We start from the raw sequence: 455,916 nt of genomic DNA on the forward strand, positions 1-455,916 counted from the left end.
CGTCGCTGCCTATGGCCGATTGTGCCGCGCGCCGCTTTGCAACCCTTCGCCCCAACAGCACCAACAGTGCGATCGCAGGCACCAGATTGGCGACCAGCAGGAGCGCAACGATGGGTGGTGTGAGCAGCGTATAGGATTGCCCCTGCCCGGAAAGAAGATGATATGTCAGCCCCGCCACGGCAAGGAAAAGCAAAAGCGTAGTAATTTCCACAAGGGAAATAAGGCGACCATTACGCGCAAACCGGCGAAGATATTTCTTCACCGTCGAAGCCCCGGCGGGCATATTTCTCGCGCTGTCCATAGTGGCTTTGTTACAACAATAATGTGCCCGATCAAACACAGGATTCGACTGCCGAGCCGCCGCTTGTCGAACGCTATCCTCAGTTCATCCTATGCGATCAGTCGTTCAAGCGTAGTTGCAACGGGTCCAGACCATAATCCGTTAGCTTCTTGCGCAATGTGTTGCGATTTATACCCAGAAGACCCGCTGCACGGAGTTGATTTCCATCCACCCGCGCCAGCGTTTCCTGAAAAAGAATGGGTTCCACCACTGACAGCAGATCATCGTGAAGATTGCGGTTGGGTTCGGACAGCCCGATGCTGAGCTGGCGCTTTGCCCATTCCCTTACCGACTGCGCGAGTTGCTCGGTCGGCGCTGTAAAATCGATGGGCACAGCATCCAGCGGCAGTGCATTCCTCAATATATCCGCGGCGATCACATTTTCCCGGCTCAGTACCGCCAGCCGTTGCATGAGATTCTGCAATTCACGGACATTGCCGGGCCAATGATAGAGCATCAGCAACTGTGCAGCTTCATCGGACAGCGATTTGCGGGGAAGCCCCTCCAGCGCGGCCTGGTCCAGAAAATGCCGGGCCAATAGCATCACATCCTCTCTGCGTTCGCGCAAAGGCGGCAACGAGATGGGCACGACATTCAGCCTGTAATAGAGATCCTGTCGAAAACGGTTCTCCTCAATCAATTCCGGCAAATCCTTATTGGTCGCGGCGATGATCCGGACATCGACACGCACAGGCTTCGACCCGCCAACCGTCGTGACCTCGCCCGACTGCAACACTCGCAGCAATCGCGTCTGCGCTTCCATCGGCATGTCGCCGATTTCGTCGAGAAACAATGTGCCGCCCTGTGCCTGCTCGAATTTGCCAGCTGTCCGGCTATGGGCTCCTGTAAAGGCCCCTTTTTCATAACCAAACAGTTCCGCTTCTATCAGTTCGCGCGGAATGGCGGCCATGTTGATGGCCACAAACGGCTTTGTCCGCCGCTGACCCAGGCTATGTATGGCTTCGGCAACCAATTCCTTGCCCGTTCCAGATTCGCCCAGGACAAGAATAGTGAGATCATTGGAAAGCACGCGCGCTATGGTGCGGTAAACCTCCTGCATGGCCGGCGACCGACCCACAAGCGGCAATCCGTCATGCGGAAGATGGGATTCTCCAGCGTCCGCGCTTCCATCCTCCTTCATCCGCAGTGCATCGGAAACCGCGCGAGTCAATTCGTTTAGATCGAAAGGCTTGGGCAAATATTCGAACGCGCCTTTTTCGGTCGCCCGGATTGCCGTGTTCAACGTATTTTGTGCAGACAGGATGATGACATGCAGTTCGGGCCAACGGCCAAGGATGCCGGCGACATCCTCCAGCCCATCACCGTCCGGTAACATGACGTCCGTTATCAGCACATCGGGGGCAAAGCTTTCCAGCAATTCTGTCCGCTGGCGAATGGACGAGACGGTCTTCACCTTGTGCCCCTGCCTGCGGAGGGCCTCCCCGACCACGACACAGATTGCCGGATCGTCATCGACCACCAATACCGATCCCGTTTTCCGCATCATGCCACTCCCATGGGCAGCAGGATACGGAAGGTGGATTCGCCAGCCTCCCGATTTCGCGCATATTGGACGATGCCGTTCATGTCGCGCACCAACTTGTCGACCAGAGCAAGGCCAAGCCCCTGCCCGTCTCGCTTTCCCGTGACGAAAGGATTGAAAAGATGATCCAGAATATGATCGGGGACGCCAGGACCATTATCCACCACCAGAATTTCGATGGGAAGCGCCGCGCTCCCCTTCCCCCCCTCTACGACGACCGAAACTCCATGCCGGAACGCCGTTTCCACCCTGATCCAGGGCTGATCTACCTGCTCCAGCGCTTCCGCGGCGTTCTTCAGAAGATTAAGCATAACCTGAACCAGAGCGTCGTCGTTCATATTGGCAAAAGGCAATGACGGGTCGTAACGCTTTATAATATCTATGTTTCTTGCAAATCCCGCACGGGATATCTGCGTCGCGCGGTCAATGAGTGGGTAGATGTTCCCTGGCCGACATTCCAAGAGGCGATCTGACGTAAAATCCTGCATCCGGTCAATCAGTGCCGCGATGCGATCGACCTCATTGCAGATCAATTGAGTCAGCGCAGAATCCCGGCCATCATTGCCGGACTCTATCAATTGCGCTGCCCCCCTGATGCCCGAAAGGGGGTTCTTGATCTCATGTGCAAGGATGGCGGCTGCGCCCATGGCGGAACGCGCTCCGCCGGACGTTGCATGACGACCGATTTTTCGGGCCTGGCTCTGGCTGTGAAGAGAGACGATCCGCCAACCTTCGTGATCGACAATGGGAGCGATCATCAGGTCGACCTCCATTTCGGCGGTTCGCCCGGCATGGACCTTCACATCATAGGCCGCGATGGGCTTGTTGCTATGCCATATATCAAAAGGCGCGCCCGTTCCCGCCATACGGACCGTCCTTGCAATATCGCTGCCCACAATCGCCGCCCGCGCCATGTTGAACAAGGTTTCGGCGCGCACATTGGCGTCGGCGATACTGTTATCCGGACGCACCACCAAGGTAGCGACAGGAAGCGCTGTCATCAGTTCGGAAAGGGCCGGACCGTCCTGCTGCGTCCATTGCGGCGGGATAGACGCAGCGGCCATGGTCATGCAGCCTTGCGCGCCTCGCCAGCTTGTTCGGCAGCCATCAGTGGCTCATAAAAGCGAGCGAGCATATCTAGCACCTTATCACCGTCCGGTTCCTGGTTCACCGCGTTGCGGAACTCTGCCGAACCAGGAAGGCCCTTGGTATACCACCCGATATGCTTGCGGGCCATATTGACCCCCGTCATCCTGTCGTAATGCTTGAGCATTGCAACATAATGCTCTGTAATAATTTGATATTGTTCGCAGATGGATGGATCGGGCCGCCGCTGTCCGGTAGCAAAGAAGTGCATCACCTGCCCGATCAGCCAAGGACGACCATAAGCCCCGCGGCCGATCATGACTCCGTCAGCGCCACTTTGTTCAAGGGCCGTTTCCGCATCCTCTATCGAACAGATGTCGCCATTCACTATGACAGGCAGGGAAACGGCTTCCTTCACCTTGCGTACAAAGGCCCAATCCGCCGAGCCCTTATACATTTGGCATCGAGTGCGTCCATGGACGGTGATCATGCGCGCGCCCAGATCCTCCGCGATGCGGGCCAGCTCCGGGGCATTGAGGCTGGCATGATCCCATCCCATCCGCATCTTGACGGTCACGGGTACGTCGACTGCCTTCACCGTGGCTTCGATCAGCGCCGCCGCCAGTGGCAGATCCCGCATAAGCGCGCTCCCTGCATCGCCATTCACGACTTTCTTCACCGGACATCCCATGTTGATATCGATGATGGCCGCGCCGCGATCTTCATTCAGCTTGGCTGCCTCCGCCATTTCGACCGGCGAGCATCCCGCAAGCTGCATGGATACCGGCTCTTCCACCGGGTGCCATGCCGCCTTTTGCAAGGATTGGCGCGTTTCGCGAATCATCGCCGCCGATGCGATCATTTCCGTCACATTCAGCCCTGATCCATAGCGACGGACAAGCGTGCGGAACGGCATGTCAGTCACGCCCGTCATTGGGGCGAGAACGACAGGCATATCGATCGTTACCGGACCGATCACGATAGGAGAAAGTCTGCACATGATGATATTGCCTAAAAAACAGGCAAAGCCCCTACCCCAAAATGCCATCCGCGGCAAGCAATGGGGCTAGGCGTCCTTCCCCTGCTCGACTATGCGCGCATCAATGACAAGGGACATGCTAAATAGGGTGGCGCTGCTCGTCGCTGCAGGGCAAGGCAGTCGTGCAGGCGGAGGCGTCCCCAAGCAATTGCGCGCCATAAGAGGCAAAGCCGTTCTGCAGCATGCGTTCGATGCCTTGGCGATGTGCGAGGGAATCAATGCGATATTCGTTGTTGTCGGCCCGGACCAAGAACAGGGAGCGCGCGACCTCCTGAACGCGCGTGCGGTTGCCGCATTCATACATGGAGCCAGCAGCCGCAGAGGGTCCGTCCATGCGGGACTGGAGCATATCGCGGCCATTGGCGGCGCAAAGGAGATATTGATCCACGACGCCGCGCGGCCTTTCCTCCCTTCCATCGTCGCTGGACGATTGATCAAAGCGTTGAAAATGGCGGCGGGCGCCATACCCGTGCTGCCCGTTACTGATACACTTGTAATAGATGATGCAGGCGTTGCCGGGCAAAGCGTTGACCGGTCCTCCCTTCGCCATGTGCAGACGCCCCAGGCTTTTCATTTCAACGCCATATTATCGGCCCATCGGGTATGGGACAACATGCTGGAGCCAACCGACGATGCACAGATGCTCAGGGCTTGCGGTCATGACGTCATGCTGGTCCAGGGCGATGAAAGGCTATTCAAATTGACCTATCCGGAAGATTTCCAGAAAGCCGATGCATTGCTCGCAAGCGAGCGGAGAACATGCGTCGGCATGGGCTATGACGTGCATCGTCTCTCAAGGGGCGAAGAGTTGTGGCTCGGCGGCGTGAATATCCCCCATGAATCCGGGCTGGCCGGACATAGCGACGCTGACGTCGCGCTGCATGCTATCGTGGATGCGATCCTCGGGGCGCTGGCGGAAGGCGATATAGGCAGCCATTTCCCGCCATCCGATTCTCAATGGAAAGACGCTTCTTCCGACCGATTTCTTGCCTATGCGCGCGACCGTGTTGCTGCACGCGGCGGCATGATCGAACATATCGACCTTACGATCATTTGCGAGGCGCCGAAAATCGGCCCTCACAGAGACGCCATGCGTCGACGGATCGCAGAAATTGCCAGCGTCGCTTTTGAACGCATTAGCGTAAAGGCCACCACCACCGAAAGACTGGGGCCTACCGGACGCGGCGAGGGTATTGCCGCGCAGGCTGTTGCAACGCTTTCCCTTCCCGCGCTATTCTGAACGCCATGCCTGATCATATCCTCCCCGCCCCCTTGGTCGAATTGGCCGAGAGAGTCATATTGGCGAACCGGCGCGCGGGTCGAACCGTCGCTGTGGCGGAAAGCTGCACGGGAGGATTAGTATCGGCGGCATTGACTGAAATTGCGGGTTCATCGGACGTCTTTGAAGCAGGATTTATCACCTATTCCAATGAAATGAAGGCCGAACTTCTCAAGGTATCGCATGATGTGCTCGACACCTTTGGGGCGGTTTCCATCGCGACGGCATGGGCAATGGCGCAGGGCGCGCTGAACAAAAGCCATGCCCATGTCGCGGTCGCCATTACAGGCGTGGCCGGGCCTGGCGGCGGGTCGGAACAAAAGCCTGTGGGCACGGTGGTTTTCGCCCGAGCCGAACGGAGCGGCAGTCCGGACAAGGTCGTGGCCGATATGCACCATTTCGAGGATAATGGCCGCGGCGGCGTTCGCCTTCAGGCGGCGCTCTGTGCGCTTGAGCTTCTGCTCCCCGACTCGTCCGATCCATAAAGCGTAGCCGCTCGCGCTTCGAAAGCGCCGATCATTTTGCGTAGTGCCTTGTCGAACATCTGCCCGGCAAGCATTTCGAACAGCCTGTTCTTGAACTCAAATTCGACTTCGAAATCCACCAGCACCCCGCCCTTCCCGTCGTCGCGGAAATTCCACTGGTTGTGGAGATGCTTGAGCGGGCCATCAAGATAGTCGACTCGCACGGCGTCAGGCCGGTGCTTCTCCACGCGGGACGTGAAGCTTTCCTTGATCCCCTTGAACCCGACAATCATGTCCGCGACCATTTCCGTATCACTGTCGGACCGGACGCGTATGGCGCTCACCCAGGGAAGGAATTCGGGGTAAACCGCCACGTTCACCACCAGATCGAACATCTGCTCGCGCGTATAGGGAAGCGACCGCGTTTCATTATGTTTCGGCATCGCTTACTTGCTCGCCTTTGCCAGTTGCGCCTCCCGCGTGGCTTTCATTTCCGCAAAATCCTTGCCAGCATGGTAGCTTGAACGGGTGAGCGGGCTGGACGCAACCTGAAGGAAGCCTTTCGCTCTCGCGATTGCTGCATAGGCGTTGAAGGCCGCCGGCGTCACGAATTCCATGACCTTTGCATGTTTGGGCGTAGGCTGAAGATATTGCCCCATCGTCAGGAAATCGATGTCGGCCGAACGCATGTCGTCCATCACCTGATGGACCTCCAGCCGCTCCTCACCAAGGCCCAACATGATCCCGGATTTGGTGAAGATGGACGGATCGAGCTTCTTTACCGATTCCAGCAACCGCAGCGAAGCATAATAGCGCGCGCCGGGCCGGATGGTCGGATAGAGCCGGGGCACGGTTTCCAAATTGTGATTATAGACATCGGGCCGCGCCGTAACGATCACCTCGACCGCTCGCTCATGCTTGTTGCGGAAATCGGGCGTCAAGATCTCGATCGTCGTATCTGGAGTCGTGCGGCGCAGCGCCTCTATCACCTTCACGAATTGGGAGGCTCCGCCATCGGGCAGGTCATCGCGATCGACCGATGTGATGACGATATGCTCCAATCCCATTTCCGCGCAGGCGTCAGCCAGATTTTGCGGCTCATGGGGATCGACCTTACGGGGCATCCCGGTCTTCACGTTGCAGAAAGCGCAGGCTCGCGTGCATACGTCGCCCAGGATCATGACAGTCGCGTGCTTCTTGGTCCAGCATTCCCCAATGTTGGGACACGCCGCCTCCTCGCAAACCGTCGCCAGCCCTTTGTCGCGCATCAGCTTGCGGGTTTCGTGATAACCGGGACTGGTCGGCGCCTTCACACGAATCCAGTCAGGCTTGCGGACCCGCCCGGAAAGAGCAGACGAGGGATTAGGAGCCATGTCGTTCATCCGCATCAGATAGCGATGCACGCGCGGACTTGCCAGCCCTCAACTTGTTCGGCACAGACCAGATCATGACTGACTTTGCCGACATGCTCGATGGCTATCGCCGCTTTCGCAACACCGGTTGGACACAGCAGCGGGAACGATGGGACGAACTGGCCGAGGGGCAAAGCCCCGGGGTGATGGTCATCGCCTGCTCAGACAGCCGAGTCGATCCCGCCCAGATTTTCGATACTAGCCCAGGCCAGATCTTCGTGGTCCGTAACGTGGCCGCTCTTGTCCCCCCTTTTGAGACGAGCCCTGGTCATCACGGCGTTTCCGCCGCGTTGGAATTTGCGGTGCAGGTGTTGAAAGTCGGTGAAATCGTCGTGATGGGCCATGGCAAATGCGGAGGCTGCAAGGCTGCGCTCAGCCAGGAACTGAAGGATGCGCCGCCCGGTGAAGGCGGCTTCATCGCCAACTGGATCGACATGCTGGACGAAGCGCGAGACAATGTCGTCGCGCGTTTCGGCGAGGATCGCGGTCGTGATGCCCACCGCGCAATGGAGCAGGAAGGCGTGAAGGTCAGCCTTGCGAATCTTCGCACGTTTCCGTGTGTTCGCGCCAAGGAGCGGTCTGGCGAACTGAAGTTGATCGGATCGTTTTTCGCGATTGCCGATGGACAATTGCACCTTCTTGACGAAAGCACGGGCGAATTCCGCCCCGCCCCGCTGGACATGGGCTGATGTCATCGGAAGTGCGCGCTGGCAATGTGGCGTTGTTGATCGACGCTGACAATGTTTCCGCCGCTTATTTCGACCCGGTGCTGACTGTCCTGGCTGAGCTTGGGACGGTCAATATCCGCCGAGCCTATGGTAATTGGAGCAAGCCAGCGTTGAAAGGGTGGGCATCCCAGGCTGTAGCCCAGGCAATCGAAACACAGCAGCAATTCGATCTGACCAAGGGCAAGAATGCGACCGACATGAAGATGACGATCGATGCCATGGACCTGATGGCAAGCGGTCGGGTCACTGGTTTCGGCCTGATGTCCAGCGATAGCGATTTCACACCGCTCGTCACGCGTATCCGGCAGGAGGGCATCCCCGTCTACGGCTTTGGCTCAGAAAAGACGACGCAAGCGTTTCGAAGTGCCTGCACACGCTTCATAGATGTCGAGGCTCTGGGCAGCAGCCGCGATGTCGCCATGTCTTCGGTTCCGTTCTCGGAAGAAGATACCCCCATTGCTGACAAAGAGCTGGAGGAGCATTCTGCGGTTTCCGAAGATGTGTTGAAATTGCTTATCGACGCCTATGGCGCGGTCAAACGGGATGAGCAGGGATTCGCCCGATTGAGCGAAGTGGGGCAGCTCGCTGGAAACCGGTCCAGCTTCGATGTTCGCAACTATGGCTTCAAGCGCCTGACGGATCTGGTGAAGTCCGTGAGCAATTTCAGGGTTGAAACGCGCGACGGCCAGACATGGATCAAGCGGGTCCGATGACGGTTGTCGCTCGCCATCTCATCATTCATGGTCGGGTGCAGGGCGTATTTTATCGCAATTGGATGGTAGCCGCAGCCCACGACCTTGGGATTGCCGGTTGGGTCCGCAATCGGATGAATGGCACAGTTGAAGCCTTTGTGGAAGGCTCGCCCGAGGCAGTGGAGCAAATGCTCCAACTAGCGCATCAGGGCCCTGCTGCGGCAAAAGTCGATCGCATCGTGGTGCAGGACGTCAGAGAAGAGGGCCTTTCCAATTTTCAGAAGCGGCCCACGACATAGCAACTGCCATAAACGCCCGATAGAAAAGGGGTGTTGGCGGCTTTGTCCTGTGTCGGTCGGGGAGCAGGCGATGACCGAGCAGCTTCAATGTCGTCCGGCACAGGCACCTGTCGGACCACTATTATTAACCGTCTTTCGAGACGGTTTTACGAACCTCCCAACCGCAAAGGGCCAGCCCCGATCAAGCTGGCCCCCAAAATTTACGCCAGAAAGGAACCCCTGAAGCATTTTCTTTCGTGGGGTGATGGCGCTTGCAGCCTAAGCAATTCGGGCGCCGCCTTCCCTCAACGCGTCAGCTTCTTGTAGGCCAGACGCGTCGGACGGTCAGCCGCATCGCCAAGGCGACGGCGCTTATCTTCCTCATACATCTCGAAATTGCCTTCGAACCATTCGACATGGCTGTCGCCTTCAAAGGCCAGGATATGCGTCGCGAGACGATCAAGGAAAAAGCGATCGTGACTGATGACCACGGCGCATCCCGCGAAATTCTCCAGAGCATCTTCCAGTGCACGCAGGGTTTCGACGTCAAGGTCATTGGTCGGTTCGTCAAGCAGCAGGACGTTGCCCCCCTCCTTCAACATCTTGGCCATGTGGACACGATTTCGCTCACCGCCGGAGAGCTGCCCGACCTTCTTCTGCTGGTCCGATCCTTTGAAGTTGAACGCCCCGACATAGGCCCGCGTCTGGATTTCATGTTTGCCGATGGTCATCAGGTCATGACCGCCGGATATTTCTTCCCAGACATTATGATTCGGATTCAAAGCATCGCGACTCTGGTCGACATAGCCGAGCTTCACGGTTGGCCCAACGTCGAGGGAACCAGAATCGGGCTGTTCCTGCCCTGTGATTAGGCGAAACAGCGTGGACTTGCCCGCGCCGTTCGGTCCGATGACGCCAACGATGCCGCCCGGCGGCAGAATGAAGTCCAAATTTTCAAACAACAATTTATCGCCATAGGATTTGGTCAGCCCTTTGGCCTCGATCACCTTGCCGCCTAGGCGTTCGGGCGTCTGAATGACGATCTGAGCCTTGCCGGGGGCCCGCTCATTCTGTTTTTCCACCAGTTCGTCGAAAGCGCGGATACGGGCCTTTGATTTGGTCTGTCGCGCCTTGGGCGATTGTCGAATCCATTCCAGTTCTTCCTTGATGGCCTTTTGCCGGCCGGCTTCCTCGCGGTCTTCCTGCTCCATCCGTTTGGCCTTGGCTTCCAGCCAGTTGGAATAATTGCCTTCGAAAGGAATTCCACGACCACGGTCCAGTTCCAGCACCCAACCGACCACATTATCGAGAAAATAACGGTCGTGGGTAACCAGGATAACGTTGCCGGTATAGTTTATGAGGTGCTGCTCCAGCCATTGCACGCTTTCGGCATCGAGATGGTTGGTGGGTTCGTCGAGCAGCAGAATGTCTGGCTTTTCCAGCAGCAGGCGACAAAGCGCAATGCGCCGCTTCTCACCGCCGGAGAGATTTTCGACCGCCCAGTCGCCGGGCGGGCAACGAAGTGCCTCCATGGCGATTTCAAGCTGATTATCCAGCGTCCAGCCATCGACCGCGTCGATCTTTTCCTGAAGCTCACCCATCTCGGTCATAAGAGCGTCGAAATCGGCATCCTCCGGAGGATCGCCCATAATCATGCTGATTTCATTGAAGCGATCGATCATGTCGGCCACGCCGCGGACGCCGTCCTTGACGTTTTCAATGACGTTCTTGCTGTTGTCGAGCTGGGGTTCCTGAGCCAGATAACCCACATTGATGCCTTCAGCGGCCCAGGCCTCCCCCTGAAAATCAGTATCCATACCGGCCATCACCTTCATCAAGGTGGATTTGCCCGCGCCGTTCACACCGATAATCGCGATCTTCGTGCCGGGGAGAAACTGCAGGTGGATGTTATTGAACACCGGCTTGTTCGCGCCGGGGAAGGTTTTGGTAAGGCCCTTCATGACGAAGCTGTACTGGACGGCCATCAGGTCAATCTCTTTCAATGTGCTACGCTGGGATATTTCTGCACGCGGTTAGCGAACACGGCGGCTATTGGCAAATGCGCTCCTCTTGCAGCATGAAGAAAGTGCGGGTTGCCGGTTCGATCCACCCAAGCGCACAGCCTTTGGGCTCTCTGAATTTCCGAGTGTTCGGCATAGGCAATTCCCTTTTCGCAAAACTTATAAAAGATGAGAATTATGTGAACTTTTATAGTAGACAACGCTCCGTCGCGTGATTCAGCCGCTTCACCGACGCAGAAAAGCATTGATTTGTGCAGCGCACACGTTAATGCGGGTCGCTCGCGTAGGGCCACTCTGTAACGTGCCTGACGCGGCATATTGCTATGGGAGCCGTACACAATGAAGAAGATCGCTGTTGTTTTCGCTTCGGCCGGCCTGATGGCCCTCGCCGCTTGCGGTGAAAAGCCGGCCAACGAGACCGCGAACGCTTCGAACGCCGTTGTCGAAAACGTTGTTGAGAACGCGGTGAACGCTGCCGACAACGCTGCGAATGCTGCCGACAACGCTGCGAACGCCGCAAACAACGCTGCGAACGCGATGTAATTTTCGCTTTGGCGAAAACAGGAAGGGCGGCCCGCGAATGCGGTCCGCCCTTTTTTATTCTCTAGCCAACGAGCTTCACGGCCCCAATGCTGTCACATCTCAGCGATAAAGTGCGATTGACGGGATATGGACTTGGAAGCTAAGGCGCTCCACATCGGGGAGTAGCGCAGTCTGGTAGCGCATCTGCTTTGGGAGCAGAGGGTCGCAGGTTCGAATCCTGTCTCCCCGACCATTTCCAGAAAAAGAAGTTAAGGGCCCGAACATCAAACGGCGACCACGATGCGTGGAGCGAAGATGGATCTTCCTTCCCGTCGACGTTTGAAGCTTCCACTGTGCGATAAAAGGAGGCTGGTGGGCCCGGCAGGACTCGAACCCGCAACCTAGCCGTTATGAGCGGCCAGCTCTAACCATTGAGCTACAGGCCCCACCTGATGCGGGCGATAAGGGGCATCAGGCCGCTTTGCAAGCCCGTCCATTTGGCAAAATGCTCTGCACGAACTCGTCCAGATTTGCCGGGTTAACGCCACGTCGCGCCAGATGATTGAGGATAATGTCCCACCATCTGTAGAAGCCGTTCATATCCTCCGCATTCCGGACATAAGGCGTGTGACCTGGCTCCAGTGTCGGCGAGTGAAAGCTGAAATTCAAAACCGGCACAGCTTCGTCGATCAAGGCGTCGATCGCCATAATCGCTGCAGCGACAGGTACGCCTTCCGGTGTCAACGGAACCCGGCTCAACAATCCTCCGCGCGCCAATGCTCCGGCAAACAGGCCGACGGTCTGCGATGCTCTATAGAGGCCCTCCCCTCCCCGTTTCAGCAATCCAACAAAAGCTGTCGACAGCGGCAGCTCGATCAATGTCCGGTCAGGCCCAGCCCAATAGGGTTGCAGCGGGAAGCCACGAAAATCAGGACCATATTGAGCGCTATAATCGAAGCGGCTCCGCACGGAACTGTCGACGATAAACCCTGCATCTTCCAGCAGTCGAGCGCTGTTGGGCCCCACGCCGTAACGCCCTGCCCGATAAGCGACTGGCCTTTGCCCGAAGCGCTCCGCAATCCTTTGGCATAAGGCTTCCAGCTTCGCCTGCTCCACTGCCTTTGGCAAGTACCCGGCATAGCTGTTCGCCGCCGACACTTCTTCCACATGCGGCGGATTAACCCAGGGGTGCAGATGAGCGCCAATATCCGCCATTCGGTCGCTCACCCATTGGCCCATCATCGCGGCCGCGTGATCACTGTCGATCACTGGATAATCCGTAACATAGATCGGTCTGATGCCGGCTGCCGCGAAATAGGCCTGTCCGCGTGCCATGCCGCTCAATGCCGAAACACTGTGGCCGGTTCGAGTGAAGGGCGCCGTCCAGTCGAATTCCTCTTCTGTATCGACGAACAGCATGAAGCGTGTGCCGAAATCCGGATCGAGCGAAATCAAATCTTCCGGCCGGGGCGGAAGCAGCAGATTGCCGTCATTGGAAGCCATGGTCATGCCAGCTTATCTATCGTATAATGGTTGCGATAGAGTTTCCTGAACCTAGGCCTGCCCCAGTTGATCTTCCGGCCGGGCCAGCGCGGGCACGGACAGGAGCAGCCGCTCCTCTTCGATTTCCAGCGTGGCGCCACAACCTGTCGCAAGGCTGCGAATCAACCGGAGCGAAAAGCCAAGGCCAAGCAACGGACCATCCGCCCAATCCCCCTCCGCCGTATAGCCGGGGTCCAGCAACTCCTTCTCTTCCATCCCTTTAAGCGAGGATGGTCGATCAAAGGCGAGCATCACCTGCCCCGCCGCGCCGTCCGGCTTAAACCAACAGGCGCCTGTCACATTCTCTCCGGGTGGGGTGACGGAAATCAACGTCCGCAGCAGATGCTGCACCATCCTTTCCCCCTGAGCCGGATCAATCCGTACCGAGGGAAGATCAGGGGACAGTTGAATGTCGACGCGAGAATCCGTCCCATGGGATTGATCGCAAAAGCGCCCCACCACCTGCGAGATTAAAAGCGCGGGATCAATGACATGCGGCGTGTTCACCCCGTCATTTCGGTGCGTCCTTGCAGCCAGATCCAATTCATCGAATGCAGTGAGCAAATGCCGCGCGTCGACGGCAATCTTGCCAGCCATATCGCGATAATTCGGTCCTGCGGCGCCGAAAAGTTCTTGTTCGATGATTTCTGCAAATCCCAGGATCGCGTTGAGCGGCGTCCTCAACTCATGAACCAGTTGACGCAGGGAATCTGCCGGAAATCCGGCGACCGAAGCCAATGCCGTGTCAGATGGGATCGCGACCTCATGAATATAGGGACGGCGTGCCTGACCCCGATATCCTTGGAATCGGCCCGATCTGGGATCGAAGAAGGGCGTTGCCGACAGTCGCCATTCCCCGGCCAGAGTTCCTCCGACAATCTGGTATCGGCCATGACGAAAACCGCTACGCCGCGCAAAAGCGCCCGCTACATGCCCATCGGGGCCACTCCCGCCGTCCAACGCTGCCTCATTCAGGGCAAGGCCGATAAGCGCAGTACGCGGCCTTTGATCGACCCAGATGATCGTACCGTTGGCATCGGTTTCAAAGGCGAACGACCGTGTCGCTGTTTCGGGATCCGAAGTCTCCGAAGGGACGGATTGCCGTTTCGTCCTCGTGAAACGCTGGATTCGATCCACCAGATTGCGAATCTGACTTTTCCCGTCGGGGCGAATTACGTCCGTGTCGGGCGCGTCCACCTCGGCTGCGCGGATCGCCATTTCCGGTGTCAGCAACATGGCCTGAGCCGGAAAGGCATCATCACGCTCAGTCGTCAGCACCAGATCGGCCGCGCCAAAGGATTCCAGCGCGCGTCGGGTTTCGGGGCCAATGTCACGCCGTCCACGAAGAACACCGCGCGCCGTAGGAGTCAGGCGAGGCAGCAAGGAAGCCCAGCCATCATCGGCCAGCCGGGCGCGAGCCATGGCTGCGGCGGCAATAGAAGGCCGGTCATTGGAGAAAAACTCCACCAATGTCGGAGAGGACAGCCGGGATCCCAATTCCACGACCGTCGCAATCCTTTGGGCCTCGGTCAATTGGAAGCGCAGATTCGTCAAGCGCCCCAGCAGGGCTTCCCGGTCATCCGCAGGCATGGGGCGTTCGCTTCTATCATGCTGAGCGAGCAGGTCCACGCACTGGCGCCAGAGGGTTACCGCCCCCGGGCCGGTTCTGCTTTCAGCGGACAGCACCGTTTGCATGAGATCGTTGAAACGCACCCCGAACCCTTTGTTGTGCGACCGCCGCCGAAATGCGCGGCCCAATATTTCGCTTATGGATAGGCTCTCGCAGCGCCAAACGAAAGGGGGCTCAGGGCCTTATCGCATCATCGTAGCATTGTGGGACAATTGCATTGTCCTGAAACATTATTATGATAACACGCAACAACCATGTAAGGAAATAATCAGGATAATGGCGAGCCCGAATATCGACGACATCGATCTGCAAATTCTGGGGGAGTTGCAGAATGATGGCAGGATGACCAATGTGGAACTCGCCCGGAAAGTGGGATTAACGGCGCCCCCGTGCCTGCGTCGTGTTCGCGCGCTGGAGGAAGCCGGGGCCATTACATCTTATCATGCTGTGGTCGACCCGGCGATGCTGGGCTATATGATTACGGTATTCGCCATGGTGAGCCTTCGCAGCCAGGCAGAGGCCGATCTGAAAGCTTTTGAGGACCATATCGCGACCCTGCCCGAAGTGCGTGAATGTCATATGCTGAATGGTGAAATAGACTTTATTTTGAAGGTCGTGGCGAAGGATCTTCAGAGTTTTCAGCAGTTCCTTACATCAAAGCTGACTCCTGCGCCGAATGTGGTGAGCGTGAAAACCTCGCTCACCATTCGGACCGCCAAGAATCGGCCGGGCGTTCCCCTGCGCGTCTAAGGAAGAAATTCAGCTACTGGTCTGAGAAACAGACGGCGCACGCTGCGCCGTCTTCTGGCTTTGCTCTTCGATCCAGATCGACCAGAAACCCGCCACATTGCTCCAGTTGCCCTTCACATTCGCAAGGACTGTTTTCGCACCGGCAAGATCACCTGACCGGGCCAGCGAAATGCCCAGCCGTGCATTGGCCTGATCGTCATTAATTCCACCCTTCGTCAGGGCCAGGCGATATAATTCGGCAGCTTTGGGATATTGGGCCAGCGAGAAATAAGTATCTGCCGCGATAAGAGCCGGCTCACCACTGCTTGCCGATGCCGCTTTCTTCGTAACGGCAGGCAGCGCAGCCATTTCTTTCGTCGCCTTGGGCGTCACAGCCTTCAGCAACTGCGAGGTGACGTTCTGGGACGATGTCAGCTTACCCGTCGAACGCCCCGCCTCGATGATCGCTTTGGTTTCGGCGGGATAACCGGCCTTTTCGGCCAGTTGGGCATAGGATTGATAATCACGCTCGCTTGCCATGGCACCGCTGGCCGCTTGCAAACGATATAAATCCAGCTGAATCTGAGGATCAAGCGCTGCAGCGGGCAGGTAATTGCTCAATGCCGAGCGCCAGTCCCGCGTGGTGCGATAGAGGCTCAGCCTTTCCCGATAGAGCGCGCCTAGGTCCGCCCAGTTTCCTGCCTGATAGGTCAGCGAGATAGCGCGATCAAACCATGCTGCGGGGATCTTTTCTCCTGCCGCCCGCTTGCGCGCCATCGCTTCCTGCACAAAGGGCCATGCTTCTTTCGGCTTGTTCTTGCGTAGATAGATGTCCGCCCGTAAAAGGCTGGCGTCGATATTGTCATAGCCAAGGGTTCGCGCATAATCGAGTTGCGCGAAGGCGTCATCATAATTGCCGACGACATAAGACAGGTAGCCAGCCACATAACGCAACCGGGGAGCGTCCGTCTTGGGAACGGAGCCGGTCTTGAACATATCTGTCAACGCAAGCCGCTCGGCCTGAATATTCTGCCGCTGGACAGCCAGCTCAAACCGCAGGCCTGCTGCAGCATAGGCTTCGAAATCCGTGGCAGGATTCAATGCTGAGATGCGCGCGCTGGCCGTGGACACATCCCCCGCCCGCAGCGCAGCTTGAGCCGCTTGCACATTCGTGCGGAAGTCGTCCGACATCTGAATGACCGGACCATTGTCCTTCTTTTTGGCTGCGGAAGGTGATGCAAGCATGACCACGCTCATTGCGGCAGCCAACATATATCCCAATTTCATATTTCTACGCATGGCCGATCCGGCCCCCCCAAAAACAGTCAGCATCGCAATCGGCGAGGGTTGAACCATCAACCCTCGCCGTCGATATTTCAAGCGCCTTTGCTGGTCAGATAGGACAGCCACAGCCCAGCGATGGATTTGCGAGCGCCGCCCTGCACCGATTGGAATGCCGCCTTGGCGGAAGCCGTATCGCCTGCCAGCGTCTTGGCAATGCCAAGCCTTGTATTCACTTCGTCCGCGTCCACGCCGCCCTTTTGCTTGGCGAGTTCGAACATGGCCGCGGCCTTGGCATAATCACCATAGCCCAGATAGGCGTCGGCGGTCGCTGCCGCAATTTTGCCATTGGCCGCTTTGCGTGCATCCGCTTCGGCCGCACCTAGCGAGCTTTTATCCCCCGCAATCTTTGCAACGGCCGATTGATAAAGATCGCCGCCCTGCGATGCGTTCAGCACACCCTTGGCGCGGCCAGCATCGATCGACGACTTCACTTCGCCATAAATGCCGGTCTTCGAAGCCATTTCCGCATATTCGGTGAAGTCGCCCGCGACAACCAGGCCGCCAGAGGCAGCCATCAGGCGCAGCACATCGAGATTTTCGCGGTTGGTGATGTTGGGGTTGGCTTGCTGGAACAGACGGACCAGCGTGCGGAGATTCTCGCCATTAGGTGCAGCTTCATAAGCCTGTCGGGCCCAATCCGTGACTTCCGGCAGTTTTGCGGCCGCGGCGCGGCTTACGCCGATCTGATACCATTGAGCCGGTGCGGGTTGTCCGCTTGCCTTGCTGGCATCAATTGCAGCCTTGAGTGCCGCCAGCCCCTGCTGGTTAAGCCCTCGGGCTGGCTCGACCGACGGACTGGCGGTGCCTGCCTTGCCGAAATAGGCTTGCGCCAGCGTCACGTTGACCGCCTCGGGCTTGTAGCCTGCCTGAACAGCCGCCTGCCCACGCTGGATCGCCAGGTCATAGTTCTTCGCGGCCAACGCCTGTTCGGCCGCTATGGCGTTGAACTGGCCGGCCTGATCCGTCGGCGTGAGGCCACTGTCGAGCATCTGCGTCAGGGCTTCGCTCTGCAGCGCGGCGTCCTTGGCAGCGATAGACGTATTCAGCTTGATCGCGCCGATCTGATATTTGTCGTCGTTTGACTTGGCCTTGCCGTCCGCATCGGCCAGCGCAGCCTTCGCCGCTGCGAAATCCTGCTTGCCTGCGGCTTCCTGCGCGGTCTGAAGCGCCTTGATCACGTCAGGCGATACATTGAGCTTAGGAGCGCTCGCCTTCTTGTCCTTGGCCAAGGCAGGGGCCGAAACGGCGCCGCCAGTCAACGCCAGTGCGAGCGCAAGCGCCACCGGGGTTACAAAACGCATGATCCTCATCTCCTTTTCGCCTGAAGGGGGCCAGGCGACCTTCCATGTTATGCGCCGAATTAGGGGTCGACGCGTGAACGGCCTTTGAACAAGCCTATAACCACGGATTTTGCAACTGTCATGCGCCGGGCTTCGTTCCATATTTCCGTAACCGCGAAAAATCACACGCCGGGCGGAACGTGTATGAAGCTGCCCGAGGGGTGACAGATTTGTTTCGCTCGGCTAGTGCGGATACGACCATAACCATCCGCAAAAAAGAGAGTCGCCTTGACCGACGAGACCGCCCTCGCCGACCCCTCCGATATCAGCCCCATCAGTATCGTCGAGGAGATGAAGTCGAGCTATCTCGACTATGCCATGTCGGTCATTGTGGCGCGCGCGCTGCCGGATGTGCGCGACGGCCTGAAACCCGTGCATCGCCGTATCCTTTTCTCGGCGCATGAAAGCGGCTTTTACCATAACAAGCCTTATCGAAAGTCGGCCCGCATCGTCGGTGACGTGATCGGTAAATATCACCCGCACGGCGACAGCGCGATCTATGACGCATTGGCGCGCATGACGCAGGACTGGTCGATGCGCGTTCCCCTGATCGACGGTCAGGGGAACTTCGGTTCGATGGACCCCGACCCGCCGGCCGCCATGCGTTACACCGAAGCGCGCCTCGCCAAGGTGACGACCGCGCTGCTGGATGATCTCGACAAAGACACTGTCGATTTTCAGCCGAACTATGACGCGTCGGAAAGCGAGCCGCAGGTCCTTCCCGCGCGCTTTCCCAACCTGCTGGTCAACGGCGCGGGCGGCATCGCGGTCGGCATGGCGACCAACATCCCGCCACATAATCTGGGCGAAGTGATCCGTGCCTGCCTCGCCTATATCGACAATCCTGGCGTCACGGTGGACGAACTGATCCAGATCGTCCCGGGTCCCGATTTCCCGACAGCTCCGCTCATCCTGGGCCAGTCGGGCGCGCGCAGCGCTTATCATACCGGGCGCGGTTCCATCATGATGCGCTCGCGTCATGAGATCGAAGAAGGGCGTGGAGATCGCCGCTCCATTGTTCTCACCGCCATTCCCTATCAGGTCGGCAAGAACGGCCTCGTCGAAAAGATCGCCGAAGCCGCCAAGGACAAGCGGATCGAGGGGATTAGCGACATCCGCGACGAATCGAACCGCGAAGGCGTGCGGATCGTCATGGACCTGAAGCGCGACGCCACGCCCGAAGTCGTGCTCAACCAGCTTTGGCGCAACACACCCGCCCAGTCGAGCTTCCCGGCCAATATGCTCGCCATTCGCGGCGGTCGCCCAGAAGTCCTGAACCTGCGCGACATCATCGAAGCCTTCGTCCGCTTCCGGGAAGAGGTCATCACCCGCCGCACCAAGTACGAACTCAACAAGGCCCGCGACCGCGCGCATATCTTGTTGGGCCTGGTCATCGCGGTAACGAATCTCGACGAGGTGGTCCGTATCATTCGCGGTTCGGCCAGTCCGGCCGAAGCACGCGAATCTCTCCTTTCACGCGAATGGCCGGTGGAGCAAATCGCGCCCTATCTACGCCTTGTCGAAGCCATCGAAACCGAAGCGACAGGCGATACATATCGCCTGTCCGACATACAGGTGCGCGCCATCCTCGACCTGCGCTTGCATCGGCTGACGGCACTGGGCCGCGATGAGATCGGCAGCGAACTGGCGGAACTGGCCGCCGCGATCACCGAATATCTGGCAATCCTCGGCGACCGCGTGAAACTCTATGCCGTCATGCGTGAAGAATTTGAGGTGATCGAACGCGATTTCGCTACGCCGCGCATCTCTGAAATCACCGCAGCCGCAGACGGGATCGAGGACGAAGACCTTATCGAACGTGAGGATATGGTCGTCACCGTGACCATGCAGGGCTATATCAAGCGCACCCCGCTCGAGAGCTTCCGAGCGCAAGCGCGCGGAGGCAAAGGCCGGTCCGGAATGGCGACCAAGGATGAGGACGCCATCACCGAATTGTTCGTGACTTCCACGCACACGCCGGTCCTGTTCTTCTCCACCATCGGCAAGGTCTATCGCCTGAAAGTCTGGCGCCTTCCCGAAGGCGGTCCCGCGACCCGTGGCCGCCCGATGGTGAACCTACTTCCACTTTCGCCAGGCGAAACCATTTCCACCGTCCTTCCCTTGCCGGAAGATGAAGCGGAATGGGCCAATCTCCACGTCATGTTCGCAACGGCCAAGGGATCGGTCCGACGCAACAGCATGGATGCCTTCACCAATATCCCGTCGAACGGCAAGATCGCCATGAAGTTCGAGGGCGAGGATATGGACGACCGCCTGATCGGCGTCGCTCTGCTGGAGGAAAGCGATGACGTGCTGTTGGCGACTCGCCAGGGCAAGGCGATCCGTTTCCCCGGCGACGATGTGCGTGAATTCCAGAGTCGGAATTCAACCGGCGTCCGTGGCATCCGCCTCGGCAAAGGAGACGAGGTCATGTCGCTCTCCATTCTCCACCGCGCCGGGATTACCGATCAGGAGGAGCGCGACGATTATCTCCGCTTTGCGCCGTGGAAGGCCGAGAAGGAAGGCGCGCCGCAAATGAGCGCCGAGCGCTATGAGGCATTGCAGACGCGCGAGCAGTTCATCCTGACGGTATGCGCCAATGGCTATGGCAAGCTGTCATCGGCCTATGAATATCGCCGCACGGGCCGGGGTGGTCAGGGCATCACCAATATCGACAATATCGGGCGCAATGGTCCGGTCGTTGCCAGCTTCCCGGCGACGCGGCAGGATCAACTCATGCTCGTCACGGACCAGGCGAAGCTGATCCGTATGGGCCTCGACAGTTTGCGCGTCATCGGCCGCAATTCGGCGGGGGTGCGCCTCTTCAACGTGGCGGATGACGAGCATGTCGTCAGCGCGGCCCGCATTGAGGAAAGCGATGAGGACGTCGTCGTCAACGGCGACGAAGCGCAGGAAGCCACCGAAGCGTGACGGAGCTTTTCGCTTACAAGATATTGACACGTCCGCAATTCGATCAACTCAAGGCCGACGGCGTTTTCCACGGCGCGCCGGTCGACCTTGAGGATGGCTATATCCACCTCTCCACTCGCGAGCAGGCAGCTGAAACCGCGGCCAGACATTTCGCGGGGCAGGACAATCTGGTGATGGTCATGGTCGACCTCGCCCCTTTTAGCGATGCTCTGAAATGGGAGCCCTCGCGCGGCGGTAAACTATTTCCGCATCTCTATGCGCCACTCCCGATGAAGGCGGTCGCGGGCAAGGTCACGCTGCGCCTTGACGATCAGGGCAGGCATCTATTCCCGGCGGGCTTTTAAACCGATCTCGTGTGGATTTTCTCTAGTGGATTTTCTCTATTCGCACGACCTTGCCCTGCTTCACCCAATAATCATAGCCGCCCCAGCGAATCCGGCGAGACAGCGCGCCAACGACCTGAATCGTCAGATGCGTCCATGTCACGATAAAGGGCGCAACGGCATCCCAGATCAGCGATCGCCGCGCTTTTCGCGCCTGATCCGGCTCGATCACGCTGGCGATGATCCGCATGCGGATCATCACACGGCACCAGGCCGCGCCATAACCGACGCCCATTGCGCTCCAGCCGCCCCAGCCCAACGCCCACAGCCACCCCAAAGACTGAACGGACACGACCAATGCGGCGATTCGCCACATGCCCGGGCTGCTGGTGATGACATGTCGATATTGGCGTATCGCGAAGCTTAGCGCCGTCCGCCCGCTTCCTTCCAAGGGGCTCGCCACCAGTAGATCGCGCACCGGACGAAGGCGCAATTTTTCATGCCAGCCCGCCAGTCCGATAGTCATGTCGTCGGATAATCTTCCTGCCAACACACGGTCCAGTTCCAGTTGCTCCGCCATGGGCCGGGTCATCGCCATCGCCCCACCCCAGGGCATGGTGGAACTGGCCGCACGGGGCAAAGTCGCCAATTGCATCTCCACCGCGCCGACGAGCGTCAGCAGCGGTCTAGCGTCCGGCAAAAGCAGGCGATAGCCGGTCACGATATCCGCCTTGTCCCGCACCAAGGGAAAGAGCAGCCGTCCGATCAGCCGCGCGGGCGGCTCAATATCCGCATCAATGAAAACCAGATAGCGGTCGTCCGGTTTCAACGCCCTGAGCGCGGCGCGGAGCTTGTGCACCTTCTGCCCTTCATCGTGCGCGACACCAGCGCGCACGATCTGCACGTCACGAAAATCCAGCTTCTCCGCCGCTGGACATGCTCCCGAAGTCGCCACGATCAGCCGAAAGGGCACGTTCTGCGCCGCCAGCCGTTTCATCAGGTCCGGCCCGCCATCCCAATCATCCTTGACGCAGAGCAGCACTGCCACACCATCAGGCGCTTCCTCCTGCCGATCCGCAGGCACATGCCGCAGATAGTGCGCGACGCCCAGCACCGTCGCCCCCTGCAACACCAACCACAGCCCCAAGGCCCAACTCATAGCGTTTCCGGCCCTTTACCGCCTCAACCGCTGCTGTATGACGAAAGGGCGATGCTCTCAAACCCCTTTCTCTTCACGCTACTGCGTTTGCTACCCGCCGCGATGGCCTCATGGATCGGCGGATGGCTGTCGGCCAATGTCGCGCGCAGAAGCATGAAGCTGCGCGACCAGCGCGCCCGAACGAACCTCGCCCTGCTGCGCCCCGACCTCAATGACGCGGAAAGGGAGGATATCCTTACCCGCCGCTGGTTCAACCTTGGCCGCACCATGGCCGAACTCACCAATGTCGACCGGCTGGTCAACCCCCGCCGGGTCGCCATCCAGGATGAAGCCGCCTATCGGGAAACGCTGGACTCCCCGCGCCCGATGATCTTCCTGACAGTCCATGTCGGCAATTGGGATCTGCTGGCCGCGCATCTCAAAGCATCCTGCGACCGCGCCCCGCTGGGTGTCTACGACCCGCCCGCCGATCCGGTGCAGGCGAAAATGCTCCAGCGCGCCCGCCGAAGCTATATGGGGGAGGCGATCACCGGCGGCGGGGCGGCCCGCGCCATCGTGCGGCACCTGTCGGACAGCGACCGCGCCATGCTCTATATCCTGATCGACGAGCGCCGTGACATGCAGGTGGCATTTCCGCGTTTTGGCCGCGACATTGGGGTGAGCGGCAATCTCTCCATCGCCCTGCGCCTTGCACGACGTAGCAACGCGCGCTTCCTGCCCTTCTATCTCGCAAGGGAAAAGGGCGCGCATTTCCACCTGCGCTGGCATCCTCCCCTCGATCCAGCCGAACTCGACGACGCAGATCTTCTCGACCGCATAGATAATTTCCTCGGACAGGCCTGCATTGATCATGCTGATCAATGGCTCGCCTTGCACGACATGGACCTGACCCGGCCTATCGCGGCAGCCATGTGACTTGCGTGCCTATCAGGTCTAAAGCCCCTCCCATGTCCCGACTCGCGATCAAGATTTGCGGCCTTTCGACACCTGAAACGGTGGGTGCGGCGGTGCGAGCAGGAGCCACCCATCTGGGCCTCGTCCACTTTCCCAAAAGCCCCCGCCATGTGGAAGCGGACCAGATTCGCACCCTGACAGCCGCCGTGCCGCCACATGTCGGCAAGGTAGCCGTCATCGTCGATCCGACTGATGACATTATCGCTTCCCTTGCCGCGACAGGCGCGCTCACGGCACTGCAACTCCATGGCAAGGAAACGCCAGAACGCGCCGCCAACATCCGCGCGCGCTTTGGCCTGCCCGTCTGGAAAGCCATTTCGGTCAAAGCGCAGGCCGACATCGCCGCTGCCACAGCCTATGCGGGCGCTGTTGACCTGCTCCTGTTCGACGCCAAAACGCCCGATAGCGCCGCTCTCCCCGGTGGCATGGGACTGCGCTTTGACTGGACGCTGCTCCGCGGAGCCTCCATCGCAACGCCATGGGGCCTGTCAGGCGGACTTTCCGTCGACAATGTGGCGCAAGCTATCGCCATCACAAATGCCCCTCTTGTCGACATTTCTTCCGGCGTCGAAAGCGCGCCAGGCATCAAGGATGTGGACAAGATCATCGCCTTCTGCAAAGCGGCTGAGCCATCATGACTATTCAGAACTCCCTTCGTTCCCAGCCTGACGCCAGCGGCCATTTCGGTTCCTTTGGAGGCCGCTATGTCGCTGAAACGTTGATGCCGCTGATTCTTGAGCTGGAAAAGGTCTACAAGGCAGCGCGGCAAGACCCGGCGTTCGAGAAGGAATTTGCCGACCTCCTCAAATATTATGTAGGACGGCCCAGTCCACTTTATTATGCCGAGCGCCTGACCGAAGCGCTGCGCGCTGAAGCGCCGCTGGGCAAGGGCGCGAAAATCTACCTGAAGCGCGAGGAACTCAATCACACAGGCGCGCACAAGATCAACAACTGCATTGGCCAGGTGCTGCTCGCCCGCCGCATGGGCAAGCCCCGCGTGATCGCGGAAACCGGCGCGGGCCAGCATGGTGTGGCGACCGCGACCGTGGCGGCGCGCTTCGGCCTCCAATGCACCATCTTCATGGGCGCGAAGGACGTGGCGCGGCAGCAGCCCAATGTGTTCCGCATGAAGCTGCTGGGCGCGGAGGTGATCCCGGTGACGTCCGGCGCGCAGACGCTCAAGGACGCGATGAACGAAGCGCTGCGCCACTGGGTCGCGAACGTCCACGACACCTTCTACATCATCGGCACGGCGGCGGGACCGCATCCTTATCCGGAACTGGTCCGCGACTTCCAGTCGATCATCGGCCGGGAAACCCGCGAGCAGATCATGGAAGCCGAAGGTCGCCTGCCCGACATGCTGATCGCGCCGGTGGGCGGCGGTTCCAACGCCATCGGCCTGTTCCATCCCTTCCTCGATGACGCGGATGTCGCCATGATTGGCGTCGAAGCGGCAGGCGAAGGGTTGGACGGCAAGCATGCCGCCAGCCTGACAGGCGGCTCCTCCGGTATCCTGCATGGCAACCGCACTTATCTGCTTCAGGACGAGGATGGGCAAATCACCGAAGCGCACAGCATTTCGGCGGGCCTTGACTATCCAGGCATCGGGCCGGAGCATAGCTGGCTCCATGAAATCGGCCGGGTCAAATATATGCCCGTCACCGATGACGAAGCCCTCGCCTCTTTCCAGCGCCTTTCCGCACTCGAAGGCATCATTCCCGCGTTGGAATCCGCGCACGCCGTCGCTGCCGCCGAACAGGTCGCACCGACGCTGGACGCGGACAAGCTGCTTGTCGTCAACCTCTCCGGTCGGGGAGACAAGGACATCTTCACCGTCGCACAGGCATTGGGAGTCGAAATATGACGACTGACCGCATGGCCACCCGCTTCGCCGCCTGCAAGGCGGAAGGACGCGCGGCGCTCGTGACTTTCGTGACGGCAGGCGATCCGACCGTGATCGATGCCGCCGCTATACTCGACGCATTGGTCGCAGGCGGCGCGGATGTCATCGAATTGGGAATGCCCTTTACCGATCCGATGGCCGATGGCCCCGCAATTGAACTTGCCAACTTGCGTAGTCTTGGTTCGGGTACGAAGACCAAGGATATCTTCGCCATCGCCGCCGCTTTCCGCGCGCGCCATGCCGACGTGCCGGTCGTCCTCATGGGGTATGCCAACCCGATGTTGGTGCGTGGTCCGGACTGGTTCGCAGCCCAGTGCAAAATTGCGGGCGTGGATGGCGTGATCTGCGTCGACGTGCCCCCAGAGGAGGATGCCGAAATCGGCCCGGCCCTGCGGGCGGCAGGCGTCCACCTCATCCGCCTCGCAACTCCGACCACCGATGCCAAACGCCTGCCCGCCGTCCTCGATGGTGCCAGCGGCTTCCTCTATTATGTGTCCGTCGCTGGCGTAACCGGCAAGCAGCAGGCCGCCCAAGCCGCCGTCGAGCAGGCCCTCGCTCGCCTCAAAGCCGCAACCGATCTGCCCGTTTCCGTGGGTTTTGGAGTGCGGACGCCGGAGCAGGCCACCGCCATCGGCCGCGTTGCGGACGGCGTAGTTGTTGGATCCGCCATTGTCGATATCATAGGATCCCATGGCGACGCCGCCGCGCCATTCGTTCAGGAATTCGTCGCCACGCTGCGCGACGCACTTACCACCAGGTCCCGGGAGACCGCCGCATGAGCTGGATCAACCGCGTTCGCAACGCCATTCCCTTCATCGCAAAGAAGGAAACCACGGCGGAGACGCTGTGGCACAAATGCCCTTCCTGCGCCGACATGGTGTTCATCAAGGAGTGGGAGGAGAACCTCTCCGTCTGTCCGCGCTGCGATCATCATGGCCGCATCGGCCCGTCCGAGCGGTTCGAGCAGATTTTGGACGCGGGCTTCATCCTTTTGCCCACCCCGCCGGTGCAGGAAGACCCTCTCAAGTTCCGCGATTCCAAGCGCTATCCCGATCGCATCAAGGCCGCGCGCCATTCAACGGGTGATCAGGAAGCGCTCATCAATGCACGGGGCGCGATCGAAGACATTCCCGTTGTCATGGGCGTTCAGAACTTCGCCTTCATGGGCGGTTCCATGGGCATGGGTGTCGGGGCTGCCTTCATTCAGGGCATCAACGAAGCCATCGGCCATAAATGCCCTTATGTGATCTTTACGGCAGCCGGCGGTGCGCGAATGCAGGAGGGCATCTTGTCCCTCATGCAAATGCCGCGCTCCACCGTCGCCATCCGGAAACTGCACGCAGCGGGCCTGCCTTATATCGTCGTGCTGACCGATCCGACGACCGGTGGCGTCACTGCCAGCTACGCGATGCTGGGGGATATTCAGATCGCCGAGCCGAATGCGCTGATAGGCTTCGCGGGCCAGCGCGTCATCGAAAGCACCATCCGCGAAAAGCTGCCCGAAGGATTTCAGCGCGCGGAATATCTGCTCGACCATGGGATGCTCGACATGGTCGTGCACCGTCGCGATCTGCGCGATACACTGACGCGGGCCATCACCTATCTGACGCCGCGCGCTGCGGCCTGAGCTTCAACCGCGCGACGGGGGAAACGCGCCATGGCCGACTACGCCGTTTCCGATGATCCGGGAGTTCAGGCCCAATTGAACCGGCTGGCGGCCTTGTCGCCTGGCGCCGACATATTGGGCCTCGACCGGATAACCCAGCTGCTCGCTCGCCTCGGCAACCCGCACGAGGCATTGCCACCTGTCTTTCATGTGGCCGGCACGAATGGCAAGGGTTCGACCTGCGCCTTCCTCCGCGCCGCGCTGGAGGCCGACGGCAAGAGCGTTCACGTCTTCACTTCCCCACATCTTGTCCGTTTCAACGAGCGGATTCGCATTTCGGGCCAGTTGATCGACGATCCCACGCTCGCCCATTATCTGGAGCGCGTGCTGGATGTCGCTGAAGGGGTCGACGCCAGCTTCTTCGAAGTCACCACGGCTGCTGCTTTCCTCGCTTTTGCCGAACATCCAGCCGACGCAGCTATCATCGAAGTGGGGCTAGGCGGACGGCTCGATGCAACCAATGTGATTTCCAATCCTGTTTCCTGTGGCATTGCCCAGCTTGGCCTCGATCATCAGGCGTTTCTGGGCAACAGCCTGAAGGAGATTGCAGCGGAAAAAGCGGCCATCGCCAAATCCTCCGCACCGCTTGTCACGCAACGCTACGCCGAAATGCTCTTTCCCGTAATGATCGATGCCGCGATGGCCGCCCGCACGACCTGGTTCGCCATGGGCACTGACTGGGATGCCGCGGTCTATCGCGACCGGCTCCATTATCGCGACGACAAGGGACGAATCGAAGCGCCCCTCCCTCGCCTTCCTGGCGCGCATCAGGTGGAAAACGCCGCTCTCGCTTTTGCCATGCTGCGGAATCAACGAGCGGTCGCGGTCAGCGAAGCCGCGTTAAAGGCGGCTCCGCTCTGGGCGAACTGGCCTGCGCGACTCCAGCGGCTCGATCGAGGACCGTTGCTCACCCCGCTGCCCAATGACGCGACGGTCTGGCTGGACGGCGGCCATAATGCAGGCGCGGGAGAAGCCATTAGCGCCTATTTCACGCCCGATCGCCTGGAGGGGCAGCAGCTTCACCTCATCATCGGGATGCTCGCCAACAAGGATCCGGAGGCTTATCTTGCGCCATTTGCAGGACAGATCGCACATATCCATGTCCTGCCAGTAAATGGACATGAGCATCATTCCGCCGAGCGATTCTCTGCCGTGGCGGCCCGTTGGGGCATCGGCTGTGCGGCGCATGACACGCCGGCGGAAGCGATCGCTGCGGTCGCCGCCCAGCGGGAAGCCGCGCCCAAGCTGCTCATTGCAGGCTCCCTTTATCTCGCTGGAGAAATTTTAAGGGCCAATGGGCAATTTCCCGACTGATTTATAGTTGCGATTCATTCGCAATAGCGTAACATGCGCCTTACCAAGTGAGAAAGGCGCACAATATGGCATATGGAGAGTCCCCGTCCCTCGATTTGGCGCGCCCCCTGCCGGGAGGATATGGCAACCGCCTGTTCCTCTTCGTCGTGCGGCGAATGGCGAGCGCGGGGGTCAATGATGCTCACGCCGCCAATGCCATGTTGGGAGCATTCGGACGCAGCTATCGCCGACCACTGATCCTGATGCGTGCGATGATGCTGGAACTCGCTCGCGCATCGAGCCGGAAGATTCTGGTCGCGCCTTGCTGCTGCGCCCGCATGACGGCAGACGAGGCTCTGACGATGGACGCGATCAGCAATGCCCTGCGCGCGCCTCAAGAAGCCTATGAGCAGGTTGCCTCCCTACTCGGCAGCGACGACGCCCTTGGAGCGCTCACCTGCCTTCAGGCCGTAGCGCAGGCTCATGCCGATCTCGGCCGCCCGCTCGACCTCTACGCCGCAGGCTGATCGCCTTCATCCGTCGCCGCGCTGCCAACGCTCGCATCGACGAGTCCAGCGCGCATCATCAACCAGAATAGCAGGATGCCCGGCAGCGCCAGCGCCGTCGTCAGCAGGTAGAAGTCGACATAGCCGAACCGCTCGATCATCGCGCCAGCGGTCGTCCCGGTCAGGAACCGACCGACGATGCTCGCCGCAGCGGAGATCATCGCATATTGCGCCGCGGTAAAACGCAGGTCGCACAACGCGGAGAAATAAGCGACGACCGCCACGCCCCCAATGCCGCTCGCGAAATTTTCGAAACCGATGGCGCCCGCCATGCCGATATTGCTCTTCCCCGCCGCAGCCAACGCTGCGAAGCTGAAATTGGAAACGGCCATCAGCATTAGACTGATGAGCACCGATCGCTTCAGCCCCAACCGGGCATAGAGCACACCGCCTACGAAAATCCCCGCCAGCAACGCCCAGAAACCGACTCCCACATCGTAGATCGCGATCTCGTCATTGCTATAGCCGAGGTCATTGAACAACAGCCGGAAAGTGAGGTTCGCCAGCGTATCGCCGATCTTGTGCACCAGGATGAACAGCAGAACCAGCAATGCGCCCTTGCGCCGGAAGAAATCCACGAACGGCCCGATAATCGCCTGGATCAGTTCGCCCCCGCTCTTGCGCGCCGCTATGACCTTATGCCTTTCCGGCTCTCCCACGATCAGCGCCGTCAGCATCGCCGGCAAGGCAAAGAGCGCACAAACGATATAGGCGATAGTCCAGTCCCAATGCTGCGCCACCACCAGCCCCAACGCGCCCGCCGCCGCCGCGCCGATGCGCCATCCATATTGCGACATGCCCGCGCCGATGCCGAGCTGTTCGGGTTTCAATATCTCGATCCGATAACCGTCGATGATGATGTCGAAGGTCGCACCGGCAATCCCCAGAAGAATAGCTGCCCGCACGGTCGCCATCAGGTCCGCGCCCGGATCGACCAGCGCCAGATTGACGACCGCCGCTATCACCAGCACACCCGCCAGCAGCATCCACGACACGCGCTGTCCCAGCCGGTGCAGCATGGGCAGCTTCACGCCCTCGATCACCCAGGCCCACAGCCATTTGAGATTGTAGGCCAGCAACACGAGACTGAACGCCGTCACGCTTTTCTTGTCGATCCCCTCCTGCGCCAGACGGGACGCCAGATTGGCGCCTATCATCGCAAAGGGAAAACCGGATGAAATGCCAAGGAAAAGAGCAGCCAGCGGCGCCTTCTCTGCATAGGGCTTTACGGCATCCAGCCAGCTTCCGGCGCCTTGCGCGATGTCCGTCATTAATCCCCCGATGTTGCGCGTGTCCGGGGCACCATATGAGCAAAAATATGGGAAACAAGCGGCTTGCGGTCAGATCGCCTCGGCAAAGAGGCTCAACCCCGCTGGCAAACGCGTGACGCTACCTCCGCGTAACACCCTGTCCAACACGGCGATCGATGCGATCAGGTCGCGCGGATCATAGGGTTTTGCCAGGCAGCCAATTGCCAGATGACGCGACGGAGGCGGGCATCGCCCCGTCACGAACAGGACCGGCAGCCCTCTTTGCTGCGCGTGATGAGCAACGTCGATGCCGCTTCGTTCACCCTGCAACGCGACGTCCGTAATGACCAGGTCAACATTTTCCTCGTCCATGGCGCGGACTGCGTGGTCATAATCGTCGACGGTGGCGGCTATACGATAACCGGCAAGGGACAAGCTATGTTCATTGTCAAAAGCTACCAGCGGCTCATCCTCGACCACCAGTATCGTGCGGATCGCACGTCCCCGGCCTGGCGCTGTCTTTTCCCCTTTGATCAGCCCGAAAAACATTTGCCGACCCGCCCTGTTTCCGCCATGTGCCAATAATGCCGCGCCCATGCGCTTGGTTTTCGGCGCGAAAGGCTCCAACCCTCGCGCAAGCGCCTGCTCGGCACCGTTCGTCACACATGCCGATGTTCTCCCCATATGGGGAGAGCCAGTTGCCGCGAAAAGGAATGAGCCGTGGAACCGCCAAAAAAATCAGGACCGCGCCGCCCTGCTCGCCCTGGCGCCCCTGGAAAGCCCGGTGTTGGAAAACCCGTTGACAGCCGTGCACGCAGTGGCTCGCGCCCACCCCGTCCCGCTCCCGGCAAAGCCGGGAAGCCCGCATCGCATCCAGCCAATCCGCATCCGGCGCGCGCTGCCGCCAATGCCGGCGGCAAGACGGAACCACAGCGGATCGCGAAGCTTCTCGCCCGCGCCGGTGTCGCATCCCGCCGCGAAATCGAGCGGATGATTGTCGAAGGCCGCATCGCCCTGAATGGTGAGGTTGTCCTGACGCCCGCCACCCTGCTCGCTTCTTTGCATGGCGTGACGGTCGATAGCATCCCGGTGAACCAGCCCGCCCCCGCCCGCCTGTTCCTGTTCCATAAGCCATCAGGTTTCCTGACGACCGAGCACGACCCCAAGGGCCGGCCAATCATTTATGACAAACTGCCCGCCGACCTGCCCCGCGTCATGCCGATCGGACGGCTCGACATGACCACCGAGGGCCTGCTGCTTCTCACCACCGATGGCGAATTCAAGCGTCAGATGGAGTTGCCCTCCACCGGCGTGCCTCGGACTTATCGCGCGCGCGCCTTCGGTGAAGTCAGCCAGAACCAGCTCGAAGACCTGTTCGATGGCATTGAGATCGACGGCATCCGCTATGGCCGGATCGAGGCCAATCTGGAGCGGCGCACCGGACGCAACCAATGGATCGAAATGACCCTGACGGAAGGCAAAAATCGGGAAGTCCGCCGCGTGCTGGAACATCTGGGACTTCAGGTGAGCCGTCTGATCCGTACCAGCTATGGTCCTTTCCATTTGGGCGAGTTGGCCTCCGGCGCGGTTGAGGAAGTGCGGCAGCATGACCTCATCCTCTTTCGCAAGAGTCTGAAAGGAACGAAGGGGTGAGCTGGTCGGAGCTATCCACTGCGCCTTCGGCAGCTTCTGCGAATGGGATAGGGAAAAGACCAGCTCCCACCCATAATGGCCTTCCCGCCTAAGCCCCGACGAATTACATAACCCATCCCGGACCACCCGAACCTTCAAACAGCGTCACCAGACGGAAATTCGATCATGAGAATCATCGCAGGCCAATGGCGTGGCCGTCCCCTCACTGCTCCAAAGGGTGATGCGACCCGCCCCACTGCGGATCGCACTCGCGAAACACTCTTCTCGATGCTGCTTAGCCGCCTCGGTTCCTTCGAGGGTCTTGCGGTCGGTGATTTCTTCGCGGGCTCCGGCGCGCTGGGATTCGAATCCCTTTCGCGCGGCGCGGCAAGCTGCCTCTTCGTTGAGCAGGAACGGGCCGCCCTCGATGTGATCCGCGCCAATGGCGACCGCCTGGGCATCCGTCCTGACATCCGGCAGAGCAGCGTTCTCTCTCTTGGTCCGGCGCCCCGGCCGCTGGACCTGATTTTCATGGACCCGCCCTATAATACCGGCGCAGGCGCAGTGGCGCTCGACAAACTCAGCCGCCTCGGATGGACCGGTCCTGCTACCTGGATCAGTATCGAAACGGACCGACGTGAGGATGTGGAGGTCGGTGGCTTTACGGTCGATGTTACCCGCGACGTCGGCAAGGCCCGCCTGACGCTATTGCGCGCCGACATCTGAGCGGCCTGTCAGATCGCAGAAAAACTGCATCCCGATATGGGATGAAATCCATGCCCAAAATCGCGCCGGGAGCACGGAGTGACAGTATCCTTTCCTTCCCGGCGCGGATTCCTTCGGTCAACCGGGCTTGCGGTTCGCCTTTCTAGCTTTTCGTGCCTCACCCGGATTGATGCAGCTGTCCTGTACCGCCTTGCTGCACACGGGATAGTCCTTGGCCTCGGTTGGTGGAGGCGTCATATTACCGCCCATGGTCACGGGATTTGACGAAGAGCCAACCGGCGCGGTGGGATCATTCGGCACGTCTGAAGGAGCCGGTTGCATATCGCTGGTCGGAGGCACCGCTCCCTCCGGCTGCGCCGCATTGGGATCGGCCTGAGCCGGCGCCTGTCCTGCGGAAGGGGCCGTCGGCGAGGGTATCTCACTCCCGGCTGGCGGCGCGTCCGTTGTCGGCATCTCCTGTGCAAAAGCGCCAGGGATGGCGGTCGTGAAACACATCATGGCGGCACCCGCCAAAATGATCGATCTCATCGGGATTTTCCTTCCTTATTTCTCACCCCGTTCTGCCGCTTGGGCTGATGAAGAACCGGAATCGTGACGTGTGCGTTCCAGCCGTGGCGACAAGCCGTTGCTATTGCGCCGTCAAGCGACGCCCCGATTCAGGCTTCGGGATATCGATCGAATTTAGGAAGGTTGTGTACATTTTCCATCCACGGCGCAGCCTCCACATATTGCACATGAATGACGGGCGGAAAAAGCGATTGATCGTCGAATGTCGCGGTTTGAATATCGACCATGCCGGGAAAAGTGACGGGGTTGGTGTAAAAAAGTCCCGTTCCGCATTTCCCGCAAAAATGCCGCGTTGCATTTTCAGATGACGGGTAGAGCACCGGCGCTGCGCTTATGGTCAGATCCTCTTGGGCGAACAACGCCCACCCTACCATCGGCGCGCCCGCGCTCCGGCGACAGTCGGCGCAATGGCACAATGCGCTATAGACCGGTTCACCCCGCGCTTCATACCGGATTGCCCCACATTGGCATCGTCCCGTAGCCATAGCCTTTCTCCTTGCATCATTCTCCTTTTGTTCTCATACTTCCCGCATCACTGCAAGACTGCAGCCCTTGTTCTGTTACCCCGCCCATCCTAGTTGCTTCACATATGACGACCGTCGCTCCCTCCCCCGATGATCCACCCTATCTTCAGGGCCTCAATACGCCCCAGCGGGAGGCCGTGCTGACGACCGAAGGGCCAGTCCTCGTTCTCGCGGGGGCAGGCACCGGCAAGACTGCGGCGCTAACGGCTCGCCTTGCCCATCTTATCGCTACACGGCGCGCTTATCCCTCGGAAATCCTCGCCGTCACCTTCACCAACAAGGCCGCGCGGGAAATGCGCGAGCGTGTCGGCCGCATGATCGGCCCGGCTGTGGAAGGCATGCCATGGCTCGGAACCTTTCACGCCATTGCCGCGAAGATGCTGCGGCGCCATGCCGAACTGGTCGGCCTGCAATCCAATTTCACCATCCTCGACACCGACGATCAGTTGCGCCTGATGAAACAACTCATCCAGGCGGAGGGCATCGACGAAAAACGCTGGCCCGCGCGCCAGCTTGGCGGCCTGATCGACCAATGGAAGAACAAGGGCCTCACACCCGAGGAAATCGGTGCGGGCGAAAGCGAAGCCTATGCCAACGGGCGCGGCCAGAAGCTCTATGCCGCCTATCAGGCCCGGCTGCGCGACGTTAACGCCTGCGATTTCGGCGACCTGCTGCTGCATGTTCTGACGATCCTCAAGCGCCACCGCGATGTGCTCGAAAGCTATCAACAGCGGTTCCGCTATATCATGGTGGACGAATATCAGGACACTAACAGCAGCCAGTATCTCTGGCTCCGCCTGCTTGCCCAGCAGCGCAAGAACATCTGCTGCGTGGGCGATGATGACCAGTCGATCTATTCATGGCGCGGCGCGGAAGTTGCCAACATCCTACGCTTCGAAAAGGATTTTCCCGGCGCGAAGATTGTCCGCCTCGAACAGAATTACCGGTCGACGCCTCATATATTGGGCGCAGCTTCCGGTGTGATCGCGGAAAATGGCAATCGCCTTGGCAAGACGCTCTGGACCGATATCGATGTGGGCGAGAAGGTCCATGTCATCGGCGTCTGGGACGGCCCGGAAGAAGCGCGCCGCGTCGGGGACGAGATCGAATCGATCGAGCGTAGCGGCCGATCGCTGGACGAGGTCGCCATCCTCGTCCGCGCCCAGCACCAGACGCGAGAGTTCGAGGACCGTTTCATCCAGATCGGCCTGCCCTATCGCATCGTGGGGGGATTCCGCTTTTATGAACGCGCCGAAATCCGCGATGCGCTCGCTTATCTGCGGCTGGTCAACCAGCCTGCGGACGACCTCGCCTTCGAACGGATCGTCAACGTCCCCAAGCGCGGGCTAGGCGACAAGGCGGTCGAAAAACTTCATCGGCTTGCGCGGGCCGAGGCTATTCCCCTTGCGCTGGCGGCTGCCCGTATCCTCGATACGGATGAACTGACCCCACAGGCGCGGCGATCATTGGGCGCGTTCATCGGCGATCTTGCACGCTGGCGCGACCGGGCGGCGCAACTGCCGCATGCAGAGCTTGCCCGGCAGATTCTTGACGAAAGCGGCTACACCGCCATGCTTCAAGCCGAACGCACGGCGGAAAGCGCGGGCCGTCTCGAAAACCTGAACGAACTTGCCCGCGCTATGGAGGAATATGAGACGCTCGGCGCGTTCCTTGAGCATGTCAGTCTCGTCATGGACAATGAGGCGCAGGCGGAGGAGCGCAAGGTCACCATCATGACCATTCACGCCGCCAAGGGGCTGGAATTCGACACCGTATTCCTCGCCGGCTGGGAAGAAGGGATTTTCCCCTCGCAGCGCGCCCTGGATGAAGGAGGGCTGTCCGCCTTGGAGGAGGAGCGCCGCCTGGCCTATGTCGCGCTTACCCGGGCGCGGAAGTCATGCACCGTCCTCCACGCCGCGAACCGCCGCATCTATGGTCAGTGGACCAGTTCCATCCCGTCCCGCTTCGTGAGCGAACTTCCCCCCGGACATGTGGAAGAAGAAAGCAGCATGGCAGGCGGCGCTTCCCTCTGGCGTGCCAACTGGTCGGAGCGCGCCGATCCTTTCGCCGATGTCGGGCGCGGCACCGGACGAGGCCCCGGCTGGCAACGCGCCCAACAGGGTGGACAATTCAGCCGCGAGCCCGTTCGAATTGTGGAGGCCCGCGCTTCCGCCATTTCACTGGGGAACAAGGGGCGTGATGACATGGCTGTGGGGCTGCGCGTCTTTCATCAGAAATTCGGTTACGGCACAGTGGCCGAGATTGAAGGCAACAAGCTGGAGATCGACTTCGAAACAGCCGGGCGCAAGCGGGTGATGGACAGTTTCGTCAATCTCGCCTGACGAGTGGCTACGAGAGAGCGAGAGAGGCGTGCATGGCCTGCCAAGCGTCGCTGTGCGGGAGCAGCGGCGACCTGATGCAGCAAGATGAAGGCTGTCGACAGCGGCCGCTCCAATGCGGCGCAGTTTACATGGCCGCCGACAGATGTCGTTCAATCATGTTTGCGACTATTTCAGCGTGCGTTTGTGCAAGATCGTGGTCCGCGCCGGGGATGACACACAACTGTGCGTTTGGGAAAAGCGCGGATAGCCGTTCTCCCACTGCAATCGGGCTGATCGGATCGTTATCGCCCCAGATTAGCAGCGCAGCGGCGTCGATTGACGGGATCCTGTCCGATAAGTCTTCTGTGGGATGGGCGATCCATGACGCAGCGCCGGGATAAGCGGCAAAATAGTCCGCCCGCCAATCCGAGCCACCAAGGTCTGCGACAGGCACCCCACCGGAGGTGACAACAAGAACAAGGCGTTTGACCATCATTGGCCTCGCGAGCGCGAGCCCGATTGCGATCAGGCCGCCCATCGATTGTGCGACGATGTTGACTGGCTCTCTGACATGATCCAGCACCATGTCCACGAGGTCATCCAACCCGTTTACTTGGGGATTTGCTGGTTCGTCACCAAGACCGGGCCAGCCGAAGAATACGCCATCCAGCCCGGCAAGGTCAGCAACCGGCTTCCAGAACGAAGCGCTCCCGCCAGCGCCGGGAAGGAAGAGGGTCTGTGTAGCGCAACTCGTCATCATGTCGATAAATAGGCTGGGCTGCACAAAGCCTGCAATCGGGATTGCAACGATCGCATAGTCCGTCCCTTGCTGGTCGTCGATCGACAATGTTTCACAGCCTGCGCCCCAAGCCGTCGAAAGTCCGCACTTCAACGAATTCAGCGCCAACGGCTCATACAGCCTGGCTGCCATAATATTACGGGAATTTGGTGGAGCCTAGCGGGATCGAACCGCTGACCTCCTGCATGCCATGCAGGCGCTCTCCCAGCTGAGCTAAGGCCCCGTCTCCAGCGAACAGAGAAAATCTCTCATCCGCTGACTTTCAGAAATGTCGGAAAGATGGTGGAGCCTAGCGGGATCGAACCGCTGACCTCCTGCATGCCATGCAGGCGCTCTCCCAGCTGAGCTAAGGCCCCGTCTCCATCTTGCTGCGCCGCTTGGGGCACGGCGCCTTGGGAGCGCTGCCTCTAAATGGCAGCGATCCCATTGGCAAGTGCAAAAATCAGTTGGAGCATTTTCCCTTTGAGCGAAAACGCTCCGTAGCTTTTTATACCGCATTTTCCATGCCGTTGACTGTCAAAGATCAACGCGAAAATGCTCTAGTTATCGTCGTCGCCACTATCCTTGGCGGCTTCAACGCCCAGGTCATCATCGCCGCCCAGATCGACGTCATTATCCGGCGAATCGCCATCGTCATCAACGTCCAGATCCAGGTCCAGATCGTCGTCCGCCGTCTCCCGTTCACCATCGGCGGTTTCGATGACTTTCTTGGGCGCCTCCTCGTAAGGCAGCGGCTGCTTCGACTTCAGCACCGGCTCGGGTTCCCAGGCGGTGCCGCAGTTGATGCAGGTGACCGGGTCATCTTTGCCCAGGTCATAGAAGCGCGTGGCGCATTTCGGGCAAGTACGCTTCGTACCCCATTCAGCCTTGACCATGTCCGGCCTTGTCCTTCTCGAAAGTGCTCAAACAGAAATCACGCGGCACGACATCGTCGTCCGCGAAGCGTCGCGCGCCTTGCCATAGCGAAACCGCGCTGTCAAAAGCCGGGCGCATTTTTTTCCCATTCCTTGTAACGGATCGCATGTGACCGCTTCCTCCGATCAGCCCACCCCCATGACCTTCACCGCCGCGCCGCCGCTGGCGGGCGTCATCACCGTGCCGGGGGACAAGAGCATTTCCCATCGCGCCCTCATGCTGTCGGCCCTTGCTGTCGGTGAAAGCCGGATAGAGGGGCTGCTGGAGGGGGAAGACGTACTTGCCACGGCCGCCGCCATGCGCGCAATGGGTGCCGCCATCCAACGCGATGATGACGGCATATGGCACGTCCATGGCGTTGGCGTAGGCGGATTGCTCCAGCCGCCGACGGCTCTCGACATGGGCAATAGCGGCACGTCCACCCGTTTGCTCATGGGGCTGATCGCCAGCCATGCCATCACCGTGACTTTCACCGGGGACGCCTCGCTCAGCAAGCGCCCCATGGCGCGAGTCACCGATCCGCTTTCCCGCATGGGCGCCAGCTTCGCGGCGAGCCCCGGTGAACGCTTGCCCCTGACCATGCGTGGCCTGTGCCCCGCCATTCCGCTCGACTACCGCCTTCCCGTTGCATCAGCACAGGTGAAGTCGGCCATTTTGTTAGCGGGCCTCAATGCACCTGGCGTCACGCGCATCGTCGAGCCTATCCCGACTCGCGATCACAGCGAGCGGATGCTCAAGGGTTTCGGCGCGGAACTGGATGTCGAAATCGAAAGCGACGGAACGCGCATCATCACCCTGCGGGGAGAGGTGGAGCTTCAGCCCCTGTCAATCATGGTTCCCGGCGATCCATCCTCTGCCGCCTTCCCGATGGTGGCGGCACTGCTGGTTCCCGGCTCCCGCGTCACAATCACGAATGTGGGGCTCAATGCGACTCGTGCGGGATTGATTGAACTACTCCGCGCCATGGGCGGCGACATCCTGATCGAAAATCCTCGCGAAGTCGGCGGGGAGCCTGTCGGCGACCTGATCGTCAGCGCTTCCAGCCTCAAGGGTATCGAGCCAGATTCGGCCCTCGCCCCCTCCATGATCGACGAATATCCGGTGGCGTTCATTGCCGCGGCGCTGGCAGAGGGACGCAGCGTTTTTCGGGGTCTTGAAGAATTGCGCGTCAAGGAATCGGATCGCATCGCCACCATGGCCGAGGGCCTGCGCGCCATCGGCGTCGCGGTGGAGGAGCTGGAGGATGGCATCGTCATCGAAGGGAGCGGGGGCAAACCACTGACAGGCGGTGGGCCAATCGCTACCCGGCTGGACCACCGCATCGCCATGAGCTTCGCCATAGCCGGCCTCATTTCGGCCAACGGTGTCACTATCGACGATATGCGGCCGGTGGCGACGAGCTTTCCCGGCTTCACCGCCCTGCTGCGCGCATTGGGAGCGCCTGCATGACCATTATCGCTGTCGATGGCCCTGCCGCTTCGGGCAAAGGCACGATCGCCAGAGCGCTGGCCTGTCATTATGGCCTGCCCTGCCTCGATACCGGGCTTCTTTACCGGGCGGTCGGACTTTCCGTATTGAAGGCAAGCGGCGATCCCGACGAAGAAGCTGACGCGCTGGCGGCCTGCGACTTCGACGACGCCCTGCTCGACGATCCTGCGCTGCGGAGCGAAGCCGTTGGCTCCCTCGCCTCCCGCGTTTCCGTTCACCCAAGCGTCCGGCAGGCACTGATCAAGCGTCAACGCGATTTCGCCTTGCAACCGGGGGGCGCCATCCTCGACGGACGGGACATCGGTACCGTCATCGCACCTGGCGCCGACGCCAAGATCTTTGTGACCGCCAGCGTCCATGTGCGCGCCCAGCGCCGCTACAATGACGCACAGGCACGGGGCGGTCATCCCGACATGGACAGCCTGATAGCCGATATCCAGGCACGCGACACGCGAGACATGAGCCGCGATCATGCGCCGCTCCGCATGGCGGAGGGAGCGGACTTGCTAGATACCAGCGATTTGACTATAGAAGCCGCCATCCAACAGGCGATCGCGCTTGTGGATGCCCAGCTTGAAGGTCGCCGAAAGGTCTGACCCGTCAAGGCGTGCGGTTTTTCCGCGCGCCCTTTTCGCTTTTCTTGCCGGCGCGTCCCACGCCTTGCCTTGGGGATGCCTGTGCCGCGTTCGGCGGCATGGGCGGTTTGGCCAAAGACCATCGGATACAACCGATTGGCCAGCAATGATGAGTGAAGGACCGACTTAATGGCCTCTGTGGCATTCCCCTCGCGCGACGATTTCGCCGCGCTTCTCAATGATTCTCTCGGTGGTGAGGATGGCGGCTTTGAAGGCCGTGTCGTCAAGGGCACCGTTACCGGCATCGAAAACGACCTCGCTGTCATCGACGTAGGCCTCAAGAGCGAAGGCCGCGTGCCGCTGCGCGAATTTGCCGCGCCGGGCCAGAAGGCTGACCTGAAGGTTGGCGACGAAGTCGAAGTCTATGTTGACCGCGTCGAAAACGCCCATGGCGAAGCGATGCTGTCGCGTGACCGCGCCCGCCGCGAAGCCGCCTGGGACAAGCTCGAAGCAGAATTCACCGAAAGCGCCCGCGTCGAAGGCGTCATCTTCGGCCGCGTCAAGGGTGGCTTCACCGTCGATCTCGACGGCGCCGTGGCGTTTCTGCCCGGCTCACAGGTCGACATTCGTCCGGTTCGCGACGTTACCCCGCTGATGGACATTCCGCAGCCCTTCCAGATCCTGAAGATGGATCGCCGCCGCGGCAACATCGTCGTGTCGCGCCGCGCCATCCTGGAAGAAACCCGCGCCGAACAGCGCAGCGGTCTCATTCAGACGCTGGCGGAAGGCCAGATCATCGAGGGCGTGGTCAAGAACATCACCGATTACGGTGCGTTCGTCGATCTGGGCGGTATTGACGGCCTGCTGCACGTCACCGACCTCAGCTACAAGCGGATCAATCATCCGAGCGAAATGATCAACATCGGCGACACCGTCCGCGTCCAGATCATCCGCATCAACCGCGATACGCAGCGCATCAGCCTGGGCATGAAGCAGCTCGAAAGCGATCCGTGGGAAGGCGCCGCTGCCAAGTACCCGGTCGGTGCGAAGCTGTCGGGCCGCGTCACCAACATCACCGAATATGGTGCGTTCGTGGAGCTGGAACCGGGCATCGAAGGTCTGGTCCACGTCTCCGAAATGTCCTGGACCAAGAAGAACGTCCACCCCGGCAAGATCGTTTCGACCAGCCAGGAAGTGGAAGTCATCGTCCTCGAAGTCGATCCGGAAAAGCGCCGCATCTCGCTCGGCCTCAAGCAGGCTCAGTCGAACCCGTGGGACAGCTTCGCCGACAAGCACCCGGTTGGCTCGACCGTCGAAGGCGAAGTCAAGAACGCAACCGAGTTCGGCTTGTTCATCGGCCTCGACGGCGATGTGGACGGCATGGTCCACATGTCCGACATCGCGTGGGGCATTTCGGGCGAAGACGCGCTGGCGCTGCACCGCAAGGGTGAGATGGTTCAGGCCGTGGTCCTCGACATCGATGTCGAAAAGGAACGCATCAGCCTGGGCATGAAGCAGCTTGAGCGTGGTGGTCCGGCCGCTGGCGGCACTTCGGCAGCTGCAGCAGGCCTGTCGAAGAACCAGACCGTTACCGTGACTGTGCTTGAAGTGCGCGATGGCGGCCTGGAAGTCCAGGCTGGCGAAGATGGCGCCACTGGCTTCATCAAGCGCAGCGACCTGGGTCGCGATCGCGACGAGCAGCGTTCGGAACGCTTCCAGATCGGTCAGAAGTTCGACGCGATGGTAACCGGCTTCGACCGGGCCAAGAAGCCGACCTTCTCCGTCAAGGCGCTTCAGATCGCCGAAGAAAAGCAGGCCGTCGCACAATATGGCTCGTCGGACAGCGGCGCATCGCTGGGCGATATCCTTGGCGAAGCGCTCAAGGCGAAAAGCGAAGGCTGAACCTTATACTTTTGATATATTGAAAAAAATGCTCGCCGGGCCGAATGTCCGGTGAGCATTTTTTGTATCGTTTTCGGACCGCAACGAATAAAATGAATCAATTGTCAACAATTTGCCGATTCTCTATAAAATAAACGGTGAAACCAAAAGGATGCGGGAGGGCCAAATGATCCGCTCTGAACTGATCCAGAAGTTGACAGACGAAAATCCGGAGCTCGGCCTTCAGGAGGTGGAGAGGATTGTCGATCTCTTTTTCAAGGAGATTGTCGATCGCCTGTCGACCGGCGGAAGGGTGGAATTGCGCGGCTTCGGCGCGTTCACGACACGAGCGCGAGAAGCACGAACGGGCCGGAATCCCCGCACGGGTGAAAAGGTTCCCGTTTCTGCCAAGCGGGTGCCCTATTTCAAACCGGGCAAGGAAATGCGGGAACGTCTTAACAAGGCGCATGTCTGAACGCATTGCTTGACGTCCTGCCATCGAAGCCGCAGGGAAGCAGCGCGCGGACGTGGCGAAACCGGTAGACGCAGCGGACTTAAAATCCGCTTTCCCCTGGAAGTGCGGGTTCGAGTCCCGCCGTCCGCACCAATAATTCAATGAGCGAGTAGTAAGGGTATCCGCGCATCCCGAAGCATGCGGCGCGTAACCCCGCCGAAAACCAGTTCACGCAGGCGGCTGTGACCAAAGGCCCCCATGACTACCCAGTCCGCCGCCAATGCGCTGATGGCGCCCAGCAGAGCCGTCTCCACCGCTTCTCCATCACGCGACCAACTGTGCATCTGCGCGGGGATGGCGTGACGGGAAAGATATTCCGGCACCTCCGTCGATGGAAATGCCCGTTTATCGGTTTCTTCCACCGTCACCACATGAACATCCTGTGTCCGCTGCAATAGGGGAATCGCGGCCTTGATGGCTGACGCGGCCTCATGCGATCCATCCCATGCCACAAGGGCGCGTCCCGGCATCTTAAAGCATTTCGCCGATTGCGGCATAGCCAGAACTGGCGTGCGGCCACCCAGCGCGAGGTCGGAAACGATCGGCAGGGGATCCTTGAAATCCTTGCGCGGCCCTTCCGGCAAGGTCGCAACGATGATGTCGGACAGCTTTGCCGCCCGCAACAGCGCGCCGACGGTTTCACCATCGACCTGCCTCCAGTCCCAACTCACCCCTTCCCGCCTTAACCGATCTTCCACCTGCACGCGTAGCCTGTCATCGATCTCCCGCAATTCTTCGGTAATGACGGGAGCAAAAGCGCCGCCGCCATACATATCAGCCGCCACAAGATCCGGCGCCGATCGAACCTGTACGCATTGAATATGCGCCTTACAGCCGCGGGCGAGATCACAAGCCGCCTGAAGACGGCTTTCCGCTCCCTGATCGTCGTGGATATGCAGCAGAACCGATTTCATCGCTCCTCTCCTGGCTCAAATCCTCATTTTCTCCGTTCTCATGAATGAGGCATGCCGCCATTCATCAGCGGACTGTTCCCCTGTATAGCATATCAGCGCGAGACAGCGTGAGGTATCGCCATGCCTTCCTGACATGCTCGTGCGAAATATCCGCTTAATTCGGCATGTTTCGCGGGCATGAGGTCAATGCGAAGGTGCATTTCCATCTCCGCTTCTGCCATCCGCCTGCGATAAAGGCGCAAAACACCTTTGGAACACATCTGCCTTATCAGCGCGAAGAGGCGCTCCCCCTTCAACCCAGAAATGTCGGAGGCGTCGGCCACGGTATAAGGTACACGGTGCGAAGCGTGAACATAGATATCGGTCAGAATACTGAGTTGAGGGTCGGGAAGCGATTGTGCGGCAAGGCGCGCCGAAACGGCCAAGGCTCCGAAATAGGCCGCGCGGGCAAATTCCCCACGCAAAGCCCGTGGCGGGTTGCTGTCCAGCGGCTCCCTGTCCCAGCGGAAATCCGTTCGGTTGCCCAATCCCGCTCCCTTGCTTGCTTCGTTAAGCGGCTTCGCGAATCTCGGTTGATTCATGACCCAGTCTCATCTGATGGTTGGTGCTCCACCAGAAATTGGCATCAAAATTCAAACCTCCGATTAGGTCTAGGCTCACCATATTATACGCAATTCATGCATTCCCCGGGTGGTTACAAACCGCGCAAGGAAAGCCATAATATACCGAAAAGGCGATCTTTTATTTGTAGTTAAATTGAGCGCATTTATGACACACGGCCACCCGCGTAAAATTCGGCAAACCTATTCTGCGTCGCTGCAACGACGCTCCAGATTCAGCAAATAAGTCTTTGCGCCAAGCCCGCCGGCAAAACCGGTCAAGGCGCCGTTCTTGCCCAACACGCGGTGACAAGGCACGATGATGGAAATCGGATTGCGACCATTTGCCGCGCCCACCGCCCGATGAGCGGTCGGCTTGCCAATCCTATGGGCGAGATTCTCATAGCTGCATGTCTCGCCGTAGCGAATATCGAGCAAAGCGCGCCACACAATCTGTTGAAAGACCGTCCCCGCAAAATCGAGCGGCAGTTGAAAATCGTGTCGCTCGCCCGCGAAATACTGGCCAAGCTGAATTTCCGCCTGCGCCAGAAAGGGATGGCTGCCGGATTCGCGCGATGCATCCAGAGGTACGCGCGCCGGATTGTCCTCTTCCCACAGAACCGCTCTCAGGCCCCGGTCGCTCGCCACCAGCTTGAGCTGTCCAACCGGAGACGCAATGACCTTATGTACCAACATGGTTTGCGATCAAAAATGCATGTTCATGGGAGCTTCTACTTCAAACCTCCGCCCATGGCCCGGTAAAGCTCAATCATATTGGCCGTCCGCGCCAATCGGGTGGCCAACAGGCTTTGTTCCGCGGCATAGAGCGCGCGCTGGGAATCCAGCGTTGTCAAAAAGCTGTCGATTCCTGCCCGGAATCGCGCCTCCGACAATGTGTAGGCAACACGAGCAGAATCTCTGAGCGATGTCTGGGCAGCCAGTTGATCCGTCATGGTGCCACGCCGGGCTAAAGCATCGGCTACTTCACGGAAGCCTGTCTGCACGCTCTTTTCATATGTGGCGAGCATCGCGTCATAGGTGGCCCGCGCATATCGCAAATTACCCTGATTCCGGCCAAAATCGAAAATGGGCACGCTTGCCGACGGCGCAACCGACCAATAGTCGCTGCCGGACTTGAACAGGTTGGATAGCCCCAGGCTCATCGTCCCGAACGCCGCGGTAAGAGAGATATTGGGGAAAAAGGCCGCTCTCGCCGCGCCGATATTCGCATTGGCGCCGCGCAACTGATGTTCCGCCGCCGCGATATCGGGCCGTTTCAGCAAAAGTGAAGATGGCAAATTGTCGGGCAGGTTGCCCAGCACCACGTCGCCTTGTGGCATCGCCTCCGGCAAATCCTCCGCACCGATCGTCGTGCCAGCCAGAAGATTAAGGGCGTTTTGATCCTGCGCCACCAGCGTTGTCGCCTGCGCTATGTCGGATCGCGCCTGATCATAACTGGTCTGCGCCTGTCGTACTTCCAGTTCCGACGCGATGCCCTTTGCAAAACGAGATTTCGTCAGCTCAAGCGTCTTGCCGAATGCCGATTCCAGATCGCGGGCGATCCGCAATCGTTCCTGATCGGTCGCCATGGTCATCCATGTCGACGCCACTTCCGCGATCAGCGCCGTCTGCGCGGCGTTACGGTTTTCGATGGATGCGAAATATTGCTCCTGCGCGGCTTTTGTGAGGTTCCTCACTCGTCCGAACAGATCGATCTCCCACGCGGACACGCCCACCGAAGCGGAATAGATATCGGTTCGGCCGGAATTGGCCGCGCCTGCCCCCCCCTGCTGAGCGAAAGGCGTGTCCTGATAGGTCGCGCTGCCATTAAGACCCACGGTCGGCAGGATATCGGCGCGCCGCACTTTGAACTGCGCGCGGGCCTGCTCCACATTGGCGAGCGCGACGCGAAGATCGCGGTTGTTCGCCAGTGTCGTGCCGATGACACGGGTCAGGCGCGGATCGACGAAGAAATCCTTCCAGGCCGTGTCGGCCGGAACAATTGCTTCTTGCGCGCCCGCGTCAGCATAGGCCGCGCCCTCCGGGCTGGCGACGGGGACCGGCAGTTCGGGACGCACATATTTAGGCGCCATGTCGCAAGCCGACAGTGTCACCGCCAAGCCCATCGCCAAGAACGCTTTTCGCTTGAGACCGTTCATCTTCTATCAGCTTTCCTGAGGCCGCGTCGCGGCTTCGTTCTGAGAATTTTCCGACGGAGCATTATGCTGGCGGAACAGCCGCTTCACGACGGTGAAGAACACTGGCACAAAGAAGATCGCCAGCACGGTAGCGGACAGCATACCCCCGACAACGGACAGACCGATTGCGTTCTGACCACCCGCGCCCGCGCCTGTGGACAAGGCCAGCGGCATGACACCGAAAATGAAGGCGAAGCTGGTCATCAAAATCGGCCGCAGGCGCAGCTTGCCTGCCTCCAGCGCCGCGCGAGCGGGAGGAAGCCCCTGCTGCATCTTCTCTTCTGCAAACTCCACAATCAGGATGGCGTTCTTCGCCGATACGCCGATTGTCGTGATGAGGCCGACCTGAAGGTAAATGCCATTATCCAGTCCTGACAGCCCCGCCATGAGAACCGCCCCGATCACGCCGAGCGGAACGACCATCATCACCGCCAACGGCACCGACCAGCTTTCATACAGCGCGGCAAGGCAGAGGAACACGATCAACATCGAGAGGGCGTAAAGCGCAGGCGCCTGACCACCCGAGGTCTTCTCCTCATAGGAAATGCCGCCCCATTCGTAGCCGACCCCTGCCGGCAACTTCGCGGCGTATTCCTCCATGGCCTTCATCGCCTCGCCGCTGCTGACGCCGGGTGCCGGCGCGCCCATGATCTCCATGGAAGGAACGCCGTTGAAACGTTCCAGACGGGCCGGACCATAAATCCACTCCGTTGTACTGAAGGCTGACAGCGGAGCCATGGTTCCACTCGCCCCACGAACATGCAGGGCGCCGATGGAATCGGGCGTCGTGCGAAACGGCGCATCGGCCTGAAGGTAGACCCGCTTCACGCGATTGCGGTCGATGAAGTCATTGACATAGGAACTGCCCAGCGCCGTGCTGATCGTGTCATTGACATCGGCCTGCGCCATTCCGAGCGCGCCGGCCGCCGCCTGATCGACATTCAGCTTCAACTGCGCCGTATCTTCCAGCCCATTGGGCCTTACCTGAACCAGCCGCTTGTCGGCCGCGGCCATGCTGAGCAATTGGTTGCGCGCTTCCAGCAGCTTTTCATGACCTATGCCACCCACATCCTTCAACTGGAAATCAAAGCCCGACGCGTTGCCAAGTTCCTGCACGGCAGGCGGCACCAGGGCAATGACCTTGCCCGCTGAAATCTTCCTAAACGCGGCATTTGCGCGCTGCGCGATGGCATCCGCGCTATGCTCCTTGCCCTTGCGTTCAGACCAGTCGCGCAGCTTTACGAATGCAATGCCCACATTTTGGCCCTGTCCTCCAAAACCGAAGCCCGAAATGCTGAAGACCGCCCACGCATTCTGCTTTTCATCCTTCAGATAAAAATCGCGCAACTTCCCCATTGTGCGTTCCGTTTCCTCAAGCGTGGCACCGGCCGGCAGCGAAACCTGGTTGATGATGCGCCCCTGGTCCTCTCCCGGAAGGAAGCCCGAAGGCAGACGCAGGAACAGGAAACCCATGCCGATGATGATCACGGCGTAGATCAGCATGGTCTTGCCCCAGTTCCGCTCGCATTTCTCGACGCCCGCTCCATAGTGGACGACACTGCGGTCGAAGGTTCTGTTGAACCAGCCGAAAAATCCCTTTTGCGCGCCATGGCCTTCGCGTTGGGGGCGCAGGATCGTGGCGCACAAGGCCGGCGTCAAAATCAACGCGACAAGAACGGAGAGGACCATCGATGACACGATGGTGATGGAGAATTGCCGGAAGATAACCCCGGTCGATCCGCCGAAAAACGCCATCGGAAGGAACACGGCCGACAATACCAGGCCGATGCCGATCAGCGCGCCGCTGATTTCGTCCATCGATTTCTTGGCGGCTTCCTTGGGGCTCAACCCCTCTTCCTGGATGATGCGCTCGACATTCTCGACCACGACGATGGCATCATCGACCAACAGGCCGATTGCGAGGACCATGCCGAACAGCGTCAGCGTATTGATGGTGAAGCCGGCGGCATATAATATGGCCAGCGATCCCAGCAAAACGATCGGCACGGCAATGGTTGGAATAAGGGTCGCACGCCAGTTCTGCAGAAATACAAACATGACGACGAAGACCAGCAGAACCGCTTCGACAAGGGTGTGGATGACCTGTTCGACCGACAGCCTGACGAATGTCGAATTGTCCACCGGGAAGTCATATTTCACCCAGGCGGGGAAGTTCTTCGAAAGCTCCGCGACCTTCGCCTTAACGGCTTCCACCGTGTCGAGCGCATTCGCGCCGGGCGCAAGCTTGATACCAAATCCCGCAGATGGATAACCGTTGAACTTGGCTCTGAAACTGTAATTCTCCGCGCCCAGTTCTATTCGTGCAACGTCGGAGAGATTGACCACCGACCCGTCACCGTTGCTGCGCAGCCTGATTTGCCGGAACTCTTCGGGTGTGCGAAGCCGCGACTGCGCCGTCACCGTGGCATTGAGGGCCTGACCGTCCGGCGAAGGGGTGCCCCCGATCTGTCCTGCGGAAATCTGCGCGTTCTGGGCCCTGATGGCATTTTTCACATCGCCTGTGGTAATCCCCAGATTCGCCATCTTATAGGGATCGAGCCAGATCCGCATGGCATATTGGGCGCCCAGCAACTGCGTGTCGCCTACCCCCTCCACGCGGCTCAATGGGTCCTGAAGGGTCGACGCGACCAAATCCGCCGCATCCATCTGATCATGGATGCCATCATCGGCATAGAGGGCCATGATCATCAGGAAGGTCGAACTGGACTTCGTAACCCGCAATCCCTGCTGCTGCACTTCCTGGGGCAGCAAGGGCGTGGCCTGCGCGAGTTTATTCTGAACTTGAACCTGCGCGATATCGGCGTTGGTCCCCTGTTCAAAGGTCAATGTAATGGCAAGATTACCCGCCGAATCGCTCGTCGACGAGAAATAGCGCAGATTGTCGATGCCCTTGAGCTGCTGCTCGATAAGTTGCGTTGTCGTGCTTTCCAGCGTTTCCGCGTTGGCGCCGGGATAAGTGGTGTTGATCGCAACTGTCGGCGGCGCAATTTCAGGAAACTGCGCCACGGCCAGCCGCTGGATGGAAAGCAGTCCGGCCAGCATGATGACGATGGCAATGACCCATGCAAAAATGGGCCTGTCGATAAAATAGCGTGCCATTATTTATCGCGCTCCGTTCGCAGGCCGCGTGACCTGTTGGGGCGCGCCCGGGCGAACGTCCGCGCCGGGGCGAAGATTGAGCAACCCTTCCACGATCAGGCGGTCGCCGGCCTTCAGACCACTGGTCACGATCCACTTGTCCCCCACGGCACGATCGACCTGCACGTCACGCGCTTCCACCTTGTTCTTGGCGTTCACGATCAATGCGGTGGCACGACCGCGCGCATCGCGCGTTATACCCTGTTGCGGCGCCAGGATCGCGTCACGCCGTTGCCCTTCGACAAGTTTGGCGCGAACATACATGCCCGGCAGCAACAGGCCGTCGGGATTGGCGAAGGTCGCCCGCAATGTGACGGCGCCGGAACTTGGGTCGACGGTCACCTCTGAAAACTGCAGCCTCCCCTCAATCGGATAAACGCTGCCATTGGGGAGCAGAAGTTGCACGCGCGCGCCATCGGCTTCATTGACTCCGCCGCGCTGCATCGCCTGCTTGAGGTTGATGATGTCGGCGGCGGACTGCGTCACGTCGACATACACCATGTCGGTCCGCTGGATGGTGGCGAGCGGGTCCGCCTGACCTGTCTGCACAAGCGCACCCGGCGTGAACAGGGAGCGACCGATCCGGCCGGAGATCGGCGCCGTGATACGAGTGAAATTCTGGCTCACTTGTGCCGCCTGAACGGCTGCACGCTGTGCGGCGACGTCAGCGCGCGCCTGTTGCGCCGCCGCCATGGCGTTATCGGCCTCCTGACGGCTGACGGCGTTGATCCCGACAAGTTCCCGGTAGCGCTGGGCCTGCAGGCCCGTAGCGGTGATCGAGGCTTGCGCCCGGGCGAGATTGCCCTGCGCCTGCGCGAGCGCGGCGCGATATGGCGCGTCGTCGATCTCATAGAGGACTTGCCCCGCCTTTACATAGCCACCTTCGGTAAAAAGGCGACGGCGGATCACGCCGCTGATCTGTGGTCGCACCTCGGCCGTTTCCATGGCCGCAATTCGTCCCGGCAGCTCAGTCGTCAACGGAGCGGTTTCGGCTTTCAACGTCACCACGCCGACGGCTGGCGGCGGCGGAGCCGGCGGCGCTTCCTTACCACAACCGGTAAGGGCCAGAGCCGACGCACAAGCCACCAGTCCGATGAGTGTCCCCTTTTGCATCGTTGCCTATCCGTTTCGATGGAGTTTGTCATATCTGGAATGAACATTCATTCCGCTTGCCCGACAGGTAAGAAACTGGCATTATCAATTCAAGGGTAAAAGCGGGGTCAAGAAGAAAAATGGTTGCAGTGCAGCAGGAACGGAGCGGCCGGGAGCATATTCTGAATACCGCGCGTGATCTGTTTTCCACGCATGGCTTTCATCAAACCTCCATGGCCGAACTTGCTACCGCCGCAAAAGTTTCGGTCGGACAAATCTATCGGCTGTTCAAGGGCAAGGAAGATATCATAGAAGCCCTGATCGGCATGGATATGAATGACCGTATCGAGAAAATTGATATTCTCCGCCTCCGCCTCAAAGCAGGTGAGATCGATATCGAACAGACATTTGAGCACCTCTTTCTGCTGAGTCTTCGCGACAAGGATGAGGCCCTGTCATTCGATATTCTGGCCGAAGCGCTACGAAACCGGCCTGTAGGGGAAACCGTGAGCGCCATGTGCCAACAGTTTCGTCGTTTTCTACGCGATTTTGCATGTATAGCCAACCCGCACCTGTCAGGAGAAGCGCTTGACGGAGCGGAAGAGGTCATCCTCGCCTCCATCTTCGGCATGGGGCATCGAAGCCTGTCTTTGCCGAATTTATCCAACGAATGCACGGCCCGTCGCGCGGCACAGATGATCGTCGCGGCGCTGAAGGCTACTCGCTAGCTTTTTTCGCCATTGTCGACACCCCTTTTTGCTGCGTCGCAACAATGCGCCCCTGTTGTTCCCTCCCTATCGGCCGGCCCTTGCCGATAGGGATGTCTTTTTCGCCTCGCGACTCACTTTGGCTAACTATTGGGCAGCGACACCTTCCGGCAATACCACCGCGGACCAGCTCTTCGCGGGCACAAGATATTTTGCGGCCAGCTTTTGAATGTCGCCCGGCGTGACGGTCAGCATATCCTGCGCCATGGTCCGCATCGCCTCGACATAGCGGGGATCATGGGTCGCGCCTTCCATCTGGTTCATCCAAAAGGCATTCCCCGTCCCCGCCCGCATCAATAACTGCTGCATAGGGGCCACCGCACGCTGCAATTCGTCCTGCGTCACCGCCGTCTTGGCAAGATCGGTGGCTGTTTCCTTCACGACATCGTAGAAATAATTGACCCGATCGGGCCGCACCTGGCTCGACACCAGGATGTAACCGCCGCTTTCATAGGAAAATGGCCAGTTGTTCTGAACGGTGGGCGAATAGGCCGAACCCTCCGTGGAACGCAGTTTGTCGAACAGCCGGTCATTGAAGATCTGGGTCAATATCTCAAGCTGTCGCGCCTCTTTGGTAAGGGCAAAGCCGCCAGAGGTCGGCCACGCCATGACAGCGGCGGCTTGTTCCTTATCCCCTTCGTGACGCAGAATGATCGGCTTTTCTACATGGGCGGGAAAGCGCATGACACGGTTCGCGGCGGGAACGGGCTTATCGGGGCGGGCGGGCAGAGCGCCGAATGTCGCGCCAATCGCCTTGATCGCGTCCTCGGCATTCACCTGCCCGAACAATTGCACTTCAATCGGACCGGAGGCCAGGATCGGCTCCCACGTCGCACGGAAGTTTTGGGGAGAGAGCTTTTCGATCTCCTCGCGTGATGGCGTGCGGAAACGCACATCCTTGTCATGCAGCAGCCAGTTGAGATCGCGGCCCAGCACTGAGTCAGGGGATCGCGACATCGCATCATAGGCGACCATCGCGCCGGTCTTGACGCGCGCTATGGGGGCTGGATCCCAACCGGGCGCCCCCAATTTCGTCGCGAACAGGCGCAGTTGGTCTTTATAGTCGGCGGGTCGGGTCACCGCCTGAAATTCAAAAGCATCATCGTCGATGGAGAACTGCATCCCCATCCGGCGACCATTGGTCAGGTCGTCCAGTTCACGCTGACCCAGCTTGCCGATCCCGCTCGCCACCAGAGCATAGTCGGCGGCCCAGCTCGGCACCGGCTTCGTCGGAGAGAAGGCCTGCTGGCCATGACCGAAGCGGACGTTGATCCGCACTTTTTCGGTTTCCGCGTCATTGGCGAACAGCGTCAGCTTGACCCCATTGGAGTAAGTGATGCTCTCCATTCCCTTAAGGCCGATGGGTGTGCGTGACACGACTGTGCCCGGAGGCCCCAGTGGCGGCAGGTCGTCCATCGTCACGAGCTTGTCGGCCAACCGCGCATTGGCCGCCGCCTGAACCGGCGCCGCCACTGCGGAGGCCAGTTCCGCATCCAACCCCGGCTGCGCCTTCCCCGTCACCAGCAGAGCACGAAACACGCCTGCTGAAAACAGCCTGCGGGTGGAATCGAGAATCTTCTCCGGCGTCATGGCAGGCTTGCCGGAACGGAATATGTCCAGCGCAGCCTGCGGACTGACCGTCGTTTCGCGGATGTCGACCGCACTCACCAAATCGCTCGCCTGTTTCGCACCCGCTTCGGTATCGGCGTTCTCGACCTGAATCGCTAACGCTGTGTCCATCTGGGCATATTCGCGGTCGATTTCCTGCTGGCTGGGCGGCGTTGCCTTCGCATCTTCTATGATGGCACGGACATCCTGCAATGCCTTCTGCCAATTTTCGCCGGAAGGCAGGATGGTGACGAAGGTGCCATCGGCGGAACGGCTGACATCCTGTTGATCCGCGCTAGCCTGAAGAAAGCTGCCACCGCTCCGCGCTGCTGCTTCAAGGCGGCGGCTGACGATCTGAAGCGCCAGCATGTCGGTCAGCTTGTCCTGGTTGTAGAGGATCGTGTCAGCGCGCGGCTTCCATGGCCGCAACCATGCCATGGTGACGCCCATCGGAATGCCCGGCTCCACGGCGACGGCGGTGGCTGGCGCCTTGGGATCAGGCGCGCCGAAATCAGGGATCGGAGCGCCCTTCCCCGCCATGGCCCAGGTGCCAAAATTATCCTTGATAAGCTGTTCGGCAAGCGCGGGATCAATGTCTCCTGCAATGGCTATCACGGCGTTTTCCGGGCGATACCAACGCTGGTGGAAAGCTTCCATCTTCGCGGCGGTCACGGCATTGAGCGTCGCCACTGTTCCGATGGGGCTATGTTCGGCAAGCGGCTGGCCGGCAAAGAAATGCTTTCGGCTGGCATCGGAAATCCGCATCTGCGGGCCGTCGCTTTCGCGGCGTTCGGCAAGGACGACTGCGCGTTCCGCATTGACGGCGCTGTCCACTATATTGGGATCGATCATCATGCCTGCGAGGATCTTGAGGCTTTCGCTAAGACTCGCCTGTGTCGCCTGTGGCAGGTCGAGCGCATAGGTGGTGCCGGTAGGCGTCGTCTGAGCATTGCTGTCGCTGCCGAAGGTGACGCCAAGACGCTGCCAGATGCGCTTGGATTCGCCGTCCGGCACATGGCGCGATCCCCGGAAGGTCAGATGCTCCATGAAATGCGCGTAACCAAGCTCGTCGGCATGTTCCATCAGCGACCCGGCGTCCATCCGCAGGCGAACGGAGACCTGCCCCGGCGGGACGCCATTGCGGCGGATGGCGTAGCGCAGACCGTTGGAAAGCGTGCCGAAGCGCCATGCCGTGTCGATCGGCACATCGCTGTTTTCATAGAGCCAGGGGCGGGTTTCGGTCGTTGTGGAACCTGCCGTGGCGGGCGCGGAGGGCGTTTCCGTTCGAGCCGCCAATGGCGCGGGCGCGCCGGCGAGCAGAAGAGCGAGGACGGATAGCGAAGCGGCTGAACGCCGAAAGGAAAAAGTCATAGGCCCGGGAGCCTAACGACATTTTCCTGAATGACCACTGACAAAGCGCCGCGACGAACGGGAAGCGCGGCGCCTGGCCTCGCATATCCCTTTCAGGATGCGCCTTTTCCTTGCGGGGTGCTGATCCTGCATAACGGTGAACAGGAACGAACAGACCGCAGAGCGGCTATTAATTGTGCTCCCACTTCCGCAGGAGCACCCGGACAGGGCGCAGCCCTTAACGCTGCCCCGTCCGCTGCACCGCGCCCTTATGCGCGCCCACGCCGCTGCGGCGGCGACGGAAAGGCTTTTTCTTCGCGGGCGCCGCATCGCCATCGGGACGATGGGCGCGGTCGGGCGTGCCGCGCTGTTGCTTCTGCTGATCCTGATAGCGGCGCTGGCCATCGGCGCGCTTCGCCTGCTGTTCGGAAGTCTGCGGCTTGCCCTTGCGCGGGGGCGCGGGCTTGGGGAGGTTGCGAACCGCTTCCATGAAATTTTCAGGCAACGGCACGATCTCCAGCTTGACTTTGGCGGTCCGCTCGATGGCCTTGAGATATGGCCGCTCATCATCCGCCACGAAGCTGATCGCGATGCCTTCCGCGCCCGCGCGGGCCGTCCGGCCGATGCGGTGGACATATTGCTCCGGCACGTTGGGCAGCTCGAAATTGATGACATGGCTCACGCCCGACACATCGATGCCACGCGCGGCGATGTCGGTCGCGACAAGCAGTTTCACATGACCGTGGCGGAAAGCCTGAAGCGCGGTCGTGCGCTGAGCCTGGCTCTTATTGCCGTGGATGGCGACCGCCTGGATGCCCGCCCCTTCCAGGAAACGCACGACGCGATCCGCGCCATGCTTGGTGCGGGTGAAGATGAGGGCGCGGTCGATCGGCTCGTTCTTGACCGTCAGGGTCAATAATGCCTGTTTTTCCGCCTGATTGACGAAGCTTGCCCGCTGGAGGACGCGTTCGGCCGTCGTGGATTGTGGCGCGACGCTGACCTTCACCGGATCGTTCAGGAACTGCGCGGCGAGCGCCTCGATCTCCTTGGGCATGGTCGCGGAGAAGAACAGGTTCTGCCGTTCCTTCGGCAGCAGCTTGGCGATACGCCGCAGCGGGTGGATGAAACCCATGTCCATCATCTGGTCGGCTTCATCGAGGACGAAGATTTCTGTATCTTTGATGGTGAAGGCCCGCTGGTCGAGCAGGTCGAGCAGGCGGCCCGGCGTCGCAACGACGATGTCCACGCCACGGCTCAGCGCCTTGATTTGCCGATTGATGGGCACGCCGCCGAAGACGACTTCGACCGAAAGTTTCAGAAAACGGCCATAGTCGCGGAAACTCTGCGCGATCTGCGCGGCAAGTTCGCGGGTGGGCGAAAGCACCAGCATCCTGCAGCCATTGAGCGGCGTCTGCTTCGGATTGCGGGCGAAATGGTCCAGGCTGGGCAGCGCAAAGGCCGCCGTCTTGCCGGTGCCGGTTTGGGCAATGCCGCACAGGTCGCGGCCTTCCAGCAGGACCGGGATCGCCTTTTGCTGGATCGGCGTGGGGGTCGCGTAATTTTTGGCGGCCAGCGCCTTTAGAATCGGTTCGGCAAGGCCAAGTTCGGTGAATTGCATCAAGATGACTTCCATTACAAAGCCCGCGCCTTCGCAATATGCGGGCACGGGGCGGGTGGCGAAACGACCCGCGTGAAAAGGGAAGCCTCAAAACGAAAATATAAGGACTGCTCTGGCGCTGTCCCTGCGCCGCATTCATTCATGCGCGGGGACGTTCACGCCGCCAGAGGCGGGAGCCATCGGCTCCTCGGTCGAGCGCATATGATGTAAATATAAGGAAAAAGCAAGCAGCCACCGCAATCGGGGCGGTGGTCACTCAATGGATTGGACGATTCAGAGCGAAACCTCTGCGTGTTTTTCTTGCATCCCTCTGCGCGCATCGCCGCCGAACAACTTGCGGAAAAGACCGCCGGCGCCGCTGTCCGCCCGCCAGATTTCCGCCGTGCCCAGATCGAAACGCAACATCAGCAGATCGGGATCGTCCCGTCCGCCCGAATACCATGCGGCGACATCGTTCGACCAATAACGGTCGATGATGGCAGGATCGCTTTCCGGCGTCAGGATTCCATCAATGCAGGCGAAAAGATCATGGTCCTTCGCCGCGAACTGGGCCATGGCCCGTCCGCCCGACGCCAGCCGGTTTCCCTTGCTGGAATAGAACCAGAAACAGTGATGGGCGTTGGCGTCCAGTTGCGCCGTCATCGGCATGGCGTGATCCTGCGTTCCTTGCAGAGTCACCATCAGAAAAGGACTGTGGGACAACTCTTTCCAGAAACGTTCCCGAATTTCGGCCTCGGTGCTCATGCGCCTTCTCCTCTCCATGGGGTCTTGTCGTCAATGTCCGCGATGGGGGGAAGTTCCACCGGCGCTTGATCTTCGGCCCTTCCGACGCCACATAGCACGCATGTTGATCGAGACTGAAAACACGCCCAATCCGGCAACCGTGAAATTCCTGCCCGGCCGCGCCGTCATGGGCACCGGCACGCGCGACTTCGCCAGCCCGGAGGAAGCCGAGGCATCTCCGCTAGCCGACGCCCTGTTCGGGCTGGGCGACGTGACCGGCGTCTTTTTCGGAAGCGACTTCATTTCCGTCACCATCGCGCCGGGCGCGGAATGGAACGACGTTAAGCCTGAAATACTGTCCATCCTGCTCGATCATTTTTCAGCGAACATGCCGCTGTTCGCACCCGGCAGCGCGGCAGGCATCGCCGTTCCTGCCGAAGAGGATGATTTTTCCGACGATCCCGAAGATGCCGAGATCGTCGCGCAGATCCGCGAGTTGATCGACACGCGCGTCCGCCCGGCGGTTGCCAATGACGGCGGCGACATCGTCTATCGCGGCTTTGACAAGGGCACGGTCTATCTGCGGATGCATGGTGCCTGTTCGGGCTGCCCCTCCTCCACCGCGACGCTGAAGAACGGCATCGAGCAGCTTTTGAAGCATTATGTGCCCGAAGTGACTGAAGTCCGCGCCATCTGAGGCATTGCGCCGACGCTATTATCACGGCATTTGGCAAATCGATATGGATCGATTAACCGCAGGTGATGCCGACGGTCGGCGGCGGCTCCAGGGAGTTTTGTTTGCGACTGCTTGTCATTGACACCGCGACACAGGCGCTGTCCGTCGCGCTGCTGGATGACGGGGTTGCCGTGGGACGCTTCCATGAGATTGTCGGGCGCGGCCATGCCGAAGCGTTGCTCCCCGTTATCGCCGCCCTGCCCGATGGCGGGCGCGCCGATGCGATCGCGGTGGATGTGGGACCGGGCAGCTTCACCGGCGTCCGCATCGGGATTGCGGCGGCCAAGGCGCTGTCGCTTGCCTGGCGGATTCCGATTCATGGCTATAGCGCGCTGGCGCTGACCGCGGCAAAGGCCGCGCAAACGCATGAGGGAGGACTGCTGACGGTCACCCTCACCGGCGGTCACGGCGAACTATTCTGGCAATGCTTCGCCGCGGATGGACTGACACCCCTTACGCAGCCTGCTTCCACTCCGATTACCGCGCTGGCGGAACAGACCGGCGATTCCATCTTTTACGGGCCAGGCGCGGATGCGCTGGTCACGGCGAAGGGCATCGGAACCGCCGTCACCCTATATCCCGATGCTGCCGATTATCCTCTGATCGCGCAGCTTCCACCTTTGCCGCCCACGCCGGTATATGGTCGCGAGGCGGACGCGCGCCCGATGGCGCAGGGGACGGCGTCATGATGCCCGACATCGTCTTCGACACCTATGATGAAGGCGAGCGCAACGCGCTGGCTGACGCCATGGAGATCATGGTCCGCGCTTTCGACCCGGTCTATGGCGAAGCCTGGACGCTGCCGCAGATCTCCGGCGTCATGCTCATGCCGGGAACCTGGCTTACCATCGCCCGGCTGGACGCCATACCGCTGGGGTTCGCGCTGGTCCGGTCCGTGCTCGACGAATGCGAGTTGTTGCTGCTGGCCGTCGATCCCGTGTGGAGAGGCCGGGGCATTGGCGATGCCCTGCTCGCCAGCAGCCTGTCCACGGCGCGCCGTAGGGGAATCGCTTCCATGAATCTGGAAGTGCGCGCCAGCAACAGCGCAATCAAACTTTACGAAAAGTTCGGATTCGAATATGTACATCGCCGCCCTGGTTATTATCGCGGCAATGATGGCCAACTTCATGACGCGTTGAGTCTACGGCTGGACATGATGATTTGACCTGCCCCCTTGCCAGATTAGGCAGGAAAGTATAGCGGACGGTCGCCGCTCATCCATCAGCTTCCGGCAGGGCGGGTCGCATCTAGTTCAAGCCTTTTCAGGAAAAAGAAAATGGAAAACGAATCCGCCCAGAAAGAACTGCTGATTACTTTGACGTCGGATATTGTCGCCGCGCATGTTTCCAATAACAGCGTTGCCGTTTCGGACGTCGCGGTGCTTATTCAGAATGTCCACGCGGCCCTGACCAATTTGTCGACCCCCGTCCCCGCTCCGGAAGTAAAGCCCGAGCCTGCGGTTTCGGTGCGCTCTTCCATCAAGCCGGATTATATCATCTGCCTGGAGGACGGGAAAAAGCTCAAGATGCTCAAGCGCCACCTGATGACTCATTATCAGATGACGCCGGACGATTATCGCGCCAAATGGGGCCTGCCTGCCGATTATCCGATGGTCGCGCCCAACTATGCCGAACAGCGCCGCACATTGGCGAAAAAGATTGGTCTTGGCACGAAACGCCGCCGCCCCCGCGGTAAATAACGGACGACCTGACGCCGCAATTGAAAAGCGATGTCGAAAGAAATGAGCGTTTCCATCCCATATGGAACCGCTTCGGGGGAGAGGCATGGCCGCTCCCCCTTTTACCTAACGGCAAAAGGCGTTAGGCTTGAATCTATCCTATCCCATTCAGCCGGCGAACAAAGATGAACCGCAAGATCGACGTAGAAGCCCTATGCCATGAAAAGGGCCTTCGCATCACTGAACAACGCCGGGTAATCGCTCAGGTCCTGAGCGAAGCGGAGGACCATCCCGATGTCGAGGAATTGCATCGGCGCTCCGCCGCAGTCGACCCCGGCATTTCCATCGCCACGGTTTACCGCACCGTCCGTCTGTTCGAGGAGGCCGGCATCCTCGACCGGCATGATTTCGGCGACGGTCGCGCCCGCTATGAAGCGGCGCCCGAATCCCACCACGACCATCTGATCGACGTGGAAACCGGTAATGTGATCGAATTCGTCGATCCTGAACTGGAACAGCTTCAAAAGCAGATTGCCGAAAAGCTGGGTTTCCGCCTGGTCGATCACCGCATGGAACTCTATGGGGTGGTGATCGACCGCAAGAGCTGATCGCTTGGCCCGGATACGCCGTTTCTTGCGCCTGGGCGCGTTGACGGCCAGCCTCTTTCTTTGCCTTGCGCCCCATTTATTGTGGCGGCTTTTCCGGCGGCCGTCGCCCTGGCCTCGCCGCTTCCTTACCCTGGCCGCCCGATCCGTCGGCGCGCGGGTGCAGGTGGCGGGAAAGCCGGTTTCCAGCGACCTGTTCCTGATCGCCAATCATGTGAGCTGGGTCGACATATTGGCGCTGGGCGGCGCGACCGGCACCGCCTTCGTCTCGCATGACGGCGTTGCCCGTTGGCCTGTGATCGGCTGGCTGGCCGCCCAGAATAATACGCTGTTCGTCTCGCGCGAAAAGCGTGGTGGGCTGGCGGGACAGATCGAAGCGTTGCGGGCGGCGATGATCGGGCATCAACCCGTGGCGATTTTCCCCGAGGGGACGACAGGTGACGGCCGCTCCCTTCTGCCCTTCAAGCCCACTCTGCTGGCAGTCCTGTTGCCGCCGCCCCGCGAAGTGATGATCCAGCCTGTGCATATCGACTATGGCCGCGCCGCGCCCGACATTGCGTGGCATGGCAATGAATCGGCGGGAAGCAACGTGAAACGGTTGCTGGAACGCCCGGGAAGCCTGGACGTAACGCTGCGTTTCCTTGAACCTTTCGATCCCACCGGATGCGGCGACCGCAAGGTCATCGCCGCCATGGCGCGCGAACATATTGTCGCGAGCATCGCGATGCACCTGCCGCCTTCCGCTGATGGCCATGGCACTGTATAGCTGGATCGCATGAATCGTAACGACACGCCCCCAAAGCCAGACAAAGCCCCGGCCACCTTCCACGTCAAATCCTTCGGCTGCCAGATGAACGTCTATGATGGCGAGCGCATGGCCGAGATGCTGGGCGAGCGCGGCATGACCCCCGCAGCCGAGGGCACGGAGGCGGACCTCGTTATCCTTAACACCTGCCACATTCGCGAAAAGGCGGTGGACAAGGTCTATTCCGATATCGGCCGCCTGCGCCGGGAGGACGGCACGCGACCGATGATCGCGGTCGCGGGCTGCGTCGCGCAGGCCGAGGGCAGCGAGATCAGCCGCCGCGCGAAGAGCGTCGACATCGTCGTCGGCCCGCAAGCCTATCACCGCCTGCCGGACCTGATCGACAAGGCGGGTCGCGGCGAGGAAGCGGTGGACACCGACATGCCGCTCGCATCCAAATTCGGCGCCCTGCCCGCTCGGACCAAGCAGGCGCGGCCCACCGCTTTCCTTACCATTATGGAAGGGTGCGACAAATTCTGCACATACTGCGTGGTGCCCTATACGCGCGGCGCGGAGATCAGCCGGTCATGGGACGCAATCCTCGAAGAGGCACAGGCGCTGGTCGACGGCGGCGCGCGCGAAATCACGCTGCTGGGCCAGAACGTCAATGCCTGGACGGGCGAGGACAGCAAAGGCCGGATGCAGGGGATGGACGGCCTTGTCCGCGAACTGGCGAAGATCAACGACCTTAAACGCATCCGCTACACCACCAGCCATCCCAACGACATGAGCGACGGCCTGATCGCCGCCCATGGCGAGGTGGAAAAGCTGATGCCCTTTCTCCATCTGCCGGTGCAGTCGGGCAATGACCGCATCCTGAAAGCCATGAACCGCAGCCACAGCGCGGACAGTTATTTGCGGATCATCGAGCGGGTGCGGGAAGCGCGGCCCGACATCGCCCTGTCGGGCGACTTCATCGTCGGCTTCCCCGGCGAGACGGACGCGGAGTTCGAAGATACTCTGAAGATCGTCGAGCAAGTGCGCTATGCACAATGCTATTCCTTCAAATACAGCTCCCGCCCCGGCACGCCCGCCGCCGACATGGACGGCCAGATTCCGGCCGAGGTGATGGACGAGCGGCTGGCGCGGCTTCAGGCGCTCATCAACCAGCATCAAGTGGCGTTCAACACCGCCACCATAGGCCGCCGCACGGACATATTGCTGGAGCGCAAAGGCCGTTATCCCGGCCAGCTCATCGGTAAGACGCCGTGGCTTCAGTCGGTCCATGTCACCGCGCCGGACCTTGCCATCGGCGACATGGTGGAAGTCGATATCGTCAGCGCCGGTCCCAACAGTCTGGCCGGTGAACCCAGCAGGAGGAAAGCCGCTTGAACCAAAGCCTCGTCAATCCCGCACCGGCGGGAAACCATCTCCCCCGACCATGGCGATGCGCCCTGACACAGAGATGGAAGATGAGCGAGGGAGGCTGCTGACATGAGTAAGAAACCGCATCAACGGGCCGAAGCGGGCGAACGCGCGCGGCTCGAAGTCACCTTTGAGCGCCCGCACCTTCTGGGCGCACTGTTCGGGCAATATGACCAGAACCTCGTGGCCATTGAAAACCGGCTGGGCGTCTATATCGCCGCGCGCGGCAACAAGCTCCAGATCGAGGGCGACGCCGAAGCCGCCGCCCGCGCCCGCGACGTGCTGACCGGCCTCTACAACCGCATCGCCGCGGGGCAGGAGATCGACGGCGGCGCGGTGGAGGCCGTCATCGCCATGTCCGCCGAACCGACGCTGGACGGCATCATCCGCCATGACGTCGCCGAACCGCCCAAGGTGATGATCCGCACCCGCAAGAAGACCATCGTGCCGCGCTCCGCCACGCAGGTCACTTATATGGAGGCGCTGACGCGCAACGACATCATCTTCGCGCTGGGTCCGGCAGGCACGGGCAAGACCTACCTCGCCGTCGCGCAGGCGGTGAGCCAGCTTATCTCCGGCTCGGTCGACCGCCTCATCCTCTCCCGCCCCGCCGTGGAAGCGGGCGAGCGGCTGGGCTTCCTGCCCGGCGACATGAAGGAGAAGGTCGATCCCTATCTGCGCCCGATCTACGACGCGCTTTACGACACGCTGCCCGCCGAACAGGTGGAACGGCGCATCGCATCGGGTGAGATAGAGATCGCGCCGCTCGCCTTCATGCGCGGGCGGACGCTCTCCAACGCCTTCATCGTGCTCGACGAAGCGCAGAATACCACCGTCGCGCAGATGAAGATGTTCCTCACCCGCTTCGGCGAGAACAGCCGCATGGTGATCTGCGGCGACCCGCGTCAGGTCGACCTGCCTCAGCCAGGCATTTCCGGCTTGGCCGACGCCGTGTCACGATTGCAGGGCGTGGAGGGAATCGCGGTCGTGCCCTTCAATGTCGGCGATGTCGTACGTCACCCGGTCGTCGGGCGCATTGTCCAGGCTTATGAGGGGCCCGATGCTTGATATTGCCATAGTGCTGGAAGATGGCTGGCCGGGCATCGATTGGGAGGAACTGGCCGAACGCGCCGTGACCTCGGCCATCGTGCACAGCCCTTATGCCGAATTTGTGCAAAGCCCCGTTACATATGAGATCGCGGTCAAGCTGACCTCTGACGAGGAGGTGCATCAACTGAACCGCAACTATCGGGACAAGGACAAGCCGACCAACGTGCTGTCTTTCCCCATGGTGCAACGCGACCTGTTGGAGGGCACCGCGAATACCGACGATGGCGAGGTGCTGCTGGGCGATATCGTGTTGGCCGAAGGCGTCTGCGCCCATGAAGCGCAGGGCAAGGGCATCTCCATCGCCGATCATGCCGCGCATTTGATCGTGCATGGGACTTTTCATTTGCTGGGATATGACCATATGGTCGATGCCGAAGCCGAGGCGATGGAAGCGCTGGAAATCCGTGCGCTCGCCAGCCTTGGCCTGCCTGATCCCTATGGGGATCGCGAAACAGGGGTTTAGGAAGATTATGGCTGAGGGCAGCCCGAAGGACGGCAATGGCAACGGCTCCAAGGAACCGGACAGTAGTAGCCATGAGGGCGGTTTATGGAGCGGCCTGAAGGCGCTGCTCTTCGGGGAGGATGAGGGGCACAGCCTCCGGCGCGAGTTGGAGGAGGCGCTCGACGAATATGACGAGGATGAGGAGCACGGCGCGCCCTCCCCCTCCAAAGGCGACCTGTCGGCAATCGAACGCCAGATGGTCCGCAACCTTCTCCATTTCTCCGAACATACGGTCGATGACGTCGCCGTCCCGCGCGCGGACATCATCGCCATTGAGGAAAAGGCGAGCTTTGCGGAACTGTCGGCGCTGTTTGCGGAAGCCGGGCACAGCCGCATCCCGGTCTATCGGGAAACGCTCGACACCATCGTCGGCATGATCCACATCCGCGACGCCTTCGCCATAATGGCGGGCAAGTCACCGATGCCCGATACGCTGGAACCTCTGATCCGGCAGCCACTCTATGTGCCTGAAAGCATGGGGGCGCTGGATCTGCTCGCCGAAATGCGGGCGAAGCGGACCCATCTTGCCATCGTGCTGGACGAATATTCGGGGACCGAGGGACTACTGACCTTCGAAGATCTGGTCGAAGAAATCGTCGGCGAGGTCGAGGATGAGCATGACGAGGAGCCCGAAGCGATGCTGGTGCCGCTGGAAGGTGGCCTGTGGGAAGCGGACGCTCGCGCCGAGTTGGAGGATGTGGCCGAGGAAATCGACGATAAACTGGGCGACGTCGAGGAAGATGTCGACACGCTGGGCGGCCTTGCCTTCGTGCTGGCGGGCCATGTGCCGGAACCGGGCGAAATCGTGGAGCATCAGCAAAGCGGCTGGAAGCTGGAGGTGCTGGCCAGCGACGGACGCCGGGTGACGCGTCTGCGGCTGCACCCGCCGGTCGAGAAAGTGGAAGAGGAAGAAGCTTAGGCGACTATCGGCCTCGACCCGCGCGCTGCTGCGAGGCGCGCGGCATCCAGCAGGCGCACAGGGCTAGCCAGCCGATACCCTCGATCCATCCGGCCAGCACATCGCTCGGCCAATGCACGCCCAGCCACACACGGCTGACGCCGATCAGCGCAATGACCACTCCGGCGGCGGCATAAGCGGGCCAGCGCCCTGCCAGCATCGCAAGCGCGCCGAAGAACATCATATTCCCCGCCGCATGGCCGCTGGGAAAGCTATAGCTGTGCACAATATCCAGATGTGGCAGCAGATCGGGACGTGGCGCTGAAAATATCTGTTTGAGCAACAGGTTAAGCAGCGTTCCTCCCGCCATCGTGGCCGCGAGCCACACCGCCGCGCGCCGTCGCCCGGACCAGAGCAGCAGGGCAAGCGCGCCCCCCAGGAGTAGCAACCGTCCGCCTGTGCCTCCCACCGTCGAAGCGAATTGCATGATAGTGGTGAAATGTTGCCCGCCTCCGCTGTCACGCAAACGGCCGGCTTCCATCATCAGCCCCTCATTCAGCCCGTCGAGCACACCTTGCCGATGGACCAACGCGACGATGACGATACAAAGAAGCGCGAAGGCCAAAGCCCCCGCGCCTCTTTTCCATGATCGCCCGTCAGATATGGAGCGCGCGTCCATAGGCCGCCAGCACGCTTTCATGCATGGCTTCGGAAATGGTCGGGTGCGGGAACACCGTTTCCATCAGTTCCGCTTCGGTCGTCTCCATCGTCTTACCAATGGTATAGCCCTGAATCATCTCGGTCACTTCCGCGCCGATCATGTGCGCGCCCAGCAGTTCGCCGGTCCTGGCATCAAACACGGTTTTCACGAACCCTTCCGCTTCGCCCAGCGCAATCGCCTTGCCATTACCGATGAAGGGGAAGTTTCCGACCTTGACTTCATAGCCCGCTTCCTTCGCCTTGGCTTCGGTAAGCCCGACGGAGGCGATCTGCGGATGACAATAGGTGCAGCCGGGAATGTTGCGGACATCCATGGCATGCGGATGCACATCCTTGTTACCCAGCGCCTGCGCGATCGCTTCGGCAACGATCACGCCTTCATGGCTTGCCTTATGCGCCAGCCATGGCGGCGCGGTGACATCGCCAATGGCCCAGATGCCGTCGACATTGGTGCGGCCAAAATCGTCGGTCTTGATGTGGGAACGCTGATCCGGCTCCACGCCGACATCTTCCAGACCCAGATCCTCGACATTGGGGACGATGCCGATGGCGACGATCACATGGCTGTATTCGCCAGCGACTTCCTTGCCCGCCTTGTCCTTGATCGTCGCTGTCACGCTCTTATCGCCGGTCGCGATCTTCTCGATCTTCGCGCCGGTCAGGATCTTCATGCCCTGCTTGGTCAGCGCCTTTTTGAGGAAGGCGGACACGTCCGCGTCCTCCACCGGCACGATCCGGTCCATCATCTCGACCACGGTCACGTCCGCGCCCATGTCATTGTAGAAGCTCGCAAACTCGATGCCGATCGCGCCCGAACCGATGACCAGCAGCTTGCCCGGCATTTCCGGGGGCGTCATGGCATGGCGATAGGTCCACACCCGCTTGCCGTCCGCCTTAAGCTGCGGCAAGTCGCGCGCGCGCGCGCCGGTGGCGACGATGATGTGCTTCGCGTTAAGCTCCTCGGTCTTGCCATCCTTCGTAACGGACAGCTTTCCTTTGCCGGTCAGCTTGCCGTCGCCCATGTGCACGGCGATCTTGTTCTTCTTCATCAGGTGCGTGACGCCCTGATTGAGCTGCTTGGCAACGCCACGCGAACGCTTGACCACCGCTTCGATATCGGCGCTGATCTTCTCGGCCGCCAACCCGTAATCCTTGGCATGTTGCATATAATGGAAGATTTCGGCGGAACGCAGCAGCGCCTTGGTCGGGATGCAGCCCCAGTTAAGGCAGATGCCGCCCAGATTTTCGCGCTCGACGATCGCCGTCTTCAGGCCCAATTGGGCACAGCGGATCGCGGCGACATAGCCGCCGGGGCCGGAACCCAGAACGATGACATCGTAATTCTCAGCCATGTGTCACACTCGTTTCTTGAAGGATAGAATCATCATGCAATCGCTAGCGGCGCCACCGTGCGCGGCTGACGATCCTCGCCAATCGCGACGAAGGTGAAGGTGGCCTGGGTCACCCGATAGGAACGGTCGTCATGCCGCGTGCGTCGCCATGCCTCGACCGCGATGTGCATCGACGTTCGACCAACGCTCACAAGCTTGGCATAGACCGACACCTCGTCACCGACGACCACGGGCCGCAGGAAAGTCATGCCCTCCACGGCGATGGTCACGGCGCGCCCCTTCGAATGGCGGGCGGCGACCGATCCCGCCGCGGAGTCCATCAGGCTCATCAGCCAGCCACCGAAAATATCTCCATAGGGATTGGTGTCGGCGGGCATGGCGATAACGCGGACGGCGGGACTGCCGGCAGGCGGCTGTTCCTCGGCCTGCACCATCAGGCAAGCATTCCCAGCGGATTTTCAACCAGTTGCTTGAACACCTGCATCAGCCGCGCGCCATCCGCCCCGTCAATGGCCCGATGATCGAAGCTGCCGGTCGCGGACATGACGGTCGCAATCTGAAGGCTGTCGTCGATGACATAGGGCCGCTTTTCGCCTGCGCCGATGGCCATGATCATGCCCTGGGGCGGATTGATGACAGCTTCGAACTGCTTGATGCCGAACATGCCCATATTGGATAGGGATGCGGTGCCGCCCTGATATTCCTCCGGCTTGAGCTTCCCTTCCTTGGCGCGCCCGGCCAGATCCTTCATCGCGGTGGAGATGGCGGCGACGCCCCGGCTGTCCGCTTCGGTGATGATCGGCGTGATGAGGCCGCCCGGGATCGACACGGCAACGGAAATATCGGCGCGCTGGAACTTCAACATCTGGTCGCCCGCAAACTGGACATTGCATTCGGGCACCTGGATCAGCGCGACGCCCAGCGCCTTGATGAGCAGGTCGTTGACCGAAAGCTTCACGCCTCGCCCCGACAGTCCATCATTCAGGTCTGCCCGCAGCTTAAGCAGCCTGTCGAGCTGAATGTCGACGGTCAGGTAGATGTGGGGCACCTGCTGTTTGGATTCGGTGAGGCGGCGCGCGATCGTCTTTCGCATGCTCGACAGCTTGACGACCTCATGCGGGATACCGAAATCCTGTACGGGAGCAGACGCGCCCACCGGCGACGGCGCAGCGGCGGGAACTGCACCAGCGGCAGGCACAACCGCGCCGGGCTTCACGCCTTCCAGATCGGCCTTCACGATGCGGCCGTTGGGGCCGGAACCCGAGACACTGGCCAGATCGAGACCCTTTTCCTGCGCCAGACGACGGGCAAGCGGGCTGGCCTTGATCCGGTCGCCATCCTGTTTCGCCAGAGCGGGACCGGCCTTCGGCGCGACGGCTTCCGTCGGCGCGGCATCCGCTTTTGCGGTCTCTGCCTTGGGTGCCGGCGCGGCTTCGGCGCTAGCCGCTGGAGCCGCCTCCGCCTTGCCGCCGCCCTTCGCGGCTTCCGCCACATCTTCGCCCTCTTCGGCCAAAATGGCGATGACGGTGCCGACCTTCACGCCTTCGCTGCCTTCCGCGACAGTGATCTTTGCGATGATGCCCTCATCGACGGCCTCGAACTCCATCGTGGCCTTGTCCGTCTCGATCTCCGCCAGAAGGTCGCCCGACGAAACGGAGTCCCCCTCCTTTACCAGCCACTTGGCCAGCGTTCCTTCCTCCATGGTCGGTGACAGGGCAGGCATCTGGATCGTCTTGCTCATCGGTGGGCCTTTTCTTATCGCATATCCGTTGGCAGAAAGCCTTTTCAGGCCCGTTTCGGCGCTTTGAGGGAAGCGGTCAAGGGCGCGCCTTGCGCTGGGCCCGATTATGCATCACATTTCACCCAGTTGGTTCATGGAACCGACAAAGACGGATATTTGGGCCGTCGGACATATGCGGGGGCATGCGAAGTGCGGACATATCTGGTTGTCGTGGACGAATCGCCCGAAGCGGAAACCGCGCTGCGTTTCGCTGCCCGGCGCGCGGCCAAGACCAATGGCGCGGTGCGTATCCTGGCGCTCATTCCGCCCGCCGAATTCGTGCAATGGAGCGGCGTGCAGGCGACGATGGAGGATGAGGCGCATCAACGCGCCGAAGCGCTGGTGATGAGCGCGGCGGGCACGCTGACCAACGAATCCGGCATCCGCCCCAGCATCACCGTCAAGCAGGGCGATCCGGTGGCGGTGGTTCGCAACACATTGGACGAAATGGATGATGTCGCCGCTCTCGTGCTGGGCGCGGCGGCCAGCGGCCCGCCCGGAAAGCTCGTTTCCCATTTCGCGGGCGCGGATGCGGGCAAATTGCCCTGCCCCATCATGATCATCCCCGGCGGTTTGGATGCCGAGGCGATCGACCGCCTGAGTTGATCCTCACCGTTTCCTGTGCTTGCCCCGCGTGCTGCCGATATGACGGATATTGGCGGGACGGCCACGCTTGATCCCCGGCCGCGCGCGATCTTTCCTGAAGCTCGGCCGCTGCGGCAGCGCATCGGGCAGTTCGAAGCGTAGCGCGCCGTTGATCGGGTCCGCCTCCGCCAGCCGCAGTTGCAGCCGCTGGCCCACCGTGTAGCGATCGCCACTCTCCACGCCCTGCAAGGCGCGGGCGGCTTCATCATAATAGAAGCGTTCGTCGCCCAGCGTCGATACCGGCACCAGCCCGTCGCCGCCCAGCCCTTCGACCGTGGCGAAGAAGCCGAAATTCTGAACGCCGGTGATCCGCGCTTCGACCAGTTCGCCGACATGCGCCGCCAGGAAGGCCGCGACATAGCGGTCGACGGTTTCCCGCTCCGCCTCCATCGCGCGGCGTTCATGCTGGCTGATCATCTCGCCCACGCGGCCCATATTCTCATAATCATCGCCGCTGAGCGCGGTCCGGTCGGGCAGTGCCCCACCCTTGGGCGCGGGCAGTTCCAGCCCATAGGCTCCCACCAATGCCCGATGCACCAGCAGGTCGGCATAGCGCCGGATGGGCGAGGTGAAATGCGCGTAGCTGCCCAGCGCCAGCCCGAAATGCCCCATATTCTGCGGGCTGTAATAGGCCTGTGTCTGGCTGCGGAGGATCTGTTCCATGATCTGCGGTTTTTCCTCCGCCTCGCCGACGCGTTCGATCAGGCGATTGAAGGTCGACGGCTTGATGACCTGCCCCAGTGCGAAGTCGATGTCGAAGGTCGCGAGATAATCCTTGAGCGCCACCAGCTTGTCGCGGCTGGGCGGTTCATGGTCGCGATACATGACCGGCGCCTTCTTCGCCTCCAGCGCTTTGGCGGCGGCAACATTGGCGGCGATCATATAATCCTCGATCAGCATATGCGCGTCGAGCCTTTCGCGCACGGCAACGCTCACGATTTTGCCCCATTCGTCCAGCACCACGCGCCGTTCGGGCAGGTCCAGCGCCAGCGGATCGCGCTTCTCCCGCGCTCTGCGAAGCAGCGCCCAGCAGGCCCACAATGGCCTCAACGCCGGTTCCAGCAGCGCATGATCCTTCGCGCCGTCAATGGCCGCCTGCGCGTCCTCATAAGCCAGCACTGCCGCCACCCGGATCACAGAACGGGAAAAGCGCCATGACGTCACCTTGCCCGCCGCGTTGACGATGAGATGACAGGCCATGGCCGCCCGGTCCTCACCGGCGCGAAGGGAACACATGTCGGATGAAAGCTGGTGTGGCAGCATCGGCACGACCAGGTCAGGAAAATAGACGCTGTTCCCACGCTTGCGCGCCTCCCGGTCCAGCGCGCTGCCGGGACGGACATAATAGCTGACGTCCGCGATGGCGACGATGGCGCGATAGCCTCCGGGATTGGCGGGATCGTCGTCCGGCGCGGCCCAGACGGCGTCGTCATGATCGCGCGCATCCACCGGGTCGATGGCGACGATGGGCAAATGCCGCAAATCCTCGCGCTTATCCTCATGCAAAGGCAATCCGGATGCCGTGACGGCCTCCTCCTCCACCTGCTCGGAAAAGACATGGGGAATGCCGTGCTTGTGAATCGCGATCAGGCTGAAGCTGCGCGGCGCGAAGGGATCGCCTAGAATATCCGTGACACGCGCGGTGATGCGGGGCGGGCGCCCGACCGGCTCGGCCAGCACCAGATCGCCGGGCTTGGCCGTGCCCGCGTCGGAAATGGGCGTATCCCGGCGGATGCGCTTGTCGACGGGGCGCAGCCACAGCTTGCCGACGCCATTTTGTTCTTTCGGCCCTTCCTCCACCACGCCCAGCAATTCCTCGCTGGCCTTGGCGAGCTTCTTCATCGGGTGGGCGACCCAGCCGCGCCCGGCTTCCTCCGTCCGCGCCAATATCCGATCGCCGATGGTCAAAGCGCCGCGCTTGCCCCGCTCGACCACGCGCAGGCGGGGCGCGGGCTGGCCTTCCGCTTCCCAGCGTTCGGGCGTGGCGATCAGCGTGGTGTCGTCCACATCGACGATCCGCAACACCGTCACCTTGGGCACGCCGCCCATCTTGTGAAAGGCGCGCGCGGGACCGATGTCGATCAGCCCTTCGTCCGCCATGTCCTTCAGCAGTGCCTTGAGCGCGATCTTCTCCTGCCCCTTGAGGCCGAACGCTTTGGCAATTTCACGCTTGCCCGCGGGCTGGTCGGAGGATGTGATGAACTCCATCACCTGATCGCGGGTTGGAAAACCGGCAGGCCGCACCTTGGCGCGAGGTGTGGTCGATTTCTTCTGCTTTTCGGTAGATGCCATGGCCCTGCTATAGGGAGCGCCCGGCCCCCGCGCCAGTGCGACGGGGAATAAAGACGGACAGCGCCAGGCTATTTGAAGATGGTGCCGGATGAGGGGATCGAACCCCCGACCTTCGGTTTACAAAACCGCTGCACTACCGCTGTGCTAATCCGGCCTCGCTGTCCGGGGACGCCCATACTATCAGATGACGCCGAACGTCCAGCCCTCAGTCGCGGCGATTTGCATATCGAGCGTCAGCGGCGTCCACAGCTCCGTTCTGCCCGCCGCGCCGCGCATCCATGCAGCCGTGAGCAGCGCGTCCGTGGAATGATCGTCAGGCACCGCTTTGCCATAGGGCGCGCAGTCCAGCATCGACAACGCATCGTTCAGCGCCGCGAGGCCGCGCATCTTCGTCCGCCCCTTGGGCCGTCCAGCGGCGCGGGCGGCGATGCTGGTATAGATTTCCACCACCAGCGAGCCCTGCGTCGGCAGGGAATCGAAAGGCCACACGGGCACATGGGGGCGGACCCGATGCAGCAATCGCATCCCCGCGAAGCTGGCCTTCGCCACCTGCGCCGCGCCGATGGCGTCGTAAACGGTGGAGGGTTTTCCCCCGCCCCCCGCATTATAATGCGCTTCGCAGACGCGGTTGTGCATGAAGTCGGCCTTCACCCCATCCGCCTTGCCGAAATAGAAATGGCGGCGATGCGCGCTTTCCAGCAGGCTGGCCGCGCCCAGGTCAGCGTCATCACAGATGCGCTCGACATAGGCCCAGAAATCCGGCCCCGTTTCCGGCACCGCATCGCCCGGCAGATAGCCGCCCCGTGCCATGAAGGGCGGCGCAAAGCTGAAATCGAAGCCGAAAAGCGTCAGCTTTTCCTTGGCGGCACAGATCAGCCAATCGGCCACCTCCGTGCGCGACCAGATGCCATCCGGCGCCATCACGAGAGCGGGAGCATCATCGCCCACCTCGCAGGCCGCGACCGCAATCCCCTTATGCCGCGCGCCCTTCGCCCCGGACCAGTCGATCGCAACGAACCGCTCGAAACGGGGCGTCACGCCTCTCCCCGCTCCTGCCGCAGCTTGTCCCAATAGGCGATGCGCTCCGCCACCCGCGCCTCGAAACCGCGATCCGTCGGTGCGTAGAAGGTCTGCGGTTCCATTTCTTCGGGCCAATAGTTCGCGCCTGAAAAGCCCTCCTGCGCCTCATGATCATATTCATATCCCTTGCCATAGCCGATCTGCTTCATCAGCTTGGTCGGCGCGTTCAGGATATTTTGCGGCGGCATCAGCGATCCGGTGTCCCGCGCCGATTTCCACGCGGACTTCATCGCCATATAGGCCGCATTGGATTTGGGCGCGGTGGAGCAATAAAGACAAGCCTGCACGATGGCCAGTTCGCCTTCGGGGCTGCCCAGAAACTCATAGGCATCTTTGGCCGCAAGGCACTGCACCAGCGCCTGCGGATCGGCCAGGCCGATGTCCTCGCTCGCAAAGCGCACCAGCCGCCGCAGCACATAGAGCGGCTCCTCCCCCGCCATCAGCATCCGGGCGAGATAGTAAAGCGCGGCCTGCGGATCGGATCCGCGCAAGGATTTATGCAGCGCGGAGATGAGGTTGTAATGCCCCTCCCGATCCTTGTCATAGACGGCGACGCGCCGGTGGAGCAGCGCCGATAATCCCGCCGGATCGAGCGCATCTGGCAAATCTATGGAATAAAGCGTCTCCACCTGATTGAGCAGGAAGCGCCCATCTCCGTCCGCGCTCGCGATCAACGCCTCCCGCGCAGCGGCGTCCAGCGGCAAAGGGCGCTCCATCAACGCTTCGGCCCGGTCCAGCAGCAGCTCCAGCGCCGCCGTGTCCAGCCGCCGCAGGATCAGCACCTGTGCGCGGGACAGAAGCGCGGCGTTCAGTTCAAAGCTCGGATTTTCGGTTGTCGCGCCGACCAGCGTGACGGTGCCGTCCTCGACAAAGGGAAGAAAGCTGTCCTGTTGCGCCCGGTTGAAGCGGTGGATTTCATCCACGAAGAGCAGCGTGCGCTGTCCCATTCGCGCATGTTCCTTGGCGGCGGCAAAAACCTTCTTGAGATCGGCCACGCCGGAAAAGACAGCCGAAATCGGCTCGAACCGCATACCGACCGCATCGGCCAGCAGCCGCGAAATGGTGGTCTTGCCCGTTCCCGGCGGCCCCCAAAAGATGATGGAGGATAACCGCCCCGCCGCGACCATCCGCCCGATCGCTCCGTCCGGGCCGGTCAGATGGTCCTGACCCACTACATCGGTCAGGGAGCGCGGACGCAGCCGGTCGGCCAGCGGGCCGCCCACCATCTCCACGGAAACATCATCCTGTGCGAAAAGATCTGCCATCGCTCCCGATATAGGGAGGCTTTGCCGTTCAGGGAACCGGGCTGGCCTTCATCATCGCACCTTGGGCGCGCTGGCGGATGACGCGCACATAGGTATCGACCAGCGCCTGATTGACCTGATCCCAGCCATAGCGTTCCGCCTCCGCCATGGCGGCCTGCCCCGCCTGTCCTCGCACCGCCGCATCGGAGCAATAGGTCTGCAGCGCATCGGCAAAAGCGCCAATCGCGCCGGGACGAATCAGCCGCCCGGTCACTCCGTCCGTCACCAGGCTCTCGCTGCCGGTCGCGCGGGCCGCCACGGTCGGCAGGCCACACGCCATCGCCTCCAGCGTCACATTGCCGAAGGTTTCCGTGACAGAAGGATTGAACAGCATGTCCATGCTCGCCACCGCGCGTCCCAGATCGGCGCCCTTCTGAAACCCCGTAAATACGGCGTCTGGCAACCGGTTCTGAAACCATTCGCGCGCTGGCCCTTCGCCGACCACCAACACCTTGTGACGCACCTGCCGCGCAACCAGCTGATCAATGCTGTCGGAAAAGACATCCAGCCCCTTTTCCATCACCAGCCGACCGATAAAGCCGATGACCGGTACATCGTCCCCGATCCCGACGGACCGCCGCCATTCGGTATCGCGGCGGCCTGGGTGGAAAATTTCGCGGTCGATGCCACGGGTCCAGATGCCCACATCATAGCTCATCCGCTGTTCGCGCAGCAGTTGCGCCATCGATTCGGACGGCGCCACGATGGCGTCGCAACGGCGATAGAAGCGCCGCAGCATCGATTCGATCACCGGCTCCAGAAAGGCCAGCCCATAATAGCGCGGATAGGTTTCGAAACGCGTATGGACGGACGCCACGGCGGGCAGCCCGTTGTTTCGCGCCCAGCTCACCGCGCGGTGCCCCAGGGGATCGGGGCTGGACACATGGACCAGATTGGGGGCGAAGGCCCGCAGATCGCGCCGCACCGCGCCAGACATGCGATAGGGAATCCGATATTCCGTGCGCCCCGGCACCGGAATGGAAGGCGCGCTCACCAGATCGCCGGTCGGTTCGAAGGCGGGTGGATCTATGGTCGGGGAATAGACGCGTACCGCCGCGCCCTGCCGCAGCAGATAGCCGACAAAACGATTGAGCGCCTGATTCGCGCCGTCTCGCACATAATTGTAATTGCCGCTGAAAAGCGCCACGCGCAGCCCGGTTGCATCCATCCCGGCCCCTTAACCCAGCCCGCGCCAAAACCCAAGGGAACCCGCGCCCGCTTTGGACATTTTGCTATCGCGGGGACCAACGCCCCGCAACAGGAACGGAGACCCCGCCATGCCCGATCGCCTTCACAAGGGAATGCGCGTCAGATGGAACTGGGGTCAGGGCGTGGGCCGCGGGCGGATCGCAGCCTGTTTCGACCATCAGGTCGAATACCGGATCGAAGGCATGCAGGTTCGCCGCAACGGTTCCCGGCAGAACCCCGCCTGCCTCGTCATCACGGATACGGGCAGCGAAGTGCTGAAGCTGTGGTCGGAACTCAGCGCCAGTTGATTGCCTCTTTCTCTCCACTGGCCCTCCCCGTCGGCTTTTTCCCGTGCCATGGGGAGACATGAACAATTCCGGCATGACGATCAGCGCGCTGCTGGTGGGATCGCCCCGCCCTTTCCGGGGAGACGATCACAGCGCGATCGCCAAGCAGCCCCTATCCGGGCCGGTCCATATCGGCTGGGAAGGACTGGATGGCGATAGCGTCGCCGACCGCGTGCATCATGGCGGTTTGGACAAGGCGATCCATCTTTATCCGCAGGATCATTACGACTGGTGGAAGGAACGCAAGCCCGGCCATCCGTTGCTCGACGCGCCCGGTGCGTTCGGGGAGAATATCGCGGCGCATGGAATGACGGAAGCCGACATCCGCCTTGGCGACCGATATAGTCTGGGCAGCGCGATCGTAGAAGTGAGCCATGGCCGTCAGCCCTGTTGGAAACTGGATCATCGCTTCGGCGCCCGCGACGTCATGACGACGATTGTCAAAACGGCGCGTTGCGGCATCTATCTCCGCGTCATTCGCCAGGGCAAGGCAGAGGCGGGCATGTCGATGGACCTGCTTGATCGCCCCCTGCCCGAATGGCCAGTCGAACGCGTGTTCCGCCTGCTGATCGGTGGAGGGCACAGGACGGATATTGAAGGCGTCCGCATGCTAGCCAATATGCCGGTGCTGGCCAGCACATGGAGAGAACGCGCCCGAAAACTGGCGGGCGATTGAGCGCAGGCCGCATGGCGGTGTCACAGTGAATATCCTCCACCACGCCTGACCTTAATTTGTTCGATAAGACCTCATATTTCCCCTGAGTTGAGGATGGCCATTAATAGTTACCCCAGGACGCCGCTCCACAAGCTCTGCGCGCCCAAAACAAAATGGGGGCCGGCATCGCTGCCGGTCCCCACTTCCGTCGGGGTGCATGATGTCATTTCCTGTCGGAAATGCGATCATCAACCTCGGCGTGACCGATGTTTTCGCTTTTTGAAGGCGTCCACATCGCTATTGGCGAGGGCTTTGGACTGACGTCCTGTTCCGTCACCGAACTTCCTGTATGGCCATGCCCGGCGTTCACTTTCGCGCGCACTTGGCATTTCTTTCCAGAAAGCCGCCCGCCTTCCACGCGATCCTTACGGATCATGTTTCAGAACGAACTACCAAAACAGTTCGCAAACTACTGATTTCTCAGGCCTTGCTGGTCGGGATTTCTCCTTTCCTTCCTGTCTCGGCAAAGCAATGCTCTCATGGCTGACGAGTCGAACAAAGCGAATTTTGACGATCATGGGGCCGCGCCATTCAAAAGCTGTGGATAGATGTGGATAAGTCGGTTTATACAAGTAATAACAGTTACTTGAATGACATATCCACACCGGATAAAGGCCGAATTCCGTGATCGGAAATAGCGATAAGTGTCGGAATGTTTTTTTCCGTTCATCGCAGCCGCTTTCCCATTCGTCGGAAAATTATCCGCAGGGATAACAGCGCCTTCCACCGTTGCCGCACGTTCATGCAACCTTGCTATGAGTTACCGGGTTGAACCGACAAACGCTATCGGAGGAGATAATAATGCGTAAAGCCATTCTAGCCCTGGCCGCAGTGTCGCTGGCCGTGCCCGTTTCCATGGCTTTTCCGACGGACGGCGCGCAGGCTCGCAAGCATCACCGTTACAAGGAATGGCGTGGTCGCGACGGCCGCACCTATTGCCGCAAGTCCAACGGCACCACCGGCCTGATCGTCGGCGGTGTAGGCGGTGCACTGGTGGGACGGGCCATCGACACCGATGGTGACCGGGCGACCGGCACGATCCTGGGTGCCGCGGGCGGCGCGCTGCTCGGCAAGGAAATCGACAGCAAGCGTCGCTGCCGCTGACAGCCAATCGCACATAGGCATAAGGAAAAGGGCGGCTCCCCATCGGGAACCGCCCCTTTTTTTATATTGCCAGCGGGGGCTTATTGCGAAGTCGCGCCTTTCGCATCGGCCACCTTGAAGGCCACGGATTGTCCCCCGGTTACGCCTGAAACGCGGCCGTTCCTGACCGACAGGTTAAAGGCTACGGCATCCGGAAAACGGCGGCCGTTGATGACCTGGCCCGTCTTGGTGTCCTTCACTTCATATACATAGGTATAGCCTTCATGCGTAAAACGCTGTTTGGGCGCATCTTCGGCATGGGCGACTGTGGACGTGGCAAGAACGCCAAGAACGGCGGCAACAGCAGATTTGGACAGCATTCGCATAGGTTATCTCCTTGTGAATGCCGATCAAACACCTCTATCAATTTCTTGTTTTTTCAAGGATTAATGTCGCCGACGCGCACCCCCGCTGCAATCGCAAATCATGCCGGAACGATTGCGCGCCACGCAATCATATCGGTTGGCAGATCAAGCCTTTGACATGGCAAGGATATGCTGGAACTCCGCCTTGCTGAGCGGGGACACCGACAGGCGCGATTGACGCAACATCACCATGTCGGACAGCGCCGAATCGGTTTTCATGGCCTTGAGCGTCACCGGCTTGGCCAGCTTTTCCTTGGGGGCCACATGGACGGCGACCCATTTCCCCGTCTCGTCCGTGCTGTCGGGCGCGGCCTCCTCCACAATCTCCATCACCCCGACGGCTTCGACGCCGATATTGCTGTGATAGAAGAAGGCCAGATCCCCCTTCTTCATCGCCATCATGTGCAGCTTTGCCGCATGGTTACGCACGCCGTCCCATTCCGCTTTCCCTTTTTCGACCAGGTCATCGTAGGAAAAGACATCGGGTTCGGATTTCATCAGCCAATAATTCATGCTCCCTCCTTGCATGAGCGGCAAAGGACGATCAAGGACCGGATGACATTCGGGCAAGCGAGGTGATGGCGTGACTCAATCCGTGCTGGATCAAATGCCTTTGCTCTCGATGACGGCCATGGACAAACCCGCCTTTGCCATGGCTTTTGGCGCGTCCTTCCAGCAGTTCGGCTTTGCGATGATAGGCGATCATGGCATGGACCCGGCGCTGATCGAGAGGGGTTGGATGCTGACCCGCCAGTTCTTCGCGATGCCGGATGCGGCAAAGTCCCGTTACGATGCGCGCGCCAATGGCGGGCAGCGCGGCTATACCGCGTTCGGGCGGGAAATCGCCAAGGATGCGCGCGAAAACGACCTTAAGGAATTCTGGCATGTCGGGCGCGACCTGCCGGCGGGCGACCCGCTCGGACGAACCATGCCGCCCAACATCTGGCCTGACGAACTGCCCGGTTTCCGCCCCATATTCACGCAGCTTTTCGCGGAGTTCGACCGTGTGGGCGCCGAACTGCTATCGGCCATCGCCCTGTATCTGGGATTGGAGGCAGGCTGGTTCGACGGCGCCATCCGAAACGGCAATTCGATCCTGCGCTTGCTCCATTATCCCCCCGTTTCCCCGCAAGCCCCCGGCATTCGCGCGGGCGCGCATGAGGACATCAACCTCATCACCCTGTTGCTCGGCGCGGAAGAAGGCGGGCTGGAGTTGAAGGATCGCGACGGGAACTGGCTGCCTGTGGTGCCGCCACCCGGCGCGCTGGTCATCAATGTGGGCGATATGCTGCAAAGGCTGACCAATCACGTCCTGCCTTCGACCAGCCACCGCGTGGTCAATCCACCGCCGGATCGGCGCGGTTATCCGCGCTATTCCATGCCTTTCTTCCTGCACCTGCGGCCTGATTTCATCATCGACGCGCTGCCACAATGCGTCAGCGAGAACAATCCTCGCCGCGATCCGCCGATCAGCGCAAATGCTTATCTGACGGAACGGCTGATGGAGATCGGCTTGATAGAGAAATAGGCTCTCGCCTATTTGCGACCGCGGCCTAGCGTGATGCCGATTTCCTCGCCCCGCTCGCTCAGCGCCAGCTTCACGATCTTCACCTGGACATGGCTGACCCTGTCGTCCTGAAGGAAGATGGTGTCGACGATATGGTCCGCCACCGCTTCGATCAGCGTGAAATGCTGGCCTTCGGGCAGAGCCGCGGTTGCCGCATGTTTAAGGTCCATATAGTTTTTCGACCGGCTCAGCGGCGTATCCGGCTCATAATGGTCCGCGATCTTGAGCTGGGCACGGATGGAAATCCGCAACGGCTGAGGCAGGTGCGTCTCTTCCGAATAGATGCCGGTCAGCACGTCGACGTGCAGATTATTGACCTCCAGCGTCAGAAAATCGTCAAATGGGGTATCCATAGCTCGCCATATCGGGCCGCACCGGACCTGCCGGCACGAACCAGTTTACACTTTCAATTTACGCGGCAGGCGCTAAAGCCCGCCGCTTCCCGGCGCGGTCCATGCGCCATTGACGGCGGATCGGCAAGACGTGTCATCACTGGTGCCCCTGAATCTTGTGCCCGAACACGCGATCGAGCGCTTGCTGGACGCGGCGTTCGGCACTGACCGGCACGGACGCACCGCCTATTTGATCCGGGACGGGATGCCATGGCTCCCGGCCTTGTCTTTCGGCATGGTGGATGAAGAAGGCACGCTGATCGGATCGCTGCAAAGCTGGCCGGTGGCCCTCACCCATGGAGACGGCACGCAAACGCCGCTCATCATGGTGGGGCCGGTGGCGGTCGCCCCTTCCATCCAGCGCACCGGTCATGGCCAGACGATGATGGACGCGGCGGTGGCCGCTGCCCGCGCCCATGCGACCGAACCGCTGATGATGATCGGCGACCCGGAATATTATGGCCGCTTCTGGGGTTTTTCCGCGGAATGCACCGGGGAATGGGACGCACCTGGCCCGTTCGAGCCACGGCGGTTGCTCGCATTGTCCGTCGATGGACGAACGATTGGCGGCAAGGGGATGCTCAGCCCTCGAATTGCGGTGGCGGGCTGATTTCCCTTTTGCCTTCGGGCGCGGCTCACCCTATCTCGGCCCCATGCCGATGGAACCGCCGCCCGATCTTGCCAGCCTGTCACTGACCGAAATCGCCCGGCTGCTGGCCGCAAAGCGCCTGCCGCCGGTCGAGCAATGGAATCCGGGCCATTGCGGCGACAGCGACATGCGGATCGCGCGCGACGGCACCTGGTTTCATCAGGGATCGCCTATCGGCCGCGAAGCCATGGTGCGTCTTTTCTCCACCATCCTGCGCCGTGAGCCGGACGGCTCCTATGTCCTGGTGACGCCGGTGGAAAAGCTTTCCATCGAAGTGGAGGATGCGCCCTTCGTCGCGATGGAACTGAAAAGCGAAGGCGAAGGGCAGGACCGCGCCCTCGCCTTCCGCCTCAACACCGGGGATCTGGTGACGGCCGGGCCGGACAATGCCCTGACCGTGCGGAATGGCGACAATGGCCCTCATCCCTATCTCCATGTTCGTGGCGGCATGGAGGCGCTGGTCGCGCGCAGCGTCTATTATGAACTGGCGAACATGGCCCTCGATGAAGGCGGCGAGCAGATCGGCCTGTGGAGCAACGGCACATTCTTCCCGCTGGAGGATGCGGCATGACATTGTCCGAACGCCTGCGCGCAGCCCTGATCGAAGGGCATAGGGAAGGAAACGCCCTACTGCCCGCCGATACGCACGACCCACGCATCGACAGCGACATCGTGCTGGCCCCCGCCGCCGTGCTGGTGGCGATCACCGAGCGCCCGGAACCGGGCCTCATCCTGACGCAACGATCATCTTCGCTCCGCAAGCATCCGGGGCAGGTCGCTTTTCCCGGCGGTCGGGTGGACGAAAGCGATCCGGACGAAATCGCCGGCGCCCTGCGGGAAGCCCGGGAGGAAATCGGCCTGCCGCCTGACCGGGTCCAGATCATCGGCATTTCCGACCGTTATCACACCTTCACCGGCTTCGACATCGTGCCGGTGCTGGGCGTCATTCCCCCCGACCTGCCGCTCGTCCCGCAACAAAGCGAGGTGGACGACTGGTTCGAACTTCCGCTCGCCTTCGCCCTCGACCCGACAAATCGCGTTCATAAATCCATGATTTTTGAAGGTGTTGAACGGCATTATTATGAAATATTCTGGCAAGATCGCCGCATCTGGGGCGTCACGGCCGCGATCCTTGCCAATCTTTCGCGCAGGTTGGGTTATGACCGCATCGCTGCCTGACGCGCCATGGCGTCATCGACAGGGCCTCCACGGCCTGCTTGCCGCGCTCGAAGCGGATCGGGGTCACGCCCGCTTCGTCGGCGGGGCAGTGCGCGACAGCCTGCTCGGCCTGCCGGTGAACGATCTGGACATTGCGACGACGCTTTCCCCGCAGGAGGTCATGGACCGGCTGAAAGCGGCGGGGATCAAAGGCGTGCCGACCGGCATCGACCATGGCACCGTCACGGCGGTAACGGCAGGCGGCCCGGTCGAGATCACGACATTGCGCCATGACGTCAGCACGGACGGCCGCCGCGCCACCATCGCCTATACCGACGACTGGCGCGAGGATGCAGCCCGGCGCGACTTCACGATCAACGCTCTTTACGCTGATCCGCTGACCGGCGAGATCAGCGACTTTTTCGGCGGTGTCTCCGATCTGGAGGCGCGGCGGGTGCGCTTCATCGGCGATGCCTCCGCGCGCATCGCGGAAGACCATCTCCGTATCCTGCGCTATTTTCGTTTTCTGGCCCGCTTCGGTCAGGAAACGCCCGATGCGGAGGCCTATGCCGCATGCAAGGCGGCTGCCAACAGCCTGATGGCCCTGTCGCGCGAACGCATAGCCGATGAGTTATTGAAGCTGCTGGCGGTGGATGCGCCCATCCATGCCCTGCGCCTGATGGTGGAGGGCGGCATATTGCATCCTGTCCTGCCGGAAATCGACGTGGCGGGGGTGGAACGGCTCGCAACCCTCATTGAACGGGAAGCGGCTTCGGCAATCGATCCCGCATCGTTGCGCCGACTGGCCGCATTGCTGCCCGCCAATGCCTCAACGGCCAATGCCGTGGGCGCGCGGCTCAAGCTCTCCAACAAGGCGCGCAAGCGGCTCGTCACCGCGCTGGAGGCCATGCCGGGCGACCTGCCCCCACGCACACTTGCCTGGCGCATCGGGGTGGAAGGCGCGACGGATCGCATCCTCCTCGATTGTTCCGCGCCATTGTCCGGCCTTTCCACGCTCGACGCATGGACGCCGCCCCGCTTGCCCATCGGCGGCGGCGCATTGATCGCGCGTGGCCTCACGCCGGGGCCGGACGTGGCGAAAGCTTTGGGTGAAGTGCAGGAAATCTGGGTGGCGGAAGGCTTTCCCGACGCCGCCCGCGTCGCGGAGATCGCGGATCAGACCGTTTCGAAGTTCCAGCGCGCGCGCCAATAATCGAAAGCATCGGCCTCGTTCATCGGCCTGGCGAAATAATAGCCCTGCCCCTGCCAGCATCCCATGCGTTGCAGTTCCAGCGCCAGTTCCTGCGTTTCGATCCCCTCGGCCGTCACATGCAGGCCCAGCGATTCGGCCAGCGACAGGATTGTCCGCACGATTACCGCCTTGTCGCGATCCTCCAGCATCGAAAAGACGAAGCTGCGGTCGATCTTCAATATGTCGATCGGCAGGCTGTGCAGGCTTGCCAGGTTGGAATAGCCGGTGCCGAAATCGTCCATGGCGATCGGCATTTGCAAATCCTTGAGCGCAAACAGGAGCTTGCGAGCCTTGTCCGGGTCCGCCACGATTGCGCTCTCGGTGATTTCGGCGGTCAGCCGCTTGCCCTCCACCCCCGAATAGCGCAGCGCCTCCTCGAACATGGATGCCACGTCATCGCGCGCCATATGGATCGGCGAGAGGTTCACGTTCACGCCGACCGGCAAGGGTCCGCCGAATTTGGCGTCCCAGCGGCTCAGCGTCTGGGTTGCCTCGTAGGTCGCCCAGCGCCCCAGCGGCGCGATCAGCCCGCTTTCTTCGGCCACCGCGATGAACTCGACCGGCGAAACATGGCCCAGTTCCGGGTCATGCCAGCGCGCCAGGGCCTCAAAGCCGGTGATCTCTCCCGTTTGCAAATGAATGAGCGGCTGGAACGCCAGCGTGAGCCCGCCCTGCGCCAGCGCATCGCGCAACTTGCTTTCCAGCGTGAAGCGCCGCTGCGCTTCCTTGAGCACGCCATTGCGGTAGATTTCGACCTTGCCGCTTCGCTTGGCGATCTTGACCGCAGCCTGAGCCTTGCGGATGACATCGTCGGGGTCTTCGTCCAGCCCTGCGGAAATGGCGCAGCCGATCGCGCAATCCACCCGTATCTGCAACCCGCTGAGGCGGATGGGGGCGCTGAGTGCGTCGTTTATCCGTTGAACGATCTGAAGAGCATCAGACAATCCATTGTTAAGTCGGGCAAAGATTGCAAAGTCATTGCCGCCGATCCGTGCCAGCACATCGCCCTGTCGCAGGCAGGATTTGAACCGCTTGGCGACCGTGATGAGCAATTCGTCGCCTGCCATCGGGCCCAGCGATTCATTGACGCGGCTGAACCGGGCAAGGTCGATCGCGATGATCCCGAACTGCGCGTTTTCAGGCCAGGTCGAATGACAGATGCGATCGTCGATTTCCTCGCCGAATCCCGCGCGGTTCGGCAGCGCCGTCAATCCGTCGGACAACAGTTCGCGGCGCAGGCTTTTCTCGACGCTGCGTTCGCGCGTGCAATCCACCGCCGTAAAGAGATATTGCGGCGCGCCATCGCTCGCGCATGGCAGGTTCCCGATCATGCACAGGAAATATTCCGGACCCAATGATCCGTCCCGGCGCAACTCGAAACTCTCGACATCGCGTTTCGATGTTATGAAGCGCATGACCTTTTTGGCCCATTCGCCGGACACTTTCTTGCCCTGGCTGTCTTGTGGCGTTGCGAGGGGAAATGCCTCGGCAAAGGTCTTGTTCGTGCGAACGACGGTCAATTCGCCGTCCACATGAGTCAAAATGGCGGCATGGTGGGCAAGGGCGGCCAGCCATTGCCCCGTGTCGATGATCTGTTCAGCTTGCGACGCATCACGCGCACGCACAGGTGCGTTTCCGGACTTGTCTGAAAGGCCGCTTCGAACCGACATGATTTGCGGCGTAAGACGAAACGGTAAATTTTCTGGAAACGCGTTTAGCTTTTCAGGTCAAAATCGATTGTCACGGGGAAAGCCGGTGGGCGGCATCCGCCCGGCGGCGCCTCTGGCTACGCGCCATGGCGTCATGTCCGCTTCGGTGCGGGTGCGCCCGGTATCGCCGCCCATGGCCCAGCTGAGGCCATCGGTGAAGCGGAATGCAATGGCGTCGGAAAGCCCTCCATCGCGATAGCGTTGCATCTGCACGCCCTGTCCACGCGCCATGCGCGGCATTTCGGTCAGCGAATAGACCAGCAGTTTGCGATTTTCGCCGATCACCGCCACGCTGTCCGCTTCCGGCGAAATCGGATGGACGACCGCCAGCTTCGCTTCGGCGCGAACGTTCACCACCTGCTTGCCCTTGCGCGTTTCCGCGATCACGTCGCCCATCGCCGCGACGAAGCCGCGCCCGTCCGACGCGGCCAGCAGCAATTCGCCGCCCGTCCGCGCAGGCAACAGGGCGACGATGCCGCCTTCATTGTCCATGTCGACCATCATCCGCACCGGATCGCCGAAACCGCGCCCGCCCGGCAGCTTGTCCGCGCCCAGCGTGTAGATGCGCCCCGTCTCCGTCGCCAACAGCAGCTTATCGGTCGTGTGGGCGTGAAAGGCGATCATCGGACCGTCGCCTTCCTTGAACTTCAGCGTATCGGCCGAAGCCAGGTCGCGATGCCCGCTCATCGCCCTGATCCAGCCGCGTTCGGACAGGATGACCGTGATCGGCTCGCGTTCGATCATCGCCTCTAGCGGGATTTCGCGCGCCGGGGCGGCTTCCTCGACCAGACTGCGCCGCCTGCCGATCTCGCTGTCGGGCGAATAGCGTTTCCGCAGATCCGCCAGATCCTTTTTCAGGCGCGTGCGCTGCCGCGCCGGACTTTCGACCAGCTTCGTCAGCTCCTCGCGCTCTTTCAGCAATTCGCCATGCTCGCGCCGCAGTTCCATCTCCTCCAGCTTCCGCAGGGAGCGCAGCCGCATGTTGAGGATCGCTTCCGCCTGCCGGTCGGTAAGCTGGAACTCCTCCATCATCACCGCTTTGGGCTCATCCTCGGTGCGGATGATCTCGATCACCCGGTCGAGGTTGAGATAGGCGATGATATAGCCATCGACCAGTTCCAGCCGCGCCGCGATCTTGTCCAGCCGGTGCTGCGCGCGCTTCACCAGCACGTCGATCTGGTGCCGCAGCCATTCGACCATCACCTCGCGCAGGCCCATGACGCGCGGGGTTCGGCTGGCGTCCAGCACATTAAGGTTCAGGCTGAAACGGTTCTCAAGGTCGGTCAGCCGGAACAGGCTGTCCATCAGCACATCGGGATCGACCGTGCGGGCGCGCGGTTCGATGACGATGCGGATTTCCGTGTCGCTCTCGTCCCGCACATCGGCCAGGATCGGCAGCTTCCTGTCATTGATGAGCGCCGCGATCTGCTCGATCAGCTTGGATTTCTGCACCTGGAAAGGGATTTGCGTGACGATGGCGATCCATGTGCCGCGCCCGCCCTCTTCCTTGTGCCAGCGCGCCCTTGTGCGGAACGCACCGCGCCCCGTCGCATAGGCCTCTGATATGATGGAGGGGTTGTCCACCAGCACGCCGCCGGTCGGGAAGTCCGGTCCCTTCACGATCTCCATCAGGGCGGCATGATCGGCCTCCGGATTGTCGATCAGCAGCGTGGCGGCGTCGATCAGTTCCGCGACATTATGCGGGGGGATGCTGGTCGCCATGCCGACCGCGATGCCGCTCGCGCCATTGGCGAGCAGGTTGGGGAACAGGCCGGGAAAGACCTCGGGCTCCTCATCCTCGCCATTATAGGTTGGGCGGAACTCGACCGTGCCTTCGTCCAGGCCCGCCATCAGATCGGCGGCCGCCTGTGTCAGCCGCGCCTCGGTATAGCGCATCGCCGCGGCATTATCGCCATCGATATTGCCGAAATTCCCCTGCCCGTCGACCAGCGGCGTGCGGAGCGAAAAGTCCTGCGCCAGACGCACCATCGCATCATAGACCGACGCGTCGCCATGCGGGTGATATTTGCCGATGACGTCGCCCACGACGCGGGCGCATTTCTTGTATCCGGTCGTGTTGCGCGCCGGATTGGCCATCAGCACCTCGGGCGAAGCGCCCCCCGGCTCCATCTTGAGCAGCCGCATCGCCCAGAGCAGCCGCCGATGCACCGGCTTCAACCCGTCGCGCAGGTCCGGCAGCGACCGCGCGGTGATCGTGGAAAGGGCATAGACCAGATAGCGCTGCGACAGCGCATCGTCGAAAGGATGGTCCTTGATGGCGTCGAACGGATCGCGAAAGTCAGTCATTATGAAGCCGAATAGCAAGCCGGGAAGCGATGGGGAACGCTTTTCCGCATGACGCCCGACATGCCCGTCCCGACGCATGAATTGTGCAGTTGCAGCAAATGAGGGGTTGCGAAATCCGGCCAATGCGTCACGTTCAGGGGGTGCCTCATTCCGCTCTTTCCGCCCATCCGCTTCCTTCGCCTCCATCCGCTCTGCTGGATGGCGCGTCCCTCTTTCTCGATTTCGACGGGACACTGGCGCCGATCGCGGATACGCCCGATGGCGTGGTGGTCGATAAGGATCTGCTCCACCTGCTCGGCCAGCTGCGCGACAGGCTCGACGGCCGCCTTGCCATCGTGAGCGGCCGATCGGTCGCCACCTTGCGCGAGCTTGGCTTTTCCGCATTCCTGCTCGCAGGAACGCACGGCCTGGAGTTCGCGCAGCCTGACGCTCCGGTGGATGCCCCGCCCCGCCCCGCCGCCGTCGATGCGGCGGAAGCAGCCTTTCACGCCTTTGCCGACGACAAGCCCGGCCTGCTGGTCGAACGCAAGTCGATCAGCGTCGGGCTCCATTTCCGGGGCGCGCCGCAATGGGGGCGGCAAGCGGGCGATCTGGCGACCGTTCTGGCGGAACGGCACGGGCTTCAGCTTCAGCCCGGCAAAATGCTGTTCGAACTGCGCCCCGGCGGCGCGGACAAGGGCAGCGCCGTCCATGTCCTCATGTCCCGCACCCCGATGCAGGGCGGCAAGCCCCTCTTCATCGGCGACGATGTGACCGATGAGGAAGGCTTCGCCGCCGCCGTCGCGCTGGGCGGCCATGGCATATTGGTGGGAACGCCGCGCGAAACGCAGGCGGGCTTTTCCCTGGAACAGGTAGCGGCCGTCAGGCATTATCTGGCCCAAGGGGTGTCGGCCTGAACCGACCACCCCTTTTTCGTGCAGGAAACAGGATAAGGGGGCAGACCGATCGTCGAGCATAACGACACTCTTCTGGGCGGAAACGGGCGGACGCTCGACCTGTGGCCTATCGGAAATTGTCAGGCATCCGCCCTGATCGATCGGGCTGGCCGCATGGTCTGGGCCTGCGTTCCGCGCGTGGACGGCGATCCCGTCTTTTCCGCCCTGCTGGACGACAAGCCATGGGATAGCCCGGAAGCGCGCGGCTTCTGGGCTATCGAGCTGGAAGGCTGCATCCAGGTCGAACAGCGTTATGTCCGCAACACCCCGATATTGGTGACGCGGCAAAGCGACGCGCAGGGCAATGCCGTCGAAACCTATGATTTCTGCCCGCGCTACCGGCATCAGGGGCGCATGTATCGGCCCGTCGCCTTCGCCCGCGTGGTGCGGCCTGTGGCCGGATCGCCCCGTATTCGCGTGCGCCTGCGCCCGACGACAAGCTGGCATTCGGAAGCCGTGCCGATCAGCTATGGCTCGAACCATATCCGCGTCGTGCTGTCCTATATGGCGATGCGTATATCGACCAACGCGCCCATCGGCCTCATCAGCCAGGAAAGCTGGTTCCGGCTCGAACATGACATGCATTTCTTCATGGGACCGGATGAAAGCTTTTCCGATGCCCTGCGTCCCGCCCTTGAACGGATGCTCGACGATACGGTGCATGAATGGCAGGTCTGGGTGCGCGGCCTCGCGATTCCCGCCGAATGGCAGGAAGCCGTCATCCGTTCCGCCATCACATTGAAACTCTGCCAGCATGAAGAAACCGGCGCGATCGTGGCGGCGCTGACCACCAGCATCCCCGAACATGCCGATTCCGGCCGCAACTGGGATTATCGCTACTGCTGGATCAGGGACGCCTATTATACGGTTGAGGCGCTCAATCGGCTGGGCGCGCTCGACGTGTTGGAAAGCTATCTCGTCTATCTCCGCAACATCGTGGACAATGCGCGCGGCGGGCATATTCAACCGCTCTACGACGTGCGCGGCAACGCCACGCTGACGGAATGGGAGGCCGCCAATCTGCCCGGCTATCGGGGCATGGGTCCGGTCCGCGTCGGCAACGCCGCCTATGCACAGATCCAGCATGATGCCTATGGCCAGATCGTGTTGTCATCGGTCCAGGGGTTCATCGACCAGCGCCTGCTTCGCATGGCGGGTCATTCCGATTTCGAATCGCTGGAGGCGGTGGGCGAACGCGCCTGGCAGGTTTATGATCAGCCTGACGCGGGTTTGTGGGAGTTACGCACCCGCAGCCATGTCCATAGTTACAGCGCGGTCATGTGCTGGGCGGCCTGCGACCGGCTGGCCCATGCCGCCGACGCGCTCGGCCTGCCGCTGCGCGCCGTGCATTGGCGAACCCGGGCCGAAGCCATGAAGGAGCGTATCCTCGAAGCGGCATGGCGCCCGGAAAGCAAGGCCATCTCCGCCAATTTCGAAGATGACGCGCGCGACGCATCGCTGCTCCAGCTTCTCGACCTGCGTTTCCTGAAAGCGGACGATCCCCATTTCCTCGGCACGCTCGCCGCGCTGGAAGCGGACCTGCGGCGCGGCAACAACATGTTGCGCTACAGCGCGCCCGACGATTTCGGGGAGCCCGTCACCGCCTTCAACGTCTGCACCTTCTGGCTGATCGAGGCGCTGCACCACGCCGGCCGTGTCGAGGAAGCCCGCGAGCTGTTTGAAGAAATGCTGTCCCGCCGCACCGCCGCCGGGCTGCTGTCCGAAGATATCGACCCCGCGACCGGGGAATTGTGGGGCAATTATCCCCAAACATACTCATTGGTCGGCATCATCAACTGCGCCGTGCTGCTGAGCAAACCATGGAGTGTGATGCGATGAGACGCCTGCAATGAGCCGTTTGATCGTCATATCCAACCGGGTGAGCCGTCCTGGCAAGTCGGGCAATCAGGGCGGGCTTGCCGTCGCTTTGTCGCAAGCCCTGCGGGAAAGCCGCGGCATCTGGTTCGGATGGTCGGGCGAGGTGACGGACCATTTTTCCGGCCAGATCGGCTTTGCGGAATATGACGGCGTCAAGACCGCGACCATCGACCTCGAAGAGCAGGATGTCGACGAATATTATAATGGATACGCCAACCGGACGCTGTGGCCGCTATTCCACTTCCGCATCGACCTCGCCGAGTATGAGCGCGATTTCGAAGGGGGTTATAACCGCGTCAATCAACGCTTCGCCGACTGCGCCAATCCGCTTATAGAGCCGGAGGATGTCGTCTGGGTGCAGGATTATCACCTCATCCCGCTGGGCCAGATGTTCCGCGACCGGGGCCTTCGGAACCGGATGGGCTTCTTCCTCCACATCCCCTGGCCGCCCACGCGCCTGCTCGTTTCCCTTCCCCATCACAGCAAACTGGTAAGCAGCCTGTTCGCCTATGACGTGATCGGCTTTCATACCGAGGAATGGCTCGAATCCTTCCGCCACTATGTCGAAAAGGAAATGGGCGGCACGGTGAAGGGGGATTATGTCACGCTGGGCGACCGCACCATTCAGGCCGTCGCCTGTCCCATCGGCATCAACGCGCAGGCCTTCGCGCAGGCCGCCGCCAGCGAAGCGGCGCAGCGGATGCACAAGCAGGTTCGCGCCTCCCTGCAAGACCGCGCCCTGATCGTCGGCGTCGACCGGCTCGACTATAGCAAGGGGTTGGAGGAACGCTTCAACGGCTATGCCCGCTTCCTCAAGGATCATCCCGAACATCACCGCAAGGTCGTGCTGGCCCAGATTGCCCCGCCCTCACGCGGGGAGGTGGAAAGCTATCAGCAGATCCGCGCCACGCTGGATGCGCTGGCAGGGCGGATCAACGGGGAATATAGCGATGTCGACTGGACCCCGATCCGCTATGTGAACCAGGGTTATCCGCGCGACCAGCTTGCGGGCATCTACCGCGCCGCCCGGATCGGCCTGGTGACGCCGCTGCGCGATGGCATGAACCTTGTCGCCAAGGAATATGTGGCCGCGCAGGATCCGGACGATCCCGGCGTCCTCATCCTCTCCCGCTTTGCCGGCGCCGCGCTGCAACTCAAAAGCGCGCTGCTCGTCAACCCCTACAGCCCGGAGGAGATGTCCGACGCCATCACCCGCGCGCTCGACATGTCGCTCGAAAAGCGGAAGGCACGCTGGCGCGCGATGATGGACAGCGTGGAAAAGCAGGACATAAGCTGGTGGCGGGAAACCTTCACCGGCTTGCTGATGGACGCGCAGGGCCATGTCGAAACATCCGAAGCGGAACCCGCCAGCTAGATGGAGGACGAACCCACCGGCCTGATCGCCGCGCTCCGTGCGCGTTCGGGCGTCCTGCTTGGCGTCATCGGCCTCGCCGCATGGATCGCGCTGCTCTGGTTCATGTTCGGCGACGTGCTGTAGGGGCTGACGGCACGCCGATTGCACCCCTGCCTGCTTTGGTCTATGGGCGGCCCAAGCAGCCCCGGCACCCGCTGATCCCCTTCGATTCGCGTTTGCCGGGGCGGATTCTTTTTCAGGAAAGACAGGAGCGCGCATGGCTCGTCGCCGCCAGATCTACGAAGGCAAGGCCAAGATCCTTTACGAAGGGCCGGAGCCCGGCACGATCATCCAATATTTCAAGGATGACGCGACCGCCTTCAACGCGCAGAAAAAGGGCACGATCACCGGCAAGGGCGTGCTCAACAACCGCATTTCCGAGCATATCTTCACCCTGCTCGGCCAGATCGGCGTGCCCACGCACTTCATCCGCCGCCTCAATATGCGCGAACAGCTGGTGCGGCAGGTGGAAATCGTGCCGATCGAAGTCGTGGTCCGCAACGTCGCCGCCGGATCGCTCAGCAAGAAGCTGGGGATCGAGGAAGGCACCCAGCTTCCCCGCACCCTGATCGAATATTGCTACAAGGACGACGCGCTCGGCGATCCGCTGGTGTCGGAAGAACATATCGCCTGCTTCGGCTGGGCCACGCAGGAAGAAATGCACGACATCGCCGACATGGCGATCCGCATCAACGATTTCATGTGCGGCCTGTTCGCCGCCATCGGCATCCGCCTGATCGACTTCAAGCTGGAATTCGGCCGTCTGTGGGACGGCGACTTCAGCCGGATCATCCTGGCCGATGAAATCAGCCCGGACGGCTGCCGCCTGTGGGACATGGCCACGGGCGAGAAGCTGGACAAGGATCGTTTCCGCCGCGACCTGGGCGGCGAAGTCGAAGCCTATCAGGAAGTCGCCCGCCGTCTGGGCCTGCTGCCCGAAGGCGCGGATACGACCGTGCTCGACCTCGACACCCACCGCAAGAAGCGCAGCAAGGACTGATCATTCCGGCGGGCGCGCTTTCCTCAAGCAAGGATCGCGTCCGCCATCAGCTTGAAGCCCAGCAGCACCATCAGCACATAGATCAGCGTGTAGAAACGCGCCGGGTCGACCTTCTTCACAAGCACCACGCCCGCGAAAGTCGCCGCGATGGCAATCGGCGCCAGCATCGCCGTCGCCAGCAGATTCGCTCGCGTGAACTCGCCCAGCGCGGCATAAGCGGGCACCTTCATCCAGTTCATCACGGCAAAGGCGATGGCGGTCGTCCCCACCAGCACATCGCGCGGCAGGCGCTTGGGCAGCACCCACATCTGAAAGGGCGGCGCGCCCGCATGCGCGATCTGGCTGGTGAAGCCCGTCGCCACGCCGAACAGCACCCCCACCCAGGCGGGAGAGTTGGACGGCAGCACGATGGCCCTGCCCCGCTCGACCCACAGCCTTTGCAGCCCGAACAGAACGGAAATCGCGCCCAACACGCCCAGAACGGCGGTTTCGGGCACCTTCGCCGCGAACAGATAGCCCAGCAACACGCCTATCGCCATGCCCGGCAGCATGACGGTCAGCACATGCCGGTCCCAGCTATGCCGGAACGCCCAGACGCTGACCGCGTCCTGCAATATCAGGATCGGCAACAGGATCGCGGCTGCCCGCACCGGATCAATCGCCAGCGCCATGATCGGCATCGCCAACGATCCGATCCCCGCGAACCCGCCCTTGGCGAGTCCGGAAATGATGACAGCGATGATGGCGCAGGCATAATAAAGCAGGGAGGAATCCATGCGCTCGCCTAAAGCAGGTCGGCAGGCGGGTGAAAAGCCCCCGCACCCTTTCGCGCGCAGCGGGAACGGCATATCCTCTTGCCTGCGCGGCCTCTCGCGCCTAGGGGGATCGCGAAAGCCATCCACGGAGTTTCCTGTCTCATGAAAGCCCGCATCTTCGTCACCCTCAAGGGCGGTGTCCTCGATCCGCAGGGCAGGGCGATCCATCATGCGCTCGAAGGGCTCGGCTTTGCCGGCGTCAATGAAGTGCGCGCCGGCAAGCTGATCGAACTGGACCTGGCCGATGGCACCAGCGATGAGGATATCGACGCCATGTGCCGCAAGTTGCTCGCCAATACGGTGATCGAAAACTACCGCATCGAAAAGGTGGCCTGAGCCATGAAAAGCGCCGTCATCGTCTTCCCCGGCAGCAACTGCGACCGTGATCTGGCGGTGGCGTTCGAGGCAGCTACGGGCGCGAAGCCCGCAATGGTGTGGCACCGCGACACCGAATTGCCCGCCGACATCGACCTGATCGGCGTGCCCGGCGGCTTTTCCTATGGCGACTATCTGCGCTCCGGCGCGATGGCCGCGCGCTCGCCGGTCATGCAGGCGGTGGCGAAGGCGGCGGACCGCGGCGCCTATGTGCTGGGCATCTGCAACGGCTTTCAGGTGTTGACCGAAAGCGGCCTGCTCCCCGGCGCGCTGCTCCGCAATGCGGGCGGCCATTTCGTCTGCCGCGACGTGGCGCTGACCGTCGAAAACGCCCAGAGCGCCTTCACCAGCCGCTATGATGCGGGCGAAACGGTGACGTATCCGGTCGCTCATCATGACGGCAATTATTTCGCGGACGCCGCAACGCTCGATCGCCTTGAAGGCGAAGGCCGCGTGGCGCTGCGCTATGCGGAAAGCGTCAACGGCTCGGCCCGCAACATCGCGGGCATCCTCAACGAAGGCGGCAATGTGCTGGGCATGATGCCCCACCCCGAACGCGTCATTGAAGCCGCTCACGGCAAGACTGACGGCCGCCGCCTGTTCGAGGGCTTGGTGGAAGGCCTGATGACCCGCGCCTGAAAGGGAGCGGTCGAACGTTATTCAGACGAACGGCCGGTTTCGGCCATTCCCGACACTCGTTCGCCCTGAGCAGGGGCTGAGCTTGTCGAAGACCCGTATCGAAGGGTTCTGCACGACATCAGTCCTTCGATACGCCACTTCGACTTCGCTCAGTGGCTATTCAGGGCGAATGGATTTGAGTGTCCGCAAATCACCCGATCACCCATTCTGAACGCAGCCACTATCCGCCCCGATGATAGTCATAATCATAGGCGCGGCCCTGCTGCTTGGTCAGGATGCCGCCGATGATGCTCCCTCCCGCCCGGCGCAGGCGCTCGACAGCGACCCGCAGCCCGCCATGATGGTTGCGGCCCCATTCGACCACCAGCACCGTCGCCTGCGCCTTCGCGCCAAGCAGCGGCGCATCGGCAAGCCCAAGGATCGGCGGCGCATCGATCAGCACCGTATCGAACGCCTCGCGCGCATGGTTCATCAGCGCGTCGAGAGCCGGAGTCGCCAGCAACTCGCCCGGATTGGGCGGAATGGCGGCGCAAGGCAGGATCGACAGGCCCGCCACGCCCGTTTCCATGATGGCGTCCTCCACCCTCGCCTGCCCGGTCATAACCTCGCTGATGCCCAAAGCGGGAACCAGCCCGAACAGGCGATGCTGCACCGGCCGGCGCATGTCCGCATCGACCAGCAGCACCTTCTTCCCCAACCCCGCCAGCGCCCGCGCCAGCGCGTTGAGCGTAAGCGACTTGCCTTCCCCCTCCTGCGCGCTGGTCACAAGGATGGAGCGCGGCAGCCCTTCCACCGAAGCCAGCAACAAGGATGAAGCGATGGGGCTGAAAATCTCCTGCGGCTGCGCCCGGTCGCCCGTCACCGGAACAGCGCCCAGCATCGGCAGGCCGACCCGTTCGCTTAACGTCTCGCCTGACGTCACGGCGTCGTCGAACATATGGCGCAACGCCACCAGCAACAGTCCCAGCAACAGCCCGCCCAGCGAAGCCAGCAGCATCGTGCGGCCGACATTGGGCGACGACGGACGGGCAGGCACCGCCGCGCGATCCAGCGGCTGAATGCGGCCCGCCTGGAAACCGGCCTGCGAAGCCATGTCGCGATAGCGTTGCAACAGGCTGTCATGCAGCAGCCTGAACGTGTCGACCGAACGCTCCATGATGCTGATCTGCACGTCGCGCCCACGCTCTACCTGCGCCTGCCGCTCCAGATCCTTGATCTCCGACGCGATCTGCTTTTCGCCATGGACCGCGACGTCATATTGTTCCTTCAGCGAAGCGCGGATCGTGTTCGCCATCGCCTGCGCCTGGTCGTCCAGCGCCGCCAGCCGCGCCCGCGCTTCGCGCATTTCGGGATGATCGTCCTTGCGGAACTGCCGCTGCCGGACCAGATCGGCCCGCGCTTCGGCACGCTCGGCCATCAGTTGCTGCATCGCGCCGTTGCCCAGCACTTCGGGCAGGGTTTCGGCGCTGGACAGGCGCGCGCTTTCCCATTTCTTCGCCGCCGCTATCCGCTCTGCCGCCGCCTGCGCGCGAAATGCGTTGAGCTGCGCCAGCCGCGCCGTGACCGACCCTTGCGGCGTGGGCGCGGCGGCATCGCCCTCACCCTCGCCATCGGCCGCCGCAGGCGTGCCACCCACCCGCGCGGCATAAACCGCCAGATCGCGCTCCGCCCGTTCCAGGTCCTGCCGCGCGCCGTCCAGTTCGCCGAGCAGGAAACGCCGCGCCTGCACGCCCGATTCGAATCCGCGTTTCAGGTCGGCGCGGATCAGGCTGTCGGCGTAGCTGTTGGCCACCCGCGCCGACAGCACCGGATTGGCGCTGGTGAAGCTGATATGGATGACCCGCGACTTGCCGGGCAGGTCTATATCCAGATTGTCGCGCAGCAGACTGAGGACGGTTTCCTGCTCGACCTGACGCTGGCTGAGCGATCCCGCACCCTGTTCAGGGCGCTTGCGATCCATCCCGTCGAAGAAGGTCCGCCCCCCGACCAGAGCCAGTTCGCGCGCCACCTCTTCGGCCAGCGCGCGGCTGCGGAGCACTTCCAGTTGCGTTTGCATCAGGGATTCGGTGTCGCCCGGCGCATTGGGCCGCTGCATTGCCCCCGCGCCCGCTGCGCCCGCTGGCACATCTTCCACCTCGACCGATGCGGTCGCGCGATAATCCGGCGTCGCCATCAGGATGAAGATCAGGCCCGCCAGCACGCACAGCGCCATGGTGACGAACAGGATCACGCGATTCCGCCGGACGATGGCCCAGCTTCGCCGCGCCGCCGCGACCATGCGCGCGGGCCGCCCCTCCTGCGCGAGCATGGCGTCCTCTTCGGCGATCATGCGGCGCATCTCCCTCATTTGCCGTCCAGCGCGATGAAGCCCGTCGCCAAAGCGGGTGCGGCCAGCAAAGCGCCGCCCAATATCGCCTTGGCGCGGGACAGGCCCACGATCACCATGTCGCCCGGCAGGATTTCCGGGTCGGCGGCTTCCCCCTTGCGGATTTCGGAGAGGTTGAACATCGCCGCCTTGCGCTGCCCCTGTTCCTCTCGCACCACGACGATCTGGCCCAGACTGGCGAGCCGTGTCGGCCCCTTGGCCATCGCCACCGCCTGGCTGAGCGTCAGCCGCCCGTCAAAGGGGAACAGCCCCGGTTCGCGCACTTCGCCATCGACGGTGATCCGCCGCCCTGTCGCCTGCTTCACGAACACCGTGACCTGCGGCGACACCAGATAGCGTTGCCCGAGCCGCCCGGCGATGACATCCGACGCCTCGCCCGCGGACAGCCCGGCCACGGACACGTCGCCGACCAGCGGCATCCGCACCATGCCCGCCGCCGTCACCCGCGCATCTTCCAGCGACAGGCCCGGTTCGTGATAGATGCTGATGCGAAGGACATCGTCGGGCGCGATCCGGTAGTCCATGCCGACGGCGGGCGCCGCGGGAATGGCGGCATAGGCATCCTTGCCGCGCGGCGCATCCTCCACCGTGGAGCAGCCCGCCGCCAACGCGCAAAGCGCGGCGCAGGCCCATACTCGCCTCCTGCCGTGGAAAGACCGCTTCATCCGCATCCGCCCGGACACCCCTTTTTATCCAGCGCCGCCCCGGCAAAGGGACGGCTGGGGTTGGGGGTTAGCGGCGCGTTGCTCGCATGGCAACCGCCGGTCGGACCGGACGCGCATCCATGACGATGGCCGGCGGCGCGTCCGTCAGATCGCGATGCGCCCTGTGGCCGCCTCGGGAATCCGGCGCGGCTGGTCCGGCCAGATGCCGCGCGTATCGTAAACCGCCTTGTCGGCGCGCTCGTCCACGGGGACGGATTTGAACATGTCATGATCGACAAGAATGACGAAAACGCCACATTGTTCCAGAGCCGTATCGAGGTCCATCAGTTCCGCGCCGGTGCCCGCAAACTCCATGGGCAGCGCCTGTGCATAGGGTTCGACCAGCCTGATCCGCCGCCCATAGCGCCGCGCCAGCCGCGCTGCGACCTTGACCGCCGGGCTTTCGCGGAAGTCGTCGATATTCGGCTTGAAGGCGAGGCCGAGGCAGGCGACCGTTTCGCCCGGAAATGCGTCGATCAGGTCGGAAGCCTTTGCGACCACATAGTCGGTCTTGCCATCATTCACTTCGCGCGCGGTTCGGATCAACCGGGCATTTTCCGGGTCGCCATGCACGATGAACCAGGGGTCGACCGCGATGCAATGGCCGCCCACGCCGGGGCCGGGTTGCAGGATATTGACGCGCGGATGCCGGTTGGCGAGGCGGATCACCTCCCACACGTCTATATCCATCCGCTCGGCGATCACCGACAGTTCATTGGCGAAGGCGATGTTCACATCGCGAAAGCTGTTCTCGACCAGCTTCACCATTTCGGCCGCGCGCGCGGTGGTGGTGATGCACTGCCCCCGCACGAACTGGCGGTAAAAGGCCAGCGCCTTGCGCGCGCAGCGCGGCGTGATACCGCCAATGCAGCGGTCGTTGTCGATGAGTTCGACCAATATGCGTCCCGGCAGCACGCGCTCGGGGCAATAGGCGATGGCGATGTCGCCCGCAACGCCGGGGCCGGGCATTTTGAGGTCCGGCCGAAGCTGCGCGAACAGGTCACGCATCGCCTCTGTCGTTCCTACCGGAGAGGTGGATTCGAGGATCACCACGTCCCCCGCCTTCAATACCGGCGCGACCGTCCGCGCCGCTTGGAGCACATGGGAAATGTCGGGCGCGCGGTCTTCGGCCACGGGCGTGGGCACCGCGATGATGAATACGTCGCTCGCCTCCACTGCAAGACTGGCGCGCAGATGACCCCGCGACACCACGCCCTGCACCAGTCCGTCGAGATCGACCTCCTCAATATGCACACGGCCCGAATTGACGGTTTCCACGACATGCGCGCTGACATCCACGCCCACGACCTGTGCGCCTCCACGCGCGATCAACGCGGCGGTAGGCAGGCCGATATAGCCAAGACCAATGACGGAAACCTTCTGCTTGGTGTCGACGGGCATGAAACGATCCTGAAAAGCCTGTGATTTCGCTTTCGTTTCTGCCGGGAAATGCTGAAGATTTCGGTAACGACCGCTTGCCTGCGGACCTGATATTGATTTTGATTAAAAATAATTAACCGGCGAATAGCCCTTTGGGGGATGCGTTGCGGCTGCACATATGTCACTGACGGCGCGTCCTTCTGCCCGACAGCAAGATGGATATGTCCCTCGCCCCATCCCTTGCGGGCGGGGGGCAGTTTCATGCCGCCGCGATGATGCCGGCGATCCGCTCCGCCGCCTTGCCGTCACCGAAGGGATTATGCGCCCGCGCCATCGCGCCATAGGCCGCATCGTCGTCCAGCAGCGTCAGCACTTCCCGCACGATGGCCGCCCGGTCGGTTCCCACCAGCTTCGCCGTGCCCGCCGCCACGCCTTCGGGCCGTTCGGTCGTCTCACGCATCACCAGCACCGGCTTGCCCAGCGAAGGCGCTTCCTCCTGCACCCCGCCGCTGTCCGTCAGCACCAGATGGCACATGTCCAGCAATCGCACGAAATGCGGATAGTCCAGCGGTTCGATCATCGCGACATTGGGCAGATCCGCCAGCACCGCATCCATGACCGGGCGCACATGGGGATTGGGATGCACCGGAAAGATCACCGCGACATCGGGCCGCTCCGCAATATCGGCGATGGACCGCGCAATCGATTCCATCCCGCCGCCGAAATTTTCCCGCCTGTGGCTGGTGACGGCGACGATCCGCTTGCCTGCAAAGCGCGCCGCCAGCCCATCCAGCCCCGCCGCCAGAGACGGCTGTGCCAGCACCCGCTCCCGCGTGGCGAGCAGCGCGTCGATCACCGTATTGCCAGTGACATGGATGCCCTTCGCATCGCGATTTTCTTTCCGCAGCGCATCGGCCGCCGCGTCGGTCGGCGCGAAATTCATGTCTGCGATGCAGGCAACCACGCGCCGGTTCACTTCTTCCGGCCAGGGATGATGAATGTCCCCGCTCCGCAGCCCCGCTTCCACATGGGCCACCGGAATCTTGCGATAATAGGCTGCAAGGCTGGCAACCATAGTGGTCAGCGTGTCGCCATGCACGACCACCCGATCCGGCTTTTCCGCATCGAAAGCAGCGCCCAGTTCCACGATCAGCTTCGCCGTCAGCCCGTCCAGCGTCTGATTGGGCGTCATCACGTCCAGATCGACGTCGGCCGTAACCCCGGCAATCTCCAACACCTGATCCAGCAAACCGCGATGCTGCGCCGTCACGATGACGCGCATATCCACATGTGCCCGCGCCTTGAGCGCATGGATCACCGGAAACAGCTTGATCGCTTCGGGCCGAGTCCCGAAAACCAGCGCAACCTTCATCATCATCCCTTTGTCTGCTTCATCTCCCTTTGCAGACAAAGGTAACGATGGCGTTTACGCCTTGAGCTTCCATCCCTTTTTGAGCAGCGCGTAGCACAGCAGCCCAAGACCGATGTTGAGCGCCAGCAGCACGATGCTGCCCACCACCACATCGCCGTCGGTTGCGGCAACGAAGCCATAGCGGAAGCCCGAAATGGCATAGAAAAACGGATTGGCGTGACTGATCGCCTGAAACACCGGCGCCAGTCGGTCGATCGAATAGAAGGTGCCGGACAGCAGCGTCATCGGCCCGATCACGAAATTGGTGATCGCGGCGGCATGGTCGAACTTGTCGGCCCAGATCGACGTCAGCACGCCGATGAAGGCCGTCAGCCCCGCGCCCATCAGCCCGAACCACAGGATCGCCCAGGGGTGCGCCGGGGTTACATGCACGCCCGGCCACAGCGCCATCGCGCACCACAACGCCAGACCCACGGCAAAAGCGCGCGTTACCGCCGCTCCCACCAGCGCCAGCAACAATTCACTACTCGACAGCGGCGGCATCAGATAATCGACCAGCGTTCCCTGCATCTTCCCCGCCAATAGGGAAAAGCTGCTGTTCGCGAAGGCATTGTTCATCATGCCCATGATGATAAGGCCCGGCGCGATGAAATCGGCAAAGGGCACGCCCAGCACCTGCCGCCCCGCCCCGCCCAGCGCGAGGGTGAAGATGACGAGGAACATCAGCGTCGTGACCGCGGGCGCCCAGACCGTCTGGAGCTGCACCTTCATGAAGCGGCGCACTTCCTTGGCGTAGAGCGCGCGCGTGCCCGCCCAGTTCACGTTGCGGATGACCATCACGCCCGGTTCGTGAAAAGGCGCGGCGGCAGGGACAGAGGCTGCAATTTTGGACTGGTCGTTCATGACTGGATCGACTATCGGCTGGGCGGATAACCCGCAAGGATGTTGTGCGCGGATTTGAACCCGCGCCTTCGCGCCCCATATAGGGTGCAATTCTTGGAATGTGAGGAGTTTTTCATTGTCCTGGACCGACGAGCGCATCGACCAGCTCAAGGCTATGTGGGAAAAGGGCCTGACCGCCAGTCAGATCGCGGAAGAGCTGGGCGGCGTCAGCCGCAACGCGGTGATCGGCAAGGCGCATCGTCTGGGCCTGCAATCCCGTCCTTCCCCGGTGAAGGCGAACGAAGCGCCGAAGAAGCCCGCTGCCCCGCGCAAACCCGCGCCCGCTGCGGCTCCCGCGCCTGAAGCCGCGCCGCGCGCCGCCGCGCCCGCGCCGCAACCCGCGCCCGTGCGCGCTGCGGCGACACCGGCGCCCGCGCCCTCCGGCGCAGCAGCGGCCACGCCGTCGCAACCCGCCGCGCCTCAGCCGCGCATCATTTCGGTCGGCCCCGGCGGCTTTCTGCGTCAAGGGCCGGGCGACCAGCAGGCACCCATTCCACCCGCGCCGCCGCGCCGTCTCGTCCCCGCCAAGCCCAGCCCGGAAATCGCGGACAAGACATCGCTGCTCGACCTGACAGAGCGCATCTGCAAATGGCCGCTCGGCCATCCGGGCGAACCGGACTTCCATTTCTGCGGTGAAGCGGTGAACCCCGGCTTCCCCTATTGCGTCGATCATTGCGGCCGCGCCTATCAGGCGCAACTGCCGCGCGGCACTCGCCGCCCGCCCCCGCCGCTCCCCTTCGGCGGCCCGCGCGTGCGCTGAGCTTCACGAACAGAAGGGCTGGTTCCGAACAGGAACCGGCCCTTTTTCTTTGAGGCCGGTGTGGGTGGATATGCAGACTGGCCGCTTTCCATCCTCCGTTCGTCCTGAGTAGCCGCCGAGCCTATCGAAGCGGCATGTCGAAGGACATGGCGCGCATGTGTGAACGCATGCCATCCCTGGCCAAAAATACCACGACGCTTGCGCCAAACCTCCGTGCCCGATAGCTATCTCCCATGTCCGATCTGTTCGCGAACCAGCCCGCATCTTCCTCCGGTTACGACGCCTCCACCATCGAAGTCCTCGAAGGGCTGGAGCCGGTCCGCCGCCGGCCCGGCATGTATATCGGCGGCACGGATGAGCGCGCCCTTCACCACCTCGCCTCCGAAGTGCTCGACAACAGCATGGACGAAGCCGTCGCGGGGCACGCCACCCGGATCGAGGTGACGCTGGAGCCGGGCAACCGCCTCACCATCACCGACAACGGGCGCGGCATCCCGGTCGACCTGCATCCCAAATTCCCCGGCAAATCCGCGCTGGAGGTGATCCTCACCACCCTCCATTCCGGCGGCAAGTTCACCGACAAGGCCTATGCCACGTCCGGCGGCCTGCACGGCGTCGGTATCAGCGTGGTGAACGCGCTTTCCATCGTCACCGTGGTCGAGGTCGCGCTCAACAAGCAGCTCTATCGCCAGAGCTTCTCGCAGGGCCTGCCCACCAGCGGCCTCGAAAAGGTCGGCGCGGCCCCCAACCGGCGCGGCACCTCCGTCACCTTCATCCCCGACAGCGAAATCTTCGGCGAACAGAAATTCAAGCCCGCCCGCCTCTACCGCCTCGCCCGGTCAAAGGCCTACCTGTTCGCGGGCGTCGAAATCCGCTGGAAATGCGCGCCGGACCTCATCACCGACGACACCCCGCCCGAAGCGGTATTCCAGTTCCCCGGCGGCCTTGCCGATCATCTGAAGGAACAGGTCGGCGACCGCGAATGCGCCACCAGCCAGTTCTTTTCCGGCAATCAGGATTTCCCCGAAACCGCGGGCCGCGTCGAATGGGCGGTTGCCTGGCCGCTCTGGTCGGACGGCAGCTATAGCTGGTATTGCAACACCATCCCGACGCCGGACGGCGGCACTCATGAAGCGGGCCTGCGCGCCGCGCTGGTCAAGGGCATCCGCGCCTTCGCCGACCTCGTGGGGCAGAAGAAGGGCAAGGATATCACCGCCGACGACATCATGACGTCATCGGAAATCATGCTGTCCGTCTTCGTCCGCGATCCCCAGTTCCAGAGCCAGACCAAAGACCGCCTGACCTCTCCCGAAGCCGCGCGCCTTGTCGAAAACGCCGTGCGCGACCATTTCGACCATTTCCTGACGGACAATATGGAGCGCGGCAAGGCGCTGCTCGGCTATGTCCTCGACCGCATGGACGAGCGCCTCAAGCGCAAGCAGGAGAAGGAGGTCAAGCGCAAGACCGCGACCTCCGCCCGCAAACTCCGCCTCCCCGGCAAGCTCACCGATTGTTCCACCGACGATCCCGAAGGCACCGAAATCTTCCTGGTGGAAGGCGACAGCGCGGGCGGCTCCGCCAAACAGGCCCGCGACCGCAAGACGCAGGCCATCCTCCCCCTGCGCGGCAAGATCCTGAACGTCGCATCGGCCAACACCGCCAAGATCCTCGCCAATCAGGAAATCGCCGACATGATCCTCGCGCTGGGCTGCGGCACGCGCAAGGATTGCAACCCCGACAATCTCCGCTACGACCGCATCGTCATCATGACCGACGCGGACGTGGACGGCGCGCATATCGCGACCCTGCTCATGACCTTCTTCTTTCAGGAGATGACGGAACTGGTGCGGCGCGGCCATCTCTACCTCGCCCAGCCGCCGCTTTACCGCATCGTCGCGGGCGGCAAGAGCCTCTACGCGAAGGACGACGCCCATCGCGAGGAACTGCTGGCGAAGGAATTCAAGGGCAAGAAGGTGGAAGTCAGCCGCTTCAAGGGCCTGGGTGAAATGAATCCCGGCCAGCTCCGCGAAACCACCATGGACCCCAAAACCCGCAGCCTCATCCGCATCACCCTGCCCGACGATTATGAGGACCGTCAGCAGGTTCGCGATCTGGTCGACCGCCTGATGGGCAACAACCCGGCGCATCGCTTCGCCTTCATTCAGGAAAATGCGGCGGCGGTGGACGAAGAGGCGATCGACGCATAAAATCAATCCGTTACCCGACGCACTCCTGAACGAGCGTCCCAAAACGAGGATATGGCGTGAAACGGTTTGCGATCCTGCTCCTGTTGGCGTTGCCCCCCCTCGCCGCCCGCGCGCAGGTCGCCCCCGCCTATCAGGCCCGCGCGGATCAGTTAATGACGCTGCTCGTCAGCGACGGGGCGGAGAAGGATTTCTTCTCCGATCTCTTCCTCACCGCCGTCCCCGTGGAGCAGTGGCGCGCCCTCACCGCCGACCTGCGCCGCCAATATGGGAGGCCCCTGTCGCTCGGTTCCGTCCGCCAGAACGGCCCCACCGCCGGTCAGGTGGAAATCCGCTACGAACGCGCCACGGTCGGCTTCACCCTGGTCGTTGCGCCGCAGCCGCCCGGCCGGGTCATCGGCCTCCAGATCGTCGGCGCGAGACAGGCCGACGACAACATGATCAAGATCATCAACGACATCGATGCCCTGCCCGGTCAGACCGCCTTCGCCATCGCCCGCCTGACCGGCAGCGGCCCGCAATGGATCGCCAGCCGCGATCCGGACCGGCAGATGGCGACCGGCTCCTCCTTCAAGCTCTACATCCTCGCCGAACTCGCCCGCGCCGTCGAAGCAGGCGATCGTCGCTGGAGCGATGTGATCCCCCTTTCCCACAAGAGCTTTTCCGGCCGCCTCCTCGCCTATCCGGCGAATGCCCCCATGACGCTCCACAGCCTGGCCACGGCCATGATAGCGGAAAGCGACAACAGCGCCGCCGACACACTGCTCCTCGCGCTCGGCCGGGATAAAGTCGACGCCATCCTTCCCCGCACCGGCCATGCAAAAACAGACGCGGCCCTTCCCCTCCTCACCACGGCTGAGGCGTTCGCGCTCAAAATGCCCGCCAATGCCACCCTGCGCCAAAGCTATGCGGGCGGCGCCCCTGATGAGCGCCGCGCCCTGCTCCGCGACAACGCGGCCCGCCTCGACGCCAAAGCGGTGGACATCGGCTCCGTAGCGGAAACACCGGCCCATATAGACAGCCTCGAATGGTTCGCCTCCCCAAAGGATGAGGTCGCGCTGCTCGACTGGCTCCGCCAGCATGGCGGCGACGCCCTCCCCATCATGGCCGTAAATCCCGGCATAGCCCCCGCCGACGCCGCCCGCTGGCGCTATCTCGGTTATAAGGGCGGCTCCGAACCCGGCGTGATGGCGATGAATTTCCTGACGCAGGCACGGGACGGGACATGGTATGCCGTAACCGGATCATGGAACAACCCCGCCGCCCGGCTGGACGAACCCCGCTTCGTCGCCCTGATGACGCGCGCGCTCAATTTGCTGGCTGAAACGTCCCGCTGACGGCCTTCAGCCACGCAGGATCGTCTCCCCCGTCATCGGATTGACGAGCGTCACATTCTCAAGCGCCTGAATCCGCCACTCGCCCGCCCTGCGCGTCGCCACCGCCAGGATCATGGTGTCGATCCGATGCGGCCCCGCCGGATGCGCCTGACCAGCGTTCAGCCGCGACCAGAAGTGCAGGATCGCCGCGTCATCGGAGATCGGATCGACATCCGGCGCATCATTTTCCAGCGTCGAATCGCGATAGATGCTGTCGTGCACCCGCCTGTGGCCCGCGACGATCTGCTCCACGCCGCGCCAATAAGTGCCGAACCTGTTCACAAAGGTCGCGTCGGGATGGAACAACAGGCCAAAGGCATCCATGTCGTGCCCATTCCACGCCATCTGAAAGCGTGCCGGAATATCCGCAGGCTCCTTCATAAAGGCCTACCCCACCAGCGCCTCGACCAGCGCCTTGACCTTCTTCTGCCGCCATTGGGGCAGCGGCGCGATCAGCCAATAGGACAGGGACGAAACATTACGCTCGCCCACCTGTCGCACGCGCCCGGCGGCAAGGTCCGCCTCCGCCAGCAACAGCGGCACGAAAGCGCGTCCGAAGCCGTTCGCCGCCGCCTCGATCGCCAGGCCGCCATCGGCGACCCGGATCGACGCGGGCTTGTCTCCATGGGGGCAGCCCGGCCATTCGATCCGTCCGGCCGGCCCGCCATCGGCGGCTTCCACCGTCACGAACACCGCCTCGCCCAGCCTGATGCCTTCATGCTCGCCCGGCCCGTCCGCCAGACGCAGCGCAAGGTCCAGATTGGCCTCGGTGAAATCCAGCGCATCATCCGCCGCCACCAGCGCGAATTTAAGGTCGGGCTGGCTCGCCGCATAGGCCGCCAGCCGCTTTTGCAGCCATTTCGCCGTGATGTCGCGTGGCGCTGCGATGGTGAGCGAGGAACTGGACTGGCCCGCCTGAATGGCGCGCACGGCCTCCTCGAACTCCAGGAATCCGGCCCGCAGCGCCTCCAGCCCCGCCTCCGTCTCCGGGGTCAGCTCCAGCCCCTTGGGCGTGCGGCGGAACAGCACGACGCCCAGCATATCCTCCAGCGCGCGGATCTGCTGACCGACCGCCGCCGGCGTCACCGCCAGTTCGTCCGCCGCGCGGGTGAAGGACAGATGCCGTGCCGCCGCATCCAGCACGCGCAGGCCGTTGAGCGGCAAATGCGTGCGCTTCATTCGGCCACCGCGGGCGCAATCAACGCGAAATGGGGAATCGCCGCGTCGAACGTGTGGCCGTCCGCTCCGATCATATGATAATGCCCCTTCATCGAGCCCGTCGGCGTGCCCAGCGGACAGCCCGACACATAATCATAGCTACGGCCCGGCTGCACAACGGGCTGCTCGCCCACCACGCCGTCGCCATCGACCCGGTGCTGACCGCCGCGTCCATCCGTGATGACCCAATGCCGCGTCAGGAGCTGGATCGGCTGCTCCCCGCCATTTTCGATGCGGATATGATAGGCCCAGAACCAGCGCCCCCGGTCCGGCTCGGACTGTTCGGGCAGGAAGGTCACGGCCACATGGACCGTGATGTCGCGCGTTGTGGCGTGAAAGGGGAAAAGTGCGTTCACGGTTTCACGAATGCGCTCTAATCCCCCGCCCCGTCAACGCCCTATCGCGCGCAAGGCCTGATCGAAATCGGCGATCACGTCGTCGGGGTGTTCCAGGCCTACATTCAGGCGCAGCATATCCTCGGTAATGCCGACTTCCAGCCGCGCCTCCTCGGCCATGCCATAATGGGTGGTAGAGGCCGGATGCGTCATCAGCGATCGCGAATCGCCGATATTGTTGCTGATGTCGACCAGTTCCAGCGCATTGAGCAGGCCATGCGCTTCCTTGCGCCCGCCGCCGGTATAAAGTGAGAAGATCGGCCCCGCCAACTCCATCTGCCGCATCGCCAGTTCATGCTGGGGATGGCTCTCCAGCCCCGGATACAGCACCTTGGGCAGGCGTTCCTCCAGGAACCGCGCGACCTTCAGCGCATTTTCGCTCTGCTTGCGGATACGCAGGTCCAGCGTCTCCAGCCCCTTGAGCACTACCCACGCATTGAACGCGGAGAGCGTCGGCCCGGTGTTGCGGTGGAAGGGCAGCAACGTGTTGAGGATGAAATCCTCCGTGCCGCAGATCGCGCCCGCCAGCACCCGGCCCTGCCCGTCCATCATCTTGGTCGCGCTATAGGCCACCACGTCCGCGCCGAACTCCATCGGCCGCTGCAGCGCGGGCGTGGCGAAGGCGTTATCCACCACCGTCACGATGCCATGCGCCTTCGCGATGTCGCAAATGCCTTTCAGATCCGCGATATCCATCGTCGGATTGGCGGGCGTTTCGAAGAAGAACAGCTTGGTATTGGGCCGGATCGCCTTTTCCCACGCCGCATTGTCGCGGGCGTCCACTGTGGTCGTCTCGATCCCGAACCTGGGCAACAGCGTATCGACCAGCCAGCGGCACGATCCGAACAGCGCCTTGCCGCCCACCACATGATCGCCTGCGGAAAGCTGGCACAGCAAAGCCGCCGTCATCGCCGCCATGCCCGAAGCGGTGGCCCGGCACGCCTCTGCCCCCTCGATCAGGGCGATGCGCTTTTCCAGCATTTCGACGGTCGGGTTCTGGAGCCGCGAATAGGTCATGCCCTGCTGCTCGCCGGTAAAGCGCGCCGCCGCGTCCTCCGCCCGGTCGTAGCAATAGCCGCTCGTCAGGAACAAGGCTTCGGACGTTTCGCCATATTCCGTGCGCGCGCTGCCGCCGCGCACCGCCAGCGTCGCGGGCTTCCAGTTCTTCGTGATGTCCGGGTCCTGCCCGCTCTTGCGCTTCATCGCTCTATCCTCAAGCCAGCGCCGCGAGAACCGCGTCGCCCATCTCCACCGTGCTCATCGTTCCGCCCAGATCGGGGCTGCGCGCCCCGCCGGCCAGAGCCTTCGCCACTGCCGCCTCGATCCGGTCGGCCTCGGCATTCAGCCCCAGCGAATAGCGCAGCATCATCGCGGCGGACAGGACCGTCGCCAACGGATTGGCCTTGCCCTGCCCGGCAATGTCCGGCGCGGAGCCGTGGATCGGCTCATACAGCCCCTGCCCGCTGCCATTCAGCGTCGCGGAAGCCAGCATCCCGATGGACCCCACGCACATGCTCGCCTGATCCGAAAGAATGTCGCCAAACAGATTGCCGGTCACGATCACGTCGAACTGGCCTGGATCGCGCACCAGCTGCATCGCGGCATTGTCGACATACATATGGCTCAGCGCCACGTCGGGATAGTCCGCCGAAACCTCGATCACCACGTCGCGCCAGAGCTGGCTCGTCTCCAGCACATTGGCCTTGTCCACCGAGCACAGCTTGCCCCGCCGCGCCCGCGCAGCCTGGAACCCGCTATGGGCGATCCGGCGCACCTCGGCCTCATTATAGGACATGATGTCATAGCCTTCGCGCAGCCCGTCGGCCGTCTTGCGAAAGCCCTTTTCCCCGAAATAGACGTCGCCATTCGTCTCCCGCACGATCAGCAGGTCGATGGCGCCCGCCACTTCGGGTTTCAACGCGGATTCACCCGCCAGCTCAGGAAAGACCTTCGCCGGACGCAGATTGGAAAACAGCCCCAATTCCTTGCGAAGTCCAAGGATCGCCTGCTCCGGCCGCAAATGCCGCTCCAGCGAGTCGCAGCTCGGATCGCCGACCGCGCCGAACAGGATCGCATCCGCCCGCTTCGCCAGCTCCAGCGTCTCCGGCGGCAGCGGATGCCCGGCGGCCTTGTACGCAGCCCCGCCGACCAGCCCTTCCTCATAGGTCATGCCCTCGATCGCCAGCGCATCCAGCACGCGCTTTGCCTGCGCGACGATTTCCGGGCCGATACCGTCTCCGGGGAACAGGGCGATCAACATGGGCACAACTCCTGAACTTTTTGTCGCCGCCGCCATATGAAGCCGCCGCCGGTTACGCAACCGCCCTTTTGAGCCTGTCGACCAGCCTTTCCCGCGCGGCCAGCACATCGGCGCGCCGCTCCGTCAACACCGATCGTTCCAGGAAAAAGCCGGTCAGCCGCAGCCCGTCCAATATCTCGGCCCACTCCCCGCTGCCTCCTTCGATCAGGAAAGGCGGCAGCGGCAGCAATCTGTCCTCATAACCCATGGCCGCCGCCCGGCTCACCGCCGCGGCGCTCCGCGGGCTGACAAAGGCCAGATCCTCGCCACCGCCCGTCGCGGCGCAGCGCGTCAGGTCCAGCCCAAAGCCCAGTTCCGCCAGCATCAGCAATTCATACCGGATCAGCGCCACCGCCCATCCCCGCGCCGCCGGAGCCGCCTCCACCGCGCCCAGCACGCCGTCCAGAGCCTGATACAGCGCCGGATAGGGCGTCCCCTCCGGCAGGGCCGCCGCCGTCAGCGCGCAGGCCCAATCAATCGCGGCGGCCGCCAGCGGCTCCGCCAGCAAGGGCGCGCGGCTATGCGCCATCTCCACCGTCAAGCCTGCAAGCTGATCCTCCGTCCGCGCCCGGAACTCCGCCTTCACGGCATTGCCGGGCAACAGCACCGGGCGGATCGCCCGCGACCGCCCGCCTCGCACATAGCCCGCCATCAACCCGTGATCGGGCGTCAACAACCGCGCAATCGCCCCATGCTCCCCATGGGAACGCAAGGCGCAAACGATGGCAGAAGTGACAAGGGCGGGCACAAGCCTCCCTTACGCCTTCATGCTTCCGCTATCCATATAGCGTTGATGCCATGCCAGCGCCTCGCCCGGCAGCATCGGCGACTGCAAGCCATAGGAACCCTGCATCGCCCGCGCGAAATAGTCCTTCAGCATGTCGCGATAATCGGGATGCGCGCATTTCCCGATGACAAGCTCCGCCCGCTGGCGCGGGGCAAGGCCGCGCAGGTCCGCCAGCCCCTGCTCCGTTACGATCACCTGCACATCCTGGTTGATGTGATCGACATGGCTGCAATGCGGCACGATGGCCGAAATCGCGCCGCCCTTGGCCGTTGATGGGGTCATGAACACCGAAATGAAGGCATTGCGCGCAAAATCGCCTGATCCGCCAATGCCGTTCTGGATGCGCGATCCCATCAGATGCGTGGAATTGACGTTGCCGTAAATGTCCGCCTCGATCAGGCCATTCATCGCGATGCAGCCCAGCCGCCGGATCAGTTCGGGATGATTGCTGATCTCCTGCGGGCGCAGGATCATCTTGCCGCGATAACGGGCCATGTCGCCATTCAACCGCGCCGCCGCTTCGGGGCTGAGCGAAAACGCCGTCGCGCTCGCCATACGCAGCTTGCCCGCTTCCAGCAGGTCGAGCATCCCGTCCTGTATCACTTCGGTATAGGCGACCATATTTTCGAACGGCGCGTCGATCAGGCCGGTCAGCACCGCATTGGCGATATTGCCGACCCCCGATTGCAGCGGCAGCAGCGATGCGGGCAATCGCCCCATCTTCACCTCATGCCCCAGAAATTCCAGCAGATGCCCGGCGATCGCATGGGCCTTCGCATCGGGCGGAGAGAAGGGGGCATTGCGGTCCGGGGAATCCGTTTCCACCACCGCCAGCACCTTGTCGGGATCGCAGCGGAAATGCGGTTCCCCGATCCGGTCGTCGGCGTGGACCAGCGGGATCGGCACGCGATGCGGCGGCAGCGCCGTGCCGTAATAAATGTCGTGCATCCCCTCCAACGCGGGGTTCTGCCAGCGATTGACCTCCAATATGACGCCTTTCGCCCGGTCCAGCCATGTCTTGTTATTTCCGACCGACGCCGAAGGGATCAGCGCGCCGTCCGCCGTGATGCCCGTCACCTCGACCACGGCAATGTCCAGATCGCCCAGGAATCCCTGCCACGCCATCGGCGCCACCTGGCTCAGATGCATGTCGAAATATTGCATCTCGCCCCGGTTGATCCGCTCGCGGGCAATGGGGTCGCTATTATAGGGCAGGCGGAACTCGATCCCGTCCGCCTTGGCCAGCGCGCCGTCCAGTTCCGGCCCGGTGGACGCGCCCGTCCACACCTTCACCTGGAAAGGGTCGCCCGCCTCATGCGCCGCATTGATCCGGTCCGCCAGCGCCAGCGGCACTGCCTTGGGATAGCCTGATCCGGTAAAGCCGCTCATGCCCACGGTCATGCCGTTGCCGATCAGGGCGGCGGCTTCCTCCGCGCTGCGCCGCTTGGCGGCGAGGCCGGCATGGGCGATGCGATCCGACGACATGAACATCCTCTCCTTGATGTTGACCCGCTTTTCTTGCGCCTTCCGTCCGCCTTTTCAGCGGCGCGGACAATAGGGATTTATCGCACAATATATGTGCGTAATATGCACATATGTCAGACCTCCTGCTCTCCATCCGAACATTCGTCCGTCTTTGCGAGCGGCCCAGCTTTTCCCGCGTCGCGCAGGAAATGCACGCCAGCCATACCACAATCGCGCGCCGCCTGGATCAGGTGGAATCGCATTTCGGCGCCATCCTCTTCCATCGCACCACGCGCCGCCTGATCCCGACGCCCGATGCCGACCGCCTGCTGCCCCACGCCCGCGCCATGCTCGACGCGCTCGAAGGGGCGGAGGAGGATTTCGGCCCCGCGCGCGACCAGCCGCGCGGCACGGTGCGGATCGGCGTCACCACCGCGCTCGGCCTGTATTATGTCGAAAGGCTGGGCGAACTGATGCAGCGTCACCCCGCCCTCCGCATCGACCTTGCCATGACCGATTGGCAGCGCGACATGGTGGAGGATCGCCTCGATCTCGCCCTGCGCGTCGGTCCCATCGCCAGCGACCTGCTGGTCGCGCATCCTTTGGGCAGCCTGCCGCGTCTGCTCGTCGCCCATCCCGCTTATCTCGCCCGGCACGGCGCGCCGCGCTCGGCCGAAGATCTCGCCGCGCATCAGTGCATCGCCTATGCCTATGGCGACACGCCCGCGCGCTGGACCATCGACGGCCACGAACGGATCGTGGGCGGCGCCTTCCGCAGCGACGGCAGCGAAGCGGTCCATCGCGCCACCCTCAGCGGCCTTGGCATCGCTCTCCTCCCCGCCATCCGCGTGGCCGGCGACATCGCCGCCGGACGCCTGACCGCGGTGCTACCGGCCAGCCACATCGCGCCGCTCGACATTTTCGCCGTGCATCCCGCGCACAAGCGCCTGCCTCCGCGTGCCCGCGTCCTGCTCGATTTCCTGAAAGCCCATTTTCCCGGCCCGGCGACATGAAAATCGGCCGCCGCCTGTAGGAAATCCCATGGTCCTACAGGCCATCGTCAAAACGCGTTCAGTTCTCCATCTCATTCATGGAAATAGTCATAAACCAGCCGCGCCACCACTTTCGAAACCCCCGGCGCGCGCTGCAAATCCTCCAGCGCCGCATCCTTCACCGCCCGCGCCGTGCCGAAGTGCATCAACAACGCCTTCTTCCGCGCCGGACCGATCCCCGGCACATCATCCAGCGAACTGGTGGTAATCGCCTTGCTCCGTTTCTGCCGGTGTGCCCCGATCGCGAAGCGGTGCGCCTCATCCCGTAATCGCTGAAGATAGAACAGCACCGGATGGTTGAGCGGAAAGGTCACCTCCCGCCCATCCGGCAGATGAAACACCTCCCGCCCTTCCCGGCCATGATGCGGCCCCTTGGCGATGCCGATCATGCAGACATCCTCGATGCCCATTTCCTCCAGCATCGCCCGCGCCGCCGACAACTGCCCCTTGCCCCCGTCGATCAGCACAAGGTCTGGCCATTCGCCGCCGTCGCGATCCGGGTCTTCCCGCTGCGCCCGGCCAAAGCGCCGCTCGAACACCTCCCGCATCATCGCAAAATCATCCCCGGGCGCTGTATCGGGATTCTTGATGTTGAACTTGCGATAGGCATTTTTACGGAACCCTTCCGGCCCCGCAACCACCATCGCGCCCAATGCATGACTGCCCTGAATATGGCTGTTGTCGTAGATCTCGATCCGGTCCGGCGCCCCGTCCAACCCAAAGGCGTCAGCCATCTCGTCCAATATCTTGGCCTGCGTCGTCGTCTCCGCCAGCCGTCGGTCCAACGCCTCTGTCGCGTTGCGTTGCGCCTGCTCGATCAGGCGGGTTCGCGATCCCCGCTGCGGCACTTCGATCCGCACCTTAGCGCCGATCCGTTCCGACAGCGCCTGCGCTATCAGTTCACACTCCGCCGGAGCACGATCCGTAAGGACCAATTTCGGCGGCGGCACCTCCTCATAAAACTGCGCCATGAAGCTCGCCAGCACCTCATCCTCCGCCACCTCAGCCGTGTGGACGGGGAAGAAGCTGCGATGTCCCCAATTCTGTCCGCCGCGAATGAAAAAAGCCTGGATGCACATCGCCCCGCCCTTCGTCGCCAGTGCGAAGATGTCGGCATCGCCCAATCCTTCGGCGTTGATCGCCTGACTTCCCTGGATGAAGGTCAACGCCTTCAGCCGATCCCGCAGCACGGCCGCCTGCTCGAAGTCCAGTGCTTCCGACGCCACCTGCATCGCCGCGCCCAGCTTACGCTGCACGGCCGTCGATTTGCCGCCTAGAAAGTCCTGCGCGTCCCGCACCAGTTCAACATAGTCCGTTTCATCGATCCGCCCGACGCAGGGCGCGGAACAACGGCGGATTTGATATAGCAGACATGGCCGCGATCGATTGGCGAAGAAACTGTCGCTGCAAGACCGCAGCAAGAAGAGCTTTTGCAAGGCATTGATCGTCCGCGTCACCGACCCGGCACTGGCGAAAGGCCCATAATAACGCCCCTTATATTTCCGCGCGCCACGATGCTTCTGCACACGCGGAAAGGTATGGTCCTCTCGCAACAGGATGAAAGGAAAACTCTTATCGTCGCGCAGCAGCACATTATAGGGCGGCCGGAAGCGTTTGATGAGTTGCGCTTCCAGCAGCAATGCCTCCGCTTCGCTGTTGGTCGTGACGATCGTCATCGACCGGGTCTGCGCGACCATACGCTGCAGCCGCCGGGGCAGCCGATCAACTTGCGTATAATTGGCGACGCGATTCTTTAACCCTCGCGCCTTGCCGACATACAGCACGTCTCCCCTCGCATCCTGCATCCGATAAACGCCGGGCCTTGCAGGCAAGGTCTTTAACGTATTGCGGATCGCTTCCACGCCGGCGTCAATATCGGGCTGGCTGCCCTTGACTGTAAAGGTCGCTTTGTCTTCGTGAAAACGGTCGGGAGATTGAGGATGCGACATAGTGCTGAGATAGCGAGAGCAGCACAGATCGCAATGGTGTCATCCCACGATAACGAGGCAGACCCATGAAACGGAAAGGGCCGGCACGACCAGCGCCAGCCCTTTCCTTTCGTCCCGAATATGCCCGATCAGGCTACGGGGCCAAGATCCTTGATGGCACCATCGACCAGCGTCTTATCGGCCTTCGCATCATGGCCTTGGGCAATGAGCGTCACCGCAGCACTTGTGGCGGCATTCACTGCCTTGACACGAATAGCTGCAATGGCAGAGCGTTCGGCCGCGCCGATCTTGTCCTCTGCCATTTTCTGACGACGCACGACCAGCGCAGCGGCGCTGACCTTCGCATCTTCCAGAAGCGTTTCAGCCTCATGTTCCGCAGATTTGCGCATGGCTTCGGCTTCACCAGCCGCCGAGGCCAGCTTCGCTTCATATTCCGCCTTCAACACCTCCGCTTCCGCACGGAGTTTGGATGCTTCCTCAAGCTGCGCCTTGATTTGTGCAATACGGCCATCGAGAGCGCCGCCAATAAGGCTCGGTACCTTCTTCACCAGAAGAAGCACGATGAAGACCAGCATCGCCAGACTGACCCAAGCCGTCGCATCCATGCCGACTGCCTTGGGATCGGTATGAGGCGCGACGCCTTCATGTGCGACGGTGCCGACCGGCTCCATTCCCTCAGAATGAATAGCGTCACCCAAATCAGGCGTTGTTTCGCTATGCTGTACTGCTGCCTCAGCCATGGGCCAGTGCTGCCTTTACTGCGTTACGGGCCGCATCTTCCGACGCATCGACGCCGGAAATGCGAGCCACCATGTCACGCGCCGCGTCGGCGGCAACGGTTTCAATCTGTTCCATGGCTGCATGGGATGCAGCCTGGATGCGAGCCTCCGCGGTGCTGATGAGATTTGCGACTTCAGCATCGGCGGCGGCCAGCTTCCGTTCGGAATCCCTGGCGGCTTCCGCTTTGGCCTTTGCCAGCACGGCCTGAGCAGCAGCGCGGCTTTCAGCATCGCGGATGCGATAATCTGCCTCTGCTTCGTCAGCACGGGCAAAAGCGGCCTTTGCAGCGTCCAGGTCGCCGGAGATCTTCACGTCACGCGCATCCGCCGTGCCCTGCACTTTTGGAACCATGCCAAGGCCGATAACGAAGAAGACAAAGCCGAACGTCAACAGCAGCCAGAATATCTGGGATGAATAGGTTTCGGCGATTTGCGCGATTTGAGGCATTTCGAATCCGTCCGATCAGGCGCGGTCAATTCAAGGCGCGGGCGAAGATGGCTACATTGGCCTCTCCGCCCGCATCCCAAGCGGTTGTCAGGCCACGAACACCAGGATCATGGCGATAACGAACGCCAGCAGACCCAAAAGTTCGGCTGCAGCGAAACCGATGAACAGGCGGCCCTGCTGACCGTCAGCGGCGCCGGGATTGCGTAGCGCGCCTTCGAGGAACGAGGCGAAAACATTGCCCACACCGAGCGAGGCAAGGCCCGCACCGATAGCGGCCAAACCAGCACCGAGCAGCTTCGCGGCTTCTGCGTCCATGTTGTAAACTCCTTTTCTAAACTCTTTTAAGCGTTGAACAAATTCCGAAAAATCAGTGCAGATTCTCAGCGTCGTTGATGTAGACCGAGGTCAACAGCGCGAACACATAGGCTTGGATGACCGCCACCAGCACTTCCAGCGCACTGATGCCGATCATCAGCACGAAACTCGCCGACCCAACGGTCAGGCCGTAGCCGATCCCCGCGTTCGAGCTGTTGATTACGAACCCCGCCAGAACCTTCAGCAGAACGTGACCCGCCGTCATCGCGACGAACAGTCGCAGCCCCAGGCTGAACGGGCGAACCATGAAGGAAACTAGTTCAATCGGGAAGATGACCGGGATCATCGGCAGCGGCGTGCCGTGCGGCACGAACAGCGAGAAGAAGTGCAGGCCATGCTTCCAGAAGCCGACGATCAGGACGATCGAGAAGCTGAGGATCGCCAGCACGCCGGTCGCGGTGAAATGGCTGGTGAAGGTAAAGGGGTGCAGGCCGAGCAGGCCCAGAGGCAGCAGGCCGAGCAGGTTCGCCAGCAGGATGAACATGAACAGCGAGAAGACATAGGGAATATACTTCTTGCCGCCCTCGCCCACATTGGCGACCAACAGGCTCTTGATGAAGCCGGTCATATATTCGACCGCCATCTGCCAGCGGCCGGGAACCAGTTCACGCTTCATGCCGCCGATGACGAAAATCCACAGCACCACAGCGGCGGCCACCATATAGAGCGCGCTGTTGGTGAAGGCGATGTTGAAACCGCCGATGGACAGGTGATCGGTCCCGAACAGCGGTTCGATTGCAAACTGGTGCATCGGATCGATTTTGCCGGATTCTGCCACTTTGACCCCTGCGTACCTTGCCTTCAAACTAAGACAAAAGCGTCCCTTTATTGATCGGAACGCTTCGTCGTCGTCAATCTGATGATATTCCTGAACGCCACCACGATCCCAAGACCGAGAAACACGAGCAGGAGCCATGGGGACGTATTGAACAGCCAGTCGAGAACCCAACCGATCAATGCGCCGCCGACAAGACCCCCAATCAGCTCTGCGAGAACCCTATTGCCCAGCCGAGACCCATCATCAGGCCGCTGTTCAACTGTCCCCTGTCTGACCTTTTCGGCATGTTCAGCCCGCGCGATCCGCTCCTCCAACGAAGTGATCCGCGCGTCCTCCCCCGCCGGGTCCTGCCCAGGTGTATCCGCAGCCATGGCCTCTCCCTTCGTTCAGACCGAACTCATGAATGAGGCAATGAAGCGTGCGACTGCACCCGTCAAGGCGCGGTCCGTTTAGAAAGGCGTTTCGGGATAGTCAACCGTGCATGGGAAGGAGATGTCGTTCCCCATGCCGCGCAAGGAAATATCGCGCGGTATAGGGCGGAATCAATTTGCCGTGGCGCAATAGGACGGCAGCGCGATAGCACCTGCACCCTTGGTTTGCCACGCACCACCGCCGATGCGATAGGCCTGCCCCGGCTTCACCCGGCTGCTGAGCGTCTGGCAGCCGGTAGCGGCCGCCACATCCTGCACCGTGACGCCACGCTTCCCGGCTAAGTCGGTATAAGCCGCACGGCGCTTGATATTGATCGATTCGACCTCGGCCCGGACATCGGCGCTCACCGAACCGGCGATGCCTAGATAACCATCGGCCTGCTCGCCGACCGTTCCCGCCGTGATCGCCGAGGCGACAGCGCCGGACTGCGCGCGGGCAGGCATATTCATGGCAAGGCCCGTCGCCAATGCGACTACGGCCCCGGCGGCGATCATTGCAATCATGCGTGTCATTGCGGGAACAACTCCGGATTATTCTGAATGAGATCCTGCGCGTCGCGTTGCAGTTTCACCACAACTTCCTGCTGAATCTTCACATTGAGATTGATCTCGATAGGCTTGTCGGGTGCCTTCACCTGAATGCAGCCCCCCAAGGCCAGGCTGGCGATACTCGCCGTTATGATCGTCGCTTTTCTCATTTACGCTCCCTGTCTGGCACAGTGTCGCTTGACGCAGGCTGAACCGCAACCCCTTCACGCATCTTCTGCTGCACTTCCTCGCCGATACTGTTCTGGATCAAGCTGTTGGGATTGGCGAGCGACTGGGCCGTGCCCATCAATCCCCGGAAGGGCGCGGCAATCCGCACGTTGAAGATGAAAGGCAAGCCGATGAAACTCCGGGCAATCCCGCTCGGAGCATCACCCAATTTCCCGCGATTGACGCCATTGAAAACCACGTTCGTCACCATTTCGCCATCCAGCGCGCCATCCATCAATATGGTCAGGCATTTATATTGCAGGTTCTTGAGCGCGTCGAAGGCCATCTTGCCCATTGTCCCGAGTTGCTCGTTTGAAACCGGTCCCACATAGGACAGCACGCCGGATTGGCGTGTGGGATCGCAGGGAATAGTAGGCAACACGCCCTCCGGCATCATCAATTCCGGCATACCTTCCTGCCGAGCGACGAGCACCCCTCCCACCACGCGCCCACCGTTCGCGTTGAAGATAAGCGGCATGATTCCATCGAAAGTCCCCGTAGCCGATACATTCTCCAGTTCCATTGCCTGAATGAATGCGCCTGCATCCAGACCCAAAACACGAAAGGTCATATAGCGATCGACATTCGCGCTGAAATCCATGGTGGTGGGTAACAGCACCAGCCGTCCACCGGCGAAGGGCCATTCCCCTCCCTCGATATGAACGTGCTGGTTGGGTTCCAGCCGATAACGCACCACGCCGTCATGCACTTCGACACCGGGATTGACGGACTTGATCCGCACTTCCTGCCCCGGCGCGCTCACCAGTCCCAAAAGGTCCGTAAACCGCAATTCCCCAGACAAACCCTGCACGGGACCAAAGGCGGCTGCGAGTTCAGCATTGTCCGTACGGAACAGACCGTCGCTGGTCACAGCCGAATCACTCCATCGAATATGCCCTTCGCCGGTCACTGTGGCCGACACGTTTGCAACCACCCCCAGCGCCAGACCGGTCAGATCGTCAGGTTGAAGCCGGGAATCGAAAACTATGCCGGGAACGGAAAGAACCGCCCTGCCCTTTGCGTTGTTAAGATCATGGACAATGTCTGCCCGCGCGACCAAGGCGCCATTGCGGGGCGCGCGCAAATCGCCTGTCGCGGCAATACGCCCTTCCTTCAGCGTCAGGATGAAGTCCGGCACATCCAGGGAATTGAACCGCGGCTGCTGCTCCGCATCCCGCACGGACAAGGCCGCTTTCAAAGTCAGGGCTCCGTCCGCGAAACGCCATTCGCCACGACCATTTTCGACAATGAGCGGAACAGCGCCGATCCGTCCCCCTGCATCCTCGACCCCGCCGGCAAAACCCCGTCCATCCATGCGTCCGTCCAGCTTCACCGCGTCAAGCCGAACCGGTGCATCCTGCGGCCCCACTGCAAAGGCGACATTGGCGAGTTGAAAGCCGGTCTTACCCAGCACGAACCGCGCTTCATCCGCTTTGAGATGCATGGGACTGGCACCGCTGCGCCCATCAAGCGCGACATTACGGACCGACATGCCACCACCAACGCCATGTGCACCAACGGACAGCATGGGGCCGCCCGGCAGGGGGCAGAGCGTTTGCCGTGTCCGGCCAAGCGCGAATCCTCCATAGCGCGCCTCTATCAGAGACAGCGGTACGCAACGGGCGTTGATGGCAAGCGCGCCATTTGATGCCAAAATGCCTTCCACAGGAGCAGACAGACCTTTTATCCCGCCATCCGGCAAAGGTCCGTCGAGTCGCACGACCGTCGAAAATCGCGTCTGTCCCTCGGGTCCAGCCGCGAACCGAACCGGCTCCAATGCCAATGTTGCGCCGTCCGCCGTATAGGGGTCGACAAATAATTGTCCGCCGAAGCCTCCGCTGGACCGTTTTGCCAGCCGCAATGCCGCTCGTGGCAAGCCGCCGCCCTCGGTCGTTATCGCTCCGTCCAACGCCCAATCCACGCCAGCCCCCTGCCCACCTGGCCAAGCAAGCGTGAAGCGCCCATCATGGGACAAATCGATGCGCGCACCGCTCCGCGCGGCGAAATGGGTGTCGTTCAGGACCAGACTGCCTCCGCTATCGCGCTGGACGATCGCCGTCCGTGCTTGGAGAAGATTGTCCTTGCCGGCATGCTGCAACGCATCGGCCAGACGCCGGACAAGAGGACCCACAGGCGAACTGGCCGTCGATTCGCGCATGGCGGCCAGGGGATCGCGCGCAGAGGCGTGAATATTCCGCGCCGAAACTTCGCCCTGAAAATCCGCCCCGCGCGCGCCTGCATTCCACACTCCGTCGAGCGACACCCGTTCGGCCTGCGCGGCACCCGCGGAAAAGGCGCGCGCGGCGATACTGGCGCGGCCGCCAGTGTTTTTGGCCGTTCCATCGAAAGTTATCCGGGCCGACGGAGCAGCCAGCACTACTCCATTGGATTTAAGCGCTTCTCCATTGATCCGCGCCGTCCCGCTCCACCGATCCAGCGCCTTGCCAAGCGAAACATCGAGATTGGCTACCGGATGCGCCATGGCCGTGGCCGCGCCCCGGCACGCCAATGCTTCGCCCCGCAGCGGCCCCGACAGACGTGGGCGTCCCGCATTCACGCTGATATCGAGCCATGCCGAACCGCCAGCAAGGCCACAATCGGATAACCGCGCACGAGGCATGACAGCGGCAAGCTTGCCGCGGAAACCGGATTGGAGATTGCCTTTCCCGTCGATCCGCATCCCCACCGACCCCGCATCGGTGTCGAACTGGACACGCGCGTCTGTCAGGGACAATATTATGTCCGGCAAGCTGAACGGTTCGGTAGACGCTGGATCGCGGAATTTATCGAGTTCACCAAGATTGAGCGCGCCGCCGTGCAGCGCTGCGCGCATCCTCACGCCTCCGGCCCGCACAGCCGCCAATTGCGGCGTCACACCAGCAAAGGCGATGTCGACCTCCAGCCATTGCGCGGTGAAATCGGGATCGACCGGATCGCCCAATACAATATTTTCGATCCGCTGGGTACGCAGGCCGACACGCACCAGATCATAGCGCGCCTGAACACCGCGCCGATTCAGTTCCCGGCTGATGAAATTCTCAGCAATCGGCGCGCGTTGCGTCCACAGCGCGGCCAGCACCAGCGCAAGCGATCCCACGCCTACGCCCAGCCAGCGCAACCAGCCTCGGCGAACCTTCATTTCGCCGTCATCTTCTTCCATCCGTCTGGTCAACCCCGGCTCTCGAACAGCTCTTTCTATCCGTAACGCCTGCATAACGTCCCAGACAAACTAAATATCCTTGCCCGGAAAATCCGCAACGCATAGCGTCCCGGCGCATATATGGGGGCGAAGTTGGCGGATATTGAAGGCAAGGTCAGCCATGATGGCGCGGGACATCGCGCCCGGCTGCGTCAGAAATTGGCAAATAGCGGCGGCGACGCACTCCACGACCATGAACTGATCGAATATCTGCTCGCCCTTGCGATCCCCCGCCGCGACACCAAGCCGCTAGCCAAAGCATTGCTGCGGGAATTTAACGGAATAGGTGGGTTGATGGCGGCGGATTGGCAAGCCATCGCGCGCGTGCCCGGCATGGGCGACACAAGCATCGCCGCCATCAAGATCGTGCATGCGACCCTGCTGCGTATGCTTCGCAATGAAGTAGCGGAAAGGCCCGTTCTGGCCAGTTGGCAGGCCCTGCTGGACTATCTGAGGGCGGATATGGCCTATTTGGGCGTGGAGCGCGTGCGCGTATTGCATCTGAACAGCCGTAACATGCTGATCCGCGACGAACATATGGGCGATGGCTCCATCGATCAGGCCGCCATCTATACCCGCGAAGTGATCCGTCGCGCCATCGATCTCGGTTCAGCCGCCCTGATATTGGTGCACAATCACCCCAGCGGATCGCCCGAACCCAGCCGGCAAGATATAGAAGTTACGCGGCAGATCGTCGAAGCCGGCAAGCGGCTCAACATATCGGTTCATGACCACATCATTATCGGATCACATGGGCACAGCAGCATGCGGGCCAAGGGATTGCTGTAAGGAAGGCTGCCCACCGACAGCCTTTCCATCAGAAAATCAGAGATTGAAGCCCACCGACAGGAACTGTGGAACAGGCCCGTTCCATCCTTCGTCTGGCCCTTCGTCCACCGCTTCATGCCGCCGCGGGCGTGCAGGCGCAGGTGCAGGCTTCGGTTCTGCGCGTTGAACGGATTTCCTGTCGCTGACCGGCCGATCCTTCTTTCGGGGCTTTTCCTCTCGCCGATCTTCCTTTTCGGCTTCAACGACAGGCGCTCCGATCGTCTCGATCTTCTGGCCGATCAGCTTCTGGATATTGTCGATCGCCTCCGCATCCTCGGACGTCACGAAAGTATAGGCGACGCCCTTTGCCCCCGCGCGTCCCGTGCGACCGATGCGATGCACATAATCGTCGGGATGCCACGGTGCGTCGAAATTGAAGACATGGCTGACGCCTTTGATATCCAGCCCACGGGCCGCGACGTCGGAAGCGACCAAGATATTCACGTCTCCAGTGCGGAATCGCTCCAGTTCGGCGATGCGGGCCGACTGGTCGATGTCGCCATGGATCTCGCCGGAACGAAAGCCGTGCCGCTGGAGGCTCTTGTTGAGATCCCGCACGGTCGTCTTGCGGTTACAGAAGATGACCGCGCTCGTGACATCCTCCGCGAGCAGCATGTTACGCAACACATCTCGCTTCTTGCGCGAATCCACCTTCACCAAGCGCTGCGTAATATTGGTGCCGGCGGTCGCAGGCCGCGCAACCTCAATCGACTTGGGATTGGACAGGAAACGATCGGCCAGCTTTTTGATCGGCGCGGGCATCGTCGCGGAAAAGAGCAGCGTCTGCCGCTGAGCCGGGAGCTTCGTGCATATTTCCTCAATATCGGGAATAAAGCCCATATCGAGCATCCGGTCAGCCTCATCGATGACCAGCATCGAACAGCCATTGAGCAGAATCTTGCCGCGCTGAAACAAATCCATCAGGCGGCCCGGCGTCGCAATCAGCACGTCGACGCCCTTTTCCAGCGCCTTGACCTGATCGCCCATCTGCACGCCGCCGATCAGCAGCGCCATGGAGAGCTTGTGATACTTCCCGTATTTCTCAAAATTCTCCGCCACCTGCGCCGCCAGTTCGCGCGTCGGCTCCAGGATCAGGCTACGCGGCATCAACGCCCGGGCGCGGCCATGTGCCAGAATGTCGATCATCGGCAGCACGAAGCTTGCTGTCTTGCCGGTGCCTGTCTGGGCTATGCCGATAATGTCCTTCATCATAAGGACCGGCGGAATGGCTTGCGCCTGAATCGGTGTAGGCGTGTCGTAACCAGACTCGGCAACGGCCTTGAGCAATTCGTCGGAAAGGCCGAGATCGGCAAAAGTCATTCAAGAAGTCCGATGCAGGAAATGCAGTGCCGCGACAATGCAGCACAGACCGCGCGCGCCTTGCGTAAATATTGGCGTCTTGTCAAGAAAATCGCTTATGCACGGGCCGTTCGCAGCCTCGCCTCTACCAGTCTGCTCAATCAGCGGGGTCCTGCGCGATCAGCCGCTTGAAGCTGTCTATCCCGCAACTGAGGCCACTGCGCGCTTGCAATTCATCCCGACCGGAACACAAGGAGCCATCCCCATCCGGCTCGACATAGAAACCGGAATAAAAACCTGTGGCATTGCACCCTCGTTCCAGCCGCGCGCGATAGCGATGATCATCCGCCAGGATCAGATCAACCCCATTGGCAACCACGATGCTTGCGGATCGTATAGAACGAAGCGCGATACAGCGAGGGCCCTTCTTCTCCCGCCAGGCATCCTTCAGTTCAGGCGCGATTCGTACCGGCGCCCGTCCTTTGCGCGCCATCGGCACGCGGATGATAACGCGGCGCTCAATGGTTAACTGTGCCCATTGCGTCGGTACCTCGGTCGGCGCGAGCAGCAACAGCAGGATGGAATGAAACAAGCCGAACCCCTTTTTGGGAAAGCCATGCTATCGGTCACTGGTTGAACAATCAATGAACTCCGGGGCATAGGACAGTTCCATGACAGGACAAAGCATCATTGATCGCTTCACATCCTTACTGGGACTGAAAGGCGTCGTCACAGAGAAGGACGATATCGCTCCCTGGCTGACCGACTGGCGCGGCCGTTATCATGGCGCGGCGGCAGCGATCCTTGCCCCCGCTTCCACACAGCAGGTTGCCGCGGCTGTTGCCCTGGCGTCGGAATTAGGCGTTCCGCTTGTGCCGCAGGGCGGTAATACATCCATGGTGGGCGGAGCCACGCCGCCTGCGGACGGCAACGCCCTTATCCTTTCCCTGCGCCGCATGAACCGCATCCGCAATTTGTCGCCCGACGATAATCTGGTGATTTGCGAGGCAGGCGTTATCCTTTCCAACTTGCATGAAGCAGCCGAAGCGGTCGGTCGTCGCTTTCCACTCAGCCTGGGGGCCAAGGGTTCGGCAACGATTGGTGGCCTCATTTCCACGAATGCAGGCGGCACGCAGGTCCTACGCCATGGAACGATGCGCGCGCTTGTGGAGGGCATCGAGGCAATCTTGCCCGATGGCAGCATTTTCGATGGCCTCGAAGCCCTGAAAAAAGACAATCGCGGCTATGACATCAAGCAATTGCTGATCGGCGCGGAGGGGACGCTGGGGATTGTGACCGCAGCTTCCCTCCGCCTGGTTCCCGCGATTGCCGTACGGGCCGTGGGCTGGGTCGGCGTTCGGTCCCCCGCCGACGCGCTCACGCTTCTACGCCTTGTGGAAGCGCATCTGGGCGAAAGCGTGGAAGGATTCGAGATCATCGCCGACGATGGCCTTGGCCATGTCCTCTCCCATATTCCCGGCACGCGCTGCCCCATCGGCACCCGAACGCCCTGGCATGTGCTGATCGAAGTCGATCATGCCGACCTAAGCGAGCCCGGCCCTGCGGAACGGCTGGAACGCGCGTTGACCGATGCCTTTGAGGAGGGCATCGCCGTGGATGCCGCCATCGCCGCCAACGAGGCGCAAGCGGAAGCTTTCTGGCGCATCCGCGAATCCATCTCCGAGGCGGAAAGGGCTCAAGGGCCCGCGCTGCAATATGACATCAGCGTTCCTGTTTCGCATATGCCCGCCTTCATGGTGGAGGCTGCGACTGCCGTAGAACGCGAGTTTCCCGGTACGACGGCGTCTTCCTTCGGCCATCTGGGTGACGGTAATGTGCATTTCCATGTGCGCGCTCCCCAGGGGACCAAGGACGGCGCGGCATGGATCGCAATGCAGGGGCAGGCCATCAACGCCTTCGTCCATGATGCCGTGGTCGCCACAGGCGGATCGATTTCGGCCGAACATGGCATCGGCCAGATGAAGCGCGCCGAACTCGGGCGCCTTGCCTCCCCCGCCCGGATCGCGGCGTTGCGCGCCATCAAGGCGGCGTTCGATCCGAAAGGCATTATGAACCCCGGCAAGCTCATTCCGCGCCCTGATGAAAGCTGAAGGCCGAGCATCCACAAAGCAATTGCCTCACAACGCCAAGGGCTCTACTGCCCTCGGCCAATCTTGCAGCCCGGCGGCACCTTTCAAACCGCCGCCTTTGAAGGAATGGAACGCATATCATGGCAAGTGCACCGACCGGCCTTCCCATTTTCTACAATGACCTTCTTCCGCTCAGCAGCGCGGATCATGCCGATTATCGCAATCGTCCGCTCGACACTGCGCCATTCCTGAAAAGCCAGCATGCTGTTCCACTGACCGTCGACGAATTCGTCGCCGCCCAGCGTTTCCTCCCCATCATCTTTTCGGCGGGCGATGATTCGGTTCCGCTCGCGCTGATGGGCCTTAACGAAGGGGTCAACATCTTCCTCGACGAAGAAGGCAAGCTGCGTGGGCCCGCCTATGTTCCGGCCTATGTCCGCCGCTATCCCTGGATGCTCGCCAAGCTGCGCCCGGACAGCGACGAACTTTCGCTCTGCTTCGATCCCACCAGCGAAGTACTGGGCGCGTTCGAGGAAGGCCAACCGCTATTCGAGGACGGCAAGCCTACGGAGTTAACCCAGGGCGTGCTGAAATTCTGCGAAGATTTCGAACAGGCCGCCGCGCGCACCGGCCAGTTCGTTCGTGAATTGCAGGAAATGGACCTTCTCATGGATGGTGAGGTCGCCATTCAGGTTCCCGGCAGCGAACAGCCCTTTATCTATCGCGGCTTCCGCATGGTGAATGAGGAAAAGCTGCGCGACATGCGCGGGGATCAACTTCGCAAGATCAACCAAAGTGGGATGCTTCCTCTGATCCACGCTCATCTTTTCTCGCTGCAACTGATGCGCGAGATCTTCGAAGCGCAGGTTCAGCAGGGCAAGGGGCCGATCGCCGGCATCGTTGCGCCCCAGTCCGCGGAAGCGTGAAACCTGCGGCTCAGTAAGCTCATAAATAATTGAACACAGGGACGTTGCATTCCTCTTGAAAGGAAAGTCAACGTCCCCTATCTTCGGAGCATACGGCCACCTGCCCCCCTTTCGGGTGCGCCGTATGGGCGCCTCCCCCTTTGGAGGCGTCTCCTCCCTGAACCTGGCCACCCCGTGCGAATCGCATGGGGTGGTTTTTTATATGCGGGACGGAATTGCCTCAGTTTCGCTTGACGGGGATGATGAGCGCCCCTAATTGCGACCGCCTGCTGATCGCCAACATGCGATCACGGCCCCTTCGTCTAGCGGTCAGGACGCGGCCCTCTCACGGCTGAAACACGGGTTCGATTCCCGTAGGGGTCACCACCTAAGTGGTTGAAATTGTTAGGCGGAATCGCGAGAATGCGGTTCCCGTGGCACTTTTGTGGCACATTTGGCGTTTTTCGGGGCCAGCCCAGCCCCCGTTTCCGGCCCTTTTCCGATCACCTTAAAAACTGCCTAGCAGACTAGGGATTCGGTCGCGGCAGCCGCCACCGACAGGCAGACCCTTCCCACAGCCCAACCAGACGTCCGCATCAGGAACCGTATATCTGATTGAGCTTGGCTGCTTCGCGGCCATAGTCCGCGTGATCGATCCATTTCGAGTAGTATCGGAACAGCATCGCCGCACTCTTGTGGCCAAGCTGGCGGGCGATATAGGCCGGGTTCACCCCGCCCATCAGCGCTGTCGTCGCGTAAGTGTGGCGCGTTTGATAGGCATCGCGGCTGCGGATGCCAAGCGCACGCAGCGCGGGATGGAAATAGAGTTTTCGCTGATCCTGCACATCCGGCCACGGCGCGTTTGTGACGGGGTTGATGAAGATCGGCGAATCGAGGCCCCGCATGAAGCTGTGTGCCTTCTGGCGTCGCAGCACGGCCATCATTCGCGGAGTGAGATCGACGTCGCGCACGGTCCTTGTCTTGGTCGATTTCTCCACAGCCCGGACGCGGGCGCGCTCGACCCGGATAGACTGGCGTTTCCAGTCGACATCGCGCCACTGGACGACAATCTGCTCGCTGGGGCGCATGCCGGTCCCGAAAGCGAACTCATACCAGTTCCAGACCTGCTCGTCGTAACGCTCGTGCATATAGGTGAGGATGTGTTCGGTTTCTTCCCGGTCGAACGGGTCCGGCTCGCGTTTCTGATGCTTCTGGCTCTTGATCCGCTCCAGCGGCGAACGGTCGATCAATTCGTCATCCAGCGCCATCTCGAAGATACCGCGCAGCGGGATGACGTTGTTGTTGATCGTCTTGCCGCTGACATGTTTCGCGCGATCGGCGATGATCTTCTTGATCTCGCTCGGCTTGATGCTCTTGAGTTGTCGATCACCGAAGGCCGGGGACCAGACATTGTTGATCGCCGACACATAGTCGGACATCGTCGATTTCTCGACTACGAGCGTTCCGAGCCACTCTTTCGCGTAAGTCTTGAATCCCGCATATTTGTTCCGGTCAGGTTTGGCATTACCCTTGGGGAACGTGCTTTCATAATCGAAGACGCCGAGATCGATTTCCTGATGGACACGGGCCATCAAGCGCTCGGTCGCCTTGATATTTGCGGATGTGGGCTGGAGCTGAAGCGTTTCGCGATAGAGCCGCCCATTCCAGCGGAAGCGGACGCGAATACAGCTTTTCAGCGGCTCGACGCCAGTCCCTGGCCGTTTTCTACCCATTTTTGGAAGCCTTCGAGGTCGATGCAGATGCTGCCATCGGGAGCGCGGCGATATTCGCGGCCCTGTATCCACACGCCGTCGGCGATCTTTCGATAGACCGCCTTCTCGGTGTAGCCGGTCAGTTCGGCGAAGCGCTTGATGCGCACATAGCGCGTGCCCGTCATGACAGTGCTGCGGTTGAGGAGAGGAAGCCACGGACAGCTAACCGTCCGCTGCTTCCTCTCTCCTCCCCCTCCCTTCCCTTCCGGCCGATCTGCGATGACCGCATAGTCGGCCGACCAAGCTCGGCAGGCGCTCGCGAACGCGGGTCTGGATAGTTCTCACAGAAATGGCGCATGGATCGCTGACCCGTTGGGCAGCGCAAGCAGGCCATGACGCGACGTCAGTCTAGCATTTCCGGGGCGGCACCCAAAGGAGCCAAAATCGCACTTTCAGGCATCGATTTGCCGGATATTCAAATTTCTGTCTTCCTGATGCCTTCAGCAGTAATTTTCCTGAGATGTTGCGCCCAATACCGGCACACTACCGCACTAAAGCCACGCCGATCCTGAGACGCGTCGCATGGCGGTCATAGTCGAGCAGATTCTCGCCATAGCCGACGAAGGACTGCGCAAAGAGGTAGAAATCCGGGCCGCCGTTCCACAGGCGCGGCAATGGATAGGACAGATCAGCGTTGAGCGCGGCCTTGCCCGACCGGGGATTGAACCGCGTGGCCGTGGACAGCCGAAGTCCGTCATCCTTCCCGAGTTCGACGAACAGCCCGGTATGTCCACGATAGCGCACGATATCAGGATTATCGGACTTGTCGCCGATATAGACAGAGAGCCGTGGCGCCACGCTCAGCCGATACCCGCCACCAAGCGACACCGCCGCCATCGGCGCCACATAGAGGCTATTGATGCTGCGCGATTCCAGGCCGTCTCGCCCGTTGGACTCGTGACGAATGCCCACCTGCGCTGCCAGCGTGATCCCGTTGTCGAGCCTGGTGGATGGCGTGATGTAGATGATTTCTGGCTGAAAATCGATATTGCGGAACGGCGAGGAACGTCCACCGAGATCCCAGAACATTCTCTGGGTATAGGCGAAGTGCAGGCCCTCGGGCTCCCTGCCGGCTGCGCGGGAACCGAACAGCTTGTATTTGAAGCTGATCTGGATGCGCGCGTCGCTGTTGGTGCCGGGGCCATACACCGCATAGATGGGCTCGTAGGCTGCCAGGTTGGCGAGGAAGGCGTTGCCGGCCGCCTTGTCCGTGGGCGGCGCTGCAGGCGGGCTTTCGGGGGATGGAACGCCTGTTGCTTCCTGGTCGGCCAATCGAACCGTGTCCGACCGCGTCAGACGCACGGCCTGCGTCGACCATGCCGGAACAGAGAGCAAGGCGTCTTCCCGGACTTCGCCGGGCGGCATGCGATAGCGCGCCTCCGCAAATCCGTGGGCGGCGACTGTGATGTTCGCGGGTGTATCGGCGGATCGCATCAGGATGATCGTTCTCTCGCCCTCGGAGCCATCGATTCGTGCCTCGGTTCGGTCGGGAAGCGTGATGCTGTCCTCGGTATCGTCGGGATTTAGGAGGCGCAGTTCCACCAGGGTGTCAGCTTGCCCCTCCTTACTCGTGGTTCCGCGCAGCAGGACCTCCATGCCGGCAGCCATGGCCGTGCCGGGCACTGCGAGGAGCAGCGGCGCAAGGGAGAGGACAACAGTGCTACGCAGGGATGTGATTGTCCGCTCGGATTGGCGCTGTCGCGCGTCAGACTGGCAATTGGGCATGATCTTCCTCATGGCGTGCGCGATAGTCCTGCCCGGCGGCGTGCAGGCCAGCGAGCGCGAAGCGATGCAGATGGTCCGCCAGCGTCCGGCGATTGATCCGCAATATGTCCCTGCCGGGCGCGGGTAGATTGTTCCCGGCGACAAGCAGCATGGCGCATGGTGCGGCCACGCTGATCAGGCAGCAGAGCAGTTCCGGCGCGCCGATGGGTATCCCGCTCACGTCGCTCAATATCCGCAGCGCGACCCGAAGCTTGGGCGGCGCTTCCTCGTCGCGCAGGACCGAAAAATGCGCGGACGGCGCCGCAAGTTCCCGAACCAGCACGGCAGTACTCCAATGCGAGGACCCGGCGAGGCGGCCGACGATGGCATCGAGCAGCGTGCCAAGCTTTTCTTCGGGCATCGCCTGGCTTGCAGATATCTGCTCGAGTTCCTCAAGCCGTACAAACCGTCGATGCGCCTCGACCAGCACGGTCCGGTAGAGGCCATCGCGGTTGCCGAAATGATAGTTGATCGAGGCAAGATCGACTTCCGCCTTCGCGGCGATTGCCTTGCTCGTGGTCGAGGCCAGCCCTTGCGATGCGAACAATGTGCCAGCGCTTTCCAATATACGCGCGCGGGTCGCCGCACCGTCCGACCGGGGGCCTCGGAGGGGTTTGCCATTCATGATTTGCTCTTGAACCGGATCGGATTGTAGGACAAGTCGAACATTAAATCTGATTTAGACTAAGATTCTTTTCGCCGCAGTCCTCACCGTCCGGAGTCGTCACATGCACAATCGCACCCTTGGTATCCTCGGCATGGCCGCACTGGCGCTGAGTGGGTGTGGCGGGAAAGATGCCGGCAAGACCGAGCTTGTCCTTCAGGGCAATGTCGATGTGCGGCAGGTCTCGCTCGCGTTCGAGGACAGCGGCCGCGTCGCGCAAGTGCGGGCGGAGGAAGGGGACAGCGTGAAGGCGGGAAGCATCCTAGCCACGCTCGATACCGTGTCGCTCAACCTGCAGGCAGAGGAAGCCAGAGCACAGGGCGAGGTGCAGCGGCAGAATCTGTTGCGCCTGCGCAATGGCTCGCGGCCCGAGGAAATTGCCCAGGCCCAGGCGCGCCTGACGTCGGCGGAAGCCGAGGCAGCGCGTGCCGAGGGTGACCTGACGCGTCTGCGCGGGATCGCCGCCTCGACCCAGGGGCGCGGCGTCAGCGCACAGGATGTCGATCATGCCAGCAAGACGGCCCTGGCGGCGCGCGCCAGGGCGCGCGAGCAGGCCGAAGCGCTCCGTCTCGCCCGGCGTGGCCCGCGGGCCGAAGATGTCGCGGGCGGCGAAGCGCAGGTGAAGGCCGCGCAGGCGCAAGTAGCGCTGCTCCAGCACCGGATCGACCAGGGCGTGCTGCGCGCGCCGGTCGATGGCGTGGTGCGCGCGGGCCGCGTTCGACCTCGCCTCGGCGCGCTATCGGGGCGGGGTCATTACCTGGCTTGATGTGATCGACAGCCAGCGCACGATGCTGCAGGCGTCGCGCGATCTGGCGGACAGCAATGGGCGCCTCGGAACCCGCTATGCCGCGCTCAACAAGGCGGTCGGTAACGCATCGGCAAACGGCAACTGAAACGAATTGAGTGCTGCCCTGGAAGTGGCGATCGGCCAAGCCATGGTGGTGCGGTCGATGTTCATCAGCGAGAGGCGTTGTCAGGGTGCTTGCCGGGCGCGCGCCGCGATACGCTTGCGGGCCATGCCGATATGCTTGACCGGCGCAGCTTCGATGCCGCGCTCTTCGTTGGATCGATGATCGACGCGGACATCATATCCCGGCGCCGCAAACGTGTCGTTCAGGACCCTCGCCCAGGCGGCACGGATTTCGAGCAGCTTCCCGCGGCTGTTCCATTCGCGCGGTTTCTGGCCGAACAGCCCGTCGACGATCGGACGGGTCGGTATCAGCAGATAGCCATGATGGCGCTTGCCCCTGGGCGTATCGCCCATCTCGATCAGCGTCAGATCGGCGGCAAAGTCCGCGACGCAAAATATCTCGCTGGCGAAACGCCGCAGAACCTCGATCGACGCCGGCAGGTCCAGTTCATCGGGCAGCGCGACATCGAACTGCTTGGCGAGTTGCGCATCCTTGCGGATTTCGGCTGCTTCCAATGCGTTCCAGAAACACTCGCGATCCTCCCACTGCGCGGGGGCCCCGGACGGCAGTATCAGCGCCGACCAGGCAACCGCCCGCTTGTTCGCGAAATTGGAAAACCGGCCGTAGCGCTCATCGTACAGGCGGCAGCTGTTTTGCCATGCCGCGGCCGCGACGATGCTGCGCCCGGCGCCGCGGCTGATGATATCCACATGGAAATGAAAGATCGCCATCTTTTCCTCCTGTCCCGGCGTCACGCCCGAACCGGACCGTCAATTTTCATGACTGGTCCTTCCCGTCGTCCCGCGACCATTCGGGCGAGAGGTCCTGTTTCAATCCGGTGATCACCGCGTCCGAGATCGCCTCGATGCACTTGCGCTCGATGTAGGCGAGGTCGCCGTGGATCAGTTGCCGCGGGAACCGCATGCGTTGGCCCGCATAGAGGACGGGCAGCGCGATATGCGCGGTCGATGCACCGAGCCGGAGCATTGCGATCAGATGATCCTCCAGCCTTATCCCCGGATCGCCGGACTCGATCGCGCGATACCAGCGCAGGCTTCCGCCCATTTCGGTGGCGACCTCCAGTTGCGTGAAACCGAGCGCCTTTCGCGCCTGCCTGATCTTTTCGCCGGAGAGCTTCTTGAGTTCCTTGAAGATCGACAGGTCGACGTCGGCGAATTTTCCATCGGATGCCATATGTCCTTCCTCCCCGGTTCGGCCCGTCGGGCTCTGTGGGTTATCCGGCGAAGGTAGAATCGCGAAGCGGTCGGCATCAAGAATAGATGCCGATGATTTTAGAGGAATATTTCTGCTCATTTGCAACGGATGCGCGTGCATATTTATTTTCTGACGCGCGTAATGGGCAGATAATTTTCCTTTTCCTCCATATCGGATCATTCAGGAACTTTATTGCCGAACCGGCACCGGATCAGGCCATGTGATCCCGAAAGCGAACTTATAAGGCTAAGTTCGTATATTTACGGCTAATATCGCCATTTCAGGCACCCTGCTGCCGGGGCCTGTTGCAATCCCCTTCGTTTCAAATCACTCAGATCGGGTTCCGAGGATTCAAGTCGAATCGGACCTGATACTTCGGACTGGTAAATATTCATCAACCATGGCGCGGGGCGCCAACATGGAGTCGTGCATGATGCCGATTGCCAAAGCGATGACGGCTGCCCTGGGCACACTGATCGCCACGACGACAGCCTGTGCCGGACCCGGCGGACATGGCCGACAGGCCAGTATCACGCCGACCGCCGAACGGCCGCGCATCGTGGTGGCGACGGTCGATGGGTTCGTTCTGCGCGTCGCCGCGACGAACCGGACGGAGCCGGCGCCCGCATCCTTCACTGCCAATCACATCCCGGTGGGCTCGGGCACGCATATCGATGCGCGCCTGCTCTCCCGCCCTGCCAGCACTCTTCAGGAGACTTCGCATGCGCATCCGTAAGTTCGCCGCCTCGCTCGGGGCGAGCGTCCCCGCCCTGCCCCTGCTGCTGGCCGCCCAGGGCGCAGCGTTCGCGCAAGCCGCCGACCCGCTTACGGCCACGGCGCGCGATGCCGAAAACGAATTGCGGCAGACCTTCGTCAATCTGCAATTCGAGGATTTCGGGCCGGCGCCCGTCAAGGGCCCGATCTACCAGGCGACGGCAGGCGGCCGCATCATCTATTATGCGCCTGACAGCGAGCATCTGCTGTTCGCGGAGATCTACGACCGCAACGGCCAGAACCTTACCGCGCTGGCGCAGAACGCCGCTTCAGCGAAGAAACTCGCCGGGATCGACATTGACAAGGCGCTAGCGATCGGTCCGGCGGGCGCGCCCACGGTTGTCGAATTCACCGATCCCGACTGCCCCTACTGCCGCGCGCTCGACCGTTTCTGGGCCGCGAAGGCCGCTGAAGGCAAGCCGGTACGGCGCCTGATCTTCTTCGTCTCCGGCATCCACGCCGAGGCCGCCGCCAAGGCGGAGCATGTCCTTTGCTCGCCGGACAAGGAAGCGGCGTTCAAGGCGATCTACGCCGGAGCCGCGCCGACACCTCTGCGCACATGCGCGGAGGGCAAGGCCAGGGTCGAGGCGCATGCCGGAATCGTCGGCAAGACCGGCATCACCGGCACGCCGACCCTGATCGCGGACGGACAGATGATTTCCGGGTTCCGGCAGGCCGAGATCGAGGCGTTCCTCGACGGCAAGAAGGCGCTCGCGAATGCCGGCCGCTGATCGCCTCCTGACCCCCACCATCGCGAACGCGCGGCGCATCGCTTCTGCCGTCCGGCAGGTCGGCGCCGCCGCGCAAATCCCAATGCCGGCGGCGGGACCCGAACCGGGCCGTCCAGCCTCGCCGTCGGCCGACAGCGATCCCAATCGATGCCGGCAAGCAGTCCCCGGAGCGGCCCATCTTCACTGGAGCAAGTGCATGTTGAAGACTCTTCGCAGACAAACCGCCGACATCGCCAATGTCGGTATTCCCGTTACCCTCCTCGCGCTGCTCGGAGCCGGCGGGGCTCACGCCTTCTCGGCGCCGGCTGCCGGCGACCTCGGCTACGACATCTACGATATCGTGGTCAATCAAGGGGTCAAAGGCCCGCTCGGCTTCGTCGGCGGCGTCGCGGCCTTCCTGTTCGGCGTGAGCAGGCTCTTCTCGAACATCATGATCGGCATCCCGACCATCGTGGCGGCCGTCTGCCTGATCAAGGCGGACTCGATCCTCCAGACATTCGGAATGGTCATCTGACGGATTGGTCCGCCGCCGCGCCTGGGCGCGGCCGGCGGACCTCAACGGGCCAGGGCGCATGAGGCGCGCTGGCGGGACACCCCCCGAAGTTCAACCAGCTTCGCAGGGAGGTCACGACGCAAGGAGGAGAAGGCTCGTGGACGAGCGGCTACCCCAATATCTGCACAAACCCGTCCAGATCCTGTGGTTCGGATCGGACGAGTTCGTGCTCGTGATCACGGTGATCTTCGTCGCCGTGATCGTGGGCGGGATGCTCGGTTGGGCGCTCGTCGCGGGTCTTCTCCTTTTCGTACCCTGGCTCCGCACCAAGCCGCGCGGCTTCATCCCGCACATGGCCTGGCGCTGGGGCCTCGTCCGCTGGTCCAACTATCCGGGTCCGACCCAGACCCGGTTCTACGAATGAGGCGGGCCATGTTCGGACGCAAATCCCCCGGCACACCCCCACGCGATCCGCTGATCGGCAGGCCCGGCAGCTATGGCATCCACCGCTACCTGCAGGGGGCGAGCAACCTGTTCGAGGAGAACCGGCTGCTGAAGCTCGCCGTCATCGGCCTGTTCGGGATCACGGCGGTGCTGGGCATGGTGATCTACACCTCCAACCAGAACACCCGGACGGTCATCGTCCCCTTCGGCGCGGGCGGCGACCTCTATGTCACGGGCGGCGAGCCGTCCGAGGCCTATCTGCGCTCGATGACCCGCAATGTCGTGTCGCTCTCGGGCACCTACTCGGCCTATTCTGCCGACCGGCAGTTCCAGGAACTGCTCAGCATCACGCACCCCTCGACCTACAACAGCCTGCGCGACAGCCTCAACCGGCTGCTCGACGAGTTGGCCAACAACCCCACGCTCTCGATCGCGACCTATATCCGTCCCGATCAGCCCGTGACCTGGACCCGGACCGAGATACTCGTGCCGGTCGAGAAGGTCCGCGTGATCGGCGGCGTGATCCGCAAATTCCGGGGCAATCTGCGGATTCGCTACGTGATCGACAATGGCCGTTTCTGGCTGACCGCCCTCACCGAGGAAAATTTCGATGCGAACCCCCGTTAAGCGGGCGTTGGCGCTCGCCCTCCTGGCCGCGCCATTGCCCTCAATCGCGCAGACCGTCACCGCGCTGCCCGATCAGACCAGCACGATCCGCCTGTCCAATCGCGACATCAACCATGTCGTCTGTGCCGGCGGCGAGATCGAGGACGTCAGGTTCTCGGCCGAAAAGGCGATCGCCGTCGAGCGCGCCGGTTCCGACGCGTGGATCAAGTTCCTCGTTCGCGAAATCGACGATGCAGGGATGGTTACGCGCAGCTTCGTCACCGTGCCGTCCGAGTTCTTCATCACCTGCAACGGCGCGGTCTATGCGCTCTATGCCGAGCCGTCGGATATTCCGGCGCAGACGGTAATGCTTCAGCCCGGCGCTCCCCAGCGCGCCCGCGCCAATGAGGAATTGCTGGGGCCTCTGGTCGAAGAAGAACGGGCGGTCTCGATCACGCTCTCGATGCTCCAGGACCGGATCCCGGCGAGCTTCACCAGCGTCGCGCCCCGATCCGGGCCGATCCGGCTCCGGGCACTGCCGGGCGCCACGCTGGAGGAACGGCGGCGCATCGAGATCGACGGGTCCGGGCTCTCGGCATCGGAATATCTGGTCTCGGCCGCCGGCGGCGCGCAGCTCGACGAACGCGGCTTTCTCGACGGCGCGCTCGGCGCCAACATCTTCGCGATCACGCTCGACCGGGGCAATATCGAGGCCGGGGAAGCCGCGCGGCTGATCGTCGTTCGCCGGGGAGCCGGGCAATGAGCGGCGGAGACTCTCGCGGTAGTCGCGGTCCCCGCGGGCGCGGTCCTGACGATCGCGCGGAGGAACTCGACCTCGACGGCTATCAGGCGGACCGCCCTCGTCCCGGCGAGACTCCGCGTGGCCCCGCGCTGCTCGATCTCAAGACGCGGTGGCAGACGCTGACGGCTCGTCAGCAGCTGCGGTTGAGGCAGCTTGGCGTTGCCGGTGCGATCGGCGTGCTGGGGCTCGGCCTCTACACGGCGAGCGGCGACAAGACCGAGCAGGCCGCGCCATCGCCCAGCTCGAAGCTCGACATGGGCGCAGGCCTTCGCGGCGACAGCCTCGAGGTCAAGCTGCGCGGCGACCTCCAGAAGATCCTCGACGGCCAGCAATTGCTCGGCGATCGCGTCACCGCCATCGAGGAAGGCAAGGTCGTACCCGGTTCCGGCACGCCGCCCCATGCGCTGGACGGCGATCTGCCTCCGGCGATCCCCGGCGCGGTTCCCGATTTTCCCGAACCGCCCGCGACCGGTGACATCGATCCGTCCGTCGCGAAGCCGCCCGCGCCGCCTGCCGCTCCGCCCGCGCCTCCGGCCCCGCCGGTCGAGAAGACCGTGGGCGCGATCGGCGCCGCAACCAGTCCGGTCGCGGCCGCCGATGGGGCACAGGCCGCTAAAAAAAAGACGCGGACCATCTATTTGCCACCTGGTTTCATGAAGGCGCGGCTCCTCACCGGGATCGATGCGCTGGCGAGCCGGGATGCGACCAACAATCCCGAGCCGTTGATCGCGCGGGTGCAAGCCCCCGCCGTCCTGCCCAATGACGTCAAGGCCAACCTCGCCGGCTGCTTCGTCATCGGCAACGCCACCGGGTCGCTCGCGAAGGAACGGGTCGAGATCCAGTTGGTCAGTCTCTCCTGCGTCGATTTCGACGAACGCTCGGTCGTCGACCAGCCCATCAAGGGCTTCTTCGTCGACGCCGACGGCAAGAAGGGCCTCTCCGGCAAGGTCGTGACCCGCGCCGGCGCGGCGCTTGCCCGCGCGTTCATCGCCGGGACCATCACCGGGGTCGCCGATACCGTCCAGAACACGATCGGCGACGTCTCGACCTCGGCGCTGGGTTCGGTGCGCACGCTCGATGCGGGCGACGCCGCCAAGGCCGGCATCGCCGGCGGCCTGTCGCGATCGTCCGAGAAGCTCACCGATTTCTATCTAGATCTCGCGCGCCAGGCGGGGCCGATCGTCGAGGTCGGCGCGGCGAAGGACGTCGTGGTCGTGATCCAGGAGGGCGTCACCCTCGAAATCAAGCCGACCGCCGGAAGCAAGTTCTGATGCGCCGGCCTCTCATCCAACAGGGAGTATCGCCCATGCGGCCTCTATCGCCCGCGCGCCGATCGCGCGCCCTCTCCCCGCTTCTTCCGGTCTGCGCCGCCTTCATGCTGAGCGGCTGCGCGACGCTGGGTTCGGTCATGTCGCCCTATAGCGAGAAGTTCAGTTGCAAAAATAACGATCACGGCCAGTGCATCCACCCTGAGAAGGCCTATGCCGATGCCGTTGCGGGCGTCGCGTCGAAGTCCGATCCGGCGGTCACCAGGGACAGGAAACTGATCAGGGACAGCAAGCCTGCGCGCGGTTCGGGCGGATCAGGCTCGGGCAGAGCGGCATCGGGCGCCTTCGCCGGCTATCGCGACAGCGTCTATCGCGAGCTTCAGGGGCTGATCGAGCAGCCGGTCACGCCGATGCTCAAGCCCTCGCGTTCGGTCCGCACGCTGATCCTGCCCTATGCCGACCGCCAGCGGCCCGACCGGCTCTACATGCCGCGCTATGTCTATTCGCTGGTCGAGCGCCCGCAATGGGTCGTCGGCGACTATCTCGTCGCCCCGGTTTCGCCCGCGTCCCGCGCGAACGTGCTCGAACAGGTCCGGGACCGCCCGGACGACGGGCCGAACGATGCGGGGCCACGGCCATGACCAGCTATCAATCGGGCATGACGCTGGCGCGGCTGCGCCGCAGCGTCGAGCGCGACAGCTATTCCGATTTCCTGCCGCTCGCCGCCTGGGTCGAGGAAGAACAGGCCTTCCTCACCATCGACGATGGCTGGGGGTATAGCTGGGAACTGGTCCCCTCCCCCTACATGTTCGCGCATGTCCATGAGGCGCTGCTGGGGCTGCTCAACGTCAATTTTCCCGAAGGCACGATCCTCCAGCTTCAGAGTTTCGCCGACCCGCTGATCGACGATGCGCTGGATGCCTTCCTCGACCTCAAGACCCGGCCCGATCCGCTGATCCAGGCCTCGGCGCGGCGCACCTTCGACTATCTGCGCGCCGGCACCATGGGCCTGAAAGCCCTGCATGGCATTCCCATCCGCGATTTCCGCACCTTCCTGTCGGTCAAGACGCGCGCGCCGATGGACAGCGACCTCAAGCGCCAGATCGAGGAGCAGCTCGCCAAGCTCGGCATCCGCCCGATGGCGCCGAGCGAGATCATCTCGCTCTATCGCCGCATATTCAACGGCGTCCATGCGCCCGCGCCCGGCGTCTTCACCCAGACCGCCGATGTGCCGCTGCGCCGCCAGATCATCGATGCCGGGCCCGCGCTCCGCTTCGACGGACCGGAAGTGTATCTGGGCAACCAGGTGGCGCGCTGCCTGACGCCCAAGTCGCCGCCGCGCCGGATCACGGCTGAACGCGCCAATCGCCTGACCGGCGGCATGCGCGGGTCGGCCGAGGACAGCGACCAGATCGGCGGGCCGTTCCTCTATACGCTCAATGTCCTTTTCGATCACTCGGCCTTCGAAATCCACAAGCGCGCGCAGATTCTCTCGGCGCAGAAGGCGGCAGGCAGCTTCGCGGTCGAAGTCGGCAAGCAGATCGAAGAGATAGGCTGGATCCTGGACGAGGCCGGAAACACCCGGTTCGTCTCGGTGATCCCGACCATGTGGGTGTTCGGCCGCGACCGGCACCAGGCCCGCGAGATGGCGGCCCGCGCCAAGCGGCTGTGGGAGAGCGAGCCGCTGCCCTGGATGGTCCAGGAGGAAAGCTACCTCAATCCGATCCTGCTGGCGGCAAGCCTGCCCTTCGGCCTGTACCCCGAACGCCGCACGATCGGCATGCTCCAGCGCGATTTCCGCGTGCCGGTGCGCGCGGGCGTGCTGATGTCGCCGATCCAGACCGATTTCCGGGGCGGCGGGCGGCCGGCGCTGCTCTATACAGGGCGCAAGGGACAGCTCATCACGCTCGACCTCTTCGATCCGCGCATCAACAACTACAATTTTATCGTCTCAGCGGAATCGGGCGCGGGCAAGAGCTTCCTGCTCAATAACCTGTGCCAGCAATATTTCGCGCAAAACGCCCTCATCCGCATCGTCGATATCGGCGGCAGCTACAGGAAGCTCTGCACGCTCTGCTCGGGCCGTTACATCGATCTCGGCGAAGAGCACCTCGTCCTCAATCCCTTCGACCTGGGGCTGGCTCTCGACGGCGACGATCGCGAGTCCGCGATCTCGATGGCGGTGTCGATCGTCGCGGAGATGGCCAACGCCGGGACGCGCAAGCCCGTCACGACGTCCGAATGGAACCTGCTCAAGTCCGCCGTGCAATGGGCGATCGAGAGCGGCCGCGCGGAAGCGGGCATCGATGCGGTGCGCGAATGGCTCGGCTCCTATCCGGCCAACACCGTCTCCGATCTCGACCGGGTCGACCACCTGGTGCCCACGGCGCGCGAATTGGCCTTCAACCTGCGTGATTTCGGGTCGGACGGCGCTTACGGCCACTATTTCAACGGGCCGTCCACTTTCGACATCTCGAACGATGAATTCGTGGTGCTCGAACTCGAGCGCCTGAAGGCCATGCCCGACCTGTTCAACGTGGTCGTCATGGTGGTGATCAACGCGGTAACGCAGGAACTCTACCTGTCCGCCCGCGATCGCCCTCGCTTCGTGCTGTGCGACGAAGCCGCGCAGTTCATGACCCGCGAAGAGGGCCAGGACCTGTCCCGCCTCGCCGAAGCGATCAGCCAGGGCTATCGCCGCGCCCGCAAATATCGCGGCAGCTTCGGCATCATTCTCCAGAGCATGAACGATCTGCTGCTGTTCGGCGGCACGGGACAGGTGATCCTGGAAAATGCCGCGACGCGCTTCCTCCTGCAAGGATCGACCTATGACAAGGCGGTCGAAAACAAGATCCTCGACTATTCGGGTTTCATCCTCGACCTCCTGAAATCGGTCCGCAACAACAAGCCGAATTATTCGGAAGTCTTCATCGACAGCCCGCTCGGCCTCGGCATCGCCCGGCTCGTCGTCGACCCGTTCAGCTATTGGATCAACACCTCCGCGCCCGAAGACGTGGCCGCGTTCGAGGCGCTGGTCCGCGCCGGACGCTCGCCCCTCGAGGCGGTGTGCGACCTCGCCGGGGTCGACCCCGCCGGGATAATCGGCACGTCCTTCGCTGACGTCGCGCCGCTGAAGCGGAGTGCGCTGTCATGACGCGGCGCTCCCCCTCTCCGGACCAGTTGCCGCTCCGGCTCGTGGAGAGCCCGGATGAGGATATCGAGCGGATCATCGAGGCGCGCGTCGCCGCACGGGCGGAAGCCGACGCATTGCGCTGGCGCTTCCGCCTGGTGGTCATCGAGTCCGTGATGATCGCATCGCTCGTGCTCGCGGCCGGGCTGGTGCTCGAACAGCCCGCCGGCATCGTTCTTCGCGGCGCGGCAATCGTCGGGGGCGGCTGTTTCCTGACCGGGCTCATCCTCATCGGCCTGACCGGGGCCGCGGGCCGTCTGCTCGCAAAACTCAGGAGGAAAAGATGATGCTGGATATGCTCCCGCCCAGTGGCGGCAATGAGCGCCTGACCCTCGTCGTGCGCAGGCCCGACGAATCCCTTTACGACTATCTGGTCCGCTGCCAGTGGGAACTGGGCGACCGGGTCCGGTTCCTCGCGTCCGTTCGCGACGCGCAATGGACCATCCTTGGAATGGAACGCCAGCGCTGGCGGCGGCGCAGCCTGCTGCTGACCTTCACCGGGCCGGTCATCGCTGCCCTGGCCTCCGCTGGTCTTGGCTTGTGCGGGGCCGCGGACAGCGTGCCAGTGCCGCTTATGGCCGGGCTGATCGCCTGTGCCGGACTTGCCGGCGCCGCGCTGGCGATCGGCATCGCCCGCATCATCGACAGCATCCCGAATTGGCTGGTCGCGCGGAGGGCACGGAGATGGGCATGAACGGCAGCTTCTCCGGCTCGCCCGACCCGTCGTCGATCCGCCCGCTGGTCGGCGACATGATCCGCTGGCTTGCCCGGCAGATCGACGGCGGGATCGACGAAATCCCTCCTCGTCCCGGAAAACGGCCGGAGGATCTTTTGATCCGTCCAGGGATGGCGCCGCACCTGCCGGGCGAAACGCAGGAAGCCTACGTCGAACGCCTGCATCGCTCGAATGAAGCCGCGCTCCTGATCATGGCCCGCGCCGCGCTTGCCATGGAATATACGTCCGGTCGGGACGAGAGGATCGCGGCTCTGCGCTTTCGGCAGATCATGGGCCTCGAAGCGATGGCGGCCTCGATCATCGTCGGCCTGTTCCTGCTCGTCCCGGAAATGCCCCTGTTCATGCGGGCGGCCATTCTTGTCCTGACGCCGATCGCGCTTGTGCTTGGAGGGCTGTGGTTCCTGTACCGCGCGTCGAGGATGGCAAATGCCCTCGCCCGACATGCCGAAAGGTGGGGCCGATGAACGGCATCTTCTCCGGCGCGCCTTGTCCGTCATCCATTCGCCTGCTGGTCGGCACGCATCTGCTGTTGATACTCCAGTCCTCGCTGGTGCTTTGGTCGGCTCCCGATCTCGGCGGCGGCCAGGCGTTGATCTGGCTCACCCTGTTCCTGGGCGTCACCGCGTTCATCTGCGCGGTCTGCGGCGAGAGCCGCACACCTGCCGTTCCCTGGAGGGAGCGCCGCCGTGGCCGATAGACGTGTTCCCCAGGGCTGGCATGTCGTCGCCATCCAGTCGGCGCTCATCACCGGGTGTCTGGCCGGCGCGCTGATCGTCGCGGGCGTGGCCCACGCCGAGACATCGACCATCGGGCGCACCTGGCCAGTCGCCGAGCTCGACGCGATGGCCGAGATCGAGGCGCGCGCCGCAAAGCAGCCGCCCAATATGGCGGAAAAGTTCGGACCACGTTCGGGCTGGAGCGCATTGAAGGGCGCGATGCTCGGCGTCGCGCGCCAGACACAAGTTCGCAGCGTTGTGCCGTTCTACACGCTCGATCGGGAAATCCGGCTGCCGGACGGCAAGCTGCTCTATCCGGCCGGCTTCACCTTCAACCCGCTGACCTATGTGTCGCTGCCGCAGAAACTGGTGGTCGTGCATCCCCGCGATCTGGGCTGGGCGCTGAAGACCGCCGCGCTCACCGACTGGATCATCCTGACGGGAGGCGGCGCCCCCAAGGACGATGCGCTATCGCTCGGCGAACGCCACGGCCGCGCGCTGTTCGTGCTCGAAGAGCGGGTGAAGGACCGCCTCGGTCTCACGGTCGCGCCGGTCATCGTCCGGCAGGTCGGCCAGCGCCTCGAGCTTCGCGAAATTCGTCTCGAACCCAAGGGCAGGCCAAACCCATGAGCCGCATCGCATCCACCCTCCGCGCCACCGCAGCCGCCCTCGCATTGGCGCTGCTCGCGCCCGCCGCGCCTGCGCACGCTTCGAAATGCGAGGCGGGCACCGTCTTCAATCCGATCACGAAGGTCCGCTGGAACTGCATCTTCCCGATCACCATCGGCGGGGTTCGGGTCGGCTCCTACGACAAGCTCGACAAGGAACTCGACGCGCAGTCGGCGTCCAAACCCCTGTGCGCGTGCCGCAAGGGCGCGACCTTCTGGTTCGGGGTCAAGGTCAGCTTCTGGTCGCCCAACCGCATGGTCGACGTCGTGACCGAGCCGGGCTGCATGATGGCGCTCGGCGTCGATCTCATGCCGACGGGCGGCAAGCTGCAGGGCAGCCAGTCGTCGATCTCAGATGGCACCAACACCACCAAGCTGTTCGCCCAAGCACACTATTATATCTCGCCGGTCTGGAAGATGCTCGACATGTTCACCGACCTGCCCTGTATCGAGGATGACGGCTTCGACGTCGCGATGATCACCGAGGTCCTGCCCACCTGGCAGTCGGGAACGCTCGGCGCGATCATCCAGCCTGAAGGCATATTGTTCGGCAATCCCGCCGCCGGGCTTGCCTGCATGGCCGACAGTGCCGCGGCCGCCGCGGGCAAGACGATTGACCCTTTATTCTGGTGCATGGGGTCCTGGGGCGCGACCTATCCGGTGGCCGGGGACATCCACATGGGCGACCGGGTCGAAGCCTGGGCCGGGCTCGCCGCACGCTCGACCTTCATAATGGGGCGTTTGGGCGCCCTCACGATCCACTCGGCGGACGGCTGCTCGTTCAAGCCGCAGCCGATCTGGACCAAGAGCCGCTACAAGATGCAGATCATGGAGCCCGTCAAGGGCGGGAAATGCGTCAATATCGGCCGCCCCGGCGCGCTCTGGACTTCCGGCAAGCACGCGCCCGGAAAGGACAACGCCCAATTCATGTTGTTCGAAAAGGCGATTTGCTGCGCGGGGATTTCCACGCCGTGAGCCGATCGCTTCCCCCAAACCGTGCGCCACGCACGGGTAGCTGCCCCGCTCGTCACGGAACGCTCCCCACCGTGAGCGGGCGCGCGGAAGGAGCGGCGGTGTCCCTTTCCGCCGCCGCTCCCCCCTCGGTCAGCGCGGCCGAAAGCCCCCCGCCGGGGCCGGCAATACCCCCTCCCGCCGTGTCCCCGGTGGCGGCCGCGCTGACCATTTTTGAGGGACAGGCCGTCTTTAAGGTACTCTCGCCCGGTTCCGCCGCGTTCCGGGCGGGAGACGTGCTGCGCTTTGCCTATGGCTCGCGGACCACCCGCGCGAGGACGCCATGGTGAGGCGCGGCATATTCCTCCTCGCAGCCACCGCGCTGATGGCGTCTCCTGTTTCGGCGCAGACGGTCGAGGACCGCGCCCGCGCCGCCGCCGAAGTATCCCGCGCGAAGACCTCGGACAGCGATGCGATCCAGCAGAATTACCTGACGCCGGGTCTTGCCGGACAGCCGATCTCGACGGTCGACAACAGCCAGACGTTCAACCCCAACATCGCCTGCCAGAAGACCGCAACGCTGCTCGAGCTGATCGCGCAGCCGGCGGCGACCGGCGATATCGGCACGCTGCGGATATCGCGCGACAAGGATCTCGACGGCACGGTCGACCAGACATTGACCCTGCCGGTGCCGGTATCGGGCATTTGCGCCAATGGCGTGGTCTCCTGTCAGCCCGGCACCTGGAACCAGTGCAAGAGCTTCAAATGGGACGTCGCGTCTGGCGGCGATCTCAAGCTCGCGCAAGTCGAGCTGACCGATCTCGCCGGCTGCTACTGTGTCAACAATAGCTGCGGCAGCAATCTTGTCTGGGGCAATATGGCCTCGGTGCTGAAGGACCTGGGCGGCGGCGTGATCGGTGCGCTCACCACCGCCGATCCACGCGTCGGCGTCGCGCAGGCGGTGATCGACGGCCCGGCCATCCGCTATACCGGCGCGCAAAGCACGGCCTGCTCGCCCGACCCCGCGCTCCCGCAGACGGCCTATCGCGCCAGTCCCGCTACGATCCAGGGCGATGCCGCGAGCGTCGCCGCATCGAACAGCATTTTTCAGGCGCTGAAAGCATCGCCCGCCGGGGTCGGCAAGGCCGATCAGATCCGGTCCTGCACGATCACGCGGGAGATCAGTATCAAGCCCTGGCAGTTCGACGACATCGTCTCAGCGAGCGGCGGCATCACGTCGAGCTGGAGTTGCGGCGATGGCTGCCGCCGCTACCAGATCCGCGGCGCAGGCGCCTGCGGCAGCAATCCGCCGGTCTATTCCGCCATCTTCAGCACGCAAGCGCCGGAGCGGATCACCTCCGCGCGCATCGTCGAAATGGGCGCCGACGACTGGGTGCAGGCCCGCGTCAACGGCGTCGCGGTCGGCTATGCGGGCAAGCGCGTGTGGATGCACGACGGCATCCCGTCGGGCGATTGCCGGATCAGCGGCAGCGCCTGGTACAACCATGCGCCGATCGACATCACCACCCAGTTGAAGGCCGGCGCCGCCACCGTGTCGGCGCGGGTGCGCGGCGGTGGCGGCGGCAACTGGGGCTATGTCGTCGTTGAAATCCAGGCCGACACCGCCTGCGATGTGAGCGAGCGCATCATCGATCTCTGTTCGGGCTATGCCGGCGACGCCAATTGCGCGCTCCATGACGAGAACGTCGATGGCGTGGACACGTTCCGCAGCGGCGTCGGAACCGGGCTCACGCCCTTGCCGCAGACGCGCCTGTTCGAGAGCGGCGCCTGTTCGCTCCGTCTCGCGCGGCCATGGTTCGAGCGGCAACGGCGCTACCGCTGCACCGTCGATACCGGATCGATGCCGGAACCGGATCTGGGCCGCGGCGCCTGGATCATCGACCATTCGACCGAGACGATGCTGGCCGACCGCGTCAGGACAGCCGACGGCGGCTACTCCACCTCGTCGCGCTCGTTCGCGCTGCCCGATCGCGGTTCGGTTCCGGCCTGCGAGCCGGTCTGCAAGACCCGCGCGCCCGCGCGCAACACGGCGGCGGCGATCGACGGGGTGGTCGGCGCCAAACAGAATGCGCCTGTCGGGTGGGACACCTTCTACCATGCCTGCACGGCGGCAAGCGGCGGCGATGTCTGCCCTGTGGGTCCGGGCGAGGAGATCGTCTCGCCCTGCGGCTGCCTCGACGATTTTCCCGAAGCGGTAGTGATGATGCAGACCGTCCGCCTCGGCGGGGCCGACATGGTCTGCACGGGAGAAGTGCGATGATCGGGCGCCGCCTTTCCTGGCCGAAGCGCGCGGCGTTGTTCGCGCTCGGCCTGTCCGGCTTCCTGCTCGCGGCGCACGTCACCCCGGCACAGGCGCAAACACTCCCAGTCTGCGCGGTCGATCTCAACGGCAATGGCGATGCCGGTGATCCCGGCGAGGTCGCGAACTGCACCATCATGGCGGATGATGCCTGGCTCTGTCCGATGCAGCAGACGATGTGCGTAGCCGATGCCGAGGGCGCCTATAGCTGCCCGCTCGGCAGCCAGCACCCATGCCTGACGCCGGTCGGCGGCGGCACGCCGATGTGCTCGCCCAATGCCTGCACCGGCAGCGATGGTGCCGGAATTGAGGACGATCCCATCGTCGACGATCCCGGCGCGCCTGCTGATGGCGAAGTCGACGCCGAAGGGCATTGCCTCGGCAATATCGAGATATTCGCGGGACGCGCGGTGCGCTGCCGCCCGGCGGGCCTCAAGACCACCTTCTCCAATTGCTGCAAGGACAAGGGGAAAATCGTCAAGGACGGCATGGGCTCGTCCATTTCGTCGATCGGCACCAAGATCGCGGTGGCCAAGGGCGTGTTCACCGGCATGAAGGCCGCCTACGGCGCGTTCAAGGCGGGCGCGACCGCCGGCCAGGCCGCAAGCTCGGGCGCGAACGCGATCATCGCCGGGATCGATCCGACCTCGATAGCCATCAGTCTCGCGATCAACTTCATGATGGATTTCCTCCTGTCCGGCTGTGACAGCCAGGACATGGAAGTGGGCATGCTCCGGGGCTCGGGCATGTGCCATGAGGTCGGCACCTACTGCTCTTCCAAGATCCTCGGCATCTGCGTGCAGAAGTCGAAGGGCCACTGCTGCTTCAACACCAAATTGGGCCGCATCATCCAGGAGCAGGGCCGCCCGCAGCTCAAGAGCTTCAATAGGCTTGGCTGGGGCACGCCGAAGAACCCCTACTGCCGCGGCTTCACCCCCGAAGAGTTCCAGGCGCTGGATTTCTCCAAAATGGACCTTTCCGAATATTATTCCGAGATCGAGGCCCGCGCCCAGGCCGACATCCAGATCGACATGAAGGACAAGATCGATGCGTATATGCGGGTTATCGGCCAGTAACGCGCGCGTCCTCACCGCGCTCGCCCTGCTGCTTTCCACTTCCGCGCCGTCCCACGCGCAGGACGCCGCGCCGCCGGTGAACGCCAGGGAACACGCGCAAGAGCAAGGCGGCGCGGCGATGGACCGGCTCGAACGCGCCACGGCCGCGCGCAAGGCCGAAGCGGAAGCGCGTGGCCCGACGGCGCTGCCAACCCCGTCCGAAGAGAGCCGCCGCCGCGCCTTCGAGGGGCTGCGCAAACGCGCCCCGTCGCCGGCGATGGACGCGCGGGCGCGCACCGCGCTCGACAAGGGCAAGCAAGCGATGGCCGCCGAGCGCGACGCCATGGCCAAACGGCTCGGCCAGGCACTCGGTCTCGATGCGCCCGACATGGCGGCGGTGGCGGGCGCGACCACGCCACTGGATGCCAAAGGCTGGGTGCCCGTCTTGTTCGTCTCGTCCTCGATGCCGGTGACGACATTGCGCACCTATGCCGGGCAACTCGAACGGGTTGGCGGCGTGCTGGCGTTCCGGGGAATGCCCGGCGGTCTCACCAGGGTCGCGCCGATGGCGAAACTCTCGGCGGAAATCCTGCGCCATGATCCCGGATGCGAAGGCCCGGCCTGCGCGATGCGCGACGTGCAGCTGATCGTCGATCCGCTGATTTTCCGCCAGCAGGGCGTCACCCGCGTGCCCGCGCTCGCCATGGTGCCGGGCGATCCGGCGCTCCCCTATTGCGAGCGCGAGGATGATGCCCCGCGCGCCGCGCATGTCATCTACGGCGACGCGGCGCTTTCCGGACTTCTCGAAGAATATGCCCGCCTCGGCGGCAAGCAGGAGGTCCGCGATGCTCAGACTCGCCTTCAGGGCCGCTAGATCCGGCTGGGCCGAACTGAAGCTGCTGCCGCTCAAGGCCGCGGTCGCGCTCGGCAGTTCCGGCCTCGGCCAGCCACCCCGGCCCAAACAGCTATGGAAGGCGTTCGGGATCGTCCTGCCGGTCGGCCTACTGGCCTGGTGGGCCATTCCCCAGGCGACCATCGTGATGAGCCCGTCGATCGACGCCTGGCTCGTCCGCAAGGCGCCAGGGCCGATCAACCGCGGCGACTTCGTATCGTTTACCCTGTCGCATCCGCTCGCCGGTCCCAAGCCGGTCGATGTCACCAAGATGGCGCTGTGCCTGCCGGGCGACCGCATCGACTGGATCGAGAAGCCGTCGTCTGCATCTGGGCCCATCCATCCCGGCGAATGGGATGGCTGGTACTTCTGCAACGGCAAGCTGCTCGGGATCAGCAAGCCCTATGGGCATAACGGCCAGAAGCTCGAGCACTGGCGGCCGTTCTATCCGACGATCCCGGCGGGCATGATCTATGTCGGCTCGTCGCACGCCAGCGGGTTCGACAGCCGCTACTACGGCCCGGTCGCAATCGAGCGGCTGAAGCGCATGGAGAAGCTGCTGTGATCCGCGTCGCCCTCCTCATCGTGGCGGTGCTCCTGCCGATCCTGCCTGTCCATGCGCAGACCGGCGATCAGCGCACCGGCTACTGGTGGTATCAGGCGCCGCCCAAACCCGCCGACGATGAACCCGATCCCGACGCGCTCAAAAAGCCCGCGATCCCGCCGATGGTCGAGCTGGCGACCTGGACGCCGCCGAAGATCAGGAAGCTGATCGAGGAACAACGGGATTACGCGGCGACCGTGCTGACGGTCGATGCGGTGAGCGATTTCTGGCGCCTGCAGGACTTCGCCCGGCGCAAGGCCCGCGCCTTCGCCGGCGTCACCCAGATCGCCATGCTGCAAAATCCCGAACTCAACGCTAAATCGGCGAACCCGATGGTCGGCGAGGCGCGCGATCAGCTTTCCGCGCAGAAGGATCAGGTCCGGCGGCAGTATCTGCGCAGCCGCGCCAACGAGTTTGCGCTCGTCATGTTCTCGCGCTCGACCTGCGGCTACTGCCGCGTCCAGTGGCCGATCGTCCAGCGCTTCCAGGACGAGATGGGCTGGCAGGTCACGCTGCAGGACATCGACCGCAAGCCCGAACTCGCGCAGCGTTTCGGGGTCGAGGTCACGCCCACGACGATGGTGATCCGGCGGGGCAGCCAGCAGCGCATGGTGATCGCCAGCGGGGTCGAGGCCTATCCCAACCTCATCCAGATGGCCTACCAGGCGGTCCGGCTGCTCGCGGGCGATATCCGGCCCGAACAGTTCCTGACCGGCGCGGGCGAAGAAGACGGCTTCTTCGACGCGCTCGCCAACGGCCCGGTGTCGGCCACCGATCCGCGCGTGCTGGGCGGCGATCTGGTGGACGTTCGGATGGAGCCCCGGCCATGATCCGCTTCGTCGCCATCCTGTTTGTGGCGCTGGTCATGGCCAGTGCGCCCACTCACGCGCAGGCGCCGACGCGCGAACAGGCGATGCGCGCGGCAATCCACCCCATCTCGACCGACGCGGAGATGCGCCAGTGGCTCGCCCGCGTTCCGGTGACCCGCGACTGGCCGCCCGACTTCGCCGAAACCATGAAAGGCCAGCCCCCCGCGTTCATCGTCGAGATGAGCACGGCACCCGGTTGCATCCCCTGCGCCGATCTCTGGGCCCGGCTTGGAACCCTGGGGCAACGCTATGGCTGGAAAGTCCGCACCATCGGCAGCCAGGAAGCGATGCTGCGCTCCGGGCGTCTCGGCCTGCCCTGGGTGGGGCATCCCGTCGCCTGGGTCCGCCCTGTCGCCGATTCCAATCGCATCATTCCCGTCGCGATCGGCACCGATCATGAGCCCAACCTCGCGCGCAATCTCTACCTCGCCGCCAAGATGCTGACCGGGGTGAAGCCCGCTGTCGGCGTGCGCGGCATGGCGAAGTTCACCGGGATCGTGGCCGCGGCCACGCGTCTCTCCTCCAACCGGGCGAGGAACTGACATGGAGAGCCGCTTCCTCGCCCACATCATCGAAGGCTCTCTGCCATGACTTCGCCGCGTCGCCGCCTGCCCCTGCTCACCCTCCCTCTGCTGGCATGCCTTTCCTTTGCCACCCCGGCTTCCGCGCAAAGCTGGGCCGAGAGCTGGTTCGACAATGTGACCTACACCAGCCCGGGCTCTTTCGAGGATCAGACCCGCGGCTATATCACCGCGGGCGGTATGTCGGGCCGGATCGACGTCCATAACGACTATCTGATGAGCGTCACGCTGCCCAAGGTCCGCGCGGGCTGCGGAGGGATCGATATGTTTTTGGGCGGCATGTCGTTCCTCGACCCCGACTATCTCGTCCAGAAGCTCGAAAGCATCCTTCAGGCTGCCCCGGCGGTCGCTTTCCAGTATCTGCTGGAAACGCTCGACGAGAAGATGGGTAACATCATCTCGAAGATGGAGGCCGCCACCAATTTCCTGAACTCGATCCAGGTCAACGATTGCCGCCTCGCCAACCGCATGGTGCAGATCGCCAAGGGCGATGACAATATGTCGGGCATCATCGAGGAAATGACCGGCTATAAGAGCGTGCGGGAGGGCTTTTCCAAGAGCTATCAGCAGAGCCGCGAGAAGATCCAGGCGAACCAGGGCAATCCGACCGAGGATTTGCGCGACGCGCTGGAAAACTGCCCGGCGGAAGTCACGGATATCTTCAAGACCGGCTCGCTGCTAGCCCACGCCGCCGCGCGTGTCGGCGCGTCCGACTGGGCCGGCGTCATGCGCGCCCGCGTTGGCGACGTCTATATGCGCTGGGACCCGGCGGACAAGGTTCCGCTGTTCACCGCCATCCCCGCCTGCGCACGGCAGGACACCGAGAGTGTCGACGATTTCCTGACCGGCAAGGTCCAGACCCGCGCGATCGCAGTGCCGCCGACCGCGGCCGATTGCTCGACCGACGGCAGCGGCAAGGGCGCACTGGTGCTCGCACGCGGCCGGATGGAGTCGATCGCGGTCAAGATTCGCACGCGCGCGGCGTTGACGGCAGAGGAGCGGCAGTTCGTCGCCAATGTGCGCACCCTCCCCGTCTATCGTCTTCTGGAATGGGGCGTGCGCCAGGGGCTGGTCGAGAGCGTGATCGGCGATACCGACGAACTGGTCGCGTTGACGCTCGCATACCAGATGCTCAACGACCTCACGCGCAGCATAGATTTTGCCGTGTCCAATGCCGAACGTGGCGTGACCGCCGCCGGTGCGGCCGATGCCGGCAGCGCCAGGATCTGCCAGACTCGCATCCTCGCCAAGGGCATCGAGCAATTGAGCGGGCTGCGCGACGAGGTGCTGCGCCAGCGCGCGCAGATGCGCCAATCCTACATGGCCGCTCTCAACCAGGCGAACCTCTCGGCCAACTATGCCGGGGTCGTGCGCCAGCGCGACCGCGATGCGCGCGACGCCGCCGGCGCCGCCGCCAACCGCAACCGCTGACGGAGGGCCGCGTCATGCATCGCCTCGTTCGCGCTCTCTCGGTCCTGATCGCTCTCTTCGCGGCCAGTCCCGCCCTGGCGATCGATGCGAGTTTCCACACCTATGACGGCTTTGCCGAGACGGTGGATGCCTTCCGCCTCGTCTCGATGATCTTCGGTGACTCGCGTTACGAGACATTGGTGCTGATCGTCGCGGTGGTGGGCATCGCGGTCGGCGTGCTGCTCGCGAGCATCCGCGGGCAAGGCATGGGTATCGTCACCTTCGGGTTCCAGATGCTGATCGGCGTCGGGCTGTTCGTCGGCCTGGTCGCGACTACCGGCACGGTCCATGTCTATGACCGCGTCCGCAACGCCTATCAGCCGGTCGGCGATGTGCCGAACCTCATCGTGCTGGTCGCGGGCATGACCAACATGATGGAACGCGCGCTCGCGGAGGTGATCGACGACAACACCACCGATCCGCATGCCAAGCTGGAATTTGGCGCGGGCGGGCACAGTTTCGACCTGTTCCTCAATGCCGCATCCCCGCGCGGGCCGATGACCGACACCTTCCTCGATGCGACGATCAAGGACTATGTCCGGCAATGCTATCCGGTCGCGCGGGTTTCACCGGCCTATGGGGTCGACGACGATCAGCTGTTCCGCACGGCGACCGATCTTCCTGGCGCCTTTGCGGCAATGGCCGGACCGGCGACCTTCAGCACCGTGTTCACCGCTACCGACAAGGGCGGCACGACCGTGAGCTGCAATGAGGCCTGGGAGCATATCTCGACACGCCTTTCGGAGCCCGCGCTGTTCGACAATTATGTCGCGCAGGTCTGCACCCGCACCGGCTACGACATCGGCAATGCGACCCAGCTTCAGCGCTGCCGGTCCAACATCGGCGAACTCGGCCAGATGATGATGGATACGCCGCTCTCGCTCCAGCAATTCCTGACCAACGTGATGCTCGGCAGCACGGTGGGCGACGTATTGTTCGAGGATAGCCCCGCCACCGCCGCGCGCGTCATGGCCAATCGCGCGGTCGTCTCGTCCGGCCTTGCCACCATGTCCACCGCGAACGAGTGGATGCCGACGATCCGCGCCACGGTGTTCGGGATCATGCTGTTCATGATGCCCGTCGCGCTGCTGTTCATCCTCACCCCGATCAACCTGCGCGTCGCAAGCTTCGCGCTCGGCCTGTTCGTGTTCGTGGCGCTCTGGGGCGTGATCGACGCCGGGATCTATCAGCTGACGCTCGGCCGCGCGACCGATGTGCTGGCCGAGATGCGCGCCAACCATGTCGCGGCCAATGCCTGGATGCTGGCGCCGTCGTCCGCGATGAAGGCGCTCGCCATCTTCGGGAGTTTCCGCACCGCATCTGCCGGTTTGGCAGGCGCTTTCGTGTTCACCGTGTTCCGCTTCTCCGGCAATGTATTCACCTCGTTCACATCCGGCGCGCTCGGCGTGCAGGGCCAGGGCACGGCGGCGGCAGCGCCGCTTGCCACCAGCGAAGGCTATGCCGGCGCGCTCGAAGCGCAGGCGGGGGCTGCGGGCACGATGGCGCGCCGGGGCGCGGCCTCGAACTTCGGGGACTTCGGCGAACGCACGACCTTCGGCGCCAATCGGGCGTTCGGTGCGGCGAGCAGCGTGCTCGGCGAACATGGCGGCGGCGCCAGCGGGACGGCCGCGTTCGGCTTGGGCAAGCTCGATGCGGCGCGCGAACTGGGCGGCCTCTCCCCTGCCCTCACCGGCCGCAGCCTCACCGATCCCGCGACCGTGCGCGCCGTGCGCGACAATGCGACGACGAGCGCCATCCATAATTTTGCCGAGAAGGATGCGCTGCGCAGCCTTGGCACCGGCTATTTTGGCGAGGGACAGTCCGGGGAGCGCGCCTTCGCCGCCTTCGCGCAGAAGATGGTCCAGTGGAAGGCGTTCGGGGATACCCGCGCCTATGACATGATGCTGTCCGGCGCGCAGCGGCATTTCGAGAGGAGCGGCTACGACCAGCAGGATGCCGCGCTCAAAGCCTCGACGGTGATCGCGCAGGCGTCGGCCGATCCGACCTTCGCCAAGCTGATCGCTAATACCTTCGACCAGGAGCAGATGCTGAGGAACGATCTGACCGGCGCGCAGATCCAGGTCGGCGCGATGGAAGGCAGGCGCGATTTTGCTGGCGACAATGTAAGGCGGATCGAGCGCGGCAATGTCGCGACCGAGCAGGCGCATAGGACCGGCAGCAATGAGGGCCAGCGCAACGCTTCCTCCATGCTCGGCCTCTCCGTTCAGGAAACCTCCCGACGCGTCGCCTTTATCAACGCGCTATCCGGAGAGGCTCGCTCCACCGCCATTTCCCAACTGTCGCGCGCAACGGGCAGAAATGAAGCGCAGGTCATGCGGGCGCTCGAAACCTACAATGCCGCCGTGCAGGTCGGCACCGCCGACGGTGCGACCGCCGAGGCCGCGCGCGAGGGCACCAGCGTCTATGGGCGCACCCGCGAGGCAGCGGGCTTCGATTTTGCCGAACGGTCGGGCAAGCTCGACGCGCAGCGTGAGGTCGGTCACGACGGGACACGGTCCGCCGCCCGGATCGGTGAGCAGCGGCGGCAGGCCGACAACGCCGGGTTCGCGGAAGGCGCGGCCGCGGCGGGCATGTCGGTGCGACAGGCCGCACATCTCGACAGCTTCATCCGCACGCTCAGCCAGGGTGCCGGCAATCAGGTCGATATGGCCGAAGGCGGCGCGGCAGGCATCGCTGATCGCGCCCGCAACGAACGGTTGACGCGGATCATCGACAATGAGCGCTTGACCCGCATGCAGAAGTTGCTGGCCGATCATGGGGTGGACATGTCGAAGCGCGAGATCGCCATGGCGCAGAATGGCGATCTGAGCCTCAATCTTACCCCGGAGACGGCGGCGCAGATGTGGCGTGGCGGGCTCATCAACGAAAGCCAGCTCGGCGCGGTCGCCAATGGCGGGCGGGCAAGGTTCTCGTTCGCCGACAACGATCTTCTCGTCTCCAGCTCGGTCGGGTTCCAGCAATCGGCACGCAACGACACCTCCACGCGGTTCGAGGCGGGCAAGCAGGCAGGCCCTGACACCATTGAACACTTCCTCAGCAGCGGCGAACAGGGCCAGGCGATGATGCAGAACTGGCTGCGCGGCGGGTTCGAGATGGATCGGCATGGCAACTGGCGGCTTAACCCGCAGGTGGCCGATACGCTTACGCGCGACGTCCAGGCGATCATCGCGCAGACCGGATGGCAGCGCGGGCTCTCACGATCCGCGCAGGACCAGACCACGATGGGGACCACTATCGGCGCTCATGTTGGCGGCACTATCAGTGCCAATGAGTCGGAAGCGACGGGCGGTCGCGGACAACCTAGCGGCAAAGGGCAACAATCGAACCAAAGCCCGATCACCCAAAAGGGACGCTCCACATCGGGGCGTGTCGGTGGGAGTCTTGGGTTTGAGAGCCGTGACGTTGGCACCACGAGCGAGACGGCGCAGTCAGCGATTGATATCGTGAACTACGACGTCCGCAATGCAATAGCAGCGGCTGAACGGGCGGCTGCCCGCTCCGGCAGCCCGGAAGCGGCCTTCTCGCGCGAACTATCGGAACGCATTCTTGGCCCGAACGGGATGCGCAATCGCTACCTGCAGGATGCGGATTCCGGGCGAGCTACGTTCGATATCACCGGTCCGCTCACCTCAATCGAACAGAATTCCGTCCTGAAAAGTGGTCGGTTCTCGACCGATCTCGATAACAGCCCCGGCGACGGGGACAGTAGCTTCAAGAAGCGTTAAAGTCGTTTGTGAGGCCAGTGAGAGCTCAAAGGATTTCCGATCCACAATGCACCAGACCTCGGATCGAGAATATCGGAGCTGGCATGGAGATCCTCCATTGCCCGATCATGCTCCTCCCATACATCGGCGATTCTAGCTACCGTTTCATCGGACAGCGAAGTTCCGTCACCCTGCTTTGGAAACTGCGCGAGCCAATGCTGTGCATAGCCGATTCCGAGCACCATAAGCGCCATCATCGGGAAGAACAGGACGTTGAGAAAACCGGCCGCCGCGCTGTCGTAGAACGCCTCAAGCGGCGCGATCCTGGTCGATGCAGCCATGCCGATCCACCAGACCGGAATTGCCGACCACCACAGCTTCGCGTACCACGGACGCCAAAGCCAATCGGCCGGTTTCAGCCGAGGCGATGCCGGTTCGGGCGCTTGAATATGGGCGGCGTTGTTCATCGCTATATCCTCACTGGAGGACTATAGCAGAATTCTGTCGGTGTTCCATCATTTGTGAATCGGCTCGATCTGGAAACCGATTGGGAACAACGCTTCTAATCTATCGGCATTGACCCATCTTTGCGAACAGGGATCGATGTGGCGGCGTCAATTCCAGAGAGAGGGTATTGGCGCCGCCGCAATAACCGTCACCAATGTCAATGCATGACGGTCGTTCTTGCCAGTTCCGGTAAATGTCGCGGTTGGGACAGCTTTTGCGGTGTCCAACACGGACTGCGTCTCAGCCGCTTCTGCTGGGCATATGACTTACAAGGTCGGCACGAGACCGTGCATTTTCCATATCTCGAGCATCTCCATCCCCGGGCAACCCCCTTCTCGGCACCTCCGCTGATGCGAGCGGCGGCGCGACCTGTAAGGCTGGCAGTCATGATGTTTTCAAAATCTGAAGTCCGGCTAACGGCTCGGAAACCATAAAATAGCGCATGGCACCTTCGCGCAAAGAGCCAGCGCACAACAATATCCAAGTTGGGGGTTGTTGTTGATGAAAATCCCGCGATTTCTGTCATGCTCCTCTGCAACTAAGAAGGAGGTGAGAGCATGGGGAGCGGTAACGAGCCGGGCAACGACGAATTAAAAGAACAAGCGCTGGAAATGATGGAGCAGTCCTTGGCGATCCTATACGCCTTGCAGGAACCCGCTGCTGCCGATCTCCACGATGTGATTGAGAGGGTCATGGGGTCGTCGGGCAAGATGGGGGAAGAAGGCGAGGTATGGGATTCTGTTTTTACCGATCTACCGCACCTGACCATGCGGGCCTTGTTCCTTCATCGCAATGACGGCTTTACCGTTGGCCAGATCGCACGCCGCCTCCGCATCAGCGAGGCCGACGCGGCGGAGCGCCTCGACCACGCTGTGCGCTATGTTCGCGCGCCTGCATCACCAAGAATATAGCCAGCGCTGGCGGAAAGACATTGCCCGGCCATTCCGCCAAAATCCATGTCGAACCGTAAGCCTTCAATGTACCTGCTGGTCCCAAACGCGAGCGGCTCCCTCTCCCATCACCTCCACCCTTTCCTCGCTGCTCCCGCACTTCACCTAACCACCACCCTTCCGCGCTGCTCGCCGCAAACAGGCTGACCTGCAGGCGTCGGAGGGGCGCCTGACCTATCCCGGCAGCAATTGCTTCTCCAACGCGGCAACAAGCTCCTGCCTCTTGCCAGGGTCCAACCGGTCCAGGTTACGTTGCTTCCACAAAACCGCGGGCAGTCGCCTCGCCTCATCAATGCCCGCAAGCGCCCAGTCCGGTTCACCACGCTTGAAGCCGACAAGGAATTGCCGATGAGTGTCAGGCATCCCGGCAACCATGCACGCGATGATGTCTTCACGCGCTGATTCCAGTTCCGCCAGAGTGATCGGCTGGTGAGTCATTCCGACGAAACCGCGCTCGAACTCCTCGGCGAGCGGTTTACGGGCGGGAGCGAGAACCTCGGCCATCGGGCGATTATGGCTGGCGAGGTAGACGAGAAATGCACGTCGCAAATCGTCTGTGACGCCTTCGTTCGCCAGCAAGTCGCGGACGTCGAAGAGGTCGCGAGGGTGCTGCCGGTCGAGCGCCGCCACGATTTTTCCCGCATAGAGATCGGCGAAGGACACCACCTGAATCTCAGCAAAACCAAAGGCGTCCTCGACTGCGGGAACGACACCCATAACGACGGGATCATAGACCGTCCCGCGCAACACTGGCGTGACCTCGATCTTGATCTGCACATCATCCGCACGAACGATGAGCTTGGTGACGATTTTTTCGTCAGCGGAACGCGACGCATGAATCCTGGCTCCGACCAGTCCTTCCTCGATGCGTTCCTTGATCCGCAGCATCGCCGCATCGATCGTGGCGAGCGAGGTCGCGCGGTCCTCGATCGGCAGATAGGTGAGGTCGATGTCCACCGAAAGTCGCGGCAGGTCACGCACGAACAGATTGATCGCTGTTCCGCCTTTCAGCGCGAAGATATCCTCCTTCGCGACGTGAGGCATAACACGCAGAAGAAGAGCGACCTGTCTCCGGTAGCCGTCGAGAAACGCCATACAGCTATTCTCCCGCCAGGTCGGAGGGCACGGTGATGTTGTAGCGCCGGTCGAGCTTCCCTCCTTTGACCAGGACGCGTTTGCCCGATCCGAGATCCAGGCGGGAAACATCGAGCTTCGAACGCCAGGCATGGCCATGGCGATCCGCGAAGAAGAGGAAGAGACGCTTCACTTTTACGCTCGCGCACGCCTCAAGAAGTGTCTGAAGGCGACGTGGGCTGAGGTCGCTCATTCCTTCCATCAGCATGTCGACCTGATGGAAGCTCTCATGGGGAAGCTCATCGAGCAGTTCGAGAACGGCGCGTTCCTTGCTCGAACAGCGGATCGGCAAGGTCGTGCCGGCGGTGCTGGACATCCGGGGCGCAGGCTCGGGAGGAATCTCGCCGTCGACTGGAAACAGCCGGAGGCTGTTATGCCAGCGGAACGAGACATCGAGTGGCAGGCTGTCGAGCCATGTCGGCGGCCGGCTTGGCCCATAGAGATGGACTTCGCGCACCGTTATGGAGAGATAATGAGCGTAGCCCTGCTGTTCGAGCGCTGTGCGCCCGCCAACTGTCAAAGGCAGGTCCAACAGGGATTGCAGTGAGATAACGGCCTGTTCCCAGGTGAGCGGTCCACGCGAGCGGCGATAGACGCGCCGGGTCGGGCTATCGAGCCATCCCGCGCGAACATATTGGCTCCGCAGCGATGATGAGTAACCATGGGCTTCCATCCATGCCGCGTCGACCAGCAGGCTCTCTGGGAGATCCCGTTGCAGCCGGTTTAATTTTCCTAATGTTTGCGAAGCCATGCTATGCATTTTGACAGATTGGGAAACTACTGTCGAGTTTATTAATTTCGAAATTAGCTAAGCCTTGCTTGGCATTATCAGAGCTCGGCAAACTGGATCGTGCGACCGTAGGTCAATACACTTATCCGCCCTAGGCATGGCGGTTCGCGGGCCAATTGACGGGATGCGCAACACGGCGACACCGACAGGACTGTCAAGGACTGCGCCGTTTCGCCCTGTGGCGCGGGCGGCGGGGTCCAGCCTCAATGATCCCTTGGTCGTTTCGAAGGATCTGCGCGTCGATGAGCGCCCTGGCGACAAGCTCTGAGCGCTTGTAGACGCCGTAACGCTGCTTTGCGTGGGAGACGAAATAGCGCACCGAGGTCTCGCTCAGACCGAGTATCTGGCTGATCTCCCAATCGCTCTTGCCGACGGCGACCAATGCCGTGCATTGAGCTTCGCGGCGCGTGAGCCTGGGTACGTCATGTCCGCGCGAGGCATGATGTAGTCTGAGGCCCGCCTTGAACCCGAAGGCAGCGACGATGTGGAGCGTCGTCAGTAGCGATGGCGAAGCCATGATCGGCTCCGCGCGTGCGAAAGTGCAAGACGCATGGGATTCGCTCGGTATGTGGAGCGGCACGGTGACACCGTGGACGAGACCATGCAGCCGCGCTTCTTCGAACAGGGCTGATTGTGTGCCTGTGAGATCGACATAACCGGGAATCTCGTCCCAGCTGAACGGGCGGTCCAGCAACTGGCTCACCTCATAGACTGGATCGATGACGTACGCGTGGCTCTCGGTGTAGAAACGCACGAACTCCGCCGGATAGTTGGTAATAACCAGCGCCCGTTCGACCAAGCGTGGGAGGCCGCCATGTTGGATCATCGCGACATAGGGGAAGCCCATTTTCGTGGCGGCATCAGCTAAGGCGGCGAGCAGCGCTTCCATTGAAGAAGCGACATTGAAGCGTGAGAGTGTCTCACGCAGTCTGGCATTGACATACATGGCATCCTCCTTGGGTTGTGTTGGCCGTGCACCGGCAAACGTGCCAGAAGAAGCCGTTGTGATACCTATGGGAGATAGGGGGCATTCACAGCCGTCAGCCAGCGCTATGGCTGACGCGTGAGGCTGCTAGGGCAATCGTGGATTCGCTGTTTCGAAAACCTGGCTCAGGATCCGTGACACCGCCGCCGGTATTATTCTCCTGCGAAACCTGCGCGGAACCGTTCGGCAATCGTTAGTCTGAAGCATCGTTACGATGCCCCACGCAATTTGGTGTTCTGACATTCGACTGCCTCCTCACGCCATCGTGCCGATGGTTCGCCGGAACCTCGCCAACGCAATGGCGAAGAAGATCGCGCCGATAGCAATGATAGCCAGGAACTGGGGCCAGACCACGTCAAAGCCCGCGCCCCGGTAAAGGATGGCCTGCGCCATCTTCACGAAATGGGTGGTGGGCGCGGCCAACATGACCGTCTGGACGAACTCAGGCATGCTTTCGCGCGGCGTCGAACCGCCGGACAACATCTGCAACGGCAGCAGCACCAGCATCAGCAACAAGCCGAACTGCGGCATGGAGCGCGCGATCGTCCCCATGAAGATGCCGATGGAGGTCGTGGCGAACAGGTGCAGCCCCGCTCCGGCGAGGAACAGCGCGATCGACCCTTCGACGGGAACGGACAGTACCCCTTCCACCATCGCGAAAAGCGCGAAAGCGCAGGCGACCAGGACAACGAGCCCCATGGCCCAGACCTTGCTGGCCATGATCTCGAATGGCGTCACCGGCATCACCAGCAAATGTTCGATCGTGCCGTGCTCGCGCTCGCGGATCAGGGCCGCGCCCGTCAGCACGATCGACAGCATGGTGACGCTGTTGATGATTTCCATGACCGCGCCGAACCAGCTTTGCGCCAGCGTAGGATTGAACCGCACGCGCAGCGCCAGCTCGACCGGGACCGGCGTGCTCGCACGCGTGCCTTTCATGAATTCGGCAACTTCGCCCTGCACGATCTGCTGGATGTAGCCGCCGCCCGTGAAAGCCTGGCTCATCCGCGTAGCGTCAACGTTGAGCTGCAAGCCGGGTTGGCGTCCCGCAAGTACGTCTCGCTGAAAATCGGGCGGGATGTCGAGAGCGAACGTATAGCGCCCGGCATCCAGCCCCTTGTCCACTTCGTTCAGTCCCACGATCGAAGGGGGCGTGAAGTGCGGCGGATAAAAGGCGCCGGTTATCCGGCTGGAAAGCTGCGACTGGTCTTCATCGACGATCGCGATAGGCGCCTTGTGCAGCGTTTCCGGCATGGCGGTTGCCGCGACGTAGATCCCCACCGAGAACGAATAGAGGATCAGGAACAGCATCATCGGATCGCGCCACAGGCTGCGCAGTTCCTTGATGCCGAGCCGGTAGATGTTGGCCGCGTGGCGCATATCAGCTCTCCTGCTTGCGCAGCAACGCGACACACAGCGCCAGGATGACGGGAAACGTCGCGAACAGCACGAGAAGGTCGGGCCAGAGGTCGGCGAACCCCAGCCCCTTGGAAAAGACGCCGCGGCAGATGGTGACGAACCAGGTCGCGGGATATATCGATCCGATCACCGCGCCCGCCCCCTCGAGCGAGGACACCGGGTTGATCAGGCCGGAAAACTGCACGGCGGGCAGGATCGTGCCGATGGCGGTGGCGAACATCGCGGCAATCTGGCTGCGCATGAAGATGGAGAACAGCAGGCCGATGGCCGTCGCCGACAGCGTATAGAAGAGAGCGCCCAGCGTCATCGCGAGGAAACTGCCCGTCAACGGCACGCCGAACATCGTGACGGCGAGGAACACCAGCAGGACATAGTTCAGCATGGCGAGCGCGACATAGGGAAGCTGCTTGCCCAGCAGGAATTCCACCTTGCTGATCGGCGTCACGTAGAAATTGACGATGGATCCCAGCTCCTTTTCCCGCACCACGCTCAAAGCCGTCAGCATCGCCGGGAACAAGAGCAGCATCATCGGAATCACGGCCGGCGCGATGGCCACAAGGCTTTTCACGTCCGGATTGTAACGATAGCGCAGCTCGATATTGACGAGACCCATCGATGGCCGCGCACCTGTTTCCTGCACGGCCATTTCACTGAGCCAGTGGGCATGCAGGGCCTGGACATAGCCTTGCACGGTCTCAGCCCGCTGCGGCATGGCGCCATCGACCCATACACCGATCTGCACCGGCACGCCCCGGCGCAGGTCGCGCGCGAAATTGGGCGGAATCTCCAGGGCCACGCTCAGTTCGCCCGAGCGCATCCGCCGGTCCAACTGGCTATAGTCGGTGATCGGCGGCCGTTCGATGAAATAGCGCGATCCGGCCAGGTTGAGGACGTAGTTCTCGCTGGTGGTCGTGCCGTCGCGGTCCAGCACGGCGAACGGCAAGTCCTCCACGTCCATGCTGATGCCATAGCCCATGATGAACATCAGGATGACGCTGCCGAGCAGAGCCAGAGTGGCGCGGATGGGATCACGGCGCAATTCCAGCCCTTCGCGCCGGGCATAGCTCATCATCCGGCGCCGCATGAACCATGGGGAGCGGGCCGGTGCAGCCGAAATGTCCTGATCGGCCGCGGCAGGCGCGCCCGCAGGAACCGGATCGTCCCTCTTTTCTGTCGGCGTCTCGCCGCTCGCATCCTGAAGATAGGCGATGAACGCTTCTTCCAGGTCCGCCGCGCCGCGGTTCTCGACAATGGCGGCGGGAGTGTCGCTGACCAGCACCTTGCCCGCATGCATCAGCGATATGCGGTCGCACCGCTCCGCTTCGTTCATGAAGTGCGTGGAAATGAAGATCGTCACCTTGTCGCGCCGGGACAGGTCGATCATCATCTGCCAGAACTGGTCCCGCGCGATCGGATCGACGCCGGACGTCGGTTCATCGAGGATCAGCATTTCCGGCTTGTGGATCATGGCGACGGCTAGGCTGAGCCGCTGGCGCTGGCCCAGCGGCAAGGCGCCGGGCAACGCATCCATGATGCCATCCAGGCCGAACCGCTGCGCCATTTCCCTCACGCGGGCCGGCACGTCTTCGGCGGGAACATGGAAGAGCTGGGCATGCAGCTCGAGGTTCTGCCGGACCGTCAGTTCCGAGTAGAGCGAGAAGGCCTGGCTCATATAGCCGACGCGCCGGCGCGTCGCCATGTCGTCATTCTCGACCTCGCGGCCGAACAGCCAGGCCTGGCCTTCGCTGGCTTTCAGCAGGCCGGTCAGCATCTTCATGGTGGTTGACTTGCCGCAGCCGTTGGAGCCGAGGAATCCAAAGATCTCGCCGCGCTCGATGCGAAAATCGACATGATCGACTGCCGTGAAATCGCCGAAACGCATGGTGAGCCCCTGCGCCTCGATGGCGATCTCGGCCTCGCCGCCGTCGCTGCGCGGCGGAATTTCCACCGGCTTGTGCCCGCGGCGGCGCTCCTCGGGAAGCATCGAGATAAACGCCTGTTCCAGCGACTGTTCGCCGGTGCGTGCATAGAAGTCGGCTGCGGTGCCGGTGGCCAGCACCTTTCCCGCGTCCATCGCGATCAGCCAGTCGAAGCGTTCGGCCTCTTCCATATAGGCCGTGGCGACCAGCACGCTCATGTGCGGGCGGTTCGCGCGGATGCGGTCGATCAGATCCCAGAATTGCGCGCGCGACATGGGATCGACGCCGGTTGTCGGCTCATCCAGCAGCAGGAAATCGGGATCGTGGATGAGCGCGCAGCACAAGCCGAGCTTCTGCTTCATGCCGCCCGAAAGCTTGCCCGCCGGGCGCTTGCGGAACGGCGCGAGGCCCGTGCTTTCGGTGAGGTCGGCAATGCGGCGCTCGCGTTCGGCCGCGTCCTGCCCGAACAACCGCCCGAAGAATTCGAGATTTTCGTCGATGGAGAGCGTAGGATAGAGGTTCTTGCCCAGCCCCTGCGGCATATAGGCGATGCGCGGACACACGGCGTTGCGGTGGCGGGCCTCGGCCATGTCGCCGCCCAGCACCTCGACCCGGCCCTCCTGGATGGCTCGCGCGCCCGCGATCAGGGAAAACAGGCTGGACTTGCCGACGCCGTCCGGGCCGATCATCGCCACCATGCGCCCGGCGGGGATTTCAAGATTCACATCATCGAGCGCCAGCACCTTGCCGTAATGCAGGCTCACGCCCGAAACGCGGGCGACAGCTTCCGTCATTGCGGCACGTTGACGGTCAGTTTCGCGGGCCATTCGGATTTCGGATCGATCCGCACATAGGCCATGCCCGGAAGGCCGGTCTTGACCTGGGTGATATAGCGATCGAGCAACTTGCGATCGATCTGCGCCTTCACGCGGAACATCAGTTTCTGGCGCTCGCTTTGCGTCTCCACCGTCTTGGGCGTGAACTGGGCCACATCGGCAACGAAGCTGACTTTCGCAGGGATCGCACGATCCGGAAGCGCATCGAGCACGATGCGTACATCGCTGCCCAGCGCCACCTTGCCCGCGACCGTTTCCGGCAGGAAGAAGGTCATGTAGACGTCGCCCAGATTGACCAGGTTGAGCACGCGCCCGCCGCCACCCACGACTTCGCCCGGCTGGGCGACGCGATATTGCACGCGGCCGGCCGTCGGCGCCTTGAGGTCGCTGTCGCGGATATCGGCCTCGATCCGCTGGATGGTGGCGCGCACGGCATCGACCTGCGAACGCGCGCCGATCACCTGGTTGCGCGCCGTCGTGATCGCCGCGTCGACGGCCGCGAGTTGGGCGCGAGCGGCCTCCACTGCCGCCGCCGCGCCTTCGACGCGGGCCTGATCGTCATCCCGTTCCTGCACGGCGGTCGCACCTTCTCGCGCCAGCGTTTCCGATCGCGCCAGCCGCTTGCGCGCCGCGTTCAGCTCCGCCTCACGCTGGCGGACGCCGGCGAGAGCCGCCGCCCGGTTGCTCTGCTGCTGCGCGACCTGGCTGGTCGCGATCTGGATGCCGTTCAGCGCCTGCGCCAGTTGCGCTTCGGCTTCGGCCCTCTGGGCACTCAGCACGTCCGTATCCATATGGGCGACGACTTGCCCCGCCTGCACGAACGCGCCTTCGTCGACCAGGATTTCGCGGATGCGGCCGGGCGATTTGGCGGAAACGTCGATTTCAACCGCTTCGATCCGGCCGTTACCGCCGACGATGCCTTCGGGCAAATCGCCGGGCTTGAGCACCTGCCAAAGGAGCAGAGCTACAACGACGAGCGCCGCCGCGATGCCGCCCCTGATGAGCCATGTCTTCCGGGACGCCGTCATCACCTGTGTTCTCCGCCTTGATCGTTGCTGTCGTGGACGACTTCGGCGGGACCCCCGCCAAGCGCCGCGTAGAGGGCTATGCCGCTCGCCAGATGAGCGCGGCGCAACTGGATCAGCGCCTGTTCGGTGTCGAAAAGGTCGCGTTGCGCGTCCAGCACTTCCAGATAGGCCGAACGCCCGTTGTCGAACCGCAACCCGGCCAGCCGAGCCCGTTCGCGCAAGGCGTCCAGCGAGCTGCGCGCGGTGTCGATCCGCAACGCCAGTTGCCGGCGCCGGACCAGCGCGTCGGAAACATCACGAAACGCGCCCTGCACGGTCTTTTCATAGCTGGCCACGGCTTCGACCTGCCGCGCTTTCGCCAGATCGAGGTTGCCGGAAAGGCGGCCCGCATTGAACAGCGGCAGGGCGATCGTCGGGGTGAAGCTCCACGCGCGGCTCCCGTCGCCGAACAGCCCGTCGAGATCGGAACTCGCCGTGCCGAAGGCACCCGTCAGGCTGATATTGGGAAAGAACGCCGCCCGCGCCGCGCCGATATCGGCGTTGGCCGCCCGCAATTGATATTCCGCCGCCACGATATCAGGCCGGTTGACCAGAAGGTCGGAGGGCAAGCCCGGCGGAAGGGCGATATCCGGTCCGGTTTCGGCAAGACCGAGGGGCCCAGGCACGATCTCCACGGGCCGCCCGACCAGCAGCGCCAGCGCGTTGCGGTTCACGTCGCGGTCCTGCTCAAGCGCTTGCAGCGCATCCTGCGCCTGCGCCAGCAGCAACTGCGCCTGGGTCATTTCCAGTTTGGAACCTGAACCAACTTCATAGCGGCGACGCATGATCCGCAGCGAGTCCTCGCGCGTGACGATCGTCCGCCGGGCAAGCGCGAGGCGTTCCTCATATTCGCGCTCCAGCAGATAGCCATTGGCGACCTGCGCGATCAGGCCGGTGGCAACGGCGCGCTTCGCCTCTTCCGTCGCCAGATAACGATTGCGCGCGGCGTCGTTCAGGTTGCGCAGACGGCCCCAGAAATCGATTTCCCAGCTCGCGCTCACCTGCGCGGTGACCTGCTTGATGTCATAGCTCTGCGTGCCTGCGCCCGGCAGGCTGATGATGGAACGACCCCGCGTGCCGGTGCCGACGGCGTTGAGTTCGGGATAGAGCGCCGATCCCTCGATACGCCAGGCCGCGCGCGCCTGATCGACGCGGGCCGCGGCGATACGGATATCGCGGTTGTTCTCCAGCGCGGCCGCGATCAGCGCACGCAGATGCTCTTCCCGGAAGAAATCATGCCAACCGATCCGCGCGATGGACGCGCCCAGCGCGGCTGGCGCGGGATAGTCCTGCGGCACCGGCTGGGCCGGCCGGACATTGGGCGGCGCGAAGGAACAGCCGGACAGGAAAGATGGCACGATCATCGCCGCCATGACGGCCCGGAACCCGCATAAACGGCCAGTAATATGAGCGCGGCGAGCCATCTAGTCCGGTTCCATTCTGGTTCAAACAGGCGGTACGCCTATGGGCAAGCACCTCTCCGGACTATTAGTATCTACACTTAGTGGTTTTGATATTGCCCGGTATCACTTGCCGATCAAGCGCGAAAGCTGGAATGAAGCAGCGATGGGCCGCGAGCGATTCATGAAAGATGACGGCGCCGCATCGGGAACCGGCTCGCGTCTGCCTGCCCGCGATCCCAGGGGAGGAAGGCCGCCACAGGAGGTCGCAGCCCGGCTTGGACATCATATCCTCGAGACGGCGCTTGCCCAATTCATCGCCGGCGGCGTCGAGGGTACGAGTATGGAAGCTATCGCCGCCGCCGCACAGACATCGAAGCGAACGCTCTATTCCCGCTTCGGCTCAAAGCTCGCCCTGCTCGTCGCCGCCATGGAACACGGCCTTGCCCGCTATCTCGATCCGATCGCGGCATCGGTCCCTCGAGGAAGCACCCGCAAAAAAATCGCCTATATCGCTCGCAGGATGCTCGACCTGTCGCTTCAAGGCGATGTCGTGGGCATCGAAGCGCTCATCATCTGGCTGGCAAACCACAATCCGGGCATGATGCGGGCACAGCCCGCGATCGGCACCCAGTTCGGCATCGATCTGATGCAGACGATCCTTGCCGAGGCGAGCGAACCGAACAGCGAGGAAGCAGGCGATCTTCCGTTCCTCGCTGCTTTTCTCTTCGACGCGCTGGTCACCGTGCCGCGCCAGCGCATCCTGCAGCGCCATGATCTGCACAACACCACCCGGACAAAGGCTGCCTATATCGAGCGAGCGCTCGACCTCATGGCAAAGGCCATTCCGTTCCTGAACGAAGGGCGCGGTAACCGCCTCACATCCTGAAGCCCTCGCCAAGATAGCGATGCCGGACTTCGGGGTTGTCGAGTACCGCTTCTGGGCCGCCCTCGAACAGCATCCTGCCCTGATCGATGATATAGGCCCGCTCGACCAGTTCGAGCATCTCATGCACATTGTGGTCGGTCAGAAGGATCGCCACGCCTTCTCGCTTGAGCTTTCGCACCATCGCCTTGACGTCGGCGATCGACATGGGATCGATGCCCGCGAACGGTTCATCGAGCAGGATGACCGAGGGCGCTGCCGCCATGGCCCTGGCGATCTCGCAGCGCCTGCGTTCCCCGCCGGACAACCGCTGTGCGGGAACGTCGCGAATGTGGGCGATATTGAACTCGGCAAGAAGTTCATCGAGCCGCGCGGCAGCTACATCGCGATCGGCGATATGCAGTTCGAGCACGGCCGCGATATTCTCCGCAGCCGTCATGCCGCGGAAGATCGATCCTTCCTGGGGAAGATAGCCGAGGCCCAGCTTCGCTCTTCGATCCATGGGAAGCGCGGTGACATCCTGACCGCCAATCTCGATCCTGCCGGCATCCACGCTCATCAGGCCGGCAATCGCATAGAAGCAGAGCGTCTTGCCGGCCCCGTTTGGCCCCAGAAGCCCCACGATTTCGCCTGCCCGCACTTCGAGCGCGACATCGTCAAGCACCTTCCGCTTGCCAAAGGACTTCTCGATCCCGGCGATCGAAAGAACCGTCGGCGCGCGCTCGACTGCGACCGGTCCGATTGACGCGGGCGCAAGCGGCTCGCTCTCCGAACGCGCGGCCGGCGATACGAGTTGGGCATCATGCCCGAGATTTCCGCCAAGGTCCCTCAAAAGCCGGGTCAGTACGCGTCTCCATCCCGGCCGGCCAGCACCAGCGCAACCGCTGCCATCATGGCGATCTCGCGGATCATCCATTCTCCTTCAATTTCCCGCAAAATTGCCCGGGATGACGACCGCCGTACACTGTATCTCCAGGCAATGCATCGCCATCGTGAACTATACCTAGTGGCTTTACGCTCAATGATTGAGGCTCCTTTTTCTCCAGCAGGCCATGGCCGAATATCCCCGCGCCCGCGGTTGCGACTGGCCGTCAGACAGCCGTCCGGTCGCAACCAAGCTCCGTGCGGCTTGCATTCTATCTTACCTATGCAGTACCGTTCGGCATAAGAAGAACCGGGAGGGGCGGCCCAAACATCTGCTGTGGAATCCTGTCGGAGAGACGAGGCACCTTCCAGCGGAACTCGGAGTATATAGTCATGGCCACGTCCCCTCCGCCTTCCGACGATCCGCTGGACGGAATCAGCGAAACGCTCGACCGCACGGCATCGGCGGCCATCGCGCAGACGACTTTCGGCCTTTCGCCGGCCACGCTCCTGCTTGCCATGGCCGATTGGGGGATTCATCTCGCCACGTCGCCGGGCAAACAAATGCAGCTTGGCGCCAAGGCCATCCGCAAGCATGCCCGGCTTTTCGACTATCTGCAGCGCCGCATGGAAGACAGCGAGGCCGAACCGGCCATCGAACCATTGCCGCAGGACCGGCGCTTCGCCGATCCCGCCTGGAAAGAATTACCTTTCAATCTCGTCGCTCAGGCCTTCCTGCTCAACCAGCAATGGTGGCACGCCGCGACGACAGGCATTGGCGGTGTCTCGAAACATCATGAAGACATGGTGGAATTCGCCGCACGGCAGATGCTGGACATGCTCGCGCCGACCAACTTTCTCGCCACCAATCCCGTTCTCCAACACAAGATCGCGGAAACAGGTGGCCAATGCCTGGTCGACGGCTTCCGGCACCTGGTCGAGGACATGCAGCACATGGCGCGCGGCCTGCCGCCGGTCGGCGCCGAAGCCTTTCGCGTGGGCGAAAACGTCGCCACTGCCAAAGGCAAGGTCGTCTACCGCAACAAGCTGATCGAACTGATCCAGTATGAACCGACCACGGACACCGTGCGGCCCGAGCCAATCCTGATCGTGCCCGCGTGGATCATGAAATACTATATTCTCGACCTGTCGCCCGAGAACTCGCTGGTCCGCTGGCTGACGGCGCAAGGCTTCACCGTGTTCATGATTTCGTGGCACAATCCCGGCAGTGCCGACCGTGACCTCGACATGGACGCCTACCGGCACCTCGGACCGATGGCGGCGCTCGATGCGGTGACGGCGATCACCGGCGCGACGGGCATCCATGCCATGGGCTATTGCCTTGGCGGCACGCTGCTTTCCATCGCGGCCGCGGCCATGGCGCGCGACGGAGATGACAGGCTCGCCAGCGTCACACTGCTGGCCGCACAGACGGAATTCAGCGAGCCGGGGGAATTGGGCCTGTTTATCGACGAAGGCCAGCTCAACCTGCTGGAGAACATGATGTGGAGCCGGGGCTATCTGGACAGCAGCCAGATGGGCGGCGCCTTCCAGGTCTTGCGTTCCAACGACCTGGTCTGGTCGCGTGTGCTCGCCACCTACCTGATGGGCGAGCGCGAACCGATGAACGACCTCATGGCCTGGAACGCCGACGGCACACGGATGCCCTATGCCATGCACAGCCAGTATCTGCGCCGCCTGTTCCTCGACGACGACCTGGCCGAAGGAAAATACCGGGTGGATGGGCGAACCATCAACCTTGCCTCCATCCGCAAACCGCTGTTCGTGGTCGGAACCGAGCGCGATCATGTCGCGCCGTGGCATTCCGTCCACAAGATCCACCTGCTGACCGGGGCCGAGATCACTTTCGTCCTGACCAGCGGCGGGCACAATGCCGGCATCGTTTCGGAACCGGGCCACAAGGGCCGCCGCTACCGCGTGTTGACCCGCGAGGTCGACGGCACCTCCTACGATCCCGAAGAATGGGCAAGCCGCGCCGAGCAAAAGCAAGGCTCATGGTGGACGGCGTGGGGAGAATGGCTGGCCGCGCGTTCGGGAGAACCTGGTGCGCCGCCGCCCATGGGCGCAGCGGACAAGGGCTATGCGGCGATCGCCGATGCTCCCGGCCATTATGTGCTGGAGCATTGAGCAATGACTGACGGAACCATGATCGAGAACCGCACCTTCGACGAGATAAAAGTGGGCGATACCGCCAGTATCTCGCGCACGCTGACCGAAGAGGACATCCAGCTTTTCGCGCTCGTGTCCGGCGACGTGAACCCGGCGCATATGGACGCCGACTATGCCGCGACCGACATGTTCCGCCGCGTCATCGCGCACGGACTATGGGGCGGCGGTCTCATCTCCGCCGTGCTGGGCACCGAACTGCCCGGCCCCGGCGCGATCTATCTCAGCCAGTCGCTGCAGTTCACGCGGCCGGTAGGCCTTGGCGACACGATCACGGCGTCGGTGACGGTGGCGGAAAAACGCGCGCACCATGATATCCTGTTCGATTGCCGCTGCGTCAACCAGGACGGCGAGGAAGTCATCAGCGGCCAGGCCGAAGTCAAGGCGCCGGCCGAGAAGGTCCGCCGCCCCCGTGCGGCGCTGCCGGAGGTCAGCCTGCGCGACCATGACGGCTACCGCAAGCTGATCGAGATGACCGCCAATGGCGTGCCGGAACCGACGGCGGTGGCTCATCCCTGCAGCGCGGCCGCCATGCTGGCCGCGATTGAAGCCGCCGAAGCCAATCTCATCATGCCGATCCTGGTCGGGCCGGAAGCGAAGATCCGCAAGGCGGCCGAAGACGCCGGCAAGGACATTTCGCCTTTCCGCATCGTATCCGCCGCCCATAGCCACGAAGCGGCGGCAAAGGCCGTGGACCTGGTGCGCGGCGGCGAAGCGAAGCTGTTGATGAAAGGCTCGCTCCATACCGACGAACTGATGGGCGCCATCGTGCGCTCCGCCACGGGCCTGCGGACCGAACGGCGGATCAGCCATGCCTATATCATGGACGTGCCGGGCCATCCGACGCCGCTCATCATCACGGATGCCGCGATCAACATCGCCCCGACGCTCGATGAAAAGGCGGACATCATCCGCAACGCCATCGACCTTGCCCATGTCATCGGCATCGAGAAGCCGAAAGTGGCGATCCTTTCCGCCGTGGAGACGGTCAATCCCGCGATGCAATCCACGCTGGACGCTGCCGCCCTGTGCAAGATGGCGGATCGCGGGCAGATCACGGGCGGCATTCTGGACGGGCCCCTGGCTTTCGACAACGCGATCAGCGAAGCCGCCGCCAAGGAGAAAGGCATCGTCTCGCTGGTGGCGGGCAAGGCCGAAATCCTCGTCGTGCCCAACCTGGAAGCGGGCAATATGCTGGCCAAGCAGTTGACGTTCCTGGGCGGCGCGGACGCGGCGGGCATCGTGATGGGCGCGCGCGTGCCGATCATCCTCACCAGCCGGGCCGACAGCCTGCGCACCCGCCTCGCCTCCTGCGCGGTCGCGGTGCTGATGGCGCGCGCCGCCACCAAGGCCGCGCCCGGCCTGCCGGGAGCGGCGAGCGCATGAAAGCCGTCGTCGCCATCAACTCCGGTTCGTCCAGCATCAAGTTCTCGCTGTTCACGCTCGATGGCCGGGACGGGCTGACGCTCTCGGCAGGCGGCAAGATCGAGAAGATCGGCATCGCGCCCAGCCTGCGGGCCCGCTCCGCGACGGGGGAAACGCTCATCGAGCGGGACTGGCCGGACGGCGCCGCGCTCAGCCATGCCGACCTGCTTATGGACCTCTTCGCCTGGGCAGGAGACCATCCGCTGGAAGGGCGGGACGTGATCGCCATCGGCCATCGCGTGGTGCATGGCGGCCTGGACTTCGTCACGCCCCGCCTGGTCGATGCCGACCTGCTGGACAGGCTGGAAACGCTGTGCCCCCTCGCCCCGCTGCATCAGCCGCACAACCTCGCGGCGATCCGCGCGATCGCGAAGCTGAAACCCGACCTGCCGCAGGTCGCCTGCTTCGATACGGCCTTCCACCACGACAAGCCGGACGTCGCCTCGCGCCTGGCCATCCCGCGCAAGTTCCACGATCAGGGCATCCGCCGCTACGGCTTTCACGGCCTGTCCTATGAATATGTCGCAATGCGTCTCGCGGAGATCGACCCGGCGCTGGCCGCGGGCCGCGTGGTCGCGGCGCACCTGGGCAACGGGGCCAGCCTCTGCGCCATGCGGGACTGCAGGAGCGTCGATACGACCATGGGCTTCACTGCGCTCGACGGCCTGGTGATGGGCACGCGCTGCGGCACTATCGATCCCGGCGTGATCCTGCACTTTCAGCTCCGCATGGGCATGAGCGCGGCCGATGTGGAGGACATGCTTTACCGGCAGTCCGGCCTGCTCGGCGTGTCCGGCCTGTCGAGCGACATGCGGGCGCTCGCGGCCAGCGATGCGCCGGAAGCGGAAGAAGCCATGGCGCTGTTCGCCTGGCGCGCCGCGCGCGAGACGGCCGCGCTCGCCTCGTCGATGGGCGGGCTGGACGGCATCGTCTTCACCGCCGGGATCGGAGAGAACGACGCCGCGATGCGCCAGCGTATCTGCGCACGCCTCGCATGGCTGGGCGTGGAACTCGACGAACAGGCGAACGCTGCCGGCGCCCCGCTTGTCAGCACGCCCGGCAGCCATGTCGCGGTGCGCGTCATTCCCACCGACGAGGAACGGATGATCGCGCTCCACACCTTGCACGTGCTGGGGGAGAATCCATCATGAGGCGCGCGATAAGCCTTGCCACCATCGCGCTTGCCGTCCCTGCCGCGGCTCATGCCGCATCGCCCGTCGAAATCCTGATCAGCGATGCCGGGCAGGAGGACGAAACCGGCGCTGTCCTAGTCGATCTGCGCCTGCTCAATGACAGCGGCGATCCGCAGGGCATGGCCCTTCCGGACCGCATCGAAGCGCAGGTGGAGCAGAGCGGCGTCTCTCGCACCGCCTGGCTGGAGCGCATGGCGACGACGCCTCCAAACCCGATCATTCCACCTGGCGGTTTCACGCGCGCGACCTACCGGCTTGCGCGGAGGACCAATCTGTCGCTGGAAGGCGCCGCGATCTCCGTTCCCGCATGGGGCACGCGGCAGATCACGCTGGCATTGCGGCCCGCGGACCGAGGGGCGCAAATAGCCACGAACACCTCCGCGCAATCCGGGCCTCCCAACGCGCCGGGGTTGGAAAACAAGGCTGTGCCGCCTCCCTCGGACCGGTCGGCGGGCAACGCCTTTTTCGCCAACCTGTCGGCCTATGAACCGATCTATGCTGTCTATGGTCCGGGCACCGACAGCGCCGCACGCATCCAGATCAGCTTCAAATATCAGATTTTCGGAACGAGACGCGCCCAGGGCTTGCCACTTTCCTGGCGCGACGGACTGCATTTTGCCTATACCCAGCGCATGTTCTGGGATCTTGGCGCGGATTCCTCGCCGTTTCGTAACATCGACTATCAGCCGGAACTCTTCTACCTGACCCCTTCAGCTACGTTGACACGCGGCATCTCGCTGAGCGCACAGGGCGGCTTTCGCCATGAATCCAACGGTCGCTCCGGTCTCGATTCCCGCAGCCTCAACACGCTCTATGTGGCGCCGATGGCCGCCTTCCCGCTCGGCGGCGGCTATCGCCTGTCGGTAGCTCCGCGCTTCTCCCTCCTTGTCGGCGACAAATCCGACAATCCCGATATCCGCCGCTACAGAGGCAATAGCTCGCTCTTCCTGGAAGTCGGGAAAGATGACGGCCTACGCCTTACGACATCCACGCGGTTCAGCGTCTCCAGCGGCAAAGGCGCACTCGCCGCCGATTTTTCCTATCCGCTCTCGCGGCTATTGGGCGGGGGACCCGACTTCTATCTCTTCGGCCAGAGCTTCATCGGCTATGGCGAGAATCTGCTCGACTATGATCGCCATACGACCCGTTTTCGTCTGGGCGTGGCACTGGTGCGTTGAAACCCGCCTTCATGCACATCACGCACTTGAGCGACGCCTCCTGCGACATCAGCGCTTCCTGCTCGACTTGAGGTTGCACTCTGGCAATAGTCGACACGCTCACAGCAAAAGTTCCGAGTCACCAAGAAGGAGCCCTTCACATGCCGTCACAATCGAGGCGCTATTCCAGCCCCTATGGTATGGCCGACCCGGCATTGGAGACCAGTTGGGGCTGGGTCCTGGCTTATGGGCTGCTCGTGATCCTGATCGGCGTTTTTGCGCTCCTCAACCCAATCGCGACGGGCTTCGCGACAGGTGTTTTCCTTGCCGTGGCGCTCCTCATATACGGAATACTGGCTATCGCGGCCGGGTTGTCCTCGCTCTCCCGGCGCGCACGCTGGATCGAGATCCTCCTCGGCGTGCTGAGCCTCGTCGCGGCCGCCATCACTTTCTTCAATCCCTTCGCCGGGGCCTTGACGCTCGTCGCGCTGATCGGCGCCTGGTTGCTCATCATCGGCGTTTTCGAAATCGTCGGCGCATTCCAGTCTGCGCATGACCGGGGCTGGCGCCTGCTACTCGGCGTTCTCGACACTGTTCTGGGCGGTCTCCTCCTGTTCAGCGATCCCGCGACCGGACTTGCCTTCCTGGCATTGGCGGTCGGCCTGAGCTTCCTGCTGCGAGGAACCTTCCTCATCATCCTCGCCATGGGTCTGCGCCGCATCGGTAAGCTATAGACTTAGTGCGGCAAGGGTGCCCTGCCCCGAACAACAAAGGAAACGCCAGGATGATCGGAGGATACAAACCGCTTTCGGTCTTGCTCATCCTGGCGGCAACGGTCGGAAATGCTCCGGCATCGAGCATTTCCGGGACTATCTGGCGCAACCCTGCAAACAGTGTGCATATCCGCGCGCAACCGTGCGACGACAGGATGTGCGGTGTCGTCGTCTGGGCTAACGACAAGGCGAAAGCCGATGCGCGCAAGGGCAGCCCGGATCCTCTGGTGGGCGCACAGCTGTTTCGTGATTTCGAGCAGGAGCAGCCCGGCGTGTGGCGCGGCCGCGTTTTCGTGCCCGATATCGGCCGGACCTTCACCGGGCGCGTCACGGTACTCGACAGCAACAGGCTCGAGGCGAACGGCTGCCTCGTCGGGCGCATCGGGTGCCGGTCGCAGATCTGGACGCGCGTCGAGAAGTAGACGCATGGATTGACAGGCTGAAAGACACCTCTCCCATCCGGCTCGCTGACCCTGCGCAAATGCGATAACGCCGAAGGCGAAATGACCGCGTGCCTGATTCTCTTCCTGATCGTCCTTGGTATCAACCTGTTGCCCGCGTTCGGTCCCCCGACATGGTCGATCATCGTTCTCTATGGCCTGACGACCGATCTGCCTGTCGCCTTGATCGTGTTCATTGGCGCGCTCGCGGCCGCTCTTGGACGTTTGCTGCTTGCCTGGGGCTTTCGATTTCTCAAGGACTATTTGCCCGCGAAACAAAAGCGCAACCTCGAAGCAGCGAAAAAAGTCGTCGAGGACCGACCGAAAAGCGCGATTTTCGGGCTCGCGTTGTTCGCGCTCTCTCCGCTTCCCTCGGCGCAACTGTTCGAAGCGGCCGGCCTTGCGGGTATCAGGCTGGGGAAGTTCACAGCAGCGTTTTTCGTCGGGCGTCTCGTCTCCTATTCGATCTATGCCGCGACAGCAGGCGTGATCCGCAAATCGAGCCTGGGTGACGTCTTTACCGAGCGCCTCACCAGTCCGTGGGGCATCGCGATGCAGATCGGCATGATCATCCTGCTTGCTGCGCTCGCCCAGATCGACTGGAGCAGATTTCTGCGCTCCGACAACGATCCGCGCTCAAGCGCATGATCTCAAGGAAACAGGTCCCCGTCGCAGACGGTCCATTCGTCGGCAACACGCAAAATTGAAGACGGCGCCGAAAGCCTGCTTGGGTCAAAGCTGCGATTCCAGCGGCAGAAGGCCAATGGCCTGTGCGGTTAGTCTGCGCCAGAACGAGGCTTCCGGTTCCCGGTCGTATCGGACGGGCACGCCGTTCCGGCTCCCGGCCCATGCCACGTCGCCATCCGACGTCAGACAGACCTCATAGCTGCGGGAGGGCGCGGTATCGCGCTGCCAGATGGCAGCCATCTTCCGGGCCAGGGCCTCGGACTCGAAGAGGACGCCCATTTCCGTGTTGAGGGAAGCCGAACGAGGATCCAGGTTCATCGAGCCGATGAACCCCATATGCCCGTCGGCAGTGAAAGCCTTGGTGTGCAGGCTTGCCCGGCTCGATCCTCGCAGGGAAAAGTCCCGCTCCTGATGCTCGGGGCGCAATTCCCAGAGCTTGATCCCTGCCTCGAGCAGCGGAACACGGTAGCGCGCATAACCGCCATGGACCGCGGCGACATCGGTTGCCGCAAGAGAATTGGTCAGGACCGAGACCGAAACCCCCTTTGCCGCAATCGCGGCGAGCGCCGCCGTGCCTTCCTCGCCGGGGATGAAATAGGGCGAAGTGATTTCAAGCCTTTCCCGCGCCGCATCGAAGACCGGCAGCAGGTCGTGCATCAGCCAGTTCTTGCCCTCCTTGCCCAGCACCTTGCGCGGCGGATCGGCGATCACGCGGGCGGCGCGAGTCCAGTCGGGCCGCGTGGTCTCGGGATCGAGAAGCGAGAGCCGTTTGGCGATGCGCTCCAGATAGGGGCGCGCGGCAGCCTCATTGGCAGCGTTGCTCAATTCGGCGGCGATCCGCGTCAGCGCCGCGCCAGGATCTTTCAAGGGCGAAAGCCTATCGACCGGCAACGCCAGGCCGCTGTTCCAGTAATCGTCGAAGATCTTCTCCGTCTGGGCGACGGCTGGCCCCATCACCAGCACGTCCATGTCGCGGAAATTGGTTTGCGTCGCGGCATCGAAATAGGCGTCGCCGATATTGCGCCCGCCAAGGATGGCAACGCGGCCATCAGCGATCCAGGCCTTGTTGTGCATGCGCCGGGTCACGCTGAAGGCGCGCAGCATCATTTCGATGCCGCGCCGCAAGCCGCCCTGCCGCGCCCGGGTCGGGTTGAAGATACGGATCTCGATATGCGGATGATGCGCCATGGCGATCATCGCATCAGATGTATGGCTGGTGCCGATGTCGTCGATCAGGATCCGCACCCTGACGCCGCGATCGGCCGCGGACAGGGCCTCGGCCAGAAGAAGGCGGCCGGTCAGATCGTCGTGCCAGATGTAATACATCAGATCGAGCGAGCGCTCGACCTTGCGCGCCGACAATCCACGTGCCGCGAAGGCGTCGAGATTCTCGTCCAGCAAAAGCAGGCCGCTCTCACCGGGGTGCGCATCCGTCGTGGCGCCGATACGCTGATCGAGCGGCGTCCGGCCGCGTTCGATCGACAGTGCGTAGGAAGGCTCCCCCTGCGCGCGACTGGCGAACAGGCCGTAGACCCAAGTCGCGAGCATCGACGCCGCGACGAAGCCCAGGCAGGCAAGGATGACGATCCGGATCAGACGGCAGCATCCGCCTGCGGCTGCTGGCGCACGAGCAGGACATCGCAATCGAGACGGCTGAGCAGCGCCCGCGCCGTGCTGCCGAGCACCGCCACCGTCAGGGCCGATCGACCGTGCGTTCCGATCACGGCCAGGTCGGTTTCGCTCAGCTTCACATGATTGCGGACAACCTCGCAAACCTCGCCATAGTCGACATTGATATCCAGCCTGTCGCGTGCGTCGGCGGGCAGATCGGTCCTGTCCAGAAAGGCATCCAGATCATAGGCTATCCTGGCCTGCAGCGCAGCTGCCGGCCCTTCCCGGCCCCGAAGTGCCTCCAGCGGCACGTGATAGGCGTGAACGAGAGTGATCTCGGCAGCGGGGAATGCGGCCATGGCCGTGCGAAGCGCCTGGGCCGAGCAGCCGGAGAAATCGGTTGCGACCAAGACCCGGCGATAGTGGTGCTGGGTCTTTTCCTTCACGATAAGCACCGGCGCATGAGCATGGCGTATCATGCGCTCCACGGTCGTGCCGATCAGGAAATCCCCGATATCGTCATGGCGCGAGATGCCGGTCACGATGAGATCCGCCCCGCATGCGGTTGACGCTTCCAGCACCGCCTGCGAGACGGCGCCGGTGGCGAGGCGTGTCTCGACCGGAATATCCGGGTCCGCCACCTCCGCCCGCAAGCGGGCATGAAGGCGACTCTCGGCGGCCTGCAGTCCGTCGAGCATGTCTGCGGGATCGGGATCCCTCTGAACGTGGAGAAGAACCAGATGTGCGCGCCACTCGCTCGCCAGCTGTATCGCGCGGTCGCGGGCTCGGTCGCAGCGACCGCTAAAATCGGTTGGAAACAGAATCGTTCGCGGGGTCATATCGACGCAACATATCAGCAGTGGTCCGCCAACCAAGGAACGTGTCGCCGTGTATTTGCAGGACGGACAGAAATGTTCTTCGGCAAGGATTCGCTGGCCGTCGCGAAGCAGACCGATATTATGGCCTGATCAGAAGAGGATGGATAAAATCACAACACCAGACATCATATTGCGAACCCCGACGCTCACTGCCGTGGCAACGGCCGGCGCATCCCACGCACCATCGACACGCTTCTCGCGCCGAACGCTTCTTGCCGGCACCATGACTGCCGCGCTCTGCCTGACCGCCGCTCCGATCCGCGCTATGGCGCTTGATCCAGGATCGATCGCGGCGAGCGTGGAAGCGTTACGGCCAGGAGAGTTCCTGTGGGCGCCCGAAGCGGCTCCCGATGGTCCGGTGGTCATCATCGTCAGCCTCGCCAGGCAGCGGGCCTATGTCTATCGCAACGGCGTCCTGATCGGCATCTCGACCGTTTCCACCGGCGCAGCCGGCCACGAAACGCCGACCGGGGTTTTCACCATCCTCCAAAAGAAAGTCGCGCACAGATCGAACCTCTACAATGACGCGCCGATGCCCTACATGCAGCGCCTCACCTGGGACGGGATTGCCATGCACGCCGGCAATCTTCCGGGCTATCCCGCCTCGCACGGATGCATCCGGTTTCCCCTGACGTTCGCCGAGCACCTCTATGATGTCACGCAGCTTGGCCTGACGGTCATCATCACGCAGGCAAGCGAGATTCCGCGCTTTGCCCCAGCTCCCCGTATCCTGCAGGATACGGCCCGGCGCTCGTCGTTCGGGAATGCCTTTTTGACGGTCTGGCAGCCAGAGAAAGCACTCACAGGGCCGATCTCCATAATCGTCAGCGCGGCGGACCAGCGCGCCGTGGTGTTGCGAAACGGCATCGAAATCGGTTCGGCGCCTGTCGCCATCCGCGGCAAGATCTCCGGCCTTCAGGCCTTCAACCTCGCCTCCATCGACGAACACGGGACGCATTGGATGTTCCTCCCTGTATTTGGCGGTGCACAGACGGGGGAAGTCTCGCGGCAGGACCGGGAGCGGCTAATCCTTCCCGAGGACTTCAGACGGGGCCTGCTGTCGGTGCTCAAACCGGGAAGCACGCTGATCGTCACGGCCGATACCCTCGAAAGCGGGAGTACAGGCACATCCCTGACCGTGCTCACGGGCGAGGATGCCCAAGCGGATACAAACGAACGATGACGTTGCGCAATCCCGACTTCGCGTCCATCGCAGCGTCTTACCGCCTGATTCCAAACAGCCCCCTGCCATAATTGCGAAGACCGGCCTAATTACGACATACTCACCAGAGGATTTGACTTCGATGTCCCGATCATTGCGCGTTCCAGTTTCCCTTGCCGCCGCCATCCTGCTGGGGCTGTCCTCGGCGGCTCCGTCACTGGCTGAAACCGCGCCCGCTGCGCCGCCTTCGGCCGACGCCACGGCAATCGCGGTACCCGACGGATTTGAGTTGGCGCCGGACGGCACAACTCTTGTCCACGTGGCCAGCGGCCTGCGCTTCCCGGAGGAATTCGAGGGCTTTACCCGCCTCAGGGAACGGGCATTCGATCCGGGCGGCGAGTATATCGCCATCGGCTACGACCGGCCACTCGGCACCGGCGACGATCGCATCGTGGTGCGGATGGCGGTGGTCCATATCGACCAGATGTCGCCACGCGACCACTATATGATCATGCGTCAGGCTACGATGTCCCATTTTGCCGCGCCGACCATCGTGTCGGAAGGACCGGCGACGATCCCAACCAATCGCCGCCTCAAGGCCTATCGCGGAACTTTCACCGGCTATCGCGACGGCAAACCATGGCGTTCCAGCCTGACGACAGTCGACTATGGCTATTGGAGCGGACGCATGACGGCCGCCTATCCCGAAAGCGAAGCTGCCGAAGCTGAGAAATATCTTGGCGTGCTGCTGGCGGAAATCCGCGCGCAGCGCCCAAAGGCGCCGAAACGGTAGACTGGGGACGATGCCCGCGCGAAACCGCTCACTTTGACGGAGCAAGCAGCGAGAGGAGGCGCCGCCAATCTTGTTCGATCATCCGCCAGCGAAAAACGGCAAGCATGTGGGTCAGCAATCGGGAAAGATAATTCCTTTCCCGTGATCGGGCTACGATTTCGTGGACCTCCCTTTCGGTCCACGGCTTCCATTGTCCAGCGACGGCGATCATGTTCGAGCGGAAGGCCGTATCACTTCATCTCGCAATATACGCTCGGTTTCCGTTATCCGAATGGGGATTGCCGCAGTTATTGAGCGACGCAGTGCAAGTTATCCTTGCCCAGTTCGGCTCCCGTTCCGCTATTTCCTGGGCTGGAAGCTGATGCGGCTTGTAAGCCCCTCTAACGCGCCTCTCACTCATACGCGACGTTCCGCAGCGATCAAAGCGGCCTGATAGGCCGCATCCTCACCCATAATCGCACGCGCTGTCGCGATTAGTTCAGGACTCGCATTACGTGGACGACCCGTATCGAACGGGGGGCTGGATCATATTCGATCGCGAGTTACGTAATTTTTGCAGTCTCTTCACCCCGAAGTTTCGCAAGAAGACGGATTCCGAAATCGATCCCCGCGGTCATGCGAAGGCCAAAGCTGTGAACATAGCCGTCATGCACGTCGAAACCATATTGGAGGCAGCCGTCGAACCGGATGATCTGGAATTGGCGCTGCCTCTCATGAGCCGCCTGCAGGAGGCCATGATCACATGAACTAGGCCGGGTCTCTCCAATCTCTATGGATTCAAGCGTGACGGCCCCTTCACCGAGTGCCGATTTCAGCGTGGTGCGACAAATGTAGACCGATTCAAGTAGGGATTGCTGAGCTATGCCGGCTACCAATCATCGTCAGGGTTTCGTCAGGAAAGACTGTTGAACTTTTTCACGGCATTTTACGAAGGACACCATGAGCCGACTAAGATCCCATCCCGAACGCCATGCGGTGTCACGCATCGGCTGGCTACGCGCGGCAGTGCTGGGAGCCAATGATGGGATCGTTTCGACCGCGAGCCTCATCGTCGGCGTCGCAGCCTCCGGCGCGGGCAAGGCCAATATCCTGGTCGCAGGGATGGCGGCGCTGGTGGCAGGCGCCATGTCGATGGCCGCCGGCGAATATGTCTCGGTCAGCTCTCAGGCGGACACGGAGAATGCCGACCTCGCCCGGGAAAGAGGTGAACTCGCCGTTCAACCGGTGCTCGAGCATCAGGAACTGGCGGACATCTATGTCAAACGCGGTCTGAATGAGGAACTGGCCCGGCAGGTAGCCGACGAACTAATGGCAAAGGATGCGCTGGCCGCGCATGCCCGCGACGAACTCGGCATTTCCGAAGTCGTGACCGCCCGCCCTATCCAGGCCGCGCTCACATCCGCCGCAACTTTCAGCACAGGCGCCCTCATGCCCCTGTTGTTGGTCGCCGTCGTTCCGCATGATAGCCTCGTCGCAATCGAGGTCGCGGCAACCCTGTTGTTTCTCGCACTGCTGGGCGCGCTTGGCGCCTGGGCCGGGGGCGCCCGCCCCATGAAATCAATCCTACGGGTCACATTCTGGGGCGCGCTGGCCCTGGCTGCGACCGCGGGCATCGGGAGGCTGTTCGGAACAGTGGTTTGAACCACGCTGCTCACATCGTCAGGATTCGGTCAGTGAACACCCGTAGCCCTTCCAGCTGGAAAGGCGAACGTGATGACAAATTCTGAATATACAAGGACATTCAAGGTTTGGGACACGCCGCTACGGCTATTCCATTGGCTGCTGGTCCTAGCGATCTCGATCGCGTTTCTCTCTTCCGACGACGATAGTCCGATCGCATCGTGGCATATGGTCGCAGGATGGTCTGCTGCTGCCTTGCTTGCGTTCCGTCTGATCTGGGGCTTCGTCGGAGGCGAGCATGCCCGGTTCGTGAATTTCATTCGGCCAACAGCAATCGCCACCCATGCACGCGACCTTCTAGCTGGCCATCCTCGACGTTCCGTGGGTCATAATCCACTGGGCGCGATCGCAGTCGTGGCGCTGATCGGATTGACCGGAATCGTCATCTGGAGCGGCAGCAGCGTTGCGGCAGGCGGCATGGACAAAGACCTTCATGAAACCCTCGCCTACAGCCTGCTTGCTTTGATCGGGCTTCATGTCGGCGCCGTGCTGTTGATGTCGCTGCTCACCGGCGAAAACCTTGTTCGCGCGATGATCAGCGGCCGCAAGAAGAACAGCCTCTATCCGAATGTGCGTGAGGCTCGGGGACCAGGCTTGTTTGCGGCTCTACTTGGTGCCGCAGCGATCGTTCTGGCAATCATCGCCATTGTCATGGTGGATCCGACCGCCTTCGCGCCGCAGCAACGCCATTCCCATCACGGTTCGCACGAGGAAAGGGATTGAAAACATCGGTTGATGGTCTGGTAGAAAGCTTCAATCCTTCTTGCCTTTCGTTCCTGGTGGAAAGTCTACATTAAACCCATGCGCCTTCTCATCGTCGAAGATAATGAGCGAATGGCGGCACTGATCGCCGACGGTCTTCAGCGCCGGGGCTTCGTGTGCGATGTTGCCCATGATCTCGCACAAGCCGACGCTGCGATGGGCAGCGCGAGCTATGATGCCATCATACTCGACCTCGGCCTGCCCGACGGCGACGGGATCGACTGGCTCGCGAGCCGCCGAAAATATCAGCAGATGCCGCCTGCCATCATCCAGACCGCGCGTGGGGCGCTGGAGGATCGCGTCACCGGTCTCGATTCCGGCGCAGACGATTATATCGTCAAACCCTTCGAGATCGACGAGCTCGCCGCGCGCATCCGCGCCCTGCTGCGCCGGCCTGGCGTTCGAACCCAGCCCGTCATCGAAGTCGGCATGCTGCGTTTCGACACGGCAAGCCGCTCTGCCAGCATTGGCGATCGCGAGATCGACCTTTCGCGCCGCGAGGCGGACCTTCTGGAACTGCTGATGCGGCGAGCCGGCACGGTGGTCCATCGCGAAGTGATCGAGAACGCGCTCTACAGCTTCAACGATCCGGTGACCCCCAATGCGGTCGAAGCCGCCATTTCGCGTCTGCGCCGCAAGCTCGAAGACACGGGCGTGGCCGGCGCGCTCCATACCGTTCGGGGTGTCGGCTATATGCTGAAGGACGGGAAGGCATGACCGTGCAGCGCTCCATCTCACGGCGCCTCAAACGCGGTTTGGGCCTGATTGGTGTGGCGGGCACCGTTCTGCTGCTGGCGGCGGTCGCCTTCTTCTACAGTGTCACCTTCACACATCTCGATGCACGCGCGGCGATGATCCGCGCGATCAAGGAAATGCTTGAGCATGTCGCTCTGCCGCTTGTCGTCCTGCTCGTTCCCGTCGCGATCATGGTGCTCCGAGTGATCCGCCAGGCCTTCGCACCGCTGGAAGATGCCGCCGCCCGGATCGAGGCTGCACAGGGCCACGAACGAGGGTTCCGCATCGATGCGTCGCAAATGCCCGCCGAGGCGCTACCCTTCGTCTATGCGGTCAACGATCTGTTGGCGCGGCTCGATCAGGCCGCGCGGCGGCAGGAAGCGTTCGCCGCCGACGTCGCGCACGAGTTGCGCACGCCGCTCGCCCTCCTGTCTCTCGAACTCGACCGGCTTGACTATGACGACGCCGCGCGCCTCAAGGAAGACGTGGCGGCCATGCGCCGGCTGATCGACCAACTCATGCTGCTCGCGCAGATCGACGCGGCGGAGGCCGCCCAGACCGCTCCCGAACAGGTGTCACTCGCGGATGTGGCGAGCGAGGTCGTCAGCGCCGTGGCGCCGGGGATCATCGCACAAGGCAAGCTGATCGCGTTCGATACCCGCGGTCAGGCTGCGGTCGTGAACGGCAGGCGCGAAGCGATTGCGGCAGCGCTGCGCAATCTGATCGAGAATGCCGCGCGCGTGACGCCGGCTGGTGGCACGATCCAGGTCTTCGCCGGCCCCCACGCGCTATTGGGCGTGCGGGACGAGGGCCCTGGGCTGGCGCTCGAAAGGTTGCGCGACCTTGTGCAACGCCACCGCCGCGCCGACCATGCGAGCAAGGATGGCGCCGGCCTCGGCCTCGCTATCGTCGACCGGATCATGGCGGCCCATGGCGGCACGCTTGAGACCGATCCGGCCGACCGTGAACTGGTGCTGCGTTTTCCCGCGACCTGATCTTCAATCCTCATATCCCGTCAGGGTTCGGTCAGGAACGCTCCCTAGCCCGAGCGCATGTCCAGACGATACACCCTCATTGCGGGCGCCGCGACGATCGCCTTGATTCTATCAGGCCTGTGGTGGTTCGCCAGTCGACCGGTCGAGACGGGCAACTCCGCGCCGGCAAGCAACGCCCAACCGACAGATGGGATCCTGGCGGTGGATGCGCGCCGCGCCGCGCAGATGGGTATCCGCCTTATGCCCGCGACGGCAGCCGCGGATGCGGCGCTCGCCACCATCCCCGCGATGATCGAGCCTCCCGCCAACGCCCGGGTGGCGGTGGCCGCGACCTTTCCCGGCACCGTGTTGCGGACTCTCGTGGTCGAGGGCGACAGCGTGCGGCGGGGCCAGCCGCTGGCGATCATCGCCAGCCGCGACGTGCTGACGATCGGCGCGGACCTCAGCCGCGCGAACGCGCGGCGTGGCGTAGCCGAGGCCAATGCCGCGCGGCTCTCCCTGCTCAGCCGCGAAGGCATCATCGCAGGCGCGCGCGCTGACGAAGCCAATGCCATCGCAGCCGAGGCTCGCGCCGACGTTTCGGAAAAGTCGCGCATCCTGGCGATGGTGGGCGGTCATGGCGCCAGCGGCTCCTATACGCTGACGGCTCCTATCGCGGGTCGCGTCACCAGCGCCTCCATCCAGACCGGCAATCCGGTGGACGGCACCACCGCGCCCTATGTGATCGACGCGACGGATCGCTATGAAGTGGTCGGCCAATTGCCCGAACGGCTGATCGGGCAAGTGCGCCCCGGCATGAGCGTGCGGCTACTTCCCAACCTCACCGGCCGGATCGTCGCGGTGGGAACGGCCATCGATCCCGCGACCCGTTCGGCCGGCCTCAAGGCGGAGATTCCGGCCGGACCCGGTGTTGTCGCGGGGCGCGCAACCAGCATCGTCATCGTCGGCCCGGCGCCGGCGGGCGCGGTCAGCGTGCCCGATACGGCGGTCACCATGATCGACGGCAAGCCGGTTGTGTTCGTGACCGCGCGCGGCGGCTTTGCCGTGCGCGCCGTGACCGGCGGCAGCGGCAGTGATGGCCGCACGGTGCTGCTCTCCGGGATCAGGCCCGGTGAACAGGTGGTGGTTTCCGGTACGAGCGCGCTCAAGGCGCTCGCCACCGCGCAATAGGCTCTCCCGATGCTGCGTTCGCTTGTCGCCACCGCGCTGTCCTATCGTCTGCTCGTCCTGATCCTTGCCGCCGCCACGGCCGGGCTCGGGGTCTGGGCTTTTGTCAACTTGCCGGTCGATGCCTATCCCAACATCGCGCAGACCCAGGTGAAGCTGATCCTCAAAGCCCCCGGCATGACGCCGGAGGAGGTCGAGAGCCGCGTCATCACGCCGATCGAGACGGAGATGCTCGGCATTCCCAACCAGGCGATCCTGCGCTCGAGCGCCAAATATGCCATCGCCGACATAACCATCGACTTTACCGACGGCACCGACATCTACTGGGCGCGCCAACAGGTCGCCGAACGGCTGGCGGGCGTGACGGGCGATCTGCCTGCTGCCGTGACCGGCGGTCTCGCGCCGATCTCGACGCCCCTGTCCGACGTCTACATGTTCACGATCGAAGGGCCGCTGTCTCTCCAGCAGAAACGCGAACTGCTCGACTGGACGATCCGCCCGGCGCTGCGCACAGTGCCCGGCGTCGCGGACGTGAACGCGCTGGGCGGCTATGTTCGTACCTTCGAGGTCCGGCCTGATCCGGTGGCGCTGGCGAGCGCGAAGCTCTCGATCTCCGATCTGCGCACCGCGATCGAAAGCGGCAATCGCAATGACGGCGCGGGGCGCCTGACCGATGGCGAGGAATCGCTGATCGTCCGAGCCGTGGGCGCGATCCGCAGCGTGGAGGATCTGCAAACGCTGGTCATCGCCAGCCGGGACGGCCGCATCGTCCGCCTGGGCGACGTCGCCACAGTCGGCACCGGCAGCCTCACCCGCTATGGGGCGGTGACGCGCGGCGGCAAGGCCGAGGCGGTGGAGGGCCTGGTGATCGCGCTGCGCGGCGCGGATGCGCGGGCGGTGGTCGATGGCGTGCGGACGCGGCTTGCCGGGCTTCAGCACAGCTTGCCCGCAGGCACGCAGATCCATGTCTTCTACGATCGCTCCGATCTGATCGGGCGCGCGGTCGGCACGGTCGAGGAGGCGCTGCTGGAAGCGACCGTGCTGGTCGTCGTGCTGCTGATCCTGTTCCTCGGCGACTGGCGTGCGGCCACGATCGTCGCGGCGACCCTGCCGATGGCCGCGCTCATCACCTTCCTGTTCATGCGCGGCATGGGGCTGTCCGCGAACCTCATGAGCCTCGGCGGGCTCGCCATCGCGATCGGGATGCTGGTCGACGGCGCGGTGGTGGTGGTCGAGAATGTCGTCGAGCGCCTGAGCCATGCCCAGGGCGAGGACACGCCCCGACTCAACCACGTATTCCGCGCAACCAGCGAGGTGATCGTGCCGGTGTCGGCGGGCATCGTCATCATCGCGCTCGTGTTCCTGCCCCTGCTTTCGCTGCAGGGGCTGGAGGGCAAGCTGTTCGCGCCCGTCGCGCTCACCATCGTCTTCGCGCTCGCGGGCTCCCTGCTGCTCGCCCTGACGCTGGTGCCGGTCCTTGCCTCCTTCAGCCTCAGGAGCGGCCATCATGGTGAGCCATGGATCATGCGGCAGATCGGCCCACGCTACCAGGCGCTGCTCGACGCGGCGTTCGCGCACAAGAAGCTGGTCTATGGTCTCTCCGCCACCGGGCTGGTGCTGGCGGGCCTCGCTTATGGCGCGGCCGGGAAGACCTTCATGCCGACGATGGACGAAGGCTCGGTGATCGTGCAGCTTACCAAGCTGCCCTCGATCAGCCTGGACCAATCGGTGGCCGGCGACATGGCGGTGCAGCGCGCGCTCCGCACCGTGCCGGAGGTGGAGGACGTGATCGCCCGCGTCGGCTCCGACGAGATCGGTCTCGATCCGATGGGACCGAACGAGACCGACAGCTTCGTCCAGTTGAAGCCGCGCTCGCAATGGCGCGGGGACAAGGATTTCGTCGTCGGGGAAATGCGCAAGGCGCTGGACGGCCTGCCCGGTATCCAATCGAGTTTCACCCAGCCGATCGAGATGCGCGTCTCGGAGATGCTCACCGGCGCGCGCGGCGATCTAGCGGTCAAGATTTTCGGGCCTGACACCGCAACGCTCGCCGAGCTCGCGGGTCGGATCCAGCATATCCTGTCCGGCATCCACGGCTCATCGGAGGTCCTGACGGTCGCCAACGACAATGTGGACTATCTCCAACTCGACATCGACCGCGCGGCAGCGGGGCGGTTCGGGATGCCGGTCGACCAGCTCCAGGACGCGCTGCGCGGACAGGTCGAGGGCGTGCGGTCCGGGGTCGTGGCCGAAGGTCAGAAACGCATTCCGATCGTCATTCGCGGTGACGACGGCATCCGGAGCGATCCGGCCCGTTTCGCCGACCTGCAATTGCGCACGCCCGATGGCACGCTGGCGCGTGTCAGCGACATGGCGCGGGTGGAGCGCACGCAGGGACCGGTGAAGCTCGATCACGAGAACGGCTCGCGCTTCGCGCTGGTGCAGGCCTTCGTCTCCGGCCGCGATCTGGTCGGCTATGTCGATGAGGCGAAGGCGCAGGTCACCGCCAAGGTACGGCTACCGGCAGGCTACAGCATCGTCTGGGGCGGTCAGTTCGAGAACCAGCAGCGCGCATCGGCCCGGCTGATGATGGTGGTGCCCGTAGCGCTGGTGTTGATCTTCCTCGTCCTGCTGGCGGCGCTGCGCTCATTGCGCGCCGCGCTGCTGATCCTCTCCAACATCCCCTTCGCGATGGTCGGCGGGCTGATCTCGCTGTGGCTGTCGGGCGAGTATCTCTCGGTCCCGGCGTCGGTGGGGTTCATCGCCCTGCTCGGCATCGCCGTGCTCAATGGGTTGGTGCTGGTGGCCTATTTCCGCCAGTTGCGCGCCGACGGGGTGGGTATGGCCGAGACCGTGCGCCTGGGCGCGCAGCGTCGGCTGCGACCGGTGCTGATGACTGCCGGCATCACGGCCTTCGGCCTCGTCCCCCTGCTGTTCGCCAGCGGGCCGGGGTCCGAGATCCAGCGGCCGCTCGCGATCGTGGTGATCGGCGGCCTCATTACCTCCACTTTGCTGACGCTGGTCCTGCTGCCGATCCTGTTCGAGCGCTTCGGGGAAAGCGCCGGGGAGGCCGCTAATGCCTGACCTGCTGTTCACCCTCCATTGCGCCACCCGCGATACCGAGCTTCTCGTGGACGCGATCCGCGCCGTCTCCCCCACGCCAATCCATGTCCGCGGGGAAGCTGTGCGAGGTCGCGATTTTGGCGATGCGGGAACCGCCGAGCGCGTGTCGGGCGAATTGAAGCGTTCGACGCTCGAACTGATCGTGAGCGCGGACGCGGTGCCCGACCTGCTCCGCACCGTAAAAGACGCGCGGCGCGATCTGCCGGTCCGGTGGCGCACGACGCCCCTGCTCGATCATGGAAGGATCGCCTGATGCGGATCGTACTCGCCGCTCTCGGCCTTCTGACGGCCGCGCCTGCCCTGGCCCAGCATACCGATCTGCCGCCTGCCGACAAGGTCAACGAAGCGCTCGACAATCACCCCAGCGTCGCCGCCGCAATTGCGCGCGTCGAAGCCGCACGGGCACGCGGCGATATGCTGCGCAAAGGCCCCCACGAAGTGACGGTGAGCGGCAGCTACATTCGCCGAACCGTCGATCGCGAAGGCGGGTTCGACGAATTCGATACGACAATCAGCCGCCCATTCCGCCTGCCGGGCAAGGCCGCGCTCGACCGCGAAGCCGGTGCGCTCGGCATTGAGGTCGCGGAAAACCAGATGGAGGATGTCCGCCATCAAACCGCGCTGCTGCTGGCCGGCTATTGGCACGACTGGCTCACTGCGGGAAGCCATTATCGCAACGATCTCGACAGCGTCCGCGGGCTGGAGGAGGCAATCGCCGCCATAAAGCGGCGGGTCACGCTGCGAGACGCCGCCCAACTCGACCTCGACCAGGCGCAGGCGGCGCTGGCTCAGGCGCGCGCGCAGGCCGCATCGTCACTCTCGCTGCGCGAACAGGCGCGCGTGACCTTCGCAGCGTCCTTTCCGGAAATCCCGCTCCCCTCCGAACCACCAGAACTGGCCGACCCCATGCTGCCCGCCCAGGGGCTGGAAGCGATGCGCGACCTGGTAATCGAGCGCAGTCACGAGATCCGCGCCGCCGACAAGGAAGCGCAGCGTCTGAACGTGACTTCGCGTCGGGTGCGAGCGGATCGCATCGCAGACCCGAGCTTCGGCGTCCGCCTGTTCAGCGAGCGCGGCGGCGCGGAAGCCGGCGCGGGCGTGGTGGCTTTAATCCCGCTCGGCGGTGGCTATCGCAGAGCCGCAGCCGATCAGGCGTCAGCCGAGGCCAATGCCGCGCGCATGGAACTCGCGGCCGTGCAGCGCAGCATCGAGGCGACCGCCAATGCCGACCTTTCCAACGCGCACACCCGGCTCGATGCCTGGCGCAATGCCGACGCTTCGGCGCGCAGCGCCGGCGACGCCGCCGAAAGGACGGTGCGCGGTTACCAACTCGGGCAGATCGACCTCTCCGATATGCTCTATGCCCGCCGGCAGGCCAATGACGCGCGCCGAATGGAAATCGAGGCGCGCTCCGAAGCCGATCGTGCTCTGCTCAAGATCCAGATCGATTCCCACAGCATCTGGGCACCAGATGAAGCGGGGCACGACTAGCTAACATACGGCAAGCAAACATTCTCGACATGAAACGAGCCTGCACTTAGAGGATGCTGCGTGACCGAAGCTCGCAAATTCCTTGTCCGGCACCATTGGCTGTGCGCGCTCCTGCTAGGCGCTGCGCTGCTCGTGAAGGCGTTGGTGCCGGCGGGTTTCATGCCGGTCGTCTCGAATGGCGTGATCCTGGTCCAGCTGTGCTCGGGGCAAGGGCCTCAGAAGATCGCAATCAAGTTGCCGAGCAAAGGCGGCGAGCAGGACCATGACGAGCACAAGAAGGCGGAAGCGCCTTGCGCCTTTACCGGCCTGTCCTCGCCATCGCTCGCGGCCGTCGATGCGCTGCTCCTAGCCGTCGCCCTCGCCTTCATCCTCGCAACGGTTTTTCGGCGTCCAAACCGCCTAGTCCTCCGGCGCGGCACCTATCTGCGCCCGCCGGCGATCGGTCCTCCCACCACCTGATTCCTTCGACATTCCCCGTTGATGGGCGCCCCTCGCCGGGGCGCCGCATGTGAATCAGGATTCCGACATGACGATTATGCTTGATTCCGCGCATTGCGCGGCAACCACCATGCCTGCCTTCGCTCGCTCCACCAGCAAGCAACCAACTTTCAAGGTTCGCCTCGCCGGGAGCTTCGCTTTTCCCGCACTCGTCGCTGTGCTGGCGGGCGCCCCCATCTCGCGAGCCTTCGCCCAGGACGGGACGCCGCTGCCAGAGGTCGACGTTAGCTCGGCGAGCGAGGCGGGGTCGACGGTTTCGGGTGAGCGGCTTTCCCCCTCGCGCCTGCGCGACCTTCAGGTCGGCTCGAGCGATACCGCAGCGATCCTGCAAAGCGTACCCGGCGTCAGCGGCTATGGGGCCGGGGGCTTCTCGACCTTGCCGGTGATCCGGGGCCTTGAAGCGCAGCGCTTGACCGTGCTGGTCGACGGCGTGGCGATTGCCTCGGCCTGTCCGAACGATATGAATCCGCCCCTGTCCTACACCGATCCGCAAACCGTGAGCGCGATCGACGTCATTACCGGCGTTTCGCCAGTCAGCTATGGCGGCGACAGCATCGGCGGGATCATTCGCGTCGAGAGCGCTCCGCCCCGCTTTGCTAAGCAAGGGGAAACGCTGCTGACCGGCGAAACCTCGGCCTTCTATCGCAGCAATGGCGACGGGTTCGGCGGCGCCCTGTCAGTGACGGCCGCGAGCGACAAGGTCAGCCTGACTTACAATGGCTCCTACACTCAAGCCGACAATTTCAAGGGCGGCGGCTCGCTGGGCGTCGTGCGATCCAGCGAATATGCCAAGACCGACCACAGCCTCAATCTCGCAGCGCAAGTCAGCAACGGCCTGATCGAGCTGAAAGGCGGCTATCATTTCGCGCCCTATGAGGGTTTCCCGAACCAATATATGGACATGACGTCCAACAAGTCGTGGTTCCTGAACGGCCATTATGCCGGCGTCTTCGATTGGGGCAATCTCGATGTGCGGGCGAGCTGGCGCGACACCGACCACGTCATGAACTTCCTCGCCGACAAGGGCGGGACCGCGACCGGCGGGATGCCGATGAACACGGAGGTCCACAGCGCGAGCTATACCGTCCAGGCGGATATATTGCTCGGCGGCGGCACGCTGCGCCTGGGCAGCGAATTCCAGCATCAATGGCTCAACGACTATTGGCCGCCCGTTGTGGGCAATATGATGATGGGGCCGAATGCGTTCATCAACGTCAACGGGGCCAAGCGCGATCGGCTCGGCACCTTCCTCGAGTGGGAAACGCGCTGGGATAGCGGTTTCTCCCTCATCGCCGGCATCCGTAACGATCAGGTCTGGATGAACACCGGCAAGGTCGCGCCCTATGGCACCGGCATGATGCAGATGGCCGATGTCATGGCGGCAGCGGCGTTCAACAAGGCCGACCGCAAGCGCCACGACAGCAATTGGAGCGGCAGCCTGCTGGTCCGCTACGCGCTTTCGGACGGGGCGGATATCGAGATCGGCTATGCCCGCAAGGTTCGCTCGCCCAATATCTACGAGCGCTATAGCTGGGGCCGGGGCAGCATGGCGAGCCGCATGATCGGGTGGTTCGGCGACGGGAACGGCTATGTCGGCAACCTCGACCTTCGCCCCGAAAAGGCCGATACGCTGAGCGCCGCCCTGGCCATTTCCGGAGGCGGCAAGGATGGCTGGTCGTTCAAGATCGCGCCCTATTACACCCATGTCGACGAATATATCGACGCCTTTAAGCTGGCGGACTTCACCGACATGATGGGCAGTCCGACCGGGTTCGTTCAATTGCAGTTCGCCAACCAGAAGGCAGAGATCTACGGCATCGACATATCGGGCGCCGTGCCGCTATGGTCATCGTCGTCGGCCGGCACCGCGCGTCTGACCGCGCGCGCGAGCTGGCTGCACGGCCAGAATCTGACCGACCACGCACCGCTCTATCACCAGATGCCGTTCAATGCGGCGCTGAGCCTCGAGCATCGGATCGGCGGCCTCGAAACCCGGATTGACCTCGACATCGTGACGGAAAAGGATCGCGCCGATCCGACCCGCAACGAACCGCGGACGGGCAGCTACGCGCTGCTCAATGTCCAGCTCGCCTATCGCATCGACAAGGTTCGCCTGACGCTCGGCGCCGACAATCTGTTCGACAAGGCCTATTATGCTCCGCTTAGCGGCATGTCGCTCGGCGATCTGAAGGCGACCGGCGTGCGCCGCCCGGTTCCGGGCCGGGGGCGATCGGTCAACGCCGGGATCACGATTGCGTTTTGAGCGCCCATGCTCCCGAACTCGCACGACATGAACGAGGAGCCGAGGGCAGGCTATGGCCAGCCCTCGGCCTGGTCGCAGCGCCTGGGCGCGGGCCTTGCCGCCGCGTCATGCTGCCTGCTGGTGCTAGTGGCGCTCAATGCCAATCTATCGGGACGGCTGCGAATGACGCAGCCTGTGCAGGTGAGCCGCTTCCGGTTGTTTACCCCGTCGCCACCGTCACCACCGCCTTCAACGTTGTCGCGATCGCGGACAGACGAGGCCCGCCTATCGCCGGAGCGGCGCCCTGCGCACCCGCCCGAGCTGGCTACGACGGGAGAAAGAGGCGGACCAGCTTCGTCGCCTATACCCGCTGCTCCAGCAATCGCCTCTCCGTTCGCTGTCGCGCCGGTAAGCAGACCGCCCGCGCCGGAACCCGAGGTCGCGCCGCCGCAAGCCCAGGATGATAAGAAACAGTCCGCGCTTGCGGCCTATCAGCGCCAGCTCTGGGCGCGAATAGCCGCGCGCAAGCCCGCGGGGATCCACCTCGACGGGGTCGCAACGGTCCGCTTCATCGTCGGGGCTGACGGCGCGCTGATTGCCGTCGAGCTGGCCGGCAGCAGCGGGAATGCCGCGCTCGATCGCCTGGCGCTCCGCACGGTGCGCAATGCTGCTCCTTTTCCAACACCGCCTATGGGCGTGGAAAGCGAGCAGTTGGTCTTTACGATACCATTCAGCTTTCATTGAGGCCGCATGGCGGACGAGGATGGCTCGATCGTCAATAGGGCGACGCGCACACGTTCCAGAAACAAAACACGGTGATCGTCGCGAGCCTTGATGGCAGCCTGCGCCTCATCGACAAGAGCCTGTCCGGCACGTTGCCCATGCGTCTCGATCAGTGCGAGCGCCGCCGCTATTTCCTCGGAATTGGCAGCGTCACCATCGGATGAACCTTTCCCCGGAAGCCGAAGCGATAGCTTCTTGCGCGCCATATTATCACCCTTTTCTTGAATGCTCTCAGGCCCGTGCGCTCACCAGCCAGGCCTTCGCCCCCATATGAACGCCATTCTCATCGCAATGGCGCTCGAACAGCTCGACAAGATGCTGGTGAATGGCCTTGCGTACCTCTGCCCCGTTCTGTCGAACAAGATCGCCGATCTGCATCCCCTCAAGCACGAAGCGAGCGGCGCTCTCGGGATCACTGCCGGGGCCGCCCACGCGCTGCTCACCTGTCCAGGCATCGAATCTGACCTCGCAGAAACCCGCGCTTTGGAGAAGGTCGATCACATAGTCCTGCTCGCCGAGCGCGAATGGTCCCGGCGCGCGCGACTGCGGCGTCGGCAGGTCCATATGCTCCTTGATGATGCCCATGACACTAAGCTGCCACGGATTGTCAGCGATGGACGCCCAGACAGCGATGTCGAGCCGCCCGCCATCGCGCAACATCCGGCGCAGATTGGCGAAAGCGGGATAAGGCTCAGCGAAGAACATCGAACCGAAGCGCGAGAACAGCCGATCGAACGGCGCTTCCTCCAGCATCGTCGTCGCGGCATCGCCCTGCTCGAAGCGGATATTGGCAAGGCCCGCGCGCTGTGCCCGTTCCCTGGCCATCCCCACCAGATCGGGTGAGATGTCGAGGCCGAGCGCAAATCCGGTGTTGCCGACGGCCGTGGCGATCTGCCGCGTGGTCCAGCCACCGCCGCATCCGACATCGACCACCGTTTCGCCGGCGTTGTATGCGGCCTGGGCAAGCAACGCCCTGCCGATCGGCTCGATCATGCTTTCGAAGCGGTCGAGCTGGGCGAGCCAACGCATGCCCGCCTGGCCGGCCCAATCGTGCGCGGCCAAACCTTCCCTGTTCTCGCCAGCATCGTTCATCGATGTACTCCCATCGTCGTTTCAAGAATCAGCCCAGGATCGCGGCGGTACTTTGCCACAGCATGTAGGCGGCAACCGCAAAGATCAGCAGTGCGAATATCGTATTGAGCGCCCCCTTGTGCGCCGACAGCCGCCAAGAGAGCGCCGCGCCCACAAGGCCGCCGATGACGCCGCCGGCGATGAACGCCGCAGCAAGCCCCCAATCAACCAAGCCGGAAAGGGCATAGTTGAGCGCGGCCGTCAGACCAAAAGCGGTGACGGCGACCAGCGACGATCCGACGGCGTTGCGCATCGGCATCCCGGTCGAAGCCATCAGTCCCGGCACGATCAGGAAGCCCCCGCCGATGCCGAAGAACCCGGAAAAGAGACCAGTGGCGGCCCCATAACCGATCACCTTGGGCGCATTCTCGCGCCGGCATTGGACATCGGGATTGCCGGGATCGCCCCGGCTTTTTAGCATCAGCCCGCCAACCAGGACCATCAGCAGAGCGAACAGGAACAGCAGCTTCTGTCCATCGAACGCTTTACCGAGTGTCGATCCGGCATAGGCGCCGGCGACACCAGCAGCGGCGAACATGCCGGCGCAACGCCATTTGATCGTCCGCTGGCGCGCGTGGGGAACGAGATTGGCCCCGGCATTGGCGGCGACCGCCAGCGCGCTGGTGCCGATCGCGACATGCGGCGAGGCGACGCCGACCAGATAGACCATGAGCGGGACGGCGAGGATTGAGCCCCCACCGCCCACCAGCCCCAGCGTGAATCCGACGAGCGAGCCCGATCCGGCACCAAGCAGATATTGGATGGATTCGAGTGCCATGGCCTTACAGCGCGTTTATCGGCAGCTTGAGGTAGCGCATGCCATTGTCTTCCGGCTCGGGCAGGTGGCCGCCGCGCATGTTGACCTGGATGGACGGCAGAATGAGGCGCGGCATCCCGAGCGTCGCATCGCGCGCCTCGCGCATGGCGACGAACTGGTCCTCGCTCACCCCGTCGCGAACATGGACATTATGCTCTCGCTCCTCGCCGACCGACGTTTCCCAGGCATAGGTGTCGCGCCCGGGGGCCTTGTAGTCGTGGCAAAGATGAAGGCCGGTCTGATCGGGGAGCGACAGCAGGCGGCGGATCGACCGATAAAGCGTGCGCGCATCGCCGCCCGGGAAGTCGGCGCGGGCCGTGCCGTAGTCGGGCATGAACAGCGTGTCGCCGATGAACGCCGCATCGCCGATCACATAGGTCATGTCGGCGGGCGTATGGCCCGGCACATGCAGCGCGATCGCCTCGATCGAGCCGACCCTGAAACGGTCGCCGTCATCGAACAGCCGGTCGAACTGCGAGCCGTCGCGAGCAAAGCGCGTTCCCTCGTTGAAGATCTTGCCGAAGACCTCCTGCACGGTGAGAATATGGCGACCGATCGCCAGCGTGCCGCCCAGCTTCTCCTGAAGATAGGGCGCGGCCGACAGATGGTCGGCATGGGCGTGCGTCTCCAGCAGCCATTCGACCTCGAGCCCTTCGCTCCGGATATAGTCGATCACCTTGTCGGCCGACGCGAAGGAGGTGCGCCCCGAAGCCGGATCGAAATCGAGCACGCTATCGATGATCGCGGCCTTGGCCGTGGCGGGATCTGAGATGACGTGGGTCACGGTAAACGTGTCCTCGTCGAAGAAGCTGCGGATGACGGCGGGCCGCGCATTGCTCGCGGCCTCGACGATGCGGGTGGCTTCACGGATTTGCGGGTCGGCCATGGCCTTGTCCTTTCCTGTCTGGCCCGGCGTACCGGCTTCGCACTTGGGACGCGAAGCCGGCCCAGCTGCCTCAGAGGGTCTTCTTGCTGAAATACCAATCGGTGTAGTCGTAGCCTTCGTCCTTGCGGGCCCTGGCGGCTTCGGCCGTCGCGGGCGGCGGCACGATCACCGGCTCGCCGGGCTGCCAGTTTTCAGGCGTCGCCACCTTGTTGGCGTCGGACGTCTGGAGCGCGGTGAGCAGGCGGACGAATTCATCGACCGAGCGGCCGTTCGACATCGGATAATAGACCATCGCGCGGACAATGCCTTCGGGGTCGATGATGAAGGTGGCGCGAACGGCCGAGGTGTCCGAGGCACCGGGATGGATCATGCCGAAGGCCTTGGCGACGTTCATCGACAGATCGTCGATAATCGGGAACGGGATCTCGACGCCGAACTTCTCCTCGATGCTGCGCATCCAGGCGATGTGCGAATGCACCGAGTCGATGGAGAGGCCCAGCAACTCGCAGTTGAGCGCCTTGAAGCGGTCGGCGGCCTTGGCGAAGCCCATGAATTCGGTCGTGCAGACCGGCGTGAAGTCGGCGGGGTGGGAAAAGAGAACGAGCCACTTGCCCTTGTAATCGTCGAGCGAGCGTTCGCCGTGGGTCGTCTTGGCCTTGAAGGGAGGCGCCGGTTCGTTGATCCGCGGCATGGAGGGAGTGACCTGGTCTGTCATTTTATCGTCTCCTATGACTGAGTGAGTGACAGACATTGAATACACATTTCTATTAATCGTGATAACACGATAAATCTAATTCCTTTGATCGGATTTTTCAATCACTTCTGCAATCGGCCGAATTAGGCCGGATTCGCAGCGCACGGGACCAGAGGCGCGAACACGTCAAAGCATCGTTTATGCTAAGTATGGGGTCATCACACCCCGAATCAGGCGGTGACGAGCGCCTGCCTTGTCCAGGCGACGAGTCGCGCACGGTCCATCGCCCCGGCCTGTCGGGCGACCTCGCGGCCACCCCTGAACAGGATCAGCGTCGGAATCGACTGAATGCGGTAGCGCCCGGCAATACCCTGCTCAGCTTCGGTATCGACCTTCAGGAGCCGGACATGCGGCTCCAGCTCCGCAGCGGCCGCCTTGAACGCCGGCGCCATGGCGCGGCAAGGTCCGCACCAACTCGCCCAGAAATCGACGAGAACCGGCAGGCTTCCGCGACCTACATGCCGATCGAATGCCGCCTGGTCGACATCGACCGGCTGTCCCTGGAAAAGCGGCATTCCGCATTTCCCGCAAATTGGCGCCGCGCCGATCTTCGCTGCAGGAACGCGGTTGATGCTCGCGCAAACCGGGCAGGCTACCAGCGGGACATCGGACATGCGCTTCTCTCCTGTGGAACGCCAATACCGCTTAATCGTTTACCCGCATGATGTAACCGTGTAAGGGAGAGGGTTCAAGACTTGCCTCTCTGCAGGAGTGAGAAAGTTGAACTCGAACGCAGACGACAATGCCGTGTGCTCCCCTATCCAGATCGGCGATCCCGCGCCTGATTTCCGCGCCCGCACGACGATGGGCGACATGACCCTGTCCGGCCATCGCGGCCGCTGGGTACTGCTGTTCTCTCATCCCGCCGATTTTACGCCGGTTTGCACCAGTGAATTCGTCGCCCTCTCGCGCGCCAGCGATCGGTTCAAGGCGCTCGGCTGCGACCTGGTCGCGGTGTCGGTCGACAGCCTCTATTCCCATCTCGGATGGATCAGGGCGATCCGCGAGCATTTCGGCGTGACCATCGCTTTCCCGATCGTCGAAGATCCCTCGATGGTGATCGGCCGCGCCTATGGAATGCTCGCGGACAACGCCCCCGACGCGGCCACGCTGCGCTCGACCTTCTTCATCGACCCCGAAGGCATTGTCCGCGCCAAGCTCTGCTATCCAGCCACCATCGGGCGATCGGTGGAGGAGCTGCTTCGAGTCCTGACCGCGCTGCAACGGGTCGACAACGACAACATAGTGACCCCCGAAGGCTGGCATCCCGGCGATGACGTGCTTCTTCCGCCCTATCAGGACCAGCACGGTGCGCTCGATGCGGCGGGCGATGGCTGCTGGTTCCACCGCACGCAGCCCGACAAGCATGGGAAGACAGGCAAGTGATGACTTTCACCGATACGCAGCTTGAAGAGGCTGCCAGCGTCCTCAAGGCGATCGCCCATGACGTCCGCCTGAAGCTCCTGCGGACGCTCCTCGAACATGGCGAGAAGTCTGTAGGCGAACTCGAAGCCCTCACCGGCATCGGTCAACCGGGCCTGTCCCAACAACTCGCAATTTTGCGCAAGGCGGAACTGGTTCAGACGCGCCGCGATGCGAAACTCGTTTTCTATAGCATCGTATCGGCCAATATGGAGGGAACAGCGAAATTGCTATGCGCTCTAGCGGGAACTCCGATAAATAGAGGAGACACTGCCGCGAAAACAAAGCGACCTTTTCCCCAGGGATCGGTCGCTACCTTCGCCAAGATTTTGTGACGATATTGTCCTGGACGATGTCTTCCAAGAAAGTTCTGAACATCATCGCTGCAACGTTAGAGAGCATTTCGAGGCTTGTGGAATACCATAACTGCAAGCATTCGCCGTAAGCGCCTCGCCTGATCCGCTCCAGCGCCCGGCTCATGGGAGCAATTTCGCGGTCAAGAAGCGAGGTCTGGCCTTCGAGGGCGGCATCGTCCTCCATTTTCCCTGCTTGAGCTCAACCAGTTCGCGGACGTCGCCCACGTCCTTGCAAGAACTCCATGGAATCAATCTCAGCGCCACTATCGATCCGGGCTTCACCGATCAAATTCGGAACCATACGTAAGGACAGACGAAGATCGGCGAGTTTACAGATGATTGGCCTGCGACCCGCGCATAACCAGCCTATTGGACCGCCGGCGAGAGAATGAGAGGACCGATGAGTAGCGTACCCACCATAACCTTCCACGGCGCTGCCGGCACAGTCACTGGTTCCTGCATGGAACTACGCCATGGCGGAAAGACGATCCTCATAGATTGCGGCTTGTTCCAGGGATCCCGGACGCTGGAAACACTCAATCGCGACCCCTTCGCGTTCGACGTGCGCAAGATCGACGCCGTTGTCCTGACGCACGCGCATATCGACCATAGCGGCCTGCTGCCCAGGCTCACGGCGGAAGGGTATCGCGGGCCGATCTTCGCGACACCGCAAACCCGCGACCTTCTGTATTACATGCTGCCCGACGCCGGACGAATTCAGGAGGGCGATGCGGAGCGCCGCAATCGACGGCAGGATCGCCGGGACGAGGAGCCGATCGAACCGATCTATACCGAAGCGGATTCCAAAGCGGCCTATGAACAGGTCGAGACAGTAGCGCTGCACGACTGGTTCGCACCTGCCGCCGGTTTTCGGGCGCGCTTGTGGAATGCGGGCCATATCCTGGGTTCCACATCCGTGGAGATCGAGGTCGGTGGCGTGCACTTGCTCTTCTCCGGCGACCTGGGTCCAGACCACAAGGCCTTTCATGCCGATCCCGAGGGTCCGGCAGGACTCGATCATGTGTTCTGCGAGAGCACCTATGGCGACCGCGTCCGCGAGGACGTGACGATCGAGCAGCGCCGGACTTTGCTGGAAGCCGAGATCAATGCAGCGCTTACGCGCGGCGGCAACCTCGTCATTCCCGTTTTCGCGCTCGAACGCACCCAGGAATTGCTCCTCGATATCGCGACCCTGATCAACACCGGACGCCTGGCGCATCCGCAGGTGTTCATCGATTCGCCACTTGCGACCCGCGCGACAGAGGTGTTCGCCAAACATGCCGGGGAACTCGAAGACATGGGCTCGGGTGAAATCTTCCGTCACCCCTCGTTCCACTACACTGCCAGCACGATGGAATCGATGCGGCTCAACGACATGTCCGGAGCCATCATCATGGCGGCATCCGGCATGTGCGAAGCGGGACGCATCCGTCACCATCTGCGGTACAATCTCGGCCGCCGTGAATCGACGATCCTGTTCGTCGGTTTCCAGGCCGCAGGCACCCTTGGCCGGACAATCCTCGATGGCGCGAACCGCGTGCGCATCTGGGGGCAGGACGTCGCGGTGCGCGCGCAGATCCGGCGGATCGACACTTATTCGGCGCATGCCGACCAGAAGGATCTGCAGCGCTGGATAAGGGCGCGGAAGCCGATCGATGGCAGCCTGTTCCTGGGACACGGCGAAGAGGGCTCGATCGAGACGTTCCGCCGCCTGATGCAGGCGGACGATGCCGCGGCATCGATTGTCACGCCGAAGATCGGGGAAACCTATTCACTGCCGTCACGCGCCCCGTCCAAGCGCCTGAAGACCGGAAAGCCGGAACTACAGGAGGCTGTCGGCCGCGATTGGCAGAATGACTATGCGGATTTTTCGACCCATCTGAAAAAAGAACTGCAGAATATCGAGAGCGCGTCGGGCCGGCGCGAGGCACTCGCCCGCATGGCCGAGATTCTGCATTCCTATCAGGCCTATCGCGAGCATCGTAAGAGCCGATCGAGCTGATCGGCGAAAACAAAGTGACCAGCCCCAGACATAAACGGGTGCGGCCACCCGCGAATTCGCTATATATCATAGTTTCATCAAAGGAGTAATTATGTCGAATACCCCCCACACCCTGAGCGAGGAATTCCCCGGTCAGATGGACAAGATTCACGCCTTGAAGGCTTCGGACTCTCGCTTCGCGCAGCTTCTTCTCGATTATGATGTCGTGAATGACGAAATCCACGTGGCTGAAACCAATATCGAACCGACCTCGCAAGATCACGAGACCGAACTTCGCAAGCGCCGCCTCGCGATCAAGGATCAGATCGCCGAAGCCCTGTCGCAGGCCGCCTGATCTGCCCAAGGGCCGGATGCCGCGCGTTCGGCCCTTACGACAATAGCCGGCCATGGCTCTGCGTCGCCACAAATTCACGGCCAGCAACGAAAGCGCGCATCCCCGCTCAGGAATGGACCTGAACCAGCTTCGAACCAGTCACGAGCTGCCCGCTCATCGCTCCTAGCGAAACACCATGAGCGCGGCGATACCGGCAGCAGATGCCAGAACTGATGCGAAGAGTGGGCCGGACGCCTTCCAGCCTTGCTTTGATGGCCCTGCCAGTACCAGCGTGAGTACAGCCTTCCACATCGTGTTGGCGAGCACGGGCACCGCAAGCACCAGTCCGGCCGTGTCGGGTTTCAGCATATCCTCAGGCAGCCCCGCGAGCGTGAGTACGGCTGCGTCCACATCCCACATGCCCGTAAGGCCAAGCACAACGACAATGCCCTGATCGCCGAACCGCGCGAGCGCCCAACGTGCCGGGACAGCAATCAACGCAACCGCGCCCGCCAGCAGAAGCGCCGGCCCGAAATCCAGCGGATTGCCCAGCTTCACCTCGCTGGCGCCATCACCATCCACCTTGGAGCGTAGCGCCAGAAGGGTTGTCAGACCGCCGACGACGAAAGCCGGAACCATTGCAAGCGCGAGCGATGTGCTGGCGTAGGGGATGAGGGTAAAAGAGAGTATCTGGACGCGCGCGAACATCACGAGCGAGGCGAGCGCAATACCAGCAATCAAGGGGCCTTGCGGACCATCATTGGCGCGCAAACGCCGGGCATAGGCAACAGTGACCGCCGTGGACGATACCAATGCCCCGAACAAAGCGGTTATCATGACCCCCTTGTCCGCGCCGAGCCGACGACTGGCGACATAGCCGGCGAAGGAGAGTCCGAGCACGACGACGACGACCATCCAGATTTGCCGCGGGTTCCAGGCCTCAAAGGGGCCGTAGCTCGCATCCGGCAGCAGCGGCAGGATGACCAACGCGACGATCGCGAACGTGGCGATCGATTCGACCTCCTTGTGGCTCATCCCTTTGAGCATGGCGTGGGATTGCTGCCTGAGCGTCAGGATCAAGGTGGTTACCGCCGCGACGGCCAGCGTCTCGCTCACCAGGCCCTGCCCGGCCATATATCCCAAGGCGAAGGTGATAATGCCGACCAACGTATTGGTGATGGACAGGCTGGCCGTGCGGGCTTGTTCGCTGCGATATCCAAGAACCAGGCTGGCAGTGACCGCCAGCCCGATTACCGCCGCAAGGCTTTCGGGCATATGGCTGGCAAGGCCGCCGGCAAGACCGAGCAGGCCAAAGGTGCGCAAACCGCTGACCCGGCTGCCATCCGCTGCCTCGCGCTGCCGCCAGCCTCGCTCGATACCGATCAGCACGCCTACCGCGAGCGCCGCAGCAAGCGAACGAAGCAGTTCCATATCAAGCGATATCAAATGATCACTCCACGGCAAGGTAATCGATCGGGAACGGTAGTATGAACGCGGCAGATAGGCTCCTCCTTATGCGCGACGTGGATTGAATGGATTTGATTACGCGCGCCAAATCGATCCGCCCCCAGGCCAGCTACAGATATCCCTATATTAGCGGCGATCCTTCAAGTTGATTGTTCGACCCTTGCCGACGAGACTCAAGAAAATCGGTCGATGACTCACCACCACGACTCCGGTCCCTGTCTCGCGAAGCCACGCGTCGAGGTGGCCCGCAAGCCGCGCCTCCGTCGCCATGTCCAACCCCTCGCTCGGCTCGTCGAGCAGCAGCCACGGCCTGCCGGCAAGCAAGGCGCGGGCGATCGACAACCGCTTGCGCTGGCCGCCCGACAACCGCGCTCCGCCGTCGCCGACCCATTGGTCAAGCCCATGCGGCATCGCGCGAATATCGACAGCGAGGCAGGCGACTTCCAGCGCCGCCCAAAGCCGTTCGTCGCTGAGGCCGGGGCGCGCCACACGCAAATTGTCGCGGATGGTTCCCGACAGGAGCTGGGCATCCTGGGGCGAGAGCGCGAATGCCGCTCGCACGTCCTCGGACGGCAGGGAAGCAAGAAGCTGGTCATCAAGAGCAATGCCGCAATGCTCGCCAGCGGGCCGAATACCAGCGAGCGTTTCCAGAAGGCTGGTCTTGCCGCTGCCGGATTTGCCTGAAATCCCCAAGCGCTCGCCCGCCATGATCCGGATATTCATGCCGTCCCGGTCAAAGGCAATGGTCCGCGCGGGCGCCATGGATGCCGTCGCCTTTCGGACAGGCGCAGACGGTTGACCCGCCATGCCCTCCAATCGCGAGAGGGCGGCCGCGACCAGCGCGCCGCGCGACACCCCGCGCACATAGCCGGAAAGCGCTTCGATCGCGCCCGCCGCCGCCAGCACGGCAAGGACCGTCACCGGCAGGGAGGCATGGGAGAAGATCAGCATCGCGCCCATGGCGATGCCCCCACCCAACACGAGGCCCGCATCGATGATCGCTTCGCCGCGCGCGAACCGAGGTCGCGCGCTGTCCAACTCGGCCGTCTCGACCGCGAGGCTTCGCCCGATCGCCGGAGCGAGATCGTAGGCAAGGATTTCGGGCGAAGCGGCGGCATAGTCCACCATGCTCGCCTTGAGCCGCGCCAGCGCCTCCGCCATATCGGTCGCGGCGCTCGCCAGCAGGCGGGGGGTCGCCAGATGCGCCCAGAGGACAAGACCGGCAAGCAACGCCAGCAAGGCAAGGCTCGTCCAGGGGCTGGCCAGCCACGCAAGGGCAAGGCCGATGGCAGCGCCGGCGAACGCGGCGGGCAATGCCGGCTTACGGACCAGATTGTCCTCCAGCGCGCCGATGTCCTGCACGAGCCGCGTCACGGCATCGCCCGCCGATACGGCCCGCACGTCGCGCACCGACAGGATGCGGTCGAACAGGCGCGCGCGAACCGCGGCGAGCGCCATCAAGGCCGCGCGGTGGCCATAGAGCCGTTCGCCGTAACGCGCCGTCGTCCTTACGATCGCGAGCAGCCTGATCATCGCGCTCGGCACCAGGTAGTTGAAACCCTGCGCGGCCAACACGCCGCCCAGCCCGGCCAGTGCCGCGCCGGTGATGAACCATCCAGACAGGCCCAGCAGCAGGACCGCGGCGATTGTCGCAGCGGAGGCAAGCAAGCCCGCGATTCGGAAGGCGCGGCGTTCGGGGCCGATAGCTTCAGCGAGCAGCAGGTCCATATCCGCGCGGCTCATGAAAGCACCATTTCTTTGGTGGCGATCGCGGCCAGCTCGGCGCTGTGCGTCACTATCAGGACCGTGCGGCCCTTTGCGGCGGACGCCAGTATCCCGGCGATGTCGGCCGCCGATCCCGCGTCGAGATCCGCGGTCGGTTCGTCGAGCAGCCAGAGCGGCGCGTCCTTGAGCAACACGCGCGCGATGCCGACGCGCCGGCGTTCCCCACCGGACAGGCCCGACCCGCGATGATCGAGCGGCAAGGCCAATCCCTGTCCGCGCGCTTCGATCATCGGCCCAAGGCCTGCCAGATGGGCCACGGCTTCGACTGCCGCATCGTCGGCATCGGGACGCGCAAGACGGATATTGTCGGCCAGCGTGCCCGGGACGAACGCAACCGTCTGGCCCGCCCAGCCGACATGGCCGGGAAGCGCAACCTCGGCCGCATCCCGGCCGTCAACCAGAATCCGTCCCCCACCAATGGGGGCCAGCCCCAGCAGCGCATGGAGCAGGCTCGATTTGCCGACCCCGGTGCTTCCGCGCAGGGCAAGGCTGGTGCCCGCCGGGATATCCAGCGTGAAGGGACCGATGGCCGTCTCGCCATAGTCGATCACCACGCCGTCAAAGCGCAGCGCTGGCGGCCCTTCGATCGCGGGTTTCGGCGCGGGCGGAGAAGCGGGCGCGAGCGCTTCAAGGCGTTCCACCGCAGCCTCCCCGACCTGCTTGTCGTGATAGGCGGCGGCAAGGCGGCGCATGGGAAGATAGAATTCCGGCGCGAGGACAAGAACAAACAGGGCTTGGCCCAGGGTCAGCTTTTCGGGAGCCGGAAAGGGCAGGATGCCGAGCAGGTTGAAGCCGCAATAGAGCGCGACCAGCGCCACCGACAGCGCCGCGAAGAACTCGATGATCGCGCTCGACACGAAGGCGACCTTGAGCACATCGATCGTGCGCGCGGCGACCTCGCGGGTAGCGTCGGCAAGGTGGCGGCCGATACGGTCCTGCGCGGCGAAGGCGACGATCACCGGGAGCGCGCGCACCCGGTCGACGAACAGGCCCGACAGGCGACTCAGCGCATCGAGCTGGCGCGCGGCGGCCCGCGCGGCCGCCGTTCCTGCGAGCGCCATGCCCATGGCAAAGGGAATCAGCGTCGCGAGCATGATCACGCCGGCGACCCAGCTCCCAAATACGGCAGCAATCGCGATTATGAGCGGGGACAGGACCGCGGCGCGGCGCAGCGGCAGGAAGCGGGCATGGAAGCCGCCCAGGTCCTCGATCCGGTCGACGGCATCGGCGACCGCCTCGCCCAGCATCCGGCGATCCCCCGGCGCGGCGACGAGAATGCCTGGATACACCCGCTGGCGCCAGTTCGTCTTGACGCGCATAGCAGCCGCTTCGCCGGCGTTGGTCGCACCGATCTGCATCCCGGCGCGAAGCAGGGCGGCGGCTATCAGTCCGCCCGCGGCAAGCGCAAGATGGCCCTGCCCCGCCCCTTGCTCCATTGATGCCACGGCTCCGGCCAGCGCCGCCGCCATGAGGATCGCCGCGCCGCTGTCGCCGATCCAGAAAAGGGCCGCAGCCTGTCTATCTAACGGGTTGCTCATATACTCAATTACGAGTAACGAATAATCATAATCTTTTCAACCGACTCAGGACACCCATGGAAGCCGGGCCGGAACGCAAGGAGTCTTGCCATGGACATGGCTGTGATCGAGCTTTCACGCCTCCAATTCGCCCTGACGGCTCTCTACCATTTCCTGTTCGTCCCCCTGACGCTCGGCCTCTCCTTCATCCTCGTCATCATGGAGAGCATCTATGTGATGACGGGCCGTGAGATCTGGCGCACCGTCACGCGCTTCTGGGGCAAGCTGTTCGGTATCAACTTCGTGCTGGGCGTCGCTACCGGCATTACCATGGAATTCCAGTTCGGCACCAACTGGTCCTACTATTCGCATTATGTCGGCGACATCTTCGGCGCGCCGCTCGCCATCGAAGGGCTGATGGCCTTCTTCCTCGAAGCGACGTTCGTGGGCCTCATGTTCTTCGGATGGGACAAGCTGTCCAGGGTCGGGCATCTGCTCACCACCTTCATGGTGGCTCTCGGCTCGAACCTATCGGCGCTGTGGATCCTCGTCGCCAATGGCTGGATGCAGAATCCGGTGGGATCGCGCTTCAATCCCGAAACGATGCGGATGGAAGTCTCCGACTTCATGGCGGTGCTGTTCAATCCGGTCGCGCAGGCGAAGTTCGTCCATACGGTGAGCGCGGGCTATGTCTGCGCCTCCGTTTTCGTGCTGGGCGTCTCGGCCTGGTATCTGCTCAAGGGCAAGTGGGTCGCGGTCGCGCGGCGCAGCTTCACGGTCGCCGCCGCCTTCGGCCTTGCCTCGTCGCTGTCGGTCGTCGTGCTCGGCGACGAAAGCGGCTACGCGCTGACCGATAACCAGAAGATGAAGCTCGCCGCGCTCGAGGCCATGTGGCACACTGAGCCCGCGCCCGCGGGCATTGCCGTTGTCGGCTTTCCCAGCGTCGCCGACCGCGAGACCTATTTCGAGGTCAAGATCCCCTATGTGCTCGGTCTCATCTCCACGCGCAGCCTGACGGGCGAAGTCTCCGGCATCTTCGAACTGGTCGCCAGGGCGCAGGACCGCATCGAGAACGGCATCAAGGCCTATGATGCGGTGGAAAAGCTGAAGGTGGACCAGAAGGACATGGTCGCGCGCGAGGCATTCGAGGAAGCCAAGGCCGATCTTGGCTATGCCCTGCTGCTGAAACGCTTCGTCGCCGATCCGCGGCAAGCCACGCCCCAGGACATCGAAAAGGCCGCATGGTCGACCGTGCCCAATGTCCCGGTGATGTTCTGGGTGTTCCGGGTGATGGCCGGCCTCGGCTTCTTCTTCATCGCCTTCTTCGGCGCCGCCTTCTGGATGGCTTCGATCCGCAAGCTGAACTGCGACAGCCGCTTCTGCCGCACCTTCCTGCGCGCGGCGGTCTGGGTCATCCCGCTGCCGTGGATCGCCATCGAATTTGGCTGGATCCTGGCCGAGATCGGCCGCCAGCCCTGGGCGATCGATGGCGTTCTGCCGACGTTCCTTGCCGCCTCGAGCCTGACCGTCGCGCAGCTCTGGACGACGATCATCGGGTTCACGGTGATCTATGGCGCGCTCGCCGTCATCGAAGTGCGGCTGATGCTGGCGGCAATCCGCAAGGGACCGGACCAGCATCGGCCTCCGGCGCCATCCCCCGAAACCCACAGCGGCTACGCGCCCATCCCTGCCGAATAAGGAGAACAGGTCATGGCACCTCCCATCGACTATGAAACGCTCCGGCTGATCTGGTGGCTGCTGATGGGCGTCCTCCTGATCGGCTTCACTCTCACCGACGGCTTCGACCTCGGCACCGCCGCGCTGCTGCCCTTCGTCGCGAAGACCGACGCCGAACGGCGTCTCGTCATCAACTCGATCGGCGCGACCTGGGAAGGCAACCAGGTCTGGTTCATCCTCGGCGGCGGCGCGATCTTCGCGGCCTGGCCGTTCGTCTATGCGGTCAGCTTCTCGGGCTTCTATCTGGCCATGTTCCTCGTCCTCGCCGCGCTCATCCTGCGGCCCGTGGGCTTCAAATACCGCTCGAAGAAGCCCGATGCCACATGGCGCTCGCGCTGGGATTGGGCGCTGTTCGTCGGCGGGTTCGTGCCTGCGCTGGTGTTCGGCGTCGCGGTCGGCAATGTCCTGACCGGCATCCCCTTCCGGCTCGATAGCGATCTGCGCTCCTTCTACGAGGGCAGCCTGCTCGGCCTGTTCCATCCGTTCTCGCTGGTCGCCGGGCTGCTCTCGGTCGCCATGATCGTGCTGCACGGCGCGAGCTGGCTTGCGATCAAGATCGAACGCGGCGTCGTGCATGACCGCGCGCGCGCCTTCGGCAAGGTCGCGGCGGTCGCGTCGATCCTGCTGTTCGCGCTGGGCGGGGTCATGGTCGCGAAAATGGGCATGGGCTTCCGCCTGACCCATGCGGCCGATCCGCTCGGCCCGTCCAATCCGCTGCTGTCGGGAACGGTCGCGGCGCCGGGGGCCTGGCTCAACAATTATGGCGCCCATCCCTGGATGCTGATCGCCCCGATCCTCGGCTTCGCGGGGCCGCTGCTGGCGTGGATCGGCATCCGCAAGGGCCGCGAGGTTCTGGCCTTTGGCGGCTCATCGATCGGCGCGATCGGCATCATCGCGACCGTGGGCCTCTCGATGTTCCCGTTCATCCTGCCCAGTTCGATCGACCCGGCCTCGAGCCTGACGGTCTGGAACGCCTCGTCCAGCCATGTGACTTTGTTCATCATGCTGGCCGTGACGGTGATCTTCCTGCCGATCATCCTGCTCTACACCGCCTGGGTCTACAAGGTCCTGTTCGGCCGCATCACGCTGCGCGATGTCGACACCAACCCCGACTATTACTGAAAGGACGACTTTCCATGTGGTATTTCAGTTGGATTCTGGGCGTGGGCCTCGCCGTCGGGTTCGGTATCCTCAACGGCATGTGGCATGAATTCCACGCCGATCCCGATGAGGACATTGCGGCCTGACCGCGACGGATCATGATTGCCATCGGCCCTCTCGCGCTCGCGTTGGAACGGCTGTTCGCGATTCTCGGGATCATCGCCTTCCTGGCGGCGGCGAACTGGATAGGCCGCCGTCGCGGCGTGGATTGCGATACGGCCGCGTGGCGGGCATTGCTCGCTGGCCTCGTTGCAGCTCGCGCGGGTTTTGTGGCGCAGAACTGGCATGCCTTCGCCATCGAACCCGCAACCATCCTCTATGTCTGGCAAGGAGGTTTCTCGCCGCTCCCCGGTCTGGTGACTGCCGCAATCGTGCTGGGCGTGTCACTACGGCGATCTCGCGCCCTAGCACCTTTGACACTCGTCTTCGCGGGCTGCGTCGCGGTCACATCCGGCGCCACGGCAGCGGCCCTTGCCTCGGCGCAGCGACCTCTACCGCAAGGAATCGTTCTCCAGTCGCTGGACAGCGGAACGAGCCTGCTCGACGATCGCCGGGGCAAGCCGTTCGTCGTCAATCTCTGGGCAACCTGGTGCCCGCCGTGCCAGCGTGAAATGCCGATGATGGTCGTAGAAGCGGCACACTCGGCCGTGCCGATCCTGCTTGTCAATCAGGGCGAGGATGCAGACAACGTACGTGCGTGGCTGGACAGCAAGCGCCTTGAAGCGGCGCACGTCCATCTCGACCGCGACCTGCGCATAGCTGCCGCGACCGGCTCGGCCGGGCTTCCCGCGACGCTGTTCGTCGACAGCAAAGGCGTGATCCGTGCGCTCCATGTCGGTGAAATCTCGCGGGCCGCCCTGCTCGCGGGACTACGCGATCTGAAGTAGAGTTTCGATCAAGGAGAAGACCATGACCAGACAAGTGAATATTGGAATCGGCGAGGAAGATCGGGTTGCGATTTGCGAAGGCCTGAGCCGCCTCCTGGCGGACACCTACACTCTCTATCTGACCTCGCACAACTTTCACTGGAACGTGACCGGGCCGATGTTCAACAGCCTCCATGCCATGTTCATGACGCAATATACCGAGTTGTGGAACGCGATCGACCCGATCGCCGAACGCATCCGCTCGCTCGGACAGCCCGCACCCGGTTCCTACGCGCAGTTCGCCAAACTCAGTTCCCTGCCCGACGCGCCGGAAGTGCCGCCGAAGGCGCTCGACATGGTCGACATCCTCGCCAAGGGGCATGAAGCGGCCGCCCGCACGGCGCGCACGCTGTTCCCTCTGGTCGAGAAGGCGAGCGACGAGCCGACCGCGGACCTGCTCACCCAACGGATCGGCGTGCATGAGCAGGCCGCATGGATGCTGCGCGCCCTGCTCGAAGAGTAAGACACGCTCAACGACTGGCCCCGGCCGCGCAATCTCTGCGAGGCCGGGGCCGTTAGCGAACTGCCGCCATTGAAAGGACGAGACCTTGGCTACGTCAAAGCTGGCAAACATCCTCCTCGATGCGCTCGAAGACGAGCGGAAGGCGGAGGCGACCTATGCCGCCGTGATCGAAAAGTTCGGCCCTGTCCGGCCCTTTTCCAACATCATAGAGGCCGAACAGCGCCATGCCGCCGCACTTGAGCGCCAGCTTGCCCGGCTGGGCATCGACGTACCGCCCGATCCATGGACGGGGAAAGTGGCGGCACCAGCTTCTCTCGCGCAGGCTTGCGAAAGCGCGGTCCAGGGCGAGATCGAGAATATCGCGCTTTACGACCGGCTGATCCCGATGGTCGACGACCCCGCGGCGCGCCAGGTGATGGAAAACCTGCAGGCCGCCTCGCGCGAGCGCCACCTTCCAGCTTTCAGGCAATGCCTGGAGCGGGAACGCGATCGCCGTTCGTGACGGCCTCCCTCAATCGCGATCACTCAGGCACAGGCTGCTTTTGGGATCCGTAATCGACGGTGGATGGCATCGACAGAGGGCGCGAGGCATGACCTGTCGGCGTCAGCGCCTTTGGCGTTCCTCGAACAGCTGCGCTTTCTCGTACATTTCCTTCGCCTCGGCGAGGCACACATCACGTCTGTTCAGATAGACATCGCTGTTTCGGACTGCCGGCTTGAGATCCGGTTTCGGAATCATTCCATAAGCCTTTGTGTTCTCGATGGACGCTGAACCTCGGCGAGCGCGACCTCGTCGCTCACTCCATGACCGCGGGCGAGATAGTCCTGCGATCCCATTTCGTTGAGGCGCGAGATCGTCCGCTCGAACTCGAAGGCGTCGTCTGCCGCGCAATACAGCGCGTCGGGTTCGCGATCGGCGGAAGCCAGCAGCTTGACGCCATTTTCATAGAAGGCGTCGATCAGTGTCTTGAATCGCGCCGCTTCCGATTTCCGGTTTGCGTCGAGAACGGGGATCCCGACCAGGATCACGGTGTGATAGCGGTAGGCCAATGCAAGATAATCGGGAATGCCGCGCGGTTCGCCGCATAGCCGCTTGAATGAGAAGACGGCCACGCCTTTCAGCGACTTGGGCACGAACAGTTCTCGTCCGCCCTTGATTGCCAGTGTTTCGGAGGGAACATGCTCCCGGTCCTCGACCGGAAAATCGGTCAACCGGAAGAACGCCCGGCTCAGGGCTTCCGTCGCCGCATCGCCATTGGGCACGTGCCAGGTCTGGAACCCTCCAAGGCGCTGCATGCGATAGTCAGTCGGCCCATCCAGGGTGAGCACATCGAGCCGATCCTTGAGGAGCGCGATGAATGGCAGAAAATGTTCGCGGTTGAGGCCGTTCTTGTAGAGGTCCTGAGGCGGCCGGTTGGATGTAGCGACCACGGTAACGCCATGTCCGATGATCCGGGTAAACAGCCTCGACAGGATCATCGCGTCAGCCGAATTGGTTACGATCATTTCGTCGAAGGCGATCAGCCGCGCTTCGGCCGCGATGGCATCGGCGACCGGCAATATCGGATCGCCGGTCTCCTTGGCGCGTTCGGAGCGTAGCCGGTCATGCACCTCCTGCATGAACTCGTGGAAGTGGACGCGCCGTTTCCCGGCGATCTCGACGCAGTCGAAGAAGAGATCCATCAGCATCGATTTGCCGCGGCCGACCCCTCCCCAGAGATAGACTCCCCGCACGGGATCGGGTTTGCGCCTGACGAAACGCGACAGGAGGCCCTGACGGCGCGCCTGTGCTTCCAATTCCGCAACCGCCTTGCCGAAACGCAGAGCGACCTGCCGCTGGGCGTCGTCAGGGCGCAGCTGACCCGTTGAAATGGCGTTCACGTAACGCGTCAGGACTTTGCTCTGAGGCAAGACAAAGTTCTCCGGCAAAAAGTTGAATTTGAGAAGTCGCGCATCGGCCCGACAGCCTCATACCCTGGTCAATCTCGAGACTGGCCACGGCCGAAGCTGAAGATCATGTATCGGCGTCGTCCGGAATTGCTCCCGGGCGTTCCCTGCGAAACCCATGCATGCCGAACCACCACTGCAAGGCAATGATGGCTCCCTTGGCGGGCTGAAGCAGCCCGACCATCAGGAGCAACGCCAACGGAAGCAGGATCGCCATCAACATCGGCACGGACATTTCCGCGCGACTGGTCACGGCGATAATGAGCGGCGCCATCAGATGCCCCGTCACGAAGATCGAGACATAGGCCGGGAAATCATCAGCTTGCTGATGCGTCCAGTCCTGGCCGCATTGCGGGCAATGAGGGATCGGTTTCAGGAACCGCATGAACAGGCGCGCCTCGCCGCACCGGGGGCATCGCCCGCGCAACCCGCGCAGGATCGCGGCCCAACCTGTGACCGGCAAGACAAGCTTGCCGGTTACCGATCCCTGTTCATGAGCGGGCATGGATTCTGGCTTTTCGTGAAACTTGTCAAAGGGGAACCGGATGAGGTCAGGCATCGAACCATCCGGGAGGGGCCGCCGCGCGGATGCTTTCGTCGACATGAGCGACAAACTGCGTGAAGTTGCGCTTGAAGCGGTCGACCAGGGAACGCGCCGTGCCGTCATAGGCGGCCCCATCAGCCCAGGTGGAACGCGGGTCGAGAATACTCGAATCCACACCCTCTACAGCAACGGGGACCACGAAGCCGAAGTTGGGATCGGTGCGGAACTGTGCGCCTTCGAGAGTCCCGGAAAGCGCAGCATTGAGCAGTGCGCGCGTCACCTTGATCGGCATCCGCGATCCCGTTCCATATTGGCCGCCGGTCCAGCCGGTGTTGACCAGCCAGCAATCGACATTCCCCGCGGCGATACGCTTGCGAAGCAGATTGCCGTAGACGCTGGGATGCCGCGGCATGAACGGCGCGCCAAAGCAGGTCGAGAACGTCGCTTCGGGTTCGGTGACACCGAGTTCGGTGCCCGCGACCTTGGCTGTGTAGCCGGACAGGAAATGATACATCGCCTGTTCGGGCGTTAGCTTCGCGATGGGCGGGAGCACGCCGAAGGCATCGGCCGTCAGCATGATGATGTTCTTCGGCACCGGCCCCATGTTCTCGGCGGAGGCATTGGGGATGAAGTGGATCGGATAGGCGCCCCTGCTGTTCTCGGCGAGCGAGGCGTCGTCGAGGTCGAGTGCGCGGGTTTCCGGATCCATGACGACATTCTCGAGGATCGTACCGAAGCGGCGGGTGGTCGCATGGATTTCAGGCTCCGCCTCGGCCGAGAGACGGATCATCTTGGCGTAGCAGCCGCCTTCGAAATTGAAGACGGCGCTGTCCGACCAGCCATGCTCGTCGTCGCCGATCAGCGTGCGCGAAACATCAGCGGACAAAGTGGTCTTGCCGGTGCCCGAGAGGCCGAAGAAGATCGCGGTGTCGCCATCGGGACCGATGTTCGCCGAACAATGCATCGGCATGACGCCCTTTTGCGGCAGCACATAGTTCAGCACCGAGAACACCGCCTTCTTCATCTCGCCGGCATAGCCGGTGCCGCCGATCAGGATCAGCCGGTGGGTGAAATCGATCGCGATGATGGTTTCCGACCGGCAGCCATGGCGTTCGGGATCGGCGCGGAAGCCGGGCAAGTCGATGATGGTGTAATCCGCCGTGAAATGCGTGAGTTCATCCGCCGTCGGCCTAACCAGCATGGTGCGCACGAAATGCGAGTGCCAGGCCAGTTCCGTGACGACCCGGACTCCGACACGGAATTCCGGCTGCGAGCCGCCGAACAGATCCTGGACGAAGACGTCGTCGAGTGCGGCAAGATGCTTGAGGAAATCCTCGCGCAGATTGGCGAAGGCTTCTTCCGACATCGGCTTGTTGGAAGCCCCCCACCAGACATCATCCCTGGTGACCTCATCACGGACGATGAATTTGTCCTGGGCCGAACGGCCGGTATGTTTTCCGGTTTCAACCACGAAGGCGCCATGCTCGGACAGGCGGCCTTCACCGCGCCGCAAGGCGATCTCGACGAGTTCGGGCGTATCGAGATTTTCGTGAAGCGTCCCACCGGATTTGACCGTGATGTCCAAAGCTGCGGGGATCTGCGTGATTTTGCTGTGTGGCCTTTCGGATCGGGTTGGAAGGAAGCAGGCGGATCGGGCGTCGCCCGAACCTGTTCCGACGGGAAGTTTCAGCCTGAGCTTCGGGCGCCGAAGACGATCGGGTTGCGACACCGGACTCGCCGCCGCCGGGGCATCCGATGGCGGCGCCTGTCGACCTGCACCTTTGCGGCGGTGCTTTTTCTCCACGATCATTTGCTCATCTCCGATCTGGAGGCTCGAAGGTCGCAGCCCTCAAGACCATCGGCTTTCTCAGACGCGGAAATACCTCACCCCGACAAAGCGCGTGTGATCGATTATCCGGTACAATGCACATATACAACTCCCTCCTAATTTGTTAAGAGTGATATTTGATGTATTAAACATCATGGAGCCAACATGATCACGTCGCAGCAAATGCGCGCCGCGCGCGCCCTCCTCGGACTTGATCAACGCCAGCTCGCCGCGCTGGCCGGCCTCTCCCTGCCGACCATCCAGCGCATGGAATCATCCGATGGCCAAGTGCGCGGTGTGGTCGACACGCTGGTCAAGGTGATCACCGCGCTGGAAGGCGCAGGCATCGAACTGCTGGGCGAGAATGCGCCCAGCACGGGCGTGGGCCGCGGTGTGCGTCTGCGCGAAACGACCGCGGGAAAGTCCGGCGGCCAGGGGCAGTCGCTTCTCTATGACAAGGCGGAGGAACCGGTCAGGTGAGCGCGAAAGCCTATACGCCCAAGCTCATCACGACCTTGCGCGAAGGGTACACCGCTCAGACCTTCCGCGCCGACGCCATAGCGGGCCTGACGGTCGCGATCGTCGCGCTGCCTCTTGCCATGGCCCTGGGCATCGCCAGCGGCGCTTCTCCCGACAAGGGGCTTGTCACGGCCGTGGTGGCGGGGTTCCTGATTTCCGCGCTCGGCGGATCGCGGGTCCAGGTCGGCGGACCCACGGGCGCCTTTGTCGTCGTCATTTTCAATGTTATCGCCCAGCACGGCTATGATGGGCTGCTGATCGCGACGCTCCTGGCAGGCATCATCCTCATTGCCGCCGGTGCGTTTCGCCTCGGGCAGATGATCAAATTCATCCCCCATCCGGTCGTCACCGGATTCACCGCGGGGATCGCCGTTATCATTGCCTCGAGTCAGGTGAAGGACTTCCTCGGGCTCTCGATGACCGAGGTCCCGGCTGAGTTCCTGCCCAAATGGCAGTCCTATCTCGCCGCTCTGCCGAGCACCAGTTGGGCAACTCTAGGCGTCGGGGTCGGAGCACTTGCGACCATCATCGTGCTGCGCAAACTCGCGCCCAGACTGCCCGGGTTCCTGATCGCGGTCGTGGTAAGTTCCCTCGCCGTCGCTCTGCTCAAGCTCCCGGTCGACACTATCGGCTCCCGCTTCCCGGACATTCCTTCCGGCCTGCCGATGCCGTCCCTGCCGGAATTCACCTTCGCCAAGATCAATGCGGTGATGCCTTCGGCATTCACCATTGCATTTCTCGCCGGCATCGAAGCCCTGCTGTCGGCCGTCGTCGCCGATGGCATGGCCGGAACGCGGCATCGCTCCAACCAGGAATTGATCGGCCAGGGCGTCGCCAATATCGGATCCGCCCTGTTCGGTGGGCTACCCGCGACGGGCGCGATTGCGCGTACCGCCACCAATATCCGCTCCGGGGCCAGAACCCCGGTTGCCGGAATCATGCATGCCGTGTTCCTTCTTCTGTTCATCCTGTTCGCCACGGACCTGATGGCATTCGTACCCATGGCCGCGCTTGCCGCGATCCTGTTCATGGTCGCCTGGGGCATGAGTGAATATGAGCGGTTCATTGCCTTGCTGCACATGCCCAACAGCGACCGGGCCGTGCTGCTACTGACATTCGGCCTGACGGTACTGGTGGATCTCACCGTCGCAATCGGCGTCGGCGTAACTCTGGCCTCGCTCCTCTTCATGGCCCGCATGAGCGAGGCTGTCGAGGTCGACAGCAGCGGCCGGCAGGACATCGATCTCGATTCCGAAGACGTTCACCAGCGCGACGCGTTGCCGGAGGGTGTCGAGGTGTTCCGGATCACCGGCCCGTTCTTCTTCGGCGTAGCAGGCGAACTGCTCGATACGCTGCGCCGCGTCGGTCAGTCGCCCAAAGTCATCATCCTGCGCATGCGGCTCGTTCCCCTGCTCGATGCAAGCGGCGTCCAGGCGCTCGAACAGTTCATCGAACAAGCGCGCGTCGCCGGCGCAACGGTCGTGTTGTCCGGCGTGCAGCCGCAACCGAAGTCGATGCTTGCGCGCGTTCACCTGGAAGCTGGTTCGGACAAGCTTTTCTATGCCGCGGACTTCGCCAGCGCCCAGTCGCTCGCGGTCAGCTTGCTCGAAGCGCCCAAAACTCAGCCGCACTGATCGGCGCACCCTGCTGCGGTTCGGGCGAACATATTGTCGAAAGGAAGGAAATTTGAACGACGTCGTGATCCTGTCGGGTGTGCGCACCGCTATCGGGGATTTTGGAGGCAGCCTTAAGGACGTCGCGCCGTGGGAGCTTGGCCGCATCGTCATTGCCGAAGCCATCAAGCGGGCCGGAATCGAACCAGGCCATGTCGAGCATGTTGTCCTTGGCCAGGTCATTCAAAGCGAACCCAGCGATGCATATGTCTCGCGAATTGCCGCTATCGCGGCGGGGATTCCCGATCGGACCCCGGCGCTCACCCTGAACCGCCTTTGCGGATCGAGTGTGCAGGCGATTATTTCCGCCGCCCAAATGATCGCATTGGCCGAGTGTGACATCGCCGTTGCTGGCGGTGTCGAGAGCATGAGCCAATCCCCACACGTTCTCAAGGGCCTGCGCTGGGGGCGCAGGATGGGCGATGAAATGATGATCGACGCGATGAACGCGACGCTGAGCGATCCGTTCGGTGCAGGTCACATGGGGGTCACTGCCGAGAACGTTGCCGAACGTCATGGCATCACCCGGGCCGAGCAGGACGCGCTGGCGGCCGAAAGCCATCGCCGGGCAGCAAGAGCACAGCAGGAAGACCGTTTTCGCGAGCAGATCGTTTCCGTCGAGGTCAAGGGCCGTAGCGGCACCTTTATGTTCGAGGCCGACGAGCATGTGCGCACCGACGTTTCCAGCGAAGGCCTCGGCGCACTCACGCCCATCTTCCGCAAGGATGGCGGGACCGTAACGGCGGGCAACGCCAGCGGCATCAACGACGCTGGCGCGGCTCTGGTGCTGGCTTCCGCCGCCGCCGCCGAGAGACACGGCCTGACACCCCGCGCCAGGGTTGTAAGCTGGGGACATGCCGGTGTTGCCCCCGAAGTGATGGGGCTCGGTCCCGTCGAAGCCGTGCCCATCGCCCTCAAGCGGGCCGGACTATCGCTTGACGACATCGACGTGATCGAGGCGAACGAGGCTTTTGCCGCGCAGGCTTGCGCGGTCGCCAAACTGCTCGATTTCCCGCCCGAGAAGGTCAATCCCAATGGCAGCGGCATTGGACTTGGGCATCCCGTCGGGGCAACCGGCGCCATCATCACCATCAAGGCGCTTTACGAGCTCGAGCGTATTGGCGGCCGCTACGGGCTTGTGACCATGTGCATTGGCGGCGGACAAGGCATTGCACTCGTGATCGAGCGATTGCCGAGCCAGGATGCGTAAGAGGCGAGCATGAGCGAACCGGATCGGACAGGCAGACGGCCCAGCTCCCTGGATATCGGCAGAGCGCAGCGCGCGCTGGTCCAACTGGCCGCCATGCTGGCGGCCCTTGCCGGCGCGATCAATGCAGCCGGCTTTCTGGCATTCGGGCACGTCTTCCTTGCCTCGCCCGAGGCCAACGCCACTGTTCTGGGCACGAGCCTTCCCGGTGGCTTTGGTATCACGAAATTTGTGGGCGGAATGATCTTCAGCTTCGTGGGGGGTGTGGTCCTCACGACCTTGATTACGCACTGGCTAGGCCGGTACCGGCGCACAATCGCGCTCGTTTGTACCGCAATCGCGTTGGCCGCCGCCTATCTGACATTCCTCTCGCATCTGGCGATCATCCCGGCCGTGCTGATCGCGATGGCCATGGGTAGTGCTCATTGCACTTTTGAGAGGGATGATCCCGACCTGCAGGAGGCTATTTCGCCCTCCACGCAGGTCGTGCGGTTCGGGGAGGCATTGGCCGGCGGACGGCATCACGCGAACTATCGCCAGCTTGGCTTGCATGCATCCTTTTGGCTGGTCTTCCTTATTGGCGGGCTTGCAGGCGCTGTTGCGTGGATCACGCTCGACGCCAGAGCCTTTGCCGTGGCTGCCCTCGTCGCCGCATTGCTGGCAATGCGCGCCTGGCTGATTGAACGCGATCTGTTCGGTGCCTGACGCACATTCCTGACCGATGGAGAACTCCATGAGCGAAGATGAATATGTCTACGATGAAGAATCCGGTGAATGGATGGCTGCATCCGAACTGAAGGAACGGCGCGCCACCGCGGACCGGATCGAAGTCCGCGATGCCGTGGGCAACCTGCTTGCCGACGGCGACCAGGTCACGTTGATCAAGGATCTGGTCGTCAAGGGCGCCGGCCAGACTCTGAGGCGGGGAACGCTGATAAAGTCGATCCGCCTCACGGATGACCCGCAGGAAATCGACTGCCGGTATGAAGGCATCAAAGGTTTGGTGCTTCGTGCGGAATTTGTCCGCAAGCGCAGCTGACCGGTTATTGCGGTTGTTCGGCGCAAAGCTTCTTGAGAAGGATCAAGGCATTTTTCTCATCTCGCTGGCAATATGAAAATTGATGGGAGGTTCGCCATGAGTACAACCGATATCCGTAACCGCTTCTCTTCCCTGTCGATCACTCTGCACTGGCTCATGGTGCTGCTGATCTCGGTCGTTTACGCTACCATTCTCCTGCGGGAGAACTATCCCAAGGGAACCGACATCCGCGAGGGGCTGAAAACCTGGCATTTCATACTCGGACTCACCGTTCTGGCGCTGGCGATCATCCGCCTGCTGGCACGCCTCAGCCAGCGCACCCCCCCGATCACGCCGGAACCGCCGTCATGGCAGACGCTTTTAGCCAATGCGACGCATCTCGCACTCTACGCGTTCATGCTGGCGATGCCCTTGGCGGGCTGGGTGATCCTGAGTGCGTCGGGCAAGCCGATTCCATTCTTCGGTCTGGAACTGCCGGCTCTTGTCGGCCAGAGCAAAGCCCTGGCGGGACAGATGAAGGATTGGCACGAGACAGTCGGGACCATCGGATATTTCCTGATCGGCTTTCACGCCCTTGCCGCTCTCTTCCATCATTACATCGTCAAGGATGATACCTTGCGCCGAATGCTGCCGGGCCGAACCTGATGGCAAAGCACTCTGGCGATCACGGCGCCGCTGAGCGGTAGGCGACAGCTGCCGCAGCGCTGTAAAATCGGGCCAGCGCAAGCGCGCGCAAGATCGTCATGGGTGCAGACCTCGCTGCGCGCCCTCCCCGCCTTTGATCGCACGCGCCAGGGCTGCCTCCTCCCACCGGATCGAAAAGGCGCCCCGAAGCTGGCCGGAAGCAAAACCCGTCGCCTGATCTGCGGGATAATGCGCGCGGATCGCCGCCATCACCTCCGGGGCGACATTCTCGCCATGGCAAGCGAGGCACATGGGCATGGTCGGTATGGCGCGCATATAGCGATATTGCCCGCCCTCATACGCCGACCAGCGCCTGGGCTTGCCGTCGACGCCAAACGGCGCGGCGGCCCAGCTCTCCATGACGCGGCGTTCGGTAGCGTCAGGACTGGCAGCGGGATTACGCGTGCGCAGCGCCGTGCGCCGGACGGTCGCTCCGCTTTCCTCGGAGATCTGCGCGGCGAGCGCGGGCGCTATGCTCGAACAGACGCTGATCGCGCCTTGCGGACCATCCGCCGCCATCGCGGCGGTCAGCGCGCTCAATAATTCCTTCTGGAAGCGGTCGGCCAGGATATCGGAGCGCGCTTGTGCCTCCTGCACCATCACCGCCGGATCCGACGGCGGCTCATTCGAGGCGCAAGCCCCGAGAGAGACCATGGACAGGAGCGGAAGGACGGCGCGTCGCATCGGATTTCTCAGGATTGTCCAGCACCGGGACCGAAGCGATCGCAGAGCATGTCGATCAACTTGCGGACGTCGCTGTCAGCAAGGCTGTAGTAGATCGTCGTCGCCTCGCGCCGGGTCTTGACCAGACCCCCTTCTCGCAATTTCCCCAGATGCTGGGACACGCTGGATTGCGATTGCCCGCACAACTCCACCATCTCCCCGACGGAGAATTCGCCCTGGGTCAGCCGGCACAGGATCAGCAGACGCTGTTCATTGGCCAGCAGCTTCAGCACGCTCGCCGCATGGGCGGCGTGCTCGGCGAGTTGTGCAAGGGGCGTCTCAAGCGGCATCATCTGGTCGCGGGTTTCCCATCATCTCGAAGCACGATGTAAATGGCCGGAATAACCAGCACGGTCAGCAGCGTCGAGGACGCAAGGCCGAACAGCAGCGAGATCGCCAAACCCTGAAAGATCGGATCGGTCAGGATCACGGCCGCGCCAATCATCGCCGCGGCGGCCGTGAGAACGATCGGCTTGAACCGGATCGTGCCGGCTTCCAGCAGCACGTCGCGCAGCGATTTGTCCGGCGTGGCCGAATGGCGGATGAAGTCGACCAGCAGGATCGAGTTGCGCACGATGATACCGGCGAGCGCGATGAACCCTATCATCGAGGTTGCCGTAAACGGTGCACGGAACAGCATGTGGCCAATGACGATCCCGACCAGCGTGAGCGGCACCGGCGTCAGGATCACGAGCGGCAGGCGGAAGCTTTTGAACTGCGCGACGACGATGATGTAGATCGCCAGCAGCGCGACCATGAAGGCGCCGCCCATGTCGCGGAACGTGACCCAGGTGATCTCCCATTCGCCATCCCAGAGCAGGGACGGCACGCTCTCATCCTCGGGCTGACCGTTGAGACGGATTTCCGGCTTCTGGAGGCCCTTGGCCGCCCAGTCATAGGCATCGACCGCGCGGTTCACTTCGATCATGCCGTAGATCGGCGCTTCATAGGCTCCGGCCAGCTCGGCCGTGACCATGTCGGCATATCGACCGTCACGGCGGAAGATCGCAGGACTCCCCGTCTCGGTGCGCGCTTCGACCACCGCGCCAAGGTCGATGAGCTGGCCGCCCGGCGTCTGTGCGACAGGCATACTCGACAAGGCTTGCGTCCAGCTGCGGTCCTTCTGTTCCAGCGCGATTGTAATCGGTAGTGGGCTGCGGCCATCGCCGCGCGGCGCGTAGCCGACAGTCTGGCTCCCCATGAGCATACCGATGCTGTCGGCGACCTGCCGCTGGGAAAGGCCGTAATAATCGAGCCGGTCGCGCTGCACGTCGAGGCGGAGCTTCGGGCGCGCCTCGCCGAAGCTGTTGTCCACGTCGACGATGAAGGGGACGGACTTGAAGATCTTTTCCAGCTCGGACGCTGTCTTCTGGCGCGTGACTTCGTCGGGGCCATAGACCTCGGCCAGCAGGGTCGCGAGGACGGGCGGTCCTGGAGGCGTCTCGACCACCTTGATAGATGCGCCATTGGGCAAGCGCAGCGCCTTCAGCCGCTGGCGCAGGTCGAGCGCAATCTGATGGCTGGACCGGCTGCGATCCCCCTTGGGCAGCAGCGTCACCATCACATCGCCCTGCTCGGGCTGCGAGCGCAGGAAATAATGGCGGACAAGGCCGTTGAAGTTGAACGGCGCCGATGTGCCGACATAGGCCTCCATCGCCGTCGCTTCGGGCAAGCCTCGCACCACGCCGGCAACATCTTCCAGCACGCGGCCCGTGTTTTCGAGCGCGGTGCCTTCGGGCATATCGACCACGACCTGAACCTCCGACTTGTTGTCGAAGGGCAGCAGCTTCACGGTAACGGCCTTGAAATAGAACATCGAGCAGGCGACCAGTGTCGCCACGCCCACCGCGATCAGGAAATTGCGGGCGGACTTCTTCGTATCGATGACGCGATGCGCGACACGGGCATAGAGCTGCCCCAGCTTGCCGCCGCTCTCGTCATGGCCGTGGCCAGAGCCGAGCGTCTTGCGGGCAAAACGGATCATCAGCCACGGCGCAATGACCACGGCGACGAAGAAGGAAAAGATCATCGCCGCCGACGCATTGACCGGGATGGGAGCCATGTAGGGGCCCATCAGGCCGGAAACGAACAGCATCGGCAGCAGCGCCGCAACCACGGTCAATGTCGCGACCACCGTGGGATTGCCGACCTCCGCCACCGCCTCGATCGCGGCCTGGGTACGGTTGCGGTCATCGTCCATCGCCCAATGGCGCGCGATATTCTCGATCATGACGATCGCGTCGTCGACGAGGATGCCGATCGAGAAGATCAGCGCGAACAGGCTGACGCGGTTGATGGTGTAGCCCATGAGGTTCGAGGCGAACATGGTCAGCAGGATCGTCGTCGGAATGACCACGGCGGTCACGCCCGCCTCGCGCCACCCGATCGCGAAGCCGATCAGCACGACGATGGAGACGGTCGCCAGCGCCAGATGGAACAGCAGCTCGTTGGCCTTCTCGTTCGCCGTCTCGCCATAGTTGCGGGTGACGGCGACCGTGACGTCATCGGGGATGAGCTTGCCTTTCAGGCTCTCGACGCGCTCGAGGATCGCATCGGACACCACCACGGCATTGGCGCCGGCGCGCTTGGCGAAGGCGATGCTGACGGCGGGGGCGCTATGCCACTTGCCGTTTTCCTCCTTCGCCCAGCGCCACGCCCGCGCCTGATCCTCGCGCGGCCCCTGCGTTACGCTGGCAACGTCGCGCAGATAGACGGGCGAGCCGGAGGCAGAGCGCACGGTCAGAAGTCCGACCTCCTGCGCCGATGACAGGGTGCGGCCCGCCGTGACGCCGACCGCCTTGCCGTCCTCGCGGATATTACCCAGCGGAAAGGACCGATTGGCCTGGCTCGCGGCCTCGATCACGCTCCCCAGCGGCACGCCATACTGGCGGAGCCTGGCCGGATCGGGCGCAATGCGGATTTCCTCGGGGCGGCCACCGACGAGGAAGCTGATCCCGACATTGTCGACCTTGGCGATCTCGGTGCGCAGCTTCGCGGCGAGTTCGTAGAGGCTGGCATCGTTCCACTGCCCTGCCGCGCCGGGCTTGGGGGCAAGGGTCAGGACGACAGCGGGAACGTCGTTAATGCCGCGCACCGTCACCTTGGGATCGGGGATGCCGACCGGCTTACGATCCCAATTGGCGCGCAGCTTCTCCTCGATGCGGATCGCTGCATCCTCCGGGTTCGACCCGACGAGGAAGCGCGCCGTCACCATTACGCCATCGTCCTGCGCCTGGGTATAGACATGCTCCACCCCGTCGACGCTCTTGACGATGGTTTCGAGCGGAATGCCCACCAGCTCGGTCGCATCGGCGGCGGACAGGCCGGGCGCCATCACCTGAATGTCCACCATCGGCACGCTGATCTGCGGTTCCTCCTCCCTTGGGATGGAAAGAAGAGCCAGCAGACCGACAGCGATCGCCGCCAGCAGAAACAGCGGCGTCAGGGGGGAAGCGATAGTGGCCCTGGTGAGGCGACCGGAAACACCGAGATTCATGGCCGCGGAGCCTTGGCCGGCTTACCGGGGGCGAACAGCACGTCGCCGGCGGCCGCACCGCTCAATATCTCGACCAGGGCGGGATCGGCCGTCGGCGCGATCTGGACCGGCACCATGCTGAGCCGCTTGCCTTCCGCGACGATCTGCACCTGATCCATGCCATAGCGCGTGGTGATGAAGGAGCGCGGCACGACCAGCGCCTTGCGCGTGCCGATCTCGACCGACGCGCTCACGCGGCGGCCGATGAATTGGGTGGAAAGCCCAGGCAAAGTCGCATCGACGCGGACCTGGCCGCCAGTGATCGCGGGATAGACCTGCGCCACACTGCCTTCGCGCTGCCCGGACGGCATATCCGCTTCATTGACGATCACGCGCGCACCGGGATGGACCTGTCCGGCAACCGACTCCGGCAGCATCAACCGCAGCACCGGCGGCCCCGCGGTAACCGTCGCGATCGACATGCCCGGCGCCACCGGTGATCCGGCGGGAATATCGGCGCGAAGCACCCGACCGCTCGCCGGGGCGATCACCGCCCCCTGCCCCGCGACGCTGACGCTTGCGCCCTGCTGCGCCCGAGCGGCAGCAACCTGCGCATCGGCCGCGCGCGCGGCCGCAACGGCCTGATCCAGGCGCGCCTTGGCATAGACGCCTTGGCCATAGAGATCGCGAATGCGGGCGAGATCGGCATTGGTCCGCGCGGCTTCGGCCTGGGCGGCGGCGGTCTGGGCGCCATAGGCGCTTGTCTCATAGCCGAGCCGCGAATCGACGATCATGCCGATCCGCTGGCCCTTTTGCACCGTGTCGCCGGCACGGACGGAAAGCGACGTGAGGATGCCGGGGATGCGGGCGAGCACTTCGGCCTGGTCGCGCGTGGCGATCTCCGCGCCGACTACCTTCATGTCCGGGATTTCGGTTGCGGCGAGCCGCAGAGTTTCCCCGGCGGGTAGCGTCGCCGCCGCCTGCTCCTGCTCCGGCTTGCTCCCGCATGCCGACAGCGCCAGCGCGGCGCCCGCCAACCAGAGCCACTTGCCCCTGCCGCTCATCATGCCGCCGATACCCCTCTTTTTTGGTTCTCTTTCAGGCTCTCAATCACCAACGACCGGGAAGCCGGCGTCTTTCCACGCACCGATCCCGCCAGCGAGGTGGGTGTCGATCGCGCTCTGCGCCGCCGCGCATTGATCGAGTGCCTGGCCCGAGCGCTTTCCGCCCGCGCATTGCAGCACGACAGTCCGGCCCTTGGGATCAGGGATGTTACGAGGTGAAAAGCCCGACAGTGGCATGTTTATTGCGCCCAGTATGTGGCCGGCGGCGAACTCGCCTGTCTCGCGCACGTCGATCAGGAGCGCCTTGCCGCCCTTCAGCATGGCGTCCAGCTCGGCGGGGCCGATCTCACGGTGGGCATCACGTTTCTTGAATCCGAACATGGCAGCTTCCTCAACTTTGTTATTTGCATATAACGTGTAATGATGATATTCGTCAATGCCATTGAGACATGGAAGGATCGCAGATGGGCAAGCCTTTGATCGTGGTGCTGGGCGCGGGTCTGGGAGGCACGATCGCCTCCTATGAGATCAAGGCTGCCGTCAAAGACCGCGCCGACGTGATGACGGTATCCGATAGCGATACCTACAACTTCATCCCGTCCAATCCCTGGGTCGCCGTGCGCTGGCGCGAGCCTGAAGCCATCCAGGTCCACCTCCCTCCCGTGTTCGCCAAAAAGAAGATCGGCTTCACCTCGGTCGGCGCGAAGCGGCTGCATGCCGGCGAAAAGCGACTCGAACTCAATGACGGCTCATCCATCAATTACGATTATCTTGTAATCGCTACCGGCCCGGAACTCGCGTTCGACGAGATCGAGGGGCTGGGTCCGCATGGCGGCCATACCCTCTCCATCTGCCAGACGCCCCACGCCTCAGCCGCCGCCGATGCGTTCGATGCCTTTGCACAAAATCCCGGCCCGATCGTCGTCGGCGCGGTGCAGGGCGCGTCCTGCTACGGCCCGGCCTACGAATTCGCGATGATCCTCGACACCGAACTGCGCAAGCGCAAGATCCGCGACAAGGTGCCGATGATCTATGTGACGCCCGAACCCTATATCGGCCACCTTGGGCTCGACGGCGTCGGCGATACCAAGTCGCTGCTCGAGAGCGAGCTGCGTGATCGCCACATCAAATGGATCACCAACGCCCGCGTCACCAAGGTCGAGCCCGGCGTCATGCACGTCGAGGAAGTCGGCGAGGACGGCGCGGTGAAGAAGACGCACGACCTGCCCTTCGGCTTCTCGATGATGCTCCCTGCGTTCCGGGGCGTCCCCGCGGTCAGCAATATCGAAGGGCTGGCCAATCCGCGCGGCTTCATCATCGTCGACAAGCACCAGCGCAATCCGGCCTTCCCCGAGATATTCGCGCTCGGTGTCTGTGTCGCCATCCCGCCGACCGGCCCGACGCCGGTTCCGGTGGGCGTGCCCAAGACCGGTTTCATGATCGAATCCATGGTCACGGCGATCGCCGCCAATCTCTCGCTGGTTCTCGACGGCCAGGAGCCGACGGCGGAAGCGACGTGGAACGCGGTGTGTCTCGCCGATTTTGGCGACGGAGGCGTCGCCTTCGTCGCCCAGCCGCAGATCCCGCCGCGCAACGTCAACTGGTCGTCCAGCGGCAAATGGGTCCATCTGGCCAAGGTCGGCTTTGAGAAATATTTCCTGCGCAAGGTCCGCAAGGGCGAGAGCGAGCCCTTCTACGAAAAGCTCGCCATGCACGCGATGGGCATCCGCAAGCTGCGTTTCTGATGCCCCGGCTTCTGGTTTCCCAAGCGAAGGAGTGAGACTGATGACTCTCGATCGTGCCGTGATGGCGTTCGCCGGTTGTGTCGTACTGCTCGGCGTCGTCCTGTCGCTGACCGTGCATCCCTGGTGGATCGCGCTCACCGCCTTTGCCGGCCTCAATATGCTTCAGGCAAGCTTCACTGGTTTCTGCCCGGCTGCGATGGTGTTCAAGGCGTTCGGCGTCCGTCCGGGAACCGCCTTCAAATGACGCTCAGGCGGACGATCCCCCTCCCCCTGCTCGCCGGCCTGCTGGCGAGTGTCGCCATGCCCGCGCAGGCAACGACGCTTGAAGAAGCCATTGCGGCCGCCGTGAACCACGCGCCGGAAATCGAGGCGGCGGGGGCCGATGCCGATGCGGCCGACGCCCGGATCAGGGAAGCACGCGGCCAGGGTCTGCCAACCGCGACGCTGAGCGGGACGATCGGCTATGGACGACTCGATCCGCAGGGTTTCTTCGGGCTTCCGGCGGCCAACGTCACGCCGCGCGCGGCGCAGCTCACTATCGAACAGCCCCTCTTTATGGGCGGCAGGGTCAGCGCCGGGATCGCACAGGCGAAAGCGGGCAGCGAAGCAGCACGCGCCGGTGAAACGATGACCCGCAGCCAGATCGTTGTCGCGACGGTCCAAGCCTATGGCGACGTGCTGACCACGCACCGAATGATAGCGCTCTATGAACAGATGGTCGGCCAGATGGAGGAGATCCAGCGCCAGGCCCGGCTCCGCTTCAAGGCAGGCGAAAGCCCCAGCACCGATGTTGCGCAGGCGGCGGCGCGCCTTGCCGAAGCACAGGCAGCCCTTGAAGGCGCGCGCGGCTTTGCCATCTCGGCCGATGCGCGATTCACCAACCTCACTGGCCTTGCCCCGCAGGATCTCCAGCCCATTCCGGCAAGTCCGGTCCTGCCTGCCTCGCTCGATGAAGCGCTCGACAGCGCCCGCGGGAACAACCCGGCGCTGGCGCAAGCCGAAGCGGCATTGGATGCCGCCCAGGCCGGCGCGCGGGGCGCGCGGGCCGAACGCCTGCCCACGATCGGCGCCTTCGCCGAAGGTTCGACGGTGCGTGACCAGTTCTTTCCCGATTATCGCTCCGATGCCGCCACGGTCGGCGTGCGGGCGCGCTGGCAGATATTCGCGGGCGGGCGAGTCTCAGCCAAGATTACCGAATCCGATAGTGCGGTCAGGGCCGCCGATGCGCGTATGCGCGCCGCACGCGCCGCCGTCGATGAACAGACGATCAGCGCCTTTTCCGGGGTGCGCTCGGCCGCCCTGGTCGAAGCGGCTGCTTCCCAGCAAGCCCTTGCCGCCGGACAGGCGCGCGACAGCGTGCGCCACGAGGTTCGCGTGGGGATGAAGCCCCAGCTCGATCTGCTCGATGCCGAACGCGAGGCAACCGCCGCAGCGGTCAGCGAAGCTCGCGCGCGAAGCGATCGCATCGTCGCGGCTTACCGACTGCTTGCCCTTCTCGGACGCTGAACTTTACAGGAGACGATATGCACAAGGACTGGCCGAAAATGGCGACCGAGCTGAATGGCGCCATCAAGGAAGTGCGGCTCGGCACGCCCGACGTGATGCAGGCCTTTTCCGCCATGGCGACTGCGGCCACCAAGGCCGGGGCGCTCGATGCCAAGACCAAGGAACTGATCGCTCTTGCCATCTCGGTCGCCATCCGCTGCGACGGCTGCGTTGCCTTCCATTCGAAGGCCGCCGTCAAGCATGGCGCCACGCGCGATGAAGTGATGGAGACGATGGGCATGGCGCTCTACATGGGCGCTGGCCCCAGCCTCATGTATGCCGCGCAGGCGGTCGAGGCCTTCGATCAGTTCTCCGATCAAGCGAAACAATAATACGCCGTGAAATCGAAACAGCCGAACACTTGACCGGCAGTGCGCCGAACCGGTCGCGAATTTCGCGACCGGGAACCACGATCATGAACTGGTCGGTGGAGTACGCTCAAGTTCAACGCAAGGTTCAGGAGGCTGCACGGACCTGCGAATAGAGCCGCCGGATGTCTTCGGGTCGCGCAAGATCGTGCCCCGGATTCATCACGGCCGCCGCGCCTGCCGCGATGCCGAAGCGGAACGCTTCTTCGATCTCCCAGCCTGAGGAGATAGCAAAGACCATCGCCGAAAGGAAACTGTCGCCCGCGCCGACCGCGCTTCTGACCTCGATGTCCACTGCGGGAAGCAGGAGTTGGCGCTCGGCCGAGGCAAGGAGAGCGCCCTCGTGCCCCATCGTCACCGCCACATATTGCGCATGACCGCCCCCGACGATCTGCATGGCCGCCCGTCCCACCGACTCCGTGTCGGGAAGATCCCGACCGGTGAACTGGCGCAACTCGCCAATGCTGGGCTTGACGAGGAAGACGCCGCCTTGCTCAAGGCCTCCGCGCAGGCCAGCGCCTGAACTGTCGAGCACGACCGGTATATTGCGTTCCGTCATCATCGCGACGACCTGGCCATAGAAATCATCCGGAATGCCGGGTGAGAGCGAACCGCTCGCGACCAGATAGTCACATTGTGCCGTCTGGAGCTGATTGAGGCACTGCCGCCATTCTGCAGGTTCGACCATCGGTCCGGACGGAACGAGGCGATATTCCTTCCCGCTTTCGCGCTCGAGCACTGCGGTGGCCACCCTGGTATGCCCCTTGATCGGGATACGGTTGCGCACCAGCTGGTGCAGGTCGAGCAGACCATCGAGCGCGTGGCCGGTTGCACCGCCCGAAAGATAGTAGCTCCGCGCGTTCCCGCCGAGCCGGACATAGACACGGGCCACGTTGATTCCCCCGCCACCCGGCGAATAGAATTCTGTCTTCGTCCGCATTTTACGGGTGTGGTAGACATGATCGACTTCATAGGCGACGTCGATCGTCGGGTTCAGGGTGAGGGTCGCGATGTTCATCATGGCCGCCATTGAGGGACCCGGATGGGCTCGGGTCTATCCGGGATTTCCCTAATCGTTACGCTATCGCGGGTCCACGAATGCGAAGGCTCCGATCGAAAGGGTGCGAAGTTCTACCGGGATCGAAAGACCCGCGTTAGCAACCTGACAGCAGCAGCCACCGCCTGCGACCCAAAATCACTGGATAATAGACGAAAGGCGGGAAAATCGCGGCGTTGTCAAAAGATGCCCTCGCGCTTTCCTTATCGGTTAAATCCGATCATTGATCAAATAGGCAAGATATAGCAAGTAGGCACTCACAAACATTCCACCCTCGAACCGCGAAATTTGGCGTCCGCTGATGAATACGGGAATGCAGGCCAGCGCGACCCCCAACATGACCGGGATGTCGACCCGGATCAGTTGCGCGCTGACCTCGATCCCGTTCGACGGAAACAGGCAGGCCGCGCCGAGAATCACCAGAATATTGTAAACGCTGCTGCCGATCAGATTGCCGATCGCGATGTCGCGCTCGCCACGAATCGTCGAAATGATCGTCGTAACGAGTTCAGGAGCGGAAGTACCGATCGCAACGATCGTCAGTCCGATAAAGGCGTCCGATACGTTCCACAACCGGGCAAGCGCGACCGCACCATCCACCAGCCAGTTGGCGCCCACGACGATCACGACGAGGCCGATGGCCAGCATCGCCATTGCGGAGAAACCGTGGCGGCGGGAAAAGCGCGGCGCCGCGAATTCCCGCGCGAACTCCAGCTTCACCGTGATGCTTTCCCGCCGGGCGACGCGAATGACGGTCAGCGTGAAGGCCATTCCCATCGTGATCAAAAACAGCCCCTCAAGGCGCGAGAGCACACCGTCCCAGGCAAAGACGAGTAGCGCGGCCGACGCGATGACGATGACAGGCAGTTCCAGACGCAGCGTCTGCATCCGAATGGCAAGTGGTTGCAGCATCGCGCTGAGGCCGAGGATAAGGAGGATGTTGACGGTGTTGGTGCCGGCGATGTTGCCAACCGCGAGCGAGCCGTTTCCCTGGAGCGCCGCCTCGATCCCGACGGCGAGTTCGGGCGTGCTCGTTCCCAGCGCCACGATCGTGAGGCCGATGAGCAGCGGCGAAACGCCCAGCCGCGCGGCCAGCGCCGAGCCTCCCCTCACCAGCCACTCCGCACCAGCGATCAGGGCGGCGAGCCCCATGAGGCTGGAAACGATCGCCAGCGTCATCCGGCCGGGTTCACCTTGCGCCTGGCGGGATCGGGTACGAGGAGGACATCGCCCGGGACCGCATCAAGGATCTTGCGCGCCGTACTGCCGATCATAGCCTCATAGACGAGGCCACCGCCATGGGTTCCAACGACCGTCAGGTGACGTGCGGCATTTTCCGCACGGTCGCGAAGCAGCGCTTCGGGAACCCCGTGCTCGATCATGCGCGTGACGTTCCGGGCCGCCACATCAGACAGTCCCGCTTCGGCAAGGAACTTGTCGGCCGCAGCCTCGCCATAACCCTCGAATTGCCGTTCGATTTCCGATCGGCCGAGATAGCCCGCGAAGGGCACATCGTAGGCGTGGAAAAGGGAGATAGCCGCATCGGGAAAAAAGCGGACGGCGGTCTCCAGAGCGATCCGGGCGGGCGCGGAGAAATCTGTCGCGACCACCATGGCGCGGTAAGGCTCGAAAGCGCGGTCGCGTACGATCAGGATCGGAACGGGCGCCTTGCGGATCAGCCGGTCCACGGTATCGCCGAGCAGCATCCGGGCCAGCGGCCCATCGCGAGCCACGCCGGTGACGATCAGGCCCGCCTCGCCCTTTCCGGCGATATCGAGGACGACCGGTGCCGGCGAGCCGGTTTCGACGTGGACCGAAATGTCGATTGGCGGCGCCTCGCGAACAAGGTCGTGGTAGATGCGATGGCGCGCCGCCCGCACCGGGTCTTCGAGAGGCCGACGCCAGGACGGCAGATCGCCGAGTCGGACGGACAGCATCCCGTCTTCCGGCGGGTTCAGCGCGTGGATGACCATAAGCTCCGCCCGCCATGCCTGGGCTACCAGCAGGGCGCGATCGAAGGCGCGGTCGCAACGATGGCTGAGGTCGGTCGCGAGCGCGATGCATTTAGGGAAACCGTCACGCGTCATGGCATGTCCTCCTGATTATTAAGTTCGCTAAACCAGCCCAGTCGCCGCATCACATGCTTCTCCACCTCCAGCGACAGCATGAGAAGCATGCCGCACGCCACCAGCAACACCCAGTCCGCGAAGCCCAGCGGCTGCGAGTGGAAAATCGCGTTCATGAACGGCGCATAGGTGAAGAGCGCCTGGCCGATGACGAGAACGCCGATCGCGATCAACACGGCGGGAGTACCGATCGCGCCGCGCCATGTCAGGGACGTCATGTGGAGATAGCGGACGTTGAAGAGGTAGAAGATCTCCGCGATGATGAACATGTTGACGACCATGGTGCGCGCCATCTCCAGGCTCCGGCCTTGCGCCAGAACATGGAAAAAGATTCCGAGAGTGACGGCCGCGAACAGCACAGAGACGAGAAGGACACGCCAAAGCAGGAACGGCGAAAGCAACGGCGCGCCGCGCTCCCGTGGCCGGCGCAACATCGCACCGGGTTCCGTGGGCTCGAACGCCAGCACGAGGCCGAGCGTGGCGGCGAGGACGAGGTTCACCCAGAGGATCTGCGTCGCCGTCATCGGCAGCGCGAAGCCCAGCAGGATCGCCAATACGACCGCCAGTGTTTCACCGCCGTTCGTAGGGATTTCCCAGGAAATGACCTTGCGAATGTTGTCGTAGACCGTTCGGCCTTCGCGAACGGCGCTGACGATCGAGGCAAAATTATCGTCGAGCAGCACCATGGAAGCCGCTTCTTTCGACGCTTCGGTGCCCTTGATGCCCATGGCGACCCCGACGTCGGCCTGCTTGAGGGACGGCGCGTCGTTCACGCCGTCCCCCGTCATCGCGACGATCTTTCCCTGAGCCTGCAGCGCACGGACGATCCGCAATTTATGTTCCGGGCTGGTCCGGGCAAAGACCGAGACATCCGCGACCGCTTGCTCCAGTTCGGTGTCCGGAAGCTTTTCCAGTTCCAGCCCGGTCAGCACGCGCGGGTCGTCGGCAAGGTCGAGTTGCCGGGCGATCGCCAGCGCCGTCGCCGCATGATCGCCAGTGATCATCTTGACGCCGATTCCGGCGGACCGGCATTCGGCGATGGCGTCCTTGACCTCCGCACGAGGCGGATCGATGAAGCCGACAAGGCCCAGGAGGCACACGCCAGTCGAGAGATCTTCGAACGAGATCCGTTCGCTGCCGGCAGGCATTTCCTTCGCGCCGAAGGCGAGAACGCGCTCGCCATCGCTTCCGGCGGTAGCGATGGAACTCTCCCAATAGGAACAATTGTCGGGCGCGGTCATCGCCAAGAGCGCTTCGGGCGCGCCCTTCACGAACAGCAAGCGCGTGCCGTTGGAACCCCGGCAGAGCGTCGCCATGAACCGATGCGCGGCGTCGAAGGGAATCTCGTCGAGCCGCTCCCATTCCGCCCGCTCCTGCTCCGGATCGATGGCCGCCTTCATTGCCAGGGCGAAGAGGGCCCCCTCCATCGGATCGCCCTCGACACGCCATTCCGCACCGACCTTGCGCAGCGCGGCATCGTTGCACAGCAGCCCGCAGCGGATCAGTGGCATCGCATCGGCCATAGCCTCTGCCTGGTCCCCGGACCCGACGATCCGGATTTGACCATCGGGAACATAGCCGGATCCGCTCGCGATCATCGTATGCCGCTCGGTGATGACGCGGCGGGCCGTCATTTCGTTGCGTGTGAGCGTGCCGGTCTTGTCGGTGCATATCACCGAGGTCGCGCCGAGCGTTTCGACGGCCGGGAGCTTTCGGATGACGGCGTTGCGCCCCGCCATCCGCCGCACGCCGATCGCGAGAGTAATCGTGATGACCGCCGGCAGCCCTTCCGGCACGATCCCCACGGCGAGCGCGACCACGGCGATCAGCGCGTCGATCCAATCGTAATTCCGCGCCAGAACGGCAAAGGCGAACAGCGCAAGCCCCCCCGCGAGTACGAACCAGGTGAAGCGCCGGGCAAAACCGTCGATCTGCTTCAGCAGCGGGGTTGCCAGTTGTTCGACCGACTGGATAAGCGAACTGATCCGTCCGATCTGCGTGCGAGATCCGGTGGCAACAGCGAGCCCGCTTGCGTGCCCAGCCGCAACCATCGTGCCCGAAAAGGCCATATTACGCCGATCCGCCAAATCGGTCTGCTCGGGCAGCACCGCTTCCTGCTTTTCGGCAGCCACCGATTCGCCCGTCAGCAGCGCCTCGTCGATAAGCATTCGCCGCGCATGGAGAAGCCTGAGATCGGCGGGAACGCGATCACCGGCCTCGATCATCACGAGATCGCCGGGCACGATCTCGCGGACGGGAATCGTTTGCCTCACGCCGTCACGCACCACGCTGGCCTTGGGCGCGATCATCTGCTGGATGGCCTCAAGCGCCTGTTCAGCCTTTCCTTCCTGGATATGCCCGATCACCGCATTCACGATCACGACGGCGACGATGACCACCGCGTCGATCATGTGATCGAGCAGCGCTGCGGCCAATGCCCCGGCAAGAAGCACATAGATCAACGTGTTATGGAATTGCGCGAGGAACCTAAGGAACACATTGCGACGCGCCGACCGGGGTAGCGCGTTCGGCCCAAAGCGGGCCGATTGCCGATCCACCTCCGGAGAAGAGAGACCCGCACAACCGACGTCGAGTGCCGTGGCAACTTCGCTGGTTGACAGCATATGCCAGCGCACTTCGGAAGTTTCCATGGGTCCTGACATCAAATCTCTTTCGTATTACATCAAACCATCTCGTGTTGAGCATGCGGAGCGAAGACCGTGCGGACCGGTTTCATTCCCGGCCCGCGGTTCCGCGCTTGCGTGCCGCCGATTGAATGGGCTTCAATGCGCAAACAGCAGCGGCAGCGGCGCGCCAGTGAGCAGGTCGCGCGTGACGCCGCCCAGGATCATCTCGCGCAGGCGAGAGTGGCCATAAGCGCCAAGCGCGAGCATCCCGGCGCCACGCCGGTGAGCCGCTTCGACCAGCGCCTCCGCATCCGACACGTCACCGCCCTGGATGGGAACTACGGTCGACGTAAAGCCATGCCGGGCGAGATGGTGGGCGACATCGGCTCCCGGTTCGGAACCGTGGCCCTGGGCCGTCGGCTTCGCATCGAGGATGAGTATATCGATCCTTGCCCCAGGCGCCGCGAACATGGTCGCGTCGCGCAGCGCGTGCGTCGCCTCGCGGGTCGCATTCCAGCCGATCGCCAAGTGATCGATGGCGGCCGGTTTATAGCCGGTGGGCAGGATCAGAACGGGACGCCCAGATGCGAACAGGCAACGCTCAAGCGTATCACGTCGAATTGGCGGATGGTCGTAATTGTCCGAAGGACCGAACAGGACGAGGTCGGCATAACGGGCATAGACCGCGGTCTTGGCGAAGATCACCGCCGGCTGGTCCGAAATCGTCCTCACCTCTACGTTCGTGGAGCGGGCGAGCATCGCGATCCGCTGCTGCTTCGCCTCCACCGCTTCAGTATAATCGGGAAGAAGTACATAAGGCAGTGCAACCGTCAGGGCATAGTCGCTCGCGGGGAGAGCCGACAGCACGACGATGGCAAGGCTGGCGTCGTGGAACTCGGCAAAGGCAAGCGCATCGCGCAAAAACCGCTCGTCCTTGTCTCCGGTATCGACGACGGCGAGAATGTCCTTGATAGCCATATGTCCCTCCAGCTTTGAGCTATTCCTGCTACCCAGCGCCGTGATGGGATTCATTCGGGTGTTATACGTAGCCGACCGGCGCCCCCTTCCATCTGCCGGGCCAGCGCATCGCCAAGCAGTGCGCCAAGAGTGATCGCGTTACTGGCATGCGAGATACTTTCGGTCGTAACCATGCGGCAGCCGACTTCCCTGAGCAAAGCCTCGGCACCAGCCGCGAAGAGGCCGTGAACAGCCAGGCAGATCGGCGGAGGGAAGCCCTGGTCGATGATCTCGCGCGCGGCGTTGGCAAGGGTGTGTCCCGACGAAATCACGTCATCGACGAGGATCGGCGTGCGGCCTTTCCATGCCCCCAGGTCCGAGGCCGCGATAAGGACGTCCCGATCACCGCGCCGCGATTTCGCGAAGACCGCATGGGGCGCTCCGATAAGCCTGGCGATTGCGCCCGCCCACTGCTCGCTCTCGCTGTCGGGTCCTATGATGAGCGGTGCATCGACATTGGCCCGGACCCAGTCCGCCAGAAGCGGAGATGCCGCGAGCGAAGCCGTCTCCATCGAATAGATCTCCCCCAGATCCGCGTAGCGGTGGAGATGCGGATCGACGGTCACGAGCCCATCGAACTCGGATGAAAGGAGCTGGGCGAACTGGCGGGACGTCAGCGCTTCGCCATCCTTGAACCGCCGATCCTGTCGCATATAGGCAAGATAAGGCGCCACGAGATGGACCGACCGCGCCCCGCTCTCGCGCAGCAGCCTTGCAGCAAAGAGCAGCCGCATGATCTGGTCGTCGGGCCGCGCGAGCGTGCATATGACGGCCACGGCTGATCCCGACACCCCGGAGCGGAGCCGGACATAGCTCTCCTGATCGGGAAACCGGCGAACCTCGAGCGTGCCTGTCGCCCACCCGGTATGTTCCGCGATGGATGCGGCCAGCCGTTCGTTCCCGGGCATGGAAAACAGCATCGCCGTCATGGCACGATCGCAAGCATGTCGGCATTGGCGGCGGCGTAGGTCAGCGCATAAGCCATTTCACCCTGCGACTGGGCGTGGAGGGTCAGCAAAGGCTGGCCAGCGATAACGTCGTCGCCCAGGCGAACATGAAGAAGCATGCCCGCGGCCGGCGAGTCGGGCGCGCCCGCCAGCTTCGCAAGGCGCGCTATCCGGCGATTGTCGATATGGGTGACGCGGCCGCTATGCGCCGCCAGGATCGGATGGGTGAGCCTGGCCGTGGGCGGGGTGCGCATGCCGCCCTGGGCCTGGCATATCCTTTGGAACCTGTCCCAGGCGCTGCCGTCGGCCAATGTGCGTTCGGCGCGCGCGCGTCCCTGGCCTTCTTCCGCGACCTTCCCGAGTTCGAGCACCACGCCGGCGAGCGTGCAGGCGCGGTCCCGAAGGCCCGGCGGAGCATCGGCATCGCCTGTCAGCACCGCCAGCACGTCGCGCGCCTCCAGGGCGGGCCCGATCGCCCGGCCGACGGGCTGGGTGCCATCGGTCTGGACACAGCGGATAACAAGGCCAAAACGGGCGGCGACGGCGCCAAGCGTGGCTTCCAGCCGTTCGGCCGCCGCGACGCTGCGCACCTTGGCGGTCGGCCCGATCGGAATGTCGAGCACCACATGGGTCGCGCCCGCCGCTATCTTCTTCGACAGAACGGAGGCGATGAGCTGCCCCTCCGTATCGATGTCGAGCGCGCGTTCCACGCCGATGAAGATGTCATCGGCGGGACTGAGGCAGACCGCGCCGCCCCAGGCGAGGCAGCCGCCCTCGACCGCCACCACGCGCTGCATGGCGCCAAGGTCGAGATCGACCCGGGTGAGCGTCTCCATGGTATCGGCCGTTCCCGCCGGGGACGTGATCGCCCGCGACGACGTCTTGGGCATGGTCAGACCGCAGGCGGCAGCGATGGCGACGACGATCGGGCTCGTGCGGTTGCCCGGCAGACCGCCAACGCAATGCTTGTCGACGACGATCTCGCTCGGCCAGCGCAAACGGTCGCCGGCCTCGACCATCGCCCTGGTGAGATGGTAGGTCTCGTCCTCGTCGAAGGGAAGCGTGGCGGTAGCCGTGAGGAAGGCGGCGAGGTGCACATCGGCATAGCGGCCCGCCACCACGTCACCGACGATGCTGGTCAGCGCGGCCCCGTTCAGCCTGTGTCCGTAGATGCGCTGGCGGACGCAGGCGATCGATTCGAGGGGCGGCGCATGACCGACCTGGACAACGGTTCCCTCCTCCACGCCAAGCGCGACCCAGGCCGCTTCGGACAGACCGATCTCGTCGCCGGCCAGGAAGTCGCCCTCCACCTGATAGAGCGTGGCCGCGATCGGCTGGCTGCCGTTGCGGATATAGACCTGGGTGTGCGCGGCAAGGCCCTCGGCATGGCACACCGGGCTGTCGGTCCGCATGATCGCGACCAGCTCATGATGCGTGTGAAGGCGCAGCCGGCGCGCGCGCGCGAACGATGGTTCCGCCGGTTCGGAACTCCCTATATTCGGATGGAATTGCTGCGCATCGCCCGGAATATCGCTGGAAACCCCGATCACGTGTCGATCACCACCTTCAAGGCATGAGTATCGGCTGCGCGCGCGAACGTCTCATACGCCTCCAATATGTCCGACAACACGAAACGATGGGTGACGAGCTGTTCGGGCCGCAGGCGCTTGGCCTCGACCGTCTTCAGGAGCATCGGCGTGCTGACGGTGTCGACGAGCCGGGTGGTGATGGTGATGTTGCGCGACCAGAGTTCCTCCAGATGGAGGTCGACCTTGGCGCCGTGGACACCGACATTGGCAATTACCCCGCCGGGCGCGACCAGTTCTTCGCATAACGCGAATGTCGCAGGGATCCCGACTGCTTCGATAGCCGTATCGACCCCCTTGCCGTCGGTGAGCTCTCGAACCAGGCTCACGACCGGATCACGTCCGCTGTTGAACGTGTCCGTCGCGCCGAACTTGCGCGCGACGGCGAGGCGATTGTCGTCGAGATCGATCATGATGATCCGGGCCGGTGCATAAAATTGCGCAGTCAGCAGGGTCGCCAGGCCGATCGGTCCAGCGCCGACGATCGCGACGCTGCTGCCCGGTGCAACCTTCCCGTTCAGGACGCCGCACTCATAGCCCGTCGGAAGAATGTCGCTCAGCATGACGAGGGCATCCTCATCGGCCCCCGGCGGGATCGCGTGAAGGCTGTTGTCGGCATGGGGGATGCGCACGAATTCGGCTTGCGTGCCATCGATCCTGTTGCCCAATATCCAGCCGCCCTCGACGCAATGCGAATACATGCCGCGCCGGCAATATTCACACCGGGCACAAGAGGTGATGCAGGAGATCAGGACATGATCTCCGGGCTTGAAGGCTCCAACCGCGGTTCCGACCTCCTCCACGATCCCGACACCCTCATGTCCGAGGATCCTGCCCGGCTCGCACGTCGGCACATCCCCCTTCAGGATGTGCAGGTCGGTGCCGCAAATGGTGGTCTTCGTGATCCGCACGATCGCATCGCCGGGTGCCTGCAAGGCCGGCCTCGGGCGATCCTCGAGACTCTTCTCGCCGGGGCCATGATAAACGAGAGCTTTCATGATCTCCTCCGTTCAACCGTTAGACGGGTTCGCCAGTCAGTGTACGAAAACGATCGGCAGGCGCTGATGATCGATCAGTTCCCGCGTCACGCCGCCAAGCACGAACTCGAGTGCGCGCGAACGCCCATAGCCACCGATCACGAGCACATCGGCTTTCTGCTCCACTGCGTAATTCTGAAGGACAGCCGACGTATCCTTACCGGATGAGCTGATCGGACAAACGCCGCCGCTATGGCCATGTCGCGCGAAAAGGCGGGCGATCTGGACACCGCCCCGGTGCTCCCCGGATTCGACACCCGGATCATCGACAATCGCAACGTCGATACGGGCATCGGGTTCGGCCAGATTGAGAAGCGCCCTCGCGGCGCGGAACGATTCAAGTGATGCGTTCCAGCCCAATACGGCGTGATCGATGGGACCAGGATTCCAGGAGGCCGGCAAAATGACCGTCGGCACGCCCGTAAACAGAAGCGCCTCGGAGATACGGCGCCTCAAGCCATCCCTTTGCCAGCGCCCGACACCCGGAATCAGCGCGATATCCGCGTACTGGCCTTCAGCCTTCACGAGACCGGGTATCAGCCCGCTGGCCTCGAACACCGAGTGAACCTCTACTTCGATCGCGGTATTCCTGGTTCGTTCGCGAACGGCCGCCAGATGTTCGTCGCGCTGGTCCTCGGATACCGTGATGGCCTGCGCGAAAGCCATCGCATCAGCCGCCGCGGCGAATGCGAGATTTTCGGTCACGACGACGATCGTAAGCGCCGCTTCATGCATACCGGCATAGGCAAGCGCCTGATCAACGGCGGTCAGGGAATGCTCTGCACCGTCCACGACGACGAGCACATGTTTGATCTGTGAAATGCTGCTCATGATCGCATCATGGCCCCGGCCATTGATGACCGCACTCCGTAACTTTACAGAGGCACCGCGTGACGCGCACTCGCCCCTGGGGCCGTGAAGAGGGCGCTTCGCGGCGAGTGCATACTCAAGCCTTCGCGTAGTTCGATGGCACCAGGACGGCCGCTCCAACAACGGCGCCACTGCGCAACCGCTCAAGCGCGACATTGGCTTGAGCCAGCGGAAAGACCGTCGTCACGGATTTGACGTTGGCTTTCTGCGCGATCTCGAAAAAGCTTGTGCCGTCTTCGCGGGTCAGATTAGCCACCGATGCAATGGTTCGCTCACCCCAGAGGTCAGCATAGGGGAACGACGGAATGTCGCTCATGTGGATCCCTGCGCAGATCACCCTGCCTCCCTTGTGGACTGCACGCAGCGCGCGCGGAACAAGATCACCGACGGGGGCAAAGAGGATCGCCGCATCGAGTTCCACGGGCGGGTCATCCTCCGATGATCCGGCCCAGGCGCAGCCGAGTGATCGCGCAAAAGCCTGTCCCTCGTCGTCTCCCGCCCTGGTAAAGGCATAAACCGCCCGGCCCTGCCACAGCGCAATCTGGGCGATGATATGCGCGGCGGCGCCAAATCCGTAGAGACCGATCCGCGTTCCCTCCCCCGCAGCGCGCAGGGACCGCCAGCCGATCAGCCCGGCGCACAGCAAGGGCGCGGCTTCTTCATTGGAAAAGGCGTCGGGTATCCTGAAGCAGAAGCGAGCGTCCGCAACCGTATGGGTCGCATAACCGCCATCCCGGGTGCATCCCGTGAATGCGGGACTATCGCACAGATTTTCATGACCTGTTCGGCAATAGTCGCAATGGCCGCAGCTATGTCCGAGCCAGGGAACGCCGACGCGATCACCGATCGCGACATCGGCGACCCCTTCCCCCGCCGCAACAACGATGCCGACAATTTCGTGCCCGGGAACGATGGGGAGGCGGGATTCGATCTCCCCATCGACGATATGCAGATCGGTTCGGCAGACGCCGCAAGCAGCGACCTCGATGAGAAGCTCGCCTCGACCAGGCGTTGGAACCTGTCGCGCAACGAGCCGCAGCGGCGTGCCGACCGCTTCGAGCTGCATCGCGAACATCTCGGTCATAGTGATTTCTTCGCCTGTTCGCGCCGCGGGGTCACGCTGCCGACGCGGCACGCGCCGCCATGCCCTGCGCCATGTTCGACAAGGCTTCGGCCATCTTGACGCCCAGGGCAGGATCTACCGTCGAATCAGCGATGGCGCGGCGCATCGCGTCACACCACTGATCCGCTGTCTCACCAGTGATCGGCAGGCGCGCATGGGCCGACATCATGCAAACGCCAGGGTGATCATCAAACCAATCTCGCGGTCCGCCCAGCCATGCGTTGAGAAAACCGGCAAGCGAAACGCGCATCGGCCCCAACTCCGGGGCGTGTAGCGCACGCAACTCCCGATAGGCGTCCTCCTGATCCATCAGATCATAGAAGCGGTCTACGATATTCCGGACGACGACGGCCCCTCCAACCAGATCATAGGGCGCCTGCTGTTTCTGTTCCGCTGCTGTCACACGTTTCTCCTGTTATGCTGCGCACTCCCTTTTGGTCGAGCGTCGTTTCAAATGCGCTTTCCCACGCCCGTCAGCCTGGCAAGCGCGCCAGTCAGCGCATGTTCCCGCAGGGGCTTTTCCAGAACCTGGGCGAACCCCTGCGCCAAGGCACGCTCGGTCAGTTCGGCCGATGGGAACGCGGTGATGAGTATGGCTGGACCCGGCCAGCCACGTTCGCGCAGGCGGCAAAGCACCTCGATGCCATCGCTCTGCTCCAATCGAAAATCAGCAACGAAGCAGCAGGCATCCCCCGATAACGGATCGTCCAGAAGCGCCGCACCAGCCGCATAGGCCCGGACGTCAAAACCCTGCGCACGAAAGAGAAGCTGCAGTGAACGGCGAACACCGGCGTCATCCTCGACCAGAAGAAGACGCGGGCGTTCCCGCAACGGGGCCGCAATATTCTCGCCTGACATCTCACACCATCGGCCCAGCGGCATTGCTGGTCCCTCGGACGATGTCAGGAAACGATCCCCGGGTCGCTACGTAAGTGTCCCGATCCTCAGCCCGTGATCCCCGCGGAAAACGCGATACGGAGCGCCTCCGACAGGCTGCGAACGCCCAGCTTGGTCATGAGGTTGGCGCGATGCACCTCTACGGTGCGCGGCGAAATCCCAAGATCATAAGCGATCGTCTTGTTTGGCAGTCCTCGCGCAAGCCCCTTGAGCACATCCTGTTCGCGCCCGGACAGAGCGGCGATGCGGATCGTTGCGTCGGCGGCGCGGGTTGCCCTGCCTTCAACGTCGGCAAGCCGTTCGAAGGCACTTTCAATAGCCGCGAGCAACACCGCCTTCTCGAACGGTTTCTCGATGAAGTCGACTGCGCCGGCCTTCATCGCGCTTACAGCGATCGACACATCGCCATGCCCGGTCAGGATGATGACGGGCATCGCGATACCGCGTTCGTTCAATTCCTTTTGGACTTCGAGCCCATCCATCTGAGGCATACGCACATCGAGGAGAATGCAGCCCTCGGCCGCGTTCCTCACGTCTTTCAGAAATTCAACACCGGAGGACCAGGTTTCGACCGAGAAACCTGATTTCTTGAGCATGAAACCGGCAGATCGACGGATTGCATCTTCATCGTCGACGATGTGGACGATCCGCTTATCCTCCATAAGATTGCTCCCTATCTGCCCTGACCAGTGTGAAATGGAATTGCGTGCCGCCCCCTTCCGCAGGCTCCATCCAGATGCGCCCGCCATTGGCTTCGACAATCGTTCGACAAATCGAGAGACCCAACCCCATGCCGTCCGACTTGGTGCTGACAAAGGCCTTGAAGAGCTGGGCAGCGACCTCGGGGGCCATTCCCGTGCCGGTATCGGACACCGTGACACGCACAAAACCCGCCTGGTCGGGACCGGTGCGGATGGTGAGCACAGGCCTGGCGCGCGCATTCATGGCCTCGACCGCATTGCGGATCAAGTTCACGAGGACCTGCTGGATCTGGACCTTATCGACGAGGACCGTCGCAGCTTCGTGATCGATGTCCATGCGGGTTTCGATCGATTTCTCGCCCGCGCCCATCAGGCCGAAGGCAGCCGCTTCGTTAATGAGGTTGGGCAAGTTCTCGACAGTCTTCTCGACCTCCCCCCTGGCAACGAAATCACGCAAACGGCGCACGATATGACCCGCGCGCATCGCTTCCCCCGCGGCGTCTGTCAGCGCCTCCCGGATGTCGGGCAGATCATCGGGATCTGGCTGGTCGAGCAGGTCCCGGACCGCTTCGAGATAGTTGGCTACGGCGGTGATCGGCTGATTCAGCTCATGGGCGAGCGTCGACGCCATCGTCCCCATCGCGCTGACGCGCGCGACGTGGATCAGTTCGGATTGAAGCTGCTCTAGCCGCTCCTGTGTCCTTTGGCGATCCGTCAGATCGCGAATGAAGCCGGTGAACAGCCGCTGGCTCTCGCCGGCCGCTTCTCCAACCGACAACTCCATCGGGAAGGTCGTCCCATCCTTTCGCAGTGCAAAAACCACGCGTCCGATCCCGATGATGCGCCTCTCTCCTGTACGCAGATAGCGCTCGAGAAAACCGTCATGGCGTTCGCGATAAGGCGAGGGCATCAACATGCTGACATTGGAACCCAGGACTTCCTCCTGAGTGTAACCGAACAAACGCTCGGCCGCCGTGCTGAACGACACCATCGTGCCGCCTTCATCGATGACGATCATTGCATCGGGGACCGTCGACAAAATCGAACGAAGATGCGCTTCACTGTTGCGAAGAGAGCTCAGCGTTGCTCGCTGGTCGGTGATGTCGTGGACAATTGTCGCGAAACCGCCCAACGATCCGTCGGGTTTTTTCAACGCGGTGATGGAAATGTGAGCCAGAAACTCACTGCCATCCTTACGAATCTGCCACTCGTCGATCTCGATCTTGCCACGGTGTTGTGCTTCGGCAAGCAAGGACGTCGGCTTGCCGCTGGCGACGACATCGGCCGGATAAAACCGATCTGTAAGCTGGCCGGCCATCTCGGCCTCTGTCCAGCCTTTCAGACGCTCGGCGCCCCCGTTCCAGATCGTGACCCGTCCTTCAGCATCGAGCATATAGATCGCATAATCTTCCGCCCCATCGATGAGCAGGTTCAGTTCTGCGGCCAGCATCCTCGTCCCGTCCGCGAGATCGCGAGCGCGTGAGAGAGTACGATGGTGATTCCGCCAAAGCAGAGCCATGGCGGCGAGAAACAGGAACAGGGCAACCCACTGTTCTGCCACGGTCGGCCAACCGTCAACGATTGCGAGCGTCGTAAGGGTAACGAGCGTGACGCCCGCCAACACCACGATATCCGGCCTGAGCGCCACGAGCACCATACCGGCCACGCCGAGAGAGACGAAATAATGAACGCTCTCGTCGATCTGCCGGCCAAGCTGCCATCGTGTGACCACCGCGATGACGGCGATAGCCAGTCCCGCAAGGGACGCGGTCAAAAGCCGGGCATGGATCGAACGGTCAACCAGTGGCGCAATGGCACCCGCTTGCCATGAATGGAGGAATTTCCCGGATCGCGGAGCGGTTTTAATGATGACTCTGCCTCTTCGTCGTCAGAAGGAAGCAGCAAGCGCTGATACCCCTTTCTGTCTCAAGCCTATCAACAGCGCCTCGTGCGATCCATTAAAATTGGCAACCATCTCAACGATGATGTTACTTGCTTTGGAGTTCAGCGCTGGAAACATGTCCAGACCGTCGCATCCACGAGCTTCAAACCGTCGGCGTTCTTTAGGCCGGGCTCTTCGGATTGTCATCATCCGTGCGACTTGCGCGCTGCTACCTGAACCAATGGACCCGCGGGTCCATTGTGAGATGGTGAGCGCCCCAAACGCCCCTCAGTAACTTTCCGGATAGAGCCCACCCAGGCAACCGCATAGCCTCCTCCTCGCTCGAGGGCCGGATCGCTGTTGGCCTGATTCATCGGCCATCCCCCCCCGCCCAATCCGGACCTCGAGCATTCATTTCGCAGGAGGTCCGCCATGAATGATCAGGTTCCAGCGACCACGTCCAAGGCCAATCCGATCAGCCCAATTCTCGATCATCCGGTTGATTGGCTTCGCACGGAGATTGACCGCCTCTTCGAAGATTTTGGCCGCCCCGCCGCCAGTCTGTTCGGTGTCGGCAATCGATCTTCAATCGCGCCAGTTCCGGCTGTTGAACTTGTCGATGAGGACAAGGCCTATCGCCTCACCGCCGAGCTCCCTGGCCTGTCCGATGATGATATCGATATCAGCGTCGCTGACGGTCTCCTGACGATAGCCGGCGAAAAGAAGGAGGAGACCGAACGCAAGGACAAGGGCTATGTATTCAGCGAACGGCGATATGGCTCCTTCCGGCGCCAGGTATCCTTGCCCAGCGACGTTGACCCGAACGCGATCACCGCTGCATTCAAGGATGGTGTCCTCACCGTCACACTGACCAAGGATGAAAATGCGCCAGCGCGGAGTCGGAAGATCGAAATCGGGCAGGCATAGCAGTTTGCCGGAGGCTTCGACGGGACCTCGGCACCACGCAGACCCGCAAGCCGACGTCATAACCCTTCTCGAGGGACGAGCCTTCGGCTCTGGAGAGCCCATGCGTCGGATCGACACGCATGCGGCGCGTCTATTCCTCGTCGGCGATCGCGCATGGAAGCTCAAGCGTGCCGTCCAGTTCGACTATCTGGATTTTTCAACCGCCGATAGACGCCGCGCCGCCCTGGAAGCGGAGCTACGGCTTAATCGCAGGACCGCGCCGGAACTCTACCTGGCGGTTCGCCCGGTATCCAAGAATTCGGCGGGCTGCCTGAACCTCGATGGCGACGGAGAACCTGTCGATTGGCTTCTGGAGATGCGCCGCTTTCCCGATGACGCCTTGCTCGATCATGTGGCAACCCAAGGTGGCCTGACCGATGTGCTGATCACGCAGCTCGCAGACCGGATCAAGGCATTTCATGATGGCGCCGAGACGTGCCTGTCCGGATCGGGGCGCAGCCGTTTGGAAGCCGTCATTGCCGGGAATGATCGAAGCATGGCTCGATTCCCCGACATTCTTCCCGCTCGGCTCGTGAGAGACCTGATCGACAGGCAAGTCGCCCTGCTGGCCCAGCACTCCGATCTGCTCGATTCACGTGCGCGAAGCGGGCGCGTGAGACATGGCCATGGCGATCTGCATCTGGGTAACATTGCCGTGATCGACGGGAGCCCCGTCCTGTTCGACTGCCTGGAATTCAGTCCCGAACTTGCGACCGGCGATGTCCTTTACGACCTTGCGTTCCTACTCATGGATTTATGGGGCCGCGGCCTTCATTGCGAAGCGAATGCCCTGTTCAATCGCTATCTGGACATTTCCCCTCAGGACGATGCCGGCGTGGCCCTTGTGCCGTTGTTTCTTTCGATCCGAGCCGGGATTCGCGCCCATACATCGGCCGCACAGGCGAGCGATGGTTCAGACGAAGCTCTGACCCAAAAGGCCAGCGCCTATCTGACGCTGGCGCGCGCAGTGCTCGAACCGGTGCCCGCGCGGCTCGTCGCCATTGGCGGGCTTTCCGGATCCGGCAAGTCCACAATAGCGAAACTGATCGGCCATTCCCTCGGCGAGGTTCCAGGCGCGCGTATTCTGAGATCCGATGTGCTGCGGAAGCGACTTGCCGGCGTGCCGCCAGAATCGCCGCTTCCCAAAGACGCATATACCCTGTCCGCGAACGCAGCGATTTACACAGAGCTGAGACGGCTGGCGGGACACATGCTTTACGCCGGGCATTCGGTGGTGGCCGACGCTGTCCATGCGAAGCCTGAAGAGCGCACGGAGATCCATCAGGTCGCACTGCGACGAGATGTGCGGTTCGATGGGATATGGCTCGACGCATCACCCGATATGCTGACGGCGAGGGTATCCGCCCGGACACATGACGCTTCCGACGCCAACGGCGCCGTTGTCGAATTGCAGACTCGCTATGATCTGGGTGAGATCGACTGGCACCGCGTCAACGCGGCGGATGACCGCAAGACGGTCGCAACGCAAGTCATGGACGTCCTGGATGTTCGCCATTTGTGACGGGGAATGATGCAGGCCGCGCATGTCGCCCCAGCCGAAGGGATTCTCCATCCGGTGAGGTCGCGATGCCGATCATTGTTCGGCGCGCGCGCAATCGATGCACAATGCTGCCTCCGGCCGTGCATCCAGCCGAGCCGGTGCAATCTGCGACCCACAACGAACGCATTCGCCATAGGTGCCCTTCGCAATTCGCTCCAGGGCACGATCGATCGAAGCGGCCTCCCGCACGATCAAGCTTGCCTCGGCTTCCAGACCCGCATCATCTTCGACTTCGACGGCCTGTTCCGATGAGTCCGCATTAAGGGGCTCAGCCAGATCCGCATTCACTCGCGTCAGCCGAGCGCGAAGTTCCGACAGTCGCTCTGTCAGGCGCTCTTCTATGGCGGCTGTGTCAGTCACGGAGATTCCTTCAGAACAGTAGGTACCGAAATCGGCTTGGGGTTCGGTGCAGATTTATAGCGCCTTCTTCAGACGCAGGTAAGCCGAACGAAGTTCATCAGCGAGCACCTGGAGCGCGGCCTTGATGTTACCGCCGCTCTCCTGAAGGCGAGCTTCTGCAACGAAATGGTGCCATTTGGTTTCGAGCTCGTCCCACTCCTCGCGAGCTTCCATCGCGCCCAGATGCACCTGGACCTTGGCTTCGTCCCGGAGCTTGGCAAGATCAGCCTTAAGTTCTTCAATGGTGCTCATCGGTCGCTCCCCGGCAACAAGGTGTTGAGAAGTGTTCCTGTAGCCGAGCCTGAAGCACTGGGCGCTACGTAAAGCACCGGATACACGTTGGCCCCGGTCCTGGATTGCTCTTCAGGCTCGCTGCGCAACCCGCACGACGACTATCCGCGTATGATCGTTCTCGGGGAACGGGATTCCGCGTGCGTCCCAGAGCGTCCCTTCAACCTCGATTACCGGTTCTTCGCTCTCCAGAGTATCATCCGTCTCGATCGTCACATGAATAGACCCACGGCCTCGCCGCAGGGTCAATTCGACGCTCTCCCAGTCCCTGGGCAAGACGGGGCGCACCTGAAGTTCGCCGCCCACGAGCCGAACGCCAAGAATCTCCTCTACCGCCAACCGCCATGTCCAGGCTGCGGCACCCGTGTACCAGGTCCAGCCACCTCGGCCGAGGTGGGGCTCCATGCCGGCAATGTCAGCCGCCACGACATAAGGCTCGGTTCGATAATGGGCGGCGCTGCGAGCCGTCGCGGCATGCTGAATAGGATTGATTCGGTCGAAGAGCGCCTTGGCCCCATCACCATCCCCCGTGCGCGCGAACGCGAGCGCGAGCCAGCTTGCCGCGTGGGTATACTGGCCTCCATTCTCGCGAATTCCCGGCGGATAGGCCTTGATATAACCCGGCTCACGCGGCGTGCGGTCAAAGGGCGGATCCAGCAGACGCACGAGACTGTCGTCATCCCGAACCAGATATCGTCTGGCCGAAGCGAGCGCCGATCGGGTACGCTCGACCTTGCCGGCACCCGACAATACGGACCACGACTGCGCGATGGAATCGATGCGGCATTCCTGTTCTTCCGACGCGCCCCATGGACGGCCGTCGTCGTCGAATGCGCGCAAATACCATTCGCCATCCCACCCCGACCGTTCCACCGCGGCCGCAAGCGTCTCTGCGCGGCCGTTCCAATGGTCGCGGAACTCGTTCCGGTCCGCATCCACACAATGACGCGTGAAATTTCGGATGGTCGCGATGAGAAACCAGGCGAGCCATATGCTTTCGCCATGCCCCCGGTTGCCCACGCGATCCATGCCGTCATTCCAGTCCCCTGCACCAATCAGCGGGAGGCCATGAGACCCGAGGCGGTAGGCGTGGGAAAGCGCGCGCTCGCAATGAACGAACAGGGATTGCGTGTAGTCACTCACCTCGAAACGCGCATAGCGATCGGTTTCTTCGGCCGTGAGCGGGGGCGCCCGCAGAAAAGGAACCAGCTCGCTCAGGATGGTTTTGTCTCCGGTCGCCTCAACATAATGAGCAACGGCGTACGGTAGCCAGACCAGATCGTCCGAGCAGCGCGTGCGGACGCCGCGATCCAATGGCGGATGCCACCAATGCAGCACGTCGCCTTCCTCGAACTGATGGGCAGCCGCGGCAAGGATATGCTGCCGTGTTGCATTCGGATCGGCATGGATCTGTGCCAGAACATCCTGCAGCTGGTCGCGAAAACCGAAAGCGCCGCTCGCCTGATAAAAGCCCGCGCGAGCGCGGATGCGGGCGCTGAGCGACTGGTGCGGCAGCCACCGGTTGACCATCAGGTCAAAGGCGGGATCGGGCGTCTTGACCTGCACCGCGTCCAGCCTGTCCTTCCAGAAACCGGCACACTCCCGCGCCGCGGTCTCGAAGGCCGATGGGTCCTGCCAGCGACGGACAAGGTCACGCGCGTGATCCAGGTCGTCGCCCTGCCCCAGCACAAAGCAAACTTCTGCGGTTCCTTCAGCCGGGATATCAAGATGGACCTGCAGGGCGGCGCAGCAGTCGTCACCGGCAGCATGCTGCCGGTGACCAAGATCCCAGTTCAGAAGTCCGAGGGGACTGGTGGGGTCGGCGTCATCGCCGTGAAAATCGTAGCGTGAGGTGGTGAGCGTGTGGACCGGAAGTGTCGAAGCAAGAAAGGAGATGCGGTCGGCAAATTCGTCGGTCCAGGGATTTTGGCCGAGAATCGCGTGCGAGATCGGATCATAGAATGAGCGGCGCAGGGGCGCCTGTTCTCCTTGCACAGCGCCCATCAGCCATTCGGCATAGTAGGTAGCCGTGATCCGGCGCGGACGCGGCAACTGATTACGCAAGCGAAGCCGGACAAGCTTCACGGTGTCGTGCGTCGGCACGATGACGGAGAGCTCCTGTTCAAGGCCTTCGCTATGCCGGTGCCAGGACGTACGGTCGGGGCCGTGATCGATGCGGCATGCCGTGTCTCCACCGGCCGGAAGCGGCGTCGGCGTCCAGAGCCGTGCGTTTTCCTCATCGCGCAGATAAAGGCGTTCGCCTTGAGGATCTTCGACAGGGTCGTTGAACCACGGCGTGAGACGGTTTTCACCACTGTTTATCGCCCAGGTGAAGCCCAGACCGCCCTCGGTCACGATCGTCCCGAAGCCGTCGTTGGCGAGGACGTTGGCCCAGGGCGCAGGGGTCGGCGCACCGGGTTCCAGATAGATAGTATAGTCGCCCGTATCCGGATCGAAGCCTCCCCACCCATTATCGAATTGCAGATCAGCCGGGCGCGGTACGGGCGCCGTCATGATTGTACCGGAGTTCGCCCCGACCGGCGCGAACAGCGGGCCCGGATGCGGCGGCTGGTCGTATCGCGCAAGCTGGTCGACTAGGCTGCCGCCGGCTTCGTCAAGGATGAGGCGGGCAACCTGATCGAGAAGCGCCGCCCGCTCGCCATCGGATGGACCGATGCCGACGAGGTGTATCCCGGCATGGGTGCCAAGGCGATCCTGTAGCCCGGCATCCTTCAGCACTTCCAGAAGACGCTCGCGGACGGGCTCGATATAGCCCGACGTTCCTTCATGCGTCACCACCAGGTCGATCGGCATACCACGCTGCCGCATGAGCTTGTGGAAGGAGAGAAGCTGTCGAAGCAGGTCCTGCTGCTCCGCGGTTCCGGAACGCAGCATCAAAATAGGATGGTCGCCCGATATCCCGAGCGCCCAAAGGTCCCCGCGCCGAAATGTGCGCGCGCCGGCCGATCCCGGCTCTGCCGCTCTGGTGAGAAGAGTGGACAGCAACGCCTGCGCCTGCGGCACGATGTGCGGCTGCAGGCCCAGCTTGTGCATCTCGCGCGCCGCCGCACTTGCCGTATCGCTCACAGCCCAGTCGAGTGACGGCAGGGTGGTAAAGCGCTCGGCAAGTTCGAGGGCCGATTGCCGGGATCCAGCCGCAATGGTGACGAAGGCGAATTCACGTCGCGCGCGCGGAGGCAGTTCCACCGTCATCCTGATCGCGCAGATCGGATCAAGCGTCCAGCCGAGCGGGCCACCAGGCAGTTCCCCGGTCAACAATGCGGGCCGCCTGGGGCACCCATATCGTCCGATGAAAGCGCTGCGATCGGCTTCGAGACCGAGCAGGGTAACGCCATCTTCATCCCCGATCACACGGGTCAGCAGGACGGGCGGACGTTCCGCCGAACTGCGCGGCCGCCGCGTGAAAAGCAGGCCGTCATTGCCAGGCAAGGCTTCCGCCCCCACGAACAGCTTGCTGAAGGCAGGGTGGCGCGCCGCGTCCTGGGCCGGAGCCAGAACGATCTGCGCGTAGCCCGTGACTTCGATGGTCCGGGGCTTATCGCTATCATTGACAAGAGCGACACGCCGGATCTCCAGGTCGTCGGCATTGGCGACATTGATCGTTGTCGTGACCGACAAGCCGTGGGCGCGCTGGTGGAACTCCACCTGATGCGCTTGGAAGATCACCTCCGGCGCGTCTTCGGGTCGAGAAAAGGGGCCGCCCGTTGCCGACCAGGTAACATCTGCATCCCGGTCGTGCAGATAGATCCAGAAACCTGCGTCCCCACGGGTCAGGGCATGCTGGTTCCAGCTCAGCCCACCTGCACCGTCTGTCCGAATGCGGCTCGAAAGCCGGCCATTGCCGAGAATCTGCCACGCGTGCTCCCCACGGCGCCGAGTGGGTGCCCAGCCGTAAAGGCCCGGAATCAGTTCGTCGGGTTCCGGCTGTGGCTCACGAACCTCAAGCCGCGCGATCTCGGGCGGCAGCTCCCATGGAATCCTTTCGTTAAGGAGCAGGTCGACGGTGCGGATATGAGGATCGGTGTGGAACCAGCGCACGAGCATGTCATCGCACAACGCGTTTCCGAGCGCGGCAAGGCTCATGCCATGATGATGAGCCATGTAGGAGCGCACGACGGCAAAGCGTTCACCGTCAGGCGCCCGCTCGGGCGTGAAGTCGACCGCTTCGAAAAATCCGTATCGGCCGATGAGGCCAAGATCCGCCAGAGTTTGAAGGTTGCGCGTCGCCAGCGCGGGCCGGATCGTCAGCGCCAGCGCCGTCGCATAGGGGCTGATAACCAGATCGCGCCCCAGACCTCGCTGGAGGCCGAGCGCAGGGACGCCGAATGCGTGATATCGGTAGACGCGGTCCTCGCCCATCGATGCGAAGGACGACTCCGAAATACCCCAAGGCATATCATGTGACCGCCCGAATGCGATCTGGATAGCAATCGCGGTCCGGTCACTCATTCCGAGCAGGGTTTGGGGATCGCTCTGCAGGAAGATGTTCGGCATCAGATATTCGAACATCGAGCCGTTCCACGATATCAACGCCAGGCCTGCGTGCTGCTTGGTGATGGGCCGCCCGAGATGGAACCAGTGCAGAGGCTCTATGTCGCCCTTCGCGATGGCGAAAAAGCTGGCGAGGCGTGCTTCGCTGGCGAGCAGATCGTAGTGGTGCGGATCTATTCGATCGGCGCTCACATTGTAGCCGATATGAAAGAGCCGGCTGCCGGCATCGAACAGGAACGAGAAGTCCATGGCGTGCGCGGCGGCGTTAGCGCGACTGGAGAGGTCATCGAGGCGGTCATGAAGCGCTTGCCGGGCCGCCTGGCCTTCCTCGATCGCCGCCTGGAGATCGTGCGCCCATTGCCGGCTTTCCGCCGGTAGCTGGTCTCTCGCCGCATTGAGGACGCCAATTGCTGCCGCGGCGCCCGCGTGCGTGGACGGCAGCCGGTCGTTCGCCAACAGGTCGGCGACTTTTGCCGCGACGTTCGAACACTCTGCCGGATGCGCCGCGAGCGTCTCCCACCAGGGCGAGAACAGCCGAAGGTCTCGCCGCATGCCGGACAGATGATGTTCGAGCCGCTCCAGCCAGGCTTGGACATTCCGCAGGGAGGCGATTTCATCCTCGCCGACGCTTTCGGCCATCAGGGTAATCTGCTCGCGCAGGCGAGGAAGATCGATCGACAGGAGATCGTCGATCCTCTCGGCCCAGTCTTGCCTCCCTTCCTCAATCCTGCGGGCGGTTTCCCGCATAGCCTCAAGGATCGAGCCGGCGGCGGAGGCCGCTTCGAGGTCGATCGTCGCAATCGCTTCGGCGAGCAACTCGATATTGTCGTCAAACCCTCGCCACAAATCCGTGGCGACCGGTGGCAAGCTTCTGGCTTCCTGAAGGGCTCGCGCGACGGTGATCAGACTGACCGCGAGATTTCCGCTGTCGACGGTCGAAACATATCGGGGCTCCAGGGCCGCGAGCGTTCTCGTCTCGTACCAGTTGAGAATATGGCCGCGGTAGCGGTCCAGGCGATCCAACGTATCGAGCGTGTTGTGAAGCCGTGTCGCAACCTCGTTGAGGCCGATATGTCCGAGGCGCCAGGCAGTGAGGACCGATACCATCATCATTCCGATGTTGGTCGGCGAGGTTCGGTGCGCGATTTCCTCGTCGGGCGGCTCCTGATAGTTATCGGGTGGCAGCCAGTTGTCCTCGGGGCGCACAAAGGTCTCGAAAAAGAGCCAGGTGCGCCGCGCCATCAGTCTCAGGAACTTTCGATCGTTTTCGGACAGCGTGTCCTTTGCCGGCTCAATCGGACGGCTGATCCGGATCGCGATCTCAGGCGCAATGAACCAGAGCAGCAGCAGGGGAGCCGCGACAGGCAGGGAAGCGGGCGCCGCAAGGAACAGACCCGCGCCGATGATCAGCGCGAACACCGGAGAGGCGGCCATGTCACGCCATGCCGCCAGTCGCGGATGTCGCGCCGCGTTGCGCGTCGCCATGTGGGCGGCCGACGTCCATTCGAGCTTTCTTTGGCCCGAATGGAGACGCCATAGGGTGATGGCAATGGCATGCAGCGCTATCATCGCGTCACTGACGAGAAAGACGATAGCGAGAAACCAGCGACCCGCGTGATCCGCCAGACGTCGCAGCAGGTTCTGCATGACGCCGCGGCGGCGGCCCTGCGCGAGGCCGGTCACGAGGTCCGTAAAGAGATATGCACCGGGCGCGATGACGGCAAGCAAGGTCCAGACCCAGGGCTGCCCATGGAGAAGAAACCATCCACCCACCAGCAGCGCCACAATACTCGCTGGAATTATGCTGCGCCGCAAATTGTCGAATATCTTCAGCCGATCGAACCAGCCGAGCCGGTTGCGCAGCCATCGGCCATCGCCGCCGGGCACGAAGGGAAAGAGCCATGGCAGGATCTGCCAGTCCCCACGGACCCATCTGTGCCAGCGCCAGGTGAAGTCGAGATAGCTGGTCGGGAAGCTCTCATAAACGATCGCATCGCTGACCAGCGCCGCTCGCCCGTGCAGTCCTTCGAACAGGTCATGGCTGAGAAGTGTATTCTCGGGAACGCGCCCTTCGAGGCTCCGATGAAAGGCCGCCACATCATAGAGGCCCTTGCCCACGTAGACGCCTGTGCCGAGCAGATCCTGATAGACGTCGGATACGGCGCGCGAATAGATATCGATGGTCGTGTCACCGCCATAGAGGCGCGAAAACAAGGATTGGCCGGTCGCTTCCGGCGCCAGCTCAACGCGCGGCTGAAGAACCGTATATCCTCGTTCGACCGCGCCGGTCGCAGCGTTGAAGTGGGCGCGGTTAAGGGGATGAGATAGCGTCCCCACCAGTCGCCGGACGATGCCGGCCGACAACCTGGTATCGGCATCGGCCGTCATCACGAAACGGCATCGCCGCAACCGTTCGATGCTACCGACGGTCACATTGAAGGGGGACGCATCTCCGTTCAGGATGAAGGCGTTGAACTGCTCAAGCTTTCCGCGCTTTCGCTCCCAGCCCATCCAGCAGCCCTGGGCCGCGTTGAACCGTCGTGGCCGATGCAGCAAATGGAACGGCCCATGTCCCTTGGCATTGGCAAAGCGCGCGTTGAGTTCCTCGATCCCGCTGGTCAGCGCGCGAACGATATCGGCATCGACCGAGACACTTTCCTGTGACGCATCGGCGAAATCGCTGAGCAGCACGAATTCGAGCGCGGCATCGGGATTGGAAAGGCGGTGTGCCTCCAGGCGCCGAAGCAGCGGCGCGATATCCGACAATCGCGCGACCAAGACAGGCATCACGACTGCCGTCGCCGAACTTTCGGGGATGCCGTCCTTGAAATCGAGCTTGGGGAGTACGTTCGGCCGAACGATGTGGGTCACGAGCCAATTGACGAAGGTGATGCTCAGGATCGATGCGGGTAGCAGGGTGAGCGCGATCCCTAGAAGCCAGGATCCGGCGGTGGCGCCGGTGGAAACCAGATAGGCTGCGGGTAGAGCAAAGCCCGCAAGGCCCGCGAGCAGCAAGGCGGCTGCATAAAGCAGGCCTGGATAACGCAGCGCGCGTCGCAATATCGAGCCCGGCGTCCATGGACGAGGATCGATCGCGTCGGCAAAGGCAGGCCGTCCGATATCGATGAGCCAGAAGCCTACATGGCCCGATGGCGCTTCGTCGCTGCTATAGCACTGGCGCAAGGCACGCTCGGCGACATCCCATTCCGGGAGTCCCGACTGGTCGGCAAGCTGCTCGACCGCATGGCGATATCGATCGCGCGTATCGAAGTCCATATGTGGATAGACGCCTGCCGGGTCGCGCCGGAGGATGGCTTCGACCTGGCTCGTTCGATCGAAGAAGTCGTTCCATTGAATCGTCGCGATCACGCCAAGGTTCGCGATTGCGCGCGCGACGCATTCCGTATCGTCAAAACCAACCATCGCCGTGTCGGGCGTCTCGACGATCTCAAAGGGCGGCTCGACCTCCGGGAAGAGGTGGCTGAAACCTCCGATGAGCAATTCCAGGCAGACTATGCGCAGCATGGTCGGGAAGGCCCAGGTCTCGGCGATGCTGAGCGGCATCTTCTTTTGATATTGCTCTACGAACAGCACCGCGCCATTCAGCGAGACCTGCAGGTGAGAAGCCTGCAGCAAGGCATGGGCAAGCTGATGCACGCGAGGGCGACCGAGCCCGTCCCCGGAGATCGCCGGAAGTTTCGCGTAGAACTCTCCGGGAAGATCCTCGCGGATCTGCAGGATGGCGCGTTGTATCTGATAATCGTTGTCGAGCAGCCATTCAGCCGCGGCGCCTGCGCGCTTGTCGGCCTTGGCGGCCGCCTGTCGGGCCTGCCTCAGCCAGGTCTTCATCTCCTCGAGATGCGCCCATGCGGGCAGCGGCACCGACTTGCCGAGCAGTCCTGTCAGGCGATGACGGTCGGCGACCTCCTCCGCCGCCCCGGCGAGCGGATCGCGCTCCTCATAATCGGCCATCAATCAGACCTGAATGGCCGTTGGCAATCTCACGCTCTGGCTGGCGGCAGGCGAAGTCATTTGCGCCTTGCGACTCGCCGAAGGCAGGACGAGCATCGGGACACTGCAATGGGCCATCAGATAGGAGGCAACCGTTCCGTACGGGACGTCCCTGACATGCTGATGCCCGTGCCCGCGTGCGGACATCACCGCGAGATCAGCCGCTTCGCGATCGATCAACGCGCAAAGCGTGTCGCGAACGTCGCCGCCACGGATGACAATCGCGCGAGCGCGAAGGCCCATCGCCGAAAGATTGGACCTGGTCCGATCCAGATAGCTGCGCGCGGCCTGCTCGTTGCGTTCGATCAGGTTTTCGCGCAGCGTCTCGTCTTCGGTTTCCAGGGGTCGCGCCTGGATCATTTCGGGCGTGGGGACGACATGAACGAGCAGCAGCTCAGCGTCGGCTGCCTTCGCGAGGCGCACCGCAAGGGGCAGCACGCTTTCGGCCCAGCGCGAGCCATCGAGCGGCACCACGATCCGTCGATAGGCCGAACCCGGGACGGGCGCTTCCACCGGAACAAGCAGGACAGGGCCTGGTGCCTGGGACAGCACCTTGTGGACTGTGCCCCCGACGCCGTCGCGGCCGGCTTCCTTTCGTCCGCGCCTGCCCAGCACGACCATCCCTTCGTCACACTCCCGCACGTACCGGCAGATTTCCTCCGCCGCCGGTCCTTCTGCGAGCTCAATGGTCGTTTGAGATGAGGACGGTTCGATCGTCGCAGCACAACGATCGAGCACCCGCATGGCCTCGCGGCGACGAAGATTGCACTCGATGGGGTCAGGCCGTGCGTCGGGCGACGCGTCTCTGTCCAAGACCTGAAGCAGCGTTACCGGAACGTCGAGCGTTGAAGCCAGAGCAAGAGCGTGTGGATAGATCCACGCGTTGCGATCGGTGCAATCGATGCACGCGACGACGCCGGATGTCTTCGCGGACATTCGGGGCTGGGAGAAGGATGGAAAGGCAGATACGGCAGACATAGGAAAACCTCCTGTTGCCGTCCGTCTCCCCGCTACCGGCGGCGCTCATTCCGACTGTTGCTATCAACGTCATCTGGCCGGACCCTGTTCCCCGATTCCAGCCAGCACTCAAAGGCTATCGGCGGTTCCAGGATGGGGCCATTAGGGCTTTTACGAATGCCGCCGGACTCAGACGACGTTCTCGGGTAACCTTCCCGAGCTCGCGATTGCGCGACAATATGCGGGTGAACCCAGGCGGATCAGCACCGGTAGACGCAATTTCCTGTACCTCGCATCAGTGTCATTTCACCCGGCGCTCAGCCCGATTGTCCCTCCGCCTCCGCGACGGCCTTGATCGTTCGCACGAAGCTGTCGGGATTGAGCGACATGGAATCGATACCCTCCGAAATCAGGAACGCCGCAAAGTCCGGATGGTTGCTCGGCCCCTGGCCGCATATGCCGATCTTGATGCCCGCCGCGTGCGCCTTGCGAATGGCTTCCGAGATCATGCGGGTGACGGCTTCGTCTCTTTCATCGAAGAGATTGGCCAGAATCCCGGAATCGCGGTCGACACCCAACACAAGCTGGGTGAGGTCGTTGGAGCCGATGGAAAATCCGTCGAAGCGCGTAGCGAACTGCTCGGCGAGAATGACGTTCGAGGGTATCTCGCACATCATGTAGATTTGCAGCCCATTCTCCCCGCGGCGCAAACCGTTCTCGGCCATCGCTTCGAGCACGCGATCCGCCTCGGCCGGCGTGCGGCAGAAGGGGACCATGACGATGACGTTCGAGAAGCCCAGTTCCTCCCGGACCCGCTTGAGCGCGCGGCATTCGAGAGCGAAGCCTTCGCGATACCGTTCATCGTAATAGCGCGAGGCGCCGCGGAAGCCGAGCATCGGATTCTCCTCATCCGGCTCGAAGGCGTCGCCGCCCACAAGGTGCGCATATTCGTTCGTTTTGAAATCGCTCAGGCGCACGATGGCGGGGTGCGGGTAATAGGGACTTGCAAGCTTCGCGATGCCGCGCGCGAGGACATCGACAAAAAACTCCGATGGGTCGGAATACCCCTTGGTCAGATCGCGTATTTGCCGTTGAGCTTCAGCGCTCACGCGATCCGGGTGAACCAGTGCCATCGGATGCACCTTGATATGCGCGTTGATGATGAACTCCATGCGCGCAAGGCCGACCCCTCGGGCAGGAAGCCGCCACCACTGGAATGCCGCCGCCGGGTTCGCGATATTGACCATGATGTCCGTCCGGGTGGCCGGCAGGGAGCCGATATCCACGTCCGTCACGGAAAAATCGAGTATGCTGGCGTAGATTGTTCCGACGTCACCGTCAGCGCAGCTGATCGTGATCTCGCTGTTCTCGGCAATGATCTCGGTCGCGTTTCCGGTGCCGACGATTGCGGGAACACCGAGTTCGCGGCTGACGATGGCAGCGTGGCTGGTGGTGCCGCCATGATTGGTCACGATCCCCGCCGCGCGTTTCATGACCGGAACCCAATCGGGGTCAGTCGTCTCAGTGATGAGAATAGACCCGTCCCGGAACTGGGCGATGTCGGCGGCGGTCCGGATGACACAAGCCTTGCCAGCAGCGATGGCTGTTCCCACCGCCGCGCCCGTCAATAGCGGGTCGCCTTTCTCCTTGAGGCGGTAATGCCGGAATGTCGAAGTGCTGGCCTGGGCCTGAACCGTTTCGGGACGCGCCTGGACGATGTAGAGTTCACCAGTCTCGCCGTCCTTCGCCCATTCCATGTCCATGGGACGCTGGTAATGGTCCTCGATTGCCACGGCCCACCGCGCGAGCTGGACGATATCGCTGTTATCGAGAACGAAGCTCTGACGCTCCTGCTCGGTTGTCTCGACGATCCTCGTACGGTGGCTTCCGCCTTCCCCATAGACCATGCGGAACGCCTTACCGCCCAACTCCTTGTCGATGATCGGTTCGGTCCCCGGCTGCGCGAGAAGCGGTTTGAATACGACATATCTGTCCGGGTTTACGCTCCCCTGGACGACGGTCTCGCCCAGCCCCCAGGCGGCGCTGATGACGATAGCATTTGGAAAGCCAGTTTCGGTATCGATCGAGAACATGACGCCCGATCCGCACAGGTCCGAGCGGACCATCTGCTGAATGCCGATCGACAGCGCAACCTCGAGATGATCGAAGCCTTTCGCATCGCGGTAACTGATCGCGCGATCGGTGAACAGCGAGGCGAAGCATCGACGACAGGCCGCCAGAAGTGCGGCCCGGCCCCGGACATTGAGGAAGGTTTCCTGCTGGCCCGCGAAGCTCGCATCCGGCAGATCTTCGGCGGTCGCGCTGCTGCGCACGGCAACGGCGGGACGCTCTGTGCCGGTACGCCGGCCAAGTTCCGCATAAGCGGACACAATCTCCTCGGCGATATGGGAGGGCATTTCCGCTTCCAGAAACAGACTCCTTATAGCCTGCCCCGCTTCCTGAAGGGTGCATCCGCCGGAGTGGAAGGCGGAGAGATGTTCCGTAATGCGGGGTGCAAGCTCATTGTCGTGAATGAACGCCCTGTAAGCGTCCGCAGTGGTGGCAAAGCCAGAGGGCACCTTCACGCCCTTCTGAGCGAGGGCCGCGGTCATCTCGCCTAAAGACGCGTTCTTGCCGCCTACGGCCTGCACATCAGCGATACCGATGTCTTCGAACCACAAAATCATCGGCTTGGACATAGCTCATCTCCAGCTTGCGTAAGGTGCCAGAGGCCGCCTCAAGGTTTCACCCAGCCACCTCTTTTGTGGTCACCATCACCGCGCCGACTGGCAACGTCACTACGTAAGGCTCCTGAGTGTATCGATGGACTTCGGCTCGATCATCAGATTGACCGGATCAGCTCCGGCCGGATGGCCCAAGATCGAGAGCAGGTTATGGGCAACACAAATGCATGATCGACGAACTGCGGGCGCGGGCGTAATACTCACCCTATCGCGCCATTGCCTGCCTGTCGTCAGTTTCACCGATCAGCAGATCGCAGGCCGTCCACCAAGCCTGCCAAGCTGTGCAAGTCCGCCAGCCCCATCGAAGGAGTACACTGACGTAAGAGGACGGCGAACGACGCATCGCTGAATTGGGGCGGAAGCTGCAAAGCGCAGGTGGCCAGCGCACGATCTTAGGTACGATCCCAGTGTTCGCTGAAAAGGGATGACCTCGGAGGGCAGATGCAGCGAACGGGCTGCCTGCCCAGCCTTGGAGTCCAGCGTTGAAAGCTATTCAACCGCTTGTATTCATCGCCCAAAACTACCTCACCAGGTTCCCGCGGCTTGCCGCAAACACGTCCGGGCCAAACCGCCGACGCATGTGGCTTGCGACCTTCTTCGCATAGGCGACCTGCCTCGCCTCGGTTGGGCTATGATAGACGCCAACCGCTTTCCAATAGTCTCCGGTCGCTTCCAGCCCGGACAGGAATATCCAGCGTGCCGCCTCGACATTAAAACAGGGATCGTAGCGCAGCCAATGACGGATCTGCTCCTGGGGTCGTTCGAGCAGTCGGGACATTTTCGGCACCCAGCTACTGTTGATCTGAAGCGGCCCGAGATCGTGGGTGCCGTTGGTATTCGCGATCTCCGCGCCCAGCCAGCCAGCCTCCTGTGTCCGCAAGCCCCAAAGCGTCTTTTCAAGCCAGGCACGCCCCCGCGCGGCGACGCGGATGCAACGGGCGATTTCGGCGACCTCACCAGGTGCAGCTTGCTTCGCCAGCACAGGAGCCGGCGTCAGTATGACGGACAGGATCGCTATACTGGTGAGCGCCCTTCCCGCTACCGAGGCCTGGAAAATCATTGATCGACACGCCCTCATTGCACTATCCGATCACGAAAATCGGAGGGGCCACGTCGAAGAAGATCGCGAGACGGCAGACCATCCGGCTCGAACGGAGCGCCGGTCAGCAGCGCAAGCAATCGCTGCCCGGAGACGATTTCGATGCCATCGGCGCTCGAACAGATCGTGCGGCTCATCCCGCCGGTGCGACCGGTGTGGATGAACATGCCGCGCCGCCGCCGCGCAGCGCAAAGCATGGCGAACTCACGCACATGTTCAGGCTTGATCGCATCGCGATACCGCTTCGCCTGGATCAGCCAGCGCCGGCCATCGATGATGACCTCCCCGTCGACGCCGCCGTCCCCGGTATAGCGGCGATTACGGATGACGCGGTGCCCGCGCTGCTCGAAGGCTTCGAGCAGTAATTCCTCGAACGCCAGCGGATCCATCGCGCGCAGCCGGGCATAGTGCAAGACGGCGGGCTGATCGCGATCCGGTCCGCGCAGCTGCTCGCACATCGTTCGAGCCTGTCGGCGTCGCCAGCGATGACGGATCGGAACGCGATAATGGCGGTATAGCAGGGCAACGAGGGCGGCGCAGGCGATCGCCATCAGCAAAAGTTCCATCATCTTCTCCTATCGGTCATGCCCGCCGCCACGATCGCCATGATCGTGCTGCGGCTGAGGTTGGGATTGGGGTTCTGGTTGGTGGACAGGCTCGCGCGTACCCGCGCGATCGGGCTCCGCCGGCGCGTGCTGACGGTCCCGTTCGATCGTGCCGCGCAGGAAGCGGTCGACCAGCGAGGCAGCCTCCTGCGCGCGGCCGGCGAGGATCTCGGCAAGACTGTTCGGGCGGGGTTCGGAGCGGCCCTGCCGTTTCCGCTCGCGCTGCTCCCGCTCGGCATTACGGGCGGCGCGCTCGCGGGCATTCTCCTCGCGGGAGCGGTCGTGCCGGTCCTTGTGGCGAAGTCCCCGCATCTTGTGGCTGTCGGCCCTGATCCGGCCGAGCCCTTCGAGCGACGAGGTCTTCTCGCCCGATCGCGAGGCGAGCTTTTCCGCGAGACGTTGCTGGCTCTCGGTCCAGAGCTTCACGCCATAGGCGGCGCGAGTGATGGCGGTGTAATAGTTCTGACCGTTGACGAGGCCGGATTCCACAGGCGCCAGCGCATAGACGCGGTCATAGGTCTTGGACTGCGACGAATAGACGGTTTCCGAATACCCATGATCCCAGGTCCGGTGGACCGAGAGATCGACCTGCTGGACGCGCTCGCCGCGGTCCCATCTGATCGTCGCGATATTGCCCTCGAGCGCCAGAACGGTGCCGCGTTCGGCATTCTTGACCTCGAGTTCCTTGTTGACCAGCCGCCACTGGATGCGGTCGCCCTGGGCAAGGTCGCGCTTCTCAGGCAGGAACACATTGACATGCGCCGCCTTGCCGAGGCCCGGACGCCATTCGATCTGGCGGCCATGCTCGTCGACCAGGCGCACGACCTGGCGGCCATGATTGTTCCGGCCGACCCCGACGACGCGATAGTCGGCGTCGCGTGCGATCCCCAGCCTGGGATTGTCGCGCGTGAACTTGAGCACCTGGCCCGCGCTGTAGAAGCGCGCCATCTGCTTTTCCTGGTCGGTCAGGCCGGACGGGGTCAGCACTTCGAGCCGATGGTCTTCGGCCGCGACGGTGCCCTCGCGTTTCAGGACTTCGCGGATATGGCTGTTGACGATCAGACGGGTCGCGTTGTCGAGGACGAGGATATTGGTTTCGCCCCGTATCTCCGGTTTGAGCCGGGTCCAATCGGCGACCATCGCCTTGGCGAGGTTCTCCGCGGTGTCGCCGGTGGTCACGCGATCCAGCGCGGCGAGCGACGCGGCATAGTCGCCCTTGCGCGCCATGTCCGCGGCCTCCTGCGTCGCGTCGGTCAGGTGGCGCCGCGACTCCTTGAGCTGGCTAGTCGGCAGCCCGAGTTGCTGGAGCAGCCAATAGGCCTTGCCCTGCTCGATCGCGCCCGTCTGCTTATTGTCGCCGAGGAATATGAGACGCGCGCCGGTCGCGCGGCTGATCTCCAGCACGCGCAGCGCCTGGCGGTTGCCGAGCTGGCCCGCCTCGTCGAGCGCGAGAATATGCCTGTCGGTAATGCCATAACCGCCGCTCGCGAGCAGCGAGGCGAGCGTGCGGGATTCGATGCCCGCCTTGTGCCCGAGTTCCGCCGCCGCCGAAGAGGTCGGTGCGAGCGCCACGGTGGTATAGTCGTCGCGGGTCGCATCGACCAACGCGGCGACCAGGGTGGATTTGCCTGCGCCGCCGACACCATGCACGCCGACCGCCCGGTTTGTGCCGCTGCCGATGGCGATCAGCGCCGCGGTCTGTTCGGGCTTCAGCCTGGCGGCCGTCGCAGCCTCTTCCAGCCGTTCACGGGTGGCAACCGGCTTCGCATCGCCCATGGCCAGCGACAGATGCTCGGACAGGGCGAGTTCGAGTTTGGCGGTCCGGCGCGATGTCCGGCCGCGCGGAAGCGGCTGGTCGCCGGTCTGGCGCACCGTGACCAGCAGCTTGCCCTTGTTCTCCTGCGCATCGTAGAGCGGCCGCACGTCGCCCAGGCGGACCTCACCGACATGCGATGCGAGCGCGGTGCGATAGAGACGGCCTATATTGTTGACCGCCTCGCGCGTTTCATTCTGGCGGATGCCGAACAGAGCGGCGCGGCGGGCAACGCGCGGATCGGTCTCGATGGTTCGTTCACCCCGCTCCTGCGCCGCGGCCTGGAGCCTGTCGAGATCTTCACGATAGGGTTCAGCACGCACGCGCCATTGCTCGCGCAGGTCATCGAGGCCGATCGTCTCCTTGGCCTTTCGGGTCGCGAAGAAGGAGATCCGGCGCTGGGCCTGTCCCTCAAGCCCGTGCTCCGCGGCATGCTCGTTGATCTGCTCGGCGCGCTGCGAATAGTCACGGATAAGCTGGCCGGGCATGCCTTCGACCTCGAACAGCCCCTTACGCGGATCGAACACGATCTCATGCCCCAGCGCGCGCACGTCGCGGGCAATCTCGTTGCGATAGATCTGACCCATGACGAGCTGCTCGGCATACATCGAGCGCGTCTCGAGACTCGACATGCGGTCGCCATTGAGATGGTTGGTCATGTTGAGAATGACGACATGGGTATGGAGCTGCGGGTCGTGCTCGCGGCTGGCATATTCGGTGAAACGCGCGAACAGCAGCCGGCCCGTCGTCTCGTGGACGATCTCGCCGTCCACCCGGCGGCGCAGCTCGGCATGTTCCTCGGCATAGGCAAGCGCAACCCCGACCGCCCGCTCGTGCGCGGCAAGGATGCGCTCGTCGCCCGTGACCAGCGCCAGGATCGAGATCGACTTGGGCGCGCTGATCGTGAAATCCCAGCCGGGATGATGCTGGATGCCTTCCTTGCGCCGGCGACCGAGCTGCTGGTCGCCGACCTTGCCGGCGAGCAGTTCCTCGAACTGCTTGGGGTCGACAGGCCCGGACAGGCCGAGGCTGGCGGCGAGCTTGCCGCCCCATTCGGAGGGTTCGTTGCCGCCCTTGGTATAATAGTCGCCGATTGTATAGTAGCGGCCGATATTGGCGGGTGTCCCCTTGAGGCGGCGAGGATGGATCATGCCGGCTTCGCCTTCTCACGCGGGCCTTCGGAACGGCCATGGCTGTCGAGCCGCACACGGATCGTGCCGCGCGTCGCCCCCAACAAGGGGATGGGGGTGGCAACCCTGTTCTCCTCGTCGGGATGATCGTCGATCGGCGCTCCCTCGTCCGTCATGCCGGAATCGCTGTGGTCGGTGGGTCCGAACACCTCATCCTGCGGCACGGCGTCCTGGGGATCCGGCAGGCTGGGCGGCTCCTGGGTCGGCTCCCGCGCCGGCGGGGGATTGGCCTCGCCGGTAAAAAGATCGCCTTGCCCCGTTCCGGGAGACGGCGGCGTGTCCGGATGTCCCGGACCCTGCCCTCGCCTCGCGGCCTCCTCCCGCGCCTGGCGCGCGCGGCGCTCTGCCCACGCCTGGGAGATGATGGCCTTGCCGAGCGGCAGCCTTTTGGGGGGCTCGGTGCGTTCAACGAACGCGGCCGCGATCGAAGGCAGCGGATTGAAGCGATCGGTGAAACGGACGACGGGGAGATTGCGCCCGAAACGGAGGAAACCCGAAAGGTTCGGCAGATGGGTGACCTCGGTGTCCAGAACCAGCGGGCGGGTCACCTGCATGCGACTGAGGTTCACCCCGTCGCGCATGTCATTGACGCCGTAGCTCATCCCCTCGTTGGCTTCGACCTGCTCGACCCGGCCAAGGTTTTTGGAGATAAGTTCCGAGGTGTCGCTATCGTTCGCCCGGAGCGCGACCCAGGTCGAGCAGTAGCCGGTGATGGCCGCCGCATCCTCCTTGCCGTAGGTCGCGGTCAGCTGGGGATAGGACTGGAACCCCAATATGCCGCAGCCGCCATATTTGCGCGCACGGGCGAGGAAGTCGGATAGGCTGGGGAGCTTCTGGAGCGTCGGCAATTCGTCAATGACGCAATAGAGCCGCCGGTCGCGGTCGGGCGTGAGGCTCATGATCGCGCTGATCGCGATGTCGAGCCAGACCGTGATCAGGGGGCGCAGCGAAGGAAGCTGGTCGGCCTTGACGGTGACGAACAGCCAGCTGTCGTCCTTCTCGTCCTCGACCCAACGCCGGATCGAGAAGCCGTCCTCGGTATCGTCGAGATAGGCGAAGCTGCGCATGACCGAGGCAAGCTCGGCCTGGACGCCGGCCGAGGTGCGCTCTCCCTCGGCGGAGATGAAAGCGGCGGCATCGGTGCCCTTCACATAGGCGGCAAGATCGGCGAGCGGGGAACGCAGCACCCGATCAAGCAGGACCGAGATGAGCGTGTGCTTCTGCCGCGCGAGCTTGCGCAGGACGGCGACCAGCGTGCCGCGCGCGGCCTTGCTCCAGAACGGATCGCCATGTTTGTCGGGGATCGTAGATTCCGCGATCTGGTCGTAATGATACTCCCGCGGAACATCGACCCAGGGACTCCAGATGTCGGTGCGCTTGTCGAGCGGGTTGAGCAGGATGTCCCTGCCGGGGCGATAGAATTTCTCAACGAAGCTCCCGGCCGTGTCATAGACGATCGCCCGCTTACCCTGCTTGCGGATGCCTTCGAGCATGGTGGTGATGAGGTTGGTCTTGCCCGTTCCTGGAGCGCCGACCAGCAGGATATGTTCGGGCTCGAAGGCTTCCGGCACGGCGACGCCGCCGATTGTGAGCGCCCCCTTCTTCTGCCCCCGGAGCGCGCGCCGCACTTCCGAGGCCGTCCCGAAGCGGGCGCCGCGCAGATATTCGTTGGAGCCGAGCCCCTTCCCAGTTCTGGTAAAATAGAACCAGGCACTGACCAGTCCGAAGAGGGCGACCACACCGGCAATGGCCGCCCCGTGGATGAGGTCCTTTTCGAGTTTGTGGAGCGCCTGCTTCGCGACACCGGAGTCGGCGAGGGTGTCGGCCGAGGTCCAGTATTGGCGCCCGTCGGGGGTGCGGAACAGCACCGGGTCATTGGTCCCCGGCGCCGCATCCGCCTTGATGGTCGCCTCCACCAGCTTGGCGAGGACGAAGCGCTGATAGTCGGTCGACTTTTCGAACGCATACCAGCAGGTCCCCATCAACCAGAGGATCAGCCCGGCCAGCACGGTCTGGAAAAAGACCTGGGTGGTCATGCGGACATTGTGGACGATCGCCTGCCCGCCCCGCGTCCAGCTCCCCAACGTGTCGTTGCGGAAGATGCTCATGGCCGGCCCCTCCCCCGAACGGCTGGCGGTGCGCTACGGCATGCCCCCGGATTTGGGATGGCCCTGACCGGCAGGGAATAATCGCAGGCAATCGCGCGGCCGGACGGGAAGCCCGCCGAGGGGGAACGCGAGGCCGGGCATGTGTCCGCGAGGTGGGGATCCGCGCGCCGGGTCATGGCTGTTCGTCCGGTGAGAGCAGCCCCTTTTCGAGGAGCAGCGCCCTGGCGTCGGCCATGCCCTGTTCGAGCGTCTCGGGCGACCGGCGTCGCACCGATGCCGCGAGGATAGAGAGCGTCTGCAGGACGCAGGAGAGGATTTCGTCCTGCGTCGTGTAGACGTAGCCGCCGCGGGGATCGGCGGTCTGGTCGATCGCGGGGCGGAGGAGTTCGGCGACGCTGACGCCGACTTTACGGGCACGGCGCTGCAGCCGCTCGTAAAGGGCATCGTCGATCCGGATTGTGACCCTTGCCAAGGTGATGCTCCGACTGGAGCTTCGACAAGGAGGTCACGACGCACAGCAACTATAGCGCAGACAAGCGACGATCACAATAAAATCAGCGTGGCGGACGTGTCTGCCAGCCGGAAACGGCGGAATTGCGGGGCTTTTTCGGGCAATAGTACTGAGGCGGCAGACGCGTCAGCCAAATAACGTGAAATCTGGCTGACGCGTCTGCCAACGGAAACCATTGATTATAGGGCAGTTTCAGGCCACAGCACCCGTGCGTACGGTGCATTACAAACCGCGAAGCGCGTGCGTCGCTTGCCCGCAGCAACGGAGTTGCTGCGTCATCCCTACCGCTGCCGGGCGCACCCATTGCGGTGGTGGTCGATGTGGGGAGATAGGTCGCGCTATGCGGTGGGGTCGCTTGTGGCGCGGGTGCGCCTGTGCGACAAGGATCGCGTGACGAGCGGGCCAGCCTGAGAAGGAAACTGGTCATGCCTAAAATGTCTGAACGCGATAGGCTCGCTGATCTGGAAGATCGCGAGAAGAGGATTGCGGTCGAGAAGGCTGCGCTACGCAAGCGGCTACGCGATCGCTATGCGGCAATGGTGACGGCGCTGCCGGTCGAGCAATTGACGGAACGCGAGTTCCGGGACGTGCTGGGCCATGTGTTGCGGTTGGGCGGCGCTGCCGCGCTGGCTGCGCTCAAGGGGGCGTCGGGTGCCTCCGATGCTTCCCATTCGGGGAAAGCGCCAGCCGCGCCAAGGCCCGCAAAGGGGGATGACGGTGGGGCGCTCGGCCCTTCGGTGGGGGCGTGAACCTGTCGGCCCTTCCCCTTTTGGTTCTTCCCGCCGCCGCGCCGTCAGGCGCGGCGGCGGCCGGGGGCACGACAAAAGGCCAGCGCGCGGGGATGCGCGCCAGCCTTGGCGGGTCTCGTGTGATGGGTAGCGCGGCGCTGGGGGAAGCGCCGCGCCGTTTGGTTTCAGGCGCTGCGCCGTGCTTGCCTGAACGTGTCCCCCTCGCCGTTCTGCGGCTTGCGGGATGCGGGGGCATCCTTGGGCTTGCGGAAAGCATGGATGGGAACGCCTTGTTTCCGCATGGTCTGATAGAGATTGGCTTGGATGCCGGACCCTTCGCAAAGGACGGCTTCCACCGGCTCAAGCTCGCCCATCTTGCGGTTGCGCTGATAGGGAGCCTTGCGCCCGCCACCATAGAGGCCATAGGCGACAACGGGGACGCCTTCCCGCGCTGCCCATGCCGCCGCGATGGCGTCCGCCCCTTTCCGTTGCCCGGTGGTAACAAGCGTCATATGCGGAACACGGGCCTTGATCTCGCTTAGCTTCGCCCAAAGCGGTTGCCATTCCTCCCATACGGCTGGGCCGGAAAAGATGACGACGGGGCCTTGCGGCTGGTGCTTCTCGCGCTTGGCAAGGGCGCGCTCCTGCAAGAAATCCAGCGCATTGATATAGCTTGCGGTGGTGACAGATGACGCCTTGCTGCCCTTGGTCGGTGCCCATGCGCGACGCCAACAAGCGCGATACATGGCGGCGGCATAGTCGCGCAATGTCTCGATGGCTGCGCGCTGTTCGGCCAGCGAGCGGCATTGCAACTGGGTATCCTCAAGGTCTTTGTTGAATACCTCGCCCGGTTCCATGCGCCGCGTCATGTCGCGGATTTTGTCGGCAAGCCTATCCTCTTGGCGCTCCACCGTTCCGGCAACGAAATGGAAGCTGTTGACGATACCCCAAGCGATTTGCGGGGCGAGCGGGTCAAGCCGCGTGTCGGTCAAGAGGCAGTAAAGCGACGTGATAAGTTCGCCGCATACCTTCTGCGCGGTGAACGGTTCGGGCATGGTGTGTTCGCCCGGTTCGTCGCCGGGTTCGATGATGGACAGCGGCAGCGGATCGCCAAAGGATGCTTCAAAGGCAGGGTTTGCGGTTTCCTCCGCGATAAGTTCCGGCAGGTCCGCAAATGTGCTAACGGTTTTCTTAGCTGACTTCTTCGTCATGGGTCTGACTCCTGATGGCAGGATGATCGGTTAGGGTCCGGGGAAGCGGTGCAACGCTCCCCCGGCCCGTCTCGGCCTAGCCCCTAGAGCGCAACTTCATCGTCCAGATCGGCGGCGGCTCCTTGGCTGGACAGTCCGCCGCTTTCATCGGCGGTGCTGTCACCGAAACCGTAGTCGTCGCCACGGTTGCCGGAAGGCGCATTGTCGCGGGTGGCGCGAATGGCGGGACCGAAATCGTCGCGCTCCGGCCTGCGCCATGCCACCCGATAGCCTTCCTCCACCGAGCCGAAAAGCGCGATGGGCAGGGCTTCGGGCATCGACGGGTCATCAACATGGCCTTGCAGGAAAACCTCGCCGGTTTTCTTGGCGACGGCTTCCCAAAGCGCGCCGACCTGAACGACACGGCCCCCGACATTGGGCGCGATGATTTCATAAGCCGGGGCCAGTTCGTTTTCGCTTTCCACCGGGCGCAAGGCCAGCTTGGGCAGGTCGATTGCGCGGGTGGCAATCCACCCGATGATGCGGCCCTTGTTCAGGTTAAACTCACCGATATTCATAGCCTTTACTCCAAACGATGCATCCGGGGCCAATCCCCATCAGCACCTATACTTATACCCCCTCCCCCTTTTTGAGTATATGTCATTGTTTTCTTGACAGTATTTCATCGCATTTGGTGAGCCAGAGCCAATAAAACGGACGCGGCAGCGTCCCGAACAAAGAAAAGTATGGCGAAGCCATTCCTTCCTGATCAGCGGAGGACGCGACGGTGGCCGTCTGTCATCGCATTCGGAGCCGCCGTCGCCGGGGCTCAAGGGTCAGGGCTGGTCGGGGCAAGCAAGGGACGTCGCGCTGCGGCCTTTAGAAAAGCTTGGAGTAGAAGGGGCCTGCCGACCGCTTACCCCAAGCGACAACGTCGGCAGGCCCCTTCTACTCCTAGGTTTTCTTGGCCGGAGGCAGCCCTTGCTTGCCCCGACCAGCCCTGGCACGCCGAGACCCTGCGAGGCGGCGCAGAATGTGATGACAGACTGCGTGCGACGCTGATTGCGGGCCGAGGCGTCCTCGCCGAGGCCCGCGGCGACGGTTCCCCAAACGCGATGCCCGAGGAGAGATCGGAGCGTGCCTTTGGGGTTGCTACGCTGGCCCGAGCCAGAGAACGTCGAGGAGGCTGCTGCTGGCCTTGCGTGCCTCGACGATGACAGTGGCGTCCACCAGCGGCGGGAAATCCTGCGCGCCATTGAGACGCCAGACGTGGCCATCCTCCATCTCGAGGAGGAAACCGCGCTCGGATCGGCGCAGCTGTCCACGGAGGCGCAGAGGCGCGGCCGCCATGGTCACGGCGCGGGGTGCCGGCCGATCGGGGCGGCCCATGCGGAAGCGAAACTCATGATCGCGATCCTATTGCGGGCATCATTCCGATTGTAAACATGTTCGACCTATGTTCTATTCATGGATGAAAGGACTTTCCCATGATCGCGGACTATCTCGCCACCTTCGATTTCAACCTGTCGCTGATCGATGCAGTCAACGACCCCGATATCGCGGATGTGCGCAGCCAGATCGCCGCCCTCGCGCTCGGGGAAGGTCTCGACAGCGGCTACTATGCCACGCAAGAACTGGCTGAGGCCTTTCTGGAGGCGGCTCGCGAAGCCAATGCCGAGATCACCGATCCCCATAGCCCGGCGCGGGAAAAGCTGGTGGATATCCTCGATAGCGGTCCACCCTATCAACGCAGCCTGTTCGACGCGGTAGCCACGTTGCCGTTGGCGGACGCGGCCAGCCATCTCGCCTGGCTTACCAGCGTAATGCGTGATCGCGCGGATATGTATCGGCCGGTCGAAGCGGCGCGTCTATCGACACGCTGAATATCCCGTCCCCACCTGCGGCATCCGGTAATTTCGCACGGAACCGATTGGCAGTTGCTGCCCGATTGGGTTAGAGGGGCGGGTCCGCCGGTGGTGGGCCGGAGAGTAGAAACTCCGAACAATAGAGTCGGCGCATGCCTTGCGGCCGGATTGCCTGATTATGTCCAGGCTCCGGCTAAAGATCAGGCACGCGTTCTATTGTTCGCGTCTTTCTACCGTCCGGCTCAGGGGCCGGCATCCTCCTCCGGGGGGGTGCCCGCCGACTGAGCGCGACGGGACGGAGAAGCACAGATGACAGACGAAGAGCCAGGGCTGGAAAACGCCATCAAGCACATGGAGGCGGCACTCGAATGCCTCGTCGACCCTAAGGACCAGGTGGTGGCGATACGGCTTTCGCACGCGCTGGATCTGGCGCGGGAGCGATTGCTCGAAGGGGCCTGAGGAAGGATCTCATTCCCGAACTGGTCAGGATAGCGCCAGAGTTGTGGGATCATCCTCCCACGGATTGAATATGGCTGCGCCGCTGTGACGCACATCCTTGACGTTGCGAGTCACGAGATAAAGCTGGTGCTCAATCGCGGTGGCCGCCAGCATTGTGTCGACAACGCCCGGCGCATGGCCCGTCCCTAGCTTGACGTCGCCGGAGATTGCTCCCCATCGCCGGATAATCGCGTCATCAACGGACAGAATGCGACCTTTGAAACGCGCTTCGAGCGCATCGCGAGCCCCGATATAGCGGGGCCGCTCGGGATGGTTCGCGGGTATGGCGTGGATTCCCTTGTCATATTCGCCGAGCGTCAGGATGCTGAGGAACAGCGCTTCTTCGGGCTGCTCCGACGCCCATGTCTTCACGCTCGGCGCGCCGTTGGGATTTATGAGGGCGGCAATCACATTGGTGTCGAGAAGCCAGCCGATCACAAGACGATGTCCCGTCCGCTATCGCGTTCGCGCGTCAGATCGACGCCTTCGAGGTGCAGTCCTTCGAGAAAGGCGACAAGCGGCTTCTTGCGTTCAGGCGGCAGCAATCTTTCGAGTTCGTCGGCGCTGATGATAACGACGGCATCCTTGCCGCGCACCGTGACGCGTTGCGGCCCTTCGCTGCGGGCCAGGCGAACCACCTCGCTGAACCGCGCCTTGGCGTCTTCGAGCTTCCATCCGCGCGCCGCTGGTGGAAGCCTGGAACCACCTTTGCGTGCGGGGCCGTCACCGGCGCGTTTGGAGGTAGTCATGAAAATTCTCCATCTGACTAGTTAGTCAGATATAATGATCCAGCGGTATCGGCGCAAGCTCGATCCGGCATCGGTAGGCCATGTGTGTCATGCCGGCCTGATCCAGTCGCGGGCGGGTGCCCATCCGAGAATGTCACTGCCGCTGTCGCTGACGGCCTCGCCCGATATGTCCCGCCAGGGCGATCGAGGCCGATAGACCGGCATGTAACGGGCGGTGAGCACTTCGAACGTCGAGCAGATATAGCCGCTGAGGCGGATGGCAAGAACGGGTCGATCGTCGTCCGGAAGGCCTGTGAAGACTGAAAGGAAGCCGGGCGGGATAGGGAAGAGTGTGCTTTCGATCATGGCGCGGGCAAGCCGCGTCTCCAATTCGCCCGCTTCGGAGCCCCAGGGATGCGCATCGATGTCGAAGCGATCGGCGCTATCCGGCGACGGACGGATCGAGAATTCACCAGACCAGCAGCGACTGTCCGGGTTCAACGCGGGGACCTCTGCCTTGGCGGCGTTATTGCCCGTATCGGCACGAAACCAATCCGCCATCGCCGGCGTAAGCTGGCCGGTCAGGGCCCATGCCTTGATAGGGTCCGGATCGCGCTCGGGAAATTCGACAAGCCACCATTCGGCGCGATGATGGAGAATCACGCCATAGCAATGACGCTCGGCCGAATTGGATTCGGGACACTGGGTCACGGATACCTCCTTTTTGCGGGCTTGAAGGCCGCAATTGCCCCCATCGGCACAGCCAGGCCGTGCGGCGACGGTGATCGGTGGTTGCAACCGCGCGTCGTTCACGCCAATCTGGCGGTCAATCTTGTGAATTCGCAGCGACAGGCGTAATCGGAGCGTCTCGGACCTGTGAAAAACGGGCGGTCGCCTATCGCCGCTTTGAAAAAGAAACAAAGTGCTCCGACAGGGATGCTCGTGATGAACCTGCCTATCGTGTATCAGCCGCATGCCGTTTCTGATGACGGCGCAATGAGCTTCATGCTCTTTATGGCGGATGCCTGGGCCAAGATGCAGCCGAAGAAGCTAACGCTCGCAGATATGGACGAGTATTGGAACTTCTGTCGGGATGACGAGGTGAGGCGGGCGAGGAGATGATTCGATCGATGGGCAAGACCCTGCGTGGCGTCCTCGACCTTATAGGCCGGTGAGTTCTTCGCACACCGCATAGGTCAGCGACCGAGGCTAAATTCACCAGGACCTGCGTTACTACGTGGCGCTATAGGTTTCAGCCGCCCACTGCGCGACCCACCCTTCGGTGATTTGCTCGTGCGCGATCTCCCCTTGTTCGATCAAAGTGCGGATTTCCGCCCGGGCGAGATCGAGTGCTCTGTCCCATGCGTTTCCGGCCGAAAGCGCAGGTTTCGTGAGCGGCAGATGATGCTGGAATGCGGCGTCGCCCCCGTCGAGCCGGGCCTGCTGCCGGCGTTGCCATCGCTCCATATGACCGGCAACGAACTCGTCGGTCTTCGAAAAGCCTTCGCGCCACGCCTCGATCCGCGCGGCCAGAGAATAGGCGCAGGAATCGAGGCTGGCGATGCGATGCGCAAGCGGCCGCAAATAATGGAGGGCTGTTCCCTTCACACCGAAAAGGTGGAAGCGGAGCGCAGGGTCTGCGTCCCGGTCGAGCCGGCTTAGCACCGCGAGAAGCCCATCAGGACCGGACACCGTGCGGCGGCACATGGAGCCGATACCGACAACCATGCCTGGCCGAAGGATACCGGCAATGCCGTCGAGGCATCGCAGATAGTCGTCGGGATGCCGTCCCTGGATGACGGGCATGAACCGGGCATCGATTCCGCGATCGGCGGCTCTTGCATGACAGGCATGATTGAGCGCGATGGTGCGCGAGATACGGTCGAGGACTTCGTCGCGGTCGCGGGCAATTTCCTCTTCGGTGCACAGGTCGAGGCTCGCGAAGCGCCGAAATGGGTAGCTTGCGGCCAGTTCGATATAGTCATCGGCCGTCCAGGGCAGCCCGCGGTAGCGATGAGCGACGACAAAGCCGGCGGAGTCGAGGTCGATCGACACCAGGCGCGAGGCATTGGCCAGCGAACGCAGGTTCCAGCCCGCCCAGCGCGCATAGCCCTCGCGGCGATCCCATCGCGACAGCGCGTTCGCTGAAATGAGGACCGGATAGCGCATCTCGATCGCGCGCTGGAGAAGCGGGCCACGATTGAGATGCGGGAGGCCGACGATGATCTCTATGTTCATGCTGGCCTCCGCGACGTCACGCTTCTCAAGCGAAGGGTCGGTGAGACGAAAGACGGTTACGCTTGCGGGAGCCGGAAATCCTCCTGCCCTTCTAGAACCAGCTATTGCAAAGGTTGCAACGGCTCCACCAGTAACCGTGCTTGTCGCCGACCTTATAGGCGTTGATGTTGAACCGCTTGCCTGTAGGGCTCGTGGGATCATCATAGCACTCGGCTGCGCCGCAGTTGGGACAGGTGATGCTGTCGGTTACGATGATTTCGGGGGTGTTCGTGGTTCGCTGGCTGCTGGACATGGTTGGTGAACTCCCAGATGAAACTCATCCACCAACCACCCCCTTTCCCCCTGTGGAGAACGCGAAGGGCGCCATGTTGCCGCCCTGTTGTTGCACCAGTCTGCCGCGCCAATGAGCGGATCGATATGGGGCCGGGTTAGCCCAACCGGGTCACCAGCGCATGAGCATCGGCTTCGCAGGCCGCCGCCCCGAGCCAGACGGAACTGCCATCGCGGCGTCCGGCATAGAGTCCGAAGAACTGCGGCGCGACACCCACCGTTTCGGCGGACATGCGGGCGCGCGAGTCCTGCACCAGGCCAACGATATCGACGTGGCCATTCCAGTCGACAGGCAGGGGCAGCAAGGGACTGAATGCCTGGTTCTTCGAGAGCCCCTCGGACCATTCGGGATGATGATCGTCGAGAAAGGCGGCCACGACGCGGAATGCGCCGCTGTGGTCATTATGGATCGCCTCCAGCAGCGGAGGCATCGCGAGCAGCTCGTCCATCATGCCCCGCACATAGATTTTGAACGCAGGATCCTGCCGTCGGCTCCGTGTGGCGGAAGCGAGCGCCGTCTGGAGTTCGAAGAGTTGGGCGCGGGCGTGCGCGAGCGGCGTTCCGGTCGTCAGGTCGGGTCGATCGAAGATGTTCCCGAAGCGCACGCCCGTCGGCGCAGTGCAGGTCTGTTCGAAGATGGTGACCGAAAGAGCGTCCCAGCCTGCGGTCGATATGGCTTCCCTATCCGTATAGAAGTCGGGCTCCATGCCGGACAATTGATCGAGGGCATCGACCCGTATCCGGGCATCGGCAGTCCGACACGAACCTGCTTTGATATCCTTTTCAAGCGCGATTTGGAGTTCGATTGCGGGAAGCGCGATACGCCAAGGACGATTGGCGGGATCATGAGGAAACAGGCCGCGCCTTTCGATCAGCCGGTCGATCTGGGATGCATCGCGTTCATCGGATCGTTCCTCGAACATGTCGGCGGCAAGGGTATGCCAGACGGAAAGCGTGAATGTGTCGAACGGAACGACCTGGCGCGCGGCCATGCAGTCGTCCTCGCTTTCCATATATTCGGCCCAGAAATCACCTTCGCCAAGCGCGTCGTTTTCGGGATTATAGGCAAGCTTGCGCGCAACCATCAGTTCGTTGCTGGACAGCGCGACAAGATCGGCGGACGGCCGAGAGATGATGTCGGCGGTTGCTTCCGTCGTGAAACCGGATAGCTGATGGGTGGGCATGGGCTGTTTCCTTATGGAGATCGGAGGATCCACTATGGCTCCCTCGCCCATCACCTCTTTCCTCCCCTCCTGCGGCCCAGGACTGTTCGCTGCGGTCAGTTGCTCATCCAGAATAGGGGCAAGTCAGGCAGCCTGATCACGCCCGGCCCGCCGTGCCGGCCAGCGGCTGGATGACCTTGACGTCCGCCAGTTCGCCGAACGCGGCAATATGCGCCTTCAGCGCCGCTTCCAGGCCTTCCCGATCGTCGAACGCCTCCATCGAATAGGCCCGGCGCGCGAGAGCATCGGGGTCGGTGCCGAACATCCGCGCAAAGTGCCGCGGCCAGTGACAAAGCAGGATCCATGGCCAGCCCGGCTCAGGGGGCGAGAATTCGAAGAAGCTTATCTCTCCCGCCTCGCGGCAACTGGGTTTGCGATCGAGTAGATCGGGTGCTCGCAGGCCGTCCCGGTCCACGGTGAGGAACGCTTCGAACGCGGCAAGCTCCTCATCGGTCTCGATCATGACGATATAATAGCGATCGAGTGCGAGCCCCTGCCCCGCGAGACGCGGCGGAATGTCGATGACCATCACCGCCGGAGCGGTGACGAGCGGCATGGCATAGAGGCGGCGTCTGGCGGCAAGCTCGTCTGACAGGCGCATGGCGGGATTCCCGAAGATGTGGTTGCTGTGAGCGATCGCGCTCATCGTATCGAATGGGCGGAAAGACAGTCTACAGGTCCGACCGGCGCCAGACATCCCTGGTGCTATCCGCGTGGACGGCAATGAGGCCCTGTCCATCTAACTCGGCCTGGACGCAGCAGACAAGGTCGCCGGTTTCCCCGATGCCGGGCCGTTCGTAGATATAGAGGTCGAACAGCGCACCTCCGTTCGCAAGTATATGGCGCTCGCGGATGCGCGACCAGGGGAACGTCTGATTGAGATCGGTGTCCGCCCAATCCGGGTCGGCGCTGATCGCACGGATATTGAGGGCAGCGTTGCCGGTGGTGAGGCTGAAGCGCTCGGCGATCTCGATCGCAAAGCGGCGGACGGAACTGTGGCGGCGGGCGATACGCTCGGCGACGTCTCGCAGCTGCCGGACGTCATCGGCGGACAATCGAATGGATTCGGTCATCGATGGCATCCTTGTGATGGAAGTTCGAGGCTGGGGGCGGGTTCTAGCGAGGCGTGCAACCACCATTCCGCAGTGATGTCAGCCGAGACGGCCGGAGGCCAAAAACGCCATCCTTTGCGCATCACTGGCAAGGGTCACGAAACAGTCGTCAGGGCGAAGATAGACGACGACATACCGCCCGCGCTCGCATAGTCGCCGGATGTTGGCGCGACTGCCCTGGCTCGTTCCGTCCCATATGACGAACCCGACACCGGCGAGGCGACACATTTCCCGATCTTTCGCGCTGTGGAAGGCGCGCGTACCCGCAGGAGCATCTGCTCGGATCTGCCGGACCGGCCATATGCCGATATTGTGCCGGGGGACGGAACCTCCGCAGAAGATCGTGACGTGACGCACACCGCAATCGGCGAGGAATCGCTGGACCGCTGCATCCGCGCCAGATGCGTCGCCAATCACGACGGGCAACTCCTTTTCGATGACGACGCCGAGCCGCTTCATTACGCAGGCCGGAAGCTGCCGGATGGAAAGCGATCCGGAGATGAATATGGGTGGCGTGGATACGCGATGGTATGTGGCAAAATCGCTGGCGGTCATAGCAAGCTCCCAGGGAAGTTCACCGTCAGCCCCTCCTACTCCCCTCCTTGCGGGCCCTTTCGCAATGGCCGATCCTGTGGTCACCTCCGAGGGCGCGCGCATATCTTGCCAGCGCGATCCCGTCATTCCCGATGTTGCGCGATGATTCGTCGGGCGAGCACCTCGATTTCCTGACGATCGGCGGTCTGCGTGCAATCACCCGGATAGACGATGAGATCGTCCGCCGCGGCGCTGCCCTTGCTGATGAATATCCGCCAGACATTATGGCGAATTTCTGCCTGCTCACGCGCTTCGGTTAGAGGATTCAATAGATCCGCCCACTGGTGCCGGTCGGGATCGTCCGAAAGATCGGTCCAGTCGCTCAACATCCCCCAAACCGTATAGCCGTCGATCTGTGCATGATGCTCGCGTGCTGCGCGTCGCTCGGCCTCGCGTTTCGGTGCGTCGCGTCTTGCCTTGGCCTCCGCCTGTTTCCAGCGGACCGACGACAGCCCCTGTTCGAGGCCCTTGATGACGTCGGCCGCCAGGGCTTCCTGCCGCTTTGGCACGATATAAGAATGGTGTGCGGCCGCGATCTGTTCGGCGCCATATCGCGCGAGCGCAAGCAAGGCTTGCAGCTCGGTCTTGCTCAGAGTGACCCGAAGGCCGCTCGCCATCGCGTGCGTTTTCATGGGCAGCGTTCCTTGTGCCAAGGTTTGAGGCCCGCGAGCGGGAGCTTGTATTCCCGCACGGTGTGATGACGCTCCTCGGAAAAGAAACCCCAATGGCCGGTCGATGAATATCGCAGGAAGAAGAACTTCTCGTTCTCCTCGGTCCTGATCCACATGCCCGGCGTGATCGGGTATCGATCGGCAGGGTTCATTGGCGCCTCCACGACGATGGGATTGGTATCAGGCGACGTGCAGTACGAGATTTTCGTCCTTCGCCGGGCGCGTCTCCGTCACGCAGAACGGCTGGATCGGGCTGCCGGTGCGGATGACATACTGGTTGCGGCCGGTGGCGCTACGGCGCTGAATCGCGCAGGCATATGCGTGCTCCGCGCTCGCCAAACGCTCGCGAAGGGGAGACAGTTGGGCCATGATATCCTCCATGAGGTTGAGATGGGGAAGGTTTGCTGCCCGGTAGGCGGGCATGGCCGATGCGGGATCAGCCTTGTTGTGACGGGTCTTCCTGATCGTCGGAGGCGGCATCGTGGGAGACGACTGGGCAACCGATGCTGTCGATGACGGTGCGCGCCGAATTTTCCCAACCGGCGCGCTCAAGGATATCGGATACATCCGTCCTGACGACGTCGCGTTCGCTCTGGTCGGCAGCGAGCGCGATCTGCCTCAGGGCACGAAGCCCCATGTGCATCTCGATCATGTGGAGACCGCCTCCACGGTAATGCGGAAGGCGGAACGATCGCCCAGCACGAGGTAGATCTGCGTCCCCGTCTGGATATCGCAGCTTGCGATGCTGTCGATATTGGCGCTTGTGCCATGGATTTCCGAAATTACATGGGGCGGACGGTCATCCTTGCAATCGCCGCTCTCGTCGCACTTTTTGGCATGAGTCTCCAGCAGCTCGCAGATTAGGGCAGCAATCGTGCTGGCGCGGGTCGGATTGTCGCTATCGGTCCTGTCGATCGCTTCGCGCAGGATCGGTGTCAGCGCGTCATTGATCTGGAAAAGCAGATCCGACCTTTCGCTATCGCGCAGACCGTCCAGCACAGTGTTGGGAATGAGGGTGTTGACCGCATGGGTAGCGTCATCGACCAGCGCGTCGAATTGATCGTCGTTCATCGGAATCTCCTTCGCGGGTGCGACCAGACGGGGCACACGAGGTGTCCGGTGCTATGTCGGGGATGGAAGAGCTATTGGCGGTCTCAGGGGCGCTTCATCATCCGAGCCCGGACGTTCTCGACCCAATGCGCCGGGTTATTATGGTGGTCGATAAACTCCTGTGACCAGGCGAATACTGTCTCAGTATCCGGCTCGATCATATCGAGCGCGTCGCCATATTCGGGGTGATGCGCGCCTTTGCAGCTGTTGCGCATGAAGATGAGTGCGCCGGCGCACATCGCGCGGGCATCGCTGCCATCGCCCGGAATGGTCTTGTGGCAAGGCAGCGGCGGCCCGTCGAACTGGATCTGCTGCGTGAAATCCTCCGGCCGGTAGCCGCCCAGCCAGCCGGCGGGATGATCGCGGCGCCAGGGGCATTCGTTGCACGGCTGCTTGAGCAGCGGCTTCATGTCGCGCCAGCTCGCAATGTTTGCAGCGTCTCCTTCATGAGCCACCGGGTCGAGCCGCCGAATATCTCAGTATCGGTGACGACATAGTAACCGCCTCCGAAACCGTCAGCGATGTCCTTGTCGGCCACCTCCGCCCATTGAAAGCCGAACGGCAGCGCGGATTTGCAGACTTTCTGGATCAGCGATGCGAGGGCCGGAACGTCGGCTTCATGGCCGCTGATGAACGCGAACTGTGTCTTGGCCTCCGGGTCGCCTTGAATGATGAGATCGGCATCGAACTCGGGAAAGCCCGGATCCGACCAGAGATCGAGAAAGTCCGCGAAAGGATCCTCCTCCTCCGGTTTGTTCGGAAAGGTGTTCCTGAATCCCTCGCTGAGCGACGCGTAATAGGTCTTCACCGCTTGCATCCCGTTAGACGGGAGTTCGGCGAAGTCGCTGGACAGTTGGGTCGATACGGCGAAGCATTCCTTGAGCAGGATTGCTTCCTGCGGCATCAGCGGAATGGCGAACGCCGTTTGCAGATAGTGATTGGCCATCTTTCAGCTCCTGGATGGAAAGGATGGAACAGCACCCGGCAGGCTAGATCGCCGGCCCCGACGGCAGCCGGTGGTCGATCTCATCATCGGTGAGGCGTTCGAGCAGTTTCAAAGCGGAACCGCCGTCCGGTTCACAAATGACGATCGTGCGTTTGCCCCGGTCTTCCGGGGGCCACGCATCGGGATCGGCCTCGCCTGCAAGACCACGAATATCAGGATGCGTGTGCGACCAGATCAGTTCCAGCTTCTGTTCGCGGGTCATGCCCGGAGCGGCGGCTGTCTCATGGGCTATGATTGCCGCCCGCATCGCGTCGGGGCTATGGCGATCTCCAAGATTGCAATAACCGGTAAACCAGCGCTTGCGTCCGATCGTGATGGCGAAGAAGACCGAACCGACGAAACCGGCCTTGAGTTCAGACCAGGCAAACATCCCGGCGCGCATGAAGAGCGGCGGCAGTTCCTCAAGCATGGATTCGTAGGATTCGAGTTCAATCTCGAACCATCTATTCTCAAAAGCCTTCCCCGAAATGCGATCCTCTAACGAACAATCGGGAACGCGGTTGAACAGTTCGAACATCTGCTCGCGTGTCGCGACGCCGTCGAAAATCTTCCTGAATGGAGGAGCCTGGGTCATGGGACGATTCCTCATGGACATGGCGTGCCGCGGCGCGCGTGATGACGCGCCGGGCAGGCCGGAAAGAGAATGGGCTATTCGGCGGCGCCGAGAGCGGCCCCGTCGTCATTGTCCGCGAAGCTGGCCTCAACCAGATAGTTGACAGCCTGCATCCTAATCGCCCGGTCCTTGGGGATCAGCCAGGAGACATGCTCGCGGATCGCCTCGCGGACTCGCTCAAGGATTGCGGCATCCTCGCCGAGCAGCAACATGTTCGCAGCAAAGCGCGCCTGCATATCGAATGTCGCCTGCTGGGTATGATAGCTGTCGGCGTCGCAATCGTCGTCGTGATAGAAACAGGCGGCTTCGAGCAGGTAGGCGAGTTCGCTGGGTGTGATTGCACAGTCGGCGCTGAGCAGGATGGTGACGTTATCGAGATCGTTCGAGCAGTCATCGGGAATAATCAGCACATCCGCCGGTAACGAGAGGATTTCGGCAGGTTCGCCGGAATCGGCTGACGCCTGCACGGCGATTTCGAGTTCGATCGCATCGACGCGCCCGGAGACCACGACCTGCGACAGCTGCGTGTCAGCCGCATAATCGAAGACGTCGCCTTCGCCCTGGTCGACCCGGAAGGACCATCCGAGCACTCGCGGAAGTTCGTCATACCAGGCGTATCCCGCGAATTCATCGACGGGCTCGACTGGGGTCGCGCCGTGCAGACGTCCCGACGCGAGGGCGCGCTCGGCACACTGCTCGATATGGGCCTGGTCCGTCGGCATCAGGATCATCGGTTCACCCGCCACCCGCTCGCCGAACATGGTGCTATCCGCTTCCGCGGTGCGCGGAGTCCAGACCGACAGCCAGGGTGCGGCTTCAGGGAGGAACACGCCCAGCGCCTTGGCCCGCAGCCAATGGGCATGCGACAGCCGATGGTGACCCTTGCGGGCGACGGTGCGGAAGATCGCCGCCTCGCAGGCCTCGCGCAACGCCTCGAGCGCCGGCCCCTGCACCATTTCTTTGCGCGCAGGGAGCACGAGTTGTAGGTGGCCTGCGTCTATGATGTCGACCTTGGCATACCATCCACGGCCACCATCCACGTCATGGATATGCGGCAGCTGGCACGGGACCGTGAGGCCATGGAAGTTGATCCGCGCCAGTTCGCGTGGAACATGAATATTGTCGCAGTAGATGCCGATGTTGCAGCCGTTCCATTTCTCGACGCGTGTCGCATCGGCGAGGAAGCTTTCGTGGAGTTGCCTCTTGCCGTCGAGCCAGACCGGCACCGGGCAGAAGCGCGCGGCATCCTTCACCGCCTGATTGAGTGCTTTCACCCAGTCTTCGGTCATGTCGACCTCAATCTCGGTGCCCTTGTCGATGGCCGCCGGCGCAAGATCGAGCGGCATGCCACTTTCCCAGGCGTCGGGGGTGATGGTCACCTGCCAAGCCACCTCGAGTTCAGCCGCGTGGGAACGGACCGTGACATAACGTCCCGCAAGACTGAACACGCCCATGCCCGCCGGATCTTCGGATCGGGCGATCGTCTCGTCCCAACCGGAGTCGCCAAGCGTCAGGAACTTGACCGGATCGGCGATGCCGCATCCGTCGTCACGGATACGCAGCACAGGTCCCCGATCGCTCTCGATCCGGGAAATATCGATCCGCTTGGCGCCAGCCCGGCGTGCGTTCTGGATCGCCTCGATCAGGCACGCAGAAACCGAGCCGTCAAAGAACCTTGTGATCCTGGTAAGCAGGGAATCTCCGACCGTGGTGTGGATAGTGGTGGGGAAAGTCATGTGAGTCTCCGGAAATGCTGCGACCTCATCATCGCCCCCACCTCCCGCCCCCTCCCCTTCATGGCGCGATTGTGCGATCGGTAAGCAGCGCTCCGGCGGCATCCTGCGATCGTGAAATGAGCTAAATATGGGATCGGCCGGCCGGGCGATCAGGCGGCGATACGCCGATAGACGGACTCGCCGTTCGAGAAGCTGCCCAGCCGGACAAGCGTCGCGAAACGCTGCTCGAACTTTGGCCCGATCTGGTCGAACCATTGCTCTGCCAGCCCTTCCCGGCCGGCGCCGATGTCATCCCGCAAGACCACCCAATAGGCTATGCAGCCGCAATATTCCGAGAGGCCGAAACGGGCATAGCCGTTCATGGCGACAATCCGATCTTCACGGTCAATCCATCCGTCATGAGTCCATGCCGAAGGATAGAGTGCGAGCACCTGCTCCCGAAAATCCGCGACGATGAAGTCCCAGTCATCCTGTGCGGCAAATTCATCGAAATGGCGGGTGTCGGAATCGTCGTCGTCCTCGATCCAGCCCGCGTCCCACTGCGCGAACGCGACATGCGCTCCGCTGGGATGGGATACCGAGCGCCCCATGGTCAGTTCCCCTCGTCAGCAGATAGCCGCCAAGCGGGCGGCTGGGCGGTGACGGGTTCGTCGATCGCAGCACGATCGGGGCCTTCCGGCACGGGTTCCGGCCTGATCGTGGGATGGGTAGGATCGGACCAGTCGATATGATCGACGATCCAGCCCGGCACGAAGTCCCAGTCGAAACACAGGTCGTAGGTGTCGGCGACCACACTCCAGGCAGCCTCGACCGCGTTGGCCCAGCCCACGACTGTCAAGCGCAGGTCAGCGGCGCCGACCGCATTGCAGGTTTCGCGGATGGCCAGCGCCAAGGCGACGGCGTCCGGGTCGGAGCTGGGATGATCGCGCAATGTCAGCACCGCCTCCCAGAGGCAGGCAGCGGTTTCGAGGGCGGATACGAGACTATCCGTCGGCATGGTGCGGTTTTGGTTTTCCGCAGCGGACGCGATCTCAGCCTTTGCGAAAACGCTGGGCGGATGGACCGCGATCCGTGATGGCTCTGCGGGCCAGGAAGAGACGCCTGCTTTCATGCTGCGGCCTCCTCGTTCACGGCATGGCGGGCATCGGCTTCAAGAGCGTCGAGGTCGATCGGCAACGCCTTGCTCGGCTTGTCGGTGATGAAGACAACGGCGTCCGGCTGGTACATTTCGTTGCCTAGATCAGAGATGCGGATGCGGGCGACAGGCTCGCCGGACCGCACGCGCTCATGCCCCTGCCAGCCCATTCGCACGGGGCGGCCATCTGCGGCTATCTCCACCGTTTTGAATACGTCATAGTCGCCCTTTGAATTGGCCGAATAAAAGGCTTGCTCCGTCGCACGTACCTCGTTGGGCTTGGCTGCACCTTGCTTGCCCTTGCGGGCTGCGGCCATGCGCAGGTTCCATATCCGCTGAAGTTGTTCGGCCTGCTCGCGCGATGGATTGATCAGCGGCACCGTGCCCGGCTTGCCCGCCCGGCGAGCCTTCTTCTCCAGTACGATGTAGCCGCACGCCTGCATCAGGTCGCGCCAGTCATCCTCGTTCAGTTCAAGAGAGGATGCCGACGCGATATGCGCCGGAAGTGGAACCGGGCTTTCGAGACGGAAACGGCCGACAGTGAGCGCGCTACATTTCGGGCTTTCCGCGCCATGCTCGCGAGCGAAGGCCTGGATGATGACCGGGGTTAGTTCGCCGTCATAGCGCGGCACGTCGCCGAGCATGGAACGCTCGAACGCGAGCCGGTGCAGGATGTGCTCGATCCAGCGGCGGCGGTTGGGACCGTTGACGGCGACGGTTGCCCCGTCGATGCACTGTTGCCGTGCGTCGGCAGGCGTGATCTCGCCCCTGTTGACCTTGTAATAGACATCATAGCCCGACCAGAGTTCGCGGGAATCCATGTTGCCGAGCGCGTGACGGATTTGTTCGTCGGTCGTGATCTCCTCCCAGATCGCCAGCGCCGCATGGGCCCTGTTGAGACCGCGCTGAAAGTCCCGCAGTTCTGCCAGCAGGGCCTTGATTCGGTTGGCGCGGACGCGCGGGTCGCTCTTCCTGCTGGCATAATGCCCGGCGCTGCTCGCGCGGCCGAGCCAGTAGCCTGCTGCCTTTTCCGCCTTTACAGATGCTGTCATGGCGGAGTGCATTCGTCCCTGTGTCCTGCGCGCCCCGCGTTCGCTATGATGGCCGACAAGGATCGGCTGACCCATGTAGAAGGCCTGCGATAGTTCATCCGCGCGGTGCGCGAAGGCATTGGCTTGGGCGTTGCGCTTGTCTGCAAGACCTTCGAGTCGCTCTGCTCTGATCGCAGCGCGCTCGGCCAGGCTCATTTCCTCGGCCTCGATCTCGCCCGCAAGCTCGATGGCCAGATCCTCGCGTTGCGGCGTCCACCTGGGAGCGACGAAAAGCTCCTGCTTCGGAGCCCATCTGAACCCGGCCGCCTTGACCTGTGCATAGGTCTCGGCATCAAGGTGCGATGATGCGTAAATGCGGATCTTGTTGTCTTCCGGGCTATAGGTTGCGGTAAAGCTGGTCATCGATCGTCCTTTCGAGGGGCCCGCGATCATCAGGTTTCGGGGCGAGGCAGTGCATCTACGTTTCCCCAGAATCACGAAGCCCGGCGCGATGGCCGGGCTTCGTGGAAAACAAGGAATGTCGGTGTCGGGTGGCTATTCGCGCAGATCGCCGGCGGCGATGTCGCCAATCCAGGAGGCACCCTCCTCAAAATCGGCGTCGTCATCTTCGACCAGGGCAGCGAGCGCGACAGCGCCCGTGCGGCCGAACTGACCGAGACGCTGAATAGCAGCGTAAAGGACCGGCGCGAGCTGTTCGGCGGTTGCGGTATCGATATCGGAAGTCGTCATGCAGATACTCCTTGTGGGGATGGTGGTGGTGAGGAATGGCCCGTGAGATGAGCGGCGACCCGGCGTACCTGGCGGTTTGATGGTTTGCCGGTCGCCGGGCGGCGACTATAGGTTCAGGCAGAGGCCCAACGGTCAGCGGGAACGAGCGCACCAGTCGGATCGAGCCGGTGACGGTGCGATCGCGATGTCTATATCCTTCAGACCACCGCATGGCGAAGTTGTAGCGAGCGGGCGCCTATTGCCTGGGTGGTCGCTTTTTCCGGGTGGCGCCTAAATGCAGCGGGCGTATTTCCGAACTCAATTTGGGGACGGCACCAGGCTGAGGAATCAGGTTGAGGGCAAACATAGTGGCCTCTTCATAATCCATTCCGAAGCGGGCCGCGTCTTTCAGGAAGAGATGTTCATCGAATTGGGACGTCGTGAAAAGCCGGATGCCATACTGACGCCCGAATTGAGCGATGAGCACCAAGGCTTGGCCAATTGGTTTGCCGACAAGCAATCGACGAAGTGTCGCGAGGGCTTCCGGGCTTCCTTCCACGGCAATGCCATATTCGGCAAGCAACCCCGGCCCGCCACCTTCCTGCAATGCCTGCGATAGACCGGTGAGCTCGTTCATCGTGCGACGCTCGCACAATTCGCGGTGCATTGGAACCTGTCCTCGATCGTCGTCGAATCGATCGAGATCATTCCGCTGCCATCGGTGGCGTGGCTCGGTCGTCTAGAGCGTCGGCTGCATCAAGGCGCGCTATCCATTCCGGATCGATGCAGGCGTCCTCAGGCGTCGATCAGGGTCTCGCTCCTGCTTCGTAGCGAAGAATGCATAGGCAGCCGCGGCTCCAGGTGGTTCCGGACGAAACCGCTCACGATCCGCAGTTCGCCGGATGCGACCTTGGCAAGCTGCTCCTCGAACGTCAGCTTTTGCGTCGCGGCGGCTTCCCGTTCCGCCTTCACCGCCTCCCGCCGCATGTCCTGCCAATGGGTTTTCGCGTCTGCGAAGGTCATCGTGCATAGGAGACGCCGAAATGCGTAAATCTCCTGAGGCGAAGCTGGAGGCCAGGACGAACTACGCACCGGCGCATGGCGAACCCGGCCGGGACGCCTGGGAGGCGGGAGAACCTGTCCTTCGCCCGCCAGTTCGGCGGCAAACGCATCTCGAAGACGATAGGCACTTGATGCGCCGATCACGAGTTCGCGCGCGGCCCGCTGGACAGGCACACGATCGAGGAGCATCGCGCGCAGAAGGTCTTTCTGCTCATCGGTGACGAAGCGGGCGGTTTCGGCATGGACACGACGAACCCCGGCGGCATCGCATCCGGGAAGCGTTTCACCCTTGCGGCGCAGGCGCCGGAAGAGCCGGGTCCGGATGCGTGTGCAACTCGTCCGCGACACGCCAGTGCGCTCGGCAATCTTCTGGGTGCCAAGCCCCTGCAGGAACAGTTCCTCTACCTGTTTGCGCTTCGCCGCCGAAACCTTGACGCCGCTGTAGGCCTGGCCACCTCCCGGCGGTGGTAGTAGCGCCTTGCCGCGGGCAAGCAGTTCACGGTTATATCGGCGGCGCTGTTCGGAAACGCAGGCGGCCGAGACGCCAAGACGCAACTGGATGTCGATGCCCTTGTAGCCCTTTTTCAATGCGTAGCGCAGTCGCTCTATGCCCTCGGCCGTCAGGCGGCCATGCTTATCGCGCTCCGCGGGACGGTATCCGCGCCGGACACAAAGGGCGATCGTCACCGCATTGCAGGCGCTGGCTTCGCAGATGCCGAAATGTTTGCCGATGGCGTTGAACGACCAGTTTTCGACCTCGCGCAGCCGGATGGCTTCCTCGAGTGATTCGCCTTCAAGATGCGGTCTGGGCGCGGAATTTCTATGCGCTGTGTTCAGACCGAGCTTGTGGGCCTTGACCTGCAAGGCATGGATGCTTCGGCCCGGTAGCCGCTGCGCGACGCCGTGCCCTTCGGCCGGATACCAGGCGCGCAGCGTAGTGATTTCCTGCGCCGTCCATGGCGCGGATCTGGGAGTGGTCATGGGAAATGTCTCCGAAGAAGGAAGAGCCCACCCCGCGCAGAACCGGGGTGTGGTGGTCCGTGGTCCATTCGGACTCACTCGCCTGCTCCCTTCCCAGCTTCCCCCTTCACTCCTTATGGCCGCCCGCGGCACTTCCAGGACACGGGCGGAGAGCTGATCTCGTGGAGCCGAGCGGCGCCAAGGATTGTAGCCAGTTTATAGCGAGTGACCACGAAGGGCCGGATCGCGTCGGCGAGCGGGTAGAGGCCGTGCCAGCTTATGGCATGTCCTTCCCCTGATCATCGCGCGGGCCGAAGCGATCGTGCATCGCCTGGCGAAACTGGCGCAGCATCTCGGCTTGCTCGGGGTATCGTTCCTCCCACTCGGCGCGCGGGATCAGGAAGCCAACATCGACCAGGGTGTGCCGGAGCGCCTCGGTCACGATCTGTTTGACGGTTTCGGGAATGGCGAGGGGAAAGGACTGGAACTGGCATAACCAGGAGGAGTCATCGGGTTCCTGATGCTGCCGGAAATAATAAGCATCGAAGATGAGATCGGTCCGAACCACCGCATCATTCTTGACCTCGATCACGAATTGACCGCCGGGCGGGGTTCCGTTTCGCGCGGAGGCGATCATGCGCTGGTGCCAGGTGCGCGCCGCAGCCAGCGCCACGCCATAGTGGGAGCCGTAGACAGCGTGGAGTATCCTGCTGACGGGATGGCCGGCGGCACCGAAGTGGAAAGTGATTTCCATGCGCGTGACTCCTCAAGTGGAGATTGGACAAAGGGCTTGTGGCGTGGGTTTTTCCGCAGCCAACATTCCACCATGCTGGGGGATCGCGGCGGGATTGTCGGTGCGCTCAGCGGCGTTGCGGATCTGATGCTGTGTGGCTACCGCGATGATCTCCGCCCCCCGACGACCAACCACGCCTACCCCCTTCCCTTTCGTCCGATGCCGTCGCCGAACGCGATCGCTACTGGTCGCCGCTTCTGAACAGCGCCTCCTCGGCGGCCAGCGCGTGATCTGTCGAGCTGGATTACGACAGGAAACCGGTCAGGCCGCTTGCGACACCGCTGCGCCTTCGTTGCTCGAAGGCGGCGTCAGGATTGCGCCATCGTCATTCCCCGGCTCGAATTCGCCCTTGGTCGTCGCCAGATCGGCTTCCAGTTCGGCGAGTTCCCGCAGTTTGTCTTCCAGCAGGGCGGCATCGGGAAAGTCCTGGCCGAGACGCGCCTCGAAGGCTGGAAGGCGCCGCTCGTTCGCCTTGAGATCGGCCTGCACGGCGGCAAGTTCGGCGTCGAGATTGAGAATGGAGGATTCGAGCCGACCCAACGCCGTGCTCCAGCGCGTCTTGTCGGATACCTCAAACCCGTTGCGCTCGCCGTGGTGCAGTGCCGCGACAGACGTGCGGATACCGGGTTCGCCATCATCGTCGACGGCCTCGTAGCCTGCGAGTTCTACATCGATACCGTTGACGGTGCCGAGCGACTGGCGGGCCTGGCCGCCGTGCAGCCGCAATTCGAAGGCTTGCCTCAGGATACGTTCGCCGGGGGCCTTGCGGTCGGTGATCATCGTGCCGCCGCAATCGAAAAGAACTTGGTCGTGCCGCGGAAGAACCCGGCGTGCGATATCGGCTTCCAGCTTCGCGATCAGGTTGGAGCTGTCGATGATGGCGTCCGCGGTTCGCTTGATGGTTCTGCGGATATTATACTGATCGTCGATATGCGCGTCGCGCAGGCGTTCGAGCCTTGCGACCTCGGCATCGAGCCCGGCCTTGCGCATCAGGCGATCATCGCCGGACGCCAACGCCTTGGCCAGTGCGAACTGGTTGACGTTGGAGCCGACATCCTCGATCCGGCGAATGGAGCGATCGCCCGACATCGCCATGGCGATGAAGCGGGCCTTGCGCTCAAGCATCTGCCAGTTCGTCGCGTCCATCGAGCCGCTGGTGGCGTAGCCGTAGAGCTCGATCTCGTCGTTCTGGTTGCCCTGGCGCTCGATCCGACCCTCGCGCTGCTCGATATCTGAGGGTATCCAGGGAACGTCGAGGTGATGCAGGGCTTTGAGGCGCTGCTGCGCGTTGACGCCCGTTCCCATAGTGGGAGTCGAGCCGATGAGAATGCGCTTGCGCCCCTGATTGAGGTCGTTGAACAGGCGCTGCTTCGCGCTGTTCTTCTTGTAATGCTGCATGAAGGCGATCTGATCGGCCGGTATGCCCATCTCGATCAGTTGTTCGCGGATCCAGACATAGGCGGAGAAGCCGCGTGTCTCGATGGCGTTCTCGGTGCCGAGATCGGAGAAGATCATCTGCACCGCCCCGGGCAGCGGATAGGGCCTGCCGGTTTCGGGATCGGTGTAGCGATTGTCGCTCGTATCGCGCCAGATACGGTGGACATTCTCGATCAGGAGATTGAGCTTGTTGCCCTCCTCGTTCCCCATCGAGGGATCGACGAAGCGGAGATCGATCGCCGAATGCCGCCCGTCGGTGATCACCGAAAGGAGGATATCGTCGCCCTTCTGGGGCCGCCCGCTGCGGTTCTCGATCGCCTTGATGCGTCCGGCGAGCACCTTCTGATAGGCTTTGAAGGGCGGCCCGGACTGCGCGACAATGATCTTGCGCTTGCCGCCCTTGATGGTGGGCAGCCGGACATATTGGCGCAGATCGTCCTTCAATACGACATCGGCAACGCTGCGATACATCGCCATCAGGTCGGCGACGTTGACGAACTCGCAGAAGCGCGTGACTGGCTTGTAGCTGCCGCTCGGCTGAAGTTCGAGTTCGGTGCGGGTGTCACCGAAGTTCGCGGCCCAGGCGTCGAACTCGTGCAGGCCCTTGGCATGCAACTCATCGGGCTGCATGAAGCGCTGGAGCGTGTACATCTCGCCGAGGGTGTTGGTGATGGGCGTCCCCGACGACAGGATCAGTTCGCGACCGGGATTGATGTCTGCAAGGTATCGGCTTTTGACGAAGAGGTCCCACGCCCGCTGCGAGCCAACCGGGTCGACGCCCTTGAGGTCACCCAGATTGGTGGCGAAGGTCAGCTTGCGGAACTGCTGGGCCTCGTCGACCAGGATCTGGTCGATGCCGATCTCGCCGATATGGACGATGTCGTCCTTGCGGGCCTTCAGATTCTCAAGCCGCCGCTGGAGTCCCTCCTTCAGCCGCTCGACCCGCTTGCGAGAGACGCGGTCGTCGCTCTGGATGCCCGTAATCAGCACCTCGTAGCTGGCAAGCTGGTCTTCGATCAGCTGCTTTTCGAACGCTGCCGGCGTGGGGATGAACTTGAACGCATCATGGGTGATGATGATCGCGTCCCAGTTGCCGGTCGCCGCACGGGCCAGGAACCGCCGCCGCTTCTCCTTGATGAAGTTCGTGTCGTCGGCGACCAGGATGCGCGCGGTGGGATAGAGCATCAGGAACTCGCGCGCGATCTGCGCGAGGCAATGATTGGGCACGGCGATCATCGGCTTGTTGGCGAGACCGAGACGGCGCTGCTCCATTACCGCAGCGCACAGACTGAAGGTTTTTCCCGCGCCGACGCTATGGGCGACATAGGTCGAGCCCGCGGCGACGATCCGCCAGACAACGCGCTTCTGGTGATCGCGTATCTGGATGGTGGTCGACGCGCCGGGGAGCGTCAGATGCTTGCCGTTGAAGGTCCGGGGAACGAGGTTGTTATAGGCGTCGTTGTAAATCCGGACCAGGCGGTCGGCGCGTTCACTGTCCTGCCACACCCAAGTTTCGAAGGTCGACTTGATCTTGGCAAGCTTCTCTTTCGCGGCTTCGGTGTCGGTGACATTGAGCTCGCGGCGTTCTGAACCGTCAGCTTCGCGGTGAACGTCGTATATCTTGGGGATATGGGAATTGAGGGCATCTTCGAGCAGGTCTGCTGCACCGCGGCGCGCCGTGCCCCAGGTCGAAGTGGAACTGACGTGTCCGGCGAACGGGGCCTTGTCGACGGTCCAGCTCGCAATATCGACGGTATGATAGATGGTAGTCTCGACCTCCATGATCTCCGCTACGAAGGTTTTGATGACATTGGTGGGAATCCAGGGGGCGCCGAGCCGCGCGGTGATCTCGCTGGGTTTCAGATCGACCGGCTGGACCGCCTCGAGCGCGGTGGTGACGGCATTGAAGCGGGGATCGGATTCAGCCTTCTCGCGCGCGAGGGCGAGTTTGGTGCGCACGGGGCCTGAAAGCGCTTCGTCCGCCGTAACCCAGTGGTCGAAATGGGGCGTGGTGCGGATGGGGTCGAGATAGACGTCGTCGGCAAGGTCGGCGAGGGCCTCGGCCTCGGTGACGCCGAGCAGACCGGCGATGAGTGGGAGATCGACGCGGCCGCGCTCGTGGAGCGACACCGCCAGCGCATCCTGCGCCGAGTGGATTTCATGGGCGACCGGCGGCTTGACGACACGTTCGGTGAAGATCGCGCCGGGCGTACCGGTATCGCTCGCCTCGTCATAGGCCTCGATCGACGCGACCAGCCAGACGTCGGGATCGTCGAGGAAGGGCTGGAGGTTCGGGCGGCGCTGATATTCCTTCTCGGCGCCGGTGTCCGGGTCGGTGCGGATGCTGGTGATGGTCCGGTTGATCGGACCGTACTTCTTCGTGAACTGCCTGTAATGCGTGAGCAGCCTCTCCTGGGACGCCGCATAGGGCTGGTCGTTCAGCTGCGCCCGCAGGATCGCGCGGACCGCATCGCGGATCGGGATCAGCGCCTTGATGATACTCGCGTGTTTGGCGAACAGGCCCGTGGTGCCCCGCCCCGATTTGACGTCAACCGCGGTGGGCATGCCGTCGACGACCTGGTGCAGGACACCGCCGGAAACGAGATAACTGCCTTCCTTGAATTCGGCCTCGTCGGCGGCGGTGCCGATTTCAACGTTGAGGGAAACATCGACCCGGTCACGCAGCGATGTCGTGCGATGAACGGGGCGGCAGGTGCCTTCATATCGGGACGCGATTCCCGACAGGGCGGTGGTGAGAGCCTGCCCAAGGTCGACGCCCGGCTCGGCGGCGCAGTGATAGTCCATGCCGAACTGGCCGCTCTTCCATTCATGGCGCCCGAGCACATGACCGGGATTGTCCAGGAAATAGCGGTTGATGCGCAGCGGCCCCTCGCCCTCGTCGCTGTCGGGAACATCGGCCAGATCGATCCAGTTGTGGCCGGGCCGGAGGAGATCAGGCTCGCGCTTACGGACGAGCAGGATATCGACGACGACGTCCGTGCCAGCTTCCTGCCGCATGGCCCGGCCCGGAAGACGCACGGCGCCGAGGAAATCGGCGATGCCGTCGATATGGCTGCGGGCCTTGGGATCGCTCTTGTCGAGCGAATAGCGTGAGGTCACGAACAGGGCGACGCCGCCGGGCCGAAGGTGCTCCAGCGATTTCGCGATGAAGAAATCGTGGAGCGAAAGCCCAAGCCGGCCTAGGCTGGTCTTGTTCTGAATGCTGAGGTTCGAGAACGGAGGATTGCCGATGGCGAGGTCGAAGTCGCGCGGCAGCGACGCCTTGTCGAAATCGATGCAGCGGATGATCTGACCCGGATAGAGCGCGTTCGCGACGCGGGCGGTGACGGGATCATTCTCGATGCCGACGAACAGCGTGTCGCTCGCCAGCCAGTCGGGCCGCAGACCCATGAAGAGGCCGCTGCCGCATCCCGGCTCAAGAACCTGTCCGCCAGTGAAACCGAGGATGCGGGCGGCATCCCACATGGCGCGGATAATATATTCGGGCGTATAATGGGCATATTGCGTCGCGCGCTTGAGCGACTGGAGTTCGGCATCGGTCGTCTCCGCGGCAAGGCCCTGCCCCAGTTCCTCCCAGCCATCGCGGAATGTGCCCGCGCGATCGGCGAAGATGTTGTTCGCAAGCTCGGAGGCGCCGAAGCCGATGAACTTCGCGATCGCTTCCTGCTCGGCCGGCGTCGCCCCTCGTTCTTCGCGGTCCAGGAGGTTCAGCAGCCTGATCGCCTCGACATTGTCCTGCGCGCGGACCTTCCATGACGACGCCAGCATCCGCCCGGCGGCGAAGGAGAAATCGCTGGGGGCAAGCACCTCCGACGGCGCCAGCGAGAAGAGCGTAGGTTCGCAAACCTGGGAGACGCCCGCTGCATCGGGCGCCGGATCGGGAGGCCTGACCGGCTGGTCGAAATCGAGGCATAGCTGGAGAGCCAGCGCGGATGCACTGTTTCGCATGGAATGCTTCCTTTTTGGTGGGTTCGCGGGCGCGGCGCTGCGGCCCACAAGCGTCTCAGGCTGGTCGAAGATCAGGGCGCGACGTGAGGCCCTGGGTTGAGCATCGTCTCAGGCGTCAGGTCAGCCGAGGCGAAGCGAAGCTGCATATTGGCGCAGCAGGTCGGCCATCGCGGTTCGCGCATGCGCCTTGTTGCCGATCACGATCTCGGGCTGGAGCTCGCGGCCCAGCGGCGTGCGGTAACCGAGTGCCGGCCCACCGCTTGCATCCTCGACGACGATGCGATGCCCGCGAGGCCGCGCCGGGCCAGCATAGCGCGCGGTGAAATCCCCGAGACGGCCCGACAGCCCGGCGGCCATCTTGCTCCAACGGATATGGCCGCCGGCAAACTGGTCGCCGGGCGCGCGGCCACGAGCCAGCCAGAGACGGAACTGCGCGCGCTGCTGGAGCACCGAATTGCGCGTGCGCTCCATCGTTCGCGCAAGCGGCAGGATATCGGCGTCGGCGTCCAGTCGGGACATCTCGGCGTCGTCGGCAACGACAAGGATGTCGGTATAGTCGCCTTGGCGCAGCGTATGGCGAAGCGCAGTTTGATCGCCAGGCGTTGCTCCGTTTGTCGTCGAGATGGATCTCAACCCTGAGTCAGCGCCGAGCAGATAAAGCCCTGCGGTTTCATGTCCGGGCCGTTCCCGCAGCATCGCGTGGATGCCAATCACGCCCGTCGCGCTTTCCAAAGCGCCGAGCACCAGCAAGCGCCTGTGCCAGGATACGGGTGCGGGAATGTCCGTGGGAGCTGGCCATTGGCTGGGAAGCGGCCGGGCGATGCGCGGTTCTTCCATTCGATCGGGCTCTGACGGCGCTGCCAGAAAGGATCGCCGGGCGACATCGAAGATGTCATCGGGCCTGCCGCCGCCATCCAGAAATCCACGATCGTAGCCAAGCCGGCGGACATCCGGCTCTCCCCGGCGAGACGGCGACGGTGGTCTGGATTCCCATCCCGCCCGGGCTGCATAGAGTCCGTCGGCGTAGGCAACGGCAGCATCCCAGCCATAGCCATGGACGTCACGGCCGTGGAGGATCGCGGGGTTTCGGCTGTCGCTGCTGCCCTGCGCGATCTGGCGCTCGATGCAGGCAAAGTTCGCGGCCACGCGCTGGCGCTCGGTTTCCTGGGCGATCGCCTCGTTGAGGGGACGAAGCGCCTGAACGCGCTCGCGGGAACGCGCCATGCGGGCGTCGAGGGGCGCATCGTTCGGCAGGTCGGGGAAGCGGCGCCAGGCATCGGCCAGCGCATGGGCGTGATGGGCTGGACGGCCGCGTGCCATCCAGCATCCCGCATCGGCGGGATCGAACTTATCGGTCATGACGATCTCCAGCCTGAAGTGTCAGCAGCTGGCGAGGAGCAGGTCGAGCGCGCGCGCGAACACCTCATCGCCGGCGTCATTGACGATGACCGCGGTGGGATTGGTGGCGCGCACGGCGCGGGTGACGATCGCAAGTGGCCGCTTGCGCAGCGGATACTGCAGGATCTCATCACTCTCGATCGTGACGAGATTAGTGCGGAGCAGCCGCTTCAGGCGACGGCCTTCGACAGCGCGAAGGAGGAGATCGCTCACCTCAATCTCGAGATCATGGTCGCAGCCGAGATTCTCATCCAGGTAGCGCACCGGTCGGTTGGCCTTGAGCCAGGCATCGACCTCGGCCACGGTCCACCGACCGACCTGATGATAGAAGTCCGCGCCGCCCGTTCCCTGGTTTCGGGCATGAAAGGCAAGTTCGCCGTCGATCCAGACTTCTGCCGAGAAAGCCGAAGTTTCCTGCGATAGCGCGGCGCTGTAGGAGATGCGCCGTAGTTCGATTTGCATGGGGGTTCTCCAGACTGCTCCATCATGCGGAGCACCCTTCCCCGTTCCCTCTCCCCCTCCTCAGGCGCAGCCCGGACTGTCGCCCGCGCCGCAAGGCCGGTATTCGGCATCGTAGGAGCGACTCTTTTCGAATTCGGGATCGTTGGTTTCATCGACCAGATAGCCGGTGACCTCTTCGGCCGGCTCCGCCTCCAGCACGCCAGCGGCGTTCGGAAGGAGACGAACAGGGAAAATCCCGCGTTCGACGATCGCGTCAGCCTGTCTCATGGCGTCCGCATGATCATCGGCGGTCACCGCGACCTTGACCCTGATCGTCGTATAGACATGGACATGGAACTCTCTCATGCCGGGAGTTCCGACCAGCCACCGGCGGCACTGATCCAGACCATGCCGAGCGCGCGGAGCGGCATTTCCATGCGATCACTGGTCTCGGAGAGGGGGTCGCGCACGAAAACGCTGCCACGGTCGTTGGCACGCTGCGGGGCGCGCCCGCCGAGTATCATCAAGTCGCCGCCCCCGCCCGGCATGGGAATGATATCGCCCGGCCTCACCTTGGCGGCCAGCAAGGTGCAAATCGTGTAATGAAGGGTCCATCCATTTTCGGAAATGGAAGCCATACACGTTCTCCTTTGGTTGGAATTTTGGTGGCACGATTCTCCTGCCGCTCCGCCGAACTGGCGTGTGGTTTCGGCCGGCTCCGGACCGGCTTGGACGGGGTGATGCGGATAGGTTCAGTCGCCGCGCGGCAACGGGATCGGGACGGCCTGACCGCTCGCGAGATTCATAAACGCGCCCGCGTGACCGATGGAGCCGCGTCCGAGGAGGTCGAACAGGAGCGCCAGAGCATGGCTCGCGACGACACGGTTGACGAACAGCGATTGACGCTCGAGCGCCTCGGCAACCGAGCAGGATGGTGCATCATCGTCGGGCAGGTTTTCGTCGGCGAGTTCAGGAAAATATTCGAGCACGGTCGGCAGGCGACGGCGGCGCTTGTCGGAACGGGCCTCCGGGGAGCCGATGAGATATTGCCCGTCACTCGCGCGATTGCCGAGATCCATCCAATAGGCGGGAACGGTCCTGCACTCGGCGAGCGCCGCGCCGATCGCACGGCGGGCCGATGCCGTGTCAACGCAGGTGATGACGATGTCGGCGCCTTCTAGACCAATGGCTTCAGGGGCGCGGCCGTGAACCGCCTGCCAGGTCAGGCCATGTGCGAGGTTGATCCGTTCGGTGAGCGTGCGGACCTTGGAATTGCCGACGTCGCCCTGATAATATGGCTGCCTGCCAAGATTGGCTTCGGTCACGATATCATTGTCGACCACAGCAACGTGGAGCGATCGTGAGGAGATCGCACGCAGCGCGGTATCGAGCGAGGCGAGTCCCATCAGCATCTGCCCGCCATTTCCGCCGCATCCGACCAGCAGGACGTTGATCGTGCGATTGTCGAACCCGGCGGGCAGATAGTGGCGATCCGTAGGATCAGTCGGCATGGCGGTCTCCTGAAAACGGGCTCCGCGGCAGCGGCATGAACATGCCGTCGGCGCAAAGACGCGCGACCATCGCCAGGCCACTGGGATCGTCGAGCCGTCCGACCACAATCGCTATCTTCGTCGCATGAGCATCGTCGGCATCGTCGGTGGCACTGAAGAAGGCGGGACCGGTCCCATGGCTGTGAAGGTCGCAGACGACATGCCAATCGGGTTGCGGGACCGGCGTGCGGTAGACGAGGCGCGAGGGCGTGGCGTCGTCGATGGCCGGAAAGTCCACTGCGAATTCGTGGGTCGCTTCGTTCCATAGGACGAACGCCGCGGCTTCATTGGGCAACGCCGCGCGGAAATGATCGAGAATATGAGCGAGATGCTCGCCCGGAATGAGGCCGCAACGCAGCTCAGCGCGGCAAGCGCCCGTGCTGCCGTAGGGCACATGCAAGGCAAGAGGCGTCGTGATCGGGAAATCGAGTTCCAGCCAGGCCCGGCGCAGGACGAGCATGACGCCGTCTATCCCGATCGCAAGGCCGCGCCCGGCGCGGGCGGCGCGCAGCCTATCGAGGGCGGGCGAGCGTCCTTGCGGTGGGACCGGATAGCATGGCACGGCGGCAAGGACCGCGGCCGCGGTCGGGTCGTCAGCCAGCACGGTCATTGGTTCGCTCCTCTCGCAATGAGTTTCCCCAGAGTCATCGGGTCGGTCCGGATCATTCGCCGGGAAGCCTGACGTGTCCGACCGGGATCGAACGGCCTGAGACGCCTGACAGGAAAGCGCTTCGCCTTGCGCGCGGCGAGGTCATCCCAGAGCCGAACCAGACCGCCTTTGCCGGTGATGGTCAGTTCCTGTCCGGGATTTGGGTGAGTGGACCAGCTATCGAACACCGCGCGCTCGAATTCCGGGATGGAGGCTGTCGTCAGCGCTTTTGGCCTTGGAATGTTGCCCCAGCAAAGTTGCCCATCGAGGTAAACATTGAGCACCGGCGAGTGCAGCACTGGAGTATCGATCCCGGGCCGCTCGTTTGCCGACAAGGCATAAACACCGAACCCTGATCGGGTCGCGATGAACAGATGCGGCGGATAAGGGACCGGCATGGTAGTTCGCGCTGCGAGCACCTGCAGGCCGGCGGGTGGAGTCGTAAGCGCGAAATATGCTGGGCGAACCTGGGCCGGGATCCACCATGCGAGCATGTCGGGATGCGCGACCAGCACATTGTCAGGCAGGAATTCGGGAAGAACGGTCCGCCCCAGGGCCTCGGTCCATTGACGTAGATGCGCGCGCGACAGCGATGTGCCCGCGCCGATAGTCGGTCGTCCCTCGTCGTCATGCTCGATCGCATGGATGCTGGCAAATGCCGCGGCACCCTCGCGAGTGGTGGCGTAGGGACTGGCGTTGCGGATCGGCTGGCTGCGGTAGAGGAGAATGGCGTTGGTCAGCGCCAGACCGCCGGCGGTGGCTTCGAACTGGGTGCTGTGGTCAGACATATAAAGGAACCTCAGAGGTTGGCTGGGTCGAGCTGGATCAGGTCCTGGGCGGCAAGCAGGAAGCGCGCGCCGACACGCAAGGACGCCAACCAGTCATCGACTGGGACCGAATCCGGCAGAGGGCAGAAGCCGGCGATGTCCATGAAGCCGTATTCCATCCCGTGGCGCCCGACGTCATCGACCTCGCGCGCGAATTGCTCGACCGGAACGAGGGTCAGCGGGGGCAATGTCGAGCATTCCTCGATGCCGGGGAGATACTCGTAGGCAATCTGGAGATCGAAGCGCCAGGCGTTGCGCTCCGGCCGAAGCTTCCCAAGGGCCGCATGCGCCTTGCGAAGTTCCTCCAGTTTCCGGCGCAAACCGTTCGGAAGTTCCGCCGATGCCCCCGCGTTTTTCGCGATCATCCATTCGGGCCGACGAGACTCCATATTGGATGGCAGAGTGAGTTCGTCGAGATACTCAGGATCCACGCCCTGATATTCGGTGATCCACTGCCGCGCGGTTTCATCGTCGGTCGCGCCGTCCCAATAATACATGGAGATTTCATCGAAGAGATCATCGTAGCCGAAGATCGGAAGGGCGCGCGCCAGCATATCGTCCAGGGCTTTGTAGGCCGCGGCGCGCCAGGGAATGGGTGCATCGCTGTCTTCGATCCACCCGAGCTCCAGTTGCCCCATGCTGTCGCAGATCACCGCGATCGCCGGCGGATAGTCTTCCTCGCCGTGAAGAACCACGACCCTGAAGTCAGCGAATTCGACGGAGCCGAGAATGTCGAGCACCGCCTTGTCGAACACCCGTTCGATGCGCTGGCGCGCCTCGGCGCGGGTATAGCGTTTGGCCGTCGTTTCCCGAGACGCAGCCCAACGGCCTATCAGCTTATGATGAGGCGCCAGCGGAGCATCGAAGTGGGCGGGAATGTCGCCGGACAGCGCGACGACGCGTCCCGCGAGGTCAGCCGAGGGGTGGAAGGCGCAGGCCCGGCGGCGGCGGGAGCGGCCTGGGAGCGTTGCTCCTGCTGTCCCCGGAGGCGAGGAGGATGCGCGCGTGGAGCGCCTGAGTCTGCTCGCTGCAGATTGGTTGGGTGAAGTCGGATGTGACGCCATTGCCGGGTTCAATCCATTCGATGAGCGTTTTGCGAACGGCGGACGGGATCGCGGCGCTGCTGCTGCTGCGCGCCACGGTCAGCCCTTCGTGCCGACGGCGCGCCGGTATTCGGTGACGTGGGCGCCGCCCGACACGCCGGCATCGACCATCTCGGCGTTGAGAACCGCAGGGTAGAGGGTCGCGTGGTAGGCGCGCAGACTGTCGGGATCGTTGGCGAGATGCGGCGGAACCGGAAGGTCGATGCCGTCATAACGGTACGCGCGGGTGAGATGATTGATCTGCATGAGGGAAAACTCCCGGCTTGGGTCGTGGCGAGATTTGGGCGGAGTTCGGTCAGAACAGGGTGGCGGGTTGGTCCGGTTTGGCATCGACCGGCGGAGTGACCGAGTGCTGGAGCTTCGGGGGACTGGCGGGCGGCGTCGACTTTGCCGTCGCGGCCTTCGTCGCAGCCTTGGCCTTCGCAGCTTCCGCAGCGGCGACCCTTGCGTCCTCGGCCGCCTGGCGCTGATCGGCGATCTGGTCGGCGAGGGTCTTGCGCGTGGCGATGAGCTGGCCGAGCGCGCCGTCCGCGCCGCGGCCAAGTTCCGCATCGATCTCCGCGGCAGTTGCCGTGATCGATATCGGGCGGGTCTCGCCGGATTCGAGACTGTGTTTCGCGCCCACCGCCTTGCGGGGGATCACGGTCAGCGTGACGGTATCGTCAGGGCTGGCGACAAGATCGAAACCGAGCGAATAGTTGGCGAGAAGCGGGAGCAGGTTGGAAATCAACATGGGCGTGAATCCTTGTCTGGAAGGGCGAGGATGCCGGTCAGGCGGCGATTTGCGGGATGGGAGCTTCGATCGGCTGGGCAGCGCGATCCGGGGGCGGTCCATAGGCGCCATCGAGCGTCATCGCGCTCGGTAGGCGTCCCGCCCAATCGAACCCGATGCGATTGAGCATGCCGGTAACAAGCTCGGTCTTTTTCGATGCGAGCAGCTTGGCGAACCGTTTCTCGCCGACATGCGCGATCAGGCCGCATTCCTGGGCGATGAACTTGAGCTCTTCCTTGGTGTAGCGTTCGAGAAAGGCCTGATCGACTTGCCACGTCTCGCGCAGGTCGACCTCGAACACTCTCGCAAGGTCCGCGACATGATCGAAGCTGAGCACATCCTTGGCGTAAGCGCCGCCAATGACGGCCAGCACGTTGGCGGCTCGTGCATCGGCAAGCGCCCGGATTTCCGCTATCTTGCCCTTGAAGTCGAGGTCCGGGAACGAGGCGCCGACGAGGATGCCGGCACGGGACGTCAGCGTGCCGGGCTTGATCTGCGAAAGCGTGCCCGACATCGCCGCGACAAGGATCGTGGTCCGCGCGTGGACAGCATTGCCGGCGAGCGCACGGGCAAGCGCGGTTCGCCATGTCGCCTCGCGAAGCTCGACGGTTCGGGCCGCGATCGACCTGGCCGTGACAGTCGGTTTATGCGCCGACGACGCGGCCCGCACGATGTCGGCTGTGCGCGCCGGAGGAAGCTCGCGGCTTTCGACAGGAATGGATGATAGCGCGCCGTTTTCTGGTTGCGGCTGGATATCCATCGACTGTGCGGGTTTGTCCGTGACATCGTCCTGTTCCTCACCATCTGCATCATCGACGACAGTGGGCATCGCGTTCCTTGCCGCTTTCGCGGCGCGTTCCTCCTCCTCGAAACGGATCACTTCGGCGGCTTCGGTCTTGAGCTTGAAGCAACCCGGATTGGTGCAATGGCCATCGTCGACATGGGTTTCGAAAAGGACCTGCTGCGCGGCCGAGTTGAACGGACAGGTGGCACATTCGGTCTTATCGAAGCACGCGCTGGCGAGACTATGCGTGATGCGCATGAGTTCCTTGCGCGTATCGTTCACGTCGAGGTTCAGACGCAGGATCGTTTCGAGCGCCGTGTCCTGCTTGTCCTTGGGGATGACGGCGAGCAGTTCGGCGTGCCCGACCTTGATCCGGCGCTCATCAAGCGCGGTTTTGGCGGCCTCGGTGAGTTCAGCGAGCGCCAGGCGGCGATCGAGCTTGGTGCGGGACCAGGCCAATCGCCATGCGGCCTCGGCGCGGTCGCCCTTGCACGCCGCGAGAACACGGACGGCAGCATCGGCCTGCTCCGTCTCCGAGGTATCGTCGCGCACCTCATTTTCATCGATCGCGGCTTCAAGCGCCTCCTGGTCTGTCATCTCGTGGATGATGACCGGCACTTCTCCATCGGGCCCGAACACCTCGAGGGCAGCCCTATACCTACGGCCGCCGCAAATAATGACATATTTGCCCTCGGCATCCTGAGCCGGTCGCAGCAGCATGGGTTGCAGCATTCGTCCGCGCAGACGGAACGATTCTACGAGTTCCTCGTGCTTTTTCCGATCGAAATAGCGTCGGGGATTATATCCCGGCTCGATCCTGGAGAGCGGCAGCGTGGAGGGATAGCTCGGTTGTGGCGAGGTCAAGGCTCGTCTCCTGTGTGGATTGTAGCAGGTTCGCGTTCAGGACTGGCTGGGTGCCCATGCCGCTGCGCGTGTCCGAATGCGCGGGACGCGGCCGATCATCAGCCTGCATTCCGCAACCATCTCCCTCCCCCCCTCCCTTCGCCCGGTACAGATCGTTCCAGTCATTGAAGCCCGGCGGTGGTGGCAGCGCCTCGATCGATCGGCCGTCTCGCGCATGGGCATGTTTTGCCCGCGCCGCGCCGCGCCGTCCGGAAAGGTCGTTGTCATGGAGGAGGAAGAGGCGCTCCACCCGCTCCGGAACAGTGACCAAGGGGAAGCGGTCGGCGCCAAGCGCGGCCCAGACGGGGATGCCCAGCAGCAAATGGGCGGACCAGGCGGTCTCCCAGCCTTCAGCCAGCCCCAGCACATCGGTGGCGGCTCCGAAGCGGACCGTGCCGCCATAGGGGCGGCCGAGCATCAATTTGGGCGGATCGAGATCAGTCGCCGGTAATCCGGTGCGGGGATCAAGGAACAGGCGTTCGAGCGCTATAACGCCGGTGTCGGCTTCGATGGCGGCCAGTAGCGCGGGACGAAAACGGACGTCGACGCCGCGGCCAAGCGGCACATGATCATGGTAGCGCAAAACCGGATGCGTTCCGTTGAAGCCGCGCGTCGCCATATAGACGCTCACCGCGATGTCGGTGACAGGGCGCGCCTCCTCCCAGAGCGAACGAATTCGGCCGGCCAACCGTCGCTCACTGCCATCTGCGCGTGTGAATTCCGTTTCAGCATCGGCTGTCGGGATAGGCCGCCTGTCGCTGCGCAGCGCGCGGATGACATCAATCGTGGAACAGCCGGCAAAGCATTTGAACAATATGCTATGCTCGCCGACCCGGACCGACAGGCTCGGACGATGGTCGTCATGGGCAGGACAACGGCACATCGCGCCCGATGGCTTCCATGCTCCACCAAGTGATTTGACAATATTGGCGGCAGCGGCATGCAGGCGCGGATCGGCGCTCGTGCGCGACAGGGCCATGGGAGAAACTCCAGCATAGGAAAACTCCCTCGCCCCACCCCTCCTTCTCTTCAGGCCGCGGCCGATACTTGCTGACAGCGTGATCTCAGCTCGGATCAACGGGCAGCGCGTCCCGGTTTTACCGGCGCAGCGCTTCGCGCTACGCCGACCTATTTACCGACCAATGATACCGACGCTGAACTTCTACCGCCGGAAGCGCCGGACGCCGTCTATCGCAATGCAGAACGGGACTGCCTGCCGGGCCCCGTCTGGAGCGTCGCCGCATTTGCGGGCACAGTCGTGACAGGTTTGCGCATATCCGGACAGCAAGGTCTGGAAACACGCATCCATCTTATCCTGCCCGGCAGCGGTCAGCCGGACATATATCCGGCGTTTATCGAAGGGATCAGGGAAGCGCTCGACTATGCCTTGCGCCTCCATCTCGGCAAGGCATCGCCGGCCGGTCATCTCAGATGCTTTTGACGCGAGGCAGAAGCTGGTGAGTGAAGTCTTCAATCCCTGGCTGTCGCGCCAATAGAGATCGAGCAGCATTTCGCATCCTGGGTCGGCGCATAGAGAGCCGAACATGGTGGCCGACGCCGCTCTTGCGCTGATGATCGACCTGCATAGTGGCGCGAAGACAGCCGGACGGCCTGTCTCCTCCAGCATGGGTTCAATTCGGGCTTCGTGTCGCATGGGCATTCGCTCTCCATCCCATTCGGGGGCATCGGGCAAACCGCGCCGATGCCCTATGTCTGCTTGCCCCCCGCTAACCGAACAAAACGCTCCAACAGGCTATCATCATGGAATTTCACCATTCGGCAATGTGACTTTTGGAGGGGAATTTCATCGCGGAAATGGTTAACATCAAAGGACATTCCCACGCCCCTGCCATCACTGCGCGAGAAAACCTGTGTGGCACCGCGAAGTCATGACAAAATATCTGGCAGCAATGCCGTCTGTTTCATGGTGGGATGGCCCATCTTCCGCAGCTGGTTTTTCTGACGGAGCCTCGTAGCTGAACCTTGTTCACCTGCGGCGACCATGCGACTATACTGATATGCCCAAAGCAAATGAGCCGGAATGATCCATGTCTGACGAGGAGATGAAGCTCACACCGGAAATGCGCCAGACGATGGCGGAGCCCGATCCCACGGTTCTTGCCATAGAAAAGCTCATCCATGCCGCCAAAGGGGACGATAAAAAGATCGAAAAAATCGTGCGCGGATATTTGCGCAATGCGATTTTCGTTTTCCAAGGCCACATGGTGAGACGCGCGTTGCGTGATCTCGATCTCAAACAAGATGAACTGAGCGATGAACTGCTGGCACAGATCGCCGCCGATACAGGCGGATATATGGGCAAGTTTCGAGATTGGCTTCTCATCGAACTGAACCGCGCCAACGTGAAGCCAAAGTCGACAAATTAGCGTGCGCTCTGAGCCCGAAAGGCAAGAAGCGTACGGAACCCATCCGGCAGCATTTCCGTAGGATATTTAGGGTAACGGAGGGCAAATTGGCGCACCGCAAATCAAGAACTTGCTTCCCCTGCTTACCCCGAAGGTTCGGTTTTACACCAACAAGGAAGCAGCTAGAATCGATAGCTCGCAGAAACCCCGTAGGTGGCAGGCATCGCTGTATATCGCACGATCACATCCTGGGTGACGAACTGGTTGGTCCAGTAATAGGTGTCCGTCACGTTCCGTCCCCAGACTGATAACGTCCACTTATCATCCGGACCGGAAATCCCGGCGCGCAGATCGAGTGTCGCGAAAGCCTTGATGCGCGAGCTTGCCGGAGCGCCAAGCGTCGAATTGGTCTTGCTGTTGTAGAGGACATTGGCACCGACGAACGCGTTGAGGTCGCTGCTCAGAGCCCAACGATATTCCGCATCGCCGACCAACTGCCATTTGGGAGAGAAGGGCAGCTCCGATCCGCGATAGTCACCCAGGACCCGGTCATTGTTGATCCCGACAAAATCCAGAACCTTCGAGTCGATCCAGGTACCCGCCGCCCGCAGCGTGAGCCCGGACAATGGACGAGCAGTGATATCGATCTCCGCCCCGTTGATCCGGGATTTGGGAACATTCACCAGTTTTTCGAGCTGGTTGAAGATCGGATCAATCACAAGACCACGAATCTGCTTGTCGTCATAGGTATAGTGGAAAAGAGCTGCGTTGATCTGCAGTTTCCTATCCAGAGCGGTCGCTTTGATCCCGACCTCATAGGCGGTGACCGATTCCTGCTTAACCGGCGCGAACTGTTGCGTTGTCGAAGCCGGAACAGTCGGGAAATTTCCTGACTTATAACCGCGCGACACCAGCCCATAGAGCAGCACATCGCGTGTCGGCTTGTAGTTGACGCCCACTCGCCACGAGACGTTGTCCTCGTGGAGCGTGCTCTCAAAGGGAGTCCTGATCAACAGGAACGTTGTTTCATCCATATTGACGCAGGTGTTTGCGTCGGGTGCCGGTTGAGCAACACCGCTGATCGCCTGAGAGAGCTGCCAAAACACAAATTGCTGGCCGGGACCACCGCGCATACAAGCGGTATAGTCATTTTTGGTATCGGTATAGCGCGCACCCGCGAGGACGGTCAGCTGGTCCGTGAGCTTATATTCGACGTTTCCGAAAGCGGCCAGATCGCGGATATTCTCCGTAATCGTGGTATCTCCGTTGTCGACGCCAAAGCCAGGCAAGATGGCCGTATTGGTCGAATCATTCACCAGAAAATTGTCGGAACTACGAATCTTGTTTTTCGCGTAATTGCCGCCCAGCGTCCAGTTCAGCCTGTCGCTTTCTCCGGAAAGCCGCAACTCCTGAGTGAAGGTTTTGACATTGCCACGCGATTCGACGCCTGCGTTTTGCAGGGTCGTGCCATCGCGGTCCAGTTCGTAGTCCTGGCGGAAGCGGGTGTAAGAGGTTAGCGACGTCAATGTGATGCCGCTGCCCAGCTCCAGATCGCCCCGAAGGGAAAGCTGCCACAGGCTGTCATCGCGCTTCAGGTTCCTGCCCATATCCCAATCGGCGGCACGTGCGTTGCCCGGTGCGAGAGAAAGGGCCCGGAATGCGGCGACACGCCGGAGAGTTTCCACCGGATCATATTGACCGGGCGCGGAAGCGTCCTGCTGGAGCTTGAGTCCGACAAGCTGCGCCGCCTGGGTATCGGACTTGTTGCGCCAACCGTTAGCGCTGAACAGGAAGGACAGCGTATCGGTCGGCTTCCAATCCAGAAGCAGGCGACCGCGCAGGATGTCCTGCTTACCGAGCTTGTCATCGCGGGTGTAGCTATACTGCCAGCTACCCGATTGCGTTGTACTGCCGGCCAGCCTGAAGCCCAGGGTGTCGGTGATCGGCCCGCTGACGAACGCCTCACCGTCAAACGTGTCGAAGCGGCCATAGGAGGCTTTCACGCCAGCCTGGAAGTCTGACGTCGGTTTGGCGGCGATATAGTTGATCGCACCACCCGTCGAATTCTGGCCGAAGAGAATGCCCTGGGGCCCCTTCAGCACCTCGACACGCTCCAGATCGAGCGTGGCGCCCTGCGTGTAGGCGCTGTAAACGAGGGGAACCTGGTCGACATAGACGCTGACAGCAGGGCTCGCGCCCAATGTATAGTCGTTGAAGCCGACACCCCGGATCGTGAAGAGCGGCGTGCCGTCCTGGCTCTTGGTGAAGGTCAGTCCGGGCGAGATCTTGACGAGATCGCCGGTTTCACGAATGCCCAGATTGGTGAGCTGCTCGCCATCCGCGGCCGTGATCGAAAGACCGACATTGTTGAGCGACTGCGAACGCTTTTGGGCCGTGACGATGATCTCGCCCAGTTGGTCGCCGGATGACTGAGCGGAAGCCTGCGGCGCAGACGAAGGTTCGGTTTGCGCGAGCGCAGGCGACGCAAACTGGTGCGCCAGCACGACCATGCCGAGTGACTGAAACAGAACCCGAGCCTTCAAGGGCGCCTTTATCATGAACATCCTCCTTCTGCGGCCATCATGACCGTCGAAACCTCGTCGGGCTCACGTCGATGATATCGACTCCCCGATCGCTGCCCCAGCCATTACAACATTCTGGGGATAGTGCAATATATAAACGATGCAGATAGTGCATGGTTGAAATCTGGCACGATTCTGAGAAGCCGTCCAAACGGAAGCGATCGGCGATCCCGCTGTGAAATTCAGCCAGCAAGCACCTGTCGGCGTTGCCGGCTCACCGCATGGCGCGAAACGCCTGTCTTACTTCGCGGGCGAAGATGTGGGGTTGCTCGAAGGCCGCAAAATGCCCTCCCCTGGCCAACTCGTTCCAATAGACGAGATTGTGCATGCATTTCTCTGCCCAGCTTCTCGGTGCCCTGTAGATGTCCCCAGGGAAGATGCTGCATGCCACCGGAAGGTGAAGCTCCCTTGCGCCAAAGGCACCGTGGAAGCTTTCCCAATATAATCGGGCTGAGCTGGCCCCGCTGTTTGTCAGCCAGTAGAGCATGATGTTGTCGAGCAACTCATCGGCCGTGAAGATATTTGCCGGATCGCCGTCGCAGTCCGACCACTCGTAGAATTTCTCGTATATCCAGGCGGCCTGGCCGACGGGGGAGTCGGCAAGCAGATAACCGAGCGTTTGGGGACGACTCGCCTGCAGTGTCGAATAGCCCGATTGCCAGCGGTTGTAATAGACGAGCGCTTCCAGCATCGCCGCCTCCTCGTCGCTCGGTTCAGCGGGAAGCGGATCGGGGATTACGAATGGAAGATTGAGGTGGATACCGAGCAGCCCAGCGGGGCGCAGCACGCCCATCTCGGTCGTGACGACGGCGCCCCAGTCTCCGCCTTGAGCGCCGTAGCGTTCATAGCCCAGGGCCTGCATCAGGATGTCCCAGGTGCCGGCGATACGCTGCACGTTCCAACCCGGTTCGACCGGCTTGCTGGAGAAACCAAAGCCCGGCAGCGATGGGATCACGAGATGGAATGCATCCTCGGCCTTGCCGCCATGACGTGTGGGATCGGTAAGCGGCTCGATGCACTTGAGAAACTCGATCACCGAACCCGGCCAACCGTGGGTGAGGATCAGCGGCATCGCCCCTTCATGAGGCGAACGGATATGAAGAAAATGGATGTCAATGCCATCAATCCGCACCCGGGACTGCCCGAGGTCGTTGAGGCGGCGCTCGCAGCGCCGCCAGTCATAGCCAGACTTCCAATAGTCGACCAGTTCCTTCATCCGCGAGAGCGGTACACCCTGCGACCAATCGGCAACCGGCTCGCAGTCGGGCCATCGAACGTCATCAAGGCGCTGGCGGAGCCGGTCCAACACCTGGTCCTCGACGCGCAGGGTGAAGGACTCAATGGCTCCTGCAAGGGATAGTTCGACCACGATCCTTGCTCCTATCCTTGGCCGAGTGAGCGGGCCGCATTCCTGCTTGCTTGCGCCTGCTCTATCATCACGGCTCCAGCCATCCGCAGGACGATGAATACCAAACCGATGCTCAAGAGCGTGCCAAACGTCACGAATGCCGTAGACGTGGCTGGCGCGTCGAGATGCAGCGCGATGATGACCGGACCGCCGATGCCAAAGTTCGCGGCGTAAAAGGTCATCGGGAAAATGGCGAAGAGGCCAAGAAGGTGCGCAGGATGCGTTGCCCGTTGGCGAAGCTCGATAGCAGCAAGCGAGAAACAAATGACCTGCGTTGCTTCGAGGATGCCGATGATGATGGGGTAGTTGAACAAGCGAAAGACGTGCGGCCCCCAATATTCATAGGCACCGCCGTTTATGCCGTTGATCCCGAACATCTCGAACACGCAGGACATGACCACTTCCAGCGCGAAAAAAATATACACGCTGTTTTTAGAAATCGCGCCGTCGTGAATGGACTTGGTGATGATCATGGCCGCGCTGCCATAGAGGATGGCATATCCGCTATGGGTCCAATTGGGTTGAGCCACGCCAAAGGCCGTAAAATGGGACCAGATGCCGGGTTCATAGAACCAGAGCATCAGACCTTCATCATAGAGCGGTTCAGCAAAGGCGCCGAACATGGCGGCCAGAATCAGGAGAACGTAGAACGGCGTTCTCTCTCGGACGCCGAGCCTAGCCGCGATGAGCAGCGCCACGGCGGTCAATCCCCAACTCCCCCATGTCAATATCGCCTGCGTGGTGAGATTGAGCGGATGATCGATCGGCGGGGTCATATCCTTCTCCTCGTGTTCAATGCGCCCGGCTGCCGCCAAGGTTCTTTGCGATGAATTTCCTCAGCTTCGCACCATAGGGCGGGCGAAAGCCGGCGATGCGGGCGACATCGAAGCGCGACTGGCGGAAAATGCCTCGCGCATTGCTGAACTCGCGAAAGCCCTCGATGCCATGATAGACGCCGAAGCCGGATTCCCCGATGCCGCCGAAGGGCAAGTCTTCGACAGTCACATGGAAGACGACATCATTGAGCGTGACGCCGCCGGAGACGGTCCGCGACAGCACTTCCCGTTCTTCAGTCTTGTCGCGACCGAAGAAATACAGGCCGAGCGGGCGCGGTCGCGCGTTGACGAACGCGATCGCTTCGTCAAGCGAGCCATAGGACAGGATCGGAAGAATCGGCCCGAAAATCTCGTCCTTCATGACCGCGGCGTCGAGCGGGCAATCTTGAAGGATCGTGAAAGGCAGCCGCCCGTCGTTTGCGCGCGCACCGATCTCGGTCACGCGCGCGCCGTGCGCCCGGGCCTCCTCGACATAGCGCGAAAGCCGCTCGCGGTTGCGGTCGCCGAGCACGGAGGCATATTCCGGGTTGGCGGTCAGATTGGGATAGATGGCTTCCGCCGCCGCAGCGATCCCCTTGGCTACCGCGGCCTCTTCGCTGGCGGGCACCAGCATATAGTCCGGTGCGAGACAGATCTGGCCGGCGTTCAGAAGTTTGCCGGTGACGATTCGATCGCACATCAGCGCCGTGTCGGCGTTCGAGCCGACAATGACCGGCGACTTGCCTCCCAGTTCGAGCGTGAGAGGCACCAGATTATCCGCCGCCGCGCGCATGACATGGCGCCCCACGGCCGTCGACCCGGTGAAGATCATGTGGTCGAACGGCAGGGCGGAGAAGGCGGCCGCCACGTCCGCGCCGCCCGTTACCACCGCGATTTCGTCCTGATCGAAGGCCGACGAAATGGCATCCGACAATACGCTCGATGTCGCCGGGCTATGCTCGGACGGCTTGATCATCGCACGATTGCCAGCGGCAAGGACTCCGGCGAGCGGGCCGAAGGTCAGATAGAGCGGGAAGTTCCAGGGCGACAATATGCCGACAACCCCCTTGGGCTGATATTCAATCCAGGCAGAGGCGCCGAACAGGCGGAGCGCCATGTCCACAGGCCGCCGTTCGGGCCGCATCCAGCGATCGACATGCTTGAGCGTATGCCGCAAGGTCTGGAGCGACGCGACAATGTCGTAGAGCTGGGACTGCTCGCGCGCGCGGACACCGAAATCCTCAGCCAGCGCGTGGCAGAACCGGGACTCATGACTCGACAGAGCCTCAATGGCGCGCCGCAGGCGGTCCTTGCGCAGCGCAGCCGATACGGGCGATGGATCGCGCGATTGCGCGCGCTGGCTTTCAAGGATCGCGCCCGGATCGTCGGTCATGATTGAAGTACCTCTCCTGTTGTCGCGAGCAGCCGTTGCGCGGCTACAAGATGCGGACGGTCCAGCATCCGGCCGCCAAGTCCCACGACGCCGCTTCCAGGCGACGCGGCGAAGGCCGCGACGACTGCCCTGGCGTCCTCGATCTCCGTCTCGCTCGGCGCGAAGACCTCGTTGATGACGGAAACCTGATCGGGATGGATCGCAATCTTGCCCGCAAAGCCGGCGTGCCGTGCAGCAAGACCGGCTGCCCGCAATCCTTCGCCGTCACGAAAATCGGCATGAAGCGTATCGATCGCAGGCACGTCGCACGCCGCCGCGGCCAGAAGGGCAAGCGCGCGCGCCAGGCGAAAGCTGTCGTCCCATTCGCCGGACGGACGCTTGTTCCCGCGGGCGCCAAGCACTGTCGCCAGATCCTCGCCGCCCCAGGTCAAGGCATGAAGCCGCCCGATCGGCGCGGTGAGTTCCGGCAATCTGAGCACCGCCGCAGCCGTCTCGGTAACGACGGGGAGAATGCCGATGGCACCGGGAGCGATGCCCTTCGCGCTCTCCGCCATATCCAGGTAATGCCCGCAACGATCGATGTCGTGACGGCCGCAAGCCTTGGGGAGAACGATGCCGGCGACGGCCGCGTGAGTCGCCGCGAGTAGGTCTTCGAGTACATGGGGGCTGTCGAGCGGATTGATCCGCACATAGAGCTTGGGCACAGTGCTGCCATCGAGATCGGCGAGTTGGCCGGCGAGCAGCTTCCGGGCCTCCGCCTTGCGGTCGGGCGCCACGGAATCCTCCAGATCGAGGATCAAGGCGTCGGCTTCCGATTGCAGCCCTCGGGCGATCTTCCGCTCATTGTCCGCGGGGACAAAGAGGAAGGAGCGCAGCATCATACCGATCGCCGCAGCATCAGTGCGGCGCGCAGGCATCGGGCGACAAGTTGGTCCTTCTGGTTGAAGGCCTGATGCTCGAAGGTGACGATGCCGGCATCATCCCGCGATTTGCTGATGCGGGCCTCCTTGACCGTGGTTCGAGCCTTTATGGTGTCGCCCACGAATACGGGAGCCGGAAAGCCGACATCTGTCATGCCGAGATTGGCGATGGTCGTGCCCAGCGTGGTGTCGCCAACCGAAAGACCGATCATAAGGCCAAGGGTGAAGATGCTGTTGACGAGCGGCTGCCCAAATTCCGTCCGCGCGCAATAGTCCGCGTCGAGATGGATCTGCGCGGGATTCATCGTCATCGTCGTGAACAGGACGTTGTCCGTTTCAGTAACGGTGCGCCTGGTTGCATGATCCAGGATCAGGCCCGGCGCCAATTCCTCGAAATATAATCCGGCCATGTCGATTCTTGATGTCCTTGTTGGTTCAGCCTTGAAAAACCGGCTGCTTACGGGTTGCGATGGCGTCGATCGCGCAGGGCACCTGATCGCCCGATGCAAGGGCGACAATTTCGGTGGCTTCGCGATCGAGATGGTCTGCCAGTCCCGATGTCCTGGCCGCCTCGGTGAGGCGCTTGATGGCCGCATAGGCCGCTGTCGGCCCCGAAGCCAATTGATCGGCGAAGGCCACCGCTTTGCCCTGAAGGTCCGCTTCGGGCACGACCTCATCCACGACTCCGATGCTTCGCGCCTCTTGCGCCGACAGGAAACGTGAACTGATCAGAAGCGCCGTCGCGCGCCTGGCCCCCAACGCGCGGGTCAGGAAGTAGCTGACGCCCGCGTCGGCGCTCAGGCCCAGGCGGGAATAGCCGGTCGAAAACCGAGCCGTGTCGGCGCACAGAATGAAATCGGCCGAAAGCGCGAGTCCGAAGCCGCCGCCAATCGCATTGCCCTGGACGGCGGAAACAATGGGCAGGGGCAGTTCGCACAACTTGAGCTGGGCTTCATGGAAGCGGGCGGCCATATCGCGCAGGACATCCGCCACGCCATTTCCTGAAGCGGCGAGATGACGAACATCACCGCCAAGACTGAAATTCGCGCCGCGCGCGTCAATCAGGATCGCGCGGCCCGGATCGGCGCAGGCGGCCTCAATCGCTTTTGCGAGATCGGCAATGAACTCAGGGTCGACGGCGTTTCCTGCTTCCGGGCGGTTGAGGGTCAACCGCCCTACCGCGCCTTCACGCGCATATTCGACAAGGGCCATAGGACGCTATCCTCTCATTGCCGAGCTTGTGATGTGCATTGACCCAAGCTCGCCCAAACCCTATCTTCCCTAAATAGTGTCGTCAATGCACAGTTTTAAGAATGACGGGAGAGCGCCGTGGCAGGGATCATCCTCCATCAACTGGAAATTTCACCGTTTTGCGACAAGGTGCGGCGTGTTCTCACCTATAAAGGCCTCGACTATGCGGTGCATAATGTGCCCATGGCGGACCTCGGCAAACTCAAGCGGCTGTCGCCGGTCGGAAAGGTTCCGATCCTTGAACTGGATGGGCGCGTCCTGCACGATTCGAGCGACATCTGCCGCGCGCTCGACCTCCACGCCCCCCAGCCCGCCCTTTTTCCGCAGGAGCCGAAGGCCCGCGCGCTGGTCGACCTGCTGGAAGACTGGGCAGACGAGAGCCTCTATTTCTTCGAGATGACGATGCGGTTCACCTGGCCTTATGACCGCGAACGCTGGGTGAGCGAAATCCTCAAATATGACAATGCGTTGATGCGGCGCATCGCCCGGCCGCTGGTTCCCTATCTCACGCGAAAGCAAGGAACCGGACAGGGCCTCGCGCGCCGGAGCGAAGCCGACATTCTGGAAGAACTGAAACGCCACGCGCGGGCGCTTGGCGCCCTGCTGGATGGTCGGGACTTCCTCGTTGGCGAGAGCCTCACGCTGGCGGACATTGCGGTGGTGTCCCAACTGGAATGTGTCGCCGGTTCCGGGCGCGGCCTGGACGTGCTGCGCAGCGAGCCTGCCATATTGCCGTGGATGGAGCGCGTAGAGGCCCTGACGGGAGGCCCCGCCATCCGGTGAGACAGCGCATCGCAAGCGCCATTTTGTTCATTCAATAAACACTTGCCAAAATGCAGTGTTTGGCTAGATAGAACCCCAAGTGCTGATCGGGAACATGCCGTGATCGAGGCCGAACCGCTTACATTTCCGCCCGGAAACAGGTTGGATTTCAAGCGATCGAGTCCCTGCCCTGGTGCGACCGATCGGCGCGTAGCCAGTCGCAAGATCGCCCATTTTCGCGATCTCTGCAGATGCGAAGGAGAGGCCCATGGGCAAGCATAGTATCGAAATCACACCGGCCGAACGTGACGATCTCGTGGCGCGTGCGCGCAAGCTCGCCGAGAGCTTTTCGGCGGTAGGCGCCAAGGCCGACGAAGAAAACCAACTGCCGCTCGAACTCGTCCCCCTCTACAAGGAAAGCGGTCTCGCGAAGCTCATCGTTCCCAAGAAATATGGTGGCTTCGGCGCCGACCTGTGGACCGTGGCGCTGGTCGAGAAGGAACTGGCTTCCTGGGGCGATCCGGCGATCACCCTGTCCTTCAACATGCACCATGTGATGGTGGGCATCTTTCGCGATCTCTTGCAGGAGGAAGCGCGAACCAGGCTGTTCAGGCAGGTGGTCGAGGACAATGCCCTGATCTCCGGTCCGTTCAGCGAGGAACGCGCCGGCTTTTCCACCATCGCGGATACGGTTGCCGTCCCCGACGGCAATGGTGGATGGCATGTTTCGGGCAAGAAGAACTGGGCAACCTTCATCGAGGGGGCGGACATCGTCACCTTCAACGCCACCATTACCGACGCCGATGGAAAGGTTCCGGAGGACTATGAAGAGCACAAGGCACGCGAGTCGGTCTTCATTGTTCCGGTGAACACGCCGGGGATCAGCATCCAGCGTACCTGGGATACGTTCAGCATGCGGGCTTCGGGCACGCAGACCTGCGTGTTCGACAAGGTGCCGGTGCCCGCCGACGGTTATGGCGGCCCGTTCCGCACCGGCCTGATCGGCGAAATGGAATGGGTAAGCTTCCCGTTCGCCGGCGTCTATCTGGGCGTTGCGGACCGGGCCTTGCGCCTGGTTCGGGATTCGCTCGCGAAGAAGTCGCTCGGCCATACCGTGTCGGGCGCGAACGTGATGGTCCGGGACGTGGGGCATATCCAGCACCAGCTCGGCCAGGCGATCGTGGAACTGGAACTGGCTGAACGCGCAGTGCGCGGAACCGCCGACCTTCTGGCGGCAGGCGAAGATGCGAACTGGAGCGCGGCTGAGCGCCCTGCACGGATTTCGATCGCGAAGATCGCCGCGACCGAGGCCGCCGTGCGGGTTTCCGATATCGCCATGCGCCTGACCGGCGGCGGAGCGATCCGGCGCGGTGGACCGCTGGAGCGCGCGTTCCGCGACGCGCGCGCCGGCATCTACCACCCACTTTCCGGAGATGCCGTTTACGAATTGCTTGGGAAATCGCAACTCGGCGTACTTGGCTAAGGTCGCTGTCCGGCACCGGCACGTAAGCGCCGGTGCCGGCCCCTGGGCTCGCCCTCTTCCCGGCGAAGGTAATTATTTCATGACTGCTGCATCGCCCTTCATTCTCGGCATAGGCGGAACGGTCTCTCCTGGGGGATCAACCGAGCAGGCCCTTGCCATGGCTCTCGCAACGGCCGAACAACTGGGTGCGCGGACGCTGTTGTTCGGCGGCGCGGACCTGGGCCGACTACCACACTACCTCAGCCCTCGCGCCATGGATGTTCCGGAGGCGAGAACGCTGGTTGACGCGGTGCGGCGCGCCGACGGCGTGATCATCGCCAGTCCGGGATATCACGGGTCGATTTCCGGCCTGGTCAAGAACGCGATCGATTATGTCGAAGAAACCGCGAAAGATCCCCGTGCCTATCTGGACGGTGTTCCGGTCGGTTTGATCGCTACCGCCTATGGCTGGCAGGCAACAGGGTCTACCCTCGCTGCGCTTCGCTCGATCACCCACGCCCTGCGGGGATGGCCGACGCCGCTTGGCGCGGCTGTCAACAGTTCCGGAGGCCTGTTCAGGGATGGCAGATGCACGGACGCGGCCGTTTGCGATCAACTCGCTTTGGTCGGGCGCCAAGTATATGATTTCGCGCGGCTCCGCACGGCTAGCGGCGGCGGGGAACCCGCACCATAGCCTGATTGTAGCACATTTATCGGCTGGTCGGAGAGGCGCTTTGAGAGATTTGCTCTTTCATGGAGACGCCCCCAAATCGCACGCATACGCCACATCAGATCGCACAATAATACACTTTCGTCATTGTCCTTTGATTGTAATGTTTTCAAGCGCCACTGAATATTCTATGAAGGGCGCAGGCAGATATCGAGGACGTAGATGACGGCGCAAACGGCCACCCGGCAGAAGAGGAAGGATGATGCGGTAGCCGAGCCGGCATATGGCCCGCCGCTCCCGTTGGTCGGCGAGTTGCTGAACTTCTTCTATCCGATCCACTATCGGATCGGCATGGACCTCGAAACGGTGATGTGTCAGGGGCGCATCTCTCGCAAGCAGGCGGCGATCCTGTGGCTCATTCATTCGCGCGCGGATGCAGCCGGTTGGGTGCGGCGCAAGGATATCGAAACTCGCCTCGCCACTTGGTTCGAGATGAGCAATTCAAACGTATCGAAGCTGTTGCGCGAATTGTCCAAGCCGCCCCTCTCTCTCGTTTCGCAAATCGAGAATCCTGATTCGGGGCGTGAGAAAGTCGTCAGACTGACAAAGGCCGGCGAGAAGTTCGTCGACGGAATGGTCAAGGCGTCGGTCGACTATCTGGCGGGCCAGTTATCGCATCTAACCACGGATGAATTGCGCTGGGGCGTCGATTTCTTTGCCTTATCGTTCCGCAATTCAGCCCGTGAAGCGCGCCTCAACGGCGCAATCCCGCACCTTGCGCCCCCGCCCGGTGAGATCGAAGGGGCCAACGAGCGGTCGCATCCGCCAACACGCTAAATTCAGCGTCATTCTCTTTTCATCGCGGCCTTCGCATGAGGGCCGCGTTTGCATGCCCATTTGCCGCAGTTCTGAATAGTGTCGTAATAGAATACTTGCCATAATGCACATTCCTGCTAGGAGACGATTCACAGCCTGATCAATGGCGGAAGAGGATGCATGCGGCATGGCGGAAAGCGATCAATCCGAGGCGTGGACATATCGGCTCAATACCGAGCGTCAGGAGATTCTCGACCAGGCCGACCGTTACGCGCGCGCCGAACTCTATCCGCTTGCCGAGCGGATGGATGGCGAGGAATGGTGGCCGGTCGATATTATGAGGCGGCTTGGCCATGCCGGCTATCTCGGCATTACGACTCCGGCGCAGTTCGGCGGGCTTGAGTCGGACATTTTCACCGCTGGACTTGTCGCGCAAGCCTTCGCACGATGGAACCATGCCCTCGCGCTCAGCTGGGTCGTTCACGAAAATCTTTGCCTCAACAACATCTATGCCAATGCTGACGACGAGCAGCGTACGCGCTTCCTGCCAAGGCTGTGCTCGGGCGAATGGACCGGTGCGCTTGGGCTGACGGAACCCGGTGCCGGTTCGGACGCGCTCGGTTCGATGCGCGCCACCGCGCGCCGGGATGGCGACGACTATGTGCTCAACGGCACCAAGATCTTCATCACCAACGGCCCGGTCGCTGACGTGGTGCTGGTCTATGCCAAGACCGATCCGGCGGCGGGAGCCAAGGGAATCTCGGCCTTCGTCGTCGAAACGGATCGGCCGGGTTTCCATGTTGCCCAGAAGCTCGAGAAAATGGGCTGGCGTGGCAGCCAGACCGGTGAGCTGGTATTCGACGAATGCCGCGTACCGGCCGCCAATCTGCTGCGAGAGGAGAATAGCGGCGTCCGGGTCGTCATGAGCGGCCTCGATCTCGAACGCGCGATGATCTCGCCCCTGTGCCTGGGCATTTGCGAACGGGCGCTCGAATTGTCGGTCGATTATGCCAAGACCCGCGTACAGTTCGGCAAGGCCATTGGCGAGTTTCAGATGGTGCAGTCGCGCCTCGCCGATATGTATGTCGCCGTCCAGACGCTGCGCGGCTTCTGCTATCAGGTTCTCTCGCGCTGCTCCGAACTGGGGCATGGCGAGGGCGGACGCGGCGAGATTCACGCCCTGACGGCCGCCTCGGTCCTCTACGCCGCCAACACCATGAACCAGGTGCTGGACAATGCGGTCCAAGTGCATGGCGGCACCGGCTATATCTGGGAGTCGGAGATCAACCGGCTCTTCCGCGCCACCAAGCTCATGGAGATCGGCGCGGGAACCACAGAGGTCCGCAAGCTCATCATCGCCGGCGAACTTCTCAAATGAGCGCGCGTACTGTCGATGATCTTCGGCTGGACGATGCTCCGCTGGCGCTTGCGTCCGGCCTGCTCGACGGGCGCACGGCCATCGTGTCGGGCGGGGGCAGCGGGATCGGCAAAGCGGCGGCATGGGTGCTGGCGCGTCTCGGTGCAAGGGTTGCGATTTGCGGGCGCAACCCCGAACGGCTCGAAGCGGTGCAATCCGCCTTCGACGCGCGTGGTTGGCCCATCCTCGCCCACCCCTGCGATATTCGCGACGAGGCCGGGATAGAACGGCTGCTGGACGCCGTAGCGGCGCGTTTCGGCTTGCCGGATATCCTCATCAACAATGCCGGCGGCCAGTTCGCGCAAGGCGCGTCGCAGATCGCGCCCAAGGGCTGGCGGGCCGTCATAGAAACCAATCTGACGGGGTGCTGGCTGATGATGCAGGCCGTGGCCCGGCGATGGATCGACGGAGGCAGGGGCGGTGTCATCGTCAATGTCACGGCCGCCAACGGCCGCGGCATGCCGGGCATCGCGCACAGCGCCGCCGCGCGCGCCGGCGTCGAGAATGTGACCCGCACCGCCGCGGTCGAATGGGCGCCCCATGGCATCCGCATCAACTGCCTCGCGCCCGGTCTTGTCGATAGCGGCGGCCTCTCTGTCTATCCGGAAGCCGCACGCGCCGCCTTCGCCCGCGCCAATCCCCAGCGCGCGACCGGCGATCCCTGGGACATCGCCCAGATCATCGCGTTTCTCGCCAGCGACACCACGCGATTCCTCACCGGCACGACCATCACGGCCGATGGCGGCGGCGCCCTGTGGGGCGACCTCTGGACGATCGAGCGTCCGGTCTATTTCTCCGACTCCTTTCAGAAAGCAGAAATCCATGTCGCTTGACCCGCAATGTCTCTCGGGCCGCAATGCCATCGTCGTCGGGGCGTCGAGCGGTATCAACCTGGGCGTCGCCCATCGGCTGGGTTCGTTGGGCGCGCGCCTGGCGATCGTCAGCCGCTCCGAGGATCGCATCGCCGCAGCGGCCGACACGCTGCGCGCCGATGGCGTGGACGTCACGCATCATGCCGGTGATGTCCGCGAGCCTGCCGCCCTGCAGGCGATCATGGAAGAGGTGGCGAATGCCAAGGGGCCGATCGATATCGTTCTCTCGGGCGCGGCGGGCAACTTCTTCGTGCCGGCGGCCAAGATGTCGCCCAACGCTTTCAAGACGATCGTCGACATCGACCTGATCGGCACATTCAACGTGCTTTCGGCCGCCTATCCGCATCTCAGGCGTCCCGGCGCCGTCCTCGTTAACATCACGGCGCCCCAGGCCCAGCGCGCCATGCCCATGCAGGCCCATGCCTGCGCGGCCAAGGCGGGCATCGACATGCTGACCCGTTGCCTGGCGCTCGAATGGGGCGCGGAAGGGATCAGGGTCAACGCTGTCTCCCCCGGCCCGATCGCGGACACCGAGGGGCTGGCGCGGCTCGCGACCGATGCGGACCTCGCCGAACGCATTCGCGGCGCGCTCGCGCTCCCCCGGTTCGGCCAACGTATCGACATCGGCAATGCGGTGGCCTGGCTGTGCAGCGAGGCGGCCAGCTTCGTGACCGGAACCACCATCGACTGTGACGGCGGCATGCGCCTCGGCAACCTCTACGCGCCTGAATGAAGCGCGCAAACCATCAAGGAGCAAACCCATGGATATCGGCAACAAGGTAGCGATCGTCACCGGCGGCGGCTCGGGCCTCGGCGAAGCGACGGCGATCAGGCTTGCGGAGGGCGGCGCCAGGGTCGCGGTCGTGGATCTCAACGCCGATGCGGCGAACGCGGTCGCGGAGAAGATCGGCGGCAAGGCGTTCGCCATCGACATTGCGGATGCACAGGCAGGCGAGAAGGCGGTCGCGCAGATCGTTGCCGAACTCGGCACGCCGCGTATCCTCGTCAACTGCGCGGGCGTCGGCACGCCGATGAAGATTCTTGGCAAGGACGGTCCGCTGGCGCTTTCGGCCTTCGAGAAGGTCGTACGCATCAACCTGATCGGCACCTTCAACATGCTGCGCCTCGTCGCCGACGCGATCGCGCGTGATCAGGAGCCGGGTGACGGCAAGCAGACCCAGGGCGTCATCATCAACACCGCCTCGGTCGCCGCCTTCGATGGACAGATCGGCCAGCCCGCTTATTCTTCCTCCAAGGCCGGTGTCGTCGGCCTGGCGCTTCCCGCCGCGCGCGAACTTGCGCGTTACGGCATCCGGGTGCTGACCATCGCGCCGGGCATTTTCCTGACGCCGATGCTCAAGATCCTGCCCGATGAGGCGCTGGAATCGCTCGGCCGCTCGGTTCCCTTCCCGCCGCGCCTCGGCGAGCCGGAGGAGTTCGCCAAGCTCGCGCTCCACATGATCGACAATGACATGCTGAACGGCGAGGTCGTCCGTATCGACGGATCGATCCGCATGGCCGCGAAGTAAGTTCCATGTCCAAGGTCATCATCAGTTGCGCGATCACGGGGTCGATCCACACACCTTCGATGTCGCCCCATCTGCCGGTGACGGCCGCCGAGATCGCGCAAAGCGCGCTGGAGGCGGCCGAAGCGGGTGCCGCGATCGTCCATCTGCACGCCCGCGATCCCGAAACCGGCAAACCCGTTCACACGCCGGAGGATTTCGAGCCGTTCCTCAAGGTCATCAAGCAGGGCAGCGATGTCGTGGTGAATATCACCACGGGAGCCTCGCCCTATATGCCGGTGGACTATCGGGTGAAGCCGGCGGAAGTGTGGAAGCCCGAAGTCGCCAGCCTCAACATGGGGTCGATGAACTTCGGTCTGTTCCCGATGCTCAAGAAGGATCGGACATGGAAGCACGCCTGGGAGCCGGAAATGCTCGAGGCCAGCCATGACCTCGTCTTCCGCAACAGCTTCCAGGACATTCGCTACGCGCTCGACACGCTGAACGCCACTGGCACGCGCTACGAATTCGAGTGCTACGACACCAGCCATCTGCATAATCTCCACTATTTCTGGACCGAGGGGCTGGTTCAGGCGCCTCTGTTCATCCAGACCTGCTTCGGCCTCCTGGGCGGCATCGGCGCGCACCCGGAAGAAGTGCTGCACATGAAGCGCACCGCCGACCGCCTGTTCGGCGACAACTACCGCTGGTCGGTGCTGGGCGCCGGGCGCAGCCAGATGCAGGTCGCGGCGCAGGCCGCCGCCATGGGCGGTCATGTCCGCGTCGGGCTGGAGGATAATCTCTGGCTCGACAGGGGCGTCCTCGCGCCCTCCAACGCCGCGCAGGTCATCCGCGTCCGACAGATCCTCGAAGGGCTTGGCCTCGAAATCGCCACCCCCGACGAAGCGCGCGACATCCTCAAACTCAAGGGCGGCGACAAGGTCGGGTTCTGACCCCGGCGCCGCTTCGACTTTCGGAGACACAAGATGAGCCAGTTTCAGACGATCATCGTGGAGCAGCACGGAGCGGTCACTCTCATCCGCCTCAACCGTCCCGATGCCCTCAATGCCCTCAACAGCCAGGTGCTGGCCGACCTGATCGAAGCCTTCGCGGCCTATGAGGCGGACGCCAGCCAGGGCTGCGCGGTGCTCACGGGTAGTGAGAAAGCCTTCGCCGCCGGTGCCGACATCAAGGAAATGTCCAACCGCGGCTTTTCCGAGATGTTCGGCGAAAATTATTTCGGCGGCTTCGACCGGGTCGTGGCGACGCGCAAGCCCTGGATCGCGGCGGTCGCGGGCTTCGCGCTGGGCGGGGGCTGCGAGCTTGCCATGATGGCCGATTTCATCATCGCCGCCGACACGGCGAAATTCGGCCAGCCCGAAGTCAAGCTGGGCGTTGCGCCCGGCATGGGCGGATCGCAGCGCCTGACCCGCGCGGTCGGCAAGGCGAAGGCGATGGACATGTGCATTTCCGGCCGGATGATGGACGTGCATGAAGCCGAACGCGCCGGTCTTGTGTCTCGCATCGTGCCCGCTGCGACCCTTGTGGAGGACGCCATCAAGGCCGCGGCGGAGATCGCCGCCTACCCTCCGCTCGCCACCATCGCCAACAAGGAAATGGTCAACGCCGCTTTCGAGACGGGTCTTTCGGCGGGCCTCCTGTTCGAGCGCCGCCTGTTCAATGGCCTGTGCGCGACCGCCGACAAGCGCGAGGGCATGGTCGCCTTCGTCGAAAAGCGCAAAGGCGCGTGGAGCGGAAAATGACCACGCTTTGCTCCCCCTTCAGCATCACCGGAGATTTCAGCCATGAGTGAAGCCTATATCGTATCGGCGGCGCGCACCGCCGGAGGACGCAGGAAGGGCGCGCTGGCCGGTTGGCATCCCGTCGAGCTGGCCGCCGAAGTTCTCAACGCCACCCTCGACCGCACCGGCATCGATCCCGCCGCGATCGACGATGTCATCATGGGCTGCGTCAGCCAGGTGGGCGAACAGAGCTTCCATGTCGGTCGCCATGCCGTGCTGGCGTCCCGCCTGCCGGAGACCGTGCCGGCCGTCACCATCGACCGCCAGTGCGGCTCGTCGCAGCAGGCGATCCATTTCGCGGCGCAGGCGGTCATGTCGGGCACGCAGGATGTGGTCCTTGCCGCCGGCGTCGAAAGCATGACCCGCGTACCTATGTTCACCGCGACGAAGCTCCCCGCCGAGGCGGGCCTGGGCACGCCGTTCGCGGACCGTATCCGCGAGCGGTTCGGGGTCGCCGAGTTCAGCCAGTTCACCGGCGCGCAGATGATGGCCGACAAATATGGGTTCGACCGGGATGCGCTCGACCGCTTCGCGCTGGAAAGCCATCGGCGGGCGGTCGCCGCGATCGATGCCGGCGCGTTCGACGATGAAATCGTCCCCGTCGCAATCACTGATGCACAGGGCAATTCGCAGTTACATGTCCACGATGAGGGCGTTCGCCGTGACGCTTCCCTGGAAGGGATCGGCTCGGTGAAGACGCTGCAGGAGGGCGGTGTCGTCACCGCCGCCAACTCCAGCCAGATTTGCGACGGGTCCGCCGCCGTTCTGGTGGTGAGCGAGGCGGCGCTTAAAGTCCATGGACTGACGCCGCTCGCCCGCATCGTCAATCTGACCGTGACCGCCGGCGATCCGATCATCATGCTCGACGAGCCAATCCGTGCAACACGGCGCGCGCTCGATCGCGCGGGCCTCACCATCGACGATATCGACCTTTATGAAGTCAATGAGGCGTTCGCGTCGGTCAATCTCGCCTGGCTGAAGGAAACCGGGGCCGATCCAGCCCGTCTCAACGTCAACGGCGGCGCGATCGCGCTGGGGCATCCGCTCGGCGCATCCGGCGCCAAGCTGATGGCGACCCTGGTTCACGGCTTGCGCAAGCGCGGCAAGCGTTATGGCCTCCAGACGATGTGCGAAGGCGGCGGCATCGCCAATGTGACGATCATCGAAGCTCTCTGACAGCGAGGCTCTTCATGCGTTGGCAGCACATATATTTCGGCATCACGGACGGCGTCGCGAGAGTGACGCTGGCCCGGCCGGAAAAGCGCAATGTGCTGAGTCGTGCCCTGCTCGCGGAGATCGGCGAGGCGCTGGGTGAGGTAGAGCGGACCAGCGCGCATCTTCTCATCCTCGATGCGGAGGGAAAAGCCTTTTCTAGCGGCGGCGACCTTGCCGATCCCATGACGCATGCGGGCGAACTGGGAACCCTGCTGGACGACCACTATCACCCATTGCTCAGACGCCTTGCCGGCCTTCCCTGCCCCACGGTCTGCATGGTCGACGGCCTGGTCGTCGGCGGCGCCTGCGGGCTGGTGCTCGCCTTCGACATGGTGGTGGCCACCGAGAAGGCGCGCTTTGCCTTCCCCTTCACCCGGATCGGCCTCATCCCCGATTGCGGGTTGAATTGGCTGCTTTCCCGAACTGTCGGCCCGATTCAGGCAAGGCGCCTGCTTCTCTTCGGCGAGACGATCGACGGCGAAGAGGCTGTCCGCATCGGCATGGTTTCCCGCCTTGTCGAGTCCGGCGCCGTAGCTTCCCTTCTGTCGTCGCTCATCGAGAATGCAACGACGCTCGATCCCCTGGCCGTCGCCGGGACCAAGCGCGCCGCCGCTCTCGCCGAAACCCAGACTTTTGAGCAATCGCTCGCGACCGAACGGGAACTTCAGCACCAGGCGGGACGGTCGGCGCGCTTTGCAGCGACCCTCGCCAGTCTATCGAACCGCTAGGATCGGAGAGGCACCAGCGATGGCCAGGATCATCCATGCGACAACATTGCATAAATTGAACATTTCATCTAATGCACAGTCAAAGAATCGGAGAGGATGGATTAGCCATGCGCGGTGACTTCTCATGAACCCGTTCCTGGTCGCAAAGGAAAAACCCGACGCCCTCGCCACGATCATCGCGGAAAGCGGCGTCACGATGACCTATGGCGAACTGGCCGACACGGCGGGGAAGATCGCTTCGGCCTTCCGCGCGCTGGGCCTTCAACCCGGCGATCATATCGCCCTCATGCTCCCCAACGGCATCTGGTATCATCCCATAGGCTGGGGCGCATGGCTCGCGGGCCTCTACTGGACGCCGATCAGCACTCGCCTTCAGCATGCGGAAGTGGCGCATATCCTCACCGACAGCGACGCCCGCCTTGTCGTCACGGCGCCGGAATATGAGCCGCTGATGGCGGAGTTGCAGGGCTGGGAAACGCCGGTCAGCCACTGGTTCACCACCGGCGAGGCGAATGATCGCTTCCTGTCCGTCACGGCGCTGATCGAAGGCCAGACGCCGCTTGAAACCAGTTCCGACACCCCAGCGGGCGCCGACATGCTCTATTCGTCAGGCACCACCGGGCGGCCCAAGGGCATCCTGCCCAAGCTCGGCCGCACGCGCGACGAAGCCGATCCGCTTTCGGTGCTGCTCGCCAAACTCTATAGCTTCACGCCCGACAGCGTCTATCTGTGCCCCGCGCCGCTCTACCACGGCTCCCCGCTCAAATATACGCTCGCCATCCACCGCATCGGCGGCACCAACGTCATCATGACCAAGTTCGATGCCGAACAGGCGCTGGCCGCCATCGACCGCTATCATGTGACGCACAGCCAATGGGTGCCGACCATGCTGAGCCGCATGGTCCGTCTGCCGGACGAGGTGAAGGCCCAATATGACCTTTCCAGTCACCGGGTCGCGGTTCACGCAGCAGCCCCTTGCCCCCCGGAATTGAAGCGCCAGCTCATCGACTGGTGGGGACCGATCGTCCACGAGTTCTACGCCGGATCGGAAGCGATCGGCTATACCGCGATCGACACCGAACAGTGGCTGGCGCATCCTGGGTCCGTGGGACGTCCGGTGCTGGGCGAAATCCATATCGTCGGCGATGATGGCGAGGAACTGGCCCAGGGCGAAATCGGCCAGATCTATTTCGGCAACGGACCGCAGATCGCCTACCACAACGACCCGGAAAAGACCGCCTCGGTCTATCATCGCGAAGGCTGGATCACCATGGGCGACATGGGCCGGCTCGATGAGGAAGGCTATCTCTATCTCTCCGACCGCAAGGATTTCATGATCATCACAGGCGGGGTGAACGTCTATCCCAAGGAGATCGAGGACCTGCTTTCAGTGCATCCGGCGATCGCGGATGTTGCCGTGTTCGGCGTTCCCAACGAGGAGTTCGGCGAGGAAGTGAAAGCGGTTGTCCAACCGACCGAGTGGCCGGAGAACGAAACCGCCTTTGTCGAGATGCTCACCGCGCATTGCCGCGCTCATCTATCGCCGATCAAGGTACCCCGTTCCTTCGACCTCGCCCGAGAACTGCCGCGCCAGGAGAACGGGAAACTCTACAAGAAGGCGCTACGCGCCGCGTATCTCGCAAAGGCGGGCGCATGACGAAGATCACAAAAGTCCTGATCGCCAATCGCGGCGAAATCGCCGTTCGCATCCTCCGCTCCGTCCACAAGGCCGGTCTTAAGGGCGTCGCCGTGCATCATGCCGTCGACGCGCAGACGCCGGCGGTGAAGCAGGCCGACACCGCAGTGGAAATCACCGGCGCAACGCCAGTGGCGGCCTATCTCGACGGCGCGCAGATTATCGCGGCGGCCAAGGAATCCGGCGCGGATGCGATCCATCCGGGCTACGGTTTCCTGTCGGAGAATGCAGGGTTCGCGAGGGCCTGCGAGGAAGCGGGCATCGCCTTCATCGGCCCCCGGCCCGAAACCATCGATTTGATGGGCGACAAGGTGCGCGCGCGCAATTTCGTGGAAAGCCGGGGCTTCCCGGTCGCGCCGTCCGCGATCGAGGACGATGACCCCGCGACCTTCGTGGAACGCGCTCGCGCGGTCGGCGCCCCGTTGCTCATCAAGCCCTCGGCCGGCGGCGGCGGCAAGGGCATGCGCATCGTGCGCGATCTTGCCCTTCTCGAAGAGGAGATCGAGCGCGGTCGCAACGAGGGACAACGCTATTTCGGCGATGGCCGGCTGTTCGCCGAACGCTATGTCGAGCGTCCCCGCCACATCGAGGTTCAGGTGTTGGGTGATACGCACGGCAATGTCGTGCATCTCTTCGAGCGCGAATGCTCGCTCCAGCGCCGTTTCCAGAAGGTGGTGGAAGAAGCCCCTTCCCCCACGCTGAGCGCCGATGAGCGGGAGCGCATCTGCGAGGTGGCCGCCGGTATCGCGCGGGCGGCGGGCTATGTCGGCGCGGGGACGGTCGAGTTCATCTACGGCAGGGGCGAGTTCTACTTCCTCGAAATGAACACCCGCATCCAGGTCGAGCATCCCGTCACCGAGGAGATTACCGGCACCGATCTCATCGCCGAACAGCTCCGCGTAGCCGCGGGCGAACCGCTGGGCTACGGCCAGGACGCACTTGCTATCAACGGCCATGCCATTGAGGTCCGCGTTTATGCGGAGGACGCCGCGCGCGACTTCGCACCCACGACCGGCCCTTTGCTGACGATGATTCCGCCCGGCGGCGCCGGCGTGCGGATCGATTCCGGCGTGGAACAGGGTGGCGCCGTGACGGCGGCCTTCGACCCGATGATCGCCAAGCTCATCGTCCATGCGGCGAACCGCGAAGCGGCGCTCGACAAGGCCGATGCCGCGCTCGCCGATTTCGTCATTCTGGGGTGCCGCACCAATATCGCCTATCTGCGACGCTTGCTCGCCGATCCCGATGTGCGCGCCGGCGCCATACATACGGGCCTGATCGGTGAGAAACCCGAACTGGCGGCCGACCCGGCTGTGGATGGCGCCACGGTCCGCGCCCTGCTGGCGGCGGCGGCGCTTTCGGCCCGCCCTGTCCTCGATGCCGCGAACGCGGTTCCCCCGCTTCACGCCGCCATCGGCGGATGGAGGAACTGATGCGGCATTGTATCGAACTGGATGGCCATGACCATCTGATCTGGCTGTCGAGAACGGCTGACGGCTACATCCTGCGCTTCGACGGCGGCGATGTCGCGATTTCCCTCGACAACGGCTTGCTGCGCGCAGGCGACAGCCAGGGCCCCGTCCACATCGCCGGGCAAGGTGACAGGCTTTTCATCCACTGGAACGGCGAGTCCCATGAGCTGCTCTTCAAGGATGCCGTCCTGCGCCATGCGGCCGGAGCGGCAAGTGGATCGGAAGATACGGTGCGCGCGCCCATGCCCGGCGCTGTCGTTGGCGTGTCGAGCGAAGCCGGGCAGACCGTCATGGAAGGCGACATATTGCTGGTGATCGAAAGCATGAAACTTGAAACGGCCATCCGCGCATCGCGCGACGGCGTTGTCGAAGCGGTCCACGTCACACTCTCGCAGTCGTTCGAGCGCGACGCGCCGCTCGTCACGCTCGCTCCGCTGGGAGAGGACGCATGATGCGCCGCATTCACAGCCGGATCGATCCCCGCGACGCCGCCTTTCTCGCCAATGTCGAGCATAATCGCGCGCTTGCGGCGGAACTGGAGAGGCGCCAGCACGCGGTCCGCACCATTCGTCCCGAACGCGACCTTCAGCGGCTCGAACGCCAAGGCAAGATGACGGTCCGCGCCAGGCTCGAGCAACTGCTCGACCCCGGCACGCCCTTTCTCGAACTGTCCACGCTGGCGGCAGGCGAAACACCCTATGCCGAGGATGCGCCGGGCGCCGGCCAGCTTGTCGGAATCGGCATCGTCTCAGGCAAGGAAGTGGTGATCCGCGCCGACGACAGCAGCGTCAAGGGCGGCGCCTGGTATCCCATGTCGGTCAAGAAGATCGTCCGCGCCCTCGACATCGCGATCGAGAACCGTCTACCGGTCGTGCATATGTGCGACAGCGCCGGCGGCTTCCTCCCGCTCCAGGCCCAATTCTTCGCCGATCGCTACGGCGCGGGGCGCATCTTCCGCAACCAGTCCACCCTCTCGAAGATGGGTGTGCCCCAGGTGGCGCTTGTCCTTGGCAACTGCACGGCGGGCGGGGCCTATATCCCCGCGCTCAGCGACTATTCCGTGATCGTGCGCGGCACGGGCGCGATCTTCCTCGGCGGTCCGCCGCTGGTGAAGGCGGCGACCGGGGAAGATGTCACCGTCGACGAGCTGGGCGGCGCGGACATGCACACGTCGGTTTCCGGGGTTGCCGACTATCCGGCCGACAACGAGCTGCACGGCATCGCGATCACGCGAGAGATCGTCGCGCAATGGCGCAGGCAACCCAAGGCTGGCGAGCCGGCGATCGATCCCGAACCGCCCGCCTATGACCCGGCGGAGCTTTACGGCATCCTGCCCGCCGATGGCCGCGTCCAGTTCGACATGCGCGAGGTGATCGCCCGCATCGTCGACGGCAGCCGCTTCCACGAATATCAGCCGGGCTACGGCACCACCCTCATCTGCGGCTATGCCCGCATCTGGGGCCAGCAGGTCGGCATCCTCGCCAACAACGGCGTGCTGTTCAGCGACAGTGCGCTGAAGGGTGCGCACTTCATCGAGCTGTGCGATCAGAACCGCACGCCGCTCCTGTTCCTGCAGAACATCACCGGCTTCATGGTCGGCCGCGAATATGAGCGGCGAGGGATCACCAAGGACGGCGCCAAGATGATCATGGCGGTGTCCGGCGCCTCGGTCCCGAAGATCTCGATCAATTGCGGCGCCTCCTTCGGGGCCGGAACCTACGGCATGAACGGCCGTGCCTTCGATCCGCGCTTCATGTTCTCCTGGCCGCGCTCGCAGGTGGCCGTGATGGGTGCCGAGCAGGCCGCTGGCGTGCTGACCACGGTCAAGATCAGGCAGATGGAACGAGAAGGCGGCGCGCTTACCGATGAGCAGATCGCGGCCATCCGCGAGCCCGTGATCGCGGAATATCAGCGTTCGTCCAGTGCCTGGTATGCCACCTCCGAACTGTGGGACGATGGCGTCATCGATCCGCTCGCCACCCGAGAAACCATTGCGATCGCGCTCAGCGCCGCGCTCAACACCCCCATCCCCGAACCGCGATACGGGGTCTTCAGGATGTAATGCCGACACATCGGATTATCGAGCGCAACGCTCGTCGCACGGAAGGAGCAGGACGATGCATTATTCATTTTGCGTGAAATGGCTGAAAGCCTTCAGGCACAGCCCGGAAGCGATCTGCAGCCTATATGGGCCAGGCGACGACTTCGTCTTCGAGGATGTGATGCTCGACCAGCACAACATCGACAACCAGGCGGACCTTCACCGGCTGTTCGTCCCCTACGCCAACAAGGATCGCACCAATGGCGTCGGCATCCACAATTTCAGGATGCGCTCCTATATCGGCGATGAGAATTTCGGGCTCCTGCGTTGGGAATGGGGACCCGAGGATGCGGCCATGTTCATCGGCCTCGACGTCAAGGACAAGCCCTTCACGACCCAGGGGCATACATTCCACATCTACAAGGACGGCTTCATCAAGCGGGAATCCTCCTGGTGGGATGCCGCTGCGGTCCTGCGCGCCGTAGGCCCCGTCAGCCCGACCAAGATCCTCACCGGCAAACCGCACGAAGGGCCTGCCCGTTCGGCGGATGTCAAACTGAGCGGGGCTCCCGCCGGAACGCTCGAATTCGCGCAGGACTGGTGCAATGCGCTCGGCGGCGACATCCATGTGCTGCGTGCGCTTTACGCCGACTTCTTTTCGTCGGACTGGTCGAAAATTGACGATCATGAAAACGACACGTTCACCGATACCGAAATGCTGGTCCGCAATCTGGGCGGCATCGCGGCCGGCGAGAATGGTCGCTATCGTTTCACGGCGACCGAATATCTCGGTAACGAACGCAGGGGCCTCATCCACTGGAACGTCCAGATCGAGGGCGCCGAAAGCTATCGTGGCATTGCGACGGGCGGGAAAACGATCAGCACGCTCGGTTCCACCTTCCTCGAGTTCGATAATAGCGGGAAGATCGTGCTGGAATCGACCTATTGGGAGGACAATCGCGCCTTCGCGGCACTCGGCCTTCCCATTGTCCGTCCACACTATTGGGAGGAAGGGTTCGACCCGGCAATCTTGGCTTCGTGACGTTGAAGGCAGGGGAAACGCTAATGCACATCCCGCATGACGTCTGCGCTCGTTGCAAAGCTTCCCGACAGCACTCCCCATGATCGCAGACAAATGAAAGCCTATCTGCTTCTTGCCCTGGCCATAGGCGCGGAAGTCATCGCGACTTCCGCGTTGAAGGCAAGCGATGGCTTCTCCCGCCCCGTGTGGGCGTTAGTGTCGATCCTGGGTTACATCGTCGCCTTCAGCGCGCTGGCGATGTCTTTGAAGACTATCCCGCTGGGTATCGCTTATGCGATCTGGAGCGGCGTCGGGATTGCCCTGCTCACCCTGATTGGCTGGATCGTATATCAGCAGCGCCTGAGTCTCACGGCTATGTTTGGGATCAGTCTCATCATAGCCGGCGTGCTGGTTCTTCAATTATCCATCAAGCGCACTTGAAGTCGAAGGCAGCATCGGAAGCGGTGACGGTCAGGGGACGTATCCGGCTCAGCCAGTTCGATGCGAGGGCTCTGCCGTGCGTCGTGGACAAAGAGCGGGGTTGCTCAAACTGGCGGACATTTATGAGCCAGCGGCCGCCCGCCTGAGTTGAATCTCACCAGCAGCGCTGAGGCCGGCAGTCTCGATGTGACGTTTCAATCCGACTGATTGGACGGCCGTCATGACAAATGCTCCAGCGCTGAGCCGCAAGCCTTCCACCTTCCGTTCATGCGGCACCCCGCATCATCCGAATGACGGTATGTGCCGCTGCAGGAAATCGATCACGATATCGTTGAAGACATCGTTTCGATCGCCGGCGACCATATGTCCGGCCTTCGGCACATCCCGAACCTCCGTCTGCGGCACGAGCCTGCACATGCTGACCACACCTTCATCGTCGACAATATCGCTCTGCCCTCCGCGGACCAGCAGCGTAGGCAGCGTGACATTGCCGCTGACCCGTTCCATATCGTCTGCGAAGGACGGCGGTTCCGAGTTGGGGAGGCTTTCGAGAAAGCGCGGATCCCAGTGCCAGTAAAGACGTCCGTCGTCGCGCAGACGGAGATTCTTCATCAAGCCGCTCGGGTCCGAAGGGCGCCTTCTCTGCGGATTATAGGCGGACACGGCGTTGGCCGCCTCATCGAGATCGCTGAACCCATGTGGGTGAGCCTTCATGAACCGCCGGATTTTCTCCGTACCTTCCGCTGCCGGCCGCGGAACGATGTCAACCATGACGAGCAAATCCGCGACAGATCGAGACGCCCTACCAATGGCATAGAAGCTCGTCATTCCACCCATGGAAGCGCCGACCAGCGCTACAGGCCGGGAAACTGTCGACAGGACCGCGCCCAGATCTGAAGCAAGCGCGGGAAGCGAATAGTCCCCATCGGGAGACCAGTCGCTGTCCCCATGTCCGCGAGCGTCGTAGTTCACGACGAAATAGCCTCGATCGGCAAGCTGGTTCGTCGCACCGGCCCAGCTGTGTCGCGTCTGGCCGCCGCCGTGCAGCAGAATGACAGTCGGCGCATCGGGCGGTCCGCCGACATCTCCGATCAGCGTCAAACCATCGGGTGTGAGGAAACGCCGCTGTTCCATCATATGTGCCATAGCCGTCCCGTTGTTGGCGATGCTGACATTGCCTAACGCAGCGAACCATCGAAAAGCCCGACAAGCTCTCGCCAGTGCCTTTCCGCGGCCGCTACATCGAACACGGGAAAGTCAGCCATGGTGAACCCGTGCAGCGCTCCGCTGTAAATCTCGCATCGATGGTCCACGCCAGCATCCGTCAGCGCCTTTTCCAAACGCTCGGCCATTTCGGGCGGGTACAAATCATCCTTGTCGGCGCCGGCGACATAGACCCGCGCACTGATCGAAGGCGCCAGCAGGTGCGGGCTGGTATCCGCGTCCGTTGCGAGATTGCCGCCGTGAAAGCTCGCCGCAGCGGCAATGTATTTCGGCCAGCTTCCGGCGATCGACAGCGCGATGCCGCCCCCCATGCAATAGCCGGTTACGCCATATCGAGGGCCGACAACATCAGGTCGTTCGTCAAGCAACGTGATGAACGCCTCCGCGTCCCGTGCCGCCCGATGGTTGTCGGTGGAAGCCAGCAAGTGACCGATGGCGCCCATGAGGTCACCACTCGCGAAAACCTCCGCGGGCACAAGCGGTCCATATGGACCTGCGCGATAATAGAAGTCGGGCAGCAAGACGGCGTAGCCGCTGTCGGCGAGCCGTTGCGCCATCGAGAACAGCGTTGGGCGGATGCCGAACCCGTCCATGCAGAAGATCACGCCCGGCCAGGGGCCCGCCCCGTCCGGCGTGAAAAAATAGGCGGGGCAGTTGCCCTCGCCGGTCTCGATTTGAAGCTGCTCCTGGCTCATGGCCAATCCTCCTTCAACATGAGCGTAGATAGGCGTTCATAGCCAAATATGTTGCAAAGGCAACCGTTGCCTATTGAATATATAGACACGTCGGTCTACAGGGACGTCCATGCCAACCCACCGATCCGTAGTCAGCGCGGCGACGCTTTTTGAATTCACCAACGCGTTGCAGCCAGTGCGGCGCATCTGGGTTCAGGCGGTCAACATGGCCTTGGCTGACTTCGGGCTTCCGGCATCGCTGACGTCGGCTCTGATCCTGGCTGCGCGCCGTGGAGAGGAAGGCATCAGGCAGAACGCGCTGGCCGAGGAAGTCGGGGTAAACCCGGGCGCCATGGTCCGCATCCTCGACCAGGCGGAAGCGGCCGATCTGCTCGAGCGCCGCGATTCTCCGGACGACCGCCGCGCCAAAATCATCCAGGCCTTGCCCAAGGGCCGCGAAATAGCCCGCAAGATGGAGAAGGCAGTCGACGAGCTGCGGGCCGGGATCCTCGGGGATTTGCCGTCTCAGGACATTGAGACGACGACCCGGACGCTCCGTCTGTTCGAGGCGCGCATCGGTCAATACCTGCAGCAGGAGCGTTCGGGCCGATGAAGGTCAGCGCCGACCAACTGATCTTTTCCGCCAAGCTGTTCGTTGCCGGCATGATCGCCTTCGCGCTTGCCGTGCGGATTGGCCTGCCCAACCCCTATTGGGCGCTTGTCACCTGCTGCGTGTGCATGAACCCGATGTCGGGCGCGATCCGGTCAAAGGCCGTCTATCGCTTCGCAGGAACATTCTGCGCAGGCATAGTCACTCTCGGGCTGGTGGCAATGTTTGCGAGCACGCCGCTGCTGCTCGTGGCGGCCGCAGGGATCGTCGCGACCATGGGCTTTGGCCTATCGTTTCTCGATCGCACGCCCCGCAGCTATGGTTTCCAGCTTTTCTCGATCACACTCATGCTGGTCGCTGTCGCCGGCGTGGACCATCCGGAGACGAGCTTCGACACGGTGGTGGCGCGGGTCAGCGAAATCGCGCTTGGGATTCTTTCGACCACGATCGTCGATGCCATCGTCATGCCGCGGTCGCTCGGCGGGACCCTGCGCGCGAGCATCCATCGCTGGCTGCCGGACATGGAGAATTGGGCCAGGGACATCTTCGACGGACATGAGGCGGATGCAAAGGGCGAACATGATCGGCTGAAGACGCTGGCCGACATCACCTCGCTCTCGCAGCTCATCAGTACGTTGCGCTACGATCCAACGATCAGCCGCTCGGAATTGCGCCATGCGCTTGCGATCCAGCAGCGTCTGCTCCGCATGATCCCTTTGCTCTCGGCGATCGGCAGCCGGATCGCCGGGCTCAGCGAGGCGGAGCGTGAAGCGCTCCGGCCCAGTCTGGCGGCTGCGAGCGCCTGCCTTGCAACTGGTGCCGAACCGCCGGCGGGACTTGCGGACGATGTGCGGGCGGTTCCGCTCGATGCCGGGCCCGGCAGGCGCTGGCAGCAACTCGTGCACGATTCGCTGGCTGGGATGCTCACTGAAGGGCTCACGCTCTGGAGCGAGGTGCGCCGGATCGAGGCGGTGCTCGACGGGAAAGCGGTGCTGACGCCGGCGCTCGCCGGACAGGTCAGGGAAACCCGCGCCTTCCCGCTGATCCCAGACTTCGATCACGCCAGCAGGTTGGCGGGGGGCATTCTCGTTTCCTATGCGCTGCTTTGCGGTCTCTGGTACATGACGGGCTGGCATCAGGGCGCGAATGCCGTGCTGCTCAGCACCGTCGCGCTGGCCTTCTTTGGAGGCGGCGACGAGCCAGGCAAGGCGATCGCGATGTTCGGCCGCTTCGCGGTGCTCGCGCTGACGCTTGCCGGGCTGCTCTGCTATGGCCTTCTGCCGCTCGCCAATGATTTTGCGGCATTTGCGCTCGTCATGGGTCTGTTCATGCTGCCGCTCGGAGCATGGGCGGCAGTCAATCCGATGGCGACCCTCGTGCTGGCCTACGGCCTCAGCAACATCAACCTCCAGGGCCATTATTCTCCGTTCGATTTCGGGGCCTTCCTCGAGACCGGCCTTGCCAGCCTTTTGGGTGTCTATGTCGCCTTTCTGGGCGCGGGGCTGTTCAGAAGCTGGGGCGTCCAGCATCAGCTTCAGCGTTTCCTGCGCAAGGAAGCGCGAGACATCGCCCGGCTCAGCCGCTCGGCAAACCAGAGAATACGGGACAGCTATGTCCAGAGGGCGCTCGATCGCATCGCCGTCATGACCGCCCGGCTTGCCGCGACGGGACAGATCGAACGCAGCGCGAGCCTGCTCTCCCGCCTTCGTGTCGGCGTGAACGTCGCCGACCTGCGTATGATCGGGAAAGCGCTTCCGCCCGCAGCCCGCGCGGCGACCGATAGCGTGCTCGACCAGTTCCGCGCCGAGTTCGATGCGCCGCAGCCGTCGTCGCGGCTGCTCACGATGATCGATGATGCCCTGGACCGGCTATGGTTCGAGCACAGGGTTCCAGGAGACCGGCCGGACCGCGTTATCCATGCCCTTGCGGGATTGCGTATCGCCCTGTTCGAACGCGCACCGGCGTGGGAGCCCTCCCGATGATCGGAGAGATCGATATTGCCGGCATCTTCCTCTCGCCGCTGCTCCTCTGCGTCGGCATCGGCTTTGCCGCCCGCCTGCTCGTCTCGCTATTGCTCGAAGCCGCGGGTTTCTATCGCCTCGTCTGGCAGCGACCGCTGTTCGATACTTCCCTCTTCCTCATCCTGACCGGCGCCGCGTTTCTCGCGTTGCGCCTGGTCACCTCATCCTGAAGCACACGCCATGACCATTGACCGCGATACGATCCTGCGCCTGCTCAAGCCGCTCCTTACCCTGCTCGTGCTGGGCGTCGCGGTGCTCGTCTTCTGGCAGCTCTATAATTACTATACTTACGCCCCCCAGACGCGAGATGGAAAGATCCGGGCCGATGTGGTTCCACTGGCCGCCGACGTATCCGGCCGGGTCGAACAGGTGCATGTCCGTGACAATCAGGTCGTGAGGCGCGGCGAGATATTGTTCACGATCGATCATGTCCGCTTGCGCAACGCCCTCCAGCAGACGGAAGCGGCGGTCGCCACCGCCCGCGCCACATTGAATGCGGCCGAGCGTGAGAACCGGCGCTATCAGGGCCTTGCCGACATCGTCTCGGGTCAGCAGCGCGACGACCGCCGCTCCGCCGCAGAGGAGGCCCGCGCCCGCTATGCGCAGGCGATCGCCGATCGCGATCTTGCCCGTATCAATCTCGAACGCGCTGAGGTGCGTGCGCCCGTCAACGGTATCGTCACCAACTTCTCGCTTCGTCCCGGTGCCTATGCCACCGCCGGCCAGCCAGTGATGGCGCTGGTCGATTCGGACAGTTACTATGTGGCGGGCTATTTCGAGGAAACCAAGCTTTCGCATATCCATCCGGGCGCGCGGGTGACCATCCGCGTTATGGGTGAGGACCGCCCCCTCTCCGGTCATGTCGAGGGTCGGTCAGCCGGCATTGACGATCGCGAGCGAACGACTGCCTCGGGCACACTGCTCGCCAACGTCAACCCGACCTTCAGCTGGGTCAGGCTTGCCCAGCGCGTCCCGGTGCGGATCGCCATCGACAAGGTTCCTCCCGGCATCGACCTGATCGCGGGACGAACGGTCACGGTGTCGCTTGATAGCGCGGGGGATGCACGCACGGTCGGTCTGGGCGCATGACAATGAAGCGTCTCGGCACGAGGGGATCATGGGCCTTCGCGGGCGCGCTGATGTTGGCGGGTTGCGCCACTGTCGGCCCGGACTATCACGCGCCGCCTCCGCCGGCAGGGATAGCAGAGAAACCGACCGCCTTCGCCGAGGGGAATTCGCCGGCCTTTGCCGCTGAGCCGTTGCCGGACCGTTGGTGGCGGCTCTATGCCATTCCCCAACTCGACGCGCTCGTCGAGGAAGCCATTCGAGCCAATACCGATCTGCGGATTGCCGCGGCCAATCTCGAACGCGCGCAGGCGATCGTCCAGGAGATACGGGCAAGCGCCCATGTCCAGACGTCGGTAAATGGTGGCGCCTCCGCGGGAGAGACCTCCAATCTCGGTCTCGGATCACCAGCGGGAACTCATGCAACATTCGATGCAGGCGTCGGGATCTCCTACGAACTGGACGTGGTGGGTCGGATCCGGCGCACCATCGAAGCGGCGGATGCCGATGCCCAGGCGCAGGCGGCTGCCTATGATCTTGCGCGTACCACAGTCGTTGCGGGCGTGGTCGGAGCCTATTCCGACGCTTGTGCCGCCGGTGCGCGGCTGGTCGTCGCACGCCGCTCGATGGAGTTGCAGCGGCAAAGTCTTGCGCTCACCGACCGTGGCGTGCGCGCAGGCCTCTACACCCCGCTTGATGCTATGCGCTCCCGTGCGCTCCTGGCGCAGCTGGAAGCGGCGTTGCCGCCGCTGGAAGCGGACCGCAAGGCGGCCCTCTACAGTCTCGCCGTGCTGCTCGGCAGGGCACCCGAAGACTATCCTCCCGGCCTCGCGAGCTGCCAGATAATCCCGACCATCGACCAGCCGCTGCCGATAGGCAACGGAATGGCACTAATCCGGCGGCGACCTGATATCCGCCAGGCCGAGCGCCAACTCGCGGCGGCGACCGCGCGCATGGGCGTGGCCACGGCCGAACTCTATCCGAGCGTCAGCTTCGGCGCATCGCTGGGCACGACGTCGCGCGGCGTCGGCAATCTGTTCGATAGTTCGGCGTTCAGGTTCAGCCTGGGACCGCTGATCTCCTGGACATTCCCTAACCGGGGGGTGGCACGGGCGCGAATCGTGGAGGCCGACGCCGCCTCTCGCGGGGCGCTGGCGGCATTTGACGGCAGCGTCCTGTCTGCTTTGCGCGAAGTGGAAACCGCGCTTAGCACCTATGCGCGCGACCTCGAGCAGAACGCAAAACTCAAGATTGCGCGCGATGAGAACCGCAAAGCCTTCGGCCTGCAGACGCGAATGACTCGCGGCGGCTTGGGAACGGGCCTCGACCTGCTCGATGCCGAAAGAAGCCTCGCTGCCGCCGAATCGGCGCTAGCAGCGTCAAGCGCTACGATTGCGAACGATAGAGTCCGGGTATTTTTAGCCTTGGGCGGGGGATGGGAACAATAGACAAAGAGACAAGCTATGCGGTTTCTTGGATTTTTGGTTCGCAGCGCGGTTCATCGTTTCCGATGATCGATCACCATAGAGCTGATTGCATCGGCTGCTTCGTGGTCAAGGCCGTGCATCCAGACTCAATGCCGTCGGCGTGAGAAGCGTCAGACTCGAGCGATCAGTATTGCGGTAGAAGCACGCAGTTTGCTCGGAGACAAACAGCGATCGCATTCTGTCATCAGCCCCTGGAATCACCGAGGATTGAACGGACCCTCCGCCGTGGCACATTTCGTGGCACATTTAGGGTAATGGAGGGCAATCCAGGGTAAGTCGGTTGTTGAAAAATAGAGGTTTATTTCCCCTCTGATCCCCTGTAGCGCCCTGAAAATCCGGTTCGAGTCCCGTAGGGGTCACCAGTAAACACACTGTAATTCATCATTTCCATAACCTGAGATCAAACGCCTGATCATAGGACTTTTCCTTAATTCAGTGACCTAAGCCGTTCTGGCAATCCTGCTCATAGCCTTCGCCAAATATTTTAGCCTGACCACAGATCAGCGAGAGAGGCGCGTTGGCTCTCCAGGCGATACGCACTGAAAGATGACCAGGCTATCGCGGCTTAGCCTTAGTCAATCGTTCCAGATCTCCTGTATAATTGACATTCGCTATAGTCAGCCCAATTCCCACCGGGCAGGCGCCGATGCTCTCGGCCCAGTGCCGGACAGAACGGTTACCCGTCCGCAGCAGATATTCCTCCAGTTCACCCGCCAGCACGCTCGGCCACAGCCCGATCACCGGGCAACCCGTCGCGTAAGCGGCCCGCTCCTTTGCACATAGTTCCACCAGCAGAGCGCGCGGCATGTCAGGCGTATCGCAGGGCATGGACAGGACATGGGCAAATCCCCGTTCCCGCGCAACTGCCATCGCCCCAGCCAGCCCGCCCAGCGGCCCCAGACCAGCCTGGGGCCTGTCCTCCACGCCGCCATAGACAGGATGCATTCGCCCGGAAATCATCACACTGTCCACAAAGTCCGCGAGATTGCCCATTGACCAGTCGAGCAGCGAACGCCCGCGATAGAGCGCTTCTGCCTTGTCCGTCCCAAACCGACTCGAAAGCCCACCTGCCAGCACGACGCCCAAAACTCCGCCCTTCATGTGGGGACCAGCATCGCGTCAGGCCGCGCAATCACGCGCAGATCCAGCCCCGCCTCGCGCGCGCGATGCAGGGCCAAGGCTGTGGGCGCGGAGATCGTCACCAGCAACGGACAATCGCTCAGCACCGCCTTTTCCACCAGTTCATAGGAACAGCGCGACGACAGCAACGCAAAGCCGCCATCCCAATCCGCCCCTGCCCTTCGCATTGCGCCGATCAGCTTATCGAAGGCGTTGTGCCGTCCGACATCCTCCCGCACCAGTCGGATCGTGCCATCCTGTCCAACCCATGCCGCAGCATGGACCGCGCCTGTCCGCGCATTGAGCGGCTGATGCACCTGCAACGCCTCCAAAGCACGAAAAATGGCTGCGTCATCAGCGCGGCTTCGCGCCATGACCAGCGGCAGTGGGCGCATCGCCTGCTCTATATTTTCGACCCCGCACAGACCACAGGAAGAATCTGTCGCACGATGACGCACCCGGTCCAGCAGATCATCGGTACGTTCGGGCGGCAATGTCGCGCGCGCGATGATGCCTTCTTCCGTCGCATGCACATCCACATCGAACGCCGGATCGCCCGCTCCCATCAACCGCTCCGACAGCGCGAAACCCACCAGCAGATCGGTAATATCGGTCGGCGTCGCCATCAGCACCGCATAGCCGACTCCGTTGAACTCCAGCGCGACCGGCACTTCTTCGGCCAAATCGCGCATAACGCAGCCTCTCTCGCCTTGAGGGGTCAGCCGCTGAAACATCTGATTGGCGACATCGCCCCGCCCCGGAGTCATGTGCGACGCGTAGCGATCGGGTTGACAACGGCCGCCGGAGACATCTCTGTGGCGAGCTTTACGATATACTGGCGCGGCGTCAGGCCCCGGAAGATTCGGATACGATCTTCGGTCATCGCGGTCGCCTGCGCCTCCCTCATCGCTGCAAGATGGCGCGGGCTATATATCCAGCGGTCGGCGGCGGATACCGCATTTTCGTCATCCATGTCCCGTTCCTATTCGGCGGCCTGCGAAGGCACGATCCGGCAACTGAAGCGGTTATGCTCGGCACAATTCTCCTGCCAGTACGACAGACCGTATGAAAAGCGCCATCTGCACCGCCACCGTCTTACATTCCGAGCGATTAGCCGCACAGTCCGAATAATCAATGGCCTGACATTGGCCTGCATGCCGAGATGGTGAAATGTAGCATAAGTCTGCCAGCAGGGCTGATTTAAGGATTATGAGAGAAGCAGGCGGCAATCTAATCGACAGAACCGCGACGACTTAACGAAGGCTTGGAAAGGGTTATAAGAGGATATGCGCGCCGACTTTCTCAAGCTCAAGGTTCAGATATTCTGTGGCGATGAAATTGCCATGGGTCCGGGGAAAGCCGACCTGTTGGAAGCCATTGACGCATTGGGTTCCATTTCTGCCGCGGGTCGATCCATGGGCATGAGCTACCGTCGGACATGGCTTCTGGTTGACGCGATGAACCGTTGCTGGCGCGAGCGACTGGTCGAGACGGTAGCAGGCGGCGGCAAGGAACGCGGGGCTCGGCTGACATCAACTGGTCGGCAGATACTGACCGATTACCGCGCGATGGAAAAAGCCGCTATTTCGGCCACAGCGGACGGGCATTTCAGCCATCTTGAAAATTTGCTGAGGGAAGCGCCCTTATCACCCTCCCATACTCAACCAGCCTCATAATTTACGCCCGCACGCACGATCAGGCATCGCGAGCCGCGGATCGGTCAGAAAGGTCCGATCGGTCAGGCTCTCCAGAAACGCACGCAAAGGCGCCATTTCATCTTGAGCCAATCCCATGACATGGCGCCGGATCGCATCTTCCAATGTCGGTGCTGATCCGTCATGCCACCATGGACCGGTGACGGCGACGTTTCGCAGGGAGGGCGTCCGAAATCGATCCCCATCCTCCGGCCTTCCTGTCTTCTCGACCAGGCCGCGATCCTTGCCCATATTCTTTTCCAGACGATGATAATCGTCATCGGTGAAGTCCCGCCCCGCATGGCAGGCAACACATCCCCGCGCGGCAAACAAAGCAACGCCCCTGCGCGCTTCGGTGGAGATCGCGCCAATCTCACCGCGCCCATGGCGATCAAATGGGCTGTTCAGAGCGATCATCGTCCTTTCAAAGGCGGCTATGGCATGGGATATGGTGTCAAGACTTATATGCCCCTTCACTTCGGGAAAAGCACGAGCAAACATGCGGCGATAACAAGCATCATTGCCCAAACGGCGGAACAATTCGGCCTCTTTCCCGCGCATGCCCAGTTCCACCGGATTGTCACCGAGCAACGGCACCAGCATCTGGGCCTCAAGCGTCGTCAGCGATGGATCGGCAGCGGTCAATCGCCTCCGCCAGGCGACATTGGCGAGCCCGGGGACATTCCGGCGCCCTGGATCGCCATGCACACCGGGCCGCATGGTATTGCCGTCCGCAAAGCCCCGCTTTTGCTCATGACATCCCGCGCAGGATAGCGTGCCGTTCACTGAAAGATCGGGATCGTAAAACAGACGGCGGCCAAGTTCGACCTTCGCCATGCTCATGGCACTGTCGGCTGGCACGATCGGTGGAGGAATGTCGGACGGCAATCCCCAGTTCCAAGCCCTTCCTCCTGCGGTCAATAGCAGCAAGGAAAGCGCCAGCAGCCAGCTTCTCACTGGAGCGGCGTCACCAGAACGGTCAACCGATCTTCGCCATTGGCGGAGATTTGCAGCGTATAACTCCCCGGCTGCAACTCATAGTCCACCATCTTGCGGATGCCGCTGCACTGCGGGCCATGTCCGTGGGCGACGGACGGCTGCGCCTTTCCGTCCTTGACCACATCCACCCACGCGCCCGAACCAAGCGCCACGCGCCAGACCGCAGCAGTCGGCACGACGAAACGCGCCAAACCACCAAAGCTGACCGATCCACCCGGCTTTTCGGGTCGCAGAACATAAGCGACTTCAGGTGTCGGCAACAGCGTAAGGGCAGCCGCCTGCCCAGCGCTCAAATTGGCTTTGGCCGTGCCCTTGCGGGTGGAAGCGGCCTGCAAAGCGATCGGATTGCGCCAGGAGAGGAATGGCTGAACCAGTTCCGCAGGCGCCGAACAGGCCACCGGTTCTTCCATCGCGGCAGAAGCGGGCCAAGGCATCAGCATGGCGCAAAGAGCCATCCCACACCGAAAAGAAAATGCATTTGCCAAGAAACTTCCCTCCCCGAAACAAAGCTATATATGACGAAATATAGTGAGTCGAAAGACCATAAAAGGGGGTTCCATGCGTATCATTCTTGCCGCCACGCTGTTGGCGGGTATTTCTCTCATCCCGATGGCACAGGCCCAGACGGACGGAACGCCATCCGTCGCGCAATCCGACCGCTTTTCATTGGGACAGATCATAGTAACCGCACCTCGACTGGACGGCGTGGGCATTGATGCCAACACATTGTCCGCGGGCGCGATCTATACCTTCAACCGCGGCGCGCTGGATGATGCAGTGAACCTGATGCCCGGCGTGGCGGCGGGCAATAGCGGCGGCACGCGCAATGAACGCCTCGTCTTCGTGCGCGGATTCGATCGGTTTCAGGTGCCGCTGTCGATCGACGGCATCCGCGTTTACCTGCCCGCCGACAACCGGCTGGACTATGGGCGCTTCCTGACAACCGATATTGCGGAAGTTCAGGTAGCTAAGGGCTATGCCTCCGTCCTAGACGGACCGGGAGCGATGGGCGGTGCGATCAACCTCGTCACGCGCAAGCCAACCAAAGAACTCGACATCGACGTGCGCGGCACGATCAATCTCGATAATGACGGCGATTATGCAGGCTATTCCACCTCCGCCATGATCGGAACGAAGCAGGATCGCTGGTATGCACAGACCAGCTATGCGCGCAGCTTCACAGACCACTGGGACTTGCCCAATGATTTCCGTGCGACCGTCCCAACGCTGGAGGACGGCGGCGAACGCGATTTTTCGCGCACGCGGGACTGGCGGGCGAATGCCAAGGTCGGTTTCACGCCAAACGAAACCGACGAATATGCGATCAGCTACACCCGGCAGGAAGGCGCGAAGGAAGCTCCCTTGCACGTCAGCGACACGGTATCGACGCCTCGCTTCTGGACATGGCCATCATGGGATATCGAAAGTGTCTATTTCCTGTCGACCACGGCGCTGGGTGACCGCGCTACGCTGAAGACACGCGCCTATTACAATAGCTTCGATTCGATATTGCGATCCTTCAACGACCGCAATCAGGATACGCAGAGCCGTCCCTATGCCTTTGACAGCCCCTATCGTGACCGCGCCTGGGGCGGTTCCGCTCAGCTCGACTTCCAGGCGTCGGATGCCGACACGCTACGGATCGCTTTCCATTACCGCCACGACAAGCATGTGGAAGCGCAGACCAGTTTCTCCATGACCGGCGTGCCCAGCACGGAGCCGGAACAGACGCAGACGGAAAATGTCTTTTCCGCCGCGCTGGAAAATGAGCTGAAGCTATCGCCCACCCTCTCCTTCACTCTGGGCGGAAGTTTCGACTGGCGCGATCTCAAGCGGGCGGAAGAATATGGTTCTCCGCTCGGCACGTCGGGCACGCCTGCCACACTTTACAACTATCCACGCCGGGATGCGGATACTTGGAACCTACAAGGCCGACTCGACTGGCAGGCCAGTGAAGTCCTCTCCCTGCACGCCAGCCTGTCGTCGCGGGCACGTTTCCCGACCATCTTCGAGCGGTTCAGCCAGCGCTTCAATCAGGCCATTCCCAACCCCGACCTGAAGGCGGAACGCGCCACTAATGCCGAAATCGGCGGCACATGGCTGAACGGCTCCGTCAAGCTGGAAGGCGCGCTATTCTATAGCTGGATCGACAATGCGATCATCCAGTCCGTGCCGATCCTGGCCTATCCCTGCACCGCATCGACCGCGCCGCCGACCGTTCCCACCCCGGGTTGTGACCAGCGCTACATGAGCCAGAGTCAAAATGTCGGCAAAGGTCATTATTATGGGGGGGAAATTTCCCTTTCGGCGACGCTGATGCCGGGGCTGGACGCTGGCTTCAATTATACGCTGACCAAGCGGCGCCTGCATTATGCCGGACAGGACGCCTTCGAGTTGACGGGCGTGCCGACACATAAGGGCTTCGCCTGGCTCGACTGGTCGCCGGTGGAGCAGTTGCATATCGTGCCCAGCGTCGATCTGGCGTCGAAACGCTGGACGCTGTTCACCGCCACGCCCTCCAGCGATCCCGTGCGCTATTACCGAACCGGGGCTTATGTAAACGCAAGCCTGCGGATCGACTATGCGCTGACGGATAATGTCGACATTGGCGTGGGCGGACGCAACCTGTTCGATGACTATTACACGCTGACCGATGGCTTCCCCGAACCGGGCCGCACGCTTTTTGCCAGCATCCGCGTGAAATATTGATCCGGGGGTTCAGGCGCGGGCGCACCGCTCGCGTCTGAACCCAATTCAGCTCCCGCTTCCCTGTATCAGCGCCATGCGGAGGCATTCGCAGACCAATTCATCCCGCTGATTCATCAGGCGATGGGCGAAGGTGACGATGCCAGCGCCAGGCCGGGATTTGCTCGGCTTGAGCGCTATCACTTCCGTTTCAGCGCGCAAAGTGTCGCCGATAAAAACGGGCTTGGGCATCACCAGCTTGTCATAACCCAGATTGGCTATCAACGTTCCCAGCGTCGTATCGCCCACCGACAAGCCGACCATCAGGGCGAAGGTGAAAGTGCCATTGACGAGAATCTGCCCGAATTCCGACGCCTTGGCCGCCTCTGCATCCAGATGCAGCGGCTGCGGATTATGCGTCATCGTGGAAAAGAGGAGATTGTCCGTTTCCGTTACCGTGCGGCGAATGTCGTGGACGACGCGATCCCCGATTTTCCATTGATCGAAGAACCGGCCCGCCATCACGCTTCCTCCTTGTCGATCCGCGCGAGCAATGCTCCCTCGCTCACCTGACTGCCTTCCGTCGCGTTAAACTCCGCCACGATACCGCCAAAAGGTGCGACAAGGCCGTGCTCCATCTTCATGGCTTCCAGCGTTAGCAGTCTTTGTCCCCTGGCCACCTTGTCTCCTCGCCCGACAGCGACGGAGATAATCCGCCCCGGCATGGGCGACAGCACCAGCCCATCGGATGCGCCGCCTGTTGCGACCCCGTTCATGCGCCATGGCGACAACCGCCAGGTCTGTCCTCCTTCCGCAATCAACACGACCTCGTCGCTCTCCTCCCTGTCTCCAGCCCTCTGCGGGTCGAAGGAGATGGCCACAGCTTCGCCATTCAACAGGAAAAGGGCGTCGCTCCGCACAGGCGCATTCAAACGGAACCCACCAAGTTCTCCACCAAAGGCCAGTGCCGCCGCTGCATCCGTCAAGGCCGCGCCGGAAGGTCGCTCGGGTGGCATTAACGCCTCGCCTTCACGCTCGACGAGGCCTGTATCGATGTCCGCTTCCACAAAGGCCGGATGCTCCAGCGCTTTCACCAGAAAACCAGCATTGGTACGCAGCGGCCAAATGACGCTGTCGCTGAGGCACGCCGCCAGCCGCCTGCGTGCGCTTTCCCGTTCAGGGCCATGCGCGATGACCTTGGCAATCATCGGATCGTAAAAGGAGGAAATTTCCGCCCCAAGCTCGACGCCCGTATCGATCCGGCAGTTTTCGCCCAGATCAAAAAAGTCCAGCGTTCCGATAGACGGCAGGAAGCCCTTCGCCGGGTCCTCCGCATAGAGCCGCGCTTCCATGGCCCAGCCGTTGATCGACAATTGCTCCTGCGTCTGGGGCAAAGGCTCGCCCGACGCCACGCGCAACTGCCATTCGACCAGATCCTGTCCCGTGATCGCCTCGGTGACAGGGTGTTCGACCTGAAGCCGTGTGTTCATCTCCATGAACCAGATGCGGTCGGCCCGCAGCCCTTCCGAACCGTCCGCGATGAACTCGATCGTTCCCGCGCCGACATAGTCCACCGCCCTGGCCGCCCGGACCGCCGCATCGCAGATCGCCTCCCGCGTGGCGTCATACATGCCCGGCGCGGGCGCTTCCTCGATCACCTTCTGGTGCCGCCGCTGGAGCGAGCAGTCCCGCTCGAACAGATGGACGACATTGCCGTGCCCGTCGCCGAAAACCTGCACCTCGATATGGCGCGGGTTCGTCACCCATTTTTCCAGCAGCACCTGATCGTTGCCGAAGGACGAAGCCGCTTCCCGCCGGCACGACAGCAGCGCCTCGGCGAAATCCCCAGGCCCATCGACCTTCCGCATCCCCTTGCCGCCGCCGCCCGCGACCGCCTTGATCAGCACGGGATAGCCGATGGCGTCCGCCTCCGCCGCCAGCCGCGTCCCGCTCTGGTCCTGCCCCAGATAGCCCGGCGTCACCGGCACGCCCGCCTCGCTCATCAGGGACTTGGCGGCGTCCTTCAATCCCATGGCCGTGATGCTCGCCGGATCGGGACCGACCCAGATCAGCCCGGCGTCGATCACCGCCTGCGCGAAGTCCGCATTTTCCGACAGGAAACCATAGCCCGGATGGATCGCCTCCGCCCCCGTCTCCCGCGCGGCGGCGATGATCCGGTCGCCCAGCAGATAGGATTCACGGACAGGCGACGGCCCGATATGCACGGCCGCGTCCGCTTCGCGCACATGCAACGCCCCGGCATCGGCGTCCGAATAAACCGCCACGGTGCGGATACCCAGGCGCCGCGCGGTGCGGACGATGCGGCAGGCGATCTCGCCCCGATTGGCGATAAGGAGGGAACGGATCATCGGCATCACATCCTGAACAGGCCGAATTGGGCATGGTCGGGGATCGGCGCGTTCAACGTCGCCGCAAAGGCCAGCCCCAGCACGTCGCGGGTCTGCGCCGGATCGATGACGCCATCGTCCCACAATCGCGCCGTGGCGTGATAGGGATTGCCTTCCTCCTCATATTTCCGCCGGATCGGCGCCTTGAAGGCTTCGGCTTCCTCCGCCGTCCATGCGGCGGCGTCGCGGTGCACCGCCGCCAGCACCGACGCGGCCTGTTCCCCGCCCATCACGGAAATGCGGCTGTTGGGCCAGGTGAAGAGGAAGCGCGGCCCATAAGCCCGTCCGCACATCCCGTAATTGCCCGCGCCGAAACTGCCGCCGATCAGTACCGTGATCTTGGGGACCTGCGCCGTCGCCACCGCCGTCACCAGCTTCGCGCCGTGCTTGGCGATCCCTTCCGCCTCATATTTCCCCCCGACCATGAAGCCGGAGATATTCTGGAGGAACAGCAGCGGAATACGCCGCTGGCAGGCCAGTTCGATGAAATGCGCGCCCTTCTGCGCGCTTTCGCTGAACAGCACGCCGTTATTGGCGAGGATCGCCGCCGGCATCCCCCAGATATGGGCAAAGCCGCAGACCAGCGTGGAGCCGTAGAGCGCCTTGAACTCGTGAAATTCGCTGCCGTCCACCAACCGCGCGATCACCTCGCGCACGTCATAGGGCGCGCGCACATCCTCCGGGATGATGCCGTAAAGATCTTCGGCCGCGAATTTCGGCGGCCGCGCCTCGCGAACATGGATGTCGGCTGCGCGATCCGGCTGGAGCGTCGAAACGATGTCCCGCACGATGCTGAGCGCATGATCGTCATTTTCCGCGACATGATCCACCACGCCGGACTTGCGGCCATGCAGATCGCCGCCGCCCAGATCCTCCGCGCTGATGACCTCGCCCGTCGCCGCCTGCACCAGCGGCGGGCCGGCCAGGAAGATCGTCCCCTGATTGCGGACGATCACCGTCTCGTCCGACATGGCCGGGACATAGGCGCCGCCCGCCGTGCAGCTCCCCATCACGCAGGCGATCTGCGGAATGCCCTGCGCCGACATGGTCGCCTGATGGAAGAAGATGCGGCCGAAATGCTCCTTGTCCGGGAACACGTCCGCCTGATTGGGCAGGTTCGCGCCGCCGCTGTCGACCAGATAGATGCAAGGCAGCCGGTTTTCCAGCGCGATCTCCTGCGCCCGCAAATGCTTCTTGACGGTCAGCGGATAATAGGTTCCGCCCTTCACCGTCGCATCGTTGCAGACGATCATCACCTGACGGCCCGACACCCGGCCGATGCCCGTAATCAGGCCCGCGCCCGGCACTTCGCCCTGATACAGATCATGGGCCGCAAGCTGCCCGATCTCCAGAAAGGGCGATCCCGCGTCCAGCAGCCGCTCCACCCGCTCGCGCGGCAGCAGCTTGCCCCGCGCCTCATGCTTCTCCCGCGCCCTGGCGGAGCCGCCCCGCGCTGCCTCGCCCACTTTAGTCCGCAATTCCTCCGCCAGGGCGCGATTGATGGCCGCATTGGCGCGAAAGGCGTCGCTGTCCGGGGACAGCTTCCCATCCAGAACCGGCGCGCTCATGCCCCGATCAATTCCCGGCCGATCAACATGCGGCGAATTTCATTCGTCCCCGCGCCGATGTCCAGCAATTTGGCGTCGCGCATATAGCGTTCGACCGGCCAGTCCTTCGTATAGCCCGCGCCGCCCAGCGCCTGCACCGCTTCCTGCGCGGTCTTCATCGCATTCTCGCTCGCCAGCAGGATCGCCCCCGCCGCGTCGAAGCGGGTCGTCCTGCCCGCGTCACAGGCTTTCGCGACCGCGTAGACATAGGCCCGCGCGCTATTGAGCGCCACATACATGTCGGCGACCTTCGCCTGCATCAACTGGAACGCGCCGATGGGCTGTCCGAACTGCCTGCGTTCCCGCACATAGGGCAGCACGACGTCCAGACAGGCTTGCATGATGCCGAGCTGTATCCCCGCCAGCACCGTGCGCTCGTAATCGAGGCCCGACATCAGCACGCCGACCCCGCCGTCGAGCGGCCCCATGACATTCTCTTCCGGCACCTCGCAATCGTCGAAGACCAGCTCGCCGGTCGGACTGCCGCGCATCCCCATCTTGTCGATCTTCTGACCGATGGAGAAGCCCTTGAAGCCCTTTTCGATGATGAAGGCCGTGATCCCGCGCGATCCTTCGCCCGTCTTTGCGTAGACGATCAGCGTGTCGGCCTCCGCCGCGTTGGTGATCCAGAATTTCGTGCCGTTGAGCACATAGCAGTCCCCCCGCTTTTCCGCGCGCAGCTTCATGGACACGACGTCCGATCCCGCTCCCGCCTCCGACATGGCGAGGCTGCCGACATGCTCGCCCGAAATCAGCCGGGGCAGATATGCCGCCTTCTGCGCCGCATTGCCCCAGCGGCGCAACTGATTGACGCAAAGATTGGAATGCGCCCCATAGGACAGCCCTATGGAGGCCGAGGCCCGCGCGACCTCCTCCTGCGCGACGACATGCTCCAGATAGCCAAGGCCCAAGCCGCCCCATTCCTCCTCGACGGTGATCCCGTGCAGGCCCAAAGCGCCCATTTCCGGCCAAAGTGCGCGTGGGAACCAGTCCTTGGCGTCTATCTCCGCTGCGAGGGGAGCGATCCGATCTGCCGCAAAGCGCGTGGCGCTCTCCCGGATCATGTCCGCGGTTTCACTGAGGCCGAAGTCGAAATCCGTCATCGCGTCTCTCCTTGCCGGCATCCTAGCGCCTTGGCCATTCCCCGAAAAATTGAAATTTCGGCAACCATGCTATTAATCCTGTCTATAGATGCCCTGTTGGAGACGCTGCTTGCTCGACCGCTATCTGCTTCGATATTTTCTGGCCGTAGTCGATCAAGGGAATTTTTCCCGCGCCGCCGCCCATTGCCATGTATCGCAGCCGACCTTGTCCGTCGGCATCGCCAAGATCGAACGGACACTCGGCGTTTCGTTATTCGTCCGATCCAATCAGCGGGTCGAATTGACCGACGCGGGCGCACGCTTCCTGCCCCATGCGCGACGCATCGAACGGGAATTCAACCTGGCGCTTCAGGCCATGGAGCAAACGACCGATCTCCCGCCATTGCGTCTGGGCGTCCTCAGCAGCATCCCGGGGGCATTAATCGCCTCCGCCCTCGCATCCGTTCCGCCGCAAAGGCATTGGCGGTTCGAACTGCTCTTTGGCAGCGAACGGGAACTGACCGGGCATCTGGCAAAAGGTAGAATTGATCTGGCCCTGTCTCTTGTCGGGAGAGGCGGCGATCGCTTCGCCGAAACGCCTATTGCTACCGAAGGCTATGCGCTCGCGATCCCGGCGACTCATAGGTTGGCGCACAAATATGAGATTGCCGCAGAGGAACTCGCCCATGAAGTCATGATCGTCCGCCGTCATTGCGAGGCGCTGTCCGAAGTCAGCCGACACTTTATCGAACGCGGGGTGAGGCCGCATTTCGCGCTTCGTTCCACCAATGACGAGCGCGTCATGCAGATGGTGGCCGCGTCGCTTGGCATCACCGTCATGCCCGAAAGTTACTGGCAGGACGGCCTTCTCCGCCCCAGATTGGCTGGCTTCGGGCTTGAACGGACGATCGGCTGGGCATCCTCTCCCGACGCCGAGCATCTTCTGGCAAGCCCGCTCCCCTTCATGCAGGCAATCGACGCCGCATTGAACGGGAAATAGCCGATCCCGCCCCCTTTTCGAACTTTCGTAGCAATCAAGGACAGGCATGGTTTCGCTTTTCTTCAACACAGGCTATTGTGGAACCTCAGGCATCATTGGGTTGCCAGGATGAAAGATGGTTGAACTTTTCCCGCCCCCCTTTGACGAAAGCCCGGATGCCAAGACAGCTCGCCCTCTGCCACAGCATGACCGGGTCGTATCCACTGGCGATGGGAATCTGGAGCGGCCGCTTTCCACCTGGGAAAGCCTGGACGGTTATATATCCCTGTTTTCGCGCTGGGCCGGGCCTATAGCCCTGATCGCGGCTCTTGGGCTGATTGGCTGGCTGTTCCTGCGCTGATCGCCGCGTAGGACACGGAAATCAAACGGTAACGCCGCGCAGACTCCCGCAAGCATTTGGAATCCCGCGCGACAAGCGGTCATTCCGCCTTCAACGGATCGTCGGAAAACCGCGTCCGCATGTCCCACAGCCGATTGCCAGGGCAGAGCATTTATGTCCTGTTGCCGTGCAACATAAGTCAAAAGACATAGATTGCTGGGCGAGGATGTTCCGAACGCCCACCAGCCGTATGCCATGCGGTTGAGGATTGATCTGTGGCTTGACGTAGAAAAGGGTTGCTGATGTCTAAGATCGACCTGGCGATCGAGGGAGTCCCCGATCGTCAGCCTGCCGCCACCGCTGTCCGTCAGAACACGAGGCTGTGGTTGTGCCTGCTGCTCTTGCTCGCCGACATGATCGCGCTGGGCGCTGGTTTCGCAATCGGCATGGGCACGGCCGCGATGCCTGTATTCTCGGGCGAACTATGGCAACCGCTGTGCGGTGGAATGATCGTCTATGGCTTCGTTGCCTTTCATAGTCAGGCATATAATCCGCACTGCCTGACACATGGCACAGCATCGTGCCGCAGCGCAGCAATGGCTTTTGCAGGAACGCTGCTGATCTTCCTCCTCGTTCTCTTTTCGTTGAAGGCCACGGGAGGCCTTTCACGGCTGGGGATAGCGACGGGGCTGTTGTGCAGCGGTAGCTTGTTGATGGCCCAACGCCTGCTCATCACCAGGACCGTCCGGCGGCATTTCGGCCACGACCTTTTCGCGCAATTGCTCATCATCGACGAAGGCTTCATCCCCGAGGATGTGAGCGGCATGGTAATTTTGGATGCGCCAACCATCGGCCTGAAAGCGGATCTGGACGACCCCTATATGCTCCACCGGCTGGGCATGGTGTTGCGGGATTTCGACAGGGTCGTGATATCCTGCCCCGCCGACCGCAAGGCCGATTGGGCGCAAATGCTCAAGGGCGCGAATATCCTGGGCGAAATCGTCGTGCCTGAACTCGCGCCCATGGCGCCGCTGGCCGTGCAGAACTGCCGCGGCGTCGCGACGCTGGTGGTGGCGCGGGGGCCGCTGAATCTGGCGAACCGTGCGAAGAAGCGTCTTCTGGACATCGCACTAACCGTGCCTGTGCTGATCGCGCTGATGCCGCTGTTGATCGCAGTCGCCATTGCCATCAAGCTGGATTCGCCGGGACCGGTGTTTTTCCGGCAGGAACGGATCGGACGCGGTAACCGGCTGTTCCATATCCTCAAGTTCCGCAGCATGAAGGTGGAGCAATGCGATGCGGCGGGCGCGGCTTCCACGCGGCGGGACGATGGCCGCATCACGCGGGTCGGACGCTTTATCCGCAGCACCAGCATCGACGAGCTGCCGCAGCTCATCAACGTACTGCTGGGCGAGATGAGCCTCGTCGGGCCGCGCCCCCATGCGCTTGGCTCCACGGCGGAGCAGCAGCTTTTCTGGCAGGTCGACCGGCAATATTGGCATCGCCATGCGCTGAAGCCCGGTATCACCGGACTGGCGCAGGTGCGCGGCTTCCGGGGCGCGACGGAAACGCGACGCGACATTTTGAACCGGGTGGAGGCGGACCTGGAATATCTGCACGGGTGGAGCCTGACGCGGGACGTCGCCATCCTGATCGGCACGGCCAATGTGCTGATCCACCGCAACGCTTATTGAGCGGGCGGCGGGAGCATCCCGCCATTTTGCGGTGAGCCGAGGGGATCTTTCCGCCCGGATCAACCATTTGTGAACCAAGAGAGCCGATAAGCTGCGCCAGGATGAGCGCGAGGATCAGGCCGTGGTTGACGAAGCAGTTCAGTTCAAAATCAAGAGCGAGTCACAGAAGGGATCGCGGTTTGATTATCGGCCGATGGGTCGGGCCGGGGCGGCGGGGTTTGCCGAGCGGGCGGAGGAGTCGATCCAGCTGTTGTCGCGCTGGGCGGGAATCATCGCCTTTGCGGGCGCTTTGGCCACCATTTCCTATTTCCTGTTCCGGGGCTGACGACGCCCTTTTCCTTGCTGCCAGATGAACAGCGTAAGCGCCCGGCAGCAGGGCTGCACGGGCCATGAAGCGAGCCGTTGCTTTGCTGCGACCAGCCGCATTGCGGCCCCTATATTTCCTCTGAAATCGGACTAGCATGACCTTCGTTGCTGCAATGCAATAAGGGTCATAGCATTTGAAAATAACCAACCGCCTGCATTTGCAGGAGCGCCCCTGTGCGCCCGCAATAAATGAAACCAACTGGCAGCGCGCCGCCATCGCGGTGGCGCTGGGCAGCGTCATGATGGCGGGCGCACCGCTGTCGGCGCGTGCCCAGGGAAACGACAACGGCAATAGCGAGAAACCGGACAAGCTGGGACTTCAGATCGAAACCGGCCTCGACCTGCTGTATGACGACAATGTCTTCAGGGTCGACGACCGGGTCGAAAAGCCGACCGACGACATCATCGTCACGCCATCGGTCCAGCTGACCTATGCCCATCCCGTCGGCCGCCATGACGTGCTGGTGCGCGCCAAAGCCGGCTACGACTGGTTCGTGTCGCACAATGAGCGAAGCAAGCTGCGCCTGGACGGCGAGGCAAGGGCGAATATCCGTTTCGGCGCGACCTGCGTGCTGACGCCCAGCGCCACCTACCGCCAGCAGCGCGCCGATTATGGCGACATCAACCAGAATACGGAAAATCTGCAACGCTTCACGACGCTGGGGGCAGACCTGTCATGCGAACGGCCCGGCCTGTTCCCGGTCGCGGGCTATGAACATGCCATGACGCGCAACGCCAACCGGTTCGATTATGCCGACCAGACCAGCGACAGCTTCTATGCAGGCGTGGGCTATAACAAACCCAGCCTGGGCACGATCACGGCCACTTATGAACATACGTCCAGCGACCGCGACAATCTGGGCATCACCAACCGGATCGACGCCTATGCGCTGCGGTTCCAGCGGTCGGTGTCGCCGCTGACCCAGATCGACGCGCAGGTCGCCTGGCTGGACGTGAAGGGCGGGTCCGATGTCGTGGGCGATTATGATGGCCTGGGATGGGACGTGAAGCTGACCAGCGCCTTCGTTCCCCGCCTGAAACTGGCGGTTTCGACCAAGCGCGACATCGTGAACGACAGCCTGATCGCCAGCGGCTTCGCGATCCGGTCGAACTATCGGGTCGAAGGCTATTATGCGCTGAGCGAACTGACCTCCATCGGCCTTTATGCCGATTGGGAAAGACGCAAGTTCCGCCAGGATGCGGCGTTGCGCCCGTTCAACATCACCGCCGACAAAAATCGCCGTTTCGGCGCGACGGTCAAGCGCAAGCTGACCGACAGGGCCGATCTGGCGCTCGACGCGCAGCATTACAGGCGGCGCACCGACACAAGTTCGTCAAACTATAGCGGCACGCAAGTGACGTTATCCGCCCTTCTGCGATTCTAGCCATGAACATGGGAGCGACAGCTGTGAAAACAGGAACACTCCTCCGGTCTCTTACCATCCTGCTGACGGCGGCGGCGCCCGCCGTGGCGACGGCCCAGACCGGACCGGCCACGCCTGCCCAGGCGGTGGCCCCTTCCCCCTCGCCCGCCAATGCCGGATACCGGCTGGGCGCGGACGATGAGGTGAAGATCTCGATCTTCGGCCAGCCCGACCTGTCCACCACCAGCCGGATCAAGGCGGACGGGTCGCTGACACTCGCCCTGATCGGCCCGGTCGCGGCGCAGGGCAAGACGACATCGGAACTGGGACAGGCCATAGCATCGGCCTATGCCAGCGGCGGTTTCCTCACCAATCCATCGGTAAGCGTGGAGGTCAGTCAATATGTGAGCCGCTTCGTCACTGTGCTGGGCAATGTGCCGCAGGCGGGCAACTATCCGCTCGACCGCAATTATTCGGTCGCGTCCATGCTGGCGAAGGCGGGCGGTTCGACCACATCGGGCGCGAACGCCGTGATCCTGACCCCGGCGGACGGCAGCGGGCCGGTCCGCATATCGCTGGCCGACATGAGCGCGGGCGCGGGCCGCACGCTGCAACCGGGCGACATCCTGTTCGTGCCGCCGGCCGAGAAGGTCTATGTCTATGGCCAGGTGCAGCAGCCGGGCGCCTTCTCCTACGCGCCGGGCCAGACATTCCGGCAGGCGCTGGCGCTGGCCGGAGGGCCGACGCTGGCCGGTTCCACCAAGCGCATCAAGGTCAAGCGCGACGGCAAGGAGGTCGAGGCCAATCTCGACGATCCGGTGAAACCCGAAGACGTCCTCATCATCAGGGAGAAGCTGTTTTGACGGCGATCGACCATGATTTCACGCAACCGCAGCGTTCCCAGGGCGGGGCGCTGGACTGGTTGAAAGCCTTGCCGCGCAAGCTGGCCGGGGTGGACAAAGGCGGCCAGCGGGTCATCCCCGCATCCCCGCCAATCTCCGCCGCCCCCTTGCTGCTGGAAGAACTGGCTCCGCCCGGCTTCGGCCGATCTTCCGGGGACGGGCCGGAGGCGGACGGGCGCCCGCTTTCCATGGGCGCGATGGCGCAACCCATCAAGCCGATCAGCCTGCGACGGGATTCCATCTATGCCGCCTTCAACACGGCCATGCCGGTGACGGACCGCCACGGCCTGACCGGGCGCAATGCGGAGCTGGAAAAGCTGGTCGAAGCCATCGTCGTCCAGCGCAAGCACGCCGTCATCTTCGGCACGCGGGGATCGGGCAAGACCTCGCTCGCGCGCGTATTCGGCGATCTGGCGGACGAAGCGGGCTGCGTCGCGCTTTACGGGTCGGCGAATGGGGAAACGGATTTCGAGGCGCTGTTCCGATCCTTCCTGCCCGAATTGCCGATGAGCGCGGCGGGCAAGGAAAAGGCGAAGGCGCTGCTGTCCGGCCCGTTCGACGTGCCGCGCCTCGCCAGCGTGCTGGTGGAGGATGTGCGGCAACGCTCCATCCTCATCATCGACGAATATGACCGGGTGCATTCCGAAACCGCGCGGCAGGATGTGGCCGCGCTGATGAAGCTGCTGACCGACCTTCATTCGCCGGTGCAACTGGTGCTGGTCGGCATTGCGGGCGACATTGACGGCCTGATCGCGGCGCACCCTTCGCTGCGGCGGCATATCGCGCCGCAGCGGGTCAGCCCCATCCCCACCCCCGACCTGGCCCGGTTGCTGCTGAGCTGTTCGGAGCGGGCGAACCTGACCATGGACCTTGAGGCGCTGGACATGCTGGCGAATGCGGCGATGGGGTCGCCCTATCATGCGCGGTTGTTCGGGATGCAGGCGGCGTTGATCCCCGAAGCGGCGGGGCGCACCCGCATCACCCCCGCCGATGTGGAAGCGGGCCTAGCCGTCGCGCTGGAGGACTGGGCGGAAATGAGCGCGGTGGCGCACGCCCATCTGGCTCGCGCACTGCGCGACGCGCCGCATAACCGCCGCATGATCGCGCTGGCGGGCGTGGTGGCTTCGCAAGTCTATGCGATCTCGCAGGAGCGGCTGGTGGAGGCCGGGGCGGAACTGTTCGGGCCTTCCGACCGGCTGCATGGCGAAGCGGCCGATGCGCTGGCGCGGCTGGCCCCGGCGCTGGTGCCGACATCGGCCGGGGAATTGTGGATGTTCGAAGACACGCTGGCGCCGCAATTCCTGCTGCTGATGGCGAAGCGGCCCGGGAACGGCACGGCCGCACCCAGCCGCACCGAAGAGATGCGCGCCATGCTGAAAGGAGTGGACGGGCTATGATCCTCAATCCGATCGACCTGCTGAGCGCGCTCAGGGCGCGCTGGCGTTCGGCCGCTCTGGTGGGCGGCATATTGTTCCTGATGATCGCCATCGCCGCGTTCCTGCAGCCGCGGCAATATATGGGCACGTCATCGCTGATGCTCGACCTGTCGCAGACCGATCCGACCGAGGACGGCAATAATCAGGTGCGGGTCGACACCGAAAGCATCGTGGGCACGCAGACCGACATCATCCGCAGCGCGAAGGTCGTCAATGCCGTCGCGAAGGAAGCCGGATTCGTCGATGCGCTGCCCGCCGAGTTGCCTGCCGCCCAGCGGATACAGGCTGCGGCGGCGCGGGTGCGCGCGGGCCTCATCATCACCACCGGTCGGCAGAGCAATGTGATGCAGTTGCAGTTCCTCGACCCCGATCCCGAAGTCGCGGCGAAGGTCGCGAACCTTGCCGCGAAGATCTATATGCGCGAGCAGGTGGAACTGCGCGCGTCCCCCGCGCGCGGATCGGCGAAATGGTTCAACGAACAGACCGCCGATGTGCGACGCCGCTATGAACTGGCGCAAAAGCGGCTGTCCGATTTCCAGCGCGCGCACGACATCATCGGCATCAACCGCATGGACCTTGAGGCCGAGAAGCTCAAGAACATGTCCTATCAACTGACGCAGGCGCAGGCGGAAGCCGCCGCCGCCCGGTCCAAGACAGGCGCGGGGTCGGTGTCCGACATCGAAGGATCGCTGATCGTCCAGAACCTGCAGGAACAGGTCGCGACGCAGGCCGGGCAGGTTTCGGAACTCGCCAAGACGCTTGGCCCCAATCACCCCAGCATGGTGGCTGCGAATGCGCGGCTGCGGGAATTGCAGTCCAAGCTGGCGTCGGCGCGCGGCAGCCAGTCGGCGGCGGTCAACGCCAACAGCGTGGCGGCCGGGCGGCGCGAAGGGACGCTGCGCTCCAGCATGTCCGAACAGGAGGATCGCATGATCCGCATGTCCGACGTGCAGGACCAGCTGATGGTGCTCCAGCGCGACGTGGACGCGGCGCGGCAGACCTATGACACGGTGCGCCAGCGGTTCAACGAGGCGGAGCTGAAGAGTCAGATCTCACAGCCCAACGCCAGCCTGCTGGACGAAGCGACCGTGCCGCTGCTGCCGGCCAAGCCCAATATCCTGCTGTGGCTGGTGGGCGGCATCGCGCTGGGCCTGGTCGGCGGGGTCGCCTTCGTGATCCTGGGCGAGATCGTGACGCCGCGCGTGCGCTCCGCTTCGGGCGTGGCGCGGGCGACGGACGTCGATGTCATCACCGAACTGCGCCCCGTTCCGGCGCGGACGCACTGGTTCCACAAGCAGCAGGAGGCGGCATGAGACTGCGTTCCACGGCAAATGTTCATCCGGGCCTGACGACGCCCAGCGCTTCGGCCGCCCTCAAGCCCCGCGCCCGCGACGCGCAGGACCCGGCGCGGCTGGCGGTGCAGCATGGCCTGCTGACCGAAGCGGAAGCGGCAAGGGTGGACGCGCATGCCCGCGCGTCGGACCTGAGCTTTGCGGAGGCCGCCGTCGATCTCGGCCTGTTCGACGCGGACATGGCGGGACTGCTGGGCGCGATGGGCGGCGGATTTCCGCTGCTGCTGACGGGGGACGAGCGGATCGACCCGCTGGTCGTCACGGCGTTCGACCCGGCCGACCCCTATGCGGCGAAGGTGCGGGCGATCCGCGCCAAGATGCGCGCCACGGCGGGCAGCAGCGACGCGGGCGCGCCGCGCATGGCGATCCTGTCGATCGACACGGGCGATGAAGCGGCGATCCTGGCGGCCAATCTGGCGGTCGTGATGGCGCAGATGGACGGCCCGACCATGGCGGTCGATGTGGACATGGCCCACCCCTCGCTCGACCGGCTGTTCCGCATCGCCAACAAGGCGGGGCTGGCGGAGCAGCTGATGGGCAGCGCCACGCTGCTGCCCGCCGCGCAAACGGCGATCGAAAGACTGTGGCTGATGACGGCGGGCCGGCCTTCGGGCAGCGCGGCGGGCCTGCTGACGCGCGGGCCGCTGGCCGAAACGGCGGACGGTTGGGGTCTGGGCGAGATGGGGATGTTGTTCTACCTTGCCGAGCGGCGGGGCGATCAGACGCCCTTCGGTTCGATCCTCGCGGGCTTCGACGCGGTGACGCTGGCGGTACGGCGCGGCGACACGGCCATTGCCGACATGCGGCGCATCATCGACGATCTGGACCGCCACAAGGTGCCCATCGCCGGGACCGTGATTGCATGAGCGCGCAGCAGGCCCTCCCCCGCCCGCAACCCGCGCGGCCCGGAAACAGCGAGCATGGCGGCGGCGCGCCGATCGCCCGTGTGGGCGGCGTGCCGGTGTCGACGCTGTCACTTCAGGCGCTGATCCGCAAGATGCTGGAGGACGCGCCGCTCCGCCGGTCGCTGAACGAACGCGCCGCGCTGATATTCGACTGCAACGGACAGGGACTGTCCATGAACGCAAGCGATCCGGCCTTTCGCGCCGATCTGGCGCAGGCGGACCTGATCCATGCGGACGGGCAGATCATCGTCGCGGCGTCCCGCTGGCTGGGCGGGCCGGTCATCGCAAACCGTTCCAGCACGACCGACATGTTCATGGACAGCCTGAAGGACGCGGCGGCGGCAGGCGTCAGCTATTATCTGCTGGGCGGCGAAGAGACGGTGAACGCCCAATGCGCGCGCCGGATCACCGAGATCGCGCCGGGGCTGAACGTCGCAGGCCGCCGGAATGGCTTTTGGACGCGTGACGAAGAGGATGCGGTGATCGACGCGATCAACGCCGCCGCGCCCGATGTGCTGTGGGTCGGCACCGGCAAACCACGCGAGCAGGCATTTTGCGTGCGTAACCGCGACCGGATCAAAGCCGGGTGGATCGTCACCTGCGGCGGGCTGTTCAATTATGTGACGGGCGATTATCCGCGCGCGCCGATGTGGATGCAGGAGGCGGGGCTGGAATGGCTGCACCGCATGGCGACACGGCCACGGCAGCTTGCATGGCGCTACCTCACCACCAATCCCCATGCGCTCTGGCTGATCTGGAAGCATCGCCATGGCTGAAGCGCAGGCGGCGGAAAGCCCCCCGGCGGCAGGCCGTATCCAGAAGATCGGCGGCATTTTCGGGCGCTTCGGCCTTGCCAGCCTTTCGTCGGCCGTAGTGTCGGTCAGCCATTTGCTGGTCCAGCTTTTCTCGATCCATCATCTGGGTGCCAGCGGCATCGGCGTGCTGGCGTTCCTGCTGGTCATCATCCAGTTCGGATACAGCCTGTCCAACGCGCTGGTGTCCACGCCCTATACCATCGCCGTCAATCAGGAGGAGGAAGTCGCGGCGGGCGCCCATGACTTCTTCTTTCCGGTCAACCTGCTGCTGTGCCTGAGCCAGGGGCTGACCTGCGCGATCGTCGCCTGGGTCATGGCGTCCCCCGCCGCCGCATTGGTGTTCGGGATTGCGGGCACGCTGTCGCTGGTGCGCTGGTTCGGGCGGTCCAACGCCTATGCCCATCATGCGCCGATGCGGGCGGCGCGGTCGGATTTCGCCTATGCCGCGACGATCCTGATCGGCCTGCTGGTCGCGTCGCGCACGGGCGCCGATCTGGCCGGGATCGGCGCGATCATCCTGCTCGCCGGCCTGGTGGGGATGCTGTGTTTCGGCACGGCCTATCTACGCCGCCATGTCGCGATGAAGCCTGCGCGCGCGCTGCGCCAATATCGCACGGTCTGGAAGGAACAATCCGCATGGACGCTGGTGGGCGTGCTGTCGACCGAAGCCACGTCCAACGCGCATAGCTATGCGGTGACGTTGCTGGCGGGACCGGCGGCCTTCGCCCCGATTGCCGTGGGGATGCTGTTCTTCCGCCCGGTCAATGTATGCATCACCGCCCTTACCCAGTTGGAGCGCCCCCGCATGACCCGCGCCATAGCCAGAGGCGACGGCCGGGCGGCGATCCAGTCGGAACGCATCTTCATGGGCGCGCTGGTCATGCTATGGCTGGCGACCTGCGTGATGGCGGCGATCGTGCTCTATGGCTTTCCGGGCCTGATCCTGAAGCCGACGCTGGACCATAGCCTTGTCGTCACCGCCGTGATGCTGTGCGCGCTGCTGTCGCTGGTCCAGTGCCTCCAGACGCCGATGAGCGTGCTGACGCAGGCGCGCAAGGCGTTCCGTCCGCTCGCCGCGCAGAGCATGAGAAGCTGCGTCGTCGGCCTTGTCGCCGTGACCGCGCTGACGCTGACGGTCGCGCCGGTCCTGTCCATCGCGGGCGTGGTGCTGTCCCAGCTCGTCATGATGCTCGGCATCTGGCGGCTGGACCATCACTGGCGGCGCCAGCAACGGGCGGAGGGCTAAAGCCATGGCATCGCTTGCATGGCAGCGCAGCGCCCCGCTGGAGGTCAAGGCGTCCCAACCGCGGGAATCCAAACGGCTCATCCTGACGGCGCAGATATTCTATTTCGTGTTCCTGATGATGGTCTTTATCGGCCAGCGCCCCTTCGCGGAGCGCACGCAGGAAGAACTGGTCGAGCTGGCGGCGAACAATGACGGCGGCGACCTGTTCAAGCAGGCGCTGTTCATCGGTTTCGCCCTGCTGCTGGCGGGCGTGCAGATCATCCGCAAGCATCCGCCGCGATACAAGTTCAGCTATTGGCCGGTGGTCATCATGCTGGCCTGGTTCTGCGTCACATGCACATGGGGCGTCGACCCGTTCGTGTCGTTCAAGCGCGTGATGCAGCAGATCATCGTGATCTACATCACCTTCTGCACCCTTTCCATGATCGGGCCGGAGCGGTTGATGCAATCCTTGCGGTCGGCGCTGATCCTGTCGCTCATCATCTGCTGGGTGTCGCTGCCGATCATTCCGGCGGCGGTGCACCCGCCCAGCGAGAATGACCGGGCGCTGGTCGGCGCGTGGCGCGGTTTCTTCTTCCACAAGAATATCGCGGGCGCGGTGATGGCGCTGTGCTTCATGGTGACGGTCAATGCGTGGATCGACACGAAGAAGTGGATTTATGCGCTGTGGTCCCTGATGGCCTTCGTCTTTGTGGTGGGGACCAAGAGCAAGACGTCGCTGGCCCTGTCCTTCGCCATTCTGATGGTCTGCGCCATTTATCGCGCGCTGAGCGATTCCACGCAGAAGCGGGCGGTCCTGCTGCTGATGCTGGCGCTCGGAATGGTGGGAGTGCTGTGGCTCTACGTTGCCTATCAGCCGGTGGTGGAGCGAATCTTCGCCGATCCCACATCCTTCACCGGGCGCGTTTCGATCTGGCATGTGCCGCTCGCCTATCTGGAGGATCATCCGTTCCTGGGCGCGGGCTTTGGCGGCTTCTGGCAGGTGGGCGACCTGTCGCCGTCGCGCGACTATCTCAATCAGGTGTTCCAGCTCCGCACGGCGCACTCGCATAACGGCTATCTGGAAATATGGGTGACGACAGGACCGCTGGGCCTTGTCATGCTGATCCTGTCCTTCGTCGCCCTGCCCGCCTGGTGGTTCCTGACCGGCACGACGCGGGAGAACCAGAAGCTGATGGTGCCCGCCTTCGCGATCTGGGTCTTCGTGCTGTATCAGAACCTGCTGGAAACATCCTTTTTCGACAAGGACAGGCAGGTCTGGGTGATCTTCCTTGCAGCAATCGCGACCGCCCACGCGACCTACAAGGCGCGGCCCCGGCGCGTGTGGAACCGCCGTTTCCTCCAATCCCCCCAATCGCAGGAGCCTGCCCATGGCTAAGGTCATCATATGCATCGCCACCTGCAACCGGCCACAGGGCCTGATGCGGACGCTGGAGTCCATCGCGGTGCTCGACACGCGGCATGAGGTGGAGGTCGTGGTCGGAGACAATGATGCCGAGCGGCAGGAAGGACTGGTCGCGCTCGACCGCATCGCGAAGGCCGGCTATCGCTGGCCGATCATGGGGATGCCCGTCAGGCAGCGGGGCATCCCGCATGTCCGCAACGCGCTCACCGAAGCGGCTTTGGCGCGCGAGGGCGTCACCCATGTCGCGATGCTGGACGATGACGAGGCGGCCTCCCCCCGCTGGATCGACTCGCTGGTCGAGGCGGCGGAGAAGTGGCGGGCCGATGTCGTGGGCGGCGCGGTGCTGCGCGAGATGGACAGGGAGGTCGATGAATGGGCGGCGCGCCATCCGTTGCTCCAGCCCAAGAGCCGGGGCGCGTCGGGGCCGGTCGATCTGATCGACAGCACCGCCAACGTGCTGATCGCCGCGCGGGCGCTTCGGGCCATGGGGCCACGACCGTTCGATGAGCGGATGGCCCTGACCGGCGGGTCGGACAAGCAGCTTTTCACCGCCATGAAGCGCGCCGGCCACCGCTTCGCCTGGTCGGAGGAGGCGGTCGTCACGGAGCTGATCCCGGCGAGCCGCGTCACCGCCAAATGGCTGCTGATGCGCGGCTATCGCGTGGGCATGACCGACATGATCGTGCTGCGGACCCAGCATGGCCCCCTGCGCGCCGCCGCCAGCGAAGCGCCGCGCATCGTCGGGGGTTTCATCGTCGGCGGGCTGGGCGCGGTCGCGACGCTCGACCGGGGCAAACGGGTCGAGCGGCTGGGCAAGCTTTATCGCGCCGCCGGCAAGATCGCGGGCCTCACCGGCATCCATTATGAGGAATATCGGAAGGTGCACGGCGCATGACCACGCCCTTTTTCTCTGTTGTCATCCCCCTCTACAATCGCGCCGCGCAGGTCGGCGAAACGATCCGTTCGGTGCTGTCGCAGGACTGGATGGATTATGAGATCGTCGTGGTCGACGATGGATCGCGCGACGATCCCCAGCCAGTGATCGAAGCGATAGGCGATCCCCGCATCCGCTACATCCGGCAGGACAATGCAGGCGGCGGCGCGGCGCGCAACGCCGGGATCATGGCGGCGCAGGGCCGCTATATCGCCTTTCTCGATTCCGACGACCTGTTCCTGCCCGGCAAGCTTTCCATCATGGCGAAGGCGCTGGACGGGGACGATGGCCTCACCGTGCTCTATTCGCGGATGAAGGTGGACCGGGGCGTCGACCGCTATTGGATCAGGCCCGACCGGGGCATTCGCGAGGATGAGGATGTCGGCGAATATCTGTTCTGTGCCAACCAGTTCATGCAGACATCGACCATGGTGGTGTGCACCCCGCTGGCGCAGGACGTGCTGTTCGACCCGGCGCTCAAGAAAGGACAGGACCTGGATTTTTGCGTCCGGTTGCAAGGCGCGGGCGCGCGGTTCCACATGATCGAGCAGCCGCTCACCATCTGGCTCGACGCCACGGAGGCGGGGCGGACATCCTATGTGAAGGGCTATGAGACCTCGCTCGACTGGCTGGAGCGGTGCGGCCATATGCTGACCGGGCGGGCGCGGCGCGGCTATCGCGCGACGGTGCTGGCCTATCACATGGCGCCCATCCGCCCCGTCATGGCGATCCGCGACCTGATCGTAGGCTTCGTCGCGGGGGGCGTGCCGCCGAAGATCATCGCGCGGCAGATATTGCGGTCCTACCTGCCCAAGCCGCTGTACCGGTCGCTCGTCAACGGCTTCGTCCTGCGCTTCGGCAAGGCCGAACCGCTCAGCCATGGCGCCAAGTCGTGATGAGCACATGGCATTCCCCCGCGGCATTGAAGGAAGCTGCCGTGCATCCGATCTTTTCGGTCGTGATCCCGACCTATCAGCGGGCCGATGCGATTGTCGGCGCGGTCATGTCGGCGCTGGAACAGACCGTCATGATGATCGAGGTCATCGTCGTAGTGGACGGATCGACCGACGATACGCAGGCGGCGCTGGCCGCCGTGAGCGATCCGCGCCTGCGCGTCATCGTGCAGGACAATCAGGGCGCGGCGGCGGCGCGCAACCGGGGGATAGACGAGGCACGGGGCCGCTATATCGCCTTTCTCGACTGCGACGACCGCTTCCTGCCCTATCATCTGGCCGATCTGCTACCGCTGGTGCAGCAGGACGACAATGTCGTGGCCTATGGTCAGGTGCTGGCCGACCGGGGCGGCGGGCGCAATTTCCTGAAGCCGCCGCGCGCCATCGCCGATGGAGAGACGATCGACGGCTATCTGATGTGCGATCGGGGCTTCATCCAGACGAGCAGCATGGCGCTGAGCCGCCCACTCGCCGAAAAGGTGCGCTATCGCGAGGATGTGCGCTTTGGCGACGATACCGATTTCGCGGTGCGGCTGTCGCTGGCGGGCGCGCGTTTCGTGATGACGGAGCGGCCCGGCACGATCTGGGCCGACAGCAAGACCGACCAGCGCCTGTCCCATGTGCGCGGCAATGTGGGCAGCCTGACATGGCTGCGTGACCTGCGTCCCCATATCTCGCCCCGCGCCTTTGCCGCCTATATGGGCTGGCACGCCGCGAAAAGCATATGGCCGACCAGCCGGGCGCGGGCGATGCGCTATTATCTGGAAGCGGTGTGCCGGGGCGCTTTCGGCCCGCGCCTCGCCGCCACGGTATTCATGCAGATCGTGCTGCCCGATCCGGTCTATCGCAGATTGACGGACCGCTGGATCGACCTGTCCCACATGGTCGTGGGAAGGCCCAAGATATGAGACGGCGGGATTTCGTCATGGGCGCGCTGGCGCTGGGGGCCTTGCCTTCCGCCCCCGCGCGCGCGGCGATCCCGCCCTCCCCCGGCCTTGCCGCGCTGGCGCGTCGGACGGGGCGCTATTTCGGCTGCGCGGTCAAATCCCGGCAACTCCGCGAAGACCCGGACTTCACCGCCGCCGTCGCCCGCGAATGCGACATCGTGGTGCAGGAATATGAGCTGAAGCGCGGCACGACCGAGCGCAAGCAGGGCCGCTATGATTTCAGCGGCACGGATGCGATCATGGCCTTTGCCCGCAAGCATGACATTGCCGGGCGCGGGCATCCGCTGGTCTGGTATGCGGCCAATCCCGACTGGCTGGATCCTGCGCTGCACGCGGCGAAACCGGGGCCACGCGAAAAGTTGATGACGGATTATATCCGCACCGCGATGCGCCGCTATGCCGGTTGGATCACCGAATGGGACGTGGTGAATGAAGCGATAGAGCCCAATGACGGCCGACCGGACGGGATGCGGGCGGACAGCATGTGGCTTCGCACCATGGGCGAAGGCTATATCGACACGGCATTCCACACGGCGCGGGAGGTTGATCCCAAGGCGTCGCTGTTCCTGACCGATTTCGGGTTGGAGCATGATTCGACCCGCTGCGAACGGCGGCGCACGGCTTTCCTCAAACTGCTCGACCGGCTGATGGCGCGGGGCGTGCCGGTGGATGCGGTGGGCATACAGGGGCACCTCAAACCCTATAAGGAAGGGTTCAGCCAGAAGGTCTTTGCCGATTTCCTCGACAAGATCACCGGCTATGGCCTCGACATATCCGTCACCGAGTTCGACCTGGCCGACCGGGGCGGGCCGCCCGATCCCGACAAGCGCGACCGGGAACTGGCGGCGGTTGCCAAGGCTTTCCTCGACGTGGCGCTGGACAATCCGGCGACGCGGGGCGTGGTATGCTGGGGGCTTTCGGACCGCTATTCCTGGCTGTCCAACTATCCCGACTATAAGTGGCCGGACGGACAATTGTCGCGCGGCCTGCCTCTGGACGCGGCGGGCGAGCGCAAGCCGTTGTGGAGCGCCATCGCCGACGCCTTCAGGGCTGCGCCGCAGATGCGAGAGCGCGGCGCATGAGGGTCGCTTCCCTGACCGGCCTGCGCGGGTTGGCGGCTGTCGCGGTGCTGCTTTATCATATTCCGCAGCAGGCGGCGTTCGCGGGCTTTGCGATGCCGCTCTTTTCGCGCGCCTATCTGGCGGTGGACCTGTTCTTCATCCTGTCTGGCTTCGTCATATCGGTCGGCTATTATGAGAAGGTAGGGCGGCATTGGAGCCTGCCCGCCTATGGCGACTTCCTCGTCAACCGGGCGGCGCGGGTGTGGCCGCTGCATCTGGTGGTGACTGTGGTGTGCATCGCCCGCATCCTGATCAACATATCGGGTAGCCAGAGCATTCCCCTTACTCCCGTCAATATCCTCAGCAACCTGCTGATGGTGCAAAGCTGGGGTTGGGGGACGGAGCCGATTGCCGGGAATAGCTGGTCGGTGAGCACGGAGGTTGCGGCCTATCTGCTCTACCCGCTGATCGCGGCGGTGGCCTTTTCGCGATGGGTGTGGGTGCAGGGGCTGGCGGCGGTGGCGCTGCTGTGGCTGGTGTCGCGCTCCGGGCTGGGCGCGAGCGGTCCCATGGACGTGCTGGCGTCGGACAGCGTGTTGACGCTGCTGCGCTGCCTTGGCGGCTTTGCTCTGGGGGTGATCGCCTATCGCTGCGCGCGGATGCGCTGGGCGCGGGCGGCGTTCGACAGGCCGGGAGCGTTTGCGCTGGTCTGCGCGGCGATTGCCGTGGCGTTGTCGCTGCCGGGGAAGCAAGACCTGCTGGTGGTCTGCCTGATGCCCGCGTTGGTGCTGTGCTGCTATTATGACGGCGCGGCGGCGCGGGCGCTGCTGGCCAATCGGTTGAGTTTTCACCTCGGCCTTATCAGCTATTCCATTTATTTGTGGCATCCGCTCGTGCGCGACATCGGGGCGCGGGCGTTGACGGTGGCCCAGCGGCATGGCGTGACGGGCGTGGACGCGCTGTTCCTGATCGGCACCATCGCGGCGACATGGCTGCTTTGCTGGGCGAGCTATCATCTGATCGAGGTGCGCGGGCATCGGGCGATCAAATGGCTCTATGACGGCCGTCGCGCCCGCGCCAAGGCCATCGGAGCCGCCGCCTGGTGAACCCGAGCGCGCCGATCTGGATCGCTGTCCCCACCTTCCGCCGCCCGGACCGGCTTCGCCACCTGCTTGAGCGCATGGGCGATGTGGTGCGGCGGGGCGATGTGGTGGTGCTGGTCGCGGAGAATGACGCGCGCGGGCAAGAGGGCGCGGCGGTGGCGCGGGCGCTGGAGGCGGCGGGCTATCCCCTGCCCCTGCATGTCCTGATCGTGGAGCAGCCGGGACTTTGCGCGGTACGGAACGCCATTACGGAAGCGGCGATGGCCGATCCGGCGATGCGGCTGCTGGCGATGATCGACGATGACGAATGGCCACAGCCCGGCTGGCTCGACGCGCTGATCGCCTGTCAGGCGGAAACAGGAGCGGAGGTCGTGGGCGGGCCGGTCGATCCGCAGTTCAGCGCGCCGCCGCCCCGCTGGGTGAGCGAGACGCTGGTTTTCCGGGCGGAGGAACGGCCCAAGGGCGTCACGGACATGCTGTGGGCGAGTAACAACCTGCTTCTTACGCGCAGGGCGCTGGAGCGGGTCGCGCCGCCCTGGTTCGACATGCGCTTCAACCGTAGCGGGGGGGAAGATCTGGATTTTCTGATGCGGTTGCGCGCGGCGGGCGGGACGTTCGGCTGGGCGCCGCATGCGCGGGTCAGCGAATGGGTGCCGGCTGAGCGCACCCGCCTGTCATGGGTGCTGCGGCGGATGTGGCGCATCGGCTGCACGGAAACGCTGGCAAGGCGCAAGCAAAGGCCGGGGCTGACAGGCGGACTTGCGCTGTTCGCGCGGTCGCTCGCGTTGCTGGGGCTGCGGACGGCGGGGTTGGCGGGGATGCTGATGCCCGGCGCGCGGCGGGTCGATATAGTGGGCCAGTGGGTGAAGTGCTGGGGCCGCCTGCACGCCTTGGCGGGCGGTTCCCAGACACTTTATGGCGCAGACTGAGCCTTATTCCGCCGCTTCCACCAGCGGTTCGGCGAGCGGTGGCGCGCCGCGGCCCACGCTGGCATAGACGAAGCCTGCCGCTTCCGCATCGTCCGGGCGATAGATGTTCCGCAGGTCGATAAGACCATCGCCCGCCATCACGCCGCGCAGCCGCTTGAGATCGAGCGCGCGCAGGGCGTCCCATTCCGTCACGAGCACCACGGCGGCGGCGCCTTCCGCCGCGACATAGGGATTGGCCGCGAACTCGACATCCTTCATCATGGCGCTGGCCGCTTCCATGCCTTCGGGGTCGTAGGCGCGGATCTGCGCGCCCGCGTCCTGCAAGGCCTGAATGATCGAAAGCGAGGGCGCATCGCGCATGTCGTCGGTATTGGGCTTGAAGGTCAGGCCCAGCACCGCGACCGTCTTGCCCCGCACAGAGCCGTTGCATATCGCGATCACCTTGCGCGCCATCGCCCGCTTGCGGCTTTCGTTGATGGCGACGGTGGTTTCGATGAGGCGGACGGGCGCGCCCGCATCCTCCGCCGTCTTGACCAGCGCCAGCGTGTCCTTGGGGAAGCAGGAGCCGCCATAGCCCGGCCCGGCGTGGAGGAACTTGCCCCCGATCCGGTTGTCGAGGCCGATGCCGCGCGCCACCTGCTGCACGTCCGCGCCCACCTGCTCGCACAGCTCGGCGATCTCGTTGATGTAGGTGATCTTCATCGCCAGGAAGGCGTTGGCGGCATATTTGATCAGTTCGCTGGTCCGGCGGCCGGTGAATATCATCGGCGACTGGTTGAGGTAGAGCGGGCGGTAGACTTCCTCCATCACCGGGCGGGCGCGTTCGTCCTCGATGCCGACGACGATGCGGTCGGGGCGCTTGAAGTCCTGAATGGCCGCGCCCTCGCGCAGGAATTCCGGGTTGGAGGCTACGGCGAACTCCGCCTGCGGATTGGTTTCGCGGATGATGCGCTCCACCTCGTCGCCGGTGCCCACGGGAACGGTCGATTTGGTGACGATGACGGTAAAGCCCTTGAGCGACGCCGCGATCTCCCGCGATGCGTCATAGACATAGGTGAGGTCCGCATGGCCATCGCCCCGACGCGCGGGCGTGCCTACCGCGATGAACACCACATCGGCCTGCGCGACAGAAGCCGCCAGGTCGGTGGTGAAGGTCAGACGGCCCGCATCGACATTGCGCGCGATCAGTTCCTTGAGCCCTGGCTCATAGATCGGGACGCCGCCCTCAAGCAGCATCGCGATCTTGCGCTCGTCCTTGTCCACGCAAATGATTTCGTGACCGAAATCCGCAAGACATGCCCCCGACACCAAACCCACATAGCCAGACCCGGTCATCACGATCCGCATGACAGTTTCTCCTTCAACATGTTTATTCCTGGCCTATCCATTCGCATTTTCACAGGACGCACAAAGCCACTCCTGAAAAGCATCGGGATAACCCCTCACCCTATTCTTTCGAGACAGTCCGCTCGCCGACCCGCTCACGCGATGAGATGGGAACAGCCGTTGATGCAACGCAACATAGCGTCAGCCGATGCCTACGCGCAACGCAGCCCGCCGCTGCCGCGCCACATATCGACGCGCCCTGACGGCATTTCATCGCCCTAACCGATGTTATGGATCAGATACCGCCCGCGATGACGGGCCAGCCGCCGGCTTCCAGCGCCAGGCCAAGGTCCGCGACGCAGCGGTCCAGCACGGCCTGATCGGTCGATCGAACCACGAAGTTGGCGCCCGTGCGCCCATCGCGGAAGAAGGGGTAACTGCCGATCTGGCACCCTTCATGGCCGCGTTCGGCTTCGGCCAGCAGGTCCGCGATTTCGCTTTCCGCGACCCAGCAGCCCACCGTGGCGGACAGCAGTGGCAATCCACCCTCCAACTTGCCCGTCAGGCTTTCCAACATCCCGGCCGTTATATAGGGCACGCCCGCCATGATGAAGATATTGCCATGGCGGATGCCCGGCGCGCCCGACATGCGGTTTTCGATAAGGCACGACCCGGCCGGCACCCGCGCCATGCGGAGCCGCGCTTCGGTGAGGCCACCGCGAGTCTCATAATAGCTTTCCAGCATCGCCCGCGCCTGGGCATGGATTTCCACTTCCACGCCCAGCGCCCCCGCGATTGCGTCGACAGTAATGTCATCGTGGGTCGGCCCGATGCCGCCAGTCGTGAACAGATAGTCGTTGCGGGCGCGCAGCATATTCACCGCCTCCGCAATGGCGCCGCTGTCATCCGCGATGATCCGCACTTCCGTGAGGCGGATTCCCTGCACGTTCAGCCAGGTGGCGATCTGCGCGACATTCCTGTCCTGCGTGCGGCCAGAGAGGATTTCGTCGCCGATGACGATCAGAGCTGCGGTCCAGATGCGTTGGGGATCGGCCATGACACACGCCCATAGCCTGCGTCGCGCGCGCTGCATAGAGCCCGATAGCCGCCCACCCCCCTCGCATTATTCCGCGCAACGCCCTATAATCGCGGCATGACCGAATATATGACCATGACGGCGGACGCGCCGATTTCCCGCTCTGCCGCGATCAAGCTCCATGACGCGGCGGGTTTCGAAGGCATGAGGAAGGCCGGACGGCTGGCGGCGGAGATTCTCGACGCGCTGGCGCCCCATGTCGTGCCCGGCGTGACTACGGGGGAACTGGACGACATCGTCCGCCGGATGACGCTGGAGGGCGGCGGCGTGCCCGCGACGCTGGGCTATCGCGGCTATACGCATAGCTGCTGCATCTCGCTCAACAATGTGATCTGCCACGGCATCCCCGGCGATCAGAAGCTGCGCGACGGCGACATCCTCAATATCGACGTGACGCCGCTGGTTGACGGTTGGCACGGCGACACCAGCCGCATGTATATTGCCGGAGAAGCGCCCATCAAGGCGCGGCGGCTGGTCGAAATCACCTATGAATGCCTGATGCTGGGCATCGAGCAGGCGAAACCCGGCAATCATCTGGGCGACATCGGCCATGCTATCCAGCGGCACGCGGAAAAGCATCGCTATGGCGTGGTGCGCGATTTCTGCGGGCATGGACTGGGCCGCGTGTTCCACGACAGCCCGGAGGTCGTGCACATCGGCCGCCCCGGCACTGGCCCCGAACTGCGGCCCGGCATGTTCTTCACCATCGAACCGATGATCAACATCGGCAAGCCCGGCGTGAAGATGCTGGATGACGGCTGGACCGCGGTGACGCGCGATCGCACCCTTTCCGCCCAGTTCGAACATAGCATCGGCATCACCGAGACGGGCTGCGAAATCTTCACGAAAAGTCCCGCTGGACTCGACTCACCACCCTATGCCTAAAAATTAGGCATTTGGGTAAAGGATTGCCCGGAATCCGGGCAATATGGACAAAGATTGCTGCATCGCCGAAAGCATATCCGGCGATTCGCCATTTGGCACGGGAATTGATTGTCGAGAGGGGCGGCGCTTGCCCGAGGGGGGCATGATGATCGTTACCTTGAATGTGGGCGGAGGGGCGTTTCCTCTGCTGAATGCGTCTGCTGTGGGATTTTTTTGAGATGAAAAAGATCGAAGCGATCATCAAGCCGTTCAAGCTGGACGAAGTGAAGGAAGCGCTGCACGAAGTGGGGGTGTCCGGCATCACCGTGACCGAGGCGAAGGGCTTTGGCCGCCAGAAGGGCCACACCGAACTTTATCGCGGCGCTGAATATGTCGTCGACTTCCTCCCCAAGGTGAAGCTGGAGGTTGTGGTGGACGACACGCTGGCCGACCGCGTGGTGGAAGCAATCTCCGCAGCCGCGCAGACCGGGCGGATCGGCGACGGCAAGATCTTCATCTCCACGATCGAGGGCGCGGTCCGCATCCGCACCGGCGAACGCGACAGCGACGCCATCTGATTTTGAAAAACGTCCAAGCCGGCTGCTCAGGGGACCGGCGGACATAAGCATCAACCGACCCCTTCGGGGGGGTAATCATGAAAGAAGGGCAAGTTCACATGGCCAACACGCCTAAAGACATCCTCAAGATGATCGAGGAAAAGGAGATCGAATGGGTCGATCTGCGTTTCACCGATCCCAAGGGCAAGTGGCAGCACCTGACCATGGTGTCGACCGTGCTGGGCGAAGATGAACTGAATGAAGGCCTGATGTTCGACGGTTCGTCGATCGAAGGCTGGAAGGCGATCAACGAGTCGGACATGATCCTGAAGCCCGACCTGGACGCTGTCTATGTCGATCCGTTCAGCGCGACCCCGATGATGATCCTGTTCTGCGACATTGTGGAGCCGGACACCGGCGAGCTTTATGCCCGTGATCCCCGCTCGACCGCGAAGCGCGCCGAAGCCTTCGTCAAGTCGGCCGGTTTCGGCGACACGGTCTATGTGGGTCCGGAAGCCGAATTCTTCATGTTCGACGATGTCCGCTTCAACTCGGACTATAATGAGTCCTTCTACAAGATCGACGATATCGAGCTGCCGACCAACACCGGCCGCGAATATGAAGGCGGGAACCTGGCCCACCGTCCGCGCGCCAAGGGCGGTTATTTCCCCGTCGCGCCGGTCGATCCGGCCACCGACATCCGCGCCGAAATGGTCACCACCATGCTTGAAATGGGCCTGCCCTGCGACAAGCATCACCATGAAGTCGCCGCCGCGCAGCACGAACTGGGCCTGACCTTCGGCACGCTGGTCCAGACCGCCGACCGGATGCAGATCTACAAATATGTGGTCCACATGGTCGCCCAGGCCTATGGTAAGACCGCGACCTTCATGCCCAAGCCGATCGCACAGGACAATGGTTCGGGCATGCACACCCACATGTCGATCTGGGACGGGGGCAAGCCGCTGTTCGCGGGCGAAGGCTATGCCGGTCTGTCCGACATGTGCCTCTACTTCATCGGCGGCGTCATCAAGCACGCCAAGGCGCTGAACGCCTTCACAAACCCGACCACCAACAGCTACAAGCGCCTGGTGCCGGGCTTTGAAGCGCCCGTTCTGCTGGCCTATTCGGCGCGCAACCGTTCGGCCTCCTGCCGTATCCCCTACGGCGCGGGCGCCAAGGCGAAGCGCGTGGAATTCCGCTTCCCCGACGCGATGGCGAACCCTTATCTCTGCTACGCCGCGCTGCTGATGGCGGGCCTCGACGGCATCGAAAACAAGATCCATCCGGGTTCCGCGATGGACAAGAACCTCTATGACCTGCCGCCCGAAGAGCTGAGCCAGGTGCCGACCGTTTGCGCTTCGCTGCGCGAGGCGCTCGACTCGCTGGCAGCCGACTACGACTTCCTGCTGAAGGGCGACGTGTTCACCAAGGACCAGATCGACGCCTATCTCGAACTGAAGTGGCCGGAAGTGTATCGCTGGGAAATGGCGCCTTCGCCGGTCGAATTCGATATGTATTACAGCGCCTGATCGCTGTTACAGAGCAAACAGGAAACCCGGCTGCGAAAGCGGCCGGGTTTTTTGTTGGAGGGGCGGCTTGGGGTGCTTTTTTCGAAATGTGCGATTGTGGGAAGCGGCCGTTTTGCGGACTTTGCCGAAACATAAGCGTCCGTTCGCCTAAGTAGGGTCTGAGCCCTTCGACAGGTTCAGACAGGCCCGTTGAATATCCGTATCGAACGGTCTTGCGCGACATCAGTCCTTCGATACGCCACTTCGACTGCGCTCAGTGGCTATTCAGGATGAACGGGGAGGGACAGCGGACAGACCACGCATCCCGTGTCGTCCTACATGAGCACGGCATAACCATGATCGCTTCGGCCCTGTTCCGTCGACCGGATGTTCCACTCCGCCGGGACGCCGAATCAGCCGGGAATGGAAACGCCGAACAGCAACACCGGCTCACCCGGTGGCGACAGCGCGACATCGCCGCCTGCCTTCGTCACCAGCTCCCTCACCATCCAGGCGGCGGCGGTGCGCGATGCCAGTCCTTCCGGCGGCAGGGTGCCCGCCAGCGCCGAACGCAGGTCCGGGTCCAGCACCAGCTTGGGGCCCTCCGCCCGCACGACGATCTCCGTCACGCCGGTCCGCTGCTCCGCCCCGATGTCTAGCTGCCCGCCGCGCACCAGCGCATCGCCCGCAATCAGCGCGAGGTTGAGCAGGATCTTGACCGGCAGCTTGCCCAGCATATCGTCCTCGACCAGCCAGCCGACCTTGACGCGGCCGGCCGTGGCGAACATCCCTTCAATCGCGACGCGCGCTTCATGCGTCGGCACGGCATCGCCGAAACCGCCCGCCGATCCGAAGGCCAGACGGAAGAATTTGAGCTTGTTCGCCGACGTCTTCGCACTGTCCGACAACAGGTCCAGGCAGCGCTGGCGCATATCCGGGTCCGTTTCATCCGCCATCAGTTCCAGCCCGTTGTTCAGTGCGCCGACCGGGCTGAGCAGGTCATGGCACAGGCGCGAACAAAGCAGGCTGGCAAATTCGATGCTGTCGGTCGGATGGGTCATGAAGGATGGCTGCCGCTCAATTGGTTGAACATCTGGGGAATATCACGCTAATGCGCCGCCCAACCGGAGGATGCAAGCCCGGCTCACCCCCTTTCCCTCACATGATATCGAGCGCCGCTTCGGCAAAATGCACATTCCCCCCCTCGCCCGGCCCCGCGATCCAAAGCCGTGCCACGCCGTCCGCCACGATCAGCCACAGGCTGCCATCGGGGGCCGCACAGGCGGCGTCGGTAGCGGAAGGCACCGCGACCCCGCCCGGATGCGAGTGATAATGGCCGACGATCCTTGGTCCGCCAGCCCGTGCGGCTTTGTGCGCGGCGAGGAGGGCTGCGGGGTCCAGCTCAAAATGGCGGGACGGGTCGGCGGCGATATTGGCGCCGGGCCGGATCGCCTCGATCCGCCCTTCCGCGCCCAGCAGGAGGCCGCATATCTCATCCTTTCCGGCAGCGGCCAGGTGCAGGATCTGTTCCAGACATTCCCTTGAAATGGAGACTTTCATTCTTACATCCTTAGCAATGGGCGCGGGGGTTTCCATCATCGAAACGACGATCGGAGAGGCGCAGGCCGGGCTGCGGCTCGACCGCGCTCTGGCCGACCTGCTGCCCGATCTTTCGCGCGAGCGGCTGAAGGCGTTGATCCTGGAAGGCCAGGTCATAACCGATGGCCGGTCGCCCAATCCATCCATGAAGGTGGCCGCCGGACAGTCCTTCACCATCGCCCTGCCCCCGCCCGTCGAGGCGGAAGCCGTGGCGCAGGACATTCCGCTCAGCATCGCCTATGAAGATGCCGAGCTGATCGTCGTGGACAAGCCCGCCGGCCTCGTCGTCCACCCGGCGGCGGGCAATCTGGACGGCACGCTGGTCAATGCGCTGCTCCACCATTGCCGGGGCCAATTGTCAGGCATCGGAGGTGTTGCACGGCCCGGCATCGTTCATCGCATCGACAAGGATACTTCGGGCCTGTTGGTCGTTGCCAAGACGGACAAGGCCCATGAGGGACTCGCCCGCCAGTTCAAGGATCATAGCATCGACCGGCTTTATGCCGCCATCGTCTATGGGGTTCCGGCTCCGGGCAAAGGAACGGTGGATACATGGATCGGCCGATCCGACGCTGATCGAAAGAAGATGGCCGTTCATCGGGAAGGGCGCGGCAAACATGCCGTCACCCATTACCGCACGATGGAGCGGCTCGCGGGCGCGGCTCTGGTGGAATGCCGGCTGGAAACCGGGCGGACCCATCAGGTGCGCGTTCACATGGCCCATATCGGACACCCCTTGATCGGGGATCAGGTTTACGGTAGAGACAGGAAAGGTTTCAAATCAATACTGGAAACGATGGGTTTCAAAAGGCAGGCATTGCACGCAAAGGCGCTGGGGTTCATACACCCCTTAACAGGCGAAAGCCTGCGTTTTGAGAGTGTTTTGCCAGCCGATATGCAGGAACTGTTAAGTCAGCTCCACGTATAGAGGTTTGGAAAGTTTGCGACGGCGCCTGTGACGCCTCTTCTGGGTCCCGCCGCGCATGAAAGGGAAAGGTGAAGCGACATGGCTGACAAAAGCAATGTCCCAACGGTGCCGGCGCTGGGCGGTGAAGCCAGCCTGAACCGTTATCTGTCGGAAATCCGCAAGTTTCCGCTTTTGACTCCGGAGCAGGAGTATATGCTCGCCAAGCGGTATCAGGAACATCAGGATCCTGAAGCGGCGGCGCAGCTCGTGACGTCGCATCTGCGCCTGGTGGCGAAGATCGCGATGGGGTATCGCGGCTATGGCCTGCCGGTCAGCGAACTGATCTCCGAGGGCAATATCGGCCTGATGCAGGGCGTGAAGAAGTTCGAAGCCGATCGCGGTTTCCGCCTGGCGACCTATGCGATGTGGTGGATTCGCGCCTCGATCCAGGAATTCATCCTGCGGTCCTGGAGCCTCGTGAAGATGGGCACCACCGCCGCGCAGAAGAAGCTGTTCTTCAACCTGCGCCGGATGAAGAACAATATCGAAGCGTTCGAGGATGGCGACCTGCATCCCGATGACGTCAAGAAGATCGCGACCGATCTGGGCGTTTCGGAAGAAGATGTGGTCTCCATGAACCGGCGCATGGCGATGGGCGGCGACACGTCGCTCAACGTACCGATGCGCGAGGATGGCGAAGGCCAGTGGCAGGATTGGCTGGCCGACACCGATCCGCTGCAGGACGAACGCGTCGCCAACGAACAGGAGCGCGAGTTGCGCCACGACATGCTCGTGGAAGCGATGGACGACCTCAACGACCGGGAAAAACATATCCTGGCCGAACGGCGACTGGCCGAAGAGCCCAAGACGCTGGAGGAACTGTCGCAGGTCTACGGCGTAAGCCGTGAGCGCGTGCGCCAGATCGAGGTTCGGGCTTTCGAAAAGCTGCAAAAAGCGATGATGCGGATCGCCGGGGACAGACTCGGCAAGATGGCCCGGTTCGCAGCGGCCTGATCCTGTCGAACGATGAAGGAAAGCCCCGGAAATTCTCTGGGGCTTTTTCTTTGGCGCTGCGGGTCGGCGGCATGGCCGCGTTTCAAATCTCAAGACCCATGAAAAAGCTGTCCGGACCATAGGACGCGCGCTTGGCGGGAGCAATCCGGTCGGACATGTCCGCAAAGCCCTGCCGCTGCCAGAAGCTATCGGCGCCGTTGACGGCCATGAGCAGAATGCGGTTTTGGCCTGCTTCACGGGCCGCATCGACGACATGGCGCATCGCGGCCGATCCGGCGCCTCCCCCCTGCATATTGGGCAGAATCGCGAGGTCGTGCAGATAATAGCAATCCGCCTTTGCCGGCATGGCTCCCAGCAGCCTGTGCAATGCAGGCGGATCGGCCGCCATCCATGGATGGGTGATAAGATAACCCCGGACATGGCCGTCCTGTTCCAGCACGAAACATCCAGCGGGATAGAGCGTCAGCCTATCAGCATAGACATCCGCGCCTTCCGTGAAAGCGCCGTGCACCTGATCCGAAATAGCCGTCACGGCAGCAATGTCACCGGCCTTCATCGGCCTCCAGTTGGGGGACGCGCTCATGCCGCCAGCCCAGCCGCTTTGCGCGCCGCGCTCAATAGCTGATCGGAAAGGGCCGGGTCGCCGACAGCGCGCGCGAGCGACAAGGCTCCGACCCATTGAGACATGCGCGCCAGAGCCGCTTCCTGGCCGCCTTCCTGATCGGCTTCCTCAAGAATGGCAGCCAAGGCTTCGAAACCATGGCGAAAAGCGTCGGCCAGATCGCCTCCCTTGCGGGCCGCGTCAGGGCCAAGCGCGATGAGGGCGCAGCCTGTTTCAGGCGCGTCCCGGTTCCGCCCGCTCAGATAGTCGGCCGCGATGGCGTGCAATGCATTTCCCTCGCTCGTTTCAGCCACTATGCCCCGCCAGCGTTCGGCGCTTCGCATCAGGGACCGGGCGCAGGCTTCAACGGCCAGCCCATCCTTCGACGCGAACTGGTTATAGAAGCCGCCATGGGTCAGGCCACATTCGCGCATGACTTCGCCAATGGCGACGCCGTCTACACCACGCGCGCGAAACAGGCGTGAAGCGGCGTCCACCACCTTTTCCCTATTGCGCGTGGCCTGTTCCCGACTGACTTTCATGGCCGCCTTTCGTCAATTGGCCCTTGATCTTATATATGACATATATCATTTAACCGCAATCCGTGACTTCCCGGAGGAACTTCATGCTCTCCGCCCGTCTTGCGCGGCGATTTTCCGCGCGCAATGTGCATTATGGCTGGGCGGTGGCGGGCGCGACCTTCCTCACCATGCTGGTCGTTGCCGGGGCCGTGGGCGCGCCGGGCGTATTCATCGTTCCCCTGCAAAAGGAATTCGGCTGGAGCGCCGCTGATATTTCCGGCGCGCTGGCCATTCGCTTCCTGCTGTTCGGGGGCATGGGACCGTTCGCGGCGGCCTTCATGAATCGTTTCGGTATCCGTCGCATGATGCTGATTTCACTGGGCATTGTGGCCTGCGGAATGCTGCTTTCATTGGCCATGGACCGGATATGGCAGCTCTTCCTGCTGTGGGGCGTGGTGATCGGACTTGGCACGGGACTGACGGCCATGGTTCTGGGCGCGACGGTCGCGACGCGCTGGTTTTCCGAACGGCGCGGGCTGGTGATGGGCCTGCTTTCCGCCAGCACGGCGACGGGCCAGCTTGCCTTCCTGCCGCTGCTGGCAGGGCTGACGGAGAGCCATGGCTGGCGCATGGCGCTGCTGATGATCTGCGGCGCCATCCTGATTGCAGCCGTGGTCGTTTTCCTCATCATGCAGGATCGGCCTTCCGACCTTGGCCTTGCCCCCTATGGCGCGGGCGCCGTAGAACCCGCTCCGGTGCAGCCCGCCACATTGGGCGCGCTGTTGATGACGCCGATCGCGGTTCTGCGCGAAGCGGCCGGGGCGCCCGTTTTCTGGGTTCTGTTCTTCTCCTTCTTTGTCTGCGGCGCCAGCACCAATGGGCTGGTCCAGACCCATTTCATCGCCATGTGCGGGGATTATGGACTAGCCGCCGTCGGCGCCGCGTCCATGCTGGCGATGATGGGGCTGTTCGATTTCGGCGGGACATTGGCGTCGGGCTGGCTGTCCGACCGGTTCGACAATCGATGGCTGCTGTTCTGCTATTATGGCCTGCGAGGGCTTTCGCTGCTGTATCTGCCGTTCAGCGACTTTTCGCTCTACAGCCTGTCGATCTTCGCGATCTTCTATGGGCTGGATTGGGTGGCGACCGTGCCGCCGACCGTAAAGCTGACGGCCCGCCATTTTGGACCGGAAAAGACGAATATCGTTTTTGGATGGATATTTGCCGGGCATCAGCTCGGCGCGGCCAGCGCAGCCCTTGGCGGAGGCCTGTCACGGACGGTCTGGCAAAGCTATATGCCAGCGTTCGTGGCAGCGGGCCTGTTGTGCCTGATTGCGGCGGCGATGATATTGCTCATCCATCGCGGACGCCCCGAAAGGACGCTCGCCGCCGCTTGAACATGGGTGGCAGGGCGCGTTACGAGACCGTCATGACCGTAAAGCCCCCTTCATCGCGCCGCCGTTCCCGCTGGATCACCATTCCGTTCAAGATCGTGGGCGGCTTCGTGATTCTGTCGCTCCTGATGGTCGGCCTGTATCGTTTCGTGCCGCCGCCCGTGACGTGGACGATGCTGTTCGATCCCCACGGCTTCACCAAAGACTGGATGAGCCTGGATGAGATGGCGCCGAACATGGCGCGCGCCGCCATCGCGGCGGAGGACAGCCGTTTCTGTTCGCACCATGGCTTCGATGTCGATGCGATCGCCCAGGCCATGCGGCACAATGCCAGTGGAGGAAGGATCAGGGGCGGATCGACGATCAGCCAGCAGACGGCGAAGAATGTGTTCCTGATCCAGGGCGGCGGCTTTGTCCGCAAGGGGTTCGAGGCGTGGTTCACCGTGCTGATCGAAGCGATATGGGGCAAGCGGCGGATCATGGAGGTTTACCTGAACGTCGCGGAGACCGGGATCGGAACCTATGGCGCCAACGCGGGAGCGATGCGCTATTTTCACCATGACGCGAGCCGCCTGACGCGAGCCGAAGCAGCGCGGATCGCCGCCGTCCTGCCGCTCCCCAAGAAACGGGCAGCCGTCGCGCCGAGCGGCTTTACCCGCCGCTACGGCAACAGCATCGCCGCGCGGATCGGCGTAGTTCAGCGGGATGGACTGGATGGGTGCCTGCGGTGAGAAGGAAAGAGACGATGGCCCGCAACCTCGACGCCTTTGAACAATTCGGAGTTTGGACCACGCGATCGCCAGCGACCGTTCATGGCCTCTATCGTAACCTTCAGCCGGATTAGCTTCGTCGTCCCGCGAGCCTGATGCCCTGCGCTATTTACGGAACACCCGCGCCAGTTCCATCGGAATGAGCGGCTGTTCGCGGGGAAGGCCGCTGCGGATGGCGTCGCTCTGTTCTGTCGGATCGAAGCGCGTCCAGCCTGCCCGCGTCAGTTTTTCCAGAGGACGATAGCGGATCTTATATTGCATCCGCTGCGACCCTTCGACCCAATAGCCCAGATAGACATAGGGAAGGCCCGCGCGCGCCGCGCTCAGGATATGATCCATGATGATGAAGTTGCCGAGCCCCTTGCGATGTTCCATATCCGTGTCGAAGAAGCTGTAGATCATCGACAAGCCGTCGCCTTGCCGGTCGGTCAGGCACGCGCCCACCAGCCTGCCCGGACGGCCATCCTCACCCGGTTCGCGATATTCCATCACATGACTGTCGACGGGGGTCTGCTCGACCATGTCGGCAAAGTCCATCTCGTCCATTTCGGTCATGCCCCCGCCGGGGTGGCGCGCGGAGAGATAGCGCCGCAGCAAGGCGAACTGCTCCTCTGTCGACCATGGCTTGCAGGGGGTGACGACCAGATCCTCATTCTTCCGCAGCAATTTGCGCTGGGTCGCGTTCGGCTGGAATTCCTCCGCCACCACGCGCACCGACACGCAGGCCGAACAATCGGCGCAGCTGGGGCGATAAGCGACGTTCTGGCTGCGGCGAAAACCGATTCGCCCAAGCGCGTCATTGAGTTCCGAGGCGTTTTCGCCCGACAGTTCCGTGAACACCTTCCGCTCGCTCCTGCCCGGCAAATAAGGGCATGGCGACGGATTGGTCACAAAAAAGCGCGGAAAACGGAATGGCGCGCTCATGCTCCCCTCTCCCCCAGACCGCTATTGGACGAACGATTCATGGAAGGACTATGCCGCTCCAATCCATCCATGAAAAGATCATTTACCATGAAAACACGATGGACCGCCGCAAGTCAGGCAACCTCGATCGGGGCGACCTCATATCCCGCTTCGCGCAGGGCGGCGATCAGGCGCTGGAGATGCGTGCGGTCCCGCGTCTCGCACTCGACATCGAGGCTGAGACCCTTGGCCGGCAGGTTGGTGAAGATGCGCTGGTGCGACAGTTCGAGAATGTTGACCGCTTCCTGATCGAAGATGCGGGCGACATGGAAGAGCGCGCCCGGACGATCCTGCAACCGTATCCGCAGCCGCGCGAGCCGTCCCGAGCGCGCCAGATCGCGCAGCAGCACATTGGCGAGCAGGCGCGTGTCGATATTGCCACCTGTCAGCACCAGCCCGACATTGCGGCCCGCGAACATCTCGCGATGGGTAAGCAACGCGGCAAGGCCCGCCGCCCCTGCCCCTTCGACCACCGTCTTTTCGATCTGGAGCAGCAGGCTGACCGCCTCCTCCAGACAGCGCTCATTGACCAGCAGCACATCGTCGGCCAGCCGCTCGACAAAGCGGCGGGTCAGTTCACCGGGATGCTTGACGGCAATCCCCTCGGCCAGCGTGTCGCCATCGCAGACGAGATTCTCGCCCTTGATATAGTCATACATGGACGGATAAAGTTCCGCTTGCACCGCAACCAGGCTGATGTCGGGCTTCATCGCCTTGGCCGCCGTGCCCATGCCGGAAAACAGGCCGCCACCGCCGATGGGGATGACCAGCGTATCGATCTCCGGCGCCTGCTCCAGCATTTCGAGCGCGATGGTGCCCTGCCCGGCGATGATGTCCGGCTCATCAAAGGGATGGACGAAGGTCAGCCCTTCTTCCGCTTCCAGCTTGCGGGCGTGGGCATAGGCGTCGTCGAACTTCTCGCCGAACTGCACGACGCGCGCGCCATGGCCCTGCGTCTGCGTCACCTTCACCGTCGGCGTGGTGGTGGGCATGACGATGGTGACAGGCACGCCCAGCCGCTTGCCATGATAGGCAAGGCCCTGGGCATGGTTGCCTGCCGAAGCGGCGATCACCCCTTTGCGCTTCGCTTCATCGTCCAGTTGCAACAGGCGGTTTAGCGCCCCGCGCTCCTTATAAGCGGCGGTGAACTGGAGATTTTCGAACTTCAGGAACACCTTGCAGCCCAGCATGTCGGACAGCGTCTGGCTGATCAGCGTGGGCGTCTGAACGATCGAACCGGAAATGCGAACGCGCGCCGCAAGGATGTCGTCGACGGAAACGGGCAGCGGCAGGGCGCCTTCGATCTTGGTCAGAGTGTTCATGGCCTGCCCCCTATACGAAAATTAGGACGGAAGAAACTGGCACCGTCCCCAAACTGGCCCTATGGCTATGGAGCACGCACATAAAGTACGGGATTTATGGCTAACATCGCGTTTATCGGCCTGGGCGTCATGGGTGGCCCGATTGCGGGGCATCTGGCCAAGGCGGGGCATCAGGTGACCGTCTACAACCGCTCCATCGGCAAGGCGAAAAGCTGGACGGAAGCCTATGGCGGGGAAGTCGCCATCAGCCCGTCAAAGGCGGCGGAGGATGCGGAAATCGTCATCAGTTGCGTTGGAACCGACGACGACCTGTCACAGATCACGCTGGGGCGCGATGGCGTTTTCCGGGCCATGAAAGCGGGCAGTCTTTTCATAGATCATACAACGGTATCGGCGCGGATCGCCCGGCAGCTTTATGTCGAAGGGCAGAGTCTGGGGCTGCATTGCGTCGACGCGCCCCTGACCGGCGGGCAGATCGGCGCGGAAAACGGCAGGCTGTCCATCATGTGCGGCGGCGCGAAGCCCGCTGTCGCGGCGGCGCAGATCGTCATGCAGGCCTATGCCGCGCGGATCGTCCATGTCGGCGGGGCCGGCGCGGGACAGACGACGAAGATGGTCAACCAGATCTGTCTTGCGGGCACGCTGCAAGGCGTAGCCGAAGCGTTGCGCTTCGCGCAGGCCGCCAATCTGGATGTGGAGAAAATATATGAGGCCATTTCCGGCGGCGCGGCGCAAAGCTGGGTAATGGACAATCAATGGAAGACGATGGCACAGGACAGTTTCGATTTCGGCTTGTCGGTCGACTGGATGCGTAAAGACCTGGAACTGGCGCTGGACGAAGCGCGGGCCAATGGCGCGACTTTGCCGATGACGGCACTGGTCGATCAATTCTATGCCGATGTGCAGGCGATGGACGGGCATCGGCAGGACATCAGCGCACTGGTGCGGCGGATCACGCGGGCATGAAGGCTGGACTGCTGGCGGCATTGGCCGCGATCGCCCTGCCCATGCCTGCGCTGGCTTCGGGCGTGATCGACAATGTGAACGGCATCGCGCTCGACGCGCAGGGGCGGGTCGTGCACTTCAACGCCCTGCTGATCGACGATGAAGGCAAGGTCGAAAAACTGATCCAGGGCCGCTATCAGGAACCGCCCCCGCCCAAGCGCAAGAAGCGCAAGGGCGACGATACGCCCGCGCCCAAGCGGCTGGACTTCAAGCTGGATGGCGGTGGCAAGACACTGATCCCCGGCCTGATCGACGCGCATGGGCATGTGATGGGACTGGGCCTGTCGCTCGTCACGCTCGATCTTTCGGAGACGCGATCGCTGGCGGAGGCGCAGGTGAAGATCCGGGCCTATGCACAGGCCAGCCCAGGGCGGAAATGGATCATCGGTACGGGCTGGAATCAGGAGCAATGGGGTCTGGGGCGTTTCCCGACCGCTGCCGAACTGGATGCCGCCGTTTCCGACATTCCGGTCTGGCTGGAACGGGTGGACGGCCATGCGGGCTGGGCCAACAATCTGGCGCTGAAGGCCGCCGGAATCACGGCCGCGAGCAAGGCTCCACCAGGTGGGCGGATCGAGATGGATGCGGGCAAGCCTTCGGGCGTGCTGGTGGACAAGGCGATGGACCTGATGGCCCGCGTCGTGCCGCCGCCCGCGCCCAAGGATCGCGACATCGCGCTTGAAAAGGCGCAACAGACACTGCTGGCGGCGGGCATCACCGCCATCGCCGACATGGGCACGCGCATAGAGGACTGGCAGGCGTTTCGCCGCTCCGCCGACCGGGGGGCGCTGCGGGTGCGGATCATGTCCTATGCGATGGGGCTGGACAATATGGTGCTGATCGCCGGGCCGGAGCCGACGCCGTGGCTCTATGACGACCATCTGCGGATGGGCGGGGTCAAGCTGGTGCTGGACGGCGCTTTGGGATCGCGAGGAGCATGGCTGAAGGCGGATTATGCCGATGCGCCGGGGCAGCGGGGACTGGCGATGATCCCTTCGACCCAGCTTCGCAACATCATGAGCCGGGCGTCGATGGACAATTTCCAGATCGCCGTCCATGCCATAGGCGATGCGGCTAACAGCGAAGTGCTGGACGCGATCACTGAACTGGCGGAAACCTACAAGGGCGACCGGCGCTGGCGCGTCGAACACGCCCAGATCGTTTCGCCCGGCGATTTGCCGCGCTTCGGGCAGTTCGGGATCGTCGCATCGATGCAACCGATGCATGAAGCGTCGGACTGGCGCATGGCCACAGCGCGGCTGGGCGAGGCGCGGCTGAAAGGCGCCTATGCGTGGAAGGCGATGCTGGACAATCGCGTGCCGCTGGCCTTCGGATCGGACGTGCCGGTCGAAAATCCCAACCCTTTCCCCGGCATTGCCGTCGCCATGAGCCGCGAGGACGCGAAGGGCGAACCGGCTGGCGGGTGGATGCCGGAACAGCGCGTAAGCTTTGAAGCGGCGCTGGATGGCTTCACGCGGCAGGCGGCCTATGCCGGTTTCGCGGAGAAGCGGTTCGGCAGCCTGATCCCCGGACAACGGGCGGACTTCCTGCTGATCGACCGGGATATTTCCATGGCGCGCCCCGCCGATATTCGCGCAACGCAGGTGCTGGAAACCTGGATCGGCGGCAAGCGGGTCTATGTGAAGGGGCAATGACGCCCCTTCCCTGCGGCATCAAAGAACGTCGCCCGCCGCCTTGAAGGCATCCTCCAGCGTCGCGGGAAGCGGCGGCTGCACAGGCTTGTCGCAACCCACCACCTTCATATGCGCCCGCAGCGCATCCATCCGGCCCAGCTTCCAGCGCGCAAGCGGAACGCCAAGCGGGCGGAACTCCGCACGGTCGAACAATTCCACCACATAGTCGGCGCAGAGCTTGTCGACCTGATCCAGCGTCAACATGCCAAGGTTCATGACCATGGGCCGCCCCGGCACGCCATTGCGCCCACGCACCAGATCCGTGACGAACAGGCCTCCGCGCGGATCGACCAGCACGACATCGGCCTTCGACGCGTCGATCATGCGATGGCTCGCGGCATAGGGCGCGACGAAGAGATGCGTCCGCCAAGCAAGAAAACCAGCCGTAACCAGAGTGATGGCCAAGGCAATGAAGATCGGCCGCATCATCCCCGCCGGACGGAAACGCGCCCAGCCCAGCCCCGCAAGAAGGCAGAAGGGGCCGATGAAGCCATGGGCATAGCGATACCCCCAGCCATAGCCCTGGGCCAATGCCAGCCCACAGCCCGCCAGACAACCCAGAGCAAGCGGCAAGGCGATTTCCTGCCCTTTCAATGCCCTGCGCCAGCGCATCGCCGCCACGCCCAGCACCGCCAGCGGCACCATCAATATATTGTTCCACGCGATGAAGCGGGTCAGGTTGACCAGCGGCTGCCAGCGGTCGCCCAACCGCTCGAACAGGCTGCCGACCTTGTCAGCCACGCCTGCCGCCGGGCGCACGTCCATAGGCGGCCCCAGCACATGCGTCAGGAAACCGGGCCACAGCTTTGCCCAGACGATGACGATCAGGATCAGGATCAGAATATGGAAAGCCGCGACCGCCCATCGGCGCCCCAGCAGCATCCAGAGGATGAAGGGCGCGATGAAGATCGGTGGGAAATGCCACTGATGCAGCCCGGCCGCGACAAGCGCGACCAGACCCGCAACCAGATGGGACAGCCAGCCGCCCCGCAGCACCAGCGCCAGCCAGACCATGTTGAGCGCGAAATGCCCCGTCATGGCATAGGGCGTCATCGCCGTGATCCAGAGCTGCGTCGAAGACAGCCCGAGCAGCATCGTCACCCATACCGCATCGGGCCGGTCGGGAAAGAGATGGAGCGCCACCCGCCACAGCGCGATCAGTCCCGCGACCAGCAGCGCCGGCCCGGCCACATTGGGATCGCCCAGCTTCCAGAACAAGGCCTGGATTGCGCTGTTCACCGGCAGATAGGCCGCCGTCCAATAGTCCGCAGCGCCGAAGGGCGAGAAGAATTCCGGCATGATGGCGCGGCGATAGCCTTCCCATTCGGCCGGGATGGGGCGGGCGAACAATCCTTCGCGGATATAGGCGGCCGCAAAGCGGGCAACCTCCTCATCGCGCGAGATGGCGTAGTTTTGAAACAACAGATAATGCCCGGCCCACGCCACCAGCCCGAACACCACCACCAGCGGAATGATGATGCGCGACCGGGGAGCGGGCAGTCCGAACCCCTTCCCTTCCGCGAAAGGCATTGCCAGCGCGAGCAGCAACAGAGCGATCAGCAACGCGGGGAAATCCTGATCCAGGAACAGGATCACCGGCAGGCTGGCCCCCTGCCCGAACGTGATGTGCCACAGGAATGTCGCGATCAGCCAGAAGGCAAGGCCCAGCCCGCCCACCTGGAACAGCGTGAACGCGCCTATCCGGGAAGGGCCGCCTGTTCCTTGATCACGTCCCCCCATCAATCCGCCGCCGCCAGCAATGCCTGATTGACGAAAATGCCGTCCATCTCGACCAGCAAGGGGAAATGCCCTTTATTATTGGCGAAAAAGGCCGAAGGGACGAAGCCATGTTCCGCCAGCCAGTCGATCATGGCGCGATAGCCCGTCCCGCCCTCATAAATAGGCCGCACACCCAATTCCGTCTGAACGCCCGTCATGACGCCCAGCGCCGATGCCGCCCCTTCGCACACGGCGAGGTCGTGGCCTTGCGTATCCATCTTAAGGAAGGGGCATGTAAAGCCATGCGCCGCCTGCAATTCCGGCAACAGGCTTTCGAGGCGGCGACAGGCCATATCGACGGTGCGCGTGACCTTGTTGCGGTCCGCGAAAATGGCGTCCTGACCGGCGGCGGGCTTTTTCAGCGAGCTGAACTGGTCGGCCGCCATGATGTTGAAGCTGGCCGTGCCATCGAAGTCGGACAGGGCCATGTTGAAGACATGCCAGCGCCTGTCCGCAGCAGCATGGCGGGAAAGCTCCGCGAAAATATCGGGATTGGGTTCGAAGGACAGGATCGTGCCGGTAAAGGCCGCATCCTTGCGGAGCATGGTCGCATATTGCCCGCGATTGGCGCCCACATCGAAAACGCAGTCCACGTTGAACGCGCTCAGAAAGCGCCGTAGCGCCTGGATTTCGGGATATTGATGAACGCGCCCACCCATGGCGAGACGCATCGCCCGCCACCGGTCGGACAGTTCGCGAGCGTAGCGGCTCATGTCCGGGCAGCCATGGCTTTGCGGTAGATGTCGATCGTCGCCAAGGCCATGTCCTTCCAGTCGCCCATATCTTCTCCATAGGCGTGCGCCTGCCCACCCCTCGCCTGCCTGATGGCGGGGCTTTGCAGGAGCGGCAAGAGGGCTTGTGCGAGGGCGGGCGCATTTCCCGCCGGAAAGCGGATCGCCACGGCCTCCGGCAACGTGGCGAACATGCCCGCATCGGACGCCACCATCGCCTTGCCATGATGAAGCGCGGACAGAAACGCGCCGCTTGAATCGATATGGCGATAGGGAAAGACGATGATGTCCGCCTTCGCCATATGCGCGTCCAGCCGCTGTTCGCGCAGGAAGCCCAAGTCGCAGATCAGCCTGTCACCAAAGCCCGCCCGGCGCACGCCCTCCATCAGCGGGGCGATGTCCATGAAGGGCTTTCCGGCCAGCACCAGCTCAAAATCATGTCCGCCCTGCCACAGGGAAAGGCATGCTTCGATCAACAGGTCGACGCCCTTATAAGGACGGATCGTGCCGAAGAACAGCACACGCGGGCGCATAGGATCGGGAACGCTTGCCAAATCGTCGGGCATGGCCGGCGCGAGCCGCATGGGTGGATGGGCCGTCACATGGATGCGGTCGACGGAAACCCCTTGCGCGACCAGCGCCTCCCGCGTGGTGTCGCCATGGACGATCAGCGCATCGAACAGATCGAGCAGCGCGCGATAGCCCCGTCCCTGAAACCCTGCATCGGCGTGATAGGCATCGACATTATGGACGGTGTGGACGAGCGCCACTCTGCGGCGCAGACGGCGCAGCAGCAGCCTATCGGCGGGCGCGAGTGGAAGCCACTGAAAATGAAGCACATCGGCGCGGGCCAGATCCTCGGTCTTGCCGAGCGCGCTGGTCCATCCATATTCGGCGGCTTTTAGAAGACGAAAGACGCGCCCCTCTCCCAGCCGGCCCCGCACAGCTTCGCTGCGGCGGAAGAAGCGGGGGACGTAGCGGTAATGCTGCGGAATGAAGGCGTCCGTCGGGCGCACGGGGCGACCCAGAAGCGCCACGTCCTCTCCCGCCGCGCCCATGGCCGCGCAGAGGCTGTCATCATAGCGCCCTGTAAAGAGCGAGGGATCGACCATGGCGATCTTCAAGAACGCACCTCTCGCACGAGATGGCGGAGCGACAGGGCATGCAGCGACGCCACCACCGCCAGCGTCGCGGCATAAAGGAACAGGAAGGCGGAATCGAAATACTGCGGCCACAAGGAGCGCACCAGCGGCACGCTCAGCAGCGACCCCGCCAGAAAGGGCAACGACCGCCGCAACAGAAGCGAGAAACGCCCGAGCGCCGCCTGCACATAGACGGACACGCAAATGACGGCGAGCGCCAGCAGGGCAAGGTCGATCAGCAGCAGTTCGGTCAAGCCGATGGCCGCCCGACCATCGAACAGCCGGTCGAACAGCCAGCGGCCGACCAGCAGAAGCGCGGCCGATGCCCCCACCGCAAAGAACAGGGCCACCGCCAGCGCCCGCCCCATCAACTGTCGCAGGCGCGGGCCGTCCCCGGCATGGAAAGCGCGGGTGATGCGGGGAAGCGCCGCCTCCACAGCAGCCCGCACCAGCATGGAGAGCGCCCGCGACATCTTGAAGAAGAAATCGAACAACAGCATCGGACGCGCGTCGCTGGTGGCGGCGGCGATGGTGAAATAGGGCGCGTTATAGGCGATTATGTCCGACATGGTGAACGCCGCCGACGCGCCGATGTCGCGCAGATAATGCCGCCGCACATGGCCGCCGCCGACACGGAAAGCGAACCAGTGCGCGCGCCGCATCTTCAACCGATTGTGGACCAGGGCGATGGCATAGCCGATGACGGCGATGCTGACGCCCAGTTGCAGCGCGACCGACAGCCGCGGGTCCAGCCCGCCGAGAATCGCGAGCAGCAGCGCGATCGTCATGACCCGCCGCAGGCAATCGAGCGCTTCCCAGATGAAATTGCCATCCACCGCCGCCAATGCCCGCTTGGCCAGCAAGGCCGGCAGGTTGAGGCAGGCGGACAGGAAGAAAAGGAGGAAGAGCAGCGGCATGGCCGTCTTCAGCCCGCCCGCCGCCAGAGCGATCAGCAAGATCAGCACGCCGCCCGTGATCAGCAGGCCCAGGAAGAGGAACAGGATGCCCATTTCCTCCAGTCGGAAGCCGCTGTCCTCCGTCGCCGCATCGCTGCCCAGCCAGTGTCGCCGCAGCCGGGCGTAGATGATGCTGGTAAGGCCAAACTCCGCCGAGATGGTGAAATTGCCGAACGCGACGAGCAGCAGGAACGCCTGAAACTCCGTCAGCGGCAACACGCGGACAAAGACATAGGTGACGGCGAAACCCCAGATCAGCACCAATCCCACATTGGCGAGCTTCACGAGCGCCAGGATGCGCGCCGACCCCTCCATGCGGGCGAGCAGCCCTCCGGCTGCCTGGGCGCTCACCGGAGCGATGCTCCGCCGGGCTTGCGGGCGCGGAACAGCCGGTCGTCCAGCGCGTAGAGACGGCGCATATCGGCGCCGATGGAGGCCGCGTCGATTTCCTCCAGGTCGAAACCCGCCTGCCGGATGCGGTCGGCGAAATCGGGACCATATTGACGCACATGGTCCCACTGGCCGAAGCGCCGCTCCCGCTCGCGCGGGGGGATGTCGAAGCTGCCATCCTCGGTCGGCTTGTTCCAGAGGGGCACGATCAGCCATGCCTCGCCGCCCGGTTTCAATGCGCGCAGGATGTTGCCGAGCACGGCGCGGTCATCGGGCACATGCTCCATCACATGGCTGGCGTAGAAGATGTCGTAGCGATCCGTCTCGCTGAGTTCCATGAGGTCGACGCGCCGCATGGCCGGGACCGTGTAGCGGGCGGGGTCAATGTCAGCGGGGACATAGTCTTTCGCGGCGGAAAAACGGCGGACAAGGCTGGCTTCATTGGGCGCCATGTGCAGGATCGCGCCATCGACGGGCACGCTCAGAACGTCCTGCGCGATCAGGTGGTTCATCAGCCTCTCACGCGGGGAAGCGCCACATTCCGGGCAACCCCATTCGGCATTGTCGCCATAGCGAAAGAAACCAATGACCGTCCGCCCGCAGGCCGGGCAGCCGCGATCAGGACGCGCGCCCAGCGCCTTGCGGAGTTTCAGCCCCGTTTTCGTCAGATGCTTGCCGGCGGCTTTTGCGACCCGCTGAACAGTAATCACGCCATTCTCCGCATGAGGACAGGGACCGGCCTATACAATATGCACCGGCTTTGGCGAGGGGGATCAGCGCGACTTGGCCGGATTCCATATGGTGACGGTGCGGCCACGCATCGCCTTCATGACGCCCTGCAAGGTGGCGGCATAGGCAATGAGAATGTCCGCGAGCGCCGCAAGCAGGCCGCCTCTGGCACGAAAGGCGATCCCTGCGAGCAGGACCGCCGCCAGCAGGGCCGCGCCGAAGAGCAAGGGCGAAATGCGCCATGCCAGCGCCGCCGCCGCCACTCCGCCCGTCAGGATGAACAGACCGCCGAACCAGCGGATGATCTTGCGCGAGGCATATTTGAAGCGGTCGAGCGCCTTCATGCGGCGGAGTTGCGGGCGCAAATGGCTGTGGGTGTGCCATGCGCGGGCGGCGATGCGGACCTTGCGCCGATATTCGTCGCCCCGCGCAGCTACGAGCCGTTCGCGGGCGATCACATCCTTCGCCTTGACCAGACGCCGCCCCGCAAAGATCACGGCCATCGACACGGTAAGGTCATCCAGCACGCTGTCGGGGAAATCCGGATAGAGCGAACGGCGGATGGAGAAGATCGAACCGTCCGCGCCCAGCACGTTGCCGGTGCGCGATTCCTCGTCCTTCAGCCGTTCCTCCATCCGCCAGTAGAGGGAGCCGACCGAGGCGGTGGCGCTTTCGTCCTCTCCCACATAATGCAGCGATCCCAGCACACCGCCGATCTCAGGGTCCGCATAGCGGGCGAGCAGATTGTCGACGGCGTCGGCGTCCAGCAGCACATTGGCGTCAGTGAAGATCAGCACATCGCCACACGCCCGGGCGGCAAGTTGCTTCATGCCGTGCGCCTTGCCGCTGCGGCCCGGCCCCCGGATCAGGGTGACAAGATCGCCCGGCCCTTCGATCAGCGCAGCGGTATCGTCCGATGATCCGTCGTCGAAGGCCCATATTTCAAGGCCAGGGTGACGGGCCTTCAGCATCGCCAGATTGGCGAGCTTTTCCGGCATCGCTGCGGCTTCGTTATAGGCGCAGAAAAGGAGCGAGGCGGTTGGGGCCGTGCCGGGAAGCGGCTGCTCCGTCTTTGCCGGAAGCGCGCGCAGGATCAACGGATAAAACAGGAACGGCCACGCCACTGCCGCCAGCGACAGCAGCAGGATAAGGACGAGGATCAGATCGACCATCGTCACCCGTTCAGTAGGCCTTGTGATGGACGACCACGCCCAGCGTCATGACGATGATGCGGATGTCGCGCAGGATCGACCATTCGGTCACATATTCAAGATCGGACTGGAGGCGGTCGATCAGATCCTGATGATGATCGGTCGAACCGCGATGCCCCCGCACCTGCGCGAGGCCGGTCATGCCGGGCTTGATGCAATGGCGTTCCCAATAGCGGGCGTCGACTTCCCAATAGAGGCTGTCCCCCGCCTTGGCCGCCGCGGCGTGAGGGCGCGGGCCTACGATGCTCATGTCGCCGCGCAGGACGTTGAAGAGTTGGGGCAGTTCGTCAATGCTGGTGCGACGCAGGAAACGGCCGACCGGGGTCAGGCGATCGTCGTCGCGGGCGGTGAGCTTGTCCGCCTTGCGGTCGCTGGCCTCCGTCCGCATCGAGCGGAATTTGTAGATGTTAAAGGGGCGGGCGTCGCGGCCGATGCGCGGCTGGCGGAAGAGGACCGGACCGGGGCTGGTGAGCTTCACCGCCAGCGCGGCGGCGATCAGGACGGGCGACAGGGCGATGGTCGCGGCGCTCGCCACTGCCACGTCGAACAGCCGCTTGATGATGCGGTCGCGAAACTGGAAAGGACCGCCGGCGACGACGATGGTGGGCTGGCCATCGCACTCGTCCACTCGCGCCGGAGCGAAGCGGAGCATTTCTGGCACGACGATCTCACCTCGCGCCGACAGGGACTTGAGCGCCACCGACCAGTCATCCATGCGTTCGAGCGGGCAGGCAACGATGACCCGCTCCGCCATGCCCACCGCAGCGGCGAGGCGGGCCGCCATGTCGGCATCGTGATTTTCGGGGTGGAGATTGGCGGCGTCGGCGGCAATGACCAGCATGTGCGGGCCGGTATCGATCGCCACGCCATCCATGATGACGGCGGTCAGATGCGGCACTTCGCCCAGCAGCCTGTCGCCAAGGCGCGCAATGGCGAGGCGCACCATGGCTACGCCAACGGCCGACAGCAGCAAGCCGGTCAGGAAGGTCAGGCGCGAAAGCTGTTCCGCGATCTTGCCCAGATAGACGATGAGCAGCATCAGCAAGGCCGCCTGCGCCAAGGCCAGCAGCGCGCGGAAGGCAGCGCGGCGCACATCCTCCAGCATGTGAATGCCATAGGCCCCGCCCTGCACGGCAAGCAGCGTATAAAGCGGCGCGATCATGGCGAACATGACGAGGCCATGGGGCTTGCCCGGTTCGCCCGCCCAGGCGCCCAGCACGAGGAAATTGGCAATGAGGAAGGACAGGAACAGCGCAGCCATGTCCGACAACAGACACAGCAAATAAAGCCTCAGCCGCACGATTTCCTTGGAGATGGTCACTGGTGCGCCCAATCGGTTCCCTCTTCCGGCGCTCCGTGGCACCGTGGGGCGATGGTTGCAAGGGTTTAGGGCGAGAGGATGCCGCGAGTTTGCAAGCTCACACGGATGCGGCGGCGATTTTCGGCCAGTTGGGGACGTCGCACCCACCTCCGTTCGTCCTGAACGAGCCGAAGCACATGATAAAACCGGGCCGTTGCGCGCGTCCTTCGACAGGCTCACGACGAACGGAGGTCCACAAAGCGCGCAATCCGCGATCCACCCCCAACCGTCATTCAGCGTCGCGCGAAACCTAAAGCCCGAAAAGCCGCCCCAGAGCCTTGTCCAGCATCACCAGTTGCCAGAGCAGGCGGCCATGGTCGGCAAGGCCCGATCTGTGGTCGGCGGCGACCTTGCCCAGCAGCTTGGTGTCGAACCAGCCCGTCTTGGCCAGTGCAGATCCGCCCGCGACCGCCGTCGCTTCCCCCGCCAGCGGCCCACGGAACCAGTCGCTGATGGGCGTCACGAAACCCATTTTCGGGCGGTAGAGAATATCCTGCGGCAGATAAGGCTCCATCGCCTTCTTCATCAGATATTTGCCGCTATTGCCCCGGATGCGCTGCGATACCGGCAGGCGGGCGGCGAACTCGACGATACGGTGGTCGAGCAGCGGCTCACGCGCCTCCAGGCTGACGGCCATGCTCATCCGGTCGGTCTTGGTGAGTATGTCGCCGGGGAGCCAGATGCGGATGTCGGCATATTGCGCCCGGTCCAGCGCGTCGCGTGCGGGCGCATTCGCCATCGCCGCGATATAACGATCCTCCGCCCGGTAAGCGCCCAGCGCCGTTTTCACATCCTGCGTGAAGAGACGGCGGCGCAGGTCATAGGGGGTGACGCCGACCGAGGCCGCATAGGCTTCCCCGCCCTCCCCCGCCAGTTCGAGCAGGGTCGATTTGGCGCGCAGCGGGCGCGGCGCCCAATCGGCCTTGGGATAATAGCGGCCCAACGTGCCGAATACGGATTGGCGCAATCGGGCGGGCAGCAAGGCGCGCACACGCTCCCCCTGCATCTGGAAACGGTGGCGGCGGTAGCCTGCGAAGGCTTCGTCCGCGCCGTCGCCGGACAGGGCGACCGTCACTTGCTCACGCGCCAGTTCGCACACGCGATAGGTGGGAAGCGCGGAGGCGTCGGCGAAAGGCTCATCAAAATGGAAGGCCAGCGTGTCGATCAGGCTATAATCGTCGGGCGAGACGATGCGGGAGCGGTGATCGGTGGCGAAGCGGCGGGCAATGCGGTCGGCATAGGCCGTTTCGTCCAGCGATGCGACGTCGAAGCCGATGGTGCAGGTTTTGACCGCCTGTTTCGACGCTTCGGCCATCAGCGCCACGACGCTGGAACTGTCCACGCCGCCGGAGAGGAATGCGCCCAGCGGCACGTCCGCCACCATGCGGGACCGCACCGCCTGCCGCATCAGGGCGACCAGTTCCTCTTCCAGTTCGGCCGGTTTCGACTTTGTGCGGTCGGCGAAGCTCACGTCCCAATAGCGTTGCGGATTCGACACGGGGCGTCCGCGCACGAGGCGGAGCGTTTCCCCCGCGCCCAGCTTCTTCACGCCCGCGACGAGGCAGGCGTCGTCGGGAATATAGCCATAGGCCATATAATCCTCGACCGCCGAAATATCCGGGGCGCGGCGGAGCAGCGGATGGGCGAGCAGGCTTTTCAGTTCCGATCCAAAGATCAGGCTACCGTCCGACAGCAACGCATAATGCAGCGGCTTCACCCCCAGCCGGTCGCGCGCCATCCAGAGCGACTGCGCCCGCGCGTCGAACAGGGCGAAGGCGAACATGCCGTGGAAGCGTTCGACGCACGCTTCGCCCCATTGCCGATAACCGTGGAGGATGACTTCGGTGTCGCTGTGGGTGCGGAAGACATGGCCCTTGTCCTCCAGTTCCGCCCGCACTTCCGCGAAATTGTAGATCTCGCCATTAAAAACGACGGCAAGGCTTTCATCCTCCGTCAGCATCGGCTGCGCGCCGGCGGCAAGGTCTATGATGGAAAGGCGAAGGTGGCCAAGGCCCACGCCAGGCGCTGTCCAGACGCCGCTGCCGTCCGGGCCGCGATAGGGCATCGCGTCCAGCATCGCCCGTACCCGCGACGGATCGACCGGCTTTGCCGTTTCAAGATGAAAAATACCCGCTATCCCGCACATGCGAAAGGGCTTTAGCGTATGCCGACGCTGCGGTCAGCCAAATCCTTCACATTGCCGAGATCAGCCAGAAAAGCAGATATCGCCTTGCTGGCGGGCTGGCCTTCCCGTTCTTCCGCCGACACCAATATGGCGGCGGCGCGCTGGTCGCCGCCGAGCAGGCGGGCCTGCATGGTCGCCATCTTGACCTGTGGCTTGCTTCCGGTGGGCTCGCCGGAGCCGACCGTGAAGACGCTGACTACATCGCGCACGACGGGGCCCGGAGCGGTGATCTGCTCGCCGAGCGCGTTTTTCGGCGCGGATGCGGGGGAGGACCAGACCCATTGCCGGTCGGGATCGACGGCGCCTTGCCCGAAGCCAACCAGTTCGCGCCCCTCCTCCTGCCGATCATAGGTCGCGATGGCGAGGTCCACCACCTGCCCCGCCGCATTCCGATAGCGGGCCATGACAAAATGATCCGCGCCGTCGAAGCGCGGCCTCCATGGATAGCGTTGCGGCGCGTCGGCGCGGGTCCATCCATTGACTTCAGGCAGGCGAAGCGTTGACGGGAGAGGTTCGCCCCCCGCCGCGGTCGCCGCGAGCCATAGCGGGGCCGCGACGATGAGCGCCAGCGCGGCTCCGGCGATGGTCCCCGTAGGAGCGACTGCGCGTACTTTGCCCTGCAAATCGCGGGGATCGAACCAGGGGTCGCCTGGCTTGCGGTCGAAAAAGGGCCAGGCGGTCGCCATCACGATGGCGAGGATGATCGCGAAGAACACCCAACCATAAACGACATGGTCGAAACCGACCGCTGCATCCACCGTGGTCATATGGGCGACGAGAATGGTCGCGAAAGCGCGGACTCCATTCGCCAGCACGGAAAGCGACAACGCGCCCGCCATGAAGATCAGGCGGCGGGGCCATGTGCGGAAGCAGACATTGCACACCAGCATGCCATAAGCCGTCATCGCGATCAGGAACTTCGCGCCGGAACAGGCTTCGGCCACTTCGAAATAGCCGGTGGGCGTAGTGATGAAGATGCCGTCCAGATGCGCGGGGACGCCTGCCCCGGTCAGGAACAGCATGGAAAGGCGCGCCGTCACAAGCTGAAGATGCGGGACCAGTTCTTCGCCAAAGGGCACCATGAAGAAGGCGTAGAAAAGTGGAAAGGCCAAAGCACGGGCCACCATTGGCCCCAGCAGGGCGATCGTCGCGCCCTGAAGCATGACGACCAGCGCGCCATGGCGGATCAGGGCGACGCCCGCCGCTTCGCCCACCAGCCATGCCAGCACGCCAGCGCCCAGCCAGAGCAGGCCAGGCGGCCAGGCAACCGGCTGCAACTGCCGAAGGCCAGGAATGCGCTGCTGCACCAGCCAGCCGACCAGCAACGGCACGAACAGACAATGGCCGAAGGTGGAGCTGTTCCACCAGATCGCCGCCATGCTTTGAACATCGGCGAAGAAGAGCGTCACGATGACCAGTGCGACCACGCCCAGCGCAGTCAGATGGCCGCGCCAGCCGGTCAGTTCCATCCGGCGCGCCTGCATGAAGGAAAGAGCCTGTTCGTTCATGCCGCGCGCGCGTCCTTTTCCTGTTTGCCCAACAGCAGGCCGGGCACGGCGCGCAGCGTCGCCGACCAGCGATAGCGTTGCTCCATGCGGAAGCGGGCCGCCTGCGCCAGGCGCGCCGCTTTGGTGGGATCGGCAAGCAGGGCGATGATCTTCGCGGCTTCCTCGGCCGGATCAGCTGCGATCAGGAAATGGATTTCATCCTGCGCGTCGATCCCCTCGGCGGCTTGCGGGGATGCGACGACGGGGCGGGCCATGGCCATGGCTTCGAGCACCTTGTTCTGGATGCCCCGCGCAATGCGGAGCGGCGCGACGACCACATCCGCCGCCGCCAGCCAGCCGCGCACATCGGGGACGGAGCCGGTCACGATCACGCCCGGAAGGTCGGCGAGAGCTTCGACGGATTTGGCGGGATTGCGGCCGACTATGGCGAAACGGGCCTGCGGATGGGCGGCGCGGATGGCGGGGAAGCTTTCACGCGCGAAGCTCTCCACCGCTTCGACATTAGGGCGGTAGTCCATCTGGCCGGTGAAGACGAGCAGCGGTCCCCCGCCCTTTTCGACAGCGGGGAAGCCGGCGGCGGGATCGAAATAGTCCAGCGCCACGCCATTTTCGATGGCGATGACCTTGGCCGGTCCCTGCCCGCTTGCCTGGCGGAACAGAGCGGCTTCGGCTTCGCTGACGAAGGCGCAGATGTCGGCGCGGGCGGCGACGGATTTCTCGAAATCGAGAAGGACGCGCCCTTCGCGCCGGTTGATCCACGCCATCGGGCCGGAGCCTTCCGCGCCATAGGCGGCATATTTCGCGGAGTCGAAGTCGACGAAATCCATCAGGAAGCGTACGCCCTGCGGCAAGGCGGGCACGAAATGCGCCATCTGCGCGGAATAAGCGACGACGGCGGCGATGGGCCTTTCCGCCATGACCCGGGCGACCCAGCGATGCAGGCCGGGATGGTCGAACAGGGAAACCAGCAGCGGCTGCCCCTTGGCAAGGCCGGAAAGGCCCGCCGTCACGCGCGAACGATCGCGCATCAGCACGCACTGGCTGGCGGTGAAGGCGGCCATTTCCTGCGCGAAGCCCATGTCGCGCTGGTCATCGGCGAAGCACCCGACATGAACCGGCCCGACCTCCGCCAGCCTTTTCAGGAGATGATAGGAACGGATCTTGTCACCCCGATCCGGCGGAAAGGGGATGCGATGACAAAGGAACAGTATCTCGCCGGTCATCCCAGCCCCCGCGAAATATAGGGACCGATGAGGTTGGCGACAGGCAGCGGCAGCTTCTTCCACAGGTCGATACGGCGCTGATATTTGGCGCTTTGCGGGCTGATGTCGCGCTTCTCGCCGGTGGGGGACCAGCTATGATAGGAAAGCGGCTGGGGATCGAAGCCGAAGCTTTTCTTCCATGCCGCCTGCCCGCTGCCCGCCTTGGACCGGCCGAAGTCGAACAGCCGCATCCCGCGCGCCCGGCCGTGGCTCATCAGGCGATAATACATGAGTTCGTTGGAGCGCAGCCGCCGCGCATCCTGCACGCCGCCGCCCCAATAGGGCATCACCCGGTCGCCATGGTAAAGCGTCAGCACGGCGGAAACCGGGCGGTCGCCTTCATAGACGATGGTGAAATCCGCATCCTCGCCGAAACGGGCCAATATTTCGCGAAACAGCCGGGCGGGAAAGACCGGCGTGCCAAGGTTGCGGACGCTTTCGCCATAGACGCGGTAATGGTCGCGGATATGGCGCGGTTCGCGGCCATGTTCGACGCGCAGCGCAGGATTGGCGAGCGCCTTGCGAAGTTCGGCGCGATGCTTGCGCGGAACGGCGAGCAGTTCCGCTTCGTCATCGGCGGCAAGCGGGCGGACGAAGCCCAGATGTTCATTCTCGCGGCGTTCCCAATGCGCCGCGGGGGATGGGCCGCCCCGCAGTTCGATCGACAGCCCTCCCTTCGCCCTTGCAATATCTTCCGCCGACCGGACCAGAGCGGCAAGGCTGGAAGGATCATCCGCCAATATGCCGCCATCCACCGCGAAGGCGGAGGATACCAGCGCCTGTCCGAAAAGACGGCTCTTTACGTGATGCAGGGGCAGCAGGCCCACGATCCGGCCCGAAGGCGCAACCGCCGCCAACAGATGGCAGCGGTGCCCGGTAGCCTCTTCCACGCCCAGCAGCCACGCGGGCCGATGGAAAGGCGTGCCATCGGCATGGCCCCGCACATAATCGTCCGCCGCCTGCCCCTGCGCCGGATCGCGCAGGTCCAGCGCCGTCACCGCCAGGTCGGCCCGATTGCCTGTCCTCATGACGCGCGCTCCGCTTCCTGATCGGCCAGCGCATCCACCCGGCTCCACGCGAAATCGCGCGTCAGGCGGCGCAGCTTGCCCGCCATGGCCGAAAGATTGCTATAGTGCCGCACCCGCGAGCGCAGCGGGGCACCCGCCACGCGGGGCTGGCCGGCATCAATCTCCCACGGATGGAAATAGAAAATGGCGGGACGATTTTCCTGCCCGTTCACCTGCCGGATCGCCCAGTGCGAAAAGCCATAGGGCAACAGGCGGAAAAAGCCCCCTCCCCCCGCCGCCAGCGTCCGTCCGGCAAGGCGCGCTGTCGTAACGGGAAGCTCCACCAGCGGCGCGTCCTTCACCGGCTTCCATGCGAAGCGCGGGGAATCGGGCCAGCCATAATGATCGTGGCGGATCGGCGCGACGCTGCTGGAATAGCGATAGCCCTCCTCAGCCAGAATCCGGTGCGCCCATGGCGTGCGCGGGTCGATGGAGAAACTGGGCGCGCGATAGCCGGTCACGGCCTGTCCGCTCGCATCCTCAAGGATGGCGCGGGATTTGCGGAGATCAGCGCGAAACTGCTCCGGCGTGAAGGTAAAGACGCGGGCATGGTCGTAGCCATGGCTCGCCACCTCATGACCCGCAGCGCCGATGCGGCGCAGAAGCGCGGGATAACGCTCCGCCACCCAGCCCAGGGTGAAGAAGGTCGCAGTCACGCCTGCCGCGTCGAACAGCTCCAGCACGGCATCGGTGTTGCGCTCGACGCGGTGGGTCAGGCTGTCCCAGTCATCGCGGCGAATCGTGCGCTCGAACGCGCCGACCTGGAACCAGTCCTCCACATCGACAGACAAGGCGTTGCGTATCATTCCCTTCCCCTCGCCGCTCCGCACACATCCAGCAAGCCGCGATCAGGCGGCGGCTTCATGTTGCAAGGGAGCCATGCGCTCTTCGCGCTCGACCCAGTCGATCAGCAGGGTGAGGACGCGGCGCAAGGCGGTATCCTGTTCCTGCGCGCGGGATTCAAGGCCGCTCAGCCGCTCCTCGATCAGCGTGAAGCAGTCCTTGAGCGCTTCGGGGTCGACCGAAGGCGTCATGGAGATATGCGCCTGCACCGCGCGCAGCGACGATATTTCAGCGCGCAGCGCGGCGATCTCATCCAGCAGGGCGGAAGGGAGTGCTTCCCGGGCCGGCGCGACGTCCACCGCTTCGGTATGCTCCGCCTTCGTTTCGGGTGCAGGATCGGCGTCCGGCCCTTCGCTCTCCCCGTCAACGATGTCAGCAACAGGCGCGACCGGATCGGCCACAGTGTCCAGGGCGGAGGGCGCGACCGCTTCCGGCTCAGCCTCGTCAATGCCCATGTCGGCCATCACGGCCTGCACGGCATCGCCGTCGATCTCGCCAAGCTGTTCGATCGCACCCAGCAGCAGCAGACGGCTGACCAGCGCGTTGACGCGGCGAGGCACGCCGTCCGTCGCGGCATAGATCGCGGCAAAGGCTTCGGCGGTGAAATGCGGATTGCCGGTCCAGCCGACCAGCGAGAGGCGATGGACGATATAGGGTTCGACCTCATTTGCCATCATCGGTTCCAGATGATGGGTGGCGATGACGCGCTGGCGAAGCTGTTCAAGCTGAGGCGATTTCAGCAGGTCGCGAAACTCCGGCTGGCCCAGAAGGAAAATCTGGAGCAGCGATTGCCCGCCAAGCTGGAAGTTGGAGAGCATCCGCAATTCCTCGACCCCGGAAATGGGGAGGTTCTGCGCTTCATCGACGATCAGCAGCGAACGGCGACCCAACCGCGCCTGCGCGTGGAGGAAGCCTTCGATCTGACGCAATATCTGCGCCTTGGGCAGGCCATCGACGGCAAGGCCGAAGCTCTGCGCGGCAAGGCGGAGCATGTCGTCGCCCTCCACCTGCGTCGACACGATCTTCACCGCCGTCAGCCGCTGCGGGTCGATGGTGTTCATCAGATGACCGACCAGCGTCGTCTTGCCCGCGCCGATGTCGCCGGTGATGACGATGAAGCCTTCGCCCTGCGCCAGGCCATAGCCCAGATAAGACAGCGCCTTGCGATGCGTCGCGCTCTCGAAATAGAAATGCGGGTCCGGCGTGAGCTGGAACGGTCGGCCCTGCAATCCATAGAACTGATCGTACATCTTGTCGTCTCCATCCGGCCCGTCGCAATCGTGACCGGAAACCCTTTAAAAGCTGTAACGCAGGCCAAGCTGGCCCATGGCGGTGATGACCGTGTCGAGATCATCTCCCTTCGCGCCATCGACACCAAGGGCCGCCGATGCCGTCAGGCGGCGGGAAATGGTGCGGTAATAGCCGGTGAAGGCGCCCCCGTTCAGCACATCGGGGCGGCCGCCGCTGGCATTGAAATAGTTGATATAGACGCCGGTGCCGATGCTGTCCCGCTCGCTGAGCGCATAGTTGAGCGAGGCGTCGGCATACCAGTTCTCATCCTTCGTGCCGCGGATATAGATGGTGTCTCCCGACGGCGTGATGAACTTGCGCTGCGAATAGCCCGCGCCGATGCCCAAATCCCACGGGCCATGCCGCTTTGCATATTGCATCGCGACGCCGCGATAGCGGAAATTGGCTTCGGTGATCCCGCTCAAGGCATCGTTGAAGCACTGTCCACCGCCCGTCGGCGAGAAGGCGCAGCCCGTCAGATCGCCGGTGAAGGGGTTACGCATCACATTGAGATTGCTGCGCGACAGGCTTGCCACGTCGGATGTTATCATGCGGCCGAAGCTGTCGATTCCGTCAAAGACGATGACGGCGAAGGAACTGTCGCGCCCCTGCCATGTGAAGCTGCCCTGATAGGTCATGGAGCCGTAACGGCGGCCGACCCGCGCTTCCAGCGAGGTGCGATGGCTGGGCCGCCAAAGCACGCCCACATCCCACATGATCCCGTCGAAGTCGTAAAGCAGCGCGCGCGGCGAGCTTTTGTCGGTCACGAAGCGGCCGTTGGAAATGACCGGAACCCCGTTCGTGTCCAGCAGCGGCGAACGCTGGCGGATCTCGATATTTTCATAGCCGATGCCGCCCACGACCGCGACGGTCGGGGACACCGGCAGCATGGCGTCCAGCCTGCCCCATTTATCCTCGAACCGCTGGTCGAGCTGGCTGGCGTCTTCCCGGCTATAGCCGCCGCTCGCGACCAGACCGACCGGCAACACGACGCCCGGCCCGACGCCCACCGATCCAGTGAGCATGTGCGACCAGCTATCGTCGAACGATCCGCCACGTTGCGCGCCGGGGAAATCCCGGTTGAGATTATCCTCCACCCGCGCATAGCCCAGGCGATAGGCGGCGGTGACGTCGAAAATGCCCAGCTTGTCGGCATAGGTCGGGCCGACATAGCCCGCATAGACCTGGCTGGTGGCGCTGCTGCCGAAGGTCGAAGCGCCCGAATAGCCATCGGTCCGCGCACGTGTTCCCAGCGCGCCCGCGTCGATGGCAAGCCCGCGCGCGACATTGATCCGACCGCTGACGATGCCGCTGATGACATCCTGATCGGCAAAATCATCGCTCCAGCCAAAAAGGTGGCTATATTGCACATCGATGGCGGCTTCGACGCGGCGGCTCTGAAACTGCGCGGTGACGCCCGCCGTGACATTGGTGTAGGTCAGGACGTCGCCATCGCCCTTGAGCGGCGCGAGAACGACCTGATCGACCCCCAGATAGGGCGTCACATCAGTGCGCTGCCCGTTGCCGCCCGACTGGGCGAAAGCAGGCGTGGCGCAGGCAAGCGTAGCCGCCGCGCCCCATGCGATCCATCGCACACGCCCTGCAAGCCGCTGGGTGGTCATGAACTGCTGCCTTCCTTGGAATAATAGCCGCCGAAACGGCGCGCGCCCGAAGCGAAGCGGACGCCATTGAGCAGAAGCTGCACCTGCGTTCCGCCTTTCAGCATGGCGGCGGCTTCGCGCAGGGCGTTTTCGTTGGTCCTGTCCGCCCGGACGACGAGCAGAGAGATGGCGGCATGGCCCGCCAACACGGCCGCCGCCGAAGCCGCCAGCAAAGGCGGCGAATCGAACAGGATGATGCGTTCGGGCCGTCCTTCCGCCAGCCGCCGGAGCAGCATTTCGGTGCGGGCGGAGGAGAGATATTCCGTGTCATTGTTGCTCGGCTGACCGGCTGGAAGCACGGACAGCGCGGGAATGTCCGTCCGGATCACGCAATCCTCGATCGCGATGGCGGGATTGCTGATCGCATCCATCAGGCCGGGGCCTGCGGTCAGGCCCAACGCGTCAGGAATGCCGGGCTTGCCGAAATCGGCGTCCACCAGCAGGATTTCGCGGTCCTTTTCCGCCGCCAGGCTGATCGCGAGGTTGATGGCGCAGAAGCTCTTCCCCTCCCCGCTATGGGGCGAGCAGAGGAGGATGCGGTTGCCCCGCGCATTGTCCTGAAGCTGGGTCAGCAGGTCACGCTTGAGCAGGCGAAACTCCTCGCTCATCGTCGTGACAGGGCCGCCGGGAAGCAAATAGCCTTCTTCGGCCAGCTTCTCGCGGTCCACATGCTGGACCGGGCCGGTCCATGCGGGCGCGCGGAACTGCGGTTCCTCGAAAGCGGGGACAGCCAGTTCCGGCGCGATTTCGGCAGCCGGGAGCGGCGCTTCGACGGGCGCTTCCACGGCAGGCGCGGCGCGTCCTTTCAGCGCGGCGTCGAAATCATAGATTTTCGTCGCGCGCTCGAACAGCGAACCGCTGGCCGACAGGGAGCTATGCTTGTTCATGAATGAAGCCTCCTTACGCCATGCCGCGCTGAATGAATTCGATGGCGATCAGCAGCAGGCAGACCGCCGCCAGACCGCCGCTTGCGCCAGCGAACCATTTCAGCCTCTGCCGTTCGATCACGGCCTGCCCGGCGCTGAACGTCTGGCTGATGGATCCGATGACGGGGATGCCGGCGGCGCGCTCCAGACGGGCGGCGGTCGGGAAAGTGCCCTTGAGCTGGCCGATGGCGAACGCGACGCCCACGCCCGCGCCAATCCCCAGCACCAGCACGCCGATCAGCAGGACCGGGCGATTGGGCGCGACGGGCGCGCTGGGCGCGCTGGGCGGCGCGAGCACGCGGAACTGCACGGCGCCGGTTTCGGTCTTCACCTCGCCGCGCAGGCGGATTTCCTCACGGTCGGAGAGCAGCTTGTCATATTGCGCCTTGAGCACGTCATAGTCGCGGGCGAGCTTTTCCTGCTCGGCGGCGATGCCTGGTTCGTTCGTCTGGCGCGAGGTCATGACGTTGAGGTCGGCCTGCAACTGCGCCTTGCGGGCGCCCAGCGCCTGCACGGTCGCGGCGCGTTCGGTCTGCATGGACTTGACCGACAGATAAGCGGGATTGGGCGTGCCGCCGGCGCCAGCCGCGCCGCCGCCCTGCTTGCGGAGCGCATCGACCTGCCTCTGCATGGCGATGACGTCGGGATGGTCGGCAGTCCAGCCGCGCGAACGCATGGAGGCCAGGTCCGCCTGCGCCTGCGCCAGAGCGGACGGTCCGCCCGAAGCGCCAACACCCGGCAGCGTCTGCGGCGTGCCCGCGAGTTGGCCGTTCATCGCCGTCAGCGCGCTTTGCGCCTGCACGAGCTGCGAATCGATATTGCTGATTTCCTGCCGGGCCGCGTCCATGCGCTGACCGATGGTGCCCGCGCCGGGAAGCAGGCCAATGAAGCGCTGTTCGAATTCGGCGCGGCGCTGTTCGGCGGCGGCAAGCTGCTTGCCGCGCTGCGCGATCTGCTGGTCGAGGAAGGCGAGGCTCTGTTTCGTTTCCGTCCGGTCGCTGGTCAGGTTCGCTTCCTGGAAGATGTCGATCATCTTCTGCACGACCTGCTGCGCGATGCGGGCATTGGCGCCGTCCGACAGGCTGCTGTCGGCGGACACGGTGCTGATGTCGATCATGCTGGGATCGGCCTGCGCCATGATGGAGATGTTCTCGCGCAGGGCGCTGATCTTCGCGGCCATGTCGCGGGGGCCGGAAATGCCTTGCGACAGATCGGTGCCGCGCACGACCTTTTCCAGATTTTCCGCGCTGGCCAGCGTCTGGCGAAGGCGATCCAGGTCCTGCTGGGACTGGACCTGCGTGATGCCGACCTTGTCCTCCAGCAGCGACTGCGTGTTCACATAGACACGAGCCTTCGATTCATAGCTGTTGGGGATGAGCGCCACGGCCAGCCAGCCCAGCATGCACACGCCCCACGCCACCGCCAGCGCCATCCAGCGCCGGTTCCAGATGCCGTGGAGGATGACCAGAAGCTCGTCGTAAAGTCCTGCCATATCAGAACATGCTTTCCGGGATGATGATGACGTCGCCGGGCGCCAGCATGACATTCGCCTTGCTGTCGCCGCGCTTCAGCAGGTCGCCGATGCGAACCTGATATTCGGTCTGCTTGGCGCTTTCCTTGTCGAAGCGGACCAGACGCGCCTTGTTGCCTGCCGCATATTCGGAAAGGCCGCCCACCGCGATCATCGCATCGAGCAGCGTCATGTTCGCGCGATAGGGGATGGAGGCGGGCTTTTCCGTCGCGCCGACGATCCGCACCTGCTGGCTGAACGTGCCGGAAAAATTATTGACGATCACCGAAACCAGCGGATTTTCGATATATTTGGACAGCGCCTGCTTGATGTCTTCAGACAGCATCTTGGGCGTCTTACCGACGGCGGGCAGGTCGGTGATGAGCGGCGTGGTGATGCGTCCATCGGGGCGCACCTGAACCTTCGCGCCCAGTTCGGGATTGCGCCACACGAAGATGGTGAGTTCGTCGAGCGGGCCGATGACATATTCCTCGCCCGGCTTTTCTTCCGTGGCGACGAAGGATGCGGGCGGCAGTTGCGGGCCGTTGGCGCTCGATGCACAGCCCGACAGCACCATGGCGGAAAGGGATGCACCGATAACGAGCCTGGAAATCCGCTGAAAACCCATAATCTCACCTCTTTATGCGTCACGCGCTGGCGACCGCCAAAGAGGTGAGGCAGGCCGGATCAGCACATGGCTTCAGCCTCTCTCATGCCCGCAAAGGGTAAAGATACCGTTAGGATTTAAATCATCCCGGATTCAGCCGATCAGAAGCTGGCGCGCGGGGGGATGGCCCAGAAATGTCGCAGGACTGGCCGACGCGCCATAGGCTCCGGCGAGGAAAATCGCGATCAGATCGCCCTCGTTAACCGGTGGCAGCGCGACTTTATCACCCAGACGATCGATAGGGGTGCATAAACATCCAACGATAGTCACCTGCTCATTCTTTGGTTCTATGTCGAATCGATTCGCGACAGCGATCGGATAGTTGCGCCGGACCACCGTGCCGAAATTACCGCTGGCGGCGAGCTGGTGATGCAACCCGCCATCCACGACGACGAAGGTTTCGCCCATGCTTTGCTTCACGTCGATCACGCGGGTCAGGTAGACGCCCGCCTCCCCCACCAGCCAGCGGCCGAGTTCCATGGCGAAGCTGCTGTCGCGCAGCATGTCTGCGCGCCCTTCCAGCGCGCTTTCCAGCGCCGCGCCGATGGGGCGGATATCCAACCGTTGATCGCCGGGGAAATAGGCAAGGCCGAAGCCGCCGCCCAGATTGACCAGCGGCGGGGTCGCGCCGACTTCCTCCGACAGGCGCGCCGCAAGGCCGAGGGTCGCGACCTGCATGTCGGTGATCGCCTGCGGGTCGAGCGCCTGACTGCCCGCAAAGATATGCCAGCCGCGCCATTCCGCGCCCGCCTCCATCACCGAGCGGGCCAGCGCAGCGGCGCGATCCGCGTCCACGCCGAAGGGCTTGGATCCGCCCCCCATCCTCATTCCCGACCCCTTGAGATCGAAGTCCGGGTTTACCCGGATGGCGAGCTTTGGCGTGATCCCCAGACGGTCGCCAATCGCCAGTGCGCGGCGTGCTTCCCCCTCCGACTCCAGATTGATGGTCGCGCTGGACTGGATCGCGGCGGTCAGTTCGTCGTCGCGCTTGCCCGGCCCGGCGAAGCTGATGTGCGCGGGGTCCATGCCCGCCTCCAGCGCCAGCGCCAGTTCCCCGCCCGAGGCCACGTCAAAGCCATCCACCAGCCCCGTCATGCGTGCCAGCAATGGCGCATAGGGGTTGGCCTTCATCGCATAGTGGATCGCCAGCACATCGGGCATGGCATCGCGCAAGGCGCGGACCTGCGCTTCCACGATACCTATGTCATAGACGAACAGAGGCGTGTCGCCCGCTTCATCGACAAGGCTGGCCGCGCCACAGCCGCCGATCAGCAACATGCCGTCCTCGGCGGAGAAATGCGGCGGAATGGGGCCCATCGGTTTCATGCCGCATAGTCCTTTGCGAGGGTCACGCGGTCGATCTTCCCATTGGGATTGCGCGGAAATTCGGCCAGCACGACAATCTCCCTGGGCTGCATGAAATTGGGGAGTTCGGCCTTGAGCCGCGCTTCCACTTGCGCCTTTACACCCTCATCGCCCGCGCGCAACAGCAGCAGCACCGCCTGCCCCAGCCGGTCGTCCTTCACACCCAGCGCAACAGCCTCCGCCACCCCTTCGACCGTGACGGCGGCTTCCTCGATCTCGGTCGGGCTGATCCGGTTTCCGGCGGACTTTATCATCGCATCGTCCCGTCCGACAAAAAAGAGCAGCCCTTCCCCGTCCCGCCGCACCGTGTCGCCCGACCAGACCGCCGTGCCGCCATAGCGGGACGCAGGCGGCGCGGGCCTGAAACGCTCCGCCGTGCGCTGGGCGTCGCGCCAATAGCCCTGCGCGACGAGCGGACCGCAATGGACCAGTTCGCCCGGCTCCTCGTCATCGGTCAGGCTGCCGTCGGGGCGCACGACCAATATCTCCGCGAAGGGGATGGCCGAACCCATGCTGTCGGGATGGCTCTCCACCAGCGCGGGCGGGAGATAGGTGGAGCGGAAGGCTTCGGTGAGACCATACATGGGATAAAGATCCGCCTGCGGGAACAGCGCCCGCAGCTTCGCCACCAGCGGACGGGTCAGCGCGCCGCCGCTGTTAGTGAGGCGCTTCAGCTTCGCCGCGGTTTCGGGGGGCCAATCCAGTTCCGTAAGTTGCACCCAGAGCGGCGGCACGCCTGCCAAGGTCGTGATGTCGCGCCGGTCCACCGACTTCATGACGTCACGCGGCGTCAGATAATCAAGCGGATAGACGCATCCGCCCGCATACCATGTCGAAAAAAGCTGGTTCTGCCCATAATCGAAGCTGAACGGCAGGACGCACAGCGTGCGATCCTGCGGCGACAGGCGCAGATAATCAGCCACAGCCACCGCGCCGAGCCACAGATTGGCATGGCTGAGCATCACGCCCTTGGGCCGCCCGGTCGAACCGCTGGTATAGAGGATGGCGGCCAGATCGTCGGGCGCGGCATCGGAAGGGCCGATCCCCTCTCCCCCACTCATCCCGGCAGCGGCGTCATCCTCACGGTGGAGATGACAGCCGGACGGCACATCGCCCTCGCCCAGCGTATCCAGCCGGGCCGCCGTGCCGATCAAAAGCGCCGCGCCGCTGTCCGCCAATATGTGCGCGACCTGCGTGTGTTTGAGCAGCGGATTGATCGGCACATGGACCAACCCGGCACGCGGCGCGGCGAGCGGCATCAGCGCGGCCACCGGCCCCTTGGCGATCCAGCTTGCCACGCGCGCGCCACGCTCCAGCCCGAATCCGGCGAGCCAGCCCGCCAGACGCGCCAAAGTTTGCTCCAGTTCGGAGAAATTATAGCTGCCTGAACGGCCGTCCAGCGCCGGATGCATGGGCTCACCGCGCAGCAGCACATGGTCGATAGGCTGCAATTTCCCATCGCCATAGCGGAGGCCATAGAGGGGATCGCTTAACTTCATCTCCAGACTTTTCCTTTAGGCGCGTGGGGCGTGCCGGGGAGATAGTGGTTTGGCGGTCACAAGGGAATATCGCAGCTTCGCGGAAGTCCGTCCGGCGCTGGCCGGGCGGCTGGATCGCGCCGCGACGCCCTGCCTGTTCGACCGGATCGACTGGTTCGAATCGCTCCAGAACCACTGTTTTGCCGGTCAGCCCACTTATATTCTTCAGGTGATGCAGGCGGATGCGGAGCTTTGGCTGTTCCTGCTGCCATCCGATGCGCGCCGTCTTTCGGCTCTCGCTAACTGGTATAGTTTCGTTTGGCGACCGATCTTCCTTGGCTCGCCCGCTCCCCCATTGCAGACGGAATTGCTGGAGGCAGCCGCTCGCCATCTGTTGAGCCGTCACGCCCAGATCGATTTCTATCCGATGCAGGATGAAGCCGACCGGATGCTGTCCGCCTTTCGCCGCGCCGGATGGTTCGCGGTGCGCCGCCCCATGGGCGGGCGGCATTTGCTGAACGTCAAAGGGCGCGATTTCGCCAGCTATTGGGCGCAGCGCCCCGGACGCCTTCGCAGCCAGGTCAGGCGCAAGGGGCGCGGTCATCCCTTTGTCATGGAGATAACCGGTCGCCTGAACGATGCCTTGTGGACCGATTACCAGCATGTCCATGCCCGGAGCTGGAAGGACGCGGAACCGGGCCTCTCCTTCCTGCGCGAACTGGCCGAGCGGGAAAGCGCGGCGGGCACGTTGCGGATGGGCTTTGCACGACGGGATGATATGCCGGTCGCCACGCAGATCTGGACCGTGGAAAACGACATCGCGCTGATCCACAAGCTATCGCACGATCAGGCTTTCGATCAGGCTTCGCCCGGCACGTTGCTAAGCCATGCCATGTTCGCCCACGCGATCGACACGGATCGTGTGTCGGTCATCGATTATGGCACGGGCGACAATCCCTATAAGAAGGATTGGATGGAAGACCGGGCGACGCTACATCGCATCGATTGTTTCAATCCGCGTCACGCCTCCACATGGCTGCCGGCCGCACGGACAGCCATTTCCGCGCTTGTGGGATAGACCGGGAACGATTAGAGGGCGCCCATCATGCGGGCAGAAGATTCTCAGCCGGTCGACCGGATGGACGATGTGGATGGCCTGACGCGAGCGCTGCTGCGCGACGTGCTGGGCCTGTCGCAGGAACGGGTCGACGCTTTCGAAGTCGATACGCCGCTGTTCGGCGCGCTGCCGGAACTGGATTCCATGGCTGTCGCGGGCCTGCTCACCGAAATGGAAGACCGCTTCCACATCCTGATCGACGATGAGGATATTGACGGCGATACGTTCGAGACATTCGGAACGCTGGTCGCCTTCGCGCGGATGAAGATCGGCGGTTAAGGCCAGTTTTCAGCCATGAGGGGCCATAACCCTCACCGTCATGCAGAACTTGCTTCAGTATCCATCGCGCCTCGCAACCTCCACTCAATCCAGCGAAACGGACCCTGAGCCGAAGGCCAGCGAAGCTAAATTCAGCATGGCGGAGGGGGTTATGGCCGCATCATAACCCCACCGCCACCGAACAAAGGCGACTCTACTCCGCCGCGAGCGCCTCGAAATCGGCTTCGGCAAGGAATTTCTCCACGTCCAGCGCGGCCATGCAGCCCATGCCCGCCGCCGTCACGGCCTGCCGATAGATTTTGTCGGTAACGTCGCCCGCCGCGAACACGCCGGGGATGGCGGTCCGGGTCGTGCCCTTTTCCACCAGCAGATAGCCATCGTCCATCGGCAGCTTGCCCGCGAACAATTCGGTCGCGGGCTGGTGCCCGATGGCCACGAAGGCACCGTCCGCCTCGATATGGCTGGCCTTGCCCGTCACCGTGTCGATCAGGTCGACGCCGACCAGACCTTCAGGATCGCCGCCGCCCACAAAGCGTTCGACCTTCTGGTTCCAGACGACCTTGATGTTCGGATGCGCGAACAGGCGTTCCTGCAGGATCTTTTCCGCGCGGAATGAATCGCGGCGATGGATCAGCGTCACGTCATGGCTGTGATTGGTGAGGTAGAGCGCCTCCTCGACCGCCGTATTGCCGCCGCCGATCACAACCACTTTCTTGCCGCGATAGAAAAAGCCATCGCAGGTGGCGCAGGCCGACACGCCCTTGCCCTGAAGCAACTGCTCGCCCTCTGCGCCCAGCCATTTGGCCTGCGCGCCGGTGCAGATCACCAGGCTGTCGGCGACATAGACGGTGCCGCTATCCCCGGTCAGGCGGAAAGGGCGCTGCGAAAGGTCGACATCGACAATCATGTCATAGACCATCTGCGCGCCGACATGTTCGGCCTGCGCCTGCATCTGCTCCATCAGCCAAGGCCCCTGGATCACGTCCTTGAAGCCGGGATAATTCTCTACATCCGTCGTGATGGTAAGCTGCCCGCCCGGCTGCATTCCCTGCACCACGATCGGCGCCAGACCCGCGCGCGCGCCGTAAATGGCGGCGGACAGGCCAGCAGGGCCGGAACCGAGGATGAGCATGCGGGTCGAATGGGTAGCGGTCATGATGGTCTTTCAGCTGCGATTCGTTGTGGGCAAGGAGATAAGGCCCGCCTGCCTTCGCGCAAGCATCAGTTGGCCATGGATTTCCCTCTGCCCCTGATAGGCCAGCGATCAGCCGGCGTTCAGTCCAGCACATTGGGCAGGGCCTGAAACCCCTTCCGCAACGCGGCGGACCAGCCCTTCGAAATTTTCCAAAATTGCCTGTCATCCGCCTCGATACGGGTGCGGACGCGGAAATCGAATGCATCCCGCTCGATCACGGCGAGGTCGAGCGGCATCCCCACGGAAAGGTTGGAACGCAGCGTCGAATCCATCGACACCAGCACCGCCTTCGCAGCGTCCTCCAGACTGGTTTTGCGCTGAATGATGCGATCCAGGATCGGCTTGCCATATTTATGTTCGCCGATCTGGAAGAAGGGCGTGTCCTCGGTCGCCTCGATGAAGTTGCCGGCGGAATAGACCAGATAAAGACGCGGCTTCCCGCCCTTGCGCTGTCCAGCGATCAGGATGGAAGCGTCAGCGGCCGATCCCTGCATTTCGATCGTGTTGCGATATTGCCCCTGCATCGAACACATGGCGTCGCCCACAATCTCCGCCACGCGGTGCATGGTCGGACAGTTGAGGATGGTTTCGACATCGGGATCAAGCGCAGAATCCTTGATCGCGCGGCCCAGCATCGTCTTGACGCCCTGCGTGATGGACAGGTTGCCGGAACACATGAGGGCGATGGCGCGCTCGCCGGGGTTCACATAGGTGAAGGTTTTCCGAAAACGAGCGATATTGTCCATGCCCGCATTGGTGCGGGTGTCGGACAGCATGACCAGTCCCTGGTCGACGCGCACCGCCACACAATATGTCATGCCCCTGCGGCTCCCCGAATGCCTGCCTATCTCTTCAGGATGGACGAGCGCGCGCTTTGCTGCTGCTGTTGCTGCAACTGCCGCGCCTCCAGCCCTTCCTCGGCCTGCGCGATCCGGACGTCCGCGTCAATCCACATATCGCCCGTCAGCGTGACCGAACCCCGGATCGGCGCGGCGGCATCCGCATCCAGCCCCGACGCCACGCGCAGATAGCTTTCCGTGACGCAGACCTGGTTGGACGGATCAAACCCCACCCAGCCAAGATCGGGCACCAACGCTTCGGCCCAGCCATGGGTTTCGTGCAGGGCATGGTCTTCTTCCGCCAGCAGATAGCCCGAAACATAGCGCGCCGGCATCCCCAGCGCCCGCGCGCCGGCGATGAATATCTGGGCATGATCCTGACAGACGCCCGCGCCCAGGGCAAAGGCTTCGGCGGCGGCGGTGTCCGCCGCCGTCACGCCGGAACGATAACTGACCGCTTCCCTGATTGCCGCGGACAGGGCATGGAGCTGATCCAGCGGCGCCCCCTGCTGCGCCACGGAAAGGGCCAGATCGCGAATCCCGTCGGATGCACGCGTCAGCGGCGTATCGCGCAGGAAATAACGCGGATCGACCTGCCCTGACGGCCAACCAAGGACGCCATGGGTTTCCGTCGTCTCCGCCAGTCCCTCCGCCACGACGGTGACATGGTCGATCTGACCATGGCAAATCCACACCCCCTCCTTCTCTCCATTGCCGTTGAGGTGAAAGCCGGTGACCGGTTCGTCATTGATGCTGACACGCCACTCCCGCACCTTTTGCTGCGGCGTGTCGACGGGCATCAGCTTCAGCCGCATGGCGACGCGGCCCGCCAACTGGGCATAGCGATAGACAGTCTGGTGCCGGATGAGCAGTTTCATGACGGAACGCTCTACCTTTGCTAAATGAAATAATAGGTCTGGGCGATTTCATGGCCCAGCTTGTTGGTCATCTTCAGCCCCATCTGCACGGTTTCGTGCAAGCCGCGGCGGAAAATCTCTCCGCTATCCAGCCCTTCCATGACGCCGACCATTTCCTGCACGGTATCGTGGCATGGCCCCCGCGAATCATGCCATCCCGCCAGCCGGTTGAGCCGGTAGGCAAGCTGATCGGCGCAAAAGGCGACGCTGCGCGGGAACAGCCGGTTGAGCATCAGGAAGTCAGTGATCTGCCAGGGCGTATAGGTGCCGCCATAGACATGATGATAGGCCCGCACCCCGGACAGGGCATAAAGCACCGATGTCCATTGATAATGATCGCGGTTGCCGCCGATGACCTCTGTTTCGGGGAGCAGGACATAATATTTGACGTCCAGCAGCCGCAACGTCATCTGCGCCCGCTCCAGCGCGGCCCCGGCCCGCAGGAAATCATGGCCCTCGTTGCGAAGCTGTCCCGCATCGGCCGCGCCCCGGAAAGTCATCACCCGCGTCTTGACCCAGTCGATCAGCGCGGGAAGCTGCTGCCGCGCCTCGGCTAGGTCATAGCTGTCGAGCTTGCGCCAGCCCTCGTTCAATGATTCCCACATGTCCTGCGTCAGCATCGTGCGCGCCGACTTCGCATTGGCGCGCGCTTTGAGCAGGCAGGATCTGATCGAGGATGGATTGTCCGGGTCCAGCATCAGATAGGATACGACATCGCTTTCGGTGACGGGCGTTCCTGCGGGGAACTGCCCCTCGCATCCCGCCGCACGCACGACCGATCGCCATTCGTCGCGGTGATGCGCGCCCGGCAGGATCGTCATGCGCTGCCCCATGGTCAGCAGGCGCGCGGTGGCTTCGGCCCGCTCCATATAGCGGGCCATCCAGAAAAGGTTTTCAGCGGTCCGGCTCAGCATCGCATCAATCCTGTAGCACCCATGTATCCTTGACCCCGCCGCCCTGGCTGGAGTTCACGACCAGCGACCCTTCGGTCAACGCCACGCGGGTCAACCCGCCGGGCACCAGCCGGATCTGCTTGCCAACGAGGCAATAGGGACGGAAATCGGCATGGCGGCCCACCACGCTGGCGGGGCCGAGCGTCGGAACGGTGGACAGGTCCAGCGTCGGCTGGGCGATGAATTCGCCGGGATTGGCCCTGATCCGGTCGGCATAGGCTTCGACCTCGGCCGTCGACGCCTTTGGCCCGATCAACATGCCATACCCGCCCGACCCATGGACTTCCTTCGCCACCAGTTCGTGCAGATGCTCCAGCACATAGGCGCATTCGTCCGGCCTGGAGCATTGCCATGTCTGGATATTGTCGAGGATCGGCTGCTCGCCCAGGTAGAAGCGGATCATTTCCGGCACGTAAATATAGACCGCCTTGTCGTCCGCGATCCCCGCGCCCGGCGCGGAGGCCAGCGTCACGCCGCCGCTGCGATAGACATGAAAGATGCCGGGAATACCGAGCTGGCTGTCGGGCCGGAAGGTCAATGGGTCGAGATATTCGTCGTCGATCCGGCGATAGATCACGTCGACCGCCTTTGGCCCCAGCGTCGTCTTCATCCAGACCCGGCCATCGTCCACGAACAGGTCCGCCGGTTCCACCAGTTCCACGCCCATCAGGTCGGCGAGGAAACTATGCTCATAATAAGCGCTGTTGAGCGCGCCGGGCGTCAGCACCACCACGACCGGATCGCCCTTGCAGGCGGGCGGGGCGACCTCCTTGAGGCTTTTGAGAAGTTCGGCGGGATAATCATCCACCGGCGCGACAAGTCCTTCGCCAAACAGCTCCGGGAACATGCGCGTCATGATCTCCCGGTTCTCCAGCATGTAGGATACGCCCGAAGGCGTGCGGCAATTATCCTCCAACACCTCGAAACGCGCCGACCCCGTCCGCACGATGTCGATGCCCACGATATGGCTGTAAACCCTGCCCGGCGGCGTAAAACCCACCATTTCGGCCAGATAGGCGCTGTTCCGATAAATGATGTCGGCCGGGATGATCCCCGCCTTGATGATCTCTCCGCGATGATAGACGTCGAGCAGGAAGGCATTCAATGCCCGCGCCCGCTGCTTGATGCCCCGGTCCAACACCCGCCATTCCTGCGCGGTGAAGATGCGGGGGAGCAGATCGAAGGGGATCAACCTTTCCGGATCGCCGCCTTCGCCATAGACGGCGAAAGTAATGCCGATGCGGCGAAAAATCGCTTCGGCTTCCTCCATGCGACGATTGAGCCCGGCTATACCGGTCCGCTCCACCCATTTCTGCACTTCGTCGTAACAGGCGCGAACGGAACCATCAGGCTCAAACATTTCATGGAAGGGCAAAGCGTCGATCCTCCCTCGGCCAAAGGCCAATTGTGCATTGCAGCATTAGTGCAATGCTGGCGAGGGATTGCAAGACAAAAATGTGTCAGGCATCCCATTGGCATTGTTCGCCCGCCCGGCTGAAAGGATTATCATGCCTTCTCGCAATCGCGCTATCGGCGGCGTATTACTGGCCGCTTTCGCCCTGACGTCCTGCGCCGCCACGGTGCGCGAACAGATCTACAAGGCGGACAACACCCCCATCAGCGTCGAAAGCTGGACGAAAAAGCCGTCGCAGCCCCTGACCGTGCAAAGCGAAGGCGGACTGGCATTGACCGGCTATTACTGGCCCGGCGCGGCCGACGATCATGATGTGCTGATCTTCTTTCATGGACGCGGATCGAACCAGGGCGTGGGCGCACGCTATGCGGAACATCTGACCGGCCATGGCGACCATGTGATCGTCGCCTCCTATCGCGGGTTCGGGGGTAATCCGGGCAAGCCGACGCAGGCGGGCCTTGTGGCGGACGGTCGCGCTTTTGTTGCCAAGGCAAAAGCGCTTGTGGGGCCCAAGGCCCGCATCTTTCTGGTCGGGCACTCTCTGGGCGGCGCAGTCGCGCTGCATGTCGCCGCGACGGTTCGGGTGGCCGGCGTGGTCACGCTTTCCACCTTCGATAAGCTGGAGGAATCGGCGCCGGGCGGCGTCAGCGCGCTGCTGCCCGACAAATGGAACAATCTGGATGCAGTGACGAAGATCGGCGCGCCCTTCATCATGTTCCAGGGGAGCGCCGATGACCGGGTCGATCTGGGCCAGGCTGCGGCGCTCTTTGCCACCGCCCGGACTCCGGCCGTTGAAATCATGATGCCGGGCGCGGGCCACGCACCGGACATGAGCCGCATCGGTCCGCTCGTGACGCAGGCGGTGCAGGCGATCGATACAGGCAAGCTGACCGTTTATCCCACTTCGCCACCATCGGGATGGACGGTCCGCCGGAAATGAAGCGATAATTTCACGGCCTCTTTCAAACCCCGTTGACCGGTCCGCCCCCGCTGCGTATAGCGCGCCCTCACCGCAGGGCGACACGCCACGCGAGGCCCATGGGGCGGAGTAGCTCAGCTGGTTAGAGCAGCGGAATCATAATCCGCGTGTCGGGGGTTCAAGTCCCTCCTCCGCTACCATTCCAACATATTGAATTACACGGTTTTCCCTAAATCGTCGCCGGACACGCCCACATCAGTTGGGAGTCTTTGTTCCCCTTTCGACCTTCCCAATGGCGTATCCCCCAGCGCGCTATCGCGATTCAGATAGTGACTATCGAGGATTGCCCCCACATCCTTGAGCTCCAGTCTAGCGCCTTCGGCCAGCAGGGCCTGTTCAAGCAGGGCGTACTGCTCGCTGTCGAGGTGCAACACGACCGTCTGGCCATCGGGATCGATTGCCATCGCGGAATACATCTTCAACTCGTGGGCGGTGCAGTCCTCCGCCACGTCGAGTAGATCGTCGATCGTTTCGGCTTCGCCATATGTCGCGAGGATGGACAATTTGGCCCAGCCCATCCGCAGCCACTTTCCTCCTGCGATACACCCCTTCGGCCATGGATCACTTTTCACAGTAAGCCAAAGATGAATGGCAGATTAATGGCAAACATGTCACTGACTTGGAATTACATTCCCCGAATTCAAGGGATGATGTAAAATTACAACATAAGAAATGTCAATATAGGCATAAACATAACACTAGCACTTTACGCTCGATCATTATTCCTCTTAAGGACGCATCGCTTTCATGGAATGATGAATGAGGTAGAAACAATGAAGAAACTTATCGCAGCGGTCGCACTGCTTTCCGCCGGCGTCGCGGCTCCCGCTTTCGCGCAGGACGCCACGCCTTTCTCGGGACCCTATATCGGCGCCGTCGTCGGCCTCGACCACACCGATTTCGATGCCCGCACCCATGACAGCGGCCTGCTCTATGGCGGCGTGGTCGGCTATGACATCAACCTGAACGGCGCCGTGTTCGGCATCGAGGGCGAATATGCCGATTCCGACACCAAAGATCGCGCAACCAATATCCTGATCCCCGGCGACAGCGCTTCGCTGAAGACCGGCCGCGATCTTTATGCGGGCGTCCGCATCGGCGGCGAAATAGTCAACAACGTCATGCTCTATGCAAAGGGCGGCTACACCAATGCCCGCGTCAAGGCGGTCTATGACGATGGCGTCGACCTTTCGCGCGCCAGCAAGAATCTGGACGGCTATCGTCTGGGCGCCGGTGTGGAAACCACCTTCAATGGCTTTACGGCGCGCGCGGAATATCGCTATTCGAGCTATGAGCATATCGTGGGCGTAAAGCCGGAACGCCATCAGGCGGCGCTGATCCTCGGCTACCGCTTCTGATCGACCGGTTATCGGAAAACAATGTTGCAAGCCCCGCCATCGTGCGGGGCTTGTTTCATTTTATCGCCGCCCTTGCCGCCACGCGCAGTTCATTGCGGATGGGGTGGATGTTCGACGGCAGGTGCTGGGTCATGAGGATGGCGATCATCCGTTCCACCGGGTCGATGAAGAAATGCGTCGAAAAAATGCCGCCCCAGCTATAGACCTGCGTTCCCAGCTCCATGGCGAAACCCAGGCCAAAGCCCAATCCCGCATAATCCACTTCGCTGAACATGCCCGTCGACATGCTGGTAAGATCACGGCCGCCCGGCAACTGATTGGTCCGCATCGCTTCGACCGTTTCGGACCGCAGCAGCCGCACGCCATCCAATTCTCCGCCGCGCAGCAGCATCCGCGCGAAACGGTGATAGTCCCCGGTCGAGGAAACGAGCCCGCCGCCGCCCGCGCGGAATCGCAGGGGACGGCTCCAACCGCTCCGCGCGCCGCGATCGCCCAGCGCCAACCCGCCGCCCGGGACAAAACGCCATGCATCGGTCAGGCGGTCCACCCGATCGGCAGGCACGGTGAAGAAGGTGTCGGGCATCCCCAGCGGATCGAATATCCGGGCACGGAACAGGCTTTCCAGATCCATCCCCGTCAGCCGTTCGGCCACGACCCCCAGCACATCGGTCGAAACCGAATAATTCCAGTTTTCCCCCGGCGAAAATTCCAGCGGAATATCCGCCAGCGCAGCGATGAAATCGTCGGATGACCGCTTTTGCTGAAACTCGTCCAGCCCCAGTTCGCGGTAGCGCGCGTCGATGGCTGTCCGCCGCTGCAAGCCATAGGTAAAGCCTGATGTATGGCGCAGCAGGTCGATCATCCGCATCGGCCTTTTGAGCGCCTTCTCCTCCATACCCACGCGCAGCCGGGCGAATTCGGGCACCACATCGGTCACCGGATCGTCCAGCGCCACCAGCCCCTGCTCCACCAGCATCATGAAGGCGACCGACGTCACCGGCTTCGTCATGGATGCGATACGGAACAGCGCATCCTCGCACAGCGGCTCCCCGCTGGCCCGCGCGCGTCCCCCGCTCACCGACAGGACGATCCGCTCGTCCCGCGACAGCAGCAGTTGCAAATGCGGCAATTTCCCGCTCGCCACATAGGTTCGGTCGAAATACGCCACCAGCGCGTCGATCCGGTCCGGGTCCATCCCCACGTCCCGCGCCGCATCCCGATCGGCAAATCCTGTCATATGCGCTTGTGCCATGTCCGCGATCGCTAAAGCAGCGCCGCGCTCAGGTAAACCGTCATCACCTTGCCAAGACCCCGCCCACGCCTCTATTGCAACCGGCCTGAACGGCAAGCACTGGACCCTGAATGGACATGGCCACGGGCCTTTCCGCAATCTTCCTCCAGAACCGCCCTGCCCTGCTGCGTTTCTTGCGGGGCCGCGGCGCTGGCGACGATGCGGAGGACATGTTGCAGGACATGTGGATGAAGCTGGAGGCGAAGGATCTCGGCCCGGTGGCCGATCCCCTGCCCTATCTTTATCGCATGGCCAATAATCTGATGCTGGACCGCTACCGCTCCACCGTCCGCCGCGCAAAGCGCGAGCAGGACTGGGCGGAGGGTGCGGGCGGCGTGATGGCCGATCCGACGAGCGATATGGCCGTGGACGAACGGATGATCCTGACGCAGCGGCTGGGGGAAGCGCGCGCCGTGCTGCGCGACCTTGGCCCGCGCGTCGAACTGGTGTTCCGCCGCTTCCGTATCGAGGGGGTCGGCCAACGACAGATCGCGCAGGAACTGGGCGTAAGCCTCACCACCGTGGAGAAGGATTTGCAGAAGGCCTATCGCGCCATGATCGCCCTCAAGCAGAGGCTGGAGACGGAATGAGCGCGATGGTGGCGTCACAGCCTGCAAGGGGTGAAAAATGAACAGGGCTGATGCCATGATCCATGAGGATGCGCTCATGTGGGTGATCCGCACGCGCGATCCGGAATTTGTCGATTGGGAAGGCTTCACCGCATGGCTGGAGGTCGATCCGGCCCATGCGGCGGCCTATGACGCGCTGATGGCGCAGGATGCGGGGCTGGAACAGCTCATCCCCGCCGATCCCGTGCACATGCCCGCGCCCGCGAACGACGCCGGTGATCCGGGCGAACGGCGCTGGAGGCCCATGCGCTGGATCGGCGGCGGCGCAGTGGCGGCGGCGCTGGTTGCGGTGGTTTCGCTCAGCGTCGTGAACCGGAGCGACATCTACACCGTCACGACCGCGCCCGGCGAAAGCCGCATGATTGCGCTGGACGACGGCACGCGGATCGACGTGAACGGCGGCACGACGCTGCGGCTCGACCGCAAGGATCCGCGCTTCGCCGCGCTCGATAAGGGCGAGGCGGCCTTCACCGTGCGGCATGACGATACCCATCCCTTTCGCGTGATGGTGGGCGACGATGTGTTCGAGGATGCGGGCACCGTCTTCAACATCGTCCATAGCGGCGCTTCGACCCGTATCGGGGTGTCGGAAGGCAAGGTGATCTACAACCCCTCCGCGCAGGCCATCGCCCTGCCCGCAGGCCGCGCCCTGACCCAGGACGCCACGGGGCTGCACGTCATGCCCATCGCGCCCGAAGCCGTGGCAAGCTGGCGCAGCGGCCGGCTGGTCTATGCCAACGCCCGGATCGATGAGATCGGCGAGGATATTGCGCGCTCCATCGGCGTGCGCCTGACCGCCACGCCCGGCGCTGCGGCGATGCGCTTCACCGGCACCATCGCGCTGGACAAGGACCCGGCCCGTTTCTTCACCGGCGCCGCGCCGCTCATGGGATTGACCGCCGTTCGTCAAGGGGACGGATGGCTGCTGAAAGAAGGGGATGGTCCGCAAAGCTGACGTCCTTTTCGTCACCGCCCTCGCCATAGCGGCCGCAACGCCTGCGCGGGCGGCGGACAGACAGAATATAAACCTCGCTCCCGGCAGGCTGGGCGAGGCGGCGATCGCGCTCGGCCATCAAACGGGCGCCAGCATCGGCATGTCGGATCAGTCGCTCGCAGGCATCGCCACCCCTGCCGTGCGCGGACGGATGTCTGCGGAAGCCGCGCTCAAGCGCCTGCTCAAGGGTAGCCATGCCTCCATACGCCGGATCGACGACCGGACGTTCCGTATCGTGCGCGCGTCTCTTCCGGCGCGGCCCATCCCTCATCGTCCCGCCAGCACCGCCGCGCTCCCGCCAGCGCCGCCGCCAGCGGAGATCATCGTCACCGCTTCCAAGCGTGACGTGCCGCTGCCGCGCTATGCCGGCCTGGTGGACATGGTGAGCGGCGGTCTGTTCGACAGCGGCGAAGCAGCGGGCGGATCGGCGGCGCTCCTCTCCCGCGTGGCGAGCCTCAGTTCCACCCATGCCGGATCGGGCCGCAACAAGCTCTTCATCCGCGCCATCGCGGATTCGGGCGTGGCGGGGCCGACGCAGGCAACGACGGGACAATATCTGGGTGACATGCGCCTCAACTACGCCGCGCCGGACCCGGACCTGCGCCTTTACGACATGCGCGGCGTCGAAGTGCTGGAAGGGCCGCAGGGCACGCTTTACGGCGCGGGATCGCTGGGCGGCATCATCCGCATCATTCCCAATCCGCCCAATCTGGGCGAAACGGGCGGCCAGATTTCGGCGGGCGTCTCCGCCACGCAGCATGGCGATCCGGGCGGCGACCTGGCGGCGGTGCTCAACCTGCCCATCGTGCCGGAGAAGATCGCGCTGCGCGTCGTGGGCTATGGCGTGCAGGAGGGCGGCTATATCGACGACCGGTTACGGGATCGCGACGACGTTAACCGGACGCGCATCTACGGCACGCGGGCGGCGCTGCGTTTTGCGCCCGACGAGGATTGGACCATCGACCTCAGCGGCCTCTACCAGCGGATCAACGGCCGGGACGCGCAATATGCCAGCCGAAACAGCGGACGCCTGACACGGGATTCGAGCGTCGCCCAGCCCTATCATTCCGATTATCTGCTCCTCAACGCACGGGTGGAGCGGCAATGGGACGATATGCGCTTCGTGTCGTCCACCGGCTATGTCCGCAACATCCTCGCCGAAAGCTATGACGCGACCCAGCCCGGCGGACCGCCCGCCCTGTTCCGACAGAGGAACAAGGTGGAGATTTTTTCGACCGAAAACCGGCTGGTGCGCGATCTGGACAATGGGCTGGGCTGGATATTGGGCGCATCCTATCTCGAAAGCACGTCCGACATCCGCCGGTCGCTCACATCCTATGGCACGGCGGCTTTCCAACCGCAGATCATTCCCGGCGTCCCCATGTTCGGGCGGGGCATGGCGGCGACAGCAACAGGCGTGCGTAACCGGATCAAGGAAGCGACGATCTTCGCCGAAGCCTCATTCGAACCGGTCAAGGGGCTGATCGCCACGCTGGGCGGACGGCTGACCAACAGCCGCCTGTCGGGTGAGGCGAACGATCCCATCTCCCTGCTCGCCGCGGCCGATATCGCCTATGCCGAAGCGCAGGCCAACCGCGGCGAAACCATGTTCCTGCCTTCCGCCTCGGTGCTGAGCGACGCCCTGCCCGGCATCACGCTCTACGCGCGGTTTCAACAGGGGTTTCGTCCTGGCGGTCTGGCCGTGGACGACCAGCGCATCGAACGCTTCCGCAATGATCGCGTCTCGACGCTGGAAGCGGGTTTCCGCAAAGGCGTGCCCGGCCGCGATCCCGTGGCGATTTCCGCCAACATCGCCTATACGGACTGGCGCGACATCCAGGCGGACGTGACCGACCGGATCGGGCTGCCGACCACGGCCAATATCGGCGACGGCCGCATCTATACGATAGAGGGACGCGTGGTGCTGCGCCCCATGCCGAAGATCACGCTCGACGCCAGCATGATCTACAATGACAGCCGCCTCGATCAGCCCGCGCAGTTCCTGCGGACGCTCTCCTATGACGGCCGCAGGCTTTCGCTGCCCAATGTCGCTGATCTCAGCGGGCGGCTGGCGGTCGACTATCGCACGCCGGTAAGCGACCTCCTCTCGCTCCATCTGTCGGCCTCCGCACGCTATGTCGGAAAATCGCGGCTGGGCGTCGGCCCGATATTGGGCCGCACCCAGGGCGATTATGTCGACACCGCCTTTTCCGCCAGCCTGACGCGCGGCCCCATGCAATGGTCGCTTTCCCTGTCCAATCTGTTCGACAGCAACGGAAACCGCTTTTCGCTGGGAACGCCCTTCGACCTGCACAGCGATTATTATACGCCGCTGCGGCCGCGCACCGTCCGCGTCGGGCTTGATTTCGCCTTCTGAACGCCGGGTGAATATTTCAGGACGGGTTTGATCGGACGGCAGCGTCCCTCTCGCACAGGCGCACGAAAGAAAGCGCGCCCACGCAGAGGAGACATCATGCGACATCTCTTGGCCTGCACGGCCATCACGCCCGTTCTGGCGGCCCTGGCGGCTGCTCCTGCTTCGGCGGAAACCAAGATCGATTCCAGCACGACCACGGCGGTCAAGACTTCCACCGTCGCCAATGGCGCGGCGGACGACATCAATGTCACGTCGGGCGGCTCCATCAAGCTGACCAGCGGCGCGGCCATCACGATGGACAGCAACAACAAGGTCACTAATGCGGGCACGCTGACGATCAACGACGCCAACAATGTGACCGGCATCATCGTGGCCCCCGGCACGACGGGCGCCATCACCAACAGCGGCACGATCACGCTGACGGAAGATTATACCGCCAAGGACGACGACGATGACGGCGATCTGGACGGCCCCTTCGCCAAGGGATCGAACAAGAAGGGCATCTGGGTCCAGTCCGGCACTGCCCATAACGGCGCGATCGACCATAGCGGCACCATCACGATCGAGGGCAATCAATCGGCGGGCATCCGCCTGGACGCCCCGCTGACGGGTAATCTTTCCACCAGCGGCACGATCAATGTGGTGGGCGACAACAGCTATGGCGTGCTTGCCAATGACGTGACCGGCAACGTCACGCTGCGTGGATCGACCACCGTGCAGGGCGCGAACAGCGTCGGCGCGGCGTTGCTGGGGGATGTCGACGGCGCGATCAAGATTCAGGGCACCATCGCCAGTTCCGGCTATCGTTCCACCACTCGGCCCGCCGATACCAGCAAGCTGGATGCCGACGACCTGCTTCAGGGCGGTTCGGCGGTTCGCATCGCGGGCAATGTGACGGGCGGCATCATCTTCGACGTTCCCCCCACCCGCACCGACCAGGATGATGAGGACGATACCGACATCGATGATGACGGCCTGACCGACAGCAACGAAGGCAGCGCCTCCATCCTCACTTATGGTTCGGCCGCCGCGGTCCAGATCGGCGCGGCGGATCGCGACACCAGCATCGGCGCCGTCGCTGCGGAAAGTTCCGGATACGGCCTGATCGTGAAGGGCGCGATCGGCGGCGCCGGCGTCTATGATGGCGTCGACGCCAATGGTCTGGTCATCGGCGGGCTGGGCGGCGACGTCACCGTTGCAAAAGGCGTGCTCGTCGCAGGGTCTATTTCCGCCACATCCTATGACAGCAACGCGACCGCGCTGCGCCTTGGATCGGGGGCCACAGCGGACAAGTTGGAGATTTCCGGCACCGTGGGCGCGAACGGCTCCAGCAAGGACGGCACCTCCGCCCGCGGCATCGTGATCGATGCGGGCGCACATGCCAGCACCATTGCCGTCAGCGGCACGGTGCAGGCCAAGGCGGGCAGCGATGAAAAAGGCACGGCGGTCGCCATTGTCGATTCGTCCGGCACCGTTTCCACCCTGACCAACAGCGGCAAGATCAGCGCGACAGGCGGCAAGGCCGGATCGAATGTCGCCATCGACCTCAGCGCCAACAGCAGCGGCGTGACATTGGGACAATCCCTGGCGTCGGAAAAGGCCGATGCGCCGTCCATCGTCGGCGATGTCCGGCTGGGATCGGGCAATGACGTCATGACCGTATCGGCGGGATCGGTCGCCGGTAACATCAGCATGGGCGCGGGCGATGACAGCCTGGCCCTGTCGGGCAGCGCCAGCCATAGCGGCAACATCTCTTTCGGCGCGGGGACCGGCACGCTCAGCCTTACCAACACGTCGAAAGTGACCGGCGACGTCGACTTTGCGGGCCAGGGCAGCAGCATGACGCTGTCCGACACGGCGAGCTTCACCGGAAAACTGCTGAACAGCGGCCAGACCGCGCTGGTGCTAAGCGGCGGCACGCTCAATGCCACCAACACCGGATCGATCGCGCTGGCCTCGCTTCAGGCTGGCTCCGGCTCCATCATCGGCGTGACCATCGACGGCGCGAACGGGACGCACACCACCTATGACGTGGCCGGTGCGGCCAGCTTCGCGGACGGCTCGCAGGTCAAGGCGACCATGACCAACGTCAAGGGCGCGGCGGGCGATTATGTCATCGTCCGGGCTGGATCGCTCAACGGTTCGCCCTCGCTGTCCGGCACGACACTGCTTCCCTATATGTTCAAGGGTAGCGTAACCGCCGACAACGGCACGGGCGAAGTCACCCTGAGCGTCGCGGCGAAAAGCGTGACGGAGCTTGGCCTGTCCGGCTCCCAGGCGCGCGCCTATCAGGCGGTCTTCAACGCGCTCGACAATGACAGCGCGGTCGCCAACGCCTATCTGGCGGTCGCGGACGGCGATGCGCTCAAGGCCAATCTGCAACAGATGCTGCCGGATCATGCGGGCGGCACGTTCGAAGCGGTCACATCCGGTTCCCGCGCCACCGCGCGCATCCTCTCCGATCCGGGCGGCATCTATCGCACCAAGGACGGACGGCTGGGCTTCTGGCTGCAACAGGTCGCATTCGGCAGTTCCAAGAGCGTGGGCAACACCGCATCCTATGACATCAACGGCTGGGGCGCGAATGCGGGCGTCGAATATCTGACTGGCATCGGCGCGTTCGGCGGCTCCTTCGCCTATATCCACGGCAGCGATTCCAAGGGCGGCAGCAACCTTGCGGTCGATTCCGACCAGTTCGAACTGGCGGCGCACTGGCGTGGCGATTTCGGTCCGCTTCAGGCCTTTGCCCGCGTCTCGGCCGCGCATATCGACTTCACGGGCACACGTCGTTTCGCCAGCGGGACCGTATCGCGCTCAACCGAGGGCGACTGGTCGGGCAAGCTCTATTCCGCCACGGCGGGCGTCTCTTATGAGAAACGGATGGGCCGCCTGTCGCTGCGTCCGGCGGCCGGGATCGACTATTACCGCCTCAAGGAAAAGGGCTATGTCGAAAGCGGCGGCGGCGATGCGTTCAACCTGACCGTGCTCGGCCGCACCAGCGACGAACTGACAGCCAACGGCACCGTCACGGCCGGCTATGATTTCGGCAGCCTCGATCCGCAGGAAGGCTGGGTCCGCTTCGAACTGGAGGGCGGACGCCGCCAGATCATCGGCGGATCGCTGGGTGACACCGTGGCCTATTTCAAGGGCGGCGAGCAGTTCACGCTGGTCGCGGATGATCGCACCAATGGCTGGACCGGGCGCGCGCGCCTGATCGGCGGCACCGACAGCTTCCGCGTGGGCGGAGAGTTCAGCGCCGAGGAACAGCAAAACCACGTCGCCATAGCATTTCGCGCGACGGTAAACTTCATCCTGTGACGTCTTGAAGATGAACCGGCGGGTCGAACCCCAGACCCTCCAGATCCGCCGGTCACGCCATGTCCCCTCCCCCGGGGATCATGGCCTTGAAAGGGAAAGGGCGCCGTCCCCCATGACGGCGCCCTTTCTTTTTTTGCAGATTATGCCGTTTTGAAACCTGTGCCGAATGGTGGGCTTGGGTGGATTGCGGGCATAATTTTATCCCTCGCCCCTTGGGAGTCGGCCTGAGGCGCGTAACACTGGCCGAGCTTGCGGAGACTAGGCGGCTTGCTGGCTGGTCGTATCTGGGTGAGGGGGCATGGGCCGCTCGCTGGATAGCGCGCAGCTTCGCCTTCCTCCCCCTTTTCCAACTTCTCCCCAGGGGGAGAAGCGAAAAAGAACATCCGCAACTAGCCCCAAACCAGCCGACATGGAACCAAGGCTTGTTCCGTCAGCCCAGCGCCTTCTTCAGCAGTTCGTTCACCACCTGCGGATTGGCCTTGCCCTGCATCGCCTTCATGGTCTGTCCCACGAAGAAGCCGAACAGCGCTTCCTTGCCGCCCCGATATTGCTCGACCTTGTCGCCATTGTCGGCCAGCACCTTGGCCACCGCCGCCTCGATCGCGCCGGTGTCGCTGGTCTGTTTGAGGCCCTTTTCCTCGACGATCTTCGCGGGTTTCCCGCCGGTTTCGAGCATGATCTCGAACACCTGCTTGGCGATGGTGCCCGAAATCGTGCCGTCCGCGACCAGCGCCAGCAGTTCCGAGCCATCCTCCGGCGTCACGGGGCTGTCCTCCAGCGTCCGCCCAAGCCGGTTGAGCGCGCCATAAAGCTCCGACAGCAGCCAGTTGGCCGAAGCCTTGGCCACTGCGCCCTCGCTCTTCTTCTGGATGCGCGCGCCTTCGGCCAGCAGCGCCTCGAACCAGCGCGCGGTATCCGCGTCGGCCGTCAACGTGGCGGCATTATAGGCGCTCAGCCCCAGATCCTGTTCATAACGCTTGCGCTTGGCGTCCGGCAGTTCCGGCAGCGACTGGCGGCATTCCTCCAGAAACGCATCCTCCAGTTCCAGCGGCAACAGGTCCGGGTCGGGGAAATAGCGATAGTCATGCGCGTCTTCCTTCGACCGCATGGAGCGCGTTTCATTCTTGTCCGGATCATAGAGGCGGGTTTCCTGCACCACCGTGCCCCCGGCCTCCAGCACATCGACCTGACGGCTCGCTTCATATTCGACCACCGCCATGACGAAGCGGACCGAATTGACGTTCTTCGTCTCTGTGCGAGTCCCGAACGCTTCTCCCGGCTTGCGGACCGAAACGTTCACGTCGGCGCGCATCGACCCCTGATCCATATTGCCGTCGCACGACCCGACATAGCGCAGAATCGTTCTCAGCTTTGACAGATAAGCCCCTGCTTCGGCAGGAGAACGCATATCCGGCTTCGACACGATCTCCATCAGTGCCACGCCCGAACGGTTGAGGTCGACATAGGAGCGCGTCGGATGCTGATCGTGCATCAGCTTGCCTGCATCCTGTTCGACATGGATGCGTTCGATGCCGATCACCTTGGTTTGCGCGTCGGGGTTCTTTTCATCGAGATTGATCTCGATCTCGCCCTCGCCCACGATGGGGTGATAAAGCTGGCTGATCTGATATCCCTGCGGCAGATCGGCGTAGAAATAATTCTTGCGGTCGAAACGCGACCATTTGTTGATCTGGGCATTGATCGCCATGCCGGTCCGCACCGCCTGTCGGATGCATTCGCGGTTCGGCACGGGCAACATGCCCGGCATCGCCGCGTCGACCAGGCTCACCTGCGTGTTCGGCTCCGCCCCGAAAGCGGTCGCCGCCCCGGAAAAGAGCTTCGCGTTGCTCGTCACCTGCGCGTGGACCTCCAGGCCGATCACGACTTCCCACTCGCCGGTTGCGCCCTGAATGCGATAGCTGCTCATTTGTTCATGTTCCGATGATGAATATAGTTGATCGTGGTCAGGACTGCATTGCTGCCGAGCAGGCCAAAGACCCAACATGCCGTCAAGACGCGCAGGACGACAACCTCAAAACCCAGTTCGGCGCCGACATGATGGGCGAGCAGCGCCGCCGCCAATGCGCCAGCCAGGAAAAGCCCGCCCATCCAAAATTCGCCGCGCAGGATGACCGCATTGCCCACGCACAGCCCCAGGATGAAGAGTGCGATGAGGACGAAGAATTTGGCGAGCAGCACATGGTCGAACGGCCGATTGTCGATGTCGGTCAGCGAATTGCCGATATAGGCGCTCAAGATCGCGCCGAAAGCGACGTTCAGCGCATTCTGCGCCTCCCGCAGCACTTCGACATTACGTTCCCGAAAACCGCCCGATCTCACCACGCTTGCTCCGATGCCGGCCGAGTCAGCGACCCGCCGCGATTACCACCACTTGCTCGGCCGCGCGACGAAGCCCGCCCGTTCTTCGATCGCCAGACCCGCGTTCAGCACGGTTTGCTCGTCCAGCGCCCTGCCGATGATCTGCAAGCCCAGCGGCAACCCCTGCGTGTCCAGCCCGCCCGGCACCGCCATCGCGGGCAGTCCGGCAAGCGACGCGGGCACCGTGAACACATCGTTCAGATACATGGCCAGCGGATCGGCCTGCTTCTCGCCCAGCGCGAAGGAGGCGCTCGGCGCTGTCGGCGTCAGCAGCAGGTCGCACTTTTCGAAAGCCAGTTCGAAATCGCGCGCGATCAGCGCCCGGACCTTCTGCGCCTGCGTATAATAAGCGTCGTAGAAGCCCGCCGACAGCACATAGGTGCCGATCATGATCCGGCGCTTGACCTCCGGCCCGAACCCCGCGGCACGGGTCGCGGCATACATGTCCTGCAAGCCCGCCCCGTCCGGCAAGTCGCGCTGCCCATAGCGCACCCCGTCATAGCGCGCGAGGTTCGAAGAAGCCTCCGCCGGCGCGATGATATAATAGGTCGGCAGCGCATATTGCGTATGCGGCAGCGACACCTCGACCACTTCCGCGCCCGCATCCTTCAGCCATTCGATGCCCCGGTCCCACAGCGCCGCGATTTCCGCATTCAGGCCGTCGGGGCGATATTCCTTGGGAATGCCAACCTTCCTGCCGCGCAGGTCGCTCGAAAGCCCCGCTTCCCACTGCGGCACCGCCAGATCGAGCGAAGTCGAATCCTTGGGATCGAAGCCCGACATCGTTTCCAGCAGGATGGCATTGTCCCGCACCGTCCGCGCCATCGGCCCCGCCTGATCGAGCGACGAAGCGAACGCCACGATCCCCCAGCGCGAGCAGCGGCCATAGGTCGGCTTGATCCCCGAAATGCCCGTGAAAGCCGCGGGCTGACGGATCGATCCGCCCGTATCGGTCCCCGTCGCCGCCGGGCAGAGCCGCGCCGCGATCGCCGCCGAAGACCCGCCCGAAGACCCGCCGGGCGCCAGCGCGGCATTATCCCCGCCCTTGCGCTTCCAGGGAGAGATCACATTGCCGAAATAGCTCGTCTCGTTGGACGACCCCATGGCGAACTGGTCGAGGTTCAGCTTCCCCAGCATCCCCGCGCCCGCATCCCACAGCTTCTTCGACACGGTGGATTCATAGGTCGGCGTAAAGCCTTCCAGCATGTGCGACGCGGCGGTGGTCTGCACGCCCTCGGTGCAGAACAAATCCTTCATGCCGATGGGCACGCCCGCCAGCGGCTTCAAAGCCTCGCCCGCCGCCTTCGCCCTGTCGGCGGCATCGGCGGCTGCCAGAGCCTTTTCCGGCGTCTCGACGATAAAGGCATTGAGCGCCTTCGCCGCGGCCACATTGGCGTTGAACGCCTCGGCCACTTCGCGCGCCGAAAAAGCGCCGCCACGAAAGCCGTCGCGGATTTCCGCGACCGTCAGATCGGTCAAAGCGTTCTTATCTGTGGAATTCGGCATTATTCGATCACCTTGGGCACCGCGAAAAAGCCATGTTCGGCCTGTGGCGCGTTCGCCAGCACCTTGTCGCGCACATCGCCGTCAGTCACGACGTCCTCGCGCAGGCGCTGATGGTTGGGGATGACGGCGGTCATCGGCTGAACGCCGGTCACGTCCACCTCACCCAGTTGCTCCACCCATCCCAGGATGTTGTTGAGTTCGGGCACCATGGCCTGCGCTTCGGCATCGCTCACCGAAATGCGTGAGAGGCTGGCGATCTTCTTGACGGTCTGAAGGTCTATAGACATGGCTCGCCGCTAGCATCCGCACCTGCCCGCTTCAAGCCGTTTCGCGACTTGCCAGCGCCCCGCCCTTGCGCCAGACAGGCCGCGACGCACAGGGCCGCCGCGCCCACGCAACGGAGAGCATGGGTGGCCCGCAAATTCCTCTATATCGTCGCGACCCTCATCTTTCTGGTGATCGCGGCTTTGCTGGCCTATCGCCTCTGGGGCAATCAGATGATCCGCGCCGTCATGGTCCCGCGCGAAGCCTTCGCTCCGCTCCAGCCGCTGCCCGCCAACGCCTATGACGATCCGAAGATGTGGATCGCCCGCCCCGACATCGCTCGGGACAATCCGGCCCTCTGGACCCCCGCGGGCGTCAAGGACGCGCCGACCGCGCAAAAAGCGGCGGTTTTCTTCATCCACCCCACCTCCTACATCACCGCGCTGGGCGACGCGCATTGGAACATGCGGCTGGACGACAAGGATTCGCTGAGCACCGCCCGCCGCTTCGTGAAGGAACAGGCCAGCGCCTTCAATGCGGCAGGCGCGATCTGGGCGCCGCGCTACCGTCAGGCCAATTACGGCGCCTTCCTGACCGACAAGCCCGCAGGCGATCAGGCCATCGACGCCGCCTATCGCGACGTTTCGCAAGCCTTCGCCGCCTTCCTCAAGGCCAATCCCACAGGCCCCATCATCCTCGCCGCGCATAGTCAGGGATCGCTCCACCTGCTCCGCCTGATGCGCGATCAGGTCGCGGGCAAGCCCGTCGCGGCAAGGATCGTCGCCGCCTATGTCGTCGGCTGGCCCATCTCGGTCGAAGCGGATCTGCCCGCCCTGGGCCTGCCCGCTTGCGTGAAGCGGGATCAGGCGCGCTGCATCCTGAGCTGGCAGAGCTATGCCGAACCGGCTGATCCCTCCGCCGTCCTCACCCTGTTCGACGCGCATAAGGGCCTCACCGGAAAGCCGCGCAAAGGCACCCACATGCTCTGCACCAACCCGCTGACCGGCACGCGCAACGGTGCGGCTCCCGCCAGCGCCAATCGCGGCACGCTCCAGAGCAGGGAGGACGACAAGCCCGCCCTGCTCGTCTCCGCCGCCGTCCCCGCACGCTGCGCGGACAATGGCTTCCTGCTGATCGGGGAGCCGGTGGACATGGGGCCGTTCACCCTGCCCGGCAACAATTACCACGTCTATGACTACAACCTGTTCTGGGCCGATGTGCGCGAAGACGCCCGCGCGCGGTTGGCGGCGTTCCTGAAATGAGCGCCCCCATCCTCACCACCGACCGCGCCGTCTTCCGTGAAGCCTTGCCGCAAGGCGGCCGCCTGATCGGCATGGACGTCGGCACCAAGACCATCGGCCTTGCGCTGTGCGACGCGGGCTGGTCCATCGCCAGCCCCGCCCACACCGTCTCGCGCGGGAAGTTCAGCAAGGACAAGATCGCGCTCGCCGCCTTCATGGACCAGCAGCAGGTGAAGGGCGTGGTCATCGGCCTCCCCCTCAACCTCGACGGCAGCGAAAGCCCACGCTGTCAGGCGAGCCGCGCCTTCGCCCGCAACATAGCGGACCTTGGCCGCCCGATCCTCCTCTGGGACGAACGCTGGTCGACGCAGGCGGTGACGCGCACATTGCTGGAAGCCGACGCCAGCCGCGCCCGCCGCGACGAACTGGTCGACAAGCTGGCGGCAAGCTACATCCTGCAAGGCGCGATAGACGGGCTGATGGCGGGCTTCTAAAGTCCGCGCTGGGGGCGGTTATGGGTGGATGACCGCAAATGGCCGGAAATGGTCATTGCCCCTGGAACACAAACCTCACCCCATTAACCACCCTCACCCCTCAAACGCCGATATGATCGGACAAGGCCCCTCCTCGCTGGCCCCGCACTCCCGCGCCAGCCGCCGCAGCGACATCCGCGCCGCTTCAAGCTCCGCGATCTTCGCATCCAATGCCGCCAGCCGCTCCGCCGCCAGTTCCCGCGCCCTCGCCCGGTCCTGTCCCGCATCCAGCGTCAGCAATTCCCCGATCTGCTCCAGCGTGAAGCCCGCCGCCTGCGCGCCGCGAATGAATTTCAACCGCCGCACGTCCTGCGCGCCGTATCGCCGCACGCCACCGGCCCGCTCCGGCGTCCCCAGCAAACCGCGCCTTTGATAGAAGCGCACCGTCTCCACCCCGACGCCGCCTTCCTTCGCCAAACCGGAAATCGTCGTCATGCCCTTGACTCCGTACCATGGTACGGAACCTATATGGGAAGCATCCGTATTACGCGCAAGAAAAGGATGCTCATGACCAGCGCCCCGCAAAAGAAGGCCGTCCTCTATCGGATGGTGATGCCCAAACATATCTGCCCCTATGGCATCAAGGCGCGCTGGCTGCTCCGGCGGCGCGGCTATGCAGTCGAGGATCACTGGCTCACCACCCGAGAGGAAACCGATGCGTTCAAGGCGCAGCATGACGTCCAGACGACGCCGCAAATCTTCATCGACGGCCGGCGGATCGGCGGCCATGACGACCTGCGCCGCTATCTGGGCCTAAAGGTCCGCGATCCGGGCGCGACCAGCTATGTGCCCGTGCTCGCGGTCTTTGCGGTGGCGGCGCTCCTCGCCCTGTCGATCAGTTGGCTGACCCTGGCGCCGCTCATCGGCATCCTGACGGTCGAGCGTTTCATCGCCGCCGCCATGATGCTGCTCGCCATGCTGAAGCTACAGGATGTGGACCGTTTCGCGACCATGTTCCTGAATTATGACCTGCTCGCCCGCCGCCTGCCGCCCTATGGCAAAGCCTATCCCTTTCTGGAACTGGGCGCGGGCACGCTGATGCTCACCCATTCGCTCAGCTGGCTGTCGATCCCCGTCGCCCTGTTCATCGGCGGCATCGGCGCGGTGTCGGTGTTCAAGGCGGTCTATATCGACGGGCGCGAACTCAAATGCGCCTGCGTCGGCGGCAACAGCAATGTGCCGCTGGGGTTCGTCTCGCTCACCGAAAACGTCATGATGGTGGCGATGGCGCTCTGGATGCTGGCGGGAATTTAAGACCCGGTTCGTTTTGAGCCTGTCGAAAAACGACGGAGCCATTCTCTCCTTTCTCGACTTCGCCCGGAATGAACTCCTATTCCCCATCCCTGCCATAGACATCGGGCAGGAATCCCACGCCATCCTTCCCCGGCGTAGCGGTCAGATAGGTGAGGTAGACCGGCACCGGCTGGGGCAGCGGCCTGTGCTGCTCCGGCTTGTCGGAATCGGTGGTCAGCGCCTTGCCGAAGAACCATTTGCCCAGCCTTGGCGCATCCTCCAGCCGGACACAGCCATTGCTGAACTGCCGCGCGGGCTTGCCGAACAGATCGCGCGAGGGCGTGTCGTGCAGATAAATGCCCAGATCGTTGGGGAACATGAACTTCATCCGCCCCATGGAATTGGCCCGCCCCGGCAGTTCCCGCACGCGCAGTTCCTGCTGCCCGGACGCCACAGCCTGCCAATCGATGCTGCTCTGGTCGAGCTTCTGCGGGTTGGCGCTCCAGTCCGACAAAGCCTCATAGTTCATTTTCCGGAGCGAGGCGCCGTCCAGTATCTTGGGCGCGATCTTGCGCTCGACCAGATCGGGCGGCACGTTCCAATAGGGCTTGAGCGTCGCATAGCGGATCATGCCCGCCATCATCGGCGTCTGGCTTTCCTTCGCGCCGACCACGACCTTCATCGTGCCGTCGAGCTTGCCACCGCTATAATACCAGAGCCGCGCCGAAGCGGCGTCCACCACCACATGCCGCACCCATGGCCCCGGCAGCAGCCGCGTCCGCTCCATATTGAGCGCCAGCGCCCGCGCATAATATTTCGGCCCGCGATTGAGCGCCGTCACCGTCTGCGTGCCCGCAATGCCGTCGGGCGTCAGGCCATGGTCGTCCTGAAACGCCTTGACCTTCGCCGCCAGCGCCTTGTCATACCCGCCGCCTGCCGACAGCCCCAGCCGCTCGCGCAGTGCGCCAACGCCAGGTCCCTTCACGCCCGGTTTCCATTTCAGGCCCGTGGGCACCGCCACATCGGGCAGATTTGCCCATGTCTTGCCATAACCTGCCCGCGCCTTTCGCAATTGCATGTAGAAGGGGCTCATCCAGCCCGCCTGCGCCACATATTCCTCGAATGAGGATGTCACCGCCGCGGCGCGCAATATGTCCGCCGGGCCGGGATCGCGCGGTTCCACTTCGGGGTCCAGATAGCGCATCTTCACCGCCCGCGAAGGCGCCCGCATGTCGGCGACCAGCTTCGCGAAACTCTTGGACAGCGCCAGTTCCGCGCGGGCCAGCGCCTTGGGATCGCCGCTGCCGTTCGCGTCCTCGATGGCGCGGCGCAACCCTTTGGGATCGTAGTTGCCGGGTTTCAGCCCATCGGCCTCCGCGCTGTCGATCAGCTTCAGCAGCGCATCCGCCTGCGGCCCCACGGCGTCCTTCTCGACCCACACCGGCCAAAATCCGCGCGGCCCGTAGAAGTCTCGCAGCTTGCCGCCGACCTGCGCGCGGATTTCCGCCGCCACGCTCGACCGCGCGGGGGTTTCCTTCACGGCGGCATCCTGGGCACGCGCAACCGGCGCGACGCCCGCGCTCACCATCAGGCCAAGGATCAGGATTGGGACAAAGGAAGGGGCGCGGCGGATATGCCGCGCCCTGAAAGGTCGGGTGATCAGCCGCGTTCTCCCCGGCGGGAAGGCATGGGCGGCGGAGGCGGCGGGCAAGGCGGCCCCTGGATCGCATTATAGATGCCGTCGGCGGTGTAATATCCGTCGATGATACCGTCTCCATCACGGTCTGCCGCGACCGTGCCGGCTATCGCACCCGGCCCCAGCGGCGGCGCTGGCGCTACGGGTTCATCCTTGGTGGAGGCGCAGGCGCTCAAAGCGAGCACCCCTGCGGCGGCCAGAGCCATTTGCCGAATATTCATAGCATCTCCCTGTGGCGTCCGCACCAACGGCGGAAGCCCTACACTACTCAATGCTGCAGGACGCAGCCGACCTCCAACGACCCAGAGGCGGAAAGGATTCCATTACCGAACCGCAATGACGGCGAACGGAGCCTTAACCGAGATCAACCGTTAAAACCCGCCCTATCAGTCCTGCGCCCATTCCGCCGATGCGATGCCTTGCGCGTAGAGAAGCACTGACAAGTCGCCATGCACGATCTCCGCATCGGCCGCCGCCCGCGTCTTGGGCTTGGCATGATAGGCGACGCCCAGCCCTGCTCCCTCGATCATCGGAATATCGTTCGCGCCATCGCCCACCGCCAGAGTCAGCGTCCGGTCGATCCCGCCCGCGATCGCCGCTTCCAGTTCCGCCCGCTTGCGCGCCGCATCCACGATCGGCACCGTCACCGTGCCCAGCAGCGCCCCATCCGCAATCTCCAGCACATTGGCGACCGCGCTGTCGAAGCCGATCTCGTCGGCGACCGGCCCGGTGAAGCGCGTGAACCCGCCCGACACCAGCAGCGTCCGCGCGCCCCGCGCCTTCATCGTGCGGACCAGCGCTTTGGCGCCCCCCATGATGACGACCCGTTCGTCCCGGCAGCGGTCGATGGCCGCATCCTCCAGCCCTTTCAGCAGCGCCACCCGTTCATGCAGCGCGCCCGCAAAGTCCAGCTCGCCGCGCATCGCCCGTTCTGTGATCTCCGCGATCTGCGCCTTGATCCCGGCATAGTCGGCCAGTTCGTCGATGCACTCGACGGTGATCATGGTGGAATCCATGTCCGCGATCAGCAGCTTCTTTTCGCGCCCCTGGGCGGGCTGGACGATCACGTCCACCGCGCCCAGATCGGCGAGAACAGCCCGCGCCGTCACCGGGTCCGCGCCGAAGAAGATGTCCGCCGCCTTGCCCTCGTCCAGCCATGCGCTATCGACCGGCGCGCAACCGGCGACGGAGAGCCGCCCGACCGCTTCCGCAATATCCCCCTGACTCAAGGACGCACTTGCCACTAAGGTCGCGACGAACATGAACACTCCCGATCCCGAAGCGGGCGAATCCCGCCCACGCGTCGCGCTTATTGCCGGGCCTACCGCCAGCGGCAAGAGCGCGCTTGCCATCGCGCTCGCTCAAACGGCAAACGGCACCGTCATCAATGCGGACGCCAGCCAGGTCTATGCCGACCTGCAAATCCTCTCCGCCCGTCCCGGCGCGGAGGATATGGCCCAGGCTCCGCACCGCCTCTTCGGCCATATCGACGGGGCGGAAGCCTGCACCGCCGCCCGCTGGGCCGCTCAGGCGCGCGCGGAAATAGACCGCGCCCATGGCGAAGGCCGCCTCCCCATCCTCGTCGGCGGAACGGGCATGTATATCCGCACCCTGCTCGACGGCCTGGCGCCGGTGCCGGATATCGACCCCGCCATCCGCGAAGCCGTCCGCGCCCTCCCCGTGGCGCAGGCCCATACCGCCCTCGCGCAGGAAGACCCGGACGCCGCCGCTCGGCTCGCCTCCGCCGACACCACCCGCGTCGCCCGTGCGCTGGAAGTGATCCGCTCCACCGGCAAGCCTCTCTCGGAATGGCAAAGGCATAAAAGCGGCGGCATCGCTCACCGCATCACGCTCTCCCCCCTTATCCTCCTGCCTCCGCGCGATTGGCTGATCGCCCGCTGTGACTTGCGCTTCGGGCAGATGGTGGACACCGGCGCGGTCAAGGAAGTCGAAGCTCTCCTCGCCCGCAACCTGTCGCCCGACCTCCCCGCCATGCGCGCCATCGGCGTGCCGGAAATCGCCGCATGGCTGGCTGGGACAATCGACCGCGCCACCATGATGGAACGTGGCCGCATCGCCACCCGCCAATATGCCAAACGCCAATATACCTGGTTCTCCCGCCAGCCCCCGCTCGACTGGCATCGCGAAATAGGACATATAGATGCAGGATTAATTGCTGAATTAGTAATTAAATTACAACAATGACTGTTGACTTGCCATTTTATATCCAATAGAGGCACCCACCTTGCCTTTCCGCTCATCCGGGCGCAAAGGGCTGCCTCGCACGCAAGGGAAGGATTTCATCGTGGCCGAAAAGAGCGGCGCGGACATTTTGGTTGAATGCCTGATCGATCTGGGCGTCGAAGTCGTGTTCGGTTATCCGGGCGGAGCGGTGCTGCCCATTTATGACGCGCTTTTCAACCATCCGAAGATCCGCCACGTCCTCGTCCGTCACGAACAGGGCGCGACCCATATGGCGGAAGGCTATGCCCGCTCGACCGGGAAGCCCGGCGTGGTGCTCGTCACCTCCGGCCCCGGCGCGACCAACGCCGTCACCGGCATCACCGACGCGCTGATGGATTCCATACCGATGGTCGTCATCACCGGGCAGGTTCCCACGCAGCTGATCGGCACCGACGCTTTTCAGGAAGCGGATACGGTCGGCATCACGCGCCATTGCACCAAGCATAATTATCTGGTGAAAGACCCCGGCAAGCTGGCCGGCGTCATTCATGAAGCGTTCCACATCGCCACTACCGGCCGCCCCGGCCCGGTCGTCATCGACATTCCCAAAAATGTCCAGATCGCGACCGCGCCTTATAAGAAGCCCGAAGGCATCGCCCATGCCAGCTATCGCCCGCAGACCAAGGCGGACGCAAAGGCCATAGACACGGTAGTCGAAATGCTGGCGGCGGCGCAGCGCCCGATCTTCTACACCGGCGGCGGCGTCATCAACTCCGGTCCCGAAGCCACCCGTCTGCTGCGCGAACTGGCCGCCATCACCGGCGCGCCCGTCACTTCGACGCTGATGGGTCTGGGCGCCTTCCCCGCCTCCTCGCCGCAATGGCTCGGAATGCTGGGGATGCACGGCACCTATGAAGCCAATTGGGCGATGAATCAGGCGGACCTGATCCTGTGCATCGGCGCGCGCTTTGACGATCGCGTGACCGGCCGCCTGGACGCCTTCGCACCCAACAGCCGCAAGGTTCATATCGACATCGACCGCAGCTCGATCAACAAGACGGTCGAGGTCGATCTGCCCATCGTCGCCGACGTGGGCAGCGCCATGGCCGACATGATCGCGCTCTGGAAATCGCGGGGCCATCATAGGGCGGACCTGTCCGCATGGTGGAAGCAGATCGACGGCTGGCGCGAAAAGCAAAGCCTCGCCTATCCCGAAAGCCGCGAAGAGATCATGCCGCAGGAAGCGATCGCGCAACTCTACAAGGCGACGCGCTCGGCCAAGGATGTGATCATCACCACCGAAGTGGGCCAGCATCAGATGTGGGCGGCCCAGCATTTCGGTTTCGACGCGCCGAACAAATGGCTGACTTCCGGGGGGCTGGGCACCATGGGCTATGGTTTCCCGGCCGCCATCGGCGCGCAGGTCGGCAATCCCGACAGCCTCGTCATCTGCGTGGCGGGCGACGCTTCGGTTCAGATGAACATTCAGGAAATGGGCACCGCCAGCCAGTATCGCACGCCGGTCAAGCTCTTCATCCTGAACAACGAATATATGGGCATGGTCCGCCAGTGGCAGGAACTGACCTATGAAAGCCGTTATTCCAACAGCTATTCGGACAGCCTGCCCGACTTCGTGAAGCTGGCCGAAGCCTATGGCTGGACCGGCATCCGCATCGAAGGGCCGCAGGAACTGGCGGCGGGCATCCGCCAGATGATCGACACGCCCGGCCCGGTGATCGTGGATTGCCGCGTGGCGAAACTGTCCAACTGTTTCCCGATGATCCCGTCGGGCGCAGCGCATACCGACATGCTGCTCGATCCCAGCCAGGTGTCGGGCAGCCTGTCGGACGAGGCGAAGGCGCTGGTGTGACGCAGCATCTCAAGCTCCGCGTCCATGTAAGCGAGCCCTGGGATTTCGAACGATCCGCGGGCACGGCTGAACTGACGGGCTGGACCATCGATCATATCGATCCGGACAATGAGGAATGGGAAGTGCATCTGGACGAAGGGTTCGATTTCCATGAGCGCCGCATTGGCCGCCTTCTGGCCGGGCCGCGCTATGTGGGCGAGCATCTGACGCGGATGTTCGACGCGGTGGCGGGCTTTCCCGTCCGCCTCGCCTATCGCGATGATGGAGCATGGCACTACGCCTTTGCGGGCATGATCTCACAGCGCCATGAGCGCACAGAAGAACCGGACAACGGAACAGGCATCTGATGCATATCCAGGAAGAACTGAGCGAGCGGCACGTCCTGTCGCTGACGGTCGCGAACGAGGCGGGCATATTGGCCCGCATCGCCGGGCTGTTCACCGCGCGCGGCTATAATATCGACAGCCTGACGGTGGCGGACATCACCACCGATCATGCGATCAGCCGCATCACCATCGTCACCGGCGGCCCGCCCAAGGTGATCGACCAGATCATCGCTCAGCTGGAACGGCTGGTGCCGGTGCACAAGGTGACGGACCTCACCGAAGCCGGTCCCTTCGTGGAACGCGAACTCGCTCTGGTGAAGGTTGCGGGCACGGGCGAGGACCGGATCGAGGCGCTGCGCCTCGCCGACGTGTTCCGCGCCAAGGTGGTCGACACGACTATCGAAAGCTTCATTTTCGAAATCACGGGCACGACGGACAAGATCGACAATTTCGTCGCCCTGATGCGCCAGATCGGCCTGGTGGAAGTCGGCCGCACCGGCGTGGTCGGCCTGACGCGCGGCAAGGAGTTGGCCTGACATTATCGCCCCTCTCCCGCGAGCGGGAGAGGGAGGGGTCCATCGCACCGCGATGGGAGGGTGAGGGCCGCCCCGCTCACCACAGCAATCACAGCTCCATCAGGGAGCAAAAGGACAGAAAGAAGGAACGTCACATGAAGGTTTATTACGATCGCGACGCGGACATCGGCCTCATCAAGGGCAAGAAGGTAGCCATTCTCGGTTACGGCAGCCAGGGCCACGCCCACGCCCAGAACCTGCGCGACAGCGGCGTCGCGGAAGTCGCGATCGCGCTCCGCCCCGGTTCCGCCAGCGCCAAGAAGGCCGAAGGCGCGGGTTTCAAGGTTCTGCCCAACGCCGAAGCCGCCGCATGGGCCGACGTCCTCATGATCCTCGCCCCCGACGAGTTCCAGGCTGAAATCTACGCCGCCGACATCCACGCGAACCTGAAGCCCGGCGCGGCGCTCGCCTTCGCGCACGGCCTCAACGTCCATTTCGGCCTGATCGAACCGCGCCCCGACGTCGACGTCATCATGATCGCGCCCAAGGGCCCCGGCCACACCGTCCGCAGCGAATATCAGCGCGGCGGCGGCGTGCCCTGCCTGATCGCCATCCACCAGGACGCGACCGGCAACGCCCATGACATCGCCCTGTCCTACGCCAGCGGCGTCGGCGGCGGCCGGTCGGGCGTTATCCAGACCGATTTCAAGGAAGAGTGCGAAACCGACCTGTTCGGTGAGCAGGCGGTGCTGTGCGGCGGCCTGACGCACCTCATCATGGCGGGTTTCGAAACCCTGACCGAAGCGGGCTACTCGCCGGAAATGGCCTATTTCGAATGCCTCCATGAAGTGAAGCTGATCGTCGACCTGATGTATGAAGGCGGCATCGCGAACATGCGCTATTCGATCTCGAACACCGCCGAATATGGCGATTACCACACCGGCCCGCGCGTCATCACCGACGAGACGAAGGCCGAAATGAAGCGCGTCCTCGCCGACATCCAGCAGGGCAAGTTCGTTCAGCGCTTCATGACCGACATCAAGACCGGCTATCCGGAAATGAAGGCCAAGCGGAAGCTTCAGGCCCAGCACCCGATCGAAAAGACCGGCGAACAGCTCCGCGCCATGATGCCCTGGATCGGCGCGAACAAGCTGGTCGACAAAGACAAGAATTGACGCGGAAGAGTAGAGGGGGTGCTACTCTTCACATCGTTGATCCTTTCCGGGGCGGCATTTATTGCCGCCCTGTTTTTACTGATCCGGCTCGACCATGCCCGGCGCATGAGCGATTATCAGTGCAATCTGGCGATCAATCTCCACGCACGGCAAATGTCGGCAATATTGAAGTCCGCTCCGATCCTGCCGGGCATTGCTCGTCCCGGGCTGGTAGCCAGCGTCACGACCACGCGGCATCGGCTTGGAACCGTGGGAATGGCTGTCGAATCCATGCTGCTTCAGACCGTCCGGCCCGAAAGCGTCAATCTTTATCTCTCGAACGACATCGATATCGGCCTGTTGCCGGAATCCCTGATCCGGCTCCAGGATATGGGCCTCAACATCCATTTCGTGCCCGATGTCGGTCCGCATACCAAACTGATATACGCGCTGGAGAGATATTCGAACCATCATGTCATCACTTTTGACGATGACTTTTACGCACCCCCCAACAGCCTGGAGACATTGCTCAGAACGGCCGAGCAGGCGCCTCATGCAATCGTCGGCAATTGGGTCCGGCAATTACGGATCGGACGGGACGGCAAGGTTCGCACGGCAAAGGAAGGCCGCCTCATGACTCCCAAGACGCAGGTCAGGGAGATTGATGCGCCCAGCCGTCCGCTTCGTATGGGCTATGACTTTTTTGCTTATGGGACGGGTGGGATACTCTATCCGCCTGGCTGCATGGACGCGCGGGTGTTTGACATCGCGACTTTTCGGGCGCTTTGCCCAACCGAAGACGACGTATGGTTCAAGGCGATGAGCCTTCTGCGCGACACGCCTGTCGCTGCAACGAATCTGGGCCATTCGCCCAAGCATCATTCCTTGTCCGGCAGTCAGGCGTCAGCATTGCGCCACGACAATTACTGCGGATCGGTCCAGAAGGCGTCCAGTCAGATTGCGGCTGTTTTCGAGCATTTCGATCTGGTTGACCGGATCGCGCATCTCAACCGCCAGCAATATCCATAGGGCCATGACGGGGAAGGTTGCCCGCCTGCCGTTCAGAACGATCCGTTTCCAATTACAGCTCTGGAACAATCAAGGGACGTGGCCTATTCTGGCTGCGCCCCTTGAACGTTTTGGAGAGTTTGCGAAATGCGGAAATATCTGATCCCCGCCGCCGCCCTGGTCGCGCTTGCCGGAGGCTCCGTCGTCGTCGCGCAGCAGATGCCCCCCGCCCCCGGTACAAAGGATGTCTCAAAGGTCACCGGCGGCAACTATGTGATCGAACCCACTCATACGCAGATCGTTTTCGCCTATGACCATATGGGATTCAGCAACAATCTGGGGATCATCGCCCAGCCCACCGGCACGCTGACGCTCGACCCGAAAAATCCTGCCGCCGCAAAGGTTTCGGTCGATATTCCCGTCGCGAACCTCAAGACCGGCGTGACCGAACTCGACGCGCATCTCATGAAAGCGGATTTCTTCGATGCGGCCAAATTCCCCAAGGCGACCTTCGTGTCGACCGGCGTGAAGGTCGATGGCGATGATGCCGAAATCACGGGCAACCTCACCATCAAGGGCATCACGAAGCCGGTAACGCTGGATGCCGATTTCTATGGCGCAGGCATCCATCCCATGTCCAAGAAGGAGAATATCGGCTTCACCGCCACCACCGCGGTCAAGCGCAGCGATTTCGGCATGAGCTATGGCGTCCCCATGGTCGGCGATACGATCGAGTTGAAGATCGTCGCCGCCTTCGAAAAGCAGTAGGCGGCCATGCGGGCGCTCCCGACGCGGGCGGCGGCATGTCTCATCATGCTGCCGCTCGTTCCGGCGAAGCCCGCCGCCACGGCCGGGCTGGATCAGGACCGCTATCCGCCCGGCACCTACGCGGTCGACTCCCATCGCACCCGCGTCCATTTCCAGGTGAAATCGCTGTTTGGCAGCTATCAGGGCGATTTTATCGAGCCCGGCGGCACCGTTGTCATCCACCCGCGCCGTTCCGGCCACGCGGATATCGACATCAGCTTCCCGGTCGATCGCCTCACCACCGGGGACGCCTCCACCGACCAGATGTTGAAGAGCGCGAGTTTCTTCGACATGGATCGCTATCCCACCGTTCGTTTCGCTGCGAACGATGCGTCCATCGGCGACAATAATGTGCTGGCGATTCACGGCGAACTGACCATGCACGGCCAGACCCGCCCGATCGCCATCGCCGTCCGCTTCATGGGGCTTGATCCCGATATATTGAGCGGTGCGAAGCCCGCGCTGCGCTTTACCGGCAATGCCGCCGTCAAGCGCAGCCAGTTCGGCATGAGCTATGGCCGTCCTTTCGTCGCCAATCGCGTGGATCTCTCCATCGACGCCACATTCCGGCAGCTATAGGACAGGCAGGCGGGAATAAGGGCAACGGGCGCCGCACAAGAAACGACTGGACGCAACCCGACGAATGGGGTTATGGCGCTGTTCATGACGCAGCGCGTGCTCCTACCCCTGCTACGACTTACACGCCCTTAGGCGTGATATTTGTGCTGCGCGCCATTTTCATGGGCCGGCAAGACGCCTAAGGGCACCTTCAAGCAAACAGTCGTTCCATCGGGCATGTGAGACACACGCCCGTAGCAGAGAAGTAGCCTTTCCGATGATGCTGACCGATCCTTCCGCCAAATACCGCCCCTTCCCGCAGGTCGACCTGCCCGACCGCCAGTGGCCCAGCCGGATCATCACCGCGCCGCCGCGCTGGCTCTCGACCGATCTGCGCGATGGCAATCAGTCGCTGATCGACCCGATGAATGCGGAAAAAAAGACCCGCTTCTTCGATCTGCTGGTGAAGATCGGCGTCAAGGAAATCGAAGTAGGCTTCCCCTCGGCAGGGGCGACCGAGTTCGACTTCATTCAGGATCTGGTCCGTTCCGACCGTATCCCCGACGATGTGACGCCTCAAGTCCTGACCCAGGCGCGCGAAGATCTGATCGCCACGACCTTTGAATCCCTGCGCGGCGCGAAACGCGCCATCGTCCATGTCTATAATGCGATTTCGCCCGCATGGCGCCGCATCGTCTTTGGCATGGAACAGCCAGAGATCAAGGCGATCGCGGTCCACGCCGCCAAACTGCTGCGCGACAATGCCGCCAGGCAGCCGGATACCGACTGGTATTTCGAATATAGCCCCGAAACCTTCTCCACCGCGGAACTGGATTTCAGCCTGGAATGCTGCGAGGCCGTAATCGACATTCTCCAGCCGACGCCGGACCGTCCGCTGATCCTGAACCTGCCCGCCACGGTCGAAGCGGCAACGCCCAACATCTATGCCGATCAGATCGAATGGTTCTGCCGCCACATTTCGCGGCGCGACAGCGTGGTCATCTCGCTGCACACGCACAATGACCGGGGCACCGGCGTCGCGGCGGCCGAACTGGGCATCATGGCGGGCGCGGATCGCGTGGAAGGCTGCATGTTCGGCAATGGCGAGCGCACCGGCAATTGCGACATCGTGACGGTCGCGCTCAACATGTATTCGCAGGGGATCAATCCCGGCCTCGACTTCTCCGACATAGACGAGGTCATCCAGACGGTCGAATATTGCAACCAGCTGCCCGTTCATCCGCGCCATCCCTATGGCGGCGAACTGGTCTTCACGGCCTTTTCGGGCAGCCATCAGGATGCGATCAAAAAGGGTTTCGCCGCGCAGGAGGTTCGCAACGACGAAATCTGGGACGTGCCCTATCTGCCCATCGATCCCGCCGATCTGGGCCGCAATTACGAAGCGGTCATCCGCGTCAATTCGCAATCCGGCAAGGGCGGCGTCGCCTGGGTCTTGCAGCAGGACAAGGGGCTGAAGCTGCCCAAGCGGATGCAGGCGGATTTCTCGCGAGTTGTGCAGGCTCTGGCCGACCAAAGCAGCCGCGAACTCAATGCCGCCGATATCTGGGGGGCGTTCGAGGATCATTACCGCCTGTCCGGTGACCAGCCCTATCGGCTGATCGACTATCATGAAGGCGGCGCGGCGGGCGATCGCATCTTCACCGGCAAGATCGCCTATCAGGGCGGCGAGCGGTCGATTTCCGGGCGCGGCAACGGCCTGCTTTCCTCCGTGCTGGCGGCGCTGCGCGACGAACTGGGTGTCGATCTGGACATCGCCGATTACAGCGAACATGCCATCGGCGCGGGGACGGACGTGGCTGCCGCCGCCTATGTCGAATGCCGCACGTCCGACGGTCGCACGGTCTTCGGGATCGGCACGGACACGGACGTCGCGACCGCATCGGTCCAGGCCGTCCTCTCCGCCGCCAACAGCGTCGCGGGGGGCGCCTGATCGTTACTGATCCGAAATGAAATAGCGATGGGAAAGTGCTTTCCCTTCGCTATTTCGTTCATGGAATCAAATGCCTCTCATTTCGCCAGCGCCTTCAAAACGCTCTCCCACTGCCGCAGAGCAGAAGGAATCCCGCCCACCGGCGCGCGCTCGTTCAGCCCATGGGCAAAGCCGTCCTCCGCCCGCATGAACAGGCTACCCACGCCATAGCTCGGTACGCCCAGCGCCCGGAAATGCAGACTGTCCGTCGCGCCCGCCGACATGCTCGGCATCACCGGTATCCCCGGATAGCGCGCCGTGACCGCCGCCGTCACCGCCTTCACCACATCGGCCCGCAGGGGGGAAGCGTCGCTCGCCACCGGATCGCCCAGCGTCGTAAAGGTCGCGCCCGGATCATTGACAGCCTTCACCAGTTCCGCCTTCACGGCATCGACACCGACACCTGGAAAGATGCGGCAATTGACGCTAACCTTCGCGCTCTGCGGCAGGGCGTTCAGCGCATGGCCCGCCTGCGCCATGGTCGCAACGCATGTCGTTCGCACCTGCCCCACAAATTCCGGCCGCGTCGACAATATCTCCGCCGCGTCCTTGTCGCCCGTCTCGGCAAAGCGCTTCATCGCCGCCCCCATATCGCCGCCGATCCGGTCCGCCGATAGCCGCATCGACGCCTCAGTCAGTTCGTTTCGCATCGGCGCGAATTTGTAGGCCGCAATCCGGTCAATGGCTTTGGCCATGCGATAGATGGGATTGCCCGGCGTCGGCGCGCTGGAATGCCCACCCGGATCGGTGAATCCGATCTGGAAATCCGCATAGGTCTTCTCACCCGCCTGCAATTGATACAGAACGGGCTTTCCTTCCTCATCCAGCAATCCGCCGCCGCCATCGCCATTCAGCAGCAGTTCGGCGTCCTTATATTTCACCGCCAGCGCCCGCGTCGTCCGCATATCGGTTTCCTCATCTCCCGACAGCAGCAGGATGATCGTCCGGCGCGGTTTCCATCCTTCTTTCTTAAGGCCCGCAAGCGTGGTCACCATCATGGCGACGTCATATTTATTATCCTCCGTACCCCGCCCGAAAATATAGCCATTTTCCTCGACCGGCACGAAAGGATCGCGCGTCCAGTCCGCCCGGTTCGCCGCCACCACGTCCATATGCCCGATCATCAGCAGCGGCTTCAGCGCCGGGTCCGTGCCCCGCCATGTCGCCGCAAAGGTCGCTGTTTCGCCGATCGGCGTGATCTCTATATCCTTGTCGGCAAAACCCGCATCCTTGAGGACGGAGGCATAATAGGCCGCCAGCTTCGGCACCTCCCCTGCGCCCTCCACCGTGCGGAAGGCGACGGATTTCATGAGCACGGCCTTTGCAAGGGCAATGTCCGGCGCAGCCAAGGCGGCAGGTGCCGCCGCAGCCACACTGCCCGTGAGTGCCAGCAAGCCGATCCCCACGCGTCCCTTGTCCATCATGTCTCTCTCCCTTGCCAACCTGTATTACTCATGTGGCACGGTGAAGCAGGGACGCCAATGCTCTTTGAAGCCCTTGAAAGAATTGTTTGCGCGTAATCATCGAGACCATGTCCGATATAACGGGCATGACGCTCCACTATCGCAGCTTCGGCTTTCAGGTGCTCGCCGGCATGGCCGTGGGCCTTTTTCTCGGCCTCGTCGCGCGGCAGATCGGCGCGGGGCCGGATGGCGATCTGAATACACTGGCGCAGGCGCTTCAGACCACCGGGTCGGCCTTTGTCGCCTTACTGAAAGCCGTAGTGCCGCCGCTCGTCTTCGCGGCCATCGTCGCCTCCATCGCCAATTTGCGGGCGCTCGACAATGCGGCACGGCTAGCGGGACAGACGCTGCTCTGGTTCGCGATTACTGCCCTGATCGCGGTCGTCATTAGCCTGGCCCTCGGCCTGCTCATTCAGCCCGGCGCGGGTCTGCATGGCGCCACCCTGCCCATCGGCCAAACAAGCACACGCGGGGGGTGGCTCGATTTCCTCAAGGGCCTGCTCCCAACCAACAGCCTGGCCTTGGCCGCGGATAGCAAGAGCGCGGACGGGATCGTCACCACCACTCTTTCCTTTAATATCCTGCAACTGCTGGTCATTTCCATCGCCATCGGTCTCGCAACATTGAAGGTAGGCGACAAGGCCGAGCCCTTCCTTACCTTCGTCCGTTCCCTGTTGGCCGTGGTGCGCGCGATCCTCGGCTGGATCATCCGCCTGACGCCGATCGGTTCCGCCGCGCTGATCGGCACGGCAATCGCGACTTATGGCTGGGACGCACTGGCCCAGCTTGGCACATTCGCCGCCGCCATCTATCTCGGCCTCGCGCTTGTGCTGCTGGTGGTCTATCCGCTGCTGCTCGCCGCCAACGGGCTTAAACCCCTACCCTTCTTTGCAAAGGCTTGGCCAGCGATTCAACTTGGCTTCGTATCCCGCTCCTCGGTCGGCACATTGCCCGTGACCGAAGCCGTCACCGAACGCATGGGCGTCGAAAAAGCCTATGCCGCCTTTGCCATCCCGCTCGCATCCACCACCAAGATGGATGGGTGCGCCTCAATCTATCCCGCGTTGGCAGCGATTTTCGTCGCGGGCTTTTATGGCATTCCGCTGCATGCCGTCGACTATGTGCTGATCGTCATCGTGTCCGTGATAGGATCGGCCGCCACAGCGGGACTCACGGGCGCCATCGTCATGCTGACGCTCACCCTGTCAACGCTCGGCCTGCCGCTGGAGGGCGCAGGACTGCTGCTCGCCATCGATCCGATTCTCGACATGGGCCGCACCGCTGTCAATGTCGCGGGACAGGTGCTGGTCGCCACCATCGTCGCAAGGCGCGAGGGCATATTGGACGAGAACGCTTATTATGGAGTAGCAGCCCAGCCCGCGTTGGAATCTGGCTGATCGTCTTGATCGTTGCAGGAAGGGAAAAAATTGCCCACTGAGACCGGCATGACTCATCAGGTTCACATCATCGGCGGCGGTCTCGCCGGATCGGAAGCGGCATGGCAATTGGCGCAGGCAGGCGTGAAGGTGCGTCTGTCCGAAATGCGCGGCTCCGGCGACATGACTCCGGCGCATCAGACCGAAGGACTGGCCGAACTCGTCTGCTCCAACAGCTTCCGCTCAGACGATGCGGACAAGAATGCCGTGGGCCTGCTGCATCAGGAGATGCGCCGCCTGAACTCGCTCATCATGGCGCAGGCGGACCTTGCCAAAGTGCCCGCCGGATCGGCACTGGCCGTGGATCGCGACATCTTTTCGGGCGGTGTCACCCATGCCCTTACCGAGCACCCCAATGTGGAGATCATGCGCGAACGGATCGACACGCTCCCGGTTGAGGGCATGACCATCGTCGCCACCGGCCCACTGACCGCTCCGGGCCTTGCCACCAGCATCGGCGCGGCGGCCGGCATGGATCATCTTGCCTTCTTCGATGCTATCGCGCCGGTCGTCCATTTCGACAGCATCGACATGGGCCAATGCTGGATGGCCAATCGCTGGGACAAGATCGGCCCCGGCGGCGGCGAGGGGAAAGACTATATCAACTGCCCCATGAACAAGGAGCAGTATCAGGCCTTTGTCCAGGGATTGCTCGACGGCGAAAAGGCCGACTTCAAGGATTGGGAAAAGGACACCCCCTATTTCGAAGGCTGCATGCCGATCGAAGTGATGGCTTCACGCGGGCCCGAAACGCTGCGCCACGGCCCGATGAAGCCGATGGGCCTCGACGATCCCCGCACGGGCCGCTGGCCCTATGCCGTGGTGCAGCTGCGGCAGGATAATGCATCGGGCACGCTCTGGAACATGGTGGGCTTCCAAACCAAGCTCAAACATGGTGCCCAAATCGACCTTTTCCGCACCATCCCTGGCCTGGAAAAGGCGGAGTTCGCGCGCCTTGGTGGCCTGCACCGCAACACCTTCATCCAGTCACCCAAATTGCTGGATGCGACACTGCGCCTGAAGAATGCCCGGCATATCCGTTTCGCCGGGCAGGTGACCGGCTGCGAAGGCTATGTCGAAAGCAGCGCCATCGGCCTGCTTGCCGGACGGTTTGCGGTGGCCGAGCTGCTGGGCCGCCCGCTTACTCCATTACCCGCCGATACGGCTTTGGGCGCGTTGCTGGGCCATGTGACGGGCAATGTCGAAACGGCGGACTATCAGCCGATGAACGTCAATTTCGGTCTGTTCCCGCCGCTGGAAGATGTGAAAAAGAAACAGCGCAAGGAAGCCATGACCGCGCGCGCCCGCGCCTCGCTCGGCCAGTGGCTGAACGCAGAGCTTCAACCCGCCTGAACCATCAGCACTTGCATTTGGGTTTGGGTGATCGCTTAGGCGCGGTCGCGGCGAACTCGGCAGGTGTCAGCTTGCCGTCCTTGTCTGCGTCCGCGGCGCCGAAACGATCCGAAGTCGCCACGGCCCATTCCTCGAAGGACAACAGATTGTCGCCATCCTTGTCCAGCGCCTTGAACGCCTTCACCCGACTGCCCATCATCTCGATGCGTGTGATGACGCCATCGCGGTTGCGGTCATAGCGGGCGAAGCGTTTCTGCTCGCGGCTCTGCGGGCTGGCTTCTCCGGGCATAGGCGGCGCTTTTCCTACAGCGCCAGGATCACCCTCCGGCAATTCCTCGACCTCGGGCGGAGGTGGCGGGCCGATCAATGCCTGAGGCAAAGGCGCGTTCCCTGCTTGCCCCTGCCACCAGAACAACCCGCCCGCCACCAGCAGCAGCGCCGCCATCCCGCCCGCCAATAACCTGGTCATATCCCCCTTGATCCCCTTCCCGCTATCTGCCGATAAGGGCAATTCGCAAGAGCCTGAACGCAAGCCCACGCGATATTCCGGCGGAAGCGCCCCGCCCTTTCATCACATCCTCCCGCGCGAGGGTAGCGAGTATCCGCAAAGGCTTCCATGTCGGCGGCCCCTTCATCGCGGCCAGATCAAACCGCTCCTCGCGCGCCAAAGCAATCGCAGCACCCCTTAGCGCATCGTCCCCGACATGGCCTGCCAGATCCCATAACGCCCATAATCGCCCGGCAGCGATCAACCCCTCTGGTTTATCCTTCACGCCCGCCAACGCCCGGAACAGTCCACCGCCCCTGCCCTCCGCATAAACGCGCAGCAAATCGCGGTCGATCTCCGGTTCCACCACCACCACTTCCCAGCCATCGATCATGGCCGACAGACCGGGCATCGTCATCGCGCCGGTTTCACGCAGCAGATCGACATCGGGATCGCCCTTGCCCTTTAGCCCTGCCTCGTCGGCGATGACATCGTTCCACCAGACGAGCCGCATCTGACCAATGGCAGGTTCGGTCGTGGTTCGCGCAATTTGTGCAAGCCGCGCATCAAAGGCCCATAATGCATGATGGCGTACTTTCATGTCCCCAGCATGGGCGCAGAGCAACGCCGCCAGCGGCGTCACGCCCTTTTCGCTGTCATGCATCGCCTCATCCGTCCTTACAGAAAATATGCAGGTTATCGATCCTTTAACCACAGATCTCATACAGGTTCTAATCAGATTGCCCGGATAGTGGGCATGATATCCGGGGTGGGTTTGCATGAGTGATTGCGAAACGATGAGCAAGAACAATCATGGCGGGGGCGCGCTCAAGCAGGGGTTTCTGGCGCGTCTGTTGCGAAATCAGGCTGGCAATGCGCTGATGATCGTGGCCGCCGCTGTCATTCCATTGCTGGGTCTGGTCGGCGGCGGCATCGACATGAGCCGCCTCTACCTGACCCAGGCGCGTTTGCAACAGGCCTGCGACGCCGGGGCGCTGGCGGGCCGAAAGGAAATGGGCGCAGGCGCATGGTCGGCGAACAGCGGTAAGCCTGATACGGTCGCGCTCCAGCTGTTCGACGCCAATTTCGGCTCCAACCCCTATGGCACCACCGGCACCACGCGCAGTTTCGTCGAGAGCAATCGGAAAGTCACCGGCACCGCATCCGTGACCGTGCCGATGACGGTCATGCGGGCGCTGGGCATATCCTCCAAAACGCTGAGCACGACCTGCGAAGCGGAAATGCGGATTCCCAATACCGACGTGATGTTCGTGCTCGACGTCACGGGTTCAATGGCCAGCAAGGCCAACAGCAGCGATAGCCTCTCCAAGATCGACGGCCTCAAGAAAGCAGTGAAGTGCTTCTACGAGGCACTGGCCAAGCAGGACACCGATGCCGATTGCGGATCGACTCCGACCGGCAGCAACAGTTCGACAGCCCAGTTACGCTTCGGTTTTGTGCCCTACAGCGTTAATGTGAATGTCGGCAAGCTGCTGAAAAATGACTGGATAGCGGACAACTGGACCTATCAATCGCGCACCTATGCTTGGAATGGCACAACTTACAACACTAGCACTAGCGAAGGCTCATGGACCAAGGTTTCGGGAACGGTCGTATCCGATACTGTTTCCGGCCAAAGCAGCTGCAATATTCCCGCCGACACTTTTCTGCAGACGACGTCTAGCAGCGAATCTTCAAGCACAGCTACCGACGGCACGGTCACGATAAGAACTACTACAACGCGTATCAGCAATGGCATCGATTACGACGACAAATGCTCAAGCTCCAGCAACAAGAACAAAAAAACCTATAGTTATGACAGAACAATCTATACGGTTTATAAGGAACAAAAGGTCGACACGACAACCAAAACGCCACGCTATATCTATACCTATCAGCCAGTCAGCTTCCCTGTCGCCAGCCTGAAGGCGGGTGGAACAGACAACAGCCAGTGGAACGGCAGCATAACCCTGCCCGTCGGGACAGGAGGCGCAAACAGGTCCATCGCATGGAATGGCTGCATCGAGGAACGGAAAACCGTTCGCGCAACCTCCTATTATCCCATTCCCTCCGGCGCCTACGACCTGGATATCGACATGGTACCGAGCACTTCGGACAGAGACACGCAATGGGGCCCTCTGCTCCCCGGCGCGCAGTTTAACCGAAACACGTATGAAAACCTCGAATCGACCAATGCCTCCAGCAGCATGAGCGCCACCTGCCCGACGGAAGCAAAGAAGTTGCAAGTCTGGGCGTCGGCTTCTTCGTTCCAAGCCTATGTCAATTCGTTAACGCCCTCCGGCACGACCTATCATGACATTGGGATGCTCTGGGGCGCCCGACTCGCATCGCCTACCGGCATCTTCAGAAGCGAAAACGCCGCGACACCCACGGGCGGACAGATCGAACGGCACATCATCTTCATGACGGATGGCGAAACGAACAGCGGCGTCGAGGAACCCACGGCTTATGGCATCCATAAGTTGGACCGACGGCAAACCAGCGAAACTATCGCGCCGACGGATCCCGACACCGACGCGCAGGTAAATGCCCGCTTCACCGCTCTGTGCAGTGCGGCCAAAAACAAGGGCTTCACCGTTTGGACCATTTATTTCGGCGTAACGGTCACGAACAGTTCCTCACAGCCTGTCAAGGACACTGCTGCTCGGCTGCAAAACTGTGCTTCCGACGCCCAACATGCCTTTACGGCCGCCAACTCCACGACCCTCATCAATAATTTCAAGGACATCGCCGATAACATCTCCCAACTGAGGCTAACGCAATGAGGCACGCTCTTCATCACCTGCGCGCCCATCATGCGGGCGTGACCATCGTGGAATTCGGACTGATCGCGCCAGTATTCTGCTTGCTGCTGATGGGCGCGATGGACCTTGGCCATTCGCTCTACATGCAAAGCGTGTTGCAGGGTGCGCTGCAAAAGGCCGCTCGTGACAGCACGCTTGAAAGCGCCTCGGAGGCCACCCGCCGCCAGTTGATCGATGACGACATCGAGCAGCAGGTACTGAAACTCGCCAATAATGCGACCGTGCAGATCACACGAACCTCCTTCCGTGACTACGCAAGGGCCGCCAACCGGACCAAGGAACCGTTCACCGACACGAACGGCAGCGGCACCTGCGACGCGGGCGAGCCCTATGACGACCTCAACAACAGCGGTTCATGGGATATCGACAATGGCCAGAACAATTCGGGCGGAGCGAAGGATGCGGTGCTGCTTTCCGCCAACGTCTCCTATCCGCGCCTCTTTCCCATGGCGAAGCTGGCGGGGCTGCCCATCAATGTCACTATGAACGCCAGCACCCTATTGGTGAACCAGCCCTATGGTGAACAGAAAGCCGTCACGACAAGGAATTGCCCATGATCGCAATGCGCCTGCGGCATAGAGTCGGACAGATCGCACAACGGCTGCACGCTCTGCGGAGGGATGCAGGCGGCGTAGCGATGGTTGAATTTGCGATGTGCCTGCCCTTTGTCGTCACCATAACCATGGCAGGAACGGAACTCGCCAATTACACGACGACAAAGATGCGGATAAGCCAACTTGCGCTGATGGTGGCGGACAATGCTTCACGCATCGGATCGGGCACCATGAACGCCAAGACGATCAGTGAAACGCAGATCAACGGCCTATTGACTGGCGCCGGCCTGCAATCAGGACGCCTCGACCTGTTCCAGAACGGCCGAGTCATCCTCGCCAGTCTGCAGCCTTCGAGCACTCCCGACAAATTCGTCGTCAAATGGCAGCGTTGTCGAGGAGTGAAGGCAGTTACGTCCAGCTACTATACGGCCACCAACACCACCAATCCCGCCCTTCCAGCCAGTGGCGACATGGATGGCATCACTGCCAATGGTCAGCGCATCACGTCCCCATCGAACGGCGCGGTGATGTTCGTGGAGATAGATTATACATATCAGCCGCTCATCAGCCTGGATTTTCTGCCCGGCATAAATCCCACGATAAAGGATGTCGCTGCGCTCACCGTGCGCGACAATAGAGATTATGCAGGCGGGACTAGCGGGATTTACAATGCCGAAAACGCATCGCGATCACTCTGCACGCAATATAGCGCCACCTAATGTCCCAGCCAAATCACCCCTCCCTTGAAAGGGAGGGGTGGGATTTTAGTCGCTCTACTTCCTATAGCATACCTTCTTCACCGCCTCGACCACGCGTCCGGCGTCGATCAGCGCGGCTTTTTCGAGGTTGGCGGCATAGGGGAGCGGCACATCCTCATTGGTGACACGCAGCACCGGGGCGTCGAGGTCATCAAAGCCCTGCTCCATCACCACAGCGGCAATCTCCGAGGAGATCGAACAGACCGGCCAGCCTTCCTCGACCACTACCAGGCGATTCGTCTTCTTGAGGCTCGCAAGCACCGTCGCGGTGTCGAGCGGGCGCAGGGTCCGCAGATCGATGACTTCCGCCTCGACACCCTCGCCTGCCAGCGTCTCAGCCGCTTCCAGCGCCAGGCCGACGCCGATGGAATAACTGACCAGCGTCACATCCTTGCCCGGCCGCATGATCCGCGCCTTGCCGATGGGCAGAACATAATCATCCACCTTGGGCACGTCGAAGCTGCGACCATAGACCAGCTCGTTTTCCAGGAACACGACCGGATCGTCCGACCGGATCGCCGCCTTGAGCAATCCCTTGGCATCCGCCGCATCATAGGGCGCGATCACGATCAGGCCCGGCACCGCCGCATACCATGGTCCATAATTCTGGCTGTGCTGCGCCGCCACGCGGCTCGCCGCGCCATTGGGACCGCGGAACACGATCGGACAACGCATCTGGCCGCCGGACATGTAATTGGTCTTGGCCGCCGAGTTGATGATGTGGTCGATGGCCTGCATGGCGAAGTTGAACGTCATGAACTCGACGATAGGCTTGAGCCCGCCCATGGCCGCACCCGCACCGATACCGGCAAAGCCATATTCGGTGATCGGCGTGTCGATGACCCGCCTATCGCCGAACTCCTCGAGTAGGCCCTGCGTCACCTTGTAGGCGCCCTGATATTCGGCGACTTCCTCGCCCATCACGAAGACGCGCTCGTCCGCGCGCATTTCCTCCGCCATCGCGTCGCGCAGCGCCTCGCGCACCGTCGTCTTCACATATTCAGTGCCTTCGGGCAGGTCCGGGTCGGCAATGGTCGCCTGCGCCTGCGTGGCCAGTTTGGTTGTGCCGCTTTCCGCCTTCTTCGGCGCTTCAGGCGCGGCATCGGATTTGGCAGGCGGCGCGCTCTCCTCCGCCTTGGGCGCGGCTTTTGCGCCTTCGCCGCCCTCGCCCGCCATTTCGGCGATGACGGTTCCGACCTTCACCCCTTCGGTCCCTTCGGCCACGACAATCTTGCCAATCTTGCCTTCATCGACTGCTTCGAATTCCATCG

The 455,916-nt window shown here is 63.0% G+C and carries 441 protein-coding genes, 8 tRNA genes and 1 pseudogene (2 of these 450 cut by a window edge); 217 read left to right on the forward strand and 233 right to left on the reverse strand.

Annotated elements, in window-relative coordinates; translation table 11 throughout:
* From ATN00_RS13990 to dusB, 4 genes are all read right to left on the reverse strand, one after another.
* Positions 1-301, reverse strand: the start of a protein-coding gene (locus ATN00_RS13990; RefSeq protein ID WP_062065748.1) for a sensor histidine kinase. 1,955 nt of this gene lie to the left of the window's left edge; 301 of the gene's 2,256 nt are visible here — the first part of the coding sequence; the start codon lies at positions 299-301; its stop codon lies off the left edge, out of view.
* Positions 302-398: 97 nt separating this feature from the next.
* Complete coding sequence (gene ntrC, locus ATN00_RS13995) at positions 399-1,844, reverse strand: nitrogen regulation protein NR(I) (protein WP_062068821.1); 1,446 nt, start codon at positions 1,842-1,844, stop codon at positions 399-401.
* The gene (locus ATN00_RS14000) at positions 1,844-2,953 is read right to left on the reverse strand and encodes a two-component system sensor histidine kinase NtrB (RefSeq protein WP_062065751.1); all 1,110 of its coding nucleotides are present in this window, start codon (positions 2,951-2,953) and stop codon (positions 1,844-1,846) included. The genes ntrC and ATN00_RS14000 overlap by 1 nt, the downstream gene beginning before the upstream one ends.
* Positions 2,950-3,969, reverse strand: coding sequence for a tRNA dihydrouridine synthase DusB (dusB, locus tag ATN00_RS14005; protein WP_062065755.1), 1,020 nt, complete (start codon positions 3,967-3,969; stop codon positions 2,950-2,952). The genes ATN00_RS14000 and dusB overlap by 4 nt, the downstream gene beginning before the upstream one ends.
* Before the next feature lie 91 nt (positions 3,970-4,060).
* Here dusB and ATN00_RS14010 point away from each other — a divergent pair, with 91 nt between their 5' ends.
* Positions 4,061-5,248 carry a bifunctional 2-C-methyl-D-erythritol 4-phosphate cytidylyltransferase/2-C-methyl-D-erythritol 2,4-cyclodiphosphate synthase gene (locus ATN00_RS14010; RefSeq protein ID WP_062065759.1) on the forward strand — a complete coding sequence of 396 codons (1,188 nt, stop codon included), beginning with the start codon at positions 4,061-4,063 and terminating at the stop codon, positions 5,246-5,248.
* A gap of 5 nt (positions 5,249-5,253) precedes the next feature.
* Complete coding sequence (locus ATN00_RS14015) at positions 5,254-5,772, forward strand: CinA family protein (protein ID WP_062065760.1); 519 nt, start codon at positions 5,254-5,256, stop codon at positions 5,770-5,772.
* Here ATN00_RS14015 and ATN00_RS14020 read toward each other — a convergent pair.
* Entirely contained in the window at positions 5,718-6,194 is a 477-nt protein-coding gene (locus ATN00_RS14020) for a type II toxin-antitoxin system RatA family toxin (protein ID WP_062065761.1), read from the reverse strand. The two genes, ATN00_RS14015 and ATN00_RS14020, sit on opposite strands and share 55 nt — an antisense overlap.
* A 3-nt stretch (positions 6,195-6,197) precedes the next feature.
* The gene (lipA, locus tag ATN00_RS14025; protein WP_231746286.1) at positions 6,198-7,124 is read right to left on the reverse strand and encodes a lipoyl synthase; all 927 of its coding nucleotides are present in this window, start codon (positions 7,122-7,124) and stop codon (positions 6,198-6,200) included.
* Between the two features lie 74 nt (positions 7,125-7,198).
* Here lipA and ATN00_RS14030 point away from each other — a divergent pair, with 74 nt between their 5' ends.
* From ATN00_RS14030 to ATN00_RS14040, 3 genes are read left to right on the forward strand one after another with little or no spacing between them, the layout of a single operon-like run.
* The gene (locus tag ATN00_RS14030; protein WP_062068823.1) at positions 7,199-7,852 is read left to right on the forward strand and encodes a carbonic anhydrase; all 654 of its coding nucleotides are present in this window, start codon (positions 7,199-7,201) and stop codon (positions 7,850-7,852) included.
* Complete coding sequence (locus tag ATN00_RS14035) at positions 7,852-8,604, forward strand: NYN domain-containing protein (RefSeq protein WP_062065762.1); 753 nt, start codon at positions 7,852-7,854, stop codon at positions 8,602-8,604. The genes ATN00_RS14030 and ATN00_RS14035 overlap by 1 nt, the downstream gene beginning before the upstream one ends.
* Positions 8,601-8,882 (forward strand): acylphosphatase, encoded by a 282-nt coding sequence (locus tag ATN00_RS14040; protein ID WP_062065763.1) that lies wholly within the window; start codon positions 8,601-8,603, stop codon positions 8,880-8,882. The genes ATN00_RS14035 and ATN00_RS14040 overlap by 4 nt, the downstream gene beginning before the upstream one ends.
* 284 nt (positions 8,883-9,166) lie before the next feature.
* On the opposite strand, the gene ettA is transcribed toward ATN00_RS14040, so the two are convergent.
* Positions 9,167-10,846, reverse strand: coding sequence for an energy-dependent translational throttle protein EttA (ettA, locus tag ATN00_RS14045; RefSeq protein ID WP_062065764.1), 1,680 nt, complete (start codon positions 10,844-10,846; stop codon positions 9,167-9,169).
* Between the two features lie 375 nt (positions 10,847-11,221).
* Here ettA and ATN00_RS14050 point away from each other — a divergent pair, with 375 nt between their 5' ends.
* Complete coding sequence (locus tag ATN00_RS14050) at positions 11,222-11,425, forward strand: hypothetical protein (protein WP_062065766.1); 204 nt, start codon at positions 11,222-11,224, stop codon at positions 11,423-11,425.
* Between the two features lie 155 nt (positions 11,426-11,580).
* A tRNA-Pro gene (locus ATN00_RS14055) sits at positions 11,581-11,657 on the forward strand.
* 117 nt (positions 11,658-11,774) lie between these two features.
* Here ATN00_RS14055 and ATN00_RS14060 read toward each other — a convergent pair.
* The 3 genes from ATN00_RS14060 to ATN00_RS14070 all read right to left on the reverse strand — a co-directional run bounded on the left by ATN00_RS14060 (position 11,775) and on the right by ATN00_RS14070 (position 14,641).
* Positions 11,775-11,850: transfer RNA gene (locus ATN00_RS14060), tRNA-Ile, on the reverse strand.
* Between the two features lie 25 nt (positions 11,851-11,875).
* Positions 11,876-12,913, reverse strand: a complete 1,038-nt coding sequence (locus tag ATN00_RS14065; RefSeq protein WP_062065767.1) for a polysaccharide deacetylase family protein — start codon at positions 12,911-12,913, stop codon at positions 11,876-11,878.
* 45 nt (positions 12,914-12,958) lie between these two features.
* Positions 12,959-14,641, reverse strand: a complete 1,683-nt coding sequence (locus ATN00_RS14070; RefSeq protein WP_156415360.1) for a sensor histidine kinase — start codon at positions 14,639-14,641, stop codon at positions 12,959-12,961.
* 211 nt (positions 14,642-14,852) lie between these two features.
* On the opposite strand from ATN00_RS14070, the gene ATN00_RS14075 reads away from it, so the two are divergent.
* Positions 14,853-15,326, forward strand: a complete 474-nt coding sequence (locus ATN00_RS14075) for an Lrp/AsnC family transcriptional regulator (RefSeq protein ID WP_062065773.1) — start codon at positions 14,853-14,855, stop codon at positions 15,324-15,326.
* Positions 15,327-15,335: 9 nt separating this feature from the next.
* Here ATN00_RS14075 and ATN00_RS14080 read toward each other — a convergent pair whose 3' ends face one another.
* Together ATN00_RS14080 and ATN00_RS14085 are read right to left on the reverse strand one after the other, a co-directional pair.
* Complete coding sequence (locus ATN00_RS14080; RefSeq protein WP_231746287.1) at positions 15,336-16,550, reverse strand: tetratricopeptide repeat protein; 1,215 nt, start codon at positions 16,548-16,550, stop codon at positions 15,336-15,338.
* A 131-nt stretch (positions 16,551-16,681) separates the two neighbouring features.
* Positions 16,682-17,950, reverse strand: coding sequence for a hypothetical protein (locus tag ATN00_RS14085; protein ID WP_062065779.1), 1,269 nt, complete (start codon positions 17,948-17,950; stop codon positions 16,682-16,684).
* Positions 17,951-18,217: 267 nt separating this feature from the next.
* Between ATN00_RS14085 and gyrA the strand changes: the two genes are divergently transcribed.
* Both gyrA and ATN00_RS14095 read left to right on the forward strand, forming a co-directional pair.
* Complete coding sequence (gene gyrA / locus ATN00_RS14090; protein WP_062065782.1) at positions 18,218-20,920, forward strand: DNA gyrase subunit A; 2,703 nt, start codon at positions 18,218-18,220, stop codon at positions 20,918-20,920.
* Positions 20,917-21,264, forward strand: a complete 348-nt coding sequence (locus tag ATN00_RS14095; protein ID WP_062065786.1) for a DUF952 domain-containing protein — start codon at positions 20,917-20,919, stop codon at positions 21,262-21,264. Before gyrA ends, ATN00_RS14095 begins: the two co-directional genes overlap by 4 nt.
* Before the next feature lie 22 nt (positions 21,265-21,286).
* Here the strand turns inward: ATN00_RS14095 and ATN00_RS14100 are convergent, their stop codons facing one another.
* The gene (locus ATN00_RS14100) at positions 21,287-22,402 is read right to left on the reverse strand and encodes a glycosyltransferase (protein WP_062065789.1); all 1,116 of its coding nucleotides are present in this window, start codon (positions 22,400-22,402) and stop codon (positions 21,287-21,289) included.
* A gap of 51 nt (positions 22,403-22,453) precedes the next feature.
* Here ATN00_RS14100 and ATN00_RS14105 point away from each other — a divergent pair, with 51 nt between their 5' ends.
* The 7 genes from ATN00_RS14105 to ATN00_RS14135 all read left to right on the forward strand — a co-directional run bounded on the left by ATN00_RS14105 (position 22,454) and on the right by ATN00_RS14135 (position 28,745).
* Complete coding sequence (locus tag ATN00_RS14105) at positions 22,454-23,317, forward strand: lysophospholipid acyltransferase family protein (RefSeq protein WP_062065792.1); 864 nt, start codon at positions 22,454-22,456, stop codon at positions 23,315-23,317.
* Between the two features lie 32 nt (positions 23,318-23,349).
* Positions 23,350-23,994 (forward strand): phosphoribosylanthranilate isomerase, encoded by a 645-nt coding sequence (locus tag ATN00_RS14110; protein ID WP_062065795.1) that lies wholly within the window; start codon positions 23,350-23,352, stop codon positions 23,992-23,994.
* Positions 23,991-25,220, forward strand: coding sequence for a tryptophan synthase subunit beta (gene trpB, locus ATN00_RS14115; RefSeq protein WP_062065798.1), 1,230 nt, complete (start codon positions 23,991-23,993; stop codon positions 25,218-25,220). Before ATN00_RS14110 ends, trpB begins: the two co-directional genes overlap by 4 nt.
* The gene (trpA, locus tag ATN00_RS14120) at positions 25,217-26,038 is read left to right on the forward strand and encodes a tryptophan synthase subunit alpha (protein WP_062065801.1); all 822 of its coding nucleotides are present in this window, start codon (positions 25,217-25,219) and stop codon (positions 26,036-26,038) included. Before trpB ends, trpA begins: the two co-directional genes overlap by 4 nt.
* Positions 26,035-26,886, forward strand: a complete 852-nt coding sequence (accD, locus tag ATN00_RS14125) for an acetyl-CoA carboxylase, carboxyltransferase subunit beta (protein ID WP_062065803.1) — start codon at positions 26,035-26,037, stop codon at positions 26,884-26,886. The genes trpA and accD overlap by 4 nt, the downstream gene beginning before the upstream one ends.
* A 30-nt stretch (positions 26,887-26,916) precedes the next feature.
* Positions 26,917-28,239: a bifunctional folylpolyglutamate synthase/dihydrofolate synthase gene (locus ATN00_RS14130; protein WP_062065808.1), complete on the forward strand. Its 1,323-nt coding sequence runs from the start codon at positions 26,917-26,919 to the stop codon at positions 28,237-28,239.
* Between the two features lie 65 nt (positions 28,240-28,304).
* A complete protein-coding gene (locus ATN00_RS14135) occupies positions 28,305-28,745 on the forward strand; it encodes a DUF6628 family protein (protein ID WP_062065811.1) in 441 nt (146 codons plus the stop codon).
* Here ATN00_RS14135 and ATN00_RS14140 read toward each other — a convergent pair.
* Together ATN00_RS14140 and ATN00_RS14145 are read right to left on the reverse strand one after the other, a co-directional pair.
* Positions 28,730-30,055, reverse strand: coding sequence for an AmpG family muropeptide MFS transporter (locus tag ATN00_RS14140; RefSeq protein ID WP_062065814.1), 1,326 nt, complete (start codon positions 30,053-30,055; stop codon positions 28,730-28,732). The two genes, ATN00_RS14135 and ATN00_RS14140, sit on opposite strands and share 16 nt — an antisense overlap.
* A 69-nt stretch (positions 30,056-30,124) precedes the next feature.
* Positions 30,125-30,583 carry a response regulator gene (locus ATN00_RS14145; protein ID WP_062068827.1) on the reverse strand — a complete coding sequence of 153 codons (459 nt, stop codon included), beginning with the start codon at positions 30,581-30,583 and terminating at the stop codon, positions 30,125-30,127.
* 171 nt (positions 30,584-30,754) lie between these two features.
* On the opposite strand from ATN00_RS14145, the gene ATN00_RS14150 reads away from it, so the two are divergent.
* Both ATN00_RS14150 and rsmD read left to right on the forward strand, forming a co-directional pair.
* A complete protein-coding gene (locus tag ATN00_RS14150) occupies positions 30,755-31,687 on the forward strand; it encodes a pseudouridine synthase (protein ID WP_062065817.1) in 933 nt (310 codons plus the stop codon).
* A 165-nt stretch (positions 31,688-31,852) separates the two neighbouring features.
* A complete protein-coding gene (rsmD, locus tag ATN00_RS14155; protein ID WP_062065819.1) occupies positions 31,853-32,392 on the forward strand; it encodes a 16S rRNA (guanine(966)-N(2))-methyltransferase RsmD in 540 nt (179 codons plus the stop codon).
* A gap of 117 nt (positions 32,393-32,509) precedes the next feature.
* Here the strand turns inward: rsmD and ATN00_RS14160 are convergent, their stop codons facing one another.
* Both ATN00_RS14160 and ATN00_RS14165 read right to left on the reverse strand, forming a co-directional pair.
* Positions 32,510-32,920, reverse strand: a complete 411-nt coding sequence (locus ATN00_RS14160) for a hypothetical protein (protein ID WP_062065822.1) — start codon at positions 32,918-32,920, stop codon at positions 32,510-32,512.
* A gap of 128 nt (positions 32,921-33,048) precedes the next feature.
* Positions 33,049-33,444 carry a GFA family protein gene (locus ATN00_RS14165; RefSeq protein WP_062065825.1) on the reverse strand — a complete coding sequence of 132 codons (396 nt, stop codon included), beginning with the start codon at positions 33,442-33,444 and terminating at the stop codon, positions 33,049-33,051.
* A gap of 104 nt (positions 33,445-33,548) precedes the next feature.
* On the opposite strand from ATN00_RS14165, the gene ATN00_RS14170 reads away from it, so the two are divergent.
* Positions 33,549-35,825, forward strand: coding sequence for an ATP-dependent helicase (locus ATN00_RS14170; protein WP_062065828.1), 2,277 nt, complete (start codon positions 33,549-33,551; stop codon positions 35,823-35,825).
* 124 nt (positions 35,826-35,949) lie between these two features.
* On the opposite strand, the gene ATN00_RS14175 is transcribed toward ATN00_RS14170, so the two are convergent.
* The 4 genes from ATN00_RS14175 to ATN00_RS14190 form a co-directional block, all read right to left on the reverse strand.
* Positions 35,950-36,651: an alpha/beta fold hydrolase gene (locus tag ATN00_RS14175; RefSeq protein WP_231746288.1), complete on the reverse strand. Its 702-nt coding sequence runs from the start codon at positions 36,649-36,651 to the stop codon at positions 35,950-35,952.
* Positions 36,652-36,750: 99 nt separating this feature from the next.
* Positions 36,751-36,826: transfer RNA gene (locus tag ATN00_RS14180), tRNA-Ala, on the reverse strand.
* Positions 36,827-36,883: 57 nt separating this feature from the next.
* A tRNA-Ala gene (locus ATN00_RS14185) sits at positions 36,884-36,959 on the reverse strand.
* A 183-nt stretch (positions 36,960-37,142) separates the two neighbouring features.
* Entirely contained in the window at positions 37,143-37,478 is a 336-nt protein-coding gene (locus ATN00_RS14190) for a TIGR02300 family protein (RefSeq protein WP_062065831.1), read from the reverse strand.
* 148 nt (positions 37,479-37,626) lie between these two features.
* Between ATN00_RS14190 and aroA the strand changes: the two genes are divergently transcribed.
* The 5 genes from aroA (at position 37,627) to ATN00_RS14215 (ending at position 42,069) form a co-directional block, all read left to right on the forward strand.
* Positions 37,627-38,967 carry a 3-phosphoshikimate 1-carboxyvinyltransferase gene (gene aroA / locus ATN00_RS14195; protein ID WP_062065833.1) on the forward strand — a complete coding sequence of 447 codons (1,341 nt, stop codon included), beginning with the start codon at positions 37,627-37,629 and terminating at the stop codon, positions 38,965-38,967.
* Positions 38,964-39,602: a (d)CMP kinase gene (locus tag ATN00_RS14200; protein ID WP_062065836.1), complete on the forward strand. Its 639-nt coding sequence runs from the start codon at positions 38,964-38,966 to the stop codon at positions 39,600-39,602. The genes aroA and ATN00_RS14200 overlap by 4 nt, the downstream gene beginning before the upstream one ends.
* A gap of 168 nt (positions 39,603-39,770) precedes the next feature.
* Positions 39,771-41,483: a 30S ribosomal protein S1 gene (gene rpsA / locus ATN00_RS14205; protein ID WP_062065839.1), complete on the forward strand. Its 1,713-nt coding sequence runs from the start codon at positions 39,771-39,773 to the stop codon at positions 41,481-41,483.
* A 166-nt stretch (positions 41,484-41,649) separates the two neighbouring features.
* Positions 41,650-41,937 (forward strand): integration host factor subunit beta, encoded by a 288-nt coding sequence (locus tag ATN00_RS14210; protein ID WP_062065842.1) that lies wholly within the window; start codon positions 41,650-41,652, stop codon positions 41,935-41,937.
* Positions 41,938-41,983: 46 nt separating this feature from the next.
* Positions 41,984-42,069: transfer RNA gene (locus ATN00_RS14215), tRNA-Leu, on the forward strand.
* A gap of 5 nt (positions 42,070-42,074) precedes the next feature.
* Here the strand turns inward: ATN00_RS14215 and ATN00_RS14220 are convergent.
* The 6 genes from ATN00_RS14220 to ATN00_RS14245 form a co-directional block, all read right to left on the reverse strand.
* Positions 42,075-42,890, reverse strand: coding sequence for a universal stress protein (locus ATN00_RS14220; RefSeq protein ID WP_062065845.1), 816 nt, complete (start codon positions 42,888-42,890; stop codon positions 42,075-42,077).
* Positions 42,891-42,982: 92 nt separating this feature from the next.
* The gene (locus ATN00_RS14225) at positions 42,983-43,315 is read right to left on the reverse strand and encodes a hypothetical protein (protein ID WP_156415287.1); all 333 of its coding nucleotides are present in this window, start codon (positions 43,313-43,315) and stop codon (positions 42,983-42,985) included.
* 378 nt (positions 43,316-43,693) lie between these two features.
* The gene (locus ATN00_RS14230; protein ID WP_062065851.1) at positions 43,694-44,185 is read right to left on the reverse strand and encodes a methylated-DNA--[protein]-cysteine S-methyltransferase; all 492 of its coding nucleotides are present in this window, start codon (positions 44,183-44,185) and stop codon (positions 43,694-43,696) included.
* Between the two features lie 35 nt (positions 44,186-44,220).
* Entirely contained in the window at positions 44,221-45,648 is a 1,428-nt protein-coding gene (locus ATN00_RS14235; protein ID WP_062065855.1) for an efflux transporter outer membrane subunit, read from the reverse strand.
* Positions 45,649-45,654: 6 nt separating this feature from the next.
* On the reverse strand, positions 45,655-48,807 hold the full coding sequence (locus ATN00_RS14240; protein ID WP_062065857.1) for an efflux RND transporter permease subunit: 3,153 nt from the start codon (positions 48,805-48,807) through the stop codon (positions 45,655-45,657).
* A 3-nt stretch (positions 48,808-48,810) separates the two neighbouring features.
* The gene (locus tag ATN00_RS14245; RefSeq protein WP_062065861.1) at positions 48,811-49,959 is read right to left on the reverse strand and encodes an efflux RND transporter periplasmic adaptor subunit; all 1,149 of its coding nucleotides are present in this window, start codon (positions 49,957-49,959) and stop codon (positions 48,811-48,813) included.
* Positions 49,960-50,078: 119 nt separating this feature from the next.
* On the opposite strand from ATN00_RS14245, the gene ATN00_RS14250 reads away from it, so the two are divergent.
* Positions 50,079-50,666, forward strand: a complete 588-nt coding sequence (locus ATN00_RS14250) for a TetR/AcrR family transcriptional regulator (protein ID WP_062065864.1) — start codon at positions 50,079-50,081, stop codon at positions 50,664-50,666.
* Positions 50,667-50,792: 126 nt separating this feature from the next.
* On the opposite strand, the gene ATN00_RS14255 is transcribed toward ATN00_RS14250, so the two are convergent.
* The 3 genes from ATN00_RS14255 to ATN00_RS14265 form a co-directional block, all read right to left on the reverse strand.
* The gene (locus ATN00_RS14255; protein WP_062065867.1) at positions 50,793-53,684 is read right to left on the reverse strand and encodes a M16 family metallopeptidase; all 2,892 of its coding nucleotides are present in this window, start codon (positions 53,682-53,684) and stop codon (positions 50,793-50,795) included.
* Between the two features lie 217 nt (positions 53,685-53,901).
* The gene (locus ATN00_RS14260) at positions 53,902-55,281 is read right to left on the reverse strand and encodes a DEAD/DEAH box helicase (protein WP_062068831.1); all 1,380 of its coding nucleotides are present in this window, start codon (positions 55,279-55,281) and stop codon (positions 53,902-53,904) included.
* A 273-nt stretch (positions 55,282-55,554) separates the two neighbouring features.
* Complete coding sequence (locus tag ATN00_RS14265; protein ID WP_062065869.1) at positions 55,555-56,025, reverse strand: pyridoxamine 5'-phosphate oxidase family protein; 471 nt, start codon at positions 56,023-56,025, stop codon at positions 55,555-55,557.
* 100 nt (positions 56,026-56,125) lie between these two features.
* Here ATN00_RS14265 and ATN00_RS14270 point away from each other — a divergent pair, with 100 nt between their 5' ends.
* The 10 genes from ATN00_RS14270 (at position 56,126) to ATN00_RS14315 (ending at position 63,724) form a co-directional block, all read left to right on the forward strand.
* Entirely contained in the window at positions 56,126-56,701 is a 576-nt protein-coding gene (locus ATN00_RS14270) for a NifU family protein (protein ID WP_062065872.1), read from the forward strand.
* A 101-nt stretch (positions 56,702-56,802) separates the two neighbouring features.
* Entirely contained in the window at positions 56,803-57,429 is a 627-nt protein-coding gene (tsaB, locus tag ATN00_RS14275; RefSeq protein ID WP_062068837.1) for a tRNA (adenosine(37)-N6)-threonylcarbamoyltransferase complex dimerization subunit type 1 TsaB, read from the forward strand.
* Positions 57,426-57,905 (forward strand): GNAT family N-acetyltransferase, encoded by a 480-nt coding sequence (locus tag ATN00_RS14280; RefSeq protein WP_062065875.1) that lies wholly within the window; start codon positions 57,426-57,428, stop codon positions 57,903-57,905. Before tsaB ends, ATN00_RS14280 begins: the two co-directional genes overlap by 4 nt.
* 111 nt (positions 57,906-58,016) lie before the next feature.
* Entirely contained in the window at positions 58,017-58,439 is a 423-nt protein-coding gene (locus tag ATN00_RS14285; RefSeq protein ID WP_062065878.1) for a Ros/MucR family transcriptional regulator, read from the forward strand.
* A gap of 164 nt (positions 58,440-58,603) precedes the next feature.
* Positions 58,604-59,026 (forward strand): Fur family transcriptional regulator, encoded by a 423-nt coding sequence (locus ATN00_RS14290; protein ID WP_062065879.1) that lies wholly within the window; start codon positions 58,604-58,606, stop codon positions 59,024-59,026.
* Positions 59,027-59,030: 4 nt separating this feature from the next.
* Complete coding sequence (locus tag ATN00_RS14295) at positions 59,031-59,789, forward strand: lysophospholipid acyltransferase family protein (RefSeq protein WP_062065882.1); 759 nt, start codon at positions 59,031-59,033, stop codon at positions 59,787-59,789.
* A gap of 9 nt (positions 59,790-59,798) precedes the next feature.
* Positions 59,799-61,160 (forward strand): tRNA (N6-isopentenyl adenosine(37)-C2)-methylthiotransferase MiaB, encoded by a 1,362-nt coding sequence (gene miaB / locus ATN00_RS14300; protein ID WP_062065885.1) that lies wholly within the window; start codon positions 59,799-59,801, stop codon positions 61,158-61,160.
* A 102-nt stretch (positions 61,161-61,262) separates the two neighbouring features.
* Entirely contained in the window at positions 61,263-62,261 is a 999-nt protein-coding gene (locus tag ATN00_RS14305; protein ID WP_062065887.1) for a PhoH family protein, read from the forward strand.
* Positions 62,254-62,766: an rRNA maturation RNase YbeY gene (gene ybeY / locus ATN00_RS14310; RefSeq protein WP_062065889.1), complete on the forward strand. Its 513-nt coding sequence runs from the start codon at positions 62,254-62,256 to the stop codon at positions 62,764-62,766. Before ATN00_RS14305 ends, ybeY begins: the two co-directional genes overlap by 8 nt.
* Before the next feature lie 7 nt (positions 62,767-62,773).
* Positions 62,774-63,724: a hemolysin family protein gene (locus tag ATN00_RS14315; RefSeq protein WP_062065891.1), complete on the forward strand. Its 951-nt coding sequence runs from the start codon at positions 62,774-62,776 to the stop codon at positions 63,722-63,724.
* Between the two features lie 4 nt (positions 63,725-63,728).
* Here ATN00_RS14315 and ATN00_RS14320 read toward each other — a convergent pair whose 3' ends face one another.
* The 4 genes from ATN00_RS14320 to ATN00_RS14335 are packed head-to-tail and all read right to left on the reverse strand — an operon-like array spanning position 63,729 to position 67,516.
* Positions 63,729-64,382 (reverse strand): phosphatase PAP2 family protein, encoded by a 654-nt coding sequence (locus ATN00_RS14320; protein ID WP_062065892.1) that lies wholly within the window; start codon positions 64,380-64,382, stop codon positions 63,729-63,731.
* Positions 64,360-65,775 (reverse strand): dihydrolipoyl dehydrogenase, encoded by a 1,416-nt coding sequence (gene lpdA / locus ATN00_RS14325; protein ID WP_062065894.1) that lies wholly within the window; start codon positions 65,773-65,775, stop codon positions 64,360-64,362. Before lpdA ends, ATN00_RS14320 begins: the two co-directional genes overlap by 23 nt.
* A 32-nt stretch (positions 65,776-65,807) precedes the next feature.
* Positions 65,808-66,209 carry an acyl-CoA thioesterase gene (locus tag ATN00_RS14330; RefSeq protein WP_062065896.1) on the reverse strand — a complete coding sequence of 134 codons (402 nt, stop codon included), beginning with the start codon at positions 66,207-66,209 and terminating at the stop codon, positions 65,808-65,810.
* Entirely contained in the window at positions 66,209-67,516 is a 1,308-nt protein-coding gene (locus ATN00_RS14335) for a pyruvate dehydrogenase complex dihydrolipoamide acetyltransferase (RefSeq protein WP_062065899.1), read from the reverse strand. The genes ATN00_RS14330 and ATN00_RS14335 overlap by 1 nt, the downstream gene beginning before the upstream one ends.
* Before the next feature lie 189 nt (positions 67,517-67,705).
* On the opposite strand from ATN00_RS14335, the gene ATN00_RS14340 reads away from it, so the two are divergent.
* The gene (locus tag ATN00_RS14340; protein ID WP_062068839.1) at positions 67,706-68,161 is read left to right on the forward strand and encodes a universal stress protein; all 456 of its coding nucleotides are present in this window, start codon (positions 67,706-67,708) and stop codon (positions 68,159-68,161) included.
* A 3-nt stretch (positions 68,162-68,164) separates the two neighbouring features.
* Here ATN00_RS14340 and rnr read toward each other — a convergent pair whose 3' ends face one another.
* The 5 genes from rnr to ATN00_RS14365 form a co-directional block, all read right to left on the reverse strand.
* Positions 68,165-70,492, reverse strand: coding sequence for a ribonuclease R (gene rnr, locus ATN00_RS14345; protein WP_062065902.1), 2,328 nt, complete (start codon positions 70,490-70,492; stop codon positions 68,165-68,167).
* Positions 70,493-70,571: 79 nt separating this feature from the next.
* Positions 70,572-70,646 (reverse strand) — tRNA-Thr (locus tag ATN00_RS14350).
* Between the two features lie 26 nt (positions 70,647-70,672).
* Positions 70,673-71,530 (reverse strand): hypothetical protein, encoded by an 858-nt coding sequence (locus ATN00_RS14355; RefSeq protein ID WP_062065905.1) that lies wholly within the window; start codon positions 71,528-71,530, stop codon positions 70,673-70,675.
* A complete protein-coding gene (locus ATN00_RS14360) occupies positions 71,527-72,837 on the reverse strand; it encodes a replication-associated recombination protein A (RefSeq protein WP_062065908.1) in 1,311 nt (436 codons plus the stop codon). The genes ATN00_RS14355 and ATN00_RS14360 overlap by 4 nt, the downstream gene beginning before the upstream one ends.
* Positions 72,838-72,865: 28 nt before the next feature.
* Complete coding sequence (locus ATN00_RS14365) at positions 72,866-74,044, reverse strand: glycosyltransferase family 4 protein (protein WP_062065911.1); 1,179 nt, start codon at positions 74,042-74,044, stop codon at positions 72,866-72,868.
* Positions 74,045-74,153: 109 nt separating this feature from the next.
* Between ATN00_RS14365 and ATN00_RS14370 the strand changes: the two genes are divergently transcribed.
* Both ATN00_RS14370 and ATN00_RS14375 read left to right on the forward strand, forming a co-directional pair.
* Positions 74,154-74,372 (forward strand): hypervirulence associated TUDOR domain-containing protein, encoded by a 219-nt coding sequence (locus tag ATN00_RS14370; protein WP_062065914.1) that lies wholly within the window; start codon positions 74,154-74,156, stop codon positions 74,370-74,372.
* Positions 74,373-74,430: 58 nt separating this feature from the next.
* Positions 74,431-75,087: an MOSC domain-containing protein gene (locus ATN00_RS14375; protein ID WP_062065916.1), complete on the forward strand. Its 657-nt coding sequence runs from the start codon at positions 74,431-74,433 to the stop codon at positions 75,085-75,087.
* Between the two features lie 202 nt (positions 75,088-75,289).
* On the opposite strand, the gene ATN00_RS23450 is transcribed toward ATN00_RS14375, so the two are convergent.
* Positions 75,290-75,502: a hypothetical protein gene (locus ATN00_RS23450; RefSeq protein ID WP_156415288.1), complete on the reverse strand. Its 213-nt coding sequence runs from the start codon at positions 75,500-75,502 to the stop codon at positions 75,290-75,292.
* A 425-nt stretch (positions 75,503-75,927) separates the two neighbouring features.
* Between ATN00_RS23450 and ATN00_RS14380 the strand changes: the two genes are divergently transcribed.
* Complete coding sequence (locus ATN00_RS14380; RefSeq protein ID WP_062065919.1) at positions 75,928-76,230, forward strand: glycine zipper 2TM domain-containing protein; 303 nt, start codon at positions 75,928-75,930, stop codon at positions 76,228-76,230.
* 80 nt (positions 76,231-76,310) lie between these two features.
* Here ATN00_RS14380 and ATN00_RS14385 read toward each other — a convergent pair whose 3' ends face one another.
* Positions 76,311-76,589, reverse strand: a complete 279-nt coding sequence (locus ATN00_RS14385; protein WP_062068841.1) for a hypothetical protein — start codon at positions 76,587-76,589, stop codon at positions 76,311-76,313.
* A 150-nt stretch (positions 76,590-76,739) separates the two neighbouring features.
* On the reverse strand, positions 76,740-77,147 hold the full coding sequence (locus ATN00_RS14390) for an EVE domain-containing protein (RefSeq protein ID WP_062065922.1): 408 nt from the start codon (positions 77,145-77,147) through the stop codon (positions 76,740-76,742).
* A gap of 70 nt (positions 77,148-77,217) precedes the next feature.
* On the opposite strand from ATN00_RS14390, the gene ATN00_RS14395 reads away from it, so the two are divergent.
* On the forward strand, positions 77,218-78,162 hold the full coding sequence (locus ATN00_RS14395; RefSeq protein ID WP_062065925.1) for an isopenicillin N synthase family dioxygenase: 945 nt from the start codon (positions 77,218-77,220) through the stop codon (positions 78,160-78,162).
* Between the two features lie 8 nt (positions 78,163-78,170).
* Here the strand turns inward: ATN00_RS14395 and ATN00_RS14400 are convergent, their stop codons facing one another.
* Entirely contained in the window at positions 78,171-78,554 is a 384-nt protein-coding gene (locus ATN00_RS14400; RefSeq protein WP_062065928.1) for a dihydroneopterin aldolase, read from the reverse strand.
* Positions 78,555-78,693: 139 nt separating this feature from the next.
* Between ATN00_RS14400 and ATN00_RS14405 the strand changes: the two genes are divergently transcribed.
* From ATN00_RS14405 to ATN00_RS14420, 4 genes are read left to right on the forward strand one after another with little or no spacing between them, the layout of a single operon-like run.
* Positions 78,694-79,203, forward strand: coding sequence for a GNAT family N-acetyltransferase (locus ATN00_RS14405; RefSeq protein WP_373886198.1), 510 nt, complete (start codon positions 78,694-78,696; stop codon positions 79,201-79,203).
* A gap of 43 nt (positions 79,204-79,246) precedes the next feature.
* A complete protein-coding gene (locus ATN00_RS14410) occupies positions 79,247-79,813 on the forward strand; it encodes a DUF1285 domain-containing protein (protein ID WP_062068845.1) in 567 nt (188 codons plus the stop codon).
* Positions 79,810-80,421, forward strand: coding sequence for a CoA pyrophosphatase (locus ATN00_RS14415; protein ID WP_062065931.1), 612 nt, complete (start codon positions 79,810-79,812; stop codon positions 80,419-80,421). The genes ATN00_RS14410 and ATN00_RS14415 overlap by 4 nt, the downstream gene beginning before the upstream one ends.
* On the forward strand, positions 80,402-81,613 hold the full coding sequence (locus ATN00_RS14420; RefSeq protein ID WP_062065934.1) for a CCA tRNA nucleotidyltransferase: 1,212 nt from the start codon (positions 80,402-80,404) through the stop codon (positions 81,611-81,613). Before ATN00_RS14415 ends, ATN00_RS14420 begins: the two co-directional genes overlap by 20 nt.
* On the opposite strand, the gene ATN00_RS14425 is transcribed toward ATN00_RS14420, so the two are convergent.
* Together ATN00_RS14425 and parC are read right to left on the reverse strand one after the other, a co-directional pair.
* Entirely contained in the window at positions 81,577-83,322 is a 1,746-nt protein-coding gene (locus ATN00_RS14425) for a putative bifunctional diguanylate cyclase/phosphodiesterase (protein WP_062065937.1), read from the reverse strand. The two genes, ATN00_RS14420 and ATN00_RS14425, sit on opposite strands and share 37 nt — an antisense overlap.
* Before the next feature lie 57 nt (positions 83,323-83,379).
* Positions 83,380-85,668, reverse strand: a complete 2,289-nt coding sequence (gene parC, locus ATN00_RS14430) for a DNA topoisomerase IV subunit A (protein ID WP_062068847.1) — start codon at positions 85,666-85,668, stop codon at positions 83,380-83,382.
* 140 nt (positions 85,669-85,808) lie between these two features.
* Between parC and otsB the strand changes: the two genes are divergently transcribed.
* The 5 genes from otsB to purC all read left to right on the forward strand — a co-directional run bounded on the left by otsB (position 85,809) and on the right by purC (position 90,895).
* Positions 85,809-86,564 (forward strand): trehalose-phosphatase, encoded by a 756-nt coding sequence (otsB, locus tag ATN00_RS14435; protein WP_062068849.1) that lies wholly within the window; start codon positions 85,809-85,811, stop codon positions 86,562-86,564.
* Between the two features lie 99 nt (positions 86,565-86,663).
* Positions 86,664-88,442, forward strand: coding sequence for a glycoside hydrolase family 15 protein (locus ATN00_RS14440; RefSeq protein ID WP_257720666.1), 1,779 nt, complete (start codon positions 86,664-86,666; stop codon positions 88,440-88,442).
* Between the two features lie 10 nt (positions 88,443-88,452).
* On the forward strand, positions 88,453-89,856 hold the full coding sequence (gene otsA / locus ATN00_RS14445; RefSeq protein ID WP_062065943.1) for an alpha,alpha-trehalose-phosphate synthase (UDP-forming): 1,404 nt from the start codon (positions 88,453-88,455) through the stop codon (positions 89,854-89,856).
* Positions 89,857-89,979 (forward strand): hypothetical protein, encoded by a 123-nt coding sequence (locus ATN00_RS24220; protein WP_257541942.1) that lies wholly within the window; start codon positions 89,857-89,859, stop codon positions 89,977-89,979.
* A 133-nt stretch (positions 89,980-90,112) separates the two neighbouring features.
* Positions 90,113-90,895 carry a phosphoribosylaminoimidazolesuccinocarboxamide synthase gene (gene purC / locus ATN00_RS14450; RefSeq protein ID WP_062065946.1) on the forward strand — a complete coding sequence of 261 codons (783 nt, stop codon included), beginning with the start codon at positions 90,113-90,115 and terminating at the stop codon, positions 90,893-90,895.
* A gap of 23 nt (positions 90,896-90,918) precedes the next feature.
* Here the strand turns inward: purC and ATN00_RS14455 are convergent, their stop codons facing one another.
* The gene (locus tag ATN00_RS14455; RefSeq protein WP_062065948.1) at positions 90,919-91,671 is read right to left on the reverse strand and encodes a sulfite exporter TauE/SafE family protein; all 753 of its coding nucleotides are present in this window, start codon (positions 91,669-91,671) and stop codon (positions 90,919-90,921) included.
* Positions 91,672-91,812: 141 nt separating this feature from the next.
* On the opposite strand from ATN00_RS14455, the gene purS reads away from it, so the two are divergent.
* Positions 91,813-92,046 (forward strand): phosphoribosylformylglycinamidine synthase subunit PurS, encoded by a 234-nt coding sequence (purS, locus tag ATN00_RS14460; RefSeq protein WP_062065951.1) that lies wholly within the window; start codon positions 91,813-91,815, stop codon positions 92,044-92,046.
* Positions 92,047-92,049: 3 nt separating this feature from the next.
* On the forward strand, positions 92,050-92,724 hold the full coding sequence (purQ, locus tag ATN00_RS14465) for a phosphoribosylformylglycinamidine synthase subunit PurQ (RefSeq protein WP_062065952.1): 675 nt from the start codon (positions 92,050-92,052) through the stop codon (positions 92,722-92,724).
* A gap of 220 nt (positions 92,725-92,944) precedes the next feature.
* Here the strand turns inward: purQ and ATN00_RS14470 are convergent, their stop codons facing one another.
* The 5 genes from ATN00_RS14470 to ATN00_RS14490 form a co-directional block, all read right to left on the reverse strand.
* The gene (locus tag ATN00_RS14470) at positions 92,945-95,053 is read right to left on the reverse strand and encodes a GumC family protein (protein WP_062068851.1); all 2,109 of its coding nucleotides are present in this window, start codon (positions 95,051-95,053) and stop codon (positions 92,945-92,947) included.
* A 14-nt stretch (positions 95,054-95,067) separates the two neighbouring features.
* On the reverse strand, positions 95,068-95,781 hold the full coding sequence (locus ATN00_RS14475) for a polysaccharide biosynthesis/export family protein (RefSeq protein WP_062065955.1): 714 nt from the start codon (positions 95,779-95,781) through the stop codon (positions 95,068-95,070).
* A gap of 138 nt (positions 95,782-95,919) precedes the next feature.
* A complete protein-coding gene (wecC, locus tag ATN00_RS14480) occupies positions 95,920-97,215 on the reverse strand; it encodes a UDP-N-acetyl-D-mannosamine dehydrogenase (protein WP_062065958.1) in 1,296 nt (431 codons plus the stop codon).
* 238 nt (positions 97,216-97,453) lie between these two features.
* On the reverse strand, positions 97,454-98,566 hold the full coding sequence (gene wecB, locus ATN00_RS14485) for a non-hydrolyzing UDP-N-acetylglucosamine 2-epimerase (RefSeq protein WP_062068853.1): 1,113 nt from the start codon (positions 98,564-98,566) through the stop codon (positions 97,454-97,456).
* Between the two features lie 54 nt (positions 98,567-98,620).
* Entirely contained in the window at positions 98,621-99,469 is an 849-nt protein-coding gene (locus tag ATN00_RS14490) for an ABC transporter permease (RefSeq protein ID WP_062065961.1), read from the reverse strand.
* Between the two features lie 115 nt (positions 99,470-99,584).
* Between ATN00_RS14490 and ATN00_RS14495 the strand changes: the two genes are divergently transcribed.
* The 3 genes from ATN00_RS14495 (at position 99,585) to ATN00_RS14505 (ending at position 103,809) form a co-directional block, all read left to right on the forward strand.
* On the forward strand, positions 99,585-100,268 hold the full coding sequence (locus ATN00_RS14495) for a GcrA family cell cycle regulator (protein ID WP_062065964.1): 684 nt from the start codon (positions 99,585-99,587) through the stop codon (positions 100,266-100,268).
* 233 nt (positions 100,269-100,501) lie between these two features.
* Positions 100,502-102,475 (forward strand): DNA topoisomerase IV subunit B, encoded by a 1,974-nt coding sequence (gene parE / locus ATN00_RS14500; protein ID WP_062065967.1) that lies wholly within the window; start codon positions 100,502-100,504, stop codon positions 102,473-102,475.
* Between the two features lie 56 nt (positions 102,476-102,531).
* The gene (locus ATN00_RS14505; protein ID WP_062065970.1) at positions 102,532-103,809 is read left to right on the forward strand and encodes a serine hydrolase; all 1,278 of its coding nucleotides are present in this window, start codon (positions 102,532-102,534) and stop codon (positions 103,807-103,809) included.
* 6 nt (positions 103,810-103,815) lie between these two features.
* Here the strand turns inward: ATN00_RS14505 and ATN00_RS14510 are convergent, their stop codons facing one another.
* From ATN00_RS14510 to ATN00_RS14540, 7 genes are read right to left on the reverse strand one after another with little or no spacing between them, the layout of a single operon-like run.
* Entirely contained in the window at positions 103,816-104,229 is a 414-nt protein-coding gene (locus ATN00_RS14510; RefSeq protein WP_062065973.1) for an SgcJ/EcaC family oxidoreductase, read from the reverse strand.
* Between the two features lie 6 nt (positions 104,230-104,235).
* Positions 104,236-105,027 carry a LysR family transcriptional regulator gene (locus ATN00_RS14515; RefSeq protein WP_062065976.1) on the reverse strand — a complete coding sequence of 264 codons (792 nt, stop codon included), beginning with the start codon at positions 105,025-105,027 and terminating at the stop codon, positions 104,236-104,238.
* A complete protein-coding gene (apaG, locus tag ATN00_RS14520) occupies positions 105,024-105,422 on the reverse strand; it encodes a Co2+/Mg2+ efflux protein ApaG (protein ID WP_062065979.1) in 399 nt (132 codons plus the stop codon). The genes ATN00_RS14515 and apaG overlap by 4 nt, the downstream gene beginning before the upstream one ends.
* 33 nt (positions 105,423-105,455) lie before the next feature.
* Entirely contained in the window at positions 105,456-106,664 is a 1,209-nt protein-coding gene (locus ATN00_RS14525; RefSeq protein WP_062065981.1) for a trans-sulfuration enzyme family protein, read from the reverse strand.
* Between the two features lie 10 nt (positions 106,665-106,674).
* On the reverse strand, positions 106,675-107,721 hold the full coding sequence (leuB, locus tag ATN00_RS14530) for a 3-isopropylmalate dehydrogenase (RefSeq protein WP_021246779.1): 1,047 nt from the start codon (positions 107,719-107,721) through the stop codon (positions 106,675-106,677).
* A 52-nt stretch (positions 107,722-107,773) separates the two neighbouring features.
* The gene (gene recO / locus ATN00_RS14535; protein ID WP_062065983.1) at positions 107,774-108,508 is read right to left on the reverse strand and encodes a DNA repair protein RecO; all 735 of its coding nucleotides are present in this window, start codon (positions 108,506-108,508) and stop codon (positions 107,774-107,776) included.
* 9 nt (positions 108,509-108,517) lie between these two features.
* Positions 108,518-110,032, reverse strand: a complete 1,515-nt coding sequence (locus tag ATN00_RS14540; RefSeq protein ID WP_062068855.1) for an acetyl-CoA hydrolase/transferase family protein — start codon at positions 110,030-110,032, stop codon at positions 108,518-108,520.
* 110 nt (positions 110,033-110,142) lie between these two features.
* Here ATN00_RS14540 and ATN00_RS14545 point away from each other — a divergent pair, with 110 nt between their 5' ends.
* Positions 110,143-111,024 (forward strand): LysR family transcriptional regulator, encoded by an 882-nt coding sequence (locus ATN00_RS14545; protein ID WP_062065986.1) that lies wholly within the window; start codon positions 110,143-110,145, stop codon positions 111,022-111,024.
* Between the two features lie 71 nt (positions 111,025-111,095).
* On the opposite strand, the gene uvrC is transcribed toward ATN00_RS14545, so the two are convergent.
* The 9 genes from uvrC to ATN00_RS14590 all read right to left on the reverse strand — a co-directional run bounded on the left by uvrC (position 111,096) and on the right by ATN00_RS14590 (position 119,739).
* Complete coding sequence (gene uvrC, locus ATN00_RS14550) at positions 111,096-113,012, reverse strand: excinuclease ABC subunit UvrC (protein WP_062065988.1); 1,917 nt, start codon at positions 113,010-113,012, stop codon at positions 111,096-111,098.
* A gap of 128 nt (positions 113,013-113,140) precedes the next feature.
* Positions 113,141-113,752 carry a F0F1 ATP synthase subunit B family protein gene (locus ATN00_RS14555; RefSeq protein ID WP_062065991.1) on the reverse strand — a complete coding sequence of 204 codons (612 nt, stop codon included), beginning with the start codon at positions 113,750-113,752 and terminating at the stop codon, positions 113,141-113,143.
* The gene (locus ATN00_RS14560) at positions 113,745-114,239 is read right to left on the reverse strand and encodes a F0F1 ATP synthase subunit B family protein (protein ID WP_062065994.1); all 495 of its coding nucleotides are present in this window, start codon (positions 114,237-114,239) and stop codon (positions 113,745-113,747) included. The genes ATN00_RS14555 and ATN00_RS14560 overlap by 8 nt, the downstream gene beginning before the upstream one ends.
* Positions 114,240-114,326: 87 nt before the next feature.
* Positions 114,327-114,554, reverse strand: a complete 228-nt coding sequence (locus ATN00_RS14565; protein ID WP_021240110.1) for a F0F1 ATP synthase subunit C — start codon at positions 114,552-114,554, stop codon at positions 114,327-114,329.
* 52 nt (positions 114,555-114,606) lie between these two features.
* Positions 114,607-115,392 (reverse strand): F0F1 ATP synthase subunit A, encoded by a 786-nt coding sequence (locus tag ATN00_RS14570; RefSeq protein ID WP_062065997.1) that lies wholly within the window; start codon positions 115,390-115,392, stop codon positions 114,607-114,609.
* 47 nt (positions 115,393-115,439) lie between these two features.
* Entirely contained in the window at positions 115,440-115,763 is a 324-nt protein-coding gene (locus ATN00_RS14575) for an AtpZ/AtpI family protein (protein ID WP_062065998.1), read from the reverse strand.
* Between the two features lie 171 nt (positions 115,764-115,934).
* Positions 115,935-116,336 (reverse strand): YdbL family probable chaperone protein, encoded by a 402-nt coding sequence (locus ATN00_RS14580; protein ID WP_062066001.1) that lies wholly within the window; start codon positions 116,334-116,336, stop codon positions 115,935-115,937.
* The gene (locus tag ATN00_RS14585; RefSeq protein ID WP_062066004.1) at positions 116,333-116,521 is read right to left on the reverse strand and encodes a YnbE family lipoprotein; all 189 of its coding nucleotides are present in this window, start codon (positions 116,519-116,521) and stop codon (positions 116,333-116,335) included. The genes ATN00_RS14580 and ATN00_RS14585 overlap by 4 nt, the downstream gene beginning before the upstream one ends.
* On the reverse strand, positions 116,518-119,739 hold the full coding sequence (locus tag ATN00_RS14590) for an intermembrane phospholipid transport protein YdbH family protein (protein ID WP_062066007.1): 3,222 nt from the start codon (positions 119,737-119,739) through the stop codon (positions 116,518-116,520). Before ATN00_RS14590 ends, ATN00_RS14585 begins: the two co-directional genes overlap by 4 nt.
* Before the next feature lie 132 nt (positions 119,740-119,871).
* On the opposite strand from ATN00_RS14590, the gene radC reads away from it, so the two are divergent.
* Positions 119,872-120,567 carry a RadC family protein gene (gene radC, locus ATN00_RS14595; protein WP_062068857.1) on the forward strand — a complete coding sequence of 232 codons (696 nt, stop codon included), beginning with the start codon at positions 119,872-119,874 and terminating at the stop codon, positions 120,565-120,567.
* Positions 120,568-120,603: 36 nt separating this feature from the next.
* Here radC and ATN00_RS14600 read toward each other — a convergent pair whose 3' ends face one another.
* Positions 120,604-121,926, reverse strand: coding sequence for a DEAD/DEAH box helicase (locus ATN00_RS14600; RefSeq protein WP_062066010.1), 1,323 nt, complete (start codon positions 121,924-121,926; stop codon positions 120,604-120,606).
* A 136-nt stretch (positions 121,927-122,062) separates the two neighbouring features.
* A complete protein-coding gene (locus tag ATN00_RS14605) occupies positions 122,063-122,497 on the reverse strand; it encodes a hypothetical protein (RefSeq protein WP_062066014.1) in 435 nt (144 codons plus the stop codon).
* Positions 122,498-122,576: 79 nt separating this feature from the next.
* On the opposite strand from ATN00_RS14605, the gene ATN00_RS14610 reads away from it, so the two are divergent.
* The 3 genes from ATN00_RS14610 to ATN00_RS14620 all read left to right on the forward strand — a co-directional run bounded on the left by ATN00_RS14610 (position 122,577) and on the right by ATN00_RS14620 (position 125,287).
* Positions 122,577-124,016 (forward strand): FAD-binding oxidoreductase, encoded by a 1,440-nt coding sequence (locus ATN00_RS14610; RefSeq protein WP_062066017.1) that lies wholly within the window; start codon positions 122,577-122,579, stop codon positions 124,014-124,016.
* A gap of 119 nt (positions 124,017-124,135) precedes the next feature.
* Complete coding sequence (locus ATN00_RS14615; protein ID WP_062066020.1) at positions 124,136-124,921, forward strand: SapC family protein; 786 nt, start codon at positions 124,136-124,138, stop codon at positions 124,919-124,921.
* Between the two features lie 291 nt (positions 124,922-125,212).
* Positions 125,213-125,287: transfer RNA gene (locus tag ATN00_RS14620), tRNA-Glu, on the forward strand.
* 209 nt (positions 125,288-125,496) lie between these two features.
* Here the strand turns inward: ATN00_RS14620 and ATN00_RS14625 are convergent.
* From ATN00_RS14625 to ATN00_RS14640, 4 genes are all read right to left on the reverse strand, one after another.
* A complete protein-coding gene (locus ATN00_RS14625) occupies positions 125,497-126,633 on the reverse strand; it encodes an Arm DNA-binding domain-containing protein (RefSeq protein ID WP_062066023.1) in 1,137 nt (378 codons plus the stop codon).
* Positions 126,594-126,797: a hypothetical protein gene (locus ATN00_RS14630; RefSeq protein ID WP_062066025.1), complete on the reverse strand. Its 204-nt coding sequence runs from the start codon at positions 126,795-126,797 to the stop codon at positions 126,594-126,596. The genes ATN00_RS14625 and ATN00_RS14630 overlap by 40 nt, the downstream gene beginning before the upstream one ends.
* Positions 126,798-127,155: 358 nt before the next feature.
* Positions 127,156-128,409, reverse strand: a complete 1,254-nt coding sequence (locus ATN00_RS14635) for a phospholipase A (protein ID WP_231746289.1) — start codon at positions 128,407-128,409, stop codon at positions 127,156-127,158.
* Positions 128,378-129,061: a TetR/AcrR family transcriptional regulator gene (locus tag ATN00_RS14640; RefSeq protein WP_062066034.1), complete on the reverse strand. Its 684-nt coding sequence runs from the start codon at positions 129,059-129,061 to the stop codon at positions 128,378-128,380. The genes ATN00_RS14635 and ATN00_RS14640 overlap by 32 nt, the downstream gene beginning before the upstream one ends.
* 103 nt (positions 129,062-129,164) lie before the next feature.
* Between ATN00_RS14640 and ATN00_RS14645 the strand changes: the two genes are divergently transcribed.
* Positions 129,165-129,866 carry an HlyD family secretion protein gene (locus ATN00_RS14645; protein ID WP_231746290.1) on the forward strand — a complete coding sequence of 234 codons (702 nt, stop codon included), beginning with the start codon at positions 129,165-129,167 and terminating at the stop codon, positions 129,864-129,866.
* Position 129,867: 1 nt separating this feature from the next.
* Positions 129,868-129,993: a hypothetical protein gene (locus ATN00_RS24225; protein ID WP_257720647.1), complete on the forward strand. Its 126-nt coding sequence runs from the start codon at positions 129,868-129,870 to the stop codon at positions 129,991-129,993.
* 80 nt (positions 129,994-130,073) lie between these two features.
* On the opposite strand, the gene ATN00_RS14650 is transcribed toward ATN00_RS24225, so the two are convergent.
* Entirely contained in the window at positions 130,074-130,742 is a 669-nt protein-coding gene (locus ATN00_RS14650) for a MobA/MobL family protein (RefSeq protein WP_062066036.1), read from the reverse strand.
* 46 nt (positions 130,743-130,788) lie between these two features.
* Positions 130,789-131,205 carry a helix-turn-helix domain-containing protein gene (locus ATN00_RS14655; protein WP_062066039.1) on the reverse strand — a complete coding sequence of 139 codons (417 nt, stop codon included), beginning with the start codon at positions 131,203-131,205 and terminating at the stop codon, positions 130,789-130,791.
* A gap of 451 nt (positions 131,206-131,656) precedes the next feature.
* On the opposite strand from ATN00_RS14655, the gene ATN00_RS14660 reads away from it, so the two are divergent.
* The 24 genes from ATN00_RS14660 to ATN00_RS14770 all read left to right on the forward strand — a co-directional run bounded on the left by ATN00_RS14660 (position 131,657) and on the right by ATN00_RS14770 (position 154,142).
* Entirely contained in the window at positions 131,657-131,962 is a 306-nt protein-coding gene (locus ATN00_RS14660; protein ID WP_062066041.1) for a hypothetical protein, read from the forward strand.
* Positions 131,949-132,731, forward strand: coding sequence for a DsbC family protein (locus ATN00_RS14665; protein WP_062066044.1), 783 nt, complete (start codon positions 131,949-131,951; stop codon positions 132,729-132,731). The genes ATN00_RS14660 and ATN00_RS14665 overlap by 14 nt, the downstream gene beginning before the upstream one ends.
* A 196-nt stretch (positions 132,732-132,927) precedes the next feature.
* Positions 132,928-133,245, forward strand: coding sequence for a hypothetical protein (locus ATN00_RS23720; protein ID WP_188073445.1), 318 nt, complete (start codon positions 132,928-132,930; stop codon positions 133,243-133,245).
* Between the two features lie 136 nt (positions 133,246-133,381).
* Complete coding sequence (locus ATN00_RS14675) at positions 133,382-133,648, forward strand: type IV conjugative transfer system protein TraL (RefSeq protein WP_013846819.1); 267 nt, start codon at positions 133,382-133,384, stop codon at positions 133,646-133,648.
* Positions 133,649-133,656: 8 nt separating this feature from the next.
* Positions 133,657-134,295, forward strand: a complete 639-nt coding sequence (locus ATN00_RS14680) for a TraE/TraK family type IV conjugative transfer system protein (protein WP_148650787.1) — start codon at positions 133,657-133,659, stop codon at positions 134,293-134,295.
* Positions 134,279-135,037 carry a type-F conjugative transfer system secretin TraK gene (locus ATN00_RS14685; RefSeq protein WP_062066050.1) on the forward strand — a complete coding sequence of 253 codons (759 nt, stop codon included), beginning with the start codon at positions 134,279-134,281 and terminating at the stop codon, positions 135,035-135,037. Before ATN00_RS14680 ends, ATN00_RS14685 begins: the two co-directional genes overlap by 17 nt.
* Complete coding sequence (locus tag ATN00_RS14690) at positions 135,034-136,347, forward strand: TraB/VirB10 family protein (RefSeq protein WP_062066053.1); 1,314 nt, start codon at positions 135,034-135,036, stop codon at positions 136,345-136,347. The genes ATN00_RS14685 and ATN00_RS14690 overlap by 4 nt, the downstream gene beginning before the upstream one ends.
* Positions 136,348-136,382: 35 nt before the next feature.
* Positions 136,383-136,985: a TraV family lipoprotein gene (locus ATN00_RS14695; RefSeq protein ID WP_062066055.1), complete on the forward strand. Its 603-nt coding sequence runs from the start codon at positions 136,383-136,385 to the stop codon at positions 136,983-136,985.
* Positions 136,982-139,498 (forward strand): TraC family protein, encoded by a 2,517-nt coding sequence (locus ATN00_RS14700; RefSeq protein ID WP_062066057.1) that lies wholly within the window; start codon positions 136,982-136,984, stop codon positions 139,496-139,498. The genes ATN00_RS14695 and ATN00_RS14700 overlap by 4 nt, the downstream gene beginning before the upstream one ends.
* Complete coding sequence (locus tag ATN00_RS14705) at positions 139,495-139,821, forward strand: hypothetical protein (RefSeq protein ID WP_013846825.1); 327 nt, start codon at positions 139,495-139,497, stop codon at positions 139,819-139,821. Before ATN00_RS14700 ends, ATN00_RS14705 begins: the two co-directional genes overlap by 4 nt.
* Positions 139,818-140,228 (forward strand): hypothetical protein, encoded by a 411-nt coding sequence (locus ATN00_RS14710; protein WP_062066059.1) that lies wholly within the window; start codon positions 139,818-139,820, stop codon positions 140,226-140,228. Before ATN00_RS14705 ends, ATN00_RS14710 begins: the two co-directional genes overlap by 4 nt.
* A complete protein-coding gene (locus tag ATN00_RS14715) occupies positions 140,225-140,734 on the forward strand; it encodes a hypothetical protein (protein WP_062066061.1) in 510 nt (169 codons plus the stop codon). Before ATN00_RS14710 ends, ATN00_RS14715 begins: the two co-directional genes overlap by 4 nt.
* On the forward strand, positions 140,731-140,967 hold the full coding sequence (locus tag ATN00_RS14720; RefSeq protein WP_062066063.1) for a hypothetical protein: 237 nt from the start codon (positions 140,731-140,733) through the stop codon (positions 140,965-140,967). The genes ATN00_RS14715 and ATN00_RS14720 overlap by 4 nt, the downstream gene beginning before the upstream one ends.
* Positions 140,957-141,616, forward strand: coding sequence for a hypothetical protein (locus ATN00_RS14725; RefSeq protein WP_062066066.1), 660 nt, complete (start codon positions 140,957-140,959; stop codon positions 141,614-141,616). Before ATN00_RS14720 ends, ATN00_RS14725 begins: the two co-directional genes overlap by 11 nt.
* Entirely contained in the window at positions 141,613-142,629 is a 1,017-nt protein-coding gene (locus ATN00_RS14730) for a TraU family protein (protein WP_062066068.1), read from the forward strand. Before ATN00_RS14725 ends, ATN00_RS14730 begins: the two co-directional genes overlap by 4 nt.
* 98 nt (positions 142,630-142,727) lie before the next feature.
* Positions 142,728-142,955, forward strand: coding sequence for a hypothetical protein (locus tag ATN00_RS23455; RefSeq protein ID WP_156415290.1), 228 nt, complete (start codon positions 142,728-142,730; stop codon positions 142,953-142,955).
* Positions 142,949-144,886, forward strand: a complete 1,938-nt coding sequence (locus ATN00_RS14735) for a hypothetical protein (RefSeq protein ID WP_062066070.1) — start codon at positions 142,949-142,951, stop codon at positions 144,884-144,886. Before ATN00_RS23455 ends, ATN00_RS14735 begins: the two co-directional genes overlap by 7 nt.
* Positions 144,883-146,001 (forward strand): conjugal transfer protein TraN, encoded by a 1,119-nt coding sequence (traN, locus tag ATN00_RS14740; protein ID WP_148650786.1) that lies wholly within the window; start codon positions 144,883-144,885, stop codon positions 145,999-146,001. The genes ATN00_RS14735 and traN overlap by 4 nt, the downstream gene beginning before the upstream one ends.
* Positions 145,973-146,854 (forward strand): type-F conjugative transfer system pilin assembly protein TrbC, encoded by an 882-nt coding sequence (locus tag ATN00_RS14745; RefSeq protein WP_062066072.1) that lies wholly within the window; start codon positions 145,973-145,975, stop codon positions 146,852-146,854. The genes traN and ATN00_RS14745 overlap by 29 nt, the downstream gene beginning before the upstream one ends.
* Positions 146,826-147,437, forward strand: a complete 612-nt coding sequence (locus ATN00_RS14750; RefSeq protein ID WP_062066075.1) for a S26 family signal peptidase — start codon at positions 146,826-146,828, stop codon at positions 147,435-147,437. The genes ATN00_RS14745 and ATN00_RS14750 overlap by 29 nt, the downstream gene beginning before the upstream one ends.
* Positions 147,434-148,306 (forward strand): conjugal transfer protein TraF, encoded by an 873-nt coding sequence (locus tag ATN00_RS14755; RefSeq protein ID WP_062066077.1) that lies wholly within the window; start codon positions 147,434-147,436, stop codon positions 148,304-148,306. The genes ATN00_RS14750 and ATN00_RS14755 overlap by 4 nt, the downstream gene beginning before the upstream one ends.
* Positions 148,303-148,887, forward strand: coding sequence for a hypothetical protein (locus ATN00_RS14760; protein ID WP_062066079.1), 585 nt, complete (start codon positions 148,303-148,305; stop codon positions 148,885-148,887). The genes ATN00_RS14755 and ATN00_RS14760 overlap by 4 nt, the downstream gene beginning before the upstream one ends.
* A 45-nt stretch (positions 148,888-148,932) precedes the next feature.
* Entirely contained in the window at positions 148,933-150,357 is a 1,425-nt protein-coding gene (locus tag ATN00_RS14765; protein ID WP_062066081.1) for a conjugal transfer protein TraH, read from the forward strand.
* Positions 150,358-150,371: 14 nt separating this feature from the next.
* Positions 150,372-154,142, forward strand: a complete 3,771-nt coding sequence (locus ATN00_RS14770; RefSeq protein ID WP_062066084.1) for a conjugal transfer protein TraG N-terminal domain-containing protein — start codon at positions 150,372-150,374, stop codon at positions 154,140-154,142.
* Here the strand turns inward: ATN00_RS14770 and ATN00_RS14775 are convergent.
* Entirely contained in the window at positions 154,139-154,588 is a 450-nt protein-coding gene (locus ATN00_RS14775; protein ID WP_013846839.1) for a hypothetical protein, read from the reverse strand. The two genes, ATN00_RS14770 and ATN00_RS14775, sit on opposite strands and share 4 nt — an antisense overlap.
* A 597-nt stretch (positions 154,589-155,185) precedes the next feature.
* Here ATN00_RS14775 and ATN00_RS14780 point away from each other — a divergent pair.
* Complete coding sequence (locus ATN00_RS14780; RefSeq protein ID WP_013846840.1) at positions 155,186-155,539, forward strand: hypothetical protein; 354 nt, start codon at positions 155,186-155,188, stop codon at positions 155,537-155,539.
* 213 nt (positions 155,540-155,752) lie between these two features.
* Here ATN00_RS14780 and ATN00_RS14785 read toward each other — a convergent pair whose 3' ends face one another.
* From ATN00_RS14785 to ATN00_RS14815, 7 genes are all read right to left on the reverse strand, one after another.
* The gene (locus ATN00_RS14785) at positions 155,753-156,673 is read right to left on the reverse strand and encodes a nucleotidyl transferase AbiEii/AbiGii toxin family protein (RefSeq protein ID WP_013846841.1); all 921 of its coding nucleotides are present in this window, start codon (positions 156,671-156,673) and stop codon (positions 155,753-155,755) included.
* 4 nt (positions 156,674-156,677) lie between these two features.
* Positions 156,678-157,463: a type IV toxin-antitoxin system AbiEi family antitoxin gene (locus ATN00_RS14790; protein WP_021690794.1), complete on the reverse strand. Its 786-nt coding sequence runs from the start codon at positions 157,461-157,463 to the stop codon at positions 156,678-156,680.
* Between the two features lie 193 nt (positions 157,464-157,656).
* On the reverse strand, positions 157,657-158,448 hold the full coding sequence (locus tag ATN00_RS14795; protein ID WP_013846843.1) for a helix-turn-helix transcriptional regulator: 792 nt from the start codon (positions 158,446-158,448) through the stop codon (positions 157,657-157,659).
* Between the two features lie 294 nt (positions 158,449-158,742).
* Positions 158,743-159,867: an ABC transporter permease gene (locus ATN00_RS14800; protein WP_030090407.1), complete on the reverse strand. Its 1,125-nt coding sequence runs from the start codon at positions 159,865-159,867 to the stop codon at positions 158,743-158,745.
* A 1-nt stretch (position 159,868) separates the two neighbouring features.
* Positions 159,869-162,619: a ribosome-associated ATPase/putative transporter RbbA gene (rbbA, locus tag ATN00_RS14805; protein ID WP_030538167.1), complete on the reverse strand. Its 2,751-nt coding sequence runs from the start codon at positions 162,617-162,619 to the stop codon at positions 159,869-159,871.
* Positions 162,616-163,689: an HlyD family secretion protein gene (locus ATN00_RS14810; protein WP_021246282.1), complete on the reverse strand. Its 1,074-nt coding sequence runs from the start codon at positions 163,687-163,689 to the stop codon at positions 162,616-162,618. The genes rbbA and ATN00_RS14810 overlap by 4 nt, the downstream gene beginning before the upstream one ends.
* The gene (locus ATN00_RS14815) at positions 163,689-165,152 is read right to left on the reverse strand and encodes an efflux transporter outer membrane subunit (protein WP_231746291.1); all 1,464 of its coding nucleotides are present in this window, start codon (positions 165,150-165,152) and stop codon (positions 163,689-163,691) included. The genes ATN00_RS14810 and ATN00_RS14815 overlap by 1 nt, the downstream gene beginning before the upstream one ends.
* Positions 165,153-165,192: 40 nt before the next feature.
* On the opposite strand from ATN00_RS14815, the gene ATN00_RS14820 reads away from it, so the two are divergent.
* The gene (locus tag ATN00_RS14820; protein WP_231746292.1) at positions 165,193-166,017 is read left to right on the forward strand and encodes a TetR/AcrR family transcriptional regulator; all 825 of its coding nucleotides are present in this window, start codon (positions 165,193-165,195) and stop codon (positions 166,015-166,017) included.
* On the opposite strand, the gene lptB is transcribed toward ATN00_RS14820, so the two are convergent.
* On the reverse strand, positions 166,007-166,756 hold the full coding sequence (gene lptB / locus ATN00_RS14825; RefSeq protein ID WP_047169120.1) for an LPS export ABC transporter ATP-binding protein: 750 nt from the start codon (positions 166,754-166,756) through the stop codon (positions 166,007-166,009). The genes ATN00_RS14820 and lptB overlap by 11 nt on opposite strands.
* Before the next feature lie 515 nt (positions 166,757-167,271).
* Between lptB and ATN00_RS14830 the strand changes: the two genes are divergently transcribed.
* The 7 genes from ATN00_RS14830 (at position 167,272) to ATN00_RS14860 (ending at position 174,701) form a co-directional block, all read left to right on the forward strand.
* On the forward strand, positions 167,272-169,026 hold the full coding sequence (locus ATN00_RS14830) for a PHA/PHB synthase family protein (protein WP_030090402.1): 1,755 nt from the start codon (positions 167,272-167,274) through the stop codon (positions 169,024-169,026).
* Positions 169,027-169,029: 3 nt separating this feature from the next.
* A complete protein-coding gene (locus tag ATN00_RS14835; RefSeq protein WP_030090401.1) occupies positions 169,030-170,451 on the forward strand; it encodes a bifunctional enoyl-CoA hydratase/phosphate acetyltransferase in 1,422 nt (473 codons plus the stop codon).
* Positions 170,448-171,641 carry an acetate/propionate family kinase gene (locus tag ATN00_RS14840; protein WP_030090400.1) on the forward strand — a complete coding sequence of 398 codons (1,194 nt, stop codon included), beginning with the start codon at positions 170,448-170,450 and terminating at the stop codon, positions 171,639-171,641. The genes ATN00_RS14835 and ATN00_RS14840 overlap by 4 nt, the downstream gene beginning before the upstream one ends.
* Complete coding sequence (locus ATN00_RS14845) at positions 171,638-172,861, forward strand: phospholipase A (RefSeq protein WP_030090399.1); 1,224 nt, start codon at positions 171,638-171,640, stop codon at positions 172,859-172,861. Before ATN00_RS14840 ends, ATN00_RS14845 begins: the two co-directional genes overlap by 4 nt.
* Positions 172,862-173,001: 140 nt before the next feature.
* A complete protein-coding gene (locus tag ATN00_RS14850; RefSeq protein ID WP_021246274.1) occupies positions 173,002-173,574 on the forward strand; it encodes an HdeD family acid-resistance protein in 573 nt (190 codons plus the stop codon).
* A gap of 50 nt (positions 173,575-173,624) precedes the next feature.
* On the forward strand, positions 173,625-174,035 hold the full coding sequence (locus tag ATN00_RS14855; protein ID WP_021246273.1) for a DUF2147 domain-containing protein: 411 nt from the start codon (positions 173,625-173,627) through the stop codon (positions 174,033-174,035).
* 81 nt (positions 174,036-174,116) lie between these two features.
* Positions 174,117-174,701 (forward strand): hypothetical protein, encoded by a 585-nt coding sequence (locus ATN00_RS14860; RefSeq protein WP_021246272.1) that lies wholly within the window; start codon positions 174,117-174,119, stop codon positions 174,699-174,701.
* Between the two features lie 84 nt (positions 174,702-174,785).
* Here the strand turns inward: ATN00_RS14860 and ATN00_RS14865 are convergent, their stop codons facing one another.
* On the reverse strand, positions 174,786-176,288 hold the full coding sequence (locus ATN00_RS14865; protein WP_051743722.1) for a phospholipase D family protein: 1,503 nt from the start codon (positions 176,286-176,288) through the stop codon (positions 174,786-174,788).
* Between the two features lie 44 nt (positions 176,289-176,332).
* Entirely contained in the window at positions 176,333-177,190 is an 858-nt protein-coding gene (locus ATN00_RS14870) for a universal stress protein (RefSeq protein WP_021690797.1), read from the reverse strand.
* Between ATN00_RS14870 and ATN00_RS23725 the strand changes: the two genes are divergently transcribed.
* The 3 genes from ATN00_RS23725 (at position 177,077) to ATN00_RS14885 (ending at position 179,184) form a co-directional block, all read left to right on the forward strand.
* Entirely contained in the window at positions 177,077-177,319 is a 243-nt protein-coding gene (locus ATN00_RS23725) for a hypothetical protein (RefSeq protein ID WP_162180676.1), read from the forward strand. The two genes, ATN00_RS14870 and ATN00_RS23725, sit on opposite strands and share 114 nt — an antisense overlap.
* A gap of 10 nt (positions 177,320-177,329) precedes the next feature.
* Entirely contained in the window at positions 177,330-178,412 is a 1,083-nt protein-coding gene (locus ATN00_RS14880; protein WP_081856543.1) for a L,D-transpeptidase, read from the forward strand.
* Between the two features lie 121 nt (positions 178,413-178,533).
* Positions 178,534-179,184, forward strand: a complete 651-nt coding sequence (locus ATN00_RS14885) for a hypothetical protein (RefSeq protein ID WP_051749579.1) — start codon at positions 178,534-178,536, stop codon at positions 179,182-179,184.
* A gap of 28 nt (positions 179,185-179,212) precedes the next feature.
* Here ATN00_RS14885 and ATN00_RS24390 read toward each other — a convergent pair.
* Positions 179,213-179,398, reverse strand: a pseudogene (locus ATN00_RS24390) (DUF7079 family protein); the annotation flags it as partial.
* Between the two features lie 280 nt (positions 179,399-179,678).
* Here ATN00_RS24390 and ATN00_RS14895 point away from each other — a divergent pair.
* The 13 genes from ATN00_RS14895 (at position 179,679) to ATN00_RS24230 (ending at position 192,824) form a co-directional block, all read left to right on the forward strand.
* On the forward strand, positions 179,679-179,930 hold the full coding sequence (locus ATN00_RS14895) for a hypothetical protein (protein ID WP_021246267.1): 252 nt from the start codon (positions 179,679-179,681) through the stop codon (positions 179,928-179,930).
* 193 nt (positions 179,931-180,123) lie between these two features.
* Positions 180,124-180,825, forward strand: coding sequence for a VIT1/CCC1 transporter family protein (locus ATN00_RS14900; RefSeq protein ID WP_030538172.1), 702 nt, complete (start codon positions 180,124-180,126; stop codon positions 180,823-180,825).
* Positions 180,826-180,897: 72 nt separating this feature from the next.
* Entirely contained in the window at positions 180,898-181,587 is a 690-nt protein-coding gene (locus ATN00_RS14905) for a cytochrome b/b6 domain-containing protein (protein WP_030538173.1), read from the forward strand.
* 78 nt (positions 181,588-181,665) lie between these two features.
* Positions 181,666-182,343 (forward strand): response regulator, encoded by a 678-nt coding sequence (locus ATN00_RS14910; protein ID WP_021246264.1) that lies wholly within the window; start codon positions 181,666-181,668, stop codon positions 182,341-182,343.
* The gene (locus tag ATN00_RS14915; RefSeq protein ID WP_021246263.1) at positions 182,340-183,356 is read left to right on the forward strand and encodes a sensor histidine kinase; all 1,017 of its coding nucleotides are present in this window, start codon (positions 182,340-182,342) and stop codon (positions 183,354-183,356) included. The genes ATN00_RS14910 and ATN00_RS14915 overlap by 4 nt, the downstream gene beginning before the upstream one ends.
* A 57-nt stretch (positions 183,357-183,413) precedes the next feature.
* Positions 183,414-184,526, forward strand: coding sequence for an efflux RND transporter periplasmic adaptor subunit (locus tag ATN00_RS14920; RefSeq protein WP_030093018.1), 1,113 nt, complete (start codon positions 183,414-183,416; stop codon positions 184,524-184,526).
* A 9-nt stretch (positions 184,527-184,535) separates the two neighbouring features.
* A complete protein-coding gene (locus tag ATN00_RS14925; protein WP_030538175.1) occupies positions 184,536-187,607 on the forward strand; it encodes an efflux RND transporter permease subunit in 3,072 nt (1,023 codons plus the stop codon).
* Positions 187,600-187,899, forward strand: coding sequence for a DUF3240 family protein (locus ATN00_RS14930; RefSeq protein ID WP_021246260.1), 300 nt, complete (start codon positions 187,600-187,602; stop codon positions 187,897-187,899). Before ATN00_RS14925 ends, ATN00_RS14930 begins: the two co-directional genes overlap by 8 nt.
* On the forward strand, positions 187,899-189,137 hold the full coding sequence (locus ATN00_RS14935; RefSeq protein ID WP_021246259.1) for a TolC family protein: 1,239 nt from the start codon (positions 187,899-187,901) through the stop codon (positions 189,135-189,137). The genes ATN00_RS14930 and ATN00_RS14935 overlap by 1 nt, the downstream gene beginning before the upstream one ends.
* A gap of 60 nt (positions 189,138-189,197) precedes the next feature.
* A complete protein-coding gene (locus ATN00_RS14940; protein ID WP_231746293.1) occupies positions 189,198-189,596 on the forward strand; it encodes a DUF2946 family protein in 399 nt (132 codons plus the stop codon).
* Between the two features lie 109 nt (positions 189,597-189,705).
* On the forward strand, positions 189,706-191,898 hold the full coding sequence (locus tag ATN00_RS14945; protein ID WP_119035245.1) for a TonB-dependent receptor: 2,193 nt from the start codon (positions 189,706-189,708) through the stop codon (positions 191,896-191,898).
* A gap of 6 nt (positions 191,899-191,904) precedes the next feature.
* Positions 191,905-192,621, forward strand: a complete 717-nt coding sequence (locus ATN00_RS22960) for an energy transducer TonB family protein (protein ID WP_021690801.1) — start codon at positions 191,905-191,907, stop codon at positions 192,619-192,621.
* A 71-nt stretch (positions 192,622-192,692) separates the two neighbouring features.
* Positions 192,693-192,824: a hypothetical protein gene (locus ATN00_RS24230; protein WP_257720648.1), complete on the forward strand. Its 132-nt coding sequence runs from the start codon at positions 192,693-192,695 to the stop codon at positions 192,822-192,824.
* A 67-nt stretch (positions 192,825-192,891) separates the two neighbouring features.
* Here ATN00_RS24230 and ATN00_RS14960 read toward each other — a convergent pair whose 3' ends face one another.
* From ATN00_RS14960 to trxC, 5 genes are all read right to left on the reverse strand, one after another.
* Positions 192,892-193,752 (reverse strand): class I SAM-dependent methyltransferase, encoded by an 861-nt coding sequence (locus tag ATN00_RS14960; protein ID WP_030091407.1) that lies wholly within the window; start codon positions 193,750-193,752, stop codon positions 192,892-192,894.
* A gap of 28 nt (positions 193,753-193,780) precedes the next feature.
* Complete coding sequence (locus tag ATN00_RS14965) at positions 193,781-194,569, reverse strand: sulfite exporter TauE/SafE family protein (protein WP_062066093.1); 789 nt, start codon at positions 194,567-194,569, stop codon at positions 193,781-193,783.
* A 4-nt stretch (positions 194,570-194,573) separates the two neighbouring features.
* Positions 194,574-195,494: an MBL fold metallo-hydrolase gene (locus ATN00_RS14970; RefSeq protein ID WP_021246252.1), complete on the reverse strand. Its 921-nt coding sequence runs from the start codon at positions 195,492-195,494 to the stop codon at positions 194,574-194,576.
* Between the two features lie 70 nt (positions 195,495-195,564).
* Positions 195,565-196,209: a peroxiredoxin gene (locus tag ATN00_RS14975; protein ID WP_030091405.1), complete on the reverse strand. Its 645-nt coding sequence runs from the start codon at positions 196,207-196,209 to the stop codon at positions 195,565-195,567.
* Positions 196,210-196,418: 209 nt separating this feature from the next.
* Positions 196,419-196,862: a thioredoxin TrxC gene (gene trxC, locus ATN00_RS14980; RefSeq protein ID WP_021246250.1), complete on the reverse strand. Its 444-nt coding sequence runs from the start codon at positions 196,860-196,862 to the stop codon at positions 196,419-196,421.
* Positions 196,863-196,968: 106 nt separating this feature from the next.
* Here trxC and ATN00_RS14985 point away from each other — a divergent pair, with 106 nt between their 5' ends.
* On the forward strand, positions 196,969-197,634 hold the full coding sequence (locus ATN00_RS14985; protein WP_030091404.1) for a peroxiredoxin: 666 nt from the start codon (positions 196,969-196,971) through the stop codon (positions 197,632-197,634).
* Positions 197,631-198,005 carry an ArsR/SmtB family transcription factor gene (locus tag ATN00_RS14990; protein ID WP_030091403.1) on the forward strand — a complete coding sequence of 125 codons (375 nt, stop codon included), beginning with the start codon at positions 197,631-197,633 and terminating at the stop codon, positions 198,003-198,005. Before ATN00_RS14985 ends, ATN00_RS14990 begins: the two co-directional genes overlap by 4 nt.
* Here the strand turns inward: ATN00_RS14990 and ATN00_RS23730 are convergent.
* Positions 197,983-198,210, reverse strand: coding sequence for a hypothetical protein (locus ATN00_RS23730; protein ID WP_030091402.1), 228 nt, complete (start codon positions 198,208-198,210; stop codon positions 197,983-197,985). The two genes, ATN00_RS14990 and ATN00_RS23730, sit on opposite strands and share 23 nt — an antisense overlap.
* 216 nt (positions 198,211-198,426) lie before the next feature.
* Between ATN00_RS23730 and ATN00_RS15000 the strand changes: the two genes are divergently transcribed.
* Positions 198,427-200,028 (forward strand): MBL fold metallo-hydrolase, encoded by a 1,602-nt coding sequence (locus tag ATN00_RS15000; protein WP_030091401.1) that lies wholly within the window; start codon positions 198,427-198,429, stop codon positions 200,026-200,028.
* Positions 200,029-200,119: 91 nt separating this feature from the next.
* Positions 200,120-200,362, forward strand: coding sequence for an HP1242/YdcH family protein (locus ATN00_RS15005; RefSeq protein ID WP_030091400.1), 243 nt, complete (start codon positions 200,120-200,122; stop codon positions 200,360-200,362).
* A gap of 162 nt (positions 200,363-200,524) precedes the next feature.
* On the opposite strand, the gene ATN00_RS15010 is transcribed toward ATN00_RS15005, so the two are convergent.
* The 3 genes from ATN00_RS15010 to cydD form a co-directional block, all read right to left on the reverse strand.
* Positions 200,525-201,787, reverse strand: coding sequence for an MgtC/SapB family protein (locus ATN00_RS15010; RefSeq protein WP_210766563.1), 1,263 nt, complete (start codon positions 201,785-201,787; stop codon positions 200,525-200,527).
* 147 nt (positions 201,788-201,934) lie between these two features.
* The gene (locus tag ATN00_RS15015) at positions 201,935-203,551 is read right to left on the reverse strand and encodes an amino acid ABC transporter ATP-binding/permease protein (protein WP_030091399.1); all 1,617 of its coding nucleotides are present in this window, start codon (positions 203,549-203,551) and stop codon (positions 201,935-201,937) included.
* Positions 203,548-205,131 (reverse strand): thiol reductant ABC exporter subunit CydD, encoded by a 1,584-nt coding sequence (gene cydD, locus ATN00_RS15020; protein WP_030091398.1) that lies wholly within the window; start codon positions 205,129-205,131, stop codon positions 203,548-203,550. The genes ATN00_RS15015 and cydD overlap by 4 nt, the downstream gene beginning before the upstream one ends.
* Positions 205,132-205,221: 90 nt before the next feature.
* Between cydD and ATN00_RS15025 the strand changes: the two genes are divergently transcribed.
* The 6 genes from ATN00_RS15025 to ATN00_RS15045 all read left to right on the forward strand — a co-directional run bounded on the left by ATN00_RS15025 (position 205,222) and on the right by ATN00_RS15045 (position 209,899).
* A complete protein-coding gene (locus tag ATN00_RS15025) occupies positions 205,222-206,808 on the forward strand; it encodes a cytochrome ubiquinol oxidase subunit I (protein WP_030091397.1) in 1,587 nt (528 codons plus the stop codon).
* A gap of 12 nt (positions 206,809-206,820) precedes the next feature.
* Positions 206,821-207,969, forward strand: a complete 1,149-nt coding sequence (gene cydB, locus ATN00_RS15030; RefSeq protein WP_030091396.1) for a cytochrome d ubiquinol oxidase subunit II — start codon at positions 206,821-206,823, stop codon at positions 207,967-207,969.
* 14 nt (positions 207,970-207,983) lie between these two features.
* Positions 207,984-208,094: a cytochrome bd-I oxidase subunit CydX gene (gene cydX / locus ATN00_RS22965; RefSeq protein ID WP_030091395.1), complete on the forward strand. Its 111-nt coding sequence runs from the start codon at positions 207,984-207,986 to the stop codon at positions 208,092-208,094.
* Positions 208,095-208,106: 12 nt separating this feature from the next.
* Positions 208,107-208,895, forward strand: a complete 789-nt coding sequence (locus tag ATN00_RS15035; protein WP_030091394.1) for a TlpA disulfide reductase family protein — start codon at positions 208,107-208,109, stop codon at positions 208,893-208,895.
* A 22-nt stretch (positions 208,896-208,917) separates the two neighbouring features.
* Positions 208,918-209,397 carry a Dps family protein gene (locus ATN00_RS15040; protein WP_021246237.1) on the forward strand — a complete coding sequence of 160 codons (480 nt, stop codon included), beginning with the start codon at positions 208,918-208,920 and terminating at the stop codon, positions 209,395-209,397.
* Positions 209,398-209,482: 85 nt separating this feature from the next.
* Positions 209,483-209,899 (forward strand): ferritin-like domain-containing protein, encoded by a 417-nt coding sequence (locus ATN00_RS15045; RefSeq protein ID WP_030091393.1) that lies wholly within the window; start codon positions 209,483-209,485, stop codon positions 209,897-209,899.
* Positions 209,900-210,132: 233 nt separating this feature from the next.
* Here ATN00_RS15045 and zapE read toward each other — a convergent pair whose 3' ends face one another.
* From zapE to ATN00_RS15060, 3 genes are all read right to left on the reverse strand, one after another.
* Positions 210,133-211,308, reverse strand: a complete 1,176-nt coding sequence (gene zapE / locus ATN00_RS15050; protein WP_051743818.1) for a cell division protein ZapE — start codon at positions 211,306-211,308, stop codon at positions 210,133-210,135.
* A gap of 103 nt (positions 211,309-211,411) precedes the next feature.
* Positions 211,412-211,849 carry a DUF983 domain-containing protein gene (locus ATN00_RS15055; RefSeq protein WP_051743820.1) on the reverse strand — a complete coding sequence of 146 codons (438 nt, stop codon included), beginning with the start codon at positions 211,847-211,849 and terminating at the stop codon, positions 211,412-211,414.
* A gap of 46 nt (positions 211,850-211,895) precedes the next feature.
* Positions 211,896-213,698 (reverse strand): phosphoenolpyruvate carboxykinase, encoded by a 1,803-nt coding sequence (locus ATN00_RS15060; RefSeq protein ID WP_231746295.1) that lies wholly within the window; start codon positions 213,696-213,698, stop codon positions 211,896-211,898.
* 183 nt (positions 213,699-213,881) lie between these two features.
* Here ATN00_RS15060 and ATN00_RS15065 point away from each other — a divergent pair, with 183 nt between their 5' ends.
* The 6 genes from ATN00_RS15065 to ATN00_RS15090 all read left to right on the forward strand — a co-directional run bounded on the left by ATN00_RS15065 (position 213,882) and on the right by ATN00_RS15090 (position 218,799).
* A complete protein-coding gene (locus tag ATN00_RS15065) occupies positions 213,882-214,196 on the forward strand; it encodes a helix-turn-helix domain-containing protein (protein WP_030091389.1) in 315 nt (104 codons plus the stop codon).
* Complete coding sequence (locus ATN00_RS15070) at positions 214,193-215,869, forward strand: SulP family inorganic anion transporter (protein WP_037446394.1); 1,677 nt, start codon at positions 214,193-214,195, stop codon at positions 215,867-215,869. Before ATN00_RS15065 ends, ATN00_RS15070 begins: the two co-directional genes overlap by 4 nt.
* A gap of 52 nt (positions 215,870-215,921) precedes the next feature.
* Positions 215,922-217,118 (forward strand): beta-ketothiolase BktB, encoded by a 1,197-nt coding sequence (gene bktB, locus ATN00_RS15075; RefSeq protein ID WP_030090341.1) that lies wholly within the window; start codon positions 215,922-215,924, stop codon positions 217,116-217,118.
* Between the two features lie 9 nt (positions 217,119-217,127).
* Positions 217,128-217,820 (forward strand): DUF1275 family protein, encoded by a 693-nt coding sequence (locus tag ATN00_RS15080; protein WP_030090340.1) that lies wholly within the window; start codon positions 217,128-217,130, stop codon positions 217,818-217,820.
* Between the two features lie 28 nt (positions 217,821-217,848).
* Positions 217,849-218,154, forward strand: a complete 306-nt coding sequence (locus tag ATN00_RS15085; RefSeq protein ID WP_030090339.1) for an alkylphosphonate utilization protein — start codon at positions 217,849-217,851, stop codon at positions 218,152-218,154.
* Between the two features lie 96 nt (positions 218,155-218,250).
* Positions 218,251-218,799: a cytochrome b gene (locus tag ATN00_RS15090; protein ID WP_030090338.1), complete on the forward strand. Its 549-nt coding sequence runs from the start codon at positions 218,251-218,253 to the stop codon at positions 218,797-218,799.
* A gap of 96 nt (positions 218,800-218,895) precedes the next feature.
* Here the strand turns inward: ATN00_RS15090 and ATN00_RS15095 are convergent, their stop codons facing one another.
* The 5 genes from ATN00_RS15095 to ATN00_RS15115 all read right to left on the reverse strand — a co-directional run bounded on the left by ATN00_RS15095 (position 218,896) and on the right by ATN00_RS15115 (position 224,481).
* On the reverse strand, positions 218,896-219,438 hold the full coding sequence (locus ATN00_RS15095) for a Tll0287-like domain-containing protein (protein ID WP_231746296.1): 543 nt from the start codon (positions 219,436-219,438) through the stop codon (positions 218,896-218,898).
* Positions 219,439-219,530: 92 nt separating this feature from the next.
* Positions 219,531-219,854 carry an ArsR/SmtB family transcription factor gene (locus tag ATN00_RS15100; RefSeq protein WP_030090336.1) on the reverse strand — a complete coding sequence of 108 codons (324 nt, stop codon included), beginning with the start codon at positions 219,852-219,854 and terminating at the stop codon, positions 219,531-219,533.
* Positions 219,851-223,057, reverse strand: coding sequence for an efflux RND transporter permease subunit (locus ATN00_RS15105; protein WP_030090335.1), 3,207 nt, complete (start codon positions 223,055-223,057; stop codon positions 219,851-219,853). Before ATN00_RS15105 ends, ATN00_RS15100 begins: the two co-directional genes overlap by 4 nt.
* Positions 223,054-224,103, reverse strand: coding sequence for an efflux RND transporter periplasmic adaptor subunit (locus ATN00_RS15110; RefSeq protein WP_030090334.1), 1,050 nt, complete (start codon positions 224,101-224,103; stop codon positions 223,054-223,056). Before ATN00_RS15110 ends, ATN00_RS15105 begins: the two co-directional genes overlap by 4 nt.
* A gap of 39 nt (positions 224,104-224,142) precedes the next feature.
* Complete coding sequence (locus ATN00_RS15115; RefSeq protein WP_021246226.1) at positions 224,143-224,481, reverse strand: rhodanese-like domain-containing protein; 339 nt, start codon at positions 224,479-224,481, stop codon at positions 224,143-224,145.
* 83 nt (positions 224,482-224,564) lie between these two features.
* Between ATN00_RS15115 and ATN00_RS15120 the strand changes: the two genes are divergently transcribed.
* Genes ATN00_RS15120 through ATN00_RS15135 form a run of 4 tightly spaced genes read left to right on the forward strand, consistent with a single transcriptional unit; the run spans position 224,565 to position 227,722 of the window.
* Complete coding sequence (locus ATN00_RS15120) at positions 224,565-225,845, forward strand: NAD(P)/FAD-dependent oxidoreductase (RefSeq protein WP_030090333.1); 1,281 nt, start codon at positions 224,565-224,567, stop codon at positions 225,843-225,845.
* 40 nt (positions 225,846-225,885) lie between these two features.
* Positions 225,886-226,089 (forward strand): YgaP family membrane protein, encoded by a 204-nt coding sequence (locus ATN00_RS15125; protein ID WP_021246224.1) that lies wholly within the window; start codon positions 225,886-225,888, stop codon positions 226,087-226,089.
* Positions 226,086-227,351 carry a TolC family outer membrane protein gene (locus tag ATN00_RS15130; RefSeq protein WP_030090332.1) on the forward strand — a complete coding sequence of 422 codons (1,266 nt, stop codon included), beginning with the start codon at positions 226,086-226,088 and terminating at the stop codon, positions 227,349-227,351. The genes ATN00_RS15125 and ATN00_RS15130 overlap by 4 nt, the downstream gene beginning before the upstream one ends.
* A 38-nt stretch (positions 227,352-227,389) precedes the next feature.
* On the forward strand, positions 227,390-227,722 hold the full coding sequence (locus ATN00_RS15135; RefSeq protein ID WP_231746297.1) for a carboxymuconolactone decarboxylase family protein: 333 nt from the start codon (positions 227,390-227,392) through the stop codon (positions 227,720-227,722).
* A 124-nt stretch (positions 227,723-227,846) separates the two neighbouring features.
* On the opposite strand, the gene ATN00_RS15140 is transcribed toward ATN00_RS15135, so the two are convergent.
* From ATN00_RS15140 to ATN00_RS15205, 14 genes are all read right to left on the reverse strand, one after another.
* Positions 227,847-228,779 (reverse strand): 1-phosphofructokinase family hexose kinase, encoded by a 933-nt coding sequence (locus ATN00_RS15140; protein WP_030090330.1) that lies wholly within the window; start codon positions 228,777-228,779, stop codon positions 227,847-227,849.
* Between the two features lie 246 nt (positions 228,780-229,025).
* Positions 229,026-229,994 carry a calcium/sodium antiporter gene (locus ATN00_RS15145; protein WP_030090329.1) on the reverse strand — a complete coding sequence of 323 codons (969 nt, stop codon included), beginning with the start codon at positions 229,992-229,994 and terminating at the stop codon, positions 229,026-229,028.
* Positions 229,991-230,902, reverse strand: coding sequence for a universal stress protein (locus tag ATN00_RS15150; protein ID WP_021246219.1), 912 nt, complete (start codon positions 230,900-230,902; stop codon positions 229,991-229,993). The genes ATN00_RS15145 and ATN00_RS15150 overlap by 4 nt, the downstream gene beginning before the upstream one ends.
* On the reverse strand, positions 230,899-233,592 hold the full coding sequence (locus ATN00_RS15155) for an HAD-IC family P-type ATPase (RefSeq protein ID WP_162849038.1): 2,694 nt from the start codon (positions 233,590-233,592) through the stop codon (positions 230,899-230,901). The genes ATN00_RS15150 and ATN00_RS15155 overlap by 4 nt, the downstream gene beginning before the upstream one ends.
* A gap of 132 nt (positions 233,593-233,724) precedes the next feature.
* Positions 233,725-234,039 carry a universal stress protein gene (locus ATN00_RS24395; RefSeq protein WP_374411714.1) on the reverse strand — a complete coding sequence of 105 codons (315 nt, stop codon included), beginning with the start codon at positions 234,037-234,039 and terminating at the stop codon, positions 233,725-233,727.
* 557 nt (positions 234,040-234,596) lie between these two features.
* A complete protein-coding gene (locus ATN00_RS15165) occupies positions 234,597-235,514 on the reverse strand; it encodes a ribose-phosphate diphosphokinase (protein ID WP_030090325.1) in 918 nt (305 codons plus the stop codon).
* Positions 235,511-237,082, reverse strand: a complete 1,572-nt coding sequence (locus ATN00_RS15170; protein WP_425454911.1) for a thymidine phosphorylase family protein — start codon at positions 237,080-237,082, stop codon at positions 235,511-235,513. Before ATN00_RS15170 ends, ATN00_RS15165 begins: the two co-directional genes overlap by 4 nt.
* Entirely contained in the window at positions 237,079-238,116 is a 1,038-nt protein-coding gene (locus ATN00_RS15175) for a zinc-dependent alcohol dehydrogenase family protein (RefSeq protein WP_013846844.1), read from the reverse strand. Before ATN00_RS15175 ends, ATN00_RS15170 begins: the two co-directional genes overlap by 4 nt.
* 36 nt (positions 238,117-238,152) lie before the next feature.
* Entirely contained in the window at positions 238,153-238,986 is an 834-nt protein-coding gene (locus tag ATN00_RS15180) for a universal stress protein (RefSeq protein WP_013846845.1), read from the reverse strand.
* Positions 238,987-239,101: 115 nt separating this feature from the next.
* Positions 239,102-240,109: a zinc-dependent alcohol dehydrogenase family protein gene (locus ATN00_RS15185; protein WP_013846846.1), complete on the reverse strand. Its 1,008-nt coding sequence runs from the start codon at positions 240,107-240,109 to the stop codon at positions 239,102-239,104.
* Positions 240,110-240,140: 31 nt separating this feature from the next.
* Positions 240,141-240,551, reverse strand: coding sequence for a group II truncated hemoglobin (locus ATN00_RS15190; protein ID WP_013846847.1), 411 nt, complete (start codon positions 240,549-240,551; stop codon positions 240,141-240,143).
* 47 nt (positions 240,552-240,598) lie between these two features.
* A complete protein-coding gene (locus ATN00_RS15195) occupies positions 240,599-241,006 on the reverse strand; it encodes a response regulator transcription factor (RefSeq protein WP_037446387.1) in 408 nt (135 codons plus the stop codon).
* 86 nt (positions 241,007-241,092) lie between these two features.
* Entirely contained in the window at positions 241,093-241,707 is a 615-nt protein-coding gene (locus tag ATN00_RS15200; RefSeq protein ID WP_013846849.1) for a response regulator transcription factor, read from the reverse strand.
* The gene (locus ATN00_RS15205; RefSeq protein WP_013846850.1) at positions 241,697-243,520 is read right to left on the reverse strand and encodes a PAS domain-containing sensor histidine kinase; all 1,824 of its coding nucleotides are present in this window, start codon (positions 243,518-243,520) and stop codon (positions 241,697-241,699) included. The genes ATN00_RS15200 and ATN00_RS15205 overlap by 11 nt, the downstream gene beginning before the upstream one ends.
* Before the next feature lie 540 nt (positions 243,521-244,060).
* Between ATN00_RS15205 and ATN00_RS15210 the strand changes: the two genes are divergently transcribed.
* Positions 244,061-244,555 carry an Hsp20/alpha crystallin family protein gene (locus ATN00_RS15210; RefSeq protein ID WP_013846851.1) on the forward strand — a complete coding sequence of 165 codons (495 nt, stop codon included), beginning with the start codon at positions 244,061-244,063 and terminating at the stop codon, positions 244,553-244,555.
* 100 nt (positions 244,556-244,655) lie between these two features.
* Positions 244,656-246,116 carry a bifunctional aminoglycoside phosphotransferase/ATP-binding protein gene (locus ATN00_RS15215; RefSeq protein WP_119034650.1) on the forward strand — a complete coding sequence of 487 codons (1,461 nt, stop codon included), beginning with the start codon at positions 244,656-244,658 and terminating at the stop codon, positions 246,114-246,116.
* A gap of 72 nt (positions 246,117-246,188) precedes the next feature.
* Here ATN00_RS15215 and ATN00_RS15220 read toward each other — a convergent pair whose 3' ends face one another.
* The 10 genes from ATN00_RS15220 to ATN00_RS15265 all read right to left on the reverse strand — a co-directional run bounded on the left by ATN00_RS15220 (position 246,189) and on the right by ATN00_RS15265 (position 266,356).
* The gene (locus ATN00_RS15220; protein WP_013846853.1) at positions 246,189-246,515 is read right to left on the reverse strand and encodes a TraR/DksA family transcriptional regulator; all 327 of its coding nucleotides are present in this window, start codon (positions 246,513-246,515) and stop codon (positions 246,189-246,191) included.
* A 54-nt stretch (positions 246,516-246,569) separates the two neighbouring features.
* Complete coding sequence (locus tag ATN00_RS15225; RefSeq protein ID WP_013846854.1) at positions 246,570-246,806, reverse strand: hypothetical protein; 237 nt, start codon at positions 246,804-246,806, stop codon at positions 246,570-246,572.
* A gap of 111 nt (positions 246,807-246,917) precedes the next feature.
* A complete protein-coding gene (locus tag ATN00_RS15230; RefSeq protein ID WP_030090319.1) occupies positions 246,918-255,329 on the reverse strand; it encodes a GH36-type glycosyl hydrolase domain-containing protein in 8,412 nt (2,803 codons plus the stop codon).
* Positions 255,330-255,332: 3 nt separating this feature from the next.
* Positions 255,333-256,346 carry a universal stress protein gene (locus tag ATN00_RS22970; RefSeq protein ID WP_013846856.1) on the reverse strand — a complete coding sequence of 338 codons (1,014 nt, stop codon included), beginning with the start codon at positions 256,344-256,346 and terminating at the stop codon, positions 255,333-255,335.
* A 296-nt stretch (positions 256,347-256,642) separates the two neighbouring features.
* Entirely contained in the window at positions 256,643-259,024 is a 2,382-nt protein-coding gene (gene ppsA, locus ATN00_RS15240) for a phosphoenolpyruvate synthase (protein WP_030090317.1), read from the reverse strand.
* Between the two features lie 565 nt (positions 259,025-259,589).
* The gene (locus tag ATN00_RS15245) at positions 259,590-260,129 is read right to left on the reverse strand and encodes a lytic transglycosylase domain-containing protein (RefSeq protein ID WP_013846858.1); all 540 of its coding nucleotides are present in this window, start codon (positions 260,127-260,129) and stop codon (positions 259,590-259,592) included.
* A 14-nt stretch (positions 260,130-260,143) separates the two neighbouring features.
* Entirely contained in the window at positions 260,144-260,737 is a 594-nt protein-coding gene (locus ATN00_RS15250; RefSeq protein WP_231746298.1) for a restriction endonuclease, read from the reverse strand.
* 6 nt (positions 260,738-260,743) lie between these two features.
* Positions 260,744-263,737 carry a MobF family relaxase gene (gene mobF, locus ATN00_RS15255; RefSeq protein ID WP_013846860.1) on the reverse strand — a complete coding sequence of 998 codons (2,994 nt, stop codon included), beginning with the start codon at positions 263,735-263,737 and terminating at the stop codon, positions 260,744-260,746.
* Entirely contained in the window at positions 263,734-265,884 is a 2,151-nt protein-coding gene (locus tag ATN00_RS15260) for a type IV secretion system DNA-binding domain-containing protein (RefSeq protein ID WP_013846861.1), read from the reverse strand. The genes mobF and ATN00_RS15260 overlap by 4 nt, the downstream gene beginning before the upstream one ends.
* 172 nt (positions 265,885-266,056) lie before the next feature.
* On the reverse strand, positions 266,057-266,356 hold the full coding sequence (locus ATN00_RS15265) for a ribbon-helix-helix domain-containing protein (protein WP_013846862.1): 300 nt from the start codon (positions 266,354-266,356) through the stop codon (positions 266,057-266,059).
* 464 nt (positions 266,357-266,820) lie between these two features.
* Here ATN00_RS15265 and ATN00_RS15270 point away from each other — a divergent pair, with 464 nt between their 5' ends.
* Positions 266,821-267,144 carry a hypothetical protein gene (locus ATN00_RS15270; RefSeq protein WP_013846863.1) on the forward strand — a complete coding sequence of 108 codons (324 nt, stop codon included), beginning with the start codon at positions 266,821-266,823 and terminating at the stop codon, positions 267,142-267,144.
* 164 nt (positions 267,145-267,308) lie between these two features.
* On the opposite strand, the gene ATN00_RS15275 is transcribed toward ATN00_RS15270, so the two are convergent.
* Both ATN00_RS15275 and ATN00_RS15280 read right to left on the reverse strand, forming a co-directional pair.
* Positions 267,309-268,334 (reverse strand): SLOG family protein, encoded by a 1,026-nt coding sequence (locus tag ATN00_RS15275; RefSeq protein ID WP_062066095.1) that lies wholly within the window; start codon positions 268,332-268,334, stop codon positions 267,309-267,311.
* 83 nt (positions 268,335-268,417) lie between these two features.
* Complete coding sequence (locus ATN00_RS15280; RefSeq protein ID WP_062066097.1) at positions 268,418-268,891, reverse strand: DUF736 domain-containing protein; 474 nt, start codon at positions 268,889-268,891, stop codon at positions 268,418-268,420.
* 559 nt (positions 268,892-269,450) lie between these two features.
* Between ATN00_RS15280 and ATN00_RS24430 the strand changes: the two genes are divergently transcribed.
* The 3 genes from ATN00_RS24430 to ATN00_RS23735 all read left to right on the forward strand — a co-directional run bounded on the left by ATN00_RS24430 (position 269,451) and on the right by ATN00_RS23735 (position 270,637).
* Positions 269,451-269,756, forward strand: coding sequence for a hypothetical protein (locus ATN00_RS24430; protein ID WP_145980662.1), 306 nt, complete (start codon positions 269,451-269,453; stop codon positions 269,754-269,756).
* A gap of 44 nt (positions 269,757-269,800) precedes the next feature.
* Positions 269,801-270,196, forward strand: coding sequence for a hypothetical protein (locus ATN00_RS15290; RefSeq protein ID WP_021244110.1), 396 nt, complete (start codon positions 269,801-269,803; stop codon positions 270,194-270,196).
* Positions 270,197-270,487: 291 nt separating this feature from the next.
* Positions 270,488-270,637: a hypothetical protein gene (locus ATN00_RS23735; protein ID WP_021244109.1), complete on the forward strand. Its 150-nt coding sequence runs from the start codon at positions 270,488-270,490 to the stop codon at positions 270,635-270,637.
* A gap of 24 nt (positions 270,638-270,661) precedes the next feature.
* On the opposite strand, the gene ATN00_RS15295 is transcribed toward ATN00_RS23735, so the two are convergent.
* From ATN00_RS15295 to ATN00_RS15305, 3 genes are all read right to left on the reverse strand, one after another.
* The gene (locus ATN00_RS15295) at positions 270,662-271,114 is read right to left on the reverse strand and encodes a type II toxin-antitoxin system VapC family toxin (RefSeq protein ID WP_021244108.1); all 453 of its coding nucleotides are present in this window, start codon (positions 271,112-271,114) and stop codon (positions 270,662-270,664) included.
* Positions 271,111-271,425 (reverse strand): type II toxin-antitoxin system Phd/YefM family antitoxin, encoded by a 315-nt coding sequence (locus tag ATN00_RS22975; RefSeq protein ID WP_021244107.1) that lies wholly within the window; start codon positions 271,423-271,425, stop codon positions 271,111-271,113. The genes ATN00_RS15295 and ATN00_RS22975 overlap by 4 nt, the downstream gene beginning before the upstream one ends.
* 87 nt (positions 271,426-271,512) lie before the next feature.
* Positions 271,513-272,115, reverse strand: a complete 603-nt coding sequence (locus ATN00_RS15305; RefSeq protein WP_062066100.1) for a hypothetical protein — start codon at positions 272,113-272,115, stop codon at positions 271,513-271,515.
* A 234-nt stretch (positions 272,116-272,349) separates the two neighbouring features.
* Between ATN00_RS15305 and ATN00_RS15310 the strand changes: the two genes are divergently transcribed.
* Positions 272,350-272,526, forward strand: a complete 177-nt coding sequence (locus tag ATN00_RS15310) for a hypothetical protein (RefSeq protein WP_013846872.1) — start codon at positions 272,350-272,352, stop codon at positions 272,524-272,526.
* 111 nt (positions 272,527-272,637) lie between these two features.
* Here ATN00_RS15310 and ATN00_RS15315 read toward each other — a convergent pair whose 3' ends face one another.
* From ATN00_RS15315 to ATN00_RS15490, 36 genes are all read right to left on the reverse strand, one after another.
* Positions 272,638-273,642, reverse strand: a complete 1,005-nt coding sequence (locus tag ATN00_RS15315; protein ID WP_013846873.1) for a deazapurine DNA modification protein DpdA family protein — start codon at positions 273,640-273,642, stop codon at positions 272,638-272,640.
* A gap of 91 nt (positions 273,643-273,733) precedes the next feature.
* Positions 273,734-273,934 (reverse strand): hypothetical protein, encoded by a 201-nt coding sequence (locus tag ATN00_RS15320; RefSeq protein ID WP_021244103.1) that lies wholly within the window; start codon positions 273,932-273,934, stop codon positions 273,734-273,736.
* A gap of 136 nt (positions 273,935-274,070) precedes the next feature.
* Complete coding sequence (locus ATN00_RS15325; RefSeq protein WP_021244102.1) at positions 274,071-275,156, reverse strand: hypothetical protein; 1,086 nt, start codon at positions 275,154-275,156, stop codon at positions 274,071-274,073.
* Between the two features lie 136 nt (positions 275,157-275,292).
* Positions 275,293-275,841, reverse strand: coding sequence for a hypothetical protein (locus ATN00_RS15330; protein WP_021244101.1), 549 nt, complete (start codon positions 275,839-275,841; stop codon positions 275,293-275,295).
* A 25-nt stretch (positions 275,842-275,866) separates the two neighbouring features.
* Positions 275,867-276,268, reverse strand: a complete 402-nt coding sequence (locus ATN00_RS15335; protein ID WP_021244100.1) for a hypothetical protein — start codon at positions 276,266-276,268, stop codon at positions 275,867-275,869.
* Between the two features lie 78 nt (positions 276,269-276,346).
* Positions 276,347-276,862, reverse strand: coding sequence for a hypothetical protein (locus ATN00_RS15340; RefSeq protein WP_021244099.1), 516 nt, complete (start codon positions 276,860-276,862; stop codon positions 276,347-276,349).
* Positions 276,863-276,984: 122 nt separating this feature from the next.
* A complete protein-coding gene (locus ATN00_RS15345; RefSeq protein ID WP_021244098.1) occupies positions 276,985-277,533 on the reverse strand; it encodes a hypothetical protein in 549 nt (182 codons plus the stop codon).
* Positions 277,530-277,724, reverse strand: coding sequence for a hypothetical protein (locus ATN00_RS15350; protein ID WP_062066102.1), 195 nt, complete (start codon positions 277,722-277,724; stop codon positions 277,530-277,532). The genes ATN00_RS15345 and ATN00_RS15350 overlap by 4 nt, the downstream gene beginning before the upstream one ends.
* 28 nt (positions 277,725-277,752) lie before the next feature.
* Positions 277,753-277,941 (reverse strand): hypothetical protein, encoded by a 189-nt coding sequence (locus tag ATN00_RS15355; protein WP_031290719.1) that lies wholly within the window; start codon positions 277,939-277,941, stop codon positions 277,753-277,755.
* Positions 277,942-278,008: 67 nt separating this feature from the next.
* Positions 278,009-278,224 (reverse strand): hypothetical protein, encoded by a 216-nt coding sequence (locus ATN00_RS15360; protein WP_021244095.1) that lies wholly within the window; start codon positions 278,222-278,224, stop codon positions 278,009-278,011.
* Entirely contained in the window at positions 278,221-278,643 is a 423-nt protein-coding gene (locus ATN00_RS15365) for a hypothetical protein (protein WP_021244094.1), read from the reverse strand. Before ATN00_RS15365 ends, ATN00_RS15360 begins: the two co-directional genes overlap by 4 nt.
* Positions 278,644-278,726: 83 nt before the next feature.
* On the reverse strand, positions 278,727-279,092 hold the full coding sequence (locus ATN00_RS15370) for a DUF6283 family protein (protein WP_021244093.1): 366 nt from the start codon (positions 279,090-279,092) through the stop codon (positions 278,727-278,729).
* Positions 279,089-279,628: a hypothetical protein gene (locus tag ATN00_RS15375; protein ID WP_021244092.1), complete on the reverse strand. Its 540-nt coding sequence runs from the start codon at positions 279,626-279,628 to the stop codon at positions 279,089-279,091. The genes ATN00_RS15370 and ATN00_RS15375 overlap by 4 nt, the downstream gene beginning before the upstream one ends.
* A 43-nt stretch (positions 279,629-279,671) precedes the next feature.
* A complete protein-coding gene (locus ATN00_RS15380) occupies positions 279,672-280,262 on the reverse strand; it encodes a DUF1419 domain-containing protein (protein WP_021244091.1) in 591 nt (196 codons plus the stop codon).
* 74 nt (positions 280,263-280,336) lie between these two features.
* Positions 280,337-282,037: an ATP-binding protein gene (locus ATN00_RS15385; protein WP_021244090.1), complete on the reverse strand. Its 1,701-nt coding sequence runs from the start codon at positions 282,035-282,037 to the stop codon at positions 280,337-280,339.
* A 149-nt stretch (positions 282,038-282,186) separates the two neighbouring features.
* On the reverse strand, positions 282,187-282,627 hold the full coding sequence (locus ATN00_RS15390; RefSeq protein ID WP_021244089.1) for a hypothetical protein: 441 nt from the start codon (positions 282,625-282,627) through the stop codon (positions 282,187-282,189).
* A gap of 2 nt (positions 282,628-282,629) precedes the next feature.
* Complete coding sequence (locus ATN00_RS23740; protein WP_021244088.1) at positions 282,630-283,148, reverse strand: hypothetical protein; 519 nt, start codon at positions 283,146-283,148, stop codon at positions 282,630-282,632.
* Positions 283,145-284,626 carry a DUF3560 domain-containing protein gene (locus tag ATN00_RS15400; RefSeq protein ID WP_021244087.1) on the reverse strand — a complete coding sequence of 494 codons (1,482 nt, stop codon included), beginning with the start codon at positions 284,624-284,626 and terminating at the stop codon, positions 283,145-283,147. Before ATN00_RS15400 ends, ATN00_RS23740 begins: the two co-directional genes overlap by 4 nt.
* Positions 284,627-284,758: 132 nt before the next feature.
* Positions 284,759-284,953 (reverse strand): hypothetical protein, encoded by a 195-nt coding sequence (locus tag ATN00_RS15405; protein WP_021244086.1) that lies wholly within the window; start codon positions 284,951-284,953, stop codon positions 284,759-284,761.
* A gap of 235 nt (positions 284,954-285,188) precedes the next feature.
* Entirely contained in the window at positions 285,189-285,599 is a 411-nt protein-coding gene (locus ATN00_RS23465) for a hypothetical protein (RefSeq protein WP_148648541.1), read from the reverse strand.
* A 128-nt stretch (positions 285,600-285,727) separates the two neighbouring features.
* Entirely contained in the window at positions 285,728-286,975 is a 1,248-nt protein-coding gene (locus ATN00_RS15415) for a hypothetical protein (RefSeq protein WP_021244079.1), read from the reverse strand.
* Between the two features lie 256 nt (positions 286,976-287,231).
* The gene (locus tag ATN00_RS15420; RefSeq protein WP_021244078.1) at positions 287,232-287,708 is read right to left on the reverse strand and encodes a hypothetical protein; all 477 of its coding nucleotides are present in this window, start codon (positions 287,706-287,708) and stop codon (positions 287,232-287,234) included.
* A gap of 300 nt (positions 287,709-288,008) precedes the next feature.
* Positions 288,009-293,153, reverse strand: coding sequence for a lactate dehydrogenase (locus ATN00_RS15425; protein WP_062066104.1), 5,145 nt, complete (start codon positions 293,151-293,153; stop codon positions 288,009-288,011).
* A gap of 120 nt (positions 293,154-293,273) precedes the next feature.
* Positions 293,274-294,512, reverse strand: coding sequence for a hypothetical protein (locus ATN00_RS15430; protein WP_021244076.1), 1,239 nt, complete (start codon positions 294,510-294,512; stop codon positions 293,274-293,276).
* Positions 294,513-294,533: 21 nt separating this feature from the next.
* Complete coding sequence (locus ATN00_RS15435) at positions 294,534-295,013, reverse strand: hypothetical protein (RefSeq protein WP_021244075.1); 480 nt, start codon at positions 295,011-295,013, stop codon at positions 294,534-294,536.
* 60 nt (positions 295,014-295,073) lie between these two features.
* Complete coding sequence (locus ATN00_RS15440) at positions 295,074-295,358, reverse strand: hypothetical protein (RefSeq protein WP_021244074.1); 285 nt, start codon at positions 295,356-295,358, stop codon at positions 295,074-295,076.
* Positions 295,355-295,630 (reverse strand): hypothetical protein, encoded by a 276-nt coding sequence (locus tag ATN00_RS15445; RefSeq protein WP_021244073.1) that lies wholly within the window; start codon positions 295,628-295,630, stop codon positions 295,355-295,357. Before ATN00_RS15445 ends, ATN00_RS15440 begins: the two co-directional genes overlap by 4 nt.
* Positions 295,631-295,744: 114 nt before the next feature.
* The gene (locus tag ATN00_RS15450) at positions 295,745-296,503 is read right to left on the reverse strand and encodes a PRTRC system ThiF family protein (protein ID WP_021244072.1); all 759 of its coding nucleotides are present in this window, start codon (positions 296,501-296,503) and stop codon (positions 295,745-295,747) included.
* Positions 296,493-297,152: a PRTRC system protein A gene (locus ATN00_RS15455; protein ID WP_021244071.1), complete on the reverse strand. Its 660-nt coding sequence runs from the start codon at positions 297,150-297,152 to the stop codon at positions 296,493-296,495. Before ATN00_RS15455 ends, ATN00_RS15450 begins: the two co-directional genes overlap by 11 nt.
* Positions 297,149-297,979: a PRTRC system protein B gene (locus ATN00_RS15460; RefSeq protein ID WP_021244070.1), complete on the reverse strand. Its 831-nt coding sequence runs from the start codon at positions 297,977-297,979 to the stop codon at positions 297,149-297,151. Before ATN00_RS15460 ends, ATN00_RS15455 begins: the two co-directional genes overlap by 4 nt.
* 11 nt (positions 297,980-297,990) lie before the next feature.
* On the reverse strand, positions 297,991-298,773 hold the full coding sequence (locus tag ATN00_RS15465; protein WP_021244069.1) for a hypothetical protein: 783 nt from the start codon (positions 298,771-298,773) through the stop codon (positions 297,991-297,993).
* A 387-nt stretch (positions 298,774-299,160) separates the two neighbouring features.
* On the reverse strand, positions 299,161-299,367 hold the full coding sequence (locus ATN00_RS15470; RefSeq protein WP_021244067.1) for a PRTRC system protein C: 207 nt from the start codon (positions 299,365-299,367) through the stop codon (positions 299,161-299,163).
* A 49-nt stretch (positions 299,368-299,416) separates the two neighbouring features.
* The gene (locus ATN00_RS15475; protein ID WP_021244066.1) at positions 299,417-299,854 is read right to left on the reverse strand and encodes a PRTRC system protein E; all 438 of its coding nucleotides are present in this window, start codon (positions 299,852-299,854) and stop codon (positions 299,417-299,419) included.
* Between the two features lie 37 nt (positions 299,855-299,891).
* A complete protein-coding gene (locus ATN00_RS15480) occupies positions 299,892-301,541 on the reverse strand; it encodes a PRTRC system ParB family protein (protein ID WP_031290708.1) in 1,650 nt (549 codons plus the stop codon).
* Entirely contained in the window at positions 301,477-302,559 is a 1,083-nt protein-coding gene (locus tag ATN00_RS15485) for a DUF7146 domain-containing protein (protein ID WP_021244064.1), read from the reverse strand. The genes ATN00_RS15480 and ATN00_RS15485 overlap by 65 nt, the downstream gene beginning before the upstream one ends.
* A 183-nt stretch (positions 302,560-302,742) precedes the next feature.
* Positions 302,743-303,090: a MarR family transcriptional regulator gene (locus ATN00_RS15490; protein WP_021244063.1), complete on the reverse strand. Its 348-nt coding sequence runs from the start codon at positions 303,088-303,090 to the stop codon at positions 302,743-302,745.
* A gap of 538 nt (positions 303,091-303,628) precedes the next feature.
* On the opposite strand from ATN00_RS15490, the gene ATN00_RS15495 reads away from it, so the two are divergent.
* Complete coding sequence (locus ATN00_RS15495; RefSeq protein WP_021244062.1) at positions 303,629-303,967, forward strand: hypothetical protein; 339 nt, start codon at positions 303,629-303,631, stop codon at positions 303,965-303,967.
* 161 nt (positions 303,968-304,128) lie between these two features.
* Here ATN00_RS15495 and ATN00_RS15500 read toward each other — a convergent pair whose 3' ends face one another.
* From ATN00_RS15500 to ATN00_RS15530, 7 genes are all read right to left on the reverse strand, one after another.
* Positions 304,129-306,504: a TonB-dependent receptor gene (locus ATN00_RS15500; protein WP_161626263.1), complete on the reverse strand. Its 2,376-nt coding sequence runs from the start codon at positions 306,502-306,504 to the stop codon at positions 304,129-304,131.
* A 238-nt stretch (positions 306,505-306,742) separates the two neighbouring features.
* Complete coding sequence (locus tag ATN00_RS15505; protein WP_021244060.1) at positions 306,743-307,897, reverse strand: epoxide hydrolase family protein; 1,155 nt, start codon at positions 307,895-307,897, stop codon at positions 306,743-306,745.
* Positions 307,898-307,908: 11 nt separating this feature from the next.
* Entirely contained in the window at positions 307,909-308,712 is an 804-nt protein-coding gene (locus ATN00_RS15510; RefSeq protein ID WP_081659663.1) for a hypothetical protein, read from the reverse strand.
* Between the two features lie 16 nt (positions 308,713-308,728).
* Positions 308,729-310,144, reverse strand: coding sequence for a coniferyl aldehyde dehydrogenase (locus ATN00_RS15515; protein WP_021244058.1), 1,416 nt, complete (start codon positions 310,142-310,144; stop codon positions 308,729-308,731).
* The gene (locus ATN00_RS15520; protein WP_231746299.1) at positions 310,141-311,061 is read right to left on the reverse strand and encodes an HpcH/HpaI aldolase/citrate lyase family protein; all 921 of its coding nucleotides are present in this window, start codon (positions 311,059-311,061) and stop codon (positions 310,141-310,143) included. Before ATN00_RS15520 ends, ATN00_RS15515 begins: the two co-directional genes overlap by 4 nt.
* Positions 311,022-311,474, reverse strand: coding sequence for a MaoC family dehydratase (locus ATN00_RS15525; protein WP_021244056.1), 453 nt, complete (start codon positions 311,472-311,474; stop codon positions 311,022-311,024). The genes ATN00_RS15520 and ATN00_RS15525 overlap by 40 nt, the downstream gene beginning before the upstream one ends.
* 25 nt (positions 311,475-311,499) lie before the next feature.
* On the reverse strand, positions 311,500-312,276 hold the full coding sequence (locus ATN00_RS15530) for an enoyl-CoA hydratase/isomerase family protein (RefSeq protein WP_021244055.1): 777 nt from the start codon (positions 312,274-312,276) through the stop codon (positions 311,500-311,502).
* 117 nt (positions 312,277-312,393) lie between these two features.
* Here ATN00_RS15530 and ATN00_RS15535 point away from each other — a divergent pair, with 117 nt between their 5' ends.
* The 18 genes from ATN00_RS15535 to ATN00_RS15620 all read left to right on the forward strand — a co-directional run bounded on the left by ATN00_RS15535 (position 312,394) and on the right by ATN00_RS15620 (position 330,235).
* Positions 312,394-313,098, forward strand: coding sequence for a glutathione S-transferase family protein (locus ATN00_RS15535; RefSeq protein ID WP_021244054.1), 705 nt, complete (start codon positions 312,394-312,396; stop codon positions 313,096-313,098).
* Between the two features lie 247 nt (positions 313,099-313,345).
* Positions 313,346-314,560 (forward strand): acyl-CoA dehydrogenase family protein, encoded by a 1,215-nt coding sequence (locus ATN00_RS15540; protein WP_021244053.1) that lies wholly within the window; start codon positions 313,346-313,348, stop codon positions 314,558-314,560.
* Positions 314,561-314,639: 79 nt separating this feature from the next.
* Positions 314,640-315,233, forward strand: a complete 594-nt coding sequence (locus tag ATN00_RS15545; RefSeq protein WP_031290697.1) for an NADPH-dependent FMN reductase — start codon at positions 314,640-314,642, stop codon at positions 315,231-315,233.
* 327 nt (positions 315,234-315,560) lie between these two features.
* Entirely contained in the window at positions 315,561-316,046 is a 486-nt protein-coding gene (locus ATN00_RS15550; protein WP_197413605.1) for a MarR family winged helix-turn-helix transcriptional regulator, read from the forward strand.
* 166 nt (positions 316,047-316,212) lie between these two features.
* Positions 316,213-317,403: an acyl-CoA dehydrogenase family protein gene (locus ATN00_RS15555; protein WP_021244050.1), complete on the forward strand. Its 1,191-nt coding sequence runs from the start codon at positions 316,213-316,215 to the stop codon at positions 317,401-317,403.
* Positions 317,400-318,275 (forward strand): SDR family oxidoreductase, encoded by an 876-nt coding sequence (locus ATN00_RS15560; RefSeq protein ID WP_021244049.1) that lies wholly within the window; start codon positions 317,400-317,402, stop codon positions 318,273-318,275. The genes ATN00_RS15555 and ATN00_RS15560 overlap by 4 nt, the downstream gene beginning before the upstream one ends.
* Positions 318,265-319,047 carry an SDR family oxidoreductase gene (locus ATN00_RS15565; protein WP_021244048.1) on the forward strand — a complete coding sequence of 261 codons (783 nt, stop codon included), beginning with the start codon at positions 318,265-318,267 and terminating at the stop codon, positions 319,045-319,047. Before ATN00_RS15560 ends, ATN00_RS15565 begins: the two co-directional genes overlap by 11 nt.
* A 28-nt stretch (positions 319,048-319,075) precedes the next feature.
* Positions 319,076-319,843, forward strand: a complete 768-nt coding sequence (locus tag ATN00_RS15570; RefSeq protein ID WP_062066107.1) for an SDR family NAD(P)-dependent oxidoreductase — start codon at positions 319,076-319,078, stop codon at positions 319,841-319,843.
* Between the two features lie 5 nt (positions 319,844-319,848).
* Complete coding sequence (gene kce / locus ATN00_RS15575) at positions 319,849-320,772, forward strand: 3,5-dioxohexanoate:acetyl-CoA acetone transferase (RefSeq protein ID WP_021244046.1); 924 nt, start codon at positions 319,849-319,851, stop codon at positions 320,770-320,772.
* Positions 320,773-320,805: 33 nt separating this feature from the next.
* Positions 320,806-321,582 (forward strand): enoyl-CoA hydratase-related protein, encoded by a 777-nt coding sequence (locus ATN00_RS15580; protein WP_021244045.1) that lies wholly within the window; start codon positions 320,806-320,808, stop codon positions 321,580-321,582.
* 42 nt (positions 321,583-321,624) lie between these two features.
* Complete coding sequence (locus tag ATN00_RS15585; protein ID WP_021244044.1) at positions 321,625-322,797, forward strand: acetyl-CoA C-acetyltransferase; 1,173 nt, start codon at positions 321,625-321,627, stop codon at positions 322,795-322,797.
* Positions 322,798-322,811: 14 nt separating this feature from the next.
* Complete coding sequence (locus ATN00_RS15590; RefSeq protein WP_021244043.1) at positions 322,812-323,564, forward strand: enoyl-CoA hydratase/isomerase family protein; 753 nt, start codon at positions 322,812-322,814, stop codon at positions 323,562-323,564.
* 124 nt (positions 323,565-323,688) lie between these two features.
* Positions 323,689-325,221 (forward strand): AMP-binding protein, encoded by a 1,533-nt coding sequence (locus tag ATN00_RS15595; RefSeq protein WP_021244042.1) that lies wholly within the window; start codon positions 323,689-323,691, stop codon positions 325,219-325,221.
* Positions 325,218-326,693, forward strand: coding sequence for an acetyl-CoA carboxylase biotin carboxylase subunit (locus tag ATN00_RS15600; RefSeq protein WP_021244041.1), 1,476 nt, complete (start codon positions 325,218-325,220; stop codon positions 326,691-326,693). The genes ATN00_RS15595 and ATN00_RS15600 overlap by 4 nt, the downstream gene beginning before the upstream one ends.
* Positions 326,693-327,184 carry an acyl-CoA carboxylase biotin carboxyl carrier protein subunit gene (locus tag ATN00_RS15605; protein ID WP_021244040.1) on the forward strand — a complete coding sequence of 164 codons (492 nt, stop codon included), beginning with the start codon at positions 326,693-326,695 and terminating at the stop codon, positions 327,182-327,184. Before ATN00_RS15600 ends, ATN00_RS15605 begins: the two co-directional genes overlap by 1 nt.
* Complete coding sequence (locus ATN00_RS15610; RefSeq protein WP_021244039.1) at positions 327,184-328,794, forward strand: acyl-CoA carboxylase subunit beta; 1,611 nt, start codon at positions 327,184-327,186, stop codon at positions 328,792-328,794. Before ATN00_RS15605 ends, ATN00_RS15610 begins: the two co-directional genes overlap by 1 nt.
* A gap of 55 nt (positions 328,795-328,849) precedes the next feature.
* Positions 328,850-329,815 carry a nuclear transport factor 2 family protein gene (locus tag ATN00_RS15615; protein WP_021244038.1) on the forward strand — a complete coding sequence of 322 codons (966 nt, stop codon included), beginning with the start codon at positions 328,850-328,852 and terminating at the stop codon, positions 329,813-329,815.
* 93 nt (positions 329,816-329,908) lie between these two features.
* Entirely contained in the window at positions 329,909-330,235 is a 327-nt protein-coding gene (locus tag ATN00_RS15620) for a DMT family transporter (RefSeq protein WP_021244037.1), read from the forward strand.
* Between the two features lie 282 nt (positions 330,236-330,517).
* Here the strand turns inward: ATN00_RS15620 and ATN00_RS15625 are convergent, their stop codons facing one another.
* Entirely contained in the window at positions 330,518-331,381 is an 864-nt protein-coding gene (locus tag ATN00_RS15625) for an alpha/beta fold hydrolase (protein WP_021244036.1), read from the reverse strand.
* Positions 331,382-331,413: 32 nt separating this feature from the next.
* The gene (locus ATN00_RS15630) at positions 331,414-332,154 is read right to left on the reverse strand and encodes a dienelactone hydrolase family protein (protein ID WP_021244035.1); all 741 of its coding nucleotides are present in this window, start codon (positions 332,152-332,154) and stop codon (positions 331,414-331,416) included.
* A gap of 109 nt (positions 332,155-332,263) precedes the next feature.
* Here ATN00_RS15630 and ATN00_RS15635 point away from each other — a divergent pair, with 109 nt between their 5' ends.
* From ATN00_RS15635 to ATN00_RS15655, 5 genes are read left to right on the forward strand one after another with little or no spacing between them, the layout of a single operon-like run.
* Entirely contained in the window at positions 332,264-332,746 is a 483-nt protein-coding gene (locus tag ATN00_RS15635; protein ID WP_021244034.1) for a MarR family winged helix-turn-helix transcriptional regulator, read from the forward strand.
* On the forward strand, positions 332,743-334,725 hold the full coding sequence (locus ATN00_RS15640; RefSeq protein WP_021244033.1) for an FUSC family protein: 1,983 nt from the start codon (positions 332,743-332,745) through the stop codon (positions 334,723-334,725). The genes ATN00_RS15635 and ATN00_RS15640 overlap by 4 nt, the downstream gene beginning before the upstream one ends.
* Positions 334,722-334,934: a DUF1656 domain-containing protein gene (locus tag ATN00_RS15645; protein ID WP_021244032.1), complete on the forward strand. Its 213-nt coding sequence runs from the start codon at positions 334,722-334,724 to the stop codon at positions 334,932-334,934. The genes ATN00_RS15640 and ATN00_RS15645 overlap by 4 nt, the downstream gene beginning before the upstream one ends.
* Positions 334,935-334,944: 10 nt before the next feature.
* On the forward strand, positions 334,945-335,853 hold the full coding sequence (locus ATN00_RS15650) for an efflux RND transporter periplasmic adaptor subunit (protein ID WP_062066109.1): 909 nt from the start codon (positions 334,945-334,947) through the stop codon (positions 335,851-335,853).
* A 2-nt stretch (positions 335,854-335,855) separates the two neighbouring features.
* On the forward strand, positions 335,856-337,277 hold the full coding sequence (locus ATN00_RS15655; protein ID WP_021244030.1) for an efflux transporter outer membrane subunit: 1,422 nt from the start codon (positions 335,856-335,858) through the stop codon (positions 337,275-337,277).
* Between the two features lie 594 nt (positions 337,278-337,871).
* On the opposite strand, the gene mobA is transcribed toward ATN00_RS15655, so the two are convergent.
* The 3 genes from mobA to ATN00_RS15670 are packed head-to-tail and all read right to left on the reverse strand — an operon-like array spanning position 337,872 to position 339,408.
* Positions 337,872-338,417, reverse strand: a complete 546-nt coding sequence (gene mobA, locus ATN00_RS15660) for a molybdenum cofactor guanylyltransferase (RefSeq protein ID WP_062066111.1) — start codon at positions 338,415-338,417, stop codon at positions 337,872-337,874.
* Complete coding sequence (fdhD, locus tag ATN00_RS15665) at positions 338,414-339,169, reverse strand: formate dehydrogenase accessory sulfurtransferase FdhD (protein ID WP_156415362.1); 756 nt, start codon at positions 339,167-339,169, stop codon at positions 338,414-338,416. The genes mobA and fdhD overlap by 4 nt, the downstream gene beginning before the upstream one ends.
* Positions 339,170-339,198: 29 nt before the next feature.
* A complete protein-coding gene (locus ATN00_RS15670; RefSeq protein WP_062066115.1) occupies positions 339,199-339,408 on the reverse strand; it encodes a hypothetical protein in 210 nt (69 codons plus the stop codon).
* A gap of 313 nt (positions 339,409-339,721) precedes the next feature.
* On the opposite strand from ATN00_RS15670, the gene ATN00_RS15675 reads away from it, so the two are divergent.
* A complete protein-coding gene (locus ATN00_RS15675) occupies positions 339,722-340,111 on the forward strand; it encodes a winged helix-turn-helix domain-containing protein (RefSeq protein WP_062066117.1) in 390 nt (129 codons plus the stop codon).
* Here the strand turns inward: ATN00_RS15675 and ATN00_RS15680 are convergent.
* Together ATN00_RS15680 and ATN00_RS15685 are read right to left on the reverse strand one after the other, a co-directional pair.
* Complete coding sequence (locus tag ATN00_RS15680) at positions 340,106-340,972, reverse strand: cytochrome-c peroxidase (protein WP_231746301.1); 867 nt, start codon at positions 340,970-340,972, stop codon at positions 340,106-340,108. The genes ATN00_RS15675 and ATN00_RS15680 overlap by 6 nt on opposite strands.
* A 110-nt stretch (positions 340,973-341,082) precedes the next feature.
* Positions 341,083-341,568 carry a hypothetical protein gene (locus ATN00_RS15685; RefSeq protein WP_231746302.1) on the reverse strand — a complete coding sequence of 162 codons (486 nt, stop codon included), beginning with the start codon at positions 341,566-341,568 and terminating at the stop codon, positions 341,083-341,085.
* A 118-nt stretch (positions 341,569-341,686) separates the two neighbouring features.
* On the opposite strand from ATN00_RS15685, the gene ATN00_RS15690 reads away from it, so the two are divergent.
* Positions 341,687-343,837, forward strand: coding sequence for a TonB-dependent receptor plug domain-containing protein (locus ATN00_RS15690; RefSeq protein WP_156415291.1), 2,151 nt, complete (start codon positions 341,687-341,689; stop codon positions 343,835-343,837).
* Positions 343,838-343,882: 45 nt separating this feature from the next.
* Here the strand turns inward: ATN00_RS15690 and ATN00_RS15695 are convergent, their stop codons facing one another.
* Genes ATN00_RS15695 through ATN00_RS15710 form a run of 4 tightly spaced genes read right to left on the reverse strand, consistent with a single transcriptional unit; the run spans position 343,883 to position 348,931 of the window.
* Complete coding sequence (locus ATN00_RS15695) at positions 343,883-344,335, reverse strand: MaoC family dehydratase (protein WP_062066123.1); 453 nt, start codon at positions 344,333-344,335, stop codon at positions 343,883-343,885.
* Complete coding sequence (locus ATN00_RS15700) at positions 344,335-346,182, reverse strand: acetyl/propionyl/methylcrotonyl-CoA carboxylase subunit alpha (protein ID WP_062068865.1); 1,848 nt, start codon at positions 346,180-346,182, stop codon at positions 344,335-344,337. The genes ATN00_RS15695 and ATN00_RS15700 overlap by 1 nt, the downstream gene beginning before the upstream one ends.
* Positions 346,183-346,187: 5 nt before the next feature.
* Complete coding sequence (locus tag ATN00_RS15705; RefSeq protein ID WP_062066125.1) at positions 346,188-347,789, reverse strand: carboxyl transferase domain-containing protein; 1,602 nt, start codon at positions 347,787-347,789, stop codon at positions 346,188-346,190.
* Positions 347,786-348,931: an isovaleryl-CoA dehydrogenase gene (locus ATN00_RS15710; RefSeq protein ID WP_062066127.1), complete on the reverse strand. Its 1,146-nt coding sequence runs from the start codon at positions 348,929-348,931 to the stop codon at positions 347,786-347,788. Before ATN00_RS15710 ends, ATN00_RS15705 begins: the two co-directional genes overlap by 4 nt.
* Before the next feature lie 109 nt (positions 348,932-349,040).
* Between ATN00_RS15710 and ATN00_RS15715 the strand changes: the two genes are divergently transcribed.
* From ATN00_RS15715 to ATN00_RS15800, 18 genes are all read left to right on the forward strand, one after another.
* Positions 349,041-349,910, forward strand: a complete 870-nt coding sequence (locus tag ATN00_RS15715) for a LysR family transcriptional regulator (RefSeq protein WP_062066129.1) — start codon at positions 349,041-349,043, stop codon at positions 349,908-349,910.
* Positions 349,911-350,025: 115 nt separating this feature from the next.
* Positions 350,026-350,250, forward strand: coding sequence for a hypothetical protein (locus tag ATN00_RS15720; RefSeq protein WP_062066131.1), 225 nt, complete (start codon positions 350,026-350,028; stop codon positions 350,248-350,250).
* Between the two features lie 281 nt (positions 350,251-350,531).
* A complete protein-coding gene (locus tag ATN00_RS15725) occupies positions 350,532-351,923 on the forward strand; it encodes a sugar transferase (RefSeq protein ID WP_062066133.1) in 1,392 nt (463 codons plus the stop codon).
* A gap of 121 nt (positions 351,924-352,044) precedes the next feature.
* Positions 352,045-352,248 (forward strand): hypothetical protein, encoded by a 204-nt coding sequence (locus ATN00_RS15730; protein ID WP_062066136.1) that lies wholly within the window; start codon positions 352,045-352,047, stop codon positions 352,246-352,248.
* A 175-nt stretch (positions 352,249-352,423) separates the two neighbouring features.
* Positions 352,424-353,674, forward strand: a complete 1,251-nt coding sequence (locus tag ATN00_RS15735; protein WP_231746303.1) for a hypothetical protein — start codon at positions 352,424-352,426, stop codon at positions 353,672-353,674.
* 23 nt (positions 353,675-353,697) lie between these two features.
* Entirely contained in the window at positions 353,698-354,516 is an 819-nt protein-coding gene (locus ATN00_RS15740) for a polysaccharide biosynthesis/export family protein (protein ID WP_062068869.1), read from the forward strand.
* A complete protein-coding gene (locus ATN00_RS15745; protein WP_062066138.1) occupies positions 354,513-355,952 on the forward strand; it encodes an AAA family ATPase in 1,440 nt (479 codons plus the stop codon). The genes ATN00_RS15740 and ATN00_RS15745 overlap by 4 nt, the downstream gene beginning before the upstream one ends.
* Positions 355,949-357,304 carry a GumC family protein gene (locus ATN00_RS15750; RefSeq protein ID WP_062066140.1) on the forward strand — a complete coding sequence of 452 codons (1,356 nt, stop codon included), beginning with the start codon at positions 355,949-355,951 and terminating at the stop codon, positions 357,302-357,304. Before ATN00_RS15745 ends, ATN00_RS15750 begins: the two co-directional genes overlap by 4 nt.
* The gene (locus ATN00_RS15755) at positions 357,301-358,209 is read left to right on the forward strand and encodes a P-loop NTPase family protein (RefSeq protein ID WP_062066143.1); all 909 of its coding nucleotides are present in this window, start codon (positions 357,301-357,303) and stop codon (positions 358,207-358,209) included. Before ATN00_RS15750 ends, ATN00_RS15755 begins: the two co-directional genes overlap by 4 nt.
* Entirely contained in the window at positions 358,206-359,024 is an 819-nt protein-coding gene (locus tag ATN00_RS15760; RefSeq protein WP_062066145.1) for a WecB/TagA/CpsF family glycosyltransferase, read from the forward strand. The genes ATN00_RS15755 and ATN00_RS15760 overlap by 4 nt, the downstream gene beginning before the upstream one ends.
* Positions 359,017-360,309, forward strand: a complete 1,293-nt coding sequence (locus tag ATN00_RS15765; RefSeq protein WP_062066147.1) for a polysaccharide biosynthesis protein — start codon at positions 359,017-359,019, stop codon at positions 360,307-360,309. Before ATN00_RS15760 ends, ATN00_RS15765 begins: the two co-directional genes overlap by 8 nt.
* Before the next feature lie 4 nt (positions 360,310-360,313).
* Positions 360,314-361,687, forward strand: a complete 1,374-nt coding sequence (locus ATN00_RS15770; protein WP_062066149.1) for an O-antigen ligase family protein — start codon at positions 360,314-360,316, stop codon at positions 361,685-361,687.
* Positions 361,680-362,609, forward strand: coding sequence for a glycosyltransferase family 2 protein (locus tag ATN00_RS15775; RefSeq protein WP_062066152.1), 930 nt, complete (start codon positions 361,680-361,682; stop codon positions 362,607-362,609). The genes ATN00_RS15770 and ATN00_RS15775 overlap by 8 nt, the downstream gene beginning before the upstream one ends.
* Positions 362,606-363,544, forward strand: coding sequence for a glycosyltransferase family 2 protein (locus ATN00_RS15780; RefSeq protein WP_062066154.1), 939 nt, complete (start codon positions 362,606-362,608; stop codon positions 363,542-363,544). Before ATN00_RS15775 ends, ATN00_RS15780 begins: the two co-directional genes overlap by 4 nt.
* On the forward strand, positions 363,544-364,509 hold the full coding sequence (locus tag ATN00_RS15785) for a glycosyltransferase family 2 protein (protein ID WP_062066156.1): 966 nt from the start codon (positions 363,544-363,546) through the stop codon (positions 364,507-364,509). The genes ATN00_RS15780 and ATN00_RS15785 overlap by 1 nt, the downstream gene beginning before the upstream one ends.
* Positions 364,506-365,630, forward strand: a complete 1,125-nt coding sequence (locus tag ATN00_RS15790; RefSeq protein ID WP_062066158.1) for an endo-1,4-beta-xylanase — start codon at positions 364,506-364,508, stop codon at positions 365,628-365,630. The genes ATN00_RS15785 and ATN00_RS15790 overlap by 4 nt, the downstream gene beginning before the upstream one ends.
* A complete protein-coding gene (locus tag ATN00_RS15795; protein WP_062066161.1) occupies positions 365,627-366,715 on the forward strand; it encodes an acyltransferase family protein in 1,089 nt (362 codons plus the stop codon). Before ATN00_RS15790 ends, ATN00_RS15795 begins: the two co-directional genes overlap by 4 nt.
* A complete protein-coding gene (locus ATN00_RS15800; RefSeq protein WP_062066164.1) occupies positions 366,712-367,641 on the forward strand; it encodes a glycosyltransferase family 2 protein in 930 nt (309 codons plus the stop codon). The genes ATN00_RS15795 and ATN00_RS15800 overlap by 4 nt, the downstream gene beginning before the upstream one ends.
* A gap of 3 nt (positions 367,642-367,644) precedes the next feature.
* Here the strand turns inward: ATN00_RS15800 and ATN00_RS15805 are convergent, their stop codons facing one another.
* Positions 367,645-368,988: a UDP-glucose dehydrogenase family protein gene (locus ATN00_RS15805; RefSeq protein ID WP_062066167.1), complete on the reverse strand. Its 1,344-nt coding sequence runs from the start codon at positions 368,986-368,988 to the stop codon at positions 367,645-367,647.
* Positions 368,989-369,262: 274 nt separating this feature from the next.
* The gene (locus tag ATN00_RS15810; protein ID WP_062066170.1) at positions 369,263-370,024 is read right to left on the reverse strand and encodes a competence/damage-inducible protein A; all 762 of its coding nucleotides are present in this window, start codon (positions 370,022-370,024) and stop codon (positions 369,263-369,265) included.
* A gap of 96 nt (positions 370,025-370,120) precedes the next feature.
* Between ATN00_RS15810 and map the strand changes: the two genes are divergently transcribed.
* From map to glnA, 3 genes are all read left to right on the forward strand, one after another.
* On the forward strand, positions 370,121-370,948 hold the full coding sequence (gene map, locus ATN00_RS15815; protein ID WP_062066172.1) for a type I methionyl aminopeptidase: 828 nt from the start codon (positions 370,121-370,123) through the stop codon (positions 370,946-370,948).
* A 218-nt stretch (positions 370,949-371,166) separates the two neighbouring features.
* Entirely contained in the window at positions 371,167-371,505 is a 339-nt protein-coding gene (locus tag ATN00_RS15820) for a P-II family nitrogen regulator (RefSeq protein WP_062068871.1), read from the forward strand.
* 98 nt (positions 371,506-371,603) lie between these two features.
* A complete protein-coding gene (gene glnA, locus ATN00_RS15825; protein ID WP_062066175.1) occupies positions 371,604-373,016 on the forward strand; it encodes a type I glutamate--ammonia ligase in 1,413 nt (470 codons plus the stop codon).
* Positions 373,017-373,408: 392 nt separating this feature from the next.
* Here glnA and ATN00_RS15830 read toward each other — a convergent pair whose 3' ends face one another.
* Together ATN00_RS15830 and ATN00_RS15835 are read right to left on the reverse strand one after the other, a co-directional pair.
* Positions 373,409-374,056 (reverse strand): histidine phosphotransferase family protein, encoded by a 648-nt coding sequence (locus ATN00_RS15830; RefSeq protein WP_062066178.1) that lies wholly within the window; start codon positions 374,054-374,056, stop codon positions 373,409-373,411.
* A gap of 97 nt (positions 374,057-374,153) precedes the next feature.
* Positions 374,154-374,555 carry a M67 family metallopeptidase gene (locus ATN00_RS15835; protein ID WP_062066181.1) on the reverse strand — a complete coding sequence of 134 codons (402 nt, stop codon included), beginning with the start codon at positions 374,553-374,555 and terminating at the stop codon, positions 374,154-374,156.
* A gap of 16 nt (positions 374,556-374,571) precedes the next feature.
* On the opposite strand from ATN00_RS15835, the gene ATN00_RS15840 reads away from it, so the two are divergent.
* Together ATN00_RS15840 and rpoH are read left to right on the forward strand one after the other, a co-directional pair.
* Positions 374,572-375,522, forward strand: coding sequence for an RluA family pseudouridine synthase (locus tag ATN00_RS15840; RefSeq protein ID WP_062066184.1), 951 nt, complete (start codon positions 374,572-374,574; stop codon positions 375,520-375,522).
* Positions 375,523-375,600: 78 nt separating this feature from the next.
* Positions 375,601-376,515: an RNA polymerase sigma factor RpoH gene (gene rpoH / locus ATN00_RS15845; RefSeq protein ID WP_062066187.1), complete on the forward strand. Its 915-nt coding sequence runs from the start codon at positions 375,601-375,603 to the stop codon at positions 376,513-376,515.
* Between the two features lie 82 nt (positions 376,516-376,597).
* On the opposite strand, the gene ATN00_RS15850 is transcribed toward rpoH, so the two are convergent.
* Together ATN00_RS15850 and ATN00_RS15855 are read right to left on the reverse strand one after the other, a co-directional pair.
* Positions 376,598-377,098: a GNAT family N-acetyltransferase gene (locus ATN00_RS15850; protein WP_062066189.1), complete on the reverse strand. Its 501-nt coding sequence runs from the start codon at positions 377,096-377,098 to the stop codon at positions 376,598-376,600.
* Complete coding sequence (locus ATN00_RS15855) at positions 377,095-377,658, reverse strand: TetR/AcrR family transcriptional regulator (RefSeq protein WP_062066192.1); 564 nt, start codon at positions 377,656-377,658, stop codon at positions 377,095-377,097. Before ATN00_RS15855 ends, ATN00_RS15850 begins: the two co-directional genes overlap by 4 nt.
* A gap of 83 nt (positions 377,659-377,741) precedes the next feature.
* Here ATN00_RS15855 and ATN00_RS15860 point away from each other — a divergent pair, with 83 nt between their 5' ends.
* The gene (locus ATN00_RS15860) at positions 377,742-379,034 is read left to right on the forward strand and encodes an MFS transporter (RefSeq protein ID WP_062066196.1); all 1,293 of its coding nucleotides are present in this window, start codon (positions 377,742-377,744) and stop codon (positions 379,032-379,034) included.
* A 32-nt stretch (positions 379,035-379,066) separates the two neighbouring features.
* Complete coding sequence (gene mtgA / locus ATN00_RS15865) at positions 379,067-379,762, forward strand: monofunctional biosynthetic peptidoglycan transglycosylase (protein WP_062068872.1); 696 nt, start codon at positions 379,067-379,069, stop codon at positions 379,760-379,762.
* A gap of 144 nt (positions 379,763-379,906) precedes the next feature.
* On the opposite strand, the gene ATN00_RS15870 is transcribed toward mtgA, so the two are convergent.
* On the reverse strand, positions 379,907-380,725 hold the full coding sequence (locus ATN00_RS15870; protein WP_062066199.1) for an arginyltransferase: 819 nt from the start codon (positions 380,723-380,725) through the stop codon (positions 379,907-379,909).
* Between the two features lie 113 nt (positions 380,726-380,838).
* Positions 380,839-382,086 (reverse strand): threonine ammonia-lyase, encoded by a 1,248-nt coding sequence (locus ATN00_RS15875; protein ID WP_062066202.1) that lies wholly within the window; start codon positions 382,084-382,086, stop codon positions 380,839-380,841.
* 96 nt (positions 382,087-382,182) lie between these two features.
* On the opposite strand from ATN00_RS15875, the gene ATN00_RS15880 reads away from it, so the two are divergent.
* Both ATN00_RS15880 and ATN00_RS15885 read left to right on the forward strand, forming a co-directional pair.
* Positions 382,183-383,052 (forward strand): NAD(P)-dependent oxidoreductase, encoded by an 870-nt coding sequence (locus ATN00_RS15880; RefSeq protein ID WP_062066204.1) that lies wholly within the window; start codon positions 382,183-382,185, stop codon positions 383,050-383,052.
* On the forward strand, positions 383,049-384,746 hold the full coding sequence (locus ATN00_RS15885) for an amidohydrolase (RefSeq protein ID WP_197413606.1): 1,698 nt from the start codon (positions 383,049-383,051) through the stop codon (positions 384,744-384,746). Before ATN00_RS15880 ends, ATN00_RS15885 begins: the two co-directional genes overlap by 4 nt.
* 18 nt (positions 384,747-384,764) lie before the next feature.
* Here the strand turns inward: ATN00_RS15885 and ATN00_RS15890 are convergent, their stop codons facing one another.
* The 19 genes from ATN00_RS15890 to ATN00_RS15980 form a co-directional block, all read right to left on the reverse strand.
* On the reverse strand, positions 384,765-386,525 hold the full coding sequence (locus ATN00_RS15890; RefSeq protein ID WP_062066207.1) for a hypothetical protein: 1,761 nt from the start codon (positions 386,523-386,525) through the stop codon (positions 384,765-384,767).
* The gene (locus tag ATN00_RS15895; RefSeq protein WP_062066210.1) at positions 386,525-387,277 is read right to left on the reverse strand and encodes an FkbM family methyltransferase; all 753 of its coding nucleotides are present in this window, start codon (positions 387,275-387,277) and stop codon (positions 386,525-386,527) included. The genes ATN00_RS15890 and ATN00_RS15895 overlap by 1 nt, the downstream gene beginning before the upstream one ends.
* Positions 387,274-388,419 (reverse strand): glycosyltransferase family 4 protein, encoded by a 1,146-nt coding sequence (locus ATN00_RS15900; protein ID WP_062066213.1) that lies wholly within the window; start codon positions 388,417-388,419, stop codon positions 387,274-387,276. The genes ATN00_RS15895 and ATN00_RS15900 overlap by 4 nt, the downstream gene beginning before the upstream one ends.
* Entirely contained in the window at positions 388,416-389,708 is a 1,293-nt protein-coding gene (locus ATN00_RS15905) for a hypothetical protein (RefSeq protein WP_062068876.1), read from the reverse strand. Before ATN00_RS15905 ends, ATN00_RS15900 begins: the two co-directional genes overlap by 4 nt.
* A gap of 32 nt (positions 389,709-389,740) precedes the next feature.
* The gene (locus tag ATN00_RS15910; RefSeq protein ID WP_062066216.1) at positions 389,741-390,493 is read right to left on the reverse strand and encodes a methyltransferase domain-containing protein; all 753 of its coding nucleotides are present in this window, start codon (positions 390,491-390,493) and stop codon (positions 389,741-389,743) included.
* Between the two features lie 63 nt (positions 390,494-390,556).
* Complete coding sequence (locus ATN00_RS15915) at positions 390,557-391,684, reverse strand: glycosyltransferase (RefSeq protein WP_062066219.1); 1,128 nt, start codon at positions 391,682-391,684, stop codon at positions 390,557-390,559.
* A 10-nt stretch (positions 391,685-391,694) separates the two neighbouring features.
* Positions 391,695-393,044: a sugar transferase gene (locus ATN00_RS15920; protein WP_062066222.1), complete on the reverse strand. Its 1,350-nt coding sequence runs from the start codon at positions 393,042-393,044 to the stop codon at positions 391,695-391,697.
* 289 nt (positions 393,045-393,333) lie between these two features.
* Positions 393,334-395,229: an XrtA/PEP-CTERM system amidotransferase gene (locus ATN00_RS15925; protein WP_062066225.1), complete on the reverse strand. Its 1,896-nt coding sequence runs from the start codon at positions 395,227-395,229 to the stop codon at positions 393,334-393,336.
* An 11-nt stretch (positions 395,230-395,240) separates the two neighbouring features.
* Positions 395,241-396,776 (reverse strand): exosortase A, encoded by a 1,536-nt coding sequence (gene xrtA / locus ATN00_RS15930; protein WP_062066228.1) that lies wholly within the window; start codon positions 396,774-396,776, stop codon positions 395,241-395,243.
* Entirely contained in the window at positions 396,773-397,999 is a 1,227-nt protein-coding gene (locus tag ATN00_RS15935; protein WP_062066230.1) for a TIGR03087 family PEP-CTERM/XrtA system glycosyltransferase, read from the reverse strand. Before ATN00_RS15935 ends, xrtA begins: the two co-directional genes overlap by 4 nt.
* Positions 397,996-399,066 carry a FemAB family XrtA/PEP-CTERM system-associated protein gene (locus ATN00_RS15940; protein ID WP_062066233.1) on the reverse strand — a complete coding sequence of 357 codons (1,071 nt, stop codon included), beginning with the start codon at positions 399,064-399,066 and terminating at the stop codon, positions 397,996-397,998. The genes ATN00_RS15935 and ATN00_RS15940 overlap by 4 nt, the downstream gene beginning before the upstream one ends.
* Positions 399,063-399,911 (reverse strand): XrtA system polysaccharide deacetylase, encoded by an 849-nt coding sequence (locus tag ATN00_RS15945; RefSeq protein WP_062066236.1) that lies wholly within the window; start codon positions 399,909-399,911, stop codon positions 399,063-399,065. The genes ATN00_RS15940 and ATN00_RS15945 overlap by 4 nt, the downstream gene beginning before the upstream one ends.
* Before the next feature lie 42 nt (positions 399,912-399,953).
* Positions 399,954-401,198 (reverse strand): XrtA/PEP-CTERM system-associated ATPase, encoded by a 1,245-nt coding sequence (locus tag ATN00_RS15950; protein ID WP_062066238.1) that lies wholly within the window; start codon positions 401,196-401,198, stop codon positions 399,954-399,956.
* Positions 401,199-401,243: 45 nt separating this feature from the next.
* Complete coding sequence (locus tag ATN00_RS15955) at positions 401,244-402,860, reverse strand: hypothetical protein (protein ID WP_062066241.1); 1,617 nt, start codon at positions 402,858-402,860, stop codon at positions 401,244-401,246.
* Positions 402,857-403,786 carry a P-loop NTPase family protein gene (locus ATN00_RS15960; protein ID WP_062066245.1) on the reverse strand — a complete coding sequence of 310 codons (930 nt, stop codon included), beginning with the start codon at positions 403,784-403,786 and terminating at the stop codon, positions 402,857-402,859. Before ATN00_RS15960 ends, ATN00_RS15955 begins: the two co-directional genes overlap by 4 nt.
* Before the next feature lie 13 nt (positions 403,787-403,799).
* Positions 403,800-405,317 carry an XrtA system polysaccharide chain length determinant gene (locus ATN00_RS15965; RefSeq protein WP_062066248.1) on the reverse strand — a complete coding sequence of 506 codons (1,518 nt, stop codon included), beginning with the start codon at positions 405,315-405,317 and terminating at the stop codon, positions 403,800-403,802.
* Between the two features lies 1 nt (position 405,318).
* Positions 405,319-405,963 (reverse strand): XrtA/PEP-CTERM system exopolysaccharide export protein, encoded by a 645-nt coding sequence (locus ATN00_RS15970; RefSeq protein ID WP_062066251.1) that lies wholly within the window; start codon positions 405,961-405,963, stop codon positions 405,319-405,321.
* 132 nt (positions 405,964-406,095) lie between these two features.
* Positions 406,096-407,328 carry a pyridoxal-dependent decarboxylase, exosortase A system-associated gene (locus ATN00_RS15975; RefSeq protein WP_062066254.1) on the reverse strand — a complete coding sequence of 411 codons (1,233 nt, stop codon included), beginning with the start codon at positions 407,326-407,328 and terminating at the stop codon, positions 406,096-406,098.
* Positions 407,325-408,866, reverse strand: coding sequence for an acyl-CoA ligase (AMP-forming), exosortase A system-associated (locus tag ATN00_RS15980; RefSeq protein WP_062066257.1), 1,542 nt, complete (start codon positions 408,864-408,866; stop codon positions 407,325-407,327). Before ATN00_RS15980 ends, ATN00_RS15975 begins: the two co-directional genes overlap by 4 nt.
* Before the next feature lie 49 nt (positions 408,867-408,915).
* On the opposite strand from ATN00_RS15980, the gene ATN00_RS15985 reads away from it, so the two are divergent.
* Together ATN00_RS15985 and ATN00_RS15990 are read left to right on the forward strand one after the other, a co-directional pair.
* Positions 408,916-409,923 (forward strand): GNAT family N-acetyltransferase, encoded by a 1,008-nt coding sequence (locus tag ATN00_RS15985; protein ID WP_062066260.1) that lies wholly within the window; start codon positions 408,916-408,918, stop codon positions 409,921-409,923.
* Between the two features lie 27 nt (positions 409,924-409,950).
* Positions 409,951-410,241, forward strand: a complete 291-nt coding sequence (locus ATN00_RS15990; RefSeq protein ID WP_062066264.1) for an acyl carrier protein — start codon at positions 409,951-409,953, stop codon at positions 410,239-410,241.
* Between the two features lie 193 nt (positions 410,242-410,434).
* On the opposite strand, the gene trxB is transcribed toward ATN00_RS15990, so the two are convergent.
* The 5 genes from trxB to ATN00_RS16015 form a co-directional block, all read right to left on the reverse strand.
* Entirely contained in the window at positions 410,435-411,397 is a 963-nt protein-coding gene (trxB, locus tag ATN00_RS15995) for a thioredoxin-disulfide reductase (protein ID WP_062066267.1), read from the reverse strand.
* Between the two features lie 119 nt (positions 411,398-411,516).
* Positions 411,517-412,254, reverse strand: coding sequence for a proteasome-type protease (locus ATN00_RS16000; RefSeq protein WP_062066269.1), 738 nt, complete (start codon positions 412,252-412,254; stop codon positions 411,517-411,519).
* 26 nt (positions 412,255-412,280) lie between these two features.
* A complete protein-coding gene (locus ATN00_RS16005) occupies positions 412,281-413,153 on the reverse strand; it encodes a transglutaminase family protein (protein WP_062066272.1) in 873 nt (290 codons plus the stop codon).
* A gap of 20 nt (positions 413,154-413,173) precedes the next feature.
* Positions 413,174-414,106, reverse strand: coding sequence for an alpha-E domain-containing protein (locus tag ATN00_RS16010; RefSeq protein ID WP_062066275.1), 933 nt, complete (start codon positions 414,104-414,106; stop codon positions 413,174-413,176).
* Positions 414,107-414,110: 4 nt separating this feature from the next.
* Positions 414,111-415,520, reverse strand: a complete 1,410-nt coding sequence (locus ATN00_RS16015) for a circularly permuted type 2 ATP-grasp protein (protein WP_062066278.1) — start codon at positions 415,518-415,520, stop codon at positions 414,111-414,113.
* Between the two features lie 133 nt (positions 415,521-415,653).
* On the opposite strand from ATN00_RS16015, the gene ATN00_RS16020 reads away from it, so the two are divergent.
* Together ATN00_RS16020 and ATN00_RS16025 are read left to right on the forward strand one after the other, a co-directional pair.
* Positions 415,654-416,499 carry an alpha/beta hydrolase gene (locus ATN00_RS16020; protein ID WP_062066282.1) on the forward strand — a complete coding sequence of 282 codons (846 nt, stop codon included), beginning with the start codon at positions 415,654-415,656 and terminating at the stop codon, positions 416,497-416,499.
* 102 nt (positions 416,500-416,601) lie between these two features.
* Positions 416,602-416,678, forward strand: a tRNA-Met gene (locus tag ATN00_RS16025).
* 15 nt (positions 416,679-416,693) lie between these two features.
* Here ATN00_RS16025 and ATN00_RS16030 read toward each other — a convergent pair.
* Complete coding sequence (locus tag ATN00_RS16030) at positions 416,694-417,056, reverse strand: hypothetical protein (RefSeq protein WP_062066285.1); 363 nt, start codon at positions 417,054-417,056, stop codon at positions 416,694-416,696.
* A 255-nt stretch (positions 417,057-417,311) separates the two neighbouring features.
* Here ATN00_RS16030 and ATN00_RS16035 point away from each other — a divergent pair, with 255 nt between their 5' ends.
* Positions 417,312-417,896, forward strand: a complete 585-nt coding sequence (locus ATN00_RS16035) for an outer membrane protein (RefSeq protein ID WP_062066288.1) — start codon at positions 417,312-417,314, stop codon at positions 417,894-417,896.
* A gap of 55 nt (positions 417,897-417,951) precedes the next feature.
* On the opposite strand, the gene ATN00_RS16040 is transcribed toward ATN00_RS16035, so the two are convergent.
* Positions 417,952-419,148 carry a serine hydrolase domain-containing protein gene (locus ATN00_RS16040; protein ID WP_197413607.1) on the reverse strand — a complete coding sequence of 399 codons (1,197 nt, stop codon included), beginning with the start codon at positions 419,146-419,148 and terminating at the stop codon, positions 417,952-417,954.
* Positions 419,149-419,264: 116 nt separating this feature from the next.
* On the opposite strand from ATN00_RS16040, the gene ATN00_RS16045 reads away from it, so the two are divergent.
* The 4 genes from ATN00_RS16045 (at position 419,265) to ATN00_RS16060 (ending at position 426,505) form a co-directional block, all read left to right on the forward strand.
* Positions 419,265-419,777, forward strand: a complete 513-nt coding sequence (locus ATN00_RS16045) for an RNA polymerase sigma factor (RefSeq protein ID WP_062068878.1) — start codon at positions 419,265-419,267, stop codon at positions 419,775-419,777.
* Positions 419,778-419,832: 55 nt separating this feature from the next.
* Positions 419,833-420,771, forward strand: a complete 939-nt coding sequence (locus ATN00_RS16050) for a FecR family protein (RefSeq protein WP_062068880.1) — start codon at positions 419,833-419,835, stop codon at positions 420,769-420,771.
* The gene (locus ATN00_RS16055; RefSeq protein WP_062066294.1) at positions 420,755-423,187 is read left to right on the forward strand and encodes a TonB-dependent receptor; all 2,433 of its coding nucleotides are present in this window, start codon (positions 420,755-420,757) and stop codon (positions 423,185-423,187) included. The genes ATN00_RS16050 and ATN00_RS16055 overlap by 17 nt, the downstream gene beginning before the upstream one ends.
* Positions 423,188-423,283: 96 nt before the next feature.
* Positions 423,284-426,505: an autotransporter outer membrane beta-barrel domain-containing protein gene (locus tag ATN00_RS16060; RefSeq protein ID WP_062066297.1), complete on the forward strand. Its 3,222-nt coding sequence runs from the start codon at positions 423,284-423,286 to the stop codon at positions 426,503-426,505.
* Between the two features lie 430 nt (positions 426,506-426,935).
* Here the strand turns inward: ATN00_RS16060 and gatB are convergent, their stop codons facing one another.
* From gatB to gatC, 4 genes are read right to left on the reverse strand one after another with little or no spacing between them, the layout of a single operon-like run.
* Positions 426,936-428,432, reverse strand: a complete 1,497-nt coding sequence (gene gatB / locus ATN00_RS16065) for an Asp-tRNA(Asn)/Glu-tRNA(Gln) amidotransferase subunit GatB (protein ID WP_062066300.1) — start codon at positions 428,430-428,432, stop codon at positions 426,936-426,938.
* The gene (locus tag ATN00_RS16070; RefSeq protein ID WP_062066304.1) at positions 428,429-428,848 is read right to left on the reverse strand and encodes a hypothetical protein; all 420 of its coding nucleotides are present in this window, start codon (positions 428,846-428,848) and stop codon (positions 428,429-428,431) included. The genes gatB and ATN00_RS16070 overlap by 4 nt, the downstream gene beginning before the upstream one ends.
* Positions 428,849-428,887: 39 nt before the next feature.
* Positions 428,888-430,390: an Asp-tRNA(Asn)/Glu-tRNA(Gln) amidotransferase subunit GatA gene (gatA, locus tag ATN00_RS16075; RefSeq protein WP_062066307.1), complete on the reverse strand. Its 1,503-nt coding sequence runs from the start codon at positions 430,388-430,390 to the stop codon at positions 428,888-428,890.
* Positions 430,390-430,677, reverse strand: a complete 288-nt coding sequence (gatC, locus tag ATN00_RS16080; protein ID WP_021246737.1) for an Asp-tRNA(Asn)/Glu-tRNA(Gln) amidotransferase subunit GatC — start codon at positions 430,675-430,677, stop codon at positions 430,390-430,392. Before gatC ends, gatA begins: the two co-directional genes overlap by 1 nt.
* Positions 430,678-430,800: 123 nt before the next feature.
* Here gatC and ATN00_RS16085 point away from each other — a divergent pair, with 123 nt between their 5' ends.
* Together ATN00_RS16085 and ruvX are read left to right on the forward strand one after the other, a co-directional pair.
* A complete protein-coding gene (locus tag ATN00_RS16085; RefSeq protein ID WP_062066310.1) occupies positions 430,801-431,916 on the forward strand; it encodes a DUF3089 domain-containing protein in 1,116 nt (371 codons plus the stop codon).
* Entirely contained in the window at positions 431,913-432,389 is a 477-nt protein-coding gene (gene ruvX, locus ATN00_RS16090; protein WP_021246739.1) for a Holliday junction resolvase RuvX, read from the forward strand. The genes ATN00_RS16085 and ruvX overlap by 4 nt, the downstream gene beginning before the upstream one ends.
* Positions 432,390-432,482: 93 nt before the next feature.
* On the opposite strand, the gene ATN00_RS16095 is transcribed toward ruvX, so the two are convergent.
* The gene (locus tag ATN00_RS16095; RefSeq protein WP_062066314.1) at positions 432,483-432,863 is read right to left on the reverse strand and encodes a MerR family transcriptional regulator; all 381 of its coding nucleotides are present in this window, start codon (positions 432,861-432,863) and stop codon (positions 432,483-432,485) included.
* A gap of 72 nt (positions 432,864-432,935) precedes the next feature.
* On the opposite strand from ATN00_RS16095, the gene ATN00_RS16100 reads away from it, so the two are divergent.
* Positions 432,936-433,682 carry a glutaredoxin family protein gene (locus ATN00_RS16100; protein ID WP_062068882.1) on the forward strand — a complete coding sequence of 249 codons (747 nt, stop codon included), beginning with the start codon at positions 432,936-432,938 and terminating at the stop codon, positions 433,680-433,682.
* A 76-nt stretch (positions 433,683-433,758) separates the two neighbouring features.
* Here the strand turns inward: ATN00_RS16100 and ATN00_RS16105 are convergent, their stop codons facing one another.
* The 3 genes from ATN00_RS16105 to serB all read right to left on the reverse strand — a co-directional run bounded on the left by ATN00_RS16105 (position 433,759) and on the right by serB (position 436,619).
* On the reverse strand, positions 433,759-435,372 hold the full coding sequence (locus ATN00_RS16105; RefSeq protein WP_475630838.1) for a L,D-transpeptidase scaffold domain-containing protein: 1,614 nt from the start codon (positions 435,370-435,372) through the stop codon (positions 433,759-433,761).
* On the reverse strand, positions 435,321-435,578 hold the full coding sequence (locus ATN00_RS16110; protein ID WP_062066317.1) for a hypothetical protein: 258 nt from the start codon (positions 435,576-435,578) through the stop codon (positions 435,321-435,323). The genes ATN00_RS16105 and ATN00_RS16110 overlap by 52 nt, the downstream gene beginning before the upstream one ends.
* Positions 435,579-435,743: 165 nt before the next feature.
* The gene (serB, locus tag ATN00_RS16115; RefSeq protein ID WP_062066320.1) at positions 435,744-436,619 is read right to left on the reverse strand and encodes a phosphoserine phosphatase SerB; all 876 of its coding nucleotides are present in this window, start codon (positions 436,617-436,619) and stop codon (positions 435,744-435,746) included.
* On the opposite strand from serB, the gene miaA reads away from it, so the two are divergent.
* From miaA to leuA, 9 genes are all read left to right on the forward strand, one after another.
* Positions 436,618-437,562: a tRNA (adenosine(37)-N6)-dimethylallyltransferase MiaA gene (miaA, locus tag ATN00_RS16120; RefSeq protein WP_062066323.1), complete on the forward strand. Its 945-nt coding sequence runs from the start codon at positions 436,618-436,620 to the stop codon at positions 437,560-437,562. The genes serB and miaA overlap by 2 nt on opposite strands.
* Positions 437,563-437,662: 100 nt before the next feature.
* On the forward strand, positions 437,663-439,411 hold the full coding sequence (locus ATN00_RS16125; RefSeq protein ID WP_062066326.1) for an acetolactate synthase 3 large subunit: 1,749 nt from the start codon (positions 437,663-437,665) through the stop codon (positions 439,409-439,411).
* Positions 439,408-439,758 (forward strand): hypothetical protein, encoded by a 351-nt coding sequence (locus ATN00_RS16130; protein ID WP_062066328.1) that lies wholly within the window; start codon positions 439,408-439,410, stop codon positions 439,756-439,758. The genes ATN00_RS16125 and ATN00_RS16130 overlap by 4 nt, the downstream gene beginning before the upstream one ends.
* Positions 439,758-440,273 (forward strand): acetolactate synthase small subunit, encoded by a 516-nt coding sequence (gene ilvN, locus ATN00_RS16135; protein ID WP_062066330.1) that lies wholly within the window; start codon positions 439,758-439,760, stop codon positions 440,271-440,273. Before ATN00_RS16130 ends, ilvN begins: the two co-directional genes overlap by 1 nt.
* A 134-nt stretch (positions 440,274-440,407) precedes the next feature.
* Positions 440,408-441,427, forward strand: coding sequence for a ketol-acid reductoisomerase (ilvC, locus tag ATN00_RS16140; protein WP_062066333.1), 1,020 nt, complete (start codon positions 440,408-440,410; stop codon positions 441,425-441,427).
* Positions 441,428-441,445: 18 nt separating this feature from the next.
* Positions 441,446-442,435 carry a hypothetical protein gene (locus ATN00_RS16145; protein ID WP_062066336.1) on the forward strand — a complete coding sequence of 330 codons (990 nt, stop codon included), beginning with the start codon at positions 441,446-441,448 and terminating at the stop codon, positions 442,433-442,435.
* Positions 442,436-442,561: 126 nt separating this feature from the next.
* Positions 442,562-443,182, forward strand: coding sequence for a YceI family protein (locus ATN00_RS16150; RefSeq protein ID WP_062066339.1), 621 nt, complete (start codon positions 442,562-442,564; stop codon positions 443,180-443,182).
* 6 nt (positions 443,183-443,188) lie between these two features.
* Positions 443,189-443,800: a YceI family protein gene (locus ATN00_RS16155; RefSeq protein ID WP_062066341.1), complete on the forward strand. Its 612-nt coding sequence runs from the start codon at positions 443,189-443,191 to the stop codon at positions 443,798-443,800.
* A 256-nt stretch (positions 443,801-444,056) separates the two neighbouring features.
* Positions 444,057-445,730 carry a 2-isopropylmalate synthase gene (gene leuA, locus ATN00_RS16160; RefSeq protein ID WP_062066345.1) on the forward strand — a complete coding sequence of 558 codons (1,674 nt, stop codon included), beginning with the start codon at positions 444,057-444,059 and terminating at the stop codon, positions 445,728-445,730.
* Positions 445,731-445,807: 77 nt separating this feature from the next.
* Here leuA and ATN00_RS16165 read toward each other — a convergent pair whose 3' ends face one another.
* Positions 445,808-447,193, reverse strand: a complete 1,386-nt coding sequence (locus tag ATN00_RS16165; protein ID WP_082635228.1) for a M20/M25/M40 family metallo-hydrolase — start codon at positions 447,191-447,193, stop codon at positions 445,808-445,810.
* Positions 447,194-447,318: 125 nt separating this feature from the next.
* On the opposite strand from ATN00_RS16165, the gene ATN00_RS16170 reads away from it, so the two are divergent.
* Together ATN00_RS16170 and trmFO are read left to right on the forward strand one after the other, a co-directional pair.
* Entirely contained in the window at positions 447,319-448,629 is a 1,311-nt protein-coding gene (locus ATN00_RS16170) for a dicarboxylate/amino acid:cation symporter (protein WP_062068888.1), read from the forward strand.
* A gap of 48 nt (positions 448,630-448,677) precedes the next feature.
* Positions 448,678-450,021, forward strand: a complete 1,344-nt coding sequence (trmFO, locus tag ATN00_RS16175; protein WP_062066347.1) for a methylenetetrahydrofolate--tRNA-(uracil(54)-C(5))-methyltransferase (FADH(2)-oxidizing) TrmFO — start codon at positions 448,678-448,680, stop codon at positions 450,019-450,021.
* 4 nt (positions 450,022-450,025) lie between these two features.
* Here the strand turns inward: trmFO and ATN00_RS16180 are convergent, their stop codons facing one another.
* Together ATN00_RS16180 and ATN00_RS16185 are read right to left on the reverse strand one after the other, a co-directional pair.
* Positions 450,026-450,490, reverse strand: a complete 465-nt coding sequence (locus ATN00_RS16180; protein WP_062066349.1) for an EF-hand domain-containing protein — start codon at positions 450,488-450,490, stop codon at positions 450,026-450,028.
* A gap of 22 nt (positions 450,491-450,512) precedes the next feature.
* Positions 450,513-451,172 carry a hypothetical protein gene (locus tag ATN00_RS16185; RefSeq protein WP_062066351.1) on the reverse strand — a complete coding sequence of 220 codons (660 nt, stop codon included), beginning with the start codon at positions 451,170-451,172 and terminating at the stop codon, positions 450,513-450,515.
* A 133-nt stretch (positions 451,173-451,305) separates the two neighbouring features.
* On the opposite strand from ATN00_RS16185, the gene ATN00_RS16190 reads away from it, so the two are divergent.
* From ATN00_RS16190 to ATN00_RS16200, 3 genes are read left to right on the forward strand one after another with little or no spacing between them, the layout of a single operon-like run.
* A complete protein-coding gene (locus tag ATN00_RS16190; RefSeq protein WP_062066353.1) occupies positions 451,306-453,294 on the forward strand; it encodes a TadE/TadG family type IV pilus assembly protein in 1,989 nt (662 codons plus the stop codon).
* On the forward strand, positions 453,291-453,890 hold the full coding sequence (locus ATN00_RS16195; RefSeq protein ID WP_062066355.1) for a TadE family protein: 600 nt from the start codon (positions 453,291-453,293) through the stop codon (positions 453,888-453,890). Before ATN00_RS16190 ends, ATN00_RS16195 begins: the two co-directional genes overlap by 4 nt.
* Positions 453,887-454,606: a TadE/TadG family type IV pilus assembly protein gene (locus ATN00_RS16200; protein WP_062066358.1), complete on the forward strand. Its 720-nt coding sequence runs from the start codon at positions 453,887-453,889 to the stop codon at positions 454,604-454,606. Before ATN00_RS16195 ends, ATN00_RS16200 begins: the two co-directional genes overlap by 4 nt.
* 54 nt (positions 454,607-454,660) lie before the next feature.
* On the opposite strand, the gene ATN00_RS16205 is transcribed toward ATN00_RS16200, so the two are convergent.
* On the reverse strand, positions 454,661-455,916 hold the 3' portion of the coding sequence (locus tag ATN00_RS16205; RefSeq protein ID WP_062066362.1) for a pyruvate dehydrogenase complex E1 component subunit beta. It continues 133 nt past the right edge of the window; 1,256 of the gene's 1,389 nt are visible here — the last part of the coding sequence; its start codon lies off the right edge, out of view; its stop codon occupies positions 454,661-454,663.

The organism is Sphingobium baderi (genome assembly GCF_001456115.1).
Taxonomy (GTDB): Bacteria; Pseudomonadota; Alphaproteobacteria; order Sphingomonadales; family Sphingomonadaceae; genus Sphingobium; species Sphingobium baderi_A.

Excerpts from the sequence above, each read along its gene's own strand:
- ATN00_RS14625 (WP_062066023.1), bottom strand. The coding sequence starts at position 126,633 with ATGGGTAGAAAACGGCCAGGGACTGGCGTCGAGCCGCTGAAAAGCTGT.
- ATN00_RS14360 (WP_062065908.1), bottom strand. The coding sequence starts at position 72,837 with ATGGCAGATCTTTTCGCACAGGATGATGTTTCCGTGGAGATGGTGGGC.
- ATN00_RS15685 (WP_231746302.1), bottom strand. The coding sequence starts at position 341,568 with ATGCTGATGCCTTGGCCCGCTTCTGCCGCGATGGAAGAACCGGTGGCC.
- ATN00_RS14660 (WP_062066041.1), top strand. The coding sequence starts at position 131,657 with ATGATGCCGATTGCCAAAGCGATGACGGCTGCCCTGGGCACACTGATC.
- ATN00_RS15055 (WP_051743820.1), bottom strand. The coding sequence starts at position 211,849 with ATGCCCGCTCATGAACAGGGATCGGTAACCGGCAAGCTTGTCTTGCCG.
- ATN00_RS14935 (WP_021246259.1), top strand. The coding sequence starts at position 187,899 with ATGCGGATCGTACTCGCCGCTCTCGGCCTTCTGACGGCCGCGCCTGCC.
- ATN00_RS15640 (WP_021244033.1), top strand. The coding sequence starts at position 332,743 with ATGAAGGTCAGCGCCGACCAACTGATCTTTTCCGCCAAGCTGTTCGTT.
- ATN00_RS14855 (WP_021246273.1), top strand. The coding sequence starts at position 173,625 with ATGATCGGAGGATACAAACCGCTTTCGGTCTTGCTCATCCTGGCGGCA.
- ATN00_RS15605 (WP_021244040.1), top strand. The coding sequence starts at position 326,693 with ATGCGGCATTGTATCGAACTGGATGGCCATGACCATCTGATCTGGCTG.
- rnr (WP_062065902.1), bottom strand. The coding sequence starts at position 70,492 with ATGGCATCTACCGAAAAGCAGAAGAAATCGACCACACCTCGCGCCAAG.
- purC (WP_062065946.1), top strand. The coding sequence starts at position 90,113 with ATGGCTCGTCGCCGCCAGATCTACGAAGGCAAGGCCAAGATCCTTTAC.
- wecC (WP_062065958.1), bottom strand. The coding sequence starts at position 97,215 with ATGCCCGTCGACACCAAGCAGAAGGTTTCCGTCATTGGTCTTGGCTAT.
- ATN00_RS15350 (WP_062066102.1), bottom strand. The coding sequence starts at position 277,724 with ATGAACCCTGCCGATCGATACCCGATCACGCCGGGCATGTGGATCAGG.
- ATN00_RS14680 (WP_148650787.1), top strand. The coding sequence starts at position 133,657 with ATGTTCGGACGCAAATCCCCCGGCACACCCCCACGCGATCCGCTGATC.
- ATN00_RS15690 (WP_156415291.1), top strand. The coding sequence starts at position 341,687 with ATGCGTATCATTCTTGCCGCCACGCTGTTGGCGGGTATTTCTCTCATC.
- ntrC (WP_062068821.1), bottom strand. The coding sequence starts at position 1,844 with ATGCGGAAAACGGGATCGGTATTGGTGGTCGATGACGATCCGGCAATC.
- ATN00_RS14555 (WP_062065991.1), bottom strand. The coding sequence starts at position 113,752 with ATGGCTGAGGCAGCAGTACAGCATAGCGAAACAACGCCTGATTTGGGT.
- ATN00_RS14285 (WP_062065878.1), top strand. The coding sequence starts at position 58,017 with ATGGAAAACGAATCCGCCCAGAAAGAACTGCTGATTACTTTGACGTCG.
- ATN00_RS15990 (WP_062066264.1), top strand. The coding sequence starts at position 409,951 with ATGCGGGCAGAAGATTCTCAGCCGGTCGACCGGATGGACGATGTGGAT.
- ATN00_RS15870 (WP_062066199.1), bottom strand. The coding sequence starts at position 380,725 with ATGAGCGCGCCATTCCGTTTTCCGCGCTTTTTTGTGACCAATCCGTCG.
- lpdA (WP_062065894.1), bottom strand. The coding sequence starts at position 65,775 with ATGGCTGAGAATTACGATGTCATCGTTCTGGGTTCCGGCCCCGGCGGC.
- ATN00_RS15330 (WP_021244101.1), bottom strand. The coding sequence starts at position 275,841 with ATGAGCGCGATCGCTCACAGCAACCACATCTTCGGGAATCCCGCCATG.
- ATN00_RS15725 (WP_062066133.1), top strand. The coding sequence starts at position 350,532 with ATGTCTAAGATCGACCTGGCGATCGAGGGAGTCCCCGATCGTCAGCCT.
- ATN00_RS15625 (WP_021244036.1), bottom strand. The coding sequence starts at position 331,381 with ATGGCACATATGATGGAACAGCGGCGTTTCCTCACACCCGATGGTTTG.
- ATN00_RS14245 (WP_062065861.1), bottom strand. The coding sequence starts at position 49,959 with ATGCAAAAGGGGACACTCATCGGACTGGTGGCTTGTGCGTCGGCTCTG.
- ATN00_RS15390 (WP_021244089.1), bottom strand. The coding sequence starts at position 282,627 with ATGGGGCGCTCGGTATCCCATCCCAGCGGAGCGCATGTCGCGTTCGCG.
- ATN00_RS14315 (WP_062065891.1), top strand. The coding sequence starts at position 62,774 with ATGGCTGAGGGCAGCCCGAAGGACGGCAATGGCAACGGCTCCAAGGAA.
- rpsA (WP_062065839.1), top strand. The coding sequence starts at position 39,771 with ATGGCCTCTGTGGCATTCCCCTCGCGCGACGATTTCGCCGCGCTTCTC.
- ATN00_RS15445 (WP_021244073.1), bottom strand. The coding sequence starts at position 295,630 with ATGGCTTCCATTTCCGAAAATGGATGGACCCTTCATTACACGATTTGC.
- ATN00_RS15175 (WP_013846844.1), bottom strand. The coding sequence starts at position 238,116 with ATGAAAGCTCTCGTTTATCATGGCCCCGGCGAGAAGAGTCTCGAGGAT.
- ATN00_RS15115 (WP_021246226.1), bottom strand. The coding sequence starts at position 224,481 with ATGTTCGGATTCAAGAAACGTGATGCCCACCGTGAGATCGGCCCCGCC.
- ATN00_RS15635 (WP_021244034.1), top strand. The coding sequence starts at position 332,264 with ATGCCAACCCACCGATCCGTAGTCAGCGCGGCGACGCTTTTTGAATTC.
- ATN00_RS15385 (WP_021244090.1), bottom strand. The coding sequence starts at position 282,037 with ATGACTTTCCCCACCACTATCCACACCACGGTCGGAGATTCCCTGCTT.
- ATN00_RS15120 (WP_030090333.1), top strand. The coding sequence starts at position 224,565 with ATGGGCAAGCCTTTGATCGTGGTGCTGGGCGCGGGTCTGGGAGGCACG.
- ATN00_RS14705 (WP_013846825.1), top strand. The coding sequence starts at position 139,495 with ATGACGCGGCGCTCCCCCTCTCCGGACCAGTTGCCGCTCCGGCTCGTG.
- ATN00_RS15805 (WP_062066167.1), bottom strand. The coding sequence starts at position 368,988 with ATGCGGATCGTGATGACCGGGTCTGGCTATGTGGGTTTGGTGTCGGGG.
- ATN00_RS14760 (WP_062066079.1), top strand. The coding sequence starts at position 148,303 with ATGATCCGCTTCGTCGCCATCCTGTTTGTGGCGCTGGTCATGGCCAGT.
- ATN00_RS15315 (WP_013846873.1), bottom strand. The coding sequence starts at position 273,642 with ATGAACATAGAGATCATCGTCGGCCTCCCGCATCTCAATCGTGGCCCG.
- ATN00_RS15795 (WP_062066161.1), top strand. The coding sequence starts at position 365,627 with ATGAGGGTCGCTTCCCTGACCGGCCTGCGCGGGTTGGCGGCTGTCGCG.
- ilvC (WP_062066333.1), top strand. The coding sequence starts at position 440,408 with ATGAAGGTTTATTACGATCGCGACGCGGACATCGGCCTCATCAAGGGC.
- ATN00_RS14075 (WP_062065773.1), top strand. The coding sequence starts at position 14,853 with ATGGCGAGCCCGAATATCGACGACATCGATCTGCAAATTCTGGGGGAG.
- ATN00_RS14870 (WP_021690797.1), bottom strand. The coding sequence starts at position 177,190 with ATGACCCCGCGAACGATTCTGTTTCCAACCGATTTTAGCGGTCGCTGC.
- parC (WP_062068847.1), bottom strand. The coding sequence starts at position 85,668 with ATGACTGACTTTCGCGATCCGTTCGACGCCATCAAGGACCATCCTTTC.
- ATN00_RS15210 (WP_013846851.1), top strand. The coding sequence starts at position 244,061 with ATGAATGATCAGGTTCCAGCGACCACGTCCAAGGCCAATCCGATCAGC.
- ATN00_RS16170 (WP_062068888.1), top strand. The coding sequence starts at position 447,319 with ATGACGCTCCACTATCGCAGCTTCGGCTTTCAGGTGCTCGCCGGCATG.
- ATN00_RS14775 (WP_013846839.1), bottom strand. The coding sequence starts at position 154,588 with ATGAACAACGCCGCCCATATTCAAGCGCCCGAACCGGCATCGCCTCGG.
- ATN00_RS14880 (WP_081856543.1), top strand. The coding sequence starts at position 177,330 with ATGGATAAAATCACAACACCAGACATCATATTGCGAACCCCGACGCTC.
- ATN00_RS15790 (WP_062066158.1), top strand. The coding sequence starts at position 364,506 with ATGAGACGGCGGGATTTCGTCATGGGCGCGCTGGCGCTGGGGGCCTTG.
- ATN00_RS15560 (WP_021244049.1), top strand. The coding sequence starts at position 317,400 with ATGAGCGCGCGTACTGTCGATGATCTTCGGCTGGACGATGCTCCGCTG.
- ATN00_RS15380 (WP_021244091.1), bottom strand. The coding sequence starts at position 280,262 with ATGACCCAGGCTCCTCCATTCAGGAAGATTTTCGACGGCGTCGCGACA.
- ATN00_RS15440 (WP_021244074.1), bottom strand. The coding sequence starts at position 295,358 with ATGAGAGAGTTCCATGTCCATGTCTATACGACGATCAGGGTCAAGGTC.
- accD (WP_062065803.1), top strand. The coding sequence starts at position 26,035 with ATGAGCTGGATCAACCGCGTTCGCAACGCCATTCCCTTCATCGCAAAG.
- ATN00_RS15915 (WP_062066219.1), bottom strand. The coding sequence starts at position 391,684 with ATGGTCGATCTGATCCTCGTCCTTATCCTGCTGCTGTCGCTGGCGGCA.
- ATN00_RS15755 (WP_062066143.1), top strand. The coding sequence starts at position 357,301 with ATGAGACTGCGTTCCACGGCAAATGTTCATCCGGGCCTGACGACGCCC.
- ATN00_RS14865 (WP_051743722.1), bottom strand. The coding sequence starts at position 176,288 with ATGCTCGCGACTTGGGTCTACGGCCTGTTCGCCAGTCGCGCGCAGGGG.
- ATN00_RS15700 (WP_062068865.1), bottom strand. The coding sequence starts at position 346,182 with ATGATCCGTTCCCTCCTTATCGCCAATCGGGGCGAGATCGCCTGCCGC.
- ATN00_RS15320 (WP_021244103.1), bottom strand. The coding sequence starts at position 273,934 with ATGTCCAGCAGCCAGCGAACCACGAACACCCCCGAAATCATCGTAACC.
- ATN00_RS14165 (WP_062065825.1), bottom strand. The coding sequence starts at position 33,444 with ATGGCTACGGGACGATGCCAATGTGGGGCAATCCGGTATGAAGCGCGG.
- ATN00_RS14785 (WP_013846841.1), bottom strand. The coding sequence starts at position 156,673 with ATGGCGTTTCTCGACGGCTACCGGAGACAGGTCGCTCTTCTTCTGCGT.
- fdhD (WP_156415362.1), bottom strand. The coding sequence starts at position 339,169 with ATGTTTCAGCGGCTGACCCCTCAAGGCGAGAGAGGCTGCGTTATGCGC.
- ATN00_RS15420 (WP_021244078.1), bottom strand. The coding sequence starts at position 287,708 with ATGGAAATCACTTTCCACTTCGGTGCCGCCGGCCATCCCGTCAGCAGG.
- ATN00_RS16150 (WP_062066339.1), top strand. The coding sequence starts at position 442,562 with ATGCGGAAATATCTGATCCCCGCCGCCGCCCTGGTCGCGCTTGCCGGA.
- ATN00_RS16100 (WP_062068882.1), top strand. The coding sequence starts at position 432,936 with ATGACCAGCGCCCCGCAAAAGAAGGCCGTCCTCTATCGGATGGTGATG.
- ATN00_RS14145 (WP_062068827.1), bottom strand. The coding sequence starts at position 30,583 with ATGTTTTTCGGGCTGATCAAAGGGGAAAAGACAGCGCCAGGCCGGGGA.
- ATN00_RS15960 (WP_062066245.1), bottom strand. The coding sequence starts at position 403,786 with ATGAACAAGCATAGCTCCCTGTCGGCCAGCGGTTCGCTGTTCGAGCGC.
- ATN00_RS14020 (WP_062065761.1), bottom strand. The coding sequence starts at position 6,194 with ATGCCGAAACATAATGAAACGCGGTCGCTTCCCTATACGCGCGAGCAG.
- ATN00_RS14425 (WP_062065937.1), bottom strand. The coding sequence starts at position 83,322 with ATGTCGGTTCGAAGCGGCCTTTCAGACAAGTCCGGAAACGCACCTGTG.
- ATN00_RS15670 (WP_062066115.1), bottom strand. The coding sequence starts at position 339,408 with ATGGATGACGAAAATGCGGTATCCGCCGCCGACCGCTGGATATATAGC.
- glnA (WP_062066175.1), top strand. The coding sequence starts at position 371,604 with ATGGCCAACACGCCTAAAGACATCCTCAAGATGATCGAGGAAAAGGAG.
- ATN00_RS16055 (WP_062066294.1), top strand. The coding sequence starts at position 420,755 with ATGGTCCGCAAAGCTGACGTCCTTTTCGTCACCGCCCTCGCCATAGCG.
- leuB (WP_021246779.1), bottom strand. The coding sequence starts at position 107,721 with ATGTTGATCGCCCTGTTCCCCGGAGACGGTATCGGCCCGGAAATCGTC.
- ATN00_RS14525 (WP_062065981.1), bottom strand. The coding sequence starts at position 106,664 with ATGAAGCGCAAGAGCGGGCAGGACCCGGACATCACGAAGAACTGGAAG.
- ATN00_RS14920 (WP_030093018.1), top strand. The coding sequence starts at position 183,414 with ATGTCCAGACGATACACCCTCATTGCGGGCGCCGCGACGATCGCCTTG.
- ATN00_RS16200 (WP_062066358.1), top strand. The coding sequence starts at position 453,887 with ATGATCGCAATGCGCCTGCGGCATAGAGTCGGACAGATCGCACAACGG.
- ATN00_RS14565 (WP_021240110.1), bottom strand. The coding sequence starts at position 114,554 with ATGGACGCAGAAGCCGCGAAGCTGCTCGGTGCTGGTTTGGCCGCTATC.
- ATN00_RS14050 (WP_062065766.1), top strand. The coding sequence starts at position 11,222 with ATGAAGAAGATCGCTGTTGTTTTCGCTTCGGCCGGCCTGATGGCCCTC.
- ATN00_RS14820 (WP_231746292.1), top strand. The coding sequence starts at position 165,193 with ATGGGCAAGCACCTCTCCGGACTATTAGTATCTACACTTAGTGGTTTT.
- cydB (WP_030091396.1), top strand. The coding sequence starts at position 206,821 with ATGGCACCTCCCATCGACTATGAAACGCTCCGGCTGATCTGGTGGCTG.
- ATN00_RS15415 (WP_021244079.1), bottom strand. The coding sequence starts at position 286,975 with ATGACCACTCCCAGATCCGCGCCATGGACGGCGCAGGAAATCACTACG.
- ATN00_RS14690 (WP_062066053.1), top strand. The coding sequence starts at position 135,034 with ATGAGCGGCGGAGACTCTCGCGGTAGTCGCGGTCCCCGCGGGCGCGGT.
- ATN00_RS15105 (WP_030090335.1), bottom strand. The coding sequence starts at position 223,057 with ATGAATCTCGGTGTTTCCGGTCGCCTCACCAGGGCCACTATCGCTTCC.
- ATN00_RS15185 (WP_013846846.1), bottom strand. The coding sequence starts at position 240,109 with ATGACCGAGATGTTCGCGATGCAGCTCGAAGCGGTCGGCACGCCGCTG.
- ATN00_RS14475 (WP_062065955.1), bottom strand. The coding sequence starts at position 95,781 with ATGCGGATGAAGCGGTCTTTCCACGGCAGGAGGCGAGTATGGGCCTGC.
- ATN00_RS14850 (WP_021246274.1), top strand. The coding sequence starts at position 173,002 with ATGCCGTCACAATCGAGGCGCTATTCCAGCCCCTATGGTATGGCCGAC.
- ATN00_RS15225 (WP_013846854.1), bottom strand. The coding sequence starts at position 246,806 with ATGAGCACCATTGAAGAACTTAAGGCTGATCTTGCCAAGCTCCGGGAC.
- ATN00_RS14845 (WP_030090399.1), top strand. The coding sequence starts at position 171,638 with ATGAGGCGCGCGATAAGCCTTGCCACCATCGCGCTTGCCGTCCCTGCC.
- ATN00_RS15270 (WP_013846863.1), top strand. The coding sequence starts at position 266,821 with ATGCCTAAAATGTCTGAACGCGATAGGCTCGCTGATCTGGAAGATCGC.
- ATN00_RS14390 (WP_062065922.1), bottom strand. The coding sequence starts at position 77,147 with ATGAATTATTGGCTGATGAAATCCGAACCCGATGTCTTTTCCTACGAT.
- otsA (WP_062065943.1), top strand. The coding sequence starts at position 88,453 with ATGAGCCGTTTGATCGTCATATCCAACCGGGTGAGCCGTCCTGGCAAG.
- ATN00_RS14455 (WP_062065948.1), bottom strand. The coding sequence starts at position 91,671 with ATGGATTCCTCCCTGCTTTATTATGCCTGCGCCATCATCGCTGTCATC.
- cydX (WP_030091395.1), top strand. The coding sequence starts at position 207,984 with ATGTGGTATTTCAGTTGGATTCTGGGCGTGGGCCTCGCCGTCGGGTTC.
- ATN00_RS15280 (WP_062066097.1), bottom strand. The coding sequence starts at position 268,891 with ATGAATATCGGTGAGTTTAACCTGAACAAGGGCCGCATCATCGGGTGG.
- ATN00_RS14735 (WP_062066070.1), top strand. The coding sequence starts at position 142,949 with ATGGTGAGGCGCGGCATATTCCTCCTCGCAGCCACCGCGCTGATGGCG.
- ATN00_RS15290 (WP_021244110.1), top strand. The coding sequence starts at position 269,801 with ATGATCGCGGACTATCTCGCCACCTTCGATTTCAACCTGTCGCTGATC.
- ATN00_RS14615 (WP_062066020.1), top strand. The coding sequence starts at position 124,136 with ATGGCAAGTGCACCGACCGGCCTTCCCATTTTCTACAATGACCTTCTT.
- ATN00_RS14685 (WP_062066050.1), top strand. The coding sequence starts at position 134,279 with ATGCGAACCCCCGTTAAGCGGGCGTTGGCGCTCGCCCTCCTGGCCGCG.
- ATN00_RS15065 (WP_030091389.1), top strand. The coding sequence starts at position 213,882 with ATGATCACGTCGCAGCAAATGCGCGCCGCGCGCGCCCTCCTCGGACTT.
- ATN00_RS14230 (WP_062065851.1), bottom strand. The coding sequence starts at position 44,185 with ATGTTGGTACATAAGGTCATTGCGTCTCCGGTTGGACAGCTCAAGCTG.
- ATN00_RS14860 (WP_021246272.1), top strand. The coding sequence starts at position 174,117 with ATGACCGCGTGCCTGATTCTCTTCCTGATCGTCCTTGGTATCAACCTG.
- ATN00_RS14590 (WP_062066007.1), bottom strand. The coding sequence starts at position 119,739 with ATGGAAGAAGATGACGGCGAAATGAAGGTTCGCCGAGGCTGGTTGCGC.
- mobF (WP_013846860.1), bottom strand. The coding sequence starts at position 263,737 with ATGATCCATCCTCGCCGCCTCAAGGGGACACCCGCCAATATCGGCCGC.
- ATN00_RS15820 (WP_062068871.1), top strand. The coding sequence starts at position 371,167 with ATGAAAAAGATCGAAGCGATCATCAAGCCGTTCAAGCTGGACGAAGTG.
- ATN00_RS15430 (WP_021244076.1), bottom strand. The coding sequence starts at position 294,512 with ATGACCGATAAGTTCGATCCCGCCGATGCGGGATGCTGGATGGCACGC.
- ATN00_RS14970 (WP_021246252.1), bottom strand. The coding sequence starts at position 195,494 with ATGGCCGACCCGCAAATCCGTGAAGCCACCCGCATCGTCGAGGCCGCG.
- ATN00_RS14190 (WP_062065831.1), bottom strand. The coding sequence starts at position 37,478 with ATGGTCAAGGCTGAATGGGGTACGAAGCGTACTTGCCCGAAATGCGCC.
- ATN00_RS15775 (WP_062066152.1), top strand. The coding sequence starts at position 361,680 with ATGGCTAAGGTCATCATATGCATCGCCACCTGCAACCGGCCACAGGGC.
- ybeY (WP_062065889.1), top strand. The coding sequence starts at position 62,254 with ATGCTTGATATTGCCATAGTGCTGGAAGATGGCTGGCCGGGCATCGAT.
- ATN00_RS14900 (WP_030538172.1), top strand. The coding sequence starts at position 180,124 with ATGAGCCGACTAAGATCCCATCCCGAACGCCATGCGGTGTCACGCATC.
- ATN00_RS16095 (WP_062066314.1), bottom strand. The coding sequence starts at position 432,863 with ATGACGACGATTTCCGGTTTGGCGAAGGAAGGCGGCGTCGGGGTGGAG.
- kce (WP_021244046.1), top strand. The coding sequence starts at position 319,849 with ATGTCCAAGGTCATCATCAGTTGCGCGATCACGGGGTCGATCCACACA.
- ATN00_RS14840 (WP_030090400.1), top strand. The coding sequence starts at position 170,448 with ATGAAAGCCGTCGTCGCCATCAACTCCGGTTCGTCCAGCATCAAGTTC.
- ATN00_RS16155 (WP_062066341.1), top strand. The coding sequence starts at position 443,189 with ATGCGGGCGCTCCCGACGCGGGCGGCGGCATGTCTCATCATGCTGCCG.
- rbbA (WP_030538167.1), bottom strand. The coding sequence starts at position 162,619 with ATGACGGAAGCTGTCGCCCGCGTTTCGGGCGTGAGCCTGCATTACGGC.
- purQ (WP_062065952.1), top strand. The coding sequence starts at position 92,050 with ATGAAAAGCGCCGTCATCGTCTTCCCCGGCAGCAACTGCGACCGTGAT.
- ATN00_RS14510 (WP_062065973.1), bottom strand. The coding sequence starts at position 104,229 with ATGAAGGAGCCTGCGGATATTCCGGCACGCTTTCAGATGGCGTGGAAT.
- ATN00_RS14600 (WP_062066010.1), bottom strand. The coding sequence starts at position 121,926 with ATGACTTTTGCCGATCTCGGCCTTTCCGACGAATTGCTCAAGGCCGTT.
- ATN00_RS15475 (WP_021244066.1), bottom strand. The coding sequence starts at position 299,854 with ATGTTGATTTCCAACCTGCTCCCGCTTCTCGCCAACTATTCGCTCGGT.
- ATN00_RS15000 (WP_030091401.1), top strand. The coding sequence starts at position 198,427 with ATGAGTAGCGTACCCACCATAACCTTCCACGGCGCTGCCGGCACAGTC.
- ATN00_RS15435 (WP_021244075.1), bottom strand. The coding sequence starts at position 295,013 with ATGCAAATCGAACTACGGCGCATCTCCTACAGCGCCGCGCTATCGCAG.
- ATN00_RS14375 (WP_062065916.1), top strand. The coding sequence starts at position 74,431 with ATGAACAATTCCGGCATGACGATCAGCGCGCTGCTGGTGGGATCGCCC.
- ATN00_RS14265 (WP_062065869.1), bottom strand. The coding sequence starts at position 56,025 with ATGAGCACCGAGGCCGAAATTCGGGAACGTTTCTGGAAAGAGTTGTCC.
- ATN00_RS15515 (WP_021244058.1), bottom strand. The coding sequence starts at position 310,144 with ATGACCGACGATCCGGGCGCGATCCTTGAAAGCCAGCGCGCGCAATCG.
- ATN00_RS14040 (WP_062065763.1), top strand. The coding sequence starts at position 8,601 with ATGACGGTTGTCGCTCGCCATCTCATCATTCATGGTCGGGTGCAGGGC.
- ATN00_RS14560 (WP_062065994.1), bottom strand. The coding sequence starts at position 114,239 with ATGCCTCAAATCGCGCAAATCGCCGAAACCTATTCATCCCAGATATTC.
- ATN00_RS15850 (WP_062066189.1), bottom strand. The coding sequence starts at position 377,098 with ATGAGCGCGTCCCCCAACTGGAGGCCGATGAAGGCCGGTGACATTGCT.
- ATN00_RS14700 (WP_062066057.1), top strand. The coding sequence starts at position 136,982 with ATGACCAGCTATCAATCGGGCATGACGCTGGCGCGGCTGCGCCGCAGC.
- ATN00_RS14650 (WP_062066036.1), bottom strand. The coding sequence starts at position 130,742 with ATGGCGATCTTTCATTTCCATGTGGATATCATCAGCCGCGGCGCCGGG.
- ATN00_RS15550 (WP_197413605.1), top strand. The coding sequence starts at position 315,561 with ATGGACCTCGAAACGGTGATGTGTCAGGGGCGCATCTCTCGCAAGCAG.
- ATN00_RS15195 (WP_037446387.1), bottom strand. The coding sequence starts at position 241,006 with ATGTCAGGCGAGAATATTGCGGCCCCGTTGCGGGAACGCCCGCGTCTT.
- ATN00_RS14635 (WP_231746289.1), bottom strand. The coding sequence starts at position 128,409 with ATGAGGAAGATCATGCCCAATTGCCAGTCTGACGCGCGACAGCGCCAA.
- mtgA (WP_062068872.1), top strand. The coding sequence starts at position 379,067 with ATGACCGTAAAGCCCCCTTCATCGCGCCGCCGTTCCCGCTGGATCACC.
- ATN00_RS15250 (WP_231746298.1), bottom strand. The coding sequence starts at position 260,737 with ATGATGGAACTTTTGCTGATGGCGATCGCCTGCGCCGCCCTCGTTGCC.
- ATN00_RS15975 (WP_062066254.1), bottom strand. The coding sequence starts at position 407,328 with ATGAAACCGATGGGCCCCATTCCGCCGCATTTCTCCGCCGAGGACGGC.
- ATN00_RS14710 (WP_062066059.1), top strand. The coding sequence starts at position 139,818 with ATGATGCTGGATATGCTCCCGCCCAGTGGCGGCAATGAGCGCCTGACC.
- ATN00_RS15935 (WP_062066230.1), bottom strand. The coding sequence starts at position 397,999 with ATGACCGGCGAGATACTGTTCCTTTGTCATCGCATCCCCTTTCCGCCG.
- ATN00_RS15760 (WP_062066145.1), top strand. The coding sequence starts at position 358,206 with ATGAGCGCGCAGCAGGCCCTCCCCCGCCCGCAACCCGCGCGGCCCGGA.
- ATN00_RS23730 (WP_030091402.1), bottom strand. The coding sequence starts at position 198,210 with ATGGAGGACGATGCCGCCCTCGAAGGCCAGACCTCGCTTCTTGACCGC.
- ATN00_RS15600 (WP_021244041.1), top strand. The coding sequence starts at position 325,218 with ATGACGAAGATCACAAAAGTCCTGATCGCCAATCGCGGCGAAATCGCC.
- ATN00_RS15885 (WP_197413606.1), top strand. The coding sequence starts at position 383,049 with ATGAAGGCTGGACTGCTGGCGGCATTGGCCGCGATCGCCCTGCCCATG.
- ATN00_RS14330 (WP_062065896.1), bottom strand. The coding sequence starts at position 66,209 with ATGGTGCAGGCCGAGGAACAGCCGCCTGCCGGCAGTCCCGCCGTCCGC.
- ATN00_RS14490 (WP_062065961.1), bottom strand. The coding sequence starts at position 99,469 with ATGAACGACCAGTCCAAAATTGCAGCCTCTGTCCCTGCCGCCGCGCCT.
- ATN00_RS14380 (WP_062065919.1), top strand. The coding sequence starts at position 75,928 with ATGCGTAAAGCCATTCTAGCCCTGGCCGCAGTGTCGCTGGCCGTGCCC.
- ATN00_RS14320 (WP_062065892.1), bottom strand. The coding sequence starts at position 64,382 with ATGGACGCGCGCTCCATATCTGACGGGCGATCATGGAAAAGAGGCGCG.
- ATN00_RS15375 (WP_021244092.1), bottom strand. The coding sequence starts at position 279,628 with ATGGCCAATCACTATCTGCAAACGGCGTTCGCCATTCCGCTGATGCCG.
- ATN00_RS15400 (WP_021244087.1), bottom strand. The coding sequence starts at position 284,626 with ATGACCAGCTTTACCGCAACCTATAGCCCGGAAGACAACAAGATCCGC.
- ATN00_RS16190 (WP_062066353.1), top strand. The coding sequence starts at position 451,306 with ATGAGCAAGAACAATCATGGCGGGGGCGCGCTCAAGCAGGGGTTTCTG.
- ATN00_RS15530 (WP_021244055.1), bottom strand. The coding sequence starts at position 312,276 with ATGGCCCTTGTCGAATATGCGCGTGAAGGCGCGGTAGGGCGGTTGACC.
- ATN00_RS15645 (WP_021244032.1), top strand. The coding sequence starts at position 334,722 with ATGATCGGAGAGATCGATATTGCCGGCATCTTCCTCTCGCCGCTGCTC.
- ATN00_RS14925 (WP_030538175.1), top strand. The coding sequence starts at position 184,536 with ATGCTGCGTTCGCTTGTCGCCACCGCGCTGTCCTATCGTCTGCTCGTC.
- ATN00_RS15970 (WP_062066251.1), bottom strand. The coding sequence starts at position 405,963 with ATGGGTTTTCAGCGGATTTCCAGGCTCGTTATCGGTGCATCCCTTTCC.
- lipA (WP_231746286.1), bottom strand. The coding sequence starts at position 7,124 with ATGGCTCCTAATCCCTCGTCTGCTCTTTCCGGGCGGGTCCGCAAGCCT.
- ATN00_RS15810 (WP_062066170.1), bottom strand. The coding sequence starts at position 370,024 with ATGGCCGATCCCCAACGCATCTGGACCGCAGCTCTGATCGTCATCGGC.
- ATN00_RS15110 (WP_030090334.1), bottom strand. The coding sequence starts at position 224,103 with ATGATGAGCGGCAGGGGCAAGTGGCTCTGGTTGGCGGGCGCCGCGCTG.
- ATN00_RS15890 (WP_062066207.1), bottom strand. The coding sequence starts at position 386,525 with ATGGGGGGACGTGATCAAGGAACAGGCGGCCCTTCCCGGATAGGCGCG.
- ATN00_RS16185 (WP_062066351.1), bottom strand. The coding sequence starts at position 451,172 with ATGCATGACAGCGAAAAGGGCGTGACGCCGCTGGCGGCGTTGCTCTGC.
- ATN00_RS14085 (WP_062065779.1), bottom strand. The coding sequence starts at position 17,950 with ATGCGTTTTGTAACCCCGGTGGCGCTTGCGCTCGCACTGGCGTTGACT.
- ATN00_RS15455 (WP_021244071.1), bottom strand. The coding sequence starts at position 297,152 with ATGACCGTGCTGGCTGACGACCCGACCGCGGCCGCGGTCCTTGCCGCC.
- ATN00_RS14015 (WP_062065760.1), top strand. The coding sequence starts at position 5,254 with ATGCCTGATCATATCCTCCCCGCCCCCTTGGTCGAATTGGCCGAGAGA.
- ATN00_RS14080 (WP_231746287.1), bottom strand. The coding sequence starts at position 16,550 with ATGCTTGCATCACCTTCCGCAGCCAAAAAGAAGGACAATGGTCCGGTC.
- ATN00_RS14730 (WP_062066068.1), top strand. The coding sequence starts at position 141,613 with ATGAGCCGCATCGCATCCACCCTCCGCGCCACCGCAGCCGCCCTCGCA.
- ATN00_RS14630 (WP_062066025.1), bottom strand. The coding sequence starts at position 126,797 with ATGACGGGCACGCGCTATGTGCGCATCAAGCGCTTCGCCGAACTGACC.
- ATN00_RS16045 (WP_062068878.1), top strand. The coding sequence starts at position 419,265 with ATGGCCACGGGCCTTTCCGCAATCTTCCTCCAGAACCGCCCTGCCCTG.
- purS (WP_062065951.1), top strand. The coding sequence starts at position 91,813 with ATGAAAGCCCGCATCTTCGTCACCCTCAAGGGCGGTGTCCTCGATCCG.
- mobA (WP_062066111.1), bottom strand. The coding sequence starts at position 338,417 with ATGAAGGGCGGAGTTTTGGGCGTCGTGCTGGCAGGTGGGCTTTCGAGT.
- ATN00_RS14270 (WP_062065872.1), top strand. The coding sequence starts at position 56,126 with ATGTTGATCGAGACTGAAAACACGCCCAATCCGGCAACCGTGAAATTC.
- ATN00_RS14770 (WP_062066084.1), top strand. The coding sequence starts at position 150,372 with ATGCATCGCCTCGTTCGCGCTCTCTCGGTCCTGATCGCTCTCTTCGCG.
- ATN00_RS23720 (WP_188073445.1), top strand. The coding sequence starts at position 132,928 with ATGTTGAAGACTCTTCGCAGACAAACCGCCGACATCGCCAATGTCGGT.
- ATN00_RS14810 (WP_021246282.1), bottom strand. The coding sequence starts at position 163,689 with ATGACGGCGTCCCGGAAGACATGGCTCATCAGGGGCGGCATCGCGGCG.
- ATN00_RS15595 (WP_021244042.1), top strand. The coding sequence starts at position 323,689 with ATGAACCCGTTCCTGGTCGCAAAGGAAAAACCCGACGCCCTCGCCACG.
- ATN00_RS15135 (WP_231746297.1), top strand. The coding sequence starts at position 227,390 with ATGGCGACCGAGCTGAATGGCGCCATCAAGGAAGTGCGGCTCGGCACG.
- cydD (WP_030091398.1), bottom strand. The coding sequence starts at position 205,131 with ATGAGCAACCCGTTAGATAGACAGGCTGCGGCCCTTTTCTGGATCGGC.
- ATN00_RS15780 (WP_062066154.1), top strand. The coding sequence starts at position 362,606 with ATGACCACGCCCTTTTTCTCTGTTGTCATCCCCCTCTACAATCGCGCC.
- ATN00_RS16040 (WP_197413607.1), bottom strand. The coding sequence starts at position 419,148 with ATGGCACAAGCGCATATGACAGGATTTGCCGATCGGGATGCGGCGCGG.
- ATN00_RS15650 (WP_062066109.1), top strand. The coding sequence starts at position 334,945 with ATGACCATTGACCGCGATACGATCCTGCGCCTGCTCAAGCCGCTCCTT.
- ATN00_RS15060 (WP_231746295.1), bottom strand. The coding sequence starts at position 213,698 with ATGATCGTGGAGAAAAAGCACCGCCGCAAAGGTGCAGGTCGACAGGCG.
- ATN00_RS15860 (WP_062066196.1), top strand. The coding sequence starts at position 377,742 with ATGCTCTCCGCCCGTCTTGCGCGGCGATTTTCCGCGCGCAATGTGCAT.
- miaA (WP_062066323.1), top strand. The coding sequence starts at position 436,618 with ATGAACACTCCCGATCCCGAAGCGGGCGAATCCCGCCCACGCGTCGCG.
- rsmD (WP_062065819.1), top strand. The coding sequence starts at position 31,853 with ATGAGAATCATCGCAGGCCAATGGCGTGGCCGTCCCCTCACTGCTCCA.
- ATN00_RS15620 (WP_021244037.1), top strand. The coding sequence starts at position 329,909 with ATGAAAGCCTATCTGCTTCTTGCCCTGGCCATAGGCGCGGAAGTCATC.
- ATN00_RS15405 (WP_021244086.1), bottom strand. The coding sequence starts at position 284,953 with ATGACGACTTCCGATATCGATACCGCAACCGCCGAACAGCTCGCGCCG.
- ATN00_RS14795 (WP_013846843.1), bottom strand. The coding sequence starts at position 158,448 with ATGTATGTCAATGCCAGACTGCGTGAGACACTCTCACGCTTCAATGTC.
- ATN00_RS14975 (WP_030091405.1), bottom strand. The coding sequence starts at position 196,209 with ATGACAGACCAGGTCACTCCCTCCATGCCGCGGATCAACGAACCGGCG.
- ATN00_RS15750 (WP_062066140.1), top strand. The coding sequence starts at position 355,949 with ATGATCCTCAATCCGATCGACCTGCTGAGCGCGCTCAGGGCGCGCTGG.
- ATN00_RS22970 (WP_013846856.1), bottom strand. The coding sequence starts at position 256,346 with ATGTCTGCCGTATCTGCCTTTCCATCCTTCTCCCAGCCCCGAATGTCC.
- ATN00_RS16000 (WP_062066269.1), bottom strand. The coding sequence starts at position 412,254 with ATGACATATTGTGTGGCGGTGCGCGTCGACCAGGGACTGGTCATGCTG.
- ATN00_RS14585 (WP_062066004.1), bottom strand. The coding sequence starts at position 116,521 with ATGAGAAAAGCGACGATCATAACGGCGAGTATCGCCAGCCTGGCCTTG.
- ettA (WP_062065764.1), bottom strand. The coding sequence starts at position 10,846 with ATGGCCGTCCAGTACAGCTTCGTCATGAAGGGCCTTACCAAAACCTTC.
- ATN00_RS24220 (WP_257541942.1), top strand. The coding sequence starts at position 89,857 with ATGGAGGACGAACCCACCGGCCTGATCGCCGCGCTCCGTGCGCGTTCG.
- ATN00_RS14960 (WP_030091407.1), bottom strand. The coding sequence starts at position 193,752 with ATGAACGATGCTGGCGAGAACAGGGAAGGTTTGGCCGCGCACGATTGG.
- ATN00_RS15570 (WP_062066107.1), top strand. The coding sequence starts at position 319,076 with ATGGATATCGGCAACAAGGTAGCGATCGTCACCGGCGGCGGCTCGGGC.
- ATN00_RS15245 (WP_013846858.1), bottom strand. The coding sequence starts at position 260,129 with ATGATTTTCCAGGCCTCGGTAGCGGGAAGGGCGCTCACCAGTATAGCG.
- ATN00_RS14240 (WP_062065857.1), bottom strand. The coding sequence starts at position 48,807 with ATGGCACGCTATTTTATCGACAGGCCCATTTTTGCATGGGTCATTGCC.
- ATN00_RS15370 (WP_021244093.1), bottom strand. The coding sequence starts at position 279,092 with ATGAAGCCGCTGCTCAAGCAGCCGTGCAACGAATGCCCCTGGCGCCGC.
- ATN00_RS22960 (WP_021690801.1), top strand. The coding sequence starts at position 191,905 with ATGCTCCCGAACTCGCACGACATGAACGAGGAGCCGAGGGCAGGCTAT.
- ATN00_RS15940 (WP_062066233.1), bottom strand. The coding sequence starts at position 399,066 with ATGAGGACAGGCAATCGGGCCGACCTGGCGGTGACGGCGCTGGACCTG.
- ATN00_RS15495 (WP_021244062.1), top strand. The coding sequence starts at position 303,629 with ATGTCTGACGAGGAGATGAAGCTCACACCGGAAATGCGCCAGACGATG.
- ATN00_RS15090 (WP_030090338.1), top strand. The coding sequence starts at position 218,251 with ATGAGTACAACCGATATCCGTAACCGCTTCTCTTCCCTGTCGATCACT.
- ATN00_RS14110 (WP_062065795.1), top strand. The coding sequence starts at position 23,350 with ATGTCCCGACTCGCGATCAAGATTTGCGGCCTTTCGACACCTGAAACG.
- ATN00_RS23735 (WP_021244109.1), top strand. The coding sequence starts at position 270,488 with ATGACAGACGAAGAGCCAGGGCTGGAAAACGCCATCAAGCACATGGAG.
- ATN00_RS23450 (WP_156415288.1), bottom strand. The coding sequence starts at position 75,502 with ATGATCCGTAAGGATCGCGTGGAAGGCGGGCGGCTTTCTGGAAAGAAA.
- ATN00_RS15565 (WP_021244048.1), top strand. The coding sequence starts at position 318,265 with ATGTCGCTTGACCCGCAATGTCTCTCGGGCCGCAATGCCATCGTCGTC.
- ATN00_RS15125 (WP_021246224.1), top strand. The coding sequence starts at position 225,886 with ATGACTCTCGATCGTGCCGTGATGGCGTTCGCCGGTTGTGTCGTACTG.
- ATN00_RS15785 (WP_062066156.1), top strand. The coding sequence starts at position 363,544 with ATGAGCACATGGCATTCCCCCGCGGCATTGAAGGAAGCTGCCGTGCAT.
- ATN00_RS15085 (WP_030090339.1), top strand. The coding sequence starts at position 217,849 with ATGAGCGAAGATGAATATGTCTACGATGAAGAATCCGGTGAATGGATG.
- ppsA (WP_030090317.1), bottom strand. The coding sequence starts at position 259,024 with ATGTCCAAGCCGATGATTTTGTGGTTCGAAGACATCGGTATCGCTGAT.
- ATN00_RS15855 (WP_062066192.1), bottom strand. The coding sequence starts at position 377,658 with ATGAAAGTCAGTCGGGAACAGGCCACGCGCAATAGGGAAAAGGTGGTG.
- ATN00_RS15955 (WP_062066241.1), bottom strand. The coding sequence starts at position 402,860 with ATGACCACCCAGCGGCTTGCAGGGCGTGTGCGATGGATCGCATGGGGC.
- ATN00_RS15510 (WP_081659663.1), bottom strand. The coding sequence starts at position 308,712 with ATGACCCCGCCGATCGATCATCCGCTCAATCTCACCACGCAGGCGATA.
- trxC (WP_021246250.1), bottom strand. The coding sequence starts at position 196,862 with ATGTCCGATGTCCCGCTGGTAGCCTGCCCGGTTTGCGCGAGCATCAAC.
- ATN00_RS14200 (WP_062065836.1), top strand. The coding sequence starts at position 38,964 with ATGACCATTATCGCTGTCGATGGCCCTGCCGCTTCGGGCAAAGGCACG.
- ATN00_RS14800 (WP_030090407.1), bottom strand. The coding sequence starts at position 159,867 with ATGCGCCACGCGGCCAACATCTACCGGCTCGGCATCAAGGAACTGCGC.
- ATN00_RS14100 (WP_062065789.1), bottom strand. The coding sequence starts at position 22,402 with ATGAGTTGGGCCTTGGGGCTGTGGTTGGTGTTGCAGGGGGCGACGGTG.
- ATN00_RS16035 (WP_062066288.1), top strand. The coding sequence starts at position 417,312 with ATGAAGAAACTTATCGCAGCGGTCGCACTGCTTTCCGCCGGCGTCGCG.
- ATN00_RS14385 (WP_062068841.1), bottom strand. The coding sequence starts at position 76,589 with ATGCTGTCCAAATCTGCTGTTGCCGCCGTTCTTGGCGTTCTTGCCACG.
- ATN00_RS23740 (WP_021244088.1), bottom strand. The coding sequence starts at position 283,148 with ATGAAAGCAGGCGTCTCTTCCTGGCCCGCAGAGCCATCACGGATCGCG.
- ATN00_RS15680 (WP_231746301.1), bottom strand. The coding sequence starts at position 340,972 with ATGAGCATGGCGAAGGTCGAACTTGGCCGCCGTCTGTTTTACGATCCC.
- ATN00_RS15585 (WP_021244044.1), top strand. The coding sequence starts at position 321,625 with ATGAGTGAAGCCTATATCGTATCGGCGGCGCGCACCGCCGGAGGACGC.
- ATN00_RS14250 (WP_062065864.1), top strand. The coding sequence starts at position 50,079 with ATGGTTGCAGTGCAGCAGGAACGGAGCGGCCGGGAGCATATTCTGAAT.
- ATN00_RS14885 (WP_051749579.1), top strand. The coding sequence starts at position 178,534 with ATGTCCCGATCATTGCGCGTTCCAGTTTCCCTTGCCGCCGCCATCCTG.
- ATN00_RS15155 (WP_162849038.1), bottom strand. The coding sequence starts at position 233,592 with ATGGAAACTTCCGAAGTGCGCTGGCATATGCTGTCAACCAGCGAAGTT.
- ATN00_RS14815 (WP_231746291.1), bottom strand. The coding sequence starts at position 165,152 with ATGGCTCGCCGCGCTCATATTACTGGCCGTTTATGCGGGTTCCGGGCC.
- gatA (WP_062066307.1), bottom strand. The coding sequence starts at position 430,390 with ATGCCGAATTCCACAGATAAGAACGCTTTGACCGATCTGACGGTCGCG.
- ATN00_RS14745 (WP_062066072.1), top strand. The coding sequence starts at position 145,973 with ATGCGTATATGCGGGTTATCGGCCAGTAACGCGCGCGTCCTCACCGCG.
- ATN00_RS15150 (WP_021246219.1), bottom strand. The coding sequence starts at position 230,902 with ATGACGCGTGACGGTTTCCCTAAATGCATCGCGCTCGCGACCGACCTC.
- ATN00_RS15720 (WP_062066131.1), top strand. The coding sequence starts at position 350,026 with ATGGTTGAACTTTTCCCGCCCCCCTTTGACGAAAGCCCGGATGCCAAG.
- ATN00_RS16110 (WP_062066317.1), bottom strand. The coding sequence starts at position 435,578 with ATGAATATTCGGCAAATGGCTCTGGCCGCCGCAGGGGTGCTCGCTTTG.
- trpB (WP_062065798.1), top strand. The coding sequence starts at position 23,991 with ATGACTATTCAGAACTCCCTTCGTTCCCAGCCTGACGCCAGCGGCCAT.
- ATN00_RS15095 (WP_231746296.1), bottom strand. The coding sequence starts at position 219,438 with ATGGTGCAGGAGGCACAAGCGCGCTCCGATATCCTGGCCGACCGCTTC.
- ATN00_RS16030 (WP_062066285.1), bottom strand. The coding sequence starts at position 417,056 with ATGGGCTGGGCCAAATTGTCCATCCTCGCGACATATGGCGAAGCCGAA.
- ilvN (WP_062066330.1), top strand. The coding sequence starts at position 439,758 with ATGCATATCCAGGAAGAACTGAGCGAGCGGCACGTCCTGTCGCTGACG.
- ATN00_RS15490 (WP_021244063.1), bottom strand. The coding sequence starts at position 303,090 with ATGCTGCTCGATCTCTATTGGCGCGACAGCCAGGGATTGAAGACTTCA.
- uvrC (WP_062065988.1), bottom strand. The coding sequence starts at position 113,012 with ATGTCGCATCCTCAATCTCCCGACCGTTTTCACGAAGACAAAGCGACC.
- rpoH (WP_062066187.1), top strand. The coding sequence starts at position 375,601 with ATGGCTGACAAAAGCAATGTCCCAACGGTGCCGGCGCTGGGCGGTGAA.
- ATN00_RS15610 (WP_021244039.1), top strand. The coding sequence starts at position 327,184 with ATGCGCCGCATTCACAGCCGGATCGATCCCCGCGACGCCGCCTTTCTC.
- ATN00_RS14290 (WP_062065879.1), top strand. The coding sequence starts at position 58,604 with ATGAACCGCAAGATCGACGTAGAAGCCCTATGCCATGAAAAGGGCCTT.
- ATN00_RS15590 (WP_021244043.1), top strand. The coding sequence starts at position 322,812 with ATGCGTTGGCAGCACATATATTTCGGCATCACGGACGGCGTCGCGAGA.
- ATN00_RS14930 (WP_021246260.1), top strand. The coding sequence starts at position 187,600 with ATGCCTGACCTGCTGTTCACCCTCCATTGCGCCACCCGCGATACCGAG.
- ATN00_RS14305 (WP_062065887.1), top strand. The coding sequence starts at position 61,263 with ATGAGTAAGAAACCGCATCAACGGGCCGAAGCGGGCGAACGCGCGCGG.
- trxB (WP_062066267.1), bottom strand. The coding sequence starts at position 411,397 with ATGACCGCTACCCATTCGACCCGCATGCTCATCCTCGGTTCCGGCCCT.
- ATN00_RS14575 (WP_062065998.1), bottom strand. The coding sequence starts at position 115,763 with ATGGCTGCGGATACACCTGGGCAGGACCCGGCGGGGGAGGACGCGCGG.
- ATN00_RS15835 (WP_062066181.1), bottom strand. The coding sequence starts at position 374,555 with ATGAAAGTCTCCATTTCAAGGGAATGTCTGGAACAGATCCTGCACCTG.
- ATN00_RS15880 (WP_062066204.1), top strand. The coding sequence starts at position 382,183 with ATGGCTAACATCGCGTTTATCGGCCTGGGCGTCATGGGTGGCCCGATT.
- ATN00_RS24395 (WP_374411714.1), bottom strand. The coding sequence starts at position 234,039 with ATGTTCGCGGCGCCTGGGGCAAGGATCGATATACTCATCCTCGATGCG.
- trmFO (WP_062066347.1), top strand. The coding sequence starts at position 448,678 with ATGACTCATCAGGTTCACATCATCGGCGGCGGTCTCGCCGGATCGGAA.
- ATN00_RS15025 (WP_030091397.1), top strand. The coding sequence starts at position 205,222 with ATGGACATGGCTGTGATCGAGCTTTCACGCCTCCAATTCGCCCTGACG.
- ATN00_RS15145 (WP_030090329.1), bottom strand. The coding sequence starts at position 229,994 with ATGACGCTGGCGATCGTTTCCAGCCTCATGGGGCTCGCCGCCCTGATC.
- ATN00_RS15035 (WP_030091394.1), top strand. The coding sequence starts at position 208,107 with ATGATTGCCATCGGCCCTCTCGCGCTCGCGTTGGAACGGCTGTTCGCG.
- ATN00_RS14910 (WP_021246264.1), top strand. The coding sequence starts at position 181,666 with ATGCGCCTTCTCATCGTCGAAGATAATGAGCGAATGGCGGCACTGATC.
- ATN00_RS15615 (WP_021244038.1), top strand. The coding sequence starts at position 328,850 with ATGCATTATTCATTTTGCGTGAAATGGCTGAAAGCCTTCAGGCACAGC.
- ATN00_RS15335 (WP_021244100.1), bottom strand. The coding sequence starts at position 276,268 with ATGACCGAATCCATTCGATTGTCCGCCGATGACGTCCGGCAGCTGCGA.
- ATN00_RS15215 (WP_119034650.1), top strand. The coding sequence starts at position 244,656 with ATGCGTCGGATCGACACGCATGCGGCGCGTCTATTCCTCGTCGGCGAT.
- ATN00_RS15770 (WP_062066149.1), top strand. The coding sequence starts at position 360,314 with ATGGCATCGCTTGCATGGCAGCGCAGCGCCCCGCTGGAGGTCAAGGCG.
- ATN00_RS14010 (WP_062065759.1), top strand. The coding sequence starts at position 4,061 with ATGCGCGCATCAATGACAAGGGACATGCTAAATAGGGTGGCGCTGCTC.
- ATN00_RS14105 (WP_062065792.1), top strand. The coding sequence starts at position 22,454 with ATGCTCTCAAACCCCTTTCTCTTCACGCTACTGCGTTTGCTACCCGCC.
- ATN00_RS15345 (WP_021244098.1), bottom strand. The coding sequence starts at position 277,533 with ATGAAAACGCACGCGATGGCGAGCGGCCTTCGGGTCACTCTGAGCAAG.
- ATN00_RS14715 (WP_062066061.1), top strand. The coding sequence starts at position 140,225 with ATGAACGGCAGCTTCTCCGGCTCGCCCGACCCGTCGTCGATCCGCCCG.
- ATN00_RS15485 (WP_021244064.1), bottom strand. The coding sequence starts at position 302,559 with ATGGCCCTGTCGCGCACGAGCGCCGATCCGCGCCTGCATGCCGCTGCC.
- ATN00_RS15905 (WP_062068876.1), bottom strand. The coding sequence starts at position 389,708 with ATGGAGGGGTCGGCGCGCATCCTGGCGCTCGTGAAGCTCGCCAATGTG.
- ATN00_RS14210 (WP_062065842.1), top strand. The coding sequence starts at position 41,650 with ATGATCCGCTCTGAACTGATCCAGAAGTTGACAGACGAAAATCCGGAG.
- ATN00_RS14140 (WP_062065814.1), bottom strand. The coding sequence starts at position 30,055 with ATGACGGACATCGCGCAAGGCGCCGGAAGCTGGCTGGATGCCGTAAAG.
- ATN00_RS14655 (WP_062066039.1), bottom strand. The coding sequence starts at position 131,205 with ATGGCATCCGATGGAAAATTCGCCGACGTCGACCTGTCGATCTTCAAG.
- ATN00_RS15765 (WP_062066147.1), top strand. The coding sequence starts at position 359,017 with ATGGCTGAAGCGCAGGCGGCGGAAAGCCCCCCGGCGGCAGGCCGTATC.
- ATN00_RS15500 (WP_161626263.1), bottom strand. The coding sequence starts at position 306,504 with ATGATAAAGGCGCCCTTGAAGGCTCGGGTTCTGTTTCAGTCACTCGGC.
- ATN00_RS14835 (WP_030090401.1), top strand. The coding sequence starts at position 169,030 with ATGACTGACGGAACCATGATCGAGAACCGCACCTTCGACGAGATAAAA.
- ATN00_RS14750 (WP_062066075.1), top strand. The coding sequence starts at position 146,826 with ATGCTCAGACTCGCCTTCAGGGCCGCTAGATCCGGCTGGGCCGAACTG.
- ATN00_RS14790 (WP_021690794.1), bottom strand. The coding sequence starts at position 157,463 with ATGGCTTCGCAAACATTAGGAAAATTAAACCGGCTGCAACGGGATCTC.
- ATN00_RS15365 (WP_021244094.1), bottom strand. The coding sequence starts at position 278,643 with ATGAACGACGATCAATTCGACGCGCTGGTCGATGACGCTACCCATGCG.
- ATN00_RS16020 (WP_062066282.1), top strand. The coding sequence starts at position 415,654 with ATGCCTTCTCGCAATCGCGCTATCGGCGGCGTATTACTGGCCGCTTTC.
- ATN00_RS15340 (WP_021244099.1), bottom strand. The coding sequence starts at position 276,862 with ATGACCGCCAGCGATTTTGCCACATACCATCGCGTATCCACGCCACCC.
- ATN00_RS14640 (WP_062066034.1), bottom strand. The coding sequence starts at position 129,061 with ATGAATGGCAAACCCCTCCGAGGCCCCCGGTCGGACGGTGCGGCGACC.
- ATN00_RS15695 (WP_062066123.1), bottom strand. The coding sequence starts at position 344,335 with ATGGCGGGCCGGTTCTTCGATCAATGGAAAATCGGGGATCGCGTCGTC.
- ATN00_RS15450 (WP_021244072.1), bottom strand. The coding sequence starts at position 296,503 with ATGCCGACTGATCCTACGGATCGCCACTATCTGCCCGCCGGGTTCGAC.
- ATN00_RS15015 (WP_030091399.1), bottom strand. The coding sequence starts at position 203,551 with ATGAGCCGCGCGGATATGGACCTGCTGCTCGCTGAAGCTATCGGCCCC.
- ATN00_RS14235 (WP_062065855.1), bottom strand. The coding sequence starts at position 45,648 with ATGAACGGTCTCAAGCGAAAAGCGTTCTTGGCGATGGGCTTGGCGGTG.
- ATN00_RS14400 (WP_062065928.1), bottom strand. The coding sequence starts at position 78,554 with ATGGATACCCCATTTGACGATTTTCTGACGCTGGAGGTCAATAATCTG.
- ATN00_RS15180 (WP_013846845.1), bottom strand. The coding sequence starts at position 238,986 with ATGAGCAGCATTTCACAGATCAAACATGTGCTCGTCGTCGTGGACGGT.
- ATN00_RS14130 (WP_062065808.1), top strand. The coding sequence starts at position 26,917 with ATGGCCGACTACGCCGTTTCCGATGATCCGGGAGTTCAGGCCCAATTG.
- ATN00_RS14335 (WP_062065899.1), bottom strand. The coding sequence starts at position 67,516 with ATGAGCAAGACGATCCAGATGCCTGCCCTGTCACCGACCATGGAGGAA.
- ATN00_RS14540 (WP_062068855.1), bottom strand. The coding sequence starts at position 110,032 with ATGTCGTCGGATCGCATCGCCCATGCCGGCCTCGCCGCCAAGCGGCGC.
- wecB (WP_062068853.1), bottom strand. The coding sequence starts at position 98,566 with ATGAAGGTTGCGCTGGTTTTCGGGACTCGGCCCGAAGCGATCAAGCTG.
- ATN00_RS15140 (WP_030090330.1), bottom strand. The coding sequence starts at position 228,779 with ATGATGAACATCGCGACCCTCACCCTGAACCCGACGATCGACGTCGCC.
- ATN00_RS15555 (WP_021244050.1), top strand. The coding sequence starts at position 316,213 with ATGGCGGAAAGCGATCAATCCGAGGCGTGGACATATCGGCTCAATACC.
- ATN00_RS15425 (WP_062066104.1), bottom strand. The coding sequence starts at position 293,153 with ATGCGAAACAGTGCATCCGCGCTGGCTCTCCAGCTATGCCTCGATTTC.
- ATN00_RS14415 (WP_062065931.1), top strand. The coding sequence starts at position 79,810 with ATGACATTGTCCGAACGCCTGCGCGCAGCCCTGATCGAAGGGCATAGG.
- ATN00_RS15540 (WP_021244053.1), top strand. The coding sequence starts at position 313,346 with ATGGGCAAGCATAGTATCGAAATCACACCGGCCGAACGTGACGATCTC.
- ATN00_RS14965 (WP_062066093.1), bottom strand. The coding sequence starts at position 194,569 with ATGGCACTCGAATCCATCCAATATCTGCTTGGTGCCGGATCGGGCTCG.
- ATN00_RS15520 (WP_231746299.1), bottom strand. The coding sequence starts at position 311,061 with ATGCCTGCGCGCCGCACTGATGCTGCGGCGATCGGTATGATGCTGCGC.
- serB (WP_062066320.1), bottom strand. The coding sequence starts at position 436,619 with ATGTTCGTCGCGACCTTAGTGGCAAGTGCGTCCTTGAGTCAGGGGGAT.
- ATN00_RS15545 (WP_031290697.1), top strand. The coding sequence starts at position 314,640 with ATGACTGCTGCATCGCCCTTCATTCTCGGCATAGGCGGAACGGTCTCT.
- ATN00_RS15675 (WP_062066117.1), top strand. The coding sequence starts at position 339,722 with ATGCGCGCCGACTTTCTCAAGCTCAAGGTTCAGATATTCTGTGGCGAT.
- ATN00_RS15200 (WP_013846849.1), bottom strand. The coding sequence starts at position 241,707 with ATGGAGGATAAGCGGATCGTCCACATCGTCGACGATGAAGATGCAATC.
- ATN00_RS15470 (WP_021244067.1), bottom strand. The coding sequence starts at position 299,367 with ATGCAGATCAATCATCTCACCCGCGCGTACCGTTATGACGGCATCGAC.
- ATN00_RS14915 (WP_021246263.1), top strand. The coding sequence starts at position 182,340 with ATGACCGTGCAGCGCTCCATCTCACGGCGCCTCAAACGCGGTTTGGGC.
- ATN00_RS14170 (WP_062065828.1), top strand. The coding sequence starts at position 33,549 with ATGACGACCGTCGCTCCCTCCCCCGATGATCCACCCTATCTTCAGGGC.
- ATN00_RS23465 (WP_148648541.1), bottom strand. The coding sequence starts at position 285,599 with ATGCACCGCGAATTGTGCGAGCGTCGCACGATGAACGAGCTCACCGGT.
- ATN00_RS15580 (WP_021244045.1), top strand. The coding sequence starts at position 320,806 with ATGAGCCAGTTTCAGACGATCATCGTGGAGCAGCACGGAGCGGTCACT.
- ATN00_RS15840 (WP_062066184.1), top strand. The coding sequence starts at position 374,572 with ATGGGCGCGGGGGTTTCCATCATCGAAACGACGATCGGAGAGGCGCAG.
- ATN00_RS15630 (WP_021244035.1), bottom strand. The coding sequence starts at position 332,154 with ATGAGCCAGGAGCAGCTTCAAATCGAGACCGGCGAGGGCAACTGCCCC.
- ATN00_RS15965 (WP_062066248.1), bottom strand. The coding sequence starts at position 405,317 with ATGGCAGGACTTTACGACGAGCTTCTGGTCATCCTCCACGGCATCTGG.
- ATN00_RS14545 (WP_062065986.1), top strand. The coding sequence starts at position 110,143 with ATGTCAGACCTCCTGCTCTCCATCCGAACATTCGTCCGTCTTTGCGAG.
- traN (WP_148650786.1), top strand. The coding sequence starts at position 144,883 with ATGATCGGGCGCCGCCTTTCCTGGCCGAAGCGCGCGGCGTTGTTCGCG.
- ATN00_RS14070 (WP_156415360.1), bottom strand. The coding sequence starts at position 14,641 with ATGCAAACGGTGCTGTCCGCTGAAAGCAGAACCGGCCCGGGGGCGGTA.
- ATN00_RS16195 (WP_062066355.1), top strand. The coding sequence starts at position 453,291 with ATGAGGCACGCTCTTCATCACCTGCGCGCCCATCATGCGGGCGTGACC.
- ATN00_RS22975 (WP_021244107.1), bottom strand. The coding sequence starts at position 271,425 with ATGACTACCTCCAAACGCGCCGGTGACGGCCCCGCACGCAAAGGTGGT.
- ATN00_RS16060 (WP_062066297.1), top strand. The coding sequence starts at position 423,284 with ATGCGACATCTCTTGGCCTGCACGGCCATCACGCCCGTTCTGGCGGCC.
- xrtA (WP_062066228.1), bottom strand. The coding sequence starts at position 396,776 with ATGAACGAACAGGCTCTTTCCTTCATGCAGGCGCGCCGGATGGAACTG.
- ATN00_RS15275 (WP_062066095.1), bottom strand. The coding sequence starts at position 268,334 with ATGACGAAGAAGTCAGCTAAGAAAACCGTTAGCACATTTGCGGACCTG.
- ATN00_RS16180 (WP_062066349.1), bottom strand. The coding sequence starts at position 450,490 with ATGACCAGGTTATTGGCGGGCGGGATGGCGGCGCTGCTGCTGGTGGCG.
- parE (WP_062065967.1), top strand. The coding sequence starts at position 100,502 with ATGTCCGATCTGTTCGCGAACCAGCCCGCATCTTCCTCCGGTTACGAC.
- ATN00_RS15925 (WP_062066225.1), bottom strand. The coding sequence starts at position 395,229 with ATGTGCGGGATAGCGGGTATTTTTCATCTTGAAACGGCAAAGCCGGTC.
- ATN00_RS15260 (WP_013846861.1), bottom strand. The coding sequence starts at position 265,884 with ATGAGCATCTTCCGCAACGACACGTTGGGGAGCTGGACGCGGGGCGGG.
- ATN00_RS15945 (WP_062066236.1), bottom strand. The coding sequence starts at position 399,911 with ATGATACGCAACGCCTTGTCTGTCGATGTGGAGGACTGGTTCCAGGTC.
- miaB (WP_062065885.1), top strand. The coding sequence starts at position 59,799 with ATGAATCGTAACGACACGCCCCCAAAGCCAGACAAAGCCCCGGCCACC.
- ATN00_RS15705 (WP_062066125.1), bottom strand. The coding sequence starts at position 347,789 with ATGAGCGCGCCGGTTCTGGATGGGAAGCTGTCCCCGGACAGCGACGCC.
- ATN00_RS14220 (WP_062065845.1), bottom strand. The coding sequence starts at position 42,890 with ATGAAATCGGTTCTGCTGCATATCCACGACGATCAGGGAGCGGAAAGC.
- ATN00_RS16165 (WP_082635228.1), bottom strand. The coding sequence starts at position 447,193 with ATGATGGACAAGGGACGCGTGGGGATCGGCTTGCTGGCACTCACGGGC.
- ATN00_RS15460 (WP_021244070.1), bottom strand. The coding sequence starts at position 297,979 with ATGTCTGACCACAGCACCCAGTTCGAAGCCACCGCCGGCGGTCTGGCG.
- ATN00_RS15080 (WP_030090340.1), top strand. The coding sequence starts at position 217,128 with ATGAGCGAACCGGATCGGACAGGCAGACGGCCCAGCTCCCTGGATATC.
- ATN00_RS14470 (WP_062068851.1), bottom strand. The coding sequence starts at position 95,053 with ATGATCGCCGAAGAGGACGCCATGCTCGCGCAGGAGGGGCGGCCCGCG.
- ATN00_RS15895 (WP_062066210.1), bottom strand. The coding sequence starts at position 387,277 with ATGAGCCGCTACGCTCGCGAACTGTCCGACCGGTGGCGGGCGATGCGT.
- ATN00_RS14720 (WP_062066063.1), top strand. The coding sequence starts at position 140,731 with ATGAACGGCATCTTCTCCGGCGCGCCTTGTCCGTCATCCATTCGCCTG.
- ATN00_RS14830 (WP_030090402.1), top strand. The coding sequence starts at position 167,272 with ATGGCCACGTCCCCTCCGCCTTCCGACGATCCGCTGGACGGAATCAGC.
- leuA (WP_062066345.1), top strand. The coding sequence starts at position 444,057 with ATGATGCTGACCGATCCTTCCGCCAAATACCGCCCCTTCCCGCAGGTC.
- ATN00_RS14695 (WP_062066055.1), top strand. The coding sequence starts at position 136,383 with ATGCGGCCTCTATCGCCCGCGCGCCGATCGCGCGCCCTCTCCCCGCTT.
- map (WP_062066172.1), top strand. The coding sequence starts at position 370,121 with ATGACCGAATATATGACCATGACGGCGGACGCGCCGATTTCCCGCTCT.
- ATN00_RS14645 (WP_231746290.1), top strand. The coding sequence starts at position 129,165 with ATGCACAATCGCACCCTTGGTATCCTCGGCATGGCCGCACTGGCGCTG.
- ATN00_RS14000 (WP_062065751.1), bottom strand. The coding sequence starts at position 2,953 with ATGACCATGGCCGCTGCGTCTATCCCGCCGCAATGGACGCAGCAGGAC.
- ATN00_RS14420 (WP_062065934.1), top strand. The coding sequence starts at position 80,402 with ATGACCGCATCGCTGCCTGACGCGCCATGGCGTCATCGACAGGGCCTC.
- dusB (WP_062065755.1), bottom strand. The coding sequence starts at position 3,969 with ATGTGCAGACTTTCTCCTATCGTGATCGGTCCGGTAACGATCGATATG.
- ATN00_RS15040 (WP_021246237.1), top strand. The coding sequence starts at position 208,918 with ATGACCAGACAAGTGAATATTGGAATCGGCGAGGAAGATCGGGTTGCG.
- ATN00_RS15100 (WP_030090336.1), bottom strand. The coding sequence starts at position 219,854 with ATGATGCCGCTTGAGACGCCCCTTGCACAACTCGCCGAGCACGCCGCC.
- ATN00_RS15875 (WP_062066202.1), bottom strand. The coding sequence starts at position 382,086 with ATGAACACTCTGACCAAGATCGAAGGCGCCCTGCCGCTGCCCGTTTCC.
- ATN00_RS14370 (WP_062065914.1), top strand. The coding sequence starts at position 74,154 with ATGCCCGATCGCCTTCACAAGGGAATGCGCGTCAGATGGAACTGGGGT.
- ATN00_RS14515 (WP_062065976.1), bottom strand. The coding sequence starts at position 105,027 with ATGAAGCGCACGCATTTGCCGCTCAACGGCCTGCGCGTGCTGGATGCG.
- ATN00_RS14160 (WP_062065822.1), bottom strand. The coding sequence starts at position 32,920 with ATGAGATCGATCATTTTGGCGGGTGCCGCCATGATGTGTTTCACGACC.
- ATN00_RS14365 (WP_062065911.1), bottom strand. The coding sequence starts at position 74,044 with ATGGATGCAACCGGGCTGCGCGTGGCGCTTTTCAGCGGCAATTACAAT.
- ATN00_RS14665 (WP_062066044.1), top strand. The coding sequence starts at position 131,949 with ATGCGCATCCGTAAGTTCGCCGCCTCGCTCGGGGCGAGCGTCCCCGCC.
- ATN00_RS14260 (WP_062068831.1), bottom strand. The coding sequence starts at position 55,281 with ATGCAATTCACCGAACTTGGCCTTGCCGAACCGATTCTAAAGGCGCTG.
- gatC (WP_021246737.1), bottom strand. The coding sequence starts at position 430,677 with ATGTCTATAGACCTTCAGACCGTCAAGAAGATCGCCAGCCTCTCACGC.
- ATN00_RS16005 (WP_062066272.1), bottom strand. The coding sequence starts at position 413,153 with ATGAAACTGCTCATCCGGCACCAGACTGTCTATCGCTATGCCCAGTTG.
- ruvX (WP_021246739.1), top strand. The coding sequence starts at position 431,913 with ATGAGCGCCCCCATCCTCACCACCGACCGCGCCGTCTTCCGTGAAGCC.
- ATN00_RS15980 (WP_062066257.1), bottom strand. The coding sequence starts at position 408,866 with ATGAAGTTAAGCGATCCCCTCTATGGCCTCCGCTATGGCGATGGGAAA.
- ATN00_RS15710 (WP_062066127.1), bottom strand. The coding sequence starts at position 348,931 with ATGACGGATTTCGACTTCGGCCTCAGTGAAACCGCGGACATGATCCGG.
- ATN00_RS14030 (WP_062068823.1), top strand. The coding sequence starts at position 7,199 with ATGACTGACTTTGCCGACATGCTCGATGGCTATCGCCGCTTTCGCAAC.
- ATN00_RS14280 (WP_062065875.1), top strand. The coding sequence starts at position 57,426 with ATGATGCCCGACATCGTCTTCGACACCTATGATGAAGGCGAGCGCAAC.
- ATN00_RS14065 (WP_062065767.1), bottom strand. The coding sequence starts at position 12,913 with ATGACCATGGCTTCCAATGACGGCAATCTGCTGCTTCCGCCCCGGCCG.
- ATN00_RS14945 (WP_119035245.1), top strand. The coding sequence starts at position 189,706 with ATGCCTGCCTTCGCTCGCTCCACCAGCAAGCAACCAACTTTCAAGGTT.
- ATN00_RS15360 (WP_021244095.1), bottom strand. The coding sequence starts at position 278,224 with ATGATCGAGATGCACATGGGGCTTCGTGCCCTGAGGCAGATCGCGCTC.
- ATN00_RS15355 (WP_031290719.1), bottom strand. The coding sequence starts at position 277,941 with ATGGCCCAACTGTCTCCCCTTCGCGAGCGTTTGGCGAGCGCGGAGCAC.
- ATN00_RS14135 (WP_062065811.1), top strand. The coding sequence starts at position 28,305 with ATGGCATATGGAGAGTCCCCGTCCCTCGATTTGGCGCGCCCCCTGCCG.
- ATN00_RS15525 (WP_021244056.1), bottom strand. The coding sequence starts at position 311,474 with ATGGCCGGATTATATTTCGAGGAATTGGCGCCGGGCCTGATCCTGGAT.
- ATN00_RS14780 (WP_013846840.1), top strand. The coding sequence starts at position 155,186 with ATGGGGAGCGGTAACGAGCCGGGCAACGACGAATTAAAAGAACAAGCG.
- ATN00_RS15005 (WP_030091400.1), top strand. The coding sequence starts at position 200,120 with ATGTCGAATACCCCCCACACCCTGAGCGAGGAATTCCCCGGTCAGATG.
- ATN00_RS15325 (WP_021244102.1), bottom strand. The coding sequence starts at position 275,156 with ATGCCCACCCATCAGCTATCCGGTTTCACGACGGAAGCAACCGCCGAC.
- ATN00_RS15655 (WP_021244030.1), top strand. The coding sequence starts at position 335,856 with ATGAAGCGTCTCGGCACGAGGGGATCATGGGCCTTCGCGGGCGCGCTG.
- ATN00_RS14410 (WP_062068845.1), top strand. The coding sequence starts at position 79,247 with ATGCCGATGGAACCGCCGCCCGATCTTGCCAGCCTGTCACTGACCGAA.
- ATN00_RS14035 (WP_062065762.1), top strand. The coding sequence starts at position 7,852 with ATGTCATCGGAAGTGCGCGCTGGCAATGTGGCGTTGTTGATCGACGCT.
- ATN00_RS14905 (WP_030538173.1), top strand. The coding sequence starts at position 180,898 with ATGACAAATTCTGAATATACAAGGACATTCAAGGTTTGGGACACGCCG.
- ATN00_RS15950 (WP_062066238.1), bottom strand. The coding sequence starts at position 401,198 with ATGTACGATCAGTTCTATGGATTGCAGGGCCGACCGTTCCAGCTCACG.
- ATN00_RS15165 (WP_030090325.1), bottom strand. The coding sequence starts at position 235,514 with ATGACGGCGATGCTGTTTTCCATGCCCGGGAACGAACGGCTGGCCGCA.
- ATN00_RS15310 (WP_013846872.1), top strand. The coding sequence starts at position 272,350 with ATGAACCTGCCTATCGTGTATCAGCCGCATGCCGTTTCTGATGACGGC.
- ATN00_RS16010 (WP_062066275.1), bottom strand. The coding sequence starts at position 414,106 with ATGCTGAGCCGGACCGCTGAAAACCTTTTCTGGATGGCCCGCTATATG.
- ATN00_RS14765 (WP_062066081.1), top strand. The coding sequence starts at position 148,933 with ATGACTTCGCCGCGTCGCCGCCTGCCCCTGCTCACCCTCCCTCTGCTG.
- ATN00_RS15230 (WP_030090319.1), bottom strand. The coding sequence starts at position 255,329 with ATGGCCGATTATGAGGAGCGCGATCCGCTCGCCGGGGCGGCGGAGGAG.
- trpA (WP_062065801.1), top strand. The coding sequence starts at position 25,217 with ATGACGACTGACCGCATGGCCACCCGCTTCGCCGCCTGCAAGGCGGAA.
- ATN00_RS14610 (WP_062066017.1), top strand. The coding sequence starts at position 122,577 with ATGACAGGACAAAGCATCATTGATCGCTTCACATCCTTACTGGGACTG.
- gatB (WP_062066300.1), bottom strand. The coding sequence starts at position 428,432 with ATGAGCAGCTATCGCATTCAGGGCGCAACCGGCGAGTGGGAAGTCGTG.
- ATN00_RS16050 (WP_062068880.1), top strand. The coding sequence starts at position 419,833 with ATGATCCATGAGGATGCGCTCATGTGGGTGATCCGCACGCGCGATCCG.
- ATN00_RS15130 (WP_030090332.1), top strand. The coding sequence starts at position 226,086 with ATGACGCTCAGGCGGACGATCCCCCTCCCCCTGCTCGCCGGCCTGCTG.
- ATN00_RS15830 (WP_062066178.1), bottom strand. The coding sequence starts at position 374,056 with ATGACCCATCCGACCGACAGCATCGAATTTGCCAGCCTGCTTTGTTCG.
- ATN00_RS14255 (WP_062065867.1), bottom strand. The coding sequence starts at position 53,684 with ATGACTTTTTCCTTTCGGCGTTCAGCCGCTTCGCTATCCGTCCTCGCT.
- ATN00_RS14580 (WP_062066001.1), bottom strand. The coding sequence starts at position 116,336 with ATGACACGCATGATTGCAATGATCGCCGCCGGGGCCGTAGTCGCATTG.